This window comes from Thermus thermophilus, assembly GCF_019974155.1.
Classification (GTDB): Bacteria; Deinococcota; Deinococci; order Deinococcales; family Thermaceae; genus Thermus; species Thermus thermophilus_C.
Genome location: NZ_AP025158.1, coordinates 319,115 through 756,045, shown reverse-complemented (window position 1 = coordinate 756,045; position 436,931 = coordinate 319,115). Strand labels below are relative to the sequence as shown.

Annotated in this window: 448 protein-coding genes, 7 tRNA genes, 12 pseudogenes, 1 CRISPR repeat array and 1 riboswitch (2 of these 469 running past the window's edge); of the genes and pseudogenes, 224 read left to right on the top strand and 243 right to left on the bottom strand. The window is 69.0% G+C overall.

Going from position 1 to position 436,931, the window contains the following annotated elements; translation table 11 throughout:
* Positions 1-715 carry the 5' portion of a multidrug effflux MFS transporter gene (locus TthTMY_RS04210; protein WP_223903449.1) on the bottom strand. 530 nt of this gene lie to the left of the window's left edge, so 715 of the gene's 1,245 nt are visible here — the first part of the coding sequence; its start codon is at positions 713-715; its stop codon lies off the left edge, out of view.
* Positions 716-1,010: 295 nt separating this feature from the next.
* Positions 1,011-1,454 carry a hypothetical protein gene (locus tag TthTMY_RS04205; protein WP_223903448.1) on the bottom strand — a complete coding sequence of 148 codons (444 nt, stop codon included), beginning with the start codon at positions 1,452-1,454 and terminating at the stop codon, positions 1,011-1,013.
* Positions 1,455-1,473: 19 nt separating this feature from the next.
* On the opposite strand from TthTMY_RS04205, the gene TthTMY_RS04200 reads away from it, so the two are divergent.
* The 14 genes and pseudogenes from TthTMY_RS04200 (at position 1,474) to TthTMY_RS04140 (ending at position 12,850) form a co-directional block, all read left to right on the top strand.
* Positions 1,474-1,878: a hypothetical protein gene (locus TthTMY_RS04200; protein ID WP_223903447.1), complete on the top strand. Its 405-nt coding sequence runs from the start codon at positions 1,474-1,476 to the stop codon at positions 1,876-1,878.
* Positions 1,866-3,827: an FdhF/YdeP family oxidoreductase gene (locus TthTMY_RS04195; protein ID WP_229365147.1), complete on the top strand. Its 1,962-nt coding sequence runs from the start codon at positions 1,866-1,868 to the stop codon at positions 3,825-3,827. Before TthTMY_RS04200 ends, TthTMY_RS04195 begins: the two co-directional genes overlap by 13 nt.
* Positions 3,824-4,657 carry a formate dehydrogenase accessory sulfurtransferase FdhD gene (gene fdhD / locus TthTMY_RS04190; protein WP_223903445.1) on the top strand — a complete coding sequence of 278 codons (834 nt, stop codon included), beginning with the start codon at positions 3,824-3,826 and terminating at the stop codon, positions 4,655-4,657. Before TthTMY_RS04195 ends, fdhD begins: the two co-directional genes overlap by 4 nt.
* A 97-nt stretch (positions 4,658-4,754) precedes the next feature.
* Positions 4,755-5,564: a cyclase family protein gene (locus TthTMY_RS04185; RefSeq protein WP_223903444.1), complete on the top strand. Its 810-nt coding sequence runs from the start codon at positions 4,755-4,757 to the stop codon at positions 5,562-5,564.
* Positions 5,558-6,106 (top strand): peroxidase-related enzyme, encoded by a 549-nt coding sequence (locus TthTMY_RS04180; protein ID WP_223903443.1) that lies wholly within the window; start codon positions 5,558-5,560, stop codon positions 6,104-6,106. Before TthTMY_RS04185 ends, TthTMY_RS04180 begins: the two co-directional genes overlap by 7 nt.
* Positions 6,103-6,876, top strand: a complete 774-nt coding sequence (locus tag TthTMY_RS04175) for an ABC transporter ATP-binding protein (protein ID WP_223903442.1) — start codon at positions 6,103-6,105, stop codon at positions 6,874-6,876. The genes TthTMY_RS04180 and TthTMY_RS04175 overlap by 4 nt, the downstream gene beginning before the upstream one ends.
* Positions 6,863-7,639: an ABC transporter permease gene (locus TthTMY_RS04170; RefSeq protein ID WP_223903441.1), complete on the top strand. Its 777-nt coding sequence runs from the start codon at positions 6,863-6,865 to the stop codon at positions 7,637-7,639. The genes TthTMY_RS04175 and TthTMY_RS04170 overlap by 14 nt, the downstream gene beginning before the upstream one ends.
* Positions 7,636-8,631, top strand: a complete 996-nt coding sequence (locus tag TthTMY_RS04165; protein WP_223903440.1) for an ABC transporter substrate-binding protein — start codon at positions 7,636-7,638, stop codon at positions 8,629-8,631. Before TthTMY_RS04170 ends, TthTMY_RS04165 begins: the two co-directional genes overlap by 4 nt.
* A 28-nt stretch (positions 8,632-8,659) precedes the next feature.
* A pseudogene (locus TthTMY_RS11820) lies at positions 8,660-8,992 on the top strand (C4-dicarboxylate ABC transporter substrate-binding protein); the annotation flags it as partial.
* 106 nt (positions 8,993-9,098) lie between these two features.
* A complete protein-coding gene (dctP, locus tag TthTMY_RS11815; RefSeq protein WP_267873996.1) occupies positions 9,099-9,617 on the top strand; it encodes a TRAP transporter substrate-binding protein DctP in 519 nt (172 codons plus the stop codon).
* Positions 9,614-10,099 carry a TRAP transporter small permease gene (locus TthTMY_RS04155; RefSeq protein WP_096412789.1) on the top strand — a complete coding sequence of 162 codons (486 nt, stop codon included), beginning with the start codon at positions 9,614-9,616 and terminating at the stop codon, positions 10,097-10,099. Before dctP ends, TthTMY_RS04155 begins: the two co-directional genes overlap by 4 nt.
* Complete coding sequence (locus tag TthTMY_RS04150) at positions 10,096-11,397, top strand: TRAP transporter large permease (RefSeq protein WP_096412785.1); 1,302 nt, start codon at positions 10,096-10,098, stop codon at positions 11,395-11,397. Before TthTMY_RS04155 ends, TthTMY_RS04150 begins: the two co-directional genes overlap by 4 nt.
* A 2-nt stretch (positions 11,398-11,399) precedes the next feature.
* The gene (locus tag TthTMY_RS04145; protein WP_096412781.1) at positions 11,400-12,086 is read left to right on the top strand and encodes an MBL fold metallo-hydrolase; all 687 of its coding nucleotides are present in this window, start codon (positions 11,400-11,402) and stop codon (positions 12,084-12,086) included.
* Between the two features lie 11 nt (positions 12,087-12,097).
* Positions 12,098-12,850: a LamB/YcsF family protein gene (locus TthTMY_RS04140; protein WP_096412778.1), complete on the top strand. Its 753-nt coding sequence runs from the start codon at positions 12,098-12,100 to the stop codon at positions 12,848-12,850.
* A gap of 46 nt (positions 12,851-12,896) precedes the next feature.
* Here TthTMY_RS04140 and TthTMY_RS04135 read toward each other — a convergent pair.
* Positions 12,897-13,340: pseudogene (locus tag TthTMY_RS04135) on the bottom strand (transposase); the annotation flags it as partial.
* A 269-nt stretch (positions 13,341-13,609) separates the two neighbouring features.
* Between TthTMY_RS04135 and TthTMY_RS04130 the strand changes: the two are divergent.
* The 4 genes and pseudogenes from TthTMY_RS04130 to TthTMY_RS04115 form a co-directional block, all read left to right on the top strand.
* Positions 13,610-14,074 carry an IS3 family transposase gene (locus TthTMY_RS04130; protein ID WP_157745789.1) on the top strand — a complete coding sequence of 155 codons (465 nt, stop codon included), beginning with the start codon at positions 13,610-13,612 and terminating at the stop codon, positions 14,072-14,074.
* Positions 14,064-14,390 (top strand): integrase core domain-containing protein, encoded by a 327-nt coding sequence (locus TthTMY_RS04125; protein WP_157745837.1) that lies wholly within the window; start codon positions 14,064-14,066, stop codon positions 14,388-14,390. The genes TthTMY_RS04130 and TthTMY_RS04125 overlap by 11 nt, the downstream gene beginning before the upstream one ends.
* Positions 14,391-14,392: 2 nt before the next feature.
* Positions 14,393-14,602 carry a hypothetical protein gene (locus tag TthTMY_RS04120; protein WP_223903439.1) on the top strand — a complete coding sequence of 70 codons (210 nt, stop codon included), beginning with the start codon at positions 14,393-14,395 and terminating at the stop codon, positions 14,600-14,602.
* Between the two features lie 24 nt (positions 14,603-14,626).
* Positions 14,627-14,839, top strand: a pseudogene (locus TthTMY_RS04115) (hypothetical protein); the annotation flags it as partial.
* Positions 14,840-14,856: 17 nt separating this feature from the next.
* On the opposite strand, the gene TthTMY_RS04110 reads toward TthTMY_RS04115, so the two are convergent.
* The 3 genes from TthTMY_RS04110 to TthTMY_RS11935 form a co-directional block, all read right to left on the bottom strand.
* On the bottom strand, positions 14,857-15,312 hold the full coding sequence (locus TthTMY_RS04110; protein ID WP_096412770.1) for a PIN domain-containing protein: 456 nt from the start codon (positions 15,310-15,312) through the stop codon (positions 14,857-14,859).
* Positions 15,293-15,535: an AbrB/MazE/SpoVT family DNA-binding domain-containing protein gene (locus tag TthTMY_RS04105; RefSeq protein ID WP_096412768.1), complete on the bottom strand. Its 243-nt coding sequence runs from the start codon at positions 15,533-15,535 to the stop codon at positions 15,293-15,295. Before TthTMY_RS04105 ends, TthTMY_RS04110 begins: the two co-directional genes overlap by 20 nt.
* A 77-nt stretch (positions 15,536-15,612) precedes the next feature.
* Positions 15,613-15,942, bottom strand: a complete 330-nt coding sequence (locus TthTMY_RS11935) for a transposase (protein ID WP_157745831.1) — start codon at positions 15,940-15,942, stop codon at positions 15,613-15,615.
* A gap of 742 nt (positions 15,943-16,684) precedes the next feature.
* Positions 16,685-16,774, top strand: a riboswitch (cobalamin riboswitch).
* A 152-nt stretch (positions 16,775-16,926) separates the two neighbouring features.
* On the opposite strand from TthTMY_RS11935, the gene TthTMY_RS04090 reads away from it, so the two are divergent.
* From TthTMY_RS04090 to TthTMY_RS11930, 12 genes are all read left to right on the top strand, one after another.
* Positions 16,927-17,328, top strand: a complete 402-nt coding sequence (locus TthTMY_RS04090; RefSeq protein ID WP_096412763.1) for an acyl-CoA thioesterase — start codon at positions 16,927-16,929, stop codon at positions 17,326-17,328.
* Entirely contained in the window at positions 17,309-18,283 is a 975-nt protein-coding gene (locus tag TthTMY_RS04085) for a ribonucleotide-diphosphate reductase subunit beta (RefSeq protein ID WP_096412760.1), read from the top strand. The genes TthTMY_RS04090 and TthTMY_RS04085 overlap by 20 nt, the downstream gene beginning before the upstream one ends.
* Before the next feature lie 9 nt (positions 18,284-18,292).
* Positions 18,293-19,972, top strand: a complete 1,680-nt coding sequence (locus TthTMY_RS04080; RefSeq protein WP_096412757.1) for a ribonucleoside-diphosphate reductase subunit alpha — start codon at positions 18,293-18,295, stop codon at positions 19,970-19,972.
* A gap of 145 nt (positions 19,973-20,117) precedes the next feature.
* Complete coding sequence (locus tag TthTMY_RS04075; protein WP_096412755.1) at positions 20,118-20,438, top strand: antibiotic biosynthesis monooxygenase family protein; 321 nt, start codon at positions 20,118-20,120, stop codon at positions 20,436-20,438.
* The gene (locus TthTMY_RS04070) at positions 20,431-21,051 is read left to right on the top strand and encodes a DUF3386 family protein (RefSeq protein WP_096412752.1); all 621 of its coding nucleotides are present in this window, start codon (positions 20,431-20,433) and stop codon (positions 21,049-21,051) included. The genes TthTMY_RS04075 and TthTMY_RS04070 overlap by 8 nt, the downstream gene beginning before the upstream one ends.
* Entirely contained in the window at positions 21,048-21,953 is a 906-nt protein-coding gene (locus TthTMY_RS04065) for a heme/hemin ABC transporter substrate-binding protein (RefSeq protein WP_096412749.1), read from the top strand. The genes TthTMY_RS04070 and TthTMY_RS04065 overlap by 4 nt, the downstream gene beginning before the upstream one ends.
* 103 nt (positions 21,954-22,056) lie before the next feature.
* Positions 22,057-23,082 (top strand): FecCD family ABC transporter permease, encoded by a 1,026-nt coding sequence (locus tag TthTMY_RS04060; protein ID WP_096412743.1) that lies wholly within the window; start codon positions 22,057-22,059, stop codon positions 23,080-23,082.
* Positions 23,075-23,860, top strand: coding sequence for an ABC transporter ATP-binding protein (locus tag TthTMY_RS04055; protein ID WP_223903438.1), 786 nt, complete (start codon positions 23,075-23,077; stop codon positions 23,858-23,860). The genes TthTMY_RS04060 and TthTMY_RS04055 overlap by 8 nt, the downstream gene beginning before the upstream one ends.
* 390 nt (positions 23,861-24,250) lie before the next feature.
* Positions 24,251-25,090, top strand: a complete 840-nt coding sequence (locus tag TthTMY_RS04050; protein ID WP_223903437.1) for an iron-siderophore ABC transporter substrate-binding protein — start codon at positions 24,251-24,253, stop codon at positions 25,088-25,090.
* Positions 25,087-26,133, top strand: a complete 1,047-nt coding sequence (locus tag TthTMY_RS04045) for an imelysin family protein (RefSeq protein ID WP_096412736.1) — start codon at positions 25,087-25,089, stop codon at positions 26,131-26,133. The genes TthTMY_RS04050 and TthTMY_RS04045 overlap by 4 nt, the downstream gene beginning before the upstream one ends.
* 53 nt (positions 26,134-26,186) lie before the next feature.
* Entirely contained in the window at positions 26,187-27,365 is a 1,179-nt protein-coding gene (locus tag TthTMY_RS04040; RefSeq protein WP_223903436.1) for a di-heme oxidoredictase family protein, read from the top strand.
* A 243-nt stretch (positions 27,366-27,608) separates the two neighbouring features.
* Positions 27,609-27,953 (top strand): transposase, encoded by a 345-nt coding sequence (locus TthTMY_RS11930; protein ID WP_157745827.1) that lies wholly within the window; start codon positions 27,609-27,611, stop codon positions 27,951-27,953.
* A 158-nt stretch (positions 27,954-28,111) separates the two neighbouring features.
* On the opposite strand, the gene TthTMY_RS04030 is transcribed toward TthTMY_RS11930, so the two are convergent.
* From TthTMY_RS04030 to ychF, 18 genes are all read right to left on the bottom strand, one after another.
* A complete protein-coding gene (locus tag TthTMY_RS04030) occupies positions 28,112-30,700 on the bottom strand; it encodes a valine--tRNA ligase (RefSeq protein ID WP_096412726.1) in 2,589 nt (862 codons plus the stop codon).
* A 54-nt stretch (positions 30,701-30,754) separates the two neighbouring features.
* Positions 30,755-31,540, bottom strand: a complete 786-nt coding sequence (locus TthTMY_RS04025) for an amino acid ABC transporter permease (protein ID WP_096412723.1) — start codon at positions 31,538-31,540, stop codon at positions 30,755-30,757.
* A 65-nt stretch (positions 31,541-31,605) separates the two neighbouring features.
* Positions 31,606-32,370 (bottom strand): ABC transporter substrate-binding protein, encoded by a 765-nt coding sequence (locus TthTMY_RS04020; protein WP_096412721.1) that lies wholly within the window; start codon positions 32,368-32,370, stop codon positions 31,606-31,608.
* A 40-nt stretch (positions 32,371-32,410) separates the two neighbouring features.
* On the bottom strand, positions 32,411-34,870 hold the full coding sequence (gene glgP / locus TthTMY_RS04015; RefSeq protein ID WP_096412718.1) for an alpha-glucan family phosphorylase: 2,460 nt from the start codon (positions 34,868-34,870) through the stop codon (positions 32,411-32,413).
* Between the two features lie 14 nt (positions 34,871-34,884).
* Complete coding sequence (locus TthTMY_RS04010; protein WP_223903435.1) at positions 34,885-36,357, bottom strand: TrkH family potassium uptake protein; 1,473 nt, start codon at positions 36,355-36,357, stop codon at positions 34,885-34,887.
* A complete protein-coding gene (gene trkA / locus TthTMY_RS04005) occupies positions 36,326-37,666 on the bottom strand; it encodes a Trk system potassium transporter TrkA (RefSeq protein ID WP_096412714.1) in 1,341 nt (446 codons plus the stop codon). Before trkA ends, TthTMY_RS04010 begins: the two co-directional genes overlap by 32 nt.
* Positions 37,667-37,679: 13 nt before the next feature.
* A complete protein-coding gene (gene rimO, locus TthTMY_RS04000) occupies positions 37,680-38,984 on the bottom strand; it encodes a 30S ribosomal protein S12 methylthiotransferase RimO (RefSeq protein ID WP_096412710.1) in 1,305 nt (434 codons plus the stop codon).
* Positions 38,985-39,024: 40 nt separating this feature from the next.
* Entirely contained in the window at positions 39,025-39,870 is an 846-nt protein-coding gene (locus TthTMY_RS03995; RefSeq protein ID WP_096412706.1) for a RodZ domain-containing protein, read from the bottom strand.
* A 4-nt stretch (positions 39,871-39,874) separates the two neighbouring features.
* Positions 39,875-40,720 (bottom strand): pseudouridine-5'-phosphate glycosidase, encoded by an 846-nt coding sequence (locus TthTMY_RS03990; protein WP_096412703.1) that lies wholly within the window; start codon positions 40,718-40,720, stop codon positions 39,875-39,877.
* A 7-nt stretch (positions 40,721-40,727) separates the two neighbouring features.
* On the bottom strand, positions 40,728-41,480 hold the full coding sequence (locus TthTMY_RS03985) for a DUF4388 domain-containing protein (protein ID WP_096412701.1): 753 nt from the start codon (positions 41,478-41,480) through the stop codon (positions 40,728-40,730).
* Entirely contained in the window at positions 41,456-42,244 is a 789-nt protein-coding gene (locus TthTMY_RS03980; RefSeq protein ID WP_223903434.1) for a fructosamine kinase family protein, read from the bottom strand. The genes TthTMY_RS03985 and TthTMY_RS03980 overlap by 25 nt, the downstream gene beginning before the upstream one ends.
* Positions 42,207-42,692 carry a low molecular weight protein-tyrosine-phosphatase gene (locus TthTMY_RS03975; RefSeq protein ID WP_223903433.1) on the bottom strand — a complete coding sequence of 162 codons (486 nt, stop codon included), beginning with the start codon at positions 42,690-42,692 and terminating at the stop codon, positions 42,207-42,209. Before TthTMY_RS03975 ends, TthTMY_RS03980 begins: the two co-directional genes overlap by 38 nt.
* A 73-nt stretch (positions 42,693-42,765) precedes the next feature.
* Positions 42,766-44,313, bottom strand: a complete 1,548-nt coding sequence (locus tag TthTMY_RS03970; protein ID WP_223903530.1) for a sensor histidine kinase — start codon at positions 44,311-44,313, stop codon at positions 42,766-42,768.
* On the bottom strand, positions 44,300-45,037 hold the full coding sequence (locus tag TthTMY_RS03965; RefSeq protein ID WP_096412697.1) for an RNA methyltransferase: 738 nt from the start codon (positions 45,035-45,037) through the stop codon (positions 44,300-44,302). The genes TthTMY_RS03970 and TthTMY_RS03965 overlap by 14 nt, the downstream gene beginning before the upstream one ends.
* 10 nt (positions 45,038-45,047) lie before the next feature.
* Positions 45,048-47,129 (bottom strand): transglycosylase domain-containing protein, encoded by a 2,082-nt coding sequence (locus TthTMY_RS03960; RefSeq protein WP_096412694.1) that lies wholly within the window; start codon positions 47,127-47,129, stop codon positions 45,048-45,050.
* Between the two features lie 16 nt (positions 47,130-47,145).
* Entirely contained in the window at positions 47,146-47,505 is a 360-nt protein-coding gene (locus TthTMY_RS03955; RefSeq protein ID WP_096413171.1) for a response regulator, read from the bottom strand.
* Between the two features lie 45 nt (positions 47,506-47,550).
* Positions 47,551-47,624, bottom strand: a tRNA-Gln gene (locus TthTMY_RS03950).
* Positions 47,625-47,743: 119 nt separating this feature from the next.
* Positions 47,744-48,850 (bottom strand): redox-regulated ATPase YchF, encoded by a 1,107-nt coding sequence (ychF, locus tag TthTMY_RS03945; protein ID WP_096412692.1) that lies wholly within the window; start codon positions 48,848-48,850, stop codon positions 47,744-47,746.
* Between the two features lie 74 nt (positions 48,851-48,924).
* Between ychF and deoC the strand changes: the two genes are divergently transcribed.
* The 8 genes and pseudogenes from deoC (at position 48,925) to minC (ending at position 56,008) form a co-directional block, all read left to right on the top strand.
* Positions 48,925-49,584: a deoxyribose-phosphate aldolase gene (deoC, locus tag TthTMY_RS03940; protein WP_096412689.1), complete on the top strand. Its 660-nt coding sequence runs from the start codon at positions 48,925-48,927 to the stop codon at positions 49,582-49,584.
* Positions 49,574-50,698, top strand: a complete 1,125-nt coding sequence (locus TthTMY_RS03935) for a phospholipase D-like domain-containing protein (RefSeq protein WP_096412685.1) — start codon at positions 49,574-49,576, stop codon at positions 50,696-50,698. The genes deoC and TthTMY_RS03935 overlap by 11 nt, the downstream gene beginning before the upstream one ends.
* The gene (locus tag TthTMY_RS03930; protein ID WP_008631240.1) at positions 50,674-51,237 is read left to right on the top strand and encodes a Maf family protein; all 564 of its coding nucleotides are present in this window, start codon (positions 50,674-50,676) and stop codon (positions 51,235-51,237) included. Before TthTMY_RS03935 ends, TthTMY_RS03930 begins: the two co-directional genes overlap by 25 nt.
* Complete coding sequence (gene mreC / locus TthTMY_RS03925; RefSeq protein WP_096412681.1) at positions 51,234-52,022, top strand: rod shape-determining protein MreC; 789 nt, start codon at positions 51,234-51,236, stop codon at positions 52,020-52,022. The genes TthTMY_RS03930 and mreC overlap by 4 nt, the downstream gene beginning before the upstream one ends.
* Positions 52,023-52,032: 10 nt before the next feature.
* Complete coding sequence (mreD, locus tag TthTMY_RS03920; RefSeq protein ID WP_096412678.1) at positions 52,033-52,497, top strand: rod shape-determining protein MreD; 465 nt, start codon at positions 52,033-52,035, stop codon at positions 52,495-52,497.
* A gap of 189 nt (positions 52,498-52,686) precedes the next feature.
* A pseudogene (locus TthTMY_RS11810) lies at positions 52,687-53,721 on the top strand (IS200/IS605 family accessory protein TnpB-related protein); the annotation flags it as partial.
* 15 nt (positions 53,722-53,736) lie between these two features.
* Positions 53,737-55,464, top strand: coding sequence for a penicillin-binding transpeptidase domain-containing protein (locus TthTMY_RS03910; RefSeq protein ID WP_223903432.1), 1,728 nt, complete (start codon positions 53,737-53,739; stop codon positions 55,462-55,464).
* 4 nt (positions 55,465-55,468) lie between these two features.
* Positions 55,469-56,008: a septum site-determining protein MinC gene (minC, locus tag TthTMY_RS03905; RefSeq protein ID WP_096412676.1), complete on the top strand. Its 540-nt coding sequence runs from the start codon at positions 55,469-55,471 to the stop codon at positions 56,006-56,008.
* A gap of 228 nt (positions 56,009-56,236) precedes the next feature.
* Here the strand turns inward: minC and TthTMY_RS03900 are convergent, their stop codons facing one another.
* The 12 genes from TthTMY_RS03900 to plsY form a co-directional block, all read right to left on the bottom strand.
* Entirely contained in the window at positions 56,237-56,674 is a 438-nt protein-coding gene (locus TthTMY_RS03900; RefSeq protein ID WP_096412672.1) for a DUF420 domain-containing protein, read from the bottom strand.
* The gene (locus TthTMY_RS03895) at positions 56,671-56,943 is read right to left on the bottom strand and encodes a hypothetical protein (RefSeq protein ID WP_096412668.1); all 273 of its coding nucleotides are present in this window, start codon (positions 56,941-56,943) and stop codon (positions 56,671-56,673) included. Before TthTMY_RS03895 ends, TthTMY_RS03900 begins: the two co-directional genes overlap by 4 nt.
* A gap of 54 nt (positions 56,944-56,997) precedes the next feature.
* Positions 56,998-57,839, bottom strand: a protein-coding gene (locus TthTMY_RS03890; RefSeq protein WP_324615478.1) for an IS5 family transposase whose coding sequence is annotated in 2 segments (ribosomal slippage) — positions 56,998-57,476 and positions 57,476-57,839 — 843 coding nt in all. Because the reading frame shifts where the segments join, the coding sequence is not laid out codon by codon here.
* Positions 57,840-57,962: 123 nt separating this feature from the next.
* Positions 57,963-58,538 carry a hypothetical protein gene (locus tag TthTMY_RS03885; protein WP_096412665.1) on the bottom strand — a complete coding sequence of 192 codons (576 nt, stop codon included), beginning with the start codon at positions 58,536-58,538 and terminating at the stop codon, positions 57,963-57,965.
* Between the two features lie 21 nt (positions 58,539-58,559).
* Complete coding sequence (locus TthTMY_RS03880) at positions 58,560-59,246, bottom strand: hypothetical protein (RefSeq protein ID WP_096412662.1); 687 nt, start codon at positions 59,244-59,246, stop codon at positions 58,560-58,562.
* Positions 59,247-59,311: 65 nt separating this feature from the next.
* Positions 59,312-60,457, bottom strand: coding sequence for a bifunctional glutamate N-acetyltransferase/amino-acid acetyltransferase ArgJ (gene argJ, locus TthTMY_RS03875; protein ID WP_096412660.1), 1,146 nt, complete (start codon positions 60,455-60,457; stop codon positions 59,312-59,314).
* Positions 60,448-61,485, bottom strand: coding sequence for an N-acetyl-gamma-glutamyl-phosphate reductase (argC, locus tag TthTMY_RS03870; RefSeq protein ID WP_096413168.1), 1,038 nt, complete (start codon positions 61,483-61,485; stop codon positions 60,448-60,450). Before argC ends, argJ begins: the two co-directional genes overlap by 10 nt.
* A 2-nt stretch (positions 61,486-61,487) precedes the next feature.
* Positions 61,488-62,009, bottom strand: a complete 522-nt coding sequence (locus TthTMY_RS03865; RefSeq protein WP_096412656.1) for a Uma2 family endonuclease — start codon at positions 62,007-62,009, stop codon at positions 61,488-61,490.
* A 4-nt stretch (positions 62,010-62,013) separates the two neighbouring features.
* Complete coding sequence (gene argF / locus TthTMY_RS03860; RefSeq protein WP_096412653.1) at positions 62,014-62,919, bottom strand: ornithine carbamoyltransferase; 906 nt, start codon at positions 62,917-62,919, stop codon at positions 62,014-62,016.
* 43 nt (positions 62,920-62,962) lie between these two features.
* Positions 62,963-63,646, bottom strand: a complete 684-nt coding sequence (gene bshB1, locus TthTMY_RS03855) for a bacillithiol biosynthesis deacetylase BshB1 (protein ID WP_096412649.1) — start codon at positions 63,644-63,646, stop codon at positions 62,963-62,965.
* A gap of 68 nt (positions 63,647-63,714) precedes the next feature.
* Positions 63,715-64,005 (bottom strand): nucleotidyltransferase family protein, encoded by a 291-nt coding sequence (locus TthTMY_RS03850; RefSeq protein WP_096412647.1) that lies wholly within the window; start codon positions 64,003-64,005, stop codon positions 63,715-63,717.
* A gap of 9 nt (positions 64,006-64,014) precedes the next feature.
* Entirely contained in the window at positions 64,015-64,614 is a 600-nt protein-coding gene (gene plsY, locus TthTMY_RS03845) for a glycerol-3-phosphate 1-O-acyltransferase PlsY (RefSeq protein WP_096412643.1), read from the bottom strand.
* Between the two features lie 72 nt (positions 64,615-64,686).
* Here plsY and TthTMY_RS03840 point away from each other — a divergent pair, with 72 nt between their 5' ends.
* The 4 genes from TthTMY_RS03840 to TthTMY_RS03825 are packed head-to-tail and all read left to right on the top strand — an operon-like array spanning position 64,687 to position 68,414.
* The gene (locus TthTMY_RS03840; RefSeq protein ID WP_223903431.1) at positions 64,687-65,169 is read left to right on the top strand and encodes a pilus assembly FimT family protein; all 483 of its coding nucleotides are present in this window, start codon (positions 64,687-64,689) and stop codon (positions 65,167-65,169) included.
* 43 nt (positions 65,170-65,212) lie between these two features.
* Entirely contained in the window at positions 65,213-65,617 is a 405-nt protein-coding gene (locus TthTMY_RS03835) for a prepilin-type cleavage/methylation domain-containing protein (protein WP_229365145.1), read from the top strand.
* Between the two features lie 16 nt (positions 65,618-65,633).
* Positions 65,634-66,539, top strand: a complete 906-nt coding sequence (locus TthTMY_RS03830) for a PilW family protein (protein WP_229365144.1) — start codon at positions 65,634-65,636, stop codon at positions 66,537-66,539.
* A gap of 3 nt (positions 66,540-66,542) precedes the next feature.
* Entirely contained in the window at positions 66,543-68,414 is a 1,872-nt protein-coding gene (locus tag TthTMY_RS03825) for a DUF4900 domain-containing protein (RefSeq protein ID WP_223903429.1), read from the top strand.
* Here TthTMY_RS03825 and TthTMY_RS03820 read toward each other — a convergent pair.
* Complete coding sequence (locus TthTMY_RS03820; RefSeq protein WP_096412632.1) at positions 68,411-69,184, bottom strand: ABC transporter permease; 774 nt, start codon at positions 69,182-69,184, stop codon at positions 68,411-68,413. The two genes, TthTMY_RS03825 and TthTMY_RS03820, sit on opposite strands and share 4 nt — an antisense overlap.
* A gap of 23 nt (positions 69,185-69,207) precedes the next feature.
* On the opposite strand from TthTMY_RS03820, the gene TthTMY_RS03815 reads away from it, so the two are divergent.
* From TthTMY_RS03815 to TthTMY_RS03805, 3 genes are read left to right on the top strand one after another with little or no spacing between them, the layout of a single operon-like run.
* On the top strand, positions 69,208-70,212 hold the full coding sequence (locus TthTMY_RS03815) for an ABC transporter ATP-binding protein (protein WP_418952563.1): 1,005 nt from the start codon (positions 69,208-69,210) through the stop codon (positions 70,210-70,212).
* Positions 70,209-70,985 carry an ABC transporter permease gene (locus TthTMY_RS03810; RefSeq protein WP_096412629.1) on the top strand — a complete coding sequence of 259 codons (777 nt, stop codon included), beginning with the start codon at positions 70,209-70,211 and terminating at the stop codon, positions 70,983-70,985. The genes TthTMY_RS03815 and TthTMY_RS03810 overlap by 4 nt, the downstream gene beginning before the upstream one ends.
* A 7-nt stretch (positions 70,986-70,992) precedes the next feature.
* Complete coding sequence (locus tag TthTMY_RS03805; protein WP_096412626.1) at positions 70,993-71,517, top strand: Uma2 family endonuclease; 525 nt, start codon at positions 70,993-70,995, stop codon at positions 71,515-71,517.
* On the opposite strand, the gene cimA is transcribed toward TthTMY_RS03805, so the two are convergent.
* The 6 genes from cimA to TthTMY_RS03775 form a co-directional block, all read right to left on the bottom strand.
* On the bottom strand, positions 71,498-73,072 hold the full coding sequence (gene cimA, locus TthTMY_RS03800) for a citramalate synthase (protein WP_096412622.1): 1,575 nt from the start codon (positions 73,070-73,072) through the stop codon (positions 71,498-71,500). The two genes, TthTMY_RS03805 and cimA, sit on opposite strands and share 20 nt — an antisense overlap.
* Before the next feature lie 3 nt (positions 73,073-73,075).
* Complete coding sequence (locus tag TthTMY_RS03795; RefSeq protein ID WP_096412620.1) at positions 73,076-74,638, bottom strand: 2-isopropylmalate synthase; 1,563 nt, start codon at positions 74,636-74,638, stop codon at positions 73,076-73,078.
* Between the two features lie 52 nt (positions 74,639-74,690).
* Positions 74,691-75,704, bottom strand: coding sequence for a ketol-acid reductoisomerase (gene ilvC, locus TthTMY_RS03790; RefSeq protein WP_096412617.1), 1,014 nt, complete (start codon positions 75,702-75,704; stop codon positions 74,691-74,693).
* A complete protein-coding gene (gene ilvN, locus TthTMY_RS03785; protein ID WP_096412614.1) occupies positions 75,701-76,213 on the bottom strand; it encodes an acetolactate synthase small subunit in 513 nt (170 codons plus the stop codon). The genes ilvC and ilvN overlap by 4 nt, the downstream gene beginning before the upstream one ends.
* The gene (ilvB, locus tag TthTMY_RS03780; protein ID WP_096412610.1) at positions 76,210-77,898 is read right to left on the bottom strand and encodes a biosynthetic-type acetolactate synthase large subunit; all 1,689 of its coding nucleotides are present in this window, start codon (positions 77,896-77,898) and stop codon (positions 76,210-76,212) included. Before ilvB ends, ilvN begins: the two co-directional genes overlap by 4 nt.
* A 154-nt stretch (positions 77,899-78,052) precedes the next feature.
* Positions 78,053-79,033: a YpdA family putative bacillithiol disulfide reductase gene (locus TthTMY_RS03775; protein ID WP_096412608.1), complete on the bottom strand. Its 981-nt coding sequence runs from the start codon at positions 79,031-79,033 to the stop codon at positions 78,053-78,055.
* Positions 79,034-79,158: 125 nt separating this feature from the next.
* Here TthTMY_RS03775 and TthTMY_RS03770 point away from each other — a divergent pair, with 125 nt between their 5' ends.
* The 10 genes from TthTMY_RS03770 to TthTMY_RS03725 all read left to right on the top strand — a co-directional run bounded on the left by TthTMY_RS03770 (position 79,159) and on the right by TthTMY_RS03725 (position 86,896).
* Positions 79,159-79,335: a hypothetical protein gene (locus TthTMY_RS03770; protein WP_223903428.1), complete on the top strand. Its 177-nt coding sequence runs from the start codon at positions 79,159-79,161 to the stop codon at positions 79,333-79,335.
* Positions 79,336-79,339: 4 nt separating this feature from the next.
* A complete protein-coding gene (locus tag TthTMY_RS03765; protein WP_096412604.1) occupies positions 79,340-79,807 on the top strand; it encodes a GspH/FimT family protein in 468 nt (155 codons plus the stop codon).
* Positions 79,808-79,838: 31 nt separating this feature from the next.
* Positions 79,839-80,165 carry a type IV pilus modification PilV family protein gene (locus tag TthTMY_RS03760; RefSeq protein WP_223903427.1) on the top strand — a complete coding sequence of 109 codons (327 nt, stop codon included), beginning with the start codon at positions 79,839-79,841 and terminating at the stop codon, positions 80,163-80,165.
* Entirely contained in the window at positions 80,162-80,872 is a 711-nt protein-coding gene (locus TthTMY_RS03755; protein WP_096412599.1) for a prepilin-type N-terminal cleavage/methylation domain-containing protein, read from the top strand. Before TthTMY_RS03760 ends, TthTMY_RS03755 begins: the two co-directional genes overlap by 4 nt.
* A 13-nt stretch (positions 80,873-80,885) precedes the next feature.
* Positions 80,886-82,388, top strand: coding sequence for a pilus assembly PilX family protein (locus TthTMY_RS03750; protein ID WP_096412596.1), 1,503 nt, complete (start codon positions 80,886-80,888; stop codon positions 82,386-82,388).
* Between the two features lie 157 nt (positions 82,389-82,545).
* Positions 82,546-83,643: an IS4 family transposase gene (locus TthTMY_RS03745; protein ID WP_096410480.1), complete on the top strand. Its 1,098-nt coding sequence runs from the start codon at positions 82,546-82,548 to the stop codon at positions 83,641-83,643.
* Between the two features lie 186 nt (positions 83,644-83,829).
* Entirely contained in the window at positions 83,830-84,192 is a 363-nt protein-coding gene (locus TthTMY_RS03740; RefSeq protein WP_096412593.1) for a prepilin-type N-terminal cleavage/methylation domain-containing protein, read from the top strand.
* 90 nt (positions 84,193-84,282) lie between these two features.
* Positions 84,283-85,644, top strand: coding sequence for a hypothetical protein (locus TthTMY_RS03735; RefSeq protein ID WP_223903426.1), 1,362 nt, complete (start codon positions 84,283-84,285; stop codon positions 85,642-85,644).
* A 76-nt stretch (positions 85,645-85,720) separates the two neighbouring features.
* Positions 85,721-86,233, top strand: coding sequence for a CorA family divalent cation transporter (locus TthTMY_RS03730; RefSeq protein ID WP_096412586.1), 513 nt, complete (start codon positions 85,721-85,723; stop codon positions 86,231-86,233).
* A gap of 120 nt (positions 86,234-86,353) precedes the next feature.
* Positions 86,354-86,896, top strand: coding sequence for a Uma2 family endonuclease (locus TthTMY_RS03725; RefSeq protein WP_096412583.1), 543 nt, complete (start codon positions 86,354-86,356; stop codon positions 86,894-86,896).
* Positions 86,897-87,144: 248 nt separating this feature from the next.
* Here the strand turns inward: TthTMY_RS03725 and TthTMY_RS03720 are convergent, their stop codons facing one another.
* The 4 genes from TthTMY_RS03720 to TthTMY_RS03705 all read right to left on the bottom strand — a co-directional run bounded on the left by TthTMY_RS03720 (position 87,145) and on the right by TthTMY_RS03705 (position 89,522).
* Complete coding sequence (locus tag TthTMY_RS03720; RefSeq protein WP_096412581.1) at positions 87,145-87,702, bottom strand: Uma2 family endonuclease; 558 nt, start codon at positions 87,700-87,702, stop codon at positions 87,145-87,147.
* Positions 87,703-87,724: 22 nt separating this feature from the next.
* Entirely contained in the window at positions 87,725-88,381 is a 657-nt protein-coding gene (locus TthTMY_RS03715; protein WP_096412578.1) for a chromosome segregation protein ScpA, read from the bottom strand.
* Positions 88,378-89,391, bottom strand: coding sequence for a tryptophan--tRNA ligase (trpS, locus tag TthTMY_RS03710; RefSeq protein ID WP_096412576.1), 1,014 nt, complete (start codon positions 89,389-89,391; stop codon positions 88,378-88,380). The genes TthTMY_RS03715 and trpS overlap by 4 nt, the downstream gene beginning before the upstream one ends.
* A gap of 44 nt (positions 89,392-89,435) precedes the next feature.
* A tRNA-Leu gene (locus TthTMY_RS03705) sits at positions 89,436-89,522 on the bottom strand.
* A 193-nt stretch (positions 89,523-89,715) separates the two neighbouring features.
* Between TthTMY_RS03705 and leuC the strand changes: the two genes are divergently transcribed.
* The 7 genes from leuC to ilvD are packed head-to-tail and all read left to right on the top strand — an operon-like array spanning position 89,716 to position 96,256.
* Positions 89,716-91,131, top strand: coding sequence for a 3-isopropylmalate dehydratase large subunit (gene leuC, locus TthTMY_RS03700; RefSeq protein ID WP_096412572.1), 1,416 nt, complete (start codon positions 89,716-89,718; stop codon positions 91,129-91,131).
* Positions 91,132-91,142: 11 nt separating this feature from the next.
* Positions 91,143-91,748, top strand: a complete 606-nt coding sequence (gene leuD, locus TthTMY_RS03695; RefSeq protein ID WP_096412568.1) for a 3-isopropylmalate dehydratase small subunit — start codon at positions 91,143-91,145, stop codon at positions 91,746-91,748.
* On the top strand, positions 91,745-92,782 hold the full coding sequence (gene leuB / locus TthTMY_RS03690) for a 3-isopropylmalate dehydrogenase (RefSeq protein ID WP_096412565.1): 1,038 nt from the start codon (positions 91,745-91,747) through the stop codon (positions 92,780-92,782). Before leuD ends, leuB begins: the two co-directional genes overlap by 4 nt.
* A gap of 9 nt (positions 92,783-92,791) precedes the next feature.
* Positions 92,792-93,331, top strand: a complete 540-nt coding sequence (locus TthTMY_RS03685) for a Uma2 family endonuclease (RefSeq protein WP_096412563.1) — start codon at positions 92,792-92,794, stop codon at positions 93,329-93,331.
* Positions 93,328-93,861, top strand: a complete 534-nt coding sequence (locus TthTMY_RS03680) for a Uma2 family endonuclease (protein WP_096412558.1) — start codon at positions 93,328-93,330, stop codon at positions 93,859-93,861. Before TthTMY_RS03685 ends, TthTMY_RS03680 begins: the two co-directional genes overlap by 4 nt.
* Positions 93,858-94,592 carry an SDR family NAD(P)-dependent oxidoreductase gene (locus TthTMY_RS03675; protein ID WP_096412554.1) on the top strand — a complete coding sequence of 245 codons (735 nt, stop codon included), beginning with the start codon at positions 93,858-93,860 and terminating at the stop codon, positions 94,590-94,592. The genes TthTMY_RS03680 and TthTMY_RS03675 overlap by 4 nt, the downstream gene beginning before the upstream one ends.
* Positions 94,589-96,256 (top strand): dihydroxy-acid dehydratase, encoded by a 1,668-nt coding sequence (ilvD, locus tag TthTMY_RS03670; RefSeq protein WP_096412551.1) that lies wholly within the window; start codon positions 94,589-94,591, stop codon positions 96,254-96,256. Before TthTMY_RS03675 ends, ilvD begins: the two co-directional genes overlap by 4 nt.
* On the opposite strand, the gene TthTMY_RS03665 is transcribed toward ilvD, so the two are convergent.
* The 9 genes from TthTMY_RS03665 to TthTMY_RS03625 form a co-directional block, all read right to left on the bottom strand.
* Entirely contained in the window at positions 96,253-96,639 is a 387-nt protein-coding gene (locus TthTMY_RS03665) for a c-type cytochrome (protein WP_096412548.1), read from the bottom strand. The genes ilvD and TthTMY_RS03665 overlap by 4 nt on opposite strands.
* Before the next feature lie 34 nt (positions 96,640-96,673).
* A complete protein-coding gene (locus TthTMY_RS03660; RefSeq protein ID WP_223903425.1) occupies positions 96,674-97,729 on the bottom strand; it encodes a polyamine ABC transporter substrate-binding protein in 1,056 nt (351 codons plus the stop codon).
* Positions 97,726-98,505 (bottom strand): ABC transporter permease, encoded by a 780-nt coding sequence (locus tag TthTMY_RS03655; protein WP_096412545.1) that lies wholly within the window; start codon positions 98,503-98,505, stop codon positions 97,726-97,728. The genes TthTMY_RS03660 and TthTMY_RS03655 overlap by 4 nt, the downstream gene beginning before the upstream one ends.
* Positions 98,502-99,362, bottom strand: a complete 861-nt coding sequence (locus TthTMY_RS03650) for an ABC transporter permease (RefSeq protein WP_223903424.1) — start codon at positions 99,360-99,362, stop codon at positions 98,502-98,504. Before TthTMY_RS03650 ends, TthTMY_RS03655 begins: the two co-directional genes overlap by 4 nt.
* The gene (locus TthTMY_RS03645) at positions 99,355-100,422 is read right to left on the bottom strand and encodes an ABC transporter ATP-binding protein (RefSeq protein WP_172844686.1); all 1,068 of its coding nucleotides are present in this window, start codon (positions 100,420-100,422) and stop codon (positions 99,355-99,357) included. The genes TthTMY_RS03650 and TthTMY_RS03645 overlap by 8 nt, the downstream gene beginning before the upstream one ends.
* Before the next feature lie 62 nt (positions 100,423-100,484).
* Entirely contained in the window at positions 100,485-101,564 is a 1,080-nt protein-coding gene (rodA, locus tag TthTMY_RS03640; protein WP_223903423.1) for a rod shape-determining protein RodA, read from the bottom strand.
* 11 nt (positions 101,565-101,575) lie between these two features.
* Positions 101,576-101,797 carry a cell division topological specificity factor MinE gene (gene minE / locus TthTMY_RS03635; protein ID WP_096412543.1) on the bottom strand — a complete coding sequence of 74 codons (222 nt, stop codon included), beginning with the start codon at positions 101,795-101,797 and terminating at the stop codon, positions 101,576-101,578.
* The gene (minD, locus tag TthTMY_RS03630; protein WP_096412540.1) at positions 101,797-102,600 is read right to left on the bottom strand and encodes a septum site-determining protein MinD; all 804 of its coding nucleotides are present in this window, start codon (positions 102,598-102,600) and stop codon (positions 101,797-101,799) included. Before minD ends, minE begins: the two co-directional genes overlap by 1 nt.
* Complete coding sequence (locus TthTMY_RS03625) at positions 102,597-102,902, bottom strand: winged helix-turn-helix transcriptional regulator (RefSeq protein ID WP_223903422.1); 306 nt, start codon at positions 102,900-102,902, stop codon at positions 102,597-102,599. The genes minD and TthTMY_RS03625 overlap by 4 nt, the downstream gene beginning before the upstream one ends.
* Positions 102,903-102,983: 81 nt before the next feature.
* Here TthTMY_RS03625 and TthTMY_RS03620 point away from each other — a divergent pair, with 81 nt between their 5' ends.
* The 3 genes from TthTMY_RS03620 to TthTMY_RS03610 are packed head-to-tail and all read left to right on the top strand — an operon-like array spanning position 102,984 to position 105,070.
* Complete coding sequence (locus tag TthTMY_RS03620; RefSeq protein WP_008631345.1) at positions 102,984-103,121, top strand: hypothetical protein; 138 nt, start codon at positions 102,984-102,986, stop codon at positions 103,119-103,121.
* Between the two features lie 9 nt (positions 103,122-103,130).
* A complete protein-coding gene (locus tag TthTMY_RS03615) occupies positions 103,131-104,675 on the top strand; it encodes an acyl-CoA mutase large subunit family protein (protein ID WP_223903421.1) in 1,545 nt (514 codons plus the stop codon).
* 8 nt (positions 104,676-104,683) lie between these two features.
* Entirely contained in the window at positions 104,684-105,070 is a 387-nt protein-coding gene (locus TthTMY_RS03610; protein ID WP_096412537.1) for a nuclear transport factor 2 family protein, read from the top strand.
* 131 nt (positions 105,071-105,201) lie between these two features.
* On the opposite strand, the gene acs (TthTMY_RS03605) is transcribed toward TthTMY_RS03610, so the two are convergent.
* On the bottom strand, positions 105,202-107,148 hold the full coding sequence (gene acs, locus TthTMY_RS03605) for an acetate--CoA ligase (RefSeq protein WP_223903420.1): 1,947 nt from the start codon (positions 107,146-107,148) through the stop codon (positions 105,202-105,204).
* A gap of 131 nt (positions 107,149-107,279) precedes the next feature.
* Here acs (TthTMY_RS03605) and TthTMY_RS03600 point away from each other — a divergent pair, with 131 nt between their 5' ends.
* The gene (locus TthTMY_RS03600) at positions 107,280-109,817 is read left to right on the top strand and encodes an AMP-binding protein (protein WP_223903419.1); all 2,538 of its coding nucleotides are present in this window, start codon (positions 107,280-107,282) and stop codon (positions 109,815-109,817) included.
* A complete protein-coding gene (acs, locus tag TthTMY_RS03595) occupies positions 109,795-111,678 on the top strand; it encodes an acetate--CoA ligase (RefSeq protein WP_096412534.1) in 1,884 nt (627 codons plus the stop codon). Before TthTMY_RS03600 ends, acs (TthTMY_RS03595) begins: the two co-directional genes overlap by 23 nt.
* A 63-nt stretch (positions 111,679-111,741) precedes the next feature.
* Here the strand turns inward: acs (TthTMY_RS03595) and secA are convergent, their stop codons facing one another.
* Positions 111,742-114,735 (bottom strand): preprotein translocase subunit SecA, encoded by a 2,994-nt coding sequence (gene secA / locus TthTMY_RS03590; RefSeq protein ID WP_096412531.1) that lies wholly within the window; start codon positions 114,733-114,735, stop codon positions 111,742-111,744.
* A gap of 118 nt (positions 114,736-114,853) precedes the next feature.
* Positions 114,854-115,825 (bottom strand): tRNA (adenosine(37)-N6)-threonylcarbamoyltransferase complex transferase subunit TsaD, encoded by a 972-nt coding sequence (gene tsaD / locus TthTMY_RS03585; RefSeq protein WP_096412528.1) that lies wholly within the window; start codon positions 115,823-115,825, stop codon positions 114,854-114,856.
* Between the two features lie 35 nt (positions 115,826-115,860).
* Here tsaD and TthTMY_RS03580 point away from each other — a divergent pair, with 35 nt between their 5' ends.
* The 3 genes from TthTMY_RS03580 to TthTMY_RS03570 are packed head-to-tail and all read left to right on the top strand — an operon-like array spanning position 115,861 to position 117,821.
* The gene (locus TthTMY_RS03580) at positions 115,861-117,171 is read left to right on the top strand and encodes a vWA domain-containing protein (RefSeq protein WP_096412527.1); all 1,311 of its coding nucleotides are present in this window, start codon (positions 115,861-115,863) and stop codon (positions 117,169-117,171) included.
* 7 nt (positions 117,172-117,178) lie between these two features.
* Positions 117,179-117,604 carry a DUF1999 family protein gene (locus tag TthTMY_RS03575; protein WP_096412524.1) on the top strand — a complete coding sequence of 142 codons (426 nt, stop codon included), beginning with the start codon at positions 117,179-117,181 and terminating at the stop codon, positions 117,602-117,604.
* A gap of 7 nt (positions 117,605-117,611) precedes the next feature.
* Complete coding sequence (locus TthTMY_RS03570; protein WP_096412521.1) at positions 117,612-117,821, top strand: heavy-metal-associated domain-containing protein; 210 nt, start codon at positions 117,612-117,614, stop codon at positions 117,819-117,821.
* On the opposite strand, the gene TthTMY_RS03565 is transcribed toward TthTMY_RS03570, so the two are convergent.
* Positions 117,818-118,141, bottom strand: coding sequence for a heavy metal-binding domain-containing protein (locus TthTMY_RS03565; RefSeq protein WP_096412519.1), 324 nt, complete (start codon positions 118,139-118,141; stop codon positions 117,818-117,820). The two genes, TthTMY_RS03570 and TthTMY_RS03565, sit on opposite strands and share 4 nt — an antisense overlap.
* 17 nt (positions 118,142-118,158) lie before the next feature.
* Here TthTMY_RS03565 and TthTMY_RS03560 point away from each other — a divergent pair, with 17 nt between their 5' ends.
* From TthTMY_RS03560 to dnaG, 4 genes are read left to right on the top strand one after another with little or no spacing between them, the layout of a single operon-like run.
* Positions 118,159-120,345: a DEAD/DEAH box helicase gene (locus TthTMY_RS03560; RefSeq protein WP_096412516.1), complete on the top strand. Its 2,187-nt coding sequence runs from the start codon at positions 118,159-118,161 to the stop codon at positions 120,343-120,345.
* 5 nt (positions 120,346-120,350) lie between these two features.
* The gene (locus tag TthTMY_RS03555) at positions 120,351-120,752 is read left to right on the top strand and encodes a hypothetical protein (protein ID WP_096412514.1); all 402 of its coding nucleotides are present in this window, start codon (positions 120,351-120,353) and stop codon (positions 120,750-120,752) included.
* A gap of 2 nt (positions 120,753-120,754) precedes the next feature.
* Positions 120,755-123,364 (top strand): AAA family ATPase, encoded by a 2,610-nt coding sequence (locus tag TthTMY_RS03550; RefSeq protein WP_172844685.1) that lies wholly within the window; start codon positions 120,755-120,757, stop codon positions 123,362-123,364.
* Complete coding sequence (gene dnaG, locus TthTMY_RS03545) at positions 123,337-125,109, top strand: DNA primase (RefSeq protein ID WP_223903418.1); 1,773 nt, start codon at positions 123,337-123,339, stop codon at positions 125,107-125,109. Before TthTMY_RS03550 ends, dnaG begins: the two co-directional genes overlap by 28 nt.
* Here dnaG and malQ read toward each other — a convergent pair.
* From malQ to TthTMY_RS03520, 5 genes are all read right to left on the bottom strand, one after another.
* Positions 125,106-126,608, bottom strand: coding sequence for a 4-alpha-glucanotransferase (malQ, locus tag TthTMY_RS03540; RefSeq protein ID WP_096412507.1), 1,503 nt, complete (start codon positions 126,606-126,608; stop codon positions 125,106-125,108). The two genes, dnaG and malQ, sit on opposite strands and share 4 nt — an antisense overlap.
* Before the next feature lie 71 nt (positions 126,609-126,679).
* A complete protein-coding gene (locus TthTMY_RS03535; protein WP_096413154.1) occupies positions 126,680-127,552 on the bottom strand; it encodes a 3-hydroxyacyl-CoA dehydrogenase family protein in 873 nt (290 codons plus the stop codon).
* A gap of 20 nt (positions 127,553-127,572) precedes the next feature.
* On the bottom strand, positions 127,573-128,427 hold the full coding sequence (locus tag TthTMY_RS03530) for a DMT family transporter (RefSeq protein ID WP_223903417.1): 855 nt from the start codon (positions 128,425-128,427) through the stop codon (positions 127,573-127,575).
* Positions 128,417-129,637, bottom strand: coding sequence for a M16 family metallopeptidase (locus TthTMY_RS03525; RefSeq protein WP_096412505.1), 1,221 nt, complete (start codon positions 129,635-129,637; stop codon positions 128,417-128,419). Before TthTMY_RS03525 ends, TthTMY_RS03530 begins: the two co-directional genes overlap by 11 nt.
* Positions 129,630-130,841 (bottom strand): M16 family metallopeptidase, encoded by a 1,212-nt coding sequence (locus TthTMY_RS03520; RefSeq protein WP_096413151.1) that lies wholly within the window; start codon positions 130,839-130,841, stop codon positions 129,630-129,632. Before TthTMY_RS03520 ends, TthTMY_RS03525 begins: the two co-directional genes overlap by 8 nt.
* A 15-nt stretch (positions 130,842-130,856) precedes the next feature.
* Between TthTMY_RS03520 and recG the strand changes: the two genes are divergently transcribed.
* Both recG and TthTMY_RS03510 read left to right on the top strand, forming a co-directional pair.
* Positions 130,857-133,166 (top strand): ATP-dependent DNA helicase RecG, encoded by a 2,310-nt coding sequence (gene recG, locus TthTMY_RS03515; RefSeq protein ID WP_223903416.1) that lies wholly within the window; start codon positions 130,857-130,859, stop codon positions 133,164-133,166.
* Positions 133,166-133,939 carry a hypothetical protein gene (locus tag TthTMY_RS03510; protein ID WP_096412503.1) on the top strand — a complete coding sequence of 258 codons (774 nt, stop codon included), beginning with the start codon at positions 133,166-133,168 and terminating at the stop codon, positions 133,937-133,939. The genes recG and TthTMY_RS03510 overlap by 1 nt, the downstream gene beginning before the upstream one ends.
* Here the strand turns inward: TthTMY_RS03510 and TthTMY_RS03505 are convergent.
* The 10 genes from TthTMY_RS03505 to TthTMY_RS03460 form a co-directional block, all read right to left on the bottom strand.
* Complete coding sequence (locus TthTMY_RS03505) at positions 133,893-134,882, bottom strand: pectin acetylesterase-family hydrolase (protein ID WP_096412499.1); 990 nt, start codon at positions 134,880-134,882, stop codon at positions 133,893-133,895. The genes TthTMY_RS03510 and TthTMY_RS03505 overlap by 47 nt on opposite strands.
* A gap of 93 nt (positions 134,883-134,975) precedes the next feature.
* Positions 134,976-135,647 carry a V-type ATP synthase subunit D gene (gene atpD / locus TthTMY_RS03500; RefSeq protein WP_096412497.1) on the bottom strand — a complete coding sequence of 224 codons (672 nt, stop codon included), beginning with the start codon at positions 135,645-135,647 and terminating at the stop codon, positions 134,976-134,978.
* Positions 135,648-135,657: 10 nt separating this feature from the next.
* On the bottom strand, positions 135,658-137,094 hold the full coding sequence (locus tag TthTMY_RS03495; RefSeq protein WP_096412494.1) for a V-type ATP synthase subunit B: 1,437 nt from the start codon (positions 137,092-137,094) through the stop codon (positions 135,658-135,660).
* A gap of 9 nt (positions 137,095-137,103) precedes the next feature.
* Positions 137,104-138,840 carry a V-type ATP synthase subunit A gene (locus TthTMY_RS03490; RefSeq protein ID WP_223903415.1) on the bottom strand — a complete coding sequence of 579 codons (1,737 nt, stop codon included), beginning with the start codon at positions 138,838-138,840 and terminating at the stop codon, positions 137,104-137,106.
* A 12-nt stretch (positions 138,841-138,852) separates the two neighbouring features.
* Entirely contained in the window at positions 138,853-139,167 is a 315-nt protein-coding gene (atpF, locus tag TthTMY_RS03485) for a V-type ATP synthase subunit F (protein ID WP_081490813.1), read from the bottom strand.
* A 2-nt stretch (positions 139,168-139,169) separates the two neighbouring features.
* Positions 139,170-140,141 carry a V-type ATPase subunit gene (locus tag TthTMY_RS03480; RefSeq protein ID WP_223903414.1) on the bottom strand — a complete coding sequence of 324 codons (972 nt, stop codon included), beginning with the start codon at positions 140,139-140,141 and terminating at the stop codon, positions 139,170-139,172.
* A gap of 3 nt (positions 140,142-140,144) precedes the next feature.
* Positions 140,145-140,711, bottom strand: coding sequence for a V-type ATP synthase subunit E (locus TthTMY_RS03475; RefSeq protein ID WP_096412490.1), 567 nt, complete (start codon positions 140,709-140,711; stop codon positions 140,145-140,147).
* Between the two features lie 59 nt (positions 140,712-140,770).
* Entirely contained in the window at positions 140,771-141,070 is a 300-nt protein-coding gene (locus TthTMY_RS03470) for a F0F1 ATP synthase subunit C (RefSeq protein ID WP_096412487.1), read from the bottom strand.
* A 14-nt stretch (positions 141,071-141,084) separates the two neighbouring features.
* Positions 141,085-143,043 (bottom strand): V-type ATP synthase subunit I, encoded by a 1,959-nt coding sequence (locus TthTMY_RS03465; protein WP_096412484.1) that lies wholly within the window; start codon positions 143,041-143,043, stop codon positions 141,085-141,087.
* On the bottom strand, positions 143,040-143,354 hold the full coding sequence (locus TthTMY_RS03460) for a V-type ATPase subunit subunit G family protein (RefSeq protein ID WP_172844684.1): 315 nt from the start codon (positions 143,352-143,354) through the stop codon (positions 143,040-143,042). The genes TthTMY_RS03465 and TthTMY_RS03460 overlap by 4 nt, the downstream gene beginning before the upstream one ends.
* A 102-nt stretch (positions 143,355-143,456) precedes the next feature.
* Here TthTMY_RS03460 and TthTMY_RS03455 point away from each other — a divergent pair, with 102 nt between their 5' ends.
* Genes TthTMY_RS03455 through TthTMY_RS03425 form a run of 7 tightly spaced genes read left to right on the top strand, consistent with a single transcriptional unit; the run spans position 143,457 to position 150,915 of the window.
* Entirely contained in the window at positions 143,457-144,605 is a 1,149-nt protein-coding gene (locus TthTMY_RS03455) for a class I SAM-dependent rRNA methyltransferase (protein ID WP_096412478.1), read from the top strand.
* Between the two features lie 9 nt (positions 144,606-144,614).
* On the top strand, positions 144,615-144,824 hold the full coding sequence (locus TthTMY_RS03450) for a DUF3248 domain-containing protein (RefSeq protein ID WP_011173341.1): 210 nt from the start codon (positions 144,615-144,617) through the stop codon (positions 144,822-144,824).
* The gene (locus TthTMY_RS03445) at positions 144,821-145,174 is read left to right on the top strand and encodes a DUF3809 family protein (protein ID WP_096412476.1); all 354 of its coding nucleotides are present in this window, start codon (positions 144,821-144,823) and stop codon (positions 145,172-145,174) included. Before TthTMY_RS03450 ends, TthTMY_RS03445 begins: the two co-directional genes overlap by 4 nt.
* 24 nt (positions 145,175-145,198) lie before the next feature.
* Positions 145,199-145,873: a metal-dependent hydrolase gene (locus TthTMY_RS03440; protein WP_096412473.1), complete on the top strand. Its 675-nt coding sequence runs from the start codon at positions 145,199-145,201 to the stop codon at positions 145,871-145,873.
* A complete protein-coding gene (locus TthTMY_RS03435; RefSeq protein WP_096412470.1) occupies positions 145,866-146,648 on the top strand; it encodes a serine/threonine-protein kinase in 783 nt (260 codons plus the stop codon). The genes TthTMY_RS03440 and TthTMY_RS03435 overlap by 8 nt, the downstream gene beginning before the upstream one ends.
* A gap of 3 nt (positions 146,649-146,651) precedes the next feature.
* Positions 146,652-148,544 (top strand): AMP-binding protein, encoded by a 1,893-nt coding sequence (locus TthTMY_RS03430; protein WP_096412467.1) that lies wholly within the window; start codon positions 146,652-146,654, stop codon positions 148,542-148,544.
* Between the two features lie 4 nt (positions 148,545-148,548).
* Positions 148,549-150,915 carry a tetratricopeptide repeat protein gene (locus tag TthTMY_RS03425; protein ID WP_223903413.1) on the top strand — a complete coding sequence of 789 codons (2,367 nt, stop codon included), beginning with the start codon at positions 148,549-148,551 and terminating at the stop codon, positions 150,913-150,915.
* Here TthTMY_RS03425 and murJ read toward each other — a convergent pair.
* Genes murJ through TthTMY_RS03400 form a run of 5 tightly spaced genes read right to left on the bottom strand, consistent with a single transcriptional unit; the run spans position 150,866 to position 158,419 of the window.
* Complete coding sequence (gene murJ, locus TthTMY_RS03420) at positions 150,866-152,353, bottom strand: murein biosynthesis integral membrane protein MurJ (protein WP_096412463.1); 1,488 nt, start codon at positions 152,351-152,353, stop codon at positions 150,866-150,868. The genes TthTMY_RS03425 and murJ overlap by 50 nt on opposite strands.
* Complete coding sequence (locus tag TthTMY_RS03415; protein WP_096412460.1) at positions 152,346-153,374, bottom strand: hypothetical protein; 1,029 nt, start codon at positions 153,372-153,374, stop codon at positions 152,346-152,348. Before TthTMY_RS03415 ends, murJ begins: the two co-directional genes overlap by 8 nt.
* 15 nt (positions 153,375-153,389) lie before the next feature.
* Positions 153,390-156,290, bottom strand: coding sequence for an AAA family ATPase (locus TthTMY_RS03410; RefSeq protein WP_096412457.1), 2,901 nt, complete (start codon positions 156,288-156,290; stop codon positions 153,390-153,392).
* Positions 156,271-157,389 carry a metallophosphoesterase family protein gene (locus TthTMY_RS03405; protein ID WP_096412454.1) on the bottom strand — a complete coding sequence of 373 codons (1,119 nt, stop codon included), beginning with the start codon at positions 157,387-157,389 and terminating at the stop codon, positions 156,271-156,273. Before TthTMY_RS03405 ends, TthTMY_RS03410 begins: the two co-directional genes overlap by 20 nt.
* 19 nt (positions 157,390-157,408) lie before the next feature.
* Entirely contained in the window at positions 157,409-158,419 is a 1,011-nt protein-coding gene (locus tag TthTMY_RS03400) for a YibE/F family protein (RefSeq protein ID WP_223903412.1), read from the bottom strand.
* Positions 158,420-158,477: 58 nt separating this feature from the next.
* Between TthTMY_RS03400 and TthTMY_RS03395 the strand changes: the two genes are divergently transcribed.
* Positions 158,478-158,846, top strand: a complete 369-nt coding sequence (locus TthTMY_RS03395; RefSeq protein WP_223903411.1) for a zinc uptake transcriptional regulator — start codon at positions 158,478-158,480, stop codon at positions 158,844-158,846.
* A 47-nt stretch (positions 158,847-158,893) separates the two neighbouring features.
* On the opposite strand, the gene TthTMY_RS03390 is transcribed toward TthTMY_RS03395, so the two are convergent.
* From TthTMY_RS03390 to ftsE, 3 genes are read right to left on the bottom strand one after another with little or no spacing between them, the layout of a single operon-like run.
* On the bottom strand, positions 158,894-159,292 hold the full coding sequence (locus tag TthTMY_RS03390; protein ID WP_223903410.1) for a DUF4258 domain-containing protein: 399 nt from the start codon (positions 159,290-159,292) through the stop codon (positions 158,894-158,896).
* A gap of 58 nt (positions 159,293-159,350) precedes the next feature.
* Positions 159,351-159,911 carry a ribosome hibernation-promoting factor, HPF/YfiA family gene (gene hpf, locus TthTMY_RS03385; protein ID WP_096412451.1) on the bottom strand — a complete coding sequence of 187 codons (561 nt, stop codon included), beginning with the start codon at positions 159,909-159,911 and terminating at the stop codon, positions 159,351-159,353.
* Positions 159,908-160,636 carry a cell division ATP-binding protein FtsE gene (ftsE, locus tag TthTMY_RS03380; RefSeq protein ID WP_096412448.1) on the bottom strand — a complete coding sequence of 243 codons (729 nt, stop codon included), beginning with the start codon at positions 160,634-160,636 and terminating at the stop codon, positions 159,908-159,910. The genes hpf and ftsE overlap by 4 nt, the downstream gene beginning before the upstream one ends.
* 76 nt (positions 160,637-160,712) lie before the next feature.
* Between ftsE and TthTMY_RS03375 the strand changes: the two genes are divergently transcribed.
* Positions 160,713-162,029: a S41 family peptidase gene (locus tag TthTMY_RS03375; RefSeq protein WP_096413148.1), complete on the top strand. Its 1,317-nt coding sequence runs from the start codon at positions 160,713-160,715 to the stop codon at positions 162,027-162,029.
* Between the two features lie 53 nt (positions 162,030-162,082).
* Here the strand turns inward: TthTMY_RS03375 and TthTMY_RS03370 are convergent, their stop codons facing one another.
* The 12 genes from TthTMY_RS03370 to miaB all read right to left on the bottom strand — a co-directional run bounded on the left by TthTMY_RS03370 (position 162,083) and on the right by miaB (position 173,881).
* The gene (locus TthTMY_RS03370) at positions 162,083-162,931 is read right to left on the bottom strand and encodes a hypothetical protein (RefSeq protein ID WP_223903409.1); all 849 of its coding nucleotides are present in this window, start codon (positions 162,929-162,931) and stop codon (positions 162,083-162,085) included.
* Positions 162,932-163,062: 131 nt separating this feature from the next.
* On the bottom strand, positions 163,063-164,919 hold the full coding sequence (metG, locus tag TthTMY_RS03365) for a methionine--tRNA ligase (RefSeq protein WP_096412442.1): 1,857 nt from the start codon (positions 164,917-164,919) through the stop codon (positions 163,063-163,065).
* Between the two features lie 90 nt (positions 164,920-165,009).
* Entirely contained in the window at positions 165,010-165,693 is a 684-nt protein-coding gene (gene rpiA, locus TthTMY_RS03360; protein ID WP_096412438.1) for a ribose-5-phosphate isomerase RpiA, read from the bottom strand.
* Positions 165,693-166,169 (bottom strand): thioredoxin-dependent thiol peroxidase, encoded by a 477-nt coding sequence (gene bcp, locus TthTMY_RS03355; protein ID WP_096412435.1) that lies wholly within the window; start codon positions 166,167-166,169, stop codon positions 165,693-165,695. Before bcp ends, rpiA begins: the two co-directional genes overlap by 1 nt.
* Positions 166,170-166,208: 39 nt before the next feature.
* Positions 166,209-167,348, bottom strand: coding sequence for a BMP family ABC transporter substrate-binding protein (locus tag TthTMY_RS03350; RefSeq protein ID WP_096412431.1), 1,140 nt, complete (start codon positions 167,346-167,348; stop codon positions 166,209-166,211).
* 2 nt (positions 167,349-167,350) lie between these two features.
* Positions 167,351-168,184 (bottom strand): ABC transporter permease, encoded by an 834-nt coding sequence (locus TthTMY_RS03345; RefSeq protein ID WP_096412427.1) that lies wholly within the window; start codon positions 168,182-168,184, stop codon positions 167,351-167,353.
* Positions 168,184-169,233: an ABC transporter permease gene (locus TthTMY_RS03340; protein WP_096412424.1), complete on the bottom strand. Its 1,050-nt coding sequence runs from the start codon at positions 169,231-169,233 to the stop codon at positions 168,184-168,186. The genes TthTMY_RS03345 and TthTMY_RS03340 overlap by 1 nt, the downstream gene beginning before the upstream one ends.
* On the bottom strand, positions 169,230-170,699 hold the full coding sequence (locus TthTMY_RS03335) for an ABC transporter ATP-binding protein (protein WP_223903408.1): 1,470 nt from the start codon (positions 170,697-170,699) through the stop codon (positions 169,230-169,232). The genes TthTMY_RS03340 and TthTMY_RS03335 overlap by 4 nt, the downstream gene beginning before the upstream one ends.
* A gap of 25 nt (positions 170,700-170,724) precedes the next feature.
* Entirely contained in the window at positions 170,725-171,282 is a 558-nt protein-coding gene (locus TthTMY_RS03330) for a molybdenum cofactor guanylyltransferase (RefSeq protein ID WP_096412422.1), read from the bottom strand.
* 9 nt (positions 171,283-171,291) lie between these two features.
* Positions 171,292-172,164 (bottom strand): FAD-dependent oxidoreductase, encoded by an 873-nt coding sequence (locus TthTMY_RS03325; protein WP_223903407.1) that lies wholly within the window; start codon positions 172,162-172,164, stop codon positions 171,292-171,294.
* Positions 172,165-172,216: 52 nt separating this feature from the next.
* A complete protein-coding gene (locus TthTMY_RS03320) occupies positions 172,217-172,549 on the bottom strand; it encodes a hypothetical protein (RefSeq protein WP_096412419.1) in 333 nt (110 codons plus the stop codon).
* 9 nt (positions 172,550-172,558) lie between these two features.
* Positions 172,559-173,881, bottom strand: coding sequence for a tRNA (N6-isopentenyl adenosine(37)-C2)-methylthiotransferase MiaB (miaB, locus tag TthTMY_RS03315; protein ID WP_096412416.1), 1,323 nt, complete (start codon positions 173,879-173,881; stop codon positions 172,559-172,561).
* Between the two features lie 73 nt (positions 173,882-173,954).
* Between miaB and TthTMY_RS03310 the strand changes: the two genes are divergently transcribed.
* Positions 173,955-174,161: a CDGSH iron-sulfur domain-containing protein gene (locus TthTMY_RS03310; protein ID WP_008632762.1), complete on the top strand. Its 207-nt coding sequence runs from the start codon at positions 173,955-173,957 to the stop codon at positions 174,159-174,161.
* Here TthTMY_RS03310 and TthTMY_RS03305 read toward each other — a convergent pair.
* Positions 174,155-175,228 (bottom strand): radical SAM protein, encoded by a 1,074-nt coding sequence (locus TthTMY_RS03305; RefSeq protein ID WP_096412414.1) that lies wholly within the window; start codon positions 175,226-175,228, stop codon positions 174,155-174,157. The genes TthTMY_RS03310 and TthTMY_RS03305 overlap by 7 nt on opposite strands.
* An 18-nt stretch (positions 175,229-175,246) precedes the next feature.
* Between TthTMY_RS03305 and TthTMY_RS03300 the strand changes: the two genes are divergently transcribed.
* From TthTMY_RS03300 to wecB, 4 genes are read left to right on the top strand one after another with little or no spacing between them, the layout of a single operon-like run.
* On the top strand, positions 175,247-176,086 hold the full coding sequence (locus TthTMY_RS03300; RefSeq protein ID WP_223903406.1) for a phosphotransferase: 840 nt from the start codon (positions 175,247-175,249) through the stop codon (positions 176,084-176,086).
* Between the two features lie 10 nt (positions 176,087-176,096).
* Positions 176,097-176,723 (top strand): uracil phosphoribosyltransferase, encoded by a 627-nt coding sequence (gene upp, locus TthTMY_RS03295; protein WP_223903405.1) that lies wholly within the window; start codon positions 176,097-176,099, stop codon positions 176,721-176,723.
* A complete protein-coding gene (locus tag TthTMY_RS03290) occupies positions 176,710-177,810 on the top strand; it encodes an MraY family glycosyltransferase (protein ID WP_223903404.1) in 1,101 nt (366 codons plus the stop codon). Before upp ends, TthTMY_RS03290 begins: the two co-directional genes overlap by 14 nt.
* On the top strand, positions 177,807-178,925 hold the full coding sequence (wecB, locus tag TthTMY_RS03285; RefSeq protein ID WP_172844683.1) for a non-hydrolyzing UDP-N-acetylglucosamine 2-epimerase: 1,119 nt from the start codon (positions 177,807-177,809) through the stop codon (positions 178,923-178,925). The genes TthTMY_RS03290 and wecB overlap by 4 nt, the downstream gene beginning before the upstream one ends.
* On the opposite strand, the gene TthTMY_RS03280 is transcribed toward wecB, so the two are convergent.
* Positions 178,900-180,099, bottom strand: coding sequence for an MFS transporter (locus TthTMY_RS03280; protein ID WP_096412408.1), 1,200 nt, complete (start codon positions 180,097-180,099; stop codon positions 178,900-178,902). The genes wecB and TthTMY_RS03280 overlap by 26 nt on opposite strands.
* Positions 180,100-180,166: 67 nt before the next feature.
* Here TthTMY_RS03280 and TthTMY_RS03275 point away from each other — a divergent pair, with 67 nt between their 5' ends.
* From TthTMY_RS03275 to TthTMY_RS03260, 4 genes are all read left to right on the top strand, one after another.
* Complete coding sequence (locus tag TthTMY_RS03275) at positions 180,167-181,279, top strand: site-2 protease family protein (RefSeq protein WP_096412406.1); 1,113 nt, start codon at positions 180,167-180,169, stop codon at positions 181,277-181,279.
* Between the two features lie 32 nt (positions 181,280-181,311).
* On the top strand, positions 181,312-182,301 hold the full coding sequence (locus tag TthTMY_RS03270; RefSeq protein WP_096413146.1) for a TAXI family TRAP transporter solute-binding subunit: 990 nt from the start codon (positions 181,312-181,314) through the stop codon (positions 182,299-182,301).
* 63 nt (positions 182,302-182,364) lie between these two features.
* On the top strand, positions 182,365-184,488 hold the full coding sequence (locus TthTMY_RS03265; protein ID WP_223903403.1) for a TRAP transporter permease: 2,124 nt from the start codon (positions 182,365-182,367) through the stop codon (positions 184,486-184,488).
* A gap of 52 nt (positions 184,489-184,540) precedes the next feature.
* Entirely contained in the window at positions 184,541-185,524 is a 984-nt protein-coding gene (locus TthTMY_RS03260) for a TAXI family TRAP transporter solute-binding subunit (RefSeq protein WP_096412403.1), read from the top strand.
* A gap of 367 nt (positions 185,525-185,891) precedes the next feature.
* Here the strand turns inward: TthTMY_RS03260 and TthTMY_RS03255 are convergent, their stop codons facing one another.
* From TthTMY_RS03255 to purU, 3 genes are read right to left on the bottom strand one after another with little or no spacing between them, the layout of a single operon-like run.
* Complete coding sequence (locus tag TthTMY_RS03255; protein ID WP_096412397.1) at positions 185,892-186,467, bottom strand: GNAT family N-acetyltransferase; 576 nt, start codon at positions 186,465-186,467, stop codon at positions 185,892-185,894.
* Positions 186,468-187,685: a S1C family serine protease gene (locus TthTMY_RS03250; RefSeq protein WP_096412394.1), complete on the bottom strand. Its 1,218-nt coding sequence runs from the start codon at positions 187,683-187,685 to the stop codon at positions 186,468-186,470.
* 46 nt (positions 187,686-187,731) lie between these two features.
* Positions 187,732-188,589, bottom strand: a complete 858-nt coding sequence (gene purU, locus TthTMY_RS03245; RefSeq protein WP_096412392.1) for a formyltetrahydrofolate deformylase — start codon at positions 188,587-188,589, stop codon at positions 187,732-187,734.
* A gap of 18 nt (positions 188,590-188,607) precedes the next feature.
* On the opposite strand from purU, the gene rraA reads away from it, so the two are divergent.
* Positions 188,608-189,102 (top strand): ribonuclease E activity regulator RraA, encoded by a 495-nt coding sequence (rraA, locus tag TthTMY_RS03240; RefSeq protein ID WP_096412389.1) that lies wholly within the window; start codon positions 188,608-188,610, stop codon positions 189,100-189,102.
* Here rraA and mutL read toward each other — a convergent pair.
* The 3 genes from mutL to TthTMY_RS03225 form a co-directional block, all read right to left on the bottom strand.
* Complete coding sequence (gene mutL, locus TthTMY_RS03235) at positions 188,996-190,633, bottom strand: DNA mismatch repair endonuclease MutL (RefSeq protein WP_096412387.1); 1,638 nt, start codon at positions 190,631-190,633, stop codon at positions 188,996-188,998. The two genes, rraA and mutL, sit on opposite strands and share 107 nt — an antisense overlap.
* On the bottom strand, positions 190,630-193,065 hold the full coding sequence (gene mutS, locus TthTMY_RS03230; RefSeq protein WP_223903402.1) for a DNA mismatch repair protein MutS: 2,436 nt from the start codon (positions 193,063-193,065) through the stop codon (positions 190,630-190,632). The genes mutL and mutS overlap by 4 nt, the downstream gene beginning before the upstream one ends.
* Positions 193,066-193,150: 85 nt before the next feature.
* The gene (locus TthTMY_RS03225; RefSeq protein WP_096410490.1) at positions 193,151-194,248 is read right to left on the bottom strand and encodes an IS4 family transposase; all 1,098 of its coding nucleotides are present in this window, start codon (positions 194,246-194,248) and stop codon (positions 193,151-193,153) included.
* Between the two features lie 167 nt (positions 194,249-194,415).
* Here TthTMY_RS03225 and TthTMY_RS03220 point away from each other — a divergent pair, with 167 nt between their 5' ends.
* The 3 genes from TthTMY_RS03220 (at position 194,416) to TthTMY_RS03210 (ending at position 196,852) form a co-directional block, all read left to right on the top strand.
* Entirely contained in the window at positions 194,416-195,639 is a 1,224-nt protein-coding gene (locus TthTMY_RS03220) for a sulfite oxidase (protein WP_096412384.1), read from the top strand.
* 86 nt (positions 195,640-195,725) lie between these two features.
* Entirely contained in the window at positions 195,726-196,412 is a 687-nt protein-coding gene (locus TthTMY_RS03215) for a c-type cytochrome (RefSeq protein WP_096412381.1), read from the top strand.
* Positions 196,409-196,852, top strand: a complete 444-nt coding sequence (locus TthTMY_RS03210; protein WP_096412378.1) for an MOSC domain-containing protein — start codon at positions 196,409-196,411, stop codon at positions 196,850-196,852. Before TthTMY_RS03215 ends, TthTMY_RS03210 begins: the two co-directional genes overlap by 4 nt.
* Before the next feature lie 171 nt (positions 196,853-197,023).
* Here TthTMY_RS03210 and TthTMY_RS03205 read toward each other — a convergent pair whose 3' ends face one another.
* Positions 197,024-198,676 carry a bifunctional metallophosphatase/5'-nucleotidase gene (locus tag TthTMY_RS03205; protein ID WP_096413143.1) on the bottom strand — a complete coding sequence of 551 codons (1,653 nt, stop codon included), beginning with the start codon at positions 198,674-198,676 and terminating at the stop codon, positions 197,024-197,026.
* A gap of 178 nt (positions 198,677-198,854) precedes the next feature.
* On the opposite strand from TthTMY_RS03205, the gene glnA reads away from it, so the two are divergent.
* The 8 genes and pseudogenes from glnA (at position 198,855) to TthTMY_RS03165 (ending at position 206,782) form a co-directional block, all read left to right on the top strand.
* The gene (gene glnA / locus TthTMY_RS03200) at positions 198,855-200,195 is read left to right on the top strand and encodes a type I glutamate--ammonia ligase (protein WP_096412375.1); all 1,341 of its coding nucleotides are present in this window, start codon (positions 198,855-198,857) and stop codon (positions 200,193-200,195) included.
* A gap of 147 nt (positions 200,196-200,342) precedes the next feature.
* Positions 200,343-201,506 (top strand): branched-chain amino acid ABC transporter substrate-binding protein, encoded by a 1,164-nt coding sequence (locus TthTMY_RS03195; protein WP_223903401.1) that lies wholly within the window; start codon positions 200,343-200,345, stop codon positions 201,504-201,506.
* Positions 201,507-201,580: 74 nt separating this feature from the next.
* Complete coding sequence (locus TthTMY_RS03190) at positions 201,581-202,549, top strand: branched-chain amino acid ABC transporter permease (RefSeq protein ID WP_096412372.1); 969 nt, start codon at positions 201,581-201,583, stop codon at positions 202,547-202,549.
* Positions 202,546-203,877: a branched-chain amino acid ABC transporter permease gene (locus TthTMY_RS03185; RefSeq protein ID WP_096412368.1), complete on the top strand. Its 1,332-nt coding sequence runs from the start codon at positions 202,546-202,548 to the stop codon at positions 203,875-203,877. The genes TthTMY_RS03190 and TthTMY_RS03185 overlap by 4 nt, the downstream gene beginning before the upstream one ends.
* Entirely contained in the window at positions 203,874-204,653 is a 780-nt protein-coding gene (locus TthTMY_RS03180) for an ABC transporter ATP-binding protein (RefSeq protein ID WP_096412365.1), read from the top strand. Before TthTMY_RS03185 ends, TthTMY_RS03180 begins: the two co-directional genes overlap by 4 nt.
* A complete protein-coding gene (locus TthTMY_RS03175) occupies positions 204,650-205,363 on the top strand; it encodes an ABC transporter ATP-binding protein (RefSeq protein WP_096412361.1) in 714 nt (237 codons plus the stop codon). Before TthTMY_RS03180 ends, TthTMY_RS03175 begins: the two co-directional genes overlap by 4 nt.
* Before the next feature lie 35 nt (positions 205,364-205,398).
* Positions 205,399-205,692: pseudogene (locus tag TthTMY_RS03170) on the top strand (ABC transporter permease); the annotation flags it as partial.
* Between the two features lie 46 nt (positions 205,693-205,738).
* Entirely contained in the window at positions 205,739-206,782 is a 1,044-nt protein-coding gene (locus tag TthTMY_RS03165) for a protease complex subunit PrcB family protein (RefSeq protein ID WP_096412359.1), read from the top strand.
* On the opposite strand, the gene TthTMY_RS03160 is transcribed toward TthTMY_RS03165, so the two are convergent.
* From TthTMY_RS03160 to TthTMY_RS03135, 6 genes are all read right to left on the bottom strand, one after another.
* Positions 206,750-207,922 (bottom strand): bifunctional folylpolyglutamate synthase/dihydrofolate synthase, encoded by a 1,173-nt coding sequence (locus TthTMY_RS03160; protein WP_096412356.1) that lies wholly within the window; start codon positions 207,920-207,922, stop codon positions 206,750-206,752. The genes TthTMY_RS03165 and TthTMY_RS03160 overlap by 33 nt on opposite strands.
* Positions 207,923-209,725: an ABC transporter ATP-binding protein gene (locus TthTMY_RS03155; RefSeq protein WP_096412353.1), complete on the bottom strand. Its 1,803-nt coding sequence runs from the start codon at positions 209,723-209,725 to the stop codon at positions 207,923-207,925.
* On the bottom strand, positions 209,722-211,455 hold the full coding sequence (locus TthTMY_RS03150; protein WP_096412349.1) for an ABC transporter ATP-binding protein: 1,734 nt from the start codon (positions 211,453-211,455) through the stop codon (positions 209,722-209,724). Before TthTMY_RS03150 ends, TthTMY_RS03155 begins: the two co-directional genes overlap by 4 nt.
* 60 nt (positions 211,456-211,515) lie before the next feature.
* Positions 211,516-212,649, bottom strand: a complete 1,134-nt coding sequence (locus TthTMY_RS03145; protein WP_096412346.1) for a citrate synthase/methylcitrate synthase — start codon at positions 212,647-212,649, stop codon at positions 211,516-211,518.
* 72 nt (positions 212,650-212,721) lie between these two features.
* On the bottom strand, positions 212,722-213,537 hold the full coding sequence (locus TthTMY_RS03140) for a HesA/MoeB/ThiF family protein (RefSeq protein ID WP_096412342.1): 816 nt from the start codon (positions 213,535-213,537) through the stop codon (positions 212,722-212,724).
* Positions 213,538-213,586: 49 nt separating this feature from the next.
* Positions 213,587-214,351 carry a class I mannose-6-phosphate isomerase gene (locus tag TthTMY_RS03135; RefSeq protein WP_096412339.1) on the bottom strand — a complete coding sequence of 255 codons (765 nt, stop codon included), beginning with the start codon at positions 214,349-214,351 and terminating at the stop codon, positions 213,587-213,589.
* 18 nt (positions 214,352-214,369) lie between these two features.
* Here TthTMY_RS03135 and TthTMY_RS03130 point away from each other — a divergent pair, with 18 nt between their 5' ends.
* The 4 genes from TthTMY_RS03130 (at position 214,370) to TthTMY_RS03115 (ending at position 216,983) form a co-directional block, all read left to right on the top strand.
* Positions 214,370-215,242, top strand: coding sequence for an SIS domain-containing protein (locus tag TthTMY_RS03130; RefSeq protein WP_011173402.1), 873 nt, complete (start codon positions 214,370-214,372; stop codon positions 215,240-215,242).
* Positions 215,243-215,245: 3 nt separating this feature from the next.
* Positions 215,246-215,926 (top strand): endonuclease V, encoded by a 681-nt coding sequence (locus tag TthTMY_RS03125; RefSeq protein ID WP_096412336.1) that lies wholly within the window; start codon positions 215,246-215,248, stop codon positions 215,924-215,926.
* Between the two features lie 5 nt (positions 215,927-215,931).
* Positions 215,932-216,573 carry a lysophospholipid acyltransferase family protein gene (locus TthTMY_RS03120; protein WP_096412333.1) on the top strand — a complete coding sequence of 214 codons (642 nt, stop codon included), beginning with the start codon at positions 215,932-215,934 and terminating at the stop codon, positions 216,571-216,573.
* Positions 216,574-216,689: 116 nt separating this feature from the next.
* On the top strand, positions 216,690-216,983 hold the full coding sequence (locus TthTMY_RS03115) for an HU family DNA-binding protein (protein WP_014510566.1): 294 nt from the start codon (positions 216,690-216,692) through the stop codon (positions 216,981-216,983).
* Between the two features lie 23 nt (positions 216,984-217,006).
* Here TthTMY_RS03115 and TthTMY_RS03110 read toward each other — a convergent pair whose 3' ends face one another.
* From TthTMY_RS03110 to TthTMY_RS03100, 3 genes and pseudogenes are all read right to left on the bottom strand, one after another.
* Positions 217,007-217,849, bottom strand: a complete 843-nt coding sequence (locus tag TthTMY_RS03110) for a hypothetical protein (RefSeq protein WP_096412330.1) — start codon at positions 217,847-217,849, stop codon at positions 217,007-217,009.
* Between the two features lie 6 nt (positions 217,850-217,855).
* Positions 217,856-218,853, bottom strand: a pseudogene (locus TthTMY_RS03105) (M20/M25/M40 family metallo-hydrolase).
* On the bottom strand, positions 218,850-219,497 hold the full coding sequence (locus tag TthTMY_RS03100) for a response regulator transcription factor (protein WP_096412328.1): 648 nt from the start codon (positions 219,495-219,497) through the stop codon (positions 218,850-218,852). The pseudogene TthTMY_RS03105 and the gene TthTMY_RS03100 overlap by 4 nt, the downstream one beginning before the upstream one ends.
* A gap of 37 nt (positions 219,498-219,534) precedes the next feature.
* Here TthTMY_RS03100 and TthTMY_RS03095 point away from each other — a divergent pair, with 37 nt between their 5' ends.
* Positions 219,535-220,764, top strand: a complete 1,230-nt coding sequence (locus TthTMY_RS03095; RefSeq protein ID WP_223903400.1) for a class I SAM-dependent RNA methyltransferase — start codon at positions 219,535-219,537, stop codon at positions 220,762-220,764.
* On the opposite strand, the gene TthTMY_RS03090 is transcribed toward TthTMY_RS03095, so the two are convergent.
* Both TthTMY_RS03090 and TthTMY_RS11805 read right to left on the bottom strand, forming a co-directional pair.
* Positions 220,750-221,187, bottom strand: coding sequence for a M23 family metallopeptidase (locus TthTMY_RS03090; protein ID WP_223903529.1), 438 nt, complete (start codon positions 221,185-221,187; stop codon positions 220,750-220,752). The genes TthTMY_RS03095 and TthTMY_RS03090 overlap by 15 nt on opposite strands.
* 20 nt (positions 221,188-221,207) lie before the next feature.
* Positions 221,208-221,717, bottom strand: a complete 510-nt coding sequence (locus TthTMY_RS11805; protein ID WP_267873993.1) for a LysM peptidoglycan-binding domain-containing protein — start codon at positions 221,715-221,717, stop codon at positions 221,208-221,210.
* 29 nt (positions 221,718-221,746) lie between these two features.
* Here TthTMY_RS11805 and aroQ point away from each other — a divergent pair, with 29 nt between their 5' ends.
* The 10 genes from aroQ to TthTMY_RS03035 all read left to right on the top strand — a co-directional run bounded on the left by aroQ (position 221,747) and on the right by TthTMY_RS03035 (position 229,330).
* Positions 221,747-222,196 carry a type II 3-dehydroquinate dehydratase gene (aroQ, locus tag TthTMY_RS03080; protein ID WP_096412325.1) on the top strand — a complete coding sequence of 150 codons (450 nt, stop codon included), beginning with the start codon at positions 221,747-221,749 and terminating at the stop codon, positions 222,194-222,196.
* A 75-nt stretch (positions 222,197-222,271) separates the two neighbouring features.
* Positions 222,272-224,689: a DNA gyrase subunit A gene (gyrA, locus tag TthTMY_RS03075; RefSeq protein ID WP_223903399.1), complete on the top strand. Its 2,418-nt coding sequence runs from the start codon at positions 222,272-222,274 to the stop codon at positions 224,687-224,689.
* Positions 224,689-225,000 (top strand): divalent-cation tolerance protein CutA, encoded by a 312-nt coding sequence (gene cutA / locus TthTMY_RS03070; RefSeq protein ID WP_096412323.1) that lies wholly within the window; start codon positions 224,689-224,691, stop codon positions 224,998-225,000. Before gyrA ends, cutA begins: the two co-directional genes overlap by 1 nt.
* On the top strand, positions 224,997-225,422 hold the full coding sequence (locus TthTMY_RS03065; RefSeq protein ID WP_096412320.1) for a nucleotidyl transferase AbiEii/AbiGii toxin family protein: 426 nt from the start codon (positions 224,997-224,999) through the stop codon (positions 225,420-225,422). The genes cutA and TthTMY_RS03065 overlap by 4 nt, the downstream gene beginning before the upstream one ends.
* The gene (locus TthTMY_RS03060) at positions 225,419-225,664 is read left to right on the top strand and encodes a hypothetical protein (protein WP_096412317.1); all 246 of its coding nucleotides are present in this window, start codon (positions 225,419-225,421) and stop codon (positions 225,662-225,664) included. The genes TthTMY_RS03065 and TthTMY_RS03060 overlap by 4 nt, the downstream gene beginning before the upstream one ends.
* A 77-nt stretch (positions 225,665-225,741) precedes the next feature.
* Positions 225,742-226,350, top strand: a complete 609-nt coding sequence (sdrP, locus tag TthTMY_RS03055) for a Crp/Fnr family transcriptional regulator SdrP (protein ID WP_096412314.1) — start codon at positions 225,742-225,744, stop codon at positions 226,348-226,350.
* Positions 226,351-226,370: 20 nt separating this feature from the next.
* Positions 226,371-227,018, top strand: coding sequence for a DUF502 domain-containing protein (locus tag TthTMY_RS03050; protein ID WP_096412310.1), 648 nt, complete (start codon positions 226,371-226,373; stop codon positions 227,016-227,018).
* 9 nt (positions 227,019-227,027) lie between these two features.
* Positions 227,028-227,393 (top strand): hypothetical protein, encoded by a 366-nt coding sequence (locus TthTMY_RS03045; RefSeq protein ID WP_096412307.1) that lies wholly within the window; start codon positions 227,028-227,030, stop codon positions 227,391-227,393.
* On the top strand, positions 227,390-228,076 hold the full coding sequence (locus tag TthTMY_RS03040; RefSeq protein WP_096412304.1) for a response regulator transcription factor: 687 nt from the start codon (positions 227,390-227,392) through the stop codon (positions 228,074-228,076). The genes TthTMY_RS03045 and TthTMY_RS03040 overlap by 4 nt, the downstream gene beginning before the upstream one ends.
* Entirely contained in the window at positions 228,077-229,330 is a 1,254-nt protein-coding gene (locus tag TthTMY_RS03035) for a sensor histidine kinase (RefSeq protein WP_223903398.1), read from the top strand.
* 60 nt (positions 229,331-229,390) lie between these two features.
* Here TthTMY_RS03035 and TthTMY_RS03030 read toward each other — a convergent pair whose 3' ends face one another.
* Positions 229,391-229,873 carry a restriction endonuclease gene (locus TthTMY_RS03030; protein WP_223903397.1) on the bottom strand — a complete coding sequence of 161 codons (483 nt, stop codon included), beginning with the start codon at positions 229,871-229,873 and terminating at the stop codon, positions 229,391-229,393.
* Positions 229,874-229,926: 53 nt separating this feature from the next.
* Between TthTMY_RS03030 and TthTMY_RS03025 the strand changes: the two genes are divergently transcribed.
* From TthTMY_RS03025 to TthTMY_RS03015, 3 genes are read left to right on the top strand one after another with little or no spacing between them, the layout of a single operon-like run.
* On the top strand, positions 229,927-230,637 hold the full coding sequence (locus TthTMY_RS03025) for a (Fe-S)-binding protein (protein WP_223903396.1): 711 nt from the start codon (positions 229,927-229,929) through the stop codon (positions 230,635-230,637).
* Positions 230,627-232,015, top strand: coding sequence for a LutB/LldF family L-lactate oxidation iron-sulfur protein (locus TthTMY_RS03020; RefSeq protein WP_096412302.1), 1,389 nt, complete (start codon positions 230,627-230,629; stop codon positions 232,013-232,015). Before TthTMY_RS03025 ends, TthTMY_RS03020 begins: the two co-directional genes overlap by 11 nt.
* The gene (locus TthTMY_RS03015) at positions 232,005-232,568 is read left to right on the top strand and encodes a LutC/YkgG family protein (RefSeq protein WP_096412299.1); all 564 of its coding nucleotides are present in this window, start codon (positions 232,005-232,007) and stop codon (positions 232,566-232,568) included. The genes TthTMY_RS03020 and TthTMY_RS03015 overlap by 11 nt, the downstream gene beginning before the upstream one ends.
* Before the next feature lie 2 nt (positions 232,569-232,570).
* On the opposite strand, the gene lepB is transcribed toward TthTMY_RS03015, so the two are convergent.
* Together lepB and TthTMY_RS03005 are read right to left on the bottom strand one after the other, a co-directional pair.
* Positions 232,571-233,377, bottom strand: coding sequence for a signal peptidase I (lepB, locus tag TthTMY_RS03010; RefSeq protein WP_096412295.1), 807 nt, complete (start codon positions 233,375-233,377; stop codon positions 232,571-232,573).
* Positions 233,374-234,129 carry a patatin-like phospholipase family protein gene (locus TthTMY_RS03005; RefSeq protein WP_223903395.1) on the bottom strand — a complete coding sequence of 252 codons (756 nt, stop codon included), beginning with the start codon at positions 234,127-234,129 and terminating at the stop codon, positions 233,374-233,376. Before TthTMY_RS03005 ends, lepB begins: the two co-directional genes overlap by 4 nt.
* A gap of 42 nt (positions 234,130-234,171) precedes the next feature.
* Here TthTMY_RS03005 and TthTMY_RS03000 point away from each other — a divergent pair, with 42 nt between their 5' ends.
* Positions 234,172-234,933, top strand: a complete 762-nt coding sequence (locus tag TthTMY_RS03000) for a serine/threonine-protein kinase (RefSeq protein WP_096413140.1) — start codon at positions 234,172-234,174, stop codon at positions 234,931-234,933.
* A gap of 4 nt (positions 234,934-234,937) precedes the next feature.
* A complete protein-coding gene (locus tag TthTMY_RS02995) occupies positions 234,938-235,966 on the top strand; it encodes a hypothetical protein (protein WP_096412292.1) in 1,029 nt (342 codons plus the stop codon).
* On the opposite strand, the gene TthTMY_RS02990 is transcribed toward TthTMY_RS02995, so the two are convergent.
* A complete protein-coding gene (locus TthTMY_RS02990; protein ID WP_096412289.1) occupies positions 235,963-237,045 on the bottom strand; it encodes an N-acetylmuramoyl-L-alanine amidase family protein in 1,083 nt (360 codons plus the stop codon). The two genes, TthTMY_RS02995 and TthTMY_RS02990, sit on opposite strands and share 4 nt — an antisense overlap.
* A 49-nt stretch (positions 237,046-237,094) precedes the next feature.
* On the opposite strand from TthTMY_RS02990, the gene TthTMY_RS02985 reads away from it, so the two are divergent.
* Positions 237,095-237,520: an OsmC family protein gene (locus tag TthTMY_RS02985; protein ID WP_096412285.1), complete on the top strand. Its 426-nt coding sequence runs from the start codon at positions 237,095-237,097 to the stop codon at positions 237,518-237,520.
* Positions 237,520-238,278 (top strand): type III pantothenate kinase, encoded by a 759-nt coding sequence (locus TthTMY_RS02980; RefSeq protein WP_096412282.1) that lies wholly within the window; start codon positions 237,520-237,522, stop codon positions 238,276-238,278. Before TthTMY_RS02985 ends, TthTMY_RS02980 begins: the two co-directional genes overlap by 1 nt.
* On the opposite strand, the gene TthTMY_RS02975 is transcribed toward TthTMY_RS02980, so the two are convergent.
* On the bottom strand, positions 238,241-238,606 hold the full coding sequence (locus tag TthTMY_RS02975; RefSeq protein WP_172844682.1) for a hypothetical protein: 366 nt from the start codon (positions 238,604-238,606) through the stop codon (positions 238,241-238,243). The genes TthTMY_RS02980 and TthTMY_RS02975 overlap by 38 nt on opposite strands.
* Positions 238,607-238,671: 65 nt before the next feature.
* On the opposite strand from TthTMY_RS02975, the gene TthTMY_RS02970 reads away from it, so the two are divergent.
* Positions 238,672-238,748 (top strand) — tRNA-Asp (locus tag TthTMY_RS02970).
* A gap of 1 nt (position 238,749) precedes the next feature.
* Positions 238,750-238,825: transfer RNA gene (locus tag TthTMY_RS02965), tRNA-Phe, on the top strand.
* A 790-nt stretch (positions 238,826-239,615) separates the two neighbouring features.
* Here TthTMY_RS02965 and TthTMY_RS02960 read toward each other — a convergent pair.
* Positions 239,616-240,461, bottom strand: a complete 846-nt coding sequence (locus TthTMY_RS02960; RefSeq protein ID WP_096410485.1) for a transposase — start codon at positions 240,459-240,461, stop codon at positions 239,616-239,618.
* Here TthTMY_RS02960 and TthTMY_RS02955 point away from each other — a divergent pair.
* The 11 genes from TthTMY_RS02955 to TthTMY_RS02905 all read left to right on the top strand — a co-directional run bounded on the left by TthTMY_RS02955 (position 240,460) and on the right by TthTMY_RS02905 (position 251,710).
* Positions 240,460-241,701, top strand: a complete 1,242-nt coding sequence (locus TthTMY_RS02955; RefSeq protein WP_096412276.1) for an HD-GYP domain-containing protein — start codon at positions 240,460-240,462, stop codon at positions 241,699-241,701. The two genes, TthTMY_RS02960 and TthTMY_RS02955, sit on opposite strands and share 2 nt — an antisense overlap.
* A 50-nt stretch (positions 241,702-241,751) precedes the next feature.
* Positions 241,752-242,243 (top strand): DUF5317 domain-containing protein, encoded by a 492-nt coding sequence (locus tag TthTMY_RS02950; RefSeq protein WP_096413136.1) that lies wholly within the window; start codon positions 241,752-241,754, stop codon positions 242,241-242,243.
* A gap of 54 nt (positions 242,244-242,297) precedes the next feature.
* Entirely contained in the window at positions 242,298-243,302 is a 1,005-nt protein-coding gene (locus TthTMY_RS02945; RefSeq protein ID WP_096412273.1) for a homoisocitrate dehydrogenase, read from the top strand.
* A gap of 134 nt (positions 243,303-243,436) precedes the next feature.
* Entirely contained in the window at positions 243,437-244,570 is a 1,134-nt protein-coding gene (gene pilM / locus TthTMY_RS02940) for a type IV pilus assembly protein PilM (RefSeq protein WP_096412270.1), read from the top strand.
* A complete protein-coding gene (locus TthTMY_RS02935; protein ID WP_223903394.1) occupies positions 244,563-245,186 on the top strand; it encodes a flagellar protein FliT in 624 nt (207 codons plus the stop codon). The genes pilM and TthTMY_RS02935 overlap by 8 nt, the downstream gene beginning before the upstream one ends.
* Positions 245,176-245,757: a type 4a pilus biogenesis protein PilO gene (pilO, locus tag TthTMY_RS02930; RefSeq protein WP_096412267.1), complete on the top strand. Its 582-nt coding sequence runs from the start codon at positions 245,176-245,178 to the stop codon at positions 245,755-245,757. Before TthTMY_RS02935 ends, pilO begins: the two co-directional genes overlap by 11 nt.
* Positions 245,754-246,632 (top strand): competence protein, encoded by an 879-nt coding sequence (locus TthTMY_RS02925; RefSeq protein ID WP_096412264.1) that lies wholly within the window; start codon positions 245,754-245,756, stop codon positions 246,630-246,632. Before pilO ends, TthTMY_RS02925 begins: the two co-directional genes overlap by 4 nt.
* Positions 246,629-248,902 (top strand): secretin N-terminal domain-containing protein, encoded by a 2,274-nt coding sequence (locus tag TthTMY_RS02920; RefSeq protein WP_096412261.1) that lies wholly within the window; start codon positions 246,629-246,631, stop codon positions 248,900-248,902. The genes TthTMY_RS02925 and TthTMY_RS02920 overlap by 4 nt, the downstream gene beginning before the upstream one ends.
* A gap of 58 nt (positions 248,903-248,960) precedes the next feature.
* A complete protein-coding gene (gene aroC / locus TthTMY_RS02915) occupies positions 248,961-250,112 on the top strand; it encodes a chorismate synthase (RefSeq protein ID WP_096412258.1) in 1,152 nt (383 codons plus the stop codon).
* Positions 250,113-250,131: 19 nt separating this feature from the next.
* Positions 250,132-250,686 (top strand): shikimate kinase, encoded by a 555-nt coding sequence (locus tag TthTMY_RS02910; RefSeq protein ID WP_096412256.1) that lies wholly within the window; start codon positions 250,132-250,134, stop codon positions 250,684-250,686.
* Positions 250,664-251,710 (top strand): 3-dehydroquinate synthase, encoded by a 1,047-nt coding sequence (locus tag TthTMY_RS02905; protein ID WP_096412253.1) that lies wholly within the window; start codon positions 250,664-250,666, stop codon positions 251,708-251,710. Before TthTMY_RS02910 ends, TthTMY_RS02905 begins: the two co-directional genes overlap by 23 nt.
* Positions 251,711-251,735: 25 nt before the next feature.
* Here the strand turns inward: TthTMY_RS02905 and rsmF are convergent, their stop codons facing one another.
* Entirely contained in the window at positions 251,736-253,106 is a 1,371-nt protein-coding gene (rsmF, locus tag TthTMY_RS02900) for a 16S rRNA (cytosine(1407)-C(5))-methyltransferase RsmF (protein WP_096412250.1), read from the bottom strand.
* Positions 253,107-253,158: 52 nt separating this feature from the next.
* Between rsmF and TthTMY_RS02895 the strand changes: the two genes are divergently transcribed.
* The gene (locus TthTMY_RS02895; RefSeq protein WP_096412247.1) at positions 253,159-253,533 is read left to right on the top strand and encodes a 4'-phosphopantetheinyl transferase superfamily protein; all 375 of its coding nucleotides are present in this window, start codon (positions 253,159-253,161) and stop codon (positions 253,531-253,533) included.
* An 85-nt stretch (positions 253,534-253,618) separates the two neighbouring features.
* Here TthTMY_RS02895 and TthTMY_RS02890 read toward each other — a convergent pair whose 3' ends face one another.
* On the bottom strand, positions 253,619-254,191 hold the full coding sequence (locus TthTMY_RS02890; protein WP_096412244.1) for a lysophospholipid acyltransferase family protein: 573 nt from the start codon (positions 254,189-254,191) through the stop codon (positions 253,619-253,621).
* Positions 254,192-254,273: 82 nt separating this feature from the next.
* On the opposite strand from TthTMY_RS02890, the gene der reads away from it, so the two are divergent.
* Positions 254,274-255,569, top strand: a complete 1,296-nt coding sequence (gene der, locus TthTMY_RS02885; RefSeq protein ID WP_096412240.1) for a ribosome biogenesis GTPase Der — start codon at positions 254,274-254,276, stop codon at positions 255,567-255,569.
* On the opposite strand, the gene TthTMY_RS02880 is transcribed toward der, so the two are convergent.
* Positions 255,519-256,283, bottom strand: coding sequence for an SIR2 family NAD-dependent protein deacylase (locus TthTMY_RS02880; RefSeq protein WP_096412236.1), 765 nt, complete (start codon positions 256,281-256,283; stop codon positions 255,519-255,521). The genes der and TthTMY_RS02880 overlap by 51 nt on opposite strands.
* Before the next feature lie 22 nt (positions 256,284-256,305).
* Between TthTMY_RS02880 and TthTMY_RS02875 the strand changes: the two genes are divergently transcribed.
* Positions 256,306-257,754, top strand: coding sequence for an NAD(P)H-hydrate dehydratase (locus TthTMY_RS02875; RefSeq protein ID WP_223903393.1), 1,449 nt, complete (start codon positions 256,306-256,308; stop codon positions 257,752-257,754).
* 20 nt (positions 257,755-257,774) lie between these two features.
* On the opposite strand, the gene TthTMY_RS02870 is transcribed toward TthTMY_RS02875, so the two are convergent.
* Entirely contained in the window at positions 257,775-258,167 is a 393-nt protein-coding gene (locus TthTMY_RS02870) for a hypothetical protein (protein WP_157745824.1), read from the bottom strand.
* Between the two features lie 262 nt (positions 258,168-258,429).
* Here TthTMY_RS02870 and thrB point away from each other — a divergent pair, with 262 nt between their 5' ends.
* Positions 258,430-259,311 carry a homoserine kinase gene (gene thrB, locus TthTMY_RS02865; protein ID WP_096412233.1) on the top strand — a complete coding sequence of 294 codons (882 nt, stop codon included), beginning with the start codon at positions 258,430-258,432 and terminating at the stop codon, positions 259,309-259,311.
* On the top strand, positions 259,296-260,036 hold the full coding sequence (locus TthTMY_RS02860; protein WP_223903392.1) for a DUF4388 domain-containing protein: 741 nt from the start codon (positions 259,296-259,298) through the stop codon (positions 260,034-260,036). Before thrB ends, TthTMY_RS02860 begins: the two co-directional genes overlap by 16 nt.
* Before the next feature lies 1 nt (position 260,037).
* Here the strand turns inward: TthTMY_RS02860 and TthTMY_RS02855 are convergent, their stop codons facing one another.
* The 3 genes from TthTMY_RS02855 to TthTMY_RS02845 are packed head-to-tail and all read right to left on the bottom strand — an operon-like array spanning position 260,038 to position 260,889.
* Entirely contained in the window at positions 260,038-260,121 is an 84-nt protein-coding gene (locus TthTMY_RS02855; RefSeq protein ID WP_008632889.1) for a 30S ribosomal protein THX, read from the bottom strand.
* Positions 260,122-260,130: 9 nt separating this feature from the next.
* Complete coding sequence (gene rpsT / locus TthTMY_RS02850) at positions 260,131-260,451, bottom strand: 30S ribosomal protein S20 (RefSeq protein WP_096412230.1); 321 nt, start codon at positions 260,449-260,451, stop codon at positions 260,131-260,133.
* A 60-nt stretch (positions 260,452-260,511) separates the two neighbouring features.
* Positions 260,512-260,889 (bottom strand): hypothetical protein, encoded by a 378-nt coding sequence (locus TthTMY_RS02845; RefSeq protein WP_223903391.1) that lies wholly within the window; start codon positions 260,887-260,889, stop codon positions 260,512-260,514.
* Positions 260,890-260,911: 22 nt separating this feature from the next.
* Between TthTMY_RS02845 and tyrS the strand changes: the two genes are divergently transcribed.
* Positions 260,912-262,210, top strand: coding sequence for a tyrosine--tRNA ligase (gene tyrS, locus TthTMY_RS02840; RefSeq protein ID WP_223903390.1), 1,299 nt, complete (start codon positions 260,912-260,914; stop codon positions 262,208-262,210).
* Here tyrS and TthTMY_RS02835 read toward each other — a convergent pair.
* The 4 genes from TthTMY_RS02835 to TthTMY_RS02820 form a co-directional block, all read right to left on the bottom strand.
* Positions 262,207-262,986, bottom strand: a complete 780-nt coding sequence (locus tag TthTMY_RS02835) for a GGDEF domain-containing protein (protein WP_223903389.1) — start codon at positions 262,984-262,986, stop codon at positions 262,207-262,209. The genes tyrS and TthTMY_RS02835 overlap by 4 nt on opposite strands.
* Positions 262,987-263,040: 54 nt before the next feature.
* The gene (locus TthTMY_RS02830) at positions 263,041-263,529 is read right to left on the bottom strand and encodes a carboxymuconolactone decarboxylase family protein (protein ID WP_223903388.1); all 489 of its coding nucleotides are present in this window, start codon (positions 263,527-263,529) and stop codon (positions 263,041-263,043) included.
* Positions 263,530-263,578: 49 nt separating this feature from the next.
* Positions 263,579-264,457: a ferritin-like domain-containing protein gene (locus tag TthTMY_RS02825; RefSeq protein ID WP_172844701.1), complete on the bottom strand. Its 879-nt coding sequence runs from the start codon at positions 264,455-264,457 to the stop codon at positions 263,579-263,581.
* Between the two features lie 118 nt (positions 264,458-264,575).
* Positions 264,576-265,196, bottom strand: a complete 621-nt coding sequence (locus tag TthTMY_RS02820) for a ferritin-like domain-containing protein (protein ID WP_223903387.1) — start codon at positions 265,194-265,196, stop codon at positions 264,576-264,578.
* 112 nt (positions 265,197-265,308) lie between these two features.
* Here TthTMY_RS02820 and TthTMY_RS02815 point away from each other — a divergent pair, with 112 nt between their 5' ends.
* Positions 265,309-266,496 carry a peroxiredoxin-like family protein gene (locus TthTMY_RS02815; RefSeq protein ID WP_223903386.1) on the top strand — a complete coding sequence of 396 codons (1,188 nt, stop codon included), beginning with the start codon at positions 265,309-265,311 and terminating at the stop codon, positions 266,494-266,496.
* Positions 266,497-266,716: 220 nt separating this feature from the next.
* Here the strand turns inward: TthTMY_RS02815 and TthTMY_RS02810 are convergent, their stop codons facing one another.
* Positions 266,717-267,814, bottom strand: a complete 1,098-nt coding sequence (locus tag TthTMY_RS02810; protein WP_096410480.1) for an IS4 family transposase — start codon at positions 267,812-267,814, stop codon at positions 266,717-266,719.
* Between TthTMY_RS02810 and TthTMY_RS02805 the strand changes: the two genes are divergently transcribed.
* Positions 267,738-268,139 (top strand): ferritin-like domain-containing protein, encoded by a 402-nt coding sequence (locus tag TthTMY_RS02805; protein ID WP_223903385.1) that lies wholly within the window; start codon positions 267,738-267,740, stop codon positions 268,137-268,139. The two genes, TthTMY_RS02810 and TthTMY_RS02805, sit on opposite strands and share 77 nt — an antisense overlap.
* Here TthTMY_RS02805 and TthTMY_RS02800 read toward each other — a convergent pair.
* Both TthTMY_RS02800 and TthTMY_RS02795 read right to left on the bottom strand, forming a co-directional pair.
* Positions 268,136-268,753 carry an anti-sigma factor domain-containing protein gene (locus tag TthTMY_RS02800; protein WP_096412224.1) on the bottom strand — a complete coding sequence of 206 codons (618 nt, stop codon included), beginning with the start codon at positions 268,751-268,753 and terminating at the stop codon, positions 268,136-268,138. The two genes, TthTMY_RS02805 and TthTMY_RS02800, sit on opposite strands and share 4 nt — an antisense overlap.
* Entirely contained in the window at positions 268,743-269,306 is a 564-nt protein-coding gene (locus TthTMY_RS02795) for a sigma-70 family RNA polymerase sigma factor (RefSeq protein WP_096412220.1), read from the bottom strand. Before TthTMY_RS02795 ends, TthTMY_RS02800 begins: the two co-directional genes overlap by 11 nt.
* 365 nt (positions 269,307-269,671) lie before the next feature.
* Here TthTMY_RS02795 and TthTMY_RS02790 point away from each other — a divergent pair, with 365 nt between their 5' ends.
* Positions 269,672-269,842, top strand: a complete 171-nt coding sequence (locus tag TthTMY_RS02790) for a hypothetical protein (RefSeq protein WP_223903384.1) — start codon at positions 269,672-269,674, stop codon at positions 269,840-269,842.
* Positions 269,843-269,896: 54 nt separating this feature from the next.
* Here the strand turns inward: TthTMY_RS02790 and TthTMY_RS02785 are convergent, their stop codons facing one another.
* The 23 genes and pseudogenes from TthTMY_RS02785 to TthTMY_RS02675 all read right to left on the bottom strand — a co-directional run bounded on the left by TthTMY_RS02785 (position 269,897) and on the right by TthTMY_RS02675 (position 287,756).
* Complete coding sequence (locus TthTMY_RS02785) at positions 269,897-270,451, bottom strand: Rieske 2Fe-2S domain-containing protein (protein ID WP_096412217.1); 555 nt, start codon at positions 270,449-270,451, stop codon at positions 269,897-269,899.
* A gap of 2 nt (positions 270,452-270,453) precedes the next feature.
* Positions 270,454-271,434: a c-type cytochrome gene (locus TthTMY_RS02780; RefSeq protein ID WP_096412213.1), complete on the bottom strand. Its 981-nt coding sequence runs from the start codon at positions 271,432-271,434 to the stop codon at positions 270,454-270,456.
* Positions 271,431-271,850: a cytochrome c-type biogenesis protein gene (locus tag TthTMY_RS02775; protein WP_096412210.1), complete on the bottom strand. Its 420-nt coding sequence runs from the start codon at positions 271,848-271,850 to the stop codon at positions 271,431-271,433. The genes TthTMY_RS02780 and TthTMY_RS02775 overlap by 4 nt, the downstream gene beginning before the upstream one ends.
* Positions 271,847-272,383 (bottom strand): TlpA family protein disulfide reductase, encoded by a 537-nt coding sequence (locus TthTMY_RS02770; RefSeq protein WP_096412207.1) that lies wholly within the window; start codon positions 272,381-272,383, stop codon positions 271,847-271,849. Before TthTMY_RS02770 ends, TthTMY_RS02775 begins: the two co-directional genes overlap by 4 nt.
* On the bottom strand, positions 272,380-274,311 hold the full coding sequence (locus TthTMY_RS02765) for a heme lyase CcmF/NrfE family subunit (protein ID WP_096412203.1): 1,932 nt from the start codon (positions 274,309-274,311) through the stop codon (positions 272,380-272,382). Before TthTMY_RS02765 ends, TthTMY_RS02770 begins: the two co-directional genes overlap by 4 nt.
* Positions 274,308-274,736, bottom strand: coding sequence for a cytochrome c maturation protein CcmE (gene ccmE / locus TthTMY_RS02760; RefSeq protein WP_223903383.1), 429 nt, complete (start codon positions 274,734-274,736; stop codon positions 274,308-274,310). Before ccmE ends, TthTMY_RS02765 begins: the two co-directional genes overlap by 4 nt.
* 91 nt (positions 274,737-274,827) lie before the next feature.
* Complete coding sequence (ccsA, locus tag TthTMY_RS02755) at positions 274,828-275,514, bottom strand: cytochrome c biogenesis protein CcsA (RefSeq protein ID WP_096412200.1); 687 nt, start codon at positions 275,512-275,514, stop codon at positions 274,828-274,830.
* A 61-nt stretch (positions 275,515-275,575) separates the two neighbouring features.
* Positions 275,576-276,241 carry a heme exporter protein CcmB gene (locus tag TthTMY_RS02750; protein WP_223903382.1) on the bottom strand — a complete coding sequence of 222 codons (666 nt, stop codon included), beginning with the start codon at positions 276,239-276,241 and terminating at the stop codon, positions 275,576-275,578.
* The gene (locus TthTMY_RS02745; RefSeq protein WP_096412197.1) at positions 276,238-276,807 is read right to left on the bottom strand and encodes an ABC transporter ATP-binding protein; all 570 of its coding nucleotides are present in this window, start codon (positions 276,805-276,807) and stop codon (positions 276,238-276,240) included. The genes TthTMY_RS02750 and TthTMY_RS02745 overlap by 4 nt, the downstream gene beginning before the upstream one ends.
* Before the next feature lie 26 nt (positions 276,808-276,833).
* Positions 276,834-277,502 (bottom strand): cytochrome c biogenesis protein CcdA, encoded by a 669-nt coding sequence (gene ccdA / locus TthTMY_RS02740; protein ID WP_096412193.1) that lies wholly within the window; start codon positions 277,500-277,502, stop codon positions 276,834-276,836.
* A 10-nt stretch (positions 277,503-277,512) separates the two neighbouring features.
* Entirely contained in the window at positions 277,513-278,070 is a 558-nt protein-coding gene (locus tag TthTMY_RS02735) for a c-type cytochrome (protein WP_096412189.1), read from the bottom strand.
* Positions 278,063-279,355, bottom strand: a complete 1,293-nt coding sequence (soxC, locus tag TthTMY_RS02730) for a sulfite dehydrogenase (RefSeq protein ID WP_096412186.1) — start codon at positions 279,353-279,355, stop codon at positions 278,063-278,065. Before soxC ends, TthTMY_RS02735 begins: the two co-directional genes overlap by 8 nt.
* A 70-nt stretch (positions 279,356-279,425) precedes the next feature.
* Positions 279,426-280,713 (bottom strand): annotated as a pseudogene (locus tag TthTMY_RS02725) (FAD-dependent oxidoreductase).
* 15 nt (positions 280,714-280,728) lie between these two features.
* Positions 280,729-281,583, bottom strand: coding sequence for a translation initiation factor 2 (locus TthTMY_RS02720; RefSeq protein ID WP_096412184.1), 855 nt, complete (start codon positions 281,581-281,583; stop codon positions 280,729-280,731).
* Positions 281,580-282,014 (bottom strand): rhodanese-like domain-containing protein, encoded by a 435-nt coding sequence (locus TthTMY_RS02715; protein ID WP_096412181.1) that lies wholly within the window; start codon positions 282,012-282,014, stop codon positions 281,580-281,582. Before TthTMY_RS02715 ends, TthTMY_RS02720 begins: the two co-directional genes overlap by 4 nt.
* A 2-nt stretch (positions 282,015-282,016) precedes the next feature.
* Positions 282,017-282,823 carry a sulfur oxidation c-type cytochrome SoxA gene (soxA, locus tag TthTMY_RS02710; RefSeq protein ID WP_096412177.1) on the bottom strand — a complete coding sequence of 269 codons (807 nt, stop codon included), beginning with the start codon at positions 282,821-282,823 and terminating at the stop codon, positions 282,017-282,019.
* 3 nt (positions 282,824-282,826) lie between these two features.
* Positions 282,827-283,384: a sulfur oxidation c-type cytochrome SoxX gene (soxX, locus tag TthTMY_RS02705; RefSeq protein WP_096412174.1), complete on the bottom strand. Its 558-nt coding sequence runs from the start codon at positions 283,382-283,384 to the stop codon at positions 282,827-282,829.
* Positions 283,381-285,102, bottom strand: a complete 1,722-nt coding sequence (gene soxB / locus TthTMY_RS02700) for a thiosulfohydrolase SoxB (protein WP_223903381.1) — start codon at positions 285,100-285,102, stop codon at positions 283,381-283,383. Before soxB ends, soxX (TthTMY_RS02705) begins: the two co-directional genes overlap by 4 nt.
* Entirely contained in the window at positions 285,099-285,671 is a 573-nt protein-coding gene (gene soxX / locus TthTMY_RS02695) for a sulfur oxidation c-type cytochrome SoxX (protein ID WP_096412170.1), read from the bottom strand. The genes soxB and soxX (TthTMY_RS02695) overlap by 4 nt, the downstream gene beginning before the upstream one ends.
* 9 nt (positions 285,672-285,680) lie before the next feature.
* On the bottom strand, positions 285,681-286,460 hold the full coding sequence (soxA, locus tag TthTMY_RS02690) for a sulfur oxidation c-type cytochrome SoxA (RefSeq protein WP_096412167.1): 780 nt from the start codon (positions 286,458-286,460) through the stop codon (positions 285,681-285,683).
* Positions 286,461-286,510: 50 nt separating this feature from the next.
* Positions 286,511-286,837, bottom strand: a complete 327-nt coding sequence (gene soxZ / locus TthTMY_RS02685; RefSeq protein WP_096412163.1) for a thiosulfate oxidation carrier complex protein SoxZ — start codon at positions 286,835-286,837, stop codon at positions 286,511-286,513.
* A gap of 12 nt (positions 286,838-286,849) precedes the next feature.
* Entirely contained in the window at positions 286,850-287,302 is a 453-nt protein-coding gene (soxY, locus tag TthTMY_RS02680; protein WP_172844680.1) for a thiosulfate oxidation carrier protein SoxY, read from the bottom strand.
* Positions 287,295-287,756: a SoxW family protein gene (locus tag TthTMY_RS02675; RefSeq protein WP_096413122.1), complete on the bottom strand. Its 462-nt coding sequence runs from the start codon at positions 287,754-287,756 to the stop codon at positions 287,295-287,297. Before TthTMY_RS02675 ends, soxY begins: the two co-directional genes overlap by 8 nt.
* A gap of 125 nt (positions 287,757-287,881) precedes the next feature.
* Between TthTMY_RS02675 and cycA the strand changes: the two genes are divergently transcribed.
* The 3 genes from cycA to TthTMY_RS02660 all read left to right on the top strand — a co-directional run bounded on the left by cycA (position 287,882) and on the right by TthTMY_RS02660 (position 289,984).
* Positions 287,882-288,328: a cytochrome C-552 gene (gene cycA, locus TthTMY_RS02670; RefSeq protein WP_096412160.1), complete on the top strand. Its 447-nt coding sequence runs from the start codon at positions 287,882-287,884 to the stop codon at positions 288,326-288,328.
* Positions 288,329-288,425: 97 nt separating this feature from the next.
* Positions 288,426-289,376 (top strand): ABC transporter ATP-binding protein, encoded by a 951-nt coding sequence (locus TthTMY_RS02665; RefSeq protein WP_172844679.1) that lies wholly within the window; start codon positions 288,426-288,428, stop codon positions 289,374-289,376.
* A complete protein-coding gene (locus TthTMY_RS02660; RefSeq protein ID WP_096412152.1) occupies positions 289,373-289,984 on the top strand; it encodes a thiamine diphosphokinase in 612 nt (203 codons plus the stop codon). Before TthTMY_RS02665 ends, TthTMY_RS02660 begins: the two co-directional genes overlap by 4 nt.
* Here the strand turns inward: TthTMY_RS02660 and TthTMY_RS02655 are convergent.
* Positions 289,981-290,703, bottom strand: a complete 723-nt coding sequence (locus TthTMY_RS02655; RefSeq protein WP_096412149.1) for a hypothetical protein — start codon at positions 290,701-290,703, stop codon at positions 289,981-289,983. The genes TthTMY_RS02660 and TthTMY_RS02655 overlap by 4 nt on opposite strands.
* Positions 290,700-292,778: an ATP-dependent helicase gene (locus TthTMY_RS02650; RefSeq protein ID WP_096412145.1), complete on the bottom strand. Its 2,079-nt coding sequence runs from the start codon at positions 292,776-292,778 to the stop codon at positions 290,700-290,702. The genes TthTMY_RS02655 and TthTMY_RS02650 overlap by 4 nt, the downstream gene beginning before the upstream one ends.
* A 37-nt stretch (positions 292,779-292,815) precedes the next feature.
* On the opposite strand from TthTMY_RS02650, the gene TthTMY_RS02645 reads away from it, so the two are divergent.
* The 5 genes from TthTMY_RS02645 to TthTMY_RS02625 all read left to right on the top strand — a co-directional run bounded on the left by TthTMY_RS02645 (position 292,816) and on the right by TthTMY_RS02625 (position 296,941).
* Positions 292,816-293,703, top strand: a complete 888-nt coding sequence (locus TthTMY_RS02645; protein WP_096412142.1) for a phosphoglucomutase — start codon at positions 292,816-292,818, stop codon at positions 293,701-293,703.
* The gene (locus tag TthTMY_RS02640; RefSeq protein ID WP_096412139.1) at positions 293,700-294,653 is read left to right on the top strand and encodes an MBL fold metallo-hydrolase; all 954 of its coding nucleotides are present in this window, start codon (positions 293,700-293,702) and stop codon (positions 294,651-294,653) included. The genes TthTMY_RS02645 and TthTMY_RS02640 overlap by 4 nt, the downstream gene beginning before the upstream one ends.
* A 74-nt stretch (positions 294,654-294,727) precedes the next feature.
* Positions 294,728-296,374: a long-chain-fatty-acid--CoA ligase gene (locus TthTMY_RS02635; protein WP_096412135.1), complete on the top strand. Its 1,647-nt coding sequence runs from the start codon at positions 294,728-294,730 to the stop codon at positions 296,372-296,374.
* Between the two features lie 30 nt (positions 296,375-296,404).
* A complete protein-coding gene (locus TthTMY_RS02630) occupies positions 296,405-296,554 on the top strand; it encodes a dodecin domain-containing protein (protein WP_096412132.1) in 150 nt (49 codons plus the stop codon).
* Positions 296,555-296,572: 18 nt separating this feature from the next.
* Positions 296,573-296,941: a DUF2267 domain-containing protein gene (locus TthTMY_RS02625; protein WP_418952562.1), complete on the top strand. Its 369-nt coding sequence runs from the start codon at positions 296,573-296,575 to the stop codon at positions 296,939-296,941.
* A 59-nt stretch (positions 296,942-297,000) separates the two neighbouring features.
* Here the strand turns inward: TthTMY_RS02625 and TthTMY_RS02620 are convergent, their stop codons facing one another.
* Genes TthTMY_RS02620 through TthTMY_RS02605 form a run of 4 tightly spaced genes read right to left on the bottom strand, consistent with a single transcriptional unit; the run spans position 297,001 to position 300,085 of the window.
* A complete protein-coding gene (locus tag TthTMY_RS02620) occupies positions 297,001-297,873 on the bottom strand; it encodes a phosphohydrolase (RefSeq protein WP_096412128.1) in 873 nt (290 codons plus the stop codon).
* A gap of 43 nt (positions 297,874-297,916) precedes the next feature.
* Positions 297,917-298,732, bottom strand: coding sequence for an enoyl-CoA hydratase/isomerase family protein (locus tag TthTMY_RS02615; RefSeq protein ID WP_096412126.1), 816 nt, complete (start codon positions 298,730-298,732; stop codon positions 297,917-297,919).
* 3 nt (positions 298,733-298,735) lie between these two features.
* Positions 298,736-299,443: a purine-nucleoside phosphorylase gene (locus TthTMY_RS02610; RefSeq protein WP_096412123.1), complete on the bottom strand. Its 708-nt coding sequence runs from the start codon at positions 299,441-299,443 to the stop codon at positions 298,736-298,738.
* A 12-nt stretch (positions 299,444-299,455) separates the two neighbouring features.
* Positions 299,456-300,085, bottom strand: coding sequence for an ABC transporter ATP-binding protein (locus TthTMY_RS02605; RefSeq protein WP_096413115.1), 630 nt, complete (start codon positions 300,083-300,085; stop codon positions 299,456-299,458).
* A 48-nt stretch (positions 300,086-300,133) separates the two neighbouring features.
* Between TthTMY_RS02605 and TthTMY_RS02600 the strand changes: the two genes are divergently transcribed.
* The gene (locus TthTMY_RS02600; protein ID WP_096412119.1) at positions 300,134-300,784 is read left to right on the top strand and encodes a Crp/Fnr family transcriptional regulator; all 651 of its coding nucleotides are present in this window, start codon (positions 300,134-300,136) and stop codon (positions 300,782-300,784) included.
* Between the two features lie 9 nt (positions 300,785-300,793).
* Positions 300,794-301,507 carry a 2-phosphosulfolactate phosphatase gene (locus TthTMY_RS02595; RefSeq protein WP_096412115.1) on the top strand — a complete coding sequence of 238 codons (714 nt, stop codon included), beginning with the start codon at positions 300,794-300,796 and terminating at the stop codon, positions 301,505-301,507.
* A 52-nt stretch (positions 301,508-301,559) separates the two neighbouring features.
* On the opposite strand, the gene TthTMY_RS02590 is transcribed toward TthTMY_RS02595, so the two are convergent.
* Positions 301,560-302,474 (bottom strand): SIS domain-containing protein, encoded by a 915-nt coding sequence (locus tag TthTMY_RS02590; protein ID WP_223903380.1) that lies wholly within the window; start codon positions 302,472-302,474, stop codon positions 301,560-301,562.
* Between the two features lie 75 nt (positions 302,475-302,549).
* On the opposite strand from TthTMY_RS02590, the gene uvrA reads away from it, so the two are divergent.
* The gene (uvrA, locus tag TthTMY_RS02585) at positions 302,550-305,408 is read left to right on the top strand and encodes an excinuclease ABC subunit UvrA (protein WP_096412112.1); all 2,859 of its coding nucleotides are present in this window, start codon (positions 302,550-302,552) and stop codon (positions 305,406-305,408) included.
* Positions 305,409-305,465: 57 nt separating this feature from the next.
* Here uvrA and TthTMY_RS11800 read toward each other — a convergent pair whose 3' ends face one another.
* On the bottom strand, positions 305,466-305,600 hold the full coding sequence (locus TthTMY_RS11800) for a hypothetical protein (protein WP_267873991.1): 135 nt from the start codon (positions 305,598-305,600) through the stop codon (positions 305,466-305,468).
* Between the two features lie 87 nt (positions 305,601-305,687).
* Complete coding sequence (gene trmFO / locus TthTMY_RS02580) at positions 305,688-307,019, bottom strand: methylenetetrahydrofolate--tRNA-(uracil(54)-C(5))-methyltransferase (FADH(2)-oxidizing) TrmFO (RefSeq protein WP_096412110.1); 1,332 nt, start codon at positions 307,017-307,019, stop codon at positions 305,688-305,690.
* Positions 307,020-307,069: 50 nt separating this feature from the next.
* Between trmFO and TthTMY_RS02575 the strand changes: the two genes are divergently transcribed.
* The 10 genes from TthTMY_RS02575 (at position 307,070) to aspS (ending at position 316,281) form a co-directional block, all read left to right on the top strand.
* Entirely contained in the window at positions 307,070-307,600 is a 531-nt protein-coding gene (locus TthTMY_RS02575; protein ID WP_096413112.1) for a Uma2 family endonuclease, read from the top strand.
* Positions 307,597-308,355 (top strand): imidazole glycerol phosphate synthase subunit HisF, encoded by a 759-nt coding sequence (gene hisF, locus TthTMY_RS02570; RefSeq protein ID WP_093008245.1) that lies wholly within the window; start codon positions 307,597-307,599, stop codon positions 308,353-308,355. The genes TthTMY_RS02575 and hisF overlap by 4 nt, the downstream gene beginning before the upstream one ends.
* 4 nt (positions 308,356-308,359) lie before the next feature.
* Entirely contained in the window at positions 308,360-309,004 is a 645-nt protein-coding gene (gene hisIE / locus TthTMY_RS02565) for a bifunctional phosphoribosyl-AMP cyclohydrolase/phosphoribosyl-ATP diphosphatase HisIE (RefSeq protein WP_096412107.1), read from the top strand.
* Positions 308,994-309,962 carry a class II fructose-bisphosphatase gene (gene glpX, locus TthTMY_RS02560; RefSeq protein WP_096412103.1) on the top strand — a complete coding sequence of 323 codons (969 nt, stop codon included), beginning with the start codon at positions 308,994-308,996 and terminating at the stop codon, positions 309,960-309,962. The genes hisIE and glpX overlap by 11 nt, the downstream gene beginning before the upstream one ends.
* Before the next feature lie 121 nt (positions 309,963-310,083).
* Positions 310,084-311,121: an alanine dehydrogenase gene (locus tag TthTMY_RS02555; protein ID WP_096412100.1), complete on the top strand. Its 1,038-nt coding sequence runs from the start codon at positions 310,084-310,086 to the stop codon at positions 311,119-311,121.
* On the top strand, positions 311,118-312,452 hold the full coding sequence (locus TthTMY_RS02550; protein WP_096412098.1) for an acetyl-CoA hydrolase/transferase family protein: 1,335 nt from the start codon (positions 311,118-311,120) through the stop codon (positions 312,450-312,452). The genes TthTMY_RS02555 and TthTMY_RS02550 overlap by 4 nt, the downstream gene beginning before the upstream one ends.
* A gap of 107 nt (positions 312,453-312,559) precedes the next feature.
* Positions 312,560-313,315 carry a TatD family hydrolase gene (locus tag TthTMY_RS02545; protein WP_096412094.1) on the top strand — a complete coding sequence of 252 codons (756 nt, stop codon included), beginning with the start codon at positions 312,560-312,562 and terminating at the stop codon, positions 313,313-313,315.
* Positions 313,297-314,610, top strand: a complete 1,314-nt coding sequence (locus TthTMY_RS02540; RefSeq protein ID WP_096412090.1) for a phospholipase D-like domain-containing protein — start codon at positions 313,297-313,299, stop codon at positions 314,608-314,610. Before TthTMY_RS02545 ends, TthTMY_RS02540 begins: the two co-directional genes overlap by 19 nt.
* On the top strand, positions 314,597-314,896 hold the full coding sequence (locus TthTMY_RS02535) for a hypothetical protein (RefSeq protein WP_096412087.1): 300 nt from the start codon (positions 314,597-314,599) through the stop codon (positions 314,894-314,896). The genes TthTMY_RS02540 and TthTMY_RS02535 overlap by 14 nt, the downstream gene beginning before the upstream one ends.
* 116 nt (positions 314,897-315,012) lie before the next feature.
* Positions 315,013-316,281 carry an aspartate--tRNA(Asn) ligase gene (gene aspS, locus TthTMY_RS02530; protein ID WP_096412083.1) on the top strand — a complete coding sequence of 423 codons (1,269 nt, stop codon included), beginning with the start codon at positions 315,013-315,015 and terminating at the stop codon, positions 316,279-316,281.
* A gap of 126 nt (positions 316,282-316,407) precedes the next feature.
* On the opposite strand, the gene TthTMY_RS02525 is transcribed toward aspS, so the two are convergent.
* Genes TthTMY_RS02525 through sdhC form a run of 4 tightly spaced genes read right to left on the bottom strand, consistent with a single transcriptional unit; the run spans position 316,408 to position 319,601 of the window.
* A complete protein-coding gene (locus TthTMY_RS02525; protein ID WP_096412080.1) occupies positions 316,408-317,106 on the bottom strand; it encodes a succinate dehydrogenase iron-sulfur subunit in 699 nt (232 codons plus the stop codon).
* A 9-nt stretch (positions 317,107-317,115) separates the two neighbouring features.
* Positions 317,116-318,849: a succinate dehydrogenase flavoprotein subunit gene (sdhA, locus tag TthTMY_RS02520; RefSeq protein ID WP_096412076.1), complete on the bottom strand. Its 1,734-nt coding sequence runs from the start codon at positions 318,847-318,849 to the stop codon at positions 317,116-317,118.
* 1 nt (position 318,850) lies between these two features.
* A complete protein-coding gene (locus tag TthTMY_RS02515; RefSeq protein WP_096412074.1) occupies positions 318,851-319,246 on the bottom strand; it encodes a succinate dehydrogenase hydrophobic membrane anchor subunit in 396 nt (131 codons plus the stop codon).
* A complete protein-coding gene (gene sdhC / locus TthTMY_RS02510; RefSeq protein ID WP_096412071.1) occupies positions 319,236-319,601 on the bottom strand; it encodes a succinate dehydrogenase, cytochrome b556 subunit in 366 nt (121 codons plus the stop codon). The genes TthTMY_RS02515 and sdhC overlap by 11 nt, the downstream gene beginning before the upstream one ends.
* Positions 319,602-319,895: 294 nt before the next feature.
* Between sdhC and speD the strand changes: the two genes are divergently transcribed.
* The 4 genes from speD to TthTMY_RS02490 all read left to right on the top strand — a co-directional run bounded on the left by speD (position 319,896) and on the right by TthTMY_RS02490 (position 323,434).
* Complete coding sequence (gene speD, locus TthTMY_RS02505) at positions 319,896-320,330, top strand: adenosylmethionine decarboxylase (RefSeq protein WP_172844700.1); 435 nt, start codon at positions 319,896-319,898, stop codon at positions 320,328-320,330.
* A gap of 87 nt (positions 320,331-320,417) precedes the next feature.
* The gene (locus TthTMY_RS02500) at positions 320,418-321,563 is read left to right on the top strand and encodes an NEW3 domain-containing protein (RefSeq protein WP_223903379.1); all 1,146 of its coding nucleotides are present in this window, start codon (positions 320,418-320,420) and stop codon (positions 321,561-321,563) included.
* Between the two features lies 1 nt (position 321,564).
* Positions 321,565-322,488, top strand: coding sequence for an ABC transporter ATP-binding protein (locus TthTMY_RS02495; RefSeq protein WP_096412064.1), 924 nt, complete (start codon positions 321,565-321,567; stop codon positions 322,486-322,488).
* Positions 322,478-323,434, top strand: a complete 957-nt coding sequence (locus tag TthTMY_RS02490) for an ABC transporter permease (RefSeq protein ID WP_096412060.1) — start codon at positions 322,478-322,480, stop codon at positions 323,432-323,434. Before TthTMY_RS02495 ends, TthTMY_RS02490 begins: the two co-directional genes overlap by 11 nt.
* Positions 323,435-323,456: 22 nt before the next feature.
* Here TthTMY_RS02490 and TthTMY_RS02485 read toward each other — a convergent pair whose 3' ends face one another.
* Both TthTMY_RS02485 and TthTMY_RS02480 read right to left on the bottom strand, forming a co-directional pair.
* A complete protein-coding gene (locus tag TthTMY_RS02485; RefSeq protein ID WP_096412057.1) occupies positions 323,457-323,837 on the bottom strand; it encodes a cupin domain-containing protein in 381 nt (126 codons plus the stop codon).
* Positions 323,825-324,451: a phosphoribosyltransferase gene (locus tag TthTMY_RS02480; RefSeq protein WP_096412054.1), complete on the bottom strand. Its 627-nt coding sequence runs from the start codon at positions 324,449-324,451 to the stop codon at positions 323,825-323,827. Before TthTMY_RS02480 ends, TthTMY_RS02485 begins: the two co-directional genes overlap by 13 nt.
* A 76-nt stretch (positions 324,452-324,527) precedes the next feature.
* Between TthTMY_RS02480 and TthTMY_RS02475 the strand changes: the two genes are divergently transcribed.
* Entirely contained in the window at positions 324,528-326,210 is a 1,683-nt protein-coding gene (locus tag TthTMY_RS02475) for a long-chain-fatty-acid--CoA ligase (RefSeq protein WP_223903378.1), read from the top strand.
* Positions 326,211-326,264: 54 nt separating this feature from the next.
* On the opposite strand, the gene rpsI is transcribed toward TthTMY_RS02475, so the two are convergent.
* Together rpsI and rplM are read right to left on the bottom strand one after the other, a co-directional pair.
* Positions 326,265-326,651 carry a 30S ribosomal protein S9 gene (rpsI, locus tag TthTMY_RS02470; protein ID WP_096412051.1) on the bottom strand — a complete coding sequence of 129 codons (387 nt, stop codon included), beginning with the start codon at positions 326,649-326,651 and terminating at the stop codon, positions 326,265-326,267.
* Positions 326,652-326,653: 2 nt separating this feature from the next.
* Entirely contained in the window at positions 326,654-327,076 is a 423-nt protein-coding gene (rplM, locus tag TthTMY_RS02465) for a 50S ribosomal protein L13 (RefSeq protein WP_096412049.1), read from the bottom strand.
* Between the two features lie 110 nt (positions 327,077-327,186).
* Here rplM and TthTMY_RS02460 point away from each other — a divergent pair, with 110 nt between their 5' ends.
* The gene (locus TthTMY_RS02460; RefSeq protein ID WP_096412045.1) at positions 327,187-328,839 is read left to right on the top strand and encodes a CTP synthase; all 1,653 of its coding nucleotides are present in this window, start codon (positions 327,187-327,189) and stop codon (positions 328,837-328,839) included.
* Here TthTMY_RS02460 and TthTMY_RS02455 read toward each other — a convergent pair.
* On the bottom strand, positions 328,836-329,864 hold the full coding sequence (locus TthTMY_RS02455; protein WP_172844678.1) for a DUF815 domain-containing protein: 1,029 nt from the start codon (positions 329,862-329,864) through the stop codon (positions 328,836-328,838). The genes TthTMY_RS02460 and TthTMY_RS02455 overlap by 4 nt on opposite strands.
* 53 nt (positions 329,865-329,917) lie before the next feature.
* Positions 329,918-329,993, bottom strand: a tRNA-Lys gene (locus TthTMY_RS02450).
* A 74-nt stretch (positions 329,994-330,067) separates the two neighbouring features.
* Between TthTMY_RS02450 and TthTMY_RS02445 the strand changes: the two genes are divergently transcribed.
* Both TthTMY_RS02445 and TthTMY_RS02440 read left to right on the top strand, forming a co-directional pair.
* Positions 330,068-330,457 (top strand): hypothetical protein, encoded by a 390-nt coding sequence (locus TthTMY_RS02445; RefSeq protein WP_096413109.1) that lies wholly within the window; start codon positions 330,068-330,070, stop codon positions 330,455-330,457.
* Between the two features lie 104 nt (positions 330,458-330,561).
* Positions 330,562-335,041, top strand: a pseudogene (locus TthTMY_RS02440) (glutamate synthase-related protein).
* Position 335,042: 1 nt separating this feature from the next.
* Here TthTMY_RS02440 and TthTMY_RS02435 read toward each other — a convergent pair.
* From TthTMY_RS02435 to TthTMY_RS02425, 3 genes are read right to left on the bottom strand one after another with little or no spacing between them, the layout of a single operon-like run.
* Entirely contained in the window at positions 335,043-335,660 is a 618-nt protein-coding gene (locus TthTMY_RS02435) for a response regulator transcription factor (RefSeq protein ID WP_096412038.1), read from the bottom strand.
* Entirely contained in the window at positions 335,657-337,267 is a 1,611-nt protein-coding gene (locus TthTMY_RS02430; protein WP_157745822.1) for a sensor histidine kinase, read from the bottom strand. Before TthTMY_RS02430 ends, TthTMY_RS02435 begins: the two co-directional genes overlap by 4 nt.
* An 8-nt stretch (positions 337,268-337,275) precedes the next feature.
* Positions 337,276-337,938 carry a PhnD/SsuA/transferrin family substrate-binding protein gene (locus TthTMY_RS02425; RefSeq protein ID WP_157745820.1) on the bottom strand — a complete coding sequence of 221 codons (663 nt, stop codon included), beginning with the start codon at positions 337,936-337,938 and terminating at the stop codon, positions 337,276-337,278.
* Between the two features lie 145 nt (positions 337,939-338,083).
* Here TthTMY_RS02425 and TthTMY_RS02420 point away from each other — a divergent pair, with 145 nt between their 5' ends.
* From TthTMY_RS02420 to TthTMY_RS02405, 4 genes are all read left to right on the top strand, one after another.
* Entirely contained in the window at positions 338,084-338,944 is an 861-nt protein-coding gene (locus TthTMY_RS02420) for a 4Fe-4S dicluster domain-containing protein (protein ID WP_096412027.1), read from the top strand.
* A 12-nt stretch (positions 338,945-338,956) separates the two neighbouring features.
* Positions 338,957-340,192, top strand: a complete 1,236-nt coding sequence (nrfD, locus tag TthTMY_RS02415) for an NrfD/PsrC family molybdoenzyme membrane anchor subunit (RefSeq protein WP_223903377.1) — start codon at positions 338,957-338,959, stop codon at positions 340,190-340,192.
* Entirely contained in the window at positions 340,193-343,582 is a 3,390-nt protein-coding gene (locus TthTMY_RS02410) for a molybdopterin-dependent oxidoreductase (protein WP_096412020.1), read from the top strand.
* Between the two features lie 83 nt (positions 343,583-343,665).
* Positions 343,666-344,217: a protoglobin domain-containing protein gene (locus tag TthTMY_RS02405; protein WP_096412017.1), complete on the top strand. Its 552-nt coding sequence runs from the start codon at positions 343,666-343,668 to the stop codon at positions 344,215-344,217.
* On the opposite strand, the gene dnaB is transcribed toward TthTMY_RS02405, so the two are convergent.
* Complete coding sequence (gene dnaB / locus TthTMY_RS02400) at positions 344,214-345,548, bottom strand: replicative DNA helicase (protein WP_096412013.1); 1,335 nt, start codon at positions 345,546-345,548, stop codon at positions 344,214-344,216. The two genes, TthTMY_RS02405 and dnaB, sit on opposite strands and share 4 nt — an antisense overlap.
* 108 nt (positions 345,549-345,656) lie before the next feature.
* On the opposite strand from dnaB, the gene TthTMY_RS02395 reads away from it, so the two are divergent.
* Complete coding sequence (locus TthTMY_RS02395) at positions 345,657-347,264, top strand: transglycosylase SLT domain-containing protein (RefSeq protein WP_223903376.1); 1,608 nt, start codon at positions 345,657-345,659, stop codon at positions 347,262-347,264.
* Here TthTMY_RS02395 and TthTMY_RS02390 read toward each other — a convergent pair.
* The 19 genes from TthTMY_RS02390 to dnaK form a co-directional block, all read right to left on the bottom strand.
* The gene (locus tag TthTMY_RS02390) at positions 347,254-348,414 is read right to left on the bottom strand and encodes a cation:proton antiporter (RefSeq protein WP_096412010.1); all 1,161 of its coding nucleotides are present in this window, start codon (positions 348,412-348,414) and stop codon (positions 347,254-347,256) included. The two genes, TthTMY_RS02395 and TthTMY_RS02390, sit on opposite strands and share 11 nt — an antisense overlap.
* Entirely contained in the window at positions 348,414-348,866 is a 453-nt protein-coding gene (locus tag TthTMY_RS02385; protein WP_096412006.1) for an HPP family protein, read from the bottom strand. The genes TthTMY_RS02390 and TthTMY_RS02385 overlap by 1 nt, the downstream gene beginning before the upstream one ends.
* Positions 348,867-348,876: 10 nt before the next feature.
* Complete coding sequence (locus TthTMY_RS02380) at positions 348,877-349,509, bottom strand: rhomboid family intramembrane serine protease (protein WP_096412003.1); 633 nt, start codon at positions 349,507-349,509, stop codon at positions 348,877-348,879.
* A complete protein-coding gene (locus tag TthTMY_RS02375; RefSeq protein ID WP_096412000.1) occupies positions 349,506-350,333 on the bottom strand; it encodes an SDH family Clp fold serine proteinase in 828 nt (275 codons plus the stop codon). The genes TthTMY_RS02380 and TthTMY_RS02375 overlap by 4 nt, the downstream gene beginning before the upstream one ends.
* A gap of 16 nt (positions 350,334-350,349) precedes the next feature.
* Positions 350,350-351,498, bottom strand: coding sequence for a cation:proton antiporter (locus TthTMY_RS02370; RefSeq protein ID WP_096411997.1), 1,149 nt, complete (start codon positions 351,496-351,498; stop codon positions 350,350-350,352).
* Positions 351,498-351,971, bottom strand: a complete 474-nt coding sequence (locus TthTMY_RS02365) for a cation:proton antiporter regulatory subunit (protein WP_096411993.1) — start codon at positions 351,969-351,971, stop codon at positions 351,498-351,500. Before TthTMY_RS02365 ends, TthTMY_RS02370 begins: the two co-directional genes overlap by 1 nt.
* Positions 351,968-352,426: a phosphate-starvation-inducible PsiE family protein gene (locus TthTMY_RS02360; protein WP_096411990.1), complete on the bottom strand. Its 459-nt coding sequence runs from the start codon at positions 352,424-352,426 to the stop codon at positions 351,968-351,970. Before TthTMY_RS02360 ends, TthTMY_RS02365 begins: the two co-directional genes overlap by 4 nt.
* Complete coding sequence (locus TthTMY_RS02355; protein ID WP_096411988.1) at positions 352,389-352,835, bottom strand: DUF1931 family protein; 447 nt, start codon at positions 352,833-352,835, stop codon at positions 352,389-352,391. Before TthTMY_RS02355 ends, TthTMY_RS02360 begins: the two co-directional genes overlap by 38 nt.
* A 66-nt stretch (positions 352,836-352,901) precedes the next feature.
* Entirely contained in the window at positions 352,902-353,315 is a 414-nt protein-coding gene (locus TthTMY_RS02350) for an Hsp20/alpha crystallin family protein (RefSeq protein ID WP_096411985.1), read from the bottom strand.
* A gap of 3 nt (positions 353,316-353,318) precedes the next feature.
* A complete protein-coding gene (gene trxA / locus TthTMY_RS02345; protein WP_096411981.1) occupies positions 353,319-353,741 on the bottom strand; it encodes a thioredoxin in 423 nt (140 codons plus the stop codon).
* A 62-nt stretch (positions 353,742-353,803) separates the two neighbouring features.
* Positions 353,804-354,490, bottom strand: coding sequence for a heat-stable protein (locus tag TthTMY_RS02340; RefSeq protein WP_096411978.1), 687 nt, complete (start codon positions 354,488-354,490; stop codon positions 353,804-353,806).
* Between the two features lie 12 nt (positions 354,491-354,502).
* The gene (locus TthTMY_RS02335; RefSeq protein ID WP_096411975.1) at positions 354,503-354,916 is read right to left on the bottom strand and encodes an Hsp20/alpha crystallin family protein; all 414 of its coding nucleotides are present in this window, start codon (positions 354,914-354,916) and stop codon (positions 354,503-354,505) included.
* Between the two features lie 15 nt (positions 354,917-354,931).
* Positions 354,932-356,116, bottom strand: a complete 1,185-nt coding sequence (locus TthTMY_RS02330) for a VLRF1 family aeRF1-type release factor (protein ID WP_096411973.1) — start codon at positions 356,114-356,116, stop codon at positions 354,932-354,934.
* A complete protein-coding gene (locus TthTMY_RS02325) occupies positions 356,113-356,502 on the bottom strand; it encodes a ferritin family protein (RefSeq protein WP_096411970.1) in 390 nt (129 codons plus the stop codon). The genes TthTMY_RS02330 and TthTMY_RS02325 overlap by 4 nt, the downstream gene beginning before the upstream one ends.
* Positions 356,503-356,511: 9 nt before the next feature.
* A complete protein-coding gene (clpB, locus tag TthTMY_RS02320; protein ID WP_096411966.1) occupies positions 356,512-359,076 on the bottom strand; it encodes an ATP-dependent chaperone ClpB in 2,565 nt (854 codons plus the stop codon).
* A 150-nt stretch (positions 359,077-359,226) separates the two neighbouring features.
* Positions 359,227-359,463: a chaperone modulator CbpM gene (locus tag TthTMY_RS02315; RefSeq protein ID WP_096411962.1), complete on the bottom strand. Its 237-nt coding sequence runs from the start codon at positions 359,461-359,463 to the stop codon at positions 359,227-359,229.
* A complete protein-coding gene (gene dnaJ2 / locus TthTMY_RS02310) occupies positions 359,450-360,292 on the bottom strand; it encodes a molecular chaperone DnaJ2 (protein WP_096411958.1) in 843 nt (280 codons plus the stop codon). Before dnaJ2 ends, TthTMY_RS02315 begins: the two co-directional genes overlap by 14 nt.
* A gap of 3 nt (positions 360,293-360,295) precedes the next feature.
* On the bottom strand, positions 360,296-360,829 hold the full coding sequence (gprE, locus tag TthTMY_RS02305; RefSeq protein WP_096411954.1) for a nucleotide exchange factor GrpE: 534 nt from the start codon (positions 360,827-360,829) through the stop codon (positions 360,296-360,298).
* Between the two features lie 53 nt (positions 360,830-360,882).
* Positions 360,883-362,730: a molecular chaperone DnaK gene (gene dnaK, locus TthTMY_RS02300; protein WP_096411951.1), complete on the bottom strand. Its 1,848-nt coding sequence runs from the start codon at positions 362,728-362,730 to the stop codon at positions 360,883-360,885.
* Between the two features lie 134 nt (positions 362,731-362,864).
* Between dnaK and ftsH the strand changes: the two genes are divergently transcribed.
* A complete protein-coding gene (gene ftsH / locus TthTMY_RS02295; protein WP_096411947.1) occupies positions 362,865-364,739 on the top strand; it encodes an ATP-dependent zinc metalloprotease FtsH in 1,875 nt (624 codons plus the stop codon).
* Between the two features lie 61 nt (positions 364,740-364,800).
* On the opposite strand, the gene TthTMY_RS02290 is transcribed toward ftsH, so the two are convergent.
* Entirely contained in the window at positions 364,801-365,958 is a 1,158-nt protein-coding gene (locus TthTMY_RS02290; protein ID WP_096411943.1) for a class I SAM-dependent rRNA methyltransferase, read from the bottom strand.
* Between the two features lie 20 nt (positions 365,959-365,978).
* On the opposite strand from TthTMY_RS02290, the gene sppA reads away from it, so the two are divergent.
* On the top strand, positions 365,979-366,884 hold the full coding sequence (gene sppA / locus TthTMY_RS02285; protein WP_096411939.1) for a signal peptide peptidase SppA: 906 nt from the start codon (positions 365,979-365,981) through the stop codon (positions 366,882-366,884).
* Positions 366,878-367,288, top strand: coding sequence for an RDD family protein (locus TthTMY_RS02280; protein ID WP_096411936.1), 411 nt, complete (start codon positions 366,878-366,880; stop codon positions 367,286-367,288). The genes sppA and TthTMY_RS02280 overlap by 7 nt, the downstream gene beginning before the upstream one ends.
* Before the next feature lie 67 nt (positions 367,289-367,355).
* On the opposite strand, the gene rocF is transcribed toward TthTMY_RS02280, so the two are convergent.
* Complete coding sequence (gene rocF, locus TthTMY_RS02275; RefSeq protein ID WP_172844676.1) at positions 367,356-368,240, bottom strand: arginase; 885 nt, start codon at positions 368,238-368,240, stop codon at positions 367,356-367,358.
* 43 nt (positions 368,241-368,283) lie between these two features.
* Positions 368,284-368,658 carry a Mov34/MPN/PAD-1 family protein gene (locus TthTMY_RS02270; RefSeq protein WP_096413104.1) on the bottom strand — a complete coding sequence of 125 codons (375 nt, stop codon included), beginning with the start codon at positions 368,656-368,658 and terminating at the stop codon, positions 368,284-368,286.
* A gap of 56 nt (positions 368,659-368,714) precedes the next feature.
* On the opposite strand from TthTMY_RS02270, the gene TthTMY_RS02265 reads away from it, so the two are divergent.
* The 6 genes and pseudogenes from TthTMY_RS02265 to TthTMY_RS02240 all read left to right on the top strand — a co-directional run bounded on the left by TthTMY_RS02265 (position 368,715) and on the right by TthTMY_RS02240 (position 376,584).
* Positions 368,715-370,691 (top strand): elongation factor G, encoded by a 1,977-nt coding sequence (locus tag TthTMY_RS02265; protein ID WP_223903375.1) that lies wholly within the window; start codon positions 368,715-368,717, stop codon positions 370,689-370,691.
* Positions 370,692-371,582: an AAA family ATPase gene (locus TthTMY_RS02260; RefSeq protein ID WP_096411932.1), complete on the top strand. Its 891-nt coding sequence runs from the start codon at positions 370,692-370,694 to the stop codon at positions 371,580-371,582. It abuts the gene before it with no gap.
* Entirely contained in the window at positions 371,579-373,972 is a 2,394-nt protein-coding gene (gene ppsA, locus TthTMY_RS02255) for a phosphoenolpyruvate synthase (protein ID WP_096411929.1), read from the top strand. The genes TthTMY_RS02260 and ppsA overlap by 4 nt, the downstream gene beginning before the upstream one ends.
* An 8-nt stretch (positions 373,973-373,980) precedes the next feature.
* Positions 373,981-374,421, top strand: a pseudogene (trhA, locus tag TthTMY_RS02250) (PAQR family membrane homeostasis protein TrhA); the annotation flags it as partial.
* 50 nt (positions 374,422-374,471) lie between these two features.
* On the top strand, positions 374,472-375,146 hold the full coding sequence (locus tag TthTMY_RS02245; RefSeq protein WP_096413101.1) for a response regulator transcription factor: 675 nt from the start codon (positions 374,472-374,474) through the stop codon (positions 375,144-375,146).
* Between the two features lie 31 nt (positions 375,147-375,177).
* Positions 375,178-376,584 carry a sensor histidine kinase gene (locus tag TthTMY_RS02240; protein ID WP_096411924.1) on the top strand — a complete coding sequence of 469 codons (1,407 nt, stop codon included), beginning with the start codon at positions 375,178-375,180 and terminating at the stop codon, positions 376,582-376,584.
* On the opposite strand, the pseudogene TthTMY_RS02235 reads toward TthTMY_RS02240, so the two are convergent.
* From TthTMY_RS02235 to TthTMY_RS02210, 6 genes and pseudogenes are all read right to left on the bottom strand, one after another.
* Positions 376,538-376,825 (bottom strand): annotated as a pseudogene (locus tag TthTMY_RS02235) (DUF2089 domain-containing protein); the annotation flags it as partial. The gene TthTMY_RS02240 and the pseudogene TthTMY_RS02235 sit on opposite strands and share 47 nt — an antisense overlap.
* Positions 376,812-377,558, bottom strand: coding sequence for a cytochrome c biogenesis protein CcsA (gene ccsA / locus TthTMY_RS02230; protein WP_096411921.1), 747 nt, complete (start codon positions 377,556-377,558; stop codon positions 376,812-376,814). The gene ccsA (TthTMY_RS02230) and the pseudogene TthTMY_RS02235, both read right to left, overlap by 14 nt.
* Positions 377,555-378,727 (bottom strand): glutamyl-tRNA reductase, encoded by a 1,173-nt coding sequence (gene hemA, locus TthTMY_RS02225; RefSeq protein ID WP_096411919.1) that lies wholly within the window; start codon positions 378,725-378,727, stop codon positions 377,555-377,557. Before hemA ends, ccsA (TthTMY_RS02230) begins: the two co-directional genes overlap by 4 nt.
* Positions 378,728-378,769: 42 nt before the next feature.
* Positions 378,770-379,450 (bottom strand): uroporphyrinogen-III synthase, encoded by a 681-nt coding sequence (locus TthTMY_RS02220; RefSeq protein WP_096411917.1) that lies wholly within the window; start codon positions 379,448-379,450, stop codon positions 378,770-378,772.
* Entirely contained in the window at positions 379,422-379,787 is a 366-nt protein-coding gene (locus TthTMY_RS02215; RefSeq protein WP_096411914.1) for a carboxymuconolactone decarboxylase family protein, read from the bottom strand. Before TthTMY_RS02215 ends, TthTMY_RS02220 begins: the two co-directional genes overlap by 29 nt.
* Positions 379,784-380,443: an HAD family hydrolase gene (locus TthTMY_RS02210; protein ID WP_096411911.1), complete on the bottom strand. Its 660-nt coding sequence runs from the start codon at positions 380,441-380,443 to the stop codon at positions 379,784-379,786. Before TthTMY_RS02210 ends, TthTMY_RS02215 begins: the two co-directional genes overlap by 4 nt.
* Positions 380,444-380,524: 81 nt before the next feature.
* Here TthTMY_RS02210 and TthTMY_RS02205 point away from each other — a divergent pair, with 81 nt between their 5' ends.
* Positions 380,525-381,085, top strand: coding sequence for a YceI family protein (locus TthTMY_RS02205; RefSeq protein ID WP_096411909.1), 561 nt, complete (start codon positions 380,525-380,527; stop codon positions 381,083-381,085).
* Positions 381,082-381,663: an intradiol ring-cleavage dioxygenase gene (locus TthTMY_RS02200; protein WP_096411906.1), complete on the top strand. Its 582-nt coding sequence runs from the start codon at positions 381,082-381,084 to the stop codon at positions 381,661-381,663. Before TthTMY_RS02205 ends, TthTMY_RS02200 begins: the two co-directional genes overlap by 4 nt.
* A 17-nt stretch (positions 381,664-381,680) precedes the next feature.
* Here the strand turns inward: TthTMY_RS02200 and TthTMY_RS02195 are convergent, their stop codons facing one another.
* Positions 381,681-381,848, bottom strand: coding sequence for a hypothetical protein (locus TthTMY_RS02195; RefSeq protein ID WP_229365152.1), 168 nt, complete (start codon positions 381,846-381,848; stop codon positions 381,681-381,683).
* 184 nt (positions 381,849-382,032) lie between these two features.
* On the opposite strand from TthTMY_RS02195, the gene purB reads away from it, so the two are divergent.
* The 9 genes from purB (at position 382,033) to purF (ending at position 389,832) form a co-directional block, all read left to right on the top strand.
* A complete protein-coding gene (gene purB, locus TthTMY_RS02190; protein WP_096411901.1) occupies positions 382,033-383,343 on the top strand; it encodes an adenylosuccinate lyase in 1,311 nt (436 codons plus the stop codon).
* Between the two features lie 100 nt (positions 383,344-383,443).
* Positions 383,444-383,671, top strand: a complete 228-nt coding sequence (locus TthTMY_RS02185) for a DUF433 domain-containing protein (protein ID WP_093004745.1) — start codon at positions 383,444-383,446, stop codon at positions 383,669-383,671.
* 14 nt (positions 383,672-383,685) lie between these two features.
* Positions 383,686-383,895: a hypothetical protein gene (locus TthTMY_RS11895; protein ID WP_324615481.1), complete on the top strand. Its 210-nt coding sequence runs from the start codon at positions 383,686-383,688 to the stop codon at positions 383,893-383,895.
* Between the two features lie 33 nt (positions 383,896-383,928).
* Positions 383,929-384,618: a phosphoribosylaminoimidazolesuccinocarboxamide synthase gene (gene purC, locus TthTMY_RS02180; protein WP_093004741.1), complete on the top strand. Its 690-nt coding sequence runs from the start codon at positions 383,929-383,931 to the stop codon at positions 384,616-384,618.
* Between the two features lie 11 nt (positions 384,619-384,629).
* Entirely contained in the window at positions 384,630-384,884 is a 255-nt protein-coding gene (gene purS, locus TthTMY_RS02175; RefSeq protein ID WP_096411895.1) for a phosphoribosylformylglycinamidine synthase subunit PurS, read from the top strand.
* The gene (gene purQ / locus TthTMY_RS02170) at positions 384,881-385,564 is read left to right on the top strand and encodes a phosphoribosylformylglycinamidine synthase subunit PurQ (RefSeq protein ID WP_096411892.1); all 684 of its coding nucleotides are present in this window, start codon (positions 384,881-384,883) and stop codon (positions 385,562-385,564) included. Before purS ends, purQ begins: the two co-directional genes overlap by 4 nt.
* Complete coding sequence (locus TthTMY_RS02165) at positions 385,561-386,274, top strand: HAD family hydrolase (protein ID WP_096411888.1); 714 nt, start codon at positions 385,561-385,563, stop codon at positions 386,272-386,274. Before purQ ends, TthTMY_RS02165 begins: the two co-directional genes overlap by 4 nt.
* Positions 386,274-388,448, top strand: a complete 2,175-nt coding sequence (gene purL, locus TthTMY_RS02160) for a phosphoribosylformylglycinamidine synthase subunit PurL (RefSeq protein WP_223903373.1) — start codon at positions 386,274-386,276, stop codon at positions 388,446-388,448. Before TthTMY_RS02165 ends, purL begins: the two co-directional genes overlap by 1 nt.
* Positions 388,441-389,832, top strand: a complete 1,392-nt coding sequence (purF, locus tag TthTMY_RS02155) for an amidophosphoribosyltransferase (RefSeq protein WP_223903372.1) — start codon at positions 388,441-388,443, stop codon at positions 389,830-389,832. The genes purL and purF overlap by 8 nt, the downstream gene beginning before the upstream one ends.
* On the opposite strand, the gene trmN is transcribed toward purF, so the two are convergent.
* From trmN to TthTMY_RS02140, 3 genes are read right to left on the bottom strand one after another with little or no spacing between them, the layout of a single operon-like run.
* Complete coding sequence (gene trmN / locus TthTMY_RS02150) at positions 389,818-390,825, bottom strand: tRNA (guanine(6)-N2)-methyltransferase (protein WP_267873988.1); 1,008 nt, start codon at positions 390,823-390,825, stop codon at positions 389,818-389,820. The genes purF and trmN overlap by 15 nt on opposite strands.
* Complete coding sequence (locus tag TthTMY_RS02145) at positions 390,815-392,422, bottom strand: dynamin family protein (RefSeq protein ID WP_223903371.1); 1,608 nt, start codon at positions 392,420-392,422, stop codon at positions 390,815-390,817. Before TthTMY_RS02145 ends, trmN begins: the two co-directional genes overlap by 11 nt.
* On the bottom strand, positions 392,403-392,678 hold the full coding sequence (locus TthTMY_RS02140) for a hypothetical protein (RefSeq protein WP_096413097.1): 276 nt from the start codon (positions 392,676-392,678) through the stop codon (positions 392,403-392,405). The genes TthTMY_RS02145 and TthTMY_RS02140 overlap by 20 nt, the downstream gene beginning before the upstream one ends.
* A gap of 46 nt (positions 392,679-392,724) precedes the next feature.
* Between TthTMY_RS02140 and glyA the strand changes: the two genes are divergently transcribed.
* From glyA to TthTMY_RS02125, 3 genes are read left to right on the top strand one after another with little or no spacing between them, the layout of a single operon-like run.
* Entirely contained in the window at positions 392,725-393,948 is a 1,224-nt protein-coding gene (glyA, locus tag TthTMY_RS02135) for a serine hydroxymethyltransferase (RefSeq protein WP_223903370.1), read from the top strand.
* A 24-nt stretch (positions 393,949-393,972) separates the two neighbouring features.
* The gene (locus TthTMY_RS02130) at positions 393,973-395,559 is read left to right on the top strand and encodes a DNA repair protein RecN (RefSeq protein ID WP_096411884.1); all 1,587 of its coding nucleotides are present in this window, start codon (positions 393,973-393,975) and stop codon (positions 395,557-395,559) included.
* An 11-nt stretch (positions 395,560-395,570) separates the two neighbouring features.
* On the top strand, positions 395,571-396,431 hold the full coding sequence (locus tag TthTMY_RS02125) for a hydroxymethylglutaryl-CoA lyase (protein ID WP_096411881.1): 861 nt from the start codon (positions 395,571-395,573) through the stop codon (positions 396,429-396,431).
* On the opposite strand, the gene TthTMY_RS02120 is transcribed toward TthTMY_RS02125, so the two are convergent.
* From TthTMY_RS02120 to TthTMY_RS02110, 3 genes are all read right to left on the bottom strand, one after another.
* Positions 396,422-397,378 (bottom strand): zinc-dependent alcohol dehydrogenase family protein, encoded by a 957-nt coding sequence (locus TthTMY_RS02120; protein WP_223903369.1) that lies wholly within the window; start codon positions 397,376-397,378, stop codon positions 396,422-396,424. The genes TthTMY_RS02125 and TthTMY_RS02120 overlap by 10 nt on opposite strands.
* Before the next feature lie 61 nt (positions 397,379-397,439).
* Positions 397,440-397,835 carry a DUF3197 domain-containing protein gene (locus TthTMY_RS02115; RefSeq protein ID WP_096411876.1) on the bottom strand — a complete coding sequence of 132 codons (396 nt, stop codon included), beginning with the start codon at positions 397,833-397,835 and terminating at the stop codon, positions 397,440-397,442.
* A 16-nt stretch (positions 397,836-397,851) separates the two neighbouring features.
* Positions 397,852-398,340 carry a DinB family protein gene (locus TthTMY_RS02110; RefSeq protein WP_096411874.1) on the bottom strand — a complete coding sequence of 163 codons (489 nt, stop codon included), beginning with the start codon at positions 398,338-398,340 and terminating at the stop codon, positions 397,852-397,854.
* Positions 398,341-398,358: 18 nt separating this feature from the next.
* On the opposite strand from TthTMY_RS02110, the gene TthTMY_RS02105 reads away from it, so the two are divergent.
* Entirely contained in the window at positions 398,359-398,988 is a 630-nt protein-coding gene (locus TthTMY_RS02105) for a YkgJ family cysteine cluster protein (protein WP_096411871.1), read from the top strand.
* On the opposite strand, the gene truD is transcribed toward TthTMY_RS02105, so the two are convergent.
* The 3 genes from truD to TthTMY_RS02090 form a co-directional block, all read right to left on the bottom strand.
* On the bottom strand, positions 398,938-400,008 hold the full coding sequence (gene truD, locus TthTMY_RS02100; protein ID WP_096411867.1) for a tRNA pseudouridine(13) synthase TruD: 1,071 nt from the start codon (positions 400,006-400,008) through the stop codon (positions 398,938-398,940). The two genes, TthTMY_RS02105 and truD, sit on opposite strands and share 51 nt — an antisense overlap.
* A 14-nt stretch (positions 400,009-400,022) precedes the next feature.
* On the bottom strand, positions 400,023-401,735 hold the full coding sequence (locus TthTMY_RS02095) for a M3 family oligoendopeptidase (RefSeq protein WP_096411865.1): 1,713 nt from the start codon (positions 401,733-401,735) through the stop codon (positions 400,023-400,025).
* A 123-nt stretch (positions 401,736-401,858) separates the two neighbouring features.
* Positions 401,859-403,043: a CRISPR direct-repeat array (repeat unit 36 nt; unit sequence GTCGCAATCCCCTTACGGGGCTCAAGCTCTTGCAAC).
* Between the two features lie 365 nt (positions 403,044-403,408).
* On the bottom strand, positions 403,409-403,567 hold the full coding sequence (locus tag TthTMY_RS02090; RefSeq protein ID WP_418952561.1) for a hypothetical protein: 159 nt from the start codon (positions 403,565-403,567) through the stop codon (positions 403,409-403,411).
* 61 nt (positions 403,568-403,628) lie between these two features.
* On the opposite strand from TthTMY_RS02090, the gene TthTMY_RS02085 reads away from it, so the two are divergent.
* Complete coding sequence (locus TthTMY_RS02085; protein ID WP_096411862.1) at positions 403,629-405,428, top strand: RNB domain-containing ribonuclease; 1,800 nt, start codon at positions 403,629-403,631, stop codon at positions 405,426-405,428.
* Here the strand turns inward: TthTMY_RS02085 and icd are convergent, their stop codons facing one another.
* Entirely contained in the window at positions 405,429-406,706 is a 1,278-nt protein-coding gene (gene icd / locus TthTMY_RS02080) for an NADP-dependent isocitrate dehydrogenase (RefSeq protein WP_096411858.1), read from the bottom strand.
* 61 nt (positions 406,707-406,767) lie between these two features.
* Here icd and TthTMY_RS02075 point away from each other — a divergent pair, with 61 nt between their 5' ends.
* The 4 genes from TthTMY_RS02075 to TthTMY_RS02060 all read left to right on the top strand — a co-directional run bounded on the left by TthTMY_RS02075 (position 406,768) and on the right by TthTMY_RS02060 (position 409,715).
* Positions 406,768-407,880, top strand: a complete 1,113-nt coding sequence (locus tag TthTMY_RS02075; protein WP_223903368.1) for an NAD(P)/FAD-dependent oxidoreductase — start codon at positions 406,768-406,770, stop codon at positions 407,878-407,880.
* Positions 407,881-407,998: 118 nt separating this feature from the next.
* Positions 407,999-408,075: transfer RNA gene (locus TthTMY_RS02070), tRNA-Met, on the top strand.
* Positions 408,076-408,121: 46 nt separating this feature from the next.
* Entirely contained in the window at positions 408,122-409,645 is a 1,524-nt protein-coding gene (tilS, locus tag TthTMY_RS02065) for a tRNA lysidine(34) synthetase TilS (RefSeq protein ID WP_096411853.1), read from the top strand.
* Positions 409,624-409,715 (top strand) — tRNA-Ser (locus TthTMY_RS02060). The genes tilS and TthTMY_RS02060 overlap by 22 nt, the downstream gene beginning before the upstream one ends.
* A gap of 71 nt (positions 409,716-409,786) precedes the next feature.
* Here TthTMY_RS02060 and TthTMY_RS02055 read toward each other — a convergent pair.
* Genes TthTMY_RS02055 through TthTMY_RS02045 form a run of 3 tightly spaced genes read right to left on the bottom strand, consistent with a single transcriptional unit; the run spans position 409,787 to position 411,248 of the window.
* A complete protein-coding gene (locus tag TthTMY_RS02055; protein WP_096411850.1) occupies positions 409,787-410,227 on the bottom strand; it encodes a hypothetical protein in 441 nt (146 codons plus the stop codon).
* Positions 410,224-410,619: an alpha/beta fold hydrolase gene (locus tag TthTMY_RS02050; protein WP_096411848.1), complete on the bottom strand. Its 396-nt coding sequence runs from the start codon at positions 410,617-410,619 to the stop codon at positions 410,224-410,226. Before TthTMY_RS02050 ends, TthTMY_RS02055 begins: the two co-directional genes overlap by 4 nt.
* The gene (locus tag TthTMY_RS02045) at positions 410,616-411,248 is read right to left on the bottom strand and encodes an alpha/beta fold hydrolase (RefSeq protein WP_223903367.1); all 633 of its coding nucleotides are present in this window, start codon (positions 411,246-411,248) and stop codon (positions 410,616-410,618) included. Before TthTMY_RS02045 ends, TthTMY_RS02050 begins: the two co-directional genes overlap by 4 nt.
* 21 nt (positions 411,249-411,269) lie before the next feature.
* On the opposite strand from TthTMY_RS02045, the gene TthTMY_RS02040 reads away from it, so the two are divergent.
* Positions 411,270-411,683 carry a PaaI family thioesterase gene (locus TthTMY_RS02040; protein ID WP_096411845.1) on the top strand — a complete coding sequence of 138 codons (414 nt, stop codon included), beginning with the start codon at positions 411,270-411,272 and terminating at the stop codon, positions 411,681-411,683.
* On the opposite strand, the gene TthTMY_RS02035 is transcribed toward TthTMY_RS02040, so the two are convergent.
* Positions 411,657-412,619, bottom strand: a complete 963-nt coding sequence (locus TthTMY_RS02035; RefSeq protein ID WP_096411841.1) for a dipeptidase — start codon at positions 412,617-412,619, stop codon at positions 411,657-411,659. The genes TthTMY_RS02040 and TthTMY_RS02035 overlap by 27 nt on opposite strands.
* A gap of 14 nt (positions 412,620-412,633) precedes the next feature.
* Between TthTMY_RS02035 and uvrC the strand changes: the two genes are divergently transcribed.
* Positions 412,634-414,415, top strand: a complete 1,782-nt coding sequence (uvrC, locus tag TthTMY_RS02030) for an excinuclease ABC subunit UvrC (protein WP_223903366.1) — start codon at positions 412,634-412,636, stop codon at positions 414,413-414,415.
* 57 nt (positions 414,416-414,472) lie between these two features.
* Here the strand turns inward: uvrC and TthTMY_RS02025 are convergent, their stop codons facing one another.
* The 3 genes from TthTMY_RS02025 to TthTMY_RS02015 are packed head-to-tail and all read right to left on the bottom strand — an operon-like array spanning position 414,473 to position 416,537.
* On the bottom strand, positions 414,473-415,396 hold the full coding sequence (locus TthTMY_RS02025; RefSeq protein ID WP_096411838.1) for a ribose-phosphate diphosphokinase: 924 nt from the start codon (positions 415,394-415,396) through the stop codon (positions 414,473-414,475).
* A gap of 14 nt (positions 415,397-415,410) precedes the next feature.
* On the bottom strand, positions 415,411-416,073 hold the full coding sequence (gene mtnN, locus TthTMY_RS02020) for a 5'-methylthioadenosine/S-adenosylhomocysteine nucleosidase (protein WP_096411835.1): 663 nt from the start codon (positions 416,071-416,073) through the stop codon (positions 415,411-415,413).
* Positions 416,070-416,537: an S-ribosylhomocysteine lyase gene (locus tag TthTMY_RS02015; protein ID WP_223903365.1), complete on the bottom strand. Its 468-nt coding sequence runs from the start codon at positions 416,535-416,537 to the stop codon at positions 416,070-416,072. Before TthTMY_RS02015 ends, mtnN begins: the two co-directional genes overlap by 4 nt.
* Before the next feature lie 31 nt (positions 416,538-416,568).
* Between TthTMY_RS02015 and guaA the strand changes: the two genes are divergently transcribed.
* From guaA to TthTMY_RS01975, 8 genes and pseudogenes are all read left to right on the top strand, one after another.
* Positions 416,569-418,080, top strand: a complete 1,512-nt coding sequence (gene guaA / locus TthTMY_RS02010) for a glutamine-hydrolyzing GMP synthase (protein ID WP_223903364.1) — start codon at positions 416,569-416,571, stop codon at positions 418,078-418,080.
* Positions 418,080-418,643, top strand: a complete 564-nt coding sequence (locus TthTMY_RS02005; protein WP_172844674.1) for a Uma2 family endonuclease — start codon at positions 418,080-418,082, stop codon at positions 418,641-418,643. Before guaA ends, TthTMY_RS02005 begins: the two co-directional genes overlap by 1 nt.
* 20 nt (positions 418,644-418,663) lie before the next feature.
* Entirely contained in the window at positions 418,664-418,951 is a 288-nt protein-coding gene (locus tag TthTMY_RS02000) for a glutamine synthetase/cystathionine beta-lyase binding protein (protein ID WP_054647361.1), read from the top strand.
* Positions 418,951-419,121: pseudogene (locus TthTMY_RS01995) on the top strand (VOC family protein); the annotation flags it as partial. The gene TthTMY_RS02000 and the pseudogene TthTMY_RS01995, both read left to right, overlap by 1 nt.
* Before the next feature lie 91 nt (positions 419,122-419,212).
* A complete protein-coding gene (locus TthTMY_RS01990) occupies positions 419,213-420,313 on the top strand; it encodes a transposase (RefSeq protein WP_041444900.1) in 1,101 nt (366 codons plus the stop codon).
* A gap of 1 nt (position 420,314) precedes the next feature.
* Positions 420,315-420,533, top strand: a pseudogene (locus tag TthTMY_RS01985) (glyoxalase); the annotation flags it as partial.
* A complete protein-coding gene (gene rnhA / locus TthTMY_RS01980) occupies positions 420,530-421,030 on the top strand; it encodes a ribonuclease HI (protein ID WP_096411828.1) in 501 nt (166 codons plus the stop codon). The pseudogene TthTMY_RS01985 and the gene rnhA, both read left to right, overlap by 4 nt.
* Before the next feature lie 18 nt (positions 421,031-421,048).
* The gene (locus TthTMY_RS01975) at positions 421,049-422,710 is read left to right on the top strand and encodes an acyl-CoA carboxylase subunit beta (RefSeq protein ID WP_223903363.1); all 1,662 of its coding nucleotides are present in this window, start codon (positions 421,049-421,051) and stop codon (positions 422,708-422,710) included.
* On the opposite strand, the gene TthTMY_RS01970 is transcribed toward TthTMY_RS01975, so the two are convergent.
* The 5 genes from TthTMY_RS01970 to gmk are packed head-to-tail and all read right to left on the bottom strand — an operon-like array spanning position 422,707 to position 425,963.
* Positions 422,707-423,318 (bottom strand): MarC family protein, encoded by a 612-nt coding sequence (locus TthTMY_RS01970; protein WP_096411826.1) that lies wholly within the window; start codon positions 423,316-423,318, stop codon positions 422,707-422,709. The genes TthTMY_RS01975 and TthTMY_RS01970 overlap by 4 nt on opposite strands.
* 1 nt (position 423,319) lies before the next feature.
* Entirely contained in the window at positions 423,320-423,814 is a 495-nt protein-coding gene (gene argR, locus TthTMY_RS01965; protein WP_096411824.1) for an arginine repressor, read from the bottom strand.
* A gap of 9 nt (positions 423,815-423,823) precedes the next feature.
* On the bottom strand, positions 423,824-425,014 hold the full coding sequence (gene coaBC, locus TthTMY_RS01960; protein ID WP_096411821.1) for a bifunctional phosphopantothenoylcysteine decarboxylase/phosphopantothenate--cysteine ligase CoaBC: 1,191 nt from the start codon (positions 425,012-425,014) through the stop codon (positions 423,824-423,826).
* Positions 425,015-425,020: 6 nt separating this feature from the next.
* Positions 425,021-425,320, bottom strand: a complete 300-nt coding sequence (gene rpoZ, locus TthTMY_RS01955; RefSeq protein WP_008633185.1) for a DNA-directed RNA polymerase subunit omega — start codon at positions 425,318-425,320, stop codon at positions 425,021-425,023.
* The gene (gmk, locus tag TthTMY_RS01950) at positions 425,301-425,963 is read right to left on the bottom strand and encodes a guanylate kinase (protein WP_096411818.1); all 663 of its coding nucleotides are present in this window, start codon (positions 425,961-425,963) and stop codon (positions 425,301-425,303) included. The genes rpoZ and gmk overlap by 20 nt, the downstream gene beginning before the upstream one ends.
* A 52-nt stretch (positions 425,964-426,015) precedes the next feature.
* Between gmk and TthTMY_RS01945 the strand changes: the two genes are divergently transcribed.
* Positions 426,016-427,443 carry a glycoside hydrolase family 13 protein gene (locus TthTMY_RS01945; RefSeq protein WP_096411814.1) on the top strand — a complete coding sequence of 476 codons (1,428 nt, stop codon included), beginning with the start codon at positions 426,016-426,018 and terminating at the stop codon, positions 427,441-427,443.
* Here the strand turns inward: TthTMY_RS01945 and TthTMY_RS01940 are convergent.
* The 11 genes from TthTMY_RS01940 to TthTMY_RS01890 form a co-directional block, all read right to left on the bottom strand.
* On the bottom strand, positions 427,440-427,883 hold the full coding sequence (locus tag TthTMY_RS01940) for a DNA base-flipping protein (RefSeq protein ID WP_096411811.1): 444 nt from the start codon (positions 427,881-427,883) through the stop codon (positions 427,440-427,442). The genes TthTMY_RS01945 and TthTMY_RS01940 overlap by 4 nt on opposite strands.
* A 105-nt stretch (positions 427,884-427,988) precedes the next feature.
* A complete protein-coding gene (locus TthTMY_RS01935) occupies positions 427,989-429,038 on the bottom strand; it encodes a SpoIID/LytB domain-containing protein (protein ID WP_172844673.1) in 1,050 nt (349 codons plus the stop codon).
* A gap of 35 nt (positions 429,039-429,073) precedes the next feature.
* The gene (gene bshC, locus TthTMY_RS01930) at positions 429,074-430,528 is read right to left on the bottom strand and encodes a bacillithiol biosynthesis protein BshC (protein ID WP_223903362.1); all 1,455 of its coding nucleotides are present in this window, start codon (positions 430,526-430,528) and stop codon (positions 429,074-429,076) included.
* 10 nt (positions 430,529-430,538) lie between these two features.
* Positions 430,539-431,162 carry a Crp/Fnr family transcriptional regulator gene (locus tag TthTMY_RS01925; protein ID WP_096411808.1) on the bottom strand — a complete coding sequence of 208 codons (624 nt, stop codon included), beginning with the start codon at positions 431,160-431,162 and terminating at the stop codon, positions 430,539-430,541.
* Between the two features lie 9 nt (positions 431,163-431,171).
* Positions 431,172-431,990, bottom strand: a complete 819-nt coding sequence (locus TthTMY_RS01920; protein ID WP_096411804.1) for a menaquinone biosynthesis family protein — start codon at positions 431,988-431,990, stop codon at positions 431,172-431,174.
* Between the two features lie 6 nt (positions 431,991-431,996).
* Positions 431,997-434,747, bottom strand: coding sequence for a tetratricopeptide repeat protein (locus TthTMY_RS01915; protein WP_096411802.1), 2,751 nt, complete (start codon positions 434,745-434,747; stop codon positions 431,997-431,999).
* Positions 434,748-434,802: 55 nt separating this feature from the next.
* Positions 434,803-435,825, bottom strand: a complete 1,023-nt coding sequence (locus TthTMY_RS01910) for a 1,9-bis(guanidino)-5-aza-nonane synthase (RefSeq protein WP_172844672.1) — start codon at positions 435,823-435,825, stop codon at positions 434,803-434,805.
* Between the two features lie 62 nt (positions 435,826-435,887).
* Positions 435,888-436,109 carry a hypothetical protein gene (locus TthTMY_RS01905; protein ID WP_093004697.1) on the bottom strand — a complete coding sequence of 74 codons (222 nt, stop codon included), beginning with the start codon at positions 436,107-436,109 and terminating at the stop codon, positions 435,888-435,890.
* On the bottom strand, positions 436,109-436,507 hold the full coding sequence (locus tag TthTMY_RS01900) for a putative toxin-antitoxin system toxin component, PIN family (RefSeq protein ID WP_096411797.1): 399 nt from the start codon (positions 436,505-436,507) through the stop codon (positions 436,109-436,111). The genes TthTMY_RS01905 and TthTMY_RS01900 overlap by 1 nt, the downstream gene beginning before the upstream one ends.
* Complete coding sequence (locus tag TthTMY_RS01895) at positions 436,504-436,710, bottom strand: hypothetical protein (protein ID WP_172844671.1); 207 nt, start codon at positions 436,708-436,710, stop codon at positions 436,504-436,506. Before TthTMY_RS01895 ends, TthTMY_RS01900 begins: the two co-directional genes overlap by 4 nt.
* 83 nt (positions 436,711-436,793) lie before the next feature.
* On the bottom strand, positions 436,794-436,931 hold the 3' end of the coding sequence (locus TthTMY_RS01890) for a 2-hydroxyacid dehydrogenase (RefSeq protein WP_223903361.1). 753 nt of this gene lie beyond the right edge of the window; the window shows 138 of its 891 coding nt (coding positions 754-891); its start codon lies off the right edge, out of view; it ends in the stop codon at positions 436,794-436,796.

Here is a 436,931-nt window from a genome sequence, read left to right as displayed (position 1 = left end):
GGCCGAGGTGGGCCTTGTAGAGCTCCGCCGAGGCCGCCAGGTAGGCGTAGAGGATGCCGAAGACGCCCCCCAGGGCCAGGGCGTAAAACCCCGCCCTCCGGTCCCTGAGGACGAGGAGGACCCCTTCCCCCAAGGAGGCGAGGCGCAGGGGGCGGCGCGCCTCCTCGGGGAGGGTCTCGGGGAAGCGCCCGCTCCAGAGGAGGGCGAGAAAGCCGAGGAGGGCGGGGAGGGCGTAGGGCGCCCAGGGGCCCAGGGCGAGGAGGGCCACCCCCAGGGCCGGGGCCAGGACGGGGGCCACCATGAGGACGAGGAGGGCGTAGGAGAGGCGCCGGGCCATGGCCTCCCCGCGGTAGCGGTCGCGGACGCTGGCGGTGACACCGATGCGGAAGCTCGCGGCGAAGAAACCCTGGACGAGCCGGGCCGCGAGGAGGAGGGAAAAGCCCGGGGCGGCCACGGTGGCCAGGGCCGCGAGGCTGAAGCCGAGGAGCGCCCCCCTAAGGACCCTCCTCCGCCCCAGGGCGTCCATGAGGGGGCCCCAGAGGAGCTGGCCCAGGGCAAAGCCCAGGAAGTAGAGGCCCACCACGAGCTGGGCCGCCGTGGGGCTCGTGCCGTAGCGGTGGGCGGTGGCCTCGAGGGCGGGGAGCATGACGTCTATGCTGAAGGCCCCAAGGGCCATGAGGGTGCCGAGGAAGAGGAGCTCCTCCAAGGGTCCCATCCCGGGCTACGCTACCACAAAGGGCCCGTCCTCCGCCTAGAACCAGGCCAGGGTCTAGACCCGTCCCTGGAGCCAGTTTTGGAAGTGGCCGGGAAGGGCCTCGAGGGGCTCCACCCGCACCCGCCTAGGCGACCGCCAGGTTGTCCGGGGGGGGAGAAGGAACCAATCACGCCCGGGTCCCGGACGCAGATCTCGTAGGAGGAAGGGCCGCCTTGGCCTCGCCTCGGAGCCCGTGGTCCGCATGGAGGAGTCCCGGGACCCCCCTTGGTGGTCCATTACCGCCTGCCCGGGCGCCTCAGAGGCTGTCGTAAAAGGGTGGTATCCTTGAGGGGTGAGCTCTAGACGATCTTACCCCCAGCCGGGCGAGGTCACGGAACAGGTCCGCAAGGCGCGTCCCCTGAAGGGCCACCACCTGAGGCCGCTTTGGGAGGAAGGCCAGAGCCTGCCCCACCTCCGCCGGCGTGGGGGCGCAAACCTCGCACACCTCCTGGATCACGAGGAGGTCGGGGGCGAGGGCCTGGAGGCGCTCCGTGCGCACCCGATAGAGGGAAAGCCCCCGGGCGTAGGCCTCCCGCACCCTCCGGTCGGTCTCCTCCTGGGAGAGGCCCTCGGGGATGAGGCTTTCCGTGAGGACGGGAAGCCCCGTGGGGTTGGGGCAGCTGTGGCTCACCCCCACGGGCTCCACACCGAGGGCGCGGAGCAGAAGGGTCCCCGAGGGCACAAGGCTTGCGGCGCGCATGCCCCCATTATCCCTCGGCGTGGCCTCCGCCCTTGCCCGCCTCCGCCCCCGGCGTTACGCTGGCCTCGAGGAACCCAAGGAGGTGGCCATGGCCTGGTTGAACCCGTTTTGGAGCTCGCCCAAGGCGTACGTGCGCCCCCTAAAGCGGGGCCTTGCCCCGGAGCTTTGGGCGAGCCGCATCCCCTTCACCCACCTGGAGAACTTCTACGAGGTCTTTCGGGCCCTTTGGGAGAACCGGGACAACCTCCCCTACGCCTGGCGGATCCTCAGGGACGGGGTCTGCGACGGCTGCGCCCTCGGGACCTCGGGCCTCGAGGACTGGACCCTCCACGGGGTCCACCTCTGCAACGTGCGCCTGCGCCTCCTCCGCCTAAACACCCTGCCCCCCTGGACCCCAAGGTGCTGGAGGACGTGGAGGCCCTGAAGGGGAGGAGGAGCCGGGAGCTCCGGCGCCTCGGCCGCCTCCCCTACCCCATGCTCCGGCGGAAGGGGGAAAGGGGCTTCCGGCGCGTCTCCTGGGACGAGGCCCTGGGGCTTGCCGCGGAGTACCTCAGGCGCCACCTCCCCGAGGGGGCCTTCTTCTACCTCACGAGCCGGGGCGTGCCCAACGAGACCTACTACGTGGTGCAAAAGGCGGTGCGGGCCCTGGGGTGCAACCACGTGGACAACGCCGCCCGCGTCTGCCACTCCCCCTCCACCGTGGTCCTCAAGGAGGCCCTCGGGGTGGCGGCCACCACCTGCAGCTACACCGACCTCATCGGCACCGACCTGGTGGTCTTCCTGGGCTCCAACGTGGCCAACAACCAGCCGGTGATGATGAAGTACCTCTACCACGCCAAAAAGGCGGGGACCAAGGTGGCGGTGGTGAACCCCTACCGGGAGCCCGGGATGGAGCGCTACTTCGTGCCCTCGGACCTGGAAAGCGCCCTCTTCGGCACGAGGATTGCCGACCGCTTCTTCCAGATCCTCCCCGGCGGGGACATCGCCTTCCTCCACGGGGCGGCCAAGTGGATGCTGGAAGAGGGCTGGGTGGACCCCGGGTTCATCCGGGCCCACACCGCGGGCTTTGAGGAGTACAAGGCCTTCCTCAAGGCCATCCCCTTCGCCGAGCTGGAAAAGGCGGCGGGCGTCTCCCGCGAGGAGATGCGGGCCTTCGCCGAGATGGTGGGCCGGGCGGAGCGGGCCGTCTTCGTCTGGGGGATGGGGATCACCCAGCACACCCACGGGGAGGACAACGTGCGGGCCATCGTCAACCTCGCCCTCCTCAAGGGCTTCGTGGGGCGGGAGGGGTGCGGCCTCATGCCCATCCGCGGCCACTCCGGGGTCCAAGGGGGGGCGGAGATGGGGGCCTACGCCACCGCCTTCCCCGGGGGGCTTCCCGTGAACCCGGAGAACGCCCGGAGGCTTGCCGAGCTCTGGGGCTTCCCCGTCCCGGACCGCCCCGGCCTCACCACCCCGGAGGCCCTGGACCGGGCCCTCGAGGGGAGGCTCGGGGTCCTGTGGGCCATCGGGGGAGACTTCCGCGAGGTCATGCCCGACCCTGAGGCCGTGGAGGAGGCCTTGGGGCGCGTCCCCCTCAGGGTCCACCAGGACATCGTCCTCTCCAGCCAGATGCTCCTGGAGCCCGGGGAGTGCGTCCTCCTCCTCCCCGCCACCACCCGCTACGAGGTCCCGGGCGGGGTCACGGAGACCAGCACGGAAAGGCGCGTGATCTTCAGCCCCGAGATCCCGGGCCCGAGGCCCCCGGAGGCGCGGCCCGAGTGGGAGGTCTTCCAGGAGCTCGTCCACCGCCTGCGCCCCGAGCTCAAGGACCGCTTCCGCTTCGCCTCCACCGCCGAGGTCCGCGAGGAGATCGCCCGGGTCATCCCCCTTTACGAGGGGATCCAGCGCCTCAAGGCCAAGGGGGACCAGTTCCAGTACGGGGGGAGGCGCCTCTGCGAGGGCTGGCGCTTCCCCACCCCCGACGGGAAGGCCCACTTCCGCCCCGTGCCCCTGCCCCAAAAGGAGGTCCCCGAGGGGGCCTTCCGCGTGGTCACCCGCCGGGGGAAGCAGTTCAACTCCATGGTCCACGAGGACCAGGACCCTCTCACCGGGGCCTTCCGGGACGCGGTCTACATGAACCCCAAGGACGCCGCCCGCCTGGGCCTGAAGCCCGGGGACCCGGTGGTGCTGGAAAACGCCTTCGGCCGCTACGCCGGCCGGGTCTACTTGGCGGAGGTCAAGGAGGGCACCCTGGAGGTCCACTGGCCTGAGGGAAACGTCCTGGTGGACCCCAAGGCCCGCTCCCCCCTGGCCCACATCCCGGCCTACAAGGAGATCCTCGCCCACGTGCGGCGGGGGGAGGCGGAGGCCCCTTCCCCGCTCCGGCCATGAGGGGGAAGGCCAGGGTCCGGGTGGCCCGCCTCGAGGGGGGCCGGTGGCGGGAGGTCCGGGACGAGGTGGCCGTGGAGGCCCCCCTGGAGATCCGGCTGCGCTACCGGGACGAGGTGGCCTCCCTGGGGGTGGTCCTCCGCACCCCGGGGCAGGACGCGGAGCTCGCCGCGGGCCTCCTCTACACCGAAGGCCTCCTCCAAGACCCCAAGGAGGTCCTCGCCATCGCCCCCTGCGCGGAGGGAAGCCTTCCCCTTGAGGCGCGGGAAGGGGTCATCCAGGTCTTCCTGCGCCACCCCCTCCCGCCCCCGCCCAGGCGCCACCTCGCCCTCACCGCCGCCTGCGGGGCCTGCGGCCGGGAGGCCCTCCCCGACCCGGAAAGGCTCGGCCTCTCCCCTCCCCCGCCCCTGGCGGTGGACCCCGACCTCCTCCTCGCCCTGCCCGAGCGCCTGGGGGAGGCCCAGCGCCTCTTCCGCGCCACCGGGGGCCTCCACGCCGCCGCCCTCTTTGACCGGGAGGGGCGGCTCGTCGCCTTGCGGGAGGACGTGGGCCGGCACAACGCCCTGGACAAGCTCATCGGCTGGGCCTTCCTTCGGGGGAAGCTCCCCCTCCACGACCACATCCTCCTGGTGAGCGGCCGGGCGGGGTACGAGCTCCTGGTGAAGGCGGTGGCGGCGGGCATCCCCGTCTTCTGCGCCGTCTCCGCCCCCACGAGCCTGGCCGTGGCCCTGGCCCAGGCCTACGGCCTCACCCTGGTGGGCTTCCTGCGCCCGGGGCGGATGAACGTCTACGCCGGGCGGGAGCGGGTGGGCCCGCCTCGAGGGCCCGCCTAGGCCTCCCGGGCCGGGGGAAGATTCTCGCAAGTCCGGCCCTCCGCTTGCAAACGTATGCGGGAACGTGGTACGTTCTCCTAAGAAAAAGGAGGCAACCATGTGCGCACCCCTGGTGATGGAGCAGGTGGCCCGCTCCCTTTCCCGCAGGCGCTTCCTGGCCTCGGGCCTCGCCGCGCTCGCGGGGGCGGCCTTGGCCCAGGCCCAGGTTCCCGGGAAGGCCTTCAGCCGCGCGGTGGACCTCACCCACGAGCTCACCCCGGAGATCCCCCTCTTCCCCGGGGCGGAGCCCATGCGCATCACCACCCTGGTCACGGTGCGGCAAAACGGCTACTACGGGAACCGCCTGGACCTCTGGGAGCACTCCGGCACCCACATGGACGCCCCCGCCCACTTCGTGGAGGGGGCCCCCACGGCGGAGAAGCTTCCCGTGGGCGTCCTCATCGCCCCCCTGGCGGTGATCCACATCCACGAGAAGGCGGCCAAGGACCCCGACGCCCAGGTGACGCCGGACGACCTCCTGGCCTACGAGAGGCGGTACGGCCGCCTGCCCAAGGGGGCCTTCGTGGCCATGCACTCCGGCTGGGAGGCCAGGTGGAAGGACCCCAAGGCCTTCCTCAACCAGGACGCCTCCGGCACCCTCCACTTCCCCGGCTTCTCCCCCGAGGCGGCGGAGTTTTTGGTGCGGGAGCGGGAGATCGTGGGCCTCGGGGTGGACACCCTCTCCCTGGACTTCGGCCCCTCCAAGGACTTCAAGACCCACGTCACCGTCCTCGGGGCGGGGAAGTACGGCCTGGAGAACCTGGCCAACCTGGCCCAGGTGCCCCCCTCCGGGGCCCTGATCTTCGTGGGCGGGCCCAAGCACCAGAAGGCCTCCGGCGGCCCGGTGCGGGCGGTGGCCGTATGGTGATCTCCTGGCTCCGGGTGCCGGAGGAAGGGGAGCTTTCCGAAGAGGTGCGGGCGCTCTTCGCCCGCTTCCTTGAGAAGACGGGCTTCGTGCCCAACGTGGCCCGCGCCTTCGCCCTAAGCCCCCGCTTCCTCCTCTGGTTCCGCTACTACGACGCCCTGATGCGGGGGGAGGGCCTCCTGAGCCGGGAGGAAAAGGAGGCCATGGCGGTGGCCGTCAGCGGGGAGAACCGCTGCGAGTACTGCGTGGCGAGCCACAAGCGCTACCTGAAGGACCTCACCGGGGACCCCATCCTCCCCGAGGTCCTGGCGGCCAACCCCCGCCGGGCGGAGATGCCCCCGAGGATGCGGGCCCTGGTGGAGTTCGCCCTCAAGGTGACCCACCGCCACCACGAGATGACCGAGGAGGACCTGAAGCCCCTTAGGGAGGCGGGCCTCTCGGACGAGGCCATCCTCGAGGCCGCCGAGGTGGCCGCCATGTTCAACTTCACCAACCGGCTCCTCAACAGCCTCGGCTTCAAGCCCAACCCGGAGTACTACGGATGAGCTTCCTGGAGTTCCGCAGGCTGAGCGTGGCCTTCGGGGACTACGTGGCCGTGGAAGGCGTCTCCCTCCGGGTCGCCGAGGGGGAGTTCGTGAGCCTGGTGGGGCCCACGGGGTGCGGCAAGAGCACCCTCCTGAACGTAGCCGCGGGCCTCCTTTCCCCAAGCGAAGGGGAGGTGTGGGTGGCGGGGAGGCCCCTCAAGGGGCTCAACCCCCTGGCGGGCTACCTCTTCCAGCAGGACGCCATCCTCCCCTGGAAGACCGCCTTGGACAACGTGGCCCTGCCCCTGGTCTTCCGGGGCACCCCTTGGGGGGAGGCGCGGGAGCGGGCCCGGGCCTGGCTTGCCAAGGTGGGCCTGGAGCGCTTCGCCCAGCGCTTCCCCCACCAGCTCTCCGGGGGGCAGAGGAAGCGGGTGGGCCTCGCCCAGGTGCTCATCGCCGGCCCCAAGCTCCTCCTCATGGACGAGCCCTTCTCCGCCCTGGACGTGCAGACGCGGCAGCTTATGGAGAACGAGCTCCTAAGGCTTTGGCAGGAGGACCGGAAGACCGTCCTCTTCGTCACCCACGACCTGGAGGAGGCCATCGCCCTCTCCGACCGGGTGGTGGTGATGGCCGCGGGGCCCCGCTCCCGGCCCATCGGGGACTTCCCCATCCCCCTCCCGAGGCCGAGGGACGTGGCCGAGGTGCGGCTCACCCCGGAGTTTCTCCGGCTCCACCGGGAGATCTGGGAGCTTTTGCGAGGGGAGGTGATGCGGGCCCATGCGGGGGCTTAGGGTGAGGCTCTGGCAAGGGGGGCTCCTTTTGGGCCTCCTCCTCCTCTGGGAGTGGGCCTCGAGGACGGGCCGCATTGACCCCTTCTTCTTCTCCTACCCCTCGGAGATCGCCTCCAGGGTCTTCCGCTGGTTCGCCACCGGGGAGATCTACCCCCACCTCTACGTGACCACGGTGGAGATGCTCCTGGCCTTCGCCCTGGGCACCCTCCTCGGCGTGGCCCTGGGGCTTTGGCTCGCCCTGGCCCCGGGGCCTGCGGCGGTCCTGGACCCCTACATCAAGGCCCTGAACGCCATCCCCCGGGTGGTCCTCGCCCCCATCTTCACCCTCTGGTTCGGCCTCGGGATCCTCTCCAAGGTGGCCCTGGGCATCACCCTGGTCTTCTTCGTGGCCTTCTTCAACACCTACCAGGGGGTGAAGGAGGTGCCCCCCGTGGTCCTGCAGAACGCCAGGCTCCTCGGGGCGAGGCGCTCCCACCTCCTGCGCCACGTCTACCTCCCCGCGGCGGCGAGCTGGATCTTCAGTTCCCTGAGGACCTCCATCGGCTTCGCCGTCATCGGGGCCGTGGTGGGGGAGTACCTGGGGAGCGCCGCGGGCCTCGGCTACCTCATCGCCCAGGCGGAGGGGGTCTTTGACACCACCGGAGTCTTCGCCGGGATGGTGGTCCTCATGGCCTTCGTCCTGGTGCTGGACGCCCTGGTGGGGGCGGTGGAGAGGCGGCTCCTCGTGTGGCGGCCCAAGGAACGGGAAGGAGGTACGGCATGAAGCGGATCTGGATCGGGCTTTTGCTGGTGCTCTTGGCCTTCGGCTTCGCCCAGAAGCGGGTGGTCCTGGGCGTGGGCGGGAAGACCGCGGTGGTCTACCTGCCCCTCACCGTGGTGGAGCGCCTGGGCTACTTCAAGGACGAGGGCCTGGACGTGGTGATCCAGGACCTCCAGGCGGGCTCCCGCGCCCTCCAGGCCCTGGTGGGGGGGAGCGTGGAGGTGGTCATGGGCTTCTACGACCACACCATCCAGATGCAGGCCCAGGGCCGGGACATCGTGGCCTTCGTGCAGGTGGGGCGCTACCCCGCCATCGTGCTGGGGGTGCGGGCGGACCTGGCGGACCAGGTGAGGAGCGTGGCCGACCTGAAGGGGAAAAAGGTCGGGGTCACCGCCCCAGGGAGCTCCACCCACTTCTTCCTCAACTACCTCCTGGTCAAAAACGGCCTCAAGCCCACGGACGTCTCCGTCATCGGCGTTTCCGTGGGCGCCCAGGCGGTGGCCGCGGTGCAGAACAAGCAGGTGGACGCCATCTCCAACGTGGAGCCCGCCATCACCCTCCTGGAGGAACGGGGCCTCCTCAAGGTCCTGGCGGACACCCGCACCACCAAGGGCACCCGGGAGGTCCTGGGGGGCGAGTACCCGGCGGCGGTCCTCTACACCACCCGGGCCTGGCTGGAGAGGAACCCCGACACCGCCCAAAGGCTGGTGAACGCCATGGTGCGGGGCCTCCGCTGGATGCAGGGGAAAAGCCCCGAGGAGATCGCCCAGATCCTCCCCGAGGAGTACTTCCTGGGGGACCGGGACCTCTACCTGAAGGTGCTCCGCAACTCCCTGGAGTCCTTCTCCCCCACAGGGCGGTTCAGCGACACCGCGCCCTTAAGGCCCCTCACGGTCCTCTCGGCCTTTGACCCCAAGGTGGCCCAGGCCCGGATAGACCTCAAGCGCACCTACACCAACGAGTTCGTGAACCGGGCCCTGCAAAACCTCAGGTAAGATCGGGAAGAAGAAAGGGAGGTTGGGAATGAAGCGGCTCGCGACGGCTTTATCCCTCCTGGCCCTGGGCGCCCTGGCCCAGACCTGGAACATGGCCACCCCCTATCCCCCCGGGAACTTCCACACCCAAAACATCCTGCAGTTCGTCAAGGAGGTGGAGGAGGCCACGGGGGGCAGGGTCAGGATCACCGTCCACCCCGGGGGCTCCCTCTTCCCCCACCCGCAGATCCTGCCCGCGGTGCGGAACGGCCAGGTGCAGATGGGGGAGGTGCTCATGTCCCTCCTTGCCAACGAAAACCCCCTCTTCAACCTGGACTCCATCCCCTTCGTGGCCACCAGCTACGAGGAGGCGCGGAGGCTTTACCAGGCCCAGCGGCCCGAGGTGGAGAAGTGGCTGGCCCAAAGGGGCGTGGTCTTTCTCTACGCCGTGCCCTGGCCCCCCCCAGGGCCTGTACACCAAGCGGCCGGTGAACACCGCCCAGGACCTCAAGGGCACGCGCTTCCGCGCCTACAACCCCGCCACGGCCCGGCTGGCGGAGCTTTTGGGCATGACCCCGGTCCAGGTAGAGGCCGCCGACATCCCCCAGGCCTTCGCCACGGGCATCGTGGAGGCCATGATCACCTCCCCCGTCACCGGGGTGGACAGCCAGGCCTGGGACTTCGCCCGCTACTTCTACGACCTCAAGGCTTGGATTCCCAAGAACATGGTGGTGGTGGGGCGCCGGGCCTTTGAAAGCCTCTCCCCTCAGGACCGGGAAGCCCTCCTCCAGGCGGCCAGGCGGGCCGAGGAACGGGGCTGGCGCCTGAGCCAGGAGCAGGAGGAGAAGGCCATCCAGACCCTCGCCGCCCGGGGCATGCAGGTGGTCAAGCCCTCGGCCGCCCTCATGGCCGACCTCAAGAAGGTGGGCCAGACCATGATCCTGGAGTGGCAGCGGCAGGTGGGGGCCACGGGGGTCCAGGTCTACCGCCGCTACCTCGGGCGATGAGCCTTTGGGAAAAGGCCCTGGGGGCGGCCTTTCGCCTGGCCGAACTTCTCGCCGCCCTCATGGGCCTCTTCATCCTCCTGGTCATCCTAGCCCAGGTGGCGGGGCGGTACCTGGGCTTCGTGGTGCCCTCCGCCCTGGAGATGGCGGGCTTCGCCACCGCCGGGCTCATCTTCCTGGGCCTGGCTCCCACCCTGCGGGCAGGGGGGCACATCCGGGTGGGGCTCCTCCTCAGGCGGCTTCCCCCGGGGCCGAGGCGCGTGGCCGAGAGCCTGAGCCTTGGCCTTGGCCTCCTGGCCGCCCTTTACGCGGGCCTTCAAGCCTGGCTTAGGGTGGGGGAAAGCTACCGCTTCGGCGACCTGGCCCCGGGGCTCTTGCCCCTACCCCTCTGGCTTCCCCAAACCTTCCTGGCCCTAGGCCTCACCTTCTTCGCCCTGGCCCTCCTCGAGGCCTTCCTCCGGGCCCTGAAGGGGGTGGCCCCGTGAGCCTCCTCGAGGCGGGCCTCCTCCTGGTCCTCGGCCTCTTCCTGCTCCTCGCCCTCGGGGTCTACGTGGGCCTGGCCCTCCTTCTCGTGGGCCTCTTCGGTCTCGCCTTCCTCACCTCCGCCCCTCCGGGGCCCAACCTGGCCACCGCCCTTTGGACCAGCACCTCGGGCTTTAGCCTAGCCGCCCTGCCCCTCTTCGTCTGGATGGGGGAGATCCTCTACCGCTCCCGGCTGGCCCAGGGGCTTTTCCAAGGCTTAAGCCCCCTTCTCTCCCGCCTGCCCGGGGGGCTCCTCCACGTGAACGTGGTGGCCAGCGCCCTCTTCGCCGCGGTCATCGGCTCCTCGGCGGCCACCACCGCCACCGTGGGCCGCTTCACCCTGCCCGAACTCCTGCGCCGGGGTTACCCCAAGCCCTTGGCCCTGGGCTCCTTGGCGGGGGCGGGCACCTTGGGCTTCCTCATCCCCCCGAGCGTCGTCATGATCGTCTACGGGGTGATGGCCGAGGTCTCCGTGGCCCGGCTCTTCATGGCCGGGGTGGTGCCGGGGGTGGTCCTCACCCTGCTCTTCATGCTCCTCCTGGCCCTCCTCGCCCTGGCCCGCCGGGGCGAACTCCCCCAGGAACCCCCTAAGCCCCTCGGGGAGGCCTTGAAGAGCCTGTTGGGCGTCCTTCCCATCCTCTTCCTGATCCTCTTGGTCCTGGGCTCCATCTACCTGGGGGTGGCCACCCCCACGGAGGCGGCGGCCATCGGGGTGGTGGGGGCGCTTTTCCTCGCCGCCCTAAACCGGGAGCTTTCCCTGGACACCTTCCGCCAAAGCCTTCTCGGGGCGGTGCGCACCACGAGCATGATCGGCCTCATCCTGGCGGGGGCCGGGGTGCTCACCCTGGCCATGGGCTTCACCGGCATTCCCAGAGCCCTGGCCGCCTGGGCGGTGGAGGCGGGGATCACTCCCCTGCTCCTCATCCTTTTCCTAAGCCTGGTCTACATCGTCCTGGGCTGGTTCTTGGACGGCATCTCCATCGTGGTCCTCACCATCAGCGTCATCCTGCCCGTGGTCAAGGCCATCGGGGTGGACCCTCTGTGGTTCGGGGTGTACCTGGTCATCATGGTGGAGCTCGCCCAGATCACCCCGCCCGTGGGGTTCAACCTCTTCGTCCTCCAGTCCTTGAGCGGGGAAGACCTTTTCCGCATCGCCCGCTACAGCCTGCCCTTCATGGGCGTGCTCCTCCTCATGGTGGCCCTCCTGGTGGCCTTCCCGGGGCTCGCCACCTGGCTTCCCCGGACGATGACGGGAGGGTAGGCGTGGAGGTGGTCCCCGTCTACACCGGGTTTCCGGGCAGGAGCCACCGGGGCTACCTGGGGCTTTCCGGCGCCTACCTGGTGGTGGGGCCAAGGCTTCTCCTCTACGACACCCTGGGCTTCGGGGAGCGGGAGGGGCTGTACGCCCGCCTCGAGGCCCTGGGCGTCTCCCCCTTGGACGTGACAGGGGTGGTCCTGAGCCACCTCCACTTTGACCACGCGGCCAACGCCGACCTCTTCCCCTGGGCCGAGGTCTACGTCCACGAGGCGGAGCTCCGCCACGCCGAGCGGGTGGCCAAGGACCCCAGGCTGGACCCCGCCTGCCTCGCCCACCTGCCCAAGGCCCTTTCCCGGCTTACCGCCGTTCTGGAGGGGCCTTTGGCGGCGGGGCTTTCCCTGCTCCGCCTTCCCGGCCACACCCCGGGGCTTTTGGGTCTGGCCGTAAAGGGGGTAGGCGTCTTGGTAAGCGATGCCGTGAAGAGCCGCTTTGACCTCGAGGGCCCGCCGGCCCCTCCCTGCCTGGACCCGGAGGCGGCCCTCAAGAGCCGGGAGCGCCTTTGGGGCTTCCCCAGGCTCTTTCCGGGGCACGACGTCCCCTTGCGGCGCGAGGGGGGCCGCTTCCTTCCCGAGGGCGAGGCCTGCCTGGAGGTCGCCCTCCCCCACGGGGCCAAGGTGACGCTTAAACTTTGAAAGGAGGCGGCATGACGGTGGACCTGAACGCGGACGCGGGCGAGTCCTACGGGCCCTTCGCCTACGGCCATGACCAGGAGATCTTCCCCCTGGTCACCTCGGCCAACCTGGCCTGCGGCTTCCACGGGGGAAGCCCGGGCCGGATCCTGGAGGCGGTGCGCCTGGCCAAGGCCCACGGCGTGGCCGTGGGGGCCCACCCGGGCTTTCCCGACCTCGTGGGCTTTGGCCGAAGGGAGATGGCCCTTTCCCCGGAGGAAGTCTACGCCGACGTGCTCTACCAGGTGGGGGCCCTCTCCGCCTTCCTTAGGGCGGAGGGCCTTCCCCTCCACCACGTCAAGCCCCACGGGGCGCTTTACCTCAAGGCCTGCAAGGACCGGGAGACGGCGAGGGCCATCGCCCTGGCGGTGAAGGCCTTTGACCCGGGGCTTCCCCTCGTGGTCCTCCCGGGGACGGTGTACGAGGAGGAGGCGCGGAAGGCGGGGCTAAGGGTGGTCCTCGAGGCCTTCCCTGAAAGGGCCTACCTGCGAAACGGCCAGCTCGCCCCCCGCTCCATGCCGGGTTCCTGGATCACCGACCCCAAGGAGGCGGCCCGGAGGGCCTTGCGCATGGTGCTGGAGGGGAAGGTGGAGGCCTTAGACGGCGGAGAGGTGGAGGTGCGGGCCGAGACGCTTTGCATCCACGGGGACAACCCCAACGCCCCCGAGGTGGCGAGGGCGGTGCGGAAGGCCCTGGAAGAGGCGGGGGTGGAGGTGCGGGCCTTCTAGCGTTGGTCCATCCCCACGTGCGTGGGGACTACTATCACCCAAGTTGCTACCCAGCCATCTTCTGGGCCAGGAGACTGATGTTATGGGCCAGGACGAAGGTGAGGACCTTGATGACAAAGCCCTCCTGAGTCACGGCGTGGATGCGCCTGGGAAACATGGCGTGAAGCATCCCCCCCACCGTCTCCACCACCCTCCGCCCCACGATGGCCAGGTACTGCATCCAAGGGAGGTACCGCCGACTGTTCCTCCTGCGGATGACCATGGGAGCAACCCCCTGCGCCTCCCGAAGAAGGTCCTCGTACAGATGGCTCTCGTACCCCCGGTCCAGGTAGAGCTCCGCCCCCTCGGGAAGGTCCAGGGGAAGGAGGAGAAGGGAGGCGAGGTCATGAAGGCTTCCCGGGGTCAGGTTCACCTCGTGGATGAACTTCCCGTCGTCCACCAGGAGGTGGAGCTTGAGGCCGTGGAAGTAGACCCGCTTGCTGGGGATGAAGGATGTGGACCCCCTAGACTAGACGCCAACTTTGATGTAGGATGACCCCATCCGGGAGGTTAGTGAAGAAGCCCAAAGCGGTACCCCCACAGGTTAAGTTTCAAGCAGCTCTGGAGGCCATCAAGGGGGAGAATCAGCGCTCTGGAGATCCCCCGGGCCACCTGGTACTACTACCGGAAGCAGAAGGTGGGTCAGGCGAAGCCTAGCTTGGGGCGGACAGGAAAAGGGAGGAGGAAGACCTCCGCCTCAAGAGGGCCATCGAAGAGGTCTTGCTGGAGCACCCCGAGTACGGCTACCGCCGGGTCACCAAGGAGCTCCACAGAAAGGGCATTCTGGTCAACCACAAACGGGTCCACCGCCTACTGCAGGACTTCCACCTCTCCCTGAAGCGCACCGTTCGGAGGCCCAAGCCCAACCCCCTGCTGCAGATCGTCCTCCTGGCCGGGGACAGAGCAGACTTGAGGGCCTCCCTTCTCAGGCAGAGGGAACCGGAGCCCTTTGAGCTCTTGTACACCGACTTCACCCTCCTGCCCTACCGGGGAGGGAAGGCCTGGTTCGTGCCCATCCTGGGTCAGCCGCCTTGGCGGCTACGTTCCCCACAGGACGCGGACGGTGGTGGCCTGGGGTTTAGGGCCTTCTCCCTCGGCGGAGCTGGCCCTGGAGGCGTGGGAGGAGGCCAAGACCTTTCTCCAGGCCCAGGTGGGGAGGTTCCCCAGGGCCCTGGTGCACCATGACCAGGGGGGACCTTTCCTGAGCCACGACTGGGTGGGGACGCTTCTTCTCAGGGACGGGCAGCGGCTTTCCTACAGCCTGATGGGGGCTAAGGGAAACCCTGGGGTGGAGAGCTTTTTTGCCCGGTTCAAGGGGGAGGGAGGAGACCAGTTTTTGGAGGCCAGAAGCCTTGGGGAGCTAAAGGAGGTGGTGAAGGAGCGCCTACGCTACTACCACGAGAGCCGGCTGCACTCGGGGCTCGGTTATCGGACGCCGAGGGAGGCGATGGAGGAGGCGCTGGGGCAAAGCACACAGGACATCACATGGGAGGCAGGGTGAAAGTGTCTAAGTTTAGGGGGCTGGATCACTCTCCCGAGCTCCAACCCGTGGAGCGGGTGTGGCCCCTGGTGGACGCGGTGGTGGCCAACGGGCGGGTGGAGACGGAGGAGGAGCTTTGGGCGAGGGTGGAGGCCCGGTGCGCCTACCTGCAGACCCAACCGGGCCTGATTCGGAGCCATACCCTCTTTCACTGGTGGCCGGGAGGATGCTGAGGGAATGGATCAGGGGGATTTCTTATGAGGCCAAGGAACGAGGGGTGCGGAATGTCGGCTTCGGAGCTGACCCTCGTGGCTACCTACGTCTGGGTGGATGACGAACTGAAAGCCCTGGAGGCCCAGGGCTTCAAGCTCCCCCCAAAGCAAAAGCACCAGAAGACTACCCTGGCCGAGCTCCTGACCCTCGCCATCTGCAAGATACGGCCTTCGGCCGTGACCCTCCTGTTGCAAGGCCCTTGAGGCCTTTTCCCCTAACCCTTGCCCTCCAAGAGGTCCATCACCCCCGCCAGGGCTTCCGCCAGCGAAACCACCCAGAGCCCCCTTACCCTCCTCCCCATGAGGTGCCCAAAGTGGCGCCGGTCCCCAGTCACCAGGGCCTCGGCGCCGGCGCTCCAGGCAGCTGCCAGGATGGGGGCATCCTTAAGGGGCAGGCCTTCCGCCAGCGCTTTCCGCACCAACGCCATCGGGGCCTCGGGGACCGTCCGCACCCGTCCCTGTATCCCCTGGAGGCAGTCCAGGGCCTCGGGCCGCTTGGCCTCCAGGTTGCGCCGGGCTTCCTCCAGGGCGTGGGGGGAGGTGAGGAGGAGAACCTTGGCCTTGGGCGCCAGCTCCAAAAGGGCTCGCGCCCTCCCCTCTTGCCAGCAGGCGGCGAAGAGGACGTTGGCGTCCAGGAAGAGGCGGCGGAGCCTAATGGGCGAGGGCGGCAAGGCGGCCGCGCTCCTCCTCGGTGAGGGTGTCTTCGGCCAGAAGTTCCTGGAGGCGCTCTTCTGTGTAGACCTCTAAGGGGTAGACCCCGGCGGGGCGCAGGAGAAGCCCCCCCTCGGGAGCAAGCTCCACCAGGAAGTAGGCCTCCCCCTCCACGCCCAAGGCCTTGAGGAGGCGCTTGGGAATGGAGAGTTGGCCCTTGCGGCTGAGCTTGGCCAGCTCCATGGTTTCAGTATACCAAAAAGTTGAGTTTCTTTGTTTCCCACTTATCAGAGGCTGTCGTAAAACCCCTCCACGGCCAGCTACGCGGCTCGGGCCAGCCGCTTCACCAACAAGCGAAGCATGCCCAGATACACCCAGGCCTCGCTCACCCGAGGATTTTGCACAAGGTAGCCTGACGGCTGACCGTAGTCCTTGGACAACCGCCGGTTCCGCCCAAGCCAGGCAAAGGTCCGCTCCACCACCCACCGCTTGGGCAAGGGCTTGAACCCCCTCTCCCGCGGAAGCTCCGGCGCCTCTTCCCCCTCCCGCACCCAGACCCCTCGCACCCCCGCGTAGGGAGGGGCCACCACCTCAAGCTCCAGCCCCAGGGAAGAAGCGAGCCCCTTGAGGCCCCGGTACCCCCAGTCCACCGGTACCCCCAGTCCACAAACAGCTTCCGCACTGGGGCCAAAAGGAAAAGCCCGTCCCCAAGCTTTCTGCCCTTGACTTTTTCGCCCCGTCGTTCCCTCGGGGCCCCCTTTTTCCGTGGTCTTGACGGACTGGCTATCCCTCACCCAAACGCTAGGGGGTCACGCCGAAGGCGCATGTTCAAGCGCGTCTCCCCTCTCGTTCTCGGTCTTGGGGACCAGTGGGGCAGGTCCTGGGGCGTAGCCCGCCGCTTGATGCCGTTTTCCAGGGCGGAACGTGCTCTCCCTTTAGGGAAACACCTTCCGGATGGCGTTGGTCACGGGAAGCGTGGTTTGCCGATCGCCCTCCTCGTCACCTTGGCGGGGCGGCCGCCGGGCTTGGGGGCGGGGATGAGGGGCTCCAGGAGGACCCACTCCTCGTCCGTCAAATTGCTGGGGTATGCTCTACGGAGAGCTGCCCTCCGAGCATACCAGACTTTTACAACAGCCTCTAAGTACCCCGCTCTGGCTTGCGCCAGAGCGGGGGCCCCAAAAGAGCCTTCGCAAAGCCCCTCTTCCGGCGTCCCATGTGGCGAAATCAAGGCGCGGGCACTTAGCCTGAGGGGCCGAGAAGGGGGGCCTCGAGGCCCCCCCTCGCCCTTGACCCCTCCCCCAACCTGTGGTAGGGTCTTGGGCAGGACGCCCAAGACTTAGGGTGTCCTGGCCGCGATGCCAGGCCGACAGGCCTGGACGCCCAAAGGCGGTGGGGGAAGTCCGGTGGAAGTCCGGCGCTGTCCCGCAACGGTAACCGGCCCAAGCGTCGCGCCCTCCGCCCCGGCCGGAAGCCCGAGTACCCGCTTCGCGGCCCTGCCCCGTAGCCCTCGAGGCAAGGGTGAAGGTGGTGAGACCCGTGGGACCTTAACCTAATCCCCCAAAACCTGCTACGGGCCCAGCGCCCGAAAGAGGCCCCTCGGCTCTAGGAAGTCCTTTCCCGCCCAAGGAGGCGCTATGCGGGAGACGCGCATGGTCTACCCCGTCTTCCCCGGGGAGACCAACCACTACGGAACCCTGTTTGGCGGAACGGTTCTGGCCTGGATGGACCAGGCGGCCTTTGTGGCCGCCACGCGCCACGCGCGCAAGAAGGTGGTGACGGTGCACGCGGACGCCGTGGACTTCAAGCGCCCCGTCCCCCTGGGGGCCATCGTGGAGCTGGTGGCCCGGGTCAAGGAGGTGGGGCGCACCTCCATGCGGGTGGAGGTGGAGATGTGGGTGGAGCCGGTGAAGGAAGGCGAGGAGGCCTACCTGGCCGCCCGGGGCGGGTTCGTCCTGGTGGCGGTGGACGAGAGGGGGAGGCCGAGCCCGGTGCCTCCCCTGGAAGGAGGTGAGGCCCGTGCCCCTCACGGCGCCTAGGCTCGCCTACCGCCCCTACGAGTACCCAGGGCTCCTCCGCTTCCGGGACGCCATCCGGCACAGCTACTGGGTGCACACGGAGTTCAGCTTCCAGTCCGACCTCCAGGACCACGCCCTGGCCGACGAGAAGGAGCGCTCCCTGGTGGAGCGGGCCCTCCTCGCCATCGCCCAGGTGGAGCTCGCCGTCAAGCTCTTCTGGGCCCGGGTCTACGACCGCTTTCCCAAGCCCGAGATCGCCGAGGTGGGCCTCACCTTCGCCGAGAGCGAGGTGCGGCACGCCAACGCCTACGCCCACCTCCTGGAGCTTTTGGGGTTGGAGGAGGCCTTCGGGCGGGCCCTGGAGGAGGCGAGCCCCCTCCGGGAGCGGGCCCAGGCCCTGGGAGAAGCCCTTCGGCGCGCCCAGGGGAAGGACCTGCGGGAGTACGCCCTCGCCCTTTTCCTCTTCTCCGCCTTCACGGAACACGTCTCCCTCTTTTCCCAGTTCTACGTCCTCATGGCCCTAAACCGCCGCGGCAACCGCTATAAAGGGATCTCCAACGCCATCGAGGCCACCAGCAAGGAGGAGAACATCCACGGCCTCTTTGGGGTGGAGCTCCTCCGCCTCCTCCGGGCGGAGCACCCCGAGGCCTTCGGCGAGGGGTTTCAGGAGGAGGCCCTGCGCCTCGCCGAGGGACTTTTCCGGGCGGAGGAGGCCTTGCTGGACTGGCTCTTCTCCGCGGGGGAGCCCGCCCTGGTGGGCCACGGGGAGACCCTGGAGTTCCTCAAGGGGCGCTACAACGAGGTCCTCGCCCTCCATGGGCTCCCCGAAGCCTTCCCCGTGGACCGGACCAGGCTTCGGGACACGGAGTGGTTCACCCTGGAGCTCCTCGCCGACAAGGAGGTGGACTTCTTCAACAAGCGGAGCGTGGCCTACGCGCGCAGGGTACAAAGCTTTGATCCGGAGGAGCTTTTCTGAGGAGGAGGCATGACCAAGACCAAGCGGACCTACGAGCCCTGGTACTGGGCCAACGAGCACACCCGTCTCTACATGCGCCGGGGTTACCTGCTGCCCGGGGTGAGCGTGGAGGAGCGGGTGAAGGAGATCGCCCAGCGGGCCGAGGCCCTTACGAAGGTGGAAGGGTTTGGCCGCAAGTTCCTTGAGTACATGGCCCGGGGCTGGTACTCCCTCGCCACCCCCATCTGGGCCAACTACGGCCTCAGGCGGGGCCTTCCCATCTCCTGCTACGGCACCTACGTGGAGGACGACACCGCCTCCATCCTGAGAGCGGTGGCCGAGGTGGGGATGATGAGCAAGCAGGGAGGCGGAACCTCCCTCTACCTGGGGAGGCTCCGCCCCCGGGGGGCCCCCATCCGGGACAACGGGGAGAGCAATGGCTCCTTCGCCTTCGCCTCCCTCTTTGACCGGGTGATTGAGGTTTTCAACCAGGGCTCCACCCGCAGGGGCCAGTGCGCCGCCTACCTGGACGTGGAGCACCCCGACCTCGAGGAGTGGCTTTCCATCCAGCGGGAACACTCCCCGGTGCAGTCCCTCTTCTGGGGGGTGAGCGTGGGGGACCGCTGGCTTGAGGAGATGATCGCCGGGGACGGGGAGAAGCGGGCCCGCTGGGCCAAGATCCTGAAGAGCCGGGCCGAGGTGGGCATCCCCTACCTCTTCTTCCGGGACAACGCCAACCGAAAGGCCCCCGAGGTCTTCCGCGCCTTGGGCAAGACCATCTGGGCCAGCAACCTCTGCACGGAGATCATGCTCCCCTCCTCGGAGGAGGAGAGCTTCGTCTGCTGCCTCTCCTCCCTGAACCTCCTCCACTACGAGGAGTGGAAGGACACGGACGCGGTGGAGACCCTGGTCATTTTCCTGGACTCCGTGCTGGACGACTTCATTGAGAAGGCGGAGGGCATCCCCTACATGGAGCGGGCGGTGCGCTTCGCCAAGCGTTACCGGGCCATCGGCCTCGGGGTCCTGGGCTGGCATAGCTACCTCCAGTCGCAGCGGATCCCCCTGGAAAGCCCCGAGGCCTTCCGGAGAAACGCCGAGATCTTCAAGACCATCCGGGAGCGGGCCGAGGAGGCCTCGAGGTGGCTGAGGAAGCGGCACCCCGAGGACGAGCTCGCCGGGGTGGGGGAGCTTAAGGAACGGCGCAACGCCACCCTCCTCGCCATCGCCCCCACCAAGTCCAGCGCCTTCATCCTGGGCCAGGTCTCCCCCTCCATAGAGCCCTACACCAGCAACTACTACCTGAAGGACCTACAGAAAGCCCGCGTCCCCTTCAAGAACCCCTTCCTGGAGGAGGTGCTGAGGGAAAAGGGCAAGGACGAGGAAAAGGTCTGGCGGAGCATCCTGGAGCACAACGGTTCCGTGCAGCACCTGGACTTCCTCACCGATGAGGAAAAGGCGGTGTTCAAGACCTTCGCCGAAATCTCGCAGATGACCCTGGTGAACCTGGCGGCCTCGAGGCAGAAGCACATTGACCAGGGGCAGTCCCTGAACCTTGTGATCCACCCGGAGGCCCCGCCCAAGGACGTGAACGCCCTGGTTCTCCACGCCTGGCGCTCGGGCCTCAAGGCCCTCTACTACCAGTTCAGCCAGAGCGTGGCCCAGGCCTACAGCCGGGACCTCCTCCTCTCCTGCCAGGCCTGCGAGTCTTAGGGAGAAAGGACCAGGCCCCCTCTCCTCGGATGAGGAGAGGGGGCCTTTTGCGAAGGATTATCGTTTCTGATACTGACAAAATCCGATCGGAACACTTGACATTCTCCCCTGAACCCCTATACTTTCCCCCCTAAGGAGGTGCGCCGTGTTCGTGACCATGAACCGCATCCCCGTCAAACCCGAGTACGCGGAGGCCTTCGAAGAGATTTTCCGCACCCGGGCCCGGCTCGTGGACCGGATGCCGGGGTTTATCCGCAACCTGGTCTTGAGGCCCAAGAACCCGGGGGACCCCTACATCGTCATGACCCTCTGGGAGAGCGAGGAGGCCTTCCGGGCCTGGACGGAAAGCCCCGCCTTCAAGGAGGGGCACGCCCGAAGCGGCACCCTCCCCAAGGAGGCCTTCCTGGGGCCGAACAGGCTGGAGGCCTTTGAGGTGGTCCTGGACTCGGAGGGAAAGGATGGTTGAGGCCCCGCCTGCCTGGGTCCTTCTGAAGCGGGCCCGGGAAAGGGTTTACGTCCTCCCGCCCGACTTCCCCGGCTTCCGGGCCCATCTGAACGTCTGTCTGAACGGCGTCTGGTACGTGGGGACCTTAGAGGCCGAAGGCTTCGCCCCCGAGGTCCTCCACCTTCCCGAGGAAATTCGCTTGCTCGCGCAAAGGGAGCTCGCCTCCCTCCTCGGGCACCGCCGCCCCGTCCCCTTTGAGGAAGGGGAAGGGCGTTACCCCATGCGCCTCTTCGCCGAGGGCCCATTGGGCACGGGCATCGCCCTGGAGGACCCTTTCCGCTCCCGGGTCTGGGTAAAAGAGGGAAGGCTCCACCTCATCGAACGCCACCTTCCCGAAGGCTCTTTCCGCATCCACATGGAAACCTGGCGAAAGGCCGGAGACAAGCTCCTCCCCCATCGCTTTTTCCTGGTTCACCGGAATCCTCAAGGGCACCTTCTTAAAGTGGAGAGGTTTCGGGACGAGTACGCGAAGACAGGCCCTTACTGGCTCCCCGTAGAACGCGAGGTGGTGGCGGAAGGGGAGGACCTAGGGGTTCTGGTCCTGAGGCTTGAGCAAGTGGAGGTGAAAAGATGAAAAGGCTTCTCCTGTTCCTAGGGATCCTTAGCGCCTTGGCCTCGGCCCAACCCTACCGGGTGGTGGACGCCCGGGGAAAGGCGGTGGAGGTGCGCTCCACGGAGCGCATCGTCAGCCTGGACGGGATTACTACCGAGATCCTCTTCGCCCTCGGGGTGGGGGAGAAGGTGGTGGGCCGGGACGACTCCAGCTACTACCCTCCCCAGGCCCAAAAGCTTCCCAGCGTGGGCTACCAGTTCCGCCTCTCCGCCGAAGGGATCCTTTCCCTCAAGCCCACCCTGGCGATCGGGCGGGAGGACGTGCGGCCTAAGGAGGTGGTGGAGCAGCTGGAGAGGGCAGGGGTGGCCGTGGTCCTGGTGCCCGTAACGCCCAGCGTGGAAGGGGCCAAGGCCAAGATCCGCACCGTGGCCCAGGCGGTGGGGCGGGAGGAGCAAGGGGAGGCCCTGGTGCGGGCCCTGGAGCGGGACCTCCTGGCCCTGCGGGCCTTCCAGGCCCAGCAAAAGCCCAAGGGCAAGCTCCGGGCCCTCTTCCTCTACCTTCGGGGCCCGGGGACCACCTTCGTGTGCGGCGAGGGGAGCACCCCGGTGGGGATGATGGAGCTTGCGGGCCTGGAGAACGCCGCCAAGGGCATCCGGGAGTGCCAGCCCATGACGGCCGAAAGCGTGGTGGCGGCACGACCCGAGGTGATCGTGGTCTTCAGCCGAGGCCTCGCGAGCGTGGGGGGGCTGGAAGGTCTCTTGAAGCTCCCCGGTGTAGCCCAGACTCCAGCGGGCCAGAAGCGAAAGGTGGTGGCCATGGACGACCTCTACCTGGGTAGCTTCGGCCCAAGGGCGGGAAGGGCGGCTCTGGACCTCTTCCGGGCCGCCTACCTTCGGGAGGGCTTCGTGGAGGTGGGGCCGTGAGGAGCTACCTCCTCCTCCGGGCCTTTTTCAAGGCGGCCCTGCTCCTGGCCCTGCTGGGCAAGCCGGTGCCCCGGGGACCAGAGGCCGCCTTCCGGGAGGCGGGATGGTAGGCCTCCTCCCCGGCTTCACCCGCTACCGCCTGGCCCTCCTGGGGCTCCTCCTGCTCCTTGCCCTCGCCCTCCTCCTGGGGGCGGCCCTAGGGGCCTACCCCATCCCGCCCGCGGCCATACCGGGGATCCTCCTCCGGGGGGAGGGGGTGGAGTACCAGGTGCTCACCGCCCTCCGCCTGCCCCGGGTCCTGGGGGCGGCCCTGGTGGGTGGGCTCCTGGCCCTGGCAGGGGCCGTCCTCCAGGGGCTCTTCCGCAACCCCCTGGTGGACCCGGGCCTCATCGGGGTCTCCTCGGGGGCGGCCCTGGGGGCGGCCCTCTTCATCGTGCTGGTGCCCGGGGCGGGGCCCCTGGAGGTCTACGCCCTCCCCCTCTTCGCCTTCCTGGGGGGGCTTCTCGCCACCTCCCTCCTCTGGCGCCTGGCCCAAAGCCCCTTGGGGACCCAAGTGACCATCCTCCTCCTCTCGGGCATCGCCCTCAACGCCCTGGTGGGGGCGGGGATCGGGCTCCTCACCTTTCTGGCCACGGAAGAGGAGCTCCGCAGCCTCACCTTCTGGACCCTGGGCGGGTTCTCCGCCCTCACCTGGCGGCTTCTCCTGGCGGGCCTCCCTCTTTCCCTCCTCGCCCTTCTCCTCCTCTTCCCCCTGGCCCGGCCCCTCAACGCCCTGGCCCTGGGGGAGCGGGAGGCCTTCCACCTGGGGGTGGGCCTGGAGGGCCTGAAGCGCCGGGCGGTGGCGGGGGCGGCCCTGGGTGTGGGCGTGGCCGTGGCCCTGGCCGGAGGGGTGGGGTTCTTGGGCCTCGTGGCCCCCCACCTCTTCCGCCTCCTGGCAGGGCCCGACCACCGCTGGCTCCTCCCCGGGTCCTTCCTCCTGGGGGCAAGCCTGGCGGTGCTGGCGGACCTCCTCTCCCGCACCCTGGTGGCCCCAGCGGAGCTCCCCGTGGGGGTGGTCACCGCCCTCCTTGGGGGGCCCTTCTTCCTCTACCTGGTCCTGCGCCACAAGCGGGAGGTGTACCGTGCTTAGGGCCAAGAACCTTGGCTACCGCGTGGGAGAACGCTGGCTCCTTAGGGGCGTGGACCTTACCGTGCGGGAAGAAGAGTTCCTGGCGATCCTAGGGCCCAACGGAAGCGGGAAGACCACCCTCCTAAGGCTCCTCTCCGGTGAGCTTCGGCCCACGGAGGGGGGGGTCTTGTTGCTGGGCAAGCCCCTGTCCGCCTACGCCCCACAGGACCTGGCCCGCCTCCGGGCCGTCCTCTCCCAGAACCGGGAGGGCATGGCCTTCCCCTTCACCGTCTACGAGGTCGCCCTCCTGGGAAGGCTTCCCCACCTCCGGGGGCAGCGGGAGGGCCCGGAGGACCACGGCAAAGCCCTGGAGGCTTTGGGGCGCGCCCAGGCCCTCCCCCTCAGGGAGCGCCTCTTCCCCAGCCTCTCCGGGGGGGAGGCCATGCGGGTAGAGGTGGCCCGGCTCCTGGCCCAGGAGCCCCGGCTCTTCCTCCTGGACGAGCCCACCAACCACCTGGACCCTCGGTATGTCCTGGAGATTCTGGTCCTGTTCCGGGCCCTGGCCTACGAGGGAAGGGGGGTAGTGGCCGTCCTCCACGATCTCAATCTGGCTGGGCTTTTCGCCGACCGCGTGCTCCTCCTAAAGGGGGGGAGGGCCGTGGCCTACGGCCCTCCCCAGGACGTCCTGCGCTCTGACCTCCTGGAGGAGGTGTACGAGGTCCCCTTCGAAGTGCTGGGGCAGCCCGGGGGGCCCACTTTCTGGGTGCCCCTTCCCCGGGAGGTGTTCCGTGGAGCCTGAGCACGCCGAGGTGGTGGCCCGGCTCTCCGAGGACCGCTACCTGGCTCGTTGCTCCTGCAACGGGGGTACCTACCACCTCCACTGGGATGCGGCCACCTTCCGTCTCACGTCGGAGGGGCTCATCTTCCTGGCCCAGGTACTGCAGGACCTCCTCACCCGCGGAGGCGACGAGGGAGTGGTTTGGCTCGGTTCGGTGGGCCTTAGATTCCGGCAAGGGGAAGGATGGGAGCTCCTCCGGCTCCTACGTCAAGGGCTTCCCCCGAAGAAGGAAGAACCCCTAGTCCCGCTCCGTCACCTGAACTAAAGGAGAGAGCGATGCAGAGGACTCTTTGGCTGGTTGGATGGGTCACTTCTTTGGCTTTGGCCCAGGCCGCTTGCCCTGCGGGGCGGGTGGCCCATGACCTGGGAGAGGTTTGCCTCTCGGCCCCGCCCAAGCGGGTGGTGGCCTTGGACTGGCGCCCCCTCGAGGACCTCCTTCTCCTCGAGGTGAAGCCCATCGCCGGGGCGGACCTCGAGGACTTCCCCCGGTGGGTGCGGTTAAGCCTCCCCCCGGACATCCAAAACCTAGGGGGCCGCACTGCCCCCAACCTGGAACGCCTGGCCGCCCTAAAGCCAGACCTAATCTTGGGCTATACGGGCTTTCAGGGAAGACTCTACCCTGAGCTTTCCCGCATTGCCCCCACCGCCCTTTACGACTACCTGCCTCCGGAGGGGCAGCTTGCCGCCATGGAGCGGCACTTCCTCCTCCACGCCCGTCTTGTGGGCAAGGAAAGGGAAGGCCAGAAGGTACTCGAGGATCTCAAGCGCTTCCTCGCCCAAATCGGCCAAAGCCTGCAGGATCACGGCCTTGCGGGAAGGCCTTTCCTCCTGGTCCAGGCCTGGGCCCGGGAGAAGGTCTACAACGTCTTCACTCGGGCCACCTTAGCCTCAGAACTCCTAGAACGCATCGGTCTCAAGAACGCCTGGAAAGGGAAGGCCGAGGCCTACGGCCTCTCCCGCGTAGGCCCCGAGGGGCTCGTGCGGCTTGTGCGGGAAAACCCCGGGGTCCTCGTCTTCCTCATCGCTCAGCCCGAGAATAACCCCTTCAAAGACCCGGCGGTGGGCCCCTTGCTCCGGCTCTCCCAGGCCCAGATCCTTCCCTTGGCCTCCACCACCTGGACCTACGGCGGGCCCCACTCCGCCCGAGTCCTGGTGGAGGAGGTATGGCGCGCTCTAGGAGGTAAGCGATGAGACGGATCGGCATCGGTTTGGTGTTGTTCGGCGTGGCCCTGGCCCAAGGCTTCAAGGGAGACCTCCGCCAAACGGTGGAGCCCCTTCTCCTGGGGCTTGCCGGGGGAACGGAGGTGCTCGCGGAGGCGGCGGAGGCCTACGCGGGCGGACCCACCACCGAGGGGCTGAACCGCCTAAGGCTCCTCTGGCTCGCAGCGCGGGTGCCGTGGGAGGAGCTCGAGGCCTTCGCCTTCGGCCCCGTGGGGGAGTTTGACCCCTACATAGACACCTGGCCCATAAGCCCCGAGGACCTGAAGCGGACTTTGGGAAGCCCGGTGGCGGACCTTCCCCCGGAGGTCCGAGGCTTCCACGCCCTGGAGTACCTCCTCTTCCAGGAGCCCGCCCGCGCCCCAGAAGCGGCCCGCCACTTTGCCCGCCTCGCCCGGGACCTGGCGGAGAAGGCCGCGGCCCTGCGCCGGGCCTATCTGGACTACCTGGAGAAGACCCCGGAGGAGGAGCTCAAGGAAGAGCTCTACGCCGCAAGCCTGGAGCTCGCCGAGGAGCTCTTCTCCGAAAAGCTCAAGCGTCCGGAAAGCCCCTACGCCAAAGCTTCCGCTGAGGACTACCGGGCGAACGCCCGGGGGCTCGCCAAGGCCCTCGCCCTCCTGCCCTTGCCCGGGCCCGCCTGGGCCCTGGCCCTGGACCTGGAGCAGGCCGTGGCTGCCCTGCCGAGCCCCCTGGAGGAGGCGTGGGACGACCCCAAGGTGGCCTTGGCCCTCGCCCGGGCTCGGGACCTCTACGCCGCATTGGAGAAGGCACCTGTAGGTGGGGCGGAGAGGCGCGTCCTCCTTTGGCTTCGCGCCTTCCGCGAGGAGTACCTCGGCGAGGGGGAGGTGGACGAGGGCCTCGAGGCCCTGGAGGGGCTCAAGGCCGCCCTCGCCGGGACGCCCCGGGAGGAGGAGGCCTTGAAGCTCGTGGAGGCCCTCGAGGCCAAGGTGCGCACCGCGGCGCCCAAGGAAGAGGTGGAGCCTCTGGTCAAGGCCTTGGAGGACCTCCTCCGCTAACCGGTGCCCGGGGCCTAAGGGCCCCGGGCGCTTCCCTCCCATGGACGATGGGTATGCGCCGCCTTCTTCTCGGGTTTCTTCCCCTTCTCCTCGCCTGGCTTCCCGCCCGGTACCTGGTTCAGGATTCCTCCTCCCGCGCCTTCGGGCATCCCCTGCCCGGCCTCCCCGAGGAGGCCTTGGAAACCTTCCGCCTCGGTGATCAGGCCTTCCACCGGGTCTTTGTGCGGGAGGACGGGCTCGGGCCCCGCTTCGTTCACCAGTCCTGCGCGGGCTGCCACGTGGGGGACGGGCGGGGAAGGCCCCTTTTCGCGGAAAGAAGCGAGGCTTTGGTGCGCACCCGGGCCCTGGACGGGCAATCCCCCCATCCCCTCTTCGGCCTTCAGCTCCAGGACCATGCCCTTCCCGGCTACACCCCGGAGGGCCGGTTGGAGCTCCACTGGGAGGAGGTAGAAGGCCGCTATCCCGACGGTACGCCCTACCGCCTAAGGCGCCCCCGCTTGAGGGTCCTGGACCCCGAGGGGAAACCCGTGCCCGGGGCTTACAGCCTCCGCATCGCCCCACCCGTCTTCGGGGCCGGACTTTTGGAAAAGGTTCCCGAGACAATCATCCTGGCCCTAGAAGACCCTCAGGACCAAGACGGGGATGGGATCTCGGGAAGGGTGGCCCGCTTAGAAGGGGGGCTTGGCCGCTTCGGCTGGAAGGCGAGCGCGGCAAGCCTCTTGGAGCAGAGCGCCCTGGCTTATCGGGAGGATATGGGGCTTTCCACGCCCCTCTTCCCGGAGGAGGGGCGGGCCGAGGTGAGCGTGGAGGAGCTGGAACGGGTGGTCTTTTACGTGGCGCACCTGGCGGTGCCCGCCCCCCGGCACCTCCCCGAGGACCTGCGGGGGAAAAGGCTCTTCCGGGAGGTGGGATGTGCAAGCTGCCACCGGGAGCACCTTGGGGGGCTTCCCGCCTACACCGACCTCCTCCTCCACGACATGGGGGAGGCCCTCGCCGACGGGGTAGTGGAAGGCGCGGCCTCCCCCGCGGAATGGCGTACCCCGCCCCTTTGGGGGATCGGCCTCACCCGCAAGGTCCTGGGGGAGGAAGTCTACCTCCACGACGGGCGGGCGCAAAGCCTTGAGGAGGCCATCCTCTGGCACGGCGGGGAGGCCGAGGAAGCCAAGCGGCGCTTCATGGGCCTGCCCAAGGAGGACCGGGAGGCCCTCCTCCGCTTCCTCCAGGGGCTCTAAGGCGGGGCCAAGGGGAAAGGGACAGGCAAAGCGAGCAAGCTGCAAAACCCTCCGCTAAGGAGGCCATTAAGAGGCTGTCGTAAAAGCGTGTTATGCCCGAAGGGTGGCTCTTCGTAGGGCACACCCCAGCGGTTTGACGGACGAGGGATGGGCCCTCCTGGAGCCCCTCATCCCCGCCCCCAAGCCCGGCGGCCGCCAAGGTGCCGAGGTGCTCTTGGGATGGACTTTTCCTCCTGGCCCCGGGTGCGGAAGCTGTTTGTGGACTGGGGGTACCGGGGCCTCAAGGGGCTCGCTTCTTCCCTGGGGCTGGAGCTTGAGGTGGTGGCCCGTCCCTACGCGGGGGTGCGAGGGGTCTGGGTGCGGGAGGGGGAAGAGGCGCCGGAGCTTCCGCGGGAGAGGGGGTTCAAGCCCTTGCCCAAGCGGTGGGTGGTGGAGCGGACCTTCGCTTGGCTTGGGCGGAACCGGCGGTTGTCCAAGGACTACGGTCAGCCGTCAGGCTACCTTGTGCAAAATCCTCGGGTGAGCGAGGCCTGGGTGTATCTGGGCATGCTACGCTTGTTGGTGAAGCGGCTGGCTAGGGCCGCATGAGGTTTGATGGCGGGCTTTTACGACAGCCTCTTACCTCCTCGCCCCGGACAGGCCCCTCGTGGACCTAGACCCCCTGGAGCGGTTTCCCTTCCTCACCGTGAACCTGAGGCTCGCCGAGGGGGTGGTGGAGGCCCCCGGGGAGGCCTCGGACCCCCGGCTCACCCTATTTGGCTGAGGGCCTCCCGGATCCTCTCGGCCTGCGCCAGGTTCTCCCTAAGCCGCGCCTCCTCCGCCTCCACCACCTCCTTGGGGGCCTTTTCCCTGAAGCCCGGGGTGGAAAGCTTCTTTTGGCTCTTCTCCGCGAGGGCGAGGAGCTCCTTTAGGCGCTTCTCCTGGCGGCGCCGCCACTCCTCCAGGTCCAGAAGTCCCTCCAAGGGCATGCGGGCCGTCACCCGGGGCATGGCCTTGACCAGGGCCTTCGCCGGCCTTTCGGGGAGGAGGTCGGCCCGGCTCAAGAAGCGGAAGACCTCCAGGTTCTCCCGCACGGGGGCGGTCTCCCCCTCGAGGTAGACCCGCACCTCCTGGCCCGGGGGAAGCCCGGCCTCGGCCTTCAGGGCCCTCACCGCCGTCACCGCCTGCCTCAGGGCCTCAAAGGCCCTCTCGGCCTCCTCGTCCTTTTCCCCGGGCTCGGGCCAGGCCTCGAGGGCGAGTTCCTCCTTGCCGGTGAGGGCCTGGTAGAGCTCGCTGGTGAGGAAAGGCATCATGGGGTGGAGGAGCTTGAGGAGGACGGCGAGGGCCTCCTCAAGGGTCCTCAGGGTGTGGGCGTTCCCCGCCTTGAGGGCGGGCTTGGCCGCCTCCAGGTACCAGTCGCAGAACTCGCTCCAGACGAGCTCATAAACCTCCCGGGCCGCCTGGGCCAGGTCCAGGGCCTCGTAGAGGGCGGTGATCTCCTCCACGCCCCGGCTTAGGCGGCTTCGCATGAAGCGGTCCGCCAGGGTTGGGGTGTCCTCCTTGGCCTGGAAGCCTTCCCGGGAGAGGAGGACGAAGCGGGCGGCGTTGTAGAGCTTGTTGGCGAAGTTGCGGGCCATCTCCAGCCAGCGGAGGTCCAGCCTGATGTCCTGCCCCCCCGTGGCGAGGTAGATGAGGGCGAAGCGAAGGGCGTCCGCCCCGTAGCGCTCCACCATCTCCAAGGGGTCTATGACGTTCCCCTTGGACTTGGACATCTTCTGGCCCTTTTCGTCCAGCACGAGGCCGTGGAGGAGGACGGTCTTAAAGGGCCTCTCCCCCATGAAGTGGTAGCCCGAGACCTCCATGCGGGACACCCACAGGAAGAGGATGTCGTACCCCGTGACCAGCACGTCCCCGGGGTAGAAGGCCTTGAGGTCCTCCGTCTCCTCGGGCCAGCCCAGGGTGGAAAGGGGCCAAAGGGCCGAGGAGAACCAGGTGTCAAAGACGTCCTCGTCCCGTTTTAAGCGGGGGCTCCCGCAGGCCTCGCAGGAGGTGGGGTCCTCCAGGTACCGCTCGGGGCGGGGCACGTTCACCGCCTGGCAGTCCTCGCAGTACCAGGCGGGGATCTGGTGCCCCCACCAAAGCTGCCGGGAGATGTTCCAGTCCTTGACCCCCTCCAGCCAGTCCATGTTCACCTTCTTCCAGCGCTCGGGGACGAAGGCGATGTCCCCCCGCCTTAGGCCCCTTAGGACCTCCTCCGCGAGGGGCTTCATCCTGAGCCACCACTGGGGGAAAATAGCGTACTCAATGGGGGTGCCGCAGCGGGAGCAGGTGGCGAGGGCAATGGTGTAGTCCTCCTCCTTCACCAGGTGCCCCGCCTCCCGGAAAAGCTCCACCGCCCGCTTCCGGGCCTCAAAGCGGTCCAGGCCCCTTAGGGCCTCGGGGACCCTCTCCCCCTCCATCCTCCCCTCGAGGTTGATGACGGAAACGGGCTTTAGGCCGTGGCGCTCCCCGATCTCGTAGTCCAGGGGGTCGTGGGCCGGGGTGACCTTGAGGGCCCCGGTGCCGAAGTCCTTCTCCACGGCGGGGTCGGCGAGAATAGGGATCCAGATCCCCGTGAGGGGGATCCGGGCCCTTTTGCCGATGAGGTGCCGGTAGCGCTCGTCCTCGGGGTGGACGGCGATGGCCTGGTCGGCGAAGACCGTCTCGGGGCGGACGGTGGCGATCTCTATGGAGCCTCCCCCCTCCACCTCGTAGCGCAGGGTGTAGAGCTTGCCGGGGGTGGGCTCGGTCTCCACCTCGAGGTCCGAGAGGGTGGTCTCGCACCGGGGGCACCAGTTCACGAGCCTCGGGGCCCGGTAGGCGAGGCCCTCGTGGTAGTAGCGGCTGAAGGCGTAGCGCACCGCGCGGGAGCGCTTCTCGTCCATGGTGAAGGCCTCCCGGCTCCAGTCGGCGCTCGCCCCGAGGCGCTTGAGCTGCTTGAGGATCGTCCCCCCGGACGCCTCCTTCCACTGCCAGACCCTTTCCAAGAACTTCTCCCGCCCCAGGTCGTGCCGGGTCTTCCCCTCCTTGAGGAGGAGGCGCTCCACCACCACCTGGGTGGCGATGCCGGCGTGGTCGGTGCCGGGAAGCCACACCGCCTCAAACCCCCGCATGCGCTTGTAGCGGATGAGGGCGTCCTGGAGGCTGTTGTCCAGGGCGTGGCCCATGTGGAGGGAGCCGGTGACGTTCGGGGGCGGCATGAAGATGACGAAGGGGGGCTTGCCGCTTTTGGGGTTCGCCACGAAGGGGTTCTTCGCCCACTTCTCCGCCCACTTGGGCTCCACGGACTTGGGATCGTAGGCCTTGGGCAGGTCCATGCTAAGCCCAGTTTACTAAGTGTCCGCACGTGGATTTCGCCGCAGGCGGGGCACTTAGCGGCTGGGCAGGGCGAGGCGCCGCTCCAGGAGGTTGGTGAAGAAGGTGAGGAGGGTGGTGAGGAGGAGGTAAACCGCGGCCACCGCCAAGTAGACCTCCACGGGGCGGAAGGTGGCGGAGATGATGCGCTGGCCGGAAAGGGCGAGCTCCAAGAGGGTGATGACGCTCGCCAGGGAGGAGTCCTTGAGGAGGGCCACCACGTTGTTGACCAAGGGGGGCACCACGATCCTCAGGGCCTGGGGCAGGATAATGAAGCGCATGGTGTCCGCGGCGGAAAGCCCCAAGGACCAAGCGGCCTCCCACTGCCCCTTGGGGATCGCCTGGATGCCGGCGCGGACCACCTCGGCGTTGTAGGCCCCCACGTTGAAGGCGAGGGCGATGAAGGCCGCCCAGTAGGGGGTGAGGGCCTGCTGCGCCCCCGGCCAGAGGGGCTGGAGGAGGAGGGGAAGGGCGTTGTAAGCGAAGAGGATCTGGACGAGAAGGGGCGTTCCCCGGATGACCCAGATGTAGAAGGCGGCGGGCAGGCGCACCCAGGCCCGGGGGGAAAGCCGCGCCATCCCGGCGAAGACGCCGATGACGAGCCCCGCCGCCCCCGAGAGGAGGGTGAGCTTCAGGGTCACCTCGGCCCCCTGGGCCATGATCCGCCCGGCGGAGGCCGCCCGCTCGGGGCCGAAGCCCGTGAGGAGGAAGTAGCGCTCCAAAGCCCAGGAGAGGGCGTGGAAGAGGGCGAAATACCCGAGGACGAGGAGAAGGAAGAGGGCGAAAAAGCGGAGGTACCGCATGGGACGAAAAGGGGCCCGGACGGCCTGGGGCCTTTAGGGCCTTTGGGCGTCCGGGCGCGGCAGGGTTATCTGCAGCGGACGTCCTCCCCGAACCACTTCTGGCTGATGCGGGCGTAGGTGCCGTTCTGCATCAGCTCGGCCAAAGCCCGGTTCAAGGCGTCCAGGAGGCTCTTGTTCCCCTTGGCCACGGCCATGGCCACCCGCTCCTGGAAGACGAGCTCGCCCACCTGGAGGGTGTTCTCCAGCTTCCTTTCCTTGATGGCCTCCTTGGCCACGAAGCGGTCGGTGATCCAGGCGTCTATGCGGCCCGCGAGGAGGTCCTGGAGGGCGTCGGGATCCCGCTGGTAGGTGCGCACCTCCTTGATGCCCGGGATCTTCTGGGCGGCCTCCATGTAGGTGGTGCCCACCTGGACCCCCACCACCTTGCCCTGGAGGTCCTTGGCCGCCCTCGCCCCCCCCTTCCGGCTCACGATGACCCCGCCGGTGCAGTAGTGGGGGTTGGTGAAGTCCACCGCCTTGGCCCGCTCCTCGGTGATGCCGTGGGAGGCGATGACGAAGTCAAACCGCCCCTGGTTAAGCTGGATGAGCAGGGTGTCAAAGGACTGGGCGATCCAGCGCGGCTTCAGGCCGAGCCGCCCGGCGATGGCGTTGCCCAGGTCCACCTCAAACCCGGTGAGCTGGTTCCGCTCGTCAAAGTAGTTGAAGGGGGGGAAGGCCCCCTCGGTGCCGATGCGGATCTCGCCGGAGCGCCTGATCTCCTCAAAGCTCCGCACCTGGGCAAAGGCCGCGCCCAAGGCCAGGACCAAAAGAAGTACCCATCCTTTACGCATGCCTCACCTCCTAAAGAACCCCGGAAGATTATACAAGCCCCTAGGCCCAGCGCACCCACTCCACCCGGCCCGTCACGGGGTGGAGGAGGGCAAGGCGAAGGCCGTAGGTGTAGCTCCCGGGCCTCGCAGGACGGAAGGCGGTGCGGTACCGCCCCGGGGCCACCTCCTCCAGGTCCACCACCTCCAGGCCGCCCCCCAAGCGGCGCACCACGAGCTGGACCCGGAGGTGGGGGCGGAGGCCCTCCGGCACCTCCCCCTCGAGGACCGCCCCCACCTCCAGCCGCCCCCCGTTCAGGGTGAGGTCCCCGGGAACCTCGGGCCTGACCCCTAGGGTGTGGAAGGCGGGGAGGGCCTCGGCGAAGGCCCTTAGGGCCTCGAGGCGGGCCCGGGCCTCCCTCTCCCAAAGGGCGCCCCGCTCGTAGAGGGCGAGGTAGTCCCGAACCATCCGCCCCGCGCTGAAATAGGGCCCCACGGTGCGGAGGCTCTCGTGGACCATGGACATCCAACCCGAGGAGTACCCCTCCAGGCCCTTGGCGTAGAAGAGGGGAATGACCTCGGACTCCAGGAGGTCGTAGAGGGCCTGGGCGTCGGCCACGTCCTGGGCCTCCTCGCTCTCGTAGACGCGCTCGTCTCCGATGGCGAAGCCGTTTTTGCCGTTGTAGGCCTCGGCCCACCAGCCGTCCAAGACGCTCAGGTTGAGGGCCCCGTTGAGGGCGGCCTTCATGCCGCTCGTGCCCGAGGCCTCCATGGGCCGCCTCGGGGTGTTGAGCCAGACGTCGGACCCGTGGGTGAGCACCCGGGCCAGGTACATGTCGTAGTCCTCGAGGACCACCATCCGGTCCTCCAGGCCGTACTCCCGGATCTTGCTCACAAGCTCCTTGAGGTAGGCCTTCCCCGCCTCGTCCTTGGGGTGGGCCTTCCCGGCGAAGACGAACTGCACGGGGTAGGGCCCCTTGAGGATGCGCAAAAGCCGCTCGGGGTCCTTGAAGAGGAGGACCGCCCGCTTGTAGGTGGCGAAGCGGCGGGCGAACCCGATGGTGAGGGCCTCGGGGTCCAGGGCCTTCTCCGCCTCCCGCAAGCGGGCGGGCCCCTCCCCGTTGCGGCGGCGCTGCTCGTAGAGGCGCTGGCGCACCTCCCGCACCAAGAAGAGCTTCAGGTCCTGCCGGATGCGCCAAAAGGCCTCCCCGAGCCCCTCCACCCGCCAGGTCTTTGGGTCCTCGGGACGCTCCACCCACTCGGGCCCGAAGACCTCGGCGTAGTGGCGGCGAAGCCTCGGGTGGAGGAAGGTCCAGGTGTGCACCCCGTTGGTGACGTGGCCGATGGGCACCTCCTCCGCCAGGAGGCCCGGCCAGAGGTGGCGGAACATGTTCCGGGAAACCTCCCCGTGGAGGCGGGAGACCCCGTTGGCCTGGGCCGCCGTGCGCAGGGCGAGGTTGGACATGGAGAAGACGGGCCCCCAGGGCTTCTCCTCCAGGCCGAGCCCGATGAAGGTGTCCCGGTCCACCCCGAGCTTCTCCCAAAACCCCCCCAGGTAGCGGTCCACGAGGTCCAGGGGGAAGACGTCGTGCCCGGCGGGCACGGGGGTGTGGGTGGTGAAGAGGGCCGAGGCCCGGGCAAGCTCCAGGGCCTCCCGGAAGGAATACCCCTCGGCCACAAGCTCCCGGAGGCGCTCAAGGCCCAGGAAGGCCGAGTGCCCCTCGTTCATGTGGAAGAAGGCGGGGGCGAGGCCCAAGGCCTTGAGGAACCGCACCCCCCCGAGGCCCAGGACGAGCTCCTGCTGGATGCGGGCCTCGAGGCCCGCGGCGTAGAGCCGGGCCGTGATCTGCCGGTCCTCGGGGGCGTTCTCCGGGAGGTCGGTGGTGAGCAGGTAGACGGGCACCGCCCCCACCTGCACCCGGTACCCCCCCACGTGGACCAGGCGGCCCGGGAACTCCACGGCCACCCGCACGGGCCTCCCCTCGGCGTCCTGGACCGGGACGAGGGGAAGCTCCTCGGGGCGGAGGGGCTCGTAGACCTCCACCTGCTCCCCTTCCGGGGAGAGGCGCTGGTGGAAATACCCCTCGTGGTAGAAGAGCCCCACCCCCACGAGGTTGAGGCCGAGGTCGCTCGCCGCCTTGACGTGGTCCCCGGCGAGGACCCCAAGCCCCCCGGCGTAGATGGGCAGGGAGCTGTGGAAGCCGTACTCCGCCGAGAAGTAGGCCACCAGGGGGCCCCGCTTCGTCCTGCGGGCCTCGAGGTAGGCCCTAAGCGCTGCCCGGGTGGCCTGGACCCGGGCGGCGTAGCCCGAGGCGCTCAGGGCCTCGAGGCGGGCGGGGTCCAGCTCCAGAAGGAGCTTCACCGGGTTCCCGCGGAACCGCTTCCAAAGGGAGGGGTCCAGTTCCTGGAAGAGCTCGGCCGCCTCCGGGTTCCAGCTCCACCAGAGGTTGTAGGCGATCTCCTTAAGCCCCTCCAGGGGCCCGGGGAGGTCGGGCATGGCGGTGATCCGTCCGAGGACGTTCATGCTCCGGATTATACTCAGCGGAGCCTGCGCCAAAGCTCCGGGGTCAGGAGGAGGGCCACGGGCAGGATCTCAATCCGCCCCGCCCACATCAGGAGGATGAGGACCGCCTTGGAGAGGGGATGGAGCCCAGCGTAGGAGCCCATGGGCCCCACCTCGCCGAGGCCTGGGCCGATGTTGCCGATGGCCTGGGCGCTGGCGGTGAAGGCCACGACGAAGTCCTTTTCCAAAAAGGCCAGGGCCACGGCCCCCAGGGCGAAGAGGAGGGTGTAGAGGAAGATGAAGACGGAAACCTGCCGCAGGACCTCCTCCGAGAGCACCCGCCCTCCCAGGCGCAAGGGGAGGACCGCCTGGGGGTGGAGGGTGCGGGTGATCTCCCGGCGGAGGAAGCCGAAGAGGACGAGCCAGCGCACCACCTTGATCCCCCCTGCCCCCGAGCCCGCGCTTCCCCCCACGAACATGAGGAGGACCAGGATGGCCTGGGCCGGGACCACCCACCCTGCAAAATCCACACTGGCGAAGCCCGTGGTGGTGAGGATGGAGACCACTTGGAAGAAGGCGTGGCGGAGGCTGGCCTCGAGGCCGTAGGTGTGGTGGGTGTAGAGGTAGCCGGAAAGCACAAGGCCCGCGGCCAGGACCACGAGGACGTAGGCGCGAAACTCGGCGTCGCGAAGAAGGGGCTCCACCTCGCCGCGGAAGAAGAGGCGGTACTGCAGGAGGAAGTTCACCCCGGCGAGGAACATGAAGGCCACCCCGAGCCACTGGGCGAGGGGCGGGTAACCGGCGAAGCTCTGGGGGTTGGGGCTGAACCCCCCGGCCGGGGTGGTGGCCAGGGCGTTGGCCACCGCCTCAAAGAGGGGCACCCCGGCGAGGGCGTACCCCAAGGCGGCGGCCCCGGTGAGGGCCAGGTAGAGGAGGAGGACCGCCTGGGCCGTCTGGCGGATCCTCGGGGTGAGGCGCTCCTTCTCCACCCCGGTGCTCTCGGCGAAGAAGGCCTGGCGCCCCGCCACGTGGAGCCTGGGAAAGACCGCGAGGAAAAGCACCACGATCCCGATCCCCCCCACCCACTGGGTGAAGCCCCGGTAGAGGAAGAGGCTTCGGCTTAAGGAGAAGTCCTGCAGGACCGTGGCCCCGGTGGTGGTGTACCCCGACATGGACTCAAAGAGGGCGTCCAGGAAGGCAAGCCCCCCCGAGACCCAGTAGGGCACCGCCCCGAGCACCGGGACGAGAAGCCAAAGGAGGGCCACCCCGGCGAAGACCTCGGCCCGCTGGGGCTGGGCCCTGGGCCTGCCCCGGAGGGTGCCGAGGTACCCCAGGGCAAACCCCAAGGCCGCCGCCCCCAGGAAGCCCCAGGCCTCCTCCCCCAGGGCCAGGGCCAAGACGGCGAAGCCCAGGTGGACGAAGGCGAAGCCCCGGAAGGTGAGGCCGAGGAGGTAGAGGAGGGCCTCCAGGGCCCCCTTACTCCGGGAAGAAAGGAGCCAGGACCTCATCGGCCACCTCGCGGGCCGCCACCAGGTAGAGCCTGTCCCCGGGGAGAAGCCCCAGCCCCTCCTCGTAGAGGAAGATCCGGTGGTCCCGCTCCAGAGCCACGGGGACGGCGTCGGGCCGGACCAGGTCCTTTAAGGCCTTGAGGGCCGCGCCCTCCGAGACCAGGACCTCCAGCACCTCAATGCTCTCGTCCAAGGTGGTGATGTGCTCCACGTTCTCCGGCCCGATCCAGTCCAGCACCTGCCGCACGGCCGCCTGCCTGGGGGTGAGGGCGAGGTCAATGCCCACCTGCTCAAAGAGCCTCCGGGTCTCGGAGCGGGAAACCCGGGTGATCACCTTCCGCACCCCCATCTGCTTGGCGAGGAGGGAGGCGAGAAGGTTCTTCTCGTCGTGGTCCGTCACCGCCACCACCGCGTCCGCCTCCGCCATCCCTTCGGCCTCCAGAAGCTCAATGTCCGTCCCGTCCCCCTGGATGACCAAAGCCCCGGGGAGCTCTTCAGAAAGCCACTGGCACCGCTCGGGGCTCCGCTCCACGATGACCACCTCCACCCGGCGCTTAAGGAGCCCCTGGGCCACCATAAACCCCACGTTCCCGCCCCCGATGACCATCACCCGGCGGACGCCAGGGCCCTCGGTGAAGTAGGCGGCGAGCTCGGAAAAGGCCTTCTGGGTGGCCACGAAGAGAAGCTTGTCCCCAGGCTCCAAGACGAGCTCGGGGAACTCGGGGTGGGCGAAGCTCAGGAAGGTCCCCTCCCGCACCACCCCGGCGAGGAGGACCCCTTCGGGCCACCTCTCCCCGGAGAGGAGGCGGTGGACATACTCCCCCCCCTCCTTCACCCGGTACTCCACGAAGCGGAGCCTTCCCCCGGCCAGCACCTCGGTGTCCACCGCCCAGGGGACCAGGATGACCTCCACGATCTCCCGGGCCATGGCCCGCTGGGGCCAGAGGACCCGGTCAATGCGGGTCCCGAGGATCTCGGCGGTGCGGGGATCGGTGAGGACCTCCACGTACCCTCCCTTGCCCACGAAGCAAAAGGCCTCCTTGGCCCCGAGGCCCTTGGCCAGAAGGCTCGCCAGGAGGTTGATCTCGTCGGAGTCGGTGCTGGCGACGAAGAGGTCCGCCCGGTCCACCCCGGCTTCCCTCAGGGTGTCGGGGTCCGTGGCCCCCCCCACCACCACCTTGACGTCTAAGGAGGCGAAGCGCTCCCGCGCCTGGGGGTTGCGGTCAATGACCACCACGTCGTGGCTCTTCTCCAGGGCGCGGGCGAGCTCCCCGCCCACCTCCCCGCCCCCGGCGATGACGATGTACATGGCCGCCCCTATCCTACGCCTGGACCCCGTGGAGGTCGTAGGTGTCCGCCCGGGTGATGCGCACGGGGATCCGCTCCCCCACCCGCACGGTGCCGTCCGTCTCCACGTAGACCACCCCGTCTATGCCGGGGGCGTCGCGGTAGGTGCGGCCTATGGCAAGGCCGGGCTCGGGAAGCTCGTCCACCAGGACCTCCAAGGTCTTGCCCACGAAGCGCCGGTTCTTCCTGAGGCTCACCCGGGCCTGAAGCTCCAAGAGCCTGGCCTTCCTTTCCTCCTTCACCTCCTCGGGCACGGGATTAGGGAGGCGGTTCGCCTCCGCCCCCTCCACCGGGGAGTAGGCGAAGACCCCCACCCGGTCCAGCTCCGCCTCCTCCAGGAAGTCCAGGAGGATCTGGAAGTCCTCCTCCGTCTCCCCGGGAAAGCCCACGATGAAGGTGGAGCGGAGGGCGAGCTCGGGGACCACCTCCCGCCAGGCCTTGAGGGTCCTGAGGTGGCTTTCGTACCCCCCGGGGCGGCGCATGAGGCGGAGGATCCGCTCCGAGGCGTGCTGGAGGGGAACGTCCAGGTAGGGCAGGACCTTCCCCTCGGCCATGAGGGGAAGGAGGTCCTTGACGTGGGGGTAGGGGTAGACGTAGTGGAGGCGGATCCAGGCCCCGAGCTCGGCCATGTGGGCGAGGAGGTCCTTAAGCTCCGCCCGCACGGGCCGATCGCCCCAGAGGCTTTCCCGGTGCCCCAGGTCCACCCCGTAGGCCGAAAGGTCCTGGGCCACGAGGAGGAGCTCCTTCGTCCCCGTGGCCACGAGCCTTGCCGCCTCGGCGAGCACGTCGGCGGCGTCCCGGGAGCGGAGCCTCCCCCGAAGCTTAGGGATGATGCAGAAGCTACAGCGGTGGTCGCACCCCTCGGAAAGCTTCACGTAGGCGTAGTGCCTCGGGGTGAGCTTGACCTGGGGAGGGATGAGGTCCAAGAAGGGGTCCCGCGGGGCCGGGAGCACCTCCTGCACCGCCTCCAGAACCCTTTCCACCTCCCCCGGGCCCGTGATGGCGAGCACCTGAGGGTGGCGCTCCCGGATCCTCTCGGGGCGCGCCCCCAGGCAGCCCGTGACCACCACCTTGCCGTTCTCCTTGAGGGCCTCGCCGATGGCCTCGAGGCTCTCCTCCACCGCCTCGTTGATGAAGCCGCAGGTGTTGACGATGACGAGCTCCGCCTCCTCGTAGCTGGGGCTCGTCTCGTACCCCAGGGCCTTGAGCCGGGAAAGGATCTGCTCCGAGTCCACCAAGGCTTTGGGGCAGCCCAAGCTGACAAAACCGATCTTCGCCATACGCCTCCCGGGGGCTCGGCCCCAACAAACCCTAAGTATATCAGGGGTAGCGCCGGGTGACGGGGATGCCGGGCTCCCCCATGGGCCCGAGGTCCTTCCCCCCGAGGATGACCCGCACCGCCCCCGGGTTGCCGGAGCGCACCTCCACGGGGAGGTCAAAGGCGAGCTCCGATCCCACCTCCGGGATCCCTTCGTAGAGGCGCTCCCCGCCCCGGGTGACCCTGAGCCAACTCCGCCCCTCCACCCTCAGGACGAGCTTGTCCGCGGGGGCCTCCTCAGGAGGCGGCTTCTCGGGGGCAAGGGCGAGGCTTAGGCTCAGGTCCCGGTCCAGGAGGATCCTGCGCTCCAAGGGGGCGTACCCGGGGCGTTCCAGGCGCAGGACCCGCTCCCCCCCTTCCAGGGGCGGGGTCTCCAGGGGCGTCTGTCCAAGATAGAAACCGTCCAAGTAAACCCGGGCCCCGGGGGGGTCGCTCTGGACCCGGAGGGTATGGCGGCTCGGGGCCTCGGGCGGAGGCGGCGGAGGAAGCTCCACCACCTTCTCCGGGGCCCGGGGCCAGAGGAGGAGCCCCGCGTAGAGGAGGCCGCCCAGGAGGGCGAGGCCCAGGAGCCAGGGCCAGAGGGCCCGGCGGGGGCGGGGCGGGGCGGGGGGCGGGAAGGAGGGCGCGCTCGGGTAGAGGGCGAGGAGGGGCCCCGGGTCCAGGCCCAGAAGGAGGGCGTAGCGCCGGAGGTACCCCCGGGCCAGGGCCGGCTCGGGAAGCCGCTCAAAGCGGCACTCCTCCAGGGCCTCGAGGACCTCCGCCTTCAAGGCGAGCTGCCGCGCCGCCTCCCCCAGGGAAAGCCCCCGACGCTCCCGCGCCTCCCTCAGCTTCTCGCCGAGCTCGCACACACGCCTATTCTAGCCCCGCCAGGGCCAGGGCCACCCGGGCCGCGAGGCGGGCGTTCTCCAGGAGGAGCCTCCGGTTGACCCGGTCCGTCTCCCCCGAGGAGAGCTCCGAGAGCTTCCTCAGGAGGTAGGGGGTGAGGGCCTTCCCGAAGACCCCCTCCCGGGCGGCCATCCGGCCCGCCTCCTCCACCCAAAGGGCCACCTGCTCGTAAGGGAGGCCCTGGGAAACGGGGTTCACCAGGAGCACCCCCCCGAGGCCCAAGGACCGGGCCCGGAGGTAGACCCGGGCCGCCTCCATAGGGGTGTCCACCCGGGCGGGGACGGGGAAGGGGGAGTCCGGGGAGAAGAAGGCGGGGAGGCGGTCCGTCCGGTAGCCCACCACGCTCACCCCCAAAGTCTCCAGGCGCTCCAGGGTGGCCCTGAGGTCCAGGATGGCCTTGGGGCCGCTAGAGACCACCAGAATAGGGGTCCGGGCCAAGGCCCAAAGGTCGGCGCTCTCGTCGTAGGGCTCGGGGTGGACCCCCCCGATCCCCCCGGTGGCGAAGACGGGGATGCCGTGGAGGTGGGCCAGGTGGACCGTGGCCGCCACCGTGGTCCCGGCGCTCTTTCCCTGGGCGAGGAGGGCCGGGAGGTTCCAAAGGCTCGCCTTCTCCGCCCCGCCCGCCGCCAAGGCCTCCATCTCCTCGCGCGAAAGGCCCACCCGCACCTCCCCCCGCACCAGGGCGATGGTCTTGGGGATGGCCCCCTCCTCCCGCACCGCCTCCTCCAGGGCCAGGGCCACCTCCAGGTTCAAGGGGTACGGCAGGCCGTGGGTCAGGACCGCGGACTCCAAAGCCACCCGGGCTTCGCGCATGGGGCCACTATACCTCGGGCCAGACCAGGACCTCCTCCCCCGCCTTCAGGCCGTGGAAGAGGAGGAGCTCCGGGGAGAGGCTGAGCACCACCCCGAGGCCTTCGGCGCCCTCCACGAAGAGGAGGACCTCCCGCTCCCCGGCCCGGACACGGACCCGGAAGACCCGGCCGAAGTGCTCCTGCCAGGCTTTAAGGAGGAGGGCGTCCACCTGGGCCCCCTTCCCCCCTAAGGCCACCCGGAGCCTGGCGGTGCGGGGCACCCGGGGGGAAACCTCCACGAGCCGCAGGCGGGCGAGCTGCCCAAGCCCCTTGAGCACCCGGCCCAGGGGAAGCCCCGTGGCCGCCGCGAGGTCCAAGGGGCTCTTCCCCCCGGAGGCCGCCTGGAGCAGGGCGAAGGCCTCGGGCTCGAGGGTGGCCTGGGCCTCGAGGCCCGCCGCCGTGGGCCGCACCAGGTCAAAAGGCCCCACCTCCACCCCCTCTCCCAGGCGCCGGACCGCCTCCAGGAGGTAGGCCTCCAGCGGGCCCTCCAGGGTACGCCTGGGCGCGGCCTCCCCCGGGAAGAAGCGGAAGCGCCCCTCCCTGAGGGCGAGGACGGCGAGGAGGGCCTCCGCCCCCTCCATTCCTCCATAGGCGGCGTGCACGGGGCGGCCCCGCTCCAGGTAGACCTCCCCGCCCTCCACCCGGAACGCCCCCGTCTTTCCCCCTTGGGCGAGGAGCTGGAGGAGGTCTATGGGGCCTAAGAGGCGGAAATCGCCCTCCACAGCGCCCCCAAGTAGCCCCGGCCGAAGAAGTGGACGTGGGCCAAGAGGTAGTAGACCTGGTAGCGGGGAAGGGCCCTTTCCACCTCCTCGGGGACGGGGTAAAGCTCCCCGTAGACCTCCCAGAACCTCCGGGGAAACCCCCCGAAAAGCCGCATCATGGCCAGATCCACCCCCCGCTCCCCCACGAAGAAGGAGGGGTCCAGGAGGACCGGCCCCTCCCGGGCGAAGTGGACGTTCCCGTGCCAGAGGTCCCCGTGGAGGGGCGCAGGGCCCTCGGCGGGAAGGGGCCTTTGGTACAGGGCCTCCACCTTGGGGCCGAGGCCCTCCAGCCGGTCCCAGGTGGCCTCGAGGAGGGGGAGGACGCACCGCTCGTAGAAGAAGGCGGTCCACTCCCCGCCCTCCCGCCCAGGAAGGGGGAAGGTGCCGAGGAAGCCGGGCTCGGCGCGGTAGGCCGCCTCCCGCCTCCGGTGGAGGGCGGCGAGGTCCCGGGCCAGGCCCTCCCAGTCCTCGGGCCCCGGCTCCAGGTAGGCCAAGACCAGGCCCTCCTCCCCCACCCAGTGGACCCGGGGCACCCGCACCCCCCGCTCGGCCAGGGCCTGAAGCCCCCGGGCCTCGGCCCGGAAAAGGCCCGGCGGGGGGTTTTGGGCCGTTTTCACCACGAAGGGCCCCACCCGCCACACCCGGGAGATGTCCCCCCCGTGGAGGGGAAAGGCCGGGCCCTCCGCTTCAAGCCCGGCCTTCCGAAGCAGGGCTAGGGGATCCATGCCGGTCCAAGAAGGCCTTCAAGGCCGCCTCCAGGGTCCAGTAGACCTCCCGGAAGTCCTGCAGATCCCCGTAGTAGGGGTCCTGGACCTCACCCCCGCCGAGCGCCTCCAGCACCAGGCGCACCTTGCCCCGGGCCTCGGGGAAGCGCCTCAGGACCTCCTCCAGGTTCTCCCGGTCCATCACCAGGATGTGGTCGTAGGCCAGGACGTCCTCCCGGGTGAGCCTCCGGGCCACGTGGGGGAAGTAGGCCCCCTCCTCCTCCAACACCCGCCTCGCCCGGGGGTCCATGGGCTCGCCCACGTGCCAGGCCCCGGTGCCCGCCGAGTCCACCTCAAAGCGGCCCTCGAGGCCCCGCTCCTTCAGGAGCTTGCGGAAGATGCCCTCGGCCATGGGGCTACGGCAGATGTTTCCCAGGCAGACGAAGAGGACGCGCACGGGCCGGTCCATGCCCCCATGATACCTTTCGCGGTGGGGAGACCCTTCCAAGGCCCCCACCGCGGCGAAAGCCCCGGTGGGGTACTCAGTAAGGCACCTCCGCCCCCACCTCCGTCCCCCGCCCCGGCGCCGAGACCACCCAGAACCGCCCGCCCCGGGCCTCCACCCTTTCGCGCATCTGGGTGAGGCCGAACCCGCCCAGGCCCTGGGCCTCGGGGACGGCGAAGCCCCGGCCGTTGTCCCGCACGACAAGCCTCGCCCCCCGCTCCCCCAAAGGCTCCAACACCACCTCCACCCGGGTGGGCCTGGCGTGCTTGGCGGCGTTGGTGAGGGCCTCCTGCAGGACGCGGAAGAGGACGAGCTCGCTCGCCTGGGAGAGGCCCACCCGATCGGGAAGGGAAAGCTGGACCCTAAAGCCCGCCTGCTCGGCGAAGGCCTGGGCGTAGCGGCGCAAGGACTCCAAAAAGCCGTAGCGCTCCAGGTCAATGGGCCTTAGGGCGAAGATGCTCCGGCGCACCTCGCGGATCTGGGCCCTAAGGGTCTCCCGCACCTCGGCGAGGGCCCCAAGGGCCGCCCCTTTGTCCTTCTCCCAAAGCCGCTCCACCAGGTCCAGCTTCAGGGCCATGAAGGCGAGGCTTTGGGCGAGGCCGTCGTGGATCTCCCGGGCGATGCGGGTGCGCTCCTCGTTGATGGCGAGCTCCTCCGCCTTCAGGTAGGCCTGGGCGTTCCGCACCGCCAGGGCCACCTGGGAGGCGAGGAAGGAGAGGAAGGGGATGCGCCGGGAGAGGTCCTCGCCCTTGAGGACGAGCACCCCCACGGGCTCCCGCGCCTTCAAGGGGAGGGCCAGGACCCCCTTTTCCACAAAGACCGGGCCCTGGAGCGCCGCCTTCCAGGCCCCCTCGGGGAGGAAGGGGTGGGGGGGAAGGGTAAGCCCCTGGACCACCCGGGCCAGAAGGAAGCCCTCCTCGTCCAAAAGGAGGACCCCACCCCCCTCGGCCCCCGCCCAGGCGCGGATCCGGTCCAAAAGCCCCTCCAGAAGCCGGTCCAGGTTGGCCTCGGCCTTCAGGGCCTGGTCCACCTCAAAGAGGGTGAGGAGGTCGCGGCTCCGGGCCACCACCGCCTGGAGCGCCCCCGCCACCTCGTGGGCCAGAACCTCCAGGAAGACCTGGTCCGTCCCGTCCCCGCAGGCCTCCAGGTACCCCTTAAGCCCGGGCAGGGCCACCCGCCGGCCCCCGCACCCCTCCCCCGAGCGCACCCCCTCGGCCTCGAGGACCACGGGGTAGCCCAGGGTCTCCTCCAGGCCCCGGGCGATGCGCAGCACCGCCTCCTCCAGGTTCTCGCTCGCCAAGGCCTCGCGGAAGACCCGCTCCGAGGCGAGGAGCCTCCGGTTCGCCTCCTCCAGGGCCCGCTCGGCCCGGGCCTTCTCCAGGACCTCCTGGGCGATCCACTCCAGGACCGCGTAGGTGACCAGGGGCCCCACGAGGCCGTAGAAGCCCAGGCGGAGCCAGAAGAGGGCGCTGGTGTGGTCAAAGGGGGAAAGGGCGAGCTCAAAGGCCAGGACCACCAGGGCGATGAGGGGGGGCAAAAGCCTTTGGGCCAGGCGGACGAGGCGGTAGAGGCTATGCTCCGTCAACATCCTTTCTCCTCTGGGCGAAGCGGCTCTGGTGGAGGAGGCCCCGGAGCATCTGGACCTCCCCCAGGGTGAGGCCGGCCTTGTGGAAGATCCGCCGGAGGCGGCGCATGGCGTAGGGAAAGCGGCGCTCGTCGGTGAAGCCGATCTCCAGGATGTACCGCCCCAGGTCCTGGAAGAAGGCCTCGAGGGCCTCCACCGGGGCGGGCTCGCCCCCCTCCTTAAGGCCCACCCCCTTTCCCTGGCGCTTAAAGAGCTCGTAGGCGAAGACCACCACCGCCTGGGCGAGGTTCAAGGAGGGCTGCTCCGGGGCCGTGGGGATGTAGCCGATGAGGTGGGCGAGCTCCAGCTCCTCGTTGGTGAGGCCGAAGGTCTCCCGCCCGAAGACCAAGGCCACCTCCCCCGGGAAGGCCGCCACCCGGTCCGCCACCTCCCAGGCCGGGGCGACGGGGGCCGGATAGACCTCCCGGGGACGGCCCGTGGTGGCCACCACGAGCTGCGCCCCCCGGAGGGCCTCCAGGAGGCTTCCCGCCACCTGGGCCTTCTCCAGCACCTCCTCGGCGTGGACGGCGAGCCAGTAGGCCTCCTTGGCCCAGGGCGGGCCCACCCGGGGCGGGGGGTTGACCACGTAAAGGCGGGAAAGCCCGAAGTTCCGCATGGCCCGGGCCACCGCCCCCAGGTTCATCGGCTCCTGGGGCTCCACCAGGACGATCCTCACCCGCTCCACGCAAGACCTCCTAAAGCCCGCCCCCCGGGGGCGTGAGGAGGGGGAGGGGCAAGGTGGAGCCTTCCTCCCGAGGCCCCCTCGAGGGCACCTTGCCCTCGGGCACGTAGACCACCACTCCCTTTTCGCTCGGCAGGCCGGTCTCCAGGTCCACCCGCACGGGCACAAGCCCCGAAGGGGGAGGGAAGTCGCCCCCGGGGCGCCCCTTGAGGGCCTCGGCCACGAAGTCCCGCCAGATGGGGGGGTTGACCACGGAGCTGCTGGGCTCCCTCCCCCCCATCCTGAGGGGCCGGTTGTCGTCCCGCCCCACCCAAACCACGGCGGAAAGCCCCCGGGTCACCCCGGCGAACCAGAGGTCCCGGGCCTCGTTGGTGGTGCCCGTCTTGCCCCCCACCACCCGTCCCGGGATCCTGGCCCCCTTGGCGAGGCCCTTCTCCCCCAGGTCGTAGACGTACCCCTTGAGGAGGTCCCAGCCCTGGTAGGCCACCTCCGGGCTGAAGAGCCGGGTCCTGCGGGGGGCGGCCTGGTACAGGACCCGGCCCGCCTGGTCCTCCACCCGCAGGACCAGGAGGGGGGCCACCCGGTAGCCGCCGTTGACGAAGGCGGCGTAGGCCGCGGCCAGGTCCAAAGGGGTGATGGAGGCCCCCCCGATGGCGATGGCGGGGACGGCGTAGCGCACCGCGAACCCCGCCTGGGCGAGCTTCGCCGCCACCCGGTCCAGGCCCACCGCCTGGGCGGTGTAGACGGCGGGGAGGTTGAGGGAGAGGTCCAGGGCGTAGCGCACCGTGATCTCCCGGTTCAGGAAGGTACCGGAAAAGTTCTTGGGCCGCCAGACGCCCCCGGGCTGGCTCGGGTCCTTGAACTCCATGGGCCGGTCGGGCACCAAGGTGGCCTGGGTCCAGCCCGCCTCCAAGGCGGTGGCGTAGACGAAGGGCTTGACCGCGCTCCCCGGGTTTCTCAAGGCCCGGGTCGCCCGGTTGTACTCGTCGTTCTCCCGGCGCACCCCGCCCACCATGGCCAAGACCTCCCCCGTCTCCGGGTCCAGGCCCACGAGGGCGAGGTCCGCCCCCTCGGGAAGCCGGGCCGCCCGGGCCGCCTTCTCCGCGGCCTCCTGCATCCTGGGGTCCAGGGTGGTGTAGACCCTAAGCCCCCCCTCCCCGTAGACCTTCTCCTTGCCGAAGCGCTCCTCCAGGAAGCGCCGGACCTCGAGGACAAAGTGGGGGGCGAGGCGGTAATCCACGGAGCGGAGGATGCGGGCCTCCGGGTCCACCAGGCGGGCCTCCAGAAGGTTGCCCTCCTCGTCGTAGCGCACCTCCCAGCCCCGGGGCTTAAGCGGCTCCTTCCAAGCCTGCTCCGCCAGGGCCTCCGTGATCCAGCCCTCCCGGACCATCTCGTCCAGGACCCGGCGCATGCGGCGGCGCACCCCCTCGAGGTCCTGGTAGCGGGCGTTGGGCGCGGGGATGAGGCTCGCCAGGTAGAGCCCCTCGGCGAGGGTCAAGGCCGCGGGGTCCTTGCCGAAGTAGGCCTCGGCGGCGGCGCGGATGCCCACGGCGTTCCCCCCCCAGGGGACCACGTTGAGGTACATCTCCAGGATCTCCGCCTTGGTGTAGCGCCGCTCCAGTTCCAGGGCCAGGACCCACTCCTTCACCTTGCGCTCCAGGGTGCGGGCCTGGGCGAGCTCCTTGAGAAGGGTGTTCTTGATGACCTGGGTGGTGATGGTGCTCCCCCCCTGGAGGTCCCCGGTGAGCACCGCGTACAGGGCCCCGAGAAGGCGCACGGGATCCACGCCGTAGTGGCTGTAGAAGCGCCGGTCCTCGGAGAAGACGATGGCGGCAAGGGCTGCGGGCGAGACCCCGGAGAGGCGGACCAGGCTCCGGTTGATGGCCCGCCCGTCCTCCACGCTGGCGAGGAGGGCGAGGGTGGAGCCGTCCCGGGCGTAGAGGGTGGTGGTGGCGGTGAGCCGGAGCCTCTCAAAGGCGGAGAGGTCGGGCAGGTCCCGGGTGTAGGCGTAGGCCAAGTAGCCCAAGGCCACCGCCCCGCCCAAAACCGCCCCCAAAAGGCCCCAGAGGAGTAGCCGCACAAGCCGCACGGCCACCAGTTTACCCAAACCCTTACGCCAGGCCCAAAAAGCGGTAGAGCTTCTCACGGGTCAGGGGCTTCTCCATGGCCTGGACCCGGACGACCTCCGCCGTGGTGCGGAGCCTTTCCGAAGGGGGGATGAGGACGGCGATGGGCACCTCCTTGAGCCTCCTCACGTGGCGGATGCGGCTTGCGGCGGCGAAGGGGTCCACGTCCAAATCGGTGTCCAGGAGGATGGCCTTCGGGGTGTGGTCGCGCAACCAGAAGAGGGCCTCCTTGGCCGAGGCGAAGTAGCGGACGGGAAGCCCCTTGGGCTCCAGGGCAAGCTCCGCGTAGACCCAAAGGGGCTCGTGGGGGCTCACCAGGAGGAGGCCGTCAAAGGAGGCGGCCACGGGCACATTTTATGGGGAACCCGCGAAAACCTTGTGAAAAAAACGTGGCTGGGGCGGGTGGACTCGAACCACCACCGGCGGATCCAAAGTCCGCTGTCCTGCCGTTAGACGACGCCCCAGCGAAGGGCCAAAGGCCCAGAAGGGATTTTAGCCCATGGCTGGGCCCGGGTCAAACCGCCCCCCGCAGGGGGGCCGGCCACGATGGGGACCCGCTTCATGGGGAAAGCGCAAAGGAAGGCTAGGCGCTGAACAGGACGTAGATCACATCCCCGTCCTGGACCTCGTAGTCCTTGCCCTCGAGGCGCACCCAGCCCCGCTCCTTGGCCCTCGCCCACCCCCCGGCCTCCACCAGCCTGTCCCAGGGGATGACCTCGGCCCGGATGAAGCCCCGCTCCATGTCGGAGTGGATCTCCCCGGCGGCCTTGGGGGCCTTGGTGCCCCGGCGCACGGTCCAGGCCCGCACCTCCTTCTCCCCGGCGGTGAAGAAGGTGAGGAGGCCTAGGGCGCGGTAGCCCGCCCGGGCGAGGCGCTGGAGGCCGCTTTCCCGGAGGCCGTAGGCCGAAAGGAGCTCCTTGGCCTCCTCCTGGGGAAGCTCGGCGAGCTCGGCCTCGAGCCTGGCGGAGACCACCACCACCTCGGCCCCCTCTTCCTCCGCCTTCCGCCGCACCGCCTCCACGTGGGGGTTTCCCCGGCCGTCGGGCAGGTCCTCCTCGGCCACGTTGGCCACGTAGATCACGGGCTTGGCGGTGAGGAGGGGGGTCTCCTTGAGGAAACGGCCGAGGGCCTCGGAAGGGGGGAAGGTGCGTGCGGGCCTGCCTTCCTGGAGGTGGGCGTGGAGGCCTTCCGCCGCCTCCAAGAGGGGAAGCTTCTCCCGGTCGGCCCTGGCCTCCTTTCTTAGGCGCTCAAGCCGCCTTTCCAGGGTGGCGAGGTCGGCGAGGAGGAGCTCCGTCTCCACCACCTCGGCGTCCTCCAAGGGGTCCACCCGGCCCATGACGTGGACCACGTCGGGGTCGGGGAAGCAACGGAGGACGTGGGCGATGGCCGCCACCTCGCGGATGTGGGCCAGGAACTGGTTGCCGAGCCCCTCGCCCTTGTGGGCCCCCCTGACGAGCCCGGCGATGTCCACGAACTCCACGTGGGTGGGCACCACGGGCGGAACCCTCTCCCCCTTGGCGAAGGTCCTCTGGAGGGCGTAAAGCCTCTCGTCCTCCAGGGGCACCACCCCCACGTTCTTGTCTATGGTGGCGAAGGGGTAGTTGGCGGCGAGGGCCTGGGCCCGGGTGAGGGCGTTGAAGAGGGTGGACTTGCCCACGTTGGGTAGACCTACGATTCCTACGGCAAGCATCGCTGGACCTCAAAAAAAGCCCCAAGCGGGGCCTCTTTCCATCCTATCACGTGGGTCCCGTATGATGGCGGGGTATGGACCTGGCCGCCCACATTGACCACACCCTCCTCAAGCCCACCGCCACCCCGGAGGAGGTGGCGAAGGCGGCGGAGGAGGCCTTGGAGTACGGCTTCTATGGCCTCTGCGTCCCCCCTTCCTACGTGGCCTGGGTGAGGGCCCGCTACCCCTATGCGCCCTTTCGCCTGGTGACGGTGGTGGGCTTCCCCCTGGGCTACCAAGAGAAGGAGGTGAAGGCCCAGGAGGCCGCCCTCGCCTTCGCCCGGGGGGCGGACGAGGTGGACATGGTCCTCCACCTGGGCCGGGCCAAGGCGGGGGACCTGGACTACCTGGAGGCCGAGGTGCGGGCCGTGCGGGAGGCCGTCCCCAAGGCGGTGCTCAAGGTGATCCTGGAAACGGGGTACTTCTCCCCGGAGGAGGTGGCGGGCCTGGCGGAGGCGGCCATCCGGGGCGGGGCGGACTTCCTCAAGACCTCCACGGGCTTCGGCCCCCGGGGGGCGAGCCTCGAGGACGTGGCCCTTTTGGTCCGGGTGGCCCAGGGCCGGGCCCGGGTGAAGGCGGCAGGGGGCATCCGGGACCGGGAGACCGCCTTGAGGATGCTGAGGGCCGGGGCGAGCCGCCTTGGCACCTCCAGCGGGGTGGCCCTGGTGCGGGGCGAGGAGGGGCATGGGTACTAAGCGCCGAAGGAAGGAGATCGCCGGGCTTCCCGGCTACCTCCTCCTCCTGGTCCTCCTCCTGGTCTGGCTCTTCCAGGAGCTCCGGCCGGGCCCCGCCCCGCCCGCCGAGGCGGGAGCGGCCGAGGTCTACTTCATGCCGGAGGAAGGGCCAAGGGCCAAGGCCCGCCTCCTCGCCCTCATGGACGGGGCCCGGGAAAGCCTGGAAGGGGCCTTCTACGAGTTCCGCGACCTGGAGATCGCCCAGGGCCTCCTCCGGGCCAAGGCGCGGGGGGTGAGGGTGCGGCTCTATGGGGAAAGCGACTACCGGGAGGACTTCCGCCGCTATCTGGTGGCGGCAAGCCTGGGCCAGACCCAAGAGCCCCCGAGGGTACCCCGGGCGGCCCTCCGGGAAAGGGTGCGCCCCACCTCCATAGACTGCGAGGAGGTGGCCGGCATCCCCGTCTGCTACGACGAGCGGGAAGGCTTCATGCACCACAAGTTCCTGGTGGTGGACGGGAAGGCCGTCTGGACGGGGAGCACCAACATGACCTGGAACGCCTTCGCCCGGAACAACGAGAACAGCCTCCTCCTCCCCTCCCCCACCCTGGCCCAGGGGTACGCCCGGGAGTTTGAGGCCCTCTTCAGGGGGGAGAAGGAAGGCCTGGGGGAGCCCGTGGCCTTCGCCCTGGAGGGGGTGGAGGGCGTGGCCTACTTCAGCCCAAGGGGCGGGAGGCTCGCCCGGGAAGCCCTCCTGAAGCGGCTTTCCGAGGCCCAAAGGGAGGTCTTGGTGGCGGCCTTCGTCCTCACGGACCGGGAGGTCCTCGAGGCCCTCCTTCGGGCCCGCCGCCGGGGCGCCGAGGTCAAGGTCCTCCTGGAGACCCGGAACCTGGAGGCGAGCCGGGAGGAGGGCCTCCTCGAGGGGGGCCTCGAGGTCCGCCAGGACGCCAACCCCTACACCATGCACCACAAGATCATGGTCCTGGACGGCACCTACGTGGTCACCGGGAGCTACAACTTCTCCGCCCGGGCCTACGGGGTGAACAACGAGAACCTCCTCGTGCTCAAAAGCCCAAGCCTGGCGGAGCGCTACCGGAAGGAGGTGCTAAGGCTTTGGGAAGCGGGAAGCCCCCTCTGATCCTGGCCTCGGGAAGCCCCAGGCGGAAAGCCCTCCTCGAGGCCCTCGGCTACCCCATCCGGGTCGCGGTCCCCGGGGTGGAGGAAGAGGACCTCCCCCTCCCCCCCAAGGCCCTGGCCCAGGCCCTGGCCCGGCGCAAGGGGGAGGCCGTGCAGGGGGAATGGGTCCTGGCCGCGGACACCGTGGTGGACCTGGACGGGGAGGTCCTGGGCAAGCCCAAGGACCCGGAGGAAAACCGCCTCTTCCTAAGGCGCCTCTCGGGCAGGCCCCACCTGGTGCACACCGCCTTTTACCTCCGCACCCCCAAGGAGGTGGTGGAGGAGGTGCACACGGCCAAGGTCTTCTTCCGGCCCCTTTCCGAGGAGGAGATCGCCTGGTACGTGGGAAGCGGCGAGGGCCTGGACAAGGCGGGGGGCTACGGGGCCCAGGGGCTCGGCATGGCCCTCCTGGAGCGGGTGGAGGGGGACTTCTACACCGTGGTGGGCCTCCCCGTCTCCCGGGTCTTCGCCCTCCTCTGGGAACGGGGGTTCAGGCCGTGAGGGAGCACCTCCTCCCCCGCTTCCTCTTCGCCCTCCTCCTCGCCCTGGGCCTCGCCCTCGCCGCCCTCACCCGCCCCCTGGCCCCGGGCTTCGCCCTCTCCTTCTCCCCCCTCACCGCGTTTCCCCTCCACTTCGGCCACCGCCTGGGCCAAAACCTCCGGGCCGCCTGGAGCGCCCTCTCCGAGCGGCAGGACCTCCTGGCGGAGAACCAAAGGCTCAAGGAGGAGGTGGCCCGCCTCACCACGGAAAACGCCCGGCTCCGGCTGGAGGTGGCCCGGCTCGCCCGGGCCCTGGAGGTGAAGGCGGGCCAGGCCCCCGGGGTGGTGGCCGTGGCCCCCGTGGTGGCCGAGGACGCCTCCGGCCTCTACCGCAGGCTGGTCCTCGGCCTGGGAAGCCAGGACGGCCTCCGCCCCGGGATGCCCGTGACCGCCCCCCAGGGCCTCGTGGGCCTGGTGGTGGAGGTGGAGGCGCACCGCGCCCTGGTGCGCACCCTCTTGGACCCGGAAAGCCGGGTGGGGGTCCGGGTGGGGGAAAGGCCGGGCCGGGGCGTGGCCCGGGGCGCCCCCCCGGGGCTTCTCGTGGCCGAGTTTCCCCCCACGGTGGCGGTGGCGCCGGGGGACCTTCTCCTCACCGGGGCCACCTTGGGGCTCTTCCCGGACGGGATCCCCGTGGGCCGGGTGGAACGGGTGGAACGGGCCCAGGGCGGGCTCAAGGTGCGGGCCTGGGCCAGGCCCCTGGTGGACCTCTCCCTCCTGGAGGAGGTGGTGGTCCTGAGGCCCCTCTAGAGGTGGCGCCGTGGCCTTGGTCTACCTGGTCCTCCTCCTCTTCCTTTCGGGCCTCCTCCAGGTCCTCCTCCCCGAGGGCGGGCCCGCCCCGGACCTCTTCCTGGTCTACGCCCTCTGGCTTGCCGCCTCGAGGCCTCCCCTCCTCGGCCTCGCCCTGGCCTTCCTCGTGGGGCTCCTCCAAGACCTTTTGGGCTTCGGCCTCCTCGGCCTGCACGCCGTGGGCCTCCTCCTCGCCGCCTACGCCTACTACGGGGCGGCCCGCTATCTAGACCTGAGAAGCCCCGCCGGAGCCCTCGCCGCCTTCGCCCTGGCCTTCCTCGGAAAGTGGTTCGGCTACTTCCTCGTGGCCTACTGGCTCCGCCTGGACCTGCCCGCCCTCCTCCCTTGGCTTCCCCTCGGGGAGGGCCTCCTCTCCCTGGCCTTCTTCTGGCCCCTTAGGCCCAAGGCGCGGGAGGTGCAAACAGTTGGGAAATAGCGCACACCACTTTACCCCAGCGCTCACGTGCTCTCACTACCCGCCACCTCACCCCAGCGAGCCCCCGCGACATACGAAAAGTCCCGAACCGGTATACTCCTCCACAGGAGGCCCCAGGTGAAGGCCAAGCCTAAAGCCGCGCGCGGGCGCATCTCGCAGAAGAGGGCGAAAGCCTTCACCGGAGTCCACGCCCTCCTCCAGAGGGCGTACGCCTCCCTCCACTACAACGTGGCGCTCTCCTTGCGGGAAGGTAAGGTCTACGCCACCTTCACCTGGGAGGAGGAGCCCGCTCCCCTCGTGGCCACGAAGGAGAACGGGGTCCTGGGCATAGACATCAACGCCGACCCCTACCACCTCGCCTTGGCCCTCGTCTCCCCTGACGGGAACCTGAGGCGCCACCTTACCCTCTCCCTGGAGGAGGTGGACCGCGCGAAGGACAGGGGGGCCAAGGAGCTTATCCTCTGGAAGGTGGCGCACCAGGTAGTTTCTCTGGCTCTGGAACACGGGGTAGCCATCGCCACCGAGCGCCTGAAGCACCTCCCCAAGGGGAGGAGAGGGGACGGCTCGGGGAGGACTTTCAGGAGGAAGGCCCACCGCTTCGCCTACGCCTCCCTCCTCCGGAAGGTCCACGCGTTGGCGAGGAGGAAGGGTGTCCAAGTCGTGGAAGTCAACCCCCAGGACACCTCCACCATCCAGGACACCTCCACCATCGGGATGCTCAAGTACGCCCCGCAGCTTTCCCTGTCCAAGGACGCGGCCGCCGCGTACGTGATCGGAAGGAGAGCCTTAGGGTTCAAGGAGAAGCTCCCCAAAGGCTACGGGAAGCTTCTCCAAGACCAAAGCTTCAGGGACCACGTCCAGGGCTTCTACGCCTCCAGAGTCCGGGAACTGCGAGCCAAGAAAGCGCGAGAACGCAACCCCTACCTCAGGCGCAGGCTTTCCCGGGAGATCGGGAGGGCGAAGCGCCACCTGGCCTTGCTTTCAAGCCTTCAGGGCTCACCGGGGAGCCAAGAGGGGTCAACCGAGGGAAGGAACCCCTTTGGCGCCAATCCCTGGCGGGTCCTGAGGGTAGGCACTTTCCTTCCCCTTCTCGGGAAAGCGGTGCCCCGCGACCTCTCCCCGCTGAAGGTCTTCCTTCACCGGGGATCGTGGGAGGGGTGGAAGGGGGGCCTAGGTCCCCATCCTGGTGGGGGGCCGGAGTGCGCTAATGTGCGCTCTACTTGACCAGGAACCGAAGGCATGAGCGGGAGGATCCACGCCCTGGCCTTGTTCTTCGCCCTGGCCCTCTTCCTCCTCGGGCTTCGGGCGTGGCAGCTCCAGGTCCTGGAGTACGAGCGCTACGCCCTGCGAAGCCAGGGAAACTACCTGAAGACCGAGGACATCCCCGCCCCGCGTGGCAAGATCCTGGACCGGAAGGGGCGGGTCCTGGCTCAGGACCGGCTGGTGGTGGACCTCGTCTACACCGGGGGGGAGGTGGCCTTCAAGGAGAGGCTCCTCCCCCTCCTGGGCCTAGAAGACCTCCCCCAGGTCACGGAGCCCACGGTCCTGAAAGCCAGCGTCCCCGAGACCCTAAGGCCCACCCTGGAGGAGCTCACCGCCGGGCAGAAGAACCTCTACCTCCGGGAGAGGATTGAGCGCTACTACCCGAACCCCATCTCCGGCCCCGTCATGGGGTACGTCCTCCGGGCGAACGCCGCCCAGGTCAAGCAGGGGTACAGCCCCGAGGAGGAGGTGGGGCAGGCGGGCCTCGAGGCCGCCCTGGAGCCCTACCTCCGGGGCAAGCGGGGGGTGAGGGCGGTGGAGGTGAACGTCCGGGGGGAGAGGCTTCGGGAGACCGTCCTGGAGGAGCCCACCCCGGGGCAGGACGTGGTCCTCACCCTGGACCTCGCCCTCCAGCGAGCCGCAGAAAAGGCCCTGGAGGAAGCCCTCGTCGACATCAACGCCGGGAGAAGGCTGAACGGCCTGCCCGAGGAAAAGCAGGTGAAGGGGGCCATCGTGGCCTTGGACCCCACCACGGGGGAGGTTTTGGCCATGGCCAGCGCCCCCTCCTTTGACCCCAACCTCTTCGCCAAGCGCCCCGTCCCGGAGGAGGCGAAAGCGCTCCTCGAGGACAAGAACCTCCCCCTCCTCAACCGGGCGGTCCAGCCCTACACCCCGGGGTCCACCTTCAAGCTGGCCACGAGCTACGCCCTCCTGGAGGAGGGGTACGTGACCCCGGCGACCACCTACCGCTGTAGCCCCTACATCGTCTTCGGCGGCCAGGTGCGGCGCAACTGGGCGAGCCGGGACATGGGCCCCATGACGGTCCGGGAGGCCATCGCCTGGAGCTGCAACACCTGGTACTACCAGGCGGTGGCCCAGGACCCCCTGGGCCTCGTGGACCGCCTGGCGAAGCGGGCCCGGCTTTTGGGCCTGGGAGAGGCCACGGGGCTCGAGGTGGCGGAGAAGACGGGCCTCCTCCCCACCCGGGCCTGGAAGCGGGAGGCCCTGGGCGAGCCCTGGTACCCCGGGGAGACCCTCTCCGTGGCCATCGGCCAGGGGGCCGTCCTCGCCACCCCCGCCCAGATCGCCCGCATGCTCGCCACCCTCGCCACCGGGGGAAACAAGCCCGCCCTCCACCTGGTGAAGGCCATCGGGGGCGCTCCCGTCCAACCCCGGTGGGAAAGGGTTCCCGGCCGGTACTGGAAGGTCCTCCAGGAGGGCCTGCGCAAGACGGTCAGCGAGGGGACCGCCCGCTTCGTCCTGGGGGAGTTCCCCGTGCCCACGGGGGGCAAGACGGGCACCGCCGAAACCCCGGGGAAGCGACGCGGCCTGGAGCACGCCTGGTACATGGGCTACGGCCCCACCGACGGGAGCCCCTACCCGCCCCTCGTCGTGGTGGCCTTCTTTGAGAACGGCGGGGAGGGGAGCCGGGTGGCCCTGCCCGCGGTCCGCAAGGTGATGGCCGCCTACTGGGGGATAAAATAGCGCCATGCGCCTCCGCGCCACGCCCAAGGCCCTGGCCCTCCGCCTAGACGGCGGCGAGACGCCCGAGGACGTGCGCCGCTTAAGCCTCCCCGAGGGGCTTCCCCTGGAGGTGGAGGTGGCAGGGCCCGTCGCCCAGGAGACCCTGGAGGCCCTTCTCGCCCTGGGAAGGCCCCTCACCCTCGTTCCCCCGCGGGGACGGGTGGTGGAGGGCACCCTGGTGGTGCCCCGGGGCCTCCGGGCCGGGCAACGGGTGGAGTACCCCGGCACCGTGGTCGTCCTCGGGGACGTGAACCCCGGGGCCGAGGTGGTGGCGGGCGGGGACGTGATCGTGGTGGGCCGCCTCATGGGCCTGGCCCACGCCGGGGCCTTGGGGGACGAGGGGCGCTTCATCTTCGCCCTGGAGCTTCGGGCCAAGCAGGTGCGCATCGGCCCCCACCTGGCCCAGGCCCCGGAGGAGGCCAAGGAAAACCTAGGGCCCGAGGTGGTGCGGGCCCTCGAGGGCCGGATCGTGGTGGAGCCCTGGGGGAGGAAGCCCCTTCCCTAGCCCTGGCCGGGACGCTCCGGGAAGACCCACAAGGGCAGGCACTCAGGTCCGCGTCTCGGCTTTGCGGAGAGTGGAGGAAGGCCCCTCTGCCGTGGCCCCCCTTGATCTAAGCCGGCATGGGATGGTGCTAAGTGGCTGCACGTTGATTTCGCAACATGGGTCGCCCGAAATAAGGCTTGGGAAGGTCCTTTTGGGGCCCCCACCGCGGCGAAAGCCGCGGTGGGGTACTTAAAAGGCGATCCCTTCCCGGGCCACGCCGTAGCGCTTGAGCACCAGGTAGATGACCCAGCCCGAGAGGGCGACGTAGAGCCAGACGGGGACGAGGATCCGGGCCCAACGCCTGTGGAGGGCAAACTCCCCCCGAAGGGCGCGCCAGATGACGTAGAGGGCCAAGGGGCCGTTCAGGGCGGCGAGGAGGGTGTGGGTGAGGAGGAGGAAGTAGTAGGCCCCCCGCCAGGCCTCCGGCCCCCCGTAGGCCGTAGTCCCGTAAAGCCCCCACTTGGCCAGGTAGAAGACGAGAAAGAGGGCGGCCAAGGCGGTGGCCGAAAGCATCACCCGGTGGTGCCAGACCCGCTGCCCCCGCCGGATGAGGGCCACGCCCACCACCACCCCCACCCCCGAAAGGGCGATGCTCCACACCGCCAAAAGTCCAAGCAGCTCCTTCACCTTTCCTCCCAAAGACGCTCCGCCCAGGCCCGGACCTCCTCCACCCGGGCCGTGCGGGCGTAGCTGTACCCGCGGAAAAGGTACTCCGGCCTTTTCACCACCTGGTAGAGCCGGAGGTAGGCCACGGCCAGAAGGCCGTCCCGCTCCCGCCCCGGGGGGAAGCGCTCCAAAAGCTTCGCGATCTCCTCTAGCCGGGAGAGGTTCCGGGCCTCTGGAGGCGTGCCGCGGAGGGCCCGGGCCAGGTCCTCGAGGGAACCCGCGATCCCCATCGCCGGGACAAGTTTACCACCTAAGAGGCTGTCGTAAAAGCCCGCCATCAAACCTCATGCGGCCCTGGCCAGCCGCTTCACCAACAAGCGTAGCATGCCCAGATACACCCAGGCCTCGCTCACCCCAGGGTTGGCTTCATAGTCCTTGGCGAGCCGCCGATTCCGCCCCAGCCAGGCAAAGGTCCGCTCCACCACCCACCGCTTGGGCAAGGGCTTGAACCCCCTCTCCCGCGGAAGCTCCGGCGCCTCTTCCCCCTCCCGCACCCAGACCCCTCGCACCCCCGCGTAGGGACGGGCCACCACCTCAAGCTCCAGCCCCAGGGAAGAAGCCAGCCCCTTGAGGCCCCGGTACCCCCAGTCCACAAACAGCTTCTGCACCCTTGGCCAAAGGGAGAGGTCCATCCCCAGGAGCAAGGCCTCCCCACCCCGCTTGTCGTGCTCGTTGGCCGGGTGCACGAAGGCCTTCAGCAAGCGGCCCCCCGTGTCCGTCAGGATCTGGCGCTTTCTCCCCTTGACCTTTTTGGCCCCGTCGTTCCCTCGGGGCCCCCTTTTTCCGTGGTCTTCACGGACTGGCTATCCATCACCAGAGCGCTGGGCGAAGCTTGCCTCCCTTCTCGTTCCCGGTCCTGGCGGGCCAGGGCTTGGACGGCCTTCTCCCAAATGCCTTCCTTCTGCCACTTGCGGAAGTAGTGGTAGACGGTGGACCAGTGGGGCAGATCATGGGGCATGGCCCGCCACTTGATGCCGTTCTCCAGGACGTAAAGGATGGCGTTAACGATTTCTCTCCTCGGCACCTTGGCGGGGCGGCCGCCGGGCTTGGGGGCGGGGATGAGGGGCTCCAGGAGGGCCCACTCCGCATCGCTGAGGTCGCTGGGGTAAGATCGTCTAGAGCTCACCCCTCAAGGATACCACTCTTTTACGACAGCCTCTAAGTGGCTGCACTGTTGATTTCGCAACACGGGTTGCCCGAAAGGAGGCTTGGGAAGCTCCCTTTTGGGGCCCCCGCCGCGGTGGGGCACTCAGGGGAGCCTCCGGCTGGCGCGGTTTTCCGCAGCGTCCACGGCGATGAGGACACTTCCCGGCGAGGCCTCCACGGCGAAGGGGACCGAGGTGCCCTTGGGCAAGGAAAGGGGCAGGTAGCGCCCCTTCTCCAAAAGCACCACCCGCTCTACCCCCACGTTGTCCTCCACCCGCCCGTAGACCCGGACGAGCCCCCCTTCCAGACGCTCGGTGCGCTCCAGTTGGATCCTCGGGGGATCGTTGTCCAGGGTGAAGGCGACCCGCCGCGTCGCCCGGTTGCCCACCCCGTCCTCGGCCTCGAGGACGATCTCCGCCGTGCCCGAGAAGGGGGCTTCCAGGCGGAAGCGGAAGGCCACCAGGGGCTTGCCCCGGGAGGGGGCCTCGAGGACCTCCCGCCCGTTGACCCGGACGGAGACCACCCCGGAGGGGTCAAAGGCGTAGCCCTCCACCACCAGGGCCTTGCCGGGGGCCACCGCTCCACCTAAGGGCTCCACCAGGCCGAGCTCCGGCGGGGCCCCATCGGGCCGAGCGCAACCGGAAAGGAAAAGCAAAAGAAGAAGGGGATGCCTACGCATCCCCTTCATGCTACCCTAGGCTTAGAAGCGATAAGCGGCGCCCACGCGGAGCTTGAAGACCCACTCGGGCTGGGTAACCCATTCGTTGAGGCTATCGTAGTTGTTGTCCCCGGGGCACACAGTGCCCTCATTCTTATTCCCGGAGTCATCCTCAACGACATCCTTGAAGCAAGCGTTCAGGTAGTAGTCCGCCCCCAGGTCCCCCACCAGGCTCAGGTTGGGCATGAGGGGATAAGCGAGGCGCACACCGGCGCCGAAGCCAAACTGGTTGGTGGAATAAGATTGGCTCCTGATGCCCGGAATCTTACTTTGCGGATCCGTATAGCCACCCGAGAAGAGGTTGTAGCGGATCCCGGCGTAAGGCGCCACCTCCACCGGCAGACCCAAGCCCGCTACCTTGTAGAGAACATCCAAGGAAAGGGTGATGTTTTGGCCCCACTCGGAGAGGTTGTAATTCTTCTTGTAGTCACCCCACTTTTGGCTCCCCGTAACAGGAGAATACGCTTCACCATCATCCAACGCATCGCTCTGGGCGAAGCCCACGCCCAGCCGCACCCCCAAGGGAAGCCCAGGGGTAAAGTCCTCCGCCACCACAGCCAGTTGCCCGCCTAGGTTTCCGTAGAGGCCAGCACCAGCCTCCACGGAAAACTTCTGCGCCATGGCCGCCGTCAGGAGAGCCGCAAAAGCTACAACCACCGCTTTCTTCATCCTTCACCTCCATATAGAGGGTTTCCACCCTCGTGAAGATATGCTACGTTCTTCCCAAGAAAAAGTCAAGTCGTGTACAAGGCGTTTATGCGCACATACCCCTCCGTCAGGTCGCACCCGTAGGCCTCCGCCGCCCCTTCCCCCTCTCCCAGATCCGCCAAGACCTCCACCACCTCAGCCCGCATGGCCTGGCTCGCCGCTTCCCGGTCAAAGGGAAGGACGCCGCCGGCGTATAGGGGGATGCCCTGAAGGTGGATGCGCACCCGCAAGGGGTCAAACCGGGCCCCCGAGTTGCCGAGGGCGGCCAGGATCCTCCCCCAGTTGGGGTCGTTGCCGTAGAGGGCACTCTTCCAGAGGGCGCTCCCCGCAATGGCCCTCGCCGCCCGCCTCGCCTCCTCCTCCGTGGCCGCCCCCACCACCCGCACCACCATGAGCTTGGTGGCCCCCTCCCCGTCCCGGGCAATCATGCGGGCAAGCGCCTGGGCCACGGCCTCCACCCCTTCCCAGAAGGCCTCCAGGGGCACCTCCCCGTAGGCCCCGTTGGCCATGAGGAGGGCGAGGTCGTTGGTGGAGGTGTCCCCGTCCACGGTGACCTGGTTGAAGGTGCGCTCCACCACCCGCCGCCACCCGGCCCTCAAAGTCTCCTGGGGAACCAGGGCGTCCGTGACCAGGAAGGCGAGCATGGTGGCCATGTTGGGGTGGATCATGCCGCTTCCCTTGGCGAGGCCCACGATCCTGGCCCCCGCCACCTCAGCCTCGGCCACCTTGGGGCGGGTGTCCGTGGTGAGGATGGCCTCGGCGAAGGCCTCGGCGAAGGGGGTGAGGCCGATCTGGGGCAAGCCCTTCTCAATCTTTTCCACGGGCAAGGGCACCCCGATCACCCCGGTGGAGGCGGTGAGGACCTCCTCCGGGGAAAGCCCGAGGCGCAAGGCGGCGAGCTCGGCCATGCGCCGGTCGTCCTCGTAGCCCCGTTCCCCGGTGGCGCAGTTGGCGTTCCCGGCGTTCACCACCACGGCCCTCAAGGGCTTCCCCGTGGCGTAAAGCGCCCTTCCCCGGTGGATGGAGGGCGCCGCCGCCCGGTTCTGCGTGGCGGCGTAGGCCCAGGCCGCGGGCAGGCCGGAGACCAAAAGGGCGAGGTCGGGCCTTCCCGAGGGCTTGATCCCCGCCCGGGTGGCCCCCGCCCTAAACCCCCTAGGAAGCCTCACGGCCATAGCCCCTCCTTGGGAAGCGCCGTCTCCTCGGAAAGGCCCAGCATCAGGTTGAGGTTCTGCACCGCCTGCCCCGCCATGCCCTTCACCAGGTTGTCCAGGGCGGCGAAGACCAGGACCCGCCCCGTCCTCTCCTCGTAGAGGGGCCTCACGTCCACCCGGTTGCTCCCCAGGGTGCCCTTGGTCTCGGGAAGCCCTTTGAGGACGCGCACGAAAGGCTCCCCGGCGTAGAAGTCCCGGTAAAGCGCCTCTAGGCTCTCCTGGCTCCAAGCGCCCTCCACCTCCGCCTCGGCGGTGACCAGGATCCCCCGGGTCATGGGCACCAGGTGGGGGGTGAAGGAAAGCCGAAGCGCCTTCACTTCCCCATGGGTGCGCACCCGCTTCCCCTGGGCCAAGACCCGCCCTAGGTTCCGCTCCATCTCGGGGATGTGCCGGTGGGTGCCCCCCGCCTTGTAGGGCTTGAGGTTCTCGTTCACCTCGGCGAAGGCGGTGCCCTCGGCCTCCCGCCCCGCCCCCGAGACCCCGCTTAGGCCCACCACAAAGGCCCCCTTCAGGACCCCTTCCGCCGCCAAGGGCGCGAGGGCCAAGGTGGTGGCGGTCACGTAGCAACCCGGGTTGGCCACGAGCCTCGCCCCCTTAAGCTCCTCCCGGTGGAGCTCGGGGAGGCCGTAGACCGCTTCCCGGTAGAGGTCAGGGCTCTTGTGGGGGATGCGGTACCAGGCCTCGTAGACCTCGGGGGGCAGGCGGAAGTCCCCGGAGAGGTCCACCACCCGCTTCCCCGCCCTAAGGGCCTCGGGGGCGATCTCCATGGCAAGCCCGTTGGGAAGGGCGAGGAAGACCACCTCCGCCCGCTCTAAGACCTCTTCTTGGGAGGCGAAGGGCCTCCCGTCCCAAAGCTGGGGCCAGGCGGTCTCCAGGGGCCTTCCCTCGTACTTGCGGCTGGAAAACCCCACGAGCTCCACCTCGGGGTGGGCCTTGAGGAGCCGCAAAAGCTCCGCCCCCCCGTACCCCGAGGCCCCCAGGATCCCCACCCTTACCACGGCGCCTCCAGGAAGGCTTCAGGAAAGGCCAAGGGAGAGACCCTTTCCCCGGGCTTCACCCAGATCTGCTCCCGGTAGTGGTCTTCCTCCGGGGTGCGGAAGAGGAGGAGCCTTTCCCCCAGGAGGTCCTGCACCCAGACCTCCGGCACCCCGGCCTTGGCGTAGAGGGGGACCTTTTTGGTGAGGTCGTAGTCCAAACTGCTTTCGGCCACCTCCAGAACCAAAAGGGCGTCCTCAGGCCCCGGGTAGCGGTGGCGGAAGTCCCCAAGGCGGTAAAGGAGCAGATCGGGTTCCAGATAAGTGTCGGGAGGAAGCACAAAGGGACCCTGGACCCTCACCCCCGCCTTTCCGTGAAAGGCCTTCACGAAAACCTGGACCCAAAGGTCTAAGATGTGGGCGTGCCTCGAGCCTATGGGCGCCATCTGGTAGACCTCTCCCTCTAGAAGCTCCACCCCCCGCTCGGGGAGGGGAAGCCTCAGGAACTCCTCCAGGCTAAAGCGGTAGGGCCGGACCATACCCCTACTTTAGCAGGGTGAGGAGCACGGCCTTGGCGGTGTGGAGGCGGTTTTCCGCCTGCTCAAAGACCCGGCTTTTGGGCCCGTGGACCGCCTCCTCCGTGGTCTCCTCCCCGTAGTGGGCGGGAAGGCAGTGGAGGAAGACGCCCTCCGGGTGGAGGAGCTTGAGCAACTCCCCGTTCACCTGGAAGCCCTGGAAGTCCCGAAGGCGCTTCTCCCTTTCCGCCTCCTGCCCCATGCTGGTCCAGACGTCGGTGTAGAGGGCGTGGGCCCCCAAGGCGGCCTCCCTGGGGTCGTGGGTGAGGAAGGCGCCCGCCTTGCGCACGAGGGCGGGGTCCGGCTCATACCCCTTGGGCGTGGCCACCCGGACGCGAAGGCCCACCAAAGGAGCCACCTCAAGAAGGGAGTTCAGGACGTTGTTCCCGTCCCCCACCCAGGCCACCTCGAGGCCCTCCAGCCCCCCGAAGGCCTCCTTCAGGGTGAGGAGGTCCGCCAGGGCCTGAAGGGGGTGGGCGCGGTCGGAGAGGGCGTTCACCACGGGGACCTTGGCGTGGCGGGCCAGGGCCTCCACCGTCTCGTGGCGAAAGACCCGGGCGGCGATCCCCTCCACGAAGCGCTCCAGGTTCTTGGCCACGTCCCTCACGGGCTCCCTCTCCCCGATGCCCACCTGCTTTTGGTCCAGGTAAACGGCATGCCCCCCCAGGTGGACCATGGCCACCTCGAGGGTCGTCCGGGTGCGCAAGGAGGGCTTCTCAAAGAGGAGGGCGAGGACCTTTCCTTTGAGGTCCTCCCCCCGGTAGCGCTCCCGCTTTAGCCGCTCCGCCAGGTCCAGAAGGGCCTGAAGCGCCTTGGGGCCGTAGCCGGAAAAGTCCAGAAGGTCCTTGGGCAGGGTCAGGGCCTCTCCCCCCATGAGGCCTTAAGCATACCCCGTGCCCGCAAACTTATGCAAGGGCCTAGGCCCGGGACCAGGGCACGTAAAGCACGGGAAGAGGGCTTACGAAAGGCTCGGCGTAGTCCACCCCCAGGTAGTTGCCGAAGTAGCGGCGCATGGCCTTGCGGGCCTCCACCCCCTTGGGCCCCACCGTTTCGCTCGCCGCCTCCCCCGTGAACTGGCTCCGGTAGGCCAGGACCGCGGCCTCCCACTGGTCTATGAAGGCGGAGATCTTCACCAGAAAGCTCGGGGTGAAGGGGTGGTTCCCCGGGTAGAAGAAAAGCCTCTCCACCCGGAAAGGCTCCCCCTCCAGGGGGGCCTTCTTAAGCCCCGCCAGGTGGACCGCGGCCACCGCCAAACGGCTTGCCGCGGTGTGGTCGGGGTGGCGGTCGGCCTCGAGGGGGGCGAGGACCACCCTGGGCCGAAGCCGCCTCAGGGCCTGGGCGAGCCTTAGCCGCTGCTCCAAGACGTCGGCGAGCCCCCCGTCGGGAAGCCCCAGGTTTCCCCTAAAGTCCAGGCCCAGGATCCGGCTTGCCTCGGCCACCTCCTTTTCCCGCTCCTCCGGGGTGCCCTTGGAGCCCATCTCCCCCCGGGTGAGGTCCAGAATCCCCGTGGCAAGCCCCTCCGCCTTGGCCCGGGCCAGGGTCCCCCCGCAGCCCAGCTCCCCGTCGTCGGGGTGGGGGGCGATGACCAGGAGGTCAAGCATCCTCTTCCTCCAGGATCCGTAAGATTTTCTCGGAGGCTTCCCACATGTCCCGCAGGAAAAGGCGATAACTACGCGACACGAACGGCCTCCCTCAACACTTGAGGAGCCGCCCATGGCTTCAAAGCCCCCTTCATCACCAGGTCCACGGGGTTTCCCAGAACGGACTCCAAAAACTCCTTTACCCGCCAGTAGCCCTCAAAACCGGGGGGAGAAGCAAAAACCACCAGAAGGTCCACGTCGCTCCCGGGCCGGGCCTCGCCCCGGGCCAAGGAGCCAAAGAGGTAGAGCTCCGCTACCCCCAGGGCGCATAGCTCGGGCCAACGGGACCGGAGCAAGGCCAGGACCTCCTCCTTCCGCACGCTTCCAGTCTAGCGCACCTCCACCCGCTCCCCCAAACGCCTCTCCGTTCCCTCCTGGAGGCGCTTGAGGTTTTCCCGGTGGGTCCAGAAGATGAGGAGGGCCATGAGGAAGACCGTGGCCACCTCCCAAAGGGGCCTGCCCAAGGCCAGGGAGAGGACGAAGGCCGCCACCCCCCCGGTCATGCTCCCCGCGGAGACGTAGCGGGTGAGGAGCATCACGCTCACCCCGATGGGGAAGGTCCAAAGGGCCAAGACGGGGTCCAGGAAGAGGAGGGTGCCGAAGCTCGTGGCCACCCCCTTCCCCCCGCGGAAGCGGAGGAAGACCGAGTAGTTGTGCCCGAGAACGGCCATCAAGGCCACCCCGCCCAGCATCCAGTCGGAAAGGCCAAAGGCCCGGGCCACCAGGACGGCGATCCCGCCCTTGAAGACGTCAAAGAAGGCCACCACCAAAGCCGGCCCCCACCCGAGGGCGCGCAGGACGTTGGTGGCCCCGATGTTCCCCGAGCCCACTTTGCGGAGGTCCACCCCGTAGGTGCGGGCCACCAGCACCCCGGCGGGAACGGAACCGAAGAGGTAGGCGAGGAAAAGGACCAGGAGCACCGCCCACATGCCAGGCCATTCTACCCCCCCATTTGGGGGATGTCCCGGGGGCGGTCCTAGGTTACCCTTAGACCTAAGGGGGTGCAGACGTTGGAGAAAAGGGGTCTTACCGTCATAGAGCTGCTGGTCGTCATCGGCTTCCTTGCGGTTCTATTTGGTCTTGTGGGGGCCAACCTTTTGGGCCTGCGGCGGCAGCTTACCTTGGAAGACGCCGCTAACACCTTCTCTCAGGACGTGCAAACCTGCCGCACCAACGCCCTCTCCTGGGGGGACAACTGCCGTATCCGCGTCTTAGACGCTGCAAGCTACGTGATGGAGAGGGGGGCGGGTCCCGGCTCCTACTCTACGGTGCTCACGCGAAGTTTTCCCACAGGCGTTCGCTTCGCCAACGTTGGAGGGGGAGCCTGGCTAGAGTTCAACCCCCGTACCCTCCTCAGTAGCAGCCCAGGTTTCCCCAGCGTAGGCGGGGGCGTGGTGGCCCCGGAGGTGCGGATCACGGACGGCACCAAGACCGTACGGCTGGTCCTCTCCATGACCGGAGCCGTGAAGACGGCGATGCAGTAAAGGAGGTGCGATGCGGCGCTCCCGCGGTCTTACCCTGGTTGAGGTGTTGATCGCCCTTTTAGTCCTGGGCCTGGTGGCTGGAGCGTTCACCACCACGGTGGTCTCCAGCCTGCGGATGAACAGTGACGACCGCATAAGGGCCCAGGCCATCGCGGCGGCGGAAACCTGGCTGGACCGGTTCCGGGCCAAAAGCCTAGATTTCACCACATTTACCACCGCGCGGAGTTACCCCTACGGCTACAACTATGCCAGCGATCCCACGTTTGTGGCCGCTGGGGACCCCAACCCCGCGGTGCTGAACCAAGAGTGGGGTCCGTTCCGGTTCACCGTCCAGACCCGGAGCTTCTCCACCTCTCCCCAAGTCTGGACCGTGACCGTGACCACGTTCTATCGGAAAACGGGAGGAGGTGAGGCTAACTTTGTTCTCAGCACGCTCGTCTACCAGTAGGGCTGGGTTCACCCTGGTGGAGCTCCTGGTAGCCTTGGCCATCCTCGGGATCCTTTCCACCCTTACCCTCAACGCCTTCACCCAGTCCCTCAACTACAAGCGGCACGAGGACCTCAGGCTGAAGACCCAGCAGAACCTTAGAGCAGCCCTGCACTACATCACCCAGGACCTTCGTTCGGGCGCCTACCTGCACGTATGGCACCAAAACCCCTGTGACGCCACAAGACCCTGCAGCAACCACACCCAGGTGGCCATCGTGAACCTCACCGGGGACTCCTCCCCTGTGGCCGAACCTCCGGGCAACAGCTTTACTAACTCGGCGGAAACAGGTATCTGCGACGCCCGGACCTTCCAGGAGGGCGATCTGGCCCTCCTGTACAACGGGGGCCAGGTAGAGCTCCTGCGCATCACCCAGCGCCAGCTCCTAGCCGACTACTCCAAGCCCTGCTCCGGTACCCCAAACCCCAACCGGGACAAGGTGCAGCACAACAAGGACAAGATCTCCGGTCAGTGGACGAACAGCGCCTATATGTTCAAGGTGGAGTTGGCCACCTACGTGGTACGGGACGACCCTTTGGAGGCTGGCCAGAAGGTGCTCTACCGGATGACCGGTTACGACGGCACCGGGACGGCGGGGGCTGGCATCGTGGCCTTCGGCATCACCGGCCTGGAGGTCTGGTATGGGGTGCCGGAGGACCCGAACGCCCAGTCCTCGCGCCTCGTCTTTTATCCCACCCTCGAGGACGCCGCCAGCGCCTTCAGCGCTCAGGGTTACTCGGCCACGCCGGGCGGCGGCAAGTACATCGGCACCCTGGTGCGGGCCGTGCGGGTCGCCCTGACGGGTCAGAGCCCCGGCAACCTTCCCGGTAAGGGGGCTCCGGACACCCTCACCGTGACGGAAACCGTGGAACTGAGGAGGTGAGTGATGCACCGTAGAGGCGTCGCGCTGATCGCGGTTCTGGTGGTGGCCGCCGTGATGACCATCGTGGGGAGCCTCCTCTTCGTGGGCACCCTTGGGGACCTCCGCCAGACCCGCTCCACCCTGCAGGCGGCCCAGGCGCGGGCCGCCGCCGAGGCCGGGCTCACCTACGCCCGCTACGCCATGGAGGTGGCCCGGGGAGACATCAAGGGGATCCTTGCCCCGAAGATGAACCTTAACGTGAACCCCGCCACGGACTGGGTGCTCCCGGAAAGCCAGTGGCCCAGCATCGCCTCGGCCATCCAGAGCCTCCTCAACACGGGCTACGGCTCCCTCCCCCCGGGAGCCGTGGACCAGGGCCAGGCCTCCGTGCAGTTCACCGTCACCCGCTTCCGCGGAAACACCAAGGGGGCCACGGCCCAGACCTACCGGGCCGACTACGTGGTGGTCTCCACTGGGCAAGTAGGCACCGCCAAGCGTCGCGCGGAGGAAAAAGGATACTTTGAGGTCCAGCTCGGAAGGCCTTCCCTTTCCCAGTGGCTCTTCCTGGTGGACGACGCCGGGGGGCAAACGGGCTTCTTCCCCACGGGCACGGTCTTCAACGGACCCGTCCACGCCAACCACAACTGGGGCTTCTGGGGACGGCCCGTCTTCCGGGACGTAGTGAGCACCAGCGACGACGGGGCCTGGTACTGGAGCCTGGGCGGGGACGGGTGCACCGGGGGAAGCCGGGTCTGGGTGAGGGGCGACTCCCGCCCCCCGTGCACGGTGCCCGACTTCCAGAAGGGCTTTCTGCGTAGCCAGCCCCCGATTGACCTCCCCACCTCCACCCTATCCCAGCAGCGGGCCGCCCTGGGCATGGACCCCCAGGACACTTCTACTCCCTCCGCTAAGGAAATCTGCTTCGCCCTGGGTCTCCACAATCCCCCCAGCAAAGATTGCAACAGCAACCCTTCGGTGCCCAACGGGGTTTATCTTGTCAACGACGGCAATAACGTCAAGGGAGGTATCTACGTCCAGGGGAACGTGGACCAGCTGGTCCTCCGGGCCACGGGAACGGGTCAGCAGGTCTACACCTTCAAGCAAGGAAGCAACACCTGGGTGATCACCGTGGACTACACGACCAACACTACCGCCGTCACCAAAAACGGAGCGCCCGTCGGGACCTACACGGGCACGCCCAACGGCCCCGCGTCCCTGGGTACGGGGGGGCCGACCGGACAGATCTATGTCACGGGCCAGATCAAGAGCCTCCAGGGACCCCCCCGCACCGGTCCCCTTCCTTGCGGCGTGGACTACCCCGGGAGTTCCGACAACTGCCCGGACCACCCGCCTCCCGCCCAGATCCCTCCAGCCCTCTCCAAGGAGACCCAGCTCCACATCACCGCCGTGGGGGCCATCGGCCTCACGGGGGACCTGGTCTACGAGTGCGACCCCACCAAGGTGACCGACCCCGGCTACCTGGCCACCAAGCCCCGGTGCGCCCTGGGCGCAGGGCAAACCCTTCCGACGGTCCTCGGGGTGATGTCCCAAAACGACAACATCTACATTGAGGATAGCCCTATAAAGGCGCCAGACAACCTCTACCTCTGGGGCTCCTATCTCTCGGGGGCTTCGGGAAAGGGCTTGGCGGTGGAGAACTACAGCGGCCGCGGCAAGCAGGGTAAGCTCCGCCTCTTCGGAGGCCTTATCCAGTCGGCCGATCAACTTCGCGGCATCGTTGACGGCTTGGGGCGGCTACAGTCGGGATACATAGAAACCTACGATTACGACCTCCGCTTCGCGGATAGCGCCCTGGCCCCCCCCAACTTCCCCACGGTGAGGGTCTTTGACGTGCAAAAGGTCCAGACCACACCTCTCTCTTTCCGGGAGTTTTAGCTGCTCGCCGAGGTGTAGCTCCTAAGGGCCAAGAGGAAGAAGCCCCGGGCCAGGGCCAGGAGGAAGAGGGCGAGGAGGAGGGCAAGGAAAGTGGCCTCTCCCCTTCCCAAGGCCGCCTCCGCGGGCACCGTGGTGAGGAAGGCCACGGGCACCACGAAGGTGAAGAAGACCCGATAGAGGGCCGGGTAGCTGGAGATGGGAAAGCGCCCGGCTTCCAGGAGCCCCCTCAGCACCTCGGTCACGTTGTAGATCTTCACGAACCAGATGCTGGTGGTGGCGAGGAGGAACCAGAGGCTGTAGAGCATGAGGGCCCCGAGGAGGAAGTAAAAGGCGAAGAGGGCGTAGCCCCCAAGGCCCAAGCCCAGGCGAACCCCCGCGTAGAGGAGGAGGCCCAAACCCAGGAAGAAGTCCCCCAGGCCCCAGGGGGAAAAGACCCGCGCGGAGAGCCAGAACTGGGGGTCTATGGGCTTGAGGAGGACGAAGTCCAGGGTCCCCTGCTGCACGTGCTCCACGATCTTGTTGAGGTTGGGGGCGAGGAGGGTGCTTGCGAGGCCCTGGAGCAGGGTGAAGGCGGCGAGGACCAAAAGGGCCTCCTCCAGCCGCCACCCCCCGGGCCTGTACCCCCCCTGGTAGAGGAGGAGGAGGCCGAAGAGGGCGCCGAGGAGGGTGAGGAAGGAGGAGAGGAGGCCCAGGTAGAAGTTCGCCCGGTACTCCATCTCCGCCGCCAAGGAGGTGAGGAGGAAGAGGCGCAAGACCCGGAGGTAGCGCACCCTCCCAAGGTAGACTTGGAGGCATGGTGGGCGCAAGCCCCATGGTGATGGCGGAAGACCTCACCCGGCACTACCGGGTGGCCCTGAAGGAGGAAACCCTCCTCGGCACCCTGCGCCACTTCCTGAAGAGGCGGTACCAGGTGGTGCGGGCGGTGGAGGGGGTCTCCTTCCGGATCCTTCCCGGGGAGGTGGTGGGCTTTTTGGGGCCGAACGGGGCGGGCAAGACCACCACCCTCAAGATGCTCACGGGCCTCGTCCATCCCACGAGGGGCAAGGCCCTGGTGGCGGGGCACGTGCCCTGGAGGAGGGAAAAGGCCTTCCTCAGGAAGATCACCCTGGTCATGGGGAACAAGCAGCAGCTCATCTGGGATCTCCCGGCCATGGACTCCTTCCGCCTGAACGCCGCCATCTACGAGATCCCCGAAGGGGAGTTCCGGAGGCGGGTGGGGGAGCTTGCGGAGATGCTTTCCCTGGAAAAGAAGCTCCACCAGCCCGTGCGGAAGCTCTCCTTGGGGGAGAGGATGAAGGCCGAGCTCTTGGCCGCCCTCCTCCACCGCCCGGAGGTCCTCTTCCTGGACGAGCCCACCTTGGGCCTGGACGTGAACGCCCAGGTGGCGGTCCGGGAGTTCCTCCGGGAGTACAACCGCCGCTATGGGGCCACGGTCCTCCTCACGAGCCACTACATGGCGGACATCGCCGCCCTCTCTGAACGCGTCCTGGTGATCCACCAGGGAAGGCTCCTCTACGACGGGGCCCTCGAGGGGCTTTTGGCCCGGTTCGCCCCCTACCGGGAGGTGCGCCTCACCCTGGGAAGCCCCCTTCCCCAAGAGGCCCTCCTCCCCTTCGGGGAGGTGCGGGCCTTGGAGGGGCGGGAGGCCCGGCTCCTCGTGCCCCGGGAGAGGCTCACGGAGAGGGTGGCGGAGATCCTCAAGAGGCTTCCCGTGGAGGACCTCGAGGTCCGGGAGCCTCCTCTAGAGGAGGTCATCGCCAAGGTCTTCCAAAGCCCCCTTCCGGTGGAGGAGGCATGAGAAAGGCGCGGACCCTCCTCGCCGTCTACCTGGCCTACATGCTGGAGTACCGGGCGGAGCTTTTCCTTTGGGCCCTGGCGGGGGCGCTTCCCCTGATCCTCATGGGGGTCTGGACCGAGGCCGCAAGGGGCGGGGACTTCCCCTTAAGCCCGGGGGAGTTCGCCCGCTACTTCCTCATGGTCTTCCTGGTGCGCCAGGCCACGGTGGTCTGGGTGGTGTGGGAGTTTGAGCGGGACGTGGTGGAGGGGAGGCTCTCCTTTAGGCTCCTCAGGCCTCTGGACCCTTTCTTTGATCACCTGGCCGCCCACACCGCAGAAAGGCTCGCCCGGCTTCCCTTCGTCGTCCTCCTCACCCTCCTCTTCTTCGCCCTCTTCCCCGAGGCCCGCTTTCTGCCCGAGCCCGGGGCCTTCCTCTTGGGCCTAGGCCTCACCCTCCTCGCCTTCCTCCTCCGCTACACCATGCAGTACGCCACCGCCATGCTCACCTTCTGGACCGAGCGGGCCACCAGCGTGGAGGAGGTCTTCTTCCTCCTCTACCTCTTCCTCTCGGGGACCATCGCCCCCCTCGAGGTCTTCCCCGAACCCCTAAGGGGCCTCGCCCTCCTCACCCCCTTCCCCTACCTCGTCTACCTTCCCGCGGCCCTCCTCGCCGGGCAGAAAGTGGCCCTCTTCCCCGGGCTCTGGGTCATGCTCCTTTGGGGCCTCTTCTTCCTCGGGCTTTCCCGCCTCCTCTGGCGGCTCGGCCTCAAGCGCTACTCGGGCCAGGGGGCATAATGGGGGCATGGCCACCCGCTACCGCTTCCGGGTAGAGGAGTTTGAGCGGGCCTTCCAGGGGGTGCCCCACGTGGAGCTCCTAAGGGGGGAGGTCTACCGGATGAGCCCCATCGGACCCAAGCACGTGCACAAGGTAGCGCAGTTGGACGCCAGGCTTCAGGAAGCCCTGAAGGGAAAGGCCGTGGTGGCGGTCCAGTCCCCCCTAAGGCTTTCCGAGGACTCCGAGCCCGAGCCGGACCTCCTGGTGCTTAAGCCCCCCCTGGAGCGCTACGCCGACCGCCTCCCCACCCCGGAGGACGTCCTCCTCCTCGTGGAGGTGGCCGACACCTCCTTGGAGTTTGACCGGGAGGTGAAGCTTCCCCTCTACGCCGAAGTTGGCATCCCCGAGGTCTGGCTCGTGAACCTGAAGGAGAACCTCCTGGAGGTCCACCAAAGGCCCCGGGGCGGGCGGTACCGGGAGATCCGCCTCCTCTCCCCCGAGGAGGAGGTGAGCCCTTCCGCCTTCCCCGGGGTCAGGCTCCCCTGGGCGTAGGCACCGGGTAGAGGAGGGCGTAGGCGTACCCGTCGGTGAGGGCCTTGAGGGAGGCCTCGAGGATGTTCTCGCTCGCCCCCACGGTGGCGAAGCGCTCCTCTCCCCGCTTCATCTCCACCATGACCCGCACCCCGGAGTTCGTCCCCGCCTCCTGGCCGGAGAGGATGCGCACCTTGTAGTCCGTGAGCTCCACCTCGGAAAGCTCCGGGTAGAACTGCAACACGGCCTTGCGGAAGGCCCGGTCCAGGGCGGAGACGGGCCCGAAGGGGCTTTCCGCGGCAGTGTGCTGGAGGCTCTCCCCCACCCTCACCCGCACCGTGGCCTCGGCCCAGGCGGTATCCAGGCCCCTTCCGTGGACAAAGACAGAAAAGCCCTCCACGCTGAAGGGGAGGCTCCCGCCCTTCAGGCGGTGGGCGAGGAGGTAGAAGCTCGCCTCCGCCCCCTCAAAAGCGTAGCCCTCGTACTCCAGGGCCTTGACCTCCTCCAGAAGGCGCCTCGCCTCCTCCTTGGAGAGGTCCACCCCGAGCTCCTGGAGCTTGGCGAGGAGGTTGGAGCGGCCCGCCACGTCCGAGACCAGAAAGCGCCTCTGGTTCCCCACCCACTCCGGGGGGATGTGCTCGTAGGTGCGGGGGTTCTTGAGGACGGCGGAGACGTGCACCCCGGCCTTGTGGGCGAAGGCCGCCTCCCCCACGTAGGGGGCGCGGCGGTTGGGGGTGAGGTTGGCCCGCTCGTCCACGAAGTGGGAAAGCTCCCTTAGGCCCTTTAGCCTTTCCGGAGGGATGGCGGGGATCCCGTACTTAAAGACCAGGGTGGGGAGGAAGCTCGTGAGGTTGAGGTTGCCGCACCGCTCCCCATAGCCGTTGATGGTGCCCTGCACATGGGTGGCCCCGGCCCGCACCGCCGCGAGGGCGTTGGCCACGGCGAGCTCGGCGTCGTTGTGGGGGTGGATGCCGATCCTCACCCCAGGAAACCGCTCCACCACCGCCTTGGTGATGGCGTAGACCTCCTCGGGGAGGCTCCCCCCGTTGGTGTCGCAAAGGACCAGGGTGTCGGCCCCACCCCTTAGGGCGGCCTCCAGGGTGGCGAGGGCGTAGGCGGGGTCTTCCTTGTAGCCGTCAAAGAAGTGCTCGGCGTCGTAGACCACCCGCCTGCCCTTCCGGGCGAAGAAGGCCACCGTCTCCTCAACCATGCGGAGGTTCTCCGCCAAGGAGGTCTCCAGGGCCTCGAGGACGTGGAGGGTCCAGCTCTTGCCGAAGAGGACCACCACGGGGGTCTCGGCCTCGAGGAGGGCCAAGACCGAGGGGTCCTCCTCCGGGGAAAGCCCCTTCCTGCGGGTGGCCCCGAAGGCGCAAAGCCTCGCCGCCCCCAGGTCCACCCCCTTCATGCGCTGGAAGAACTCGGCGTCCTTGGGGTTGGAGCCGGGCCAGCCCCCCTCAATGAGGTGGATCCCGAAGGCGGCGAGGCGCTTGGCGATGGCCACCTTGTCGTCCACGGAGAGGCTTACCCCCTCCCCTTGGGTGCCGTCCCTTAGGGTGGTGTCCAGGATCTCCACCATGGCCTAGACCCCGCGGTGCACCTCCTCAATGGAGGGCGGGTGCCGGGTGGCCCGGCCCGAGGCGAGCTTCCCCGCGGCGTCCAAAAAGGCCAAGGCGCTCGCCTCAATGATGTCCGGGGAGACCCCCACCCCCACGGCCTGGAGCTCCCCGAGCCGGAGGCGCACCGTGACCTGGCCCAGGGCCTCGGTGCTCCCCGTGATGGCCTCCACCCGGTAGAGCTCAAGCTCCGGCCTCAGGCCGATGGCCTCCTGGATGGCCTTGAACACGGCGTCTACGGGCCCGTCCCCGGTGTGGGTGGCGAGCCTCTCCCCGTCCGGGGTCTTCACCTTGACCGTGGCCGTGGGCAAAAGCCCGGAGCCCGAGAAGAACTGGACGTGCTCCAGCCGGAAGAAGTGGGAGGCGGGCTCCCTTTCGCTTTCCACCAGGGCCTGGAGCTCCTCGGCGGAGAGGGGGCCTTTCTTCTCGGCGATCTCCTTGAAGCGGGCGAAGAGCTTCTTCAGCTCCTCCTCGGAGAGGTTCTTGTAGCCCAGGTCCTCGAGGGCCTTCTTAAAAGCCGCCCGGCCCGAGTGCTTGCCGAGGACGAGCACAGCGGGCCGCCTCCCGATGAGCTCGGCGTCCATGATCTCGTAGGTGGCCCGGTGCTTGATGACCCCGTCCTGGTGGATGCCGGACTCATGCGCGAAGGCGTTGTCCCCCACGATGGCCTTGTTGGGGGGGACGGGCATCCCGGTGTAGCGCTCCACCAGGCGGCTTACCCGGTAGATCTCCCGGGTGTTGATCCGCGTGTAGGCCTTGTACCAGTCCCGGCGGACGTAGAGGGCCATCACCACCTCCTCCAGGGCGCAGTTCCCCGCCCGCTCCCCGATGCCGTTGATGGTGCACTCAATCTGGCCCGCCCCGTTCTCCACGCCCGCCAGGGCGTTGGCCGTGGCCAGGCCCAGGTCGTCGTGGGTGTGGGTGGAGATGACCACGTCCCGCCCCCGCACCACCTCGTCGCGGATCCTGCGGATCAGGGCCCCGTACTCCTGGGGCGTGCCGTAGCCCGTGGTGTCGGGGATGTTGATGGTGGTGGCCCCGGCCTCAATGGCCACCTCGTAAAGCCTCTTGACGAACTCCCAGTCCGCCCGCATCACGTCCTGGGCGGAGAACTCCACGTCGTCCACGTACCTCCTGGCGTAGCGGACCATTTTATCCGCCATCTCCAGGACCTCCTCCTCCGTCTTCCTCAGCATGTACTGCAGGTGGATCTTGGAAGCGGAGGTGAAGACGTGGATCCTGGGCCTCTCCGCCTTCTCCAGGGCCTTGGCCGCCTGGTCAATGTCCAGGGTGTGGGTGCGGGCGAGGGCGGCGATGACGGGGCCCTTGACCTCGGTGGCGATGCGCCTCACCGCCTCAAACTCCATGGGCCCCGATACGGGGAAGCCCGCCTCAATGATGTCCACGTTGAGCCGGGCGAGGGCCTGGGCGATCTCCAGCTTCTGGTCCAAGGAGAGGGCCACCCCGGGGCTTTGCTCCCCGTCCCTGAGGGTGGTGTCAAAGATCCGGATGTGCCGTTCCCTTTCCATTTTCCACCTCCCGAAAACGCACGGGGCCCCCGAAGGGGCCCCGCAAGGTCCCTTAGCCTACCTCCTCCAGTACCCTGGCCTTGAGGAAGGGCATCATGGCGCGAAGCCTCGAGCCCACCTCCTCAATGGGGTGGGCCGCCCAGCGCTTGCGGTTGGCCTCCAAGACGGGGCTACCCACCTGGTTCTCCAGCATCCACTCCCGGGCGAACTCCCCGGTCTGGATCTGGCGCAGGATCTCCCGCATGCGGCGCTTGGTCTCCTCCAGGGGCACGGCGAGGTCGCCCCGGGTGTAGTCCCCGTACTCCGCGGTGTTGGAGATGGAGTAGCGCATACCCCTAAGCCCCGCCTCGTAGATGAGGTCCACGATGAGCTTCACCTCGTGGACGGTCTCAAAGTAGGCCATCTCCGGGGGGTAGCCCGCCTCCACCAGGGTCTCAAACCCCGCCCGGATGAGCCGGGTGAGCCCCCCGCAAAGCACCGCCTGCTCCCCGAAGAGGTCCGTCTCCGTCTCGTCCTTGAAGGTGGTGTGGATGACCCCGGCCCGGGCCGCCCCGATGGCCTTGGCGTAGGCGAGGGCGGTGGGGAAGGCGGCACCCGAAGCGTCCTGGTGGACCGCCACCAGGGCGGGAACCCCGCTTCCCTTCCCGTACTCCGAGCGCACCAGGTGGCCCGGGCCCTTGGGGGCCACCATCCAGACGTCCAGGTCCTTGCGGGGCTTGATCTGGCCGAAGTGGATGTTGAAGCCGTGGGCGAAGGCCAAGGCCCCGCCCTCCTTGAGGTTAGGCTCCACCTCCTCCCGGTAGACCTGGGCCTGCTTCTCGTCGGGGAGGAGGACCATGACGATGTCCGCCTCCCGCACCGCCTCGGCCACGGGGAGGACCCTAAGCCCCGCGGCCTCCGCCTTCTCCCAGCTCCTAGAGCCCTTTCGCAGGCCCACCCGCACGTCCACCCCCGAGTCCTTGAGGTTCAGGGCGTGGGCGTGCCCCTGGGAGCCGAAGCCCAAGACCGCCACCTTCTTGCCCAGGATGAAGCCAAGGTCCGCGTCGTGCTCGTAGTAGATCTTCATACCGCCTCCTTTTTCTCCCGCACCTTCAAGACCCGGTCCCCCCGGCTCATGGCCACCGCCCCGGTGCGCATGACCTCGAGGATCCCGTAGGGCCTTAAGGCCTCAATAAAGGAGTTGACCTTTTGGGTGTCCCCGGTGAGCTCCAGGATGAGGCTCTTCTGGGCCACGTCCACCACCCTCGCCCGGAAGGCCTCCTGGATGTCCTTGACGGCGAGGCGCTCCTCGAGGCCCGCCACGTGGACCTTCACCAGGCAAAGCTCCCTCTCCACGTGGGGCTCGGTGTGGTCCGTGACCTTCAGCACCTCAATGAGCCGGTTCAGCTGCTTCTCCACCTGCTCCAGGGTGCGGTCGTCCCCGGAGACCACGAGGCAGATCCGGGAAAGCCCCGGCAGGTGGGTGGTGCCCACGGCGAGGCTTTCCAGGTTGAAGCCGCGCCGGGCGAATAGGCCCGTGATGCGGTTCAAGACCCGGGGGTGGTCCTGCACCAAGACGGAGATCACATGCCTCACGCCTCCACCTCCTCCCGCTCCGCGGGGTGCTCTATGATCATGTCCTCGGCGGCGCCCCCGGCGGGGATCATGGGGAAGACCCCTTCCTCCTGGTAGACCTTGAACTCGGCCACCACGGGGCCATCGGCGTTCAAGACGGCCTCCACCCCCTTCCAGAGGTCCTCCTTCCGCTCCACCTTCACCCCCTTGATGCCGTAGGCCTCGGCGAGGCGGGCGAAGTCGGGGTTGGAGTCCGCCAGGTAGACCTCGCTGTAACGGCGGGCGTGGAAGAGGTCCTGCCACTGGCGCACCATGCCCAGGTAGCCGTTGTTCAGGATGACGATCTTCACGTCCAGCCCGTACTTCACCACCGTGGCGAGCTCCTGCAGGGTCATCTGGAAGGAGCCGTCCCCGTCAAAATCCAGGACGAGCTCATCGGGGCGGGCGATCTTGGCCCCGATGGCGAAGGGAAGCCCCACCCCCATGGTGCCGAGGCCCCCGCTGGTGAGGAAGCTCCTGGGCCTGGTCACGGGGAAGAACTGGGCGGCGAACATCTGGTGCTGCCCCACCCCGGTGGTGACGATGGCGTGCCCCCCCGTGGCCTCGTGGAAGGCCCGGATCACCTCCTGGCTCTGCAGGTGGGGCTTGGGCTTATAGCGCAAGGGGTAGCGGGTGCGCCACTCCTCGAGCTCCCGCCACCAGGCGGCAAGCCTCAAGGCCTTCGCCCCCTTGAGGAGCTCCTTGAGGACGAGCCTCGAGTCCCCCACGATGGGGATGTGGGTGCGCACCACCTTGCCGATCTCCGCCGGGTCTATGTCCACGTGGATGATGGTGTGGGCGTGGGGGGCGAAGCGGGAGACCTTACCCGTGACCCGGTCGTCAAAGCGGAGGCCGATGGCGAGGATCACGTCCGCGTGGTGGATCGCCCGGTTGGCGGCCACGGTGCCGTGCATCCCCGGCATCCCAAGCCAAAGGGGGTGGTTCCCGGGGAAGGCCCCGAGGCCCATGAGGGTGGTGATCACGGGAAGCCCCGTCTTCTCGGCGAAGGCGAGGAGCTCGGCGTGGGCGTGCTGCGCCCCACCCCCCACCATGAGGACGGGGCGCTCCGCCTTCTCCAGGGCGTCCAGGGCCTTCTCTATCTGCTTGGGGTGCCCCTTCAGGGTGGGCTTGTACCCGGGGAGGTCCAGCTTCACGTCAAAGCTCCCCGTGAACTCCTCCAGCTGGACGTCCTTGGGGATGTCAATGAGCACGGGGCCGGGGCGGCCGGTGGCGGCGATGTGGAAGGCCTCCTTCACCACCCGGGGGATCTCGTTCACGTCCTGGACCAGGTAGTTGTGCTTGGTGATGGGCATGGTGACCCCGGTGACGTCCGCCTCCTGGAAGGCGTCGGTGCCGATGAGGGCCCGGGGGACGTTCCCGGTGATGGCCACCACCGGGGTGGAGTCCATCATGGCGTCCGCGAGGCCCGTGACCAGGTTCAGGGCCCCGGGCCCCGAGGTGGCCATGACCACCCCCACCTTGCCGCTGGCGCGGGCGTAGGCGGTGGCGGCGTGCACCCCGCCTTGCTCGTGCCGCACCAGGATGTGGCGGATGGGGCTATCGTAGAGGGCGTCGTAGGTGGGCATGATGGCCCCGCCCGGGTGGCCGAAGATCACCTCCACCCCTTCCCGCTCCAGCGCCCTTAAAAGTGCCTCCGCTCCCTTCATGGACCCCTCCTTAAACTTGAACCCCCCGGTTGGCCCGGGGGGTTATGGGATGCGCCCTAAAACGCTACGCCCTACCCCCCGCTGGCCCTACGATTAGGACCAGGGCTAGGGATAGGACGAGTCCGGCGCGCATCTTGGGGCTAAGGATAGCCCCCTAAGGCCTTGGTGTCAAGCCCCGCACCCGGGCGGCGATGGCGGTGAGGGCGATTCGGGCCTGCTCCCGGCCGTTCTCTATGAAGACGGAGCGGGTGTCGGGCCCGTAGGCGCAGGAGCCCACGGCGAAGAGGCCGGGGATGGAGGTCTCCCCCTCTGGGGAAAGCCAGGGCCTCTCCCCCTCGTAGGCCACCCCCGCCTCCCTGAGGAGGCGGTCTTCCGCCCGGTAGCCGATGAGCACCAGCACGAAGTCGGCGGGCAGGAACTCCCGCCCTTCTGGGCGGGAAAGCCAAAGCCCCTCCGGGGTGATGGCCTCCACCCGGGCCTCCATCACCGCCCGGATGCTCCCCTCCTTGACCCGGTTTTCCAGGTCGGGGAGGAGCCAGTACTTCACGCTGGGACGGACCCACTTCCCCCGGTGGACGAGGGTGACCCTCGCCCCGCCGCGGTAGAGGTCCAAGGCGGCCTCCACCGCGGAGTTGGACCCCCCCACCACCGCCACCTCCCGCCCGAAGAAGGGGGCGGCCTCCTCGTAGCGGTGGAGGACGTGGGGGAGGTCCTCCCCAGGGACGCCCAAGCGGTTCGGGTTTCCGAAGTAGCCCGTGGCCACCACCACGTACCGGGCCGAGAAGGTCCGCTCCCCCTTGCGGTCTTTGGCCAGGACCTGAAAGCCCCCCTCCCGGCCCCGGATGGCCAGGGCCTCGGTGTAGGTGAGGACGCTTAGCCCCTCCCGCTCCGCCACCCGCTGGTAGTAGAGGAGGGCCTCCTTCCGGGTGGGCTTGGGGCCTTGGGCGACCAGGGGATGGCCCCCGATCTCAATGTTCTTGGCCTCGGAGAAGAAGACCATGTCCCGGGGAAAGCGGTAAAGGGTCTCCGCCACCGTGCCCCGCTCCAGCACCAGGTGGGAAAGGCCGAGGCGCTTGGCCCAAAGGGCGGCGCAAAGCCCCACGGGGCCCGCGCCCACCACGAGGACGTCCACCATGGCCCTGAGTTTACGGCAACGGGCGGGCCTCCCCCGTGGAGTGGCCCACAAGGGCCCAGGCTTCGTGGACCAGAACGCCAACCGCCGCTACGCGCCTGGACCCGGAGAAGAACACCCTGGGCAACATGCCCCTCCTCTTTGACCCCCGGGGCATCCCGGCCAAGCCCATCACCGCCACCCTCGTCCTCACCTCAGGGGACGCCACCCGCAAGGTGGCCATCTCCCAACAGGGCCGGGCCCGCCTGGAGCGACCCTCCATTCGGGGGATGAGCACCCGAGGGCGAGCTCCTAAAGTGGTTTAGCGAAATGGCTCCTTGGACGAGGCAGGGCTTCAGCGTGCTGGAACTTCTCGTGGTCCTGGCCGTCCTGGGCATCCTGGGCGGTCTTGCCTACACCAACTACAGCGCCGCTTACCGCCTCGGAGCGGCGGGGGCCGAACTCAGGACCTTCCTCCTCGCCGCCCGCACCGAGGCCATCCGCAGGGGGACGGGGGTGGCGGTGGTCCCGGAGGGCCGGGGGCTCGTAAGCTGCGTGGACGAAAACCGAAACCGGGCGTGCGACGCGGGGGAAGCCGTCCTGCGCCGGTTTGACCCGAGTGGGTACGGGGCGGCCCTGGACCTGAGGAGCGGCTTCTCCCCCGGCCTTCGCTTCAACGCCCTGGGGAGACCCAACACAGGGGCGCGCCTGGCCCTGCGCCTGGGCGGACGGACCCTCACCCTGTGCGTGGCCATGGGAGGAAGGGTGCGCGAGGTGAGCGGGGATGGGTGCCCGTAAAGGTCTCACCTTACTGGAGGTAATTTTAGCTTTGGGGCTCCTCGCCGTGGTGGTGCTGGCCTTCACCTCCCTGCAGGTGGCAAGCCTACGCGCGGGCCAGCGGGGGCGGGAGCTCCAGACCGTGGTCCGGGAGATGGAAAACTTCATGGAAAGGCTTAGGCAGGACCCCCAGGGCGTCCCCGCCCTTTGCAACGGCGCCCTAACCCTCGGGGGCAGGCAGGGCACCTGCACCGCCGTCCCCTGTGGCGTGGCCCAGGACGGCGGCCTCACCTGCCCCACCTCGGGGGACGCGCGGGCCTTCCAGGTGGTTCTTGAGGTGGAAGGAAAGCGGCTGGAAACGGTGGTGTATCGGCCATGAGAAGGCACGGGTTCTCGCTCCTAGAACTCCTGCTGACCTCTGTCCTCCTAGGGGGCCTCTTCCTGGTGGTGCTGGCCCTGGAAAACTCCAGCGCCATCCTCAGGGAGCGGGAAAGGGCGAGGGGGCGGCTCGCCGACGAGCTTAGCCTCACCGCCCTTGCCCTGGCCCGGGAGCTCTACACCGTGGGCTACCGCCTCACGGGCCAGGCCCTGGTCCTAAGCCCAAGCCCCGAGGGGGACGGGCTTACGGGCTGGTTCCTCTGCGAGGCGGGGATGGAGGAGGTCTGTGGGGAAAGCCTGGGCCGGGTCAGGGGCACGGGCTACGGGGTGAGCCAGGGGGTCCTCCGCTGGGGCGCCTGCACCGGCGAGGGGTGCACGCCCTCGCCCACCAACCCCGTCTTGGGAGGGGACGAGATCCGGGTAGAGGCCTTCCGGGTGGCCTACCTGGAAGGGGGCACCTGGAAGCGCCAGGCGCAGGCCGTGAACCTGAGGGCCGAGGGCGCAACCCCGAAGGTGAGCGCCTTGGCCCTCTACCTCCTGGCCTCCATCCCCGTGCGGGGCGGCGCCCCCACCTTCACCCCGGGGAGTACCCTGGACTACCCCCCTGGACTTTCCCCTGGCCTTCTGGCTCTGCCCCCTGCGGCAGGCGACGGCCGCCTGCGTGCGGAGAAGCTGTGGCTCGTGCAGACGCCGAACCTGGCGCGCTGAAAGGAGGTGTGGGATGAACGCAAAAGGCATAGCGCTGGTGGTGGCCCTCGTGGGAATGATGGCGGTCCTCGCCCTCTCCCTGGCCATGGTGCAAAGCGCCCTAGGCAACCTTAAGACCGGGGGTGACCTCCTGAACCGGGCCCAGGCCCGCCAGCGGGCGGAGGCGGGCGTGGACCACGCCCTGGCCTACCTCCACGGCAAAACGGCCTTAAGCGCACCCCAAACCCTCTCGGGCCAAGGCTACCAGGTCACCCTCACCCCCCAGAACCCCCAGGGGGACGAGATCCGGGTGGAAAGCCAGGGCCAGATGGGCCTCGCCCGGCACACCGCCGTGGCCATGGTGCGCCTCCAGAGCGTTCCCACTCAGGCGCAAAACCCCCTGTTTGGCCAGGGATGGATTAGCGGCGGGCGCATCACCATCAACGGGGGGGTGGACCTCTGGGGAAGCCGGCTCCACGCCGACCAAGGCTACGCCAACCTCTCGGGCCAGATCCGGGTGTGCGACGAGGACGGAAGTAACTGCCGCGGGATTAACCAGGTCAACCCGCCGCCCATCACGGGGGGACAAGGGGTAACGGGCACCCAGTGCAATGCGAGCGGGAACAACAGGGTGGTCTGCAACGGCTCCACGCCCAGGTACCAGGTCTGCCCGGTGTACCAGATCCCCTCCGACCCCAACCTTACGTGCCTGGACGCCGTCACGGGCAGAGCCGTGCGCTGGGACCAGGCGACCCGCATCCAAAGACCCGACGTGGACGCGATCAGCCAAGGGAGCCTAGGGGGGAGCCTAGGGGTCCGCGTTACAAGCCCCTTTCAGGACGCCCAAACCAAAGGCCTTTGCCAGCACACCTTCACCTCCCTGGACCCCGGCCAAGCGGGCGAGCTGCTGGCCTTCCTCGCAAGCAAGGGCGTCACACCCCCCAGAAATGACGTCAACGCCCTTCTGGCCCAAGCCCTTCCCCTCTTCTCCGGAAGCAGGGTCTGCGTCCAGGGGAACGTCACCCTTCCCAACAACACCACGCTCCGCGACGTGACCTTCTACGTGGGGGGCACCTTCCAGGTGAACGGCGCCGCCACGCTGGAAAGGGTCAAGGTAGCGGCCCAGGGTGGGCTGAACCTGGGAAACGTGCAGGCCACGGACAGCAAGTTCTTCGCGAACGGCACCGTCAACCTCAACAACGCCGCCGCCTTCAAGGGCGACTCCACCCTCGCCTCCAGGCAGTCCCTCAACTTTAACGGCGGGGCCGACCTGCTGAACAACCGCGCCCTCCTAGTGGTGAGCGAGGGGGACATCACCTTCAACGGCCGGGCGGACACCCACGCCTTCATGTGGGCGGGGGGGACCATCACCTTCAACGGTACCGGAGCCTTTATCGGCGGAGCGGTGAGCCTCGGAGGCACCATCCGAAACGGCGGGGGGCAGTTCTACATCCAAAACTCCAACGCCCTCAACAGCGACCTGCCCAACACCCAGACCGACAGCACCCCCCGGCCCGTGGTCCTGAGCCGGAGGTGATCCCCAGGCCCGCCCCGGGCGGTGGGGTGGGCCTGGCCTTCACACCGCTTTCACACCCTTCCCCCATCCTGAGGATGACCCCCCAAAAGGGGCTGAGCTCTCATCACTTTGAGGGCTGGGGCTTGACAAGGGAAGAGAAGAGGGGGGTAAGTAAGGTGTGCCGCCCACCACCCCCCTTTCCCAAGTTATCACCCTCTGGGTCCATAAGGTCTTCGCCTCCCTCAGGAAAACCATCCGCTCCAACCTCGCCCTCTTCCTGTCCACCCTCCTCACTACCCCCCTGGACCCCACCCTCTCCGACCTCGCCCGCAGAACCCCCCTCCCCACCCTGGCCCAAAGCCGCCTCAATCGCCTCTGGCGCTTCCTCCATCACCCCACCCTGCAAGACCCCTGGGCCCTCACCGAAGCCCTCCTCCCCCTCCTCGTCCCTCGTTTCCCCAAAGACCGCCCCCTCCCCCTCATCGTGGACTGGACCTTCACAGAGGACGGTAGGCACCAAGCCCTGGTGGCCGCCCTTCCCCTCAAGGGAAGGGCCCTGGTGGTGGCCTTCGCTCTTCACCCCCTCTCCCCTTTCCCCAGTCAAAACCGGGTGGAGGAGGAGTTCCTCCACCGCCTGGGCCGCGCCGTCCAGGACCTGGGATATACCCCCCTCTTCCTCCTGGACCGCGGCTTTGACCGGGTCTCCCTGATGCGAAAGCTCCAGGGGTGGGGCATGGGCTTCCTCATCCGCCTGCGGCAGAACCGGGAGGTGGAACCCCAAGGGGGGAAGCGCCTTCCCCTGAAGGAGGGCTACCGGCGTGTGGTCCACCCCCTGCGGGAGGAGGTCCGCCTTTTCGGACACGGTGGGGAGGGGGTAGAAGTCACCCTCCTGGTGTACCCAGGGGGTCGGGATCCCTGGTATCTGGCCTATTCGGGCCCTTTTGGGGGGGAGCCGCCCTATGGGTGGCGGATGTGGATTGAAGAGGGGTTTAGGGACCTGAAGGGGCAGGGGTTTGGGCTGGACCGCCATCGGCTGCGGACGGGGGCGAGCCTCAGGGGGTGGTTATGGCTTCTGGCCTTGGGGATGGCGCTCTTGGTCCTTCTGGGGGCGCGCTTGCAGGGCAGGGAATGGCTTCCCCGGCTTCTGGCCCATCCCGAGCGGCAAAGCCTCTTCCGTCTGGGCCGGATCGCCCTGGCCCAGGGGCCCCCGCCTTGGAGGGAAGCAGTGGTGGAGGAGCTGGTCAGGTTGCTTCAGGAACTGGGGGGAGGAAAGTGATGAGAGCTCAGCCAAAAGGGGGGGTTGACAGGGGCAAGGGGCGAGCGGGAGAATGGCCCCAGAAGGGAGGTGAGAAAGGGGTAAGAAGGTTGAAGCAAGGCTGGGTAAGAGGTAGGCAAGTCGGCTTCAGGCACTCATGGCCGCGCGATAGATATAGGCGCGGGAAACCTTAGGAGGAAAAGAAGTATGCGGAACGCGAAAGGCTTCACCCTGATTGAGCTCCTGATCGTCATCGCCATCATCGCCATCCTGGCTGCGGTGCTGATCCCGAACGTCTTGAACGCCCGTAAGCGGGCCATTGAGTCTTCGGCGCAGGCCTTCGCCCGGCAGGTGGCCACCTGGGTGGCGGCGGCGGACACCGCTGGCACCGCTCCAACCAACTTGAACAACGCTGATTGTAACGAGCAGGATTGGCTCACCGCCGAAGGGGCTCCTGACACCTACCCGTCTAGCGTTGAGGAGTGCAAGATCACCTACAGCTCTACTGACGGGCGTTACACCATCACTGTGAAATCCACCACTGGCAACACATTCACCGCCGTCTATTAGGGCCTATGAAGGCCCGGGCTACATGCCGGGAGTAGCCCGGGCCTTCCCTTTGGAGCCCATGGGATGAGGTTCCGCCCCCTTTTTTGTTGGTTGCCCGCCGCCCTGGTCGCCGCCTACCCCTGGGCCCTCTCCCCCCCCTCCCTCTGGGCGGAAAGGGAAGGGGTCTGGTACGTGCCCAAGCTCCTCCTCCTGCTCCTACTGGCGGTCCTCCTCGCGCCCTACGGCCTCCGAAGGCCCGCCCCCAGGCTCGCGGCGGCCCTCCTGGCTGCCCAGCTCTTCTGGCTGGCCCTCTCCTCCAGCCTGAGCTACGGCTCCACCCAGGATGGGAGCTTTTGGCTCCTGGGCCCCCTGAACCGGATGGACGGCCCCCTTTACCAAAGCGCCCTCCTCCTCTTCGCCCTCGGCCTACTCGGGCTCCTGGAGAAGGAGCCCTGCCTAGAGAGGGCGCTTCCCGTTTTCCTTTTGCTCTCTGCCCTCTACCAAGGCGTGCTGTGGCTTTGGCAGAGGAGCGGCTTGGACCCTCTGGCCATCCCCCTGGGCTACCTCCCGCAGCTCCCCCCGGGGACCATAGGCAACCCCGGGATGGCCGCGGGGCTGGCCCTGCCCCTCGTGCCCTTGGCCCTGGGGCTTTGGGTAAGGCAGGGGAAGGGTTACTGGCTCCTCGCCGCCTTGGGCCTTGCCACGGCCTTGGGAGGCCTCGCCAACCGCACCGCCCTCATCGCTCTCGTAGCAGGGCTTAGCCTGCTGGCGGCACTTCACAGAGAAAGGCGGCTATGGGCGGCTGCCCTCGCCCCTTTGGCCCTGGCGTTCCTAAGCAGCGCCGCCTGGCCCACCACCCTCGCTGGGAAGAAGGACCTGACCACCTCGCGCACCCTTGAAACCAGGCTGGAGATGTGGAGGATTGGCCTCTCCCTCCTCGCCCAAGACCCTCAGACGCTCCTCGTGGAGCTGGGCCCCTTGGGGCTCCAAAGGGCCATGGTGGAGGAACGGGTACCCCTCCAGCAGCTTCTGCGCCTCTATCAGCTAGAGTACGACTGGCCCCCTCCGGAGAGGTTTCTCTCCGCAACACCCCTCTGGGAGGCGGACGACCCCCCCACTTCCAGAACGTACCTGCTCCGTTACAACGTGGAGGGGCTTCCCAAATACCATAGAAGCGAGGGGCAAAAGGAGTTTTTGGCCCTCCAACGACTAAGCAACTGGGACAAGGCCCACAACGCCTACCTGGACAAAGCCCTGGCCTACGGCCTTCCTTACGGGGTTCTCTGGGCTCTTTTCCTGCTCTATCCAACGCTCCCCTTGTTGAGAAGCCGTTCGCCCGTGGCAACGGGCATGGCGACGGGCCTTCTGTCCCTTGCCCTCTATTACTTGGCTTGGTTCCCCACCCCCGGGACGGAACCCTGGCACTTTGTCTTGGCTGCCCTGGCTTGGAGAAAGGTCCACAAGCCAGGGTAACGCTGGGTTCTCTATCGGCTTTGTTAGGCGGCGCGCCCTTTGAGGTGTCCTCCCAACCTGTGCTACCTTGAGGGCAATGACCACGGAGGAGCGCCTCTACAAGCTGGAGGGGATCGTGGAGGGGGTCATGGCCACCCTCCCGGGCCAGGTGGCCTCCCTGGAGGGGCGGGTGGACCTCCTCCGCCAGGAGGTCAAGGCGGAGATCGGGGACCTGCGCCGGGAGGTGGAGGAAAAGCTCAACAGCCTGCGCCGGGAGGTGGAGGAAAAGCTCGTCGGCCTCCGCCAGGAAGTGAGGGGGGAAATCCAAAGCCTCCGGCAGGAGCTCAAAGGAGAGATCCAGAGCCTCCGCCAAGAAGTGAAGGCGGAGATCGGAGGCCTGCACCGCGAGATGGAGGAAAAGTTCAACGGCCTGCGGCAGGAAGTGAAGGCCGAGACCACCGAGCTGCGCGGGGAAATCCAAAGCCTACGGCAGGAGATGGCGGGCCTCCGCCAGGAGGTGAAGGCGGAGATCAACACCGCCTTCAACAAGCTCATGCTCTACTTCACCGCCGTGGCGGCGGCCCTGGCCGTCCTCACCTTCCTCCGCTAAGCCCCCGGGCCGAGCACCCCCTCTAGCGGCCTCACGCCTTGGGAAGCCTGGCCCTGCGCGTCCGAGATGGAGCCGCCAGTTCTGATGCAGCAGGGCCTTTTCTAGCGGTAAACTCTACTCATGGGCGCGGCCAAGGCGGTGCGGCCCCTCACCCTGGAGGAGTACCTGGCCCTGGAGCGGGAAGCCCCGGTGAAGCACGAGCTGGTGGAGGGCTTCCCCCACGCCATGGCCGGGGCCAGCGACCGGCACAACCGGGTAGTGGTGAACCTGGTCCTGGCCCTTGGCCCCCTGGCCCGGAAGCGGGGCTGCCGCCTCTACGCCAGCGACATGCGGCTCAAGGTGGACGCGGCCACGGTCTACTACCCGGACCTCATGGTGGTCTGCCAGGAAGACCCCGGGGAATACTACAAGGAAAAGCCCTGCCTGGTGATAGAGGTGCTCTCGGACTCCACGGAGGCCACGGACCGGAGGGAAAAGCTCCGTAAATACCTGGCCCTGCCCACCCTCCAGGCCTACCTCTTGGTGGACTCCCGCACCCCCCGGGCCTTTGGCTACTACCGGGAGGGAGAGGGCTGGGTGTACCGGGAAGCCGAGGAAGGCACGCTTCCCCTCCCCTGCCTAGAGGGGCACCTGGACCTCACCGAGGCCCATTACGGGCTCTAGTGCCCTAGGCGGGGTTAAAATACAGGCGATAAAGCAAGAGATTCTGGCCCTGCTGGAACAAATGCCAGAGTGATCCTGGAAACCGATCCCGATTTCCCCGGAACTGGCCTCAAGCGTAGTAGCGTGGTGCGCCTCAGCCGTCTTGCCGTGGTGGACAAGGGCCCCTTGCTGGGAAAGTTGGGCGAATTGAGCCCCCGGCGCTTTTACCACCTCCGGGCACGGCTATGCCAATGGATATGGGGCACCCCCTAAATCCCCACCCCTTCGTAGATCGCCTCTAGAGGGAACCGGGCTTCCAGGCAAGGCCCCTCCACCTCCCCTTCCCCCTCCCACAGGCGGTAGAGCCAGCCCTCCCCCTGGCGGAAGTAGCCCTCCACCCGCCTCTCCCGGGAGTCCACCAGGAGGTAGGCCTCGAGGCTCGGAAGCTCCCGGTAGCGCCAGAGCTTCTCCCTTCGGTCTATGGCCTCGGTGGCCTCGGACACCACCTCCACCACCAGGCAGGGGGCCTCCTCGTAGTGGGTGTGGGGCGGAACCCCTTGGCAGACCACCATGAGGTCGGGGTAGTAGAAGGTCCTGGCAGAGACCCGTAGCTTCACGGTCTCGGTGTAGATGCGGCAGCCCTTGGCCAAGGCGCCAGGCCTAAGGAGGGCGTAGAGGTTGCCCACGGTGCGGTTGTGGGCAAGGCTTGCCCCCGCCATGGCGTAGGGCACGCCCTCCACGAGCTCGTGGCGCACGGGGGACTTTTCCTCCAGGGCCAAGTAGGCCTCGGCGTCCAGAAGCTCCAGGGGCCTTGCCGCCTCGTCCATAAGGGCATTGTACCCGCCCGCCCTAGGCGGTGCGCTCCAGGTCCCCTTCCAGGAGCCCCACGGGCTCCACGTAAAGGGGGGCGAAGGGGGCTTCCTGGAAGAGGCGCACCCGGCCCAGGCGGAAGGCCTCGAGGAGGGCGGCAAAGCCCACCGCCTTCTCGCCCCAGGTGGCAAGCGGCAGGCTCTGGAAGGCCACCCGGCCCCGGATCGCTCCCTTGAGCCGCTCCCAGGCCTCCCGCACCCCGAAGGCCTCCCGGGGAAGCCGGAGAACGGCCCTGCGGAAGCCCTTGGCCGCCTCGGCCAGGGACTTCGGGGAAAGCCTCAGGACAGGCCTGGGCAGGGGGGGCGGGGCCACGGGGAGAAGCCGCGCCCGCCGCTCCAAGCGGGCCTCGAGGAAGGCCACCATCTCGGAGAGGTCCACGAGGACCTGGACCAGGGGGGCCTCCTCCCCTTCCTCCTTGGGGAGGAGGGCCCTTTCCGGGGAGAGCTTCAGCACCAGAAGCTCGGCGAGGAGGGGGAGGAGCTCGCTTTTCGCCCGGAGGTCCTCCGGCACCTGGGCCAGGGCCTGCTCCACCACGGCGAGGACGGGGATGGCCCTGGGGGAAAGGCGGCCCCGCCTCAGGGCCTCCCTCAGGGCCTCCGGGGTCCCCTCAAAGCCGGGAAAGGCGATGCGGATCACCGGAGGACCGGGCGCCCCTTGGGCAGGAGAAGGCCCACCTTCTCCCGCACCTCCTCCATGGTCGCCTGGGCCACGGCCCTGGCCCGCTTGGCGCCCTCGAGGAGGGCATCCATCACGTAGTCCGGGTCCTTCTTCAGGGCCTCGGCCCTTTCCCGGATGGGGCGCAGGGCCTCCATGAGGTGGTCAAAGAGGATCCGCTTCACCACGTAGGTCCCCACCCCCGCCTTCCGGTACTCCTCCTTCAGGGCCTCCACCACCTCCTTGGGGGCGAAGTAGGAGAGGTAGGTGAAGACGATGGTGCGCTCGGGGTCCCCGGGGTCGGAGAGGCGGATCCTCTGGGGGTCGTCGGGGAGGTGCTGGATCTTCTGCCAGATGCTCTCCTCGGGCTCCAGGAGGCCGATGGTGTTGCCCAAGGACTTGCTCATCTTGGCCTTGCCGTCAATCCCGGGGACCCGGGGGGCCTCGGGGTTTAAGAGGGCCTGGGGCTCGGGGAAGGTCTCCCCGAAGAGGTGGTTGAAGCGGCGGGCGATCTCCCGGGTGAGCTCAATGTGCTGCACCTGGTCCTCCCCCACGGGGACGGTGTCCGCCTTGTAGATGAGGATGTCCGCCGCCTGGAGCACCGGGTACATGAGGAGGCCAGACCAGACGGTCTCCTGCTTGCTGGCCTTGTCCTTGAACTGGGTCATGCGGGTGAGGTCCCCCAGGGGGGTTAAGGTGGTGAAGACCCAGGCGAGCTCGGTGTGCTCGGGCACGTGGGACTGGACGAAGAGGGTGACCCTCTCCGGGTCAAGCCCCGCGGCGATGTTGACCAGGGCGGCCTCAAAGGTGCGCTGGGCGAGGGTAGAGGGGTCGTAGGCGAGGGGGTTGGTGAGGGCGTGGTAGTCCACGATGCAGAAGAAGGCGTCCCGCCCCAGCCTCTCCCCGATGGCCACCCACTGCTTGATGGCCCCGAGGTAGTTGCCGATGTGGATCTCCCCCGAGGGCTGGATGCCGGAAAGCACCCGCTTCATGGCCTAAGTGTAGCAAAAGCTTAGGCCCCCTCGCGGGGGCCTCCTGGTGCCGGGGGCGGGACTTGAACCCGCACGCCCTTGCGGGCACATGACCCTGAATCATGCGCGTCTACCAATTCCGCCACCCCGGCAGACGCAAGGGTCATTGTAGGGGAGGCGGCTTCGCTCGTCAAGCTTGACCCCATAGGCCTCGAGGGCTTACCCTTAGGGGCAATGCGGCGGGCGGTGACTCTAGTCCTAGACCGGGCGGGCCCGGTCTAGGGATGACCGTCGCGTATCCCCCGGGCCCCAAAGGACCCGGGGGTTTTGCGTAAGGGGGGTTTCATGGGAAAGACGCTCTACGACAAGGTTTGGGAAGCCCACGAGGTGAGGAAGCTCCGAAACGGCCAGAGCCAGCTCTTCATAGACCTCCACCTCCTCCACGAGGTCACGAGCCCCCAGGCCTTCGGCATGCTCAAGGACCTGGGCCTTCGGGTACGCTACCCCCACCGCACCTTCGCCACCGTGGACCACATCGTCCCCACCCACGACCGCACCGAGCCCTTCCAGGACCCCCTGGCCCAGAGCATGCTGGAGGCCCTGAGGGCGAACACCAGGGAGCACGGCATCACCTTCTTTGACCTGGGAAGCGGGAACCAAGGCATCGTCCACGTCATCGGGCCCCAGCTCGGCCTCACCCAGCCCGGGATGACCATCGCCTGCGGGGACTCCCACACCTCCACCCACGGGGCCTTCGGGGCCGTGGCCTTCGGCATCGGCACGAGCCAGGTCCGGGACGTCCTCGCCACCCAGACCCTCGCCGCCCAGAAGCTCAAGGTGCGGCGGATCAACGTGGAGGGGAGGCTCGCCCCCGGGGTCTACGCCAAGGACGTGATCCTCCACATCATCCGCCACCTGGGGGTGAAGGGGGGCCTGGGCTACGCCTATGAATACGGGGGAAGCACCGTGGAGGCCATGGACATGGAAAGCCGCATGACCCTCTGCAACATGTCCATTGAGGGGGGAGCCCGCATCGGCTACGTGAACCCCGACGAGACCACCTTCCGGTACCTGGAGGGCCGCCCCTACGTCCCCAAGGGGTCCGAGTGGGAGGAGGCCAAGAGGAGGTGGCTCGCTTGGCGCTCCGACCCCGACGCCTCCTACGACGACGTGGTCACCTTCCGCGCCGAGGAGATCCCCCCCACCGTCACCTGGGGCATCACCCCGGGCCAGGCCATCCCCATTGACGGCAGGATCCCCCTCCTGGAGGAGTTGCCGGAGGAGGAGCGCCCCGTGGCAGAGGAGGCGTTGGCCTACATGGGCTTCAAGCCGGGCCAGCCCATCAAGGGGGTGCCCATCCAGGTGGCCTTCATCGGAAGCTGCACCAACGCGAGGCTTTCCGACCTCCGGGAGGTCGCCCGCTACCTCAAGGGGCATAAGGTGAAGAAGGGGGTGCGGGCCCTGGTGGTGCCGGGCTCGGAGTGGGTGGCGAGGAAGGCCGAGGAAGAGGGGATCGCCGAGGTCTTCCGCGAGGCGGGGTTTGAGTGGCGGATGCCCGGCTGCTCCATGTGCCTCGCCATGAACCCGGACCGGCTGGAAGGGGACGAGCTTTGCGCCAGCAGCTCCAACCGCAACTACAAGGGACGCATGGGAAGCCCCAGGGGCCGCACCGTCCTCATGAGCCCCCTCATGGTGGCGGCGGCGGCCGTGGCCGGGGAGATCGCCGACGCCCGGGAGGTCTTTGGCGTCGGCGCCCGTTAAGGAGGTAGGTCATGCTGGAGAAGTTCACCGTGATCCGCGGAAAAGCGGTGCCCTTGAGGGGCGAGGACATTGACACGGACCGGATCATCCCGGCCCGCTTCATGAAGGCCCTCACCTTTGAGGGCCTGGGCCAGTACCTCTTCTACGACGAGCGCTTTGACGAGAAGGGGAACCCCAAGCCCCACCCCCTGAACGACCCCCGCTACCAGGGAGCCACGATCCTCCTGGTGGAGTCGGGCTTCGGCTCCGGCTCTAGCCGGGAGCACGCCCCCCAGGCCATCAAGCGGGCGGGGTTTAAGGCCATCATCGGGGAGAGCTTCGCCGAGATCTTCTTCGGGAACGCCACCGCCATCGGCCTCCCCTGCGTGAGCCTTTCCCCCGAGGACCTGGGGGTCCTCTTCCGAACGGTGGAGGAGAACCCGGAGCTGGAGGTGGAGGTTGACCTGGTGAACAAAGAGGTGCGCTTCGGGGACCGCACCGCCCCCCTCTTCATCCGGGAAGAAGCCCGGGAGGCCCTGGTGGAGGGGCTTTGGGACCCCATCGGGGAGCTTCTGGAGGCCGGGGAGCTTTTGGACCAGTTTGACCGGAAACTCCCCTACCCCAGGAGGACGGAATGAAGGTGGCGGTGCTTCCCGGAGACGGCATCGGCCCCGAGGTCACCGAGGCCGCCCTGAAGGTCCTAAGGGCCCTGGACGAGGCCGAGGGCCTGGGCCTCGCCTACGAGGTCTTCCCCTTCGGCGGGGCAGCCATAGACGCCTTCGGCGAGCCCTTCCCCGAGCCCACGCGAAAGGGCGTGGAGGAGGCGGAGGCCGTGCTTCTGGGCAGCGTGGGCGGGCCCAAGTGGGATGGGCTTCCCCGGAAGATCCGCCCGGAGACGGGGCTTCTGGCCTTAAGGAAAAGCCAGGACCTCTTCGCCAACCTCCGCCCGGCCAAGGTCTTCCCCGGGCTGGAAAGGCTTTCCCCCCTGAAGGAGGAGGTGGCCCGGGGGGTGGACGTCCTCATCGTCCGGGAGCTCACCGGGGGGATTTACTTCGGCGAGCCCCGGGGGATGTCGGAGGCCGAGGCCTGGAACACGGAGCGCTACAGCAAGCCCGAGGTGGAGCGGGTGGCCAAGGTGGCCTTTGAGGCGGCGAGGAAGCGCAGGAAGCACGTGGTGAGCGTGGACAAGGCGAACGTCCTCGAGGTGGGGGAGTTCTGGCGCAAGACCGTGGAGGAGGTGGGGCAAGGCTACCCCGATGTCGCCCTGGAGCACCAGTACGTGGACGCCATGGCCATGCACCTGGTGCGAAGCCCGGCCCGCTTTGACGTGGTGGTCACGGGGAACATCTTCGGGGACATTCTCTCGGACCTGGCGAGCGTCCTCCCAGGCTCTTTAGGCCTCCTCCCCTCCGCCTCCTTGGGAAGGGGCACCCCGGTCTTTGAGCCCGTGCACGGCTCCGCCCCCGACATCGCCGGCAAGGGCCTCGCCAACCCCACGGCCGCCATCCTCTCCGCGGCCATGATGCTGGAACACGCCTTCGGCCTGGTGGAGCTGGCGCGGAAGGTGGAAGACGCCGTGGCCAAGGCCCTCCTGGAGACCCCGCCCCCAGACCTCGGGGGAAGCGCGGGCACGGAGGCCTTCACGGCCACGGTCCTCCGCCACCTGGCCTAACATGGGGGTATGATCCGGCACCGCTTCAGCGCCGAGGACTTCCACCGCATGGCCGAGGCGGGGATCCTGGGGGAGGACGACCGGGTGGAGCTCCTCCAGGGGGAGGTGGTGGAGTTGAGCCCCGTGGGCAAGCGGCACATGGCCGCTTTAAAGCGGCTTATGAACGCGCTTTTTCCTCTACAACAGGCGAAGAAGGCCCTCCTTCAAGTCCAGGACCCCTTGCGCCTTTTTCCCGACACCGAACCCCAACCGGATCTGGCCCTCCTCGCCTACCGGGACGACTTTTACCGGGAAAGGGTGCCCGAGGCCAGGGACGCCCTTCTGGTGGTGGAGGTGGCCGAGACCAGCCTGGACCAGGACCTCAAGGTGAAGCTCCCCCTCTACGCCAAAGCCGGGATCCCCGAGGTCTGGGTGGTGGACCTGGTGCGGGAGAGGGTGCACGTCTTCCGCAAGCCCCAAGGGGAGGGCTACGGGGAGAGGGAGGCCCTCGAGGACGGGGAGCTTTCGGTCCTGGGCCTTAAGGTGCCGGTCAAGGAGGTCCTGCCGTGACCCGCCACAAGATCTCCCTGGAGGAGTTCCACCGCATGGTGGAGGCCGGCGTCTTCCCGGAGGACCTGAGGCTGGAGCTCGTGGAAGGAGACCTGGTGGAGATGAGCCCCATGGGGAAGCGCCACGCCGCCAAGGTGGCCAAGCTCACCGCCCTCTTCGGCCCCCTTGTGCCCCAAAAGGCCATCCTCTTCGTGCAAAGCCCCCTGGTGGTGGGGGAGTCGGAGCTTTACCCCGACCTCGCCCTCCTTAAGCCCCGGCCCGACTTTTACGAGGAGGGTCTGCCCCAGGGACGGGACGCCCTCCTCGTGGTGGAGGTGGCGGAAACCTCCCTCCGCTACGACCTCCAGGTGAAGCTCCCCCTCTACGCCCAAGCCGGGGTGCCCGAGGTCTGGGTGGTGGACCTGGAGGGGAAGCGGGTCCTCGTCCACCGGAAGCCGGAAGGCGGGGGCTACCGGGAGGTGGAGGCCCTGGGCCCCGGGGCCAGGCTTGCCTTCGGGGGCGTGGAGGTCCCCGCGGAGGAGCTTCTATGAGAAAGACCCTGATCCTCACCGGGGCGAGCCGGGGCATCGGGAAGGCCCTCGCCCTGGAGCTCGCCAAGGCGGGCTTTGACCTAGTGTTAAACGCCCGCAAGGAGGCCCCCTTAAGGGCCGTGGCCGAGGAGGTCCAGGCCCTGGGGGCCAAGGTGGCCCACGTGGCGGGAAGCGCGGGGAAGGCGGAGGTGGCCCAGGCCCTGGTGGAAAGGGCCGAGGCCTTGGGAAACTTCGCGGGCTACATCCACAACGCCGGGGTCCTCCACCCGGGGCCCCTCCTCTTTGAGCTCGCGGAGGAACTCTTCCTGGAGGTCCTCGAGGCCAACCTCCTCGCCGGCTACCAGCTCGCCCGCTTCGCCTACCCCGTCCTCAGGCGCAAAGGGGAGGGCCTCGCCGTGTACCTGGGCTCGGGGGCGGCGGAGAGCAACCTGCCGGGCATCGGGGCCTACGCCGTGGCCAAGGCGGCGGAGGAGCACCTGGCCCGGCAGCTCGCCGCCGAGGCCCCAGAGGTCGCCTGCTTCGTCTACCGCCCCGGGGTGGTGGAGACGGAGATGCAGCGCCAGGCCCGGGAGGCCCAGGGAAGCGCCGCTCCCGTCCTTCACCGGGTGTTTAGAGGTTACAAAGAGGAGGGCCTCCTCCTCACCCCGGAGGAGGCCGCCAAGGCCCTGGTGCGGCTTCTCCCCAAGGCCAGGGCCTTCCACGGGAAGATCGCCACTTGGAGGGACGCATGAGGTCGGACCAGATCAAGAAGGGACTCAAGCAGGCCCCCGCCCGCGCCATGCTCCGGGCGGTGGGGGTGGGGGACGAGGACTTCGGAAAGCCCTTCGTGGGGGTGGTGAACACCTTCACCGACGGGATGCCCTGCAACTTCCACCTGCGAAGCCTGGCCCTTTACCTCAAGGCCGGGCTCAAGGAGGCGGGGCTTTTCCCCTTTGAGTTCGGGGCCCCCGCCATCTCCGACGGGATCAGCATGGGCACCCCGGGCATGCGGGCGAGCCTCGTAAGCCGGGAGGTCATCGCCGACAGCGTGGAGCTCATCGCCCAAGGCTACCTCTACGACGGCATGGTGGGGCTTTCCGCCTGCGACAAGACCATCCCGGGGACCGCCATGGGGGTGATCCGTAGCGGCGTCCCCGGCATGGTCCTCTACGGGGGGACCATCGCCCCCGGGGAGTGGCGGGGCCGGAAGCTCACCATCGTGGAGGTCTTTGAGGCGGTGGGGCAAAGGGCCGCGGGGAAGATCTCCGAGGAGGAGCTTTTGGAGATTGAGCGCCGGGCCATCCCCGGCCCCGGGGCCTGCGGCGGCCAGTACACCGCCAACACCATGGCCATGGCCCTCGAGGCCTTGGGCCTCTCCCCCTTGGGCTACAACGCCATCCCCGCCGTCCATCCCGAGAAGGAGCGGGCCACCAAGGAGGCGGGGAAGATCCTCGCCTGGGCCATAGAAAAGGACTGGAAGCCCAAGGACTTCCTCACCCGGAAAAGCTTCCTCAACGCCATCGCCGCCGTGGCCGCCACGGGGGGGAGCACCAACGCCGTCCTCCACCTCCTCGCCCTGGCCAAGGAGGCGGGGGTGGAGCTCAGCCTGGACGACTTTGACCAGATCTCCCGCAAGACCCCGGTGATCGCCGACCTCCGCCCCTGGGGCACCTACACCGCCTGGGAGCTCTACGAGGCCGGGGGCACGGCCCTCGTCTTCAAGCGGCTTTTGGAGGCGGGGCTTCTTTACGGAGAGGAGAAGACCCTCACGGGCCGCACCCTGGCGGAGGAGGTGGAAAGGGCCTACCGGGAGGCGGAGGGGCAGAAGGTGGTCTTCCCCGTGGAGAAGGCCCTCAAGCCCCACGGGGGGCTCGTGGTGCTCAAAGGGAACCTCGCCCCCAAGGGGGCCGTCCTCAAGCTGGCGGGGACGGAGCGCACCTACTTTGAGGGCCCGGCCCGGGTCTTTGACTCCGAGGAGGCGGCCATGGAGAAGGTCCTCAAGGGGGAGATCCGGCCCGGGGACGTGGTGGTCATCCGCTACGTGGGCCCCAAGGGGGCGCCGGGGATGCCTGAGATGCTCTCGGTGACGAGCGCCATCGTGGGGGAGGGTCTGGGGCCGGAGGTGGCCCTCCTCACGGACGGGCGTTTCTCCGGAGGCACCCGGGGCCTCATGATCGGCCACATCGCCCCCGAGGCCTTCGTGGGCGGGCCCATCGCCCTCCTGGAAGAGGGCGACCGCATCCGGATTGACGTGGAAGGCCGCCGCCTCGAGGTCCTCCTTCCCGAGGAGGAGCTGGAAAGGCGGAAGGCCCGCTGGCGGCCCCGCCCCCCCGCCTTCACCCACGGCCTCTTCGCCCGCTACGCCGCCCTGGTGCGCCAGGCGGACGAGGGGGCGGTGCTGGAAGACCCCCTCTAGGGCCTTTGGATCCGGTCCGGGGCCAGGTTCTGGCCCCGCTCTCTTTTGACGTCCTCCGGACGGAAGGGCTCGGCCCGCACCTTGAGGAGGGCCATGAGGTGGTTCAGGAGGGCGGCGAGCTCCTCGTCCCCAAGCTGGGGGAAGCCCGGCATGAGGCCCGCCTCCCCCTTCTTCCCGTAAAGGACCACGAGGACGAGGTAGCGCCGGCCCTCAGGGGTCCTAAAGAGGGGGGCCGCCGCCTCGAGGCCCGGGTAAGGCCGCGCCCCCTGAGCCCTCTCCCCGTGGCACTGGGCGCAGAGGCGCTTCCAGAGGGCTTCCCCTTGAACCGCCTGCCCCTGGGCGAAAAGGCCCAGGAGGAGGGCCAGGACCAGGGCCTTCTTCATGGGCCCAGTATACGCCCGGCCCCCGGCCCTGGGTTTAGTGGGCCTTAACCTCGGTCCAGATCTGGTCGTAGAGGACGATGTCGGGGCCCAGATCCTTGAGGTACTCAAGCCTAGAGCGCACCTCCTCCGGCGGGAAGACCACGGGGTCGTTCCGCATCTCCTCGGGCAGGAGGGGGATGGCCTTGGCCACGGGGGTGGCGTAGTGGGTGTACTCCGCTAAGGCCGCGGCGTTTTCCGGCTCCAGGAGGAAGTCCATGAAGCGGTAGGCCAGCTCCTGGGCCGGGCCCCGCTTCAGCACCACCATGGCGTCCGTCCAGAGCGTCCCCCCCTCCTTGGCCAGGGTGTAGCGGAGGCGCTCGTCCTCCCCCCGGGCCTGGAGGACGTCCCCGGAGTAGGCGAGGCTTAGAGCGGCGTCCCCCGCCAGGATGCGGTTCAGGGCCTCGAGGCCCCCGGCGAAGCCCACGGAGCGCTCCTTGGCGGCGAGGAGGAGCTCCTTGGCCTTCGCCAGGGCCTCGGGGTCGGTGGCGTTCACGGAGTAGCCCAGGTACTTCAGGGCCGCCCCGATGGTCTCCCGCATCTCGTCCAGGAGAAGGAAGGGCCCCATCTGGGCCTTGGGGTCAAAGAAGACGGCGTAGGAGTCCACGGGGCCCGTGACCAGGTCCTCCCGGTAGGCGATCCCCGTGGTGCCCCAGAGGTAGGGCACGGAGTACTGCAGGCCGGGGTCGTAGGAAGGGTCCAGGAAGAAAGGGTCCAGGTTGGCGAGGTTCTTCAGCCTCCCCTTGTCCAAGGGGGCGATGAGGCCGTCCCGGGCCATCTGCAGGACGTAGTAGTCGGGGGCCACCACCAGGGAGAACTCCTGGTCCGCCCCCGCCTTGAGCTTCGCCAGCATGGCCTCGGGGGACTCAAAGGTGTCCAGGACCACCTTGGCCCCGGTCTCCGCCTCAAACTTCCGGATCAGCTCCTCGGGGATGTAGTCGGCCCAGTTGAGAAGGTAAAGGGTGCCCGCGCCCGAAGGCGTCTTGGGCCGAAGCCAAAGCCACCCGAGGAGCACCACGGCGACGAGCAGGAGCAACACCGCGATCCGCCTCATAACCTCCTCCGGCTAAGAGCATACCCCAGGGCGAGGAAGAAGGCGCTGAGCCCCACGATCAGGCTGGAAAGGGCGTGGACCTTGGGGCTCACCCCGAGCTTCACGCTGGAGTAGATGTAAAGGGGCAGGGTGGTGGCCCCAGGCCCCGCGGTGAAGAAGGTGACCACGAAGTCGTCCAGGGAGAGGGTGAGGGCGAGGAGGGCCCCCGCCGCCACCCCCGGCCAGGCCAGGGGGAGGGTCACGTGGAGGAAGGTCTGGAGCCCCCTTGCCCCCAGGTCCCGGGCGGCCTCCTCCAGGGCAGGGTCCAGAAGGAGGAGCCGGGAACGCACCACCAGGGTCACGAAGGCCACCTGGAAGGTGATGTGCCCCAGGATCACCGTGAGGAGGGAGAGCCGGGGAAAGCCCAAAAGCTCGCGGGAGAAGGCGAAGAGGAGGAGGAGGGAAATCCCCATGACCACGTCGGGCACCACCACGGGGACGTAGAGGAGGTAGCGCAACAACCCCTTGCCGGGGAAGCGGTAGCGCACGAGGCCCAGGGCGAGGAGGGTGCCGAGGACCGTGGAGACCAGGGTGGAAACGAAGGCCACGGTCAGGGTGTTCAGGAAGTATTCCAGCACCCGTGGGTCCTGGAAGAGGGCCCGGTACCAGTCCAGGGTGAAGCCGGTGAAGTGGACCCCCCTGCGGCTCTCGTTGAAGGAGAGGGCCACGATGACGAGGATGGGCAGGTAGAGGAAGAGGTAGACCAACAGGGCGTGGAAGGAGAGGAGCCGCCTCATACCAGGTCCTCAAGCCCCCTTTCCCCCTGGAGGCGGGCGTAGAGGTAGAGGCTTAAGAGGACGAAGGCCATGAGGAAGACGCTCAAGGCCGCCCCGAAGGCCCAGTCCCGACTGACGCCGAACTGCTGCTGGATGAGGTTGCCGATGAGGACCACCCGCCCCGCCCCCAAGAGGTCGGCCACCACGAAGGTGCCCATGGCGGGGATGAAGACGAGGACGCTTCCCGCGAAAAGCCCGGGGTAGGTCTGGGGAAGGACGGCGTGGAGGAAGGCCCTAAAGGGCCTCGCCCCAAGGTCGTAGGCCGCCTCCAGAAGCTGCCAGTCAATCCGCTCCACGCTGGCGTAGACGGGGAGGACGAAGAAGGGCAGGAAGGTGTAGAGGCTCGCGAGGAGGACCGCCGAGAAGGAGGGGTAGAGGCCGAGGGGCCCGAGGCCAAAGGCCTGGAGGAAGGCGTTCGCCAGGCCCTCCTTCTGCAAGAGGACGAGCCAGGCGTAGACCCGGATGAGGAAGTTGGTGAAGAAGGGCAGGAGGAGAAGGAGGAGAAGCAGGTCCCGCCGGGGGTGGCCCGCGAGGTAGAAGGCGAGGGGGTAGCCCAGGAGGGCGGCGAGCAGGGTGGTGAGGGCCCCGAGGAAGAGGCTTTGCGCGAAGGCCTTGAGGTAGGGGGCCTCGAGGAGCCGGAGGTAGTTGTGGAAACCCCAGGGGCCGGAAAGCTCCCCGTAAGGCCCTCGGCTCATGAAGGAGGCGAGGAGGACGAGAAAGGTGGGCAAGAGGACGAAGAGGAAAAGCCAAAGGGCCCCCGGGCCCACGGTGACCAGGATGCGGAAAAGCCGCTGTAGGGGTGTCGCCGCCTCATTCATGGACCACCACCAGGTTCTCCGGGGGGAGGTAGCAGAGGACCTCTTCCCCGTACCCGAACTCCTCGGCCCCAGGCTCCTGCAGGTCCTGGTTCAGGGTATAGGCCAGAAGCCTCACCTCCCCCGCCCTCAGGTAGTACTGGTTCTCCGCCCCCGTGTAGACGATCTCCTCCACCACCGCCCGCACCAGGTTCTCCCGGGCGGGAACCTCCCCATAGGCCGGGTAGAGCCGGATCTTCTCCGGGCGGATCGCCAAAAGGGCCTCCCGTGCCAAAGGGGCCCTAAGGCGCAAAGGCCCCAAAGGGGTCTCGGCCCCCAAGGGGTGGGGCCTTGCGGGGAGGAAGTTGGAGCGGCCGAGAAAGGCCGCCACGAAGCGGGTCTTGGGGCGCTCGTAGACCTCGTCGGGAAGCCCCACCTGCTCAATGCGGCCCGAGCGCATCACGGCGATGCGGTCGGACATGACCAAGGCCTCCTCCTGGTCGTGGGTGACGAAGATGAAGGTGGTGCCAAGCCGCCTCTGGAGCTGCATGAGCTCCACCCTGAGGTCCTGGCGGAGCCTGGCGTCCAGGGCGGAGAGGGGCTCGTCCAGGAGGAGGACCTGGGGCTCCAGGACCAGGGCCCGGGCCAGGGCCACCCGCTGCTTCTGCCCCCCGGAAAGCTCCCTGGGGTAGCGCTTCTCCAGGCCCAGGAGGTCCACGAGCTCCAACGCCCAGGCCACCTTCTTCCGGATGGCCTCCGGGGGAAGGCCTTTCATCCTGAGGCCGAAGGCGATGTTCGCCTCCACGGTCATGTGGGGGAAGAGGGCGTAGTTCTGGAAGACGGTGTTCACCGGGCGCTCGTAGGGAGGGACCCGGGCCATGTCCCGGCCGCCGATCTCTATCCGGCCCGCGTCCGGGGTCTCAAACCCGGCGAGGAGCCGCAAAAGGGTGGTCTTGCCGCAGCCCGAGGGGCCAAGGAGGCTGAAGAACTCCCCCCTATGGACCTCGAGGTCCACCCCGTCCAGGGCCACGGTGGTTCCGTAGCGCTTCCGCACCCCCTGGAGCCGCACCAGCACCTCGGCCACGGCGCCCAGTTTAGGGCGTGCTGCCCCGGGGGGCAACCCCAGGCCCGGCGCCCCGAGAAAGCTCAGTCCCGGTAGCGGTCCCGGTGCACGAGGAGGGCGAGGCCAAAGCCCGCCAGGGTGGCGATGAGGCTGGAGCCGCCGTAGGAGAAGAGGGGGAGGGTAAGGCCGGTGACGGGCATCACCCCCAGGGCCACCCCCAGGTTCACCACCACCTGGAAGCCCAGCATCCCCGTGAACCCCGAGAGGAAAAGCCGGTCGGAAAGCCTCGGGCAGGCGAGGGCCAGGGCGAAGAGGCGGGCGAGAAGGAGGCCGTAAAGCCCCAAAAGCCCCACGACGCCCACGAACCCCCACTCCTCGGCCCACACGGAGAAGACGAAGTCCGTGTGCCGGAAGGGGATGAAGCCCAGCTGGGCCTGGGTGCCCTGGCCGTAGCCCTTGCCGAAAAGCCCCCCCGAGCCGATGGCGATGGTGGACTGGATGACCTGGAAGCCCTGGCCCAAAGGGTCCCGGTAAGGGTCCAGGACGATGAGGACGCGTTCCCTCTGGTAGGGCTTGAGGTTGGGCCACACCGCGGTGGGCACGAGAAGGGCCAGGGCGAGCAGGCCCACGAGGAGGTGGCGCCAGGGAAGCCCGCGGACGAAGACCACCACGAAGGCGCCGAAGAGCACCACCAGCGCCCCGCCCAGGTCCGGCTGGAGGAGGAGGAGGCCCACCACGGGGAGGGTGAGGAGGGCGGGGAGGGCGTAGTCCCAGACCCGGGCGATGGGCCTGGCCTCGAGGGCCTTGGCCAGGGCGAGGAGGAGGCCGAGCTTGGCGAGCTCCAAGGGCTGGAACTGCAAGGGCCCCAGCACGAACCAGGCCCTGGCCCCGTTGATCTCCCGGCCCACCACGAGGACCAAGGCCAGGAGAAGGAGGGAGGCCCCGTAAAGGGGATAGGCCAGGCCGAAGAGGCGGCGGCGGGAGAGGAACTGCAAGAGGAAGGCGAGGAGAAGCCCAAGCCCCAGGGCCACGCTCTGGCGGTAGAGGAGGGCCGGGTCGGGGGCGGCGCTCCCCAGGTTGACGAAGCCCAAAGCGACGACGGAGGCCACCAGGAAGACGAGGCCCCAGTCGTAGGCCAGCCAGTTAGGCCGCGCGGGCGCCAAGGCCTACCCCGCTAACGCAAGGGGATGTCCGCCACCAGGACCATCTTCTCCCCCCGCTCCTCCAGGGCCACGGAAAGCCCCTCCTCCTGGGCGGGGAAGTAGCGGCGGAGGACCTCCAAGAGGTCCCGCTTGAGGCTTTCCACCATCCCCGGGGAAAGCCGCGCCCGGTCGTAGGCCAGCACGAGCTTGAGCCTTTCCTTGGCCTTCTCCTTGCTCCCCCTGCGCCACCACATCACCGACCCCCAAAGAGGCGCTTCAGCACCCCGAGAAGCCCCTGGGCGTCCTCGAGGGCGCGGAAGGGCACCTCCTCCCCCCGGAGGCGCCGCGCCGTGTCCATATAGGCCTGGGCAGCCGGGCCCGTCCCCTTCAGGACCAAGGGCTCTCCCTGGTTGGTGGAGACGATCACCTGCTCGTCCTCGGGGATGATGCCGATGGGCCTCAGGCCCAGGATCTCCACCACGTCCTCCACGGAGAGCATGTCCCCCCGGGCCACCATCCTGGGGCGCAGGCGGTTGATGACGAGGAAGTTCTCCCGCACCTCCCGGGCCTCCAAGAGGCCGATGATCCGGTCGGCGTCGCGAACGCTACTGACCTCGGGGTTCACCACCACCAAGGCTCCCTCCGCCGGAGCGGCCGCCGTCTGGAAGCCCTTCTCTATCCCGGCCGGGGAGTCAATGAGCACCCGGTCAAACCCCTCCTCCTCCAGGAGGGCCCGCACCACCTCCTTGAACCGCTCGGGGTCCAGGGCCTCCTTGTCCCTCGTCTGGGAGGCGGGAAGGAGAAAGAGGTTCTCCACCCGCTTGTCCCGGATGAGGGCCTGCCGGAGCCTGGCCCGGCCCTCGAGGACGTCAATGAGGTCAAAGACCACCCGGCCCTCGAGGCCCATGACCACGTCCAGGTTGCGGAGGCCCACGTCCACGTCCACCACGGCCACCTTTTCCCCAAGCTTGGCCAAGGCGGCGCCGAGGTTGGCGGTGGTGGTGGTCTTCCCCACCCCGCCCTTGCCGGAAGTCACCACGATGGCTCGCGCCTTCACCGTACCTCCTCCAGGGTTTCCACCACGCGGTCCAGCTCCATCAGAAACTCCAAGACCCGCTTGCCCCTAGGCGTGAGGCTGTATTCTACCCGAGGCGGCACCTCCGCGTAGGCCCTTCGGTCCACAAACCCCATGAGGTGGAGCTCCCTGAGCCTCTCGGCCAGGGTCCGGGGGGAAAGATGGAGGACGGCCTCGAGGTCGGAGAACCGCGCCGACCCCTTGCCCAAGGCCCAGAGCACCTCCGAGGCCCCCCTCCGGGCCAGGACCTTCAGCACCTTGCGCGCGCCCTTGGAAAGGCCCATGCCCCGATGGTACCAAAACGCTTCCCTCCCTGAAAGCCACGCCCTTGTCCCCTAAGGCCTTCCCGGTATAGCCTTGGAGGGATGCGGGGCGAACCCAAGCCCGACTGGAAGGACTTCCTGGCCCTGGTGCTGGCCGCCTACAGCCTCCTCCTCCCTCCCCTCCTCGCCGTCCTCGGGGCCCTCCTCCTCTTCACCCTCCTCCTCGGCCTCCTGCGGTAAAACTAAGGCATGGAAGGCCTCTTTGAGTCCCTCCCCGAGGGCTACCGGGAGAAGCTCGGCCGGCCCGGAGAGTACCCCTTCACCCGGGGGATCTACCCCCGGATGTACCTGGAAAGGCTCTGGACCATGCGCCAGTACGCGGGCTTCTCCACCGCCGAGGAGTCCAACGCCCGCTACCGCTACCTCCTCGCCCAGGGCCAGACGGGGTTATCCGTGGCCTTTGACCTCCCCACCCAGCTCGGCCTGGACCCCGACCACCCCATGAGCGTGGGGGAGGTGGGGCGGGTGGGGGTGTCCATCGCCACCCTGGAGGACATGCAGAGGCTCTTTGACGGCATCCCCCTGGACCAGGTCTCCACCAGCATGACCATCAACGCCCCGGCCATGATGCTCCTCGCCCTCTACCTCCTCGTGGCCGAGGCCCAGGGGGTGCCCTGGGACAAGGTCTCGGGGACGGTGCAGAACGACATCCTGAAGGAGTACTTCGCCCGCGGCACCTACATCTACCCCCCCGGCCCCTCCATGCGCCTCGTGACCGACATCTTTGCGTTCTGCGCCGAGCACGTCCCCAAGTGGAACACCATCAGCATCTCCGGCTACCACATCCGCGAGGCGGGGGCCACCGCCGCCCAGGAGATCGCCTTCACCCTGGCGGACGCCAAGGCCTACGTGCGGGCCGCCTTGGAGCGGGGCCTGGACGTGGACCGCTTCGCTCCCAGGCTTTCCTTCTTCTTCGCCGCCCACGGGGACATCTTTGAGGAGGCCGCCAAGTTCCGGGCGGCCAGGCGCCTTTGGGCGAGGATCATGCGGGAGGAGTTCGGGGCCAAGGACCCGAAAAGCTGGATGCTCCGCTTCCACACCCAGACCGGGGGCTCCACCCTCACGGCCCAGGAGCCCCTGAACAACGTGGTGCGCACCGCCTACCAGGCCCTGGCGGCGGTCCTCGGGGGGACGCAGAGCCTCCACACCAACGCCTACGACGAGGCCCTGGGCCTGCCCACGGAAAAAAGCGCCCTCCTCGCCCTCCGCACCCAGCAGATCCTGGCCTATGAAAGCGGGGTCACCCGGGCCATAGACCCTCTAGGGGGAAGCTTCTACGTGGAGCACCTCACGGACAAGCTGGAACGGGAGGCGGAGGCGATCCTGCGGGAGATTGACGCCCTTGGGGGCGCAGTGGCCGCGGTGGAGGCGGGCTACTTCCAGAGGGCCATTGAGGAGTCCGCCTGGCAGTTCCAGAAGGAAGTGGAGGAGGGCAAGAGGGTAATCGTGGGGGTGAACCGCTTCTTTGACCCCAATAGCCCCCTGAACGAGCCCGTCCCCGTGCAGCGGATTGACCCCGAGCTTCACGAGAGGCGCAAGCGGGAGCTCGCCGCCTTCAAGGCCAAGCGGGACGGGGAAAGCGTCCGCATTGGTCTGGAAAGGCTAAGGGAGGCGGCAAAAGGCCAGGAGAACCTCTTCCCCTACGTCCTGGAGGCCTTCCGCCGCCGGGCCACCCTGGGGGAGGTCTGCGGGGTCTTGCGGGAGGAGTGGGGCGAGTACCAGCCCCCCCGGTGAGGAGGGCCATGGAAGGCGAGGCCGAGCTCTGGGAGTTCCTGGAGAGGCACCTGAGGAGCATCTACGAGGGCGACTGGGCCACGTACGAGGCCACCACCCACGAGGAGCTTTCCCTCTACGAGTGGTTCGTGACCCCCCACCGCCTGGACGGCCTCCCCTTCCACCGCTTCATGGTGGAGAAGAACTGGGCCACGAGGGGCCGGCCCTACCGCCTGGACCTCCTGGAAAAGCGCCTCCAGCGCTATGGGGACGTGGCCATCTTCAGCTACACCCTCCTCCTCACCGTGGAGGAGGAAGGGGGGCTAAGGCACCGGGCGGTGAACGAGAGCCGGGTGGCGGTGCGCTTCCCCGAAGGGTGGAAGGTGGTGCACGTGCACAAGAGCCCGGCGGGGTGAAGGCCACCCCGCCGGGGCGCGGTGCCCGTACTAAGTGGCTGCACGTTGATTTCGCGACACGGGTTGCCCGAAATAAGGCTTGGGAAGGTCCTTTTGGGGCCCCCACCGCGGCTTTCGCCGCGGTGGGGTACTTAGGCCCCCTCCTTCAGCCGCTCCACCACGGAGCGGTCCTCGAGGGTGGAGGTGTCCCCCTTGATCTCCTTCTCCCCGGCGGCGATCTGCCGGAGAAGGCGGCGCATGATCTTGCCCGAGCGGGTCTTGGGCAGGGCGTCGGTGAAGCGGACCTCGTCCGGGCGGGCGATGGGGCCGATGACCTTGGCCACGTGGGCCCTGAGCTCGTCCTTGAGGGCGTCCGAGGGGGTGTGCCCCTCCTTCAGGGTCACGAAGGCCACGATGGCCTCCCCCTTCACGGGATCGGGCCTCCCCACCACCGCCGCCTCGGCCACCGCGGGGTGGGAGACCAGGGCCGACTCAATCTCCATGGTGCCCAGGCGGTGCCCGGCCACGTTCAAGACGTCGTCCACCCGGCCCAGGATCAGGTAGTAGCCGTCCTTGTCCCGCCGGGCCCCGTCCCCGGTGAAGTAGACCCCGGGGTGCTGGCTGAAGTACTGCTTTAGGAAGCGCTCCGGGTCGCCCCAGACGGTGCGGAGCATGCTGGGCCAGGGGCGGGTGATGCAGAGGTGGCCTCCCTCGTCGGGGTTCTCCACGGGGCGGTGCTCGCCGTCCAAAATCTCGGGCACCACGCCGAAGAAGGGCTTCCCGGCGTGCCCCGGCTTCATGGCGTGGGCCCCGGGCAGGGTGGTGATCATGATGCCCCCCGTCTCCGTCTGCCACCAAGTGTCCACGATGGGGCAGCGGCCCTTGCCGATCACGTGGTAGTACCAGAGCCAGGCCTCGGGGTTGATGGGCTCCCCCACGGTGCCGAGGAGCCTCAGGGAGTCCAGGCGGTGCTTGCCCGGCCAGCCCTCGCCCCACTTCATGAAGCTGCGGATGGCGGTGGGGGCGGTGTAGAAGACGGTCACCCCGTACTTGTCCACGATCCGCCAGAAGCGGTCGGGCTCGGGCCAGTTGGGGGCCCCCTCGTACATCACCGTGGTGGCCCCGTTGAGGAGGGGCCCGTAGACCACGTAGGAGTGGCCCGTGATCCAGCCCACGTCGGCGGTGCACCAGTAGACGTCCTCGTCCTTGAGGTCAAAGACGAGCTTGGTGGTGTAGTAGACGTAGGTCATGTAGCCGCCCGTGGTGTGCAAGACCCCCTTGGGCTTCCCCGTGGAGCCCGAGGTGTAGAGGATGAAGAGGGGCTCCTCCGCCTCCATGGGCTCGGGATCGCACCGGTCGGAGGCGGCCTCCATGAGCTCGTGCCACCAGTGGTCCCGGCCCGGAGTCCAGGGCACCTCCTCCCCGGTGCGACGCACCACCACCACGTGCTCCACGCTCGTGGCGTCCTTTAGGGCCTCGTCGGCGTTCTGCTTGAGGGGGACGATCCCGCCCCGGCGGAAGCCCCCGTCGGCGGTGATGAGGACCTTGGCCTCGGCGTCCTTGATCCGGTCCGCGAGCGCCCCGGCGGAGAAGCCGCCGAAGACCACGGAGTGGACGGCCCCGATCCGGGTGCAGGCGAGCATGGCGATGGCCGCCTCGGGGATCATGGGGAGGTAGATGGTGACCCGGTCCCCCTTCTTCACCCCCAGGCGCTTGAGGACGTTGGCGAACTTCTGCACCTCGCGCCAGAGGTCATGGTAGGTGAGGACCCTCTCCTCCCCCGGCTCCCCCTCCCAAACGATGGCCGCCTTGTTGCGCCGCCAGGTCTTCACGTGCCGGTCCAGGGCGTTGTAGGAGAGGTTGGTCCTCCCCCCCACGAACCACTTGGGGTGGGGCAGGTCCCCTTCCAGGACCTTCCGCCAGGGTTCAAACCAGTGGAGCTCCGAGGCCACCCGTCCCCAGAATCCCTCGGGGTCGCGGACGCTCTCCTCGTAAAGGCGCTGGTACTCCTCCTCGCTCTTGATGTGGGCCTGCTTGCGGAACTCCTCGCTGGGGTAAAAGACCCGCTCCTCCTTGAGCACCGACTCCAGCCTGTCCATGCCTCCCTCCCTTACCTTGAAGGGTAGGCGCGGGACCAGGCGGGGTCAAGAAAGCGGGGTTTTTGCGCCATGCCCCAAAGAGGGCGTTTCTTGACCCGGCGCCTGGAGGGGTGGGAAGATAAGCTCAACCCATGGCGCGCAAGCGGGGGCTTTCCACCGTGCAGCAGGCCCTGCGCCTCTTGGCCTACCTGGCGGACCACCCGGAAGGGGTGGGGGCGAAGGAGGTGGCCCGCCTCCTGGGAAAGAGCCTCTCCTCCGCCTACGCCCTCCTCCACAGCCTGATGGAGGAGGGCTTCGTGGTGAAGGAGGAAGGGGGCTTCCGGCTCGCGCGGCAAAAGCCCGTCCCCTTGGAGCCCACGCCCTTGGAGGAGGCCTTGGAGGAACTCTACCTGCGCACCCGGGAGCGGTGCTACCTCGCCCTCCTCACCCCCCAGGGGGTGCGGCTCAAGACCCGGGGGCGGCAGGGCCAGCTCCACCCCCTGGGGGAGGCCCTGCCCCCGGAGTGGCACGCCCTGGCCCTGGGGAAGGTGCTCCTCGCCTTCGGGGACTTCCCCCTGCCCCCCCTCACCCCCAAGACCCCCTACACCCTCACCGACCCCCTGGCCCTGGAGGAGGAGCTGAAGCGCGTCCGGGCCTCGGGGCTTGCGGTGGAGATGGAGGAGTACGCCCTCGGGGTCTCCGGGGTGGCCGTCCCCCTCCTGAGCCCGGAGGGGCGCCTCCTCGGGGCCCTGGGGGTCAAGGTGCCCTCGCGCCGCTTCCCCTTCGCCTTCGGCCGCCTGGCCCGGGCCCTGGCCGAGGTGGCCCGGGTCTCCGCCCAGGTCCTGCCCGAGGAGGAGGCCCCCACCCCCCCGCCCGCCCTCCCCGAGCCGGGAAGGGTGGAGCGGATAGACCCCCCCGAGGCCCTCCGCCGCGCCGCCAACCTGCCCGACCCCCGGGCCGCCCACCGGGCGAGCCTCGAGGACCCCGAGGCCTTCTGGGAAGGCTTCGCCCGGGATTTCGCCTGGGAGAGGCCCTGGAAGGCGGTCTTCCGCCGGGAGGACCGGACCTGGTTCGCGGGCGGCCTCACCAACGTGGCCCTAAACGCCCTGGACCGGCACCTCCCGGAAAAGGCCCAGCAACTCGCCCTCCTCACCCTGGACGGGGAAGGGCGGCTTGGGAAGTGGACCTACAAGGAGGTCCGGGAGCTCTCAAGCAGGCTCGCCGGGCTTTTCCGGACCCTGGGGGTGGGGCGGGGGGACAGGGTGGCCCTCTACCTGCCCACGGGCCTCGAGGCCGCCCTCACCGCCTTGGCCTGCGCCCGGATCGGGGCGGTGCACGCGGCCCTGCCCCTGGGCCTGGGCCCGGAGGCCCTGAGGCGGCGCCTCGAGGACCTGAGGCCCCGGCTCCTCGTGGCGGCGGACGCCTACTTCTACCGGGGCCAGCCCGTGCGGGTGCGGGAGGTGGTGGAGGCCGCAATCCAAGGCCTGGACCTTAAGGTCCTCTGGCACGTCCGGGGAAGCCCCGAGTTTCTGGAGCGGCTTTACGAGGCCCGGCCCGCCGAGCCCGAGCCCGTGCCCGCAGCCCATCCCCTCTTCCTCCTTCCCACCTCGGGCTCCACGGGAAAGCCCAAGGGCGTGGTCCACGGCCACGGGGGGTACATGGTGGGGGTCGCCTGGGCCCTCCGGCACGTCTTTGACCTGAAACCGGGGGAGGTCTTCCACACCACCGCCGACCTCTTCTGGATCGTGGGCCACTCCTTCGGCCTCTACGCCCCCTTGCTTCTTGGCGGCACCTCCCTCCTCGTGGAGGACCGGCCCGACCATCCGAGCCCCGGGGCCTTTTACGAGCGCCTGGCCCACCTCGGGGTGGACGTCCTCCTCACCTCCCCTGCGGTGCTCCGGACCCTGAGGCGCCATGGGGAGGCCCGGCCCACGGGGCTCCGCCTGGCGGCGAGCGTGGGCGAGGTGCTGAGCCCCGAGATCTGGCGCTGGACCCGGGAGCACCTGGCCTGGCCCGTGGACAACTGGTGGCAGACGGAACTCGGGGCCCCCGCCTTGGCCACGCCCCCCGCCCTCCCGGCCAAGCCCGGCTACGTGGGCCTCCCCCTCCCCGGGGTGGAGGCCCGGGTGGTGGACGAGGAGGGACGGCCCCTCCCCCCCGGGACCAAGGGGCACCTGGTCCTCGGCGCCACGGGGCCCGCCCACATGGTGGACCTCCGGGGGGGGCACTCCCCCTGGCGGGGAGGCCTCTACTGGACGGGGGACCTCGCGGAGATGGATGAAGAAGGGTACTTCCGCATCCTGGGCCGCACCGAGGAGGTCATCAAGGTGGGCGAGGCCCGGATCGGCCCCGCGGAGGTGGAGGCCGTCCTCCTCACCCACCCCCAGGTGGCGGAGGCGGCCGCGGTGGGGGTGCCGGGGGAGGCGGGGGAGGAGATCGCCGTCTTCGTGGTGCCGCAGGCCCGGGAGTTCCCCGAGGAGCTCAAGCCCCTCCTGGCGGAAAAGCTCAAGGCCCACGTCCTGCGGCACCTGGGCCCTGTTCCGCCCCCCAGGGTCTTCTTCCGGGAACGCCTTCCCCGGACCCGCTCGGGAAAGATCCTGAGGCGGCTCCTTAAGGCGGAACTTCTCGGCCTAGACCCGGGGGACACCTCGGGACTGGAGGAGGACTATGGCGCTGGAAAAGCTCCTTAAGGTTCAGGAACGGCTTTGGGCACCTGAGGACTTGAGGGAGAGGGCGAACCTCCGGGACTACGCGGCGGAGTACCGGAAAAGCCTCGAGGACCCCGAGGGCTTCTGGGGCGCGTGGGCCCGGAGGTTCTACTGGGAAAAGCCCTTTGAGAAGGTCCTGGAGTGGAACCTCCCCGAGCACCGCTGGTTCCTGGGCGGCACCACCAACGCCGTCTACAACGCCCTGGAGCGGAACGTGGAAAGGGGCCTAAGGAACAAGGTGGCCCTCCTCTACCTCGCCGAGGACGGCCGGGAGGAGAAGCTCACCTACGGGGAGCTTTTGGACCGGGTGCGCCGCCTGGCCACGGGGCTTAGGCGCCTCGGGGTGGAAAAGGGGGACCGGGTGGTGATCTACATGCCCCTCACCCTGGAGGGCGTCATGGCCATGCTGGCCACGGCCTACCTCGGGGCCATCCACAGCGTGGTCTACGCCGGGCTTGGGGTCTCGGCCCTGAGGGAGCGCATCCTGGACGCCGGGGCCAAGCTCCTCATCGCCGGGGACGTGAGCTACCGCCGGGGCAAGGGGGTGGACCTCAGGAGCATCGCCGAGGAGGCCATCCGCGACCTCCCCCTCAAGGTGGTCTGGTTCCAGCGGGCCTACAAGGCGGAGCTCCCCGAGGGGCACCACGACTTCCACGAGCTCCTCTGGGAAAGCCCCCCGGAGGCCCGGGCGGAGATGGTGGACGCCGAGCACCCCCTCTTCATCCTCTACACCTCGGGCTCCACGGGGAAGCCCAAGGGCGTGGTCCACGTCCACGGGGGGTACATGGTGGGCACCACTTACCACCTGCGCACCTTCTTTGACGTGAAGGACGAGGACGTCTTCTGGGCCACGAGCGACATCGGCTGGATCGTGGGCCACTCCTACATCGTCTACGCCCCCCTCCTGGAAGGGGTGACCTCCGTCCTTCGGGAAGGGGCCCCCGACCACCCCGACCCCGGGGCCTTCTGGCAGGCGGTGGAGCGGTACCGGGTGAACGTGATGTTCACCGCCCCCACGGCGGTGCGCATGTTCATGAGGTACGGCCCCGAGTGGCCCAGGAAGTACGACCTTAGCTCCTTGCGCCTTTTGGCCGTGGCCGGGGAACCCTTGAACCCCGAGGCCATGAAGTGGGCCTACGAGCACCTGGTGGAGGGGGGCAGGCGGGGGTTCGTGGCGGACAACTGGTGGCAGACGGAGCTCGGCGGCCCCACCATAGGGACGCCCCTCGTCCTCCCCGCCAAGCCCGGCTTCGCCGGGGTGGCCCTCCCCGGGGTGGAGGCGGCGGTGGTGGACGAGGAGGGGAGGCCCGTGCCCCCGGGGCAGGGCGGGCTTCTCGTCCTCAAGCGGCCCTTCCCCCACATGATGCGCACCGTCTGGGGGAACCACGAGCGCTACCTCCAGTACTGGCGGGAGATCCCAGGCGGGGTCTACGCCAGCGGGGACGTGGCGAGCCGGGACGAGGAGGGGTACTTCAGCGTCCTGGGCCGGGCGGACGACGTCTTGAACGTGGCCGGGCACCGCATCGGCACCGCCGATGTGGAAAGCGCCCTGGTCTCCCATCCCGCCGTGGCCGAGGCCGCGGTCATCGGCGTCCCCGACCCCCTGAAGGGGGAGGCCATCAAGGCCTTCGTGGTCCTTAGGCTTGGGCAAACCCCCTCGGAGGAGCTGAAGGAGGCCCTCGTCCAGCACGTGCGCCGGGAGCTTGGCCCCATCGCCACGCCGAGCGAGGTGGTCTTCCTGGACAAGCTCCCCAAGACCCGCTCGGGGAAGATCCTGAGGCGGCTCCTCAAGGCCAAGGAGCTGGGCAAGGACCCCGGGGACCTCTCCACCCTCGAGGAGTAGGCTTCGCCCCGTTGGGCCGCTTTTCCGGGGCCCCATGCTGGCCCGGGCCAGCATGGGGCGGCCTCACCTCTTCCGCTTCTTCTCCTGGCGCATGAGCCGCCGGCGCTCCGCCCGGGAGAGGCCCGGCTGGGGCGGAGGGGTGGCGCGCTTCCTTTCCACCCCGAAGACCTCGGAAGGCTCCGGCTTGGCCTCGGGCACGGGCACGTAAGGCGCCTCCCGCACGGGCCGCACGGGCTCGGCCTCCACCTTGAGGCGGAAGAGGAACTTGGCCACCTCGCTCTTGATGAAGGCCACCATCTCGTTGAAGAGGCGGGTGGCCTCAATCTTGTACTCCTGGAAGGGGTCCTTCTGGCCGTAGCCCCGAAGGAAGATCCCCTGGCGGAGGACGTCCAGGTTGTGGAGGTGCTCCTTCCAGGCGTTGTCCACCACGTTGAGGATGACGAAGCGCTCCACGGCCCGCATGAGGGGCGGGGAAAGCTCGGCCTCGCGGGCCTCGTAGGCCTTGAGGGCGGCCTCCACGAGCCTCTCCACCGCCTCCTCGGCCTTCAAGCCCCTAAGCTCCGCAAAGGGGAAGCCCTGAAGCTGGGGCACGGTGTCCAGGAGGGTGGCCTTGAGGCCCTCGAGGTCCCAGTCCTCGGGGTGGACCTCGGGGTTCAGGAAGTTCTCCGCCAGAGAGGCCACCGTCTCCTCCACCATGCCGATGGCGGCCTCCTTCACCTCCTCGTCCTTGCCGAGGAGGATCAGGCGGCGCTGGGCGTAGATCACCTCCCGCTGGCGGCTTAAGACGTCGTCAAACTGGAGAAGCTGCTTCCTGATGGCGAAGTTCCGGTCCTCCACCCGCTTCTGGGCCCGCTCAATGGAGCGGGTCACCATGGGGTGCTCTATGGGCTCGGAATCGTCAAAGCCCATGCGGTCCAGCATGGCGATGACCCGGTCGGAGGCGAAGAGGCGCATGAGGTCGTCGTCAAAGGAGACATAAAAGCGGCTTCCCCCGGGGTCCCCCTGGCGCCCGGCGCGGCCGCGGAGCTGGTTGTCTATGCGGCGGGACTCGTGCCGCTCGGTGCCGATGATGAAAAGCCCGCCCAAGGCCCGGACCCGCTCCTCGTCCCGCTTGCACTCCTCCCGAATCTCGCGGATCCTTTCCAGAAGCTCCTCCCGGATCCCGAGCTCCTGGGCGAGGGCCCTGGCCTCCTCCTCCTTCCCCGCCACCATCTTCTTGATGAAGAGCTCCACCTTCCACTCGTACCGGTCAAAGCCCTCCTTCTCCAGGAGGGCGGCGGCCAGGTACTCGGGGTTGCCCCCGAGCTTGATGTCCGTGCCCCGCCCCGCCATGTTGGTGGCGATGGTGACCGTCTTGCTCCGCCCCGCCTGAGCCACGATCTCCGCTTCCCTGGCGTGGTGCTTGGCGTTGAGAACCTGGTGGGGGATCCCCTGGCGGAGGACGGCAAGGGTGTGCACCGCCCGCTTCAGGCCCTCCCAGGCCGTCCTGAGGTTCCCCTTGGGCGGGATGAGGGCCTCAAAGGGGGCGAGGTCCTCGTCCTTGAGCTGGGCGGGCCTTTCCAGAAGCTTCCTGAGCTTCTCCCACTCGGGGCCCTGCTGCTTCTGGCTCGCCTTCTTGAAGAGCTCCAGGCGCATCTCCAGCCTGGGGAGATAGAGCCTGGGCTCCTTGAGCATCTGGGAGAGGCGTTCGGACTTCTCAATGCTGATGGTGCCCACGAGGACGGGCTGGCCCCGCTCGTACTTCTCGGCGATCTCCTCCACCACGGCGTAGAACTTCCCCTTTTCCGTCCGGTAGACCACGTCGGGGAAGTCCTTGCGGATCACCGGGCGGTTGGTGGGCACCACGACCACGTCCATCCCGTAGATCTCCTGGAACTCCTTCTCCTCGGTCTTGGCGGTGCCCGTCATCCCCGCCCGCTTCTCGTAGAGGCGGAAGAAGTTCTGGTAGGTGATGGTGGCCAGGGTCTGGTTCTCCCGCTCAATCCGGACCCCCTCCTTGGCCTCAATGGCCTGGTGGAGGCCCTCCCCGTAGCGGCGGCCCGGCATGAGGCGGCCCGTGAACTCGTCCACGATGATGACCTGGCCGTCCTGGACGATGTAGTCCCGGTCCCGGTGGTAGAGCTCCTTCGCCCGGATGGCCTGGATGAGCATGTGGGCGAGCTCCATGTTCTCCGGGCTGAAGAGGCCCTCAATGCCGAGGAGCTTCTCCGCCTTGGCGATGCCCTGGAGGGTGAGGTGGACGGAACGGTTCTTCTCCTCAATGGTGTAGTCCCCCGTGGGCTCCTTGCGCACCCCGGGCTCGGCGGGCAGGCCCCTTTCCAGCTTCTTGGCGATCTCCGCCATCTTGTAGTAGAGGTCGGTGGCCTTCTCCGCGGGGCCAGAGATGATGAGGGGGGTGCGGGCCTCGTCAATGAGGATGGAGTCCACCTCGTCAATGATGGCGTAGTGGAGGGGGTGGTCGTGGCGGAGGACGAGCTGGTCGGGGCTTATGGCCATGTTGTCCCGCAGGTAGTCAAAGCCGAGCTCGGAGTTGGTCACGTAGGTGACGTCGGCGAGGTAGGCCTTGCGGCGCTCCGCCGGGGTGGAGGCGTGCTGGATCACCCCCACGGAGAGGCCCAGGCCCCGGTAGACGGGCCCCATCCACTCGGCGTCGCGCCGGGCCAGGTAGTCGTTCACCGTGACCACGTGGACGCCCTTCCCCGTGAGGGCGTTTAGGGCCACGGCCAAGGTGGCCACCAAGGTCTTGCCCTCGCCCGTCTTCATCTCGGCGATCTTGCCCTCGTGGAGGACGGCCCCGCCGATGAGCTGGACGTCAAAGTGGCGCATGCCCAGGTAGCGCTTGGCCGACTCCCGGGTGAGGGCGAAGGCCATGGGGAGGAGCTCGTCCAGGGAGGCCCCCTTCTCGTGCTTCTCCTTGAGCTCCCGGTAGGCGGCGGCGAGGTCGGGGAGCTTCTCCACCTCGGCCTCGAGGCGGTTCACCGGCTCCACCACCTGCTTGTAGTAGCGGGCGATCTCGCGCTCGTTGTTGTCAAAAAGCTTCCGTATGAGGCCCAACATCCTAAGGCCGATTGTACCCCTTGGGGATGAGAAACCCCTTTACACCCCCACGCAGGCCAAGGCCGGCACGGGAGGCGAAGGGGCCGCTTCCCTTTCCCCCCACCCGCACGGGGCGGCCTCAGGCCTCCTCCAAGGGCCAGTAGGCCGTGGCCCCCAAGGAGAGGGGGCTTGGGGGGAAACCCCTCTGGTGGCGGCGCCAGGCGGCGAGGGCGATCATGGCCCCGTTGTCCTGGGAAAGGCCCCGGGGCGGGAAATGCACCTCTAGGCCCGCCTCCTTAAAGCGCTCCTGGAGCGCCCGGTTCGCCGCCACCCCCCCGGCCACCAGGAGGACCCGGTGGCCCGTGTCCTTCGCCGCCTTTAGGACCACCTCGGCGAGGTGGGCGATGGCCGCCTCCTGGAAGCCCTTGGCGAGGGCGGGCTTGGGAAGGCCCTTCTCCACCAGCTGCAGGGCCTTGGTCTTGAGCCCGGAGAAGCTGAAGTCGTACCCCTCCTGGCCCCTCAAGGGCACGGGGAAGGAAATGGCCTCCTCGGCCTCCTCCGCCAGGCGCTCCACCTCGGGCCCCCCGGGAAAGCCGAGGCCCAAGAGCCTCGCCACCTTGTCAAAGGCCTCCCCGGCGGCGTCGTCCCGGGTGGCCCCGAGGAGGCGGTAGCGGCCGAGGTCCAGGACCTCGTAGAGGTGGGTGTGCCCCCCCGAGGCCACCAGGGCGAGGAAGGGGGGGGTTAGCCCTTCGGGCCAGGCGGCGGCGATGTGGCCCTCCAGGTGGTGGATGGCGTAGAAGGGCCGGTCCAGGGCGAAGGCCATCCCCTTGGCGAAGGCGTACCCCACGAGGAGGGCCCCGATGAGGCCGGGCCCCCGGGTGGCGGCCACGAGGTCCAGGTCCTTTGGCCTAAGGCCCGCCTCGGCCAGGGCCCTTTCCACGAGGAGGGGGAGGGCCTTTAGGTGCTCGCGGCTCGCAAGCTCCGGCACCACGCCGCCAAAGGCCTCGTGCAGGCGCACCTGGCTCGCCACCAGGTTCACCCGCACCTGGCCGTCTTCCACCAAGCCCACCCCCGTGTCGTCGCAGGAGGTGTCAATCCCCAAGACCCACACCGCCTCTACTCTAACAGGGGTAGCCTTAGGGCAGGGTGCTCTGGCTCCTCCTTCCCGTCCTCCTTCTGGTCTACCTCCTCTACCGGAGGCGGGCCCCAAGGGCGAGGCCCTGGGCCGGGGTGTGGCTTTGGAAGAGGGGGCGGGCGAGGCGCTTCCGGCCCCGGCTTGACCTGAGGCTTCTCCTCCTCCTCCTGGGGGCGGCCCTCATGGTCCTCGCCCTCGAGGACCCCCCCCTCGCCCCAGGCCCCTTGGTCCTGGTGGTGGACGCCTCGGCCAGCATGGCCGCAAGGGAGGGGAAGGGAACCCGGCTGGACCTCGCCAAGGAGAGGGTCCTCCCCCTTTTGGAAAGGTCTCCGGAAGCGGTCTTGGTGCGGGCCGGGGAGAGGCCCGAAGCCTTCGGCCCCGCCCCCGGGATCGCCCTAAAGGAGAAGCTCCTCGCCCTGGAGGCCAAGGACCGGAAAGGGGACCTGGAGGCGGCCATCGCCCTGGGGCGGCGGCTCCTTAAGGCCCCGGTGGTGGTGGCCACGGACGGCCCCCCGCCCCCCGGGGTGGAGGGGTACGTGGGCGTGGGAAGCCCTAGGGAGAACCTGGGGATCGTGGCGGTGGCGGCGGGGTTTTTGGCCCTGGGCAACGGCGCAGGCCGCCCCCTCCTGGCCCAGGTGGAGGTGGGGGGGAAGACTTTCCGGATAGAAGTCCCCCCCCGGGGCTACGCCCGCCTTCAGGGCCTCCCCCAAGCCTTCTCCGCCCGGCTCCTAGGAGAAGACGCCCTTCCCCTGGACGACGAGGCCGCCTTCGGCCTAAGGCGCCTCGGGGTGGACTACCCGAGGCTTCCCGCCCTGGAAAGGCTTTTCCGCCTCCTGGACGCCTTCCCTGGAAGCGAGGTCCGGGTGCGCCTCGCCACGCCCCAAGGCGCCCCCGAAGGCCCCACCCTCTACCTCGCCCCCGAAGGGGGAAGCCCCCTTCCCGTCCTCCTCACCGCCCCCCACCCCCTCCTGGAGGGGGTGGCCCTCCTTGGGGAGAGCCTCCCCCCGCCCCCGCCCCCCAAAGGCCCTTGGCAGCCCCTGGCCGAGGGGGAAGGAGGGGTGGGGCTCCTCTACGCCGCGGAAGGGGGGCTCTACCTCCCGCCCCTTGTGGCCGTACAGGACCGCCCCTTCTTTCCCCTTCTCGTCTACAACTTCCTCAAGCCCTACCGGGAGGCGCGCACCGGCCTCCTCGCCCCCGAGGAGACCCTCCTCCCCACCCCCGAGGCGGGCTTCCTCCCCCGAAGCCCGGGGGGAGCGGGCCGCTTCCTCGCCCTCCTCGCCGCCCTGGTGCTTCTCCTCGAGGCCCTGCGCTTTCGGAGATAATGGGGCCATGCGCTTCCGCCCCTTCACCGAGGAGGACCTAGAGCGGCTCAACCTGGTGGCGGGAGGGAGGCCCGTAAGCCTCGGCGCCCTCCGCCACTTCGCCCGCACGGGCCACTCCTTTCTCGCCGAGGAGGGGGAGGAGCCCATGGGCTTCGCCCTGGCCCAGGCGGTGTGGCAAGGGGAGGCCACCACGGTCCTCGTCACCCGGATTGAGGGAAGGAGCGTGGAGGCCCTAAGGGGCCTCCTCCGGGCGGTGGTGAAGAGCGCCTACGACGCCGGGGTCTACGAGGTGGCCCTCCACCTGGACCCCGAACGCAAGGAGCTGGAGGAGGCCCTGAAGGCGGAGGGCTTCGCCCTCGGCCCCCTGGTCCTCGCGGTGCGGGTTCTGGGGAGCCGGGGCGCGCGGGGCGAGACCCGGGGCGTCCTAGAATAGGAGGGGTATGAACCGCGTGCTCATCGGCATCCGGGGGGAGCCCACCCCCGAGGGGATGGAGCGGATCCTAAAGGCCCTGAGGGGCCTGGAAGGGGTGAGCCAGGCCCAGGCCACGGGGCCCGCCCAGGTCCTGGTGGAGTACGACCCCCAGACCCTCACCGTCATGGACCTGATCCGCACCATCCGGGAAGAGGGCTTCCTGGCGGGGATGCTCTAAGGGGCGAGCTTCACGGCGGTGCCGCTCGCCGTCACCATGAGCATGGAGTTCCCCGAACCCAGGACCTCGTAGTCCAGGTCCACGCCCACCACCGCGTCCGCCCCCAGGCGGCGGGCGGCCTCGGCCATCTCGGCGAGGGCGGTCTCCCGCGCCCGGCGGAGCTCCGCCTCGTACGCCCCGCTGCGCCCACCCACGAGGTCCCGGATCTGGGCCAGGAGGTCCCTCAGGACGTTGGCCCCCACGATGGCCTCCCCGAAGACGATGCCCAGGTACCGCTCTATCCGCCTTCCCTGCACCTCCGAGGTCGTGGTGAGGATCATGCCCCCATAATAAGGGGGTGCTGCCCGAGCCGCTTCGGGGCTATTCCAGCTACCGGGAGTGGCTGGAGGCGGAGGAGGAGTTCAAGGGGAGGGTGGTCTTCGCCCGCCTCCTCCCCAAGGCCCCCCCAAGGCCCGCGCCCTACGAGGGGGCCTTCGCCGGGGTCCTCCAGGCCCTGGGCCTCACGCCCTACCTCCACCAAAAAAGGGCCCTAAAGCAGGTGGAGGCGGGGGCCAACGTGGTCCTCGCCTACCCCACCGCCGCCGGGAAAAGCCTGGTCTACCAGGCCCCGGTGTTGCAGGCCGCCCTCGAGGGGGCCACGAGCCTCCTCCTCTTCCCCACCAAGGCCTTGGCCCACGACCAGCTCCGCCGCCTCCGGGCCATGGCCCAGGTCCTGGGGGTGGAGGGCGTCTTCCCCTACGACGGGGACACCCCCTCCGCCACCCGGCGGCAGGCCCGGGAGCGGGGCCTCGTCCTCCTCTCCAACCCCGACATGCTCCACTACGGCCTCCTGCCCCGCCACCCGGACTGGGCCCCCTTCCTCGCCCGGCTCCGCTACGTGGTTCTGGACGAGCTCCACGCCTACCGGGGGGTGTTCGGCACCCACGTGGCCCTGATCCTGAGGCGCCTCCTCCGCCTGGCCCGGCACTACGGGGCCTCCCCCCAGGTCCTCGCCGCAAGCGCCACCATCGCCAACGCCCGGGAGCACGCGGAAGCCCTCACGGGCCTCCCCTTTGAGGAGCTCAAAGCCCAGGTGGCCCGGACGGAGCGGGAACTCCTCGTCCTCCTCCCCAAGCCCTTGGACCGGAGGGGGGAGCGCAGGCGGAGCCCCCTCCTCGAGGCGGCCTACCTGGCCCGGCGCCTGGCGGAGGCAGGGCTCAAGGGGCTCGTCTTCGCCGGGGCCCGCAAGTCGGCGGAGCTCATCGCCCGCTACGCCGCCCACCCCCTGGTGCGGCCTTACCGGGCGGGGTACACGGCCCGGGAGCGCCGCCGCCTGGAGGCGGACCTCAAGGAGGGGCGGGTGCGGGTCCTGGTCTCCACCAGCGCCCTGGAGCTTGGAGTGGACATCGGGGAGCTGGACGCCGTGGTCCTGGTGGGCTACCCGGGTTCCACCGCCGCCTTCTGGCAGCGGGCGGGCCGGGCGGGCCGGGGGGAACGGCGGGCCCTCTTGGTCTACATCCCCCGGGAGGACCCCATGGACGAGTACTTCCTCCACCGCCCCGCCCTCCTCCTGGAAAGCCCGCCCGAGGAGGCGGTGGCGGACCCGCAAAACCCCGTCCTCTGCCCCCTGCACCTCCACGCGGCGGCCCGGGAAAAGCCCCTATCGGCGGAGGAGCTCCTCTGCCCCGAGGCCCGGGCCACCTTAAAGGAGCGGAACGGGCGGTTCTTCACCCCGAAGCCCAACCCCCACCGGGAGATCACCCTGAGGGGCCTCGGCGCCACCTTCACCCTGCGGGGCCCGGACGGGGAGGTGTTGGGCTACCTGGACGAGCGGCAGGCCTACTGGGAGGCCCACCCCGGGGCCATCTACCTGCACCAGGGGGAGAGCTACCTGGTGCGCAACGTGGACCTGGCCCGGCGCGAGGTCTGGCTCCTTCCCGCCCTGGAGGACTACTACACCGAGCCCCGGGCGGAGACGGACCTCGAGGTCCTCTCCGGGGAGGAGGTGGGCCCCGGGGTGTGGGTGGGCCGGGTGGTCCTGAGGGAGCGGGTGGTGGGGTACGTGAAGAAGCGCTTCTACACGGGGAGCGTCCTGGAGGAGGTGCCCCTGGAGATGCCGGAGGTCTCCTTCCCCACGGAGGCGCTCTGGTTCCACCCGCCCGAGGCCGTCCCCGCCTTCCAGATCCCCGGAGGGATCCACGCCCTGGAGCACGCCATGATCGGCCTCTTGCCCCTCTTCGTCCTGGCGGAGCGGCAGGACGTGGGCGGGATCTCCTACCCCTTCTACCCCAGGCCCCTCCCCTCCCCGGGCGGGCCCACGGTCTTCATCTACGACGGCTACCCCGGGGGGGTAGGGTACGCCCGCCGGGCGGCCCGGCGCTTCCCCGAGTGGCTCAAGGCCACCCTGGACCTCCTCCGCTCCTGCCCCTGCGAGGAGGGCTGCCCTCGGTGCGTCCTCTCCCCCAAGTGCGGCAACGGCAACCAGTACCTGGACAAGAAGGCGGCCCTGGCCCTCGCCCTGGCCTTGGCCCACCCCTTAGACTGAGGGGCATGAGGCCTGTGGAGGAAAGCCCGGAGGAGTTCCTGGCCCGCTTCGCCGCCCACCGGGTGGAGGTGAGGCTCTACCCCGAGCCCTGGGGGAGCCCGCTCCTCGAGGTCCAGACCCCGGCGGGGTTCGTCTACGCCATGGACCGGGGCGCGCCCCCGGCCCCGGTGGGGGAAGCGCGGGTCCTCTTCCACGGCCTCGCCCGAAAGGTCGCCCGGGCCCAGGGGAAGGAGGGCGTCTTCCGGGAAGGGGCGGCCTACCGCCTCGTGGGCCCGGCGCGTCCTCTGGAGGAGGGGTTTTACCTCCTTTTGGCCCGGGGGCTTCCCGTGGTGGTCCACTGGGAAGGCCCCATGCCCGAGGAGGCCGAGGTCCTCCTCTGGCCCCCCCTGATGCTCTTCCGGGAGTAAGCGTGCGCTGCGCCTGCGGCCAGAAGAACCCCCCCGAGGCCCGGTACTGCCTGGCCTGCGGCCAGCTCCTCGGGGCGAAGCTTCCCCGGGAGACCCGGTTCGTGAGCGTGGTCTTCTTTGACCTGGCGAACTCCACCGAGGCCTTCCGCCAGGGGCTTTCCCCGGCCTACCGGCGCCTAAGGGAGGCCCTCGAGGAGGCCGCAGGCCGGGCCCGGGCCCGGGGGGGGTTCGTCCACCGCTTCCTGGGGGACGGGGTCCTGGTCTTCTTCGGGGCCCCCAGGAGCCAGGGCCTCGAGCCTTGGCGGGCCCTGGCCGCCGCCTGGGACATGGTCCGGCACTCCCCCTTCCCCGCCCGGGCCGGGGTGGCGAGCGGGGAGGCCCTCTGGGGGCCCTTGGGCAGCGGGTACGCCGGGGAGCCCACCCTCCTCGGCCCCCCGGTGAACCTGGCCGAGCGCCTCTCCAAGCTCGCCGCCCCCGGGGAGGTCCTCACCGAGGCCACCACCCTGCGCCTCGCCCCCGGGGCGGAGGGGGCGCTTCTGGGAAGCCGGGAGGTCAAGGGGATGGGCCAGGTGCCTGTCTACCGCCTGGTCCGGCTTGCCCTGGACCTCCCGCCCCACCGCAGGCCCCTCCTCCAGACCCTGGAGGCGCGCCTTTTTACGGAAAGGCGCCTGGTGGTCCACGGGCCTGCGGGAAGCGGGAAGAGCTTTCTCCTCGAGGTCTTCCGCGAAAGGCGGGCCCGGGGCCTTCCCTTCCCCACGGTGCGGCTTCAGCGCATGGGGCCCGAGATGCCCCTCCGGGCCACCCTCTACCGGGCGGTGACCGAGGCCTTCGGCGCCCCGGAGGCCCTCCTCCGGAACCTCCCCGAGGGCCTGGCCGAAGCTTTGGCCTACAGCCTCGGCCTCGCCCCCAGGCCCCCGTGGGAGAAGCGCGCGCTGGACGAGGCCATCCTCGCCGCCTGGCGGGAGGCCCTAATGGGGCTAAAGACGCCCCTTCTCCTCCTCCTCCAGGACCTCCACTACCCGGACCGCACCCTGGAGCGCTTCCTGGGGCAGATGCCGGAAAACCTCCTGGTGCTCGCGGAAAGCCGCAGGCCCCTCTTCCCCGCCCGCCTCGGCCTGGAGGGCCTCGAGGCCCCGCCCCTCCTCGCCCTCCAGCCCGCCTTGGACGCCCTCCCCGTCCCCGAGCGCACCGCCCTCCTCGCCATGGGGGTCCTGGGGGAGGTGCCCCCCGAGGTGGTGGAGGCCATCGCCGGGCCCTTCTCCCGGGAACGGCTCGTGGCGGAGGGCCTTCTGGTCCACGGGCGCGTCCCGCCCCCCCTCGCCGAGGCCGCGCGGCGCCTCGTCCCCGAGGAGGAGCGAACCCAGTGGCGCCGGCTCGCCGCCAGGCTTCTCGCCGCCCAGGGGCGCCTGGAGGAGGCCGCCCACCACCTGGCCGAGGCGGGCGAGGCCCGGGAGGCCGCCCACCTCCTCCGCGTCCAGGCCCAGGCCCTGTGGCGGGAGGGCCACCCCGACCGGGCCCTCCCCCTCTACCAAAAGGCGGAAGGGCTCGCCCCGCCCGGCTGGCGGGCCTCCTTGGCCGCGGAGGCCCAGGACGCCCTCGCCTCCCTGGGCCGGGCGGAAGAAGCGGCCTCGGGGCCAAGGCGGGAGGACGCTGTGCTTGCCCGCTACCGCGAGCTCCGCGCCCGCCCCGAGGCGGAGGCCCTCCTCGCCCTCCTCCCCGCCCTCAAGCCTTACCCCCTGGAGCAGGCCGAGGCCCGGCTTCTCCTCGCGGGCCTCCTCTGGCGGGCCTTCCGGCCCCGGGAGGCCCTGGCGGTCCTCGCCGAACCCCCCCACCCCGCGCTTCCCCCGGACCCCGTCCTGGAGCACCAAAGCCTCAAGGCGGGCCTCCTCATGGACCTGGGGCGGCACGCGGAGGCCGAGCCCCTCCTCGAGGGCCCCCTCCCCGAGGGCCTCGAGGCCCGGGCCCGCTTCGGCGCCGCCCGCCTCCGCCTCCTCCTGGAGACGGGGAGGCTGGCCCAGGCCCTGGAGGAGGGGGAAGGGCTTTACGCCAAGACCCCCCACCCCTGGATGGCCGCCGCCCTCCTCGGCGCCTGGACCCTAAAGGACCGCTTCCCCGAGGCCCTCTTCCGGGAGGCCCTGGCCCACCCGGACGGCCGGGGCCTCGCCCTTCTGGCCCTGGCCCACCGCCGCTGGCGGCGGGGGGAGGACCCGGTGCCCCTCTTCAAGGAGGTCCTCAAGGAGGCCCGGCGCCTGCCCAACCCTTACCTCCACCACCTCGCCCTCTCCTCCCTGGCCCTCTACCTCTGGCCCAAGGCGCCGCGGAAAGCCCAGGCCCTCTCCCAACACCTCCTCTACCACACCCACAAAACGGGCTTCCTCGTCCACCTGGAGGTGGCCCGCCTCCTCCGAGCCCAGCTCCTTCTGGAAACGGGGGAGCGGGTGGACCACCTTTTGGGCTTCACCCCCTCCCTCCCCCTCACCCGCGCCTGGAAGGCCGCCCTCCAGGGCCAGGAAGCCGCCGAGGACCTGGAGGGGTACGGTATCCTGGGGAGGTGGGTCAGGAGGCTTTGGCGTAGGGGGGCGGCATGGACGCGGGCCAGGCGGTGGAGCTGATCAAGTCCCGCCTCTCCTTGCGGGAGGTGGTCTCCCGCTACGTGGCCCTGAAGCCGGCGGGCCGCGGCCGCTGGAAGGGCCTCTGCCCCTTCCACCAGGAGAAGACCCCCTCCTTCTACGTGGACGAGGAGAAGGGCCTCTTCTACTGCTTCGGGTGCAAGGCCGGGGGCGACCTCTTCGCCTTCGTCCAAAGGGCGGAGGGGCTGGACTTCCCCGAGGCCTTGGAAAGGCTCGCGGAGGAGGCGGGGGTGGAGCTTCCCCGGCGGAAGGCCCCGGAAAGGCGCCGGGAGCTCCTCGAGGTCCTGGCCCTGGCCCAAACCTACTTCCTGGAGCACCTCAACGCCCACCCCGAGGCCCTGGCCTACCTGAGGAAGAGGGGCCTCACGGAGGAGAGCGTGGCCCGCTTCGGCCTGGGTTACGCCCCGCCCAAGGGGGACGGGCTCGTGGCCTTCCTCGCCCGGCACGGGGTGGCCCCGGAGGAGGGCGTGCGGGCCGGGGTGCTGGCGGAGCGGCAGGGGCGCATCTTTGACCGCTTCCGCCACCGCATCACCTTCCCCATCAAGGACGCCTTCGGGCGCATCGTGGCCTTCACCGGGAGGGCCCTGGGGGAGGACGGGCCCAAGTACCTGAACACCCCCGAAACCCCCCTTTTCCGCAAGCAGGAGGTCCTCTTCGCCTACCCCGAGGCCCGGCCCGCCTTGAGGGAAGGCCGGGCCATCGTGGTGGAGGGGCTCTTTGACGCCATCGCCCTGCACCAGCTGGGCTTCCCGGAGACGGTGGCCGTGCTGGGCTCGGGCCTCTCCGAGGGGCAGGCCCTCCTCCTCAAGAAGGCGGGGGTCTTGGAGGTCTACCTGGCCTTTGACGCCGACGAGGCCGGGCAGAAGGCCACCTTGCAGAGCCTGAACCTGGAGCTCGCCCCCAGGTTCCTCTTCTACGCCGTCCGCCTCCCCGCCAAGGACCCGGGGGAGCTCCTCCTCCACCCCGAGGGAAGGGCCCTCTTCCAGAAGGCCCTGGAGGAGGCCCTCCCGGAGGTGGCCTTTCGCTTTGAGGAGGCGAGCCGGGGCCTGGACCTCTCCCGGCCCGAGCACAAGCGGAAGGTCCTCGAGGCCCTCACCCCCAGGATGCTCTCCCCGGAGCCCTTTGACCCCGTGGCCGAACGGCTCAAGGCCCTGGTGGTGGAGCGCCTGGGCCTTTCCCCCAAGAGCCTCGAGGACTACCTGGCGAGCCTTAGGACCCGGGGGCGGCCCGCCCCTCCCCCACCGCCCCCACCCCCCACCCCTGGCAACAAGACCCTCCTTTTGGAGCTGGACGCCATCGCCCTCCTCCTCTCCGCCCCGGAGGAACGCTTCCTGGAGCTCGTGGACCACGTGGAGACCCAGGTCTGGCCCCCGGAGGGTTCCTTCCTCGGGGACTTCCTCGCCCTGGCCCGGAGGGAGCCCCGGCGGGACCACCTCCGCCGCGTCCTAAGCCAGCGGGAGGAAGGAGGAAGGCTCTTTGAGCGCCTGCTCCTCGCGCCCCGGGGGGAGGACCCCAGGCTCCAGGAGAAGCTGGACCACACCCTGGCCCGTTTGCGGGAAGCCTACCTCCAGGAGCGGCTCGCCAAGGTCAAGGCGGCCCTCGCCCAAAACCCCGACCCCCCCACCCTGGAGCGCCTCCTCAAGGAGTACCAGGAGATCCGGGCGGCCATAGAGGCGGAGCGCCGCCTCTACAAGCGGCGCCCCCCTCCTTCGGGCTGGTTCGCCTAGAGCCGTTCCGTGGCCTCGGCCATGGCCCTAAGCCTTTCCCCGTGCTCCGGGGAAAGCTCTCCCGGAAGGAGCCGCCAGGCCCAGTTGCCCGAGGGCCTTCCCGGGTAGTTCATCCGGGCCTCGCTGCCCAAGGCCAGGACGTCCTGCACCGGGTAGACGGCGAGCCGGGCCACGGACTTCATCCCCAGGCGCATCAGGGCCCAGGGCACCTCCTCCTCTTCCCGGAAGAAAATCCCCCAGTCCGCCAAATAGCGCGCCATGAAGGCCTTCTCGTGGGGGGTGGCCGTGCGGTACCAGCCCAGGGTGGTGTCGTTATCGTGGGTGCCGGTGTAGACCACCACCCGGCCGTGGGAAGGGTAGTTGTGGGGGAGGAAGGGGTTTTCCATCCCGTCGTCAAAGGCGAACTGGAGGACCTTCATCCCGGGAAGGCCGAAGCGGTCGCGCAAGGCCTCCACCTCAGGGGTGATGACCCCCAGGTCCTCGGCCAGGATGGGCACCTGGCCGAAAGTTTCCTGGATCTTCTGGAAAAGCTTCTCCCCCGGGGCCTTGACCCAACGCCCCTCCACCGCCGTGGGGCAGCTTGCGGGGATCTCCCAGTAGGCCTCAAAGCCGCGGAAGTGGTCTATGCGCACCAGGTGGAAGAGCTCCAGGGCCTTTTCCAGGCGGCGGATCCAGAAGGAAAACCCCTCCCGCTCCAGGACGTCCCAGCGGTAGAGGGGGTTGCCCCAGCGCTGGCCCGTCTCCGAGAAGTAGTCGGGGGGCACCCCGGCCACCACCGTGGGGCGGCCCTCCTCGTCCAGGTGAAACCACTCGGGGTGGGCCCAGACCTCGGCGGAGTCCTCGGCCACGAAGATGGGCATGTCCCCGAGGATCCGGATGCCCAACGCCTCGGCCTCCGCCTTCAGGGCCCCCCACTGGCGGAAGAAGAGCCACTGGGTGAAGGCGTGGAAGGCCACCTCCTCGGCCAGGGCGCTTTTCGCCTCCCTCAGGGCCTGCTCTTCCCGCTTCCTCAGGGGAAGGGGCCACCGGTTCCAGGGAAGCCCCCCGTGCGCCCCCTTTAGGGCCATGAAGAGGGCGTAGTCCTCAAGCCACCAGGCCTCCTTTTCCCGGAAGGCGGCGAAGTCCTCCCGCTCCTCCGGGGGGGCCTTTTCCTGGAAGCCCCGGAAGGCCTCCTTAAGCGCGGGCCACTTCCAGGCGTAGAGGAGGCCGTAGTCCACCCGGCCTTGGGGGAAGCCGGGGTCTTCCAGGCGCACGTAGCCCCGCTTTGCGAGGGGCCTGAGGTCTACCAGGTAGGGGTTTCCGGCGAAGGCGCTGAAGGACTGGTAGGGGGAGTCGCCGTAGCCCGTGGGGCCCAAGGGGAGGACCTGCCAGTACTGCCCCCCCGCCTCCTTGAGGAAGCGCAGGAAGTCCCGGGCCTCCTGGCCCAGGACGCCCACGCCGTAGGGGCCGGGGAGGCTCGTGGGGTGGAGGAGGAGGCCGAACGCGCGGGGAAGCTCCATGGCCCCAGTATACCCCCTGGCTTGGAAGAGTTTCCAGAGCGAAGCCCTTTCGGGGCCCCCGCGCAGGGCGCTCAGCCCACCTTGTTCCCCTTCTCGTCGTAGGTGTAAAAGCCCCGCCCCGTCTTGCGGCCCAAAAGCCCCGCCTGGACCATGCGGCGAAGGAGGGGGGAAGGCCGGTACTTGTCGTCCCCAAAGCCCCGGTGGAGCACCTCCATGATGGCGAGGCAGGTGTCCAGGCCGATGAAGTCGGCAAGCTCCAAGGGCCCCATGGGGTGGTTCATCCCCAGGCGCATGATGCCGTCAATGGCCTCCTTGGTGGCCACCCCCTCGCGGAGGGCCTCTATGGCCTCGTTGATCATGGGCATAAGGAGGCGGTTGGAGACGAAGCCGGGGTAGTCCTGGACCTCGAGGGGGGTCTTCCCCATGCGCCTCGCCACCTCCACCACCACGTCCCGGGTTTCCTCAGAGGTGAGCTCCCCCCGGATCACCTCCACGAGGGGCATGAGGGGCACGGGGTTGAAAAAGTGCATGCCGATGAAGCGCTCCGGCCGCCCCGAGGAGCGGGCGAGGGCGGTGATGGGGATGGAGCTGGTGTTGCTGGCGAGGATGGCCTCGGGCTTGGCCAGGGCCCCCAGGCGCTCAAAGAGCCGCCGCTTCTCCCCCTCGTCCTCCACGATGGCCTCCACGATGAGGTCGGCGTCCTTTAGGGCCTCGAGGCTCAGGCTCGTCCGGATCCGCCCCAGGGCCTCGTCGTGGGCCTCCTGGGTGATCTTCCCCTTCTCCAGGAACTTGCCCAAAGAGCGCCTTATGGCGGCGAGGCCCCTTTCCAGGAAGCCCTCGGCCACGTCCACCAGGACCACCTCGTAGCCTGCGCTTGCCGCCACCTGGGCGATGCCGCTTCCCATCTGCCCCGCGCCCACCACGCCGATCCGCTTGACCTCCATGGCGCTCACCCCGGCCCATTCTACGCCCTGAGGTTCACCAGGAGGACCCCGAGGAGGGCGACCCCCCCGCCCAGGAGGGAAAGGGGGGAGGGCACCTCCCCAAGCCACAGGTAGGCGATGAGGACGGCCAAGGGGGGCGAGAGGTAGAGGAAGGAGGCGAGGCGGGAGGCCGGGGTGCGGGAGAGGGCGTAGGTCCAGGTGAGGTAGGCCAAAGCCCCGGGGAAGACCCCGAGGTAAAGCGCGGCGAGGAGGGCGGGCCTCGGCGCCTCCCTCAAGGCCTCGGGAAGCCCCGGGAGGAAGACGAAAAGGGGCAGGGTGCCGAGAAGCAGGGTGTAGACGGTCATCTCCTCGCTCCCGTAGCGGCCGAAGAGGGGCTTTTGCAGGACGAAGTAGAAGGAGGTGGAGAGGGCGGCGAGGAGGACGAGAAGCGCCCCGGGGCTAAGCCCCACCCCGCCCCCCTCCCCGAAGGCGATGAGGGCGGAGCCCAAAAAGGCGAGGCCGAAGCCCAAAACCCCCCGCCTCCCAAGCCTTTCCCCCAGGAGGAGGTGGGAGAGGAGCGCGGTGAAGACGGGCCCCGTGGCGATGAGAAGGCTTGCGGCCCCCGCGCTCACCGTAAGCTCCCCGTAGACCAAGGCGGTGTGGTAGACGGTGATGCCCAAGAACCCGAGGAGGAAGAGCCGGGGCAGGTCCTCCCGCCTGGGGGGCGAAAGCCCCCGGAGGCGGGCGTAGAGGAGGAGAAGGGCCCCCGCCACCAGGAAGCGCAGGAGGACGAGGTGACCGGGCTTTAGGCCCCCAAGCCCTGCCCGGATCGCGGCGAAGGCGCTCGCCCAAAAGAGGAGGGTGAGGAGGGCCGCCCCTAAGGCCCTAGGCTCCATGGGGGAGGACCAGGTAGTAAAGCCCCTCCTCCAGGAAGCCCCGCTCCAGAAGGGCGTTCACCTCCCGGGAGGTGACCCTTTGGACCCTGGCCTTCACCTCCTCCAAGGAGAGGTAGCGCCCGGTGTAGAGGTACTCCATCCCCAGGTGGAAAAGCCGCTGCATGGGGGTCTCCCCGGCGAAGACGAGGCCCGTGGCGAGGGGGGTCTTGGCCCGTTCCACCTCCTCCTCCCCCACGCCCTCCCGCCCCAGGCGGGCAAGCTCCTCCTGGAGGACGGCCAGGACCTCCCCCTTGCGGGCGGGGTCCGCCTGAAGGTAGGCGTGGAAGGTCCCGGCCCGGTCGGCCTCCTCGAGGCCGAAGGAGGCCACCTCGGCGAGGCCTTTGTCCACCAGGGCGAAGTGGAGCCGGCCCGAGCCCTCCTCCCCCAGGAGGTGGGCGAGGACCTGGCCGGGGAAGCGGGCCTCCTCCTGGTAGGCGACCCCCGGGAAAAGGGCCACCAGGTAGAGGGCCCGGGCCTTCTCGTAGGGGCGCTCCTCCACCCCGAAGGCGGGGACTAAGGGCGGGTAGGCCCTTTCCGCCTCGCCCTCGGGCCAGGCCTCGGTGAGGCGCTCGGCCTCGGCGAGGAGGCGGTCAAAGTCCACCCGCCCCGTGGCGGCGAGGACCATGTTTTTGGGCAGGTAGCGCCTCCTGTGGTAGGCCGCCATCCCTTCCCGGGTGAGGGCGGTGATGCTCTCCCGCGTCCCCAGGACGCTATTCCCCAAGGGGTGCCCCTGGAAGAAGCGGGCGCGGGCCCACTCGTAGGCCATGAAGCCCGGGCGGTCCTGGTAGCGGGCGATCTCCTCCAGGATCACCCGCTTTTCCGTCTGGAAGTCCTCCTCCCGGAGGGCGGGGCGGAGGAGCTTGGAAAAGAGGCCGAGGAGGTCGTAGGCGAACTCGGGGAGGACCGCCCCGTAGTAGACGGTGGCCTCCTCGGAGGTGAAGGCGTTGTACTGGGCCCCCATCCGGTCAAAGGCCCGGTTCACGGCGAGGGCGTCCATGTCCTCGGGGCCCTTGAAGACCATGTGCTCCAGGAAGTGGCTCACCCCGCTCTCCTCCTTGGTCTCGTCCCGGGCCCCCGTCTTCACGAAGTAGCCCAGGGCCACGCTCCGCGCCCCCGGCACCACCTCGGCGATGACCCGAAGGCCGTTTTTGAGCTCGGCTTCCCTAAACATCCTCCACCTCCCCCAAAAGCCCCACCCAGGGGTCCCGGTAGGGGTGGGCCTTGAGGAACGCGTTCACCGCCTCGAGGCCCGTCCCCTCAATGGCGGCCTCAATCTCGGAAAGGGGGCGCACCCTCCCCAGCATGTAGAGGTCCCGGGCCATGGAGGCGGCGCGGCTCCTGATGGACTCGTCCGCCATCACCAAGGCGGTCTTCAGGCCCACCTTGGCCCGGGAAAGCTCCTCCTCCGTCACCCCCTCGGCCAGGCGCTCCACCTCGGCGCGAAGCACCTCCAGGGTCTCCCCCGCCCGCTCCTTGGTGGTCCCGGCGTAGGCCATGAGGAGGCCCCGGCCCTTGACCCCCGCGGGGAAGGCGCTCACGGCGTAGACCAGGCCCCGCTTCTCCCGCACCTCGGTGAAGAGGCGGCTACTCATCCCCCCGGAGAGGACCTCCAGGGCAAGCCTTGCGGCGTAGAAGCCCGGGTCCTCGGGGCCCACGTCGGGGTAGGCAAGGCCGATCTGCACCTGGGCCGTGGGCCTCCTGAGGACGAAGCGGTGGGGCTCGGAAAGCTCCGGGGCAGGGTAATAGGCCTCCTCCCCCTCCCAGGCGAGGAAGGGCTCGAGGGCGGCGCGAAGCCGCTCCCAGGAAACCCCTCCCGCCACGGCGAGGATGGCCCCTTTGGGGGTGTAGCGCCTCCGGTAGTCCGCCTTCAGGGCCTCGGCCCTCGCCCCCTTCAGGGCCTCCTCCCGGCCCAGGGGCTCGCGCCCGTGGGGGGAGCGGAAGACCTTCCGGCGAAGCTCAGAAAGGAGCTTCCTTGCGGGCTGGTCCTCCAGGGAGAGGAGGGCCTGGAGGGCCACGGACCGCACCGCCTCCAGGCCCTCCTCGGGGAGGCGGGGCCTCGTGAGGAGGAGGGCGTAGAGGCGGAAGACCTCCTCCAGGACCTCGGGGAGGAAGGCGGCGGCGAAGGCGGTGTACTCCAGGCCCGCCCCGCTATTCCGCCGCACCCCCAGGGCGTCTAAGGCCTGGGCCAGGGCCCTGGCGTCCAGGTCCCCCGCCCCCTTCCAGAGCCACCCCTCGAGGAGGGCGGCCGCCCCCTCCATCCCCTCGGGGTCGTTCACCGCCCCGGCGGGGACCAGAAGCTGGAAGGCGACCCCGGGAAAGTCCCGCTCCTCCAGGGCCACCACCAGGCCGTTGGGTAGGCGCTCCACGCGGCTCACAGGCCTAAGGGTATCATGGAAGGCGTGACGCAAGAGGAGCTCAAGGCCAGGCTCCTCAGGCCCCTTCTCCGGGAGCTCCAGGACGGGGCCAGGGACCGGGTGGTGGTGGGGGGCCTCGAGGCCTTGGTGCAGAACCTCGCCCGCCCCTTCCCCAAGCTCCTGGAGCTCTTCCGAGGCTACGGGGAAAGGCCCCCGGAGGAGCGGAAGCGGGTCTTGCAAGAAGCCCTCCGCCTCCTGGAAGACCAGAACCCCCCTCAGGGCCAGGCGCAGGCCTCCCCCAGGAGGCTTGCCCCCTCCGACCCCGCCCACCTCCTCGCCCCCCCGCAAAGCCGGAGGAAGCTTTCCGAGCTCGGCCTGCGCACGGTGCGGGACGTGCTCCACAACTACCCCCGCCGCTACGAGGACCGCCGGGCCCTCCCGGGGGTGCGCTACCTGGAGGAGGGGCAGAAGGCCACCCTGGCGGTGAAGGTCCTCGCCAAGGAGCTCGTCAAGACTCCCAGGAAGGGGATGCAGCTCGTCCAGGTGAAGGCCCAGGACGCCTGGGGGTGGCGCCTCACCCTGGTCTGGTTCAACCAGCCCTGGGTCCTCTCCCAGATTGAGGAGGGGGCCACCCTCATCGTCACCGGGAGGGTGGGGCGGCGAAACGGGGTCCTCCTTTACGTGGAGCACTTTGAGGACGAGGGCACCGAGTCCCTCTCCACCGGGCGGATCGTCCCCATCTACCCCGCCAAGGAGGGAATCAGCCAGGCCTTCCTCCGCCGCACCGTCCACAAGGCCCTGGAGCTCGCCCTCCCCCTCCCCGACCCCCTGGAGGCCTACCGGGAGGGCCTGGGCCTCATGCCCTACGCCGAGGCCCTAAGGCACATCCACTTCCCCGAGGACGAGGAGGCCCTGAAGCGGGCCCTCCTCCGCCTGAAGTTTGACGAGTACCTCCTCCTGGAACTCAAGGCCCTCCTGGAGGCGGGAGGGCCGGTGCTCGGCCGGAGCTTCCGGGTGGAGGCGGCCTGGGTGGAGGCCTTCAAGAAGGCCCTTCCCTTCCCCCTCACCCGGGCCCAGGAGAGGGTCATGGGGGAGATCGCCAAGGACATGCAAAGCCCCCGCCAGATGGCCCGCCTCCTCCAGGGGGACGTGGGCTCGGGGAAGACGGTGGTGGCGGCCTTCGCCCTCTTCCTGGCCGCCCAAAACGGGGCCCAAGGGGCCCTCATGGCCCCCACGGAGATCCTGGCCCGGCAGCACTACCAGAACCTCACCCGCTACCTCTTCCCCTTGGGGGTGAGGGTGGAGCTCCTCCTGGGCTCCATGACCGCCAAGGAGAAGGAGGCCGCCCTGGCCCGCCTCCTCTCGGGGGAGGCCCAGGTGGCCGTGGGCACCCACGCCCTCATCCAGGAGGGGGTGGGGTTTAGGGACCTGGGCCTCGCCGTGGTGGACGAGGAGCACCGCTTTGGGGTCCTGCAGCGCCGGGCCCTCCTCAAGCTGGCCCAGACGCCGCCGGACGTCCTCGTCATGTCCGCCACCCCCATCCCCCGCTCCCTGGCCTTAACCCTCTACGGGGACCTGGAGGTGAGCGTCCTGGACGAGATGCCTCCCGGAAGGACCCCGGTGAAGACCAAGGTCCTCCCCCACCGCCTCCGCCTCCAGGCCTACGCCTTCGCCCGGGAGGAGGTGAGGAAGGGCCACCAGGTCTTCGTGGTGGCCCCGGCCATTGAGGAGAGCGAGGAGCTGGACCTCAAGGCGGCCACCACCCTCTACGAGGAGCTTAAAGGCCTCCTCCCCGGGGTGCGCCTGGCCCTCCTCCACGGGAGGATGCCCGCCCGGGAGAAGGACGAGGTCATGGAGGCCTTCCGGCGGGGGGACTACGACCTATTGGTCTCCACCACCGTGGTGGAGGTGGGGGTGGACATCCCCAGGGCCACCCTCATCATCGTGGAAAACGCCGAGCGCTTCGGCCTCGCCCAGCTCCACCAGCTAAGGGGCCGGGTGGGCCGAGGGGGGCTACAGGGCTACGCCATCTTCCTCGCGGGAGAGGCGGGCCCGAAGACCCTGAAGCGCCTCAAGATCCTGGAGGAGTCCACGGACGGCTTTTACATCGCCGAGATGGACCTGAAGCTCAGGGGACCCGGGGAGCTTCGCGGCACGCGGCAGTCCGGGTACCCCGAGCTCAGGCTCGGCGACCTCGCCGAGGACACGGGGATCATTGAGAAGGCCCGGGCCCTGGCCAAGGCCATCGTGGAGAAGGACCCCACCCTGGACCTCCCCGAGCATCGGGCCCTCAAGGAGGAGCTCAGGGCCCAGGCGGAGCGGGTGGGCTTCCGGGAAGTGATCTGATGCGGGCCCTCCCCCACCCCCACCTCCCCGCCTTCTTCTCCGAGGGCGGGGCCCTAAGGGCCAAGGCCCTCCAGGACTACCTCCTCTCCCTAAGGGAGGTCTACGTCCGCTATGCTCCCCTCCCCCCGGTGCGCCTCTTCGTCCTCTCGGAGAAGGACTGGCGGGCGAGGCTTCCCTACCCCTACGGCCTCCCCTTCCAGCACGCGGGGCCCGAAGGGCTTTCCGTCTACGCCCCCCTCGCCTACCCGGAAAGGCTCCTCCACCGCCTGAGGGAGGTCCTCCTCCCCCTGGGGCCGCCTCCGGGAGAGATCCCGGCCTTCTTGGACCTCAACCTGGGACACGAGTACGCCCACGCCGTCCAGGTGGCCTGGAGGCTCCGCACGGGGGCCCGGTGGCTGGACGAGTTCTTCGCCAACTACCTCTTCCTCCTGGGCCTTGCGCCCCAAAAAGACCTCCTGGAAACCCTTCTCGCCTGGAGCCGGTACCTCTCGGGGCTGAAGCCCCAAAAGCGGAGCCTCTCCGCCTACGAGGGGAGGCGGGGCGGCCTGGAAAGCGCCCTCTGGTTCCAGGCCCACTTCACCCTGAAGGCGGAGGAGCTTCGGCAGAAGGACCAAGACCGCCTCCTTAAGGCCTTTTTGGCGGCGGCCCCCCTGGACCGCAAGAAGGGCCACCGCCTTCTCCTAGAGCTTTACCCGGAGCTTAAGTCCTGGTTCGCCGCCTTCGGCCTCAGGGGCGCACCCGGGGAGGGGTCTTCCCCTCGGCAAGGGCCTTGAGCCACTCCAGGAAGCTTACCTCCCCCACCTTCAAGGTGTAGAGCTCGGGCCGGGGGAGGATGCAGTGCTGGCCTCCCGGGGCGAGGTAGAAGGTGTAGTTGGGCGCCTGGGACGGGGTTAAGACGGCCTCCTGGGCCGAAGCGGCCCACTCCCGGGCCGTGGCCTCGCTGGGGGCGGCCTCCTTCTTCATGAGGGCGTAGAAGTAGATCTGGGTCCCGTCCAAGAGGGTGGTGTACTGGGCGAGGACCGCCTTGGGGTAGGCCTGGGCCAGGGCGCGGTAGACCTCCGCGACCTTGGGCGGGGAGGAGAGGCCGGAAAGCTCGGGGAGGCGCGGGTTCCAGACGGCAAAGCCCGGGAAGTCCCCCGTGACCACCCCCACCCCGGCGTCGCCGCAGACGGCGATCTGGGCGTTTTTGTAGGTGGCGAGGACCTTGTCCGCCCAAAGCACCGCCCCGTAGGCCCCGGCGCTGCACCCCGTGACGAAGACCCGCTCGGGGTTCGTGTGGTTGCGGAAGACGTACTCCAAGGCGGCCTGGGCGTTCCGCGCCCCCTGGTGGTGGACCTTGAAGCCCCCGTAGTCCACCGTGGCCCGGCCCACGTGGAGGTCCCCCGTGCAGTAGGGGACGAAGACGTGGGTCCAGCCGAAGAAGGGGTTGGCCACGCTCATCCGGTTGTAGATGCCCTGGGCGAGGTAGAGCTCCTGCACGTCCACCCGCTTGCGGTAGGTGGGGCTTTGGGGGTTGCAGGTGGCCTGGTCCCAGCAGGCCCCGCCCCCCTGGAAGTCAATGACCACCTTCTTTGGGTCCCCGGGGCTCACGTAGAAGCGGTAGGGGGAGCCGTCGGCGCAGACCCCACCGGGCACCTCCACCGCCTTCCAGAAGGCCTCGAGGCCCTGGGCCAGGGCCAAGGCGAAAAGGAGAACCAGCGCGATAAGCCGCTTCATTTGTACCCTCCACGTCCAAGCTACCGCAGGACCTTGCACCGAGTCAAGAAAAAGCCCGGGGGGCCTGAAGCTCCCCGGGCCCCTCTAGGGGGTTTAAAGGCCCGCCCCGATCTCCAGCTGCGGGTTGGGCCGGCCGCCCTCCTCCTCGGCCTCCCGGGCCTCAATCTTGCCCTTGATGCGCTTGAGGCGGAAGGTGTCCTCCCGCTCCCTTTGCTCCAGGACCTGCTGGATGAAGCGGATCTGGGCGCGGATCCCCGGGATCACCACCTGCTCCAGGGCGTTCACCCGCCGCGTGGTCTTCTTGATCTCCTCCCCGATCTTCTTCAAGCGGGTTTCGGTGTTGGCCACCCGGATCAGGGCCTCGGCGTAGCGGCGGAAGGCGCGGCTGGCCTCGAGGGTGTAGGCCGGGGTCCCCACGGGGGAAAGGAGGGCCCCGTCGGGGAAGGCGGCCTTGAGCCTCGGCACCTTGCTCCCCCAGACGTTCTCCACCTCCGCCTCCACCCCCTCGAGGGGCGGAACCCCGAGGGCCGCCCCCGCCACCACCTCCGGCCCGTCAAAGGCCTGGGCCAGGAGGAGGGCGGCGTAGGCCTCCTTGGCCGCCTGGTCCAGGGCCTTCCTGGCCTCCAGGGCCTCCCGCACCAGGCCGAAGAACTCGGCCACCAGGGCGTCCCGCTTCTTCTTGAGGAGGTCCACCCCCTTCTGCGCCAGGCGGAGCTGCCCCCGCCTTTGCAGAAGGTTCATCCGGGTGGGGCTCACCTGGCTCATCTACCCTCCCCTAGTCCAGGGCCTGGGGCGCGCCCCAGATCTCCTCCAGCTTCTGGCCGTAGTACTTGCCGATGTGGTCCTTGGAGATGCGCTTGAGCTCGCCCTGGGGCAGCATGGAGAGGAGGGCCCAGGCGATCTGCAGGCTCTCCTCAATGGAGCGGTTCTGCTGCCCCTGGTTGATGAAGTGCTTCTCAAAGGCGTCGGCGAACTGGAGGTAGCGGCGGTCGTTCTCCGTGAGGGCGTCCTCGCCGATGATGGCCACGAGCTTCCTTATGTCCACCCCGTTGGCGTAGGCGGAGTAGAGCTGGTCGGAGACCTGCTTGTGGTCCTCCCGGGTCTTGCCCTTGCCCACGCCGTTGTTCATGAGCCGGGAGAGGGAGGGCAAGGGGTCAATGGGCGGGTAGATGCCCTTGCGGTGGAGCTCCCGGGAGAGCTGGATCTGCCCCTCGGTGATGTAGCCCGTGAGGTCGGGGATGGGGTGGGTGCGGTCGTCGTCGGGCATGGAGAGGATGGGGATCTGGGTCACGCTCCCCTTCTTCCCCTGCACCACCCCGGCGCGCTCGTAGATGGTGGCCAGGTCGGTGTACATGTAGCCGGGGTAGCCGCGGCGGCCCGGGATCTCCTCGCGGGCGGCCCCGATCTCCCGCAGGGCCTCGCAGTAGTTGGTCATGTCCGTGAGGATGACGAGGACGTGGTAGTCGTGCTCAAAGGCCAGGTACTCGGCCACGGTGAGGGCCATGCGGGGGGTGAGGATGCGCTCAATGGTGGGGTCGTCCGCCTTGTTCAGGAAGAGGACGGAGCGGCTTAGGGCCCCGGTGCGCTCAAACTCCTGGATGAAGTAGGAGAGCTCCCGCTGCGTGATCCCCATGGCGGCGAAGACCACGGCGAAGGGCTCCTCCTTCTCCCCCTCCCCGGAGAGGTCGGGGCGCACCGTGGCCTGGCGGGCGATCTGGGCGGCGATCTCGTTGGCGGGGAGGCCCGAGCCGGAGAAGATGGGAAGCTTCTGCCCCCGGACCAGGGTGTTCATCACGTCAATGGTGGAGATGCCCGTCTGGATGAACTGCTCCGGCTTCCTCCGGGCCACGGGGTTCAAGGGAAGGCCGGTGATGGGAAGCCGCTTCTCCGGGGTGATGGGCGGCAGGCCGTCTATGGGCTTGCCGATGCCGTTGAAGCGGCGGCCCAGCATCTCCTTGGAGACCCCAAGCCGGGCCACGTCCTCCACCAGGCTCACGCTGGTGGTGGCCAGGTCCAGGCCCGTGGTCTCCTCAAACACCTGGATGACGGCGTACTCCTCGGAGACCTCAATCACCTGGCCGCCGCGGACCCGGCCCGTGCCGTCCTTGATGTCCACAATGGCCCCGTAGGCCAGGTCCTTGGCGTTCTCCACGAAGAGCAAGGGCCCCGAGATGTAGGTGATGCCCGTGTACTCCTTCTTCAAGAGGTCCATCTTCCCTCCCTACGCCAGGGCCTTGAAGGCTCCCTGGATCTCCTCCATGGCCTGCTCAAAGTAGCGGGGGAACTCCTCCTCGCTCACGTAGCGGGCGCGGCCGATGCGCTCAACCACGGGGAGCTGCAGGATCTCGTCTATGGAAACCCCCCGCTTGATGGCCGCCTCCGCCTCCTTGTAGAAGGTGAGGATCATCTTCATGATCCCGTAGGCCTTCTTCATGGAGCAGTAGGCGTCCACCTCGTGGTAGGCGTTCTGCTGCAGGAAGTCCTCGCGGATGATCCGGCCCACCTCAATGACGAGGCGCTCGGCGTCCTGGAGGGCGTCCGGCCCCACGAGCTGGACGATCTCCTGGAGGCCCGCCTCCCGCTGCAGAAGCTCGGAGATGGCGTCGCGGAGCTCAGGGTAGTCCTCGGCCACGTTCTCCCGGTACCAGGGGTCAAGGGCGGAGGTGAAGAGGCTGTAGGAGCCGTTCCAGTTGATGGCGGGGAAGTGGCGGCGGAAGGCCAGGGAGGCGTCAAGCCGCCAGAAGGCCCCCACGATCCTCAAGGTGGACTGGGTCACGGGCTCGGACATGTCGCCGCCCGGCGGGGAAACGGCCCCCACGATGGTCACCGCCCCCTCCTCGCCCCCCAGGGTGATCACCTTGCCCGAGCGCTCGTAGAAGGCGGCGAGCCTGGCGGCGAGGTAGGGCGGGTAGCCCTCCTCGGCGGGCATCTCCTCGAGGCGGCTGGAGATCTCACGCAGGGCCTCGGCCCAGCGGCTCGTGGAGTCGGCCATGAGGGCCACGGAAAAGCCCTGGTCGCGGAAGTACTCGGCGATGGTCACCCCCACGTAGATGCTGGCCTCGCGGGCGGCCACGGGCATGTTGGAGGTGTTGGCGATGAGGACGGTGCGGTGCATCAAGGGCCCCCCGGTCTTGGGGTCGGTGAGCTCGGGGAACTCCACCAGCACGTCCGTCATCTCGTTCCCCCGCTCCCCGCAGCCCACGTAGACCACCACGTCGGCGTTGGACCACTTGGCCAGGGACTGCTGGGTCACGGTCTTGCCGCTGCCGAAGGGCCCGGGGATGGCGGCGGTGCCCCCCATGGCCACGGGGAAGAGGACGTCCAGGATGCGCATCCCCGTGAGGAAGGGGGTGTTGGGGTCAAGCTTCCTCTGCACGGGCCTCGCCCGGCGGACGGGCCAGGTGTGGTACATCTTGAGCTCGGTGCCGTCCTCGAGGACCACCACCGGCTCCTCCACGGTGTACTCCCCGGCGGGCTTCACCTCCTTGACCCGGCCCCGCACGTCCGGGGGGACGAGGATCTTGTGGGTGAAGCTGAACTCGGGCACCGTGCCCAGGACCATACCCCCCCGAACCTCGTCCCCGGGCTTGACCCTAGGCGTCCAGGCCCACTTCTTCTCCCGGTCCAGGGCGTGGACCACCACGCCCCGGGTGATGTAGATCCCCGTCTTCTCCCGGATGCGCTCCAGAGGGCGCTGGATGCCGTCGTAGATGCCGTTCAGCATCCCGGGGCCGAGCTCCACCGCCAGAGGGAGCCCCGTGGAGACCACGGGCTCCCCCACCTTGAGGCCCGAGGTGTCCTCGTAGACCTGGACGAAGGCCGTGTCCCCGTCCAGGCGGATGATCTCGCCCACGAGGCCCTCTTCGCCCACCTTGCAGATGTCGTACATGCGGGCCCCGGTCATGCCCTTGGCGATCACCGCCGGGCCCGCGATCTTCTGGATCACCCCTTGGATCATCGTCCCTCCATTCTACAGCTTGATGTCAAAGCCGATGGTCTTCCTCACCAGCTCCCGCATGTAGCCTTCCACGTCGTGCCCTTGGAAGGCCTCCTTAAGCCCCGCGATGGGCAGGAGCACGGGGAGGTCCCTGCCCCGCATGAGGCGTTCCACCGCCCGCTCGGGGTCGGGAAGGAGCGCCTCGTCCACGGCCACCAGGGCGTAGCCGCCCCGTTCAACGAGGGTTTCCAGGAGGCTTCGGGCCTCCTCCGCCGAGGAGGCCCCGTAGCCCTCGAGGCCCGCGAGCCGGAACCCCTGGGCGGTCTCGGGATCGGCGATCACCGCCATCCTCACGGGCACACCACCTCCTCCTCCACCTGGGCGCGGGGAAGGCCGAAGTAGGCCCTCCGGGCGAGGAGCCTAAGGCGCACGGCCTCCCACTCCCGCTCCTTCACGTAGGCGAGGACGAGCCCCACCCCCAAGGGGTCCTGCACCCCCTTCTTCGCCTCCCTGAGGAGGACGCACCGGAGCCCCCGCTCCAAAGCCTTCAGGTCCCGAACCCCGGAAAGCCCGGAAAAGGGCGTGCCGGAAAGCTCCTCCAACACGGCGTAGTCCCCCTCCATGAGCCGGGCGAACCGGACTCGGTCCACGAACCGCCCGCCCTTGAGGAAGAAGGCGTCCGGGGCCAGCCCCGAGCCCTGGAGCTTGAAGGCGGTGCGCAGGTTCTCCGCGTCCACCTCCAAGGCCAGGTAGTCCCGCAAAGCGGGCTGGTCCAGCCCCTTGGCCGCCTTGGCCACGTCCTCAAAGAAGCGCTTGGCGAGGAGGGCCTCCACCCGGGCGAGGTCCTGCGTCTCCCGCAGGACCGCCCTCAAGGCGCGGGCCAAGGGGTGGCCGGGCACGGCGAGCACCTGGGCCATCCCCGCGGGGTCCTGGGCCTCGTAGGCCTGGCGCCAAACCTCCTCCCGCAGGGTCCCGGGGAGGAGGAGGACCTCCTCAAAGGGGCGGCCCGTGGCCTTGGCCCGGAGGAGGGCCTGGAGGTTGTGGAGGTCGTTCCGCAGGAGGAGGAGCCGCACCGCCTCCCGCGCCTCCCCGGTGACGAGCCGCGGCAGGTCCCCGACCAGCTTGGCCTGGGTGCGGAGCACGGCCCGGTCCACGTCGGGAAGGCCCTGCCCTGCAAGCTCCCCGCCGTACACCGTCTCCGAGAGGAGGCGGAGGAAGTCGGCGAAGGAGAGGTCCAGGGCCTCCTGGAAGAAGCTCTCCTTGAGGAGGGTCCCCCTCCGCACCCGCACCCGGGCGTTGAGGTAGGCGAAGTCGTCCGCCATCGTCTAGCCCCAAAGCGCCTGGGCCACCTTGGAGGAAAGGGCGTCCCAGGCGCGGTCAAGCCGGGCGAGGAGGCTGTTTTCCACCTGGGTCTTGCCCTCGGCCCCCACGGCCCGGACCCCCAGGCGAAGGGCGGGCTCGGCCTTGAGCTCCACCCCCCGGTCCTTGGCCAGGGCCTCGAGGTGGGGAAGGTCCTCCGGGTGGGCCACCAGGGCCTTGGCCCCGGGGAGGGCCTCCAGGGCCTCCAGGGCCAGTTTCCTCACCACCTCGGGCCACTCCGGCTTGTTGGGAAGGGCCTCCAGGGCCTCCCGGACCCGGCGCCGGACCTCCTCCAGCACCTCCCCCTTGGCCTGGGTGCGGGCCGTGGCCACGAGGAGCTCCCCGGCGCTCTCCGCCCGGCGGAGGGCGGCCCGGTACTGGGCCTCGAGGGCCCGCTCCCGGGCTTGGAGGAGGGCCCTGGCCTTCTCCTCCGCTTCCCGCTTGACGGCCTCGGCCTTGGCCTCGGCCTCCCGGAGGAGGGCCTGGATCTCGGCCTCCACCTCCTGGCTCAAAATGGCTTCCAGTTTAGACATTTCCCCTCCCTATCGGGAAGGGGCCCCACCTCCAAGGAGGGCGGGGCCCCTGGACCGCCTTAGAGCCTGCCGTTGAGGATGAAGGCGATGAGGAGACCGAAGATCACCAGGGTCTCGGGCAGGAGCAGGAAGATGAGGGCGGTACCGAAGTTGCGCCGGTCCTCGGCGATGGCCCCCACGCCCGCCGCGCCGATCCGGGCCTGGGCCACGCCGGTGCCCAGGGCCGCCAGGCCCACGGCCAAGCCCATGCCCACGGCGATGAGGCCGCGGTCCAGGCCGCCGGAGGCCGCCGCTTCCTCCGCCGCGAAAGCCAACGCACCGAAAACCGTCAGAAGAACCGTCACCAGTAGCTTCTTCATCCCACTTCCCTCCTTTACTGCGCCTCACGGACGCTTTTGAACGGCCGGTATGGCCTGCCGTTCTCCTCGTAGAAACCGAACTTGGTGAAGAACTCCACCCAAAGCAAACGGATGGGCTGGAGCATGTGGCCCAAGGTGGTGAGGAGGAGGATGAGAAGGTGCAAGACCCCCGCCACCAGGAGGCCCAGGAGCACGCCCACAAGCCCAAGCCGCTCGGCGAGGGCGAACCCCACGTCCGTGAGGAGGCCGGCGAGGATCCCGCCCGCCGCCCCCACGGCGTAGATACGGATGTGGGAGAGGATGTGCCCCGCCTGGGTGAAGATCTCCGGGATCATGAGCCAGATCCGGCTCACGAGGACCGCAAGCAGGAAGACGCCGAAGCCCAGGTACATGAGCCCCTGGAGCCAGCCCGCCTGGAGGTTACCGAGGTACGAGGCGGCGAGGGCCAGGACCCCCACGAGGCCGCCCAGGTACCCCACCCCCTCCCAGAAGTGGGCCATGTGGCGGTGCTTGAGGCCCAGGTAGGCCCGCAAGGCCAGGCCGAAGAACACCAGGACCACGCCGAAGGCCACGGAGAGGAGGATGAGGAGGTTGGCGGTCTTGGCGGTGTCAATCCTGGGGATGAGGATGGGGATGAGCCCGGGGTGCTCCGGCGTGCCGAAAACCCCGAGGCGTTCCAGGAAGGTGCCGAAGAACTCCCCGTAGATCACGCCCCAGACCACCGTCCAGAAGACCATCCAGTTCAGGATGTAGACCAGCTTGCCGATGACCTGGGGCTTGAGCTTCAGGGCGAAGAGGTCAATGACCAGGGGCTCGTTCCGCCTCACGTACCCAGAAAGCCACCGCCCCACCAGGTAGAAGAGGAGGGCGTAGCCGATGTCCCCCACGATCATCCCGAACCAGAAGGGGAAGAAGACGGGGACCACGGGGGTGGGGTCAAAGGTCCCGTACTTGGGGGTGTTCAGGAAGCTCACCAAAAGCTCAAAGGGCTTGGCCCAAGGGGGGTTGTCCAGGGCCACGGGGACGCGGTCCGCCTCGTGGTGCTCGTCCACGGGTTCAAAGGCGTAGACCACGCTCTCCTTGTGCCGGGCGAGGGCCTCCTCCACCTTGGGCTTGGCCTTCACGGGGACGTAGCCCAGGAGGGCGAAGCCGAAGCGGCCCGAGGCCAGCTCCTCCAGGGCCCTAAGCCGGGCCACCTCGTCCTGGGCCCGGGTCCAGAGGCTCTGGAGGGTGGAGGCGCTCTCCCGGGCGAGCTTGGCCAGCTGCTGGCGCACCTCGGAAAGCTCCCGGGGAGCGGCCTCGGCCCGCTCCTTGAGCCGCCTCGCCGCCTCGGAGAGGGGAAGCTCCCCCAAGGCCCCGGGAAGCCTAAGCTCCGCCACCCCCGCCCGGGAAAGGGCGGCCTTGGCCTGGTCCACCTCCTTGCGGTGGACCACCACCAAGGCGGCCACCCCGCCCCCGTAGGCCTCGTGGGCCAGGAGGTAGCGGTCCTCCAGGGCCTTCCTCAGGGCCTCCTCCACCAGGGGAAGCTCCTTCTCGGTGAGGAGGAAGGGGATCACGCGGAGGAAGGGGCTTTTGTCCAGGCCGTGGGCCAGGGCGGTGAGCCGCTCCAGGGGCTCGAGGTAGGCCTGGGCCAGGGCGAGCTCTTCCTCCAGCTCCTGCTTTTGGCGGGTGAGGCCCTCGGCGTGGGCCTGGATGGGGGAAAGGGCCTTCTCGGCCGCCTCCAGCCCCTCGGGGAAGGGCCTTGCGGGCTCCGCCTCCAAGCCCAAAAGGCTTAGGGTGTGCTCGGCGCCCGCCGAAACCGCCTCCCACCGCCTTAGCTCCGCCCGCTCCTCGGGGGAGAGCTGGTAGGCGGAAAGGGCCTCGGGGCGGAGCGTCTCCAGGTGGACCACCCCCGCCTGCTGGAGGCTTTGGAGAAGCTCCTTGGCCCGGCCCTTGGGGCCGGCCAGGACCAGCTTCTCCATGGGGGCGATCACGGCAGGACCTCCTTCAGGACCAAGGCCACGGCCTCGTCCAGCCGGGCCATGGCCTTCTCCCGCACCGCCTTGGCCTCGGCCTCGGCCCGCTCCCGGTGCCGGGCGAGGAGGGCCTCGGTCTCCGCCCGCTCCCGCTCCCGGTACTGGGCCTCCAGGGCCTTAGCCTTGGCCTCGGCCTCCTCCAGAAGGGCCTTGGCTTCGGCCTCGGCCCGCTTGACCCGCTCCTCGGCCTCCTTCTTGGCGGCCTCGAGGCGTTCCAGGAGCTGCTTCTCCTTTTCCGCCAGGCTCTTGATAAGTCCCAGGCCTCCCATTGCCCCTCCAGCTCGTGAAATGGCGCTCAAAGCCAACCCGCCGGTCATGGTACCGGCTCTCCGGGCCCGCGTCAACCAACCCCGCCTAAGTATACTTAGGCGGTGAGGATTCAGGTCAACGCCAAGGGCGCGGCGCGGCTTCTTTCCCGCCACCTCTGGGTCTTTCGCCGGGACGTGGTCGCGGGGCCGGAAACCCCGGGGCTCTACCCCGTCTACTGGGGGCGGCGCTTCCTCGCCCTCGCCCTCTACAACCCCCACACCGACCTCGCGGTGCGGGCCTACCGCTTCGCCCCCGCGGAGGACCCCGTGGCGGCCCTCTTGGAGAACCTGGCCCAGGCCCTGGCCCGGCGGGAGGCCGTCCTCCGCCAGGACCCCGAGGGCGGCTACCGCCTGGTCCACGCGGAGGGGGACCTCCTGCCCGGGCTGGTGGTGGACTACTACGCCGGGCACGCGGTGGTCCAGGCCACGGCCCACGCCTGGGAAGGCCTCCTCCCCCAGGTGGCGGAGGCGCTAAGGCCTTACGCCCAAAGCGTCCTGGCCAAGAACGACGCCCGGACGCGGGAGCTGGAGGGCCTCCCCCTCTACGTCCGCCCCCTCCTCGGGGAGGTGCCGGAGCGGGTCCAGGTGCAAGAGGGACGGGTGCGCTACCTGGTGGACCTGAGGGCGGGGCAGAAGACGGGGGCCTACCTGGACCAGCGGGAAAACCGCCTCTACATGGAGAGGTTCCGGGGGGAGCGGGCCCTGGACGTCTTCAGCTACGCGGGGGGGTTCGCCCTCCACCTCGCCCTGGGCTTCCGGGAGGTGGTCGCCGTGGACTCCTCGGCGGAGGCCCTGCGCCGGGCCGAGGAGAACGCCCGGCTCAACGGCCTCGGGAACGTCCGGGTCCTCGAGGCCAACGCCTTTGACCTTCTGCGCCGCCTGGAGAAGGAGAGGGAGCGGTTTGACCTCGTGGTCCTGGACCCCCCTGCCTTCGCCAAAGGGAAAAAGGACGTGGAACGGGCCTACCGGGCCTACAAGGAGGTCAACCTTAGGGCCATCAAGCTCCTCAAGGAGGGCGGGATCCTCGCCACGGCGAGTTGCAGCCACCACATGACCGAGCCCCTCTTCTACGCCATGGTGGCCGAGGCCGCCCAGGACGCCCACCGCCTCCTCCGGGTGGTGGAGAAACGGGGCCAGCCCTTTGACCACCCCGTCCTCCTCAACCACCCGGAGACCCACTACCTCAAGTTCGCCGTCTTCCAGGTCCTCTAAACTGGAGGCGTGGAGAAGGACCTCCTGGATAAGCTGGGGCAGCATCTGGTCTGGCGCATGGGCCGGGCCGAGGACGAGGACGTCTTGGTGGTGCGGGTAGGGCTGGCCTCGGCCACGCCCAGGTTCCGGGAGCTCCCCAGGCTCCTCAACCTCCCCGAGGCGGAGATGCGCCGCCTGGTGCAGGAAGGCCGGGTCCGGGTGGAGTGGGTGGAGGAATGAGGCTCGCCCTGCCCCTCCGCCCCGAGGCCCTCGCCGCCCTTCCCCTTGAGCTCCGCCTGGAGGCGGAAAGGCTAGAGGGGACCTTCCGCCACGAGAACCCCGTCCTCGGTCCCCTGGACCTGCCCTTCGCCGCCCGGCTGGAAGGGGAGCGGGTCCGGCCCATCCCCCTGCCTCCCCCCTCCTTGGAGGTGGAAGGGTGGCTCCGGCCCACGGGGCTGGAGCTGGAGGTGCGCCTCCGCCTCCCCCCGGGGCGGACCTGGGGGGAAAGGGCCTTCGCCAAAATCTTAGAGGCCCTCTTCGCCAAGGCCCTGGAGGAAAGCCTTCCCGCGGGAGCGCGGCCTCCGTTATAGTGGGCCTGAAGCAGGAGGTGGCGTATGGTGGAGGTTCGGTATCTCGGCCACTCGGCGGTCCTCCTCACGGACGGCAAGACGCGGATCGTCATTGACCCCTTCCTCACCGGAAACCCCATGGCCGCCCTCGGGGTGGGGGAGGTCCAGGCGGACCTCATCCTGGTCACCCACGCCCACGGGGACCACTTCGGGGACAGCGTGGCCCTCTCCAAGAAGGGCGGCGTGGTGGTCTCCACCTTTGAGATCGCCACCTACGCCGAGAAGCACGGGGCGAAGAGCGTCCCCATGAACCTGGGGGGCACCTACCGCTTTGAGGGCGGTTGGCTCAAGTGGACCCCCGCCTGGCACTCCAGCAGCTTCCCCGACGGCACCTATGGCGGCATGCCCATGGGCGTGGTGGTGGAGCTTGGGGGCAAGCGCATCTACCACGCCGGGGACACCGCCCTCTTCTCCGACATGCGCCTCATCGGGGAGATGGGCCTGGACCTCGCCCTCCTCCCCATCGGCGACCACTTCACCATGGGCCCTGAGGACGCCCTGAAGGCCCTGGAGCTCCTCAAGCCCAAAAAGGTGGTGCCCATCCACTACAACACCTTCCCCCCCATCCGCCAAGACGGGGAGGCCTTCGCCCAACGGGCCAAGGAGAAGGGCGTGGAGGGGCACGCCCTCAAGCCGGGAGAGGTTCTCCGCCTTGACTAGGAGGGACTTCCGGCTGGAGATGCTCTTGGGCCTGGGCCAGACGGCCCAGGTCCACCTGGCCCGGGCCCCCGACGGGACGCGGGTGGCCCTGAAGATCCCGAAGAAGGAGGTCCGCCAAGACCCTAGGCTTGCGGAGCGGTTCGCCCGGGAGGTGTCCTTCAGCCTCTCCCTCCGCCATCCCCACCTGGTCCGGGGCCTGGCGGGGGTGCCTTTCGGGGAAGGGGCCTTCCTCGCCCTGGAGTACTTTCCCGAAGGGACCCTGGAAGACCGCCTCCGCCAAGGCCCCCTGCCCTGGGAGGAGGCGGTGAAGGCCCTCCTCCACGTGGGGGAGGCCCTGGGCTTTCTCCACGAACGCGGGCTCCTCCACCAGGACGTCAAGCCCTCCAACGTCTTCGTGGGCCAAGGGGTCTACAAGCTCGGCGACCTCGGCACCCTGCGCCGGGTGGACGACCCAAGCGCGGAGTACGCCGGAAGCCCCCACTACCTCGCCCCCGAGCTCCTCCTGGGGGCGAGGCCAAGCCCGGCCTCGGACGCCTACGCCTTCGGGGTCTTGGCCTACGAGGTCCTCACGGGCAGGCGGCCCTTCCAAGGGGAGGACCTGGAGGCCCTGAGGATGGCCCACCTCCTCACCCCCCCGCCCCGGACCCCCCTGCCCCCTCCTTTGGACCGGGCCCTGAGGCGGCTCCTCGCCAAGCGCCCCGAGGACCGGCTCGGCCTTAAGGCGTTTCTCCGCGTCCTCGCCGAGGCCTCGAGGCCGAGCCCTTCACGGAGGTAAGCCATGGAACCGGTCTGGTACCCCGACGCGCGCGCCCAAGAAACCTGGCTTGACCGCTTCATGGCCGAGCTCGGCTTCCAGGACTACGAGGCCTTCTACCGCTACAGCGTGGAGGAGGCCGAGGCCTTCTACCACGCCTTCTTCACCCGGCTCGGCGTGCCCTGGCGGGCCCCGTACACCCGGGTGGTGGAAGGCCACTTCCCCTTCCCCCGCTTCTTCGTGGGGGGAAGGCTCAACCTGGTGGAGGCCTGCCTGCGCCACGACCCCACCCGGCCCGCCCTCGTCCACGAGACGGAGGACGGCCACGTCCGGAGCCTCACCTACGGGGAGGCCCGCCGGGAGGTGGAAAGGCTCGCAGGGGGCCTCCGGGTCCTCGGGGTGGGGCGGGGAGACCGGGTGGGGCTATGGCTTCCCATGGGCCTTGAGGCGGCCTTGGCCCTCCTCGCCGTGGCCCACCTCGGGGGGATCGCCGTCCCCATCTTCTCGGGCTACGGGGCGGAGGCCGCCGCCCTCCGCCTCAAGGACGCCGAGGCCAAGCTCCTCATCGTCCAAGACGGTTTCCTCCGCCGGGGGCGCCGGGTGGAGCTCCTCCCCGAGGCCCGGAAGGCCAGGGCCATGGCGGGGACGGAAAAGGTGGCCGTGGTCCGCCGTCTCGGCCTCCCCTTGGAGGAGGAGGTGGACCTCGCCGCCCTCGCCGGCCCCCTCTCGCCGCCGGAGGAGATGGAGAGCATGGACCCCTTCATGCTCATCTACACCTCCGGGACCACAGGCCGCCCCAAGGGCACGGTCCACTACCACGCGGGCTTCCCCCTGAAGGCCGCCCTGGACCTCGCCCTCCTCTTTGACCTCAAGGAGGAGGACCGCCTCTTCTGGTTCACCGACCTCGGCTGGATGATGGGGCCCTGGGCCATCCTGGGAGGCCTCATCCTCGGGGCCACCGTCTTCCTCTACGACGGGGCGCCGGACCATCCGGGCCCGGACCGCCTCTGGCGCATGGCCTCGGCCCACCGCCTCACCCACTTAGGCCTCTCCCCCACCCTGGTGCGGGCCCTCATCCCCTTCGGAGAGGCCCCCGTGGAGGGCCACGACCTCTCCTCGCTTCGGGTCCTCGGCTCCACGGGAGAGCCCTGGAACCTCGAGCCCTACCTCTGGTTCTTCCGGGTGGTGGGCAAGGAGCGCCTTCCCATCGTGAACTACTCGGGGGGCACCGAGGTCTCGGGGGGCATCCTGGGGAACGTCCTCCTCCGGCCCATCAAGCCCATGGGGTTCAACACCGCCGTGCCCGGGATGAAGGCCGCGGTGCTGGACGAGGAGGGGAGGCCCGCGGTGGGGAGGGTGGGGGAGCTCGCCGTCCTCGCCCCCTGGCCCGGGATGACGAAGGGCTTCTGGCGGGACGAGGCCCGGTACCTGGAGACCTACTTCAAGAAGGTGCCCGGGGTCTGGGTCCACGGGGACTTCGCCCTCCTGGACGAGGAGGGGCACTTCTTCCTCCTCGGCCGCTCCGACGACACCCTGAAGGTGGCGGGAAAGCGGGTGGGCCCCGCCGAGGTGGAGACGGCGGCCATGGCCCATCCCGCCCTGCGGGAGTGCGCCGCCATCGGTGTGCCCCACCCGGTGAAGGGGGAGGCCATCGTCCTCTTCGCCGTGCTGAAGCCGGGCTTCGCCCCCTCGGAGGCCCTCGCCGAGGAGGTGGCCGAGCGGGTGGCCGAGGCCTTGGGGAAACCCCTTAGGCCGGAGCGGGTCCTCTTCGTCCCCGACCTGCCCAAGACCCGGAACGCCAAGGTGATGCGCCGGGTGGTGCGGGCGGCCTTCCTGGGCCAGGACCCCGGGGACCTCTCCGCCTTGGAAAACCCGGAAGCGGTGGAGGCCATCCGGAAGGCCGCCGAAGAGGTTTGAGCCCGTGCGCCTCCTGGCAGCCCTTTTGGCCTGGAGCCTGGCCCTGGCCTCGCCCTTGGAGGAGGCCAGGGCCCATTACCGGGCGGGCCGGATGCCAGAGGTGCTCCAGACCCTAAAACCCCTCCTCCGGGTCTACGCGCCCCCCGAGGAGGCCCTCCTCCTCGCAGGGTTCGCCCAGTACCGCCTGGGCCAGCTGGAGGAGGCCCTTTTCACCTTCAGCCGCCTGGTGGGGCTCCTGCAGGGGGGCAGCGAGGCCCTCTACGGCTTCGGCCTCACCCTGCGGGCCATGGGGGACCTGGAAGGGGCGAGGAGCGCCCTGGAGGAGGCGGCCCGCCGGGGCTACGGGGAGGCGGAAGGCCTTCTGAAGACCCTCCCGCCCCCTCCTCCGCCCGCCCCCAAGGCCCGCAAGGCCCCGCCCCCTTTCCGGGCGGAGGCCGGGCGCTTCTTTGTGGGGGAGAAGCCCCTCCAGGTGCGGGGGGTGAACCTGGGGGTGGCCCTTCCCGGGCGCTTCCCCGCGGAGTTCCCCGAAGGAGAAGCCCTATACCGCGCCTGGTTGGAACTTCTCTCCGCCATGGGGGCCAACGCGGTGCGCACCTACACCCTCCTTCCCCCGGCCTTCTACCGGGCCCTCTTCCACCACAACAGGCTGCATCAAGACCGCCCTCTCTACCTCTTCCAGGGGGTATGGACAGAGCTCCCGGAGGAGGTGGGCTACGGAGACTGGGAAGGCCCCTTCATGGAGGCCTTTCTTCTGGAGGGCCGGGAGGTCATAGATGCCCTCCACGGCAACCTCCGCCGCCCGCCCAGGCCCGGCCACGCCCACGGGGACTACACCGCCGACGTCTCCCCCTGGACCCTGGGCCTCCTTGTGGGGCGGGAGTTTGAGCCCTACTCCGTGGCCGCCTACAACGGGCGCCACCCGGGGCGGGTCTACCGGGGCCGCTTCCTGGAGGCCCTCCCCGGAGCAAGCCCCTTTGAGGCCTACCTCGCCGAGGTTCTGGACCGCCTGGCCCAATACGAGTGGGAGGCCTACGGGACCCTTAGGCCCATGGGGTTTGTGAACTGGCCCACCCTGGACCCCTTGCGGTGGGAAAGCGAGGCCACCTTCCAGGAGGAATACGAGCTCCGCCGGGCTCGAGGGGAAGCGGTGGAGCCCCCCCGGGCGGGCCCCCTCCACGAGGAGGACGCGGTGAGCCTGGACCCTACCCACCTCCGCCCCGTCCCGGGAAGCCCCCTAAGCCTCTTCGCCGCTTACCACGTCTACCCCTACTACCCGGACTTCCTGGTGAACGAGCCTGAGCTCGCCCCCGGCCGCTACCGCAACTACCTGGCCCGCCTGAAGGCCCACCACCACCCCATGCCCCTCCTCATCGCCGAGTTCGGGCTTCCCTCAAGCCGGGGCACCGCCCACCTCCACCCCGAGGGGCTCCACCACGGGGGGCACGGGGAGGAGGAGCAGGCCGAGGGCGTCCTGAAGCTCTGGCGGGAGATCGCGGCGCTGGACCTGGCGGGGGGCATGGTCTTCGCCCTTTTGGACGAGTGGTTCAAGAAGAACTGGCTCGTGGCCCCCTTTGAAGTGCCCGCCGAGCGGGACCCCCTCTGGCACAACCTCCTGGACGCCGAGGAGAACTACGGGCTCCTCGCCGCCACCGCCAAGGACGCCTTCCGCCTGGACGGCCGGGCGGAGGAGTGGGAGGGGGTGCCCTTCCTCCTCCGGGAGGAAGGCCGCTTCCTCAAGGCCCACGCCGACCCGGAGCACCTCTGGCTCCTCTACCGGGGCCCCCTGCCCCTAAAGCTCTACCTGGACACGGTTCCGGGAGGGGTCCCGGTGGCCGAGGGCTTCGGGGCCGAGTTCTCCTTGGAGATCGGCCGAGAAGGGGGGAGGCTCCTCGTGGAGAAGGGGTACTACCCTTACGTGGAGCGCTCCCACGGCCTTCCCGGCACGGAGTACCTCCTCTTCCGGGGCTTCACCAAGCCGGGGGAGGGGCCCTTCGCGCCCTTCGTCCTGGAGCCCAACCGCCGCCGCACGGGACGGGACGGCACCGACTACCCCCGCCAAACCTACGAGCTGGGGGCCCTGAAGCGGGGGGAAGACCCCGAGGGGGCCCGCGACCCCACGGCGGACTACGCCCTGGGGCCCGAGGGGCTTCTTGAGGTGCGCCTCCCCTGGGGCATGCTCCTCGTCACCGACCCGAGCCGCCCCACCGCCTGGTACGCCCCAGAGCCCATCCCCATAGCGGGCATAAGCCTCCTCCTGGAGGGGACAAAGCCCCTCCGCTTCGCCTGGACCCCCTGGGAGGCCCCTGCCTTCGCCCTCCGGCTCAAACCCCTTTACTTCCGTCTGCGGGACCTCTGGCGAGGAGGGCCCTAAAGGGAAGGCGCAAGACCCACCCCGAGGCGGCGAAGAGGAGGAGGCCCAGGGCCCCTCCTAGCGCGAGGGGCCCCAGGGCCTTAAGGGGCGTGGTGGGCACGAAAAGGTCCCCCAGGACCAGGCCGGGGACCGCGGCGGAAAGGCCTGCCAGGAAGGCCCGGGCCAAGAACCCGGGCAGAAAGCCGAGCTCCACCCCCTCCCCCGCCAAAAGCCGGAGGTAGAGGAAAAGCCCCACCCAGCCCGCCAGGGCCGTGGAGAGGTTGAGGAGGAAAAGCCCGGCGTCCCGCAAAAGCCAGTAGCCCAAGGTGTTCAGGAGAAAGACCAGGGCGCTGGCCGTGACCGCCTCCCGCACCTTCCCCAGGGCGTAAAGCCCCCGGAGGAAGAGGGTGTTCACCCCCCAGGGGAGGACGGCGAGCCCCAAGGCGGCGAGCACCTCGGCGCTGTAGGCCCGGTTCTCCGGGGTGAGGGGGCCGAAGAGGCCGAAGAGGAGGACCACCACAAAGGGGGCGAGGCCCGTGAGGAGGCCGCCGAGCAGGGCCAGGACCAGGGCCAGGCGCTCCAAGGGACCCCGGAGAAAGCGCCCCAAGGCCTCCCCCTTCAGGGCGCTCATGCGGGGAAAGAGGGCGATGGCCGGGCTCGTGGCGAAGAGGCCCAGGACCATCTGGAAGACCACCTCGGCGTTGTAAAACCCGGTTACGGCGGCGGGAGGGTACCGGGTGAGGATGTGGGTGAGGACCAGGTTCAAAAACTGCCGGAGGGAGGTGGTGAAGGCGAAGGGCCCCATGCGGAGGAGGGCCGGGAGGAAGGCCCGGTGCCAGCGCCACTCCAGGCGGAAGCCCCGGAGGAAGGGGAGCTGCACCAAAGCCTGGACAAGCCCCCCCAGGCTCACGGAGAGGCCCAACGCCGTGGGGTCCCCGGGGAAGAGGGCCATGAGGCCGATGGCCACCAGGTTGAAGGCGACGGGCCCCAAGGCGTAGGGCAAGAAGCGCTCCTCCGCCTGGAGGAGGGCGGAGAAGAGGGCGGCCATGGAAATACCCAGGAGGAAGGGAAGGAGAAGCCGCGTGAGGTAGACCACCTCCTGGAAGGCCTCAGGGGCCTTCAGGTGGCTTCCCTCCGCCACCAGAAGCCCCGCCACCCAAGGGGCGAGCAGGTAGCCCAGGCCCAGGACGAGGAGGTTCACCCCAAGAAGGAAGGCGGCGAAGCGCCGGGCGAAGGCCTTGGCCTCCTCCGGGGGGAGGGCCTTCAGCAGGGGGATGAGGGCGTTCTGCACCGCCCCTTCCGCCAGGAGCTCCCTGAGGAGGTTCGGGACCCGGTAGGCCACGTTGAAGGCGTCCTTGAGGGCGTCGGGGTAGAAGGCGTTGAAGACCGCCTGGCGGACCAGGCCCAGGACCCTCGAGGCCAGGGTCCCCCCCATGACCAGGAGGATCGCCCTAAGCATGGGCGCCCAAAGCCTCCTGGAAGGCCTCGAGGAAGTTCGCCTGGTTCACCACGGTGAGGCCGTGAAGGGCGGAAAGCTCCTTGGCCCGGGCCCTGTCCATGCCGAGGAGGACGAGGAAGCTCTCCTTCTGGGAGAGGCCCAGGACCTTCTTCAGCCCGGCGTACTTGGCGATGTGGGCCTGGAACTCCCCGGTCTTGGCCTCAAACCAGTAGAACCGCTCCCCCACCCGCACGAGGACGTCCAGCTCCATGGCCTCCCCCCCGGGCAAGGTCACCTGGTAGCCCACGGCCACCTCGTGGGGCAGGTTTTTGGAGCGCAGGTACTTCCTGAGCCGCTCGGCCACGTACCGCTCCAGCCAGCCCCCGGTGAGGAAGTTCTGGACCCAGCCCTCGGTGCTGGCCTTGGCCCTGAGGAGCCGGTCCTCGCTCTTGTAGCGGTAGCTGGTGAGGAGGGCGTACTGCTTGAGCAGGGTGCAGAACTGGGTGGAGTTGGCGATCTCCTCGGGGGAGGCCTCGGCCAAGGAGAGCTCAAACTGCCGCTTGGTGGAGAGGCTCTGCTTGAGTCTCTCGTAAAGCCTCTCCAGGCTCGGGTACCGGTCCCCGAGGAAGAGGGCGAGCCGGTTCAGGACCCGTTCCCGCTCCTCCTCCCCCTCCTCAGGCCTCCGCACCACCTGGACGCCAAGGCCCTTAAGCCACTCCTCCAGGCTCGGGGCCTTCCTCGGCCTGGGGAGTGGGGCCGGGGCCTCCCGGAGGAGGCGCCACATCTCCTGGGCCAGGGCGAAAAAGCGTTCCCGCAAGGGGTCGGGGGTGGCCTCGAGGCCCGGCGGGAGGAGCCCCGAGCGCAAGGTCTCCAAGAGGTGGAGCTCCAAAGCCTCCCTGAGGGCTCTTCGGGTGGCCTCCAGGTTCTCCCCCTCCACCCGCAGGCCGAACTCGGCGAGCTCCCCCACGTAACGGCCCGGGGACGCGAGGTCGTACCGGGCCTTGGCCATGGTCTCTTCCAGGTAGCGGGTGAGCACCCCCATGCCTCCAAGTCTACGCTACGCCCACTCCACCCGGCTTCCCCAAGGGTGCTTCCGGACCCTAAGCCGGGCGGGGAAGCGCTCGGCCAAAGCCTCCACGTGGGTCACCACGCCCACGAGCCGCCCCCGGGTGGGGAGGCTTTCCAGGATGCCCGCCACCAGCTCCAGGGCCTCGGGGTCCAGGGTGCCGAAGCCCTCGTCCAGGAAGAGGGCCTCCAGCTTGCCCCGGGAAAGCTCCTCCGAGAGGGCGAGGGCCAGGGCGAGGCTCGCGAGGAAGCTCTCCCCGCCCGAGAGGGTCCGGACCTGGCGGGCGGCGGCCTCGGTCCAGAGGTCCACCACCAGGTACTCGTCCCCTTGGGCCGCGAGGCGGTACCGCCCCCCGGAGAGGGTGTAGAGAAGCTCGCTCGCCCGCTCCACCAGGCTCCGCTGCTTGAGGCCGAGGAGGTAGGCGGGGAAGTTGTGGGCCTGGAGGTCCAGGGCGAGCTTCTCCCAGAGGGAAAGCTCGGCCACGAGGCGGGCGAGCGCCCCCTCCACTTCCCGGCGGCGGGCGAGGTCCTCCCGGAGCCTTTCCACCCGGTCTTCCAGGGCCCCTTCCTCCTTGCGCTTCTCCTCCAGGCGGCCTTCCAGCTCCGCGAGCGCCTTCCTCAGGGCCTCCACCCGCCCCTGCGCCTCCTCCAGGGTGGGGGCGGGCCCAGAAAGGGGGGGGAGGCTTCTCCAGGCGGCCTCCGCCTCCGCGAGGTCTTTGCGGAAGGCCTCGAGCTCCGCCCGAAGCGCCTCCCGCTCCCCCGGGGAGAGGGCGAGGCCTTGGGCCTCCGCCTCGGGCATGAGGCCCCGGGTGGCCGCCTCCGCCTCGGCCAGGGCCTTGGCCTGCTCCTCCTTGCGGGCCCTCAAGGCGGAAAGCTCCGCCCTAAGGGCCCCCGCCTCCTCCCCAAGGCGGGCGTCCTCGGCGGCAAGCCCCTTGAGCCGGTCCACCTCCTCCTTCAGGCGCCTCAGGTAAGGCCCCACCCCCAGGCCCCCCGTCTTGGCCTCCAGGTGGCGGCGAAGCCCAGCGGCGAGCCTCCCCGCCTCCTCCTCCAGGGCCAGGCGCCGGGCCTCGGCCGCCTCCCGCCTCGAGGCCAGGTCCTCCCGGCTGGCCTCGCCCCGGGCCTCGGCCTCCCGCGCCCGCAAGGCCGCCACCTCCCGCTCCAAGGCCCGGGCCTCCCCCCGGAGGGCCTGGTACCGGTCCCGGAGGTCCTGAAGCCGGGCCTCGGCCGCCTCCAAGGCCCCTTTGAGCGCCTCGGGATCCCCGGGCCGGGGCTCCACCTCGAGGGCCCGGAGGCGGGCGGCGAGGTCCCCGGCCTCCGCCTCCAGGCGGGCGAGGCGCCGGGCGAGGGCCTGGGCCTCCTCCTCCAGGGCCCGCCGCGCCCCGGCGAGGTCGGGGACCTCGGGCAAGGGGGGGAGGGCGTGGACCACGCCCCCGCAGAGGGGGCAGGGCTTGCCCGGCTCCAGGAGGTCGTGGTAGGCGAGGAGGCCGAGCCTCCGCTCCTCCCGAAGGAGGGCCTCCCGCCTCCGGTCCAGGTCCTCCTGGGCCCTCTCCAGGGCCTTCCGCTCGGCCTCCAGGGCCTTCAGGGCCTGGGAGAGGGCGTGGGCCTCCGCCTCCTTGAGCCTCAGGGCGAGGGCGTCCCGGGCCTCCCGCGCCTCCTTTCCCTCCGCCTCCAGGCAGGCAAGGGTCTGCCCCACCTCCGCCAAAGCGGCCTCCTTGGCCTTCAAGGCCTCCCAGGCCTCCGCCCAGGCCCTCAGGCGCAAAAGCTCCGCCCCGAGGGCCTCCAGGGCCTTCAGGACCTCCTCCAGGCGCGCCTGGGCCGTGGCGGGGTCGGGCCCCGAGGCGGGGGCCTCTCCCGCGGGGGCCCGGGCGAGGAGGGCCTCGAGGGCCTTCAGGTCCTGGGCCTCGGCGTAGGCCGCCTGGGCCCGCTCCAGGGCCTCCGGAGAGAAGCCGAGGGCCTCGCGCCTCGCCTCCAGGGCCCGAAGCCTCCTTTCGGCCTCCTCCAGGGCCTTTTCCGTGGCCTGAAGGGCGGCCCGCTTCTCCCGGTAGGCCCGCCAAAGGGGCAGGACCCGCTCCGCCTCCTCCGCCCGGGAAAGCCGCTCCTCCACCCGGGCCATCTCCTCCGCCCGGGCCTTCAAGGCCTCGAGGCGGGCCGCCAAAGCCCGGCGCCGCCTCAGGTCCTCAAGCAGGGCCTCCGCCTCGGCCAGGGCCTTCCTCACACCCCTGGCCTCCTCCTCCAGGCGGTCGGCCTCCGCGCGGGAGGCGGCGAGGGCCCGCTCCAGTTCCTCAAGCGCCTCCGGGGTCGCCGCGGAAAGCCCGTTGAGCTCCCCCTCGAGCCTCCCCTTCTCCTCCAGGAGGAGGCTCCGCCTTTCCGCCGCCTTCTGCCTGGCCCGCTCCAGGCGGGAGAGCTCAAAGAGCTCCAGAAGGAGCTGGCGCCTTTCCTTCGGCTCCCCTTTGAGGAAGCGGTCAAACTCCCCCTGGGGGAGGAGGAGGGCCCGGGTGAAGGCCTCGTAGTCTAGGCCCACGAGGTCGGCCAAGGCCCGGTTGACCGCCTCCAGGGTGGGCAGGTCCAGAAGCCGCTCCCCCCCCTCCAGCAGGTAGACCCGGGCGTCCCCCCGCTTCTCGCTCCGGGACCGCTCCACCCGGTAGACCCGCTCCCCTACCCGGAAGGTGAGGCTCACCCAGGCTTTGGCCGCGGCGGGGTGCTTGAGGGTGCCCACCTGGCGCCCCACCCGGGGCACCTGGCCGTAGAGGGCAAAGGCGATGGCGTCCAAAAGGGTGCTCTTCCCGCTCCCCGTGGGGCCGGTGATGGCGAAGAGCTCCACGTCGGAAAAGTCCACCGCCTGGCGCTCCCGGTAGGGGCCAAACCCCTCCAGCTCAAGCCGTAAGGGCCTCACCCTCCACCTCCGCCATCACCTCGGCGAAGCGCTCCAGCAGGGCCTCCTCCTTCCTTCCCCGCTCCTCCAGGTAGCGGGCGTAGCCCTCCACGAAGCCGAGGTCCCGCACCTCCTCCCGCCTCCCCTCCTCGGCCTGGAGCGGAGCGCCCTCCACGGCGAGGAGGTGGGGGAGGGCCCGGAAGAGGTTCTCCTTGACCTGGGGGGAAAGCCTCCCCTCCACCACCAGGCGCAGGTAGCCGGGAAAGCGCTCCAGCTCGCCCAGCCTCCCGTCCAGCTCCTCGGGCCGCAGGCGGTAGGTCCTGAGGGGCTTCCCCCACCGCCCCGGGATGGGGTGGACCCAAGGCGGCCCCGAGGGGGGAAACTCCACGAGGAGCGCCCCCCGCTCCGCCCCCTCCCCCTCGCCGAAGTCCAGCTGCACCAGGCTTCCCGGGTACCAGGCCACAGGGGCCTCGCTCACCTGCTGCTGCCGGTGGACGTGCCCCAGGGCGAGGTAGCGGACCTCCAAAGGCAGGCTCGCCCGGGGGACGGCGTAGCTTCCCACCAGGTGGAAGACGAACTCCCCTCCCCCGGGCCTCGCCCCCTCCACGGCGAAGTGACCCAGGAGAAGGGGGCTTTTGAGGTTGTCCAGCACCCGGCGCATGGCCTCGGCGTAGGTGCGGTGCAGGACCTCGTCCTCCTGGAAGAGGCGCCGGACGAGGAGGCGCTCGGAAACGAAGGGCAGAAGCCCCGCCCGCACCCCGCCCACCTCCACCACCCCTCCCTCCTCGGCGAAGAGGAGGCGGCCCCGGACCCGGGCCCCGGCAAGCCCGAGAAGGGGGGCGAGGGCCTCGAGGCGCTCTTTGGGGTCGTGGTTGCCGGCGATGACCAGGGCCGGGACCCCGAGGGCCTTAAGCTCCATGAAGAACTCCACCGCGCAGGCCTCGGCCTCCGCCGAAACCTGGGGCCGGTCAAACAGGTCCCCGGAGACCACCACCAGGTCCACCCGCTCGGACCGGACCAGGCCCAGAAGGTCCCGGAGGGCGGCGGCGATCTCCGGGGTCCGGTCCACCCCCTTGAGGAGCTTGCCCAGGTGCCAGTCGGCGGTGTGGAGAAGGCGCATGGCCCCATCTTACGCGCCCCTAGTGGGGGTGGGCGTGATCCCCGCCCTCCCCCTTCCCTCCGGCGAGCAGGAAGGCGGCGAAGAGGGTGGAGAGGGGGACTGCGAGCACGAGCCCCAAGGACCCGAGGAGCATGCCCACAAGCTCGGCGGCGAAGGGCTCGGTGTTTAAGAGGAAGCGCAGGGGCGTGGGGTCCCGGGTGAGGAGGAGGAAGAGGGGAAGGCTTCCCGCGGCGTAGGCCAGGACCAGGGTGTTCACCAGGCTCCCCAGGTGGTCGTACCCCACCTCCATGGCCCGCCGGTAAAGGCGCCAGGGGGAGGCCTGGGGGTCGGCGTGGGCCAGGGCCTGGACCACGCTGGCCTGGGTCACGGTCACGTCGGCCAAGGCCCCGAGGGCCCCCACGGCGAGCCCCGCCAAGTAGAGCCCCAAAAGGTCCACGCCCCCCCACTGGTGGAGGAGGAGGGCCTCCTCGGAGGCGAGCCCCGTGAAGCCCATGGCCCGGGCGAAGAACCGCCCCAAGAGGAGGACGAGGAGGACCGCGGCCAGGGTGGCCCCCAAGGCGGCGGTGGTCTTGCGGCCGAGGCCGTGGACGAAGTAGACGCTGAGGACGAGGACCCCGAGGCTTCCGAGGAAGGCGTGGAGCAAGGGATCCCCCCCGGCGGCGATCCGGGGGACGACGACGTAGACCAGGAGGAGCAAGCCAAAGAGGGTCCCCAAAAGCCCCCTAAGCCCCTTGCCCCGGCCGAGCCCCACCGCCCCCAGGGCGAAGAGGAGGGTCAAGGCGGCGAGCCAGGGCATCCGGTCGGGCTCGGTGACGTAGGCCCGCTCCCCCTCCAGGTAGACCACCACCCGGTCCCCCGCCCGAAAACCCTTCCCACCCACCGGCAGGAGGGCCTCCAGGGTCCTGCCCTCCACCCTCACCTGCGCGAGGCCCGCCCCCGGGTCCAGGGCAAGGATCCTGCCCAAGGCGTAGCGGCCTTCCTGGGCCAAGGCGGGCAAGCCCAAAAGGAAAAGGAACACGAGAAGCCGCACACCCTCACTCTACGGGCAGGAGAGGAAAAGGCGTTGTCGCCTGGGGTAGGCTGAAGGCATGGAGCGGTCCACCCGCCAGCGCCGCGCCATCCGCAGGGTCCTCCTGGAGACCCGGCGCCCCCTCTCCCCCCGGGAGATCCTGGAGCTCGCCCGCAGGCAGGTCCCCTCCCTGGGCCTGGCCACGGTCTACCGCAACCTGCGGGCCCTGGTGGAGGAGGGCGCCGTGGTGCCCGTGGCCCTGCCGGGGGAGCCCCTGCGGTACGAGGCGGCGGGCGCCGGGCACCACCACCACTTCCTCTGCCGGGGGTGCGGCCGGGCCTTTGAGCTCCCCGGCTGCCGCCTCGAGGCCCATCTGGACCTTCCCCCCGGGTTTGCGGCCGAGGACCACGAGGTGGTGGTCTACGGGCGCTGCCCCGACTGCGCCTGAACACCCCCCTGGGGCTTCCGCCAGGGCGGGGACCCCAAGGCCAACGCTTAGTCCCAGGGCGGGTAGAGGTGCTTGGGCCCGGTCCAGCGCACCTCCTCCAGGGCCCCGTCAAAGCGCAGGAGGGCGGCGAGCCGGGCCCGGGAGTAGACCCGGTAGGGCTCCCGAGGAATGAAGGCCGTGACAATGTCCACGTGCCGCGGGGTGCTGTACTCCAGGACCACGTGCAGGGGCAGCCGCAACCGGGGAGGAAAGACCATGTACCCCAGAACGAGCATCCGTTCGTCCTCGGGGTAGATGGCGAGCTCCCGCCCCCAGAGGAGGGCGGAGAGGATGTCCTGCTCCCGGAAGCCCTCCTGGAGCATGTGCTTGACGGCGTGGGGGCCCAGGCGGTAGCGCCCCTCCCGGATGTGGGGCAGAAGGTCCTCCAAGCGGCGGAGCCTGGGCATAAGGCCTCCCCGGGGCCAGTCTACCGCCACCGGCCCCGGGGCGAAGGTGGCCTGGAGCTCAGGCGGGCTCTATGAGGCCGTAGTTGCCGTCCTTCCTCCGGTAGATGACGTTGATCTCGTCGGTCTTGGCGTTGCGGAAGACGAAGAAGCTGTGGCCCAACGCCTCCATCTGGAAGGCGGCCTCCTCCGGGTCCATGGGCTTCATCTCAAAGCGCTTGACGCGGACGATCCTGGGGCCTTCCTCCTCCTCGGGCTTGCGCAGGGCCTCGAGGTCCCGCACCTCCGGGGGCGGGGGCCCCTGGTAGGAGTGGCGCTTGCCCACGTAGCGCCGCTCCCGGAAGCGCTTCACCTGGGTCTCCAGGCGGTCCACCGCCCGGTCTATGGCGGCGTAGAGGTCGGCGTCCTCCTCCTCCACGCGCACGAGGCCGCCCGGAAGGTCCACCTGGATCTCCGCCCGGGCCTTCCTCTCCACGTGGGGGCTTCCCGCCAAGGAAAGGACCACCTTGGCCATGAGCTCCCCGTCCTGGTAGCGGTCCAGGCGGGCAAGCTTCTTCTCCACGTAGTCCCGGATGGCGTCCGTGATCTCCAGGTTGCGCCCGATGAGCTTGTAGATGTTCATCCTTCCTCCTTTCCGCCCCGGGGAGGGCCTTCCCGCACCCTTATGCTACCACCCTCCGCGGGACGCTCGTCCCGCACCACCTGGCCGGCCTTCAAGACCACGACCCGGGCGGGGTAGGCCTCTAGGAGCTCCCGGCTGTGGGTGGCCACCACCACCGTGGCCCCCCGTTGGTGGGCCTGCTTCAGGATCTCCAGCACGGCGAGGGCGTTTTCCGGGTCCAGGTTGCCCGTGGGCTCGTCGGCGAGGACCACGGGGGGGTCCAGGAGGAGGGCGCGGGCGATGGCCACCCGCTGGGCCTCCCCCACGGAAAGCTCCTCGGGAAAGGCCCGCTTCTTGTGGGAAAGCCCCACCCGGCGGAGGGCGGTGGTGATCCTCTCCGGCCACTCCCTGCGGGGGACCCCCTGGACCTGGAGGACGAAGGCCAGGTTCTCCTCCACGGTCATGTCGGCAAGGAGGCGGTGGTCCTGGAAGACCATGCCGATCCTGCGGCGGTGGTAGGCCACCTGGTCGCCCCGGAGGTGCTTCAGGTTCTGGCCGGCGAAGTACACGGCCCCCTGGGTGGCCACGAGCCGCCTCAGGATCAGGGCGAGGAGGGTGGACTTGCCCGCCCCCGAGTGGCCCACCACGTAGACGAACTCGCCCTTCTTGATCTCCAGGTTCACGTTGTAGAGGGCCTTGGTCTTGGTGCGGGGGTACTCCAGGCCCACCCGGTGGAAGGCGATCATGCCCCCACTATATGGGGAGTGGGCCACCCTTTCTTCTCATGGAGAGGCGCTATAGTGAAGGCGAGTGAGGGAGAAGATGAAGCGGCGCGCGTGGTTCATGGTGGGGCTCGGGGCGCTTCTCGCCCTGGTGTACGCCCAGCTTCCCCGGCCTCAGGCGGAGACCTTCCTCCAGAACCCCAACGGCCAGGCCCTCTTGGAGGTCTACCAGAGGATCCAACAGGACTACCTGGAGCCCCTCTCCAGGGAGAAGCTGAACAAGCTCCTGGAAGGGGCCATCGGCGGGATGGTCCAGGCCCTCGAGGACCCCTTCACCAGCTACTCCCCGCCCCAGCGCTCCACCCTGCGCCAGGAGGACCTCCGGGGCGAGTTCTTCGGCATCGGGGCCACCCTCTCGGCCGCGAACCCCGACGGCACGGGGGCCAAGATTGAGGGGGTCATGAAGGGGCTTCCCGCCCAGCGGGCGGGCCTCAGGGCCGGGGACGTGATCCTCGAGGTAGACGGGGAGGACGTGACCAAGCTTCCCCTCCTGGACATCGTGGCGAAGATCCGGGGGCGGGAGGGAACCAAGGTCACCCTGAAGGTGCGGCGGGAAGGCGTGCCCGCCCCCCTGGTCTTTGAGCTCGTGCGCGAGCGGGTGGAGATCATCTCCGTGTCCACCGCCAAGGTGGGGGACGTGGGCTACGTGGCCCTGGAAACCTTCGCCAACTTCAAGGTGGAGGACCAGCTGAAGCGGGCCATAGAGGAGCTCAAGGCCCAGGGCGTGAAGAAGCTGATCTTTGACCTGAGGGACAATGGCGGAGGGCTCCTGGACCAGGGGTGCGCCGTGGCCAGCGCCTTCCTCAAGGAGGGCCCCATCGTCTACACCCGCACCAAGAACCTCACCCGCGTCTGGTGCGAGGCCACGGGCCGGACCCTCTGGGACGGGCCCATGGTGGTCCTGGTGAACGGCAACTCCGCCTCGGCGAGCGAGATCGTGGCCGGGGCCCTCCAGGACTACGGCCGGGCCAAGGTCATCGGGGAGAAGACCTTCGGCAAGGGCGTGGGCCAGACCCCCTACACCCTGGCGAACGGCGGGGAGCTCACCCTGGTCACCTTTGAGTGGCTCACCCCCAAGCGCCGTTCCATCAACAAGGAGGGGATCACCCCGGACATCGTGGTGAAGGACACCCGCTTCCCCACGCCCTTCTCCCTGCAAGGGGCGGGGGCGCCGCCGGGAGCGGAGATCACCGTGACCCTGAACGGCAAGACCGTCAAGGTGAAGGCGGACGCAGAGGGCAAGTTCTCCTACGCCGAGCCCCAGCGGCAGAGGCCCCTCCCCGAGGACCGGGGCCAGGCGGTGCTGGACCTGGAGAACGACGCCATCCTCAAGCGGGCCCTGGAGGAGCTTCGGTAAGCCCGAAGGCGAAGGGGGCCAGGCAGGTGCCTGGCCCCCTCTTGGTTTAGCGGCTACCTCTTGAAGGGCATGTTGCGGAAGACGATCTTCTGCCAATCCTTCCCGTCAAAGACCTCAAACTCCGTGTAGAGGATTTTGCTGGCATTCACGTTGGGAATCCAAAGGTTGACATATACCTTTAGGGGAATACCCGCGAGGAAGTCCGACCGGCCGCCGCTGACTTCAAAAAAACCTTGGGTTGCTTGGAACCCCCCTTCCAGGATGGTGCGGGTGCTATTGAAGCGCATCTGGAGACTTGCGTCCTGGCTGGAAACCACGTTGTAAACCAAGACTACCCTATAGCAGCATTCGAAGTAAGGCTCGCCAGCCAGCTCAAATGTGAAAGGCCCCACCACGAACCGCTTCCAAGGCTCCGCCTCCTGGCCGGCCTGGGCCTGCGCAGAAGGTTGCGCAGGCGCTGGGGAGGTGGCCGCCGCCTGGCCCACGGGGATGCCCCGGAACTCCAACCCTCCCACGTACACCGCCGCAAAGAAGTTGTCCTCCGCAGGCACGGCGGGGAACACCAGCCTGGCAGTAACCCTACCCGCGGCGGGAAGGGCGAAAACGCTCCGGTTGGCCTCCACACTCCCCCCCTCCGCGCTCAGGTACCCGGGGTAGCTGAACCCCCTGGCGGAGATGGCCCGCACGCTCTGGTGGAGCACCACGACCTGCTGGTTGGTCTGGGCGGTGCTCTGGACCTGGAGCGCGCAAACCACCCTGCCCTCTTGGTCCCTGGCGCACCCTTGCAGCTTGAAGGTGGCCCTCACGGTCTCGGAAGCCACCTCCACCACGGGACCAGAAGGCTTGGGCAGGTTCACCTGTTGCGCCAAGACCAAAAGGGCCAGGAAAAAGAGCGCAAGCACTCCTCGCCTCATACTCACTGCCTCCCTGCTTCGGCAAGCCCTCGTTGCGGGGCTTACCGAGAGGTTTTTACCACAAACCCAGAAATCTAAGCTTAAGAATTCCTTAAGAAGGTCTTAAGATTTCCGGACACTCACCGCACCACCGCCCCGGGGGGGATCTCCCCCTCCACCGTCACCAGGGCCAAGGCCTCCCCCTCCTGGGCGGCGAGGATCATCCCCTGGCTCTCAATGCCCCGGAGCTTGGCGGGTTTGAGGTTCGCCACCAGGACCACCTTCTTGCCCACGAGCTCCTCGGGCCGGTACCACTTGGCGATGCCCGAGACCACGGTGCGCTCCTCGTTCCCCAGGGAGAGCCTGAGGACCAAAAGCCGGTCGGCGTTCGGGTGCTTCTCCGCCGCCAAAACCTCCGCCACGCGAAGCTCCACCTTGGCGAATTCCTCTATGCCGATCCAGGCCTCCTCCTTGGGCTTGGCCTCCACCCTGGCCTCCTTTTTGGGGAAAAGGACGGGGGCCTCCTCGGGGATGGGGCGGGGCTCGGCCAGGCCCCAGCGCTCGGCCTCCGCCAGGCCCACCTCCTCCTTAAGCCCCAGGGCCCGCCTGAGCTCCGCCATCTTGTCGGGCATGGCGGGGGTGAGGAGGATGGAGGCGATCCTCAGGCCCTCCACCACCCGGTAGAGCACGGCCCGGGCCTCCTCCGGCTCCTTCTTGAAAAGCTCCCAGGGCTTCTTCTCGTTGAGGTAGCGGTTCAAGGCCTTGACGTAGGCCATGACCTCCTCGAGGGCCACGTGGAACTTCAGCTCCCGCACCAGGGGCCTAAGCCTTTCGGCAAGCCCCGTCCCCGCGGCGAGGGCCTCCCCCGCCACGGGCTTAGGAATGCGGCCCTCGGCGAAGCGGAAGAGCATGGCCCGGGTCCTTTGCACCAGGTTGCCCAGGTCGTCGGCGAGGTCGGCCTCGTACCGGGTCCTTAGGGCCTCCTCGCTCACCGGGGTGTCCTGGCCGTAGGGGATCTCCCTAAGGAGGTAGTAGCGCAGGGCGTCCCGGCCGTACTTTTCCAGAAGGGCGAAGGGGTCCACCACGTTCCCCAGGGTTTTGCTCATCTTCCGCCCGTCCGGCCCCAGCAAAAACCCCCCCACGTTCAGGTGGCGGTACATGGGGATCCCCGCCGCCTTCAGCATGGTGGGCCAGAAGACGGCGTGGGGCTTCAGGATGTCCTTGCCGATGAGGTGCCAGGCGTGGGGCCAGAAGGTCCGGTAGGCCTCCCCCTCGGGGTAGCCCAGGGCGGAGACGTAGTTGAGGAGGGCGTCAAACCAGACGTAGGTCACGTGGCCCTCGTCCCACGGGAGGGGGATGCCCCAGGGGACGCGGGACTTGGGCCTGGAGATGGAGAGGTCCCCGATGGGCTCGGCGAGCATGGCCAGGACCTCGTTCCGGTAGCCCTCGGGGCGGATGAGCTCGGGGTTTTCCTGGAGGTACTCCTGGAGCCAAGGGCGGTACTTCTCCATGCGGAAGAAGTAGTTCCCTTCCTTCCGCCTTTCCACGGGCCGCCCGTGGATGGGGCAAAGCCCCTCCACGAGCTCCTTCTCCGTGTAGAAGCGCTCGCAGGAAACGCAGTAGAGGCCCTCGTACTCCCCGTAGTAGATGTCCCCGGCCTCGTAGACCTTCTTGAGGACGAGCTGCACCACCTTCTTGTGGCGCTCCTCCGTGGTGCGGATGAAGTCGTCGTAGGCAACGCCGAGGAGGTCCCAGGCCCTTTTGAAGCGCTCGGAGACCCGGTCCACGAAGGCCTTGGGGTCCTCCCCCGCCGCCTGGGCCGCCCGGTACACGGTTTCCCCGTGCTCGTCGGTGCCGGTGAGGAAGAAGGTGCGGTAGCCGTCCAGGCGGTGCCACCGGGCCAGGAAGTCCGCCACCACCGTGGTGTAGGCGTGGCCCAGGTGCGGCTCGGCGTTCACGTAGTAGATGGGGGTGGTCACGTAGAAGACCTTTTCCATGCGCCCTCCCTAAAAAAAACCGGGGCACGCGCCCCGGGCGGGGAAGCCTCCCCGCCCTAGGACCGGGGCATGCCCTTCATGGCCTCCATTCTACGGCAGAAGCTCCTCCACCCCAAAAGGCCCCGCCACCAGGGCCCGGGTGGCCATCCCCACGAAAAGCCCCGTCTCCACCACCCCGGGGATCTCCAAGAGGGCCCGGTGCAGGCCCAAGGGGTCCCCGATGGGGCCGAAGCGGCAGTCGGCGATGAGGTGGCCGCCGTCGGTGTAGTAGAACTCGTCCCCGTCCATGCGGAGCTCGGGCTCCCCCCCGAGGTCGGCGATGGCCTTGAGGGTCGCCCGGTAGCCGAAGGGGACGATCTCCACCGGCACCGGGCCCCGGCCGAGGACGGGCACCTTCTTGGTGTGGTCGGCGATGACGAGGAACTCCTTGGCCACGCGCTCCACGATCTTCTCCCGGAGGAGGGCCCCGCCCATGCCCTTGATGAGGGAAAGATCGGGGGCGATCTCGTCCGCCCCGTCTATGGCCAGGTCCACCCCCTCAGGGGGAAGGTCCACGAGGGGGATCCCCTCCCGCTTGGCGAGCTCCTCGGTGGCCCTCGAGGTGGGCACCCCCACCACGCCCTTTAGCTCCCCCTCCCGAAGCCGCCGGGCGAGCTCGAGGACGGCGTAGCGGGCCGTGGAGCCCGTGCCCAGGCCCACCACCATCCCGTCCTGCACGTAGGCGATGGCGGCGTGGGCCGCCTCCTTCTTGTAGCTCTCCAAGGGGCGCTCCATCAGGCCCCCCTAAGCGCCTTCAGGGCCTCGGCCACCTCGAGGGCGTGCCCCTCGGGGGAGACCTTGCGCCAGACCTTGGCGATGCGCCCCTCGGGGTCTATGAGGAAGGTCTGGCGGAGCACCCCCTCCACCTCTTTGCCGTAGAGGTTCTTTTTCCCCCAGGCCCCGTAGGCCAGGATGGCCTTCCGCTCGGGGTCAGCGAGGAGGGGGAAGTTCAGGCCGTACTTCTCGGCGAAGCGCCTGTGGCTTTCCACGTCGTCCGCCGAGACCCCGAGGACCACCGCGTCCAGGGCCTTGAGGCTTCCCATGTGGTCCCGGAAGCCGCAGGCCTCCTTGGTGCACCCGGGGGTGTCGTCCTTGGGGTAGAAGTAAAGGACCACCCACCGCCCCCGGTAGTCGGAGAGGCGGTGGGTGCGGCCCTCCTGGTCAGGCAGGGCGAAGTCCGGCGCGAGCGTGCCCACCTCCATGGCGGGCATTATACCCCTTTTCCCGCGCCCTCCCCGCCCCTAGGGGGCCTACCGGGGCTCGCCGGGCCAGTCGCCCACCACGCCGGGGGCGGCCCACTCCATGGTGAGGAGCTCGTTAAGGGTCGCCTTGCGCCCGGCGGGGATCCGCACCACCCCCTTGCGGTCCTTGATGGGGCCGGTGAAGGGGTCAAAGGTGGGGTTCGGGCGCCTCATCGCCTCAAGAAGGGACATGATCCGGTCGTAGACCGGAACCTTCTTGCCCTCCACGGTCATCTGGGCGGCCTTCAGCAGGGGGACGTGCTTGGGGTTGATGGGGACGCCGTAGTCCGCCCCCACCTCCACGGCCCCGTGCTGGAGGAGCCAGAAGTAGTCCACGTTTTGCAGGTTCTTGGGGGTGTAGACCCCTTCCTTCACCTTCTTGAGGAAGTCAATGTAGATGACCTCCCAGTGGACGATCTGGCCCGAGACCACGTGGTCGGGGGCGAACTTGAGCATGGGGGTGTAGTGGCCGAAGGAATAGGCCCCCTTGCGGGCGGCGGTCTGGATCACCGTGGGGGTGTCCTCGGTGAAGGCGAAGACGTCCGCCCCTTGGGCGAGGAGGGCCTCCGTGGCCTCCCGGGCCTTGGCCGGGTCGTACCAGGCGTTGATCCAGCGCACCAGCACCTGGGCGTCGGGCCGGACGGCCCGCACCCCGAGGGCGAAGGCGTTGATGTGCCGCTTCACCTCAGGGATGGGGAAGGCGGCCACGTACCCCACCTTGCCCGTCTTGGTGAGGGCCCCGGCGGCGAGGCCGTTCAGGTAGTAGACCTGGTAGAAGTCGGCCATGTAGGTGGCCACGTTGGGGGCCCGCTTGATGCCCGTGGCGTGGGCGAAGAGGACGTCCGGGTACTTCTTGGCGGCCTCGAGGACCCCGTCCATGTACCCGAAGCTGGTGGCGAAGATGACCCGGCACCCCTCCCGCACGAACCGATCAATGACCGGCACCACCTGGGCCTCGGGCACGCTCTCCACGTACCGGGTCTCAAGCCACGGGAGGGCCGCCTCCGCCTTCTTCCGGCCCACGTCGTGGGCGTAGGTCCAGCCCGCGTCCCCTACCGGGCCCACGTAGATGAAACAGGCCTTGAGCTTGTCCCCCTGGCCTAGGGCGAGGCCCAGGGCGGCGAGAACCCCGAGAACGAGTCGTCGCATGGCTACCTCCCCCGCTCAAAGGGCTGGCCCAGAGCCTTGGGGGCCCGGGACCGGCCCGAGAGCGCCAGGACCAGGATAACCAGAAGGTAGGGCATGGCGGCAAAGGCCTCGCTCGGTATAGGTACACTGCCCTGGAGGCGGAACTGCAGGAAGAAGAGGAGGCCGAAGAAATAGGCCCCAAGGAGGGCCCGAAGAGGATGCCAGGCGGCCAGGATCACCAAGGCGATGGCCACCCAGCCGAGCCCGGCGGTCATCCCGTCCGTCCAGCTCGGCCGGTAGGCCAAGGAGAGGTAGGCCCCCGCAAGGCCGATGAGCCCCCCTCCCAGGCCCAGGGCCAGGTACCGCACCCCGTCCACGCTCACCCCGAAGAGGTCCACCGCCTTGGGGTTCTCCCCGGCGCTCCTTAGGAAAAGCCCCGTCCTGGTGCGGGTGAGGAAGAGGTGGACGAGGAGGGCGAGGACCGCCCCTACGAGGGCAAACCCTCCCTCGGGCAAGGGGTGGGCGAGGGGCAGCCCCTCGTAGCGCTTGCCCAGAAGCCCCGAGGCCCCAAGCCCTAAGGCGGCCACCGCGAGCCCCGCCACGAACTGGTTGGCCCGCAAGGTAACGGCGAAAAGGCCCAGGAAAAGCCCCGAGAGCATCCCCACCCCGAGGGCGGCGAGGACCCCGGGGAGGGGGCCGTAGGCCTGGGCGGCGGCGAAGGCGGTGAGGGCGGCCAGGGCCATCATCCCCTCCACCCCGAGGTTCACCACCCCGCTCCGCTCGGCGAGAAGCGCCCCAAGCCCCGCGAGCAGGATGGGCGTTCCGAAAAGGACCGCACGCAACAAGGCCTCTTCCATCAGCGCCTCCAGACCAGGCGGTGGCGGCTTGCGGCCTCGGCCCCGATCAAGGCCAGAAGCAGGAGGCCGCTCGTCACGTCCACCACGCGAAAGGGCATGGAGAAGGCGAGCTTCAACGCGTCCCCCCCGGCGAGGACCACCCCCAGGAGGGGGGCGGTGAGGAGGACGTAACCCGGCCCACCGCGGGCGAGCCAGGCCACGAGGATGGCCGTGAAGCCGTAGCCCAAGGACACCTGGGCGGGCTCCAGGAGCTTGTGGTGGATCCCCGCCACCTCCCCCACCCCAGCAAGCCCCGCCAAAGCGCCCGAGACCAGGCCCACCCGGAGGAGGAGGCGGCCCGCGTCCAGGCCCAGGTACCAGGCGGCGAGGGGGTTCTCCCCCAGAACCCGCCACTCAAAGCCCCAGGGGGTCCGGAAAAGGAGGACGTGGAGGACCAGGGCGGCCACCGCCCCGAGGAGAAGGGTGGGCCAGTGGACCAGGGTGCCGGGAAGCACGGGAAGCCGCGCCGCCTCGGGAAAAGGGTCGGTGTAGAGGAAGCCGAAGGCCGTCCGCCCCTTCCAGGGACCCGCCACCAAGTAGACCACCAGGTAGTAGGCGAGGTAGTTCTGCATGAGGGTGACGAGGATCTCGCTCGCCCCGAAGCGCGCCCGAAGCCAGGCGGCAAGGCCCGCCCACACCCCCCCCAAGCCCCCCCCAAGGAGGAACATCAAGGGCAGGGTCCAGGGCCCGGGAGGGAGGAAGAGGGCGGCGTAGGTGGCCCCCACGGCCCCAAGGAGGAGTTGCCCCTCGGCCCCGATGTTGAAGAAGCCCACCCGGAAGGCCAAGGCCAACCCCGAGCCGATGAGGAGGAGGGGGATGGCCCTCCGGGCCACCTCGGCGAGGCCCAGGGGGTCCCCCAGGACCGAGAGGAAGACCCGGTAGGCCTCCAGGGGCGCCACCCCGTAGGCCCGGAAGAGGAGCCCCAGGGCCACGAGGGCGAGCCCCACGAAGAGGGCGTAGGCCCCCACAACCTTGAGGGGCCGGGGCGCGGGATCCACCTCTACCCTCACGCCTGACCCCCCGTCATCATGGCCCCCAGGCGCTCCGGCCCCACCTCCTCTCGCGGCAAGGGCCCCACCATCCGCCCCTGGTAGAGGGCCGCCACCCGGTGGGAGAGGGCCAGGATCTCGTCCAGATCCTCGCTCACAAGGAGGACGGCCGCCCCGCCCTTGGCCAGGTCCAGGAGGAGGCGGTGGACCTCCTCCGCCGCCCCCACGTCCACGCCGTAGGTGGGGTGCATGGCCAAAACCAGCCTGGCCCCCTCCCCAAGCTCCCGGGCCAGGATCACCTTCTGCACGTTCCCCCCGGAGAGGAAGCGGACGGGGGTCCTGGGGGAAGGCGTCCGGATCCCGAAGCGGCGGATGAGCTCCGAGGCCTTTTCCTCCATGGCCCTACGGGAGAGAAAACCCCGCCGGGCAAAGCGGGCGTAGCGGCGCAGGGCCAGGTTCTCCGCCACGCTCATCGTCCCCACCACCCCCATGGCCCGGTCCTCGGGGATGTGGGCCACCCCCAAGGCGTGGAGGCGGGCGGGGTCCTGGGGCAAGGGGGCCCCCAGGAACCGCACCTCCCCCCGGTAGGGCCTAAGCCCCGCCAAGGCCTCCACGAGCTCCTTCTGCCCGCTTCCCGCCACCCCGGCCACGCCGAGGATCTCCCCTTCCCAGAGCACGAAGCTCACCCCCTGGACCGGAACTCCCCGGCGGGGCACGAAGAGGTCCCGCACCTCCAGAAGGGGCCTCTTTCCCGGAGGGAAGCCGAGGCGGGGAGGCTCCACCTCCCGCCCCACCATGAGGCGCACGAGGAGGTCCCGGTCCGCCTCCTCCCTCAGCACCTCCCCCACCTTTCTTCCCCCCCGGAGGACGGCGATGCGGTCCGCCACCCGGAGCACCTCGTCCAGCTTGTGGCTGATGAAGATCACCGCGAGGCCCATGGCCTTGTAGCGGGCGATCTCCTGGAAAAGGCCCTCCGCTTCCTGGGGGGTGAGGACGCTGGTGGGCTCGTCCAGGATCAGGACCTTGGGCTTGGCGAGCAGGGCCCTGAGGATCTCCACCCGTTGCTTCTCCCCGGCGGAGAGGAGGTGGACGGGCGCCTCCAGGTCCACCCCCAAAGGGTGCCCCGCCAGCAGGGCCTTGAGCCTGCGGACGAGGGCCTTTCGGGGAAGCAGGAAGGGCAGGTCCAGCCCCAGGGCCAGGTTCTCGGCCACGGTGTGGGCCTCAATGAGCTCGGGGTGCTGGGGCACGAGGGCGATGCCCAGGGCCTGGGCCGCCTTGGGGGAGGGGATCTGGACGGGGCGCCCCTCCAGGAGGATCCGCCCCTCGTCCGGCGCGTAAAGGCCGTAGAGGAGGCTCACCAGGGTGGTCTTCCCTGCCCCGTTCTCCCCCAGGAGGGCGAGGACCTCCCCGGCCCGCACCTCGAGGCTGATGCGGTCGTTGGCCACAATGGGGCCAAAGCGTTTCGTGACGTTCTCCAGCCGCAGCATCCGCCCCCGGAGGAGGATACCACGCCTAGGGGAGGTCGGCCCTGCGGTTGGCGTTGAGGTAGACCCGCTCCCCAAACCGGGCCACCACCTCCTCGGCGGCCACATACGTGGCCCCCAAAGCCTCCACCACCCGCCCCAGGCGGAAGTCCCCCTCCCGGATCTGCCGCTCCACCTGGGGCAGGCAGTCCTTGTGGTAAAGGGCCATGAGGGGCTCGAGGTGGCCCTCGGGGTTGTAGACCGCCACCACGGGGTAGGGGGAGGCGCGGGCCTGCTCGTAGAGGAAGTCCCAAAAGCCCCGGGTGAGGAAGGGGAGGTCCGTGGCCGCCACCGCCACCCAGGGGAAGCGGGCGTGGACGAGGGCGGAGTGGAGGCCGGAGAGGCTATCCGCCCCCGGGAGGAGGTCGGGGTAGACGGGGACGCCGAAGCCCACGTAGGGGCGGTTCGCCACGATGAAGCGCTCCTCCGCCCCCCTAAGGCTCTCCAGGACCCAGAGGAGGAGGGGCTTTCCCCGGTAGGGGAAAAGGGCCTTGTCCTCCCCGAAGCGCCTCGAGGCCCCTCCCGCGAGGACCGCTCCCGAGTACACCTCCCCAGTCTAAAGCCTTTCGGCAAGCCTCTTCGCGAGGAGAGGAGCGTAAAGAAAGCCCGTGGAGCCGAGCCCGGTGAGGGCGAACCCCCCCTCCACCGGTAAGAGAAAGGAGGGAAGCTTAAAGCGCACCCCCCGCCAAAGGGAGGCCACCGGGGGGCGGTAGCCCACAAGGGCCTCGGCCCCTTGGAGAAGCCACTCCACCTCCCCTTCCGTGGGCGGCGGGAGGCGGTAGCCCTCTTCTCCCGGGAGGTAGCTCCCCCCGAGGGCCGCCCCCGCCAAGTAGACCCGGTAGCTCACGGCCCGGGGAAAGTAGTCCCAAAGGGTGAGGACGAGCCCCGGGACGTGCCGCCCCTCCAGGCCCAAAAGGTGCGCCCCCCGGCCACCCCCGGCGTAGACCAGCACCTCCCCCCTGACCCGCCCGCCGCCCTCGAGGGCCAAATGGGGAGGCTCCCAGGCGAGGACCCGGCCCCAAAGGAAGGGAAGCCCCTCGGCGAGGCGCGCCAAAAGGGGCCTCGGCTCCAGCCAAAAGGCCTCCTCCAGAAGCACCCCCTCCTTCTCCCAGCGGTGCTTGAGGCTGGAAAGCCTCCCCGCCACCTTGGCCCGGTCGGCCTCGGGCACGGGGCGGAAGACCCCGAGGTGGAGGGGGACGAAGCGGCCGTAAAAGAGGAGGGCCGCCTCCAAGGCCCTTTCCCCTTCCTCCGCCAGGGTGAAGCGCCTTCCCCTAAGGGGGTTCACCAGGACCACAGGGGGGCGGCTCGCCTCCCCCAGGGCCTCGGCCACCACCAAGACCTTCCGGCCCCTTTCCCAAAGGAGGCGGGCCAGGGTGAGCCCCGCCACCCCGGCCCCCAGGACCACCACCTCCGCCTCCCTTACGGCCACGGCAACCCCCTTGCCCTCCGGGGCCGGACCTCGCCCAGGCGCAAGCCGGGGCTCAGAACCGGAAGCCTTCCCCCTCTCTCCGGCAAAAGCCCCTCTGGGCAAGCCCTTCAAGAAGGGCCCTGGCCTCGGCCTCGGGGAGGAAGGGGGCAAGGTCCTGAGGCCTTAGAAGCCCCCCCCGCCTCCAAGCCTCCTTCATGGCGAGCCGCTCCAGGGCCTGGGGAGAAGGCCCCCGGGCGAGGAGGCGCCCCTGCCACCGCCCTAGCCCGAGGTAGCCCAAGGCCCCGCCCAGCAAGGCCAAAACGAAGCCCAGGGGCGTGAAGCGGAAGGTGACGACGAGGAGGAGGAAGAGGGCGGCCCCAAGGAAGAGGGGGAGAAGCCTCGCCACAACCGCCTCCTAGGCCACGGGCAGGGGGATGGGGGCCGGGGCCTTCGCCCCCACCACCTCCCCGAAGAGGAGGTGGGGCGTGGCCTGCTTGATCTCCACCTGGTAGAGGCCCGGCACCGGAGCCTGGGAGGCGGGGACGAGCACGGGGTGGTTCCCCCGGTCGTGCCCCTGGACGAAGCCCTCCTCCTTGGCCTCGCCCCGGACCAACACCTCCACCGTCTTCCCCACCCACTCCAGGTTCCTGCGGTAGCTCCACTCCTTCTGCTTCTCAATGAGGCGCTGGAGGCGCTCCACCTTCACCTCCCGGGGCAGGTCCTGGAAGTGCTTGTAGGCGGGGGTGCCGGGGCGGGGCGAGTAGATGAACATGTAGGCCTGGTCGTACCCCACCTCGTCGTAGAGGGAAAGGGTCTCCTGGAAGTCCTCCTCCGTCTCCCCGGGGAAGCCCACGATGATGTCGGTGGAGAGCACGACATCGGGGAGGGCTTCCCGGATCTTCCGGATCCTCTCCAAATAGTGTGCCCGGCGGTACTCCCGGGCCATGCGGCGGAGCACCCGGTCGGAGCCCGACTGCACGGGCAGGTGGATGTAGCGGCAGATGGCAGGGGTTTCGGCGATGGCCTCAATGATGTCGTCGGTGAAGTTCACCGGGTGGCTGGTGAGGAAGCGCACCCGGGGGATGCCCATCCCGCCCACCATGCGCAGAAGCTCGGCGAAGGAGGGGAAGCCCGGCTGGTCCTTGCCGTAGGAGTTGACGTTCTGGCCGAGGAGGGTGACCTCCACCACCCCCGCCTGCTTCAGGAGCTCAATCTCCTTAAGGATGAGGTCGGGGTGGCGGGAGACCTCGGGGCCGCGGGTGGTGGGGACGATGCAGTAGGTGCAGTGATGGTTGCACCCCCGGATGATGGTCACGTGGGCGGAAAGCGCCCCCTTGGGAGGCGGGGGGATGTAGTCCAGGACGTCCTCCCGGAAGGTGAGGTCAAAGAACCTCTCGTTCGCCTTCAGGGCCTCGGGCAAGGAGGTGAGGGCCCCGGGGCCCAAGAGGATGTCCACCCCGAACTTCTTCGCCATCTGCTGGCCCTCGTCCAGTTGGGCCAGGCACCCCATCATCCCGATGAGGAGGCCCCGGCGCTCCTTCTCCTTGCGGAGCTGGCCCAGGAGGGAGCGCACCTTCTCCACGGGCTTGCCCCGCACGGCGCAGGTGTTCACCAGGACGAAGTCCGCCTCCTCCACCGAGTCCACGAGCTCCCACCCGAGGCTCACGAGCTCGCTCGCCACCAGGTGGGAGTCGTACTCGTTCATCTGGCAGCCGTAGGTGATGATGTGCGCACGCATAGCACCTCCCGGGCGACCGGGGGGATCCCGGGCCCATCCTTCCCAGGATAGCAGGAAGGGGTAGCATGGAGGTATGCGCCTCCGCTTTCGGGAAAACGGTCCTTACGTCCTGGACCTTCCGGAGGGGACCCCCTTCCGGTGGAACGGGGAGGAAAGGCGCCTGGAGCGGGCCAAGCTTGCCCTCTGCCGCTGCGGCCGGTCCCGAGAGAAGCCCTTCTGCGACGGGAGCCACAAGGAGGCGGGCTTCCTTGCGGAGAAGGGGGAGTTGGAGGTTCAGTAGAGGAACTCCCGGATCTCGTACCGGGAGGCCCTGAAGCCGAGGCGGCGCACCGCCTGGGCCCACCTTTGGAGTTCCCCCTCGAGGTCCTCCAAGGGCTCCAGGCCGAGGGCGGCGTAGGGGGTGCCGGGGTCTTCCCGGAAGGGGGAGAGGTAGACCACGTCCTCTCTCCCCAGAGGAAGCTCGGCGAGGAGGGCGAGGCTTTCCCGGAAGTGGGCCTCGGCGAAGGCCCTTCCCCCTGCCCCCACCATGAGGATCACCCCCAGGGAAAGCCCCGCCGCCTTCAACGCCCGGACCAGGGGCAGGACCTCCTTGGGGTGGCCGGGCTTCCGGAGGAGGGCGAGGAGGGGGGCGTGCCCCGTCTCCAGGCCGATGTAGACCCGCTTCAGGCCCAAGGCCCCAAGCCTTTCCCACCAGGAAGGGGCCTTCTTGAGGCCGGTGAAGAGGTCCAAAAACCCCATCACGGGCTCCCCGGGAAAGTGGTCCCGCACAAGCTCCAGGAGGGGAAGGAGGGGCTCGGAAAGGGCGAGGGCGTTCCCGTCTGCCAGGAAGACCCCGCGCCGAAGAAGCCTGCCCCGCCCAAGCAGGGCCAATACGGCCCCGATGTGCTCCCGGAAGGCCTCGGGGGTCCGCTTTTGGAAGGGGCGGTCCTGGTAAAAGCTACAGAAGGCGCAGCGGTTCCAGGTGCACCCCGTGGTGGCCTGGAGGACCACGGCGAGGTAGGCGTCGGGGGGAAGGATGCTTATGGGCCAGGCGTAGGCCCTGCGGTAGGGCGTGGGGTCCAGGAGGGCTTCCGGGGTCCAGCGGAGCACCTCCTCCCGCCGCCCTTCGTCCCGCAGGTGGGCCTCGGCCAGGTCCAGGACCTCCCGGTAGACCCCAAGGGCCTCCTCCGGGGGAAGCTTCCTCCGCCTCCTCTCCCCTTCCCGGTAGCGGAGGTGGAGGCTTCCGTCCAAGGCGCGCTTGTAGGTCTTCCCCTCGCGGAAGTAGTGGTAGGGCCTTCCCTCCCGGTCAAAGGAGAGGACCCACCTCCCCAGGGAGAGGACCGTGGCCTCGGGCCGGAGGAGCTCCATAAGGCTAGAATAAGCCCCGTGGCCGTGGCCGCCCTCAAGGCCCTCCTCCCCCCCGAACGCCTAAAGCGCCTCACCCCCCTGGGCGGGTTTGAGGCCCGGGTCTACACGGACGGCGAACGGGTTTACAAGGTCTACCGCAAGGAGGAGGCCCACCTGGCGGCCCTCGAGGCCCGCCGCATGGCCCGGGCAGGCTTCGGGGGCCTGGTCCTCGCCGTGATCCAAGGAGCGGAGGGGGGCGTCCTCGTCACCCGCCGCTTCCCCGGGAAGCCCTTTGCCCCCGAGGCCTTCACCTCCAAAACCCTCGCCGCCCTCTCCCACCTCTTCCTCGCCCTCCACCGCCTGCCCGAGCCGGGGAAGGTCACCCAAGAGGAGCTCCTTTCCCGCCTGGAACGCTTCGCCGAAAGCCTCCACGACCAGCCGGAAGCCCTTTCCTTGGTCCAGGCCCTGAAGCGGGAGGTGGGCCTCGCCGCCGGGGTGGAACGCCGCTTCTGCCACCGGGACGCCTGGGCGGGAAACCTTCTCCTCAAAGCGCCGGGGGCGGAAGGCCCCGAGGTCTTCCTGGTGGACTGGGCCCGCGCCGGGGGGGACGACCCGGCGCGGGACCTCGCCCTCCTGAAGACGGGAAGCTTAGACCTCCTTGGGGAGGAGGCCGCCCGGGTCGTCCTCTTCCGCATGGCCCGCCTCTACCCCAAGGAGGTCCGGGAGCGCCTCGCCTTCTACGTCCCCCTCACCTACCTCCACGACCTCCACTGGTTCCGCACCAAGGAGCCGCAAGGCTTCCCCCAGGCCCTGGAGGAAAAGCTCCCCAAGGCCCTCGCCTTCTTCCGGGACTTCTTCCCCCGAAGGGGGGCGTGGTAGGCTCTTGCCGATGAGGATCACCCTGGTGGACCACCCCCTGGTCCAGCACAAGCTGGCCCACCTCCGGGACAAGCGCACGGGGCCCAAGGACTTCCGGGAACTCGCCGAGGAGATCGCCATGCTCATGGCCTACGAGGCCATGCGGGACCTGGAGCTCACCGAGACCACCGTGGAAACCCCCATCGCCCCCGCCCGGGTCAAGGTGCTCTCCGGCAAGAAGCTCGCCCTGGTGGCCATCCTACGGGCGGGGCTTGTGATGGTGGAGGGGATTTTGAAGCTCGTCCCCCACGCCCGGGTGGGGCACATCGGCCTCTACCGGGACCCCGAGTCCTTAAAGCCCGTGCAGTACTACGCCAAGCTCCCCCCGGACATCGCCGAAAGGCGGGTCTTCCTCCTGGACCCCATGCTCGCCACGGGGGGAAGCGCAAGCCACGCCCTCTCCCTCCTCAAGGAGCGGGGGGCCACGGGGATTAAGCTCATGGCCATCCTCGCCGCCCCCGAGGGCCTGGAGCGCATCGCCAAGGACCACCCCGACACCGAGGTGGTGGTGGCGGCCATAGACGAGCGCCTAAACGAGCACGGCTACATCGTCCCCGGCCTTGGCGACGCTGGGGACCGGATCTATGGCACCAAGTGACCTGCCGGAGTTCCTCCACCGCCTGGGCGTGGCCAACCCCTACGGGCGAGGCTGGCTCACCGTCCTCCTCGTCTTTTTCCTGGCCCTCCTCTTCACCTGGCGCTTCCTGCCCCACGTGCGCCGCTTCGCCCTAAAGGTGGGCTGGGCCGACCTGCCCAACGAAAGGCGGCTCAACCGGGAGCCCCTCCCTAACGCCGGGGGGCTCGCCGTCTACGCCGGGGTGGTGCTCGCCTTGGTGGTGGCGGCCTTCTTAAGGCCCATCCTGGTGGAAAGCGTCCTCATCCAGGTCCTCGCCATCCTCCTGGGCGGGGCCTGGCTCGTGCTCGTGGGCTTCATTGACGACCAGTTCGGCCTTCCTCCCCTCTTTCGCCTCTTCGTCCAGACCCTGGCCGCCCTCCTCCTCGTGGCCGTGGGGGTGCGGTTTGAGGCGGCCTTCGGCACCCCCTTGGACCCCGCCTTGGGCCTCTTCCTCACCTGGCTTTGGGTGGTGGGCATCACCAACGCCCTCAACCTCATGGACGGCCTGGACGGCCTCGCCGGGGGCATCGCCTACATCAGCGCCATGAGCCTCCTTTTCGTCTCCGCCCAGTTCCCCTACTGGGCGGCGGGGACGCTGGTGCTTTCCGCCCTGGCGGGGGCCTCCTTGGGCTTCCTCCGGCACAACCTCCACCCGAGCCGCATCATCCTGGGGGACGCGGGAGCCTACTTCCTGGGCTACACCCTGGCCGCCACTGCCCTCCTCGGCAACCTCAAGCTCACCACCTTTTTGGGCCTCCTCCCCCCAGCGCTTTTCCTCCTCCTCCCCATACTGGACACCACCCAGGTGGTGGTGCGGAGGCTCCTCAGGGGGCAGAACCCCCTTTCCACCCCCGGCAAGGACCACCTCCACCACCGGCTCCTGGCCCGGGGGCTTTCCCAGAGGCGGGTGGCCTTCCTCCTCTGGGGGGCGGCCCTCTTCTTCAACCTCCTCGCCATGATCTACCTGGGGATGCCCTGGGAGGCCATCCTGGCGAGCCTTCTCGCTACCTCCCTGGGCCTCGCCTGGGTCACCTACCGGAGGCTTAGGGCGCTATGGAGGGGGGAATGAAGCGGGTGGTCCTCGCCTTCGGCACGCGGCCCGAGGCCACCAAGATGGCCCCCGTGTACCTGGCCCTCAAGGAGATCCCGGGCCTGAAGCCCCTCGTCCTCCTCACGGGCCAGCACCGGGAGCAACTGCGGCAGGCCTTAAGCCTCTTCGGGGTCCAGGAGGACCGAAACCTGGACGTGATGCAGGAGCGCCAGGCCCTCCCCGACCTCGCCGCCCGCATCCTCCCCCAGGCGGCCCGGGCCCTCAAGGAGATGGCGGCGGACTACGTCCTCGTCCACGGGGACACCCTCACCACCTTCGCCGTGGCCTGGGCGGCCTTTCTGGAAGGGATCCCCGTGGGCCACGTGGAGGCGGGCCTAAGGAGCGGCAACCTCAAGGAGCCCTTCCCCGAGGAGGCGAACCGCCGCCTCACCGACGTCCTCACCGACCTGGACTTCGCCCCCACCCCCCTCGCCAAGGCGAACCTCCTCAAGGAGGGGAAGCGGGAGGAGGGGATCCTGGTCACGGGCCAGACCGGGGTGGACGCGGTGCTCCTGGCCGCCAAGCTCGGGCGGCTTCCCGAGGGGCTGCCCGAGGGGCCCTACGTGACCGTGACCATGCACCGCCGGGAGAACTGGCCCCTCCTCCCCCAGCTCGCCCAGGCCCTCAAAAGGGTGGCCGAGGCCTTTCCCCACCTCACCTTCGTCTACCCGGTGCACCTGAACCCCGTGGTGCGGGAGGCGGTCTTCCCGGTGCTCAAGGGGGTGAGGAACTTCGTGCTCCTGGACCCCCTGGAGTACGGCTCCATGGCGGCCCTCATGAGGGCGAGCCTCCTCCTCGTCACGGACTCCGGGGGGCTTCAGGAAGAGGGGGCGGCCCTGGGGGTGCCCGTGGTGGTCCTGAGGAACGTCACGGAGAGGCCCGAAGGGCTTAAGGCCGGGATCCTTAAGCTCGCGGGCACCGACCCCGAAGGGGTCTACCGCGTGGTGAAGGGGCTTTTGGAAAACCCGGAGGAGCTTTCCCGCATGCGAAAGGCCAAGAACCCCTATGGGGACGGGAAGGCGGGGCTCAGGGTGGCGAGGGGCGTGGCCTGGCGGTTGGGCCTTGGGCCTAGGCCCGAGGACTGGCGTCCTTAGGCCAGGGGCGGAGGAGGTGGAAGGCCCCCACGGCGAGGAGGGCAAGCCCCAGGACGAGCGCCGCCCTCCGCCCCCCCAGGGCCTCAAAGAGGAAGCCCGTGAGGTAGGCGCCCAAGGGTCCCGTGCCCAGCATCACCAGGCTGTAGACGGCCATGACCCGGCCCCGAAGCCGATCGGGCACGGAGAGCTGCACCAGGGTGTTGGCGTTGATGAGGACGGAGATCATCCCGAAGCCCCCCACGGCGAGGAAGAGGGGCACGAGGCCGGGAAGCTTCAGGGCGAGGCCCAGGTGGGCCAGGGCCAGGGCGAAGAGGCCGAGGACGAGGCGCCAGGGCCTGGGCCTGCCGGTGAAGGCCATGACCAAGGCGGCGAGGATCGCCCCCACGCCCACGCTGGAGAGGAGGAAGCCGTACCCCGTGGCGGAAAGCCCGAGGACGAGGCGGGCGTAGGCCGGCACCAGGGTCTGGAAGTTCATGCCCAAAAGGGTGGCGAAGAGGACCAAGCCCACCACCCGCCGCACCACAGGATGCCCCAGGACGAACCGGATCCCCTCCAGGGCCTCCGTCCACCAGCGTCCCTGGACGGCCCCGTTCCCCTCGCCTTTAGGCAGGCGGGAGAGCACCCAGAGGATGGGCAGGAAGGACAGGGCGTTGGCGAGGTAAGCGGCCCCCACGCCGTAGAAGGCGATGAGGAAGCCCGCGACGGCGGGCCCCACGAGGCGGCTCGTGTTGAAGCCGAAGGAGTTCAAGGCGATGGCCCCGGGGTAGCGCTCCTTCCCCGCGAGCTCCACGGTGAAGCTCTGGCGCACGGGCTGGTCCATGGCGTTTAAGGCCCCGTAGAGGAAGGCGAAGAGGAGGACGTGCCCGTACCGCACCCAGCCCGTGTAGACCAAGAAGGCCATGGCCAGGGCGAGGAGGGTCATCCCCCCCTGGGTGAAGCGGAGGAGGTCCCGCTTGGGGTAGCGGTCCGCCAGGACCCCGGCGGGCAGGGAAAAGAGGAGGGAGGGCAGAAACTGGAGGGCCACCACGAGGCCGAGCCGCTCGGCGCTTCCCGTAAGGAGCAGGACGAGCCAGCCCTGGGCCGCGGCCTGCATCCAGGTGCCCATCTGGGAGGCGAAGAGGGCGAGCCAGTAGCTCCGGTACCCGGGGTCTTTGAGGAGGGCAAGCGCCAACACCCCTCCATGCTAACTCTGACTGACCGGTCATTACACCCCCGCGCCCCACCCGCCCCTATACTGAGGTGTGTTCCAGCACGGGATCTTCCTCTTCCGCCTGGCGGGGATCCCCGTCCACCTGGACCTCTCCTTCCTCCTCGTCCTCCCCTTGTGGGCCCTGTACATCGGGCGGAACCTGCCCCACTACTTCGCCCTCCTCGGCCTCCCCGAGGACCCCCGCCTCCTCCAGGGCCCCTACCCCTTCCTCCTCGGCCTCCTCGCCGCCACGGGCCTCTTCCTCTCCGTCCTCCTCCACGAGGTCGGCCACGCCCTGGCGGCGAGGCGGTACGGGGTGGCGACGCGGCGCATCACCCTCTGGCTCCTGGGCGGCGTGGCCCAGATGGAAAGGATCCCCAGGGAGCCGGTGAAGGAGCTCGTCATCGCCTTGGCGGGGCCTCTGGTGAGCCTCTTCCTCTTCCTCCTCTTCCGGGCCCTCCCCTGGGAGGCGGGGGCCTTGGGCTTCCTCGGCCGCTACCTCGCCCTGGTGAACCTGGGCCTCGCCCTCTTCAACCTCCTCCCCGCCCTGCCCCTGGATGGCGGGAGGGTCTACCGGGCCCTCCTCGCCCTGAGGAAGCCTTACCCCCAGGCCACGCGCCAGGCCGTGGCCCTGAGCCAGGCCCTGGCCTGGGCCCTCGGCCTCTTCGGCCTCCTCGCCCTGAACCCCCTCCTCGTCCTCATCGCCTTCTTCGTCTACATGGCCTCGAGGGCCGACGCCGAGGCCACCCTCCTGGCCCAGGCCCTGGAGGGCCTGAAGGTGAAGGACCTGATGACCCAAGACCCCATCGCCCTTCCCCCAAGCCTCACCGTGGCCGAGCTCCTGGAACGCTCCCTCCTCCACAAGGTCTCCGGCTTCCCCGTGGTGGAAGAGGGGCGGGTCTTGGGCGTGGTGGGGCTGGAGGGGCTGGAAGGGGCCGACCCCAGGGCCCCCGTAGCGCGCTACCTCCAGCCTCCCCTCTTCCTCTCCCCCGAGGACACGGCCCTAAGCGCCCTGGAGCGCATGGCCGAGCGGGGGTACGCCAGGGCCCTCGTCCTGGAGGAAGGGCGGCTGGTGGGCGTCCTCAGCAAGACCGATCTCCTCAGGGCCTTCCAGGCGAGGCTTCTGGGCCTTTCCTCCCTTGACAGGGGCCCGGGGCCGGGGTAGGTTAGGGGCGCAAACGTATGCGGGAGGTGAGCATGAAGCGAAGCCTTATCCTCTTGGCCCTGCTTCTCCTGGCCCCAGCCCTCGCCCAGAAGCCCAAGGTGGTCATCGGCACGGGCAGCACCGGGGGCGTGTTCTTCTACTACGGCACCGCCCTGGCGGACATCCTCAACAAGGCGGGGGCGGTGGAGGCCCAGCCGGTGCAGACCGGAGGCTCCTACGACAACCTCCAGCTCCTCCGCGACCGCACCAACCCCCAGGCGAACACCTTCTACTGCGCCCTCACCACCACGGACTCCGCCTACGTGGCCTACACCGGGGAAGAGCCCCGCTTCAAAGAACGCCCGGCCAAGAACCAGCGGGTCCTCTTCTACATGTACCCCTCCTTCATCCACCTGGTGACCACGGAGAAGTCCGGGATCAAGGTGGTGCAGGACCTCAAGGGGAAGCGGGTCTCCACGGGCCAGCCCGGCTCCAGCACCGAGAACCTGGCCCTTCTGGTTCTCCAGGGAGCAGGGGTAAAGCCGGAGAGCTTCGCCAAGCGGGAGCGCCTGCCCGTGGCCGAGGGGGCTAAGGCCCTGGCCGAGGGCACCCTGGACGCCTTCTTCTGGGTGGGGGGCGTGCCCACGAGCTCCATCGTGGAGCTCTCCCAGACCCTGGCCCGCAAAGGGGACCGCATCCACCTCGTCCCCATAGACCCCAAGAGCACCACGGCCCAGGTGGCCATGAAGAGGTTCCCCGGCCTGGTGGAGCCCTACAAGGTGCCCAAGGGCGTCTACAACACCCGCACCGACGTTCCGGGCCTGGCCACGGGGAACATCCTGGTTTGCCCGGACACCCTCCCCGCCGAAGCCGCCTACGCCATCATGAAGGCCACCTTTGAGAACCTGGACACCCTGCGCACCGCCGTGGCCGCCGCCAAGGACACGAGCCTCGAGGCCGCCGCCAAGCTCTACGGCAAGCTCCCCATCCCCTTCCACCCCGGGGCGGAGCGCTACCTGAAGGAGAAGGGCCTGGTCAAGTAACGCCAAGCTTCGCCCGGGTGTCCTGGGCCTTCCCAGGCCCCGGGCCTTTTTGGAGGGAAACCCATGGAGCTAGAAGCCAAAGCCCCCCCTCCCACCCTCATCGGAAGGCTCACCCAGGCGGTCCTCGTCCTGGGGGCCCTCTACAGCCTCTACCTGGTCCTCCACCCCTTCACCCCCTTGGCCCGGCAGGAGATCCCCATCCTGGACATCGTCCAGCTTCAGCGGAGCACCCACGTCCTCTTCCTCCTCCTAGGGGGGTTCCTCGTGGCCTACACTCTCCCCGAGCGCAAAAGGACCCTCGGGGCCTGGGTCTACTTCCTCCTCACCCTCATCCCCCTCTACCACCTCCTCTTCCCCCCGCCCACGGGCACGCCCCTCCCAGCAAGCGTGAAGGCGGTGGGCCTCCTCTACTGGGCGGTGGCCGCCCTCCCCGCCCTCCTTCCCCGCCTCTTTCGGCCCTCCAACCTCCTCGCCCTGCCCCTCGCCCTCCTGCCCACCCTGTACCAGCTCCGCTACTTTGAGGATTTGGTCTACCGGGCCGTGCTGCCGGAACCCTGGGACGTGGGCATGTCCTTCGGCCTCATCATGCTGGTCCTGGGGGTGGTCTACCGCCTCCTGGGCCCGGTGATGCCCGTCCTCATCCTCTTCTTCTTCGCCTACAACCTCTACGCCGACCGCTTCCCCGGGGCCTTCCAGGGCACGCCCCAGCCCCTGGACCTCCTCCTCGGCAAAACCTTCAACGAGACGGAGGCGGGGATTTACGGCCTCATCACCGGGGTCTCCGCCAAGTACCTGGTCTACTTCACCCTGCTTTCCGGGATGATCGCCGCCTTAGGCCTCGGCAAGGTGGTGGCCAACATGGCCCTGGCCCTGGTGGGCAAGCACCCCGCCACCCCCGGGCGGGTCACGGGCATCGCCAGCGTCTTCATGGGCATGTTCTCCGGAAGCGGGGCCGCCGACACCCAGTTTGTCGCCGCCCTCACCAAGCCCCTTTACGAGCGGGCGGGCTACGACCGCTTGATCGCCGCGGGGCTCGTGGCCACCGCCGGGACCATCGCCCTCATCACCCCGCCCGTTTTGGGCTCCATCGCCTTCATCATGGTGGAGATCCTCCAGATCTCCCTCCTCAAGGTCATCGTCATGGCCATCGGCCCCGCCCTCCTCTACCTCACCACCGTCCTCGCCTTCAACGAGTTCTACGCCAGGAAGGCGGGGCTCGCCCCCGTGGCCCCCGAGCTTGGCATGGGCCGGCGGGCCTACGTCCTCCGCTACAGCTACATCTTCCTCCCCATCCTCCTCATCGTGGCCATGCTCTACCTGGGGTACGAGGTGCGCACCGCGGCGAGCCTCGCCCTCGTCCTCTTCGTGGCCCTGGCCTACCTGGACCCCACCCTGAGGCCCAAGGGGATCGCCCCCATCTTCCAGGGCCTCGCCGAGGGCTTCCGCACCCTGCTTCCCATCGGCACCGCCGTGACCGCGGCCAACCTCATCTTCGCCAACATGGTCATCTCCGGCCTCCCCTCCAAGTTCAGCCAGCTTCTGCAGCAGGTCTCGGGGGAAAGCCTCCTCCTCGCCACCCTGATCACCGCGGTCTTCAGCCTCGTCCTGGGGATGGGCGTGCCGCCCACGGCCACCTACGTCCTCACCTCCGCCCTCACCGCCCCGGCCATCATTAGCCTGGCCGCCAAGAACTTCGCCGCCGAGGGGCTAGGCCAGGAGGCCGCCCAGCAGGCCGCCCTCCTCGCCACCCACATGTTCCTCTTCTACTACGCCGTCCTCGCCGACGTGACCCCGCCCGTGGCCCTCTCCGCCTACGCCGCCGCCAGCGTCTTCGGCACCAACCCCCTCCAGACCGGCATCTACGCCGCCCGTGTGGCCCTCTCCAAGTACCTGGTGGGCTTCTTCTTCCTCCTCGCCTACTCCGGCACCGCCCTCCTCATCCTGCCCGTCCTGGAAACCGCCCCGCCCGAGAAGGCCTGGCCCCTCATCCTCTGGCGCTTCCTCGCCGTGGGGCTTGGGGTGGTCTACCTCTCCGCCTCGGGGGCCGGGTACACGCGGAGGGTCCTGGCCCGCTGGGAGGCCTGGGCCCTGGGGGTGTTGGCCTTCCTTCTCTTCGTCCCCCACCCCTACCTGAACCTCGCCGCCTTCCTCCTCGGGCTCCTCTTCTTCCGCAAGGGCAAGGCTTGACCGGAGGGGAAGGGTAAGGGTAGCGTGGAGGCGGACCCAAAGGAGGTGCGGTATGCAGAGAAGCTGGCTTGCGGTTTTGCTCCTAGGCGGGCTCGCCCTGGCCCAGAAGCCCAACGTGGTCATCGCCACGGGCGGGGTGGGCGGGGTCTACTTCTACTACGGCACCACCCTGGCGGAGCTCTGGAACAAGGCGGGGGTGGCCACGGCCCAGGCGGTCCAGACGGCGGCCTCCATTGACAACATCCTCCTCCTGGAGACCCGGACCAACCCCCAGGGGAACACTTACTACTGCGCCACCGCCCTGCCGGACTCCGTCTACCTGGCCTACACGGGCCAACACGAGCGCTTCAAGGGCCGCCCCGCCAAGAACGTGCGCATCCTCTTCGCCATGTACCCCAACTACCTCCACATCGTCACCCGGGAGAGCGCCGGGATCCGGGTGATCCAGGACCTGAAAGGCAAGCGGGTCTCCACCGGGGCCCCGGGCTCCGGCACCGAGGTGGAGGCCCTTCTCGTCCTCGAGGCCGCGGGCCTTTCCCCCAAGGGCTTCGCCAAGCAGGAGCGCCTGGGGGCCCAGGAGAGCGCAAGCGCCCTCTCCGAGGGGAACATTGACGCCTTCTTCTGGTCCGGGGGGCTCCCCACGGGGTCCATCGTGGAGCTCGCCGCCACCCTCGCCCGCAAGGGGGACCGGATCCAGCTCGTCCCCCTTCCTCCCCAGAGCACCCCGGTCCAGGTCTTCCAGCGCCGCTTCCCCGGCGTCTCCGCCCCCGGGGTGATCCCCAAGGAGGTCTACGGCACCCGCGCCGACACCCCCACCCTCTCCTTCTGGAACTTCTTCATCTGCCCCGCCTCCTTGCCCGAGGAGGCGGCCTACGCCCTCACCAAGGCCACCTTTGAGAACCTCCAAACCCTCCGCCAAGCGGTGGCCGCGGCCAAGGACACCACCCCCGAAAACGCCGTGCGCTTCGTGGGCGGGGCCATCCCCTACCACGAAGGGGCCCTCCGCTACTTCCGCGAGGTGGGCGCCCTGAAGTGAGGCTCCTCTTCCGCCCCCTCCCCCTGGGCCTTCTGGCCCTGGGGGGGCTTCTTCTTCTGCGCCTCGTGGCCGTGGAGGGGGAGGGGGCGAGGAGGCTCCTCGTCCTCTTCCCCTGGAGCCGGGGGGAGGTGGCCTTTGTGAACTCGGTGACGGGCAGGCCGGTGCGCCTCCTCTTCTACCCCCTTTGGGACTTCCGGGGCTTCCACGCCCTCACCGACCCGGAGACGGAGGCCTACTACACCGGGGGGGGAGTACGTCTGGAACGAGGCCCTGGCCCAAGAAAGGCGAAGGGAACTCGTCTACTGCTCGGAGGTGGGGCTTTCCCTCGCCTTGGGCCCGTGGCGCTTTTGGGCGGAGGGAGGCTGCCTCAGGGCGCGCCTTCTCTGGCCGCCCTGAAGCGGGCGAAGCGCCACCAGCGCACCTTGGGCACCCCGAGGATCAGGACCTCAAGCCACCCCACGGAGCGGAAGCCCAGGGCCTCGAGGCTCCTCCGGGCGGGGAGGTTTTCCGGCCGGACCTCGGCGTACACCTCCTCCCACCCCCTCCCCAGGGCCACCAAAGCGTGGCGGATGAGGCCCCGTCCCCGGTACTCCGGGCGCACGAAGGCCCCGTAAGCCCAGGGCAGGGGCTCCGGGAGGAAGCCCCAGGGGAGGTGGGGCGGGGGCGGGGTGCCCGGAGGGCGGAGGAAGAGGTGGCCCGCGTACCGCCCCTCCACCCGGAGGACCACCCCGGGGTGGCCGAGGGCCAGGTAGCCCTCGAGGGTCCGGGCCAGGGGATAGACCCGGCCGTCGGCCCGGACCTCCTCGGGAAGCCCGGGGGGTAGGCCCTTCTCTAGCCGCTCCACCGTTACGGAGGACCCCAAGGCGAGGGGGGGCCACCCCCCCTCGCGGCGGTAGACGAGGTAGCGCCTAAGCCTGAGGGGCGCCTTCTCCCAAAGCCTCATCTACCGCAGGACCTGGGGCACCACCCGGAGGGTGAGGGTCCGGCCTTGCCGCCAGACCTTGAGGGTCACCGCCTCGCCGGGCTTTTTGGCGTAGAGCACCTGGCGGAGCTGGGCGATGGAGGTGAGGGGCACCCCGTCCGCCTCCAGAAGCACGTCCCCGTCCACCCCCACCTGTAGGGCCTCCCCCGTGGGGAGCTGGATGTAGGCGAAGCGGGTAGGGGGCTTGAGGCCTGCCTTCTGGGCGGGGCTATTCCGCTCCACCTCCTGGACCATGAGGCCGGTGTCGGGGAGGCCATGCTGCTGGCGGAGCCTCTCCGGGTAGAAGGAGAGGGGGACGATGGAAACCCCAAGCCGGGGCCGGCTCCGCACGATCTCCTCGGCGGTGAGGGTCTTCCCCGCCCGCATCTCGGGGAGGTACTGCTTCACCAGGTTGATGGGGAGGGCGAACCCCACCCCGGCAAACTGGGCCGCGCCGAACTGGCCCGTGGGGGTGAAGATGGCGGTGTTGATGCCAATGACCTCGCCCCGGGAGTTGAGGAGGGGCCCCCCGGAGTTTCCGGGGTTGATGGCGGCGTCCGTCTGGATCACCTGGGGCACGAGGCCCGAATCGTCCCCGATGGCCCCGGGGTTTTCCCGGATGGCGGAGACGATCCCCTGGGTCACGGTGAACTCCAGGCCGAAGGGGTTCCCCATGGCGATGGCCTTCTGCCCCACCCGGATCTTGTCGGAGTCCCCCAGGACCAAAGGCACCAGGCGCTCCTTGGGGGCGTCCACCTTGAGGAGGGCCACGTCCAGGGGCGGGGCCGCCCCAACCAGGCGGGCCTGGTACTCCTTGGGGTCGTTGTGGAACTTCACCGTGATCCGGTCCGCCCCCTCCACCACGTGGTAGTTGGTGAGGATGTACCCCTCCTTGTCTATGACGAAGCCCGAGCCCGTGCCCCGCTGGGGCGGCACCTGAAGGAAGGGGGCGAAGAACTCAAACCCCGGGGGGAGCTGGACGCTTTGCGGCCGGGTGACCACGGAGACGTAGACCACCCCGTCCCCGTAGCGCTCCACGATCTCCACGGTGTTCCGCTCGTACTCCAGAAGGCCCCTATCCGCCGAGGGGGTAGAAGTCTGGGGGCGGGGGGTCTGGCCCTGGGAGATCCCCCACCAGAGCACCCCCCCGGCCATCACGGAAAGAACCAAAAAACCCAGAAAGGAACGGCCAAGGTTCATGCGCCACCTCCTGGCCTCACCTTACCCCCACCCCGTTAGCCGGGGATTAGACGAAGACCACGGTGCGGTTCTCGTGGACGAGGATCCGGTCCTCCAGGTGCCAGCGCACCGCCCGGGCCAAGACGGTGCGTTCCAGCTCCCGCCCAAGCCGCTTCATCTCCCGCACCGAGTGGCGGTGGGAAACCCTAACCACGTCCTGCTCAATGATGGGGCCCTGGTCCAGCTCCTCGGTGACGTAATGGGCCGTGGCCCCGATGAGCTTCACGCCCCGCTCGTAGGCCTGGCGGTAGGGGTCGGCCCCGGCGAAGGCAGGAAGGAAGGAGTGGTGGATGTTGATGATGCGCATGGGAAAGCGCGCCACGAAGCCGGGGGAGAGGATCTGCATGTAGCGGGCGAGGACCACAAGCTCCACCCCCTCCGCCTCCAAAAGGGCGAGGATCCTCTCCTCCGCCTCCTCCTTCCTTCCCTTCTCCACGGGCACGTGGTGGTAGGGGATGCCGAAGCGCTCCACCTCCTCCTTGTGGTCAGGGTGGTTGGAGAGGACCAGGCGGAGGTCCATGGGAAGCTCCCCCACCCGGTAGCGCCAAAGGAGCTCCAAGAGGGCGTGGGCAGGCTTGGAGACGAGGATGGCCGTCCGCTTCCTCTCGGAGGCGTAGGCCAGGCGCCACTGCATCTGGAAGCGGCTCGCCACCACCTCCTGGAAGGCCTTCTCCAGGGCAGGGCGGGCCAGGTCCAGGTGGGAGGCGGTGAAGGCCACCCGCATGAAGAAGGTCCCTCCCTCGGGGTCGGTGGAGTGCTGCTGCAGGTCGGTGATGTTGGCCCCGTGGGCGTAGAGGAAGCCGCTCACGGCGGCCACGATCCCGGGCTGGTCCGGACAGGTGACGAGAAGCCTCGCCTCCTCCATGCCCGCTACTATATCCCCATGGAGGCGCGCACCACGGACCTCTCCGACCTCTACCCGGAGGGCGAGGCCCTCCCCATGGTCTTCAAGAGCTTCGGCGGCAAGGTCCGCTTCGCCGGGCGGGTGAGGACCCTCAGGGTCTTTGAGGACAACGCCCTGGTGCGGAAGGTCCTGGAGGAAGGGGGCGCGGGCCAGGTCCTCTTCGTGGACGGGGGCGGCTCCCTGCGCACCGCCCTCCTCGGGGGCAACCTGGCCCGCCTGGCCTGGGAAAGGGGGTGGGCCGGGGTGGTGGTCCACGGGGCGGTGCGGGACACGGCGGAGCTTAAGGAGGTGCCCATCGGCCTCCTCGCCCTCGCCGCCACCCCCAAAAGGAGCGCCAAGGAGGGCAAGGGGGAGGCAGACGTACCCCTTAGGGTTCTCGGGGTAGAGGTGCTTCCGGGAAGCTTTCTTCTTGCGGACGAGGACGGGCTTCTCCTCCTCCCCGAGCCCCCGAGCGGCGCCCGAAGCGGCGGATGAGGTCCTCCTCCTTGAGGGCGAGGAGGACGGGCCGCCCGTGGGGGCAGGCCCAGGGGGTCTCGCAGGCGAGGAGGGCGTCCAGGAGGGCCTGGCCTTGAGCCTTTCCCAGGGGGTGGCCCGCTTTGACGGCGGGGAGGCAGGCGAGGCGGGCGAGGAGGGCCTTGAGGCTTCTCCCCTCCCCGCGCAAGGCCTCCTTGAAGACCTCGGGGAGGAGAAGGGGGTAGGGGTGGAGGAAGGCGGGGGCCATAAGGAGCCGCACCCTCCCGGGGCCAAAGGGCTCCCAGCGGAAAAGCGCCGCCAAGGCCTCCTGCCCCGCCTGCAAAAGGGCTTCCTCCTCTGGAGCCAAGGGGACGAGAAGGGGCCGGGGGAGGGGCTTCGGCCCCTCGGCGACCCGCTTGAGGAGGTCCTCGTAGAGGATGCGCTCGTGGGCGGCGTGCTGGTCCACCACGTAGAGGGTGTCCCCCGCCTCGGCGAGGAGGTAGCTCTCCCGGAACTGGGCGAGGAAACGGAGGCGGGGCAGGCCCGAGGCCGTGGGGGGGCTTAAGGGCTGGAGGGGCTTGGGCTCGGGGAGGGCCCGGGCCAGGTTTTCCCGCCGGAAGAGGCCGAGGAGGGCCTCCTCCACCAGGGCCTCCGCCTCCTCGGAAAGGACCACCTCCTCCTTCCTCGCGTCCAGGCGCAGGCGAAAGGCCTCCTGGGGGAGGAAGAGGTTCAGGACGCCCACGGGGTAGTGCCCCTCCGGCAGAAGCTCCCGGTAGGCGCGGCGCACCCGCCGGAGAAGCCCCTCGGGGAAGGCCACCGGCCTCCCGTTCACCGCGAGGAAGAGCCGGTCCGGCCGGGTGCGGCTGACCTCCGGCCGGGAGACGAGGCCCTGGACCTCGAGGCCCCCCACCTCGTAGGCCAGGGGAAGGAGCCGCTTGGCCAGGAGGTGGCCGAAGGCGAGGCGGGCCGCCTCCTCAAGCCCTGCCCCCGGGAAAAGCAGCCGGGCCTCCCCCTCGGCGAAAAAGGCCAGGGCGAGGTGGGGGTGGTGGAGGAGGTAGCGCCTCAAGAGGTCCAAGACCCCCCGGACCTCCCCCTTGGGGTCCCGCCCCTCCCCGAGGAAAAGCCCCTCCACCTCCACCCGGGTCCCCGGGGGGGCGGGAACGGGGCGCACCTCCACCCGCTCCCCTTCCACGAGGAGGAGCCCGCCGCCGAGCTGCCCTCGAGGCCGGAAGCGGATCCTAAGCCTGGCCGCCTGCCTCAGGGCGTAGAGGGCCTGGCCGCGGAAGCCCAGGGTGCGGATGCGCCCGGGGTCTTGGAGCTTGCTCGTGGCGTAGGGCTCCACGGCGAGGGGGAGGTCTTCTAAGGGGATCCCCTCCCCGTCGTCCTCCACCACAAGCCTTTCCAGCCCTCCGCCCCAAAGCTCCACCCGCACCCTCCTGGCCCCAGCGTCCAGGGCGTTTTCCAGAAGCTCCCGCACGGCGTCCTTCACCGCAAGGAGCACCTCGCCCCGGGCGAGGAGGCCCCTGAGCTCCGGAGGGAGGGGGCGGATCACCCCTTCATGCTACCCAGGGGGAGGCCCAGGGCCAAGGCCTTGAGCTCGTGGAGGAGCCTCAGGGCCTCGAGGGGGGTGAGGCGGTCGGGGTCTAAGGCGAGGAGGCGCTCCAAGACCTCCTCCAAGACCCCCTCCCGCCTTGCGGCCATGGCCCTGAGGAGGGCGCGGGCCCGCTCCACCACCTCCTTGGGGAGGCCCGCCATCTCCGCCACCTCCACCCCGTAGCTCTTGGAGGCGGGGCCCGGGAGGACCTGGTGGTAGAAGACGAGCCCCCCCTCCTCCTCCTTGGCGGCCACGTGCAGGTTCTTGAGCCGGGGAAGGGCGAGGGCGGTGAGCTCAAAGTAGTGGGTGGCGAAGAGGGTGTAGCACCGCCTCTCGTGCAGGGCCTCGGCGAGGGCGGTGGCGATGGCCACCCCGTCCAGGCTGCTCGTGCCCCGGCCCACCTCGTCCAGGAGGACGAGGCTATTGGGGGTGGCCTCCTTGAGGATGAGGGCCACCTCCTCCATCTCCACCATGAAGGTGCTCTTCCCCCCGGCGAGGTCGTCCGAGGCCCCGATCCGGGTGTAGATCCCGTCAAAGAGGGGAAGCTCCGCCTCCTCCGCGGGCACGAAGCTCCCGATCTGGGCGAGGAGGGCGATGAGGGCGGTCTGGCGGAGGAAGGTGGACTTCCCCGCCATGTTGGGCCCCGTCACCAAGACGAGCTCCCCCGCCATCTCCAGGTCGTTGGGCACGAAAGGGGTGCGGCGCTCCACCACCGGGTGGCGCCCCGCCCTTATGCGAAGCCTCTCCCCGAAGCGGGGCCTGGTGTAGCCGTGGCGCACCGCCACCTCGGCGAGGGCGGCGTAGACGTCAAGCTCGGCGAGGATCCTCGCCGCCTCCCTCAAGGCCTCCGCCTCCTTTTTCGCCTTTTCCCTTAGGGCGAGGAAGACCTCCTCCTCGCGCCTTTTGATGAGGGCCTCGAGGCGGTAGAGCTCCCGCTCCCTTTCCTTCATCTCCGGCAGGGTGTAGCGCTGCCGGTCCTTGAGGGTCTGGACGGGGCGGTACTCCTGGGGCACCTGGCCATAGTAGGGCCGGGTCACCTCCAGGTAGTAGCCGAAGACGGCGTTGTACCCCACCTTGAGGGTGGGGATGCCCGTCCTCTCCTTCTCCCGGGCCTCGAGGTCCAGGAAGTAGGCCACCCCCTCGGCGTGGGCCCGCCGCAGGGCGTCCAGGTCCGGGTCGTACCCCTCCCGGATGAGCCCCCCTTCGGAGACCTTGAGGGGCGGCTCCTCCACCAACGCCGCCCTAAGCTCCTCCAAAAGGCCGGAGAGGTCGGGAAGCCCCACCTCCTCCCCCAAAAGGCCCTTAAGCTCGGGGAGGATCTCCAGGCTCCGCCTTAGGGCGGCGAGGTCCTTGGGGCTTGCCCGGGAAAGCTCCAGCCTCGTGGCCAGGCGCTCCAGGTCGGCAAGGCGGAAGAGGAGGCGCCTCACCCCCTCGCGTAAGGCCCCCTCCCGCACGAAGCGCTCCACCCGGTCAAGCCTCGCCTCCAAGGGCCCCCTTTCCAGAAGGGGGTGGCGGAGCCAGGCCTGGAGGAGCCTTCTTCCGGGGGCGGTGCGCGTCTCGTCCAGAACGCCGAAGAGGGTGTCCTGGCCCCGCAAGGGTTCAAAGACCTCGAGGGCCTTTAGGCTCGCCTCGGGCAGGCGCACGAAGGCCCCGGGGTCGTAGAGGCGAAACGGGCGCACGCTCAAGGCCCCCCCCTGGGTGGCCCGGGCGTAGGCGAGGAGCGCCCCCTGGGCCCGCCTCAGGGCCAGGGGGCCTTCCCCTTCCGGGTCAAAGGGGGCCTCGGAGAGCATCACGGGAAAGCGCTTCCGGAACTCGGCCACGAAGGCCTCGTTCTCCCGTAGCTCCGGGGCCAAAAGGACCTCGGCGGGCCTATGGCGGAAAAGCTCGTCGTACAGGGCGCTTTTGCTCTTTAGGAGGGTCCCCTTGAACTCCCCCGTGGAGACGTCCAGAAAGGCCAGACCCCACCCGTCCCCGGTGGCGATGGCGGCCAGGTAGTTGGCCTCCCGGGGGAGGAGGGCCTCCTGGGTGAGGGTCCCGGGGGTGAGGAGCTGGGTCACCTCCCGCCGCACCAGGCCTTCCGCCTCCTCGGCGGGCTCCACCTGATCGGCCACCGCCAGGCGAAAGCCCATCTTGAGAAGCCGCTCGGCGTAGGCGTCAAAGGCCCTTATGGGAATCCCCGCCATGGGGGTGGTGAAGTCCTTGCTGGTCTTGTGGGTGAGGACGAGGCCGAGGGCGCGGGCCAGCCTCTCCGCGTCCTCCCCAAAGCACTCGTAGAAGTCCCCCACCTGGAAGAGGAGGAGGTAGTCCGGGTAGCGGTCGCGGAGCTCCACGTACTGCTGCAGGAGAGGGGGAAGGGGGCCTGGACCTTCGCCCTTGAGCATGCCTTCCATCTTAACTCCGCCATACCCTCCCATGAGCGCCTTCCCCTAGCCCCTTAAACGGGGGCCAAAAACCCCCTAACCCCCTGAGCTCTCATCACTTTCCTCCCCCCAGTTCCTGAAGCAACCTGACCAGCTCCTCCACCACTGCTTCCCTCCAAGGCGGGGGCCCCTGGGCCAGGGCGATCCGGCCCAGACGGAAGAGGCTTTGCCGCTCGGGATGGGCCAGAAGCCGGGGAAGCCATTCCCTGCCCTGCAAGCGCGCCCCCAGAAGGACCAAGAGCGCCATCCCCAAGGCCAGAAGCCATAACCACCCCCTGAGGCTCGCCCCCGTCCGCAGCCGATGGCGGTCCAGCCCAAACCCCTGCCCCTTCAGGTCCCTAAACCCCTCTTCAATCCACATCCGCCACCCATAGGGCGGCTCCCCCCCAAAAGGGCCCGAATAGGCCAGATACCAGGGATCCCGACCCCCTGGGTACACCAGGAGGGTGACTTCTACCCCCTCCCCACCGTGTCCGAAAAGGCGGACCTCCTCCCGCAGGGGGTGGACCACACGCTGGTAGCCCTCCTTCAGGGGAAGGCGCTTCCCCCCTTGGGGTTCCACCTCCCGGTTCTGCCGCAGGCGGATGAGGAAGCCCATGCCCCACCCCTGGAGCTTTCGCATCAGGGAGACCCGGTCAAAGCCGCGGTCCAGGAGGAAGAGGGGGGTATATCCCAGGTCCTGGACGGCGCGGCCCAGGCGGTGGAGGAACTCCTCCTCCACCCGGTTTTGACTGGGGAAAGGGGAGAGGGGGTGAAGAGCGAAGGCCACCACCAGGGCCCTTCCCTTGAGGGGAAGGGCGGCCACCAGGGCTTGGTGCCTACCGTCCTCTGTGAAGGTCCAGTCCACGATGAGGGGGAGGGGGCGGTCTTTGGGGAAACGAGGGACGAGGAGGGGGAGGAGGGCTTCGGTGAGGGCCCAGGGGTCTTGCAGGGTGGGGTGATGGAGGAAGCGCCAGAGGCGATTGAGGCGGCTTTGGGCCAGGGTGGGGAGGGGGGTTCTGCGGGCGAGGTCGGAGAGGGTGGGGTCCAGGGGGGTAGTGAGGAGGGTGGACAGGAAGAGGGCGAGGTTGGAGCGGATGGTTTTCCTGAGGGAGGCGAAGACCTTATGGACCCAGAGGGTGATAACTTGGGAAAGGGGGGTGGTGGGCGGCACACCTTACTTACCCCCCTCTTCTCTTCCCTTGTCAAGCCCCAGCCCTCAAAGTGATGAGAGCTCAGCCTAACCCCCACTTGACATGGGTATTGTTTGCCCCCTAGATTAGGGGCAACCGGAAAGTGGGGACAAACGTCCCCCCGGACCCTTGGAGGGAGGGATAAGGTATGGAAAGCGTCAGCCGGCGAACCGCCCTGAAGCTCATGGGCCTAGGGGCAGCGCTTTTGGCCGCGGGAAGCCGAGGCTTCGCCCAGCAAGCCCCCACGGCCGACCAGTTGGTGAAGGGGAAAAACCCCAAGCTCTTGGTTCTCTCCCAACGCCCCATCGTTTTGGAAACTCCTTACGACCTCTTGGTCAGCCAGCCCGAGCGCACCCCTAAGGAGATCCTCTACATCCGCAACAACGTGGACCTCCCCGGCTACAACACCGTGGAGGGGGCCAGCCTGGACGGGTGGAAGGTGGAGGTGGGGGGACTGGTGGACAAACCCTTCACCTTTGAGGCCAAGGAGCTCCTCGAGCTTCCCCAGCACGAGGTGACCATGGTCCTCCAGTGCTCCGGCAACGGGCGTACCCTCTTCCAGCCCCGTCCCTCGGGCAACCCTTGGCAGCGGGGTGGGGTGGGGAACGTCACCTTCCGCGGGGTGCGCCTTAAGGACCTTCTGGAGGCCAAAGGGGTGAAGCTCGGTGAAAAGGCCCTCTACATCACCGCCCACGCCAGCCGTCAGGGCAATGCCCGGGAGTTCGTGCGCTCCGTGCCCATCCACGCCCTTGAGCATGCCCTTCTGGCCCTCTCCATGAACGGGGAACCCCTACCCGCGGTGCACGGGGGGCCCGTCCGCCTGGTCTTCCCTGGCTACTTCGGGGTGAACAACGTGAAGTGGGTGGAGAAGATTGAGTTCACCGAGGCGGAAAACACCACCGCCGAGCAGATGCCCCGCTACCGGGTTCCCGCCATCCCCAACGCCAACCTCCCCTTTCTCCCCCAGGAGCCGGGCAAGGCCTACCCCTACAGCTTCACCAACTCCCGCCCCAACTGGCTCGTGGCCATCAACAGCTTCATCTTCGCCCCCCTGGAGGGCCAGACTGTGGAAGGCCCCTACGTGCGGGTGGAGGGGGTGGCCTTCAACGACGGCATCGTGCCCTTGGTGAGCGTAGAGGTCTCCGCCAACGGGGGCCGCACCTGGCACCAGGCCAGGCTGGAACGCCAGGAGAAGAGCTTCGGCTGGGTGCGCTGGCAGGCCACCTTGTACCTGCGCCCCGGGGAACACGAGGTCATGGCCCGGGCCTGGGACGCCGTGGGCCGCAGCCAGCCCCTGGACGGCAACATCGCCTGGAACGAACGGGGTTACGAGTACAACGGGGTCATGCGGGTCAAGTTCACCGTGGCCTAAAGGGCTTGGCCCCGGCCTTAGGGCCGGGGCCTTTGTGGGCCAGCTCCCTATACCCAGCTAGGGTACGCCCCACACTGAGACCTGAGATGAAGCGCATCCTTTTACCCCCAGCCCTTCTCCTGGGCCTTGGCGCCCTCCTGGCCCTGAGCCAGACCACCCTCCCCGAGGGCCCGGGCAAGGAGCTGGTGCTGGCCAAGTGCCAAACCTGCCACGACATCGGCCTGGTAACCCGGGAGCGCCTCTCCCGGGAAAGGTGGAACGCCGTGTTGGACGAGATGATGGCCCAGGGCCTCAAGCTCACCCAAGAGGAGCGGGCCATCATCCTGGACTACCTGGCGGTGTACCTGGGCACCGAACCCCCACCCGCGCCTCCTCCCGTGGCCACCGCCCCAAAGACGGGAGCCCAGGTCTACGCCAACTGCCAGGGCTGCCACGGGCTTCAGGGCGAGGGCAACCCTCCCCTCTTCCCGCCCTTGAAGGGGCACGTGGAGGCTCTCCTCAAGGCACAAGGCGGACGGGAGTACCTCCTTCTGGTCCTACTCTACGGGGTCCAGGGGCCCATGAAGGTCCTAGGCCAGGAGTACAACAACGTGATGCCCGGCTTCTCCTGGCTTTCCGACGAGGAGCTGGCCCTGGTGCTGAACCACCTGGCCGCCTGGGGCGCCCCTGAGGGCTTCCGTCCCTACACGCCGGAGGAGGTGCAGGCGGCGAAGGCCAAACCCCTCACCCCCGAGGAGGTTCTGAAGCTCCGCCAAGGCCTCAAACTGCCATGAAGGGGCAGGTGGTCTCCCTCCACCTCGGCCTAGGCTCCGGCCTCCCCAAGCCGCGGGTGGAGGCCTTGGAGCTCGTGGCGGGCTTTGGGGCCAAGGGGGACCGGCACGCCGGCAAAGACCCCGACCGGGCGGTCTTGGTGGCGGGGCTTCCCGCCTACGAGAAGGCCCGAGGGGCGGGGGTCCTCCTCCCCTACGGAGCCCTAGGGGAAAACCTCCTCCTGGACCTGGACCCCCACGCCCTTCCCCCGGGGGCGAGGCTTAGGGTGGGGGAGGCCCTTTTGGAGCTTTCCCAGGTGTGCACCGTCTGCAAGAGCCTCTCCCAGTTTGACCTCCGGCTGCCCAAGCTCCTCTACGGGGGCCGGGGGGTGTACGCCCGGGTCCTCGAGGGCGGCTCCGTGCGGGTGGGGGACCCGGTCCTCGTCCTCGCCCCGGTGGGCTAGGCACCCCGCTCTGGCTTTCGCCAGAGCGGGGGCCCCAAAAGAAGGGGAACCCCCCGGGGGGCGTCCTTTTGGGCTACTACCCTTGCTTCCTTCGCCCGACTGGCCCAGGGAAGCTCCCCAGGGGCCTTTGGCCTGGGCCCCCATGCTGGCTTGGGCCAGCGTGGGGTGGCACTACACCCCCACGAGCCCCGGCACCCGGTAGGCGAAGTAGGCGGGCTTTTCCCCTTTGGGCTCGTTCAGGACCTCAATCCGGCCCTCGAGGCCCGCCTCCACCACCTTGAGCTCCTTGAGGTAGTCCATGAAGCTTTCGGCGTCGCTAAAGCCCGTGTCCACCCGGTAGCCCTGGGCCTCCTTGAGCACGGTGAAGCCGTCGCCCCCGTTGGCGATGAAGTTGTTCACCACCACCCGGTAGGTGGCCTCGAGGTCCAGGGGCACGTACCCCTTCTCCCCCTTCACCTCCACCCGCACCACCCGGCTCCCCGCGGGGCGGGAGAGGTCAAAGGCGTAGCGGAGGCCGGAGACCTGCAGGAAGCGGCCCGCCTGGCCCTCCCACTGGGAGACCCCGTTCTCCAGGGCGGCCAAAATCTCCTTGCCCTTCAGGTCCATGACCACCAGGGTGTTCCCGAAGGGCAGGACCTCGTACACCTTGCCCACGGTGATGGGCCCCTTGGGGATGGAGGCCCGGATGCCGCCGCCGTTTTGCAGGGCGATCTGGGTCCCGGCGCCCCTCGTCTTCCAGAGCATCCCGTCGGCGATGAGGTTCCCCAGGTTGCTCTCCCGCCTGCGCACGATGGCCCTTTCCCCCACCAGGTCCACCTTGGCCTCGGCGATGACCTGCTGCATCAAGGCCATCACCGGCTGGGCGTAGGCGAGGAGGGCCTCCTTGGCGAAGAAGTCCTCGGGGGCGGCCTCCGGGGTCATGAGGAGGGCCTCCCCCTTGTAGGCCAAAAGCTCCCCCTTGGCCCCGAAGGTGACCTCCAAAAGGCCCACCACCTTCCCCCACTCCCAGGCCTGGACCACCAAGACGTCCTTCCCCTCGGGGTTCCTCACCACCGTGGGGTAGGGCCCCATGGGGGAAAGCTCCTTGTGGGGAAAGCTTCCTAAAAGGGTGTGGGAGTGGCCGCCCACGATCACCTGGGCCCCCACGAGCCTCCGGGCGAGCTTCAGGTCCTCGGCGTAGCCCAGGTGGGAGAGGACCACGATCTTGTTGACCCCCTTGGCGAGGAGCTCGTACACCGCCTTCTGGGCGGTCTCGTAGGGGTCCAGGAAGGCCACGGTGGGCCCGGGGTTGGCGATCTCCTTGGTGTCCGGGGTGGTGAGGCCGATGACCCCAATCCTCTCCCCGCCCACCTGGACCACGGCGTAGGGGGCGAAGAGGCCCTTAAGCCTCGGCTCCTGGCTCACGTCCACGTTGGCGGAGACCACCTTGAACCTCGCCCCCTTGAGGAAGTCCGCCAAGGGGCCCGGGCCCAGGTCAAACTCGTGGTTCCCCAGGGCCATGACCCGGTAGAGGGCCCGGTGCATGAAGTAGCGGTCCGCCAGGCCCCGGTACTGGTTGAAGTAGAGGGTGCCCTGGAAGACGTCCCCCGCGTCCAGGAAGAGGAGGTTCCGCCTCGAGGCCCTGAGCCGATCAAAAAGGGCGATCCTCCGGGCCACGCCCCCCACAGGGGTCTTCTTGCCGGAAAGGGTGAGCTCCACGGGCTCCAGGCGGGCGTGGGTGTCGTTGGTGTGGACCAAGGTGAGGGTGAAGCCCTCCTGGGCCCTCCCGAAAACCCCCAAAGGGGACAGGGCCAAACCCGCCTTCAATACCTCCCGCCGCCTCAGCATAGCCACCTCCGGCCTCCAGTCTACCCGGGGCATGTCAGGGGAGGGCCAAGCCGGTTCTTCATAAACTTGCGTACGGGCAAAGCTTGACAGATGGCACATTAAAGCTTTACACTTTGCACAACCCTGCCGGGTCTTTTCAGGCAAAACCCGGCTTTGGGAAAAGAGGAGGCGGAAAATGGGGTACACCAAGGCAGAGATCCTCAAGGCGCTCAAGGGGGAAGGGGTCAAGTTTTTGCGGCTCCAGATCACCGACATCCTGGGCGTGGTCAAGAACGTGGAGGTGCCCGAGTCCCAGTTTGAGAAGGCCCTGGACGGGGAGATCATGTTTGACGGCTCCTCCATTGAGGGCTTCACCCGGATTGAAGAGTCGGACATGCTCCTGAGGCCCGACTACAACACCTTTGTCATCCTCCCCGACCAGGTGGAAGACCCGAGCCGGGGCCGGGTGGCCCGGCTCATCTGCGACGTCTACTACCCCGACGGCCGCCCCTTTGAGGGGGACCCCCGTTACGTCCTCAAGCGGCAGATAGAGCGGCTCAAGAGGCTCGGGTTTGACAACATGTACGCCGGCCCCGAGCCCGAGTTCTTCCTTTTCCTCAGGACCCCCGAGGGCCTGCCCACGGTGGAGACCCACGACAAGGCGGGCTACTTTGACCTGGCCCCCATAGACAAGGGGGAGGAGGCCCGCCGCGACATGGTGAACGCCCTGGTGGCCATGGGCTTTGAGATTGAGGCGGCCCACCACGAGGTGGCCCCGGGGCAACACGAGATTGACTTCAAGTACGCCGACGCCCTCACCACCGCCGACAACATCGCCACCTTCAAGTGGGTGGTGAAGCGCATCGCCCTGAACCACGGCCTCCACGCCACCTTCCTGCCCAAGCCCATCCGGGGGGTCAACGGCAGCGGCATGCACACCCACCTCTCCCTCTTCAAGGACGGGGAGAACGCCTTCTATGACCCCAACGCCGAGTACCAGCTCTCCCAGACCGCCCTCCACTTCATCGCCGGGCTTCTGGAGCACGCCGCCGGGATGGTGGCCATCACCAACCCCCTGGTGAACTCCTACAAGCGCCTCACCCCGGGATACGAGGCCCCCACCAACATCGCCTGGTCCGCCTCCAACCGCTCCGCCATGATCCGGATCCCGGCCCGGCGGGGCGTGGGCACCCGGGCGGAGCTCAGGATGCCCGACCCCTCCTGCAACCCCTACCTGGCCCTGGCGGTCATGGCCGCCGCGGGCGCGGACGGCATTGAGCGCAAGCTCCTCCCGCCCCCGCCCATCCAGCGCAACATCTACCAGATGAGCGTCCGCGAGAAGCGGAAGCACAAGATCCGCGAGCTCCCGGGCACCTTGAGGGAAGCCCTCGAGGCCCTGAAGAAGGACCCCGTGATCCAGGAGGCCCTGGGCGAACACGTCTACACCCACTTCCTCCAGGCCAAGCAGATGGAGTGGGACGACTACCGGGTCACGGTCCACCAGTGGGAGCTGGACCGGTACCTCGCTGTATACTGACCCCGGGTATCCCCCACCCCCGCTTCCCGCGGGGGTGGGGGCTGACCCATAGGTCAGGAATAAACTTTCCGCGGGGCATTGACAAACCCACCTACCCCCCCCTTAGAATAGGGCCGCAACGCGAACGCGTGCTCAAGGAGGTCTCTTATGAGGAAAATCGGGCTTCTGGTAGCAGGTGCGGTTGCGCTGGGCATGGCCTTGGGGCAGACCAACGTGATCAAGATCGCCACCCAGTCCCCCCTCTCCGGGCCCCAAGCGGCCTTGGGGGAGCAGATCAAGCTGGGGGCGGAGCTCGCCGTGGAGGAGGCGAAGGAGCGGTTCAAGGCCCTGGGCTTTGAGCTCGTCCTCGTCCCCTACGACGACCAAGCCAACCCCGACGTGGGCGTGGCCAACGCCAACCGCATCATCAACGACCCCGACATCCTGGGCGTGGTGGGCCACTTGAACTCCGGCGTGGCCATTCCCTCCAGCGAGGTCTACGCCCGGGTGAACCTGGTCATGGTCTCCCCCGCCAACACCAACCCCGTGGTCACGGACCGGAAGCTGCCCAACGTGAACCGGATCGTGGGCCGGGACGACGTCCAGGGCCCTGCCGGCGCAGAGTTCGCCTACAACGAGCTGAAGCTCCGCCGCGTCTTCGTCATCCACGACAAGACCGCCTACGGCCAGGGCCTGGCCGAGGAGTTCCGCAAGCGCTTTGAGGCCTTGGGCGGCCGGGTGGTGGCCTTCATCGGCACCGAGGAGCAGTCCAACTTCGTGCCCATCATCAACCAGATCCGGGCCCAGAACCCGCAGCTCGTCTACTTCGGCGGCATCTACAGCCAGATCGGCCCCTTCACCAAGCAGCTCCGGGAGCGGGGCCTGCGCGTGCCCCTCATGGGCGGCGACGGGCTGGACTCCAGCGAGTTTGAGCGCCTGGCGGGCTCCCAGAACGCCAAGGGGGCCTACTACACCACGGTGGCCGGCCCCGTCTCCGCCTTCCCCCAGGCCAAGGCCTTGGCGGAGCGCTTCAAGGCCAAGTACGGGAAGGACATTGAAGGCTTCGGCATCTACGCCTACGACGCCGCCCGCGTGATCCTCACCGCCCTGGAGAACGCCATCAAGGCCAACGGGGGCAGGAAGCCCACCCGGGCCCAGGTGGCCCAGGAGGTGCGCAAGGTGAGGCTCCAGGGCATCACCGGCACCATTGAGTTTGACGACAAGGGCGACATCAAGAAGGCGAAGTACTTCGTGATGCAGGTGGCCGGCACCGGAAACTGGGCCGAGAACAAGCTCATCAGGGTCATTGAGGTGGCGGCGCCGCAGAAGTAGGCCCCTAAGGGCCTAAGCCTAAAGGGGGTGGCTCCTTTTGGAGCCACCCCTTCGGCGGGAAAAAGGAGGCGGCCTTGCTGGAGCAGATCCTGGTCCTTTTACCCCAGGTGCTCTTTGACGGCCTCATCCTGGGCTTCATCTACGCCATGATCGCCCTGGGGTACACCATGGTCTACGGCGTCTTGGAGCTCATCAACTTCGCCCACTCCGAGATCTTCATGATCGGGGCCGTGACCGGGGTGGAGGTCTTCCGCTACCTCGCCCCCTTGATCCCCAACGGCTACCTCCTCCTCCTGGTGGCCGTGGTGGTGGGGGCGGCGGTGGCGGGCCTCACCGCCATCCTGGTGGAGCGCATGGCCTACCGCCCCCTCCGCCGCCGGGGCACCACCAACCGCCTCGTGCCCCTGGTGACGGCCATCGGGGTGAGCTTCTTCCTCCAGGACCTGGTGCGGCTCATTGAGGGCCTCTGGCACAACGAGTTCTTCCTGCGCATGCGCACCGTGCCGGACCTCGAGGGCTCCTTCACCCTCTTTGGGGGCGCCATCTTCCTCCAGACCAAGTCGGTGATCGTCGTCGTGGTCTCCGTGCTCATGCTCTTGGGGCTCACCTACCTGGTGAACCGCACCAAGCTGGGGATGGCCATCCGGGCCGTGGCCCAGGACCTCTCCACGGCGAGCCTCATGGGCATCAACCCCGACCAGATCATCTCCCGCACCTTCCTCATCGGCGGCGCTTTGGGCGGGGTGGCCGGGGTCCTCTTCGCCCTCATCTACACCACGATCAACCCCTATGTGGGCTTCCTCCCCGGCATCAAGGCCTTCACCGCGGCGGTCCTGGGCGGGATCGGGAACATCCCCGGGGCCATGCTCGGGGGCCTCGTCCTGGGGCAACTGGAGAACTTCTTCGGCACCTACCTACCCATCCTCACCGCCGGCAACTTCGGGACGGAGTACAAGGACGTGGTGGCCTTCCTCATCCTCATCTTCATCCTCCTCTTCCGGCCCCAAGGCCTCCTGGGCCAGATGGTTAAGGAGAAGGTATGAGCCTGCTCTCCCTCGCCCTAAGCCTCGTCTTCCTCGTCCTCTCCTTCCTTGCCCCCCACACCCTCACCGCCTTCCTGGGCCTGGGGGCCCTGGGGGTGGCCGCCTTTGCCCGGCTCGAGCCCCGGGTACGGACACTGAACCTCGCCCTCCTCACCCTGGCCTTCACCCTCTTCCTGCGGAACTCGGGCAACACCCTGGGGCTCATCGGCCTCGTGGGGATCCTCGTGGCCCTCACGACCCTTCCCCGGATCCCGCGCGGGATCCGGGTGGTCCTGGGCCTCGCCATCCTCCTCCTCTCCGTGCCCATCGCCGGATTCACCAACACCTTCATCTTTGAGCTCGGCATCCAGATCGGCATCTTCGCCGCCATGGCCCTGGGCCTCAACGTGGTGGTGGGGATGGCGGGGCTTCTGGACCTGGGTTACGCCGCCTTCTTCGCCGTGGGCGCTTACACCTGGGCCATCTTCGGCTCCCCTCAGGCGGGGAAGTTCCTCCAGGGCAACTTCCCCCTGCCCGGGGAGTACATGTACCTCTTCATGTTCATCGCCGTGGTCACCACGGCCATCACCGGCCTCCTCATCGGCCTCCCCGCCCTAAGGCTCCGGGGGGACTATCTGGCCATCGTCACCCTAGGCCTCGGCGAGGTGGTGCGCATCCTGGCCAACAACCTGGACCACCCCATCAACATCACCAACGGGCCCCAGGGGATCACCCCCGTGGCCCGTCCCCCCATTGACTGGTTCCGCAGCCTCATAGCCCACCTGGGGGTACGCTTGGACGAGACCACGGACTACCAGCTCTTCTTCTACCTCCTCGTCCTGGCGATGATCGGCCTCGTGGTCCTGGCCAACGTCAACCTGGCCAACTCCCGCTTCGGCCGCGCCTGGGTGGCCATCCGCGAGGACGAGATCGCCGCCCAAGCCATGGGCATCCCCCTCCTGCCCACCAAGCTCCTCGCCTTCATGACCGGGGCGGCCTTCTCCGGGGTGATGGGGGTGATCTACGGGGCCCAGCGCACCTTTGTCTCCCCCGAGTCCTTCACCCTCCTGGCCTCCATCACCATCCTGGCCATGGTGATCCTGGGCGGGATGGGCTCCATCCCCGGGGCCATCCTGGGGGCGGCCGCCCTCACCATCCTCAACCTGGACATCCTCAAAACCTTTAGCGAGTTCGTCCGCACCAGCCTCCCCTGGATCCCGAGCCAGGTGGACCCGGCGAAGTACGAGAGGCTGGTCTTCGGGCTTATCCTCATCTTGATGATGATCTACCGGCCCCAAGGCCTGATCCCCGAGGCCCGCCACCGGGCCGAGCTGGAGGAGGAGGCATGAGGGTCCTCGAGGTCCGAGGCGTCACCAAGCGCTTCGGCGGGCTCGTGGCCGTGAACCAGGTGAGCCTGGAGGTGAACGAGGGGGAGATCTTCTCCGTCATCGGTCCGAACGGGGCGGGCAAGACCACCTTCTTCAACCTCCTCACGGGGATCTACGCCCCGGACGAGGGCCGGATCCTCTTCCTCGGCCAGGACATCACGGGCTCCACCCCCGACAAGGCGGCCAAGCTCGGCATCGGGCGCACCTTCCAGAACATCCGCCTCTTCGGGGCCATGACCGTCCTGGAGAACATCCTGGTGGGGCGGCACATCCACACCCGCGTCCCCTACCTGCACGCCCTCTTCCGCACCCCCCTCGCCCGCAAGGAGGAGAGGAAGGCCCTGGAGGAGGCCTTGAGCCTCCTGGAGTACGTGGGCCTCCTGCACCGCAAGGACGAGCTCGCCCGCAACCTCCCCTACGGCGAGCAGAGGAAGCTGGAGATCGCCCGCGCCCTCGCCCTCAAGCCCAAGCTCCTCCTCCTGGACGAGCCCGCCGCGGGCATGAACCCCAAGGAGACGGAGGCCCTGCAGGAGTTCATCCTGCAAATCCGCAGCGAGATGGGGCTCACCATCCTCCTCATTGAGCACGACATGCGCTTGGTGATGCGCATCTCCGACCGGATCGCCGTGCTGGACTACGGCTCCAAGATCGCCGAAGGCAAGCCCGAGGAGGTGCGGACCAACCCCCGGGTCATTGAGGCCTACCTGGGCCGGGGGGCCGCGGGAGGTGCCGCATGAGCCTCCTGGAGCTCAAAAACGTCCACACCTACTACGGGCACATCCACGCCCTAAAGGGCATCTCCCTCACGGTGGAGGAGGGGGAGATCGTCACCCTCATCGGCTCCAACGGCGCCGGGAAGACCACCACCCTGCGCACCATCAGCGGCCTGGTGAAGCCGAGGCAGGGGGAGGTCCTCTTCCAGGGCAGGCCCATCCACCGCCTTCCCGCCCACGAGATCGTGGCCCTCGGGGTGGGGCACGTCCCCGAGGGGCGGCGGATCTTCCCCCGGCTCACGGTGGAGGAGAATCTGGAGATCGGGGCCTACTTGGAAAACGACCGCAAGGTGATCCAGGAGCGGAAAGAGCAGGTCTACCAGCTCTTTCCCCGGCTCTACGAGCGCCGCCAGCAGAAGGGGGGGACGCTTTCGGGCGGAGAGCAGCAGATGCTCGCCATCGGCCGGGCCCTGATGCAAAACCCGAGGATCCTCCTCATGGACGAGCCCTCCATGGGCCTCGCCCCCGTTTTGGTGGACTTCATCTTTGAGATCATCCAGAAGCTCAACCGGGAGGGACGGACGATCCTCCTCGTGGAGCAAAACGCCCGCCTCGCCCTCCAGGTCGCCCACCGAGGGTACGTCCTCGCCACGGGGGAGATCACCCTCCATGGGCCCGCCAGGGAGCTTGCGGAAAACCCCGAGGTGCAGAAGGCCTACCTGGGGGAGGGGTAGGCCCTCGAGGCGCCCTCGCTTGCGCCCCCAAGGGGGGGCGCTTTTTCAAGCACATCCTCCCGGGCACCCTGCCTCCCCTCGTGGTCCAGGCCACCCTGTCCATCGGGACGGCCACCCTCGAGGCGGCCGCCTTGGGCTTCCTCGGCCTCGGCGCCCAGCCCCCCGCCCCGGAGTGGGGCGCGATGATCGCCGACAGCTTCAAGGGGGGCTACGCCATGAACGCCCCCTGGACCATGATCTTCCCGGGGCTTTTCATCATGCTCACCGTCCTCGCCTTCAACCTCCTGGGAGACGGCCTCCGGGACGCCTTGGACCCCAGGAGCCGCTAAAGGGAACCTCAACGGGAGGCGAGGGGCGAAGGGGTATCATGGGGCCATGAGGAAAGGCCTTCTCGCGGCGCTCCTCCTCCTTTCCGGCTGCCAGGTGCTGGAGGGTTCGGGCTACCGGGTGACCGAGGTGCAGTTCCTCTTCCCCGAGGCCACGGAGCGCTGGACCTACTTCTACGGCGAGCCCCGGGCGGTGGAGCTGGACGGGCGTCCCCTCCGCCTCGAGGCCCCCCAGGGGGAGAGCCTCTGGGCCTTCCCCGGGGCGCTTTGGGTGGAGGGAAGCCCGGTGTTGCGGACCACCTATCCCTCGAGGCCCCCGGTGGCCGAGGCGGTCCGCGGGGTTTCGGGGGGCCTCCTCCAGGTGCGCGCCCAAGCCCCCCTCCTCGCCACCTGGCTTTACGACGGGGTGGGCTGGGTGCGGCTTACGGGAAGCCTGAGGGAAGGGGAGGAGCGGACCCTGGTGCAGCCGGCGAACTACCAGACCCCAAGGCTTTTCCCCCTCACGGAGGAGGAGTCCGCCGTGGTCCTGCGCGAGGTCTTAGCCCGGAGGGGAGGGAGGCCCGTGGTGGTCTTTGAGCTCCGGGAACCTCCCCTACCCCCTCTCCGCCTAAGCCCCGCCCCCGACGCCTACCGCATCGCCCGCCTTCAGGTCCAGTACGGGCTTAAGCTGGAGCCGGTCATGCCCCCGGCCCCCATCTTCCGCGTCCTCGGCCAAGGCACCCAGGCGGCCTACCCGGAGGAGGCCCCCCTTGCCCTCCTCGCCAACGACCCCACGAGCTTCAACCGCCTCTGGGCCCTGGCGGTGGGCAACCAGCTCCCCCGCCCCGCCGCCCCCGCGGTGGACTTCCGCAACCGGAGCGTGGCCGCCTTCTTCTGGGGGCTGAAGCCCACGGGAGGGTACGGCCTCAAGGTCGTGGGGGTCACCTACGCCGGGGAGACGGCCCGGGTGGTCCTGAGCCTCAGCGCGCCCAAGCCCGGGGCCATCACCACCCAGGCCCTCACCAGCCCCTACGTGGTCTTGGAGCTGCAGAAGGTGCGCCGCGTGGTCTTCGCCGACACCTCAGGGAAGGTCCTCGCCGAGGCCCGCGACTAAACGCTCCCTAAGCCTCCCCACCAGGTACAGGGAGCCCGTGGCCAAAACCGGAAGCCCGTCCCCCCTCGCCCCCGCTAAGGCGTCCTCCAGGGCCTCCCAGGGGTCCTCAAAGAAGGGGGTCCCGAGCTCCCCGCCCAAGGCCCCTTCCCCCGCCCGGGTGTAGCGGACGCTTCGCGCCTTGGGGAGGAGGTGGGCGAGGACGCCCTTCACGTCCTTCCGGGGAAAGGCGCCAAAGATCAGGTGGTAGGCGGGGAACTCCCGGGCCAGGGCCTCCGCCGCCGGGGGGTTGTGGGCCCCGTCCAAATAGACCTCCACCCCCTCAAGGAGGAAGCGCTCCATGCGCCCCGGGTGCCGCGCCTCCCGAAGCCCCCGGGCAATGGCCGCCTCGGGAAAGCCCAAAAGCCTCAGGGCGGCGGCGGCCAGGCGGGCGTTTTCCTCCTGGTAGGCCCCCCTGAGGCCGGGCGGGGCGGGAAGGGCGAAGAGGGGGTCCTCGGGGTCCAGGACGTGGAGGGGCGCCCCCCGTTCCTCCGCCACCCTGCGGGCCACCTCCAGCCCCACCCCCCTCGCCCCCGTGACCACCGGCACCCCGGGGCGGAAGGCCCCCGTCTTCTCCCGGGCCACGGCCTCGAGGGTACCCCCCAGGGCCTCGAGGTGGTCCTCCCCCACGTTGGTGAGCACGGTGAGGGCCACGCGGGAAAGGGCGTTCGTCGCGTCCTTCTCCCCCCCTACCCCCGCCTCCACCGCGGCCAGCGCCACCCCCCTCTCCCGGAAGTGGAGGAAGGCGAGGGCGGTGGCCAGGTCAAAGAAGCCCGGGGGCTCCTCCCAGGCCTCCTCCCTCGCCCAGGCCACGAACCGGACCACCGCCTCCCGGGGAACGGGCCCCAGGTGGGTGCGGATCCTCTCCCGGAAGTCCACGAGGTGGGGGCTGGTGTAGGCCCCGTAGGCGAGGCCCGCGGCGCGGAAGGCGGCCTCGAGGTAGGCCACCACGCTCCCCTTGCCGTTGGTGCCCAGGACGTGGACCGCAAGGAAGCCCGCCTCCGGGTGGCCGAGCCGGGCGAGGAGGGCCCTCACCCTATGGGTCCCCCGCTCCCCCGTGCGCCGCCTCGCGTACAGCCAGGCCAAAGCCTCCTCGTAGGTCACTTACACCTCCTGGAACTGGAGCCGGTACAAGGCGGCGTAGTAGCCGCCCTTGGCCAGAAGCTCCTCGTGGCTCCCCTCCTCCACGAGCCTCCCCTTGCGGAAGACGAGGATGCGGTCCACGTGGCGGATGGTGGAGAGGCGGTGGGCGATGATGAGGGAGGTCCTCCCCTCCATGGCCTTGTAGAGGGCCTCCTGGAGGCGCTTCTCCGTCTCCGAGTCCACGCTGGCCGTGGCCTCGTCCAGGATGAGGAGGATGTCGGGGCTCGCGAGAAGGGCCCGCACCAGGGCGAGGAGCTGCTTCTCCCCCGTGGAAAGCCCCGCCCCCCGCTCCCCCAAGGGGGTGTGGTACCCCTGGGGCAGGCGCAGGATGGCCTCGTGCACCCCCAAGAAGCGGGCCACCTCCACCACCTTCTCCTCGGGGATGGAGGGGTCAAAGAGGCGGAGGTTGTCCAAGACCGTGCCGGAGAAGAGGAAGGGGTCCTGGAGGACGATGCCGATGTGGCGGCGCAACTCCTCCTGGCGGTAGGCCCGCACGTCCTCCCCGTCTATGAGGACCTGGCCCCTTTGGGGGTCGTAGAAGCGGGCGATGAGGCTCACCACGCTGGTCTTCCCCGCCCCCGTGGCCCCCACCAGGGCCACCTTCTCCCCGGGGCGGACGCGGAAGGAAACGCCCCTAAGCACCCAGTCCCTCTCCGTGGGCTCCACCCCCTTGGGGGTGTAGGCGAGCCAGACGTCCCTGAACTCCACCTCCCCCCGGAAGCCGCGGATGGGCGTGGGGTCCTCGGGGTCCTTGAGCTCCTCCTCCGTGTCCAGGACGCCGAAGATCCGCTCGGCGCTCGCCATGGCCCCCTGGAAGAGGTTGAACTTGTCCGAGAGGTCCTGGAGAGGCTGGAAGAGCTGGCGGGTGTAGTCCACGAAGGCCACGAGAAGCCCCAAGGAGACGGCGCCCCGCACCACCTCCCCGCCCCCGTAGTAGACCAGGCTGGCCACGGCGAAGTCCCCCAGAAAGCCCACCACGGGGAAGAAGAGGGCGAACCAGCGGACGATCTCCACCCAAGCCCGGAAGAGGTCGCGGTTGAGCCGGTCAAACTTTTCCTCCCGCTCCCTTTCCTTGACGAAAAGCTGGATCGTCTCCACCCCGGAGAGGTTCTCCTGGAGGGCGGCGTTGACCCGGGCAAGCCTCAGGCGCATCTCCCGATAGGCGGAACGCATCCCAAGCCGCACCCAGGTGGTGACGGCGAGGAGGACCGGGGCCACCAGGAGGACCACCAGGGTGAGCTTGGGGCTCAAAAACAGCATGAAGCCGAGGAGGCCCACCAGGGTGAAGAGGTCGGCGATCACCCCCACGAGCCCGCCGGTGATGAACTGGTTGATGGCGTCCACGTCGGAGGTGACCCGGGTCATGAGCCGGCCCACGGGGTTTCGGTCGTAGAAGCCCGGGTGGAGGCGCATGAGCTTGGCGAAAAGGTCGCTCCTGAGGTCAAAGAGGACCCGCTGCCCCACCCACTGGATGAGGTAGGTCTCGCCGTAGGCGGCGGCGAAGTGGACCGCGCGCACAGCGAGGAAGCCCAGGCTGATCCAAAGGAGGAGGCGGAAGCGCTCGGCAATGGGCCTGGGCTCCGCGGGCACCAAGGCCAGGTCAACGGCCCACTTGAAGAAGAGGGGGGTGGCGGCGGCGGCCAGGGTCACCACCAGGAGAAAAAGGAGGGCAAGGGCGACCTGGAGGCGGTAGGGCCAGAGGTAGCGCAGGATGCGGGCGAAGAGGGCCCGGTCAAAGGCCTTGCTGTAGGTGTCCTCCGTCACGCCTCCACCTCCTTTTGCAAGCGGTCCATCTCCGCGTAGAGGCCCCCGGCCTGAAGGAGGCTCTCGTGGGTCCCCTCCTCCACGATCCTCCCCCCGTCCAGGACGATGATCCAGTCGGCGTAGCGGAGGGCCGCGGTGCGGTGGGAGATGAGCAGGGTGGTCTGCTTGCCGAGCACCGTTTTCAGCCCCTGGAGGATCCGGGCCTCCGTCTCGGCGTCCACGGCGCTTAAGGCGTCGTCCAGGATGAGGATCTTGGGCCTTTTGGCCAAGGCCCGGGCCAGGGCCACCCGTTGCCGCTGGCCGCCGGAGAGGGTGATGCCCCGTTCCCCGAGGACCGTCTCGTACCCCTTGGGAAAGGCAAGGATCTCCTCGTGGATCCCGGCAAGCCGGGCCGCCCACTCCACCCGCTCGCGGTCCACCTCGTCCAGGCCGAAGGCGATGTTTTCCAATATCGTCTCGCTGAAAAGGAAGGGCTCCTGGGGAGCGACCCCCACGGCCTTGCGGAGGACGGCCAAGGGGATACGCCTCGCCTCATGCCCGCCCACGTAGACCCGCCCCTCGCTGGGGTCCAAAAGCCTGGGGACGAGGGCGGCGAGGAGGCTCTTGCCCGAGCCCGTGCGCCCGGTGATGCCCAGGGTCATCCCCTCGGGGATCGTGAGGCTGAGGCCCCTAAGGAGCCAGCGCCCGTCCCGCTTGAGCCCCACCCCCTCAAAGCGCACCTCCCCGGAGAGGTCCTCGAGGGCGAGGGGCAGGGGGTCCTCGTCCCGGATGGCGGGCCTCTCGTCCAGAAGCTCAAAGAGGCGCCTTAGGCTCGTGAGCCCCCGCTGGTACAGGGCCATGACCCAGCCGAGGCCCAGGATGGGCCAGGTGAGCTGGGCCAGGTAGGCGTTGAACTGGACGAGCTCCCCCACGCTCAGCTCCCCCCGGACCACCATGGCGCCCCCGGCCCAGAGGACGGTGAGGAAGGCGAAGCCCATCAAGAAGCCGAGGAGGGCGTGGAGGGGGCCCTCCACCCGGGCCAGGGCCAGGCTCTTCTCCACGTAGAGGCGGTTCAGGTCCTGGAACCAGGCCACCATCCGCCCCTCCAGGGCGTACCCCTTGACCACCCGGATGCCGCTGAAGGCCTCCTGGGCCAGGGTGCTGATCCGGTCAAAGACCTCCTGGGCCTCCCGGTAGCGACGGTCAATGAGCCGCAGGAGGAAACCCATGGCGAGGAAGATGCCGGGGAGGATGAGGGTGAGGTAGAAGGCGAGGCGGGCGTTCACGGCGTACATGGAGAGAAAGGCGAGGAGGACCAAAAAGGAGAGGCGGCTTCCCATGAGGATCCCCGGGCCCACCATCTCCCTCACGGCGGAGAGGTCGGTGTTCAGGCGGTTCATCAGGTCCCCCACCCGGTGCTTGTGGTAGAAGTCCCGGTCCAGGGTGAGGAGGTGGTGGAGGAGGTCCCGCCTCAGGTCGTACTCCACCTGGCGGCTCGCCACCACGGCGAGCCGCCGCATCACGTAGGAGAGGAGGCCGGAAAGGGCGGCGGAGGCCAGGATGGCGAGGGCGTAGACCCCGAAGCCCCTCCCCGCCTGGACCGCGTCCACGGCCAGGCGGAGGAAGTAGGGGGTGAGGACGAAGAAAAAGATGGAGGCGAGGCCCGCGAGCACCGCCCAGAGGTACCTCCAACGGTACCGGCCCACGTAGGGCCAAAGGCGGAGAAGGGGTGCCGCTGACCGACCGGTCATGCCCTCTAGTGTACAAGAAGGGGCCGCTTCCTGCGACCCCTTCCCCAAGCCCGCGGGCGGCTACTCCCGGGCCTCGAGGGGGACGTAGGGCACGTCCAGCTCCCCGATGTACTTGGCGTCGGGGCGGAGGAGGCGGTTGTCCAGCTCCTGGTACTCCAGGATGTGCCCCACCCAGCCCGAGATCCGGGCCACGGCGAAGATGGGGGTGAAGAACTCCAGGCCGAAGCCCAGGTCGGAGTAGACCACCCCGGAGTAGAAGTCCACGTTGGGGTAGATGCCCCTGGGGTTCAGGACCTTCCCCGCCTCCTCCTCCACGATCTTCAGGATCTGGTACTCCTTGGAGTGCCCGTGCTTCTCCGCCACCAACCGGGCGAGCCTTTCCAGGACCCCGGCCCTGGGGTCAAAGGCCTTGTAGACCCGGTGGCCCATGCCCATGATGCGCTCCTTCTTGGCCAGCTTCTCCTGCACCCACTCCCGGGCCCGCTCGGGGGTGCCGATCTCCTGGATCATGCGCATCACGGCCTCGTTGGCCCCGCCGTGGCGCGGCCCCTTGAGGGAGGCCACGGCGGCGGTGATGGCCGAGTAGAGGTCGGTCTCCGTGGAGAAGGCGGCGATGGCGGTGAAGGTGCTGGCGTTGAAGCCGTGCTCGGCGTGGAGGATGAGGGCCGCGTCCATGAGGCGGGCCTGCTCGGGGGAGGGCTCCACCCCGTTCGCCATGTAGAGGAAGTTGGCGGCGTGGGAGAGGTCTTCCCGGGGCGGGATGGGCTCCTTGCCCTCCTTAAGGCGCTTGTTGGCGGCCACGATGGTGGCGAACTTGGCGATGAGGTCAAGCCCCTTCTCGTAGAGGGCCTCCCGGGAGATGTCCCCCTCGGTGGGGTCCAGCATCCCGAGCTCGGAGACCGCGGTGCGCAGGAAGCTCATGGGGTGGGCGGAGACGGGGTAGCGCTTGAAGGACTCCAGAAGGTGGGCGGGCAGGGCGCGGCGCCGGGCGAGGGCGGCCGAGAACTCCTCCAGCTCCTGCCTTCGCGGCAGTCTCCCGTGGAGGAGGAGGAAGGTGGTTTCCTCAAAGCTGCTCTTCTCCGCAAGCTCCTGGATGGGGATGCCGTAGTAGTAGAGCTTCCCCTGCTGGCCGTCAATGTAGCACATCCGGCTTTCCGTGAAGAGAACGCCTTCCAGACCGCGAGCCACTTCCATACTGCCTCCTTGTCCGCACCCCAGGGGTGCACGGAGTCCATCATACCCCTTCGCCCGCGGGGAGGAGTAGCCTCAGCGCAGGCCGCAGAAGGCCTCGTAGTCCACGAGTTCCCTCTGGGTGGGCTCGTCCCCGCATATGGGGCAACGGGGGTTACGCCGCACCGTGAGCTTGCGGAAGCTGGCCTCGAGGGCATCGTAAAGCAGGAGGTGCCCCGCCAGGGGCTTGCCGATCCCCAAAAGAACCTTGAGGGCCTCGGCGGCCATCAGGCTCCCCACCACCGCCGGCAAAACGCCGAAGACCCCGGCCTCGGCGCAGGAGGGCACCGCCCCGGGCGGGGGCGGCTTGGGGAAGAGGCAGCGGTAGCACGGGCCCATCTCCCCATGGGGGGTGGGGTGGTGGAAGACGGCCACCTGGCCGTCAAACTGGTAGATGGCCCCAAAGACCAGGGGCTTGCCGAGGAGGACGGCGGCGTCGTTCACCAGGTAGCGGGTGGGGAAGTTGTCCGAGGCGTCCACCACGAGGTCGTAGGGCCTGAGGATCTCCAGGGCGTTCTCCGAGGTGAGGCGCACCGGGTAGGCCTCCACCCGGACCAGGGGGTTCAGGGCCTGGAGCCGCTTCTGGGCCACCAGGGCCTTGGGCTCGCCCACGTCCTCGGTGGTGTAGAGCACCTGGCGGTGGAGGTTGGACACCTCCACCCGGTCCATCTCCACCACCCCCACCCGCCCCACCCCGGCCGCCACCAGGTACTGGAGGACGGGAACCCCGAGCCCTCCGGCCCCCACCACCACCACCGAGGCCCGTTTCAGCCGCTCCTGCCCCTCGGGACCCACCTGGGGCAGGATCATCTGCCGGTGGTACCGGTCAAGCTCCTCCTTCGTCCAGCGCATACCCTCCCTTCGGGACCCCCACAGGAGCGCAAGCCCGCATGGGGCGGCCTCACGCCCCCTCCTTGGCCAGGGCGGCAAGCCAGAGCCCCTCGCCCCGGAAGACCGCCTCCTCCCCGGGCTCCAAAAGGAGGGTGGCGGGCGGCCGCAAGACCTCCTCCCCGAGCCGGGCCTCCCCCTCGAGGAGGGTGAGGAGGGTGGGGCCCTCCGCCCGCACCCTAAGCTCCCCCGCCAAGGGATAGCGCAAAAGGTCAAAGAAGGGGGTGGAAAGGAGCCTCTCCCCGCCCAAGACCGGCTCGGGCGGGGGCAGGGTGAGGGGGGTGGGCTCCAGGACGGCCACGTCCAGGGCCTTCTCCAGGTGGAGCTCCCGCGGCCTGCCGTAGTCGTAGAGGCGGTAGGTGAGGTCGGAGGGGGTCTGGACCTCGTAGACCCGGACCCCCGGGCCCAGGGCGTGGATCGTCCCCGCGGGCAGGTAAAGGACCTGGCCCGGCTCCACCCGGACGCGGCGCAGCACCTCCTCCAGCGTCCCGGCCAAGGCCCTTTCCCGAAGCTCCTCCCGGCTCAGGGGACGGGCCAAGCCGTAGACCAGCTCCCCCGGGGAAAGGACGTACCAGGCCTCGTACTTCCCCGGCTTCCCCTCCACCCGGAGGGCGTACTCGTGGGGCGGGTGGACCTGGACGGAAAGCCAGTCCGCGGGGTCAAGGAGCTTTACGAGCAGGGGGGCCTCGGCGAGCCAGACCTCCCCGATCCCGGGGCCGAAGCCGAGGCCGCTTCCCCCCCAGATCCGCGCCACGGGCTTGGGCTCCAACCGCCTCACGGGCTTAGCATAAGGGATATGCGCGACCTAGACCGCGAGGAGACCTACCTTGTAGACCGCACGGGGCTCGCCCTGGAGCTTAGGGACCTGGTGGGCACGGGCCCCGTCCCCGGGGAGGCCTACCCGGGGCCCCACGCCGCCTTGGGCTACGGGGAAGGGCAGTTCGCCGCCCTCCTCTCCGGCCTCCCCGACTGGGGGGAGGAGGGGACCCTCTTCCTCCTCGAGGGAGGGTATGACCTGGGAGAGGCGGCGGGGATGGCCCTCCTGGCGGAGACGGGGCGGGCCCGGGTGGTACGGGTGGGCTTCCGGCCCGGGGTGGAGGTCCACATCCCCCCAAGCCCCCTCGCCCCCTACCGCTACCTCCGCTTCCTTCTCCTGGCCACGGGCCGGGAGGAGGTGCTCCGCTCCGTGGACGAGGCCCTCCTGGAGGAAAGGCGCCGCCTCGGCCCCGAGGTGCCCGTGGAGGAGAACCCGGCCAAGTTCCTGGCCTACACCCTCCTGGAGCGCCTCCCCCTCTTCTATAGCCCCCTCTTCCGGCCCCTGGAGGGGGCGGTGCAGACCCTCTTCGCCCGCGTGGCCAAAAGCCTCTCCCTAACCCCGCCCCCGAGCGCCCTGGAGTTCTTCCTCGTGGGCCTCGAGGCCCGCCACGAGCAAGGGGACCCCCTGGCGGCGGTCCTCCTGGGCCCGGGGGAGGAGGCGGCCTTGGCCAAGGAGATCCTGGAGTCCCGCGTGGACGCCTTGGCCGAGGTCCCCGCCACGGGGGCCAACCGCCTCGCCCAGGTCATGGCCCTCTGGTACCGGATGGCCTGGACCGCCTACTACCTCGCCCTTCTCTACGGGGTGGACCCTGGGGACCACGGGCTTCTGGAGCGCCTCCGGGAGGTCACCTAGGCCGTGCGCCCGCCCCCCTTCCCCAAGCCCGCCCGCCCCGAGGAGGCCCTGGCGCTGCAACGGGCCCTGGCGAAAAAGGTGCGGCTTGTGGGAAGCCTAGAGGGGGTGCGGCGGATCGCCGCCCTGGACGCCTCCCACAAGCGGGGCCGGCCCCTCGTGGCCGTGGCCCTCCTCTACGACCTGGAAAAGGGCCCCCTCCACGTGGCCACCGCCCTCCTCCCCGAGGAGGCCCTCTTCCCCTACGTCCCCGGCCTCCTCTCCTTCCGCGAGGCCCCGGCCTACCTGGAGGCCCTCGCCGCCCTTCCCGAGGCCCCGGAGGCCCTCCTGGTGGACGGCCAGGGGGTGGCCCACCCCCGGGGCCTGGGGATCGCGAGCCACCTTGGGGTCCACCTGGACCTCCCCAGCGTGGGCGTGGCCAAGCGCCTCCTCTACGGCAGGCCCGAAGCCCCCTTGCCCGAGGAAAAAGGGGCGGCGGTGCGCCTCCTCGCCCCGGACGGCCGCCCGCTGGGCTACGTCTACCGGAGCCGCGCGGGGGTCAAGCCCCTTTACGTCTCCCCCGGGCACCGGGTGGGCCTCGAGGAGGCCCTCCGCTTCGTGCGCCGCCTGCCCACCCGCTTCCGCCTCCCCGAGCCCCTCCGCCTCGCCCACCTGGAAGCGGGCCGGGCCCTCAAGGCCTTAGACTAGGCCCCGTGAGCGCAGCCAAGCCCAACCCCGTCTACCGGGCCTCCTGGCCTCTGGCCCGCTTTCTCCTCCGCCTTCTCTTCCACTACCGGGTGGAAGGCGCGGAGAAGGTCCCGGCCGAAGGCCCCGTGATCCTGGCCGCGAACCACCTCTCCATCCTGGACCCCATCGTCGTCGGGGCGGGGATCCGGCGCCCCGTGAGCTTCATGGCCCGGGCGGACGTCTTCCGCCTGCCCTTACTCTCCTGGCTCCTCCCCCGGCTCTACGCCATCCCCGTGGAGCGGGGAAGCGGGGACCTAAGCGCCGTGAAGGGGGCCATCCGCGCCCTGAAGCGGGGCATGGCCTTCGGCATCTTCCCGGAAGGCACCCGGAGCCGCACCGGCAAGCTCCAGCCCTTCAAGACCGGGGTGGCGGCCATCGCCCTGCGCACGGGAAGCCCCGTGGTCCCCGTGGCCGTGGTGGGCACGGAGGAAGCCTGGCCCGTGGGGAAGAAGCTCTTCCGCCCCTGCCGCCCCGTGCGGGTGATCTACGGGGACCCTATACCGGTTCCCAGGAAGTCCAAGGTTTCCCACCGGGAGCTGGAAGCGCTCACCCGGGAGATTGAGGCCCGGGTACGGGATCTTCTGCCCCCCAGGTACTGGGAGAGCTAATACTTCCGCTGATCTACATAGATGCGGATTTTTATAGAAAAGGGACCAGGCCTTGAGAAGACCCCCTAAGCGTGATATATTCCGCCCGGAAGGGCAAAGAAGCGAGGAGGTGAGCGATGGCTGCGAAGAAGACGGTGACCAAAGCGGATCTGGTGGACCAGGTGGCCCAGGCCACCGGGCTCAAGAAGAAGGACGTGAAGGCCATGGTGGACGCCCTGCTGGCCAAGGTGGAGGAGGCCTTGGCCAACGGGAGCAAGGTCCAGCTCACGGGCTTCGGCACCTTTGAGGTGCGCAAGCGCAAGGCCCGCACCGGGGTGAAGCCGGGCACCAAGGAGAAGATCAAGATCCCCGCCACCCAGTATCCCGCTTTCAAGCCCGGCAAGGCCCTGAAGGAGAAGGTCAAGAAGTAAGCGGCCCTTCCGCCGGGGGGGCGCTAGCCCCCCCGGTCGCCCTTTTCCATCTCCGCCTTGAGGGCGGCGAGGGGCTCCTGCCAGTCCTCCCCCAGGGTGAGGAGGCGGTAGGGCTTGCCCAGGCGCCGGGCCGCCTTGCGCATGAGGCCCGGGATGGGGGGGCAGGCGTAGGAAACCACCAGGGCGAGGCCCTTGACCCGGCCGAGCCGCCCCAGGTAGTGGATCGCCCCCACAAGCTCCCGGTCCGTGGGCAGGTCCACGGGGAGAAGCCGGTCCGCTTCCTCCCGAAGCCGCTCGGGGGGAAGGTCGGGGAAGTAGGCCTCGAGGCCATGGGCCCTCAGGGCCGCCTCCACCTCCCGGCGGAAGGCGGGCTCCTCCAGGAGGTAGGGCTGGGCCACGACCCCCACGCTCCCCTGGGGCGTGGGAAGGGGCGGGGGGGGCTTGAGGAGCCTCCGGGTACGGTCCAAGGCCCGGCCCACGAGCATGGGGTTGCGGACGAGGAGCTGGCCCACCTCCCCTGCCCGGCCCAAAACCCGCTCGGAGAGCTCCGCCGGAACCTTGAGCACCGGGGGCAGGCCGGGGAAGTAGCGGAGGAGGGTGGCCTCCAGGTCCAAAAGCCAGGGGCACTGCCCTCCGCCCCGCTCCGACTCCACCCCGCCCTGCAGGTCGGGAAGGAGAAGGTAGTCCACCCCCGCTTCCTTCAGGGCCTCCACCTGGGCGAGGAGGCGCTGCACAGGAAGGCAGAAGGGGAGGTGGGAGGGAGGAGGCGCGGCCTCCACCACCTCCACGCCCAGGGCCTCGAGGTAGGCCCGCCAGAAGTCCAGGTAGCGGCGGGAGAGGAAGCCGTGGACCAAGCCGACGCGCATACCGCCTTATCCTACGCCAAGCCCGCGGAGGAGGGCGAGGAGGGCCCGCTGGCCCTCCAGGAGGCTACTCGGCAGGACCCACTCCCCCGGGGTGTGGGCCCCCCGCCCCGGTACACCCCGAAGCCCAAGGCGGGGATGCCCCGCTCAATGGCGGCGCTGGCGTCGGTGGAGCCGGGAAGCCACTGGGGCCTTTCCCCCACCTCCGCCAAAGCCCTCTCCGCCGCCTGAAGGAGGCGGGGCGTGGCGGTCCGGCCCGCAGGCCGCCTGCCCAAGACCTCGAGGGCGAGCCCGACCCGGTGGGCCCGTGCGGCCTCGGCGAAGGCCGCCTCCACCCCTTGGAGCAGGGCGGCCAGGGCCGCCTCCTCCAGGGCCCGGACCTCCAGGAGGCAGGCCGCCTCCTGGGGGATGGCGTTCACCGCCTGGCCGCCCTCGAGGCCGCTCGCGTTCACGCTCGCGTCCTCCCGCCCCTCCACCAGGGCGCGGACGCGGCAAAGCCCCTCCGCCAGGGCGAAGACGGGGTGGGGAAGCCGCCTGTCCCCCCAGGCGTGGCCCCCGGGCCCCTGGAGCCGGACCCGGAGGCGCACGGAACCCAGGGCCCGGTCCACCACCCCGGGGAGGTACCCGTCCACGGCCACCACCACCTCGGGGGAGAGGGCCTCCACCAAAGCCCGCGCCCCCTTGAGGTTGCCGAGGCCCTCCTCCCCCACGGTGAAGCCCCGCACCACCCCGGGAAGCTCGGGGAGGGAGAGGAGGACGGCCACCCCGCTCGTGTTGTCCCCCACCCCCGGGGCGTAGAGCCGCTCGCCCACCTGCCTAGGGGGCTTCGGGGGGAGGACGGTGTCCAGGTGGGCCAGGAGGAGGACCTTCCCCTCCCCGGCCCAGACGTTGCCGAGGCCGTCCCTCCGGGCCCCGGGGAGCCTCGAGGCCACGTAGTCCCCCCTCGCCTCCTCCCCCGCAAGGGGGGCGAGCTCCAGGAGGTAGCGCCGCGGGTCCTCAACCCTCACTCTTCGGGCCTCGCCAACCCCTCCCGGATGGCGTAAAGGGCCGCCTGGGTCCGGTTGTTGAGGTGAAGCTTCTGGAAGATCTCCGAAAGGCGGTTGCGCACCGTCTTCTCGGAAAGCTGGAGCTCGGCGGCGATCTCCTGGTTGGTGTACCCCTGGGCCACCAGCCTCAGAATCTGGACCTCACGCTCGGAAAGCTCGGCGTGGAGCGGCTGGCTGGCCTCCTTCTTGGCGCGGAAGTCCTGGATGATGTGCCCGGCAAGCTCCGCGTCCAGAAGCACCTCCCCTGCGTGGACGCGGCGGATAGCGTCCACCAGCTCCCTCGCGTCCACGTCCTTGAGAAGGTAGCCCCGGGCCCCCGCCTTCACCGCCTCAAAGACGTAGGCGTCCTGGCGGTACATGGTGAGCATGATGACCTTGGCCTGGGGCCACTCCTTGAGGATGGCCTGGGTGGCCTGCACCCCGTCCAGGCCCGGCATCTGGATGTCCATGAGGATCACGTCGGGCTTGGTCTCCAGGGCGTGGCGCAAGGCCTCCCATCCGTCCTTGGCCTCCCCCACCACCCGGAAGTCCCCCTCGGCCTCCAGAAGGCTTTTCAGCCCCTGACGGAAGAGGGCGTGGTCGTCCGCCAGAAGAACCCGGATCACCCTTCCATCATAGCGCCAAAGGGACTAGGGTAGAGGGGTGCTGACCTTTCGCGTGGAGAAACTGGTGCCCGGGGGGTACGGCCTGGCCCGCACCGAAAGGGGGGTGGTCCTGGTGAAGGGGGCCCTCCCCGGGGAGCTGGTGCGGGGGGAGCCCAAGCGGAAAAGGGGCGCCCTCTTCCTGGAGGCCCCGGAGATCCTCGAGCCCCATCCCGGCCGCTACCCCGAGCCCCTTCCCCCTTCCGCCGACCTCCCCCTTGTCTACGAGGCCCAACTCCCCTTGAAGGAGGCCCTGGTAAGGGACGCCCTGGAGCGGGTCGCCAAGCTGGAGGCCCCCTTGGCCCCCATCCGCCCCTCCCCCAGGCCCCTCGCCTACCGCACCGCCGCCCAATATGCCCGCCACCCCCTGGGAGGGCTCGCCTACCGCCTGCCGGAAAGCCACGAGCTCTACCGCCTGGAGAAGGACCCCCTCCTCGCCGAGCCCTTGGCCTGGGCTTTTGACGTCCTAAAGCTCTGGCCCCTCCCCGTGGAGGAGGTGGCCCTTAGGGGAAGCCTCCTAGAGGGCAAGGTCCTCCTCGGCCTCGTCGGGGGGGTCCTCGAGGCCCTGAAGCGCCCCGCCAAGGCCCTGGTGCAAGAGGGCTTCGCCGGGGTGGTCTGGGCCGAGCCCTCCCCCAAGGGGCGCTTCCGGGGCCGGGTCACGCCCCTCGCCGGGGAGCGCACCCTTCTTGAGGCCTTCGGCCCGCTCAAGGCCACGGTGAGTGTGGAAAGCTTCAGCCAGGTGAACCCCCTGGCGGCGGGGGCCCTCTTGGAGGAGGCCCGCACCCTGGTCTTGGGGGGAAGGCGGGCCCTGGAGCTTTACGCCGGATCGGGCCTCTTCTCCCTCCTCCTCTCCCCCCGCTACGAGGAGGTGGTGGCGGTGGAGATCAGCAAGGAGGCGGTGCGGCGGGGGGAGATGGACCGGAAGCGGCTTGGGGCAGAAAACGTCCGCTTTCTCCGCATGGACGCCCGCAAGGCCGAGGCCCTGGGCGCCTTTGACCTCGTGGTGGTGGACCCGCCCCGGGCGGGGCTTTCCCCTGAGGTGCGGGCTTACCTCAAGGAGACCCGCCCCCGGGAGATCCTCTACGTGGCCTGCGACCCGGCCACCTGGGCCCGGGACGTGGGGGAGCTCGCCCGGGAGGGCTACCGCCTGGCCTTCGCCCGCCCCTACGACTTCTTCCCCTTCACCCACCACGTGGAGGTCCTCTCCCTCCTCCGCCTAGGGGAGGGGTAGGCCAACGAAGAAGGGACCCGGGTCCACGGGCACCCCGAAAAGGCGCACCTCCAGGTGCAGGTGGGGCCCCGTGGAAAGCCCCGTGCTCCCCGAAAGCCCCAGCACCTGCCCCGCCCGCACCCTATCCCTTGGGCGCACCTTCCGCGCCTCCAGGTGCCAGTACCCCGTGCAAAGCCCCGCCCCGTGGGCCACCACCACCGCCTCGCCCCGCACCTTGAGCCTCTCCGAGAGGACCACCACCCCGTCCGCCACCGCCTTCACCGGGGTACCGGGAGGTACGGCGTAGTCCAGGCCCTCGTGGTAGGAGGTGAAGAGGTCCCCGTAGCGCCTCCGCACGCCGAAGGGGCTGGTGGTCCGCCCCGAGAGGGGGGGCCGGAAGGCAAGGCCCCAGGGCACGGGGCCCTCCCGGGGGCAGGCCGCCACCACCTTCTCCCGCTCGGCCTTCAGGGCGGGGTCCTGGAGGAGGGCCTTGAGGCCCGGGGAGAGGGCCAGGGCCTCCTGGCCGTACCCTCCGGGGGCGACGGGAAGGGAGAGGAGGAGTCCTCCCCGTCCAGGAAAAGGCGCAAGGGAGAAGCCTTGGGCTCCGCCAGGGCGGGCACCGGGAGGAGGCCCCAAAGGACGCCCCCCTGGGAAAAGAGGGGCACCCTAACCCCCAGGAACTCGGCGTACCCTTCCCGGTAGCCCTCCACCTTGAGGCCGAAGGCCTTTCCCTGGACGGGAGGCGCCACGAGGGCCTTTCCCCGGGGCAGGGGGAACTCCAGGAAGGGGCGGACCCAAAGCCTCTGCCCTACCTGAATGCGATTCGGGTCCTCAAGCCCGTTGGTCCGGGCGAGGGCTTCCACCGTGGTGCCGTAGCGCTTGGCGATGGCGAAGAGGGTTTCCCCCGGGGCCACCACGTGGACCTGGGCCCAGGCGAGGGCGAGGAAGGCCACCAACCCCAAAAGGCGTCCCATGGGCTTATCCTAGGGGGAAAGGAGCCCCTATGGTCCTCATCCTGAACGGACCCAACCTGAACCTTCTGGGCAGGCGGGAACCCGAGGTCTACGGGCGCACCACCTTGGAGGAGCTCGAGGCCCTCTGCGAGGCCTGGGGAGCGGAGCTCGGCCTCGGGGTGGTCTTCCGCCAGACGAACTACGAGGGCCAGCTCATTGAGTGGGTGCAGCAGGCCCACCAAGAGGGGTTTTTGGCCATCGTCCTCAACCCCGGGGCGCTCACCCACTACTCCTACGCCCTCCTGGACGCCATCCGCGCCCAACCCCTCCCCGTGGTGGAGGTCCACCTCACCAACCTCCACGCCCGGGAGCCCTTCCGCCAGCACTCCGTCACCGCCTCGGCCTGCCGGGGCGTGGTCTCCGGCTTCGGGCCCCTCTCCTACAAGCTGGCCCTGGTCTACCTGGCGGAAACCCTGGAGGTAGGGGGCGAAGGTTTCTGAGTTTATTCCCGTTTATTCGCGAAGACCCCCGGTGCTATAATGGAGGGTGGCGTCTAAACGCCTTCTAGGAGCGCTATGGCCCAGGTACTGCCTGTAGAAATCACCGAGGAACTCAAGCAGAGCTTCATCAACTACGCCATGTCCGTCATCGTGGACCGGGCCCTGCCCGACGTGCGGGACGGGCTCAAGCCGGTCCAGCGGCGGATCCTCTTCGGCGCCTACCAAGAAGGGGTCCTGCCGGGGCGCAAGCACGTGAAGAGCGCCAAGATCGTGGGCGAGGTCATGGGCAAGTACCACCCCCACGGGGACGCCGCCATCTACGACGCCCTGGTGCGCATGGCCCAGCCCTGGAACCTCCGCTACCCCCTCATGGACGGCCAGGGGAACTTCGGCTCCATAGACGGCGACCCCCCGGCGGCCCAGCGCTACACCGAGGCGAGGCTCTCCCCCATCGGGGCGGAGATGCTTTTGGACATAGACAAGGAGACGGTGGACTTCCGCCCCAACTACGATGGCTCCCTGAAAGAGCCCGAGGTCCTGCCCGCCGCCATCCCCAACCTCCTGGTGAACGGGGCGAGCGGCATCGCCGTGGGCATGGCCACGAGCCTCCCGCCCCACAACCTCTCCGAGGTGGTGGACGCCCTGGTGGCCATGATTGAGAACCCGGGGATCACCCTGGAAGAGGTCATGCGCCACCTCCCCGGCCCCGACTTCCCCACCGGGGGGAAGCTCTCCAAGAAGGGCATCAAGGAGGCCTACGCCACCGGGCGGGGAAGCCTCAAGGTGCGGGCCAAGGTGCGGGTGGAGGAGAAGGGGCAGAGGCCCGTCCTGGTGGTCACGGAGATCCCCTACCAGGTGAACAAGGCGAGCCTCATCGCCCAGATCGCCGCCTTGGTCAAGGCCAAGAAAATTGAGGACATCGTGGGCCTCCGGGACGAGTCCGACCGGCAAGGCCTGAGGATCGCCATTGAGCTCAAGCGGGGGGCCAACCCCCAGGTGGTCCTGAACCAGCTCTACAAGCACACCGCCCTCCAGACCTCCTTCACGGTGAACCTCCTCGCCATCGTGGACGGGGAGCCCAAGGTCCTCTCCCTCCTGGAGCTCATGCGCCACTACCTGGACCACCGCAAGGAGGTCCTAAGGCGCAAGAGCCTCTTTGAGCTGAGGAAGGCGGAGGAAAGAGCCCACATCCTGGAAGGGCTCCTCATCGCCCTGGACCACATTGACGAGGTCATCGCCCTGATCCGCGGCTCCGAGGACGCCCCCAAGGCCCGCATCGCTCTCATGGAGCGCTTTGGCCTAAGCGAGGCCCAGGCCCAGGCCATCCTGGACATGCGCCTCCAGCGCCTCGTGGCCCTGGAGCGGGAGAAGCTTTTGGAGGAGTACCGGGGGCTCATGGAGGAGATCGCCCGCCTGAAGGCGATCCTCGAGGACGAATCCCGCCTCCTCGCCGAGGTCAAGGCCGACCTCCTCCGGGTCAAGGAGAAGTACGGGGACGAACGGCGCACCCTCATCACCGAGTTTGAGGAGACCTTCAACCCCGAGGACCTGATTGAGGACGAGCCCATGGTCATCACCCTCACGGCCCAGGGCTTCCTCAAGCGCCTCCCCCTGGGGAGCTACCGGGCCCAGGGCCGGGGGGGGAAGGGGCTTCTGGCGGGCAGGACCAAGGAGGAAGACGAGGCCACCCACGTCTTCGTGGCCGACGCCCACGACGACCTCCTCCTCTTCACGAACCGGGGCCGGGTCTACCGCCTCAAGGTCTACGAGCTTCCCGAGATGGGCCGCCAGGCCCGGGGCGTCCACGTGAAAAGCCTCCTTCCCCTAAGCGAGGACGAGGAGGTGGCGGCCCTCCTCTCCGTGCGGGGCCTGGACCAGGAAGGGTACCTGGTCTTCGCCACCGAGCGGGGCCTCGTCAAGCGCACCGCCCTCAAGGAGTACCAAAACCTGGGCCAGGCGGGCCTCATCGCCATAAGGCTCCAGGAGGGGGACCGCCTGGTGGGGGTGGCCCTCTCCGACCTCGAGGACGAGGCCATCCTGGCCACCCAAGAGGGCCAGGCCATCCGCTTCCCCCTGGAGGAGGTGCGGGCCACGGGCCGGGACACCCAAGGGGTGATCGGCCTCCGCTTCAAGAAGCCCGAGGACCGCGTGGTCTCCCTGGTGGTGGTGAAGCCCGGGGAGATGGCGGACCTCCTCTCCGTGAGCACCCGGGGCTACGGCAAGCGCACCCCCCTCTCCGAGTACCCCCTCCAGGGCCGGGGCGGGATGGGGGTCATCACCTACGCCGTCTCCGCCAAGGTGGGCCGCCTCGCCGCCCTCCTCAAGGTCCGGGGTGGGGAGGACCTCCTGGTCCTCTCCCGTAGGGGCCTCGCCATCCGCACCCCCGTGGCCGAGATCCGGCAGTACTCCCGGGCCACCGCCGGGGTCAAGGTGATGAACCTCCCGGAGGACGACGAGGTGGCGAGCGCCTTCGTGGTGGAGGAGGAGAAGTGATGGAAGAGGTGGTGCTCATCACGGTGCCGAGCGAGGAGGTGGCGAGGAGCATCGCCAAGGCCCTAGTGGAGGAGCGCTTGGCCGCCTGCGTGAACATCGTCCCCGGCCTCACCTCCATCTACCGCTGGCAAGGGGAGGTGGTGGAGGACCGGGAGCTTCTCCTCCTCGTCAAGACCACCACCCACGCCTTCCCTAGGCTCAAGGAGAGGGTCAAGGCCCTCCACCCCTACACCGTGCCCGAGATCATCGCCCTGCCCATCGCCGAGGGGCATGGCCCCTACCTGGACTGGCTCCGGGAGAACACGGGATGACCCCGGACATGCTGGACTTCCTCCGGGCCCTGCACCAAGAGGGGGCCCGGTTCCTGGTCATCGGCGGGTACGCCCTGGCCTTCTTTGGGCGGCCTCGCTTCACCAAGGACCTGGACCTCTGGGTGGACGCGGAGGAAGCCCCGAGGGTCCTCGCCGCCATCCGCCGCTTCTTCGGAGGGGATGACCTGGGCCTCACCGTGGAGGACCTGGCAAGCCCCGGCGTGGTCCAGCTGGGCTACGCCCCCAACCGCATTGACCTGGTGATCCTGGAAACGCCCCCCTTTGACGAGGCCTTCGCCCGGGCCCTGAAGCACGAGGTGGAAGGCGTCCAAGTCTACGTGGTCCACCCCGAGGACTTCAAGGCCCTCAAGCGAGCCTTCGGGCGGCCCGTGGACCTCAGGGACTTGGAGGAGCTGGAATGAGGGAGATCCGGCCCGTGGCCCGCAGGTTCCCCCTGGACGCCTCCCCCGACGACCGGGCGGAGTGGCGGGAGGTGCCCCTGGAGGAAAGGCTTCGCGCCGTGTGGGAGATGGCCCTTTTCTGGGCACGGCTTAGGCTCGCCGAAGCGGAAGGGCGGGGGGAGAGGGCGGAGATCGCCACCCACCGCCTCCTCCCCGTGGCGAAGAAGCGCCCCCTGGCCTCTTCCGGGAAGGGGAGAGGGTAGCCGGGGCTAGATTTTTGCAACCCGAAGGTTTACAAAATCCTCGCCCCCGTGCTAGCCTGGGGGCAAGGAGGTTTGGCATGACCCAGGCGCGCGAGACCGTGAGCTTCAAGGTGGGGGACGTCATCCTCTACCCCGGGGTGCCGGGGCCCAGGGACCGGGCCTACCGGGTCCTCGAGGGCCTGGTGCGCCTGGAGGCGGTGGACGAGGAGGGGAACGCCCTCACCCTGCGCCTCGTCCGCCCCGGGGGCTTCTTCGGCGAAGAGGCCCTCTTCGGCCAGGAGCGCATCTACTTCGCCGAGGCCGCCACGGACGTCCGCCTCGAGCCCCTGCCGGAAAACCCCGACCCCGAGCTCCTCAAGGACCTCGCCCAGCACCTCTCCCAGGGCCTGGCCGAGGCCTACCGCCGGATTGAGCGCCTCGCCACCCAGCGCCTCAAGAACCGCATGGCCGCGGCCCTCCTGGAGCTTTTGGAGACCCCCTTGGCCCACGAGGAGGAGGGCAAGGTGGTGCTCAAGGCCACCCACGACGAGCTGGCGGCCGCGGTGGGGAGCGTCCGGGAAACGGTGACCAAGGTCATCGGGGAGCTCGCCCGGGAAGGGTACATCCGCTCCGGATACGGGAAGATCCAGCTTCTGGACCTCAAAGGGCTCAAGGAGCTCGCCGAAAGCCGGGGCCAGGGGCGCTAGGCCTTTATAGACTGGAGGGGATGCGGCTCCGCCAGCGCCTCATCACCGGTCTCGTCACGCTGCTTCCCCTCCTCGTCACCCTCTACCTCTTAGGTTGGGTCTACACCTACTCCGGCGCCTACATCCAGGCCTTCCTGCGCCTTTTCGGCCTCGAGGTGCCCCGGGCCTACCAGCCCTTCCTTCCCTTCGTGGGCCTCGTCCTCGCCGCGGTCCTGGTCTATTTGGTGGGGACCCTGGCGGAAAACTACCTGGGGAAGCGCCTCATCGTCTCCCTGGAGCGCTCCCTCCTCCTCCTCCCCATCGTCCGGGACATCTACAAGGCCGTCCAGCAGATCGCCCACACCCTCTTCGGCCACCAGGAGGTGAAGTTCAGCCGGGCGGCGGTGATTGAGTACCCCAGGCGTGGGCTTTACACCCTCTGCTTCGTGGTCCAGCCCGTGGGAAACCGCCTCCCCCCCCTGCCCGAGGGGTACACCGCCGTCCTCGTGCCCACAAGCCCGGTGCCCGCAAGCGGCATGGTGATCCTGGTCCCCTCGGAGGAGGTCCTCCCCCTGGAGATCAGCGTGGAGGAGGCCCTCAAGTACGTGGTCTCCGCGGGCTTCCTCCTCCCGGAAAAACCCCAAGGCCCCTTAACCTCCCTCCCACGAAGGGCGGAGCGGCCGTCCTAGAATGAAGGCGTGAAGCGCCACCTCGTCCTCCTCCTGGGGCTTTGCGGCCTGGCCCTCGCGGCCCTGCCGCCCCTCCTCGGCCAGGCCCTGCCCCCGGGGACGGAGCTCAGGCTCCTCTCCCCCGACCTCAAAACCCTCTTCGCCGCCTGGCGCCTCGAGGGGAACCGCCTCCTCCCCCTCTCCCCGCCCCTCGCCCCCCGCCCCGGGACGGAGGTGCGCCTCCTCCTCTCCGTGCCCGGGAAGAAGCCCCAGGTCCTCCCCGGCGTGGCGGCGGAGGGGGACGTGCTCCTCCTTCTGGAGAAGGAGCGGGTAAGCCTGGTTCGGCTCCTCCAAGAGGCCTACGGCGTGGCCCTTCCGGGGAGGCTTTGGCCATGAAGCGGATCCTCCTCATAGAGGACGACCCCGAGGTGGCCCGGCTCGTGGAGGCTGAGCTTAAGGAGGCGGGCTTCCAGGTGGACTGGGCCAAGACGGGGATGGAGGGGCTGATCCGGCACCGGGAGGGCAAGCCCGACCTCGTGGTCCTGGACCTCGGCCTCCCCGACCTGGACGGGGCGGAGGTGGCGCGGAGGATCCGAGCCACGGACGACGCCCCCATCCTCGTCCTCACGGCCCAGGATGCGGTGGACCGCAAGGTGAGCCTCCTCACGGGCGGGGCCGACGACTACCTGGTGAAGCCCTTCCACCCGGCGGAGCTCCTGGCCCGCATCCAGGTGCAGCTTAGGCACAAGGAGGGGAGCGAGGTCCTCGCCGTGGGCCAGCTGGAGCTCTACCCCAGGAAGCGCCAGGTCTTCTTCCGGGAGCGGGAGGTCCGCCTCTCCCCCAAAGAGTTTGACCTCCTCCACCTCCTCATGAGCCGGCCCGGACGGGTCTTCCCCCGCCCCGAGATTGAGGAACGGGTCTGGGGCAGGCCCTTGGGCAAGGACTCCAACGTCCTGGACGTTCACATGGCCAACCTCCGGGCCAAGCTCCGGGAGGCGGGGGCCTACGGGTACCTGCGCACGGTCCGGGGCGTGGGCTACGCCGTGCGGCCGGGAAGAAAGGAGGAGGAGGAAGGCTAGGTGCTCTCCTTCCGCGCCCGGCTCTTCCTGGCCTTCGCCCTTTTGTGGCTCCTTTTCCTGGGCGGGGCCTGGTACCTGGCGGGACGCAGCGTGGACCAGGCCCTGAAAAGGCGCCTCGAGGCCACCCTCGCCCAGGACGCCCTCCGGGCGGCCGAGGCCTACCGGAAGGGCCAGGCGGGCGCCCTCCTCACCACGGGCGGGGTCTACCTGCACCTCTACGCCCAAGACGGCACCCCCATCGCCCTTACCCGGCCCGACCACCGCCTCCCCCCCGAGAGGCTGCGCCGGGCGGGGCCCACCCCGGAGGTCCTCTGGGAGCAGGGCTTCGCCGCCGCCCTCGTGGCCACGCCCCTGGGCCTCCTCGTCCTCACCGCGGAGACGAGCCCCATTGAGGCCGCCCTCGAGGCCCTCCGGGAGGCCCTCCTCCGCGCCTTCCTCCTCCTCTTCCCCCTGGGCCTGGCCCTGGTCTACCTCACGGCCCGCCTCGCCGCCCGGCCCCTGGAGGCCGTGGCCCGGGAGATCACGCGCCGTAGCCCCGACCGCCTGGACCCCGTGCCCCACCGCCTGCCCCAGGACGAGTTCGGGCGCATGGTGGAGGCGGTGAACGCCCTGCTCCAGGCCCTGAAGGAGGCCAAGGAGCGGGAGCGGGCCTTCCTCGCCGAGGCGAGCCACGAGCTCAGGACCCCCCTCACCGTCCTCCTCGGCCACCTGGACCGCCTGGCCCGCAACCCCATGGACCTCGAGGCCCTCCGCACCGCCCGGACCACCGCCGAAAGGATGCGCCGCCTGGTGGAGGACCTGCTGGCCCTGGCCCGGGGGGAGGTGGAGCGGAACCTCAACCTCCACATCGTGGACCTGGGGGAGGTGGCCCGGGAAGCGGCCCTGGAGTACGGGGTGGCGGCCGAGGCGGAAAGCGCCGAGGTCCTCGGGGACCCCGACCGCCTCCTCCAGCTCCTCCGCAACCTCGTCGCCAACGCCGTCCGGGCGGCGGGGAAGGAGGGCGTGCGCGTACGGGTGCGCCGGGAAGCCGACCACGCCCTCCTGGAGGTGGAGGACTCGGGGCCCGGCATCCCCCAAGACCTCCTCCCCCACCTCTTCCAGCGCTTCGCCCGGGGGCCCGGGGGGGGCACGGGGCTTGGCCTGGCCATCGCCCAGGCCATCGCCAAGGCCCACGGCGGGGAGATCCAGGTGGAAAGCCGCCCCGGGCGCACGGTCTTCAGGGTGCGGCTGCCCCTTTTGGAGGAGGAGGCCTAAGGAGGGCCCGGAGGGATGTCCAGAAAGAAGCTGCGTTTCAGAGCCTTCACCAAGAAAGCGTCACCCTTCTTCCTCACCAGGTAGCAGGATCCAAATGCGCTTGAGGGGTATTTCCGCCTGAATATCGTCGGGAAGCCTTTCGTAGTTGGCGAGTAGGGCCTGAATGAGGTCGTTGGCGTCCCAAAGCCTTATCTCAAAGAAGGACTGCGCCTTCTCCTTCTCGGCGGCCCCCTTAAATCCACCCCAGGAAACAAAAAGCCCCACGCGGGCGTTCAGCTTGCCCATGGCGCCGCGAAGCTGGTTGAGCTCGGGGCCACCCACGGGAGCATCCCCCGACTTCACCTGTACAGCAAGCCTAGGTTCGTCAAACCCCAGAGGGCCCCGCCCCGCCAGAATGTCCACACCCCCATCGGGTCCCTCGGGAGAACGGTAAGTGAAGTACCCCTCGGCTTGAAGAATCGCCTCCACGAGATAAGCCAAGCGGTGCCCTTTAAACTTGCGCGCAATGTGTTGACGGATCAAATCCAGGGCGTACTCCTCCAAGTCCCTGAGGCAAGCCAGGTACTACAGGTCCCATAGGAGTATATTGGGCACAAATGCGCGTGGCCCTCTTCATCACCTGCCTGGCGGACCAGTTCTACGCCGAAGCCGGGGTGGCGGCGGTGAGGCTCCTAAGGGCCTTGGGGGTGGAGGTGGACTTCCCCGAGGGCCAGACCTGCTGCGGCCAGCCCGCCTTCAACGCCGGGTACTGGGACGAGGCAAGGCCCCTCGCCAAAAGGACCCTGGAGGTCTTTGAGGAGGCGGAGTACGTGGTCCTGCCCTCGGGAAGCTGCGCCAGCATGGTGAAGAACCACTACCCCGAGCTCCTTCCCGGAAACCGGGAGGCTTTGGCCATGGCGGAGAAGACCTACGAGCTCTCCCAGTTCCTGGTGCGGGTCCTCGGGGTGGAGAAGCTCGGAGAGGGGCTTAAAGGGAGGAAGGTGGCCTACCACCACGGCTGCCACGCCTTAAGGGAACTCGGGGTGCGGGAGGAGCCCCTTCTCCTCCTCCAAAACGCCGGGGCCGAGGTCCTCCCCTGGGAGGCCTGGGAGGAGTGCTGCGGCTTTGGGGGGCTTTTCTCGGTGAAGCTCCCCGAGGTCTCCTTGGCCATGGCGGACCGGAAGCTCGCCACCTTGCCCGAGGCCGAGGTCCTCACCTCCACGGACGCGGGCTGCCTCCTCCACCTCTCGGGGCGCATGGGCAAGAAGGGCTTGGGGCTCAGGGTGGCGCCCCTCGCCACCCTGCTTTGGGAGGCGTATGCGGGCTAAGGCGAAGCTCTACCCCAAGGAGGCGGCAAGGCTTTTAAGGGAGAAGCCCGGGGTGCGGGAGGCGGTCACCGGGGCCACCCTCCACTTTGAAAGGAACCGCCTCAAGGCCTACGCCGAGGTCCCCATTGAGGAGTGGCGGGAAAGGGCCAAGGCGGTGAAGGACCACGTCCTCACCCACCTGGACCACTACCTGGAGCTCGCCGAGAGGCGGCTTCGGGAAAACGGGGTGCAGGTGCACTGGGCCGAAACCCCGGAGGACGCCCATAGGGTCCTCCGGGAGGTGGTGCATAGGCGCGGGGTGAAGCGGGCGGTGAAGGCCAAGAGCATGCTCACCGAGGAGCTCGGGGTGAACCCCCTCCTGGAGTCCCTGGGGGTGGAGGTCTACGAGACGGACCTCGGGGAGTACCTGATTCAGCTTCTGGGCGAGCCCCCAAGCCACATCGTGGGCCCCGCCATCCACCTCTCCCTGGGAGAAATCCAAAAGCTCTTCCACGCCCGCTTCGGCACCCCCCTGGACGCCTCCCCGGAGGCCCTGGCCCAGGTGGCCCGAAGGGTGCTGAGGGAGGCCTTCCTTTCCGCCGAGCTCGGCCTAAGCGGGGCGAACTTCCTGGTGGCGGAGACGGGCACCCTGGCCCTGATGGAGAACGAGGGGAACATAAGGCTTTCCACCTCCTTGCCCAAGGTGCACGTGGCCTTCGTGGGGATAGAGAAGCTCCTTCCCCGCTTTGCCGACCTCGCCCTCTTCCTGCCCTTAACCGCCCGGGCGGCCACGGGGCAGCGCCTTGCCACCTTCGTCTCCCTCATCCAGGGCCCCGCCAGGGAGGGGGAGGAGGGCCCCGAGGAGGTCCACGTGGTCCTGGTGGACCACGGGCGCACCGCCCTCCTCCACGACCTCGAGGCCTGGGAGACCCTGAGGTGCCTCCGCTGCGGGGCCTGCCTCAACGCCTGCCCCGTCTACCGCCAGACCGGGGGGCACCCCTACGGCTACGTCTACTCCGGCCCCATCGGGGCGGTCCTGGACCCAGGGCTTCTCGGCCTGGAGGAGGCCTACCCCCTGCCTTACGCCTCCACCCTCTGCGGGGCCTGTTATGAAGCCTGCCCGGTGAAGATCCCCATCCCCAGGCTCCTCCTCACCTGGCGGCACCGGGCGGCGGAAGAGGGCCTCACCCCCTCGTGGGAACACGGGGCCATGCGGGCCTTCCGCAAGGTGATGGAAAGCCCCGCCCTCTACCGCCTCTTCTCCAAGGGCTTAAGGGGCCTTCCCCTCCCCCAGGACCTCCTCCCCCTCCTCAGGGCCTGGACGGAGGGAAGGGGCCCCTTAAGGCCAAGCCCCAAGCCCTTCCACGAGCTCTGGAAGGAGGTGGCGGATGGACGCTAGAACCCGCATCCTCGCCCGGGTGCAACGGGCCCTGAGGGGGCGCCCCAAGGCCCTCCTCCCCGAGCACCCCCACACCCCCCTCGCCGAAGACCCCGTGGACCTCCTCCTGAGGCGCCTTCGGGAAAACGGGGCCGAGGCCCAAAGGCTTCCCCGGGAAGAGGCCAAAGCCTTCGCCCAACGCCTCGCCGAGGGGCTTCCCGGGGCCGCCTTCGGCAAGACCCTCCCCCAGGACCTCAGGCCCCCCCTCCCCGAGCTGCCCCCGGAGGAGGCCCCCTTGGGGGTCTCCTGGGCCCTCTTCGCCGTGGCGGAGACGGGGAGCGTGGCCCTCTCCAGCGAGGACGGCCGGAAGGCCCAGCTCCTCCCCCCCACCCACCTGGTCCTGGTGGAGGCGAAGAGGGTCTACGGGACCCTTCTGGAGGCCCTCCAGGACCTAAACGAGCTTCCCGCCGCCCTCGGCCTCCACTCCGGCCCCTCCAAGAGCGCCGACATCGGCCAGGTGATGGTCAAAGGGGTGCACGGGCCCGGGAGGCTCGTGGTGGTCGTCCTGGAGTGAGCTCACTCCAGGCGGTAGGCGGGGGGGATGGCGAGGGGGCGGAGGTTGAGCCTAAAGCCCCCCTCCTCCCGCACCACCACGGGCCACCAGACGAAGCTCGCCCGTCCCGCGATCCTTTCCACGGGGATGGGGCCGAAGGTGCGGGAGTCCTCCGAACCCCCTAGGGTGCGGTTGTCCCCCATGACGAAGTAGTACCCCGGCTTCAGCTTGATCCGCCCCACCTCGCACACCTCCCCGAGCTCGCTTCGGGCCAGGGTCTCCCGCGAGGGGGGGAGGAGCATCTCCTTGAGGGGCCGGAGGTAGGCGGGCAGGAGGTCCACCGGGAAATCCCCCTGCTGGGTGATGATCCGGGTGAGGCGCCCCCCCTCGTAGCACACCCCGGGGAAGGAGTCGGGCCAGGGGGTGATCCGGTCCGTGATGTGGGTCTCCGCCAAGGGCCTCCCGTTCACGTAAACCACCCCGCGGTCCACGTAGACCTCGTCCCCGGGGACGGCCACGATGCGCTTGATGAAGAAGGCCCGGAAGGAGAAGCCCAGGACGGGGAAGCGGGCCGTGGAGAAGGGGGTGCCCTCCGGGGGCTTGAGGATGGCGATCTCCCCCCGCCGCCACTCCGTGAACCCCAGGCGGACAAGCCAGGTCTCCCACTTGGGCACCAGGACCCGCTCGCCGTTCCTCAAGGTGGGGTACATGCTCTGCCCCACCACCCCCACGGTGGTGAAGACGAAGGTGGTGACCAAGAAGGCCACCAGGAGGGCCTCCCCCACCTGGCGAAACCACTCCTTGAACAGGTAGTCCCAAAAGGCCTTCATACCTCCCCCACTCTACCCTCCAAAAGGCGCTTGGCCGCCTTCCTGCCCGCCTCCACCGCCTCCTCGAGGCGGAGGAAGTCCTGCACCGCGATCTCCCCGAGCTCGGGCCTCAGGTAGACCTCGGGGGCGTAGAGGGCCATGCGGCTTGCCGTGAGGTGGTGCTGCATCAGGTCCACCGCCCTGAGGGCGAGGCCCAAAACCCCCTCGGGGGGCTTTTCCACATTCCGCTCCGGGGTCACGTCCACGGCCCAGACCTCCTCCGCCCCCAAGAACCTGGCCGCGTCCACAGGCAGGTTGTCCAGGACCCCGCCGTCAAAGAGGAGGAGGCCCTCCCGCCGCACGGGCTTCAGGAGGAGGGGGTGGGCCGCCGAGGCCAAGACCGCGCTCACCAGGTCGCCCTGGAAGAGGTAGACCACCCGCCCGCTCCGCACCTCCACCGCCGTAACCACGAGCTTGCGCTTGAGGTGGGCGAAGTCCTGGGGCAGGTGCTCGGCGAGGTACCGCCTGAGCCGCCCCCGGGAGAAAAGGGCCTCCCGCCAGGAGAAGCCCAGGATCCCGAGCCACGGGGTGTTCCGGGCGATCTCCAGGATCTCTTGAGGGCTTTTTCCCGCGGCGAAAAACGCCCCCACGATGGCCCCCATGCTCGCCCCGGCCACCACCTCAAAGTCCAGCCCCGCTTCCACGAAGACCTCCAGGGCGCCGATGTGGGCGAACCCCCTCGCCCCGCCTCCGGAAAGCACGAGGCCGCGCATGGGCCCATGGTACCCGGGTTTTCTGAGGGTATAGTGGGGGCGGTGAGCCTGGTGGGCAAAACCCTCTCGGGCCGCTACCAGGTGGTGCGGCCCCTGGCCCGCGGAGCCCTGGCCCGGGTCTACCTGGCCTTTGACCCCTTCGGCACCCCCTACGCCCTCAAGCTCTTTCCCCCGAAGGCCCGCCCCCGCCGGGACCGGGAGCTTTGGGTGGGGCAAAGGCTCGCCCACCCCAACCTCAACCCCGTCCTCGAGGCCCTGGACCTGGAGGAAGGCCCCGCCCTCCTCCTGGCCTACGCCCCGGGGGAGGAGCTCGGCCGCTGGATGGGGAAAAGCCCCGCGCTTTCCCAGGCGATGAGGGTCTTCCACCAGCTCCTCCTCGCCCTCGCCCACATGCACGAAAAGGGCCTGGTCCACCGGGATGTGAAGCCCGAGAACATCCTGGTGAACGCCGGGGAGGCCCGCCTTCTGGACTTTGACCTCTCGGGCCCCGCCCAGGAGCGCTTCCAAAAGCCCCTTCTCCTGGGCACCCCCGCCTACCTCGCCCCCGAGCTCCTCCGGGGCCTGCCCTCGGGCCCCGAGGCCGACGTCTACGCCGCCGGGATCATCCTCTACTGGATGCTCACCGGGGAGCACCCCTTCGCCGACCCCTCGGGCCAGGTCTCCCTGGACCCCGACAGGGGACCCCATCCGCCCGTGGCCGGGCTCGGCGAGGAGGCCGCCCTTTACCTGGAACGCCTCCTCGCCCCCGACCCCAAGGCGCGCTTCCCCACGGCCCAGGAGGCCCTGAAGGCCTTCCCCTTTTAGCGCCATGCCCTCCTGCCTGCTCCTCTCCACCCTCTTGGGCTCGGCCCTCTTCGCGGGCCTGGGCGAGGTGGCGGTGGGGCGGCTTCTGGTGGAAGGGGGGCACCAGGCCCTGATCCTGGGCCCCGCGGGGGCCTACCTCCTGGAGGGGGAGGCCAACTCCGCCCTCTACGGCCTGGCCCGAAGGCCCGGGGGGTACCTGGCGGTGGGCCACCTAGGGGAGCGCCTCCTCCGGGTAACCCTGGACGCCGAGGGCCGACCCCTCGCGGCCTTGGTGGGCGGCCAAGGCCTCCTCTGGGGGACCGACGGCCGCTTCGCCTGGGGGGGCCACCTGGGGCCCCAGGGCTGGCAGGCGTTGGTCCTGGAGGGAACACGGGCCTACCGCCTCCCTCTGCCTGCGGAGGGGTACGCCTACGGCGGGCTCTACCGCGCGGGGGTCCTCTTCCTGGTGGGCCGCGTGGCCGGCCCCGGGGGGTTTGACGCCTTCTTCCTCGGCCTCAAAGGCGGCTACGCCCAGGGCTACCAAAGCGGCTTTTCGGGAAACGACTACCTCCGCTTCCTGGGGGAACGGGGAGCGGTGGGGCGCCTGGAGGTGGAGGGGGACTCGGAGGGCCTAGTTCTGGACTGGCCCGGACTCCTTCGGGGAAAGGCCCGCCTCCTGCGCCGCCCCGGCTTTGACTACCTCAGGGCCTGGCAGGGGGCGTACCTCGTGGGGGAGGCGGAGGTGGCGGGCGTCCTCCAGGGCCTCTGGCTCGGGCCCCGGGGAGCCCGCTACGGGGGAGGCCCCTGGGCCTCCCTCCGGGCCTTGGACCCTCCCTGGGCGTACGGGTACTCCTACCGGGCCCTCTTCCAGGGGGAGGGGCTTTTCCTGAACCTCGAGGCCGAGGCGGGGGAGCCCATGGCCTACCGCACGGAACCCCTCACCCTCCCCAAAAGGCCCTGGACCCTCAAGGCCTCGCCCCTTCCCCTCTCCTGGTATCCGGCCCCCTTCCGGAAGATCCCCTCGCCCGGCAAGAGGCCCTGCCCCAGGCCCTAGCGGGCAAAGGCCCCCTGGGCGAGGAAGGCGAGGATCCCCTCCGCCAGGCCCTGGGCCACCCGTTCCCGGTAGGCCGCCTCGGCGAGCCTCCGCCCCTCGGCGGGGTGGTCCCCGAAACCGATCTCCACCAGGACCGCCGGCACCTTGGCGTAGCGGAGGACGAAGAAGTCGCCGGGGAAACTCCCCCGGTAGGGGCTCCCCGTGGCCTGGGAGAGCTTCCGGCCCAGGGTTTCCGCCAGGCGCTGGCTGTAGCGCTGGTTCGCCTGGGCCACGATGTCCGTGAGGATCCGCTCCGCCACGCTCTTGGCCTCCTCGGTGAGGCGCCGACCCAGATCCCCGCCGCCGTTTTCCCGGATCACCTGGGCGAGGACCCTCGGGTCCTGGGCCCGGCCGAAGTAGTAGGCCTCCACCCCTTGGGCGGTGTGGGTGGGGGAGGCGTTCACGTGGATGGAGACGAAGAGGTTCACCCGGGAGCTGTCCGCCATGGCCGCCCGCCGGGAAAGGTCCTCCCGCTTGTCGGGGGAGAGGTGCACGTCCTTGTCCCGGGTAAGGCGGACCTCAATCCCCTCCTTCTCCAGGAGGCGCTTGAGGCGGAGGGCCACGTCCAGGACCACTTCCTTTTCCACCACGTGCCCCACCATCCCCGGGTCCACCCCGCCGTGCCCCGGGTCCAGGAGGACCACGGGCTTAGGGGGGTCGGGGGGCTTGGGCTTCGGCGGCGGAGGGGGGGCGGTGGCCTTTTGCGCGAGGCTCAGGTCCAAAACCAGGCGCTCGGGGGCCTTGTAGCGGGAGACGGTCACCTCCACCGGCCCCTGGGTGCGAATGAGGACCCGGACCCCTTCCCCCTCCGGAAGGGTTTGGACCGAGGCCACCTCCTTGGAGTTCACCACCTCCTCCTTGGGCGGGGCCTTTAGGCCCAAGAGCACCACCACAAGGAGGTTCTCCCGCCGTTCCAGGGTGTAGCGCGCCTCCTCCGAGGGCAGGTCAAAGACGACCCGGGTGTAGCCCTCGTGGACCCCCACCCGGGGAAAGGCCCAAGCCCAGGCCCAAAGCCAGAGGAAGAGGAGAAGGAAGCGCATCTACGCCCCATTCTAGCCCTCCGGATGAGGGCCTGGTAAAATCCGGCTCATGACGAAGAAGGTCGTGGTCCACCAGATCGTGGGGCACCGCTTCCTGGGCGTGAACGAAAAGGGGGACAAGGTGATGATTGACGGGGACGAGCCCTCCACCGGGCCCCGCCCCATGGAACTCCTCCTCATGGCCCTCGGGGCCTGCACCGCCTACGACGTGGTGGACATCATGCGCAAGAAGAAGCAGCCCCTCGCCCGCTACCGGGTGGAGGTGGAGGGGGAAAGGGCCGAGACCCACCCCAAGCGCTACACCCGCATCACCGTGACCCACATCGCCTCGGGGCCGGGGGTGACCCTCGAGGCCCTGGAGCGGGCCGTCCACCTCTCCCACACCAAGTACTGCTCCGTCTCCGCCACCCTCAACGCCGAGATCACCACCCGGGTCGTCCTGGAGCCCTGGGAGGGGGAGGAAGGAGAGGGCTGATGCTCCTCGCGGTGGACATCGGCAACACCTCCACCGCCTTAGGGCTCTTCTCCGGGGAAGAACTCATCGCCCACTTCCGCATCCACACGGACCGGATGCGGATGGAAAGCGAGTACCGGGTCATCCTGAAAAACCTCTTCGCCCTGGAGGACCTCCCGCCCCCCAAGGTCGCCCTCCTCTCCAGCGTGGTCCCCCCCGTGGAGCGGGAGATGAAGCGGGCCATTGAAAGGCTCTTCGGGGTGGAGGCCCGGGTGGTGGAGGCGGCGGACACGGGCCTCGAGGTCCTCATAGACAACCCCAGGGAGGCCGGAGCCGACCGCCTGGTGAACGCCGTGGGCGCCCTGGCCTACCCGAGCCCCACGGGGCGCTACATCGTGGTGGACTTCGGCACCGCCACCACCTTTGACCTGGTGGAGGCGCCCAACCGCTACCTGGGCGGGGCCATCGCCATCGGCCCCCAGACCGCGGCGGACGCCCTGGCCCAACGGACCGCCAAGCTCCCCCGCATAGACCTCACCCCGCCCAAGGGCGTGGTGGGCAAGAACACCCTCGAGGCCCTCCGCTCCGGCCTCGTCCTGGGGTACGCCGCCCTGGTGGAGGGGATGGTGCGCCGCTTCAAGGAGGAGGCCGGGGAGGCCCTGGTGATCGCCACGGGGGGCTTCGCCGAGACCCTTAGGCCCCTCTGCCCCTGCTTTGACGTGGTGGACGAGGACCTCACCCTCAAGGGGCTCCTTCGCATCCACCTGGGGCGAGGGTGAACCAGTAGACCCACCTCCCCTCCTCCTCCAAGAGGGCGTACCGCCACCCCTCCACCCGGTAGCACCCCAGGTCGCGCCAGACCCCGGGCCTCTCCCGGAGGAAGACCCTTAAGGGCGTACCCTCCCGGTGGGCGAGGAGAAGGCGCAGGTTCCCCCCCACGGGCTCCTGGTCCCCCCGCTTTCCCTCGCCCATATAGAGGATGCGGCCGTCCGGGAGGAAGCGGTTGCGGTAGCCCGACTCCCCCCGGTCCACCAAAAGGCTCCGCCTCCCGATCCCCTTTCGCGTCCGGTGGTAGCCAAGAACCTCGCTCCAGGTCAAGCTTGACACTCGCCGCACGCCCGATTATCATCCTAAGTGCCCGGTCGGACGCCCCCGACCCGGCGACAACCCAAGGCCCCGTGGTGTAGTTGGTTAACACACCCGCCTGTCACGTGGGAGATCGCGGGTTCGAGTCCCGTCGGGGCCGCCACGCCGAGGTAGCTCAGTTGGTAGAGCATGCGACTGAAAATCGCAGTGTCGGCGGTTCGATTCCGCCCCTCGGCACCAAGGACGAGCCTGGCGCCCGCTCACCTTGGAGCGGGCGTTTTGCTTTGGTGGGTTGTTAAACTGGGCGAGAAGGGGGCGACGCGCGTCACGCCTACGCTTCCCTCCCCCCCCTTGGAGGCGAGGGTATGAGGCGGTAGGGGTTCGCCGGGGCCTGGACGTCCGCAAGGACCCCAGGCCCTACCCCCGGGTTTACCCACCAAGCCTAGCGGCGCCGGTCTGTGCTAGGCTAAAGCAAGATACTAACCATTCCAGGATTATGTGAGGAGTAAAGCAATCTATTGCGTGCTGATACCTATTCTTCCCCTCTTGACAGTATTGACGACCCCCCCTAAAGTGAAAGACAAGCAGACGGGGCCGACCCCCCGGAAGCGGAAGAAAAGGAGGGATGAAGATGAAGAAGCTGATCGCGCGCGTGTTGGTTCTTCTCGGCAGCTTGATCGCTCTCGGGCTCGCGGCTGGGGCTTCTATGCACTGGGAGTAAAGACAGGGCCAGTGAAGCTGGCCCTTTTTTCTTGCCTGGAGGAGAGGAATTTGCTACACTCAAGCCACCATGGCCTTTAGACGCCTGGAGCTTCCCCCGCCGCGGGTGCTCTTTTTGGTTCTTTCGGCCTTTCTGACCTTTCTGACCCTTGAGGGCTTTTTACTCTGGGGTTATAGAGATACACCTATACGTTGGGGCCTTTTGGACTTGCTTTTCTGGGGCGGACTCATACTGTGGAGCGTCTTTGTTCGTGTACCTCTTCCCCTGAGCGCCAGCATGAGCCAACTTTTTATTCCTTCGTGTGCTACCTCATAGCTCCACCCCGGCCATCCTGAGAAGCACCCGGCTACGTATGAGGTTGTGAACGAGCAGGATGAGATTCACCCGGGCCACCAGCCCCCAGTAGGACCGCGCTTCTATCCGATGAAGCCCCAAAGACCGCACCATCACGCTAAACCGCGTCTCAATCCAGTTCCGTACCCTCCCCATCCACTCTTTCCATCCCGTCTCCACCACCGTTCCTCCCCTGACCCGATAGGGTGGCGTCTTGACCCCCTGGACCCAGCGAAAGCCCCGGTCCCCCAAGACCGCGGGCAGACCGTCCAGCAGGTCCCTCCCCCAGGTCTCCCGGGCATTCCCGGGGAGGATAGCCCAACGAAAAAAGAGGCCGCGCTCGTTCATCACCGGCATGAGAACGTAGCCCGCGAAAGCCCCCAGGGGGCCCACCCCCACAGCGGCCTCAGGAAGGTCCAAGCCGTGAATCCGGTGGCCGTGGGCCAGGGGGATGGGTTTGAGGTCCACCACCTGCAGAAGACCTTGCCCTCCGGAGAGCCTTATGGCCAGGTGAGCCAACAACCCCTGAGCCTTCTGAAGGACCCGGTAGAAGCGGGAGAGGTGGGGGAGGGAGGGGAAGTAGGCCTTGAGGGTGGTCTTGGCGGCCAGGTAGCCTTTGGCGAGGTCCTGGCCTTGCAACAGGACGAAGATGGCGAGGGTCAAGAGCTCGGCCAGGGTGGCCTTCTGGTGCTTTTGCTTTGGGGGGAGCTTGAATCCTTGGGCCTGCAGGGCTTTCAGTTCGTCATCTACCCAGACGTAGATAGCCACGAGAAGGGTCTCTGCGTCAAGATGGTAAAGGGGGTGCTCACGATCTTGCCGCATGGCACCCCCTCTTTTTTCACACCCCGGGGGTCCAGATCAAGTAGCACACGAAGGTATTTTTGCTCTTGCGCTGGTAGTTTTAACGCCTCCATGGATTCCCCCTCTTTTCAGCTTCCTCTTTCAATGGAGCCGTAAGGTCTGGTACAAGGAGCTCTTCAACCGCTCCCAGGACGGCCTGGCCACCGCCCTGGCGGCCCTGGCCTGGCAGTTTTTCCAGCAGAACCCCCTTTACCTCGGTTCCTGGAACCTATCCGCAGGGGTGGGCATCGCCGCGGCCTCCCTGGCCTTTTTTCTCGCCAACACCACCCTGGTGACCACCGCCATCCACCTGGCCAACAACGTCCCATGGCGAGAGGTTTGGCGCAAAAACTCCGCGTGGATTGCTGCCAGCTACCTCCTCCTCTCCCCCATCGCCCTCCTCCTGGCCCGGGCCTACGAGACGCCCCTTCTCGCGGGCTGGGGCGGGTGGACGGTGCTCTTCTTCCTCATCCCCCTCTACTACAGCCGCTTCTACTGGGACGAGAAGGTGCGCCTGGAGCAGGCCTTTGACACCACCCTGGAGCTTCTCATGAACGCCCTGGAGGCCAAGGACCCCATGACCCGCCTCCACTCCGAGCGCGTGGCGGACATCTCCCGCGACCTGGCCCGGAAGATAAAAAACGGGGACGAGGCCTACGCCCAGGCCATCTACCGGGCGGCCCGGCTCCACGACATCGGCAAGATCGCCATCCCCGAGGCCGTCCTCCTCAAGCCCGGAACCCTCACCCCCCAAGAGTTCGCCCTCATCCAAAGCCACACCACCAAGGGGGCCGAGCTCCTCTCCCCGGCGCGGAAGGTGGCCTTTGACCAGCTCGTCTACAACGTCATCCTCTACCACCACGAGCGCTGGGACGGGCGGGGCTACCCAAAACGGCTCGCCGGGCACGAGATCCCCGAGGAAGCCCGCATCGTGGGCCTGGCGGACGCTTACGAGGCCATGACCGCGGGCCGCCCCTACCGCGAGGCCAAGACCCCCGAGGAAGCGCTAAGGGAGGTCCAGGAGTTCTCCGGCCACCAGTTTGACCCCCGGTTGGTGGAAGCCTTCACCGAGCTTTGGGCGCAGAACCCCATCTGGCGCGACCGCCACGCCTACCTGGCGGCAAAGGAGGGATCGGTATCACGCTCTACCTTTTCGCAGCCCTCTTCGGCCTCGGCCTCGCCCTTGCCCTCGGAGCCCGGCTCAAGGACCTCGGAGGAATAGAGCTCAAGGCGGCCTGGGCCTTTTTCCTGGCCGCCCTCCTGGAAGGGGGGCTGGCCTACGGGACTTACCGGGGCCTCTTCCCCCCGGAGGTGGCCGGCCCCTTGGCCAAGCTTCTGGTCCTCCTCCTGGTGGGCTACGGCCTTTACCAGAACCGCCACCTGAAAAGCCTCTACCTGGTGCTCCTGGGCCTTTTCCTCAACACCCTGGTGATCTTCGCCAACGGGGGGCACATGCCGGTAAGCCTCGCCGCTCTGGAGCGGGCGGGCATCGCGGAGTTTGCAGGCCTCCTGCGCACCAAAGGGGACGCGGTCCACGCCCTTCTGGACGAGACCACGCGCCTGCCCTTCTTAGGGGACGTGATCCCCCTGCCCCCCTTGCGCAAGGTGGTGAGCCCGGGGGACCTCTTCATCCTCCTGGGGATCGTCGGCGTGGTGGTGGAGGGGGCCCTTAAGGGCGGGATCCGCCTAGGGCGGAGGGCGCTCGCCCTCCGCCTCCTCCTCTACCTCGCCTTTGTCCTCGCCCTCCTCACCCTGCGCGGGTAAGGCGGGGTGTAGTGTATATTCCCCAAGGGGCCATACCCCTGACCGGGAGGAAGCATGGCGTACCGGATCTGCTTGATTGAGGGCGACGGCATCGGGCACGAGGTCATTCCCGCGGCGCGGAGGGTGCTGGAGGCCACGGGCCTCCCCCTGGAGTTCGTGGAGGCGGAGGCGGGCTGGGAGACCTTTGAGAGAAGAGGGACCTCCGTCCCCGAGGAGACGGTGGAGAAGATCCTCTCCTGCCACGCCACCCTCTTCGGGGCCGCCACCAGCCCCACCCGTAAAGTGCCGGGCTTCTTTGGGGCCATCCGCTACCTCAGGCGCAGGCTGGACCTCTACGCCAACGTCCGCCCCGCCAAAAGCCGCCCCATCCCGGGAAGCCGCCCCGGCGTGGACCTGGTCATCGTCCGGGAGAACACCGAAGGGCTTTACGTGGAGCAGGAAAGGCGCTACCTGGACGTGGCCATCGCCGACGCCGTCATCTCCAAGAAGGCCAGCGAGCGCATCGGCCGGGCCGCCTTAAGGATCGCGGAGAGCCGGCCCCGCAAAACCCTTCACATCGCCCACAAGGCCAACGTCCTCCCCCTCACTCAGGGGCTCTTCCTGGACACGGTCAAGGAAGTGGCCAAGGACTTCCCCCTGGTGAACGTGCAGGACATCATCGTGGACAACTGCGCCATGCAGCTCGTCATGCGTCCCGAGCGCTTTGACGTCATCGTCACCACCAACCTCCTGGGGGACATCCTCTCCGACCTCGTCGCGGGGCTCGTGGGGGGGTTGGGCCTCGCCCCCTCGGGCAACATCGGGGACACCACCGCGGTCTTTGAGCCCGTCCACGGCTCCGCCCCCGACATCGCGGGCAAGGGCATCGCCAACCCCACGGCGGCCATCCTCTCCGCGGCCATGATGCTGGACTACCTGGGGGAGAAGGAGGCGGCCAAGCGGGTGGAGAAGGCGGTGGACCTGGTGCTGGAGCGGGGGCCCAGGACCCCCGACCTGGGCGGGGACGCCACTACGGAAGCCTTCACCGAGGCCGTGGTGGAGGCGCTCAAGAACCTGTAGGCGGGAAAGGCTTCCTGGCTCCCAAAGGGGGCCAGGCTTCCTTTTTAGGGTTGTCAGGTAATAGAAAAAGCGTTATGCTAAGCGCTAGGGATTCGCGGTTGGCCTTCCCGAAGGCGCCGGTATGAGGAGGGGGTGTGTTCAAAAGCCTTAGCCAGCTCTTCCGACCCAGGGTTGAGGCCCTGGGGTTGGAGATCGGGGCCTCCGCCCTGAAGCTCGTGGAGGTGTCCGGGAACCCCCCTGCCCTCAAAGCCCTGGCCTCCCGCCCCACCCCGCCCGGCCTCCTGGTGGAAGGGATGGTGGCCGAGCCTACCGCGTTGGCCCAGGAGATCAAGGAGCTTCTCCTCGAGGCCCGCACCCGCAAGCGCTACGTGATCACCGCCCTCTCCAACCTGTCGGTGATCCTCCGCCCCATCCAGGTCCCCAAGATGCCCCTCAAGGAGATGGAAGAGGCGGTGCGCTGGGAGGCGGAGCGCTACATTCCCTTCCCCATTGACGAAGTGGTCCTGGACTTCGCCCCCCTGACCCCCCTCTCCGAGGTGCAGGAGGGGGAGCAGGTCCAGGTGATGGTGGCGGCGGCGCGGCAGGAGGCGGTGGCGGGGGTCCTCGAGGCCCTGAGGGGGGCGGGGCTCGTCCCCGTGGTGCTGGACGTGAAGCCCTTCGCCGGGCTTTACCCTCTGGAGGCCAGGCTTGCGGAGGAACCCCACCGGGTCTTCCTCGTCCTGGACATCGGGGCCGAGAGCACGAGCCTCGTCCTGCTCCGGGGGGACAAGCCCCTGGCAGTGCGCGTCCTCACCCTCTCGGGCAAGGACTTCACCGAGGCCATCGCCCGAAGCTTCAACCTGGACCTCCTCGCCGCCGAAGAGGTGAAGCGGACCTACGGGATGGCCACCATCCCCACCGAGGACGAGGAGCTCCTCCTGGACTTTGACGCCGAACGGGAGCGCTACAGCCCGGGGCGCATCTACGACGCCATCCGCCCGGTGCTGGTGGAGCTCACCCAGGAGCTCCGCCGTAGCCTGGAGTTCTTCCGCATCCAGCTGGAGGAGGCCTCGCCCGAGGTGGGCTACCTCCTGGGCGGGGGGAGCAAGCTCAGGGGGCTTGCCTCCCTCCTCACCGACACCCTGGGGGTGAACTTTGAGCCCGTGAACCCCTGGGAGGCGGTGGCGGTGGACCCCAAGCGCTTTGAGGCGGAGCAACTCCAGGAGATGGGGCCGGAGTTCGCCGTGGCCCTGGGCTTGGCGTTGAGGGGGGTGGAGCCCCTTGATTAGGCTGAACCTCCTCCCCAAGAACCTCCGGCGCCGGGTGGAACCGGGCTGGTGGCGCCTTCTCGCCTTCCTCTTCGCCCTGGTCGTCCTCGGGGTCTTGGGGCTCGTTCACTACACCGCCTACACCGAGCTTTCCCTGGCCAAGGCGGAGCGGGACCAGCTCCAGGCGGAGGTGGAGGCCCTGAGGCCCTTCATCGCCGAGCTCGGCCGCCTGCAGGAGGAGCGTAAGGCCCTCGAGGCCCTCCTCGCCATCCGGGAAGGCCTGGAGAAAAACGCCGTGCCCTGGTCCCAGTACCTGGCCGCCTTCATCAACCAGATCCCCAGGGCGGGGGGGCGCCTCGAGGTGGCCCTCCGCTCGGTGAGCGCCCGCGCCCTCTCGGAAGAGGAGGCCGCCCGCGTGGCCCAGGAGGGCACCTACGACGGCAAGCGGATCCGGGTGGAGTTCGCCCTCCAGGGGGAGGCCCTGAGCCGGGAGGCCTTGGTCCGGTTCATCCGGGCCTTTGAGACCTCTCCCCGGTTCGGCATTGAGTTCCAAGGGGCCTCCCTGGACGAGGGCCGGGGGCTTTACACCTTCAGCGCCCGCGTGGGCGTGACGGGGGGTGAAAGCGGTGCTCGCTAGGCTGGGACAGCGGGAGTGGGCCCTCCTGGCCATGGTCCTCACCGCCCTCCTGGGGCTCCTCTGGTACTACCTGCTCATCGTGCCCACGAGGCAGGAGATCGCGACCGTCCGGCAGGAGATTGACCGCCTCACCATAGAGCGCAACCGCGGGCTCCAGGCCCGGCGGGCCCTTCCCGAGCTCCGCGCCACCATCGCCGCCCTTCAGGCCCAAAGGCTCGCCTTCCTCCGGGCCCTGCCCCGGGAAGAAAGGCTCGCCGAGGTCCTCTCCGAGGTGCTCCAGGACGCGGAGGCGAACGGGGTGGTGGTCCGAAGCTTCACCCGAAGCCGCGCCTCGGCCCCGGTGCCCGAGGTGCGGGCCGTGAACCTGGCCTTGGCCCTCGAGGCCCCCTTCCCCGAGACCTACGCCTACCTGCGGCGCCTGGAGGACCTCTCCCGCTTCAGCACCCTTTCCGGCCTCAACCTGAGCGTCCAGAGCCAGGAAGCGAACCCCACCCTCGCCACCAGCCTCACCTTGACCGTCTACGTGCTGGCCCAGGGGGTGGAGGCGGAAACGGGAGGGGGCACCCCATGAAGAACGCCTGGCAACGCCTGAAGGAAGCCTGGGAAAACCTGCCCAGGTCCACCAAGATCCTCCTGGCGGCCCTCCTTCTCGTGGGGAACGTGGCCCTTTGGTACGTGGGCCTCTACCTCCCGGCCCAGGTGACGGAAGCGCCCACCCCAGCCCCCTCCACGCAGGTCATTGAGGCCCCGCCAATCCCGCCCCTCGCCCCCCAGGAAGAGGCCAAGCCACAGGCCGAAGCCCCGGCCCAAGGGGAGGGCCAGGCGCCCACTTCTCCCCAAGAGGAGGCCCAGGCGCCCCCGCCTGCCCCCGTGGCCCGGGCCGAGCCTCCGCCCCCGAACCCCTTCGTCCCCCTGGTGGTGGAAACCCCACCCCCACCTCCGGCCCCCGCCTCCCGCCCGGCGCCCGTCCCCGAGGGACCCCCCGTCCGGGTCCAGCCCCCCGCCCCGGCCCCCCGGGCGGCCCCCGCCACCCGGCCCATTCCCGGGACCTCCGGCGCCCTCCCGGCGCCCAAGGTCCTCTCCCCCGCCCTGGCCGCCCCCCTGCCCGAGCCCAAGGAAACGCCGCCTAAGGTCGCCCTGCCCACGGCGCTCGTGGAGGCCCCCCTCCCCGGGCCCGAGGAAAGAGGGGCGGAGGAGCCCCCCACCCCGGCCTCGCCGCTGGAGCGCCTGGTGGCGGAAAAGGGGCTCCGCCTCTCGGGGACCCTCCTCGGCCCCGTGAGCGTGGCCATCCTGGAGAGCAAGGAGGGCTACCTCGTCGTCCCGGTGGGAAGCCCCATCCCCGGCACGGAGGCCGTGGTGCGCCAGGTGGAGGAAGGAAGCGTGACCCTGGCCTTGAAGGAGGAAACCTTGAACTTGTCCCTCGTCCAAGCTGGAGGTGGCCAATGAAGAGCGCGTGGATCCGTGCGGCCGTGATCGCCCTCGCAGGGCTAGGGGCCTTTGGCCTTGCGGGGAGCTTTCCCGAGGAGCCCCGCTTCCAGGCCCCGGTGAACCTCAAGGTCTCGGAATCCCAGGTCAAGGCGGGCCAGACCCTGCCCTTGGACGTGGTCCTCGAGGCCCTGGCGAGGAGCGTGGGCCTCCAGCCCCTCATCTACCGGGCCTACGATACAAGCGGAGACCCCGCCAAGGCTCAGCCCCCCCTGCCCAACATCAAGCTGGACTTCCAGGGCAAGCCCTTCCGGGAGGTGTGGGACCTCCTCTTCGCCACCTACGGGGTCCAGTACGGCCTGGACTACCTCTTCCTGCCCCCCGACGTGGTGGTGGTGGCCCCCACCCAGGTGATCACCGCCCTGGTGGACGCCCCAAGCCGCGCGGGGACCACGGAGCGCAGGCCCTACATCGTGGGCATCCCCGAGATCGCCTACGAGCGCACGGAGACGGACGCCCAGGGCCAGACCCGCACCGTGGTCAACATTGAGGGCGCCAAGACCTGGGTGCAAAACGACCTCCTCCCCTTCCTCTCCCGGGAGGCCGCAGGGCTCAACGCGAACTGGATCGTGGTGGAGGAGGGCGGGAGGCTCAAGGCCGTCCTCTCCGTCCTCGCCACCCCCGAGCAGCACGCCCGCTTCGCCGACATCCTGCAACGGGCGGGGATTGACTTCCGCCCCCTCCCCGCCCTGGCCCAGCCCAAGCCCCGGGTGGAGAGGACCTACACCCTCACCTACGCCACCTTCCCCGACCTCCTCGCCTTCCTTCAGTCCCGCCTCCCCGAGGCCCAGATCAGCGTGGTGCCCACCAACCCCCAAAGGGCCATCGTCCTCGCCACCGAGGAGGACCACGCCCGCTTGAGCGAGCTCCTGAAGGCCGCCGACGTCCCCAAGACCGTCCGGAAGGTCTACGCCTTGCAGAACCTCACCTTCAGGGAGGCCCAGGAACGCCTAAAGCCCCTCCTGGAAAAGGAGCTCAAGGGGGCCCGCCTGGAGGGTCTCCCCGGCAACCCCAAGGCCCTCCTCCTCGAGGCCCCCGAGGCGGAGCACGCCCTCTTCGCCGAGATCCTGAAGGCCCTGGACGTCCCCCCCCAGGCCCCCGAAGCCCCCCAGGAGGCCACCTTAAGGCGCCTCTACCCCCTGCGCTACGCCAACGCCGAGCAGGTGGCCCCCTTCCTCGCCCGGGAGGTGCCGGGGATCGTGGTCCAGACCGTCCCCGGCCAACCCGTTCTCTCGGTGCGGGGCACGGAGAAGCAGCTTGCCGAGGTGGAAAGCCTCCTCGCCCAGATTGACCGGGCCCCCGAGCAGGGCCCCCCCGTCTTCCAGCGGGCCTACCAGCTCTCCAACGCCAAGGCGGTGGAGCTCGCCCAGGTGCTCCAGGAGGCGCTCAAGGCCCGGCAGGCCCAGAACCAGGGCCAGCAGAACCAGGCCCTCCCCACCCGGGAGGCCACGGTGGTGGCCGACCCCAGGACCAACACCCTCATCGTCACCGGCACCCAGGAGGACCTCGCCCTGGTGGAGGGCCTCATCCCCAGGCTGGACCAGGCGGTGCCCCAGGTGAACCTCCGGGTGCGCATCCAAGAGGTGCAGTCCAACCTCACCCGCAACCTCGGCCTCAAGTGGAACACCGTGGCCGGGGGGAACGTGGTGGCGAGCGTTTTGGACTCGGGGCTTTCCCTCATCTTTGACTCCACCCGTAGCCTCGCCGCCCTCAACATCCTGGCCACCCTCGAGGCCCTCCAGCGCCAGGGCCTTTCCCGGGCCCTCCGGGATGTGAACCAGACGGTGCTCAACAACCAGACCGCCCGGCTCCAGTCCGGCGAAACCTTCCTCATCCGCCGGGTGGTGGGGGACCGGGTGGAGCGGGTGCCCTTTGACATCGGCATCATCGTGGAGGTCACCCCGCAGATCACCGCCGACGGCCAGATCCTCCTCAACATCAAGGCCGAGGTCTCGGGGAACGTCCAACGCAACCCCGTGGACGGGGACGTGGACCGCTTCACCAAGCAGGTGGTGACCACCACCCTCCGGGTGAGGGACGGGGAGACCGTGGTCCTCGGGGGCCTCACCTCCCAGGAGAACAACCAGACCCAGCAGGGGGTGCCCCTCCTCATGGACATCCCCCTCATCGGGGAGCTCTTCAAGCAACGGACCAACGAGACCACGGACCGGGAGCTTCTGGTGGTCATCACCGCCGACATCCTCAAGGAGACGGCCTCGGCGAACCCCTAAGAGGCCGGGCGTGCCGCAAGGGGGGCCCACAGGCCCCCCTTTGGCCTACAATGTCCCCATGCGGTTTCTCACGGCAGGCGAGTCCCACGGGCCCGAGCTTCTCGCCATCATTGAAGGGCTTCCCGCCGGGCTTCCCCTTAGCGAGGAGGACATCAACCCCTGGCTGGAGAAGCGGCAGAAGGGCTACGGCCGGGGCCGGCGCATGGTCATTGAGCGCGACCGGGTGGAGTTTCGCGCCGGGGTGAGGGCGGGCCGCACCACGGGCGCCCCCGTGGCCTTGGCCATCAAGAACGCCGACTTCAAGAACTGGGCCGAGATCATGGACCCCGCCCCGGGGAACTGGCCCAGGAAACGGGCCCTGACCGCGGCCAGGCCGGGCCACGCCGACCTCGTCGGGGGCATGAAGTACGGGCACAAGGACCTGAGGGACGTGCTGGAAAGGGCCAGCGCCCGGGAGACGGCCATGCGGGTGGCCGTGGGGGCCGTGGCCATGAAGCTCCTCTCCCTCCTCGGGGTGGAGGGGGTGGGGTATGTGCCGGGGATGGCGGGGGTGTGGTCCCAGGTGCCCTTCTCCTGGGACCTTTTGCCCCGCATTGAGGAAAGCCCCTTGCGCATGACCGACCCCGAGGCCGAGGCCGAGGCCATCCGCCGCATTGACCAGGCCAAGGCCGAGGGGGACACCCTGGGCGGGGTCATTGAGGCCCGCTTCCGGGGGCTCGTGCCGGGCCTGGGAAGCCACGTCCACTGGGACCGGAAGCTGGACGGAAGGCTCGCCCAGATGGCCCTCTCCATTCCCGCGGTAAAGGGAGTGGAGATCGGCCCCGCCTTTGAAAACGCCATGAAGCGGGGCTCCGAGGTGCACGACGCCATCTACTGGAGCCCGGAGCGGGGCTTCTACCGGAAGACCAACCGGGCAGGGGGGCTGGAAGGGGGCATGACCACGGGGGAGGAGCTCGTGATCCGGGCCGCCTTAAAACCCATCGCCACCCTGATGAAGCCCCTCCCCACCGTGGACGTGGTGACCCACGAGCCCAAGGACGCCGCCAGGGAGAGAAGCGACACCACGGCGGTGCCCGCGGCGAGCGTCATCCTCTGCGCCCTCTCGGCCATCGTCCTGGCCCAGGCCTACCTGGAGAAGTTCGGGGGGGACACCCTGGAGGAAGTCCAGGAGCGGGTGGAGCGCTACCGGGAGCGGGTGCGGGCCTACTGAGCCCGGGTAGGATAGGAGGATGGCCCGCCTCGAGGTCCCCCGCCCCGCCACCTTCGTGAGCCTCACCGGGTTCATGGGGGTGGGGAAAAGCCGCATCGGGCGGGAGCTCGCCCGGGCGCTCATGCTCCACTTCATTGACCTGGACCGCTACATAGAGCGGCGCACCGGGATCTCCATCCCCGACATCTTCCGCCACCTGGGGGAGGAGGCCTTCCGCAGGATGGAGAAGGAGGCGGTGCGGGAGCTCGTGGGAAAGGACTACCTGGTCCTCTCCCTGGGCGGGGGGACCTTCATGGACCCGGAAAGCCAAAAGGCCCTCCTCAGCCGCGGGCCCGTGGTGGCCCTATGGGCAAGCCCGGAGACCATCCTGGAAAGGACCCTGCGCAAGCCCGGGGAAAGGCCCCTCCTCCAGGTGGAAAACCCCCTGGAGAGGATCCGGACCCTCCTCGAGGTCCGGGCCCCCGTCTACCGCAAGGCCCACATCCACGTCTCCACCGACGGGCGTCGCGTGGAGGACGTGGTGGAGGAGATCGTGGAGAAGCTCTGGCGCCATGCAGAGGCTAGAGGTACGTGAACCCGTCCCCTACCCCATCCTCGTGGGGGAAGGGGTCCTGAAGGAGGTCCCCCCGCCTGCGGGCCCCGCCGCCCTTCTCTTTGACGAGAAGGTGGAGGGCTTCGCCCAGGAGGTGGCGAAGGCCCTGGGCGTGCGCCACCTCCTGGGGCTTCCCGGGGGAGAGGCGGCGAAGTCCTTGGAGGTCTACGGGAAGGTCCTCTCCTGGCTTGCGGAAAGGGGGCTTCCCCGGAACACCACCCTCCTCGTGGTGGGGGGCGGGACCCTCACGGACCTGGGGGGCTTCGTGGCCGCCACCTACCTCCGGGGGGTGGCTTACCTCGCCTTCCCCACCACCACCTTGGCCATCGTGGACGCAAGCGTGGGAGGGAAGACCGGGATCAACCTCCCCGAGGGGAAGAACCTGGTGGGGGCCTTCCACTTCCCCCAGGGGGTCTACGCCGAGCTTAGGGCGCTCAGGACCCTTCCCCTCCCCACTTTCAAGGAGGGCCTGGTGGAGGCCTTCAAGCACGGGCTCATCGCCGGGGACGAGGCCCTTCTCAAGGTGGAGGATCTCACGCCGCAAAGCCCCCGCCTCGAGGCCTTCTTGGCCAGGGCGGTGGCGGTGAAGGTGCGGGTTACCGAGGAAGACCCCCTGGAGAAGGGGCAAAGGCGCCTTTTAAACCTCGGCCACACCCTGGGCCACGCCCTGGAGGCCCAAACCCGCCACGCCCTCCCCCACGGGATGGCCGTGGCCTACGGCCTCCTCTACGCCGCCCTTCTGGGAAGGGCCCTCGGGGGCGAGGACCTTTTGCCCCTCGTGCGCCGCCTCCTCCTTTGGCTCTCCCCCCCTCCCCTGCCGCCTTTCGCCTTTGAAGACCTCCTCCCCTACCTCCTCCGGGACAAGAAGAAGGTCTCGGAAAGCCTCCACTGGGTGGTGCCTCTGGCCCCGGGGAGGCTTGTGGTGCGCCCCTTACCCGAAGGCCTCCTTCGGGAGGCCTACAGCGCCTGGCGGGAGGAGCTCAAGGGGCTTGGCCTCCTCCGCTAGGCCCCCATGCTGGCTTGGGCCAGCCTCAAAGCCCCACCCCCACGGGCCTCAGCACCCCCCGCTTGGCCTTGCCGAAGTCCAGGGGGAACTCCCCCGCCGCCGTCTTCAGGACCACCAGGGCCAAGGCCAGGTCCTCCCCCTCCCAGGCCACCCCCTCCCCCGTGGCGAAGGCCAGGGCCCTGGGGTCCTCGGGGAGGAGGGCGAGGCGGGGAAGCCCCTCGGGCCAGGGAAGGGTGGCCCCTAAGGCGAGGGCGAGGGCCCTCGCAGGGAGAAAGCGGCCCTTCTGCACCTTGCCCAGGTAGAGGCCCGGGGCGGGGGCCTTGAGGCCCGAGAGGTCGGGAAGCCCCTCGGGGAGGAGGTAGAGGTGGCCCGCCCGGTCAAGAAGGGGGCCTTCTAGGGAAAGCCCCGCCTCCTCCAAAAAGCTCCTAAGGGCCCGCGCGGCCTCCGGGGAGAGGGGGGAAGGGCGTTCCAGGCGGGGCGTGCTCCAGGCCCCCCCCTCCTTGCGGAAACGGGCGAGGAAGTGGCCTTCCCCCTCGAGGCGGTGGGGCCAGAGCCTCGCGGTCTTGAGAAGCTCCGGGTTCCCTTCCCCCCACTCCGGCACCCCCGGGGCGAAGAGGGGGTGGAGGCGGGCGTCCTCGAGGCGGAACTCCGGGTGCGCCTTGAGAAAGTGGGCCACCACCCCCTCGTTCTCCTCGGGGGCGAAGGTGCAGGTGGAGTAGACCAGCACCCCCCCAGGCCCCACAAGCCTCGCCGCCTGGGCCAGAAGGGCCTTCTGCACCTCCGCCATCCTCTTGGGCGCCGAGGGGCCCCAGTGGCGCACCGCCTCCCTGTCCTTGCGGAACATCCCCTCCCCCGAGCAGGGGGCGTCCAGGAGGACCCGGTGGAAGTAGGCCCCGAAGGCCTCGGCCAGGGCCCTGGGAGGGGCCTGGGTCACGGCGAGGGGTGCCCCCCAGCGCTCGGCGTTTTCCAGAAGGCCCCTGAGGCGCTTCCCGTCCACCTCGTTGGCCAAAAGAAGCCCCCTCCCCCCCATGCGGGCCGCCAGGTGGGTGGTCTTGCCCCCCGGGGCCGCCGCCAGGTCCAAGACCCTTTCCCCAGGCTTCGGGTCCAGGAGGACCCCCACCGCCTGGGCGCTCGGCTCCTGGATGTAGTAGAGCCCAGCGTAGAAGAAGGGGTGGGGGCCGGGCCTGGCCTCCTCGGGGTAGTAAAACCCCTCCGGGCACCAGGGGATGGGCCTGAGGGGCCAAGGGGAGATCTTCCTAAAGGCCTCGGGGGAAAGCTTCAGGGTGTTCACCCGAAGACCGTAGGTGCGCTTCCCCTCCGTGAGGGCCTTGAGGAAGGCGGGAAACTCCTCGCCCAGAAGCTCGGCCATGCGGGAGAGGAAGGCCTTGGGCAGCACCCGAGTACCCTAGCACGGAAGGCCCGAAGGCCTCAAGGGATACCATGGGCCCATGATCGTCGCCCTCGGGGCCGATTTGGTGGAGATCGCCCGCGTGGAAAGGCTTCTTTTCCGCCACGGGGAGAGGGCTTTAAAGAGGCTTTTTCACGAGGAGGAGGTGGCCTACGCCCTCGCCCGCCAAAACCCTTTCCCGAGCCTCGCCGCCCGCCTCGCGGCCAAGGAGGCCTTCCAGAAGTGCTGGCCGGAAAGCTTCTCCTGGAAGGAGGTCTGGGTGGGGATGGAAGGGAAAAGGCCCGCCCTTCGCTTCGCCCCCCGGATAGGGGCCCGCATGGCGGAGGAAGGGCTTTTCGCCCACCTCTCCCTAAGCCACGAGCGGGGGATGGCCCTGGCGGTGGTGGTCCTCGAGGCTAGGGCACGAGGCGGATGAAACCTCCGCCGCCCAGGTCCGCTCCGCGTCCGCGAGAGGGCTGCCACGAGCGTATCAGGTGGGGCCTAGGAAGGGAAGCCTGGCTCTAGGCCACCTCTTCCGCTTCCTCCCGGATACGGATGGGCCCCTGCTTCTCCGGCCTCAGGCCCACCTTGTCCTGGTAGAAGGCCCGGATGGCGGCGAAGTCTTGGCGGAGGTCCCCGGTCGGGTAGAGGTAGCCCCCGATGCCCACCTCCTTGCGAGGAAAGTCCACGTAGCCCAAGGCGATGGGTACCCCCGCCTTCAGGGCCATGTAGTAAAACCCGGTGCGCCAGTAGGGGGCCTTGCCCCGGGTCCCCTCCGGGGTGATGAGGATGGCGATCTCCTCCTCCCGGCGGAAGATCTCCGCCACCTGGTCCACGAGGCCCTCCCGCCGGGAACGGTCCACGGGGATGCCCCCCAAGGCCCGCATGAGGAAGCCCAAGGGGGGCTTGAAGAGCTCCTTCTTGCCGAGCCACCGGGCGGGGATGCGCGCCGCCCAAAGGGCCAGAAGGCCCACCACGAAGTCCCAGTTGGAGGTGTGGGGGGCGCCGATGAGGACGTATTTCCGCGAGGGAGGGGGCGCGACCTTAAGCTCCCAGCCGAAAAGCCTTAGGAGAAAGCGGGCGAACTTCTGCATGCCTCCTGGGAGTATACCGCGTGTGGTACACTAAAGGGTAACGCCGGGTGGGGCCTTCCCCACCCCTTTTCATGGAGGGCGCATGCACAAGGTGGTCATCGTGGGCAGGCCCAACGTGGGCAAATCCAGCCTCTTCAACCGCCTCCTCAAGAAGCGGAGCGCGGTGGTGGCGGACGTGCCCGGGGTCACCCGCGACCTTAAAGAAGGCGTGGTGGAAACCGACCGGGGCCGGTTCCTCCTGGTGGACACGGGGGGGCTCTGGTCCGGGGACAAGTGGGAGAAGAAGATCCAGGAGAAGGTGGACCGGGCCCTGGAGGACGCCGAGGTGGTGCTCTTCGCCGTGGACGGGCGGGCCGAGCTCACCCAGGCGGACTACGAGGTGGCCGAGTACCTGCGCAAGAAGGGCAAGCCCGTGATCCTCGTGGCCACCAAGGTGGACGACCCCAAGCACGAGCTCTACCTGGGCCCCCTCTACGCCTTGGGCTTCGGCGACCCCATCCCCACCTCCAGCGAGCACGCGAGGGGGCTGGAGGAGCTCGTGGAGGCCATCTGGGAGAGGCTTCCCGTACGCCAGATAGAGACCGAGCCCGAGGTGGCGGGCATCCGGCTCGCCATCGTGGGCCGGCCCAACGCCGGGAAGTCTAGCCTCTTGAACGCCATCCTGGGGGAGGAGCGGGTCATCGTCTCCGAGGAGCCGGGCACCACCCGGGACGCCATTGACGTGGAGTTCTTCTTCGGCGGCCAGCGCTTCGTCCTGGTGGACACCGCCGGGATCCGCAAGCGGCCGGAAAGCCTCGTGGAGGAGCTCGCCATCCGGCGGAGCCTTAAGGCCATGGACGAGGCGGACGTGGTCCTCCTCGTGGTGGACCCCTTCCAGGTGGGGGACCGGGAGCTCAAGCTCGCCAACGAGGCCCTGGAACGGGGCAAGCCCGTCCTCCTGGTCATCACCAAGTGGGACCTGGTGGGCAAGGAGGACGCCCCCAAGATGCGGCGCCTCCTCCGGGAAAAGCTCGCCCACCTGGACCACCTCCCCCGGGTCTTCACCTCCGCCCTGACGCGGCAGAACCTGGACCGGATCTTCCGGGAGGCGGTGCGCCTTCACGAGCTCAACCACACCCGCGTCCCCACCTCGGAGCTCAACCGTTGGGTGGCCGTCTGGACGAGCCGCGTGCAGACGCCGAACTTCAAGGGCAAGCCCCTCAAGATCCTCTACGCCACCCAGCCCGAGGTGGCCCCGCCCACCTTCGTCTTCTTCGTGAACCACCCGGAGTTCGTCACCCGGGCCTTTGAGAACTACCTGAAAAACCGCATCGGGGAGGACCTGGGCCTAAGGGAGGTCCCCTTCCGCCTGGTCTTCCGGGGCAGGCGGGAGGAGTAGCGCCATCCCCTCCACCGCCCCCGTTCGCAAAGAGAGGTGGGCCAGGGGGGTAAGGGGGGTGGGCTCGGGGTTCACCTCCACCAGGTAGGCCCCCGAGGCGAAGGCGATCCGGCCTAAGGAGGCCGCGGGCTCCACCTCGGCGCTGGTGCCGATGACCAGGGCGAAGTCGGCCTCGGCGAAGGCCCTTTCCGCCCTCTCCCAAGCCCCTTCCGGCAGAAGCTCCCCGAACCAGACCACGTCGGGCCGGGCCCGGTGGCCGCAAAGGGGACAGAAGGGGGGCGGGGCGAAGGCCTCCGGCAAGGGAAACCGCTTCCCGCAGGCCTCGCACCGGGCCCTGAGGAGGTTGCCGTGGAGCTCCACCAGGTTCTGGCTTCCCGCGAGGGCGTGGAGGCCGTCCACGTTCTGGGTGACGAGGAGGAAGCTTCCCCCCCGGGAGAGGATGCGCCTCTCCAGCTCCACGAGGGCGTGGTGGGCCGGGTTGGGCTTGGCCTCCCGCACTTTCTGGATGCGCCAGGCGTACCAGGCCCAGACCCCCTCCGGGTCCCGGGCGTAGGCCTCGGGGGTGGCGTAGTCCAAGGGGTTGAAGTTCTTCCAAAGGCCCTCGGCGTCCCGGAAGGTGGGGATGCCGGAGGGCTTGGAGATGCCCGCCCCCGTGAGGACCGCCACCCGCCTCGCCTCCTCTAGGCGCTTCCGGGCTTCCTCCAAGCGCTCCATGGCCCCATCGTATCCTTAACCCATGAGGCTCTTCACCCCCGAGGCCATGCGGGAAGCGGACCGGAAGGCCGTGGAGCGGGGCTACCCGAGCCTCCTCCTCATGGAGTGGGCGGGCATGAAGGCGGCAAGGGTCTACCTGGAGCTTTTCGGCAAGGCCCCCGCCCTCGTCCTCGCGGGCAAGGGGAATAACGGCGGGGACGGCCTGGTCCTCGCCCGGCACCTCCTCCTGGAGGGGGTAGGGGTGCGGGTTTATGCCGCGGAGGGCCAAACCGGGGACGCCCTCCTCGCCCTCCGGGCCCTCCTCGCCCACGGGGTGGAGGTGCGTCCCCTGGAGGAGGCCTCCTTCCGGGAGGGGGAGGTGGTGGTGGACGCCCTCTTCGGCACCGGCCTTAAAGGGCCCCTCACGGACTTTTACGCCGAACTCGTGGAGCGGGTGAACCGGGCGGGCCTTCCCGTCCTCGCCCTGGACCTTCCCTCGGGCCTTCCCTACAGCCCCCACGTGCGGGCCACGGCCACCGTGGCCTTCGCCGCCCTCAAGACCCCTCACCTCCTCCAGAGGGAGGCCTGTGGAAAGCTCTACCTGGCGGAGATCGGCCTGCCCAAGGCCCTTCTGGAAAGGGAGGACCTCCCCGAGGTGGCGGCGCCCGAGGCCCTAAGGCCCCTCCTCCCCAAGCGCCCCCTCACCGCCCACAAGGGAAGCGTGGGGAGGGTGGGGGTCCTGGGGGGGTACCGGGGGGAGGGCCTCCGCTACGCCGGGGCGCCCCTCCTCGCCGCCCTCGGGGCCTACCGCATGGGGGCGGGGCTTGTGCACCTGGTGGTCCCGGAGGGCACACCCCTTGAGCCCCTCGAGGCCGTCTTCCACCCCGTCCCCCACCCCGCCCTTCCCCCCCTCAAGGCGGAGGCCCTGGCCGTGGGAATGGGCGGGGGGCCGTGGGGGAAGGAGTGGGCCCTCAAGGCCCTGGAGGCCCGGCTTCCCACCGTCTTGGACGCGGACGCCCTCCACCCGGAGGTGGCCGAGGCCTACCGGAAGGCGGGCGTCCCCGCCGTCCTCACCCCCCACGCGGGGGAGGCGGGGAGGCTCCTTGGGGCTTCCCCCGAGGAGGTGGCCGAAGACCCCTTAGGGGCGGCCCGCGCCCTCGCCGAGCGGACGGGCCTCGCCGTGGTCCTCAAGGGGAACCCCACGGTGGTGGCCGAAGGGGAGAGGCTTTCCGTGAACCCCACGGGAAACCCCGCCCTGGCCACCGGGGGGACGGGGGACGTCCTCGCAGGGGCCATCGCCGCCCTTCTCGCGGCGGGCCTTAGGCCTTTTGACGCGGCCAGGCTTGGGGTCTATCTCCACGGCCTCGCCGGGGACCTCCTGGCGGAGGAGAAGGGGGTGGGGCTCCTCGCCCGGGAGGTGGCGGAGGCTTTGCCCCGGGCAAGGAAGCTTTTGGCGGAGGGGCGGACCCCCTGGCCCTTTTCCCGGGTATGAGCACCCCTTCCTACCCCCATTCAGCGAATAGCCTTGCCCTCGGCTTCTAGCTGAGGTATCGGGCTAAAGAGAAACAAGCCCAATAGAACACCAGCGGTGAAGGGCTCTACGGCCAAGTCGCTTACCCGTTGGGCTAAAGCCCCGGGAAAAACACCATTTAGAACAACGTAAAAAAGGGCTAAGCCAAGGAGAGAAACAGCCAACGCCTTGGGCGGATTAAGGGTAACACCCTTACCCCAGGCCAAGTGGGAAACCAACACCGCACCCAAGCCCAGTAGGAACTGAATCCCACTCCATAGGCTCCACTGCTCAAAGAGGTAGGCAAGAACCGCAAAAACCAGGAACGCGCCAAGCGAGAACAGGCCTTTCAGGGCTTTTCTCAGAACTTCTCTGTTTAAAAGGAGCATGGCCACATCCTCCCTTTACCGACATACTGGCTCGCACTGCTTTTTGCACTCGTTGAAGACGACAACACTACAAGCATCGGCCGGCAATGGGCAAGAAGGCCCTTCTTGAGGGAAGGGCACGGCCTGAGCCATGGCCACCGGCAAACCCAAGACCATAAACACAAGCCCTCCCGGCGTAGCCAGCTTCATTGTACCACCTCCACCCCTAAAATAGGGCTTCTTCTTGTCAAGGCCCCAGGGAAAGTCCTGGTATGCTAGGGCGGGACCTATGGAGCCCCTTTTCCGCCTCTATGTCCCCGCCACCCTGGCCAACCTGGGCTCGGGCTTTGACGCCTTGGGCGTGGCCCTGGACCTCTACCTCGAGGTGGAGGCCCACCCCGCCCCGGAGGACGCCTTCCTCTACGAGGGGGAAGGCCACGTGGAGGGCACGGACAACCTCATCCACGAGGGGTACCGCGCGGGCATGCGGGCCCTGGGGCTTGAGCCCCGGCCCCTGTGGGTGCGGGCCTTCAACCCCATCCCCCTGGCCCGGGGCATGGGGAGCTCCTCCGCCGCCTTAGTGGCCGGGGTGGCCCTGGCGGACCGGTTCTCCGGGGGAAGGCTTGGGCGGGAGGGGGTCTTCCGGGTGGCGGCGGGGCTCGAGGGCCACCCCGACAACGTGGCCCCGGCGGTCTACGGGGGGTTCGTGGCGGCCCTGAGCACCCCTCCCCTGGCCATCCCCCTGCCGAGGCCCGAAGGGGTGCGCTTCGTCCTCGCCGTCCCCCCCTACGAGGTCCCCACCCCCCTCGCCCGGGAGGCCCTGCCTCGGAAGGTGCCCCTGGAAGACGCGGTCTACAACCTGGCCCGAAGCGCCCTCTGGCCCGCGGCGCTTTCCTCGGGAAGGCTCGAGGCCCTAAGGGAGGCCTGCCGCGACCGGCTCCACCAGCCCCACCGGGCCCCCCTGATGCCCGGGGTCCTGGAGGCGATTGAAAGGGCGCTAAAAGCCGGGGCCCTGGCGGCCTTCGTGGGCGGGGCGGGCCCCACCCTGGCCGCCCTGGCGCGCGCCGGGGAGGAGGCCCCCGTGATCCGGGCCCTTTCCGCTTACCGGGGTCCGGAAGGGCGCACGCTAGTATTGGGCATAGGGGAGGGATACTTTTGGAAGGAGACCTGAAGGCCATCCCCCTGACCGAGGTTCTGGAGCTGGTCCACGCCCACAGGCGCTCCGGGGTCCTGGAGGTGCGCGCCGGAGCCCTTCCCCTCACCCTCCGCTTCGCCCTGGGGGAGGTGGTGGGGGCGAGCATCCTGGACTGGGAAGGGCTGGACGCCCTCTTCACCTTCCCCCTCCACCCGGAGGAGGGAACCTTCCGCTTCGTGCCCACGAGGCCTCCGGAGGCAGCCCAGGCCCTGATGCCCTTTTCCGTCCTCCTCGGGGAGTGGGCCCGGGTGAACGACGAGTGGGACCGGTTCCGCACCCTCCTAGACTCCCCGAGCCGGGTGCTGGAAGCCATCCGCCCCAAGCCTCCCCTGGAGGTCTTCCAGGGGGGAAAGAGCGTGCGGGGGGCGGCCAAGGCCTGGGGCGTCCCCCTCATCATCGCCATGGAGCGGGCCTACATGGGGGTGCGGGAAGGCGACCTCTACCCCCTTCGCCGCTACAGCTGGTTCGCCCTCCGCATCCGGCACGTGGGGAAGAAGCCCAAGACCCTGGAGGAGTTCGGCCACCTCGCCGCCCTCCTGGACGGCTCCCGTAACCTGGGGGAGATCGTGGCCGAAGGGGTCCCCCTCGGCCTGGTGCGCCGCTACCTCATCCGGGCCCTGGCCCAGGAAGAGCTAACCCCCCCAGGACGGGGGTGGCTCCTCAGGGACCTGCTTTGGGAAGCCGAGAAGGAGGCCGAATAGCCTACTTCTTCTTCCGGGGCCGGTACTTGCCGTAGGTGCCGCGCCAGATCTTGCCGCGCCGGGTCCTGCGGTCGCCCTTGCCCATACGCCCTCCTTAGGCGCTGAGGCCGCCGCCGGCGAGAGGTGCCCCCGCGGCCTCGAGCAGCTGACGGACCTTGCGCATCAGCCGGGACTTCCTGCGGGCGGCGGCGTTCTTGTGGAGGGTGGAGCCCTTCGCCGCCTTGTCAATGAGGCTTTCGGCCTTGCGCATGATCTTCAGGGCCTCTTCCGCCTTGCCCTCCTGGGCCAGCTGGACGGCCTTCTTGCTGAGGGTCTTGATGGCCGACTTCTTGGCCTTGTTGCGGAGCCGGCGCTTCAGGGACTGCCGGTGCCGCTTAAGGGCGGAAAGGTTCCTCTTAGGCTTTTTCTGCGCCATCGTTCTCCCCTTTGGCCCCCCTCGGGGGCAAACCAGGGCCCAGTGTAGCACACCCTGCGCCTAAGGGGCAAACTTGGTGGTTACCCAGTCGTAGCGCACCTGGCCCTTGGCCCCCTGGAGCTCAAAGCGGAGAAGGTACGTCCCAGGGCTCACGCCGAAGCGCACCTCGTCCTGGAAAGCGCCGCTGTAGCTCCTCTCGCCCACCTTGCGGCCGTCCCGCAACAGAAGGACCCTGAGCCTCCCCTCCTCCAGCCTCCCCGAGACCTTCACCTTCAGGGCGTCGTAAAGGCCCGTGACCCGGACGGGGTACTCCGCCTCCCCCGTATACTTCCAGTAGAAGACGGGGAGGAAGGGGGGGTAGCCCACGGCCAGGCCGTACCGCTCGGCGTACCCGTAGAGGCCCAGGGCTGCCAGGGCCAAAAAGAGCAGGGTCCGCATTGGCCTAAGTATACTTGGGCACATGGCGGGCATCGGCCACACCCCGGAAGAGGCCCTCGCCCTCCTCAAGCGGGGGGCCGAGGAGATCGTCCCCGAGGAAGAGCTTCTCGCCAAGCTCAAGGAGGGGCGGCCCCTCACGGTAAAGCTCGGCGCCGACCCCACGCGGCCCGACCTCCACCTAGGCCACGCGGTGGTCCTGAGGAAGATGCGCCAGTTCCAGGAGCTCGGCCACAAGGTGGTCCTCATCATCGGCGACTTCACCGGGATGATCGGGGACCCCTCGGGCCGATCCAAGACCCGCCCCCCCCTCACCCTCGAGGAAACCCGGGAGAACGCCAAGACCTACGTGGAGCAGGCGGGGAAGATCCTGAGGCAGGAGCCCCACCTCTTTGAGCTCCGCTACAACTCCGAGTGGCTGGAGGGCCTCACCTTCAAGGAGGTGGTGCGCCTCACCTCCCTCATGACCGTGGCCCAGATGCTGGAAAGGGAGGACTTTAAGAAGCGCTACGAGGCGGGGATTCCCATCTCCCTGCACGAGTTTCTGTACCCCTTCGCCCAGGCCTATGACTCCGTGGCCATAAGGGCCGATGTGGAGATGGGGGGCACGGACCAACGCTTCAACCTCCTGGTGGGCCGGGAAGTGCAACGGGCCTACGGGCAAAACCCCCAGGTCTGCTTCCTCATGCCCCTTCTGGTGGGCCTAGACGGGCGGGAGAAGATGAGCAAGAGCCTGGACAACTACATCGGCCTCACCGAGCCCCCGGAGGTGATGTTCAAGAAGCTCATGCGGGTGCCGGACCCTCTCCTCCCGAGCTACTTCCGCCTCCTCACGGACCTGGAGGAGGAGGAGATAGAGGCCCTCCTGAAGGCGGGCCCCGTCCCCGCCCACCGGGTCCTCGCCCGCCTTCTCACCGCCGCCTACGCCCGGCCCCAGATCCCCCCCCGCCTGGACCGGGCCTTTTACGAGGGCCTGGGCTACGCCTGGGAAGCCTTCGGCCGGGACAAGGAGGCGGGCCCCGAGGAGGTAAGGAGGGCGGAGGCCCGCTACGACGAGGTGGCCAAAGGGGGAATCCCCGAGGAGATCCCCGAGGTCGCCATCCCCCCTTCGGAGCTCAAGGAAGGCCGGATCTGGGTGGCGAGGCTTTTTACCCTAGCAGGCCTCACCCCCTCCAACGCCGAGGCGAGAAGGCTCATCCAGAACCGGGGCCTGAGGCTGGACGGGGAGGTCCTCACCGACCCCATGCTCCAGGTGGACCTCTCCCGGCCCCGCATCCTGCAGCGGGGCAGGGACCGCTTCGTACGGGTGCGGCTTGGGGACTAGTCCCCCTTTTTCCTTCGCTTTTCCTCGTACATCCTGAGATCCGCCAGGGCCAAAAGGTCCTGGCCCTGGCCTTCCTCGGCCCGCGCCACCCCCAGGCTCACGGGGAAGGCCTCCAAGGCCCGCCGGGCCTCTCCCAAGGCCCTCTCCGGCAGGATCAGGGCGAACTCGTCCCCCCCGAGGCGAAAGGCCCGCCCCCCGTGAGAGCGGGCCAGGCCCTGGAGGCAAGCCCCGAGCTGCCTGAGGAGGGCGTCCCCGGCCAGGTGCCCCTCGCGGTCGTTCAGCGCCTTCAGGCCGTCCAGGTCCAGGACCATCAGGACCTCGCCCCGGGCCAGCCCCTCCCGGAGGGCCCGCTCCAGGGCGCGGCGGTTGCCCAGGCCCGTGAGCCAGTCGGTGCGGGCCTGGCGCTCCAACTCGTCCCGGTAGCCCGCGCCCCTTAGGGCCGCCAGGAGGTGCTCCATAAAGAGGGCCGCGAGGCGGAGCTCCTCGGGCCTTTCCACCCCGGGGTGGTCCAGGAAGAGGTAGAGGGGCAGGGGGGGACCAGGAAAGTAGGCCCCGTACCCCAAAAGCCCCCGGAAGCGCCCCAGGCCCCGACCGGGGAGGCCCCTCACCTCCTCGGGAAGCAGGGCCAACAGCCTGGCCCCGGGGAAGACCCACTCCACCCCCCGCTCCGCCTGGGCCAGCACCTCCAGAAAGGGGGGCTCGGAGAAGCCCGCCGTAACCTCGTGCAGGAGGAGAAGGCGGAGGAGGAGGGACTCCTGGCCCATAGCCTGCGGCACACCCCCACCCTTTCCCCTAGAGGGCGCCCCTACTGGCCCCCGGAGGGGCCGGGCCTACACCCCGTCCACCGGAATGGCCAGAAGGTCGGTCCACGCGTTCACCATCCGGAAAAGGGCCAAGGTGGCCACGGCCTCCTTCACCTCGGCCTCGCTGAGCCCGGCCTCCCGGAGGGGCCGGAGAAGCTCGGGCCTCCCGGGGTCCAAGGCCGCCTCGTGGGCGAAGCGGAGGAGGGCGGCCACCTTGGGGGGGAGGCCCTCCGGGACCTCTCCCCGCTCCAGGGCCTCGAGGAGGGGGGCCTCCACCCCCTGGACCATGAGGGCGTGCAGGTGGACCCGGGCCGCGTACTCGGAGCCCGCCCGCCTCGAGGCCACCACCCCCATCATCTCCTTGACCGTCCTCGGGAGAATCCCCTTTAGGACCACGTGGCGAAAGGCCTTCCAGAGGGCGGTCTGGACCTCCGGCACCTCGCGGGCCCAGGCGAAGGCGTTGGGCACCATCCCGAAGCCCAGCTCTTCCACGATCTCCCGTTCGGTCTCCCCCATGGCCCAAGTATAAAGGGCCCCCCGGCCGGGGGGCCCAAGGCCGGAAGGGCTACTTGATCTGCCCGTTCAGGCCCTGAGGGAAGAAGCCGCCGGGCTGCTTCTGGGCGTTGAGGTAAACGATCTTCAGGACCCCGTCCGTGGTGCGGCTGAAGGCCACGCCGTTTTGGTCCGCAGCCACGTTGTTGGGGGTGCCCATCACGGTGAGGCCCTGGTCGCCGCCGCCCGCCAGGGTGTTCCGGGCGTTGCTGATGGCGTTGGCCAGCTGCTCCACCGTGAGGCCCGTGCCCGGGACGGGCTGGTTGCGGACCTCAATGAGGTAGCGGCGGATGGCCCCGGCGTGGTAGGCCTCCGTGGCCAGGATCCCCGCCGCAGGGGCCAGGACGTTCTGCTTGTCGGTGATGAGGGGCGCGGCCCCGTTGTAGGCGGTGACCCCCACGTCCTCAAAGACAAAGGCCCCCACGAAGAAGGAGATGGGGTCGTTGAAGGGGTTGAAGCCGCTCCTGATGGCGTTGAAGGAGTTGTAGAAGTCAATGACGGGCCGGTTCACCGCCTGGCTGCCCAGGGCCTGGCGGAGGAAGAGGACGTGGGCCTTCTCGTCGTCGGCGATCTCGTTGGCCAGGGCCAGGAGGTCCCCCGTAAGCCCCGGAACCGGGCTCGTGCCGTCAAAGCCCGGGGGAAGGACGATCTGGGCGTTGCCCCCCACCTGGTTGAGCTCGCTTAGCCGGCCGGTGGCCGCCAGGTAGAAGAGGCCCTCCAGGTACTCCAGGTTCAGGGCAAAGTTGAGGACAGCCACGTCCAGGTTGGGGGTCTGGGCGGTGGTGGTGCAGGCGGTGACCGCCCCGCCCAAAACCGCCCCCGCCCCCAGAGCCCCGGCCCGCCTCAGGGCCTCCCTACGGCTCAAGCGCGCCTCCAAAACCGTCTTGCGCATACCTAACCTCCCCCGAGGGGCTTGGGTTCTTCCCCCTCGTCCTTCCCTACGGCCCAACCCCCGGGTTTGGATGTGGCGAAGGCCCCGGGGCCTCCCCCGGGGCCTCTCCCAAGCAGGCTCACTTCCGGATAAATCCCGAAACCGCCTTCTGCGCCTCCTCCGGGGTGATGGCCACCTCAAAGGCCCGGTCCGCGGGGGAGCGGGGCCCGGGGAGCTCCTGGTCCCCGAGGAGGATCCGCGAGGCCCGCACCGTGGCCCGGTGGGCCGCCTCGTTCCCCAGGATGGCCCCGGCGGCCTTGAGGACGTCCTTGCTCTGGATGAGGGGCAGGGCCCCGAGGTAGGCCCCCACGAAGGCGTCCTCCAGGGCGTTCAAAAGCCTTAGGATGGCGAGCTGGTTCCGGGGGAGGAACTCCACGGGGTAGGCGAAGCTGGGCTTCTCCACGGGCCTCACCCCGAGGGCGCTCAAGGTGTCCCGCAGGGCCTTCACATGGGCCTCCTCCTGGGCCAGGGCGGCCTCGAGGTAGTCCTTCACCAGGCCCTGGAAGCCGCCGAAGAGGCTCTTGGTGTAGGCGTCCGCCGCCAGGTACTCGGCCGTGAGGGCAAGCTGGAGGATGTCCGCGTCCGAGGGCCCCCCGCGGGCCGCCGAGGCCCGGTCCAGGAGGCTTCCCGCGAAGGCCGCGGAGAGCCCGGTGGCCGTGAGCACCCGCATGAACTGCCTGCGCGCCAGAATCCGCTCCATAACCACCTCCTTCAAGGGTGAGGGGTCTCCCCCTCACCCTTCCTTACGGCAGAAGGGGTGGGGTTGGATTTCCTCATCCGGAACCTTCCCCCTCTGCGTACAGAAGGACAGGATGGTCCGGACCTTGACTCGGGAAACCACGCCGAGGGAGCTCCTCTCCTTTTTCGCCCGCCACCGGCATGCCGGCCGGCTTACCCTGCACTTTGCCCCGGGGCTCGGCCTCACCCTGGAGCTTGCCGAGGGAAGGCTTGTCGCTTTGGGCGGGCCCCTGGTACCCCGGGTGGGGCGGGTCCTCGAGGCCCTTGGGCTTCAGGCCCTCGCCGGGGCGCTCGCCCAAGGCGCCCGCCTCTCCGCCCTGCCCGGGGGGGAGGAGGCGCAGCGGCTCCGCTTCCTCGTGGCCTTAAGCCCCTTCTGGGACCGCCCCACCTCCTTTAGCTTCCGCCCCCTGGACCTTCCCCCCTTGGGTCCCCGCTTAGGCCGCCTCCTGGAGGAGATAGAAGCCCACGCCCATCCCCCGGGCCCCCCCATGGACCCCCTGGCCCGCTTCGCCATCCCGGAGGACCTGGGCCCTGCGGGCGGCCGGCTTTTGTCCCTGGAGCCGGAGGAGCTGCGCTTCCTAGGCCTTTTCGCCACCGGCACGCCCCTCGCCCTAGCCGCAGTCCGGGGACTTTACCCCTGGGGCGCCTTCGTGCCCCGGGTGCGGGCCTTGGAGGCCCTGGGACTTCTGGGGGAGGCCTTCCGTCCTGGGCCCGCTCTCCGCCCGGGGGACCCCGCCCCCCCCTTTACCCTGGAGGCCCTGGACGGCAGGATTTTTAGCCTGGGGGAGAGGCGGGGCCAAAAAACCCTCTTGGCCTTCTTCCGCCACGGGGGATGCCCTTTTTGCAACCGCCGGGTGCACGAGCTTAAAGCCCTCTACCCCGAGCTTCGGGCCCTAGGGGTGGAAGTGGTGGGGATCTTCGGCTCCCCCCTAGAAACCCTAAGAACGCGGGTGGGGCGGCAGCATCCCCCCTTCCCCATCCTGGCCGACCCGGACGATCGGGTGCACGCCCTCTACCGCACCCGCAACTCCCTGTGGGGGCTATTGGACCCAAAGGCCCTTCCCTATTACCTCGAGGGCCTCCGCCTAGGTATTCCCCACGGTTCCACGGACGGGGAGCTCTTTCGGATGCCCGCCGAGTTCCTCATCGGCGAAGACCTGCGCATCGCCCGGGCCCATTACGGGAAAAACGGGGCCGACCGGCTACCCCTTGAGGAGGTGAGGGCATGGGCGCAATCGGGCCCTACCGGCGTTTCCTCCTAAGTACCCCACCGCGGCTTTCGCCGCGGTGGGGGCCCCAAAAGGACCTTCCCAAGCCTTATTTCGGGCGACCCGTGTTGCGAAATCAACGTGCAGCCACTTAGCCCAGGAAGAAGAGCACGTGCGCCGCCTTCGGGAAGCCCTAGGCCGAAGGCCCACCCTTAGGTTCCGGTTGCCCGAGGTGTTCCAAAGCCCCATCCCCCTTCTCCGCCCTGAGCTCTCATCACTTTCCTCCCCCCAGTTCCTGAAGCAACCTGACCAGCTCCTCCACCACTGCTTCCCTCCAAGGCGGGGGCCCCTGGGCCAGGGCGATCCGGCCCAGACGGAAGAGGCTTTGCCGCTCGGGATGGGCCAGAAGCCGGGGAAGCCATTCCCTGCCCTGCAAGCGCGCCCCCAGAAGGACCAAGAGCGCCATCCCCAAGGCCAGAAGCCATAACCACCCCCTGAGGCTCGCCCCCGTCCGCAGCCGATGGCGGTCCAGCCCAAACCCCTGCCCCTTCAGGTCCCTAAACCCCTCTTCAATCCACATCCGCCACCCATAGGGCGGCTCCCCCCCAAAAGGGCCCGAATAGGCCAGATACCAGGGATCCCGACCCCCTGGGTACACCAGGAGGGTGACTTCTACCCCCTCCCCACCGTGTCCGAAAAGGCGGACCTCCTCCCGCAGGGGGTGGACCACACGCCGGTAGCCCTCCTTCAGGGGAAGGCGCTTCCCCCCTTGGGGTTCCACCTCCCGGTTCTGCCGCAGGCGGATGAGGAAGCCCATGCCCCACCCCTGGAGCTTTCGCATCAGGGAGACCCGGTCAAAGCCGCGGTCCAGGAGGAAGAGGGGGGTATATCCCAGGTCCTGGACGGCGCGGCCCAGGCGGTGGAGGAACTCCTCCTCCACCCGGTTTTGACTGGGGAAAGGGGAGAGGGGGTGAAGAGCGAAGGCCACCACCAGGGCCCTTCCCTTGAGGGGAAGGGCGGCCACCAGGGCTTGGTGCCTACCGTCCTCTGTGAAGGTCCAGTCCACGATGAGGGGGAGGGGGCGGTCTTTGGGGAAACGAGGGACGAGGAGGGGGAGGAGGGCTTCGGTGAGGGCCCAGGGGTCTTGCAGGGTGGGGTGATGGAGGAAGCGCCAGAGGCGATTGAGGCGGCTTTGGGCCAGGGTGGGGAGGGGGGTTCTGCGGGCGAGGTCGGAGAGGGTGGGGTCCAGGGGGGTAGTGAGGAGGGTGGACAGGAAGAGGGCGAGGTTGGAGCGGATGGTTTTCCTGAGGGAGGCGAAGACCTTATGGACCCAGAGGGTGATAACTTGGGAAAGGGGGGTGGTGGGCGGCACACCTTACTTACCCCCCTCTTCTCTTCCCTTGTCAAGCCCCAGCCCTCAAAGTGATGAGAGCTCAGTTCTCCGCCTCCTGGAAACCCTGGAGGAGGCCTTCGTAGGCGCCTACCTAGGGGCTTTGCCCTTTTTAGAAGGCGAAGCCTTGCGTCTGGCGGGGGCCATCTTGGGGGTGGAGGCGGGGCACCGCGTCCTGGTGCGCCAGGCCCGCCTAGCGTTCCAAGACCCCCTGCTCCGCCCTCCCTTTGTGGCCAACGACCGGGCCCTGGAGCGGGCACTCCTCCCCCAAGAGGCCCAGGAAGCCCTGAAGCCCTACCTGCCCTAGAGCTTGGGCAAGCCTAGGATCTCCGTGGGCCTTTGGCTTCCCCCCGGGGGCTCGAGGGAAACCGCCAGGGCCTGGGCCCCCTCGGGCAAGCGCACCACCTTAAGGGGGAGGCGAAAGGTGGGCAAGGGTACAGGATCGCCCTTCCCCAATCCCCAGGCTTGGTAAACCCGCCCTTGGGGGGGCAGGGCCCCCAGGACCACCAGGGCCCGCCCGTCCTGGCGCACCACCGCATGCCCCACCACCCCCCCTTGGGGGCCCACCAGGGCGTAGACCCGGGTGGCGGGCGCCCCTAGGCTCAAGGTCCAGGAGAGGCCGAAGTAGGCCCCGTAGCCCACGAGGAGGAAGGCCAGGACCGCGGCTGCCCGGGCGAGGAGGGGGAGAAGGGAAAGGCGCCTTGGGCGGATGCGGCGGAGGACCCGCTCCTCGAGCCCTGAGGGCAAAGGTTCCTGAGGAAGGCCCGCGGCGAGCTCCGCCGCCGTCTCCAGAAGGGCCTTGGCCTCGGTCCAGAGCTCGGGGTAGCGCTTTAGGGCCTCCTCCACCCGGGCCCGCTCCTCGGGGGTGAGGGCCCCCAAGGCGTAAAGGGGGAGGAGTTCCCGGACCTCTTCAGGGCTCACGGAGCACCTCCTTGAGCTTCAAGAGGGCCTTCCTGGCCCAGGTTTTGAGGGTTCCCAAGGGAACACCAAGAAGCCTTGCCGCCTCCCGGTGGGTGTAGCCCTGGTAGTAGAGGACCTCAATCACCCGCTGCTCCTCCGGAGACAGGGCCTTCAGTGCCCGGCCAAGGCGGGTACGGTCCAAGTGGCCCTCCTCGTCCAGCCCGGGACCCGGAAGGTCAAAAGCCTCCTCATCCCTCTCGGGATCGGGCTCCAGGGGAAGGGGCCTCGCGGCTCGCCTGCGCACCTCGTCCACCGCCGCGTGGTGCCCCAAGGTGAGGAGGAACGCCCGGGCGCTCCCGCGCCTGGGGTCAAACTCCTTGGCCTTCTGCCAGACCCTTATCATCGCCTCCTGCACCACATCCTCGGCCCCCGCCCCATCCAGGCCCATCCTGCGCGCCAAGGCGAGAAAGCTTCCCGCGTAGCGTCGGAAAAGGGCGCGGAAGGCCTCCTCGTCCCCGCGGGCCACCAAAGCGAGGAGGGCCTCGTCGGAGAGGGAATCGGCGGGCAAGCCCATCCGCCTCCACCCTACCATACGGGCAGAAAGCCCGTCCGGTTTGGCCTCATCCACCACCCCCCTCCGGCCGCAGGGTAGGGTGGAGCTCCAGAGGGCTCCTAAGAGAGGCAGACATATGAGGAAGGCGAAAGCGCTCGTGATGGTCTCTTTGGCGGTGGCCTTTGGCCTGGACCTGGCCCAGATACTCTAGGTGCGGAAGGCCCCCCTTCGGCCCCCTACGTGAACGTGAGCGAGGCCCTGAAGGGGGCGCTCCCCAACTTCATCTCCGGCCTCGGCACCCTCTACGTGGACCCGAGCACCCTGCCTGAAGACCCTTTCCTCGCCTACGAAAGGGCGGGGAACCCGGTAACGAGAGCCAGAAGTACGTGGACATCGGCACGAAGACCCTGAGGGCCCTGGGGATCACCTGCATTAACCACGTGAACCTCATCCCCTCGGGAGCCCACCCTGGGGTGAACGAGCCCCACTACCCCATTGAGCTGGCCCTGGTCTCCGTGGATCAGGAGCGGAAGATGCTGGAGGGCGAGCCCTACTAATGGGCCCCTCCTGAGGGCCCCGCCCAAGCTTGGGGCGGGACCTTGGCTTTGTCTTCACCCGCCTTCCATGGGCCTTAGGGGCACCTCGTGCCCGGTGGCGTAGAGGGTCTCCCCTTCCGCCTCGAGGCGCAGGCGGGGCAAGGGAAACCGAGGGGGGCCGTAGACGGCCTTCCCCCCAAGCAGGGGGTCAAAGGCCCCGAAGTGGCAAGGACAGCCCAGAAAGGGCCGCTCGTAGCGGAAGTTGTAGAGGAGGGAGGCCGCCTCGGGGTCGGGGACGAGGTTCACCGTGCACCCCTGGTGGGTGCAGATGCGGCTTAAGGCCAGGTAGTGCTCCTCCCCCACGGAAAGCCCCCCGGGGGCGGGCTCGGGCAGGCGGAGGAGGAAGGCCTTAAGCTCCCCCAAGGGAAGGGGGTAGAGGAAGGGCTTCGCCTGCCACACCCCAAGCTCCCCAAGCCGGGCCACGGCCACCTTGGGCCCCGCCTTCCAGGTGGGCGCCCCCACCTCGGGCCGGGGGCGGAAGCGGAGGTTGTAGGTGCGCACCCCGAACCAGGCGAAAAACCCCCCGGCCACCGCCACGGGAAGGTAGAAGAAGAGGTCGCGCCGCTTCATGGCTAGAGGCTTCCCAGGTAGTCCAAGAGGGCCCCAAGCTCCTCCTCGGAGAGGGGAACGGCGGGCATCGTCCCCCGGCCCTTTAAGACGATCTCCCGCACCGCCTCCGGGGCCTTTAGGATGGGGTTCCCCTTAAGCCTCGGGCCCACGCCCCCTTCCCCCTGGAGGCCGTGGCAGGCGGCGCAGCGGGCCTCGTAGACGCTCTTCCCGTCCTTTCCCCCTTGGGCTTGGGCTTTGGCCATGGCGATGAGGGCCTCCACCCGCTCCTTGGCCTCGCCCCCGGCCTCCAGGTACCTCTCCCAGGCGGCGATGGCCTCCTGCATCCTCCCCTCCTGGAAGTAGAGGTTCCCCAGGAAAAGCCACCCCTCCGCGGCCTTGGGGTCGGCGTGCTGGGCGATCTCCAGGAAAATCCTCGCCTCCTCCGGCCTTCCCCCCATGAAGAGGAGGATCCCCACCCGGCGCACCGCCTCCACGTTCCTGGGGTCCTTCTTGAGGACCTCCAGGTAGGCCTCGGCAGCCTGGTCAAGGGCCTGGAGCTCGTAGGCCTTCCGCCCCCAAGCCAAAAGGTCTTCCACCTCCCCCGTGCGCTTGGCCTTGTCCGCCAGGGCCTTGAGCTCCCGGGCCTCCTGGCGCTGGGTCACCGTGGTCTCCCCGGGGAGGCGGGGGAGGGTGTAGCGCCAAAGGCCTACCCCGAGGAGGACCACGGCCCCCAGGACCAGGGCCACGGGCCAGGGGTTGAAGGGGCGGGGAGCGGGGGGGCGGTAGCCCTCCAAAAGCCTTTCCACCTCCACCATGCGGGCGAGGGCCCGCTTCCTTTCCTCCCCCTCCAGGGCCTCCACCTCCTCCTTGAGGACCTCCAGCTCCCGCAGAAGCTCCTCCCGCCTAGGCGGCTCGGGGAAGGGCTCCCTGGGGCCGAGGAGGGGCCTTAGGGCGAGGAGGAGGCCGAGGAGGAAGAGGGCGAGAAAGAGCAGGGTGGCCGTCATCTCGGGGGCTCCTTAAGGCGGCGCTCCGCCTCCTCCAAAAGCTCCTTGGGAAGCGGCTTGGGCCGGAAGTAGGCGAAGAGGCCAAGGCCGAGGAGGAGAAGCCCCAAGACGGGGAGCACCCAGACCCAAAGGGTCACCCCCCGCCTCGGGGGCGCGTAGAGGATCCACTCCCCGTACCGCTCCACGAAGAAGGCCTTGATCTCCTCTTCCGTCTTCCCCTCCTGAAGCATCTCGGCGATGATCCTCCGCATCTCCGCCGCCACCCCCGAGTTGCTCTCCGCCGCCGACTCCCCCTGGCAGACGGGGCAGCGGAGCTCCCGGGCGATGCGGAAGACCTCCGGGGAGAGGTCTGGGGGCGGCGCCTCCTGGGCCAGGGCGGGAAGGAGAAAGGCCAAGAGCAGGACAACCCACCTCATCGCAAGGCCTCCTCTAGGTAACGCGCTAAGGTGGCCTCGTCAATGGCCCCGGCGTGCCGGGCGAGGACCCGGCCCTCCCGGTCTATGAAGAAGGTCTCGGGCACCCCGTACATCCCGTAGTCCACCCCCACCCGGCCCCGGGGGTCGTAGACCTGGGGGAAGGTGAGGCCGAACTGGGCGATGAACCTTAGGGCCTCCTCCTCCTTGTCCTGGGTGTTCACCCCCACGAAGAGGACCTCCCCCCGGTGGCGGCGCCAGGAGGCCTCCAAGATGGGCGCCTCCTCGTAGCAGGCGGGGTAGCACCAGCTGGCCCAGAAGTTGAGGACGATGGGCCTCTTGCCCAGGTGGTCGGCGAGGCGGAAGGCCTCCCCCCACTCCGCCCGGTAGGGGGAAAGGAGGGGGAGGGTGAAGTCGGGGGCGGGCCTCCGCTCCTTGGCGAGGACGGAGGGAAGCTCCTTGGGGTTCCGCTGCATCCCCCAAAAGAAGAGGCCCCCAAGGGCCAGGAGCAGGAGGAGCCAGAGCCACCCCCTCACGCCGGGCTCACCCCCCTAGCCTCCTCGGCCCGGCCCGCGGGCCAGAGGATGTAGAGGGTGCCCAGGGCCATGAGCGCCCCTGCCACCCAAATCCAGAAGACCAAAGGCGTGACGATGAGGCGGATGGAGGCCCACTCTCCCTTTTCCCGGTCAAAGTCCATGAGGAGGAAGTAGTAGTCGTTCCCCGGGGTGTAAATGACCTCGGGGGCGGGAAGGGGGCTATTCATCTGGGGGTAGAAGTGGAGCCTGGGCCTCACCTCCCCGAAGCGGTCCGTCCCAAGAAGGGCCTCCACGGCGAAGCGCCGCCCCTCGTCCAAGGCCCGCACCCCCTGGAAGGTCATGCGCACGCCCCCCACCTCCCAGGCCTCTCCCCGGTAGAGGGTCTTCTCGCTCTCCAGGCGGTAGGTCTGGCTGAAGGCGATGGCAAGCCCCATGAGGGCCACGGCGAAGTGGACCACGAGGCTCCCCACCCGCCTCCGGTTCGCCAAAAAGCCCCAGGGGGAAAGCCCCGCCCGCACCCGGGCCAAGACCCCTTCCCGCGCCAGAAGGTAGATGGCGGCGGCGTTGTAGAGGAAAAGTCCCAAAGCGAAGGAGGCCCCCAAGGCGTAGCCCCGGAGGAGGCCGAATAGGGTCCCCAAGGCGAGGGCGAGGAGAAGGACGAGGAGGTTCCGCAAGACCTCCCGCCGGGCCCTGCGCCAGGGGAGGAGGGGCCCCACCCCCATGAGGAGGAGGATCCCCGCCCCCAGGGGGGCCGAGACCTGGTTGAAGAAGGGGGCCCCCACGCTCACCTTGGCCCCGGTGAAGGCCTCCACGAGAAGGGGGTAGAAGGTGCCGAGGACGACCACGAGGGCCCAGCCCGCGAAGAAGAAGGCCCCGAGGAGAAGCGCCCCCTCCCGGGAGAGGGGGTGGAAAAGGGCGGTGTCCCGCACCTCCCGGGAGACTCGGGAGAGGAGGCCGAGGCCAAGGCCCGTGGCGAGGAGGAAGAAGCCGAGGAAGGCAGGCCCCACGGGGCCCTCGGCGAAGGCGTGGACCGACTGGATGACCCCGCTTCGGGTGAGGAAGGTGCCGAGGACGGTGGCGGCGAAGGCCAGGGTCACGAAGGCGAAGTTCCAGGTCTTGAAGGCCCCCCGGGTCTGCTGGACGAAGGCGGTGTGGAGGAAGGCGGTGGCGAGGAGCCAGGGGATGAAGCTGGCGTTTTCCACCGGGTCCCAGGCCCAGTACCCGCCCCAGCCCAGGACCTCGTAGCTCCACCACATCCCCGCCACCTTCCCCGCGGTGAGGAAGCCCCAGGCGATGAGGGTCCACCAACGGGTTTCCTCCACCCAGGTCTGGTAGCGCCGGGCGACCATGGCCGCCACCGCGTAGGCGTAGGGCACGCTCAGGCCCACGAAGCCCAGGTACATGAGGACGGGGTGGACGGCCATCATCCAGTGGTTCTGGAGGAGGGGGTTCGGGCCCACGCCGTCGGGAGGGGGGTCGGGCAGGGTCTCAAAGGGGCTCGCGATGGTGGCCATGACCCCGAAGAAGAAGGCCTGGATGCCGAAGAGCACGGCGAGGACCAAAGAGGCCCGCCAGGGGTCCAGAGGCTTGCGGCTGGCGAGGAGGGTGTAGAGGGTCTGGAGGAGGCCCCAGAGGAGGAGGCTCCCCTCGAGGGCCGCCCAGGGGGTCACCAGGGTCACCCAGAGGGGGTCTTTGGTGGAGTGGTTCCTCGCCACGTAGGCCAGGCTGAAGTCATGGGCGAGGAGGGCCCACTCCAGGGCGAGGAAGGCGGCAAGGGCGGCGAGGAAGGCGGGGAGCACGAGGGCCCTCGCCCCCCTTAGGAAGCGCCCGTCCCCCTGGAGGTAGGCGAGGAGGGCGAGGCCCAGGCCCAGGAGGCTAAAGGCCAGGGCCAGGCTCACGCTTAGGTTGCCGAGAAGGGCCGGGGTCATTTGGCCTCCTCAATCAGCTTGCGCACCTCCTCCGGGGTCCAGCCTTCCCTGGGAGGCTGGTAGGTCTCCGAGTGCTTCACCAGGAGGTTGGTGCCCTGGAAGACCCCTCCCTGGAAGCGGCCCTCCACCACCACCCCCTGGCCCTCCTTGAACATGCCCGGAGGGGTGCCCTTGTGGAGGACGGGCACCTCGGCCACCCCGTCCGTGAGGACGAAGCGGAGCTCCAAGCGGTCCTTATCGTACTGGACGGTTCCGGGCTTCACGAGCCCCCCGAGGCGCACGGGGCGGTTCTGGTAGCGGGCCTGGTCCTGGAGGTACTCCGAAGGGGTGAGGAAGTAGACCAGGTTCCGCCCAAGCCCCCCGAAGACCATGTACCCCAAAGCGCCCAGGATGACCAGGAGGCCGAGGAGGTGCTTCCCCTTCACCGCGCCCTCCCGTACCGCCAGAAGAGGTAGGCCAGGTAGCCGAAGACGGCGAGGTAGGTGAGGACGTAGACCCAGGTGACGAAGACCCCCATCACGCCTCCTCCTTCGCTTCCTCCAGGGCCGCCACGAGGCCGCGGAAGCGGACGAAGCCCAGGTACAGAAGCGTGAAGACGGCGAGGTGGAAGAGGAGGACCTGAAGCATCTCCGGGGCCATGTGGATCTTACCCGTGGTGAGGTCAATGGACTGGGTCTGGTGCAGGCTCCGCCACCACTTCACCGACATGTAGCTGATGGGCACGTTGAGGAAGCCCAAAACGCCCACGGCCGCCGCCGCTTTGCGGCGAAGCTCGGGGTCCTCAATGGCCCCCCGGAGGAGGAAGTAGCCCACGTAGACGGCGAAGAGGATGGCCGTGGTGGTGAGCCTGGGCTCCCAGGTCCAGTAGACCCCCCAGGTGGGCCGGGCCCAGAGCATCCCCGTCACCAGGGCAAGGCCCATGAAGACAAGGCCGATCTCGGCGCTCGCGGCGGCGATCCGGTCGTGCCGCGGGTCCTGGCGGAAGAGGTAGAGGAGGGAGTAGAGGAAGGTGACGAAAAAGGCCAGGTACCCCACCCAGGCGGTGGGAACGTGCAGGTACATGATCCGGACCAAATACCCCTGGTTGGCGTCCGGGGGCGCGGCGAGGGCGAGGTAAAGCCCCAGGGGAAGGAGCAACACCCCAAGGGCCAGGAAGGCCCAGGTGAGGCCGTCGGGACGGGAAAGCGACGCGGTCTTCTGCATCGGTCAAACCTCCTTCAGCACCTAGGATAGCCGAGGGAAGGTGAGGTTTCTGTAAACCCCCCTACCCCTCCATGACCAGGGGGAAGAGGAGGGCGCTCGCGGTGACGTAGACCAGGTCAAAGACGAGGAGCAGCTGCCACCAAGGGGCCACCTCCCCCAAGGGAAGCCCCTCGGCGACCCCCGCCGTGGCCCGCACCGAGGCCAGGACCACGGGGACCACCAGGGAGAAGAGGAGAAGGGGAAGAAGGACCTCCCGCCCCCTCAGGCGGCTCAAAAGCCCGGCGTAGAAGGTGGCCACGCTGGCGTAGCCCAGGCTTCCTAAGGCGAGGGTGAGGAAGAGAGCCCCCCCGCGTTCCAAGGGGACGTGGAAGAACCCCGCGGCCCCAAAGAGGGCGAGGAGGGCCAAGGGCAGGAGGACGAGGAGCTGGAAGAGAAGCTTGCCGAAGTAGACCCACTCCTTGCTCCCGGGAACGAGAAGGAGGTCGTCCAGCGTTCCCTCCTCCGTCTCCCGGCCGAAGGCCCGGGTGGCGAGGAGGGTGGAGAGGAAGGCCAGGGCCACCCAGAGGACCCCGGGGGCCGCCCGGCGCAGTGTCCCCTCCTCCGGGCCCAGGGCCAGGGCCATGACGAAGAGGTTGACGAAGAGAAAGGCCAGGGCCGAGAGGACCCCGAGGCGGTCCCGGACCTCGAGGCGGAGGTCCCTAAGGGCCAGAAGCCAGATCCGCCTCACGCCGCCCCCAGCCACACCGCCCGGTCGGCCACCGCCTCGGCCAGGGCCCGGTCGTGGGTGGCGAGGACCACCCCGGCGCCCTTACGGGCCTCCTCCAAGACCTCCAGAAGAAGCCTCCGCCCCTCTTGGTCCAAGGCCGTCTCCGGCTCGTCCAAAAGCCAGAGGTCGGGCCTCAGGAGGAGAAGGCGGGCGAGGGCGAGGCGCTTTTTCATCCCGCTGGAGAAGGCGGCGAGGGGAAGGTCCGGGGGGAGGGCGAAGCGGGCCAAGGCCCCCTCCCAGTCCCCCGCTGCCCCGTGGAAGCCCAGGTCAAAGAGGAGGTGCTCCCGGGCGGTGAGGTGGCGGTGGAAGGCGGGGGGGTTGGGGAGGAAGAGGGGCCTTCCCCTTCGCTCCACCCGGCCCCGGGTGGGCCTTATAAGCCCCGCCATGAGGCGGAGGAGGGTGGTCTTGCCCGAGCCGTTCGGGCCCAGGAGGGCCACCACCTCTCCCCGCTTTAGGGCAAGGTTCAGATCGCGGAAGACCCAGTCGCGGCCAAAGCGCTTGGAAACGGCCTCGAGGCGAAGGAGCATGCCTACCCCAGTTTAGGGCAAGGGGTTCACAGGTACTTCTGCAACCACTCCGGGGTAATCCGGAGGAAGAAGGTGTTGAGGGCGGTGAAGGTGTCGGTGAGGAGGAGCACCCCCACGGCGATGAGGACCACCCCCGCGAAGACCTCCACGTAGTGGGAAAGCCGCCCGGCCCGCCTGAGCCAGCCCTTGAGCCGCTCGGCGAAAAGGGCCACCAGGAGGAAGGGCACCGCCAGGCCCAGGATGTAGGCCAGGAGGAACCCCACCCCGCCCCCCACGGCGGTAAGGGTCAGGATGGCCCCAAGGATAGGGCCGATGCACGGGGTCCAGCCCAGGGCCAGGGTGGCCCCAAGGAGGAAGGCCCCCAAGGGGCGGCCCGTCTCCCCCTCGTAGCGGAGGGCCACCCCCCACCTGGGCCTCAGGCCCAGCATGTAAAGGCCGAAGAGGATGAGCACCGCCCCCCCCACCCGGGCCAGGGTCTGGCGGTGTTCAAAGAGGAGCCCCCCGAGGAGGGTGAAGGGCAGGCCCAGGAGAAAGAAGACCGCCCCAAAGCCCAGGATGAAGAAGAAGGCGTTGAAGAGGGGGCGCCCCCTCTCCCCCCCCAGGTAGAAGAGGTAGGTGGGAACGAGGGGCAAGACGCAGGGGGAGAGGAAGGAGAGCACCCCCGCCAAAAAGGCCGCCGTCAAGGAAAGCGTCATACCCCCCATCCTAAGGCAGGGTGAGCCAGGGGAAGCGGCGCTTGGTCTCGGGGTCCAGCTCCAGAAGCTCCCGGGCGGGCATCCGGATCTCGGAGAGGGTCTTCTGGTTCACGGGGGTGCCGGCGTCAATGATCCCGTTCATGTAGAGGAGGAAGGCCACGAGGTGGTAGACCTCCTCGTCCGTCAGCGTCCCCGCCTGGCCGAAGGGCATGGCCCGGCGGATGTAGTCAAAGAGCGTGGTAGCGTAGGGCCAGTAGTTGCCGATGGCGTACTCCACGGGCTCCGTGTCCGGGGTGATGGGGAAAGGCTCGGAGACCAGGCGGTTGAAGGGATACCCCTCCCCGTTCTCCCCGTGGCAGGAAGCGCACTTCTGGGCGTAGATCCTTTGGCCCTCCTCCACCCTCCCCTCCCCGGGAGGAAGGCCGCGGCCGTCGGGCAGAACCACGGGCCTAAGGTCGTACTGGCGGGCGAGCTCCTCGGAGATGGGCGTGCCCAGGCCGTAACGCGCGGCCAAGGCGAGGCCCAAGGCGGCGAGGAGGGCCCCCCAAGCGAGGGCGCGCCTAAACATCCAACACCTCCCCATCGCACCCCCCCACGGGGCCGACCGGGGCGAAGGCCCCTTGGCCCAGGGGGCGGTCGCCGTTCACCACCCGGCCGTCCGGCAGGATCCGCCAAGCCTGGATGGCGTTGTAGTGGTAGCGGTTGTTCCGGCTCCAGCGGCGGAAGAACTCCTCCCGGGTGGGCTGGGTGTTGCCCTTCTCGTCCCAGGCCCGGCTCCAGAGGACCACCTCCTTGCCGTCCCAGTACCAGGGGAGCTTAAAGCGGACGAAGGCGTAGGGCTCCACGGGAGGCTCGAGGGTGGCCTGCCGCCAGGTCTTGCCCTCGTCAAAGGAAACCTCCACCTTGGCGATGCGGCCGAAGCCGCTCCAGGCCAGGCCCCGGATCTCGTGGAAGCCGGGCTGGACCCGCTGGCCCCCGGAGGGGTAGGTGATGATGGACTGGGGCTCCATGACCCAAGTGAAGGCGAGGACCCGCCCGTCCGCCATGACGTCCGTGTATTCGCTGGTCTCGTCCTTGGCCATGGCGGGCAGGTCCGTGACCAGGATGCGCCTCAGCCACTTCACCTGGATGCTCCCCTCCCACCCCGGCACCACCAAACGCACGGGATAGCCCTGCTCAGGCCGAAGCGCTTCCCCGTTTTGCGCGTAGGCCACGAGGACGTCCTCCATGGCCTTCTCCAGAGGGAGGGAACGGGTGTACATGGCGGCGTCCATCCCCTCGGGGATGAGCCACCTGGCCCCAGGCTTCACCCCCGCCTCCTTGAGGAGGAGGGCCAGGGGCACCCCGGTCCAGCTGGCGTTGGAGGCGAGGCCGCGGCTGCGGGTGGCGGTGAGCTCGGGGTCCGGGGGGTTGCGGTAGCCGTTTTGCCCGTTCCCGGCGCACTCAATGAAGTAGGTGCGGGTCACGGAGGGGAAGCGCTTCAGGTCCTCCAGGGTGAGGACCAAAGGCCGCTCCACCATCCCGTGGATCACCAGGCGGTAGTGCTTGGGGTCCACCTGCGGGGCCCCGGCGTGGTGGCGCTCAAAGTGGAGGCCGTTCGGGGTGATGACCCCCTCCAGCCGCTCCAGGGGGGCGAAGCTCGCCCCCGAGTGGCGGGTGCGGAGGTTGGGGGAGATGTAGCGCACCACCCCGGCCTCAAAGGGGCTCCGCTCCCCGTATTCGGCGAGGGGCGCCCCCAGGGTCTTGGTGGGGGCGAAGGTCTCCTCCGTCCAGGGAAGCCCCTGGGCCTTGGCCTTGAAGAGGCCCAAAAGCCCCCCTGCGCCCAGAATCCGGAAAAACCTCCTTCGGTCCATATACCCTCCTAGCGTATTCTATTCCCGCAAGGGAACCCCCCGCCCCTAAAGGGGCGGGGGTAAAAAGCCCTTAGGCCGGGCCGAACATGTCGTTCCAGAGGCCCAAGGCCCAGCCGATGGCCGCCTCGCCGTTCGCCTTGGAGCGCTGGTTGTCCACCTGGCTTTGCGCCTGGATGCGCTTCTCCGCCTCGTCCCAGGAGTAGTTGGCGGAGACCCAGATGGCCTCCTCGGAGTCCACGAAGGAGTAGCAGATGTTGGTGGGAAGCTCCGGCGGGATCTCGGCGAGGGGCTTCCCCTTGAGCCTCTCCGTGAGGTGGCGGGCCACGATGGTGCCGGAGACGTAGGCGATCATGCCGCTTTTGGGGTAGGGGGTGTTCCCGGTGATGTCCCCGACCAGATAGATCCGGTCGTCGGCCTCGGAGAGGAAGTAGGGGATGCGGACGTTGGCCCACCGCTCCCCAAGCCCCGCCTGGCGCACGATCTCCGCCGCCTTCATGGGGGGGATGACGTTGGCCAGGGTGAAGGGAACATCCCCGAGCTCGGTCTTCACCACCTTCTTCTCGTAGTCCAGGCCGGTGATGCGGGTGTTGGGGACATACTCCAGGTAGTCCTTGTAAAGCTCGTTGTAGGCGGCGAGGAACCCGGGGGCCTTGGAGAGGGGCTGGGGGTTAGCGTCCAGGACGATGACCTTCCCCTTCACCCCCTTGGTCTTGAGCCGCCAGGCCAGCATGGCCGCCCGCTCGTAAGGCCCAGGGGGGCAGCGGTAGGGGGGGCGGGGGAATGTACATGACGAGCTCACCCCCGGTCTCGTCAAACTGGTCCAGCATGCGGCGGAGGGCGACGTGCTCAAAGGGCTTGAAGCCCACGGGCAGGAAGGGCTTGGCCTCCTCGTAGCCGGGGATGGCCTCGTACATGTAGTCAATGCCGGGGGCGAGGACCAGGAAGTCGTAGGCCAGGTACCCCCCCGTGGTGCGCACCAGGCGGCGCTCCCGGTTGATCTCCAGGACCTTCTCCTGGACGAAGATGACCCCGTCCTTGACCACGTTGGTGTAGTCAAAGACGAGCCACTCCAAAGGCTTCACCCCGGCGAGGAAGAGGTTGGACATGGGGCAGGACATGAAGATGGGCTTCTGCTCCACGAGCACCACCTCCACCCCGGGGTTCTGCTGCTTGACCTTGCGGGCCACCGTGGTCCCGCCCCAGCCGCCCCCCACCACCACCACCCGGGGGGCCCGGGAGCGGGGGAGGAGGGTGGGAGGGCTCGCGTAGAACTCCTGGGCGAAGCCCTTGCCCAGGGTGCCGGCCGCCGCCAAGGCGGCCCCCGCCTTCAACAGGTCCCTGCGCTTCACCTTCGCCATACCTCACCTCCTTACTTATTGCCCAGGGCGGTAAGGCTTCCCGCCCACGGACTCCAGCACCTCGCCCATCACCTGCCGGGCCTCCTGGAGCATCCCCACCGCCTCCGAGCCCGGGACGCCGGGCATGATGGTCATGAGCATGGGTTCAATGGCCCCCACCAGGACGTCCTCCCCCATGGACATGGCGAAGAAGCGGCAAGGGGCGGCGAACCCCCCGGCGGGCTGGGTGAGGAACATGATGCGGGCCCACTCGCTCTTGCAGGGCATGATCACCGTGACCGGGCCCACCCGCACGTGGGGCAGGAGGTTCAGGCCCCTCGAGGTGAGCTCCGTCTCCACCAGGAGGACCACCTCCTCCACGCTGGCCTGGGGGACCCGGTAGAGGAGGGCGGGCATCAGGCCGCTTTGCGGGTCCGGCATCGCGGCGGGGGCCACGCGGCGCACCAGGCCGAGCCTCCCCAAGGCCGCCTGGAGCCTGAGGCCGAGGTCCCGCACCGCCCCCTCGTAGACCCCGAGCATCCCGAAAAGGAGGTGGGGGTCAAAGGTGCCCACCAGGTAGCGCTCCCCCTCCCCCGTCAGGAAGACGGTGGGCGGGAGGACGATGGCCGCCATGGGGTTCTTGCTCACGGCGGCCACACTCCCCTTCTCCGGCTTCAGGACGATGAGCCGGTACTCGGGGAAGCCCGGGCCCGTCACCTGGCGCACCTGCTCGCCCAGGTTCAAGACCCGGTCCACCTGCAGGCCCGCCGCCTCGAGGGCCTTAAGGGCCCTCGCCTCCACGTCCTCCAAGGAACCCTCCACCTCCACCACCAGGGCCTGGGCCAAGGCCAGGCCCAGCGCCGCGAGAACGGCCACCAGGATCCTTTTCATGCTCCCTCCACCGGAAGGCCGGCGTCCAGCCAGCCCTTGAAACCGTGGGCGATGTTCTTGGCGTTCCTGTAGCCTTTGGCCTGCAGAAACGCCGCCACCACCGCGGAGACGCTCCCCGAGTTGCAGTAGACGAGGATCAGGGCCTCCTTATCCCGGGGAAGCTCCCCCAGGCGGTCCGGGACCTCCCCGGCGTAGATGTGCACCGAGCCCGGAATGTAACCCCGCGTCCTCTCCTCGGCGGTGCGCACGTCCAGGACGAAGGGCTCAAAGAGGAGGAGGTCGTAGGCCTCCGTGGGGTAGACGAGGTAGCCCGCCGGGGGCACCGCCTTGAGGAAGCGGCCGAAGGCCTCGGTCCAGTCCTCCCCCGCCCCGCCCTGCCCCCGGGCCAGGGCGAGGAGGGGGAGGAGGGCCAAGAGGTCCCGCCGGCGCATGGCTACCTCGTGAAGAAGGGGAGCTCCAGGAAGGCCTGCCCCGCCTTGGTGGCCTCGGCCAGGATGTAGGTGGTGAGGGCGATGTGGGCCTCCGAGTAGAACTCGGGTTTGGGGATGCCGATGGACTCGTAGCAGAAGTCAATCCGGTCCTGCATGGTGTAGAGCTTGTCCTCCTCAAAGCGGTAGGCGGGCCACTCGTTGCCGAGGCCCTGCCTGGGGCTCCGCACCGGGGAAAGCCGCACCCTTTGGCCCGCGTACTGCTCGTGGCAGACGGCGCAGCTCATGTCCCGGGGCCCGGCGCGGGTGTACCAGAGCTCCCGCCCCAGGTTGTACATGGCGATCTCCTGGGGGTGCTTGGGCACCACCTGGATCTTGGCCTTGCTGGACTTGGAGGCGATGAAGGTGGTGATGGCCCGCACCTCGTCCCGCTGGATCTCCTCGGGCTTGAAGCCCTGGACCCGTTGCATGCAGGTGTAGACCCTGGTCTCCAGGTCCTCCACCCGGCCCGTGTCGGGGAAGTACTTGGGCAAGACGGCGTAGACCCCTTCCAAAACCCCCTTGCCCAGGCCGAAGTCGCACTCCTCCAGGGTCTTGCCCGAGGGCCCTTTCCGGTAAAAGAGCTCCTTCCCCTCCTCCACGAAGAGGTCGCCGGGGAGGACGCCGAAGGTCTCCAGGTACATCTCCCGCTGGCGCATGGCCTCCTCAAAGGGATCCAGGGGCTTGTTTTGTTGCGTGTAGGCCACAAGCCCCCCAAGCGCCCCCAGGGCCACCCCGGCCAGCAGGATCAGACGCTTCTTCCGCACGCTCACGGCTCACCTCCGGTTGATGGGGGATTCGGGGTCCAGGAGGAAGGCCACCAGGTCAGCGGTCTCCTCGGGGGTGAAGAGGCCGTGCACCCCGCCCCGGTACATGAGGGAACAGGGGACGAAGGCCCAGGCGTTGTAGATCTTCTCGTAGGTGTAGCGCACCACCGCCTCCGAAAGGCCGCGCTCGCCGTAGCCCGTGAGGCTTGGCCCCATGGTCCCGTAGGCGACCTCCCGGGGGTCCCCTTGGTGGCAGGCGTAGCAGTTGCCCCGCTTGGGGTCGGTGAAGACCTTCTCCCCGTTCTTCCAGTCGCCCATGAGCTTCCCCGAGGCGGGGTACTTGATGAGGGCCCTTTGCTCCGCGAGGAAAGCCGGGACAAGTTCAGGGGGAAGCCTGTCGCGGTACTGCGTACAGAGGGCCTGGGCCTTGTCCTGGGAGAGCATCACCTGGGCGAAGGCCTCGCCCCCCGTCTGGATGGCGGCCTCGAGGCGGGCCCGAAAAGGCCCCTGGGAAAGCCCCAGGCCCAGGAGCAAAACCCCTACAGCCAAAACCGCTTTTCCCTTCATTCCCACACCTCCGGCAAGCGGTAACTGCGCCCAATGACCTTCACGTTGGGCTCGGGCCGGACGCGCACCCGGCCCACGGACCTCAAGTACTCGGCGAGGACCTCGTAGATGGGCTTGGGTTCGTACCCCGGCTTGGCCTCGCCCACCCGCTGGAGCCTCCCCCCGTAGGCGGCGACCAAATAGCGGCGGTTCGGGTCCAGGGGCCTGCCCCCCACCTCCACCTCCCGGATCCTTGCCCCGGTGGGGGCATCGGGGTCCAGGACGTAGCGGAGGCCGAAGACCCGGCTCACGTCCCCCCCCTGCTGGTAGAAGGGGTCCGGGGTGAAGACGTTGCTGGCGATGTCCTCCAGGACCGCCTTGATCTGCTCTCCCCGGAGGTAGAAGAGGTAGAGCTCGGGGTAGGTGAAGCCGGTGTAGGCGTAGAGGTGGTCCCAGGTGATGGCCTGCCCCGGCAGGATGGTGGTCCCCCAGCGCACCGCCGGGCTGAAGACCACCTCCACCTCAGGGTAAATGGCCCTCACCGCCTCCCCTACAAGCTGGTCCCAGGTGGAGTAGAGGGTGTCCCGCTTGTAGAGGAGGGTCTCGGAAAGGGCCAAGGGGGTGAAGAGGTGGTCCTGATGGGGGGCGAGCTGGGCCTTGAGGAAGGCCTCCACGTCCTCGGCCTTGGGCAGGTGCTCCGCGAGAACGGGGAGCACCCGCACCCGGAGGTTGGCGATCCCCCCCTTCCAGAGCTTCAGGTCCACCCGCATCAGGGCCTTCCCGGCGGCGCTCCCCGCCACGATCCAGGTCTTCCCCACCCGCCAGGGCCTGGGGGTGAGGTCGTGGGTGTGGCCGGAGAGGATGAGGTCAATCCCCTGGATCCGCCCCGCCAAGGCGGCGTCCAGCTGCATCCCGTTGTGGGAGAGGAGGACCACGGCGTTCGCCCCCTCGGCGCGGGCCTGGTCCACCGCCTCCTGGAGCCGCCTCTCGTCCAGGGCGAAGGAGAGGCCCTCCGTAAAGGCCTCGGGGTGGGAGACCTTGACGTAGGGGTAGCTCGCCCCCACCACCGCCAGGGCGTAGGGCCCCACCCGGTGGATGCGGTAGGCGGGGAAGAGGGGGTCGCCGAAGAGCTCGTCCACGATGTTGTAGGAGAGGAACTCTCCCTGGAAGAGCCCAAGGAGCTCCTCCACGCGCTCCCGCCCCAGGGTCCACTCCCAGTGGGAGACCATGTGGTCCACCCCCACGAGGTTCTGCCACCGCACCGGGGCCTCGCCCCGGGTGAGGAGGGAAAGCCCGGAGTTGGTCCAGGTGTCCCCGCCGTCCAGGACCAAGGCCTTACCCCCTTCCGCCTCCACCCGGGCCTTCTGGTCGCGGATGAGGGCGGTGAGGGCGCCCATCCCCCCTATGGGCCCGAAGGTGCGGGCGAGCTCCACGAAGTCCACGTGGGAGAGGAGGTAGGCGAGGGGCGTGCCCCGCTCCACGCCGTAGTAGCGGAGGATGGCCTCTCCCGTGAGGTAACCCGGGCGGCCCATGAGGGGCTTGGGGGCGATGAGGTTCGGGGGCTCCATGAAGTAGTGGGGGAAGGCTTGGGCATGGAGGTCGGAGAAGAAGAGGAGGGTGGCGTCCCCGTAAGGGGGGAGGTCGTAAAGGGACCTGGGGTCCTCGAGGGCCCGGGCCCAACCCCTAGGCCCCAGGACCGCCAGGGCGGAAAGAAGCTGAAGGAGCTCCCTGCGGTTCATCTAGACCCCACCGCCGGCTTGGTGTTGAAGTCGCTTTCCGGGTCCAGGAGGTAGGCCACCACGTCGGCGATCTCCTCGGGGGTGAGGAGGCCCTGGGCCCCGAAGCGGTACATGACGGTGCAGGGGAAGTAGGCCCAGGCGTTGTAGATCACCTCGTAGGTGTACCGCTGCACCGCCTCCGACTGGCCCCGATTGAGGCCGTACTTCTCCAGGCTCGGGCCCACGTCGCCCCCCAGGTGCTCGGGGGAGCCATAGTGGCAGGAGAAGCAGTTGGCCTTCTGCAGGTTGTTGAAGATGGCCCCGCCCTTCCTCCAGTCCCCCATAAGCTTCCCGGAAGCGGGGTACTTGATCAGGGCCCGCTGCTCTTCCAGGAACTTGGGAAGGAGGTCGGCGGGGAGGCGGTTCCGGTGGATGGAGCAGAGGGCCTGGTCGGGGCGCTGGTTGACGAAGACCTCGGCGTAGGCCTTACCCCCGTCCTGAATCCGCTTCAGCTCCTCCTCGGTGAAGTAGCGCTGGGCCAGGGCGAAGGCCAGGGCCAAGGCAAAAAGGGCTACGAGAACCTTCCGCATGCTCCCTCCTCACCGCACAAAGGCGGGCCACTCCTCCACCACGGCCCCGTTGTTGTTGTAGGCCAGGAAGAGCTCCAGGGCCAGGATGGGCCGGGAGTAAAGGGCGGGCGGGGGGTGGGCGATGTTGCCGTAGCAGGCCCGGATCCGGTCCTGCATGGTCCAGGCCTGGTCGTTGGAGTAGCGGTAGGCGGGCCAGTGGGTCCAGGACTTGTCCTTGCCCAGGACGTCGGCGTAGGGCAGGACCCCGGCGCGCCGGCCCACGTAGGTCACGTGGCAGGTGGCGCACCCCACGTCCCGGGCCCCGCTCCGGGCATAAAAGAGCTTTTCCCCGAGGGCGTAAAGCTCCCGCTCTTCGGGGAAAAGCAGGCGGACTTGGATCCTGTGCCCCGTGGACTTGCTGGCGATGTAGAAGGCGACGGCCACCACCTCGGAGCGCTTCACCTCTTCGGGCTTGAAGCCCTGGACCCGGGTCATGCAGGTGACGATGCGGCTGTCCAGGTCCTCAACCCGGTTCGTGTCCAGGAAGTAGCGGGGAAGCCTGGCCGCCGCCCCCTCCAGGACCCCCTTTCCCAGGCCGAAGTCGCACTCGGCCATGGTCTTGCCGCTCGGGCCCTTGCGGTTAAAGAGCTCCTCCCCTTGGGCCACGATGAGCTCCGTGGGGAGGATGCCCGCAGTCTCCAAGAGGAGTTGCTTCTGCCGCTTGGCCTCCTCCCTAGGGTCCACGTCGCCCTGGGCCAAGGCCACCCCTAGAAGGAGGGCGGCGAGCAATAAACCCAGGCCCTGGCGCATAACCAAAACCTCCCTTCCATAAGGTGCCCGGGGGTCCCCGGGCACCCCCTTTAGGCCAGCTCCAGCTTGACCGAAGCCTCGCCCGTGTCCCCGTCCGTGTCCTTGAGCTTGAGGGTGAAGGTCCCCGCCTTCTCCGCCTTGAACTTAAAGGCGTAGAGGGGGTTGGCGCTGGTGGAAGGCCCGGGCCGGGCCTCCGCCACCTTTTTCCCCTCAAAGTAGACCTCCACCAGGTTGATGTACTTGGCGGGGATCAGCTTCCCCTCGGCGTCCCGGCGGGTGCCGGGCTCGTTGGGATGCTGGGCCACCACCTGAAGCCGGAACTCCTCGCCCGCCTTGGGCTTGGCGGGGTTTAGGCGCGCGATGGTCCTAAAAGGCATGCCGCACCTCCCTTAACCGCAGCCCCCCACGGTGACGCGGGTGCTCGCCGAAGCCAGAAGGAGCTTCCCGTCCTGGGTCTCCACCACCGCCCGGACGGCCGTGGTCTCCGCCAAGCGGACCCGGGTGGCGTAGTAGGGCTCCGCCTCCATGGGCATGAAGGCGAAGATGTGCGGGGTGGGGTTCTTGTCGGCGAAGAGGTGGATGGCCTTCACCTGCCCCTTGGGCAGGGCCACCTCCACCTCGGCAGGCACGTTGGCCCCGCTTTCGGCAATGGCCGGCATGTTGAGCTTCACCGCGTCCGAGGGGGTAAGGTCCTTAAAGCCTTTGCCGAAGACCTGCTTGAGCGCCTTCTCCAGGTTCTCCAGGTCCTCGCCCTCGAGGCCCTGGGCCCTTGCGGGAAGCCCCGAGAGGGCCACGGCCCCAAGGGCCGCGCCGGTCGCCTTCAGAAACGCTCGCCTATTCACACGCACCTCCCTTGGCACACATCTGGCGAAGCTCCTTGAGGAACTCCGCCCGGGGCCGGCTGCCAAAGAGCCGGCCCACCTCTTCCCACGCCCCCGCCTTGGGGACGAGGAAGACGAAGGTCGGGGTGCCCGGCACCCGGAAGCGCCGGGCGAGCTCCTGGCCCTCGGGGGTGTCCACGCTCACCGAGGCCACCACAAAGCGGGCCTCCAGGAGGCGGCTCACCCCAGGGTCGGAGAGGACGAAGGTGTTCATCTGCTGGCAGTAGGGGCAGTGCTCGCTGTGGAAGTAGACCATCACCATCCGCCCGTGGGCCTGGGCGAGGGCGAGGGCCTCCGGGTAGGGATACCAGCGGCCGAAGTCGGGGAGGGCCCAGGCCCAAAGCAGGAGGGCCGGGAGGAGAAGTGTGTACATCTTCCGCATACGGTACACCGCCAGGGTACCCCACAAGGACATTTGTACCTTACCACATCCCCCACGGGGGTTCAAGGGCCCCGGCCGCCTACCTTAAGGCCCGCTTAACCCCACTCCCCTTGACGCCGCCCAGGGCGGGCCTCTACCCTATACCCCGGAGGGTAAAGATGAAGCGAACCCTGATGGCTCTCTTCCTGCTCGGCGGCCTGGCCCTGGCCCAGGCGGACGGCGCCAAGCTCTACGCCCAGTGCGCGGGGTGCCACCAGGCAAACGGCCAGGGCATCCCCGGGGCCTTCCCGCCCCTGGCGGGCCACGTGGCGGAGATCCTCTCCAAACAGGGGGGACGGGAGTACCTCATCAAGGTGCTCCTCTGGGGCCTCCAGGGCCAGATTGAGGTGAAGGGCGTGAAGTACAACGGGAACATGTCCGCCTTCAACGGCCTCAAGGACGAGGAGATCGCCGCCGTCCTCAACCACATCGCCACCGCCTGGGGCGACGACAAGAAGGTGAAAGGCTTCAAGCCCTTCACCGCCGAGGAGGTGAAGAAGCTCCGGGCCCAGAAGCTCACCCCCCAGCAGGTGCTGGAGGAGCGGAAGAAGCTCGGCCTGAAGTAAATACCACCCCATGCTGGCTTGCGCCGGCATGGGGGCCCTGGTAAAAGCGAAAACGAGGCCTGGGGAGTACCCCAGGCCCTTCCGGTTTAATGGGAGGGTGCTGGAGCTCTACTTGGAAAAGGCCTTCCCCGGGTTCCGCCTCTCCGTGGAGCTTTCCGTGGCCGAGGGGGAGACCCTGGCCCTCCTCGGGCCTTCGGGAAGCGGGAAGAGCACCCTGCTCAGGCTCATCGCCGGGCTCCTTAGGCCCGATGGGGGCTTCGTGCGCTTCCTCGGGGAGGACCTCACCCCCCTTCCCCCGGAAAGGCGGAAGGTGGGCTTTCTCTTCCAGGACTACGCCCTCTTCCCCCACCTCACCGTGGCGGAAAACGTGGCCTTTGGCCTTTTGGAGGCCCGCTGGCCAAGGGAGGCGAGGGAGGCCCGGGTGCGGGAGCTCCTTAAGCGCATGGAGCTCACCCCCCACGCCCGGAAGCGCCCCCACGAGCTTTCGGGCGGGGAGCAGCAACGGGTGGCCCTGGCCCGGGCCTTGGCCCCTAGGCCCAGGCTCCTCCTCCTGGACGAGCCCTTAGGGGCCCTGGACCTGAGGCTTCGGGAAGAGCTCCTCTTCTTCCTGCGCCGGACGCTAAAGGAAGAGGGGGTCACCGCCCTCCTCGTGACCCACGACCAGGGGGAGGCCTTCCTCCTCGCCCACCGGGTGGCCCTTCTGCGCGAGGGGCGGCTCGTCCAGGTGGGCCGGCCCGAGGAGGTCTACGCCCGCCCCAAGGACCTATGGGCCGCCCGCTTCCTGGGGCACAAGAACCTCCTCTCCCCCGGGGAAAGCCAGGCCCTAGGCCTTCCCCCAAAGGCCCACCTCCTCCCCCCAAAGGCCCTCGCCCTTGGAGGAGGCCTGGAGGGGGTGGTGGAGGAGCGGCTCTTCTTCGGGCCCCGGGTGGGGCTTTGGGTGCGGGTGGGGGGGGTTAGGCTCTACCTCGAGGCCCCCGAGGGCCCGGAAGAGGGCGCCCCCATAGCCCTCCGCCTGGACCCCGCCCAGGCGGTACCCTTGGAGGGATGAGGCGCTTCGCCCTCCTCTTGGGCGGCCCCCTCCTGGCCACGGAGGCCCTTAAGGAAAGGCTTAAGGGCTACCGCCTCCTGGCGGCGGACTCCGGCGGGCGGCACGCCCTCGCCTTGGGGCTTTCCCCGGAGCTATGGCTTGGGGACTTTGACTCAAGCCCCCCCTGGCTCCAGGAAGCCCTTTCCGCGCCCAAGGAGGTCCTGCCCCGGGAGAAGGACCTCACGGACGGGGAGGCCCTCCTCCGGAAGGCCCTGGAGCTTGGGGCGGAGGAGGCCCTCCTCCTGGGGGCTTTGGGCGGGCGGCTGGACCACACCCTGGCCCACCTGGAGCTCGCCTTCCTCCTCCTGGAAAGGGGGGTGCGGGTGGAGCTCACGGACGGGCTCGCCCGGGCCTTCCCCCTCCTTCCGGGCCTCCACGCCTTTTCCCTGGAGCCCGGAACCCCCTTCAGCCTCCTCCCCTTCCCCGAGGCCGCCCTGGGGGTGGAGGGGGCGCGGTGGGACCTTCCCCCCACCCCCCTCAAGGCCACCACCCTCACCCTGGAAAACCAGGCCCTGGGGCCCATCCGGGTGCGGGTGGAGGCGGGCCGGGCCCTCCTCTACCTGTTTTAGCCCAAGGGGGTGTGCCCCAGGCCCTCGAGGACGGCCCAGACCCGCCCGCTCCAAAGGTCCTCCGGCCCGAGGAAGAGCTGGACCCGCTCGGCCACGGCCTGGGCCCCGGGGGCGAAGGCCAAGGCGGCGTGGTAGGGCTGGGCCAGGTCCAAAGGCGGGCGAGGGGTGTTCAGGAGGAGGAGGTCCACCCGGAGGACCAAGGCCCGCACCTCCTCGGGGCGGAGGGCCACCCGGCCCCGGAGGGGGGCGGGGAGGCGGGCGAGGAAGGCGTCCCCCTCGGCGTAGCTTGGGGCGGCCACGTGGACCTCGCCGAGGCCCCGGAGGAAGGGGGCGAGCTCAAAGCGGAGGGGCCCAAGCCACAAGGCCCGGGCCCCGGGGAAGCGCTGGGCGAGGAGCCGCTCCAGGGCCACGCCTTCCGTGTACTGGCCGAGAAGCCCCCCGCCCGTGGGGACGAGGAGGTCCACCCGCCTGGCCTTTTCGGCCTCGGCCTCGAGGCGGACCCCCTCGGGCACGGAAACGGCCTCCTCCAGGACCGCCCCAGCGAAGCCGAGCCCTCTGAGGCAGGGGAGGAAGGCCTCCCACCCCTCCTCCATGGCCACGGGGTGGAGGAAGAGGGGCAGGCGGGCCGCGGTCACCTGGGCGAGGAGGAGGTCAAAGAAGCCGCCCCCGCCACGGTGGAGGTAGAGGAGGGGGCGGGGGGTGGAGGCAAGCGCCCTCATGCCGGCTTAAGCTCCGCGTACTTGAGGGAAAGGCGCTTGAGCCCAAACCCCTCAAAGTGGACCGTGACCTCGTCCCCCTGGGCCGCCACCACGGTGCCGGGGCCGAAGCGGGGGTGGACCACCCGCTCCCCGCCCCGGAAGGCCCCGGGCCTCGGGCGATGGGGGGGCGGGGAGGGCGGGCGCCGGTAGGGGTCGTACACCTCGTAAAGCCCCTCCTCCACCTCCTCCAGGAAGCGGCTCGGCCGGGCGGGCTCCCGCCTGCCGTAGACCTCCCGCTCCTCGGCGTGGGAGAGGTAGAGCCTCTCCTGGGCCCGGGTGATGCCCACGTAAAAGAGGCGGCGCTCCTCCTCGAGGCCCTCGAGGGTGCTTAAGGAGTTGCGGTGGGGCAGAAGCCCCTCCTCCACCCCCACGAGGAAGACCACGGGGAACTCCAGCCCCTTGGCGTTGTGCAGGGTCATGAGGGCGACCCTCCCCTCCGCCTCGGTGGGCTCCTCCGCCCTGGCGGTGAGGGCCACCCGGTCCAGGAAGTCCTGCAGGTCCTCCGCCTCCTTGGCCGCCCTGAGGAGCTCCTCCACGTTCTCCAGGCGGTCCTCGGCGTCCTCGGGGTAGGCCTCCCGGAGGTAGGCGGGGTAGTCGGTGGCCTCGAGGAGGTGGCGGAAGAAGGCCTCGGCGGGGCCGAAGACCAGGTCCTGAAGCTCCTCCACCAGGGCCACGAAGTGCCTCAGGGGCTCGGCGCGGGGGAAGGTCCTGGCCGCCTCCTTCAGGGCCTCCCAGGGAGGAAGCCCCTTCTCCTGGGCGAGGAGCTGCACCCTGGCCCAGGTGGCCGGGCCGATGCCCCGAGGCGGGGTGTTCAGGACCCGCTTCAGGCTCACGGCGTCCAGGGGGTTGAGGGCGAGGCGGGCGTAGGCCAGGAGGTCCTTGACCTCGGCCCTTTCAAAGAAGCCCACGCCGCCCACCACCCGCGCCGGGATCCCCCGCCCCGCCAACGCCTGTTCCAGAAGGCGGCTTTGGGCGTTGGTGCGGTAGAGGACGGCGTACCGGTCCCAGGGGGGGCCGAGGCGGGCGATCTCCTCGGCCACGAAGCGGGCCTCCTCCCGGGCGTCCTCCGCCCGGTAGAGGCGCACGGGCTCCCCGCCCCGCTTCACCGGGCGCAGGGCCTTCTCCAGGCGGAGGGCGTTCTTCACGATCACGGCGTTGGCGAAGCGGAGGATGGCCTCGGTGGAGCGGTAGTTCTCCTCCAGGCGGTAGACCCGGGCCTCGGGGTAGTCCCGGGTGAAGTCCAGGATGTTCTTGATGTCCGCCGCCCGGAAGGAGTAGATCCCCTGGTCGGGGTCGCCCACGGCCATGAGGTTGGCCTCCTCCCCGGCGAGAAGCCGGGTGAAGCGGTACTGGACGGGGCTCGTGTCCTGGTACTCGTCCACGTGGATGAAGCGGGCCCGCTTGCGCACGAGCCTGAGGACCTCCTCGTCCTCCTCTAGAAGCCTCAGGGCATAAAGGAGGATGTCCCCGAAGTCCAAGGCCCCCTGGGCCTTAAGGGCCTCCTGGTAGCGCACCAGGACGTCCCCAAGCCTTCCCCGGGAAAGCCCCGCGTAGTACTCGGGAAGCTCGCCGAGGAGGGCCTCGAGGCCCACGCCCCGGTTCTTCGCCCGGTCCAAAAGGGCCTTGATGGGGCCGGGCCGGGCCGAGAGGGCGAGCTCCTTCAGGACCTCCTTGAGGAGGGCGGTCTGGTCGTCCTCGTCGTAGACCACGAAGCCGGGCCTGAGGCCCACCCGCTCCCCGTAGACGCGGAGGATCCTCAAGGCGGCGGCGTGGAAGGTGGAGACCCAGACCTCCCCCGCCCCCGGGACCAGCCCCCGGAGGCGCTCCCGCATCTCCTCCGCGGCCTTGTTGGTGAAGGTGACGGCCAGGATCTCCGAGGGGAAGACCCCCCGGCGGGCGACGAGGTAGGCCACCCGGTGGACCACGGTGCGGGTCTTCCCGCTCCCCGCCCCGGCCACCACCAAGGCGGGCCCCTCAAAGTGGAGGACCGCCTGGCGCTGGGCCTCGTTGAGGGGGGCTAGGAGGGCGTCGCTCACGGGGAGAGTCTACCACGCGCGGGGTAGACTTTAGGGCATGGAGCTTGTGGCCACACAGGACGGCTTCGTAGGGGAGATGGCCCGGGGCTTCACCTTCCAGGCCCTGGGGGAGGTGGCGGCGGGCTTCGGGAAGCGCCTCCAGGCGGAGGGGATCCTTCGGGTGGTGGTGGGGCACGACGCCCGCTTCCTCGCCCGGGAGATGGCGGAGCACGCCGCCGGGGTGCTTGGGGGGCTCGGCCTCGAGGTCCACCTCCTCCAGGGCCCCGCCCCCCTGCCCCTCTTCGGCTTCGCCCTCCGGGCGAAGGAGGCCGCAGGGCTCTACCTCACGGGAAGCCGCAGGCCCTTCGCCTTCCAAGGGGTAAAGCTCCGCCTGGGCCCGGGGAGGCCCCTCCCCGGGAAGGAGGTGGCCCCCACACCCCCCCCTCCCCTGGGGCCCTTCGCCCCGCTGGAGGCGCGCCGGGACTACCTGGACCACCTCCGGAAGAGCGCCCAGGGCCTCGCCCTCAAGCGGGGCGTGGTCTACCTGGACGCCATGGGCGGGGCGGGCGGCGGGATCCTGGGCCAGGTCCTGAAGCGCCTCGAGGCCCCCGTGGAGCTCAGGGAGCTCCACCCCCTCCCCCACCCCCTCTTCTACGGGGTGGCCCCGGACCCGAGGCCGGAGCACCTCAGGACCCTCCGCCTCCTCCTCCGCGAGGCCAAGCCCCCCGCCTTGGGCCTCGCCCTGGACGGGGACGCCGACCGGCTCGGGGTCTACCTCCCCGGGGGGGAGGCCCTCCCCGAGGACCAGGCCCTGGCCCGCCTCCGGGAGGCGGCCCAGGGCCGGGAGGTGGAGGCCCTGGGGGAGGGGGCCTACCGCTTCCCCTGGCACCTGGAGGAGCCCGACCCCTTCCTCGCCGCCCTCCTCCTCATGGGGGTGCTCCTGTGAAGGCCCTCCTGCCCGGCCTCTACCTCCTTCCCGTCCCCATCCCCTACCCCCTGAAGACGGTCAACCTCTACCTCCTCCAGGGGGCGGGGGAGGTGGCCCTCGTGGACACCGCCCTCGGCACCCGGGCCGCCCGGGGGGCTTTGGAGCTCCACCTGGCGGAGCTCGGCCTCTGCTTCCAGGACGTGAAGGCCGTCCTCCTCACCCACCACCACCCCGACCACTACGGCCTCTCCGGCTTCTTTGAGGGCCTGGGGGCCAGGGTCTTCCTCCACGAGGAGGAGTTCGCCCGGGGCCACCGCTTCTGGCTGGAACCCGAGGCCTTCGCCGAGGCCTCTTGGCGGCTCTTCCTGGACCACGGCACCCCGGAAAGCGCCCTCCAGGGCATCCGGGAGACGGTGGAGAAGACGAGGGAGCGGGTCCACCCGCCGCAAAACCCCCTCCCCCTGAGGGACGGGGAGGCGCTGGAGGTGGCGGGGAAGCGGCTTAGGGTCCTCTGGACCCCGGGGCACGCGGACGGGCACGCGGCCTTCTACCTGGAGGAAGAGGGGGTGCTCCTCGCGGGGGACGCCCTCCTGGAAAGGGTCTCCCCCAACGTGGGCCTCTGGGCCTACACCCGGGAAAACCCCCTCAAGGACTTCCTCCGCTCCCTGGACCGCCTGGCGGAACTGGAGGCCAGGGTGGCCTACGCCGGCCACTTCGGGCCCATCGCGGACGTGCGGCAAAGGGCGGAGGAGCTGAAGGCCCACCACCAGGCCCGCCTCGAGGCCCTCCTTGCCTCCCTGGACGGCTCCAAGACCGCCTGGGAACTCTCCCTCCAGCTCTTCCCCCAGGAGCTGGACCCGGCGGGCCGGCGCTTCGCCTTCGCCGAGACCCTGGCCCACCTGGAGTACCTCCGGGAGGAAGGGGCGGTGGGGCGGGAGGGCCCGCCCTACCGGTACTTCCGGCGCTAAGCCCCCTAGCCCTCGGCAGGGTTGCCCCGGGGCAGTCCCCGGGGGTAGACTTTGACCCGGTTCAAGGAGGTGCCATGAAGCCCTGGTACGCCCACTACGATCCCGGGGTCCCCAAGGAGGCCCCCGTGCCCCGGCTCCTTCCCGAGGCCCTGGCGGAAACGGCCCGCCGCTTCCCCAAGAAGGTGGCCCTGGAGTTCCTCGGGCGAAGGCTCACCTACGCGGCCCTCTGGCGCGAGGTGGAGGCCTTCGCCAAGGGCCTACAGGAGGCGGGGCTTAAGCCCGGGGACCGGGTGGCCCTCATGCTCCCCAACACCCCCCAGTTCGTCATCGCCTTCTACGGCACCCTCCTCGCCGGGGGCGTGGGGGTGAACACCAACCCCATGTACACCCCACGGGAGCTTCGCCACCAGCTCAGGGACGCCGGGGCCCGGTTCCTGGTGATCCTGGACCAGCTCCTCCCCCGCTACCTGGAGGTGAAGGGGGAGGTGCCCGTGGAGAGGGTGGTGCGCACGGGGATCCGGGACTACCTCCCCTTCCCCAAGAACTTCCTCTACCCCCTCCTTCTCAGGCGGAAAGGGGAAGCCCCCAAGGCCCTCGAGGGCATCCCTTGGCGGGCCTTCCTCAGGCCCGGAACGCCCCGCCCCGTCCCCCTGGACCTGGACGACCTCGCCCTCCTCCAGTACACCGGGGGCACCACGGGCCTTTCCAAGGGGGCCATGCTCACCCACAGGAACCTCTCCGCCAACGCCCTCCAAGTGCGGGCCTGGATCCCCGACTTCAGGGAGGGGGAGGAGGTGGTCCTCGGGGCCATCCCCTTCTTCCACGTCTACGGGATGACCGTGGCCATGAACCTGGCCCTCCTGGGCGGGGCGAAGCTCGTCCTCCTCCCCAGGCCCGAGATCAAGGCCATCGTGGAGGCCATTGAAAAACACCGGGTCACCCTCTTCCCCGGCGTCCCCACCCTTTACGTGGCCTTCAACAACTTCCCCGGCATAGAGGGGCGGAACCTCAAGAGCGTCCGGGCCTGCATCTCCGGCTCCGCCCCTTTGCCTTTGGAGGTGGCGGAGCGCTTTGAGAGGCTCACCGGGGCCAAGCTGGTGGAGGGCTACGGCCTCACGGAGGCGAGCCCCGTGACCCACTGCAACCCCCTTTACGGCGAAAGGCGCCTGGGGAGCGTGGGCCTCCCCTTCCCCGGCGTGGAGGCCAAGGTGGTGGACGAGGAGGGCAAGGAACTCCCCCCAGGCGAGGTGGGCGAACTCGCCATAAAAGGCCCCAACGTCATGAAAGGCTACTGGAACCGCCCCGAGGAGACGCAAAAGGCCCTCAAAGACGGCTGGCTCCTCACCGGCGACCTCGCCAAAATGGACCAAGACGGCTACTTCTACATCGTAGACCGCAAAAAAGACATGATCATCGCCGGCGGCTACAACATCTACCCCCGCGAAGTAGAAGAAGTCCTCTACCAGCACCCCGCCGTCCAGGAAGCCGCCGTGGTGGGCGTCCCAGACCCCTACCGCGGGGAGACCGTGGCCGCCTTCCTCGTCCTCAAACCCGAGTACCGGGGCAAGGTCACGGAAAAGGACATAGAGGCCTTCTGCCGCCAAAACCTCGCCGCCTACAAGGTCCCCCGCATCGTCCAATTCCGCGAAAGCCTCCCCAAGTCCAGCGTGGGGAAGATCCTCAAGCGGGAGCTGCAAAAGGAAGTGGCGACGAAGCGGTAGAATGCCCCCACGGGCAAGGTCTACAAGAAGGTGGGGCTCGTGGGGACGGGCGGGGAGGGCCTCGAGGCCGCCATCCAAGCCGCCTTGGCGCGGGCGCGAAAGACCCTGTGCCACCTGGACTGGTTTGAGGTGAAGGAGTACCAGGTGGTCCTGGAGGTGGGGGTCCGCTTGAAAGAGTAGGCAGACTTAGCGGCGATCATGGAGAAGCTTGGCACCGAAGACCGCCACAAGGCCTACCTGGCCCTGAGGGCGGTGCTGCACGCCCTGCGCGACCGGCTCACCGTGGAGGAGGTAACCCAGCTCGCCGCCCAGCTCCCCATGCTCATCCGAGGCCTCTACTACGAGGGCTGGACCCCCACGGGCAACCCCCTGAAGGAGCGGCACAAGGAGGCCTTCCTGGCCCACGTGGCCGAGGAGCTCAAAACCCCTTCCGGCCCCGCCGTGGACCCAGAGGCCGCCACCCAGGCCGTCTTCAAGGTCCTTTCCCGGGAGATCTCCCAAGGGGAGCTGGAGGGCATTCTGGGCCTCCTGCCCAAGGAGCTGCGGGCGCTCTGGCCCCAGGCCTAAACGCCCCCGGGCTCCGCCCAAGGGGATGCCCCGGCGGAAAACCCCCGGGGGCTTCGGCCTCAGTCCAGGATGAAGCGGTCCTCCGTCTCGTGCAGGCGCACCCGGTGGACGATGCGCTGGTCCTGGCTCCCTTCCCCCTCCGTCATGGCCACCACGGTGACGTAAGGCCTTAAGGGGCTTTTCAGCACCTTCTTGGTGAGGGTCTCCTCCACCTGGAAAATCCCGGCGGAGTTGTTCATGGTCACCTGGATCTCCACCGGCACCTTTTCCCCCTTGAGGATCCGCACCTCGTCCACGGCCAGGGCGCTGATGGAGTGGATGTCTATGCTCCCAAGCTGGAAGGCCTTCCTGCCCCGGCCTTTGGTGATGTCGGTCCCGTCCGCCACGGCCGTGATCCCCGCCTCAATGGTGAGGGGCTCCGGGGAAAGGTCGTGGCTGTAGATGCCGTGGAGGATCAGGGCCCGGATGGCGGTGCGCTGCTCGGGGTCGGGGTAGAGCTTGTCCAGGATGCGGTTCAGGATGGGAAGGGCGAGGACCACCCCGAAGGCCTCGTGCCCGAAGCGATGGACCTGGTTGCCCAGGTCGTGGAGCATGGTGGAGAGGAGCACGACCACGTAGGCGTCCTCCAGCCCCCCGGCCCCCGACTCCACCGTGTCCAGCCGGACCCCCGCCTCCGAGAGGAGGGCGAGGATGGCCACGCTGGCCGCGCCGGTGAGGAGGGCGTGGACCCGGCCGTGGTCGTTGTACCCCAGCTTGCGCATGGTGAGGTAGTTGGCCATGTTCCATCCGGCGCGGGCCTCGGGGTCCTGGACGAGCATCTCGTAGGCCCTGAGGGCCTTGGGAAAGTCCTTGAGGCGCTCCCGGATGGCCTGGTCGGCCTCCGAGTAAAGCTTGGCCTTGGGGCTCGCTACGTGGAATACGCGCTCCTGCATCCTCCGCCCACCTTACCCCATCCGGGAGGGGAGGGCTTCGGCCCTACTCGCCCTTGAAGCTCGGGGGGCGCTTCTCCAGGAAGGCCCGCACCCCCTCCTTCATGTCCTCGGTGGCGGCGGCGTAGCCGAAGAGGTCGGCCTCTATTTCCAGGGCCTCGGCCAGGTCCAGGCCCTCGCCCCGGACCACGCTCTCCTTGGCCAGGGCCAAGGCGATGGGGGCGTTCTTCAGGATCTTTTGGGCGAGCTTCTTGGCCTCCTCCAGGGCGTCCTCCGCCACCCGGTTCACGAGCCCGAGGAAAAGGGCCTCCTCCGCGTCCACGTGCCGCCCGGTGAAGATGAGGTCCAAAGCCCTCCCCCGGCCGATGAGGCGGGGCAGGCGCTGGGTGCCTCCGAAGCCGGGGATGAGGCCGAGGCCCACCTCGGGGAGGCCCAGCTTGGCGGTCTTGGCCGCCACCCTGAGGTCGCAGGCCAGGGCGAGCTCCAGACCCCCGCCCAGGGCGTAGCCGTTGATGGCGGCGATGGTGGGAACGGGGAGGGCGGCGATCTCGGCGAAGACCCGCTGGCCGAAGAGGGCGTACTCCCGGGCCATGAAGGGGTCCTTGATGGCCGCGATCTCCTTCAAGTCGGCCCCCGCGGCGAAGGCCTTTCCCTCCCCCGTGAAGATGACCGCCCGGACCTCGGGGTCCTGCTGGACCAGCTCAGGGACCTCGGCGAGCTCCTCCAGGAGGCTCTGGGAGAGGGCGTTTAGGGCCTCGGGCCGCTTCAGGGTCACCAGGGCGATGCCCTCCTCCACCTCGTAGCTGAGGTGCTCAAACTCCGGGATCTCCAGGACGAACTCGTGTTCGTGCTCGTGCTCCATGGTTCAAACCTCCAGGACGGCCTCGAGGGCCACCTCCACCATACGCCGAACGCCCTCTTGGAGCACCTCAGGGGGAGCGAGCTCCGGGTCGCCGATGCGGTTGGAGACGGCCAGGATGGCCCCCGTCCGCACCCCCCGCATCCTTCCGAGGAGGAAGAGGGCGCTGGCCTCCATCTCAAAGGCGAGGACGCCGTAGTGGGCCCAGGCCCGGGCCTCCTCGGGGGTGGTGGCGTAGAAGGCGTCCTCGCTGGCGACGAGCCCCACCCGGTGGGGGTAGCCCAAGGCCTCTGCCCGGCGCCAGAGGGCCCGGAAGACCTCGGGGTCGGGCACCGGGGCGTAGGGGCGCCCCTCCAGGTACTGCCGGGTGGTGCCGTCCAAGGGCACGGCCCCCTGGGCCACGATGAGCTCCCCCGGGGCAAGGTCCGAAGAGGCGGCCCCCGCCGTCCCCACCCGGACGAGAACCCGGGCGCCAAGGCGGACCAGCTCCTCCACCACGATGGCCGCCGAGGGGGTGCCCATCCCCGTGGTCTGGACGGAGACGGGCACGCCCTTGTAAAGGCCCGTGTACCCCCAAAGCCCCCGGTGGTCGTTGTACCGCCTGGGGTTTTGCAAAAAGGTCTTGGCGATCCACTCGGCCCGGCCCGGATCCCCGGGGAGAAGGACGCGCTCCGCCACGTCCCCGGGGTGGGCGCGCACGTGGATGGGGCTCATACCGCCAACATACTACAGCCTGAGGGCGGGAAGACCCTCCACCAGGAGCTCGTCGTGGGTGGCGAGGAGGAGGGCCGCCCCCTCCTCCCGGGCCAGGGCCCGGAGGAGGGCCAGCACCTCCCGGGCCTGGCGGCGGTCCAGGCTCGCCGTGGGCTCGTCGGCGAGGAGGAGCCGGGGCCTCAGGTAGAGGGCCCGGGCCACGGCCACCCGCTGCCTCTCCCCCCCGGAAAGGCGCTGGGGCAGGAGGTGGGCCTTCTCCTTAAGGCCGAGGGCCTCCAGGAGGGCCCACGCCCGCCCTCGGTCCACCCGGCCCGCCAGGTACCCGGGCACGAGGACGTTCTCCAGGGCGGTGAGCTCGGGGAGGAGGAAGTGGTGCTGGAAGACGAGGCCCAGAAAGGAAAGCCGCCTCCGGGCGAGGCGCGCCTCAGGAACCCCCCGGATCGCCTCTCCCTCCCAGTAGACCTCCCCCTCCTGGAAGGGGAGGAGGCCCGCCACCAGGTGGAGGAGGGTGGTTTTGCCGCTCCCCGAAGGCCCAAGAAGGGCGAGGGCCTCCCCCGGGCCCAGGGCGAAGGAGAGGCCGCGGAAAAGGGGGCCGTTGCCGTAGCTGTAGCCGAGGCCTCGAGCCTCGAGGACCGGGCGCACCCTCTCATCCTCTAGGCAGAAGATGAAGTTTCCGTTAGACTCTTGGCGGTGGAGGGAAGCCCCCTGTTCCACGGCCTGGCCCCGGAGGAGGTGGACCTGGCCCTGAGCTACTTCCAGCGGCGCCTTTACCCCCAGGGGAAGCCCATCTTTCACCAGGGGGACCTGGGGCAGGCCCTCTACTTGGTGGCCTCGGGGAAGGTCCGCCTCTTCCGCACCCACCTCGGGGGCCAGGAAAGGACCCTAGCCCTCCTGGGGCCGGGGGAGCTTTTCGGGGAGATGAGCCTCCTGGACGAGGGGGAGAGGAGCGCCAGCGCCGTGGCCGTGGAGGACAGCGAGCTCCTCGCCCTCTTCCGCGAGGACTACCTGGCCCTGATCCGGCGCCTCCCCCTGGTGGCCCATAACCTGGCCGCCCTCCTCGCCCGGCGCCTCCGGGAGGCGGACTTGGAGCTTGACCTCCTCTCCTTTGAGGAGGCCCGGAACCGGGTGGCCTACGCCCTCCTCAAGCTCCTCCGCCAGGGGCTTGGCCCCCGTTTCCAGCTCCGCCACCACGAGCTCGCCGCCCTGGCGGGGACCAGCCGGGAAACCGTCTCCCGGGTTCTCCACGCCCTGGCCGCGGAGGGGGTGGTCAGGCTCGGCCCCGGGACGGTGGAGGTGCGGGAAGCGGCGCTTCTTGAGGAGATCGCCTTCGGGCTTGCCTAGGAGGAAGCGGTGCGCCTGCGCGTGGACGTGATCCCAGGGGAACACCTCACCTACCCGGACGTGGTGCTGGTGGTGGACGTGATCCGGGCGACCACCACGGCGGCGGCCTTCCTGGAGGCGGGGGCCGAGGCCTTGTACTGGACGCCTAGCCTAGAAAGCGCCCTCGCCTTCAAGGACGAGGACGTGGTCCTGGCCGGGGAGACGGGGGGGCTGAAGCCGCCCCGGTTTGACCTGGGCAACAGCCCCCGGGAGGCCCTCTCGGCCCAGGTGGCGGGAAGGGTGGTGGTCATGAGCACCACCAACGGCACCAAGGCGGCGCACGCCGCCGCCCGCACGGCCAAGCACGTCCTCCTGGCCTCCCTCTACAACGCCCACGCGGCGGCCCGCCTGGCGAGGGAGCTCGCCACGGAGGAGGTGGCCATCCTCTGCGCCGGAAAGGAGGGGCGGGCGGGCCTGGACGACCTCTACACCGCCGGGGTCCTGGCCGAGTACCTGGGGTTCCTGGGGGAGGTGGAGCCGGAGGACGGCGCCCGGGTCGCCCTCGCGGTGAAGCGGGCCCACCCCGACCCCCTGGAGGCCCTCTCCCTCTCCGCCGCCGCCTTAGCCCTCAAGCAGGTGGGCCTCGAGGCCGACGTCCCCTTCTGCGCCCAGGTGGCCAAAAGCGCCGCCGTCCCCGTCCTCCGGGGCCGGGTGGGCGAGGCCCTCATCTTCAAGCGGGCCTGAGCCTCCAGGCTCCACAAAAGCGCGCCCACGGGGGGAAGCCCTTTTGGTGGGCTTAGCGGGCGGCGAGTCGGGCGTGGAAGCCCAGGCCGAGGAGAATGGGGTCCAGCTCCGGCGCCAGGGCCACGGGGAGGGGCAGGGGAAGGTCGGCGAGGGCCAGGGCCTCGGGCTCGGGGGAGAGGACGAAGAGGGGCACCCCCTTGGCCTTTAGGCCCTCCAGGGCGGGCATGAGGCCGGCCAAGGCCCCGTCCCGCCCCGCCAGGACCAGGAGGGGGAGGTCAGCGGGGAAAAGCTCCTCGAGGGCGGCCACCCCCTCGGCGCGGAAGCCCGCCTCCTTGAGGCGCAAGGCGGCCTCCAAGGCCACGGGATGGGCAAAGCCCGGCCCCAGAACGAAGAGACCCTCCCCCACCTCCAGGCCCTCCCCCCCCTCCAGGGACCGCGCCATGGCCTCCGGCAAGGCAGGAAGGGCCTCCCGCAGGCGGGTCTCCTCCAGGAGGTGGGCGGCCAGCTGGGCCGTGGCCGCAAGCCCGGCAAGGAAGCCTGCGCCCTCCGCCCCGCCCAGGTGGAGGGGGAGGACCGCCTCGGCCGCCCCGGCCAAGGGGCTTTCCTCCCGGCCCACGAAGGCCAGGGTCAGGACGCCCTCCCCCCGGTAGGCCCGCACCAGTTCTGCCGCGCCCGCCCCTTCCCCGGCGAGGTCGTAGGCGAGGAGGAGGCTCGGAAAAGGCGCCTTGGGCCTTGCCCCGTAGAGGGCGAAGAGGGGAAGGGCCAAGGGGAGGACGGGCCAGAGGAGGCGGGCCTCGAGGAGGTGCTTGGCGTAGAGGGCGGCGAGGCCTCCCCGCCCCCGGGCCGCGGCCAGGACGAGGGCCGGGTTCCTGCGGCGGAGAAAGCGGGCGAGGCCTCGCACCTCGGGCGCGTTCTCCTTGAGGAGGCGTTCCACCACCCCCGGGGCTTCCGCGGTCCAAGAGGCCATGGGGCCATGATAGCAAGGCCCATTCCCGCCCTGGGCTCTACCCCCGTCCCCCGAGGGGGTGGTATACTTCCACGGATGGACCGCATCGTCATCCGGGGCGCTCGGGAGCACAACCTGAAGAACATCAGCCTGGAGCTTCCCCGGGGCAAGTTCATCGTCATCACCGGGGTTTCCGGCTCGGGGAAGAGCACCTTGGCCTTTGACACCATCTACGCCGAAGGGCAAAGGCGCTACGTGGAAAGCCTCTCCAGCTACGCCCGGCAGTTTCTGGGCGTGATGGACAAGCCCGAGGTGGAGAGCATTGAGGGGCTTTCCCCGGCCATCTCCATTGACCAGAAGACCACGAGCCACAACCCCCGCTCCACCGTGGGCACCGTCACGGAGATCCACGACTACCTCCGCCTCCTCTTCGCCCGCGTGGGCCAGGCCTACTGCCCCGAGTGCGGCCGCCCCATAGAGAAACAGTCCGCCAGCGAGATCACCGACCGCCTCCTCAGGCGCCCTCCCGGCACCCGGGCCATCCTCATGGCCCCCTTGGTGCGGGGAAGAAAGGGGGAGTACAGGAGGCTCTTTCAGCAGCTCCTGAAGGAAGGCTACGCCCGGGTGCGGGTGGACGGGGTCATCTACCTCCTGGAGGAGGCCCAAGGCCTCAACCTGGAGAAGTACGAGAAGCACGACATTGACCTGGTGATTGACCGGGTGGTCCTGAAGGAGGAGGAGCGCCCCCGCATCGCCGAGGCGGTGGAGCTCGCCCTGCTTCGGGGGGAAGGCCTGCTTAGGGTCCTCTACCCGGACACCGGGGAAGAGGAGCTCTTCTCGGAGAAGTTCGCCTGCCCGGAACACGGCTCGGTCTTGGAGGAGCTTGAGCCCCGCATCTTCTCCTTCAACAGCCCCTACGGGGCCTGCCCCGCCTGCTCCGGCCTCGGCTACCGCCAGGAGTTTGACCCCGAGCTCGTGGTGAACCCCGAGCTCTCCCTGGCCGAGGGGGCCATCCTCCCCTGGTCCCGGGGGCGGGACACGGGGAGGAGCTACCTCTGGGACCGCCTTAGGGCCTTGGCCGAGCACCTGGGCTTTGACCTCAAGACCCCCTTCAAGGACCTGCCGGAGGCGGCGAAGCGCGCCGTCCTCTACGGCCTTCCCGAGCCCTTTGAGGTGGTCTTCCGCCGGGGCGGCAAGGAGACCTTCCGGGTGGAGGTGCGGTACGAGGGGGTGATCCCCTGGCTGGAGAAGCGCTACCAGGAGTCGGAGTCCGAGGGGGTGCGGGAGGCCCTGGAGGGCTTCATGTCCTTAAGGCCCTGCCCCGCCTGCGGGGGCACCCGGTACAAGCGGGAGGTCCTCTCGGTGAAGGTGGCGGGGAGGAACATCGCCGAAGTCTCCGCCCTCCCCGTGCGGGAGGCCTTGGCGTTCTTCCAGGGCCTGGAGGAGAAGCTTTCCCCTTTCCAGGCCCAGATCGCCCGGCCCATCCTCAGGGAGATCGTGGAGCGGCTCGGCTTCCTGGTGGACGTGGGCCTGGACTACCTCACCCTGGACCGGGCGGCCAACACCCTCTCCGGAGGCGAGGCCCAGAGGATCCGGCTCGCGACCCAGGTGGGCTCGGGCCTCACCGGGGTCCTTTACGTGCTGGACGAGCCCAGCATCGGCCTCCACCCCCGGGACAACCAGCGCCTCATCCGCACCCTCAAAAGGCTCCGCGACCTGGGCAACACCCTCATCGTGGTGGAACACGACGAGGAGACCATGCGGGCCGCGGACTGGATCGTGGACATGGGGCCGGGGGCGGGGATCCACGGGGGGGAGGTGGTGGCGGAGGGCCCCCTGGAGGAGATCCTGAAAAGCGAGCGAAGCCTCACCGCCGCCTACCTTCGCGGCGACAAGAAGATCCCCGTGCCCAAGGAGCGCCGCAAGGGGAACGGCAAGTGGCTCGTCCTCAAGGGGGCGCGGGCGCACAACCTGAAGAACGTCACCTTAAGGATCCCCCTGGGCCGCTTCGTGGCCATCACCGGCCCCTCGGGCTCGGGGAAGAGCACCCTCGTCCACGACGTCCTCTACGCCGCCCTGGCCCAGCGGCTCATGCGGGCCAAGACGACCCCCGGGCCCTACGAGGCCCTGGAAGGGGTGGAGCACCTGGACAAGGTCATTGAGATTGACCAGTCCCCCATCGGCCGCACCCCCCGGTCCAACCCCGCCACCTACACCGGGGTCTTTGACGAGATCCGCGACCTCTTCGCCAAGACCCCGGAGGCCAGAAAGCGGGGGTACGGCCCGGGCCGCTTCTCCTTCAACGTCAAGGGCGGGCGGTGCGAGGCCTGCGGCGGGGACGGGACGGTGAAGATTGAGATGCTCTTCCTCCCCGACCTCTACGTACCCTGCGAGGTCTGTAAGGGCAAGCGCTACAACAAGGAGACCCTGGAGGTCAAGCTTAGGGGGAAGAGCATCGCCGACGTCCTGGACATGACGGTGGAGGAGGCCCTGGAATTCTTCCAGAACGTCCCCTCCATCGCCCGGAAGCTCCAGCTCATGGTGGACGTGGGCCTGGGGTACATGAAGCTGGGCCAGCCCTCCCCCACCCTCTCCGGGGGGGAGGCCCAGAGGATCAAGCTCGCCACGGAGCTCGGCCGCAAGGCCACGGGCCGCACCCTCTACATCCTGGACGAGCCCACCACGGGCTTGCACTTTGACGACGTGGCGAAGCTCCTCTCGGTCCTCCACCGGCTGGTGGACGCGGGCAACACCGTGGTGGTCATTGAGCACAATCTGGACGTGGTGAAGACCGCGGACTGGGTGATTGACCTGGGCCCCGAGGGCGGGGACCGGGGCGGGGAGATCGTGGCCGAGGGCACCCCCGAGGAGGTGGCCCTCGCGGGGAGCCCCACGGGGGCCTTCCTCGCCCGGATCCCCGAGATCGCCGCCCGGATCGGGGTGGCGGCGGACTAAACCCCACGCGGGCTTGCGCCGGTCCGGGGGCCCCGGGCGCCCGTGGCGAAGGAAGCGTCAGGGCTGGGCCACCCCCGCCACGTCCACGCCGGCCACGTTCGCCGCGAAGAGGAGCACGGCCCCAAAGGCCTTTTCCGGGTGGCCTGCCCCCAATAGAAACCCGGCGGCGGCCAAGGGGGCCACGGCCTCCATCACCCCCACCAACGCGGCCGGGGCCCCGCCGGCGGCCACCGGCTCCTCGTCCCTCCCACAGCGAAGAGGAGGGCGCGGAGAGGCCTCTCAAACGAGGGCCGCCTCGGGGCGGGGAAGGGGCGGGTTCAGGCGGGAAAGCCACGCGGAGAAGGCCTCGAGGCCCCTACGGTACATGGCCTGCCGCTTCTCCTTCTTGCCCATCCTCCCCTCCACCGGGGGCACCAGGCCCCAATTGGCGTACATGGGCTGGAAGCCCTCCGGGTTCGCCGTGGCCAGGTAGCGCACAAGCCCCCCCAGCAGGCTCTCCTCCGGGGGCACCACGGGGGGAAGCCCCAGGGCCTTCCGCGCGGCGTTGAGCCCGGCGAGGAAGCCCGTGGCGGCGCTCTCCAAATACCCCTCCACCCCGGCCAACACCCCGGCGGCGTAAAGCCCCTCCGCCTCCCTGAACTCCAGGGTCTCGCGAAGGAGCCTCGGGGCGTTTAGGTAGGTGTTCCGGTGCATCACCCCGTAGCGGACAATCTCGGCGTTTTCCAGGCCGGGGATCATCTGGATGAGGCGCTTCTGCTCGGGCCACTTAAGCCCCGTCTGGAACCCCACCAGGCTCCACATCCGCCCCGCCTTGTCCTCCTGGCGAAGCTGGACCACGGCGAAGGGCTCCTTCCCCGTGCGGGGGTCCTTTAGCCCCACGGGCTTCATGGGGCCAAAGAGCAGGGTCTGGTAGCCCCTCCGGGCGAGCTCCTCCACGGGGACGCAGGCCTCAAAGAACTCCAGCTTCTCCCAGTCGTGGGGGGTGTGGCGCTGGGCCTCGAGGAGGGCCTGGTGGAAGCGGCGGTACTCCTCCTCCGTCATGGGGCAGTTGAGGTAGTCGGCGCTCTGGCCGTAGCGGCCCGCGCGGAAGCACTTCGTGAGGTCAATGCTCTCGTAGAGGACGATGGGGCTTGCGGCGTCGTAGTAGGCGAGGAAGTGGTCCCCGAAGCGGCGCCTCAGGGCCTCGGCCAGGGCCTCGGAGGTCAAAGGCCCCGTGGCGAGCACGGTGATCCCGGGGGGGATCTCCCGCACCTCCTCCCGCACCACCTCCAGGAGGGGGTGGCCCGTGAGCCGCTTCGTGATGTAGCCGCTGAACTCCTCCCGGTCCACGGCCAAGGCCCCCCCGGCGGGAACCCGGGCCCTTTCCGCCGCCTCCATGACGAGGCTTCCCGCCTGGCGCATCTCCGCCTGGAGAAGCCCCTTGGCGTTGGTCTCCCCTTCCCCGCCCAGGGAGTTGGAGCAGACGATCTCGGCGAAGCGGTCCGTCCCGTGGGCCGGGGTCATCTTCTTAGGGCGCATCTCAAAAAGGCGCACGGGCACGCCCAGGCGCAAGAGGGTCCAGGCGGCCTCGCTCCCCGCGAGGCCCGCTCCCACCACGTTCACCCGTTCCATCCTTTAGATGGTAGCACCGGAAGGGCTTTTGGAAAAGTATAATGAGCTCCATGGTGCGGCACCGGTTCCGGGTGGAGGAGGTGGAGGCCTTGGGGGCGCTCCACCCCGAACTCCGCCTGGAACTCCTAGACGGCGAGGTCTACGAGATGGCTCCCCCCTCCAGCGAGCACGCGGGGCTATTGGACTGGCTCCTCCATGCGCTTGCCCCCAAGGTGGCGGGGCTTGCCCAACTCCGGGTGCAAAGCCCCTTGCGCCTTTCCGAGGAAAGCCTTCCCCTTCCCGACCTCCTCCTCCTCAGGCCCCGGGAGGACTTCTACACCCAGGCCCATCCCGGCCCGGAGGACGTGCTCCTCCTGGTGGAGGTTAGCCTCTCCACCGAGGCCTGGGACCGGGAGAAGAAGCTTCCCCTCTACGCCCGGGCGGGCCTCCCCGAGGTCTGGCTTCTCACCCGGGAGGGCCTCGAGGTCCACCGGGACCCCGAGGGGGGCCGCTTCCGCCGGCGCTTCCTTGTGGCCAGAGGCGAAAAGATCGCTCCCCTCCTCCTGCCCCAGGCGGAGCTCCTCTTCCAGCCCCCCCTATGAGCCTCGCCAAGCGCATCGTCCCCTGCCTGGACGTCCACGCGGGCCGCGTGGTCAAGGGGGTGAACTTCGTGAACCTAAGGGACGCCGGGGACCCCGTGGAGGCGGCCCAAGCCTACGATGAGGCGGGGGCGGACGAGCTCGTCTTCCTGGACATCTCCGCCACCCACGAGGAACGGGCCATCCTCCTGGACGTGGTGGCGAGGGTGGCGGAGAGGGTCTTCATCCCCCTCACCGTGGGCGGGGGGGTGCGCTCCTTGGAGGACGCCCGCAAGCTCCTTTTGGCAGGGGCCGACAAGGTGAGCGTGAACTCTGCGGCGGTGCGGCGCCCCGAGCTCATCCGGGAGCTTGCCGACCACTTCGGCGCCCAGGCGGTGGTCCTGGCCATAGACGCCAGGTGGCGGGGGGACTTCCCCGAGGTCTATGTGGCGGGGGGGCGGGTGCCCACGGGCCTCCACGCCGTGGAGTGGGCGGTGAAGGGGGTGGAGCTTGGGGCCGGGGAGATCCTCCTCACCAGCATGGACCGGGACGGGACCAAGGAGGGGTACGACCTTAAGCTCACCCGCAGGGTGGCCGAGGCGGTGGGGGTCCCGGTGATCGCAAGCGGCGGGGCCGGGCGGATGGAGCACTTCCTCGAGGCCTTCCAGGCCGGGGCCGAGGCCGCCTTGGCCGCGAGCGTCTTCCACTTCGGCGAGATCCCCATTCCCGAGCTCAAGCGCTACCTCGCGGGAAAGGGCCTCCCCGTGCGGCTAGACTAGGGGCATGGACCTTTCCGCCGTCCGCTTTGACGAAAAGGGCCTCGTCCCCGTGGTGGTCCAAGACGCCCGCACCGGGGAGGTCCTCACCCTGGCCTACGCCAACCGGGAGGCCCTGGAGGAGACCCTAAGGACCAGGCGGAGCACCTTCTTCAGCCGAAGCCGCCAGGCGCTTTGGCGCAAGGGGGAGACCTCGGGGCACACCCAGGAGGTGGTGGAGGTCCTCTTGGACTGCGACGGGGACGCCGTGGTCTACCGCGTCCTCCCCCAAGGCCCCGCCTGCCACACGGGGGAGAGGACCTGCTTCCACCGGGCCCTCCTGGAAGGGGAAAAGGACCTCGGCTTCGTGGTGGGCCAGGTCTACGCCACCATCAAGGAGCGCCTAAGGACCCTCCCCGAGGGAAGCTACGTGGCCCGGATGCACCGGGCGGGCCTGGACCGGATCCTGAAGAAGATCGGGGAGGAGGCGGGGGAGGTGATCCTCGCCGCCAAGAACCAAAACCCCGAGGAGCTCCGCCACGAGGCGGCGGACCTCCTCTTCCACCTCCTCCTCACCCTGGCGGAGCTCGGCCTTGGGCCCGAGGACCTGGCGAAGACCCTCTGGGAAAGGCACCGGCCGCGAAGCCCTTATGATGGAAGCCATGGAAATTGAACGCCGGCTGGTCCTCGAGGTCGTCCGGGTCACGGAGCAGGCGGCCCTGGCCGCGAGCCGCTTCGCAGGCAAGGGGGACAAGGAGGCGGTGGACGAGGCGGGCACCCAGGCCATGCGCCGGGTGCTGAACGAGCTCCCCATAAGGGGCACCGTGGTCATCGGCGAGGGGGAGATGGACGAGGCCCCCATGCTCTACATCGGGGAGGTTCTGGGCCAGGGGGGGCTGGAGGTGGACATCGCCGTGGACCCCGTGGAGGGCACCACCACCGCCGCCAAGGGCCTGCCCAACGCCGTGACCGTGATCGCCATCAGCGAAAAGGGCGGGCTCTTCCACGCCCCCGACATGTACATGGAAAAGCTCATCGTCCCCCCGCCCGCCGCGGGGCTCGTGGACCTCACCTGGCCCGTCTCCGCCAACCTCAAGGCCTTGGCCCTCGCCCTTCAGCGCTCCGTGGAGGACCTGGTGGTGGTGGTCCTGGACCGCCCCCGGCACGAAAGGCTCATCCGGGAGATCCGGGAGGCGGGGGCCAGGGTCAAGCTCATCTCTGACGGGGACGTGATCGCCGCCCTGGCGGCGGCCATCCGGGGCACGGGGGTCCACGCGGTGATGGGCATCGGCGGGGCCCCGGAAGGGGTCTTGGCCGCCGCCGCCTTAAAGTGCCTGGGCGGGGAGATCCAGGCCCGCTTCGTCCCGCAAAACGAGGAGGAAAGGGCGCGGCTCAAGGCCATGGGCGGGGACGAGAACCGGGTCTACCGCACGGAGGACCTGGCCCCGGGGCGGGAGATCGTCTTCGCCGCCACGGGCATCACCGACGGGGACATCCTAGAGGGCGTGCGCTTCTTCGGGGGCGGGGCCAGGACCCACTCCATCGTCATGGGCCACGCCACACGGGTGGTGCGCTTCATAGACTCCATCCACCTCTTTGAGACGGGAGCCCGGGTCACCATCCGGGTCTAAACGGGGAGGCCCCTGGGGCGCTTCCGGGCCGTAAGCACGCAGGGCGCGGAACGCCCAAGCACCCCATGGGGCCTCTTCCCCAAGGACATCCGCCCCGGGGCTTTCGGCGTAGGCTTGGGGCATGGAATTCGGCGTGCCCAAAGAACGGTCGGGCCGGGAGATCCCGGAAAGGCGGGTCCCCCTCACGCCCCAGGGGGTGCGGGAGCTCGTCGCCTCGGGGCACCGGGTCTACGTGGAGCGGGGCGCGGGGGAGGGGGCGGGCTTTCCCGACAAGGCCTACGAGGAAGCGGGGGCCAGGCTCGTGGGCCGGGAGGAGGCCTTCGGCCGCCCCCAGGTGGTGCTCAAGGTGGCCCGCCCCACCCTCGAGGAGGTGGGGCTCATGCGCAAAAACGCCGTCCTCATGGCCTTCCTCCACCTGGCGGTGGCGGAAAGCCCCCTGGTGGAAGCCATGGCCCAAAAGGGCCTCACCGCCATCGGCTACGAGCTGGTGGGCGAGGAGGGCCGCCGCCCCGTCCTAAAGGCCATGAGCGAGATCGCCGGGCGCATGGCCCCCCAGCTCGCCGGGCGGCTCCTCGAGGCCCCTCAGGGCCCGGGCATCCTCCTCTCCGGCCTGGTGGGCATCCCCCCGGCGGACGTGGTCGTCCTGGGGGCGGGGGTTTTGGGCCGGGCGGCGGCGCGGGCCTTTCTGGGCGCGGGGGCCTCGGTCCACCTCCTGGACCGGGCCCTTCCCCCGCTGGAGGAGGCCGCCCGGGAGGCCCCGGGGGCCATCACCGCCCTCGTCACCCAGGACCGCCTGGAGCGCTACGTGGCCTTCGCCGACGTCCTGGTGGGGGCGGTGGCCGTCCCCGGGGAGCGCACCCCCCTTCTCCTCACCCGCAGCCTCCTCGCCCGCATGCGCCCCGGAAGCGTCCTCCTGGACTTCGCCATAGACCAGGGGGGCGTCTCGGAAACCAGCCGCCCCGGGATCTACCAGGAGATGGGCGTCACCCACTTCTGCCTCCCCAACGTCCCCGCCCTCGTCCCCCGCACCGCAAGCCACGCCCTCACCGCCACCCTCTTGCCCTTCCTGCTGCGGATGGCGGACGACCCCCTGGCCCTTCCCGAGCTCCGCCAGGGGGCCTACCTCCTCTTCGGCGAGAAAGGAGGCCACCTAGAATGAGCTACCGCAAGAAGCTCACCTCCCCCGAGGACGCCGTGGGCCTGATCCGGTCCGGGATGCGGGTCTTCGTCTCCGGCAACGCCGCCACCCCCACGCCCCTCCTCAAGGCCCTCGCCGCCCGCAAGGACGAGCTGGAAAACGTGGAGCTCGTCCACCTCCTGCAGATGGGGGAAGACCCCTTCGCCTCTTTGGAAATGGAGGGGCACTTCAGAAGGCGCTCCCTCTTCGTGGGCCCCGCCGACCGGGAGGCGGTGAACCAGGGCCGGGCCGACTACGTGCCCGTCATGCTCCACCAGGTGCCCTGGCTCTTCAAGCGGGGCATCCTCCCCCTGGACGCGGCCATCGTCCAGGTGTCGCCTCCGGACGAGCACGGCTTCTGCTCCTTGGGGGTGGAGGTGATCGCCACGAAGGCGGCGGTGGAGACCGCCCCCATCGTTATCGCCATGGTGAACCCCAGGATGCCGAGAACCCTGGGGGACACCTTCGTCCACGTCTCCCGCTTCACCGCCATCGTGGAGGTGGACTGGCCGCTGCCGGAGCTCAAGCGGGAGGGGTTTGGCGAGGTGGAGCGGAGGATCGGGGAGCACGTGGCGGGCCTCATTGAGGACGGGGCCACCCTGCAGATGGGCATCGGGGCCATCCCCGACGCGGTCCTGGCGAGCCTGGAGGGCCGCAAGGACCTCGGGGTCCACACGGAGATGATCTCGGACGGGGTCCTCGAGGCCTGGGAAAAGGGCCTCATCACCGGGGCCAGGAAGTCCCTCCACCCCGGGAAGATCGTGGGCACCTTCGTCCTGGGCTCGGAGCGGCTCTACCGCTTCGTCCACGACAACCCCCTCTTTGAGCTCCACCCCGCCGACTACGTGAACGACCCCTTCGTCATCGCCCAAAACCGCAAGATGGTGGCCATCAACTCGGCCATTGAGGTGGACCTCACGGGCCAGGTGGTGGCGGACTCCATCGGCACCCGAATCTACTCCGGCTTCGGCGGCCAGCTGGACTTCATCCGGGGGGCGGCAAGGAGCGAGGGAGGAAAGCCCATCATCGCCCTGCCCTCCACGGCCAAGGGCCAAAGCCGCATCGTCCCCTACCTCAAGCCGGGGGCGGGGGTGGTCACCACCCGGGCGGACGTGCACTACGTGGTCACGGAGTGGGGCGTGGCCGAGCTCTTCGGCCGCTCCCTAAGGGAAAGGGCCAAGGCCCTCATCGCCATCGCCCACCCGGACTTCCGCGAGGCCCTCCTCCAAGGCGCCTGGGAGCGGGGCCTCCTCCCCCGGGGCTACCCCGGCGTGGACCTGAAAGGGCTGGAGGGGAAGCACGGGAGGCCGTAATCCCACCCTATGCCGGCTTGCGCCAGCATGGGGGCCCCGGCCAAAGGCCTCTAGGAAGCTTCCCTGGGCCGGTCGGACGAAGGGAAGAAAGGGTATAAAGTGGTCCCGTGACCGACACCCACGCCCACCTGGACTTCCTGGAACCCGAGGAGCTCGCCGAGGCCATAGCCCACCTCCCCACCCTGCGGGCCGTGCTCACCCTGGGGGTGGACCCAACCCGCTGGGAGAAGACCCTAAGCCTGGCCCAAGGGAACGTCTACGCCGCGGTGGGCCTCCACCCCACGAGCGCCCACCTCCTCTCCCCCGAGGTGGAGGAGGCCCTCCGCCACTACGCCCGAAGCGAGCGGGTGCGGGCCATCGGGGAGACGGGCCTGGACTACTACTGGACCCCGGAGACCAGGGCCGCCCAGCTCAAGGCCCTGGACTTCCAGGCGGCCCTGGCGGAGGCCATGGGCCTTCCCCTGGTCCTCCACGTGCGGAGCAAGGACGGCAAGGCCGAGGAGGACCTGGCCGCCTGGCTCCTCCTCCACCGGCCCAAGCGGGTCGTCCTCCACGCCTACGGGGGCCACCCCGCCCTGGAGGCGGCGGGCCTGGAGGTGGGGGCCTACTTCAGCTTCGCCGGGCCCCTCACCTACAGGAAAAACGCCGCCCTGCGCGAGGCCGCGGCCCGGCTCCCCGAGGACAGGCTCCTGGTGGAAACCGACACCCCCTTCCTCCCCCCGGAGCCCTTCCGGGGCAGGCGGAACCGCCCCCACTACGTGCGCTTCACCCTGGAGAAGCTCGCGGAGGCGCGGGGCCTGGCCTTCGCCGAGGCGGAAGCCCTCACCGACCGGAACGCCCGGGTATGCTTTGGGTGGCCATGAGGCGTTTCCTCCTTTTGCTCTGGCTCCTCCCCCTGGCCCTGGCGGCGCCCCGCCTCGTGGTGGAGCCCGAGGACGGGGTCAAGCCCCTCCTGGACCTCATCGCCTCCGCCCGGGAGGAGATCCTGGTGAAGATGTACCTCTGGACCCCAAGCCGCATGGACGTGGTGGAGGCCCTGGGGGAGGCGGTGAGGCGGGGGGTGCGGGTGCGGGTCCTCCTGGAGCGGGAGCCCTCGGGGGGGCGGGTGGACCTCGAGGTCTTCCAGGCCCTTAAAGCGCGAGGGGTGGAGGTCAGGCTCACCACCCCCTTCCGCTTCGTCTTCGTCCACGAGAAGAGCCTGGTGGTGGACCGCAAGCGGGCCTGGGTGGGGACCATGAACCTCACGGGAAGCTCCTTCGCCGCCAACCGGGAGTACGCCCTCATCCTGGACGACCCCAAGCAGGTGGCCGAGATCGCCAGGGTCTTTGAGGCCGACTGGGAGGGGCAAAGGCTGGACCTCTCCCGAGCCCTGCTCGTCTGGGCGCCAAGCCGCGTCCTGGGCGGGGTGAAGGAGGGGAACGCCCGGGAAACCCTCCTCGCCCTCATCCGGGGGGCCCAAAGGGAGCTTTTCCTGGAGCACCAGGCCATGGCCGACCCCGAGGTGGAGGCCGCCCTGAAGGAGGCCCTGGGCCGGGGGGTGCGGGTCCGGATCCTGGGAAGCCCCCAGGAGCCCGGGGACACCTACTTCCTGGCGGGGGCCCTGAGGCTCAAGGAGGCGGGGGCCCTGGTGCGCTTCCTCCCCGACCCCTACGTCCACGCCAAGGTCCTGGTGCGGGACGGGGAAGAGGCCCTTTTGGGAAGCCTCAACCTGAGCGCCAACTCCATCCAGGCCAACCGGGAGCTCGCCGTGCGCCTCGCCGCCCGGGAGGCCCCCGAGGCCTTTAGGAGGCTCCTTTCCGTGATGGAAGGGGACTGGGAGAAGGCCCTTCCGGAAAACCCCTTCGCCCTCCCCCCGGTGGAGGGGGTCATCCCCTGGCAGGAGGCCCCCCGGTACTTCGGCCGCGTGGCCACGGTGGAGGGGGTGATCCAGGCGGTGGAGGAACGGGGCACGGTGGCCTTCCTCAAGTTCGGCCCCGGGGAAAGCGACCTCCGCCTGGTGGTCTTCCCGAGGAGCTACGGCCTCTTCCGCCAGCCCTTCCCCGAAAGCTACCTGGGGAAGCGGGTGCGGGCCCGGGGGAGGATCGTCCTCTACGCCGGCTACTACGAGATCGTCCTGGAAGGCCCGGAGAACCTGGAGGTGGTGGATGGAGGCCCTTAAGGCCCTGGGCTACGAGGTGAGCCCCATAGAGGGGGGCGTTTACGGGGAGAAGCGCCGGGGCGGGGTGGTCTACCAGGTCTTCTACGGGGAAAAGGGGGACCTCCGCCTGAGGCGCAAGCGCTTCCTCAAGGAGGAGGCGAGGCCCCTCGCCCTCGCCGGGGTGGCGGGGCAGTGGGCGGCCCGCTGGGAGGTGGAGGAGAACTTCTTCGCCGTGGCGGGCCCCGAGGAGCTTCCCCATCTGGTCCTCGCCTTTGAACGGCTTGACCCTCCGGGGGAAAACCCCTAAACTTAGGCCCAACATGCGCCCTCGCCTTCGCAACAACGAGCGCTAAGGGGGGCAAGGCCTGGCCCCCCCGGCTCCCCTTGGCCGGGGGGGCCAAGGCTTAGGAAAGGGGGCACGCCATGCGGGTACTGGTACGGGACCTCAAAGCGCACGTGGGCCAAGAGGTGGAGCTTCTGGGCTTCCTCCACTGGCGAAGAGACCTGGGCAAGGTCCAGTTCCTCCTCCTCCGGGACCGAAGCGGCGTCGTCCAGGTGGTCACCGGGGGGCTCAAGCTCCCTTTACCTGAGTCCGCCCTAAGGGTGCGGGGCCTGGTGGTGGAAAACCCAAAAGCCCCGGGGGGCCTCGAGGTCCAGGCCAAGGAGGTGGAGGTCCTCTCCCCGGCCCTCGAGCCCACCCCGGTGGAGATCCCCAAGGAGGAGTGGCGGGCGAACCCCGAAACCCTCCTGGAGTACCGCTACGTCACCCTAAGGGGGGAGAAGGCCCGCGCCCCCCTCAAGGTCCAGGCCGCCCTGGTGCGGGGCTTCCGCCGCTATCTGGACCGCCAGGACTTCACCGAGATCTTCACCCCCAAGGTGGTCCGGGCCGGGGCCGAGGGGGGAAGCGGGCTTTTCGGGGTGGACTACTTTGAAAAAAGGGCCTACCTCGCCCAGTCCCCCCAGCTTTACAAGCAGATCATGGTGGGGGTCTTTGAGCGGGTCTACGAGGTGGCCCCGGTGTGGCGCATGGAGGAGCACCACACGAGCCGCCACCTGAACGAGTACCTCTCCCTGGACGTGGAGATGGGCTTCATCGCAAGCGAAGAGGACCTCATGCGGCTGGAGGAAGCCCTCCTCGCCGAGATGCTGGAGGAGGCCCTCCACACGGCCGGGGACGAGATCCGCCTCCTGGGGGCAGAGTGGCCCTCCTTCCCCCAGGACATCCCCCGCCTCACCCACGCCGAGGCCAAAAGGGTCCTCAAGGAGGAGCTCGGCTACCCCGTGGGCCAGGACCTCTCCGAGGAGGCGGAGCGCCTCCTGGGGAAGTACGCCAAGGAACGCTGGGGCTCGGACTGGCTCTTCGTCACCCGCTACCCCCGTTCCGTCCGTCCCTTCTACACCTACCCCGAGGAGGACGGCACCACGAGGAGCTTTGACCTCCTCTTCCGCGGCCTGGAGATCACCTCGGGGGGGCAGCGCATCCACCGCTACGAGGAGCTTTTGGAAAGCCTGAAGGCCAAGGGCATGGACCCCGAGGCCTTCCAGGGGTACCTGGAGGTCTTCAAGTACGGCATGCCCCCCCACGGGGGGTTCGCCATCGGGGCCGAGCGCCTCACCCAGAAGCTTTTGGGCCTCCCCAACGTGCGCTACGCCCGGGCCTTCCCCCGGGACCGGCACCGGCTCACGCCCTAAAGCAAAGCGCCCCGGGCTTCCCGGAGCGCGCCCCTTTTACGCCACCCCATGCTGGTTTGGGCCAGCATGGGGGCCCCGGCGAAGGGTTCCCAAGGGAGCCGGGGGGAAGGCAACAGGGTACCGGCCCTAGAAGCGGTCCATGAGGATCGCCCGCTTGACCTCCTCTATGAGCTGGGTCACGGGGATCTCCCGGGGGCAGGCCTCGGTGCAGTTGTAGGCGGTGCGGCACCGCCACACCCCGCTCCCCGAGCCAAGGGCCTTGAAGCGCTCCCTCTTGCCCCGGTCTCGGGAGTCAAAGATAAAGCGGTGGGCCTGGACGATGGCGGCAGGGCCGATGTAGGTGCCGTTCACCCAGAAGACGGGGCAGCTCGTGGTGCAGCTCGCGCAGAGGATGCACTTGGTGCCCTGGTCAAACCGCTCCCTTTCCTCGGGGGACTGGAGCCTTTCCCGCTGGGGCGGGGGCTCGTCGTTGATGAGGTAGGGCTTCACCGCCCGGTAGGCGGCGAAGAAGGGCTCCATGTCCACGATGAGGTCCTTCTCCACCGGGAGGCCCCGGATGGGCTCCACGGTGATCACGTTCCCCAGATCCCGGACCAGGGTCTTGCAGGCCAGGCGGTTCTTGCCGTTGATGAGCATGGCGTCCGAGCCGCAGATGCCGTGGCCGCAGCTCCTTCGGAAGGCCAAGGAGCCGTCCTGGTACCACTTGACCTTGTGCAGGAGGTCCAGGACCCGGTCCCAGGGCTCGGCCTCCACCTGGTAGGTCTCCCAATGGGGCCTCTGGTCCTTCTGGGGGTCAAAGCGGAGGACCTTCAGCGTGACCTGCATGCTTCCCTCCTAGTAGGTCCGGGGCTTGGGCTCAAAGCGGCCCAGGACCACGGGCTTGTAGCGGAAGCAAACCTTGCCGTCTTCCACCTTGTAGGCCAGGGTGTGCTTGAGCCAGTTCTCGTCGTCCCGCTCGGGGTAGTCCTCCCGGGCGTGGGCCCCGCGGGACTCGGTGCGGTTTAGGGCGGAGTGGACCAGGGCCTCGGAGACCTCGAGGAGGTACCCGAGCTCCAAAGCCTCCACGAGCTCGGTGTTGTAGGCGTCCCCCTTGTCGTCAATGGAGATCCGCTTGTAACGGTCCATGAGCTCCTTGAGGATCTCCACCTGCTTCTTAAGGAGCTCCCCGGTGCGGAAGACGGAGGCGTGGTCCATCATGGACTGCTGCAGCTCGGCCCTAAGGGCCGCCACCTTCTCCTTGCCGGTGGAGTTCTTGATGCGCTCAATGCGCTCCCGGCTTTCCCCGAGGTGCTCCTCGGTGAGCTCGTGGTAGTCGGCGTCCTTGGCGAAGCGGGCGGCGTGGATCCCGGCCCGGCGCCCGAAGACCACGAGGTCCCCCAGGGAGTTCGTCCCCAGGCGGTTCGCCCCGTGGAGGCTCACGCAGGCCGCCTCCCCGGCGGCGTAGAGCCCGGGGACCACGGTGTTCTTCTCGTCCTTGATCACCTGGCCCCAGAGGGTGGTGGGGATCCCCCCCATGGCGTAGTGGGCCGTGGGCATCACCGGCACGGGCTCCTTCAGGGGGTCTACCCCCAGGTAGATGCGGCTGAACTCGGTGATGTCCGGGAGCTTCTTCTCAATGACCTCGGGGGGCAGGTGGGTGAGGTCCAGGAGGACGTGGTCCTTCTTGGGGCCGCAACCCCTCCCCTCCCGCACCTCCAGGTACATGGCCCGGGAGACGAGGTCCCTTGGGGCGAGGTCCTTGATGGTGGGGGCGTAGCGCTCCATAAACCGCTCCCCGAGGGCGTTCCGGAGGATCCCCCCCTCGCCCCGGGCCCCCTCGGTGAGGAGGATGCCCAAGGGGTAAAGGCCCGTGGGGTGGAACTGGTAGAACTCCATGTCCTCCAGGGGAAGCCCTTTGCGGTAGAGGATGGCCTGCAGGTCCCCGGTGAGGGTGTAGGCGTTGGAGGTCACCTTGTAGATCCGCCCGAACCCCCCGGAGGCGATGACGATGGCCTTGGCCTGGAAGAGGTGGAGCTCCCCCGTGGCGAGCTCCAGGGCCACCAGGCCCTTGGCCACCCCGTCCTCGAGGATGACGTCGGTAACGTGGAACTCGTTGTAGAAGGTGATGTTGTGTTTCACGCACTGCTGGTAGAGGGTCTGGAGGATCATGTGCCCGGTGCGGTCGGCGGCGTGGGCCGCTCGGTGCACCGGGGCCTTGCCCCAGTCCTTGGTGTGCCCCCCGAAGCGGCGCTGGGCGATCTTGCCGTTCGGGAGCCGGTCAAAGGGGAGGCCCATGTGCTCAAGCTCAATCACCGCCTCAATCACTTCCTTGGCGAAGACCTCGGCGGCGTCCTGGTCCGTGAGGTAGTCCCCCCCCTTGACCGTGTCAAACATGTGCCATTCCCAGTGGTCCTCCTCCACGTTGCCGAGGGCCGCCCCTATGCCCCCCTGGGCCGCCCCGGTGTGGCTTCGCGTGGGGTAGAGCTTGGAGACCACCGCCACGTCCGCGCCTTCCTTGGCCGCGTAGAGGGCGGCCGTGAGGCCCGCCCCGCCCGCACCCACCACGATGACCTCGTGCCTGTGCGCCATACTAGTTCACCCCGAAGTCGTGGTTAAAGAGGGAAAGGCTCCCCAGGAAGAAGAGGAAAGCCAGCAGGCTGTAGACCACCACCTTGGTCCAGAAGCGCTTCATGGGATCCCGCACCCAGTCGTCCAGCACGTAGCGCAGCCCGTTCCCCCCGTGGAGGAGGGCCAGGGCCAGGATCAGCCAGTCGTAGACCTTCCAGGTGGTTTGGGAAAGTCTCTTGGCCACGTAGTCGTAGTCAATGGAGTTGAGGTCCACGAGAATGGCGTTCATCCACATGTGGCCGATGAGCAAGAAGACGAGCACCACCCCGGAGACGCGCATGAAAACCCACCAGTAGAGCTCCAGGTTGGTGCTGGCCTCCAGCTTGGCCTCCTCGTAGCGCCGGGACTTAATCGCCATGGCCGCCTCCCAGAATCCCGCCCCCGATCTTGATCAAAAAGGGCAGGTAGAAGACCACGAAAAGGACCCAGACCCCGTACCAGAGCTGCCGCTGGTAGCGCACCCCCCAGGAGGTGAAGTCCATGAGGATGATGCGGAGGCCATTAAACCCGTGGTAGAGCACCCCGGCGATGAGGAAAAGAAGCCCCACCTGAAACACGGGCTGGTGGTAGAACTTCATGAAGGCGTTGGACACCTCCGGCCCCCACATGGCGCTGGCGATGTTGAGGACGTGAAGGACGAGGAAGACCAGGATCCCGATCCCCGAGATGCGGTGCAGGTAGAACGCCCACTGCCCTTCGCTTCCCCTGTACATGCTTCCCTCCAGCCGGAGGCCATCATATCACTTTTCCCTCATCCCCCTCGGTATTCCCCGGCACACCTGACCCCAGGTTACAGGAGGGGGGTATAAAGCGCCCATCCCATGGGAAGAAACGCCCACCGCCCCTTCCCCAGGCGCCCCCGGGCAAACCCCCCGTAAAGCCCCCCACGCCCCACGCGGGCTTTCCCGCTCTCTAACGGGGTCTTGACAGGGGGGGGAGGGGGGGGCATAATGGGGGGCGTGCCGTAGGGGGGATACCCCGGGGGGCACGGAAAGGAGGTGGTCTTGGTGGAACTCTTTGGCTTCGGTCCTCACCTGATGGTGGACGGCTACGAGGCGAACCCCGATCGCCTGCGGGACGCGGAGCTCATCCGCCGGGTTCTCAACGAGCTTCCTGAGGAGATGGAGATGACCAAGGTCCTTCCCCCCTTCGTCTACAGCTACGGGCCCGGGGGCGAGGACGGGGTCACCGGCGTGGTCCTCATCGCCGAAAGCCACATCGCCATCCACACCTTCCCCAAGAAGCGCTTCCTTTCCGTGGACATCTTCTCCTGCAAGGCCTTTGACATGGCGAAGGCCCTGAAGAAGCTCGCCGAGGTCTTTGAGATCCGGCGCTACGAGACCTACATGATCAACCGGGGCAAGGAGTTCCCCAAGGACCCCGAGCTCGCCCGCCAGATCGTCCTGGGCGAGCGGGAGTACCTGGAAGCCCGGGTGGGCTGAGGCCGCCCCCCTCTGGCCCCGGGAGCCCCCCGGGGCCTTTCATGTTTCCTTCATGCGCCTTCCCTAGTTTGAGGGGTGGAGGCGTCTATGATGCGGAACGTTTTGGCCCTTCTCGCGGTGCTTTGGAGCCTCGCGCTGGCGCAGCAGTACCGGGGTCTGGCCCTGGGCACCGCCTACCCCGAGATCGGGGTCCAGCCCGGGGAGAGCGTGAGCCTCACCCTCACCCTGAAAAGCTACGGCCTCCCTCCCGGGGTGGTGCGCCTCTCCGTGCCCGAGGTCCCGGCGGGGTGGCAGGCGGTGCTCACCGGGGGCGGCCGCCTGGTGCGGGCCGTCTACTTGAACCCCGACCAGGAAGTAAGCCTCACCCTCCGCCTCCAGCCCCCCAAGGAGGTCAAGGAGGGCGCTTACCGCTTCCTCGTCCGCGCCGAGGGCCTCGGCCAGACGGCGAGCCTGCCCATCACCCTCATGGTGGGGCAGGGGCTCCCCAAACGGCTTTCCCTCGAGGCGGAGCTCCCTATCCTCAAAGGCCCCCCCACGAGCTCCTTCCGCTACCGGGTGACCCTTAGGAACGAGTCCGACCAGGATCTCCTGGTTTCCCTGGAGTACCAGGCGCCCCAGGGCTTCCAGGTGACCTTCACCCCCGCCTTCTCCAGCCAGCAGGTGACGAGCCTCCCCGTCAAGGCCGGGGAGAGCCGGGACCTGGACGCGGAGGTCTCCCTGCCCAAGGATACGCCCGCCGGGGCCTACGGGGTGACCCTCCGGGCGGTGGCGGGGGACGCCCGGGCGGATTTGGCCCTGACCCTCGAGGTCACCGGCCGCCCCGAGGTGCGCCTCAGCACCAAGGAGGGGCGGCTTTCCGGCTCGGTCACCGCCGGGCGGGAAAACGCCGTGAAGCTCGTGGTGAAAAACGAGGGGAGCGCCCCCGCCAAGAACCTCTCCTTCAGCGCCTTTGAACCCTCGGGCTGGGAGGTGCAGTTTGAGCCGGAGAAGCTGGAGGTCCTGGAGCCGGGGAAGGAGGAGGAGGTCACCGCCCGCATCAAGCCCTCCCCCAAGGCGGTGGCGGGGGACTACATGGTGACCCTCAGGGTCTCCGGGGACGAAGGGGTGAGCGAGAGCCTGGACTACCGGGCCACCGTGGTCACCTCCACCCTCTGGGGCCTCGTGGGCGTGGCCCTCGTGGCGGTGGCCGTCCTCGTCCTGGGCTTCGCCGTGAACCGCTTCGGCCGGAGGTAGGATGACGGTCATCCAGACCCATGGCCTCACCAAGCGGTACGGCCGGGTGGTGGCCGTGGAGGACCTGAACCTCTCGGTGCGGGAAGGGGAGGTCTACGGCCTCCTGGGCCCCAACGGCTCCGGCAAGACCACCACCATCCTCATGCTCCTCGGGCTCACCGAGCCCACCTCGGGGGAGGCCCGGGTCCTGGGGTTTGACCCCATGCGGGAGCCCCTCAAGGTCAAGTCCCGGGTGGGCTACCTGCCCGACCAGGTGGGGTTCTACGGGGAGCTTTCCGCCTGGGAGAACCTGCGCTACACCACGAGGCTCCTCGGCCTTCCCGACAAAGAGGCGGAGGCCCGGATTGAGGAGGTCCTGAAGCGCATGGGGCTCTGGGAGGTCAGGGACCGGAAGGTCGCCGCCTTCAGCCGGGGAATGCGCCAGCGCCTGGGCCTCGCCGAGGTCCTCCTCAAAAGGCCCAAGGTGGCCATCCTGGACGAGCCCACCCTGGGCCTGGACCCCGAGGCCGCCCGGGAGTTCCTGAACCTCATCAAGGGCCTCAAGGCGGAAGGGATCACCGTCCTCCTCTCCAGCCACCTGCTCCACCAAGTGCAGGAGGTCTGCGACCGGGTGGGCCTCTTCCACAAGGGGCGGCTCGCCCTCGAGGGCACGGTGGCCGAGCTCGCCCACCGGGTCCTGGGGGGACAGTACGAGATCCTCCTGGAGGGCGCCCCCGGCCTGGAGGGGGCCCTCGAGGGCGTGGAGGGCGTGAGCCGGGTGGAGGCCGAAGGAGGCCGCTACCGGGTCCTCGCCACCCGGGACCTCCGCCCCGAGCTCGCCCGGTTGGCGGTGGAACGGGGCCCCCTCTACGCCCTGAGCCTGCGCCAGCCCAGCCTGGACGAGATCTACGCCCACTACTTCAAGGAGGTGGCCCATGCGGCGTGAAGGCTCGCCTTGGACCGGGCTATGGGCCGTCTTCTTCAAGGAGATGGCCGACCACCTCACCGGCCTCAGGATGCGGATCCTGGAGGCCCTCATCCTCCTCTCCGCCCTGGGGGCCCTCTACACGGGAAGCCAGGCCCTGCGCCAGACGGTGGGGGAGGACCCCTTCCTCTACCTCAAGCTCCTCACCACGGCCCAAGACCCCCTGCCCTCCTTCGTGGGCTTCCTCTCCTTCTTCATCCCCTTGGCCGCCATCGCCTTGGCCTTTGACGCGGTAAACGGGGAGTACGCCCGGGGGACGCTCTCCCGGGTCCTCTCCCAGCCCATCTACCGGGACGCCCTTCTCTTCGGCAAGTTCCTGGCGGGCCTCGGCACCCTGGCCCTCCTCCTCTTCGCCCTCTTCCTCATGGTGGTGGGCCTGGGCCTCCTCAGGCTCGGGGTGCCGCCGGGAAGCGAGGAGGTGGGGCGGGCCTTCTTCTTCCTCCTCGCCACCTTGGGCTACGCCGGGGTCTGGCTCGCCCTGGGCCTCCTCTTCTCCGTCCTCTTCCGCCAGCCCGCCACCGCCGCCTTGGCCGCCTTAGGGGTCTGGCTCTTCTTCGCCGTCTTCTACCCCATCCTCACCGACCTCGCGGCCAGCGCCCTCCTCCTCCGGGCCGACCCCTTTGACCCGGAAAGCCAGCTCAGGCAGGCCCAGCTCGCCCTCTGGATCTCCCGCCTCTCCCCCAACACCCTCTACGCCGAGGCCCTCACCGCCCTCCTCAACCCAGAGGTCCGCTCCTTGGGCCCCATCCTCATCACGCAGCTGGAGGGCGCCGTCTTGGGCACACCCCTTCCCCTCTCCCAGAGCGTCCTTCTGGTCTGGCCCCAGATCACGGGGCTCCTCGCCCTCACCCTCCTCCTCTTCACCGGGGCCTACGTGGCCTTCCAGCGGCAGGAGGTACGGGCGTGAGGCCGCCTAGCGGCTTGCCCCCCTACCCCTCCAGCCACTCCGTGGCGTAGCCGCTCGTCTTGGGGATGATGCAGAGGAACTCCACCGGCTCCTCCCCCTCATTCACGTAGGCGTGGGGGGTGCCGGCGGGGATGAAGACCGCCTGCCCCGCCGCCACCTCCCGCACCTCGTCCCCCAAGGTCACCTTCATCCGCCCGGAGAGGACGTACTGCTCGTGCTCCAGGGTGGGGTGGCGGTGCTTGGGGATGCGCCCCCCGGGCAGGAGGGTGAACTTGCGGAGGATGAAGTGGGGGGCCCCGTCCTCCGGACCGATGAGCACCTGGATGAAGGCCTTTTCCCCGCGCTCCACGGGGCGGGCCTCCACGCTTGCCGCCTGCCTCACCACGGGCTTCATCCCGCCCATTCTAGCAGGATGGCCTCCACGTCCTCGTCGGTCACCTCGCCGAAGTCTAGGTAGTAGGCCCCCACGGCGGCAAAGTCCTGGGGGACGGAAAGGGCCACCACCTCCGCCCGGGCCTTAAGCCGTTCCACCGCCTCCGGGCTCGCCACGGGCACGGCCACCACGACCCGCCTCGGTCCCTCCTGGAGCACCACGGAGAGGGCCGCCTCCATGCTCGCCCCCGTGGCCACCCCGTCGTCCACCAGCACCACGTCCCGACCCTTGAGGGCCACCCTGGGCCGCACCCTCCGGTAACGCTCCGCCCGCTTGCGGAGGACATCCCGCTGCCGAGCGGCCTCCCGCTCCAGGTAGCTTTGGTCGGCGTACCGCAGGGCGTAGGGCATGAGGACGAGCTCCCCTCCCTCCCCCACGGCCCCCAGGGCGAACTCCGGGTTTCCCGGGGCGCCCACCTTGCGCACCAGGACCACGTCCAGCTCCCCGCCCAGGCGCCTCGCCACCTCGTCGGCCACCATCACCCCGCCCCGGGGCAGGCCCAGGACCACGGGCGCCTCGAGGCCCAAGGGCGCCAAGGCCTCGGCGAGGAGCGCCCCGGCGTGCCTGCGGTCGCGGAAGCGCATACCCCCATGGTACACCCGGGAGGCCTTGAACCCGGTACAAGGCTTCTGGTAACCTGAAAGGCAAAGGAGGCAAGCGATGGACCAGGTGCGCGAGAAGCCGTGGCTAGCCCACTACGACCCCGGTGTTCCGCCGGAGATCCAGGTCCCCGACATTCCCCTCTGGCGGTTCCTGGAAGAAAGCGCCCGCCGCTTCCCCCAAAACGTCGCCCTGGAGTTTCTGGGGAAGACCCTCAGCTATCAAGAGCTATGGAGCCTCGCCCGCCGCTTCGCCCAGGGGCTTAAGGACCTGGGGGTGCGGCCCGGGGACCGGGTGGCCCTCATGCTCCCCAACACCCCCCAGTTCGTCGTCGCCTTCTACGGCACCCTCCTCGCCGGGGGCGTGGGGGTGAACGTGAACCCCCTCTACACCCCGAGGGAACTCCGCCACCAGCTTTCGGACGCGGGGGCGGAGACCCTGGTGATCCTGGACCACCTCCTCCCCCGCTACCTAGAGGTGGAAAAGGAGGTCCCGGTGAAGCGGGTGGTGGTCACGGGGATCAAGGACTTCCTCCCCTTCCCCAAAAACCTCCTCTACCCCCTGAAGGCCAAGCGGGAGGGCCTCCCCCTGGGCTTCCCCAAGCGGGAGGGCTTCCACGCCTTCGCCGAGCTCCTGAAGCGTCCCCCCGCCGAGCCCCACCTCCCCGACCCCGAGGACCTCGCCCTCCTCCAGTACACCGGGGGCACCACGGGCCTTTCCAAGGGGGCCATGCTCACCCACAGGAACCTCGTGGCCAACGTCCTCCAGATAGATGCCTGGGACCCCACCTCCCGGGAGCTTCTGGGCAAGGGGGTGATGCTCGGGGCCCTGCCCTTCTTCCACGTCTACGGGATGACCGTGGCCATGAACTACGGCCTCTTCTCCGGGTACAAGATCGTCCTCCTCCCGAGGCCCGAGATCAAGGCCATCGTGGAGGCCATTGAAAAACACCGGGTCACCCACTTCCCCGGTGTGCCCACCCTCTACGTGGCCTTCAACAACTTCCCCGGCATAGAGGGGCGGAACGTCAAGAGCATCCGCATCTGCCTCTCGGGAGCCGCCCCCCTGCCCGTGGAGGTGGCCAAGCGGTTTGAGGAGATCACCGGGGCGAGGCTCATTGAGGGCTACGGCCTCTCCGAGGCGAGCCCCGTGACCCACTCCAACCCCGTCCTCGGCCTCATCAAGAAGGGCTCCATCGGCATGCCCCTGCCCAGCGTGGAGGCCAAGGTGGTGGACGAGGAGGGCAAGGAACTCCCCCCAGGCGAGGTGGGCGAACTCGCCATAAAAGGCCCCAACGTCATGAAAGGCTACTGGAACCGCCCCGAGGAGACGCAAAAGGCCCTCAAAGACGGCTGGCTCCTCACCGGCGACCTCGCCAAAATGGACCAAGACGGCTACTTCTACATCGTAGACCGCAAAAAAGACATGATCATCGCCGGCGGCTACAACATCTACCCCCGCGAAGTAGAAGAAGTCCTCTACCAGCACCCCGCCGTCCAGGAAGCCGCCGTGGTGGGCGTCCCAGACCCCTACCGCGGGGAGACCGTGGCCGCCTTCCTCGTCCTCAAACCCGAGTACCGGGGCAAGGTCACGGAAAAGGACATAGAGGCCTTCTGCCGCCAAAACCTCGCCGCCTACAAGGTCCCCCGCATCGTCCAATTCCGCGAAAGCCTCCCCAAGTCCAGCGTGGGGAAGATCCTGAGGAGGGAGCTTAGGGAGGAGTTCGCCAAAAAGCAGGGCTAGGCCCGAAGGAAAAGCGCCCTGGGGAAGCCCCCAGGGCGCTTCCTCCGCCAGGCCTTAACGCTTGGAGTACTGGGGCGCGCGGCGGGCCTTGTGCTTGCCGTACTTCTTCCGCTCCACCACGCGGGCGTCCCGGGTGAGGAAGCCCAGGGGCTTGAGCTTCGCCCGGTAGTCGGGGTTGTACTGGACGAGGGCGCGGGCGATGCCCAGCTTGATGGCGTCAATCTGGCCGCTCTTCCCCCCGCCCCGCACGGTGATGTAGGCGTCAAAGCGGCCCAGGGCGTCCACCGCCCGCAAAGGCTCCAGGGCGGCCACCGCGCGCACCAGGCCCTGGAAGTAGTCGTTGAAGTCCTGGCCGTTCACGGTGACCTTCCCGTTCCCAGGCCTGAGGAAGACCCTGGCCACCGCCTCCTTGCGCCTTCCGGTGCCGTAATACTGCTCCATCGCTAGACCTCCAGCTTCTCCGGCCTCTGGGCCTGGTGGGGATGGTCCGGGCCGGCGTAGACCTTGAGCCGCTTGAAGAGCCTGCGGCCCAGGGGCCCCTTGGGCAGCATCCCCTTCACCGCGTGCTCCAGCACCCGCTCGGGGTGGGTGGCCAGCATCTTCTCCAAGGGGATTTCCTTAAGCCCCCCAGGGTAGCCGCTGTAGCGGGTGTAGATCTTCTGCTCCAGCTTCTTCCCGGTGACGCGGATCTTGTCGGCGTTGACCACCACCACGAAGTCCCCCATGGCCACGTTGGGGGTCCAGTCGGGGCGGTGCTTGCCCCGAAGGAGGGTGGCGATCTTCGTGGCAAGCCGCCCCAAGGTCTTGCCCTCCGCGTCAATGAGAACCCAGCGGGGTTCCACTTGCTTCGGCACGTACGTCTTCACCAGGGCCCTCCTTTGTTCTTGACGGGGGATCGGGGGACCCCGCAAGAACGCCAAAGACGACTTTACCATATCCCCCTGGCCCCGCGCCAGATGTGGTAGGCTGAAGACCCGTGAACGGGAGCGCCGACGCGGGCCCCAGGCCCAGAAAATACGTCTTCATCACCGGCGGCGTGGTTTCCAGCCTAGGCAAGGGGATCCTCACCTCCTCCCTCGGGGCCCTCCTCCGGGCCCGGGGGTACCGGGTGACGGCCATCAAGATAGACCCCTACGTCAACGTGGACGCGGGGACGATGCGCCCCTACGAACACGGGGAGGTCTTCGTCACCGCCGACGGGGCCGAAACCGACCTGGACATCGGCCACTACGAGCGCTTCTTGGACATGGACCTCTCCCGGGGGAACAACCTCACCACGGGGCAGGTCTACCTCTCGGTGATCCAGAAGGAGCGCCGGGGAGAGTACCTCTCCCAGACCGTCCAGGTCATCCCCCACATCACCGACGAGATCAAGGAAAGGATCCGCAAGGTGGCCGAGGAGCAGAAGGCGGAGATCGTGGTGGTGGAGGTGGGGGGGACGGTGGGGGACATTGAGAGCCTCCCCTTCCTCGAGGCCATCCGCCAGTTCCGCTTTGACGAGGGGGAGGGGAACACCCTCTACCTGCACCTCACCCTGGTCCCCTACCTGGAGACCAGCGAGGAGTTCAAGACCAAGCCCACCCAGCACTCCGTGGCCACCCTGCGGGGCGTGGGGATCCAGCCCGACATCCTGGTCCTCCGCTCCGCCCGGCCCGTGCCCGAGGAGGTGCGGAGGAAGGTCGCCCTCTTCACCAACGTCCGTCCGGGCCACGTCTTCTCCAGCCCCACCGTGGAGCACCTCTACGAGGTCCCCCTGCTCCTGGAGGAGCAGGGCCTGGGCCGGGCGGTGGAGCGGGCCTTGGGCCTCGAGGCGGTGATCCCCAACCTCTCCTTCTGGCAGGAAGCGGTCCGGGTCCTCAAGCACCCCGAGCGCACCGTCAGGATCGCCATCGCCGGAAAGTACGTGAAGATGCCGGACGCCTACCTCTCCCTCCTGGAGGCCTTGCGCCACGCGGGGATCAAGAACCGGGCCCGGGTGGAGGTGAAGTGGGTGGACGCGGAAAGCCTCGAGGCGGCGGACCTGGACGAGGCCTTCCGGGACGTCTCCGGCATCCTGGTCCCGGGGGGGTTTGGTGTGCGGGGCATTGAGGGCAAGGTGCGGGCGGCCCAGTACGCCAGGGAGCGGAAAATCCCTTACCTCGGGATCTGCCTCGGCCTCCAGATCGCCGTGATTGAGTTTGCCCGCCACGTGGCGGGCCTCAAGGGGGCGAACTCCACGGAGTTTGACCCCTACACCCCCCACCCGGTGATTGACCTCATGCCCGAGCAGCTGGAGGTGGAGGGCCTAGGGGGGACCATGCGCCTTGGGGACTGGCCCATGCGCATCAAGCCCGGCACCCTCCTCCACCGCCTCTACGGCAGGGAGGAGGTGCTGGAGCGCCACCGCCACCGCTACGAGGTGAACCCCCTCTACGTGGACGGGCTGGAGCGGGCGGGCCTCGTGGTCTCCGCCACCACCCCGGGGATGCGGGGCCGGGGGGCGGGGCTCGTGGAGGCCATTGAGCTCAAGGACCACCCCTTCTTCCTCGGCCTCCAGAGCCACCCCGAGTTCAAGAGCCGCCCCATGCGCCCTTCCCCGCCCTTCGTGGGCTTCGTGGAGGCGGCGCTGGCCTACCAGGAAAGGGCCTAAAGCAAGGTCTGGGCGAACTGTCGGGCCACCCGGCCGGAGAAGCCCCGCTCCAGGGCGAAGCGCAGGGCCCTCCCCTCCTCCTCGGGGGTCAGGGACCGCCCCAGGTGGTGGGCCACGGCCTTCAGGTAGAGGGCCTTGTCCAGAGGAGGGAAGGTGAGGACGAGGCCGAAGCGCTCGGAAAGGGCCAGGGTGTCCTGGAGGGCGTCCCAGGCCTCGGGGGCCTCCCCGGGTAGGGGGTTTTCCCCCAGGCGGCGCACCAGATGGCGGCGGTTGGAGGTGGCGAGGAGGAGGACGTTCTCGGGGGGGCCCTCGAGGCTCCCCTCCAAGAGGGCCTTGAGGTGGTGGAAGGCCTCGTCCTCGGGGTCCAAGGAGAGGTCGTCCAAAAAGAGCAGGTAGCGGTGGGGCAGGGAGGCGAGCTGCTCCAAAAGCGCCCCCAGGCGGGGCAAGGCCCCCTTTTCCACCTCCACCATGCGGGCCCCAGGCAGGTGAAGGAGGCTCTTGGCGGCGGTGCTCTTCCCCGTGCCCCGGGCCCCGTAGAGGAGGGTGTGGAGGGCGGGCTTGCCGGAGAGGAAGCGCCGAGCGTTGGCCTCGAGGGCTTCCCGCTGGGCCTCGTAGCCCACGAGCTCGTCCTGCCGGGGCAGGCGCAGGGCGCGCAAGGGGTGGACCTCCCCGTCAAAGCGGAAGGCCCGGTAGAGGGCGAAGGGCCAGGGCCCGTGGACCTGTAAAGCCTCCACCACGCCCTCGGGGTCCCGGCGAAGAAGCGCCTGGAGAAGGGCTTCCTCCGCGGGGTGTGGGGGCCTCAGCCCCAAGGCGCCCAAGGGCCAGGTCCGGCGCCTGGCCTCCAGCTCCCGGTGAAGCCTGTCCAGATCCCAGCGGATGAGGTCCAGAAGGCCCGGTGTGGGCTTTAAGGCCCGGAAGGCCCAGGGGGCCCGGAGAAGGGCCTGGGCGAAGGCGTACCCCCAGGGCTCCCCTTCGGGCAGGTCCAGCGGCAAAAGGGCCTCGGGGTTCTCGGGCACCCGCACCATGCCGCCCATGATACCCCCCGATAAGGAAAACCCCCGGTTTCCCGGGGGCGCGTTGGTGGGCCGCACAGGACTCGAACCTGTAACCCACCGATTAAGAGTCGGTTGCTCTACCAGTTGAGCTAGCGGCCCAAACGCCAAAGAAGAGTCTAGCCCTTCCCCTTGAAGTTGTCAAGGCGATGTCTCCTTGCCTTCCCCTGAAGGGGATGGCCCTCCAGAGGGTGGAAGCGAGGAGGGGCAGGGGCCGGGAGGCCCCCAGGCCTCTTCCCCAGAAGCCCCTCCCGGGGCGCTTTCCCCCCCTCTACCTCATGGACACCACGGGGCTGGCCTACCGGAGCAAGGACCGGCTTCTCCGCTTCCGCCGGGGGAAGGAGGTGCGGCGGGTGCGGGAGGGGTGGGACCTTGAGGTGTACCGGTTTCGCGGGGTGGTGGAGGGGGTGTTTGGGGGGATGAAGACGCGGCTGGGTGGGGGGTACCTTTTGGAGCGGAAGCCTTGGACGGCCATGGCGCGGGCGCTTTTGGAGCTCATCGCCTACGGCCTTAGGGTTCTTCTCTCCCTCCTCCCGCCCCCTCCGGGGTACAAGGCGATTTACTAGGCAAGCCCACAATGGCTTGACCGGGCCGGGCACGGCCTGTATAATCCCAGGAACAACGTGCATTCTTTTACCCCCACCCACCCCCAAGCAAAAGGAGCCCGAAGATGAGCTGGAAGGACGCCTACCCGGACATCCCCCTAGGTCGGGACGCCTGCGGCATCATCGCCATGGCGGAAAAGAGCGGCAAGCCCTCCCACCGCGTGGTGCGGAGGACCCTGGAGAGCCTCTACCGCATGGCCCACCGCGCGGGGGCCATCCGGGGCGAGGGGGACGGCACGGGAATCCAGACCGACATCCCCCGGGAGCTATGGGCGCTCTTCCTGGAACAGGCGGGCCTGGACCCGGGCCTGGCCCATAACCCCCGCTTCTTCGTGGGCCACTTCTTCGTGCCCAAGAAGGAAGCGGGCAGGCTCCAGGAGTTTGAGGACCTCCTAAGGCGGGAAGGGCAACGGCTCGGCATCCGCCCCGTCCTCTTCCGACGGGGAGAGGTGGTGAGCGAGGTCCTCGGCCCCGTGGGGCGGCGCACGGAGCCCCTCTTCCTCCAGGTGGCGGGGCTTTCCCCGGACGGGGACGCTCCTTTGTGGGAGCTTGGCCTGAGGCTCGAGGCCAGCTTCCCCGTGCACGTGGTCTCCCTGTCCACCCACAGCGTGGTCTACAAGGTGCGGGGGGCGGCGGAGCTTCTCAAGCGCTACTACCCCGAGCTTTCCCGCCCCGAGTTCAAAAGCCGCATCGCCTTGGGCCACAACCGCTACTCCACCAACACCCTCTCCACCTTTGAGCAGGTCCAGCCCTTCGGCCTCATCGGCCACAACGGCGAGATCAACACCATTGAGCGCCTGAGGCGGGAGATGGACTACCTGGGCATCCCCCGGACCGGGGGCTCGGACTCCCAGGACCTGAACCGCATGCTGGAGGGGCTCATCTACCGCTACGGCCTCACCCTCCCCGAGGCCATGGACCTGGTCTTCCCCCCCGTCCTGGGAGAGATCAAGGCCCTGCCCGAGGACCTTCAGGACCTTTACATGGCCCTGCGCCAGCGCTTCGGCCCCTTGGCCCAGGGGCCTGCCGCCATCGTGAGCCGCCACGGGGACGAGGCCGTCTTCGCCACGGACGCCATGGGCTTGAGGCCCCTTTGGCAGTTTGAAACCCCCTACGAGCTCGTCTTCTCCTCCGAGCGCGGGGTCTTCAGCGCCGAGGAGTTTGTCTCCGAGCCCAAGCCCCTGGCCCCCGGGGAGAAGGTCTACCTCCGCCTCACCCCCGAAGGGGCCAAGGTGCTCCCCTTTGACCGCCACCAGCGGCAGGTCCTGGAGAGGATCGCCGCCCGCACGCCCGTGGAGGGGTACCGGGTCCACCTGGCGGGTCCCCTCCGCCAGGCCCCGCCCCCTTTGGCGGGGGGAAGCGGGGTGGAGGTGGAGGAGAAGCCCGCCCCGCCCCCCTTGGGCCTGGAGCGGGCCTTCGGCTGGGACCGCTGGGACCAGGCCTACCTCGAGGCCCTGGCCAAGACGGGGAACGAGCCCATCGGCTCCCTGGGCTACGATGGGCCGCTCGCCGCCCTTAACCCGGAAAAGCCCAACCTCTCCGAGTTCTTCAAGGAGACGGTGGCGGTGGTGACCAACCCCGCCATTGACCGGGAGCGGGAGGTGGAGCACTTCTCCACCCGCACCCTCCTGGGCCGCCGCCCCCTGCCCGACGGCCGGGGCGGGGGAAGGGTGGAGGAACTCCTCCTCCCCGTCGTCCTCGAGGAGGACCAGGCCCTGGCGGAGGCCTTCGGCACCCTGACCCTCTCCGAGGTTCGGGCCCGTTTCAAGACCAAGACCCTCGTCCCCCAGTTCACCGTGGAGGAAGGGCTTTTGGCCGGGCTCAAGCGCCTGGAAGAGGAAGCGGTGAAGGCCGTGGAGGAAGGGGCCGAGGTCCTCATCCTCTCCGACCGGGAGGCCTTCCAGGGGGGCGTGTGGATTGACGTGGGCCTCGCCGTGGCCGCGGTGAACCGGGCCCTAATGAAGCGGGACGCCGAGGGGGTGGCCCTAAGGCGGCGCACCTCGCTTCTCGTCCACTCCGGGGGCGTGCGGAACCTCCACGACGTGGCCTTCCTCCTGGGGCTCGGCGCCGAGGCCGTGGCCCCCTGGCTCATGGAGGAGAAGGCCCGGGCCCTGGAGGGGAGGAAGGGGCTCGCCGGGGTCCTCGAGGCCCTGAAGAAGGGCCTGGAGAAGGTCATCTCCACCATGGGCATCCACGAGCTCCGGGGCTACGGCAGGATCTTCAGCGCCATCGGCCTCAAGCCCGAGCTCGCCGAGTACTTCGGCACCCGCAACTTCCTGGGCTCGGAGAAGGCGGGGTACGGCTTCTTGGAGCTGGAGCGGACCCTCTTGGAGCGGGAGGGGTTCCTCCGGGCGGAAAAGGTCATGCCCGCCAAGGACTTCCGCTTCAACCCCAGGATCTACAAGGCGGCCCAGGAGGTGGCCTCGGGGAAGGCCCCCTACGCCCACTTCCAGGAGAAGGTGCGCGCCTTAGAGCGGGAAAACCCCGTGGCCGCCAGGCAGCTATTGGAGGTGCGCTTCCCCGAAAGGAGCGACGTGGCCCCGGAGGAGGTGGACCTCTCCGTGGGGGCCCACTCCCTGCCCTTCGTGATCAGCGCCATGAGCTTCGGCTCCCAAGGGGAGGCCTCCTTCCGCGCCTACGCCGAGGCCGCCAAGCGCCTCAACATGCTGTGCATCAACGGGGAGGGCGGGGAGATCCCCGACATGCTGGGCAAGTACACCCCCTGGCGGGGCCAGCAGGTGGCCTCGGGCCGCTTCGGGGTTCACGCCTACATGCTGAACTCGGCGAGCGTCATTGAGATCAAGATCGGCCAGGGGGCGAAGCCCGGGGAGGGGGGGGCACCTCCCCGGCAAGAAGGTCTCCCCCAAGGTGGCCGCCGCCCGGAACGCCGTGCCCGGGGTGGACCTCATCAGCCCCTCCAACAACCACGACCTCTACTCCATTGAGGACCTGGCCCAGCTCATTGAGGAGCTGAAGACGGTGAACCCCAAGGCCCTGGTCTCGGTGAAGGTGCCCGTGATCCCCGGCATCGGCACCATCGCCGTGGGCATCGCCAAGGCGGGGGCGGACGTCATCACCCTCTCGGGGTTTGAGGGGGGGACGGGGGCGGCCAGGCTCCACGCCCTGAAGTACGCGGGGCTTCCCGTGGAACTCGGGGTGCGCCGGGTCCACCGCGCCCTGGTGCGGGCGGGGCTCAGGGACAAGGTGGAGATCTGGGCGGACGGGGGACTGAAGACGGCCTACGACGTGCTGCGCATGGTCCTTTTGGGGGCGGACCGGGTGGGCATGGCCACCATGGCCATGGTGGCCATCGGCTGCACCATCTGCCGTGGCTGCCAGCTGGACACCTGCCACGTGGGCATCACCACCCAGATCCAGACGGTGGAGGAGGCCATGGCCCACGGCCTCAAGCGCTTCGTCCCCCAGGACCTGGAGCGGGCGGTGGAGCAGCTCACCCGTTTCTTCGGGGCCATGGGGGAGGCCTTGAGGGAACTCGTGGCCGCTCTCGGGGCCCGCTCCTTGCGGGAGCTTCGCGGCCGCTCGGACCTCCTTTACCAGCGGGACCACCTGGAGGAGCTGGACCTCGGCTACTTCTTCGCCCCCGTGGAGGAGCCCGAGTGGCTTAAGGACACCTCCGCCCACGTCCTCAGAAAGCCCCTGAACCAGCTCACCCGCACCATCACCGAGGTGGTCATGGCGGCCTACCAGGAGGGGAGCAAGCGCCTCGTCTTCCAGGAAGGTCCCGTGGACTCCACCGACCGGGCGCTTGGGGCCCACCTCGCCGGGGAGATCGCGAGGCGGCGCCTCTACGGCAAGGGGTTTGACGCGGAGGTGGAGCTCCGCTTTGACGCGGGGAGCGTGGCCGGCAACGGCCTTGCCGCCTTCAACGTGGAGGGGATGAAGGTGGTGGTGGAAGGCGGGGCCCAGGACGGGGTGGCCAAGGGCGCCTTCGGCGGCACCGTGGCCATTCTCAAGGGGAAGAATCCCTTCGGCGCCTACGTGGACGGCTCGGTGGGGAAGAGCTTCGCCTACGGGGCCATCGGGGGGCTTCTCATCGTGGAGGGGGTGGCGGACAGCCGCTTCTGCATCCGGCTTTCCGGGGCCGACGTGATCCTGGGCGGGGAGCCGGAGCGCCCCTTGCGGGACGATCTCGGCAACCTCGCCGCCCGGGCCCAGGCCAAGGGCTTCGCCTTTGAGTACATGACGCGGGGGCGGGCCCTGGTCCTCGGGGACCCCGGGCCCTGGATCTGCTCGGGCATGACCGGGGGACGGGTTTACCTGCGCCACTGGCCGGAGATGGGCCTCACGGAGGAGGCCATGAAGCGCCGGCTGGCCAAGGGGGCCAGGGTGGCGGTGAAGCCCCTGGACGCCAGGGGCGTGGAGGACGTGCGGGAGCTCCTTTCCGCCTACATCCGGGTGCTTTGGGAGGCCAAGCGGGAGGAGAAGGCGAAGCGGCTGGAAAAGCTCCTGGAGAACCCGGCGGAGCACTTCCGCATGGTGGAGCCCGTGAACCAGCAGGTGGACCAGGGGGTGAGCACGGAGTAGTTCAGACCAGCCCGTGCTCCAAAGCCCAACGCACAAGCTCGGCCCGGCTCCTCAGGCCGAGCTTTTCCGCTGCCCTTTCCCGGTACGTGGCCACCGTCTTCTCGGAGATGCCCATACGCTCGCCGATCTCCTTGTAGGAGCATCCTTGGGCCAGACAGCGGACCACCGCAAGCTCCCGCTCCGTGAGGACCTCGGGGCCCGGTCTCCTCTCCGTCTGGGAGCGGATCATGCGGTAGAGAAGCCCTTGGGGAACGTAGAACTCTCCCCGGGCCACCGCCTTGACCGCGTCCAGAAGCTCCTCTTCTGCTGCGTCCTTCGGCAGATAGCCCGCGCCCCCTGCCTGGAGGAAGCGTTCGGCGTACTCGGGCTCGGCGTACATGGAGAGGGCGAGGAGGCGCACCCCGGGGCACGCCTCCTTTAAGGCCTCGGCCAGCCGGATGCCGTCCATATCGGGAAGGGCGATGTCCAGAACCGCCACGTCCGGGTTCGCCTTAGGGATCCTCTCCAGGGCCTCCTTTCCCGTTTCGGCCTCCCCCACCACCTCCACCTTGCCCTGCAGGAGGAAGCGGATCCCCGCCCGCACCACCGGGTGGTCGTCTACAAGAAACACTCGGATCATACCTTCACCTCCTCCAAGACCAGAGGAAGGCGCACGTAAAGGGTGGTCCCTTGGCCCTCGAGGCTCTCCACCTGGAAGCTGCCGCCCAAAAGCTCCACCCGCTCGCGAATGCCGAGAAGCCCAAGTCCGGGCCGCACCCTGGGGGAAAACCCCTGTCCGTCGTCCTCCACCACCAAGCTCACCCCCCCTTCCTCCCGGCGGAGAACCACGGACACCTCCTGGGCCCTGGCGTGGCGGGCCACGTTGGTCAAGGCCTCCTGGACCACCCGGTAAAGGACGATCTCGTGGGACTCCGGCAGGCGTTCGGGAAGCTGGCAGAAGAGGTTGGCCCGGAGGCCGGTGCGTTCGGCGAACTCCTCCACCATTCGCCTTAGGGCGGCCTCGAGGCCCAGGGTATCTAGGGCAGGAGGGCGAAGGGAGCGGGAAAGGAGGCGGACATCCTGGATGGCGCTCCGCACCAGCTCTTGGAGGGTGGGCAAGGCCTCCATCTTCCCCTCCCTCACCGCCCGCAGACCCAGGTCAATCCCGGTGAGGATCTGGCCCACCTGGTCGTGGAGGTCCCGGGCGATGCGGGCTCGCTCTGCCTCCTGAGCCTCTAGGAGGGCCTTTAGGAACTGGGCCCGCTCCCTGTCCCGCTCGGCGAGGGCCTGGGCGTAGCGGGCCCGATGAAGCCCCGCTTCAATAGGGACCTTCACCGCCTCCAGGAGGGCCTGGGACACCTGGGTCCTGAGGTGGATCCGGGCTCCGGAAAGGACGAGGACCCGGTGCTCCCCCCTCCACGGGCAGTCGCCCAGGTGGGGACAGCCCGCCTTGGCCACCCGCGCCTCCCCAAGCCAAGCTTCCCCGCACTGGAAGAGGCCGCTTTCGCAGAGGGCCTTTAAGGCGCAGGCCAGAACGGACTCCGGGGTGTCCGCCCGGTTCACCGCCTCCGCTACCCGGTTGAGGAGGGAAAGCCCCTGCTCCCGCTCCAGCACCTGGCGGTGGTACCGGTTCAACGTCCAGGCTAGGACCGCAAGCTCCCCCTCGGGCTCGGCCAGGGGCTCGGTCCGGCCCTGCTCCCAGGTCCTCACCCCCTGGACCATATCCTCCAAGGGCCTAAGCGCCCGCTGGACGAGGGCCCCCGCCCAAAGGAAGGCCATCCCTCCCACCCCCAGGGAAAGCCAAAACCCTGCCACCAGGAGCCTAGCAAGGGAGCGCCTCAACCCTTCCTCGGGAAAAACCAAGGTGACCCGGCCTAACCTCCCCTCGGCAATGGGGCTAAGGTAGGCCCGGTAAACCCGGCCCTCCCAAAGGAACCGCCCCTCCAGGCCCCTAAGCCCCGCGGGGATGCCCCCCGGGAAGGTGTGGACCAAAACCTCCCCTTCGGGTCCCTCCAGGAAACCGTAGACCCCTTCTCCGAGGGCGGACATCTTACGGTAGACGGCGTAAAGATCGTTCAGAAGAAGGTCTTCCTCCACCAAGGAGGCCAAGCGGGCCACCTGGGCACGCCCCTCGGCCTCGAGGGCCTCCTCCAGGCCGGAGCGCACCAGATGGTAAGCGACCCCACCCATACCGACCCCGAAGAGAAGGAAACCCAAGGCCAAGGCCCAAAGGATCTTCTCCTTCAAGCTCCTCCTCACCGGCTCACCTCCCGCCAGAGGTCCACGTGGGGCTTTCCGCTTGCGAGCCTGAAGCCGACGATCCCGAGGGCAAGGAGGGGGTCCCCGGCTTGGAGGAGGTCCTCGAGGACCCGGATCCGGTTCCTCCACCCGAGCCGCGCGCGGAGCAGGGCGTCCAACACCATGCCATCTACCGCCGCCACGTCCACAAGCCCCCGGGCCACCGCCTCCACCGCCCGGTCGTGGCTATAGGTGTAGACCATCCGGCGAAGCATCCGCTCCGGCTGGAAGCCCTCCCGGCGCAGGGCTCGGAAGAAGCAGGCCCGCCCCGTGTTGAAGAGCGGGTCCACCAAGGCCACCGTGGCCCCCACAAGGTCGCTTAAGGTCCGGTGGGAAGACCCCTGAGGCACTATGGCCAAGGCCCGGCAACGGGTCCACCCCACAAGCACGCTTTGGGCCAGGACCTCCCCGTATCCCCTCCGGCCAAAAACCACCGCGTGGGGCCAGAGGCGCTGTACCAACTCACGGTAAGGGTGGGCTTCCTTGGGGGAAACCCTCCCCGCCACCCGGAAGGCCCCTTCCCGCTCGGGGCGAACAGGGGGCATGGGCTCCGCAGGACCCACCTCGGCAAGGCTCGCGCACCCCGCCAAAAGAAGGCCAAGCAGAAGGGGGCGGACCACATCCTCAGTATGGGGCGGAAAAGGCGGGACAAACGTCCTAGGGCTTGTAGGAAATTTCCCGAGGACGCCCTTCCCCCTTTCCGGTCGGAGAAAAGCCGATGCTAAGCCACTTAGCGAGCCATAGCTTGAAAGCGGGGAGGTGAGTATGGACTTGGAAAGCCGGAGGGCGTTCTTAGAGAAAGTGGCCTCCATGGTCTTTGCCGGCATGGTCCTAGGAGGCCAGGAGGTCCGGGCGGAAAAGGTGGAACGGCCTCCTCGCTCCCCCGATGGACCCCTTCTCCCCGACCTCACATACGAAGACGTCCTGGTCCGCATGCAAAAGGATCTGGAGCGGGCCCTGAAAAAAGGGACCACGCCCAAGTGGGTGATGGTGATTGACACCCGCAAGTGCGTGGGGTGCCACGCCTGCACCATCGCCTGCGCGGTGGAGAACAAGCTCCCCCCGGGCGTGGTTTACCGCCCAGTGGTGGAGGAGCAGGTAGGGGAGTACCCCCACGTCACCTGGCGGTTCCTGCCCCGCCCCTGTATGCAGTGCGACAAACCGCCCTGCGTCCCCGTCTGCCCCGTAGGGGCCACGTGGAAGCGGGAAGACGGCATCGTGGAGATTGACTATGACGCTTGCATCGGGTGCCGGTACTGCCTGGTGGCCTGCCCCTATCAGGCCCGCACCTTTGACTTTGGGGAAAACTGGACCGACGGCACCCCAGGGGAAGGCAGGATGCCCTACGAGGAGCTCCCCACCTTTGAGTGGGGGGAGGTGCACTTCCGCAAGGAAGGGGTGGTCCCCCAAAGCCCCGTGGGCAACGCCAGGAAGTGCAGCTTCTGCCTCCACCGCATTGAGAAAGGGCTCCTCCCCCAGTGCGTCACCACCTGCATCGGACGGGCCACCTTCTTCGGGGACGCCTCCGACCCGGAAAGCCTGGTGAGCCAGCTCATATACAAGCCCAACGCGATCCGACTTAAAGAAGAGCTGGGCACCGAACCACGGGTCTACTACCTGGTCTAGAGGAGGTGCGGCATGCGCGCCCTAGGATGGATCCTTTACCTGGCTCTGGCCGCAGTAGGGCTTACAGGCTTCTTCCTTCGCCTCGCCACCGGTCACCATTTAGCCGCTTACGGAAGCTACGTTCCCTGGGGACTTTGGGTGGCCGCCTACATTTACTTCATCGGGCTTTCGGCGGGAGCCTTTCTCCTCTCCGCCCTGGTGTACGTCTTCGGCGTGCGGAAGCTGGAGCCCATCGCCCCCCTGGCCCTGGTGGTGGCCTTGGCGAGCCTCCTCATGGCTTTGGTCACCATCTGGTTTGACCTGGGCCACATGGAGCGCTTCTACTACGTCTACCTCCGGCCCAACTTCCGCTCCATGATGGCCTGGATGGTGTGGCTCTACACCGCCTATGGGCTTCTCCTGCTTCTGGAGTTGTATTTCGCCCTCAGGCGGCACCTGCCCAAGTACGCGAACGCAGGAGGCTTTACGGGGCTCCTGGCCCGGCTTCTCACTGGGGGCCGGAAGACCCCCTTCTCCCCGGAGGAGGTGGCCCGCGACGAGAGGATCCTGCAGGTGCTGGGCTCCCTCGGCGTCCCCTTGGCCATCGCCTTCCACGGTGGGGTGGGGGCCCTTTTCGCCACCGTTTTGGCCCAGGAGCTCTGGCACAGCCCCATCTACCCCATCCTCTTCCTGACGGGCGCCCTCCTTTCAGGCGGCGCTTTGATGACCGGGATCTACGCCTACTTCTGGCCGCACAAGGACGGAGCCTGGAAGGACCTAAGCCTCTTCCTGGGGCGGGTGGTCCTTGGGCTCATCCTCTTTGACCTTCTCTTGGAGTGGGCCGAGTATTCCATCCCCATGTGGTACGGGGTAGGGCCCGAGTTTGAGGCCCTGTGGCACACCCTCTTTGGTCCCTTCTGGTACGTCTACTGGGTGTTCCACATCCTCTTGGGCGTGGCGGTGCCGGTGGGGTTGATCCTCTATGGCCTCCGCAGCCAAAGGGTGGCCCCCATCGGCCTGGCCGGCCTGCTGGTGGCGGTGACGTTCCTGGCCATCCGGCTCAACCTGGTCATCCCTAGCCTGGTCCACCCCAAGCTGGAAGAGCTGGTGCACGCCTACCACGACCACCGCCTCCTCTTCGCCTACGTGCCCACCTGGTTTGAGTGGAGCGTGGTGGTCTTCTCCGTGGTCCTGGGGTTCACGGTGGTTTACCTACTGGTCCGCGTCCTTCCTGTGGTGGAAGGCAAGACGCTGAAGGAGGTGGGTTAAATGCTTTCCCGGCGCGAGCTCATCAAGTTGGGGGTGCTCTCCGGTAGCGGCGTCCTTCTGGGCGAGAAGGCCACGGAACTCTTCAGCCAGGTCCAGGCGGCCGAAGCCAAGAGCACGGGGTTCTACCCCCTCAACGACCCCGAGAACCAGATCTACTCCGTCTGCCTCCAATGCAACACGGGTTGCCCCATCAAGGTCAAGGTCTACGAGGGCGTGGCAGCGAAGATTGACGGGAGCCCCTACGCGCCCTGGACCCTCTATCCCCATCTGCCCCTGTCCACGCCTCTCGAGGAGGCGGCCAAGGTGGACGGCGCCCTCTGTCCCAAGGGCCAGGCCGGGCTGCAGACGGTGTACGACCCCTACCGCATCCGCAAGGTGCTCAAGCGGGCAGGCCCAAGGGGAAGCGGCAAGTGGAAGGAAATCCCCTTTGAGCAGGCGGTGCGGGAGATCGCCGAAGGGGGCAAGCTCTTCGCCGATATCGGCGACGACCGGGACTACCCGGGCCTCAAGGAGGTCTGGGCTCTAAGGGACCCCAAGGTCATGAAGGCGATGAAAGCCCGGGTAGAGGCCATCTGGAGGGAAAAGGACCCCGCGAAGAAGCGGGCTCTGGTGGAAAGCTTTAAGGAGGAGTTCAAAGAGCACCTCCACACCCTCATTGACCCCGACCACCCCGACCTCGGCCCCAAGAACAACCAGGCCGTCTTCGCCTACGGCCGCCTGAAGGCGGGACGGAGCGACTTCTTCAAGTGGTTCTTCCAGCAAAGCCTCGGCTCCGTCAACGTCCACGGGCACACCACGGTCTGCCAGGGTTCCCTTTACTTCACCGGCAAAGCCATGAGCTACCAGCTCGCCTACGACGAGAAGAAGGGGCAGTACACCTGGACAGGCGGGGAAAAGTTCTACTGGCAGGCCGACCTCACGGGAGCGGAGTTCGTCATCTTCGTGGGGGCCAACATCTTTGAGGCCAACTACGGCCCCCCCTTGCGGGTCAACAAGCTCACCCTGGGCGCGGCCACGGGGAACCTGAAGTACGTGGTCATTGACCCGCGGGCCCAGAAGGGCGTGGCCCACGCCACCAAGTGGCTTCCGGTAAAGCCGGGGCAGGACGCGGCCATCGCCTTCGGCATGATGCGCTGGATGTTTGAAAAGGGGCGGTTTGACGCCCGCTTCCTCTCCGCCGCCAACAAGGCGGCCGCCCAAGCCCTAGGCGAGCCCAGTTGGACCAACGCCACCTGGCTCGTGGAACTGGACGAGGAGGGCTTCCCCGCCAAGCTCCTGCGGATGAGCCACCTGGGCATGGATCCCGAGGTGCGCGTTATTGAAGGCCAAGAGGTGGTCTTTGACCATCCGGTGGTCCTGGTGAAGGGCAAGCCCACCCCCGTGGATCCGCAAAGCGAGGACAAGCCGGTCTACGGCGACCTTTTCGTGGACACCACCCTAAACGGCATCCGGGTGAAAAGCGTCCTCCAGCTCATCCGGGAGGAGGCCTTGAGCCGGACCCTGGAGGAGTGGGCGGAGCTCGCCGGGGTGGAGGCCCAGGACATCGCCGAGCTGGCCTACGAGTTCACCCGCCACGGGAAGAAGGCCGTGGTAGACGTCCACCGGGGAGCAAGCCAACACAGCAACGGCTTCTACAACTGCTTCGCCTGGTTCACCCTAAACGCCATGGTGGGGAACTACGACCATCACGGCGGCTTCATCAAGGCCAGCACCTACGACATCACCGGGAAGAAGGCGGGTGGCCCCTTTAACATGGACAAGCTCCACCCGGCCAAAATGGAGCCCTTCGGCATCTCCCTCATCCGGCACGATGTGAACTACGAGGACACCACCCTGTTTGAGGGCTACCCCGCCAAGCGCCCCTGGTTCCCCCACAGCTCCGATGTCTACCAGGAGATCCTCCCCTCCGCCGCCCAGGGCTACCCCTACCCCGTAAAGATCCTCTTCCACTACATGGGCTCCCCCGCCTACGCCCTCCCCGCAGGCCACACCCAGATCCAGGCCATGCTGAACCCGGACAAGATCCCCCTCATCGTGGCCTTTGACATCGTGGTGGGGGACACCTACCTCTTCGCCGACTACATCATCCCCGACCTCTCCTACCTGGAGCGGTGGGAGTTTCACGGCAGCCACCCCAACAACCCCTGGAAGGTTCAGACCGTCCGCCAGCCCACCATCCCCCCCATCCCCGAGACGGTAAAGGTGTTCGGCCAAGAGATGCCCATCTCGGCGGAGAGCTTCTTCCTGGCCCTCGCCGAGTACCTGGGGCTTCCCGGGTTCGGAGAACAAGGCTTCGCCAACGGGATGCCCTTCACCCACCCCGACCACTTCTACCTCAAGCTCGCCGCCAACCTGGCCTTCGGGGAGAAGGCGGACGGCTCCGATGCCCTGCCCGAGGCGGACGATAAGGAGCTGGAGATCTTCCGCAAGGCCCGGCGCCACCTGCCGCCTTCGGTCTTTGACGAAAACCGCTGGCGGGAGGCGGTGGGCGACGAAAGCCTTTTCCGCCGCACCGTCTACCTCCTCAACCGGGGCGGCCGCTACCAGGCCTTTGAAAAGGCCTTCAAGTCCGACGGCACCGTGGCCAACGCCTACGGCCGGCAGATCAACCTCTACCTAGAAAAGCACGCCAAGACCAAGAACAGCATGACGGGCAAGCCCTACTGGCCTCTGCCCCGCCTCTTTCACCCCTACACCGACGCCCTTGGGCAGCCCATCCCGGACGAAGCCCAAGGCTACGAGCTCACCCTCCTCACCCACCGGGTGATCACCATGACCAAGAGCCGGACGATCTCCAACTACTGGCTCCTCAACGTGATGCCCGAGAACTACATCGCCATCAACCCGGTGGACGCCAAGCGCCTGGGCTTTAAGGACGGGGAGCTCGTCAAGGTGGTCTCCGCCAGCAACCCGGAGGGCCTCTGGGACTTCGGCCCCTTCGGCAAAAAGCCCATGGTGGGTAAGCTTAAGGTGCTCCCCGGCATCCGGCCCGGAAACGTGGCCTTCGCCCTCGGTTACGGCCACTGGGCCTATGGGGCAAGCGACATAGAGATCAACGGCCAGGTGGTGAAGGCCGACCCCAGGCGGGCGGCGGGCATCCACGCCAACGCCGCCATGCGGGTGGACCCCGTCCTCAAGGACGTAGGGCTTACGGACCTCACCGGGGGTAGCGTGGTTTTCTACGACACCAAAGTGCGCTTGGTCCGGGCCACACCAGAAGAGGCCAAAACCTACAGGGAAGGCGTGAGGCGGATGGCCCTCGGTGGCCCCTCCGGGGTGGAGGCGGAAGCGATCTTGGAGAAGGCCCTCAAAGCGGCGAGAGGGGAGCTGGACCCCGAGGCATTGCGGAGGGAAGTGGCGGCCCAGCTTGGCCTTAAAGGCCAGGTCTAAAGGGCCACTTCGGCAGAGGGCCCAGGGCAAGCCTGGGCCCTCTGCCCTGGACGGGAAGGGTCCGGGACGGGTACATTTGTCCCGTGGACCCCGGGGAACTTTTGGAACTCCTCAAGCGCCGTACGGGCTTCACCGAGGCCCACGCCGCCCTCCTTAGGGAGCTCGGTGAGGTCATGGTCCCCATCGCCCACGAGGTGGCCCTGGCCTTCTACGACTACCTGGGGCGGGACCCGGAGCTTGGCGCCATCCTCCACGCCGAGCCGGGGCGGGTGGAGAGGCTCTACCGGACCTTCGCCCGCTGGTACGGCGAGCTCTTCTCGGGGGTCTATGACCGGGCCTACGCCGAGCGGAGGCGGCGCATCGGCCTGGTGCACGCCCGGCTCGGCATCGGCCCCCGGGCCATGATCCCCGCCATGGGCCTCGTCCAGGAGCTCTCCTTGGAGCACATGCGCATGGCCCTGAGGGGGCACGAGGTCTACAGCGCCGTGGAGGCCTTTGAGAAGCTCGTGGCCGTGGAGGTGGCCCTGATTGAGGAGAGCTACCTCGAGGCCCTCTCCTTAGGCCTTTCCCTGGGGCACCGGGACCTCGCCCAAGCCCTCAAGGCAGGGGCCTCAGCCCTCCTCTCCCGGGCCTAGGGCTCCTTGGCCAGGTCGTTGAAGCGCACGTGCTGGGCGTGGAACTGGAGCTCCACGGTCCCCGTGGGGCCGTTCCTCTGCTTGCCCACGATGATTTCGGCGATCCCCGCCTTCTCCGAGTGGGGGTTGTAGTACTCGTCCCGGTAGATGAACATCACCAGGTCGGCGTCCTGCTCAATGGAGCCCGACTCCCTGAGGTCGGAGAGCATGGGGCGCTTGTTGGGCCGCGCCTCCACCGCCCGGGAGAGCTGGCTCAAGGCGATCACCGGCACGCCGAGCTCCCGGGCCAAGGCCTTGAGCCCCCTGGAGATGGCGGCGATCTCCTGCTGCCGGTTTTCCCCCTTCTGCCCCCCTCCGGGGCCCGACATAAGCTGAAGGTAGTCTATGATGATTAGGCCCACGTTGTGCTGGCTCCTGAGCCTCCGGGCCCGGGCGCGGAGTTCCATGAGGGTGAGGTCGGGGGTGTCGTCAATGAAGATGGGGGCCTCGGAAAGCCGGCCCGCCACGTCCACGAGGCGGGAGAAGTCCCGGTCGGAAAGCTGGCCGAGCCGGACCCGGTTCATGTCAATGCGGGCCTCGGAGCACATCATCCGGAGGACGAGCTGGGCCGCGGGCATCTCCAGGGAGTAGATCCCCACCCCCACCCCCTCCTTGAGGGCGGCGTGCTGGGCGATGGTGAGGGCGAAGGCGGTCTTCCCCATGGCGGGGCGGGCGGCGATGATGTTCAGGGAGCCGGGAGCGAGGGTACCGATGAGCTGGTCCAGCTCCTTGAAGCCCGTGCGCACCCCGGCGGTCTCCCCCTTGTTCTGGAAGAGGGCCTCAATGTGCTCAAAGGTCTCGTGGACGAGCTCCCGCATGGAGCGGGCCTCCACCTCCGTCTGGGCCAGGGCCACCTCCAGGATCCGCTTCCCCGCCTGGTCCAGGATCTCGTCCAGGCTTCCCGCCTCCTCGTAGGCCAGGCGCATGGCCTCCCCGGCCGCCTGGATGAGCCTGCGCAGGGTCCACTTCTCCGCCACGATGCGGGCGTAGTGCTCGGCGTAGGCGGCGGTGGGGGTGGCCTCGGAAAGCTGCACCAGGTAGCTCACCCCGCCCACCCCGTCCAGCTCCCCCCGGCGGGAAAGCTCCTCGGCAAGGGTCACCAGGTCCACGGGGCTGCCCTCGGCCCTTAGGCCCTGCATGGCGGCGTAGATCTTGCGGTGGGCCTCGGCGTAGAAGGCCTCGGGGGTGGGGAGCAGGCCCTCAATCTCGTCCAGGACTTGATAGTCCAGGAGGATCGCCCCTAGGACGCTCTGCTCCGCCTCGAGGCTGTGGGGGGGGATACGGCCTTCCATAAGCCTCCCCAGGTTAAGCCCGCCTCCCCCCCTTCCGCCAGAGGCCTTTCCTTTTAGGAAGGATTGGCTCTTTTCCGCTTCTCAGGGGAGGGGCCTAAGCTCTAAGGCGTGCGCTGGCTCCTTCTCCTCTTTCTCCTTGCCGCCTGCCAGGCCCAGGGCCTGCCCGAGCCCTACGCCACCCTGGAAAGGGGAGGGAAGGAAGCCCTCCGCCAGGTGGCCCTTAGGGCCGAGGGGTACGCGGGCCTCCTCGCGGGCTGGCTCCTGGTGGGCGAGGAAGACCTCCCCCTCGCCGAACGGGCGGAGTACGCCTGGCGCTACGCCCTCTTCCTGGAAGAGGTGCGGGCCTTTGAGCCGGGCTGGGAGGCGGAGGCGGCCTGGCGGGTGGCGGCCCCCCTCCTGGAAAGGGCGGGGGACGGGAGGGCCTTTTCCGCCTGGGCGAGGCTTCTTCCTAAAGAGGAGGCCGTGCTGGCCCTCCTCCGCCTTGGCCAGGGGGAGGGGCTCTGGGAGGCCCTCTTCCGCGGCCGGGCGTACGAGCCCCTCCTCAAGGCCCTCCCCGAGGGGACAAGGCCCGACCTCCGCGCCCAGGCCCTCTACCGCCTGGGCCGCTACGGGGAGGCCCTTCCCCACTACCGGGCCTGGGCGGAAGAGGACCCGAGGGGCTACCTGGGCCTGGGCTACGCCCTCTGGCGGCTCGGGAGGCGAGAGGAGGCCCTTCAGGCCTTCGCCCGCTACGACCACCCGGAAAGCCGCCTGGCCCAAGGCCGCCTCCTGGAGGGGATGGGGCGGGTGGAGGAGGCCCTTTCCCGCTACCTGGCGAGCACCCCGGAGGGGCTTTGGCGGGCCACGGCCCTGCTTGAGCGCCTGGGGCGGAAGGAGGAAGCCCTCGGGGTCTACCTCCGCCTCGCCCGGGGGGAAAGCCCCTACGCCGACGATGCCGCCCTCCGCGCCTACCTCCTCGCCGGGGAGCTCGGGAATGGAGAGGCGCGGCAGGAGGCCTACGCCCGCCTCGAGGGGGGCCTGGGCCTCCTCGTGGGGAAGACCCCGTCCCCCCCGGCCCTAGCCCCTCCGGCTTCCTTACCCCCCGAGGCCTCCCTGGTGGAGGCCCTGGTCCGGGCGGGCAAGGCGGCCTGGGCCCGGGGGGAGGTGCGCTACGCCCTCTGGAGGCGCCCAAAGGACTGGCCCGCCCTCGTCCCCCTCCTCTACCGCCTGGGGGCCTATCGGGAGGGGATCCGGGCCGCCTGGCCCACGGCCCTCGCCTACCCCAGGGCCTACCGGGCGTGGGTGGAGGCCTACGCGGGGAGGGAGGGGCTGGACCCCGACCTCCTCTTCGCCCTCCTCCACGTGGAAAGCCGCTTTGACCCTAAGGCGGTGAGCCCCACGGGAGCCTTGGGCCTCGCCCAGTTCCTCAGGAGCACCTGGGCGGACGTGGCCCGGATGCTGGGGGAGCCCCCCGCCGACCCCTTTGACCCCGAGGCCAGCATCCGCTACGCCGCCCGCTACCTCCGGTGGCTCCTAGAGCGGTGCGCCGCCTTTTCCGGCGTGGAACGGCTTGCCTGTGCCGTCACCGCCTACAACGGGGGGATCGGCTACACCCTAAGGGGCATCGCCCGGGAGGGGGGCCTCTACGCCTTCCTCCGCTTCCAGGAGCGGGACGAACCGCGGGAGTACCTCGCCAAGGTGCTCTCCGCCTACGCCGCCTACAAGGCTATTCCTTAGCGGCGCGCTCCCTCTCCGTCCAGGCGATGAGGAGTTTGAGGGCGAAGGGGGCGAAGAGGGTCGTGAAGACCACCATGAAGAGAACGATGGCGTACTCCTCCTCGTTCACCGCGCCCGCCTTGAGGCCCAAGGCGGCCACGATGAGCCCCACCTCCCCCCGGGGGGCCATGCCCACCCCCACGGTGAGGGCGCTCCGCACCCCCTGGGTGAGGGCCCCGAGGAAGCCCCCGAGGACCTTCCCCAGGATGGCGATCACCGTGACCACCGTCCCCGCCACCAGCACCACGGGGCTCGCCAAGGCGGCGAGCTCCAGCCTAACCCCCACCATGGCGAAGAAGAGGGGAGCGAGGAAGCTCTCTATGGCGAAGACGGGCTCCTCGAGGCGGTACTTCTCCCGCACCTCGGAAAGGAGCATTCCCCCCAAAAAGGCCCCCACGATGGGGGCGAGGCCGATACTGGCCGCCAGGGCCGCCATCCCCACGCCCAAGGCGAGGGCAAAGCCCAAGGGGCTCCCCACGGGAAGCCGCTCTAGGGGCAGGCGGGCGATGAGGGTGGAGAGGAAGACGGCAAGCCCCACGAAGACCACGGAGAGGAGGATGAGCCGGGCGATGGCCCCCACCTCCACCTGGCCCGTCTGGGCCACGCCGTTCACCACCGCGAGGACGATGAGGCCCAGGACGTCGTCAATCACCGCCGCCCCCAGGATGATCCGGGAGTAGGGACGGGAAAGGACCCCGAGCTCCTGGAGGACCCGGGCGGTGATGCCCACGCTGGTGGCCACCAAGGCGGTGCCGAGGAAGAGGGCGGGGAGGGTTTCAAACCCGATCTCTAGGCCGTAGAGGTACCCCCCCAGGAAGGGCAGGGCTACCCCCAAAACGGCCACCAAAAAGGCCTCCTTCCCCACCGCCAGGATGTCCCTGAGGCGGGTTTCCAGGCCCACCATGAAGAGGAGGAAGACCGCCCCAAGCTCCGCCAGAAACTCCAGGACCTCCCCCTCGTGCACCAGGCCCAAAAGGGCGGGCCCCACCAGCACGCCCGCGAGCACCTCCCCGATGACCACGGGCTGGTTCAGGCGCTTGAAGATAAAGGCCATCACCTGGGCCGCGAGAAGGAGATAGAAGATCTCCAACAGGTGTTCCGCGCCGTGCATCAACTCCTCCCTAGGATGAGCTTCAAGAAGTCGCTCCGGGTGAGGATGCCCACCACCTTGCCCTTCTCGTCCACCACCGGGAGGTGGCGTAGGCCGGTCGTGAGGACCACCTTGAGGGCCTTGCCCAGGGGGTCCTCGGGGTGGACCTTGGGGATCTCCGTGCGCATCACCGCCTTCACGGGGGTGCGCTGGTAGCGGCGGTAGATCTCCGCCAGGACGTCCTCGTCCACCCACTCCCCGAAAAGCTGCAGGGCCTCCACGTCGGAGAAGGGAACGTTCTCCGGGTGGGGCAGAAGCTCCTCCACCTGGACCACGCCGAGCAGCCTCCCCTCCCCGTCCACCACGGGGAAGCCCCCGTAGCGGGTCTCCAGGATCCTGCGGGCGGCCTCCTCCAAGGTGGCCTCCGGCCCCAGGACCACGGGGTCTTGGGTCATCAGGTCCTTGACCTTCATGGGCCCCAGTCTACCAGCCCCACCTTCGGGGAAGGAACGCGCGCACCGCCGCCACGCCGAAGACGAACCCGCCGAGGTGGGCCCAGAAGGCGATGCCCGGCACGCCCAAAAGCCCCTGCACCAGCTGGAGGAAGGCCCAGTACCCCAGGTAAAAGCCCGCGGGCAGGGCCAGGGTGAAGGGCAGGACGAACCAGACCAGGGTGATCACGTAGGCCCGGGGGAAGAGGACGTAATAGGCCCCAAGGACGGCGGAGACCGCCCCGCTCGCCCCGATCATGGGCACGGTGGAGGCGGGCATGAACAGGGCCTGGGCCAGGGCCGCCGCCACCCCGCCGAGGAGGTAGAAGAGGAGGAAGCGCTCCCCTCCCATCCGATCCTCCACGTTGTCCCCGAACACCCAGAGGAACCACATGTTGGAGAGGAGGTGGAAAAGGCCCCCGTGGAGGAACATGCTGGTGAGGACCCGGTACCCCTCGCCCAGGGGGTCTTGGAAGAAGAGGGCGGGGACGAAGCCCATCTTGGCCACCACCTGGGTGGGCCCGAGAAGGAGCTCCAGGAGGAAGGCGGCCACGTTCAGGGCCACCAGGGACCGGACCACCAGGGCGGGGCGGCGCGCGGGGTTGATGTCATGCAGGGGGATCATCGCGGCGGACCCTGGCGGTAAGGCAGGGGCACGTACTGGACGCTGGGCCTTTGGCCTTGGGCTTGGGGGTAGAGCTCCATGAGCTCGTAGACCTCCCGGGGCATCTCCGTGGATACGGGAAGCCCCAGGCTCCGGGCCTGCTCCACGTCAATGGGGTAGTCGTGGGTCCAGGTGCCCTGGGAGAGAAGGGTGGCCACCTCCTCCGCCTTCTCCTCGGGCATGTGCTTCTTGAGGAGGTTCTTCACCGTGGCCTTCACCTGCCTAAGGGCCTTCTCCGCCACGTCGGCGAGGATCAGGGTCTGGTCGTCAATCTCGGAGATGGGCTTTTTCTCCAGGACCTTGAGGATGCTCGCCGCCGGGTACTGGCCGAGCTGGGGGTCCACGGGGCCCAAGACGGCGTTCTCGTCCATGACGATCTCGTCGGCGGCGAGGGCGATGAGCGTCCCCCCGGACATGGCGTAGTGGGGCACGAAGACCGTCACCTTGGCGGGGTGGCGGAGGAGGGCCTCGGCGATCTGCTCCGCCGCCAGCACCAGGCCCCCTGGGGTGTGGAGGATGAGGTCTATGGGCACGTTCTTGTCCGTGAGGCGGATGGCCCTCAGGACCTGCTCTGAGTCGTCAATGTTGATATAGCGGGAGATGGGGATTCCCAGAAAGCTCACCGCCTCCTGGCGGTGGATGAGGGTGATGACCCGGCTTTTCCGCTGCCTCTCCAGCTCGGCGATCTTGCGGGTCCTGGCCCCGAGGAGCCACTGCTGCTGGAAGTAGGGGGAGAGGGCAGAGAGGATGAAGAAAAGCCAAAAGAGCTGGAAAAAGATGTCCATGCCTCACCTCCGGCAATCATTCTACAGGGCTTCCTTCGGCCCTCTTCGCCCTCTTCCCGGGGCGCGCTTCCGGGTAGAGGGCCTGGGCGATCCCGGGGGCGTAGCGGATGAGGAGGGCCCCCAAGGGGACGGAGACCAGGACCAGGAGCACGGCCACCTGGGCCACCAGGGGGTAGCCCTGCTGCAGGGCCAAGGCGCCTAAGACCAGGTTGAACTCGCCCCGGGGCACGAGGTAGAGGGCGCTGTAGAGCCGCCGCTTCCGGCCAAGCCCCGCCCTCGCCCCACCCAGGTGGTTCAGGGGGAGCTTGAGAAGGAGGCCCAGGAGGACAAGCCCCACCGCCCAGGGGGTAAGCCCCCGAAGGAGGCCCAAGGCCTCCGCCCCCACCACGAGGAAGAAGAGGGCCACCCCGAGGTCCCGCACCGGCCCGAAGAGGTGCTCAAGCCTCTCCCTGAGGCCAAGCCCCGCGGCGATGACCCCGGAGAGGAAGGCCCCTACCCCCTCCGAGGCCCCCACGGCGTGGAAGAGGAGGGCGGTGCCCGCGGTGAAGGCGGCCCCGAGGAGGAGGACGAGCTCGTCGGAAAGCCCCTCCATGAAGCGGACGAGCCTCGGGCCCAGGAAGCGGGCGAAGAGGAGGTAGGCGAGGGCCAGGGCCACCCCCCCGAGGAAGCCCACGGGCCCCTGGCCGCCCAGGAGGGCGAGGAGGAGGGCGATGATGAGGTCCTCCAGGACCAAGACCCCGAGGACCACCTCGCTTTCGGGGTTGGCGGCGCGGCGCAGGTCAATGATGAGCTTGACGATGACGGCGCTGGAGCTGATGTAGACCACCCCGGCAAGGAGGAGGGCCCCCCTCAGGTCCAGCCCGGCGAGGAGGCCGAGGAGGAAACCCAGGGGGAGGGCCAGGGCGTCAAAAAACCCTGCCCGCAGGGCCTTCCCCGAAAGCTCCCGGAGCCGGTCCGGGCCGAACTCCAGCCCCACGGAAAAGAGGAGGAGCAAAAGCCCCAAGGAGGGGAGGGGCTCCAGATCCTCCACGGGAAGCCTCTCCCCCACCACAAGCCCCGTGAGGAGGTAGACGGGGAGGGGAGGGAAACCATAGCGGTGCACCAGGGCCGCACCCAGGGCCAGAAGCCCCGCGGCCAGGGCGAAGGCCTCGAGGGAAGGGTGCATCAGAAGTTCCCTTTCAGGGCCTCCACCGCCTCCCGGCTCCCCGCCACCACCAGGGTGTCCCCCACCTCTAAGACCACGTCCGGGCCGGGGTGGGGGATGAGGGGGGCCCCGGGCCGGTCCACCGCGAGGAGGTGGGCCCCCGGGGGCAGGGCGAGGTCCCCGACCCTCTTCCCCACAAGCTTAGAGCCGGGAAGGACCTTGACCCACTCAATCACCTTGGCCCCCAGCTTGCTCCGCGTGTCCCCCACGGCCTCGGGGTGGAAGAGGACCCCGGCCAGGATGGCCCCAAGCTCCCTCGCCTCTTCGTCCGTAAGGTCCAGGGCCACGGTGGGCTCGTCCTCCTCGCCCGCCTCAAAGTACTGAAGCTCCCGCTTACCGGAGCTGTGCACCACGATGACGATCCGGTCCCCGCTCTTCACCGTGATGGTGTACTTGCGCCCCACACCGGGAAGAACCACTTCCTCTACCTTCATCCTGCCCTCCTCGGGGAGAACTGCACCGCCAGGGTGCGTCCGGCCACGAGGGCCAGGATCCCCAGGCTCCAGAAAAAGAGGTCCATACCGGAAAGCCGGGCCTCATACAGAAGGAGAAGCAGCTCCCGCAGGGCCAGGGCGATCCCGATCTCCAGGAGGATCTCCAAGCGCACCCGTTCCACCTCAAAGTACTCCACGAAGGCCCGGACCAGCTCCAAGACGATGACGAGGGAGAGGACGTTGGTGACGAGCTCTTTTAGCCCCAGGCGCACCGTGGGCTCCGTGAGGGTGAGGCCGAGCTCCAAGAAGGTGCGCCAGACTCCCACGAAAAGGCCCACGAGGAGGGCCACCACCACCAGGTTGAACACGAGGCGGATGGCCCTCCGGTAGGCTCGGAGCAAAAGGTCCTGGCTCACGCTAGAGGAGGAGGTTAAAGACCCGTTCCGCCCGTTCATGGTGCTCCGTCTGGGGGTTCTTGAGGGCGGGGTCCAGCTCCTTGAGCACTCGGGCGTAGGCCACCACCAGGGCCCCGGCCAGCTCAGGCAGGAGGTTCCGCACGTCCTCGGAGACCTCGAGGTCCAAAGGCGGCAGGGCCGCCAAGGCGTCCAGCACGGGCTTGAGCTCCAGGGCGGTGTCCATGCGGCGGAACTCCTGCAGGGTCTCCTGGAGCCCCTTGGTGATGGGCAGGTCGGGCTCAAAGATCAGGTCGCGCCCGTTGTACCGGGCGTTCCGCTCCGCCACCACCAGGAGGTCGTAGAGTTTATTGCGCAGGAAGTCGGAAACCCGCTTGAGGTCGTTCTTGTCCACGTCCAGGCCCGCGGCCTGGCGGAAGAGCCTTTCAAACTCGGCCACCTTCATCAACATGGGCCACCTCCGGGGAACAGGCTAACAATTGCGCTTACTCTTGTCAAGTATCTTCAGCAAGAGATTTTAGCTTTCCTGAATAGGAATCCGCACGGGAGGTTCCTCGGGCCGCTTCTCCCGGGGGATCCGCACCTCCAGCACCCCCTTGGCGAGCCTCGCCTCAATCCCCTCCTTCTTGGTGTCCTTGGGGAGGAGGTAGGCCCGGTAGATCCGGCCGTAGACGATCTCGGCGAGGTGCTTGGTGCGCTTCTCCTCCCGCTTCTCCCCCTCAATGACCAGCTGATCCCCTTCCAGGCGCACCTCCAGGTTCTCCGGGCCAAGCCCCGGCACCTCCACCCTAAGGAGGTAGTGGTCCTCGTGCTCTTGGAGCTCGGAAAGGGGTTCCAAAACTTCGCCTACGTCCTGGAAAGCCTTCTCCAGGGCCTCCTCCACCGCCTTGCGCACGCGGGAGCGGCCAAAAGGCCAAAGCTTCTCCAACATGGTTCACCTCCCTTCTAGGTAGGGCCTGAGCCTTTCCTCCAGAACCCGCTTGGGGCTCGCGCCCACCCAGGTGGCCACGGGCGCACCCTGGCGGAAGAGGACCAGGGTGGGCACGCTCCGCACCCCGTACCGGGCGGCCAGGCCCGGGTGCTCGTCCACATTCACCTTCACCACCTTGAGCTTGCCGGCGTGGTCCCGGGCGAGCGCCTCCAAGATGGGGCTCACCAGGCGGCAGGGGCCGCACCAGGGGGCGAAGAAGTCCACCAGGGTCAAAGGAGCCCCCGCCACCTCCTGGGCGAAGCCCTTCTCGTCCGTTTCCACCACCCAGGGCAAGGGGGTTTTGCAGGCCCCGCACACCGGCACCTGCCCGGGCGGAGGGGTGCCCAGGCGGTTTTTGGCCCCGCATTTAGGGCAGGCCACGACCATGGGGCTATCCCCAGATCCCCTCTGAGGCACCCCACCCCGGGAAGCCCGGGGTGGGGCCCTCCTCAGCGGACGTTCCCCGTCTCCAGCTTCCTCGCCCTGAGGTCCAGGAGGCTGTACTCCCCCTCGGAGAGGTCGCCCGGGACCACCACCCAGCTCGCCCCCAGCATCTCGTGCTTCTGGCCCTTACCGGCCACGAGGACCAGGAGGGGGTTGTGGGTTTTGATCAGGTGGGCCACCTCGTGGGAGCCCTGCTCGTTCAGGCCCTTGTGGTAGGGCATGGTGTGGAAGAGGAAGATCTTGGGGTAGTCCTTGAGCTCCCAAAGGGCCTTGAGGTGGTACTCGGCGACCCAGGCGGGGTAGCGCAACGCCTCGTGCTCCTCGGGCTCGCCCTCGTCGGCGATCTCCCCGCCCACGCCCGCCACCAGGTAGGGCCCACGCCAGAAAGTGAAGGTCTCGTGGACGTTGCGCATCTCGGGGTGGACGAGCTCCACGTTGGCCGCTTCCCGCAGGTACTCCCAGATGGGGGCGTCCTGGGGACCGGGGATATAGGCGGTGGGCAGATGCGCCTCGGCGAGGATGCGGAAGAAAGCGGCGTAGTCCCGGCTTTTCGCCGCCTTGGGCATCAGGTTGCCGATGAGGGCGATGGCGTCCGCCCCGGTGTCGGGGGCCAGCTTGACGAACTTCTCCAGCGCCTCCAGGTCCCCCATGGGGTTGGAGGTGGCGAGGATGTACCTTACCGTGCGCCGCATGGTCTCACCCCCTTACTCCACCTGCACCTGGATCTTCTTCGGCTTGGTGGCCTCGGCCCGCGGCACCAGGAGGTGAAGCACCCCGTGGCGGAAGCGGGCCTGGACCCGGGAGAGGTCGTAGGTGCTGGGCACGTTGAAGCTCCGGGCGAAGGTGCCGTAGGTGCCCTCCAGCCGGTGGTAAGCGGCGTTCTCCTTGCGTTCAAAGGGCCTTTCCGCCTTCACGGAGAGCACCCCCTCCTCGGCCACCACCTCCACCTTCTCGGGCTCCACGCCCGGCAGGTAGACCAGGAGGTGGAGCCCCTCCTCGTCCTCCCACACGTCCACCGGCGGGGCGTAGACCCTAGGCCCCTGCTGGGGCGCGCCAAAGGCCCTAACCAGCCTCTCCTGCAGCTCCTCAAGCTCCTTGAAGGGATCAAACCGCATCATGCCAGCTCACCTCCTTCACCACCTCAAGAGCGCGGCCATGCCCCCGCGCTCAAGAAGCCTGCTTTCGGCCTCGCCGCGCACGAACTCCAGCTTGGTGGCGTAGCCCTCGGCCAAGGAAGCGAGCGCCGCGGCGAGGGGTTTTTTCTCGGGGGTTTCGCAGTAGGCCAAGGCCTGGGCCTCGTCGGCGAAGGCGAAGTCCTGGCAGAGGTAGACCTCCTGCTCCAGGTGCCAGGGGAGGACCCAGACCTCCACCCGGCCCTCCTGCACCCGGGCGAGGACCTCGGGGCCGAAGGCGGCCTTGGGGTAGGCCTCTTCCAGCCTCTCCAGGAGCTTGACCTCTTCCCGGCGCTCCACCTCTTCCAGGACCGGCTCCAAGCGCTTCAGCACCTCGCCGGGGCTCGCCCCGGGGTGGGGCAGGGAGGGAAGCTCCGCCACCACCCGCTCCCTCAGGCGCTTGGGCAGGTGGCCCAGGAAGAGCTTGGTGTGCTCCTCCGGGCCCATGAGGACGAGCCGGGTGAAGCCCCGGGCCTCGCTAAGCTTTTCCAGCTCGTGGGCGAGCGCTTTGTAAAACCGCTCCTCCCAGGCCTCGAGGCGCTTGGCGAAGAGGTCCTGGCCCGCCCCGCCCCGGGCGATGCCCCCCAGGTGGAAGCGGCGCCCGGGGGCGTCCAGGGAGAGGCGGCGCCAGGCCTCGGTGTCCAGGGCCAGGAAGGCGTCATGGACCTCCTCAATCTCCCCCAGGAAGACCTCAAAGACGCGCCACTTCTCCCGGTCCACGTAGACGATGCCGTAGCGCTCGTACTCGTCCAGGGCGTAGACCAGGGGGAGGAGGAAGGGCTCGCCCCAGTGGGCGAGGGCACCGTCCACCAGGTACCGCCCCGCCTTCTCGTCCAGGAACGCGGTTTTGACGCTATTCACCAGGGGAAGCTCCACCTGGAGAAGGAGGACCTCAAAGAGGTCTTCCCCGGCGAAGAAGACGGCGGTCCTGGCCTCGAGGACCTGGTTTTGCAGCACCTCCAGGACCCTTTCCGAAAGGTCCCCTGGGACCTCGAGGGCCTTCATGGCGTCCTTGGCCCGGAGAGCGTAGGCCCTCCCGGCGTTTTCCGGCTTGGCCGGGTTGACGTCCACGTAGAGGGAGAGGACGGGCCCCTCCTTGGCACCGACGGACTCGCGGATACGGCGGATCTCCTCTTTTCCGATCATAGACCACCTCCTATAAGCATCACCGCTTTGCGCACGGCCTCCTGGTTGAGCCTTTCCTCCTGGCCGAGCCGGGTGAAGAGGGCCTCGAGCTCAGGGTCAGGGAAGGTGCTCTCCAGGTAGTAGGCCCGGTCCAGCCCCTCCTCGGAGAGGAGGCGGAGAAGGGCCTCCCACCCCCCCTCCTCGGGCTTCGGGGCGGGAGGCAGGGAAGCCCCCCGCCGCCTCAGGGCCTCCGCCAAGGCCTCGGCGTGGGCCCGTTCCCTCCTCGCCACCTCCAGGAGGAGGGCCTTGACGTGGGGGTAGGGGACCCCCTCCGCCGCCCCCTCCGCCCGGAGGGCGTCTAGGAGCTCGTCCTGGTAGGCCTTCTGCAGCACCTTCACCGGGTCCATACCCCCTCCTCAGGCCTCTACCCGGGCGGGGACGGCAAACACGAGGCCCGCGGGCCCCACGTCCACCTGCACGCGGTCCCCCTCCTTGACCTCCCCGGCCAGGATCTTCTGGGCGAGGGGCGTCTCCAGTTCCCGTTGGATGACCCGCCGCAAGGGCCTTGCCCCGAAGACGGGGTCGTAGCCCCTTTCCGCCAGGAAGTCCTTGGCGGCCTCGGTGAGCTCCAGGGAGATGCGCTTCTCGGCGAGGCGGGCCCGGAGGTAGGCGAGCTGGATCTCCACGATCTCGCGGATCTGCTCCTTGGTGAGGGGCCGGAAGACCACGATCTCGTCCAGGCGGTTCAGGAACTCGGGGCGGAAGTGCTGTTGCAAGACCTTGAAGACCTCGTCCCGGATCCTCTCGTAAGGCCAGCCCTTCTGCAGGCCCTCGAGGATCAAGGGGCTTCCCAGGTTGGAGGTGAGGATGATGACGGTGTTGCGGAAGTCCACGGTGCGGCCGTGGCTGTCGGTGAGGCGGCCGTCGTCCAGGATCTGGAGGAGGATGTTGAAGACGTCGGGGTGGGCCTTCTCAATCTCGTCAAAGAGGATGACCGAGTAAGGCCTCCTCCGCACCGCCTCGGTGAGCTGGCCCCCCTCCTCGTAGCCCACGTAGCCGGGCGGGGCCCCGATGAGGCGGCTTACGGCGTGCTTCTCCATGTACTCCGTCATGTCAATGCGCACCATGGCCTCCTCGGTGTCAAAGAGGGTGGCGGCCAGGGTCTTGGCGAGCTCCGTCTTGCCCACCCCCGTGGGCCCGAGGAAGAGGAAGCTCCCGATGGGGCGGTTCGGGTCCTTTAGGCCGGCCCTGGCCCGGCGGATGGCGTCGGCCACGGCCCTTATGGCCTCCTCCTGCCCCACCACCCGCTTGTGAAGCTCTTCCTCAAGCCTTAGGAGCTTCTCCCTTTCCCCTTCCAAAAGCTTGGCCACGGGGATCCCGGTCCAGCGGGAGACCACCTCGGCGATGTCCTCCTCCGTGACCTCGAGGCGGACGAAGCGGGCGTTCCTCAGCTTTTCGGAGAGGGCCTCCACCTCGGCCTCGAGGCGGGGAAGCTCCCCGTAGCGGAGCTCGGCGGCCCGGTTCAGGTCGTACTGCCGCTCGGCGAGCTCAATCTCCCGCCTCACCTCGTCCAGGCGGTGCTGGGCCTCGCGGAGCTTCCCCAGGATCTCCCGCTCCCTCTCCCACTCGGCCCGGAGCTTGGCGATCTCCTCCGCAAGCTTGGCGATTTCCTCCTCAATGGCCTTGAGGCGCTCCTGGGAGTCCGGGTCCTTCTCCTTCTTCAGGGCCTCCCGCTCAATCTCCAGCTGGAGCTTCTTGCGCTCCAGGGCGTCAATCTCCTCTGGGGCGCTTTCCAGGGCCATGCGCAGGCGGGCCGCCGCCTCGTCAATGAGGTCAATGGCCTTGTCGGGAAGGCGCCTTTCCGTGATGTACCGGTGGGAAAGGGTGGCGGCGGCGATGATGGCGCTGTCGGAGATGCGCACCCCGTGGTGGACCTCGTACTTCTCCTTGAGGCCCCGGAGGATGGAGATGGTCTCCTCCACCGTGGGCTCGTCCACGTACACGGGCTGGAAGCGGCGCTCCAGGGCGGGGTCCTTCTCAATCTCCCGGTACTCGTCCAGGGTGGTGGCCCCGATGAGCCTGAGCTCCCCCCGGGCCAGGGCGGGTTTCAGCATGTTGCCCGCGTCCACGGCGCCCTCGGCCTTGCCCGCCCCCACCACGGTGTGGAGCTCGTCAATGAAGAGGATGACCTCCCCTTGGGACTGGACCACCTCCTGGATCACCGCCTTCAAGCGCTCTTCAAACTCGCCCCGGTACTTGGCCCCGGCGAGGAGGGAGCCCATCTGCAAGGAGACGATCCGCTTGCCCTTGAGGCCTTCGGGCACGTCCCCCTTGACGATGCGCTGGGCCAGGCCCTCCACGATGGCCGTCTTCCCCACGCCGGGCTCGCCGATGAGCACCGGGTTGTTCTTGGTGCGCCGGAGAAGGATCTGGATCACCCGCCGGATCTCCTCGTCCCGGCCGATCACCGGGTCCAGCTTCCCCTCGGCGGCAAGCCGCGTGAGGTCAATGCCGTACTGCTCCAAAGCGTTGTAGGTGCTTTCCGCGTGTTCCGTCTGCACGGTTCTCCCTCCCCTCAGTTCCCTCAGTGCCCCCTTCAGGGCCTCCAGGCCCGGAAGCCCCGGCGTGGCCTCCGCCAAGGCCAAAACCAGGGTGTCCACCGCCACGTAGCGGTCCTTGAGCTCCTCCATGAGGGCCTCGGCCCGGTTCAAGGCCCCGGAGAGGCGGCCCGTGAGGTACTGGCCCACCTCGGCCCCTTCCACCTTGGGCAGGCGGGAAAGCTCCCGCTCCTGGAGCCCTTTAAGGGCCTTGGGGTCCGCCCCGGCCTTCTCCAAGAGGCGCCAGGCGAGGCCCCCCTCGTCCTTCAGGAGGACGGCCCAGAGGTGGGGCAGGTCTATGGCCTGGTGCTTCATCCTTTGCGCCAGGACCTGCGCCTGGGCCAGGGCTTCGCGGGCGGCTTGGGTCCAACGTTCCAGGTTCATCCCTGCCTCCTATATGTTAGCATATCACCTGATATCAATATTGTCAATGTCATTGAGCGCAAATGTTAAAAATCAGAACGCGCACGCGCGAGGCGGAGGAGAAGCGCGCCTTTACCTGGATTGTACAGGGAACACCCGGGGAAGAATGTCCTAAGTCCGCTCCAGGATCTCCACCACCAGGGCCGCCCCGATGAGGTTGGCCCCGAGTTCCTTGCGGATGCGTTCGGCCTTGGCCATCCTCAGGAGGTCCTCCTCCCGGAAGTACCAGGTGCCTCCCACCTCCAGGGGCTCCACGAAACCGATCTCCACGTAGGCCCGCACGGCCGCCAGGGAAAGGCCGTGTTCGGCGAGGGCCTCGAGGGAAAGCCAGGGGCTACGCGCGAGCATAGTACGCCTCCGCGAGCTTCTTCCAAAGGGCCTCCTCCTCGGGGGTGAGGCGCTCGGGGATGGTGAGGCGCACCTCTAGGTAGAGGTCGCCCCGGCCCGCGGGCCCGGGGAAGCCCTTGCCTCTTAGCCGGAGCTTCCTTCCCGCCTGGGTCCTCGGGGGAACCGTGACCTCCACGGGGCCTTCCAGGGTCATGGCCCGCACCTTCCCCCCCACCACGGCGATGGGGGCGGGGACGTCTAAGGTGGCGTAGAGGTCCTGGCCCTCGAGGCGGAAGACGGGATGGGGAAGGAGGCGCACCACGAGGAGGAGGTCCCCAGGGGGGTTCCCCTGCCCTCCCATCCCCGGGACCCGGATCACGCTCCCCTCCCGCACCCCGGGCGGGATGCGGACGGAAACGCGCCTACCCGCCACCTCCACCACCCGCTCCCCGCCGTGGAAGGCCTCCTCCAGGGTGAGGGGAAGCTCGGCCCTGAGGTCCCGCCCCTTGCGGGTCCGCCGCCCGAAGCCGCCGAAGAGGCCGGGGCCGAAGAGCTCCTGGAAGAAGTCGGAGAAGTCCTCCACGTCAAACCCGGAGAAGTCGTACCCCCCGGGAGGCGGCGGGGGCGGGGCCTGGGTGGTGCCGTAGGTGTCGTAGATCCGGCGCTTTTCGGGGTCGGAGAGAACGGCGTAGGCCTCGTTGATCTCCTTGAACTTCTCCTCCGCCTCGGGGCTTTTGTTCACGTCGGGGTGGTACTGGCGGGCCAGGCGCTTGTAGGCCCTTTTGATCTCCTCCTGGGTGGCGTTTCTCGGCACCCCGAGGATGGCGTAGTAGTCCTTCTTGGCCGCCATAGGCTACTCCAGATCCGCCTCTTCCCGCTTCTCCTCGCCCACGGCCACCCGGGCCGGGCGCACCAAGGCCTCCCCCAGGCGGAAGCCCCGCTGGAAGACCCTGGCCACCTTCCCCGGCTCCCCCGGGAGGAGGCCCACGGCCTCGTGGTACCTGGGGTCAAAGGCCTCCCCTTCCCCGGGCACCTCCTCCACGCCAAGGCCCGCCAGGATGCGGAAGAAGCCGTCCCGGATGGCCCGTACCCCCTGGCGGATGCTCTCGGGGCTCGCCTCGGCGAACTCCAGGGCCCGTTCCAGGTCGTCAAGGACGGGAAGGAGCGCCCTCAGGGCCTTGAGCACCCCCTCCCGCTCCCGCGCCTTAAGCTCCTCCTCCATGCGCTTGCGGTAGTTGTCAAAGTCGGCGAGGAGGCGGAGGTACTTGTCCTTGAGGCCCTTAAGCTCCTCCTCCGCCGCCTTCAGGCGCTCCTCCAGGGCCTGGGCCTCCTGGCCCACGGCCTCTAGGTCCTTCTCCAGGGTGCTCTCGTGGTTCCTCTCCTCCATGGGCCCTCCCTAGAAGGGCCCCGCCCCTCGGAGCGGGGCCCCGGCCTTGCGCCTCACTCCGCGGGCTTGTAGTCGGCGTCAATCACGTCGTCCGGTCCCTTGCCCGAGGCCGCCTGGGCGCCCCGCTCGTACGCCTCCACCGCCTTAAGGAGCTCCTCCGTGGCCGCCTTGAGCTCGGGGTCGGGGGCGTCCCGCTCCACGAGCTCCTTGGCCTTCTGGATGGCGGCCTCGAGGCGGGCCCTGGCCTCCGGGGCCCCCTGCTTCTCCTGGAGGACCCTTTCCGCCTGGACGCGGGCCGAGTCCAGGGCGTTCTTGAGCTCGGCGTGCTCCTTACGGCGGCGGTCCTCCTCGGCGTGGCGCTGGGCCTCCTCAATGATCCGCTGGATCTCCTCCTCGGAGAGGGTGGTGGTGTTCTGGATGGTGATGGAGGCCTCGCGCCCGGTGGACTTCTCCCTGGCGGTCACGTGGAGGATGCCGTTGGCGTCAATGTCAAAGCAGACCTCAATCTGGGGAACCCCGGCGGGCATGGGGGGGATGCCCTCGAGGCGGAAGCGGCCCAGGCTCTTGTTGTCTTGGGCCATGGGGCGCTCCCCCTGGAGGACGTGGATCTCCACGGCGGTCTGGTTGTGCTCGGCGGTGGTGAAGATCTCGCACTTGCGGGTGGGGATGGTGGTGTTCCGGGGGATGAGGACGGTCATCACCCCGCCCTTGGTCTCCACGCCCAGGGAGAGGGGGGTGACGTCCAGAAGGACCACGTCCTGGACCTCACCCATGAGCACCCCGGCCTGGATGGCGGCCCCCATGGCCACCACCTCGTCGGGGTTCACGGAGCGGTTGGGCTCCTTGCCCAATAGCTCCTTCACCACCCGCTGCACCGCGGGCACCCGGGTGGCCCCGCCCACGAGGATCACCTCGTCAATCTGGGCGGGGGTGAGGCCCGCGTCCTTCAGGGCCTGCTCCACGGGGCCCCTGAGGCGCTTGAGGAGGGGCTGGATCAGCTCCTCAAACTTGGCCCGGGTGAGCTTCTTCTCCAGGTGAAGGGGGGTCTTGCTCGCCGGGTCCAGGGCGATGAAGGGCAGGCTGATGGTGGTCTCCAGGGTGCTGGAGAGCTCAATCTTGGCCTTCTCCGCCGCCTCAATGAGCCGTTGCAGGGCCTGGCGGTCGGCCTTGAGGTCCACGCCGTGCTCCCGCTTGAACTCCTCGGCGAGCCAGTTGACGATGGCGTGGTCCATGTCCGACCCGCCCAGGTGGGTGTCCCCGGAGGTGGCCTTCACCTCAAAGACCCCTTCGCCGATCTCCAGGATGGTGACGTCAAAGGTCCCGCCCCCCAGGTCAAAGACGAGGACGGTCTCGTTCCCCTTCTTGTCCAGGCCGTAGGCCAAAGCGGCGGCGGTGGGCTCGTTGATGATGCGCAAGACCTCAAGCCCCGCGATCCTGCCGGCGTTGGCCGTGGCCTCCCGCTGGGCGTTGTTGAAGTAGGCGGGCACGGTGATCACCGCCTTGGTGATCCTTTCCCCGAGCTTCTTGGAGGCGTCCTCCACCAGCTTGCGGAGGACCATGGCGCTGATCTCCTCGGGGGTGTAGAGCTTGCCCTTGACCTCCACCCGCACGCCCCCATCGGGCCCGGGGACCACCTTGTAGGGGACCCGCTTGGCCTCCTCCTGGACCTCCTCAAAGCGGCGCCCGATGAAGCGCTTGATCTCAAAGATCGTCCCCTCGGGGTTTAAAACCGCCTGGCGCTTGGCCATGCGGCCCACCAGGGTCTCCCCGTCGCGGAAGGCCACCACGCTCGGGGTGACGCGCTCCCCCTCGGCGTTTTCCAGCACCACGGGCTTGCCGCCCTCCAGGACGGCGATCACGCTGTTGGTGGTGCCCAGGTCAATGCCCACTGCCTTGGCCATACGTCTTCACCTCGCCTCCCAGGCTAACGCACATGCCGCGTTTTTGTCAAGGGAGTTGAGTATAACTTTGTCATGGTCGGTTGGTGAGGTGGCCTACCCTTTTTCCCTCCCCCCGGTGTACCTTGAGGGAAGACATGCCTCGAGCCCCCTTTACCCTTCTCGCCCTGGTCCTGGGCCTCGCCTTCCTGGCCTGGGCCTTCAGCCTCGCGGGCACCGTGGGCGCCCCAAGCGGGACGGTGAACTACACGACCTTCCTGGAGGACCTCAAGGCGGGCCGGGTCAAGGAGGTGGTGGTGCGCGCCGGGGACACCCGGATCCAGGGGGTCCTGGAGGACGGCTCCGCCTTCACCACCTACGCGGCGAGCCCCCCGGACAACGCCACCCTCGAGGGCTGGCTCGCCCGGGGGGTGAGCGTCCGGGTGGAGCCCCCTCAGGGCCAAAACGCCCTCGGCTTCCTCTGGCCCCTCCTCCTCGTGGGCCTCCTCATCGGCGCCCTCTACTACTTCTCCCGCAACGGCCGGGCCGGGCCTTCGGACTCCGCCTTCAGCTTCACCAAAAGCCGGGCCCGGGTCCTCACCGAGGCCCCCAAGGTCACCTTCAAGGACGTGGCCGGGGCGGAAGAGGCCAAGGAGGAGCTCAAGGAGATCGTGGAGTTCCTCAAAAACCCCGGCCGCTTCCACGAGATGGGCGCCCGCATCCCCAAGGGCGTCCTCCTGGTGGGGCCCCCGGGGGTGGGCAAGACCCACCTGGCCCGGGCCGTGGCCGGGGAGGCCCGGGTGCCCTTCATCACCGCCTCGGGCTCCGACTTCGTGGAGATGTTCGTGGGGGTAGGGGCGGCAAGGGTCCGGGACCTCTTTGAGACCGCCAAGCGCCACGCCCCCTGCATCGTCTTCATTGACGAGATTGACGCCGTGGGGAGGAAGCGGGGAAGCGGGGTGGGGGGCGGGAACGACGAGCGGGAGCAGACCCTGAACCAGCTCCTCGTGGAGATGGACGGCTTTGAGAAGGACACGGCCATCGTGGTCATGGCCGCCACCAACCGCCCCGACATCCTGGACCCCGCCCTGTTGCGCCCCGGGCGCTTTGACCGGCAGATCGCCATAGATGCCCCCGACGTCAAGGGCCGGGAGCAGATCCTCAGGATCCACGCCCGGGGCAAGCCCCTGGCGGAGGACGTGGACCTGGCCCTCCTCGCCAAGCGCACCCCGGGCTTCGTGGGGGCGGACTTGGAGAACCTCCTGAACGAGGCCGCCCTCCTCGCCGCCCGGGAAGGGCGGAGGAAGATCACCATGAAGGACCTGGAGGAGGCCGCCGACCGGGTGATGATGGGCCCGGCCAAGAAAAGCCTCGTCCTCTCCCCCCGCGACCGCAGGATCACCGCCTTCCACGAGGCGGGGCACGCCCTGGCGGCCCACTTCCTGGAGCACGCCGACGGGGTGCACAAGGTGACCATCGTGCCCCGGGGAAGGGCCTTGGGCTTCATGATGCCCAAGCGGGAGGACATGCTCCACTGGTCCAAGAAGCGCCTCCTGGACCAGATCGCCGTGGCCCTGGCAGGGCGGGCGGCGGAGGAGATCGTCTTTGACGACGTGACCACGGGGGCGGAGAACGACTTCCGCCAGGCCACGGAGCTCGCCCGCCGCATGATCACCGAGTGGGGGATGCACCCCGAGTTCGGCCCCGTGGCCTACGCGGTGCGGGAGGACACCTACCTGGGCGGCTACGACGTCCGCCAGTACTCGGAGGAGACCGCCAAGCGCATTGACGAGGCGGTGCGCCGCCTCATTGAGGAGCAGTACCAGAGGGTGAAGGCCCTCCTCCTGGAAAAGCGGGAGGTCCTGGAGCGGGTGGCGGAGACCCTCCTGGAGCGGGAAACCCTCACCGCCGAGGAGTTCCAGCGGGTGGTGGAGGGGCTCCCCTTGGAGACCCCCGAGGAGGCCCGGGAGGAGCGGGAGCCTCCCCGGGTGGTGCCCAAGGTGAAGCCGGGGGGCGCCCTGGGCGGGGCCTAGGCGGCCTCGGAGCGGAAGGACCCCCGGCGAGGGCCGCAGGAAGGCCCCATGCGGGGCGGTGTCAGAGGGGGTCGTCCTGGAGGACGAGGGTCTTGAGGTAGAGGCTTTCGGGAATGTGGAGGCTCCAGGGGTGGTCCTCGGGCTGGTAGGTCACCCGGTGGACCCGGAGCCTGCGGCCGAGGTCGGCGGCGGCCCGGCGGGCCACCTCCAAAAGGTCCTCCAGGCGGAGGTGGTAGCTGCAGGAGGAAAGCCACAAGAACCCCTCCGCCGCGAGGAGCCGCAAGGCCTCCCGGGTGAGGTCCACCAGGTGGCGCTTCATGGCGGGAAGCTCCTCCGGGCGCTTCACCAGGGTGGGGGGGTCCAGGAGGACGTGGTGGAAGGGCCCCTCCAGGCCCCGGAGGGTGGGGAGGGCCTCCCCGTGGCGGATGTCCACCCGGAGGCCCAGGCGCAGGGCCGCCTGGTCCAAGACGCCCAAGGCCTCGAGGTCCTTGTCCACCGCGAGGGCGTACGCCCCCTTGCGGGCCGCCCTCAGGGCGAACCCCCCCACGTAGCTGTACACGTCCAGGACCCGCTCCCCGGGACGCACCATGGCCTCAAAGAGGCGGCGGTTCTCCCGCTGGTCCAGGTAGTACCCCGTCTTCTGGGCGAGGGCGAGGGGGATGGGGAAGCGGAGGCCGTCCTCCTCCACCTCGAGGACCTCCGGCACCTCCCCGTAGACCACCCCCACCCTTTCGGGAAGGCCCTCCTGCCGCCGGGCCTCCACGTCGCTCCGCTCGTAGACCCCTTTGGGGGCCACCACCTCCAAGAGGGCGGGAAGCCACACCTCACGCAGGGCCTCCATGCCCCGGGAGCGGACCTGGAGGACCAGGACCTCCCCGAAGCGGTCCACCACGAGGCCGGGAAGCCCGTCCGCCTCCCCGTGGACAAGGCGGTGGCTCCCCCCTAGGCCTTGCCTGCGCCGGAGCGCCCGGGCGAACCGCCCCTGGAAGAAGGCGCGGTTCAAGGGCCCCGGGTCAAAGCGGAAGGCCCGAAAGGGCACCCGGCTCCGGGGGTCGTAGTAGCCCACGGCCAAAAAGCGCCCCTCCGTGTCCACGGCCTCCGCCACCCCCACCCCCTCGGGCGGGGTGGCGATCTCGTCCCGGTAGAGGTTCGGGTAGAAGTTGCGGAGCTTCCGCTCCTTGCCCGCCTTGACCACAAGCCTCAGCACAGGCCCCAGCATACGCCTGCTATGGTGGAGCCATGAACCGGAAGCGGTGGCTCGCCCTCGTCCTCTTCCTCGCCGTGGTCCTCCTCGTGGTGGGCCTGGGCCGGCTCACGGCGAGGCCCCCCGCCCAAGGCCCTTGGCGGGAGACCCCCCTCTACGGCCAAGGGGAAAAGGTCCTGCTCCTAGAGCTTCTCGGCGAGATCCCCTCGGGCAAGGCCCTGGAGCACTTCCTCTCCCAGGTGCGCCAGGCCCGGGAGGACGAGGGGGTGCGGGCCGTGGTCCTCTATGTGGAAAGCCCCGGGGGCGGGGTCACGGAGACGGAGGCCCTGCACCGCGCCCTCCTCGCCCTGGCCCAGGAGAAGCCCCTGGTGGCCAGCCTCGGAAGGGTGGCGGCAAGCGGCGGCTACTACGTGGCCACCGCCGCCCGGGAGATCCTCGTCCCTCCCACGGCGGTGACCGGCTCCATCGGGGTGGTCGGCTACCTGCCCCAGGTGGGGGAGCTTCTGGCCAAGGTGGGGGTCCGGGTGGAGGTGCTCAAGGAAGGGCGGCTCAAGGACATGGCCTCGCCCCTCAGGCCCCTCACCCCGGAGGAGCGGGAAGTGGTCCAGGGCCTTCTGCGCGAGGCCTACGAGCTTTTCGTCCAGCGGGTGGCGGAGGGGCGGGGGATGCCCCGGGAGAAGGTCCTCGCCCTCGCCGACGGGCGCATCTACTCGGGGAAGCAGGCCGTGGCCCTGGGCCTCGCCGACCGGGAAGGCTACCTGGAGGACGCCGCCCAAAGGGCCGCGGAGCTTGCGGGCCTTAAGGCCTTCCGCCTCGTGCGCTACACCAGGCCCAAAGGCCTCCTGGAGGGGCTTTGGGGCGAGGAGGTTCCCTGGGCCCAGACCCTTCTCCAGGCGCGCTTTCGCGTAGAATACCGCTACCTTGGAGGTGGCCTGTGGTGATCGCAAGCCCTTGGCGAAGGCTCGTGGCCTCCCTGGTGGACAGCCTCGTCCTCCTCCCCCTAAGCCTCCTCCTCATGGCCCTGGCGGGGGTGGACCCCCTGGGCCCCACCACCTGGGTCCAGGACCTGCTCTTCCAGTGGATCCCCGGCTGGACCTACTACACCGCCTTCACCGCCCTCTACGGGGCCACCCCGGGCAAGATGGCCTTGGGCCTCAAGGTGGTGCGAACGGACGAGCGGCCCGTGGACGGGCTCACCGCCTTCATGCGGGAAGTGGTGGGCAAGACCCTCTCCACCCTCCCCCTGGGGCTCGGCTACCTCTGGGCCTTCTTCCACCCGAGGCGCCAGGCCTGGCACGACCTCATCGCCGACACCCTGGTGGTGCGGGCCTCGAGGCCGGGCTAACGGCCCCGCTGCGGCAAAAGGACCTTCCTTCGGCCATCCTAGCGATGGAGGCCGGCCTGGGGTGGCCTCAAAGGATCCGCTTGCCCAAGAGGCTGAGCGCCAGGCCCACCAGCATCTCGGCGGTGCGGTTGCGCTCGTCCAGGATGGGGTTCACCTCCACCAGGTCCAGGCTCTGCACCCGGCCCGACTCGGCCAGGATCTCCATGAGGAGGTGGGCCTCCCGGTAGGTGAGCCCCCCGGGCACCGGGGTCCCCACCCCGGGGGCGAGGGCGGGGTCCAGGACGTCGGCGTCCAGGGAGACGTGGAGGGGGAGGCCCTGGAGGTGGCTTAGGATCTCCTCGGCGATCCGGGCCACCCCGAGGCGGTCCACCTCGTGCATGGCGTAGACCCGGACCCCCGCCTCCCTAAGGAGCCGCTTCTCCCCGGGGTCCAGGCTCCGCACCCCCACCAGGACCACGTCCCTGGGGTCCACGGCCCGGAAGACCTCCGTGAGCCGGGGATGGCCCAGGCCCGAGAGGACGGCGAGGGGCATGCCGTGGACGTTGCCGCTCGGCGAGGTCTCGGGGGTGTTGAAGTCGGCGTGGGCGTCCACCCAGACCACGCCCACCCGCCGGCCCCGAGCGGCCCCTGCCACCGAGCCCATGCTCAAGGAGTGGTCCCCGCCCAAGACGATGGGGAAAACCCCCTCGGGCAGGGACGCCAGGCGCTCCTTTAGGGCGAGGGCCGCGGCCCGGATCTCCTCCAGGTAGGCGAGGCCCTGCCCCCTCCGCCTCGAGGACCGGACCAAGGAGACGGGCACGTCCCCCAGGTCCTCCACGGTGTAGCCCAGATCCTCCAGCTGTTCCAGAAGCCGGGCGTACCGCAGGGCGGACGGCCCCATGTCCACGCCCCGCCGGTTCGCCCCCAGGTCCATGGGCACGCCCACCACGGCCACGCGTTCCATGGGGGGCATGGTAGCAGAAACGCCCATACGGGGCTTGGGAAGTTTATGCGCCCTAGAGCACCACCAGGGCCACCTCCTGCCCCTCGGGAAGGAGGAAGGCCCGGACCCCGTCCGTGCCGAAGATGACGTAGGGCACCCGCCAGCGGGCTTCCTTGATGTCCCTCGGGCTCGGGAGGGCGGGGCCAGAAGGGTGGGAGTGGTAGATGGCGAGGAGGGAAAGCCCCTCCCGCTCAAGCGCTTTTAGGGCCCTAAGCAGGGCCAGGGGCTCCGCCAGGTAGCCCGTGAGGGGGTTCGGGTGGACGTTGGGCAGGGGAACGACCCGCTCCACCTCCCGCCTCCCCGCCCAAAGCCCCACCCCCTCCTTGGGGGCCTCCCGGCGCAGGTGGGCCTCCGTTTCCTCAAGCAACCTCCGCGGCAGGTAAAGCACCTGGGACAATCGCCCCCTCCTCGGCCCTATACTATGGGCACCAAGAAGGAGGCGCCATGATCAGAACGGTTGCCCTGGTAGGGCACGCGGGAAGCGGCAAGACCACCCTCACCGAAGCCCTTCTTTTCCACACGGGGGCCAAGGAGCGCATGGGCCGGGTGGAGGAGGGCACCACCACCACGGACTACACCCCCGAGGCCAAGCTCCACCGCACCACGGTGCGCACCGGGGTCGCCCCCTTGCGCTACCGGGAGCACCGCATCTTCCTCCTGGATGCCCCCGGGTACGGGGACTTCGTGGGGGAGATCCGGGGAGCCCTGGAGGCCGCGGACGCCGCCTTGGTGGCCGTGTCCGCGGAGGCCGGGGTGCAGGTGGGCACGGAGAGGGCCTGGACCGTGGCGGAAAGGCTTGGCCTTCCCCGGATGGTGGTGGTCACCAAGCTGGACAAGGGCGGGGACTACTACGCCCTCCTCCAGGACCTGAGGAGCACCCTGGGCCCCATCCTCCCCATAGACCTACCCCTCTACGAGGGAAGCCGGTGGGTGGGGCTCATGGACGTCTTCCACGGCAAGGCCTACCGCTACCAGGAGGGGCGGGAAGTGGAGGTGGAGGTTCCCGAGGAGGAGAGGGAAAGGGCCCAGCGCTTCCGCCAGGAGGTCCTCGAGGCCATCGTGGAGACGGACGAGGGCCTCTTGGAGAAGTACCTGGAGGGGGAGGAGGTCACGGGGGAGGCCCTGGAGAAGGCCTTCCACGAGGCGGTGCGGCGGGGCCTCCTCTACCCCGTGGCCCTGGCCTCCGGGGAAACGGGCATCGGCGTCCTGCCCCTTCTGGACCTGATCCTCGAGGCCTTCCCCTCCCCCGAAGAGCGCTTCGGGGATGGCCCCCCTTTGGCCAAGGTCTTCAAGGTCCAGGTGGACCCCTTCATGGGCCAGGTGGCCTACCTGCGCCTCTACCGGGGAAGGCTTAAGCCCGGGGACGCCCTCCAAAGCGAGGCGGGACCGGTGCGCCTCCCCCACCTCTACGTGCCCATGGGGAAGGACCTCTTAGAGGTGGAGGAGGCGGAGGCGGGGTTCATCCTGGGGCTTCCCAAGGCGGAAAACCTCCACCGGGGCATGGTCCTCTGGCAAGGGGAAAGGCCGGAAAGCGAGGAGGTCCCCTTCGCCCGCCTGCCCGAGCCCAACGTGCCCGTGGCCCTTCACCCCAAGGGGCGCACGGACGAGGCCAAGCTGGGCGAGGCCCTGAGGAAGCTTTTGGAGGAGGACCCAAGCCTGAAGATAGAGCGCCAGGAGGAGACCGGGGAGCTCCTCCTTTGGGGCCACGGGGAGCTCCACCTCGCCACGGCCAAGGAGCGCCTTTCGGACTACGGGGTGGAGGTGACCTTCTCCGTGCCCAAGGTGCCCTACCGGGAGACCATCAAGAAGGTGGCCGAGGGCCAGGGCAAGTACAAGAAGCAGACCGGGGGGCACGGCCAGTACGGGGACGTGTGGCTCAGGCTGGAGCCCGCGAGCGAGTACGCCTTTGAGTGGCGCATCACCGGCGGGGTCATCCCCAGCAAGTACCAGGAGGCCATAGAGGAGGGGATCAAGGAAGCGGCCAAGAAGGGGGTGCTGGCGGGCTTCCCGGTGATGGGCTTCAAGGCCATCGTCTACAACGGCTCCTACCACGAGGTGGACTCCTCGGACCTGGCCTTCCAGATCGCTGCAAGCATGGCCTTCAAGAAGGTGATGGCCGAGGCCCACCCCGTGCTCCTAGAGCCCATCTACCGCCTCAAGGTCCTCGTCCCCCAGGAGCGGGTGGGGGACGTCCTCTCCGACCTCCAGGCCCGCCGGGGGCGGATCTTGGGCATGGAGCAGGAAGGCGCCTTAAGCGCGGTGCGGGCCGAGGTGCCCCTCGCCGAGGTCCTGGAGTACTACAAGGTCCTGCCGAGCCTCACCGGGGGGGCGGGGGCCTACACCCTGGAGTTCAGCCACTACGCCGAGGTCCCCCCGCACCTCGCCCAAAGGATCGTCCAGGAGAGGGCCCGGGAGGGCTAGGTGTCCCTGGAACGCCTTCGGGAGGCCTTGGGGAGGGTGCTCTTCGGCCAGGAGGAGGCCATAGAGGCCCTCCTCGCCACCTTCCTCGCCCGGGGGCACGCCCTCTTGGAGGGGACCCCGGGCCTGGGAAAGACCCTTCTGGCGGAGGGCTTCGCCCGGGCGAGCGGCCTAAGCTACAAGCGCATCCAGTTCACCCCGGACCTCCTCCCCCAGGACCTCACGGGAAGCGAGGTCTACCGGGAGGGGCGCTTCGTCTTCGTCCCGGGCCCCATCTTCGCCCAGGTGGTCCTGGCGGACGAGATCAACCGGGCGCCCCCCAAGGTGCAGTCGGCCCTCCTCGAGGCCATGCAGGAAAGGGCGGTGACCGCAGGGGGGGTGCGCTATCCCTTGCCCGAACCCTTCTTCGTCCTGGCCACGCAAAACCCCCTGGAGCTGGAGGGCACCTACCCCCTGCCCGAGGCCCAGCTGGACCGCTTCACCGCCAAGATCCCCTTCCGCCCCCCGAGGCGGGAGGTGTGGCTCAGGATCCTCACCGAGGAACCCAAGGCCCCAGAGCCAGTGGAGGTGGACCTCCTAAAGGCCCAGGAGGAGGCGAAGGAGGTGCGGGTGGCCAAGGAGGCCCTGGAGGCCATCACCCACGTGGCCTTCCTCACCCAGGAGGACCGGCGCCTCCGCATGGGGCTTTCCCCCCGCGGGGCCAAGGCGTGGCTTTCCCTCGCCCGGGCCCTCGCCTACCTGCGGGGGAAGCCCTTGGTGGACTGGAAGGAGCTTAAGGACGCCGCCTTCCTCGCCCTCCCCCACCGCCTCTTCCTCACGGAGGAGGCGCTTTACGAAGGGGAAAGCGCCGAAGGGGTGCTGAAGGAAGCCCTAAAGAAAGGAGGCATTCCATGAAGTGGGTGCGGTTTTTCCACGAGGTGGGCCTCGAGGACGTCCCCCTGGTGGGGGGGAAGAACGCCTCCTTGGGGGAGATGATCCGGGAGCTCTCCCCCTTAGGGGTCAAGGTGCCCGAGGGCTTCGCCACCACCAGCGAGGCCTATTGGCACTTCCTCCGGCATAACGGCCTTCAGGAGGCCATCGCCCGGGAGCTGGAGGGGCTGGACCCGGAGGACCCCAAGGCCTTGCAGAGGGCAAGCCGCCGCCTGCGGAACCTGATCCTGAAGGGCGAATACCCCCAAGACCTCCGGGAGGAGATCCTGGAGGCCTACCGCAGGCTTTCCGAGGAGGCGGGGGAGGAGGAGATCCCCGTGGCCGTGCGGAGTAGCGCCACCGCCGAGGACCTCCCCACGGCGAGCTTCGCCGGGCAGCAGGAAAGCTTTCTCTACGTCCAGGGGGAGGAGGACCTCCTCCTCCACGTGAAGCGGGCCATGGCGAGCCTCTTCACCGCGCGGGCCATCAGCTACCGGGCCCACATGGGCTTTGACCACCTCAAGGTGGCCCTCTCCGTGGGGGTCCAGCGCATGGTGCGGGCGGACAGCGCCGCAAGCGGGGTCATCTTCACCCTGGACCCCGACACCGGCCACCGGGGCTTCGTCTACCTCACGGCCATCTACGGCCTCGGGGAGAACATCGTCCAGGGCCGGGTGATCCCGGACGGGTACTACGTGCACAAGGAGACCTTCCGGGAGGGCTTCCGGGCCGTGGTCTACCGAAGGCTCGGCGCCAAGGAGCTCACCCTGGCCTTTGACCCCAGGGAAGGCCGGCTCAAGAACCGGCCCACGCCGCCTTACCTAAGGAACCGCTTCGCCCTAAAGGACGAGGAGGTCCTCCGCCTCGCCGACTGGGCCCTGAAGATTGAGGACCACTACTCCAGGAAGCGGGGAAGCCCCACCCCCATGGACATTGAGTGGGCCAAGGACGGCCCCACGGGGGAGCTCTTCGTCCTCCAGGCCCGGCCCGAGACCGTCCACTCCCAGAAGGCCCCCGTCCTCCGCGTCTTCCGCCTCCTCAAGCGGGGCGAGGTCCTGGCGGAGGGCCTCGCCGTGGGGGAGGCCATCGCCGCGGGCCGGGCCCGCGTCCTCAGGGACCCGAGGGAGATGGACCGCTTCCAGGAGGGGGAGGTCCTGGTCACGGAGACCACCAACCCCGACTGGGAGCCCATCATGAAGAAGGCGGCGGCCATCGTCACCGAAAGGGGTGGGCGCACCTCCCACGCGGCCATCGTGGCCCGGGAGCTGGGGGTGCCCGCGGTGGTGGGGGCGGTGGGGGCCACCCGGAGCGTCCCCGAGGGGGAGGAGGTCACGGTCTCCTGCGCCGAGGGGGAGCGGGGCGTGGTCTACCGGGGAAGGCTCCCCTTTGAGGTGGAGGAGATCCGCCCCGAGACCCTGCCCAAGACCCGGACCCGGATCCTGGTGAACGTGGGCACCCCGGAGGAGGCCCTGAGGACGAGCCTCCTTCCCACGGAGGGGGTGGGGCTTTTGCGCATGGAGTTCGTCTTCGCGAGCCACGTGCGCGTCCACCCCCTGGCCCTCACCCGGTTTGAAACCCTCCCCAAGGAGGTGCGCCGCCAGGTGGAGGAGATCACCGAGGCCTACCCCGACAAGCGGGCCTACTTCGTGGAGCGCCTGAGCGAGGGCATCGGCCTCATCGCCGCCGCCTTCTATCCGAGGCCCGTTCTCCTCCGCTTCTCCGACTTCAAGACCAACGAGTACGCCCGCCTCCTCGGGGGGCACCTCTTTGAGCCCAAGGAGGAAAACCCCATGCTGGGGTGGCGGGGGGCGAGCCGCTACTACCACCCGGACTACAAGGAGGGCTTCCTCCTGGAGGTGGCCGCGGTGAAGCGGGTCAGGGAGGGGATGGGCCTCAAGAACCTCATGGTCATGGTCCCCTTCTGCCGCACCCCGGAGGAGGGAAAGAAGGTCCTGGAGGCCATGGCCGAGGGGGGGCTTAGGCGGGGGGAGGGGGGCCTCGAGGTCTACGTGATGGCGGAGATCCCCTCCAACGTCCTCGAGGCCGAGGCCTTCGCCGAGCTCTTTGACGGCTTCTCCATCGGCTCCAACGACCTCACCCAGCTCGCCTTGGGCCTGGACCGGGACTCCGAGCGGGTGGCCCACCTCTTTGACGAGCGGCGGGAGACGGTGAAGCGCCTCGCGGCCATGCTCATTGAGAAGGCCCACGCCAAGGGGAAGAAGGTGGGTATTTGTGGCCAGGCCCCCTCCGACTACCCCGAGTTCGCCGCCTTCCTGGTGGAACGGGGCATAGACTCCCTAAGCCTCAACCCCGACGCCCTCCTGCGCACGGTGCGGGAGGTGGCCGAGGTGGAAAGGAGGCTCGGGATCGGGTAGCCTGGGGCGTGGTCCGCGAGCCCTTCAACGCCCTAAGCCACGCCCTCGGGGTGCCCCTCGCCCTCCTCGGAAGCCTCCTTCTCCTCCTCCTGGCCCCTAAGGAGGCCTGGCCCGCCCTCCTCGCCTTCGGCCTCACCATGGCCCTAATGTTCGGGGCGAGCGCCCTCTACCACAGCCTCCACCTGGGGGAAAGGGGGCTCGCCTGGCTCAGGAGGCTGGACCACGCCGCCATCTTCCTCTTCATCGCGGGGAGCTACACCCCCTTCCTGGCCAAAGGGCTGGAGGGAAGGGGGAGGACCTTCGCCCTCGCCCTCGTGTGGGGGCTTGCCCTCCTCGGGGTGGGCTTCCGCCTCCTCTACCTCAAGGCCCCCAGGTGGCTTTACACCCTGGCCTACCTGGCCCTGGGGTGGCTTTCCCTCTTCTTCAAGCCTTATTTCGGGCGGCCCGTGCGGCGGCAGCCACTTAGCTTTCTCATGAGAAAGTAAGTACCATGGGAGGCATGGAGCCGCCCCTGATCCTCATCGTGGAGGACGAGAAGGACATCGCCCGCTTCCTTGAGCTTGAGCTCCAGGCCGAGGGCTACCGCACGGAGGTGGCCCACGACGGGATCACCGGGCTTTCCAAGTTCCGGGAGGTGAACCCCAACCTGGTGATCCTGGACCTGATGCTCCCCGTGATGGACGGGATTGAGGTGGCCAAGCGCATCCGCAAGACCTCCAACGTGCCCATCCTCATCCTCACCGCCAAGGACCGGGTGGAGGACAAGGTGGCGGGGCTGGACGCCGGGGCCGACGACTACTTGGTGAAGCCCTTTTCCATTGAGGAGCTCCTCGCCCGGGTGCGGGCCCACCTCCGCCGGGTCACCCCGGCCATCACCGGGGAGATCCGGGTGGCGGACCTCATCATCAACCTCGAGGGCCGGGAGGTCTTCCGGGGAAACCGCCGCATTGAACTCTCCAACAAGGAGTTTGAGCTTCTGGAGCTCCTCGCCAAAAACCCCGGCAAGGTTTTCAGCCGCTACGAGATTGAGGAGAAGGTCTGGCCGGGCTACCAGGGGGGGAGCAACGTGGTGGACGTCTACATCGGCTACCTGCGCAAGAAGCTGGAGGCGGGGGGGGAGCGCCGCCTCATCCACACGGTGCGGGGCGTGGGGTACGTCCTCAGGGAGGACTGAGCCCAAGCCCCGGTAGACCCACCCTCCCGGAATGACCCTTAGGACCCGGATCACCCTCCTCACGGCGGGGCTTCTCCTCGTGGCCTTTTTGGTCCTCGGCTTCGCCCTGGAGGGGCTCCTTCGGAACTTCCTCTACGGGAGCCTGCGCGCCGACCTAAAGGAGGCGGCCAACCAGGTGGTGCGCCTCCTCAACCTGGGGGGCCAGGCCCTCCTCGAGGCCGGCCTCCCCCCGGGCCTCTACGCCGAGGTCCAGCTCCTCCCCGAGGAGGACCCGGCCCTCCTCGCCCGGGAGGGCGGGATCAGCCTGCAGAAAAGCCCCGCCCTGGGAAGCCAGCGCCTCCTCCTCCAAGAGGAGGCCTACCGGGAGCTCCTCAAGCGGGGAGAGGTGTGGGCCTACGCGGAGCTCCCCCGGGAGGGCCACCCCCTGCGGCTTCTCGTCTACGCCCGGAAGGTGGAGGTCAACCTCTCCGGCTCGGTGTGGAAGGGCGCCCTCCTCGTGGGCCGGCCCACGGAGGACCTGGAGGCCACCCTAAGCCAGTTCGCCCGCATCTACGCGGGCACGGCCCTCTTCGTCCTCCTCCTCTCCCTCTTCCTCGCCCGCGGCCTCGTGGCCCGGGCCCTGGAGCCCTTGGAGTGGGCGGCGCGAAAGGCCGAGGCCATGAGCGCCCGCCCCGAGCCCTTACCGGAGCCGGAAACCCGGGACGAGGTGGCCGCCCTGGTCAAGGCCCTGAACGGGATGCTCTCCCGCCTGCAGGAGGCCTTTGAGGCCCAGACCCGCTTCCTCCAGGACGCCTCCCACGAGCTCAGGACCCCCATCACCGCCATCCTGGGGCACGTGGGCTACCTCCTCCGGCGCACCCCCCTCACCGAGGCCCAGCGGGAAAGCCTGGAAATCGTGCGGCGGGAGGCGGAGCGCATGGGCAAGCTCGTCTCCGACCTCCTGGACCTCTCGCAAAGCGGCACCTGGAGGATCCGCCCCGTGCCCGTGCGGGTCCTGGACCTCCTGGAGGAAGTGCGGGAGGAGTTCGCCAAAAGCTTTGACGGGGAGATCCTGGTGGAAGCCCCCGAGGACCTCCATGTCCTGGGCGACCCCGACCGGCTCCACCAGGTCCTGGCCAACCTCGTCTCCAACGCCCTCAAGGCGGGGGCCAGGCACGTGTGGCTTAGGGCCTTTGACCTAGGGGACAAGGCGGTGGTCCGGGTGGAAGACGACGGGGAGGGGATCCCCGAGGAACACCTCCCCCACCTCTTTGAGCGCTTCTACCGGGTGGACAAGGCCCGGGACCGGGAACGGGGCGGGTCGGGGCTCGGCCTCGCCATCGTGAAGGCCATCCTCGAGGCCCACGGGGGCGAGATCTGGGTGGAAAGCGAGGTGGGAAAGGGCACGGCCTTCAGCTTCTCCCTTCCCGCAAGCGGGCCACCGCCTCCTCCACGCTGATCTCCCCCCGCCCTAGGGCCTCCAGGACCTCGAGGCGGTCCTTCCCCTCGTCCTCCTCGTACTCCAGGGCCTTCAGGAGAGCGTCCAGCCGGGCCCGCACCGTGGGGTAGGAGACCCCCAGGACCCGCCCCACCTCCTTCAGGTTCCCCCGGGTCTTCACGAAAAGCCGCAGGAAGTCCAGGTGCTCCTTGGGGAGGAGGGCGAACTCGTTTAAGGCGAAGCGCCCGTTAAAACCCCAGCCCCGAGGGGTGGCGGGAACCCAGGAAGGGGGCCCCCAAAAGGGCGAACAGGAAGAGGGCGTAGGCCCCAAGGAGGAGGCCCGCCCGAAGCAGGCCCCGCAGCCGCTCGTCCAGAAGGAGGTAGAGGGTGAGGAGAAGCCAGCCCAGGACCACCGAAACCTCCTTGGGGTCCGGGCTCAAAGGGCTCCCGAAGTAGCCGAAGGCCCAAGCCATGCCGCTCGCAAGCCCCAGGGTGGCCGCCACGTACCCCACCCGGAGGTAACCCCGCTCAAGCCGCCTCAGGCTCCAAAGGGGGGCGGCGGCCACGGCCCGCTCGGGGGCCAGGCGGAGCCTCAGGTCCTGGAGGGCGCACATCGCCCCCGCCCCCACCCCCACGCTCAGGGCGAGGTAGGCCACGAGGAAGGCCCCGGCGTGGAAGAGGGTGAGGAGGAGGGGCAGGTCTCCCCCGGGATGGGGTAGGGACCGGAGGGCGAAGAGGCCGAGGAGGAGGGCCAAAAAGGCCAGGTACCGGCCCAGGGGCCTAAGCCGGGGCCGGTCCCAAAGGGTCCTTCCCCGGAGGGCGAGGAGCCCCCCCAGGACCAAGGCCACCTGGGCGGGCCCGGCGAAGGGCCCTTCGGCCAGGGCGTGGAAGAGGGCCGCGAGGAGGAGGAGGGCCCCGCCCCAGGAAAGCCCCGCGGGGAGGAAGACCCCAAAGGCCACCCCCACCACCCCGAGAAAGGCCAGGGCCAAGGTCATGTCCGGGAAAGCCGGTAGAGGAGGCAGTCCTCCGGACAGGGAGGCCCCCCCACCCGGTCCAGGGCGCGGCGCTTCAGCCCCAGGATGAAGGGGTGGGCCAGACGCCCCGCCGCCTTTTCCAGCTCCAAGGGCCCGGCCTCCGGCTGGGCCTTGGCCGCCTGGACCCGGGCCCAGGCCTCGAGGGCCCGGATGGCCTCCCGCACCCGGTGGCCCGCGTACCACTCCATGTAGTCCCCCAGGGCCTTCTCAATGAGGGCCTCCACCTTGGGGATCTCCCCCGCGCGGGCCCTTAGGTTCCGGTCCACCACCCGCCTGAGGTCGTCCAGGTTGTAGAGGTAGGCGTGGGGGAGGTCCCCCACCCGGGGGTCAATGTTCCGGGGAAGGGCGATGTCTATGAGGAAGAGGGGCTTGGCCCGCCTGGGCAGGTCCTCGGGGCCCACCAGGTAGTGGGGGGCGGCGGCCGAGGCCACCACCAAATCCGCCTGGCGGAGGACCTGGGGAAGGGCAGAAAGGCCGAAGGCCTCGCCGCCAAAGCGCTCCGCCAGGGCCCGGGCCCGTTCTTCCGTGCGGTTCACCACCAGAACCCGCCCCACCCCGTGGGCCTTCAGGTGGGTGAGGAAGAGCTCCGCCATCTCCCCCGCCCCCAGCACGGCCACGGCAAGCCCGGAAAGGTCCCCGTAGACGGCAAGGGCCAGGTCCAAGGCGGCGTAGGCCACGCTCACCGCCCCCATGCCGATGCCCGTTTCGCTCCGGGCCCGTTTGCCCAAGGCGATGGCCGTTTGAAAGGCCTTTTCCAGGAGGCTTTCCGTGGCGCCCTGCCTCCTGGCCAGGAAGAGGGCCTCCCGCACCTGGCCCAGGATCTGGGCCTCCCCCACCACCAGGGAGTCCAGCCCCGCAGCCACCCGGTAGAGGTGGCGCAGGGCCTCCACCCCCTCCTTCACGTAGAGGTGCCGGGGGGCCACCCCCCTTTCCAGGAGGAAGGCCCTGGCCTTCTCGGGGCTTCCCACCCCGTAAAGCTCCGTGCGGTTGCAGGTGGAAAGGACCACCCCCTTGCCCAAGGCCGTAAGGGCAGCAGGGAGGGCCACCACCGGGTCCAAGGCGGCCTTCTCCCGCACCTCCAGGGGGGCGGTCTTGTGGGAGAGGCCCACCAGGTAGAGGGGCAGGGCCATACGCCTTCCTGAGTATACGCCACCGGGGTAGGGACGTTTGCCCTACCGCCCAAGGGCCCGGAGAAGGGCAGAAAAAAGCCCTTCTAGCCCCGGGCTTTCCGCCTCCACCACGGGGAAGCCAAGCCTCCGGGCCTCCTCCCCGGTGCTCGGGCCGATGGCGGCCGCCTTGGGACGCTTAGCCGTCCAGCGGGCGAAGGCCCGCACCCCGCTTGGGCTGAAGAAGGCCACCACCTGGGCCTGTTCCAAAAGCTCCCGCTCCTCTGGGGCAAGGGGCCGCTCCCGGGTGGCGTAGACCTCGAGGCGCTCCACCTCCACCCCCCGCGCCCTAAGCCCCTCCTCCAGCTCCCACCCCGCCAAGTCCCCGGCCACGAAGAGGACCCTTTCCGCCTGGGGGAAGGCCCGGGCCAGGTCCTTGGCCGTGGCCCGTGGGGGCAGGAAGGCCGGGGGAAGCCCCCCCGCCCTCAGGACCCCCGCCGTGCCCTCCCCCACGGCAGCCACCCTCAGAAAGGGGCGCCCCGCCGCTTCCCAGGCAAGGAGGAGGCGCCTTGCCCCCTCCTTGGAGGTGACGGCCACGAAGTCCCACCCCTCCTTGAGCCTCCCCGGGAGGAGGGCAAAGGCGGGGAGGTCCACCTGCTCCAGAAGGGCCACCTCCGCCGCCTCTATCCCGAGGGCGGCAAGCCTCGCAAGAAGCGCCCTATCCTTCCCCCTCGTGAGGAGCACCACGACCTTTAAGCACCTTCTGGAAAAGCTTCATGGCGGCCAGGGCCCGGGGAAAGCCCAAGAAGAGGGCGGACTGCAGGATGGCTTCCCGCACCTCCCGTTCCGTGGCCCCCACCCTCAAGGCCCCCTCCAGGTGGGTGGCGAGCTCCTTGGGGCTACCCAAGGCGATGAGGGCGGTGATGGCGAGGAGCTCCCGGGTCTTCAGGTCCAGCCCGGGGCGGGCCAGGACCTCCTCGTAGGCGAAGTCGCGGATGTAGCGGAAGAGATCCTCGTCCACCGCCCTTAGGCTTTCCTCAATGGCCTCCCGCTTCTCCCCCCAGATGGCCTCCCGGACGCTCATGGGAGGTAGTCTAGCACCCCCTGGAGCCGGGAGAGGGCCTTGGGGTTCTCCCCCAAGGGGTCAAAGAGGAGGGCCCGCATCCCCGCGGCCTCTGCCCCCAGGAGGTCGGCCTCCGCGTCCCCCACGTGCACCGCCTCCCCCGGCGAAACCCCGAGGGCCGCCAGGGCCTCCTGGAAGAGCCTCGGGTCGGGCTTGGCGTAGCCGGAGAGGGCGCTCACCGCGAGGTGGTCAAAGTAGCGCCTGAGGCCCACCACCTCGAGGATCTCCGGCAGGGTGGCGTCCCAGTTGGAGACCACGGCCAGGGGGTACCCCTTGGCCTTGAGGGCCCTTAGGGTTTCCTCCGCCCCCGGGGCGAGGGGCCAGGTGGCGGGGTCCTGCCAGCGGGCCACGAGTTCCCGGGAAAGGGCCTCGGCGTGGTCCTCGAGGCCCATCCCCGCGAGGAGCCTCCGGTGGAACTCCCGCCAAAGGCCCAAGGCGGTCTCCAGGTCCCGGGCCTTCAGGTGGTTTTCCTCGTAGAAGCGGAAGGCCTCGAGGGCCGCCTTGCGCACGTCCCCTCGCGGCCTCAGACCCCGCTCTTCCAGAAAGGGCAGGAGCCAGAAGCGGGGGCTCGCCAGGATCAGGGTGTTCCCCACGTCAAAGGTCAGGGCCCGGACCATAGCTCAAGTCTAAGCCCCCGCCTTTTAACCTGCCTCTAACCTGGTCCTGCTACGCTTTTCGTAGCGGTAAGGGAGGTGAAGATGCGTTGGCTTCTCTGGGCGGCGCTCCTTTCCCTTCCGGCCCTGGCCCAGACCTTCCAGGTGGCCTCGGGGGAGGCCCGCTACCGGGTTCGGGAGCAACTGGTGGGCGTTGGCCTAACGGACGCCGTGGGCACCACCAAGGCGGTCCGGGGGGAGGTCCGGCTCCAGGGGGGGCGGGTGAGCGGGGAGTTCGTGGTGGACCTGAGGGAGCTTAGGAGCGACCAGGCCCGGCGGGACAACTACCTGCGGCAGAACACCCTAGAAACCGGCCGCTTCCCCACCGCCACCTTCCGGCCCAAGGAGGTGAGGGGCCTGCCCAACCCCCTCCCCCAAAGCGGCAAGGCGGCCATCCAGGTGGTGGGGGACCTCACCATCCGGGACGTCACGGAGGAGGTGGTGTGGGAGGGAGAAGCGGAGTTCAAGGGCGACGAGGTGCGGGTCTTCCTGAAGACGGAGTTTCCCTTTGAGAAGTTCAAGCTGGTCCAGCCCCGGGTGCCCATCCTCCTGAGCGTGGAAAACCGCATCCGGCTGGAGGTGGAACTCCTCCTTAAACGCCAATGAAGCGGCGCGCCTTTTTGGGAATGCTCCTCCTGCCCTTGGCCCGGGGCCAGGGAACCTGCACCCCCACGCCCGCCCTCACCCAGGGCCCCTACTACCTTCGGGACGTGCCCCAAAGGGAAGACCTCAGGGAGGGGCTTCCCGGGGTGCCCTTGCGCCTCCTCCTTCGCGTGCGGGACCGGGCCTGCAGGCCCCTAGAAGGCGCCCGGGTGGACCTCTGGCACACGGACGCCCTGGGCCGCTACTCCGGGGTCAACGCCCCCGGGACCTTCTGCCGGGGCTGGCAGGCCACGGACGAACGGGGGGAGGTAGCCTTCCTCACCCTCTTCCCCGGCTGGTACCCAAGCCGCACCCCCCACCTGCACCTAAGGGTGGAGGCGGGAGGGCGGAGCTTCGCCACCCAGCTCTTCTTCCCCGAGGAGGTCCAGCGCCAGGTCTACGCCCTCCCGCCCTACCGGGAAAGGGGGATGCCCCGGGTGAACAACCGCCAGGACGGCCTCTTCCGGGCGGACCTCCTCCTCCGCCTGGAACGGGAAGGGGAGGGGTACCGGGGGGCTTTCGTCCTCACCCTGCCCGGATGAAGAGGCGCGCATTCCGCCTAGGCATGAACCAGGTCTTCTTGCACCGCTTGCCACAAGTGCGGCTTGCGCCGCAAGGCCCCTGCGGCCAGCAGGTCCACCGGAAGCCCCAGTAGGGCTTCTAGGTAATCGCGCAGGTCCACAATCTCCCATCCTAGAGGGCGTTCTAGCGCTACCAGGATATCCACGTCGCTTAAGGGGGTGGCTTCCCCCCGGGCGAAAATGGCCAGCTCCCGCACGCCGAAGCTCCGGCTTGTGCCGGGCCAGGATGCGCCGGATCCTGCCTAGGGTCCTCATGGTCCGCTACCCCGAAAGGGGCCAAACCGCCTCCGTGCTCCCAGTATACCCCCCTTCCCTGGTACCCTAAAGGGCATGATCGCCCGCTACCAGACGCCGGAGATGGCCCGCCTCTGGTCGGAGGAAAGCCGCTACCGGATGTGGGCCCGGGTGGAGGCCTACGCCCTCGAGGCCTGGGAGAACTTAGGGGAAGTGCCTAGGGGCCTTGCGGCGAGGCTTCTCGCCAAGCTAGAGGAAAAGCCCCTGGACGCCGCCTTCGCCCAAAGGGTGGCGGAGCTTGAGGCGGTAACCCGCCACGACCTGGTGGCCTTCACCCGGGCCCTAGTGGAGTGGACGGGGGACGAGGAGGTGGGGCGCTACCTCCACCTCGGCCTCACCAGCTCGGACGTGGTGGACACGGCGCAAAACGCCCTCCTGGTGGAGGCCCTAAGCCTCGTCCTGGAGGAGCTTAAGGGGGTGGAGGAGGCCCTTAGGGCCCTCGCCCTCCGCTACAAGCACACCCCCGCCATCGCCCGCACCCACGGGGTCCACGCCGAGCCCACGAGCTTCGGCCTCCGCTTCCTCTCCTTCTACGCCGCCTTCCAGAGGGACGAGGAACGGCTTAAGCGGGCGCAGGAGACCATCGGGGTCGCCATGCTCTCGGGCTCCGTGGGCAACTACGCCCACGTGCCCCCCGAGGTGGAGGCCCACGTGGCCTCTAGGCTTGGCCTCAGGCCCGAACCCCTTTCCACCCAGGTCGTCCCCCGGGACCGGCACGCCGAGGTCATGGCGGCCCTCGCCCTCCTGGGGGGGAACCTGGAGCGGGTGGCCGTGGAGCTACGCCACCTCCAGCGTACGGAGGTCCTCGAGGCCCAGGAGCCCTTCCGCGAGGGGCAGACGGGGAGTTCCTCCATGCCCCACAAGAAGAACCCCGTGGGCCTGGAGAACCTCACCGGGGTGGCGAGGCTGCTTAGGGGGTACCTAGGGCCCGCCCTGGAGGACATCGCCCTCTGGCACGAGCGGGACATCTCCCACTCCTCCGTGGAACGGGTCGTCCTCCCCGACGCCACCACCCTGGCCCACTACGCCCTAAGGCGCCTCAAGGGGATCCTCGAGGGCCTCGAGGTCTTTGAAGAGAACCTGGCCAGGAACCTGGAGCTCACCCGGGGCCTCGTCTACTCCCAGCAGGTCCTGAACGCCCTCATCGCCCGGGGCCTTTCACGGGACAAGGCCTACGCCCTCGTCCAGCGGAACGCCCTAAGGAGCTGGGAGGAGGAGCGGAGCTTCCTGGAACTCCTGGAGGCCGACCCCGAGAACCCCCTCAAGGGGGAGGAGCTGAGGGCCCTCTTTGACCCCAAGCCCTTCCTCCGGCACGTGGACGCCATCTACGCCCGCTTCGGGCTCTAAGCGCCCGCACCCGAACTTTGCAACATGGGGTCCCCTGGCCAGAAGCCTTTTGGGGCCCCCGCTCTGGCGCAAGCCGAAGCGGGGTACTTAGAATGAAGGCATGCCCCGGTTTAGCCGGATCACCCACGATCCTCGCCTCTTCGGCGGTAAAGCCACCATCCGGGGGCTGCGCCTCACGGTGGCGGCCCTGCTCCGGCGGTTGGCCTACGGAGAACGCCCCGAGGACCTCCTCCGGGACTACCCCGAGCTTACCCTCGAGGACATTCGGGAAGCCCTCGCCTACGCCGCTTGGAGGCTGGAGGAGGAAGAGCACGCCCTAAGTCTGTGAAGATCCTGGTGGACATGAACCTCTCGCCGCGCTGGCGGGAAGCGCTCGAGGCCTCGGGGTACGAAGCCGTATGGTGGCGCCACGTGGGCCCGGCTAACGCCCCCGACGAGGCCCTACCCTCAGTGCTGGAGGTCTTAAGGCGTTTCCCCGAAGCTCTGGAACGGGGAGCCCTGGCGGTGATCGGACCCGAGAAAACGCGGGTTCGCCTCCTGCCGCTACAATGAAGGTAACGGGCCCTCAGGCCCACAGGGAGAGGCATGGAAAAGCTCTACGAGGGCAAGGCCAAGGTGCTCTACCGGGAAGGCCCGGACACCTTAAGGGTCTACTTCAAGGACGAGGCCACCGCCTTCAACGCGCAAAAGCGGGGGGTGATCCCGGGCAAGGGCGTGGTGAACAACAAGGTCTCGGCGGCCCTCTTCCGCTACCTCGAGGCCCACGGGGTCAAGACCCACTTCCTGGAGGAGGTCTCCGACCGGGAGATGCGGGTGCGGCGGGTGGAGATCCTCCCCCTGGAGGTGATCCTCCGCTTCCTGGCGGCGGGAAGCTTCGCCCGGCGCTACGGCCTGAAGGAGGGGACCCCGCTTGGGGCGCCCCTTCTGGAGTTCTCCCTCAAAAACGACGCCCTAGGGGACCCCTTGATCTGCGAGAACGCCGTCCTCGCCCTGGGGCTTGCAGGGGAAGAGGAGCTTGAGGCGGTGAAGCGCACCACCCTCAAGGTGGGCGAACTCCTCAAGGCCTTCTTCGCCGAGCGGGGCCTAGAGCTCGTGGACTTCAAGCTGGAGTTCGGGCGGCTTGGGGGGGAGGTCCTCCTCGCCGACGAGATCAGCCCCGACACCATGCGCCTTTGGGACGAAAAGGGGGAGCCTTTGGACAAGGACCGCTTCCGCAAGGACCTAGGCGGCGTGGAGGAGGCCTACCGGGAGGTGCTCCGGCGGGTCCTGGGGTAGACTTGGGCCATATGCCGCGCTACCAGGCCACCCTGCTCATTGAGCTGAAGAAGGGCATCCTGGACCCCCAGGGCCGGGCGGTGGAGGGGGTGCTGAGGGACCTCGGCCACCCGGTGGAGGAGGTGCGGGTGGGGAAGGTGCTGGAGATCGTCTTCCCGGCGGAAAACCTCCTGGAGGCCGAGGCGAAGGCCAAGGCCATGGGCGCCCTCCTCGCCAACCCGGTGATGGAGGTCTACGCCCTGGAAGCCCTAAAGGAACTCCCATGAGGTGGGCCATCGTCCGCTTTCCCGGCGCCAACTGCGACGAGGACGCCCGCTTCGCCCTAAAGAAGGCGGGGCTTCGGGCGGAGTTCGTCTGGCACACGGAAAGGGACCTCCGGGGCTTTGACGGGGTCTTTCTGCCCGGGGGGTTCAGCTACGGGGACTACCTGAGGGCGGGGGCCCTCGCCGCCAAGAGCCCGGTGATGGAGGCGGTGCGGCGCTTCGCCGAGGAGGGGCGGTACGTGGTGGGGGTCTGCAACGGCTTCCAGATCCTCACGGAGGCGGGGCTTCTCCCGGGGGCGCTCCTTGCCAACCTCAACCTCCACTTCACCTGCAAGGAGGTGGGGGTGCGGGTGGAGCGGAACGACCTCCCCTTCACCCGGCTCTACCCAAGGGGCCAGGTCCTGAGGCTTCCCATCGCCCACGGGGAGGGCCGCTACTACGCCGACCCCGAAACCCTCGCCCGGCTCGAGGGGGAGGGGCTCGTGGTCTTCCGCTACGCCCCCCTGAAGGGGGAGGCGGACTATAACCCCAACGGAAGCCTCAACGACATCGCGGGGATCACGAACGAAAGGGGCAACGTCCTCGGGATGATGCCCCATCCCGAAAGGGCCGTGGACGAGGTCTTGGGCAACACCGACGGGCTTCCCTTCTTCCTGGGGCTCGTCAAGGAGGTGGCGCGATGAAACCCAAAGCCATCACCTTTGACTTCTGGGGCACCCTCTTCACCGAGGGGGAGGCGTTTTTGGAAAAGGTCATGCCCGCCCGGTACGAGATCCTCCTGGACGCCCTCTCCGAGGCCGGGCACCCCGCCGAGGAGGCCGAGGTGCGGGAGGCCTACCGCCAGGCCGCCTTGGCCTTTGAGGAGGCCTGGAAGGCGGGGGAGCACATGCCCGTCTACGAACGGGTGGCCCGGATCTTCGCCCTCCTCGGCGCCCCCCACGACCCCGGGCTCATCGCCCTCACCGCAAGGCGCCTGGAGGAAAGCTCCCTCCTCGCCCCCCTCAAGCCCCTCCCCGGGGTGGAGGTCCTGAAGGACCTCGCCAAGAAGTACCCCCTGGCCATCGTCTCCGACACCGGCATGACCCCGGGCCGCCTCCTGCGGGAGCACCTCAAGCGGCAGGGCCTGGACGTCTTCCAGGCCTTTAGCTTCTCCGACGAGACGGGCTTCGTGAAGCCCAAGCCCGAGGCCTTCCGCGTGGCCCTCGAGGCCCTGGGCGTGGCCCCGGAGGAGGCCCTGCACGTGGGGGACCTGCCCCAGACGGACATCAAGGGGGCCTTCGGGACGGGCTACCCCTGGGCGGTCCAGTACGTGGGCCTGAGGGAGGTGAACGGGGAGGTGAAGCCCACGGCCAAGGTGAAGGACCACCGGGAGCTCCTCTCCCTCCTCACGTGATGGAAGCCCTCGCCAAGGAGATCGGCATCCCGGAAGGGGAGTACCGGGAGATCGTCCGGAGGCTTGGGCGGGAGCCCAACCGGGTGGAGCTCCTCCTCTTCAAGGTGATGTGGAGCGAGCACTGCGCCTACAAGAACTCCCGCCCCCTCCTCAAGGAGCTTCCCAAGGAGGGGGAGGCCGTCCTCCAGGGCCCCGGGGAAAACGCCGGCGTGGTGCGGGTGGGCGAGGGCTGGGCCGTGGCCTTCAAGATAGAAAGCCACAACCACCCCTCGGCGGTGGAGCCCTTCCAGGGGGCGGCCACGGGGGTCGGGGGGATCCTCCGGGACATCCTGAGCATGGGGGCGAGGCCCATCGCCCTCCTGGACTCCCTCCGCTTCGGGCCGCCCGAAGGGCGAAGCCGCTACCTCCTCAAGGGGGTGGTCTCGGGGATCAGCTTCTACGGCAACGCCATCGGGGTGCCCACGGTGGGCGGGGACCTCTACTTCCACGAGGGCTACCGGGAAAACCCCCTGGTGAACGCCATGGCCCTCGGCCTCCTAAGGGAGGAACACCTGCGGCGGAGCCGGGCCTCTTTGGGCCGCCCCATCTACTACGCCGGGGCCAAGACGGGCCGGGATGGCATTGGAGGAGCGGCCTTCGCGAGCCGCGAGCTCAAGGAGGAGAAGGAGGAGGACCGGCCCGCGGTCCAGGTGGGGGACCCTTTCCTCGGCAAGCTCCTCATGGAGGCCACCCTCGAGGCCATAGAAAAAGACCTCGTGGAAGGCGTCCAGGACATGGGGGCGGCGGGGCTCACCAGTAGCCTCTCGGAGCTCGCCCACAAGTCGGGCCTCGGGGTGGAGCTCCACCTGGACCTCGTCCCCACCCGGGAGGAGGGGATGACCCCGGAGGAGCTCCTCCTCTCGGAAAGCCAGGAGCGGATGGTCCTCGTGCCCAAGGAGGGGAAGGAGGAGGCGCTGGAGGCGGTCTTCCGCAGGTGGGGCCTAGACTGCGTCCCCGTGGCCAGGACCATCCCGGAAAGGGTCTTCCGGGTCCTCTTCCGGGGCGAGGTGGTGGCGGAGGTGCCCACGGAGGCCCTGGCCGAGGCCCCCACCTACGTGAGGGTGGGGCGGGAGGACCCCGAGGTGCGGAGGCTCCGGGAGACCCCCATCCCCCCCCTAGAGGCCGACCCCCAGGAGGTCCTAAGGAGGCTCCTCGCCTCCCCCAACCTGGCGAGCCGGGAGGCGGTCTACGAGCGGTACGACCACCAGGTGGGAACCCGCACCGCCCTCCTCCCGGGACGAGGGGATGCCGCCGTCTTATGGATCAAGGGCACCCGCCTCGGCGTCGCCGCCAAGGTGGACCAAAACCCCCGGTATAGCCGCCTCCACCCCCGGCTTGGGGCCATGCACGCCCTGGCGGAGGCCTGCCGGAACGTCAGCGTGGTGGGGGCGAAGCCCCTCGCCTACACCGACGGCCTCAACCTGGGAAGCCCGGAGACCCCGGAGGGCTACCACGAGCTTCAGGAGACCATCGCCGGACTCAAGGAGGCGAGCGAGGCCTTGGGCGTCCCCGTGGTCTCGGGGAACGTCTCCCTCTACAACGAAAGCGGGGGGAGGCGCATCCCCCCCACGGCCATGGTGGGGGTGGTGGGGGTCCTGGAGGTGGACAAGCGGGCGGAGATGGGCTTTAGGCGCCCGGGGGAGGTCCTCCTCCTCATCGGGGAGGAGAAGGGGGAGCTCGGGGCGAGCGAGGTCCTCTACCTCCTCACGGGGAGGGAGTTCGGCCACCCCCCAAGGCTTGACCTCGGGCGGGAAAAGGCGGTGCAGGAGGCGATCCGGGATCTCATCCAAAGGGGCCTCACCCGAACGGCCCACGACGTGGCGGAAGGGGGGCTTCTTGTGGCCCTCGCCGAGATGACCTTCCCCTACGGGGTGGGGGCCACGGTGGAGGTGCGGGAGGGGAGCCTCGAGGCCCTCTTCGGCGAGGCCCCAAGCCGCGTCCTCTTCACCGTGGAGAAGGCCCGCCTCCAGGAGGCCACCCTCCTTCTGGAGGAGCGGGGCCTCCCCTACCGGGTCCTGGGGGAGACCGGGGGGAAGACCCTCACGGTCCTGACCCCGGGGGGTGTCCTAGAGTGGAGCCTGGAGGAACTGCTTTCCGCCTGGAAAGCGCCCCTCAGGGAGGTGCTGGATGGATAAGCCCCAGGAGGAGTGCGGCATCCTCGGGCTTTGGAGCGAAGGCCCCGTGGACGTGGCCGGGCTTCTCCACCTCGGCCTCCTCGCCCTACAGCACAGGGGCCAGGAGGCGGCGGGGATGGCGGTCACGGACGGCAAAGAATTTCTGGTGGAAAAGGACCTGGGCCTCGTGAACCAGGTCTTCACCGAGGAGCGCCTGGGGAAGCTCCGCCTTCCCGAGGCCCGTCTGGGCCTCGCCCACACCCGCTACTCCACCACGGGCTCCAACCTGCGCATCAACGCCCAGCCCCTCACCGCCCGCACCGCCCACGGGGTCTTGGCCATCGCCCACAACGGCAACTTCACCAACGCCAAGCCCCTGCGCGACCGGCTCCTCCGGGAGGGGGCCACCTTCCAGAGCACCTCGGACACGGAGGTCATGCTCCTCCTCCTCGCCCGCCTGGGCCACCTCCCCCTCCCCGAGGCCGCCGCCCAGGCCATGCGGCTCCTTCAGGGGGGGTATTCCATCCTCCTCATGAACCGCAAGACCCTCCTCGCCCTCCGCGACCCCCACGGGGTGAGGCCCCTCGTCCTCGGCAAGGCCCCCTGGGGCTTCGCCTTCGCCTCCGAGCCCCCGGCCCTCCTCCTCATGGGGGCGGAGTACGTGCGGGACGTGCGCCCCGGGGAGGTGGTCTGGGTGGAGGAGGGGAGGCTGCAAAGCCTCCAGGCCCTCCCCCCAGAGCCCACCCCCTGCGCCTTTGAGTGGATCTACTTCGCCCGGCCCGACAGCGTCCTGGACGGCGCCGAGGCCTACGAGGCCCGGGTGAGGATGGGGATGGAGCTTTTCCGGGAGGCCCCCGCGGAGGCCGACCTCGTGGTCCCCGTCCCCGACTCGGGCATCGGGGCCGCCGTGGGCTACGCCAAGGCGAGCGGGCTTCCCCTGGAGTTTGGCCTCTACAAGAACCCCTACGCCGGGCGCACCTTCATCCAGCCCACCCAGGAGCTCCGCGACCTGAAGACGAGGCTCAAGCTCTCCCCCACGGGGGCGGTGCGGGGCAAGCGGGTGGTCCTGGTGGACGACTCCATCGTTCGGGGCACCACGAGCCGCCGCATCGTGCGCATGCTCAAGGAGGCGGGGGCCCTCGAGGTCCACTTCCGCGTCAGTAGCCCCCCCATCCGCTTCCCCTGCTACTACGGCATAGACACCGCCGCCCGCAAGGAGCTCATCGCCGCGGAGAAGAGCGTGGAGGAGATCCGAGCCTACATCGGGGCGGACTCCCTGGCCTTCCTCTCGGAGGAGGGGGTGAGGCGGGCCATCGGGCGGCCCGTCTGCCTCGCCTGCTTCAACGGGCGCTACCCGGCGGGGGTGCCCGAGGAGGGGGAGAAGCTCGCCCTAGAGCTTCTCTAGGACGAAGACCCTGGGGTAGACGCCCCCCTGTTCCACCACCCGGGCGTGGCGGAGGGCAAAGCCCGGGGGCAGGGCCCGTTTGAGGAGGGCGGGGCGCAGGGTGAGGAGGGCGACCCTTCCCCCGGGAGGGAGGAGGGCCAAGGCCCCGCGGAGGAAGTCCCGGTAGAGGCGGAAAAGCTCCTCCTTCCGGCCCAGGCGGAGGCCGTGGGGCGGGTTGGCGAGGATCCGGTCCACCTCGGGGAAGAAGCGGGGGAGGTGGCGGGCGTCGGCCCGAAGGAAATGGATCCAGGAAAGCCCTGAGGCCAGGGCCGCCTCCCGGGCAAGCCCGAGCCTCCCCTCGTCCAGGTCCCCGGCGTATACGGGGCTCGCAGGCCCCAGGGTGCTCGCCGCCTCGAGGGCGATGGTCCCCGAGCCCGTGAAGGGGTCCAGGACGCGCATCCCGGGGCGGGCGTCCGCGAGGCGGAGGAGGGCCTGGGCGAGGACGGGGGTGAGGCTTCCCCGGAGGGCCGCCTTGGGGAAGCGGCGGGAGAGGGGCCTTTCCGTGAGCTGGACCCCGAGGAAGGCCTCCTCCCCGCGGACGTCCACCCGGACCCGCACGGCCGGGCGCTTCAGGTCCACAGGCACGCCGTAGGCCCGGTGGAGGACCTCCCCTACCCGCCTCTCCACCTCCGGGCTCGTGAAGGGGTGTTCGCCCTCCCTCCGGGCCTCCACGCGGAAGCTTCCCGCCCCCTCAAGCTCGGGCCAGGGAAGGGCCAAGGCGGCCCGCTCCAGGGCCCCCAAGGGGTCCTCCCGGGGCAGAGGAAGCCGGGCGCGGAAGAGGACGAGGTGGTGGGCGAGGCGAAGCCCTAAGGCCTCCTCCCCCACCCCGGCCCTGGGGATGCGGACCCGGCCCTTCCGGGCGTCCACCTCCGCCCCTTCGCCAGGGTAGAGGGCGGAAAGCTCCTCCAGGAGGAGGTCCTCCAGGCCCGGGTGGGTGGTGGCCTCAAGCCACAAGGGCCTCCGCCTCCTCCCGAAGCCGCTGCAAGGCCTCCTTGCGGGCCTTGAGCTCGTGGCGCCTCTCCGCCAAGGCCTCGCACCGGTCCCGGTAAAGCCCGCGGAACCGCTCCTCCTGCCGGGCAAGGCCCTCCTCCAAGGCCTCCTCCAGGGCCCGGCGCACGGCGGCGTAGGCCTCCTCGAGGCCTTGGGAGAGGAGTCGCTTCGCCCGCTCCTTGCGCCTCGGCAGGACGGAGAGGGCGAGGAAAGCCACGAAGAACCCCGCCAAAAGCCCGGTGAGGTCCGCGACCAGCCCCTTGAGCACCAGGGTCAAGGCCGCCCCCAGGCCAAGCCCCCCCACGCCCCCCGCCAGGGTGCGCACCACCGCCTCCTGGGCCAGGCCGGAAAGCCGCGCCGCCTCCTCCTCGGGGCGGAAGCGGGCGAGGGCCTCCTCCAAGGGCGCAAGAAGGGGCTCCTCCCCCCTGGGAAGGGGCCGGGCCTCCTTGAGGAGGGCGAGGGCGTCCAGGAGGAGCTCCTCCTCGCGCCGGGCAAGCCACCGCAAGGCCTCCCCCACCGCCCGCTCCAGCCTCGCCCCGGCGTCCTGGACCACTTCCTTGAGGAAGCTCTCCCGGAAGGCCTTGGCGTTCAGGAGGTCGGGAAGGCGGCCCAGGCGCACCGTCTCGTCCAAGAAGCGGTGGCCCCGTTCCTCCACCTCGCGGAAGACCCGCTCCACCAGGGCCACCTGCCCGGCGAAGTCGCGCCGCACCCGGGCCCCGTGCCGCCTGAGGAGGTCCTCCAGGGCCTCGCAGGTGGCGAGGGCCTGGCCCACCTCCTCGGCCTCCGCCTCCAGGGCCCGCTCCCCCTCCACGAGGAGGCGCCGCAGGACCCCGAGGGCGGCGGAGAGCTTGAGGGGGAGGGCCTTCTGGGCGATGACCCGCGCCACGTGGTCCCGGAGGCCCCAAAGCCCCTCGTCCCTCCCCTCCTTCCCCCGCCGGGCGGAGACCAGGAAAAGGGGCGCCTCCTCCCCCAGGACCGCCCTCGCCCCCTCGGCCACGTAGCGGGCCACGGCCTCCCGGTCCTCCTCGGAGAGGAGGTCCGCCTTGTTCACCACCAGGACCACCTTCTTCCCCCAGTCGCGGATGAGGCGGAGGAACTCGGCCTCGGAGCGGGTGAGGGGGCGGTCGGCGCTGGTGACGAAGAGGATGAGGTCCGCCCGGGGGAGGAAGGTCCGGGTCAGGACCTCGTGGTGCTCCAGAAGGGCGTTGGTGCCCGGGGTGTCCACCAGGGCCAGGGTCCGGAGGAGGGGGTGGGGCTTGCGGAGCCTCAGGAAGCCTTCCCCTTCCTCCTTCCCCTCCTCCCCGTACTCCAGAAGCTGGATCCGGTCCGTGGTGGGGGTGGGGCCCTCGGGGAGGAGGTCCTCGCCCAAAAGGGCGTTCACCAGGCTGGACTTGCCGCTGTTGAACTCCCCCACGGCCACGAGAAGGAAGGGCCCCTCCAGGTCCAGAAGGGCCTGGCGCAGGGGGGCGGGGTCAACGGGGGTGCGGGCGAGGGCCTCGAGGCCCCGGGCGAGGAGGGCCCGGACCTGTGCCCGCTTTCCCTCAAGCCCTTCTAGGCGCATTTCCCCTCAGGAAAAACCCAAGGGCGAGCCCGCCCAAAAACCCCACCAGCAAGAAGGTGAAGGCGAAGGCCCCGGTGGAGGCCAGGTGCCAGCCGAAAAACCAATAGCTGCACACCGCATACCGCTCCACCTGGACCCGCACCAGCTCGGGAAGGTCGCGGCTCGTGGTGAAGTTGATGAGGAGGATGGTGAGGAGGAGGACGACCAGGGTGAGCAGAAGGCCCCACTTCAAGATGGTGAAGGCGTTCCCTTTCATGGCCTAAGCTTACCAACCGCCCGGGGCCAGGGCCTATAATCAGACCATGGTCCGCACGAGCCCGAGAGACGAAGCCCTCTTTGAGCTCATCGCCCTGGAGGAGAAGCGCCAGCGAGAGGGCCTGGAGCTCATCGCCAGCGAGAACTTCGTCTCCAAAGAGGTGCGCGAGGCGGTGGGGAGCGTCCTCACCAACAAGTACGCCGAGGGCTACCCCGGGGCCCGGTACTACGGGGGGTGCGAGGTCATTGACCGGGTGGAGTCCCTGGCCATAGAGCGGGCCAAGGCCCTCTTCGGGGCCGCCTGGGCCAACGTCCAGCCCCACTCGGGCTCCCAGGCCAACATGGCCGTCTACATGGCCCTGATGGAGCCGGGGGACACCCTGATGGGCATGGACCTCGCCGCCGGCGGGCACCTCACCCACGGCTCCCGCGTGAACTTCTCCGGGAAGCTCTACAAGGTGGTCTCCTATGGGGTCCGTCCCGACACGGAGCTCATAGACCTGGAGGAGGTCCGCCGCCTCGCCCTGGAGCACCGCCCCAAGGTGATCGTGGCCGGGGCCAGCGCCTACCCCCGCTTCTGGGACTTCAAGGCCTTCCGGGAGATCGCCGACGAGGTGGGGGCCTACCTCGTGGTGGACATGGCCCACTTCGCCGGGCTCGTGGCCGCGGGCCTCCACCCGAACCCCGTCCCCTTCGCCCACGTGGTCACCAGCACCACCCACAAGACCCTAAGGGGCCCAAGGGGCGGCCTCATCCTCTCCAACGACCCTGAGCTCGGCAAGAAGATAGACAAGCTCATCTTCCCCGGGATCCAGGGGGGGCCTCTTGAGCACGTGATCGCCGGGAAGGCCGTGGCCTTCTTTGAGGCCCTGCAGCCCGAGTTCAAGGAGTACAGCCGCCTGGTGGTGGAAAACGCCAAGCGCCTGGCGGAGGAGCTCGCAAGCCGGGGCTACCGCATCGTCACCGGGGGGACGGACAACCACCTCTTCCTCGTGGACCTGCGCCCCAAGGGCCTCACCGGGAAGGAAGCGGAGGAGAGGCTGGACGCCGTGGGGATCACGGTGAACAAGAACGCCATTCCCTTTGACCCCAAGCCCCCCCGGGTCACCTCGGGGATCCGCATCGGCACCCCGGCCATCACCACCCGGGGCTTCACCCCCGAGGAGATGCCCCTCGTCGCCGAACTCATTGACCGGGCCCTTCTGGAGGGCCCCTCGGAGGCCCTGCGGGAAGAGGTCAGGAGGCTCGCCCTGGCCCACCCCATGCCCTGAAGGCGCCCGCGGGGCCCCCTTAAAATGGGGGGGATGCTCCGCCGCCTCGAGGTCCAGAACCTCGCCGTCATCCGCGAGGCCGCCTTGGACTTCGCCCCCGGCCTCAACGTCCTCACCGGGGAGACGGGCGCGGGGAAAAGCCTCCTCGTGGACGCCCTCGCCCTCCTCCTCGGGGGGCGGGCGGAGGGGCTTATCGGGCCCTACGGGGAAAGCCTCCTCGTGACCGCCTTCTTTGAGGGCTCCCCCGGGGAGGCGGTCCTCTCCCGCCGCGTGGGGGCCCGCTCCACCCCCAGGGTGGACGGGGAGGTGGTCACCCTGAAGGAACTCCAGGCGGAAGCGGAAAGGCGCCTCTCCCTCCACGCCCAGCACACCGCCTTGGCCCTCCTCTCCCCCAGGCGCCAGCGGGAGGCCCTGGACGCCCTCCTCCCCGAGGGCCTCCTCGCCGCCTACCAGGAGGCCTACGCCCGGCGCGAGGCCCTCCTAAAGGAGAAGGCGGCCTTGGAGGAAAGCCTGAGGGCCCGGGCGGAGCGGGAGGACCTCCTCCGCTACCAGATCCGGGAGATTGAGGAGGCCCGGGTGCGGCCCGGGGAGGAGGAGGAGCTTTTGGCCCTGGCAGAACGCCTCCGCCACCTGGAGACCATCCGGGAAAGGCTCGCCCGGGCCCTCGCCCTCCTCACGGAGCGGGAAGCCCAGGACCTTCTGGCCCTGGCGGCGAAGGAGGTGCGGGCGGCGGCCCGGCACGACCCGGCCCTCGAGGCCCTGGCCGAGGAGCTTTCGGGGGCGGCCGAGGCGGTCCGGGCCGTGGGCCGGGAGCTGGAGGACCACCTGGAGGGCCTGGACCTAGACCCCGAGGCGCTGGACCGGGTGGAGGCCCGCCTCAGCCTCCTGGAGCGCCTGAAGCGGAAGTACGGCCCCACCTTAGCGGACGTCCTGGCCCACGCCCAAAAGGCCCGGGAGGAGCTCGCCCGGATGGAAGGGGGGGAGGAGCGGCTTTCGGAGGTGGAGCGCCTCCTTAAGGCCCTCCACGAGGAGGTCAAGGCCCGGGGGCAGGCCCTGAGGCGGGCCCGGGAGGAGGCGGCGCGAAGGCTTACGGAGGGGATGATGCGGGAGCTTCCCGCCCTGGGCCTCGCCGGGGCCCGCTTCGCGGTGGTCCTGGAGCCCCTCCCCGAGCCCGGCCCCCAGGGCCTCGAGGCGGTGGCCTTCCGGGTGGCCCCAAACCCCAACCTGCCCCCGGCCCCCCTCGAGGCCCTAAGCGGCGGGGAGCTCTCCCGCGTGGCCCTGGCCCTCGCCCTCCTCACGGGGGCCGAGGCGCCCACCGTGGTCTTTGACGAGGTGGACGCCGGGGTGGGCGGGGAAACCGCCTGGCGGCTCGCCGAAAGGCTCAAGCGCCTGGCCGAGAGGCGCCAGGTCCTGGTGGTGACCCACCTGCCCCAGGTGGCCGCCGTGGCCCAGCGCCACTTCCGGGTGACCAAGACCCCCGAGGGCGTGCGGGTGGAGCCCTTGGAGGGCGAGGCCCGGGTGCAGGAGATCGCCCGCCTCCTCTCCGGGGCCTACACCCAGGCGGCTTTGGCCCACGCCCGGGAGCTTCTGGAGGCCCAGGGCGCCCTTTAGGAGGTGGAAGCGTGAAGGCGAGGGTGCGGTGGGTGGAGTGCCCCAGGGACGCCTGGCAGGGGTTTTCCCGCTTCATCCCCACGGAGGAGAAGGTGGCCTTCCTCAACAAGCTCCTGGAGGCCGGGTTCACCCACCTGGACCTCACGAGCTTTGTTTCCCCCAAGTGGGTGCCCCAGATGCAGGACGCCGAGGAGGTGCTCAAGGCCCTCCCCCCGCCCAACGGGCGCACCTACCTCGCCATCGTGGCCAACGAGAAGGGCTTGGAAAGGGCCCTCGCCACCCCCAACCTCACCCACGTGGGCTACCCCTTCTCCCTCTCCGAGACCTTCCAGCGGAGGAACACCAACCGCTCCATAGAGGCCTCCTGGCCCCTGGTGGCGGCCATGGTGGAGAGGACGCGGGGGCGGCTTGGCCTCGTGGTCTACCTCTCCATGGCCTTCGGCAACCCCTACGGGGACCCCTGGAGCGTGGAGGCCGTCCTCCAGGCCCTCGCCCGGCTTAAGGAAATGGGCGTGCGGGAGATCGCCCTCGCCGACACCTACGGGGTGGCGGAACCGGAGCGGATTCATGAGGTCTTGAAGGCCGCCGTGGCCCGCTTTGGCCCGGAAGGCCTCGGGGCCCACCTCCACGCCCGGCCCGAGGGGGCCTTGGCCAAGGTGGAGGCGGTCCTTGCGGCGGGGGTCACCTGGCTCGAGGGGGCCCTGGCGGGGGTGGGGGGGTGCCCCTTCGCCGGGGACGAGCTCGTGGGCAACCTCCCCACGGAGGTCGTCCTCCCCCATCTGGAGAAGCGGGGCCTCGCCACGGGAGTAGACCCAAGCCGCCTCCCCCTTCTCGCGGAGGAGGCGGCGCGGCTTAAGGGCCTTTACGCCTGAAAGGTGAGGACGATCTTCCCCCGCCCGTGCCCGGAGTCCATGCGGGCGTGGGCCTTCCTCAGGTTCTCCAGGCTGAAGGGGAGGACCTCGGCGATGAGGGGCCTCGCCAGGCCCCGCTCAAAGAGGGGGCGCATCTCCAGAAGGCGCTTCCTCTCCCGCGTGAGGAAGACGCCGTAGAGGGTCTGGTTCTTGGTGTAAAGCCCGGAAAGGTTCCCCTGCGGGGGGAGGATGGTGGCGATGCGGCCGAAGGGGCGCACCACGGGGATGACCCGCTCCACCAGGTTCTCCCCGGCGGTTTCCAGGGCGGCGTCCACCCCCTGGCCCTCCGTGGCCTTGAGGACCTCCTCCGGCCAGGGGCCCCGGTAGTCCAGGGCGAGGTCGGCCCCGAGCTCCTTGAGCACCGGGAGGTTTTCCGCGCCCGCCGTGGCGATCACGTAGGCCCCCGCCGCCTTGGCGAACTGGACGGCGAAGGAGCCCACGCCCCCCGCCCCGCCCATCACCAGCACCGTCTCCCCCGGGCGCACGGCCAGGCGGCGCACCACCGCCTCCCAGGCGGTACCCCCCGCCAAGGGAATGGCGGCGGCCTCGGCGAAGGAGAGGTTCTTGGGCTTCTTGGCCACGATCCCCGCGGGCACGGGGGTGTACTCGGCGTAGGTGCCGTGGGGGTTTCCAAAGATCTCGGGGGTGTAGTAGACCTCGTCCCCCTCCTTAAGGTCCTTCACCCCGGGGCCCACCTTGGCCACGACGCCGGCGGCGTCGTAGCCCAAGACGAAGGGGGGCTCCACCCCCGCCCAGCGCCCCGCCGCTCGGATCTTGGCGTCCACGGGGTTCACGGCCACGGCCAGGTTCCTCACCAAGACCTCCCCGGGCCCGGGCTCGGGCACCGGGAGGTCCCGCTCCTCCAGCATCTCCAACCCGCCGAAGCCCTTGAGCACCACCGCGCGCATCGGCTCACCCCCCTCAAAAACCTTAAAGGGGGGCCTAGGCCCCCTTTTGTGAAGAAACTTCCTAAGCCGCCCGCTTGAGGTAGATCCCGGGGTCCGTGGGGTTGGCGATGGCCATGACCCGCTTGAGGAGCTCCTCCGGGGGCAGGTCCAAGAGGGCCGTCATCTCCCCGGGGGAGACCACGGCCTCGTAGAACTTCCTCGCCCCCTGGGCGAGGAGGAGCCCCACGAGCTCGGAGAGGGCCTCCTCTCCCCCGGGAAAGGCGGGGCCGAAGGCGTCGGGGACGAGGAGGTCCTTCTTGCCCGTGTGGAGGAGGAGGGCGTAACGGGCCTGGTCCCTTTTGTCCTGCCAGTCGGTGATGAGGTAAACCTTGGCCTCGGAAAGCTTCAGGCCGCCCAGGGCCGCCTTCAGGGCCTCGAGGCTCACCCGGGGCGCGGCGCGCATGCCCACGCGTACCATGGCCTCATCTTACGCGCTAAAGGAGCTTCCGGGCGTAGATCACCTGGCCGGCGTGGTGCTGGGCGTGCTCCACCAGGTGGTGGAGGACGTGGGCCCGGGGCGCCTCGGCGCCCAGGTGCCCCACGCGCACCACCTCCGCCAAGGCCGCCTCTTCCACCCGGCGGAAGGCGGCGAGGAGGACTGCCCAGGCCTCCCGGAAGCGGGCCTCCACCGCCTCCTTGGGCTCGGGCTCCCCCAAAAGCTCCCACTCCCTCCCCTTCCTCGCCCACTCGGGAAGTTCCACGCCCAGGGCGTAGTGGGCGAGGCGCAAGGAGCTTCCCGTGATGTGGCGCACCAGGCCGCCGATGGGGTTCGCCCCCTCCTTGGGCCGCCGCCAGAAGGGCTCCTCGGGGAGGTCAAAGGCCCACCCGTCCAGGTGCAGGGCCACCTCCTTCAGGCCCTTGATCCAGGCGGACACCGCCGGGGAAACCCCGGGTTCCAGGGGTTCTAGAAAGGGCGCGGGCATAGCCTTATTCTACGGGGCGTGGAGGCGGTGGAGCGGGCCTTCCGGGCGCTGGACGAGGGGATCGCCGACTACCTCGCCCGAAAAGGGATCCGTCCCTCCTGTGGCCCGGGGTGCTTCGCCTGCTGCTACGGCTGGGTGACGGCGAGCCGCCTCGAGGCCCAAGCCCTCCTCCCCCACCTCACCGAGGCGCAGAAGGCCCGCGTCCTGGAGGAAGGCCCGAGGCGCCTCGCCCTCCTCGCCCGCGGGAAGGACGACCCCGGCTTCCCCCGCCGCTTCTTCCTAAGCAGAAGCCCCTGCCCCCTCCTGGAGGAGGGGCTCTGCGGGGTCTACGCCCACCGCCCCCTGGCCTGCCGGGGGGTTCTGACCGACGAGGACCCCGCCTACTGCGACCCCGAAAACCCCCACCCCGCCCCCAAGCCCCACCACGGACCCGGGCACTTCCTCCGGGTGCCCCACCGCATGGCCCGCAGGCGGATGGAGGAGCTTTGGGAGGAGGAGCGGGCCCGGACGGGTTTTCTGGTGCTCGGGGAGCTTTCCGGCCTCCTCTACCTCCTCCTCACCGGCCTCCCCGAGGACCGGGAAGGGGTGGAGGCCCGGTTAAAGGCCCTCGGCGTCCTCGGAGGCCGGTTCGGTTTCCAGGTGGTCTAGGGCCTCTACCTTCATCACCTCCCGGAGGAGGCTCGTGGCGTAGCTCCCCTTGGGCAGGAAGAAGGAAAGCCAAAGCCCCTCCGGGCCCTCCTCCACCTTCCACTCCGCGAGGGGGACCCGGATGGGCCTTCGGGCGCCCCGCCTCGCCCTGAACTCCTCCCGCTTGAGGCCGTAGCGGGCGAGGACCTCGTCCTCTATGGCCCTCGCCTCCCCTTGGGCCTCGGGGTACTTCTTGCCGAAGAGGGGCCCGGTGGCGCTGATCTCAAGCCTTAGGGCGCGCTCGGCCTCCCTTGGGTCTTCCACCAGGAACTCCCCTCCCGTGGCGTGCTTCTTGGCCCAGTCCCCGGGGACCACCCGGTCGTAGAGGCCCAGGGCCATCCTCAGGGCCACCCAGTCGTTGAAGAGGAGGCTTTGGAGGCTTCCGATGAGGAAGCGCTTGAGCCAGGGGCTTCCCCGGCCCCTTCCTTCCTTCACCAGCTTGTAGCCCCTAACCGGGTTGAGCCCCCCAAGGCCAAAGCGCTGGGGGCCGTAGTAGTTGGGGACGCCCTTCTCCGCGAGGCGCCTAAGGACCGCCTCCGCCTCCGCCACCCCCCCTTTGGGGCGGCGGATGAGGACGCGGAAGCGGTTGCCCTTGAGGTGCCCCGTCCTGAGCTTGTTGGTGTGGAGGTCGGCGGCAAGGAGCCTCACGCCCTGGAGGTTCTCCAGAAGGCAGAGGGCGTCCTCGTACTTCCTCGGGATGGAGAACCACTGGCGGGTTTGGGCGCGCTTGTCCTTGAGGCCCGCCACCCCGATCTCCTTCTCGGGCACCCCCACCTCGTCCCGCAGGAACTCCAGGACCTCCCGGGTGGTGCGGCCCTCCTTCTCCAGGAGGAGGTAGAGGTGCTCCCCTTCCCCCTTGGGGAGGTAGGCGGGGACCTCCTCCACCTGGAAGTCCTGGGGCTCCACCCGGATCTCCCCCCCTACCCCGGGGAGGTCTTCCGTGAGAAAGGGGTAGCGCTCGGGGCGGTAAACGAGGTCCATCCCCCTATTCTCGCCTAAGGGAGGGCCTCAAGCCAAGACTCCAGGACGCCGAAGCCGTAGCGGAAGAAGGCCTCGGAGCCGAGCTCCACCCCGGCCTCGGCGAGGATCTCTTTGGGGCTTCGGCTCTCCCCGGCCTCGAGGACCCGGAGGTACTTGGGCACGAAGGCCTCCCCCTCCTCCCGGTACCTGCCGTAGAGGGCGAGGACCACCAGGTAGCCCAGGGCGTAGCTGTAGGTGTAGAAGCGGTAGTGGACGAAGTGGGGGATGCCCGCCCAGGCGGCGCGGTCAAGCTCCGTCCAGGCCACGGCCTCCCCGTAAAGCCTCCTCTGCTCCTCGTCCCAGAGGGCGTGGAAGGCCTCGGGGGAGAGGGCGGCCTCCTTGCGGGCCTCGAGGCTTCTTTGCTCAAAGAAGGTGTACATCACCTGGCGGAAGAGGGTGCCTATAGCGTCCTCCACCCTCTCCGCCAGGAGGAGGGCCTTTTCCTCCCCGGAAAGCCTCTCCAGGAGGAGGTCGTCCAGGAGGATCTCGGCGAAGACGCTGGCGGTCTCGGCGAGGGGGGTGGAGGCCCCGAAGTTGAGGAGGCGCTGCTTGCGGGCGAGGTAGAAGTGCACCCCGTGCCCGAGCTCGTGGGCGAGGGTGTGGGCGCTGTCCAGGTCGTCCGTGTGGTTGAGGAGGATGTAGGGGTGGGTGGAGGGAAGCCCCCCAGAGCAGAAGGCCCCGCCCCGTTTGCCGGGCCTCGGGTAGGCGTCTATCCAGCGCTTCTCAAAGAACTCCCGGGCGATGGCCTCAAGCTCCGGGGAGAAGCGGCGGAAGGCCTCCAGCACCAGGGCCTTCGCCTCCGCGAAGGGCACCTTGGGCTTCTCCCCCAGGGGAGCGAGGAGGTCTTCGCTTGGGGTCTTCTCCCGGCCGAGCCTCCTGGCCTTCCAGCGGTAGTAGCGCTCCACCAGGGGGTAGTGGGCCTCCGTGGCCTCCAGCAGGGCCTCAATGTCCTTCACCTCCACCTCGTCCCGGAGGGCCACGGGCTCCAAGGGGTGGCGGTAGCCCCTGAGGCGGAGGTCCTGGAGGTAGTCCAGGTAAACCGCGTTGAAGACGGCGCCCAGCGTGGGGGCCTCGGCGAGGAGCTTCCCGTAAAGCGCCCGGTGGGCCTCGCGGCGCACCTCGGGGCTTGGGTCGCGGCGGAGGGCCCGGACCTCCATCTCCGTGAGTTCCTTGCCCTGCACCCGGAAGCGGAAGCGGCCCGTGTACTCCGTGTAGAACTGGCTCCAGGCGCTCCTTCCCACCAGGCCCTTGAGGTTTAGAAGCTCCTCTTCCCGCTCGGAGAGGGTGTGGGGGGCGTAGGCCCTCTGCCTTTTGAGGAAGTGGCGGAGGTCGGCTAGCCCCGGGTGGTCCAAAAGCCTTTGGAAGGCCTCCTCGGGAAGCTTCCTCAGGGCCACCTCCAGGGGCACGAGGCGGTTTTTGACCTCGGTGTACCGGTTTCGCACCCTGTCCAGGAGGGCCTTGGCCTCGGGGTCCTGGGTGCGGGTGGCGAAGTAGAGGCTGGCGTAGTTCAGGGGCCTATAGGCGAGCTCCAGGGCCTTCTCGTACCGCCCCAAGAGGTCCTGGGCCTCTTTCGGGTCCAGGAGGCCCTGGGGGTCAAGGCCTTGGGCCAGGGCGAGGGCGGCCTTCAGGTCCTCCTCAATCCGCGGGTCGGCAGGACCCGCGTAAAGGTCGTCAAGGTTCCACTCCACGGGGAACCACTATAAAGGAAGCTCACTCCACCTGGAGGTCCATATAAGGGTGGAAGCGGCCGTAGAGGGCGTAGGCCCCGTCGGACCCTCCGGGGAAGCGAGGGGCAGGGGGCGCTTACGTGCGTCGCGATCCCCTTACGGGGCTCAAGCTCTTGCAACCAGGAGTACCGCGTCTTCGTCACCCGGGAGTACGGCGAGTCGCAATCCCCTTACGGGGCTCAAGCTCTTGCAACAGATGAAAGCTAAGATCATCAAGGCTGTCAAACCCGTGTCGCAATCCCCTTACGGGGCTCAAGCTCTTGCAACTGGCTAAGTTCAGGAGTCGCGAAGGAAGCGTCCTCATCACCGAGTCGCAATCCCCTTACGGGGCTCAAGCTCTTGCAACTGAGGAGGAAGAGGCGGAGGAGGAGTAGAGGCATAGGGCGGTCGCAATCCCCTTACGGGGCTCAAGCTCTTGCAACCAGGTTCTTCCCCCTCCCCGCCTCCTACCGCCACGCCAAGGAGTCGCAATCCCCTTACGGGGCTCAAGCTCTTGCAACCGGTTGTCATTGCCACCGTCCCCACCCGGGTCTATGACCGGGTCGCAATCCCCTTACGGGGCTCAAGCTCTTGCAACTCAAGGACTTGCTCCTTAGCTTCTCCGGTCACCTCGCCGAGGTCGCAATCCCCTTACGGGGCTCAAGCTCTTGCAACAAAGCGGAAGTTCTGGGTGCATCAGGGGGTCGTGCGGGATAAGTCGCAATCCCCTTACGGGGCTCAAGCTCTTGCAACATGTGCACTTCGGGGTGCCTGACGATACAGATTACGGGGCCCGTCGCAATCCCCTTACGGGGCTCAAGCTCTTGCAACTCTACTGGATTAGGGGGTGAGCGATGTGCGTTATTGCGGTCAGCGTCGCAATCCCCTTACGGGGCTCAAGCTCTTGCAACGGAGGAAGAGGGAGCCGTCTCCACGTACTACGTCCCGTCGCAATCCCCTTACGGGGCTCAAGCTCTTGCAACCCGGCAAGAGCTCGAAGAGCTCCTGTTCCGGGCCAGGCCCCTCCAGTCGCAATCCCCTTACGGGGCTCAAGCTCTTGCAACTCCAGGAGAACGGGCAAGCCAACTACAACTGTGCTTTCAGTCGCAATCCCCTTACGGGGCTCAAGCTCTTGCAACTACCTGAAGGGGTGCCTAGGGCACCCCCTAGGGTGGGGCCTAGTCGCAATCCCCTTACGGGGCTCAAGCTCTTGCAACAAGGGAGGCTCCAGACGGAGACCTACGAGGGCAAGGAGTCGCAATCCCCTTACGGGGCTCAAGCTCTTGCAACTCTACCCCCCCTCAGAACCCCGTCCTGGACGGCACCGCCAGAGGGGGGGTTTGTGAGAAAGATGAAGCTTGGAATATGCACACGGCGAATAACAGGGGTTTTCGGGGGTTTGTGCCGATGGCAAGCCACAGGAGAAAGGGGCGATGAGAAGGGAAAAACGCATATTCGCCTTCGGCAAGGGGAAAACTGGCTTTCAAGGTCCCCGCCCGGAGGTCCGGGTTAGGGGGAGTATAGCACACACCGCAACGTTGGGCCAGGTCAAAATTTCGGTGAAGAAAGGGCTCCTGCACTGAGCTTTGTTTTTCAAAGTTCAAAGAAAGCCAGTTGCATCGTAATTTTGCTGACAAGTATAGCCAAGGCCCGCCCTATCGCCAGAGGTAAAAGGGGGTGTAGCGCCCCCGCCCCAAAAGGGTCCCCTTCAGCCGCTGAGCCTGCACCTCAATCATTTTGCGGAACCCCAAAGGGTGGCTCGCCTCCTCCACCAGGGCGATGAGCCGCTTCCGTCCCTCCTCGTTCAGGTACACGCCGCCGAGCTTCGCTGACCGACGTGGGTACACCCCAAGACCCGTCCGGTCGGATCCCCGTATGCTAAGGGGCGTGGCCGCGCTCGTCGTCTACAAAGGCAAACCCGCCCTCGCCGAGGAGAAGGGGGGCCGTCTGGAGCTCACCCTGGAAGGGGGTGCGAAGCAGAAGGTGCGCCCCAAGGACGTCCTCTTCCTCCACCCGGGCCCCGCCTCCTTGGACCTGAAGGTGCCCGAGGGGGAGGAGGAGGCCGCCTGGGAACTCCTGGAGGGGCAGACGGTGAGCCTTAGGGAGCTTGCCGAGCTGGTCTACGGGGCCTACACCCCGGAGGCCGCCTACGGGGCCTACCTCCTTGCCCAAAGGGGGGAGCGCTTCGTCCTCGAGGGGGAAGGGGTCCGGGCCCGCACCCGGGAGGAGCTTCTGGCCCTGAAGGAGGCGGAAAGGAAGCGGGTAGAGCGGGAACGGGCCTTCCAGGAGGCCCTGAAGCGCCTAAGGGAGGGAAGCCCCGCCCCCGAGGACCGCCCCCTCCTCGCCGAGGTAGAGGCCCTGGCCCGGGGGGAGAGGAAGGAAAGCCCCGTCCTCCGGGCCCTGGGCCTCCCCGAAACCCCTGAGGCGGCCCACGCCTTCCTCCTCCGCCTGGGGCTTTGGCAGAGGGAAAACCCCCACCCAAGGAGGCTCGGCCTTCCCCTCCAGCCCCCGGACCTGCCCGTCCCTCCCCTCCCCGAGGAGGACCGGGTGGACCTCACCCACCTCCCCGCCTTCGCCATAGACGACGAGGGAAGCCAAGACCCCGACGACGCCGTCTTCGCCGAGCGGGTGAAGGGGGGCTTCCGCCTCTTCGTCCACGTGGCCGACGTGGCCGCCCTCGTCCCCCCCAAAAGCCCCCTGGACGAGGAGGCCTTGCGCCGGGGGGCGAACCTCTACCTGCCCGAGGGGACGGTGCCCATGCTCCCCCCCGCCGTCACCGAGGCCCTTGGCCTAGGCCTAAGGGAGGTCTCCCCGGCCCTCACCTTTGAGCTATGGGTCTCGGAGGAAGGAGAGCTTCTGGAGGAGCGGGTCTACCCCTCTTGGGTGCGGGTGAAGCGCCTCACCTACCGGGAGGCCCTGGGGGTGGAGGCCCTGAGGCCCCTGGAGGCCCTGGCGGAGGCCTTCCGGGCCAGGCGCCTCGCCGCGGGCGCCTTGGAGATCGCCCTCCCCGAGGTGAAGGTGCGGGTGGAGGGGGAGGAGGTCCGGATCACCCCCTTGCCCCCCTACCCAAGCCGCGCCTGGGTGCGGGAGGCCATGCTCCTCGCCGGGTACGCCGCGGCCCACCTGGCGGTGCGGGAGGGGCTTCCCTTCCCCTTCGCTGCCCAGGAGGCCCCCTCGAGGCGGGTGGAAGGGGAGGGCCTGGCCGCCATGTGGGAGCAGCGGAAGGCCATGAAGCGGGCCCAGCTCAAGGCGGTCCCCGCCCCCCACAAGGGCTTGGGCCTTCCCCTCTATGCCCAGGTGACGAGCCCCCTAAGGCGCTACCTGGACCTGGTGGCCCACCAGCAGCTCAGGGCCTGGCTCAAGGGGGAAAGGCCCCTCTCCCAAAGCGAGGTCCTGGAAAGGGTGGGGGCGGCGGAGGCGGTGGCCGACCTGGTGCGGGAGGCGGAGCGGAAGAGCAAGCTCCACTGGACCCTCCTCTACCTCCAGGAGAGGGGGTACGAGGGGCCCGGCGTCCTGGTGGAAAGGCGGGGAGGGCAAGGGGTCTTCCTCCTCCCCGAGCTCGGGCTTTCCGCCCAGGTGGCCCTCTCCCAGGCCCTTCCCCTGAACGCCGAGGCCCGCCTCCGCTTCCTGGAGGCGGACCTTCCGGGCCTCGAGGCCCGCTTCGCCCTCGTGTAGCTACATGTGCTCAATCAGGGCCCGGCCGAACTCGCTGGTCTTGAGGAGGGTGGCGGGCTTCCCCTCGGCCTGGAGGAGGCGGTGGAAGTCGTAGGTGACGAGGCCCTTGGCGATGGTGCGCTCCATGGCCTGGAGGATGAGGTCCGCCGCCTCGTTCCAGCCCAGATAGCGGAGCATCATCTCCCCGGAGAGGATGACGCTGGAGGGGTTCACCTTGTCCTGGCCCGCGTACTTGGGCGCGGTGCCGTGGGTGGCCTCAAAGACGGCGTGGCCCGTGCGGTAGTTGATGTTGGCCCCGGGGGCGATGCCGATCCCCCCCACCTGGGCGGCGAGGGCGTCGGAGATGTAGTCCCCGTTGAGGTTCAGGGTGGCGATCACCGAGTACTCGTCGGGGCGGAGGAGGACCTGCTGCAGGAAGTTGTCGGCGATGACGTCCTTGATGACGATCTCCCGGCCTGTCCTGGGGTTTTTCATCACGTGCCAGGGGCCGCCGTCCAAGGGCACGGCGCCGTACTTCTCCCGGGCGAGGGCGTAGCCCCACTCCCGGAAGGCCCCTTCCGTGAACTTCATGATGTTGCCCTTGTGGACCAGGGTGACGCTGGGGAGGTCCTCCTTGATGGCGTACTCAATGGCCGCCTCCACCAGGCGCTCCGTGCCCTCCTTGGACACGGGCTTGATCCCGAGGCCGGAGGTCTCGGGGAAGCGGATCTTGGCGTAGGCCTTGGGGAACTCCCGCTTGAGGAAGTCCAGGACCTTCCTCACCTCCTCGCTCCCCGCGGGCCACTCAATCCCGGCGTAGATGTCCTCGGTGTTCTCCCGGAAGATCACCATGTTGACGAGCTCCGGGTGCTTCACCGGGCTCGGCACCCCCCGGAACCAGCGCACGGGGCGTACGCAGGCGTAGAGGTCCAGCTCCTGCCTCAGGGCCACGTTGATGGAGCGGATCCCGCCCCCCACGGGGGTGGTGAGGGGGCCCTTGATGGCCACCAGGTGCTCCCGGATGAACTCCAGGGTCTCCTCGGGAAGCCACACGGGTTCCCCATACACCTGGTTGGCCTTCTCCCCCGCGTAGATCTCCACCCAAACGATCCTGCGCCTTCCCCCGTAGGCCTTCTCCACGGCGGCGTCTAGGACGGGCTTGGCCGCTCTCCAGATGTCGGGGCCGGTGCCGTCCCCCTCAATGAAGCCGATGAGGGGCCGGTCGGGAACCTGAAGGACCCCGTCCTTGATGGTGATCTTCTCGCCCTCTTCCGGGATGCGGATGTGCGTGTAGGCCATACCTGACCTCCGGGGCATAGCATACCCCTTCCCCGGGGGAAAAGTGTCCTAGACTTGGCCTATGCCGGACGTGGTCGTGGTGGGGGCGGGGATCGTGGGGGCGGCCTCGGCCTACCGCCTGGCGGAAAAGGGGCTTAGGGTCTTGGTCCTGGAGAAGGAGGCCACCTACGCCCAAGGGTCCACGGGCAAGAGCGCCGCCGGGGTGCGGGTGCAGTTCTCCGAGCCCCTTAACGTCCTCCTCTCCTACCGTTCCATCCTGGAGTACCGGGAGATCCCCGAGGCCGCCTACCGGCCCATCGGGTACCTCTTCCTGGTGCCCGAGGCCCAGGCCGAGGCCCAGGAGGAAGCCCTAAGGGTGCAGAAGGCCCTGGGGGTCCCCGTGGAGAGGCTTTCCCTGGCGGAGGCCCAAAGGAAGGTGCCTTTTAAGGAGGAGGGCCTGGCCTACGCCACCTTCGGCCCCATGGACGGGACCATAGACCCCCACGGGGCCACGGCCTACTACCTCCGGGAGGCGAGGCGGCTTGGGGCGGAGGTGCGCTTTTCGGAAGCCCTCCTCTCCGCCCGGCGGGAGGAGGGGCTTTGGCGGGTGGAGACGGCGAAGGGGCGGTACGAGGCCCCTTTCCTCCTCCTCTGCACCGGGGCCTGGACGGGGGAGGTGGGAAGGCGTTTGGGCCTGGAGATCCCCATTTACCCGGTGCGCCGCATGGTCTTCGCCACCGCCCCCACGCCCTTCCCCCACGCCTTTCCTCTCACCGTGGACCTCGGCACGGGCTTTTACTTCCGCTCCGAGGGAGGCCGCCTCCTCTTCGGCCGCTCCAACCCCGAGGAGCCCCCGGGCTTCCGGGAGGGGATGGACTGGGGGTGGCTTGGGCCCACCCTCGAGGCGGGCCTCGCCCGCTTCCCCTTCCTGGAAGGGCTTTCCCTGGACCCAAGGGCGAGCTGGTGGGGCTACTACGAGGTAACCCCGGACCACAACCCCATCCTCGGCTTCGTGGAGGAGGGGCTTCTTTTGGCCGCGGGCTTCTCGGGGCACGGGGTGCAGCAGGCGGCCATGGTGGGCCGCCTCATGGCGGAGGAGGTGGCCTTCGGAAAGGCGCAAAGCCTGGATATCGCCCCCTTCCGCCTAAGCCGCTTCCGGGAAGGAAAGCCCTTGCGGGAGCGGGGCATTGTGTAACGGGCTTGTGTCCACACGGGGACCCCGGCAGAAGGTCCTTGGGGAGACTCCCCGGGCCAATGGCGAAACGATTGACCAGAGGCCCGGCCTCCCCTATGATGGGGGTTGCCTGGCGCCTGGCGGCGTAGCTCAGGTGGTCAGAGCACACGACTCATAATCGTGGTGTCGTGGGTTCGAGTCCCACCGCCGCCACCAGGAGGTCCCCCGGGAAACCGGGGGGCCGTGGCATCATGGAAGGCGCATGGACGTCCCGGCCTTCCGCGAGCGCCTTCTTCGCCTCGCCCCCAAAGACCCCCTCGTCCTCGCCGTCTCCGGGGGCGGGGACTCCGTGGCCCTGGCCCTCCTGGTGAAGGAAGCGGGGCGCCAGGCGGTGGTGGCCCACCTGGACCACGGCCTGCGCCCGGAGAGCCCCTTGGACCAGGCCTTCGTCCGGGCCCTGGCGGAAAGGCTGGGCTTCCCCTTCTTCACCGAGCGGGTGGAGGTGGCCCGGATCGCCCAGGCCCGGGGCGAGAACCTGGAGGCGGTGGCCCGGGAGGTGCGCTACGCCTTCCTCCACCGGGTGGCCCGGGAGGTGGGGGCCCGGGCGATCCTCACCGCCCACACCCTGGACGATCAGGCGGAGACCGTGCTCCTCCAGCTCCTCCAGGGAACCGCCCGGGCCACGGGCATCCGGGAGCGGGAGGGGATCGTGGTCCGCCCCCTCCTGGCCCACACCCGGGAGGAGCTTCGGGCCTACCTCCGGGCCCGAGGAGAGGCCTGGCGCGAGGACCCCACGAACCAGGACCCCGCCCTGGACCGGAACTTCCTCCGGCTCTTCGTCCTTCCCCTCTTGGAGGAGCGCTTTCCCGCGGCCAAGCGCGCCCTGGCCCGCTTCGCCGAGGCTCGGGCCGAGGAGGAAGGGGTCCTGGAGCGCCAGGCCGAGGCCCGGCTCCTCCCCGACCCCCGCTTCTTCGTCCCCGCCTTCCGGGCGGCGCCCCTCCTCGAGGCCCCCTTGGCGGTGCGCCGCCGGGCCTTGAGGCGGCTTCTGGAAAAGCTCGGCCTCAGGCCGGAGGCCCGCCTCGTCCTCCTCCTGGAAGAGGCCCTCCGCGGCCGGCCCCAGACCCTCCCGGGGGGCGTCCTGGCCCGGCGCAAGGGGGGCACCCTCTTCCTCCTCCCCCCAAGGCCCCGCCTGCCCCTGCCCCCGGGGTTCCGCCGCCCCGCGCCCGGGGACTACCTGGAGCGTCCTTCCGGGAGGAAGCGCCTCGTGGACTTCCTGGCGGAAAAAGGGGTCCCCCGGGAGCTCAAGCCCCTCTGGCCCGTGCGTGCCGAGGGCAGCCGGGTGGTGGAGGTCCTGGGCCTTTACCCGCCCCCTCCCGAGGAGGCCCACATGGCGGAGGCCTTGGCGGAGGCGGCTTTGGCCTTCCGGGAAGGGGAGGTGCCGGTGGGGGCGGTTCTCGTCCTCCCGGGCCGCGTCCTCCGGGCGCACAACCGGGTGGAGGGGCTAAGGGACCCCACGGCCCATGCGGAGATGCTCCTCCTTAGGGAGGCGGGGCCCGAGGCCCGGGGCGGGCGGCTTTACGTGACCCTCGAGCCCTGCCTCATGTGCCACCACGCCCTGGCCCAGGCGGGGGTAGAGGTGGTCTACGGGGCGGAAAACCTCAAGGAAGGCGCCCTCACCCGCTTCGGCCTCCCCACCCGGGCCCGGGGTGGTGTGCGGGAAAGGGAGTGTGCTAAGCTCTTAAGGGACTTCTTCGCCCGGCTCAGGGAGGGGTGCCGGAGCGGTTGAACGGGCCGGTCTCGAAAACCGGTAGGCCCTTCGCGGGGCCTCGCGGGTTCGAATCCCGCCCCCTCCGCCAAAAAGGATGGAGGCGGCTTTTGGCCGCCTCCATCTTTTCGTCCCGCTTAGACTTTCGCCGTGGTGGGGTGCTCAGAAGCGGTAGCCCACCTTGAGCTGGGCGGCGAACTTCCCGCCCGCAAGGCCCAGGTCGGCGCCCACGAAGGCGGGCACGTTCAGGGCCTGGGCCAGGTCGTACTCGGCGTCGGCGCGGAAGTAAAGGCTCGTGTTGCTGAAGTTGAGGCCGGTAACCGCCACCCCGAGGCCGGCCCCCGCCTTAAACCCCTCGGCCACCGGGTAGAGGTAGCGGAAGAGGAAGGCCCCGTTAAAGTCCCCCGCAACGGTGTAGGCCAGGTCCAAGGCGGGGCGCACCTCCCCCACGGGGAGCTGGAAGAGGAGGCAGTGCCAGGAAAGCTCAAGGCCAAACCCCTGGGTGCCGCCCACGAAGGCGAAGGAAGGCTTCAGGTTCTCCACCGAGAACTGGGCCGAGGCCAGGCCCAAAAGCAGAACCGCGGTCGCCAAAAGCTTCCTCATAGGTTACCTCCTGGGTCTATGCTACCATAGCTAAGTTTACTTGACAAGACCTCTGTAATCTCCACCCCCTCCGCCGGGAGGGCGCGGAGGCCCAGGGCCTCGAGGTGGGGCCCGAGGGCCAGCCCCAAGCCCCGGAGGAGGACCCAGGGGGAGCCCAGGTTCATCATGACCGCGAAGCCCGCGACGAAGTGGGCGAGCTCCTCGGGGGCCATCCTCGGCCCCTCGGTCCTGCCGTACCCGGGCAGGTCCAGGAGGTAGAAGGTGTACCCCTCGGGAAGCGCCTCGGGCCAGCGGGAAGCCTCCTCGGCCACCAAGAGGACGGGAGGCCCCTTCCCCACCCGGTCAAAGACCAGGTTCAGGCCGTAGAGGTGGAGGTAGCCCGTGCGCCTCATAAGGCGAGCCCCCCGGGCAGGGGCCTGAACCCCTCCCCCAGGAGGAAGTCCGCCACCAGGTCCCGGACCTCCTCCTGGGCCTCCCAGGGCACGAGGTGCCCGGCCTCGTCCACCACGAAGCGGAGGGCCTCCCCCTTGGCGAAGTCCGCCACCTTGGCCCCGTGAAGGGGGGGCGTGAAAGCGTCCAGGGCCCCCTGGACCACGAGGACCCGGGCCTCGGTGCCCCGAAGCCAGCGCCTTTCGTCGGTGAGGGCCTCGAGGCGCCCAAGCCACCGCCAAAGCCCCGCCTCGCTCAGGCCCTCCTTCCAGGCCTCGTAGACCTCCTCGCTCCCCGCACTTAAGGCCCCGAAGAAGAGGGCCCGGCCCACCCGGGCAAACCCCTCCACCCCGCCCCGCTCCAAGCCGAAGCGCAAGGCGCCAAGCCGCGCCCCAAGGAGCGCGTCCCGGAAGAGGACCGGGGAGAGGAGGACGAGGCTTCTCGCCCCCTCCCGGAAGGCCGCCTTCAGCGCGTCCAAGGCCCCCTCGGCGAAGGCCACGAGGTGAAGCCCCTCCTCCGAAGGGAGGTCCAAGAGGAAGTCCAGCCCCGCCGGGGGGGCGAGGAGGCCGGGAAAGAGCCGGATCTCGCCCACGGCCCCTTTATACTCCAGGGCATGGAGGTCAAGGCCTTCCTGGAACGGGAAACCCTGGATCAGACTTTGGGGGTGCGCTACCTCAAGGCGGAGAAGGACGAGGTGGTGGCGGAGCTTGCGGTGACGCCCAAGGTCCACCAGCCCTTCGGCTTCCTCCACGGGGGGGCCACGGTGGCCCTGGCGGAGAGCGTGGCGAGCGTGGGGGGGTTTCTGAACTGCCCCCCGGGGCACGCCGCCTTCGGCCTGGAGATCAACTGCAACCACCTCCGCAAGAAGCGGGAGGGGACGATCCGGGCCGTGGGGAAGCCCCTCCACGTGGGCCGCACCACCCAGGTCTGGGAGGTGAAGGTCTACGACGAGGAAGGGCGCCTGGTGGCCGCAAGCCGCTGCACCCTGGCCGTGGTCCCCCTAGAACCAGCCAAGGAGCCAGCGTAGCCAGTTCCCGCCCAAAAACCCCTCGCCCCCTAAGGCGCATAGGTCCCGGTGCCGGTCCAGGCCCTGGGGGGTGGCCTCGAGGCCGAACCCCCCGTCCCAGTCCGTGCCCAGGCCCACCCGCCCCCCGCCCATGAGGGCCTCGGCGTGGGCCTTGTGCCGGAGGAAGGCCTCCAGGGGAAGCCGCGGCATCCCCCGCTTCCAGGCGGGGTCCAAGAAGGCGTTGAAGGGCACGAGGCCCAAAACCCCCTCCCGCCCGGCCAGGGCCCGCAAGAGCCCGTCGGAGAGGTGCCTCTCGGAGGGCACCAGGGCGCGGCAGTTGGCGTGGGTGGCGCACACGGGGCCCCGGTAGGCCTCCAGGGCCCTCCAGGCGGCCTCCTCCGCCAGGTGGGAGAGGTCCAGGGCCACGCCCAGGGCCGCCATCTCCTGGAGGAGGGCTTGGCCCTTGGCCGTAAGGGGGCCGGGCTCGGCGTTCCCGCCGGCGTAGGCGTTTCCCGTGGCCCAGGTGAGGGAAAGGAGCCTGAGGCCCCTTTCCCGCAAGGGGCGGAGGTCCTCCGGGGCTTCCAGGGCGTGGGCCCCCTCCAGGAGGAGGACGAGGCCCAAGACGCCGTCTTGGGGGAAGCGCTCCAGGTGGGCCAAGAGGTCCGCCCGCTCCCTTAGGACCCTCACGAGGCCCCCCCTCTCCCAGGCCTCGTAGAGGGCGAGCTGGGCGTACACCTCCTCCTCCCAGTCCTCCCGTGCCCCTTCCCGGGGGTCGGCGAAGAGGGTGGCGAAGGCGAGGGCCACCCCCGCCTCCTTAAGGCTCGGGAGGGTGACCAGGGGGGTGTCGGGGTGGGGGTCCTGGGCGCGGAGGGCTTCCAGGGAAAGGGTGAGGTCCCGCCCCAGGGCGCGGGCGTTCCAGGCCAGGTCCAGGTGGGCGTCCACCAGGAAGGGGGGCACGGGGAAAGTCTACAATGGGGGGCGTGCGGGCCCAAGACCTCCCTCCCCTCCCCGAGGCCCCCGGGGTCTACCTCTGGAAGCGGGGGGAGGAGGTGCTCTACGTGGGCAAGGCCAAGAGCCTCCGCGCCCGGGTACGGAGCTACTTCCACGCCGAGGGCAAGGCCCGGCGCATCGCCGAGGAGGCCACGGGCCTGGACTTCATCGCCACCCGGGACGAGGTGGAGGCCCTCCTCCTCGAGGCCAACCTCATCAAGGCCCACCGCCCCCCCTACAACGTCCTCCTCAAGGACGACAAGCACTACCCCTTCCTCAAGCTCACCAACGAGCCCTTCCCCACCCTCCTCGTGGTGCGCCGGGTGGAGGAGGACGGGGCCAAGTACTACGGCCCCTTCCCCGAGGCGGGGGCGCTTCGCCGCATCAAGACCCTCATAGACCGCCTCTTCCCCTTGCGCAAGAACTCGGGCTACCCCATGAAGCGGAGGCGCTACCCCTGCCTGAACTACAGCATGGGGCGCTGCCTCGCCCCTTGCGTGGGGAAGGCGGACCCAGAGGCCTACCGGGAGGTGGTGCGCCAGGTGGAGGCGGTCCTGGAGGGCCGGGTGGACGGGCTCCTTCAGGAGCTCGAGGCCAAGATGCGGGAGGCGGCGAGAAGGCTTGAGTTTGAGCGGGCGGCGGAGATCCGCGACCAGATGGAGGCCCTAAGGGCCTTCTTCTCCACGGGCCAGCAGGCCTTTGACCCGGAGATGGGGGACCTGGACTTTTTGGGCCTTGCCCGCTCCGGAGCCCTCGCCGTGGTGCAGCTCTACCAGGTGCGCTCCGGGCGGATCCTCGGCCGCATCGGCCGCGTGGTGGAGAAGGAGGAGGCCACGGACGAGGAAATCCTCTGGGCCTTCCTCCGGGACCACTACCTGGAGGCCTCCCCCCTCCCCCCCCTCGTCCTCCTCCCCTTTCCCCTGGAGGACCTGGAGGGCCTCGCCGAGCTCCTTAAGCGCCGCGCGGGGCGGAAGGTGGAGCTAAGGGTGCCGAAGAAGGGGGAGAAGGCGAGGCTCTTGGAGCTTGCCGAAAGGAACGCCCGCCTCGCCCTGGAGACCGAGCTTAAGCTTCGGGAAAGGCGGGGGGAGCACCCCGCCCTCAAGGCCCTCCAGGACCTCCTGGGGCTTCCCGCCCGCCCCTGGCGCCTCGAGGGCTACGACGTGAGCCACCTCCAGGGCCAGGCCCGGGTCTTCTCCATCGCCGTCTTTGAGGGGGGAAGGCCCAAGCGGCAGGAGTACCGCAGGATGCGCCTCAAGGCGGGGAACGACGACTACGCCGCCATGGAGGAAGGGGTCTTCCGCCGCTACACGGGAAGCCTCAAAGACCTTCCCCTCCCCGACCTCCTCCTCATTGACGGGGGAATAGGCCAGGTGCGGGCGGCGGAAAGGGCCCTGGCGCGGGCGGGCCTCAGGCTTCCCCTGGTGGGCCTCGCCAAGGGGGAGGAGGTCCTGGTCACGCCGGAGGGGCGGGAGCTCCGCCTCCCCCTTACCCACCCGGCCTTGCAGCTCCTTATCCACCTCCGGGACGAGGCCCACCAAAACGGCCTCCGCTACCACCAGAAGCGGCGGAGCGAGGAGCTTTTCCGGGTCCTCCAGGGCATCCCCGGGATCGGGGAGAGGAGGAGGCGGCTCCTTTTGGAGCGCTACGGGGGGCTAAGGGCCCTTAAGGAAGCCCCCCTGGAGGAGCTCGCCCGGCTTCCCGGGATGAGCCTCGAGGCCGCCCGGGCCCTCAAGGCGGCCCTGGCTGGGGAAGAGCCCACCTGACCTATGCGGGCTTACAGCCTCCCCAAGCCCTGGCCCGGGCCCACGTGCGGACACCCCTCAGATGAGGGCACTCACCGACTGGTTGGTGTGGACGTGGCGGATGGCCTGGGCCAGGAGCTCGGCGGTGGAGAGCACCGTGTAGCCCCCGTCCTTTAGGGGGACGGTGTCGGTGAAGACCACTTCCTGGATGGCCGGGTGGGAGAGGTTCTCCCGGGCCTCCCCCACCAGGACGGCGTGGGTGGCCATGACCACCACCTCGGGAAGCGCCCCCGCCCGGAGGAGGGCCTCCACCCCCCGCCTTATCGTCCCCCCGGTGGAGACGATGTCGTCCACCAGGATGGGCCTTTTCCCCTCCACGTCCCCGATGACGTAGGTCACGGAAGTCTCCCGGGGCCCGAGGCGCCTTTTGGCCAGCATGGCGAGGGGAAGGCCGAGCCTTTCCGCAAGCCTCCCCGCCTCCTCGGCCCGGCCCGCGTCCGGGGAGACCACCACGGCGTTTTCCACGTATCCCTTTTCCCGGAGGTAGCGGGCGAAGAGGCGCACGGCGGAGAGGTGGTCCACGGGGATGTCAAAGAAGCCCTGGATCTGGGGGGCGTGGAGGTCAATGGCGATGACCCGCTCCACCCCCACCCTCTCCAAAAGCCCCGCCACCAGCTTGGCGCTGATGGGCTCCCGGCCCTCCGTCTGCTTGTCCTGGCGGGCGTAGCCGAAGTAGGGGATGACGGCGTTGATGCGCCCCGCCGAGCTCCGCCTGGCGGCGTCGGCGAGGAGGAGGAGCTCCATCAGGTGGTCGTTCACCGGGGGGCAGGTGGGCTGGATGAGGTAGACGTCCTCCCCGCGGACGCTCTCAAGAAGCCTGACCCGCACCTCCCCATCGGGAAAGCGGTCCACCAGGGCCTTCCCCAAGGGGACCCCCAAGGCCTCCGCCACCCGCCGGGCCAGGTCGGGGTGGGCGCTCCCCGAGAAGAGCTGGATTTCCATGCCGGACCCCCTCCTCACTCTACCAGGGCCCGGGCGAGGAGCCCAAGGCGCCTTGCGGCCTCCCGCAAAAAGGCCTGGAAGTCCGAGGCCGCCCCCTCCCCGGCCCCGTCCGTCACCACGCGGAGGAGGGCCATGGGATGGCGGAAGCGCCAGGCCACCATGAGGGCCGCGGCCCCCTCCATCTCCACGGCGTCCGCCCCGTGGAGGGCGCGAAGCCTTTCCGCCTCCTCCCTTTGGGCCAGAAAGCGGTCCCCCGTGGCCACCACCCCCCGCCTGAAGGGAAGGCCCAAGGCCAGGGCAGCCTTCTCCGCCCGGGCAAGGAGGGCGGGGTCAGAAGGGAAGAAGCCCACCCCAAAGGCGGTCTCCCCGGGCTTGCGGCCGAAGGGGGTGAGGTCCACGTCCCACTGCACCGCCTTCTCCGCCAGGAGGAGGTCCAAGGCGCGAAGGGTAGGGTCCAAGGCCCCCGCCACCCCCAGGAAGAAGCTCTCCGAGGGGCGGAAGCGGGTGAGGACGTGGGCCACGGCCATGGCGGCCGCCACCTTCCCCACGCCCGTCTCCGCCACCAAGACCCCCTCGCCCCGGTGGAGGGGAAAGGGGGCCAGGAGGGCCTCCCCCGCCCCCAGGGCCTCCCGGAGGGCGGAGGCCTCCTCGGGCTCGGCGGCGAAAAAGGCGGTCACCTCGCCTCCAGGGGAATGGTGGGCTGCACCCTAAGCCCTGCCTTCAGCACCTTTTCCGCCCAGGCCTTGGCGCCAGGAAGGTCATGGTCCCGGTAGTTGCCGCATTCCTTAAAGCTCGCCCCGGGGACCTCCCCCTCGTGGGCGAGGACGTCCTTCAGGGCCTGGACGAAGGCCTCCAGCACCCTTTCCTCCCCCACAGGGCCTTCCACCACCAGGTAAAACCCCGTGCGGCAGCCCATGGGGGAGAGGTCAATGACCCCCGGGAGGTGGTCCCGCAAATACCCCGCGAGGAGGTGCTCGAGGGTGTGCAAGGCCCCCGTGGGAAGGGCTTCCCGGTTGGGCTGGGCGAGCCTCAGGTCGTACTTCTCCACCACGCCCCCCGCGAGGGCCTTCCTCCCCGCCAGGCGCACGTAGGGGGCCTTGACCCTGGTGTGGTCCAGGCTGAAGCTCTCCACCTCGGCCATGCCCCCATCCTACCCTGCTAGACTGGCCCATATGGTCCTGGTGCTGGACTTTGGCTCCCAGTACACCCGGCTCATCGCGAGAAGGCTCCGGGAGCTCCGGGCCTTCTCCCTCATCCTTCCGGGGGACGCCCCCCTGGAGGAGGTCCTCAAGCACCGCCCCCAGGCCCTCATCCTCTCGGGGGGGCCAAGAAGCGTTTTTGACCCCGACGCCCCCCGACCCGACCCCAGGCTCTTCTCCTCGGGCCTGCCCCTTCTCGGGATCTGCTACGGCATGCAGCTCCTGGCCCAGGAGCTCGGGGGACGGGTGGAGCGCGCCGGAAGGGCGGAGTACGGCAAGGCCCTCCTCACCCGCCACGAGGGCCCCCTCTTCCGGGGCCTTGAGGGGGAGGTCCAGGTCTGGATGAGCCACCAGGACGCCGTAACCGTCCCGCCCCCGGGCTGGCGGGTGGTGGCGGAGACGGAGGAGAACCCCGTGGCCGCCATCGCCTCCCCGGACGGGCGGGCCTACGGCGTCCAGTTCCACCCCGAGGTGGCCCACACCCCCAAGGGGATGCAGATCCTGGAGAACTTCCTGGAGCTTGCCGGGGCCAAGCGGGACTGGACCCCGGAGCACGTCCTGGAAGCCCTCCTCCAGGAGGTGCGGGAGCGGGTGGGAAGGGAGCGGGTCCTCCTCGCCGTCTCCGGGGGGGTGGACTCCTCCACCTTAGCCCTCCTCCTCGCCAAGGCGGGGGTGGACCACCTGGCGGTCTTCGTGGACCACGGGCTTTTGCGCCTGGGGGAAAGGGAGGAGGTGGAAGGGGCCCTGAGGGCCCTTGGGGTGAACCTCCTGGTGGTGGACGCCAAGGAGCGCTTCCTGAAGGCCCTAAAGGGCGTGGAGGATCCCGAGGAAAAGCGCAAGATCATCGGGCGGGAGTTCGTGGCGGCCTTCTCGGAGGTGGCCCGGGAGCGGGGCCCCTTCCGCTTCCTCGCCCAGGGGACCCTCTACCCGGACGTCATAGAGTCCGCCGGGGGGCACGGGGCGGCCAAGATCAAGAGCCACCACAACGTGGGGGGCCTCCCCGAGGACCTGGAGTTTGAACTCCTAGAGCCCTTCCGCCTCCTCTTCAAGGACGAGGTGCGGGAGCTCGCCCTTCTCCTCGGGCTTCCCGACACCTTGCGCCTCCGCCACCCCTTCCCCGGGCCCGGCCTCGCCGTGCGCGTCCTGGGGGAGGTGACGGAGGAACGCCTCGAGGTCCTAAGGCGGGCGGACGACATCTTCACGAGCCTCCTCCGGGAGTGGGGCCTCTACGAGAAGGTGGCCCAGGCCCTGGCGGTCCTCACGCCCGTGAGGAGCGTGGGGGTGGCGGGGGACGAACGGAAGTACGGCTACGTCCTCGCCCTCAGGGCCGTGACCACCGAGGACTTCATGACCGCCGACTGGGCGAGGCTTCCCCTGGAGTTCCTGGACGAGGTGGCCCGGCGCATCACCCGCCGGGTCCCCGAGATCGGCCGGGTGGTCTACGACCTCACCTCCAAGCCCCCGGCCACGATAGAGTGGGAGTGATGGGCGAGCCCGCAAGGCTCAGGCGGCTCACCGCCGAGGAGTACCTGAGGGAGGAGGCCACCTCCCCCGTGAAGCGGGAGCTTTTGGAGGGGGTTCCCTACGCCATGGCCGGGGCGGGCCGGGCCCATAACCTCATCGTGAGCAACCTCCACTACCTCCTCTACCCCTTGGCCCGCAGGAAGGGCTGCCGCCTCTACGTGGCCGACATGAAGCTTAGGGTGGGGGAGGCCACCTTCTACTACCCGGACCTCATGGCGGTCTGCGCCCCACCCCCGAAAGACCCCTTCTACGAGGAGGCCCCCTGCCTGGTGGTGGAGGTCCTCTCCCCCGCCACGGAGGGGGTGGACCGCAGGGAGAAGCTTTGGCGCTACCTCTCCCTTCCCTCCCTCAAGGGCTACCTCCTGGTGAGCGCCCGGGAGAGGCGGGTGGAGCTTTACTGGAGGGAGGGCGATATCCTCTACCAGGTGGCGGAGGAAGGCGAGGTGCCCCTGCCCTGCCTGGAGGGGAGCCTCCCCGTGGCGGAGGTCTACGCCGGGGTAGCGCTGGAGGGCCAAGAGGCGTAGAGTGGAAAGGGAGGCAAGCCATGCCCACCTTTATCGTCCTCAGCACCCTCACGGACGACGGCGCCGAGACCCTGGTGAAGAACCCCGAGCGCATCAAGGAGGTGAACCAGGAGCTGGAGCGGGACTTCGGGGTGAAGGTGGTGGCCCAGTACGCCGTGCTCGGGCCCTACGACTTCGTGAACATCGTGGAGGCGGAGGACGCCGCCAGCGTGGCCCGGGCCATGCTCCACCTGGCCTCGAGGGGAAGCGTGAAGACGATGACCCTCGAGGCCATCCCCGTGGCCGACCTCATCGCCCGGCTCAAGTAGTGGAGGTTCTGGAAACCTCCGTCTACGCCGAGGACCTGGAGAAGGCCCGGGCCTTCTACGAAGGGGTCTTGGGCCTTCCCTGCTTCCAGTTCAAACCGCCCCGGCACGCCTTCTTCCGCGCTGGGCGGGGGGTGTTTTTGGTCTTCAACCCCAAGCTCACGGAAAAGGAAACTCAAAACTTGCACTTATTCACCGCGGGCATGAGTATGCTTGGGGACCACTTGAAGAGGGCTACTGGTTTCCCCTCTTATGAGGGGTGCCATGAGACCAGTAGCCCTATCCCTACTTTGGACCATCCTGGCCCTCATGCCAACCCCCCACCTGCGGGAATCCTTGAAGGCCCTGTTGTTCCTTTTCCTCACCGGTCACGGCAAGGCTAGACCCCAGCACAGCAAGACCAAGTCCCCCTCCGCCCTCTCCCGCTTCCTCAACCGCTACCCCTGGCCCACCCGCGCCCTCATCCGCCTGGCCCGCGAGGAGGCCCAGAAAGCCCTGGACCGGGCCAGGCGGAGAAAGGGCCCCAAGCCCCGCCTCCTGGTGGTCCTGGACCTGGTCACCCTGGAAAAGCGGGGCCACTTCCCCCACCTCCCCCTCTCCTTCTTTCACGGCAAGTGGGGCCTCCACCTCGTGGTCCTTTACCTCGTCTACGGGGACCTCCGCGTCCCCTGGGCCTACCGTCTATGGCGGGGCAAGGGGGAGAAAGGCCTCTCCCTCCTGGCCCTGAGCCTCCTGGCCTCTCTGCCCCTCTGGATGCGCCGGACCTTCCGGATACGGGTGGCCGCGGACGCGGCCTTTGGTACGGCCTGGTTCCTCTTTGGGGTGAGGCGGTTGGGCTTGGAAACGGTGGTGGGGATGCGGCGGGACCGGAGGCTGCGGGGAGGGGGAAGGCTTTTGGACCTCAGGCGGCAGGGGAGCCGGGTCTACCTGTGGGGGCTTTCCTTCCCGGTCTGGGTGGCCTGGTACCGCTACCCCCTGCCCCAAGGGGGCTGGGAGTGGCGGTACGTGGTGGCCACCTTTCCCGCCACGCCCCGGACCATGCTCACCTGGGGAAGGAGGCGGTTCACGGTAGAGCACTTCTTCCGGGCTGCGAAGAGTGAGTTCTCCCTGGGGCAGTTCGGGCAGCGGACGGCCTTGGGGGTGCACCGCTTTCTGGTGCTCTCCCTTCTGGCCTACCTGCTGGCCCACTGGGTGGGGGTGGAGGGGAAGGGGAGCTGGCGGGAGGCCAGGGAGGGGGCAGCTCGGGTTCTCTTGCCCGAGCTGGTGGTGCAGGTCATCCTGCGGGAGCTCCACGCCCTGGGTCTGGGGCCGCCGGGGGGAGGGGGTGAAGGTTTATGCGGGGTATGCGGGAGGTGCAAGTTTTGAGGAAACCCACCTCCCTCCCCACGGGGCCAAAGGAAGCGTCCACGTGGCCTTCCGGGTGGAGGAGGAGGAGCTTCCCGCCTGGGAAGCGCGCCTCAAGGCGGCGGGCTACCCGGTGTGGTGGGCCGAGTGGCCCAAGGGGAAAAGCCTCTACACCCAGGACCCCGCGGGCAACCTGGTGGAGCTCGCCCCGGCGCGGATCTGGGGCCTGGAGGAGACGTGAACCCCTCCCCCAGGAAACGCGTGGCCCTCTTCACCGACGGGGCCTGCCTGGGAAACCCCGGCCCCGGGGGGTGGGCGGCCCTCCTCCGCTTTAACGCCCACGAGAGGCTCCTCTCCGGGGGAGAGCCTTGCACCACCAACAACCGCATGGAGCTCAAGGCGGCCATAGAGGGCCTGAAGGCCTTGAAGGAGCCCTGTGAGGTGGACCTCCACACCGACAGCCACTACCTCAAGAAGGCCTTCACGGAAGGCTGGCTAGAAAGATGGCAAAAAAGCCGCTGGAAGACGGCGGAGGGCAAGCCCGTGAAAAACCGCGACCTCTGGGAGGCCCTCCTCCTCGCCATGGCCCCCCACCGGGTGCGGTTCCACTTTGTGAAGGGGCACACGGGCCACCCGGAGAACGAGCGGGTGGACCGGGAGGCGAGGCGCCAGGCCCAAGCCCAGGCCAAGACGCCCTGCCCGCCCCAGGCCCCCACGCTTTTCCACGAAGAGGCATAAAAGCGTTATAATCGGGCCATGCTGGAAACCGCCCTGCGCCCGGAGGACCGGGAAAGCCCCGCCTTCAAGGCCAACAAGGACGCCTGGGTGGCCCTGGTGCGGGACTTTAGGGAAAGCCTGGAGAAGGTGCGCCAAGGCGGCGGCCCCAAGGCCATAGAGCGCCAGCACAAAAAGGGCCGCCTCACCGCCAGGGAGCGCATCCAAAAGCTCCTGGACCCCGGCACGGAGTTCTACGAGCTCATGGCCTTTGCCGGGTGGGGGATGTACGAGGAGTGGGGCGGGGCCCCGGCGGGGGGGGTGATCACGGGGATCGGGCGGATCGCGGGCCGGGACTGGATGATCATCGCCAACGACGCCACGGTGAAGGCCGGGGCCTTCTTCCCCATCACCGCCAAGAAGGTGATCCGGGCCCAGACCATCGCCCTGGAAAACCGCCTCCCCACGGTCTACCTGGTGGACTCCGCCGGGGTGTTCCTCCCCCTCCAGGACGAGGTCTTCCCCGACCAGGACGACTTTGGCCGCATCTTCTACCTGAACGCCCGCATGTCCGCCCTGGGGATCCCCCAGATCTCGGCCATCATGGGGAACTGCGTGGCCGGGGGGGCCTACCTCCCCGTGATGACGGACGTCCTCATCATGACGGAGGGAAGCGGCCTCTACCTCGCGGGCCCCGCCTTGGTGAAGGCGGCCATCGGCCAGGAGGTCTCCTCCGAGGAGCTCGGGGGGGCGAGGATGCACTACGAGGTCTCGGGGACGGTGGACTTCTACGAGCCCACGGACGAGGCGGCTTTGGCGCGCATAAGGGAGCTCGCCGCCCTCTACCCGCCCCCCCGCCTCGCCCCCTGGGCGGAAGGGCGCAAGGCGCCAAGGGAACCCCTCTACCCCATAGAGGACCTCTACGGCCTCGTCTCCCCCGACGGTTCCCGCCCCTACGACCTCCGGGAGGTGATCGCCCGCATCGTGGACGGCTCGGAGTTTCTGGAGTACAAGGGGGGGTACGGGGAGACCCTGGTCACGGGCTTCGCCCGGATCGGGGGCTTTCCGGTGGGCATCGTGGGCAACCAGCGCCTCGTCCTGAAGAAGCGGGGGCGGATTGAGGTGGGCGGGGTCATCTACGCCGAGGCGGCGGACAAGGCGGCCCGGTTCATCCTCGAGGTCAACCAGATGCATATCCCCCTCCTCTTCCTCCAGGACGTCACGGGCTTCATGGTGGGCAAGGAGTCAGAGCAGGCGGGGATCATAAGGCGGGGGGCGAAGCTGGTGAACGCCGTCAGCAACTCCGTGGTGCCCAAGATCACCCTGATCCTCGGGGGGTCCTTCGGGGCGGGGAACTACGCCCTCGCGGGCAAGGCCTACGCCCCCCGGTTCCTCTTCGCCTGGCCCAGCGCCAAGTACGCCGTGATGGGCGGGGCCCAGGCGGCGAAGACCCTTCTGGAGCTTGAGGTGGAGAAGCTCAGGCAGGAAGGAAAGGAGCCCTCGGACGAGGAGCTAAGGGAGCTTTACGAGCGCATCAAGGGCCGCTACGAGGAGACCCTGGACCCGCGCTACGCCGCCGCGAGGCTTTGGGTGGACGCCGTCATCTTCCCCCACGAGACCCGGAAGTGGCTCATCCGGGCCCTCGAGGCCTGCGCCCTGAACCCGGAGCGGGAGCCTTTCCGCATCGGGGTCTTCCAGGTCTAGAGGAGGCCCTTCACCCCGTCCGCCACGTACTGCACGGCTAGGGCCGCGAGGAGGAGGCCCAGGACGCGGGTGACCACGTTCACCCCCGTCCGCCCCAGGGCCCGGCGCACCGCCGTGGCCCCCCGGAGGAAGAGGTAGGCCAGGAAGAGGACGAGGTAGGTGGTGAAGAGGACCACGGCGAAGCCGTAGGGCACCCCCTTGGCCTCCGCCCCCAGGACCAGGACGCTGGCCAAGGCCCCAGGCCCGGCGATGAGGGGGATGGCGAGGGGGAAGACGGAGATGTCCGCCCGGCTCAAGGCCTCGTCCCGCTCCTCCTCCGTCTCCCGCTCGTGGTGGGCGAAGACCATCTCCGTGGCGATGCGGAAGAGGAGCACCCCGCCCGCGATGCGCAGGGCCTCGAGGGAGATCCCCAGGTGGCCCAGAAGCTCCCGCCCGAAAAAGTAGAAGAAGGTGAGAAGCCCCCCCGCCACCAGGACCGCCTTGCGGGCGATGAGGACCTGGGTCCGGTGGGGCCGGTCCCCCGCCAAGGCCACGAAGACGGGGACGAGCCCCACCGGGTCCATGACCACGAAGAGGGTCAGGAAGGACTTGAGAAAGAGCTCCAGCACCCTAGGAGCCGGAAAGCGCCCGCCGCAGGGCCCTTCCCTCTAGGAGCAGGCCCGCGAACTCGTCCTCGAGGGCCTGGGCCGCTTCCTCGGTCCGGACCACCACGAGGATGGTGTCGTCCCCGGCCAAGGTGCCCACGATCTCGTCCCGGCGGAGGCGGTCCAGGAGGTAGGCAATGCCGGAGGCGTGCCCCTCCACCGTCTTCACCACGAGGAGGTTCCCTCCCCGGTCCACGTCCCGCACGAAGAGGCCGAACTGGCGCTTGAGCTCCTCGTAGGCGTTCTCGGAAAGGTCCGAGGCCGGGAGGACGTACCGGTGCCGCCCCTTGCCCAAGGCGATGCGGGCCAGGCCCAGCTCGGCGATGTCCCGGCTCACCGTGGCCTGGGTCACCTCAAACCCCAGCTGGCGCAGCCTCTCCACCAGCTCCTTCTGGGTGCCGATCTCCTCCCGGCGGACGATCTCCTGGATGGCGCGGTGCCGTTCCGCCTTGTTGCCCATACGCAGCTCCTATCGCTCCCAGAACTCCTTGACGAAATCCAGTATACGGTGGGCCACCTCCCGCTTGGAAAGCCGGGGAAGCTCCACCACCCGGCCGTCCCGGAGGATCAGGGTCACCTCGTTCTCGGGGCTCCCAAAGCCCACCCCCTCCCGCCCCACGTAGTTCAAGGCGATCAGGTCCAGGTTCTTGCGGGCGAGCTTCCCCCGGGCCCGCTCCAGGCCCTCCCGGGTCTCCATGGCGAAGCCCACGAGCACCCGCCCCCCCTTCCTCTCCCCGAGCTCGCGGAGGATGTCGGGGTTGGGCACGAGGCGGAGGAGCTTTTCCGCCGCGGCCTTGGGCTCCTTGTCCTTTAGGGTCTCGGCGGGCCGGTAGTCCGCCACCGCGGCGGCCATGACCACCGCCTGGGCCCAGGGGTAGCGGTCCAGGATGGCCTGCCGCATCTCCAGGGCGCTCTCCACCCGGACCACCTCCACGCCCCAGGGGTCGGGAAGCGCGGTGGGCCCGGAAACCAGGACCACCTCCGCCCCCCGGTCCCGGGCGGCCTCGGCCACGGCGTAGCCCATCCGGCCCGAGGAAGGGTTGGAGAGGAAGCGCACCGGGTCCAGGTACTCCCGGGTGGGCCCGGCGGAGACGAGGAGGCGGAGGCCCAAGAGGTCCTTGGGCGCGAGGAAAGCCCGCAACCGCTCCACAAGCTCCTCGGGTTCCAGCATCCGCCCCCATCCCTCCCCCTCCCCCACGGCGGCCAAGGGACCGTAGGCCGGGCCGAAGAAGGCGTGCCCCAGTTCCTCCAGCCGCCTGACGTGGGCCTGGGTCTGGGGGGCAAGCCACATGGCCTCGTTCATGGCCGGGGCCCAGGCCACCCGTTTGGCCCCGGCGAGGAGGGTGGCGGAGAGGAGGTCGTCGGCGAGGCCCAAAGCGGCCTTGGCCAGGGCGTCGGCGGTGGCGGGGGCCACCAGGACCGCCTCGGCCCAGCGGGCGAGCTCTATGTGGAGGGCCCTCCCATCGGGCCGGAACCAGGCCTCCTCCGTGGCCACCTCGCCCCCGGAGGCCACGGCCAGGGAGAGGGGGGTGACGAACTCCAGGGCCCTGGGGGTGGCGAGGGCCCGCACCTCGTGCCCCTCCCGGCGCAGGAGGCGGAGGAGGTGGGGGGCCTTCACCGCGGCCACCCCCCCCGTCACCGCCACCAGGACCCGGGCCACGGCGCGCTACTCCTCCCGCTCCACCGGGTAGAGCCGCTCCATCTCCTTTTGGAGCCGGTCCTCGGGCACCAGGTTCTCGCCGAAGACCAGGCGGCCCGTGAGGAGCTCCTTCATGGCCCAGGTCACGGCGTTGGGATCGTCAAAAAGCCCCTCGAGGGTCTGCATCTTGGGCCTTTCCTCCGGCTCCAAGACCGTGTTCTTGAAGCCGTGGCGGAGGAGTTGCTGCGCCCTCTTGGCCACCACCACGGTGAGCCGGTACTTGGAGTCCACCATGCCGAAGAGCTTGTCAATGCCCGGTTCCGCCATACCGCCTCCTTAGGATCTCGTCCAGCTCGGCCTCGAGGGCCGGATCGCGCCGCAGGGCCATCGCCAAAGCCTCCCCCATCCTCCCGCTCCGCCGCCTCTCCGCGGTGAGGATGGCGAGGAAGTCGGCCACGGCCTCCTCGAGGACGTCGTTCACCACCACGTAGTCAAAGAGGTGGGCGTTCCGGATCTCCCACTCCGCCTGCTCCAGGCGCTTCTGGATCTTCTCGGGGCTGTCCTTGCCCCGGTAGACCAGGCGGCGCTTCAGCTCGGAGAGGGAGGGGGGAAGGAGGAAGATCAGGACCGCCTCGGGCACGGCCCGCTTCACCTGGAGCGCCCCCTGGACCTCAATCTCCAAGAGGACGTCCTCCCCCCGGCTCAAGGCCCGCTCCACCGGGGCCCTGGGGGTGCCGTAGAGGTGGCCCACGTACTCCGCGTACTCCAAGAAGCCGTCCTCGCGGACGAGGGCCTCAAAGGTGGGGCGGTCCACGAAGTAGTAGTCCACCCCGTCCACCTCCCCTGGCCGGGGGGGACGGGTGGTCATGGAGATGGAATAGAAGAGCCGGGTGCGCTCCAGGACCTTCGCCCGCACCGTGCCCTTCCCCACCCCGCTCGCCCCGGTCATCACGAAAAGGCGGCCCCGCATCCCCCTCACCCGGGAGAGGATACCACAGGACCGGGGTGTTAGACTCGGAGGCGTGGCCTGGTACGAAGGCGCCTTCTTTTACCAGATCTTCCCCGACCGCTTCTTCCGCGCAGGCCCGCCGGGCAGACCCGCCCCTGCAGGGCCCTTTGAGCCCTGGGAAGCCCCCCCTACCCTCAGGGGCTTCAAAGGGGGGACGCTTTGGGGCGTGGCGGAGAAGCTCCCCTACCTCCTGGACCTCGGGGTGGAGGCCATCTACCTCAACCCCGTCTTCGCCTCCACCGCCAACCACCGCTACCACACTGTGGACTACTTCCAGGTAGATCCCATCCTGGGGGGAAACGAGGCCTTAAGGCACCTCCTGGAGGTGGCCCACGCCCACGGGGTGAGGGTCATCCTGGACGGGGTCTTCAACCACACGGGCCGGGGCTTCTTCGCCTTCCAGCACCTCATGGAAAACGGCGAGCAAAGCCCCTACCGGGACTGGTACCACGTCAAGGGCTTCCCCCTAAAGGCCTACACCGCCCACCCCAACTACGAGGCCTGGTGGGGCAACCCCGAGCTCCCCAAGCTCAAGGTGGAGACCCCGGCGGTGCGGGCATACCTCCTCGCCGTGGCCGAGCACTGGATCCGCTTCGGCATAGACGGCTGGCGTCTGGACGTGCCCAACGAAATCCCCGACCCCAGCTTCTGGCGGGAGTTCCGCCAAAGGGTCAAGGGGGCGAACCCCGAGGCCTACATCGTGGGGGAAATCTGGGAGGAGGCGGACTTTTGGCTCCAGGGAGACATGTTTGACGCGGTGATGAACTACCCCCTCGCCCGGGCCGTCCTGGGCTTCGTGGGCGGGGAGGCCCTAGACCGGGACCTCGCGGCGCAGACAGGCCTAGGCCGCATAGAGCCCCTCCAAGCCCTGGCCTTCAGCCATCGGCTGGAGGACCTCTTCGGCCGCTACCGCCCCGAGGTGGTCCGGGCCCAGATGAACCTCCTCACCTCCCACGACACCCCCAGGCTCCTCAGCCTGATGCGGGGGAGCGTGGAGCGGGCCCGGCTGGCCCTGGCCCTCCTCTTCCTCCTCCCGGGGAACCCCACCGTCTACTACGGGGAGGAAGTGGGGATGGCGGGGGGCAAGGACCCGGAAAACCGGGGCGGGATGGTCTGGGAGGAGGCCCGCTGGCAGAAGGACCTCCGGGAGACGGTCAAGCGCCTGGCCCAGCTCAGGAAGGAACACCCCGCGCTGCGCACCGCCCCTTACCGGCGGGTCTACGCCCAGGACGGCCACCTGGCCTTCGCTCGGGGGCCCTACCTGGTGGTGGTGAACGCCTCTCCCCACCCCTTCCGCCAAGACTTCCCCTTGCACGGGGTCTTCCCCCGGGGGGGAAAGGCGATAGACCTCCTCTCCGGGGAAGTCTGCACGCCCCAGGGGGGCAGGCTCTGCGGCCCCGTGCTCCCGCCCTTCTCCCTGGCCCTGTGGCAGGAGGCCTAAAGGGCCCCCTCAAAGCGGAGGAGCCAAAGCTTCAGCCCCTCCCGCCCTTGAAACCCCCCAAGCCGCCCGTCGGCGTGGATCACCCGGTGGGCGGGGACGAGGAGGAAAAAGGGGCAGGCCCTAAGGGCGGCCCCCACCGCCCTTGGGGAGAGGCCGAGCTCCCGGCCCAAGGCCCCGTAGCTCACTGTCCGCCCGTAGGGCACAAGGCGGACCCGCTCGTAGAGGCGGAGCCTGGCCGAGGAGAGGCCGGTGTAGTCCAGGGGGAGGTCCAGGAAGTCGGGCCGCTCCCCGGCGAAGTAGGCCTGGACCTCCTCCCGCACCTTGAGGGCCAGCGCCCCTTCGGCCTCCGGGCCCCGGGGGTAGAGGGCAGGCTCGAGGCGGCGCACCCCCAGGGGCGAGACCTCCAGCCACAGGGGACCTAAGGGCGTGGGGATCCACACGGACTTAAGTATCCCACCGCGGCTTTCGCCGCGGTGGGGGCCCAAAAAGGACCTTCCCAAGCCTTATTTCGGGCCACCCGTGTTGCGGAATCAACGTGCAGCCGCTTAGCGCGCCGCCACCTCGAGGGGGGAGAGGAGGGTGCCCGGGAAGTAGTGCCCCAGGATCTCCCGGTAGCCGTAGCCCCGCTCCGCCATCCCCTTGGCCCCCCACTGGGAGAGGCCCACGCCGTGCCCCGCCCCCCGGCCCAGGGCGAGCCAGCCCTGGAACTCCGCCATGGCGGAGGGCAGGCCCATGAGGCGGAGGAGGCGCTGGGCCTCGGAGCCCCGGACCTCCACCCCGAGGAGGCGCACCCGCCAGGCCCGCCCCGAGGGGCTTTTCTCCAGGACCTGGGGCGGGTCATCCCCCCTCGGGGCGTAGCCCAAGGCCCGGAGCGCCCGGGCCGCCTCCTCGGGGCGCACGGCCTGCTGCCAGACGCTCTTGGGGCCCTTGGCGTAAGGGTCGGGCCGGGGGCGGAGGTAGGGGAGGGCCTTTTGGAAGACCTCCTCGCTCCCCGCCGTCATCCCCCCGGAGTCGGCGTGGTAGAGGGCCGAGGCCACCTGCCCGCCGTAGCTCAGCACCCGCCCCTCCGTGGCCCGGACCGCTCTTTCGTGCCGGGGCGTCTCCGCGGAAAGCCCCAGGTAGACCTGGCAGGCCTCCGTGGCGCAGAGGTCGTAGGGGGCCAAAGGGTTGAGCCGCCGCACGGCGAAGGTGCGGGCCAGGACGGCCTGGGCCTTCAGGGCCTCCTCGGGGAAGGAGGCAGGCATCTCCGCGGGCAGGACCCCGAGGAGGTAGTCCTCCAGGGGAAGGACGTTGACGAGGAGGAGGCGCCCCCCCTCTACCCGGGCCACAAGCCCTCCCCGGTAGGGCCTCTTCTCCAAGGCGAAGTAGGGCCCCTCCACCGCCCAGGAGGGGAGGAGGCGCCCTTCCACCACCACCCCTTCCGCCTGGCCCCGGAGGGCCACCTCCCCCGTGGGGAGGGCAAGCCGCACCTCCTCCCCCAGGTCCACCTCCTTGAGAAGCACCCGGACGAGGAGGGCTTGGAGGCCTGGGGCCTTCTGGCCCAGCGCCGCCAGGGCCAAGGCCAATAGCCCTACCCACGCCAAGAGCCGCTTCAACCCCGCCTCCTCTCGCCGAACATCCTAACCCTTCTTCAGCCGAGGTAGAGGGCCACCCTCCCCTCCCAGGGGGCCTCGGCCAGGCGCCTCAGGGCCTCCCCGTGGCGCAGGGCGTACATGGCGTAGGGGTAGACCCGCTCCTGAGGAAGCCCAAAGGGGAGGAGGTGGACCTTAAGCCGCCTGAGGTGGCGGGCGAGGACCTCGTCCCGGGCCACTTGGGCTGCGAGGAGCTTCCGCCTAAGCCGCTCCGCCTCCCCCCCAACCCGGGCCCGGAAACGCCGGAGGGGCCGGACGAGGTTGGGCTCCAGGGCCTCCGCCTCCTCCACAAGCCGGGAGGCCTCCTGCAAAAACCCCTCCACCCGGTCCCGGAAGGCGCGAAAAGGGGCCAGCCAGGCCTCCGCCGCCCGGAGGAAGGCCGCCTCCCCCTCGTCCACGAAGGCCCAGGGGTCCAGGCGGTACTTCTCCAGGATGCGCCGGACGGGCGGCTCCACCACCACCCCGAAGGCCCGGAGGAAGAGGGCGGGCATGGCGAGGCCGTAGCGGGCGTAGACCCCGGAGAGCTCGGCCACATAGCGGAGCTCGTTGGGCCCCACCACGAAGCCCGCCGTGGGCAGGACCAAGTCCTGGAAGACGGGCCTGAGCCCCGCCGCCGGGGTCAGGCGGGAGGGGTCGGCCCGGGCGATCTCCCAAAGCTCCTTGGCGGTGTACCGCCGCACCCCGTCGGTGAAGGCCCCACCCTCGTAGAAGAGGAGGCGCCTTTGGTCCGTCTCCAGGAAGAGGTTGGTGGCCCCGGGCTTGCGCCTAAGGGGAGGCTTCCCCCCAAGGGCCCGGATCCTTTCCGCCTCCCGGTTGATGGCTTCGGCGCTCCCCAAGGGGTCGGAAAGCTCCCGCTCCAGGGCCTCGAGGAAGAGGGGGGCGAGCTCCTCCGCCATGGGGTCAAAGGGAAGGAGCCCCCGCTCCCCGAGAAAGGCGAGGAGGACGCGGGCGAAGAACTCGGAAAGCGTCTCCGCCTCCAGGGCGTAGCCCAGGCGGGGGTCCTGGGCCCAAGGCCCCAAGAAGGCGCGGAGGCGCCCGCGGTGAGGGGCCAGGGGGATCCTGCCCGAGGGCAAGGGGGGGAGGTCCAGGGAGAGGGTCTCCGGCACCTCGTCCCGTAGCAGGTGGAGGTGGCGCACCTCCTCCACGTCGTGGTCCTGGGAGGCCACCCAGAACACCCCGGCCGCCCCCGCCCGGTTGGCGAGGCAGAGGGCGGTGTGGGCCTTGTAGAAGGTGAGGGCGGGCCCACCGAGAAGTCCCGCCTGTTGCCCCGTGACCACCGCCCCCACCTCGAGGCGCTCCAGGGCCCGGAAGGCCTCCTCGGGGGCCTGAAGGCGCTTCAGGTAGGCGGCGAGGGCCTCCCGCAGCCGGGGGTGGCCCGGGCGGCGGAGGCGGGCCTTCAAGGCCTCCTCCCCTTGCGGCAGGCCCAGGCGGCGGACCAGACAGGCGGCTTCCATGCTTTAAAGCCTAAAGTTCCTCGGCGAGGCGAGCAAGGGCCTTGGGCTCCAGGACCTCCACCTTGCGGTAGCCCAGGTCCACCCACCCTTTCAGCGCCCACTCCCCGAGGAGCTTGGTGACCGTCTCCCGGGAGGCCCCCACCATCCGGGCCAGGTCCTGGTGGGAGAAGGGGGCGACCCCGTCCTCCCCCATCCGGAGGAGGAGGCGGGCCAGGCGCTGGGCCACGGAGAGGTGGCGCGCCTCCCAAAGCCGCTCCTCCAAGGAGCAGAGCCGCCCGTAAAGGGCCTGGAGGAAAAAGGCCTCTACCTCGGCGAAGCGCGCCCTTAGGGCGGCCAAGCCCTCCCGGGGGGCGAAGTAGAGCTCGGCATAGGTGAGGGCCTCGGCCCCGGCGCGCCGCCTCGCCTCTTCCCCCAAGGCCTCTTCCCCAAAGACCCCCCCCGGCCCCACCACGTCCAAGACCCCTTCCTCCAGGCCCGGTCCAGGCCGGTGGAGCCCGACGAGGCCCTGGCGCACCAGGTAGACCCCGTCCACGGGGTCCCCGGGGGCGAAGAGGACCGCCCCCCGTCTCAAGCGCAAAGGACGGAAGACCTTGAGGGCCTCTTGGCGGGCCTCGAGGCTCAGTCCTTGGAGCATGGCCCGAGTTTACACGAAAAGGGGCCGGGGGCTGGGGGCGGCGAGCCCCCGGGCCTCGGCCTCGGCGAAGAGGCGGGCCACGGCCCGCTCCCCCTCCTCCCCCACGTCCAGGCTAAAGGCGTTGACGTAGGTGTGGACGTGGGCCCAGATCACCTCATCGGAAAGCTCCTGGGCGTGGGCCCGCATGTAGTCCAGGGCCTCCTCGGGGTGGGCGAGGGCGTAGGCCACGCTTCGCCGCACCGCCTCGTCCAAAGCCCGGATAAGCCCCTCCCCCAGGTCGCGCCGGGCGAGGATGGCCCCCAAGGGCAGGGGCAGGCCCGTCCGCTCCTCCCACCAGGCCCCCAGGTCCACCACCTGGACGAGGCCGTAGCGGGGGTAGGTGAAGCGGCTCTCGTGGATGATGAGCCCCGCCTCCACCTCTCCCCGGGCCACCATGGGGAGGATGCGGTCGTAGCGCACCTCCACGGGAACGAAGCCCTGGGCGTAGAGGGAGAGGAGAAAGTAGGCGGTGGTGTGCCGCCCCGGGACCGCCACCCTCAGGCCCTCCAGGCCCGGGAGGGGGCCTCGGGCCACCACAAGGGGCCCCACGCCCCGGCCCAAGGCCCCCCCGCTCCTTAGGGCCACGTACCGGTCCCGCACCTGAGCGTAGGCGGCGTAGGAGAGCTTGGTGAGGGGAAGCCTTCCCTCCAGGGCCCAGCGGTTCAGGGTCTCCACGTCCTCCAGGACGGGCTCCAGGGGAACGGGGCTTTCCACCCGGCCGTGGACCAGGGCGTAGAAGATGAAGGTGTCGTTGGGGCAGGGGGAGAAGCCGAGCCTGAGCGCCTCCATACCCCCCTACTCTACCCCCTTCAGGGCCCGTTTGAGGACCTCCGGGGCGAACTGCTTCAGGGCCCGGAGGAACCCCGTGGTCCCCCGGGCCCGGCCGGGGATGACGTGGACGGGCACCCCAAGCCGCTCCGCCTCGAGGCGCACGGGCTCGGAGAGGTCGTGGCCCACGTAGCTGGAGACGATCATGAGGCCGTGGGCCTTCTCCAGGCGGTTTAGGATGCGCCTTAGGGCCTCCTTCCCCACCCCCACGGTGTCCGCGTCGTACCAGTCCACCCTAAGGCCCCGCCCCTCCAGGAAGGGCACGAGGCGGCTCCTGAGCTGGGTGTGCCCCCCCACCACCACAAGGTGCTCCCCGTGGAAGCGGGGCAGGTCCTCCTCCAGAAGGTCCCGGGGCGCCTCGGGCAGGTGGGGCGCCTCCTCCCCCAAAGCCTTAAGGCCCTCCCCCACGGCCTTGAGCTCCTCCAGGTAGAGGGCGAGGCTCTCGTCGTGGGGCCGGAGGAAGAGGAGGTTCCTCAGGATCTCCCGGGCCAAGGCCAGGTCCTTCTCCCGGTAGAGGGCCATCTCCAGGGCCTTCTGCCAGAACTCCGCCGCCCGGCGCCAGTCCCCCTGGGCCTCGTGATGCTCCGCCAGGTCAAAAAGGACCTCCAGGGCCTGGGGATGGGCCTTGAGCTCCTCCTCCAGGAGGCGGCCCACCTCCTCGGCGCGCCCCGCGGCGTAAAGGGCGGCCAGGTACTGGCCCCGCGCCGTCTCGGCCTCGGGGCTTTCCCGGAAGGCCCGGGAGAGCCGGTAGGCCAAAGCGAGGAGCTCCAGGGGGGGCTGGGGCGTGCGGCTTAGGGCCTGGTAGAGGACGCTGAAGGCGGCCCACGGCCCCTCCAGCCGCTCCAGGAGGTGGACGAGGCCCGTGAGGTCCTCCTCGGCCACCGCCTCCAGCCCCGCGTCCCGCGCCCGGGAGAGGAGCTCCCGGGCCAGCACCTCCTCCCCCCCCTCCAAGGCCTCCTGGGCCAGGCGGAAGAGGTAGGGGGCGGGGTAGGCCCTTAGGGCGTGGGCCCGCTTGTGGTCCCCGAGGACCTCCTTGAGGGGCCGCCGCAAGGCCCGCTTCACCTGGGCCAGGTGGTGGTAGGCCATCCCCTTCACCTCCCCCTCCCCCCGGAAGGCGGCCCGCTCCAGGAGGTGGAGGGCCTCCCAGAACCGCCCTTCCCTCTCCCTCAGGACCCCGAGGAGGAGGAGGGCCTCGGGGATCTCCGCCCGGCTCAGGGCCTCGGTGAGGTAGGGCTCCACCGCCTTCAGGTCCTCCCCCCCGCGGAGCTCCAGGGGGCTTTTCACCCGCAAGGCGGCGAGGGCGAGCCCCAAGAACCCCTCGGCCTCGTCCAGGTCGGCAAGCCTCCGGGCGTACCGCTCCGCCCGGGCGAAAAGCCCCTGGATCAGGGCGGCCCTGAGGCCCAGGCGGAGCATCTCCCGGGTGAGAAGCCCCGGGGAAAGGTCCTCCACGAACTCCGCCCGGCGGCTCACCTCCGCCCACTCCCCCTCCCGGGCGAAGCGGCGCATCCTCTCGGTGATGCGCTCCAGGGTCTCCCGGGTGTAGAGGTCGGCCTCGGGAAGGCCCGACTCCACGAACTGCCGCAGGGCGTCGGCGTACCGCCCCTGGGCGAGGTAGACCCGGCCCAGGGCCAGGCGGTACCGCCCGCCCCGCACCGCCAGGGCCTCGAGGCGCCCCCTCGCCCGCTCGTACTCCCCGAGCTCCACCAAGGCCAAGGCCCTGAGGTCCTCGGCCTCCTCGGAAAGGGCCCGCCTCAGGGCCTCCTCCGCCTCGGCGTGGCGGGAGAGGGCGAAGAGGGCCCGGCCCCGGAGGTAGGCCGCTTCCCCTTCCGCCTCCTCCGGCAGAAGCGCGAGGGCCTCGGCGTAGCGGCCCGCCTCCAGGAGGGCCCGGGCCTCCTCCAAGGCCACGGCCACCTCCTCCGCCTCCTCTGGGGGCGGGGCCTCCCTCTCCTCCAGCCGCACCGCCGCCAGGGCCTCGGGCTTGCGGGCAAGGACGAGGAAGTACTCCCCCTCCCCCACCCGCTCCACCCGGTCAAACCCCAGGCGCCTAAGGCCCTCCTCCACCCCCTCGGGGCTTTTGCCCAAAAAGGGCCCGTGGCCGTAGACGAGAAGCCCCCCGGGGCGGAGGAGGCGGGCGAAGAGGGGGAGGCGCTCAAAGAAGGCGAAGCGCTTCCAGAAGGCCTCGGGCGCCAAGCGGCTCTCCAGGCCCTGGTCCACGAGCCCCTCGGGGAAGACGGAGAGGAGGAGCAGGGTGTCAAAGGGGGGAAGCTCGGCCTCCTCCGCCCAGCCCAGGTGCCAGACCACCTCGGGCACCCTCTTTTTCCCCACCTCCACCGCCTCCTCCACCCCCTCCAGGGCGTGCCACGCCAGGTCGGGCCGCTTCCTTTGCAGGAAGCCCACCAAAGCCCCGGTGAAGGCCCCCACCTCGAGGACCCGCCCCTCCACCCGGGAAGGAAGCTCCTTGGCGTAGAACTCCAGGTGGGGGAGGTGCATCCCGTAGACCAGGGCCTCCCCCTTGGGGACCTTGAGGACCTCCCGGTAGAAACTTCGCACCGCCTCCCGCCCCCCTTGGGCCAAATAGGCCCGCCAGGCCTTGAGGAGGGGGGCCCGCTTGGCGGGGCTTCCCACCCACCTGGCGAGCTCCGCCTCAAAGCGCCCCGGGGACAGAGGCCCCTGGACGCCGAAACGCTCCTTCAGGAAAAGCCTCAACTCATCGGGCATTTGCCGGGAGTCTACCAAAGGACGAGGGGGGCGGTAAAGCCACCCCCCCTTGCCTTCAGGCGGGCGCCTTCTCCCGGAAGCGTTCGGCGTAGCGGCGCTTGGCCCGCGCGGGGGCCCGGTGCCAGACGTAGGAAGCGAGGAGGGGGAAGGCGAGGGTCGCCTCGGCGAAGACCATCTGGGAGCGGCGCGCGTCCACCTTGCCCCAGCTTTGCGCCTCGGAGAGGGTGGAGCCGGAAAGCCCCCCGTCCCTTTCGTCGGCCACGGTGATCTGGATGGCGTACTTGTGCATCTCCACCCGGTGGCCCAGGACCTCGGCGGCCACCACGATGTCCTGGGCGAAGTTCTTGGGCACCCCGCCCCCGAGCATCACGAGCCCCGTGGTGCCCGCCTCCAGCTTGATCTCGGTGAGCTCGCGGAAGTCGGCCACGGAGTCTATGGTCACGTGGGCCTTCGGGTTTTTCACCTGGTGGTAGACGAGGCCGAAGCCCGCGGAGGAGTCGGAGAAGGCGGGGACGAAGATGGGCACCCCCTCCTCGTAAGCGGCCCGCACGATGCTCTTCTCCCCCAGGCCCCGTTCCGCCAGGTAGCGGCCCATGTGCCAGATGAACTCCCGGCTGGAGTAGGGGCGGGGCTCTAGGCCGTCGGCGATCTCGGCGATGGTGTAGTCCGTGCGCCTTAGCTCCTCCTCGTCAATGTAGGTGTCGTAGATGCGGTCAATCCAGAGGCGCCTCAGGGTCTCGTCGTCCGCCCTCGGGTCCCCCTGGTAGTGGCGGTGGCCCAGGGCCTCAAAGAAGTCCTGGTCCACGATGTTGGCCCCTGTGGCCACGATGACGTCCACCAGGCCCTTCCGGATGAGGTCGTGGACGATGAGGCCCTGGCCCGCGGAGACCAGGCTCCCCGCCAGGGTGAGGATGACGGCGCAATCGTCCTGGAGCATCTCCAGGTAGATCTCCGCCGCCCGGTGGAGGTTCCTGGCCTGGAAGGCCGTTTTGCCCATGGCCTCGAGGATGGGCCCGGCGTCAAAGGCCTTGACGTCTATGGGGACCACGGGCGTAGAGAGGAGGTCCTTCTTCTGCACGTTTCTCCTTTCCACGCGGGGTGGGCGTCGGGCGGCTCCCCCCCTTTCGCGCCCCCTGCCTTTTAGGGCAGGACCTCAAGTATACCACCCCCGGCGATGGGGGGGTAGACCTCGAGGGGGCCTTCCACCTCCTCGTCCAGGCCCACCGCCTTGTCCCCCACGGCGAGGAGCCAGACCTCCTCCAGGGGAACCCCAAGCCTCTCCAGGGCCTCCCTGGGGGTCTTGGCCTCCACCTGGAAACGCTCGCCGAAGCGGCGAAGGTCGCCGTGAAGGACGACTTCCATCAGCTCACCTCCCGCAAAAAGGAACGGACCGAAAGGATGCGCAACCCCTTCACCTTAAGGGAAAGCAGGTGGCTCTTGTCCCCGGTCACCAAGCAGTCTGCCCTTCCCACCAGGGCGAGGCCCAGGAGGAGGTCGTCGTCGGGGTCCGGGGAAAGGCCGGGGGGACGGGGGCGGGCCACCACCTCCGCCTGACGGCGCAACAGGTTGACGAGCCTACCCACCTTGGCGCGGGGCAGCTCGGGAAACTTGTTCCGCAGCACCCGCCGAAGCTCCCGCAACTGGACCTCGGCGGTGAGGAGGGTATACCTGCCCGCCAACCACAGGTCCACCACCTGGGCGGCCGCCCCCTGGGTCAACAGGGCCGCCACCAAGACGTTGGTGTCCAGGACGACCCTCACACCTCCAGTCGGCGGGCCACCTCTTCCTCGGTGAGCCCCTGGGAAGCGGCCGTGGCCCTAAGCTCCCCCACCAACCGGGCCAGGGCTTTCCGCTCCTCCTCTACCGCCAGGTGGAGGAGCGCCTTGCGCCAGCCTCGGCCCCGTGCACGGCGGAAACGCTCCAAAGCCTCGGCCACGTCCTCGGGGAGAGCAATACGCCGCATCCTCCTCCAGGGTAGCACTTTTCCCGCAAGGGTGGCCAAGTGCCCGGGGTCCCCGTGCTGGCCCAAGCGGGCACGGAGTGGCCTTAATACCCCTCCCGCACCACGTTCAGAAGGGGCTCCCCCCGGAGGTACCGCCCCACCTGCTCGGCGAGGAAGCGGGCCACCCTCCGGGAAAACCCCTCGGAAAGCCCGGCCACGTGGGGGGTGACGACCACCCCCCT

Coding starts and splice junctions, on each gene's coding strand:
- TthTMY_RS04205 (WP_223903448.1), bottom strand. CDS start 1,454: ATGCGCGCCGCAAGCCTTGTGCCCTCGGGGACCCTTCTGCTCCGCGCC.
- fdhD (WP_223903445.1), top strand. CDS start 3,824: ATGAGGGGGAAGGCCAGGGTCCGGGTGGCCCGCCTCGAGGGGGGCCGG.
- TthTMY_RS04185 (WP_223903444.1), top strand. CDS start 4,755: ATGTGCGCACCCCTGGTGATGGAGCAGGTGGCCCGCTCCCTTTCCCGC.
- TthTMY_RS04180 (WP_223903443.1), top strand. CDS start 5,558: ATGGTGATCTCCTGGCTCCGGGTGCCGGAGGAAGGGGAGCTTTCCGAA.
- TthTMY_RS04175 (WP_223903442.1), top strand. CDS start 6,103: ATGAGCTTCCTGGAGTTCCGCAGGCTGAGCGTGGCCTTCGGGGACTAC.
- TthTMY_RS04170 (WP_223903441.1), top strand. CDS start 6,863: ATGCGGGGGCTTAGGGTGAGGCTCTGGCAAGGGGGGCTCCTTTTGGGC.
- TthTMY_RS04165 (WP_223903440.1), top strand. CDS start 7,636: ATGAAGCGGATCTGGATCGGGCTTTTGCTGGTGCTCTTGGCCTTCGGC.
- TthTMY_RS04155 (WP_096412789.1), top strand. CDS start 9,614: ATGAGCCTTTGGGAAAAGGCCCTGGGGGCGGCCTTTCGCCTGGCCGAA.
- TthTMY_RS04140 (WP_096412778.1), top strand. CDS start 12,098: ATGACGGTGGACCTGAACGCGGACGCGGGCGAGTCCTACGGGCCCTTC.
- TthTMY_RS04105 (WP_096412768.1), bottom strand. CDS start 15,535: ATGGAGCTGGCCAAGCTCAGCCGCAAGGGCCAACTCTCCATTCCCAAG.
- TthTMY_RS04090 (WP_096412763.1), top strand. CDS start 16,927: ATGCGGGAGACGCGCATGGTCTACCCCGTCTTCCCCGGGGAGACCAAC.
- TthTMY_RS04080 (WP_096412757.1), top strand. CDS start 18,293: ATGACCAAGACCAAGCGGACCTACGAGCCCTGGTACTGGGCCAACGAG.
- TthTMY_RS04070 (WP_096412752.1), top strand. CDS start 20,431: ATGGTTGAGGCCCCGCCTGCCTGGGTCCTTCTGAAGCGGGCCCGGGAA.
- TthTMY_RS04065 (WP_096412749.1), top strand. CDS start 21,048: ATGAAAAGGCTTCTCCTGTTCCTAGGGATCCTTAGCGCCTTGGCCTCG.
- TthTMY_RS04060 (WP_096412743.1), top strand. CDS start 22,057: ATGGTAGGCCTCCTCCCCGGCTTCACCCGCTACCGCCTGGCCCTCCTG.
- TthTMY_RS04045 (WP_096412736.1), top strand. CDS start 25,087: ATGAGACGGATCGGCATCGGTTTGGTGTTGTTCGGCGTGGCCCTGGCC.
- TthTMY_RS04040 (WP_223903436.1), top strand. CDS start 26,187: ATGCGCCGCCTTCTTCTCGGGTTTCTTCCCCTTCTCCTCGCCTGGCTT.
- TthTMY_RS04030 (WP_096412726.1), bottom strand. CDS start 30,700: ATGGACCTGCCCAAGGCCTACGATCCCAAGTCCGTGGAGCCCAAGTGG.
- TthTMY_RS04025 (WP_096412723.1), bottom strand. CDS start 31,540: ATGCGGTACCTCCGCTTTTTCGCCCTCTTCCTTCTCCTCGTCCTCGGG.
- TthTMY_RS04020 (WP_096412721.1), bottom strand. CDS start 32,370: ATGCGTAAAGGATGGGTACTTCTTTTGGTCCTGGCCTTGGGCGCGGCC.
- glgP (WP_096412718.1), bottom strand. CDS start 34,870: ATGAACGTCCTCGGACGGATCACCGCCATGCCCGACCTCCCCGGGCCC.
- TthTMY_RS04010 (WP_223903435.1), bottom strand. CDS start 36,357: ATGAGGTCCTGGCTCCTTTCTTCCCGGAGTAAGGGGGCCCTGGAGGCC.
- trkA (WP_096412714.1), bottom strand. CDS start 37,666: ATGTACATCGTCATCGCCGGGGGCGGGGAGGTGGGCGGGGAGCTCGCC.
- rimO (WP_096412710.1), bottom strand. CDS start 38,984: ATGGCGAAGATCGGTTTTGTCAGCTTGGGCTGCCCCAAAGCCTTGGTG.
- TthTMY_RS03990 (WP_096412703.1), bottom strand. CDS start 40,720: ATGCGCGAAGCCCGGGTGGCTTTGGAGTCCGCGGTCCTGACCCACGGC.
- TthTMY_RS03980 (WP_223903434.1), bottom strand. CDS start 42,244: ATGGATCCCCTAGCCCTGCTTCGGAAGGCCGGGCTTGAAGCGGAGGGC.
- TthTMY_RS03975 (WP_223903433.1), bottom strand. CDS start 42,692: ATGGACCGGCCCGTGCGCGTCCTCTTCGTCTGCCTGGGAAACATCTGC.
- ychF (WP_096412692.1), bottom strand. CDS start 48,850: ATGCTTGCCGTAGGAATCGTAGGTCTACCCAACGTGGGCAAGTCCACC.
- deoC (WP_096412689.1), top strand. CDS start 48,925: ATGGACCTGGCCGCCCACATTGACCACACCCTCCTCAAGCCCACCGCC.
- TthTMY_RS03935 (WP_096412685.1), top strand. CDS start 49,574: ATGGGTACTAAGCGCCGAAGGAAGGAGATCGCCGGGCTTCCCGGCTAC.
- TthTMY_RS03910 (WP_223903432.1), top strand. CDS start 53,737: ATGAGCGGGAGGATCCACGCCCTGGCCTTGTTCTTCGCCCTGGCCCTC.
- minC (WP_096412676.1), top strand. CDS start 55,469: ATGCGCCTCCGCGCCACGCCCAAGGCCCTGGCCCTCCGCCTAGACGGC.
- TthTMY_RS03895 (WP_096412668.1), bottom strand. CDS start 56,943: ATGGGGATCGCGGGTTCCCTCGAGGACCTGGCCCGGGCCCTCCGCGGC.
- TthTMY_RS03885 (WP_096412665.1), bottom strand. CDS start 58,538: ATGCGTAGGCATCCCCTTCTTCTTTTGCTTTTCCTTTCCGGTTGCGCT.
- TthTMY_RS03880 (WP_096412662.1), bottom strand. CDS start 59,246: ATGAAGAAAGCGGTGGTTGTAGCTTTTGCGGCTCTCCTGACGGCGGCC.
- argJ (WP_096412660.1), bottom strand. CDS start 60,457: ATGGCCGTGAGGCTTCCTAGGGGGTTTAGGGCGGGGGCCACCCGGGCG.
- TthTMY_RS03865 (WP_096412656.1), bottom strand. CDS start 62,009: ATGGTCCGGCCCTACCGCTTTAGCCTGGAGGAGTTCCTGAGGCTTCCC.
- argF (WP_096412653.1), bottom strand. CDS start 62,919: ATGGGGGGAGAGGCCCTGACCCTGCCCAAGGACCTTCTGGACTTTTCC.
- bshB1 (WP_096412649.1), bottom strand. CDS start 63,646: ATGCTTGACCTCCTGGTCATCGCCCCCCACCCCGACGACGGGGAGCTG.
- plsY (WP_096412643.1), bottom strand. CDS start 64,614: ATGTGGGCGGTGCTCCTGGTCCTTTTCCTCGCCTACCTCTTCGGTTCC.
- TthTMY_RS03825 (WP_223903429.1), top strand. CDS start 66,543: ATGCACCGTAGAGGCGTCGCGCTGATCGCGGTTCTGGTGGTGGCCGCC.
- TthTMY_RS03815 (WP_418952563.1), top strand. CDS start 69,208: ATGGTGGGCGCAAGCCCCATGGTGATGGCGGAAGACCTCACCCGGCAC.
- TthTMY_RS03810 (WP_096412629.1), top strand. CDS start 70,209: ATGAGAAAGGCGCGGACCCTCCTCGCCGTCTACCTGGCCTACATGCTG.
- TthTMY_RS03805 (WP_096412626.1), top strand. CDS start 70,993: ATGGCCACCCGCTACCGCTTCCGGGTAGAGGAGTTTGAGCGGGCCTTC.
- cimA (WP_096412622.1), bottom strand. CDS start 73,072: ATGGTGGAGATCCTGGACACCACCCTAAGGGACGGCACCCAAGGGGAG.
- TthTMY_RS03795 (WP_096412620.1), bottom strand. CDS start 74,638: ATGGAAAGGGAACGGCACATCCGGATCTTTGACACCACCCTCAGGGAC.
- ilvC (WP_096412617.1), bottom strand. CDS start 75,704: ATGAAGATCTACTACGAGCACGACGCGGACCTTGGCTTCATCCTGGGC.
- ilvB (WP_096412610.1), bottom strand. CDS start 77,898: ATGAAGGGAGCGGAGGCACTTTTAAGGGCGCTGGAGCGGGAAGGGGTG.
- TthTMY_RS03775 (WP_096412608.1), bottom strand. CDS start 79,033: ATGGTGGACGTCCTCGTGGTGGGCGCGGGCCCCGTGGGGCTTTGCGCC.
- TthTMY_RS03770 (WP_223903428.1), top strand. CDS start 79,159: ATGCCCCTCCTCTTTGACCCCCGGGGCATCCCGGCCAAGCCCATCACC.
- TthTMY_RS03765 (WP_096412604.1), top strand. CDS start 79,340: ATGGCTCCTTGGACGAGGCAGGGCTTCAGCGTGCTGGAACTTCTCGTG.
- TthTMY_RS03755 (WP_096412599.1), top strand. CDS start 80,162: ATGAGAAGGCACGGGTTCTCGCTCCTAGAACTCCTGCTGACCTCTGTC.
- TthTMY_RS03750 (WP_096412596.1), top strand. CDS start 80,886: ATGAACGCAAAAGGCATAGCGCTGGTGGTGGCCCTCGTGGGAATGATG.
- TthTMY_RS03740 (WP_096412593.1), top strand. CDS start 83,830: ATGCGGAACGCGAAAGGCTTCACCCTGATTGAGCTCCTGATCGTCATC.
- TthTMY_RS03730 (WP_096412586.1), top strand. CDS start 85,721: ATGACCACGGAGGAGCGCCTCTACAAGCTGGAGGGGATCGTGGAGGGG.
- TthTMY_RS03725 (WP_096412583.1), top strand. CDS start 86,354: ATGGGCGCGGCCAAGGCGGTGCGGCCCCTCACCCTGGAGGAGTACCTG.
- TthTMY_RS03720 (WP_096412581.1), bottom strand. CDS start 87,702: ATGGACGAGGCGGCAAGGCCCCTGGAGCTTCTGGACGCCGAGGCCTAC.
- trpS (WP_096412576.1), bottom strand. CDS start 89,391: ATGAAGCGGGTGCTTTCCGGCATCCAGCCCTCGGGGGAGATCCACATC.
- leuC (WP_096412572.1), top strand. CDS start 89,716: ATGGGAAAGACGCTCTACGACAAGGTTTGGGAAGCCCACGAGGTGAGG.
- leuD (WP_096412568.1), top strand. CDS start 91,143: ATGCTGGAGAAGTTCACCGTGATCCGCGGAAAAGCGGTGCCCTTGAGG.
- leuB (WP_096412565.1), top strand. CDS start 91,745: ATGAAGGTGGCGGTGCTTCCCGGAGACGGCATCGGCCCCGAGGTCACC.
- TthTMY_RS03685 (WP_096412563.1), top strand. CDS start 92,792: ATGATCCGGCACCGCTTCAGCGCCGAGGACTTCCACCGCATGGCCGAG.
- TthTMY_RS03675 (WP_096412554.1), top strand. CDS start 93,858: ATGAGAAAGACCCTGATCCTCACCGGGGCGAGCCGGGGCATCGGGAAG.
- ilvD (WP_096412551.1), top strand. CDS start 94,589: ATGAGGTCGGACCAGATCAAGAAGGGACTCAAGCAGGCCCCCGCCCGC.
- TthTMY_RS03665 (WP_096412548.1), bottom strand. CDS start 96,639: ATGAAGAAGGCCCTGGTCCTGGCCCTCCTCCTGGGCCTTTTCGCCCAG.
- TthTMY_RS03660 (WP_223903425.1), bottom strand. CDS start 97,729: ATGAGGCGGATCGCGGTGTTGCTCCTGCTCGTCGCCGTGGTGCTCCTC.
- TthTMY_RS03655 (WP_096412545.1), bottom strand. CDS start 98,505: ATGAGGCGGCTCCTCTCCTTCCACGCCCTGTTGGTCTACCTCTTCCTC.
- TthTMY_RS03650 (WP_223903424.1), bottom strand. CDS start 99,362: ATGAATGAGGCGGCGACACCCCTACAGCGGCTTTTCCGCATCCTGGTC.
- minE (WP_096412543.1), bottom strand. CDS start 101,797: ATGTGGTGGCGCAGGGGGAGCAAGGAGAAGGCCAAGGAAAGGCTCAAG.
- TthTMY_RS03625 (WP_223903422.1), bottom strand. CDS start 102,902: ATGGGCCTTTCCAAGGGCGCGCGCAAGGTGCTGAAGGTCCTGGCCCGG.
- TthTMY_RS03620 (WP_008631345.1), top strand. CDS start 102,984: ATGCGGGGCGAACCCAAGCCCGACTGGAAGGACTTCCTGGCCCTGGTG.
- TthTMY_RS03615 (WP_223903421.1), top strand. CDS start 103,131: ATGGAAGGCCTCTTTGAGTCCCTCCCCGAGGGCTACCGGGAGAAGCTC.
- TthTMY_RS03610 (WP_096412537.1), top strand. CDS start 104,684: ATGGAAGGCGAGGCCGAGCTCTGGGAGTTCCTGGAGAGGCACCTGAGG.
- acs (WP_223903420.1), bottom strand. CDS start 107,148: ATGGACAGGCTGGAGTCGGTGCTCAAGGAGGAGCGGGTCTTTTACCCC.
- TthTMY_RS03600 (WP_223903419.1), top strand. CDS start 107,280: ATGGCGCGCAAGCGGGGGCTTTCCACCGTGCAGCAGGCCCTGCGCCTC.
- acs (WP_096412534.1), top strand. CDS start 109,795: ATGGCGCTGGAAAAGCTCCTTAAGGTTCAGGAACGGCTTTGGGCACCT.
- secA (WP_096412531.1), bottom strand. CDS start 114,735: ATGTTGGGCCTCATACGGAAGCTTTTTGACAACAACGAGCGCGAGATC.
- TthTMY_RS03575 (WP_096412524.1), top strand. CDS start 117,179: ATGCGCTTCCGCCCCTTCACCGAGGAGGACCTAGAGCGGCTCAACCTG.
- TthTMY_RS03570 (WP_096412521.1), top strand. CDS start 117,612: ATGAACCGCGTGCTCATCGGCATCCGGGGGGAGCCCACCCCCGAGGGG.
- TthTMY_RS03565 (WP_096412519.1), bottom strand. CDS start 118,141: ATGATCCTCACCACGACCTCGGAGGTGCAGGGAAGGCGGATAGAGCGG.
- TthTMY_RS03555 (WP_096412514.1), top strand. CDS start 120,351: ATGAGGCCTGTGGAGGAAAGCCCGGAGGAGTTCCTGGCCCGCTTCGCC.
- dnaG (WP_223903418.1), top strand. CDS start 123,337: ATGGACGCGGGCCAGGCGGTGGAGCTGATCAAGTCCCGCCTCTCCTTG.
- malQ (WP_096412507.1), bottom strand. CDS start 126,608: ATGGAGCTTCCCCGCGCGTTCGGCCTCCTCCTCCACCCCACGAGCCTC.
- TthTMY_RS03535 (WP_096413154.1), bottom strand. CDS start 127,552: ATGGAGGTCAAGCGGATCGGCGTGGTGGGCGCGGGGCAGATGGGAAGC.
- TthTMY_RS03530 (WP_223903417.1), bottom strand. CDS start 128,427: ATGGAGCCTAGGGCCTTAGGGGCGGCCCTCCTCACCCTCCTCTTTTGG.
- TthTMY_RS03525 (WP_096412505.1), bottom strand. CDS start 129,637: ATGTTTAGGGAAGCCGAGCTCAAAAACGGCCTTCGGGTCATCGCCGAG.
- recG (WP_223903416.1), top strand. CDS start 130,857: ATGGAAGGCGTGACGCAAGAGGAGCTCAAGGCCAGGCTCCTCAGGCCC.
- TthTMY_RS03510 (WP_096412503.1), top strand. CDS start 133,166: ATGCGGGCCCTCCCCCACCCCCACCTCCCCGCCTTCTTCTCCGAGGGC.
- TthTMY_RS03505 (WP_096412499.1), bottom strand. CDS start 134,882: ATGAAGCGGCTTATCGCGCTGGTTCTCCTTTTCGCCTTGGCCCTGGCC.
- atpD (WP_096412497.1), bottom strand. CDS start 135,647: ATGAGCCAGGTGAGCCCCACCCGGATGAACCTTCTGCAAAGGCGGGGG.
- TthTMY_RS03495 (WP_096412494.1), bottom strand. CDS start 137,094: ATGGACCTCTTGAAGAAGGAGTACACGGGCATCACCTACATCTCGGGG.
- TthTMY_RS03490 (WP_223903415.1), bottom strand. CDS start 138,840: ATGATCCAAGGGGTGATCCAGAAGATCGCGGGCCCGGCGGTGATCGCC.
- atpF (WP_081490813.1), bottom strand. CDS start 139,167: ATGGCGGTGATCGCCGATCCCGAGACCGCCCAGGGGTTCCGGCTCGCG.
- TthTMY_RS03480 (WP_223903414.1), bottom strand. CDS start 140,141: ATGGCGGACGACTTCGCCTACCTCAACGCCCGGGTGCGGGTGCGGAGG.
- TthTMY_RS03475 (WP_096412490.1), bottom strand. CDS start 140,711: ATGTCTAAACTGGAAGCCATTTTGAGCCAGGAGGTGGAGGCCGAGATC.
- TthTMY_RS03470 (WP_096412487.1), bottom strand. CDS start 141,070: ATGAAGAAGCTACTGGTGACGGTTCTTCTGACGGTTTTCGGTGCGTTG.
- TthTMY_RS03460 (WP_172844684.1), bottom strand. CDS start 143,354: ATGGGAGGCCTGGGACTTATCAAGAGCCTGGCGGAAAAGGAGAAGCAG.
- TthTMY_RS03445 (WP_096412476.1), top strand. CDS start 144,821: ATGAGGCTCGCCCTGCCCCTCCGCCCCGAGGCCCTCGCCGCCCTTCCC.
- TthTMY_RS03440 (WP_096412473.1), top strand. CDS start 145,199: ATGGTGGAGGTTCGGTATCTCGGCCACTCGGCGGTCCTCCTCACGGAC.
- TthTMY_RS03430 (WP_096412467.1), top strand. CDS start 146,652: ATGGAACCGGTCTGGTACCCCGACGCGCGCGCCCAAGAAACCTGGCTT.
- murJ (WP_096412463.1), bottom strand. CDS start 152,353: ATGCTTAGGGCGATCCTCCTGGTCATGGGGGGGACCCTGGCCTCGAGG.
- TthTMY_RS03415 (WP_096412460.1), bottom strand. CDS start 153,374: ATGGGGGTGCTCACCCGCTACCTGGAAGAGACCATGGCCAAGGCCCGG.
- TthTMY_RS03405 (WP_096412454.1), bottom strand. CDS start 157,389: ATGCGCCTTCTCCACACCGCCGACTGGCACCTGGGCAAGCTCCTCAAG.
- TthTMY_RS03395 (WP_223903411.1), top strand. CDS start 158,478: ATGGAGCGGTCCACCCGCCAGCGCCGCGCCATCCGCAGGGTCCTCCTG.
- TthTMY_RS03390 (WP_223903410.1), bottom strand. CDS start 159,292: ATGCCCAGGCTCCGCCGCTTGGAGGACCTTCTGCCCCACATCCGGGAG.
- hpf (WP_096412451.1), bottom strand. CDS start 159,911: ATGAACATCTACAAGCTCATCGGGCGCAACCTGGAGATCACGGACGCC.
- ftsE (WP_096412448.1), bottom strand. CDS start 160,636: ATGATCGCCTTCCACCGGGTGGGCCTGGAGTACCCCCGCACCAAGACC.
- TthTMY_RS03375 (WP_096413148.1), top strand. CDS start 160,713: ATGAAGCGGCGCGCGTGGTTCATGGTGGGGCTCGGGGCGCTTCTCGCC.
- metG (WP_096412442.1), bottom strand. CDS start 164,919: ATGGAAAAGGTCTTCTACGTGACCACCCCCATCTACTACGTGAACGCC.
- rpiA (WP_096412438.1), bottom strand. CDS start 165,693: ATGGAGCGCCCCTTGGAGAGCTACAAGAAGGAGGCGGCCCACGCCGCC.
- bcp (WP_096412435.1), bottom strand. CDS start 166,169: ATGCCCGCCATGGAGGTGGGCACGCTCGCGCCGGACTTCGCCCTGCCT.
- TthTMY_RS03350 (WP_096412431.1), bottom strand. CDS start 167,348: ATGCGACGACTCGTTCTCGGGGTTCTCGCCGCCCTGGGCCTCGCCCTA.
- TthTMY_RS03345 (WP_096412427.1), bottom strand. CDS start 168,184: ATGGAAGAGGCCTTGTTGCGTGCGGTCCTTTTCGGAACGCCCATCCTG.
- TthTMY_RS03335 (WP_223903408.1), bottom strand. CDS start 170,699: ATGCTGCGGCTGGAGAACGTCACGAAACGCTTTGGCCCCATTGTGGCC.
- miaB (WP_096412416.1), bottom strand. CDS start 173,881: ATGCGTGCGCACATCATCACCTACGGCTGCCAGATGAACGAGTACGAC.
- TthTMY_RS03310 (WP_008632762.1), top strand. CDS start 173,955: ATGCGCCTCCGCTTTCGGGAAAACGGTCCTTACGTCCTGGACCTTCCG.
- TthTMY_RS03305 (WP_096412414.1), bottom strand. CDS start 175,228: ATGGAGCTCCTCCGGCCCGAGGCCACGGTCCTCTCCCTGGGGAGGTGG.
- upp (WP_223903405.1), top strand. CDS start 176,097: ATGAGGATCACCCTGGTGGACCACCCCCTGGTCCAGCACAAGCTGGCC.
- TthTMY_RS03290 (WP_223903404.1), top strand. CDS start 176,710: ATGGCACCAAGTGACCTGCCGGAGTTCCTCCACCGCCTGGGCGTGGCC.
- wecB (WP_172844683.1), top strand. CDS start 177,807: ATGAAGCGGGTGGTCCTCGCCTTCGGCACGCGGCCCGAGGCCACCAAG.
- TthTMY_RS03270 (WP_096413146.1), top strand. CDS start 181,312: ATGAAGCGAAGCCTTATCCTCTTGGCCCTGCTTCTCCTGGCCCCAGCC.
- TthTMY_RS03265 (WP_223903403.1), top strand. CDS start 182,365: ATGGAGCTAGAAGCCAAAGCCCCCCCTCCCACCCTCATCGGAAGGCTC.
- TthTMY_RS03260 (WP_096412403.1), top strand. CDS start 184,541: ATGCAGAGAAGCTGGCTTGCGGTTTTGCTCCTAGGCGGGCTCGCCCTG.
- TthTMY_RS03255 (WP_096412397.1), bottom strand. CDS start 186,467: ATGAGGCTTTGGGAGAAGGCGCCCCTCAGGCTTAGGCGCTACCTCGTC.
- TthTMY_RS03250 (WP_096412394.1), bottom strand. CDS start 187,685: ATGAACCTTGGCCGTTCCTTTCTGGGTTTTTTGGTTCTTTCCGTGATG.
- purU (WP_096412392.1), bottom strand. CDS start 188,589: ATGGAGGAGGCGAGGCTTCTCGTCACCTGTCCGGACCAGCCCGGGATC.
- rraA (WP_096412389.1), top strand. CDS start 188,608: ATGGAGGCGCGCACCACGGACCTCTCCGACCTCTACCCGGAGGGCGAG.
- mutS (WP_223903402.1), bottom strand. CDS start 193,065: ATGGAAGGCATGCTCAAGGGCGAAGGTCCAGGCCCCCTTCCCCCTCTC.
- TthTMY_RS03220 (WP_096412384.1), top strand. CDS start 194,416: ATGGAAAGCGTCAGCCGGCGAACCGCCCTGAAGCTCATGGGCCTAGGG.
- TthTMY_RS03215 (WP_096412381.1), top strand. CDS start 195,726: ATGAAGCGCATCCTTTTACCCCCAGCCCTTCTCCTGGGCCTTGGCGCC.
- TthTMY_RS03210 (WP_096412378.1), top strand. CDS start 196,409: ATGAAGGGGCAGGTGGTCTCCCTCCACCTCGGCCTAGGCTCCGGCCTC.
- glnA (WP_096412375.1), top strand. CDS start 198,855: ATGGGGTACACCAAGGCAGAGATCCTCAAGGCGCTCAAGGGGGAAGGG.
- TthTMY_RS03195 (WP_223903401.1), top strand. CDS start 200,343: ATGAGGAAAATCGGGCTTCTGGTAGCAGGTGCGGTTGCGCTGGGCATG.
- TthTMY_RS03185 (WP_096412368.1), top strand. CDS start 202,546: ATGAGCCTGCTCTCCCTCGCCCTAAGCCTCGTCTTCCTCGTCCTCTCC.
- TthTMY_RS03180 (WP_096412365.1), top strand. CDS start 203,874: ATGAGGGTCCTCGAGGTCCGAGGCGTCACCAAGCGCTTCGGCGGGCTC.
- TthTMY_RS03175 (WP_096412361.1), top strand. CDS start 204,650: ATGAGCCTCCTGGAGCTCAAAAACGTCCACACCTACTACGGGCACATC.
- TthTMY_RS03165 (WP_096412359.1), top strand. CDS start 205,739: ATGAGGAAAGGCCTTCTCGCGGCGCTCCTCCTCCTTTCCGGCTGCCAG.
- TthTMY_RS03150 (WP_096412349.1), bottom strand. CDS start 211,455: ATGACCGGTCGGTCAGCGGCACCCCTTCTCCGCCTTTGGCCCTACGTG.
- TthTMY_RS03145 (WP_096412346.1), bottom strand. CDS start 212,649: ATGGAAGTGGCTCGCGGTCTGGAAGGCGTTCTCTTCACGGAAAGCCGG.
- TthTMY_RS03140 (WP_096412342.1), bottom strand. CDS start 213,537: ATGCGCTGGACGAAGGAGGAGCTTGACCGGTACCACCGGCAGATGATC.
- TthTMY_RS03130 (WP_011173402.1), top strand. CDS start 214,370: ATGCGCGACCTAGACCGCGAGGAGACCTACCTTGTAGACCGCACGGGG.
- TthTMY_RS03115 (WP_014510566.1), top strand. CDS start 216,690: ATGGCTGCGAAGAAGACGGTGACCAAAGCGGATCTGGTGGACCAGGTG.
- TthTMY_RS03110 (WP_096412330.1), bottom strand. CDS start 217,849: ATGCGCGTCGGCTTGGTCCACGGCTTCCTCTCCCGCCGCTACCTGGAC.
- TthTMY_RS11805 (WP_267873993.1), bottom strand. CDS start 221,717: ATGGGACGCCTTTTGGGGTTGGTGGCCTTCCTCGCCCTCGCCTGGGCC.
- aroQ (WP_096412325.1), top strand. CDS start 221,747: ATGGTCCTCATCCTGAACGGACCCAACCTGAACCTTCTGGGCAGGCGG.
- gyrA (WP_223903399.1), top strand. CDS start 222,272: ATGGCCCAGGTACTGCCTGTAGAAATCACCGAGGAACTCAAGCAGAGC.
- cutA (WP_096412323.1), top strand. CDS start 224,689: ATGGAAGAGGTGGTGCTCATCACGGTGCCGAGCGAGGAGGTGGCGAGG.
- TthTMY_RS03065 (WP_096412320.1), top strand. CDS start 224,997: ATGACCCCGGACATGCTGGACTTCCTCCGGGCCCTGCACCAAGAGGGG.
- TthTMY_RS03060 (WP_096412317.1), top strand. CDS start 225,419: ATGAGGGAGATCCGGCCCGTGGCCCGCAGGTTCCCCCTGGACGCCTCC.
- sdrP (WP_096412314.1), top strand. CDS start 225,742: ATGACCCAGGCGCGCGAGACCGTGAGCTTCAAGGTGGGGGACGTCATC.
- TthTMY_RS03050 (WP_096412310.1), top strand. CDS start 226,371: ATGCGGCTCCGCCAGCGCCTCATCACCGGTCTCGTCACGCTGCTTCCC.
- TthTMY_RS03040 (WP_096412304.1), top strand. CDS start 227,390: ATGAAGCGGATCCTCCTCATAGAGGACGACCCCGAGGTGGCCCGGCTC.
- TthTMY_RS03025 (WP_223903396.1), top strand. CDS start 229,927: ATGCGCGTGGCCCTCTTCATCACCTGCCTGGCGGACCAGTTCTACGCC.
- TthTMY_RS03020 (WP_096412302.1), top strand. CDS start 230,627: ATGCGGGCTAAGGCGAAGCTCTACCCCAAGGAGGCGGCAAGGCTTTTA.
- TthTMY_RS03015 (WP_096412299.1), top strand. CDS start 232,005: ATGGACGCTAGAACCCGCATCCTCGCCCGGGTGCAACGGGCCCTGAGG.
- lepB (WP_096412295.1), bottom strand. CDS start 233,377: ATGAAGGCCTTTTGGGACTACCTGTTCAAGGAGTGGTTTCGCCAGGTG.
- TthTMY_RS03005 (WP_223903395.1), bottom strand. CDS start 234,129: ATGCGCGGCCTCGTGCTTTCCGGAGGCGGGGCGAGGGGGTTCGCCCAC.
- TthTMY_RS02995 (WP_096412292.1), top strand. CDS start 234,938: ATGCCCTCCTGCCTGCTCCTCTCCACCCTCTTGGGCTCGGCCCTCTTC.
- TthTMY_RS02990 (WP_096412289.1), bottom strand. CDS start 237,045: ATGCGCTTCCTTCTCCTCTTCCTCTGGCTTTGGGCCTGGGCTTGGGCC.
- TthTMY_RS02985 (WP_096412285.1), top strand. CDS start 237,095: ATGACGAAGAAGGTCGTGGTCCACCAGATCGTGGGGCACCGCTTCCTG.
- TthTMY_RS02980 (WP_096412282.1), top strand. CDS start 237,520: ATGCTCCTCGCGGTGGACATCGGCAACACCTCCACCGCCTTAGGGCTC.
- TthTMY_RS02955 (WP_096412276.1), top strand. CDS start 240,460: ATGGCACCCCCTCTTTTTTCACACCCCGGGGGTCCAGATCAAGTAGCA.
- TthTMY_RS02960 (WP_096410485.1), bottom strand. CDS start 240,461: ATGCGGCAAGATCGTGAGCACCCCCTTTACCATCTTGACGCAGAGACC.
- TthTMY_RS02945 (WP_096412273.1), top strand. CDS start 242,298: ATGGCGTACCGGATCTGCTTGATTGAGGGCGACGGCATCGGGCACGAG.
- TthTMY_RS02925 (WP_096412264.1), top strand. CDS start 245,754: ATGAAGAACGCCTGGCAACGCCTGAAGGAAGCCTGGGAAAACCTGCCC.
- TthTMY_RS02920 (WP_096412261.1), top strand. CDS start 246,629: ATGAAGAGCGCGTGGATCCGTGCGGCCGTGATCGCCCTCGCAGGGCTA.
- aroC (WP_096412258.1), top strand. CDS start 248,961: ATGCGGTTTCTCACGGCAGGCGAGTCCCACGGGCCCGAGCTTCTCGCC.
- TthTMY_RS02910 (WP_096412256.1), top strand. CDS start 250,132: ATGGCCCGCCTCGAGGTCCCCCGCCCCGCCACCTTCGTGAGCCTCACC.
- TthTMY_RS02905 (WP_096412253.1), top strand. CDS start 250,664: ATGCAGAGGCTAGAGGTACGTGAACCCGTCCCCTACCCCATCCTCGTG.
- TthTMY_RS02895 (WP_096412247.1), top strand. CDS start 253,159: ATGATCGTCGCCCTCGGGGCCGATTTGGTGGAGATCGCCCGCGTGGAA.
- TthTMY_RS02890 (WP_096412244.1), bottom strand. CDS start 254,191: ATGCAGAAGTTCGCCCGCTTTCTCCTAAGGCTTTTCGGCTGGGAGCTT.
- der (WP_096412240.1), top strand. CDS start 254,274: ATGCACAAGGTGGTCATCGTGGGCAGGCCCAACGTGGGCAAATCCAGC.
- TthTMY_RS02880 (WP_096412236.1), bottom strand. CDS start 256,283: ATGGAGCGCTTGGAGGAAGCCCGGAAGCGCCTAGAGGAGGCGAGGCGG.
- TthTMY_RS02875 (WP_223903393.1), top strand. CDS start 256,306: ATGAGGCTCTTCACCCCCGAGGCCATGCGGGAAGCGGACCGGAAGGCC.
- thrB (WP_096412233.1), top strand. CDS start 258,430: ATGGAGCCCCTTTTCCGCCTCTATGTCCCCGCCACCCTGGCCAACCTG.
- TthTMY_RS02855 (WP_008632889.1), bottom strand. CDS start 260,121: ATGGGCAAGGGCGACCGCAGGACCCGGCGCGGCAAGATCTGGCGCGGC.
- rpsT (WP_096412230.1), bottom strand. CDS start 260,451: ATGGCGCAGAAAAAGCCTAAGAGGAACCTTTCCGCCCTTAAGCGGCAC.
- TthTMY_RS02845 (WP_223903391.1), bottom strand. CDS start 260,889: ATGCGGACCCTGCTCTTTTTGGCCCTGGCAGCCCTGGGCCTCTACGGG.
- tyrS (WP_223903390.1), top strand. CDS start 260,912: ATGGCGGGCATCGGCCACACCCCGGAAGAGGCCCTCGCCCTCCTCAAG.
- TthTMY_RS02830 (WP_223903388.1), bottom strand. CDS start 263,529: ATGGGGGAGACCGAACGGGAGATCGTGGAAGAGCTGGGCTTCGGGATG.
- TthTMY_RS02825 (WP_172844701.1), bottom strand. CDS start 264,457: ATGCGCAAGACGGTTTTGGAGGCGCGCTTGAGCCGTAGGGAGGCCCTG.
- TthTMY_RS02820 (WP_223903387.1), bottom strand. CDS start 265,196: ATGGAGCGGATTCTGGCGCGCAGGCAGTTCATGCGGGTGCTCACGGCC.
- TthTMY_RS02815 (WP_223903386.1), top strand. CDS start 265,309: ATGGTCCGGACCTTGACTCGGGAAACCACGCCGAGGGAGCTCCTCTCC.
- TthTMY_RS02805 (WP_223903385.1), top strand. CDS start 267,738: ATGGTTTTCCTGAGGGAGGCGAAGACCTTATGGACCCAGAGGGTGATA.
- TthTMY_RS02795 (WP_096412220.1), bottom strand. CDS start 269,306: ATGGGCTTGCCCGCCGATTCCCTCTCCGACGAGGCCCTCCTCGCTTTG.
- TthTMY_RS02785 (WP_096412217.1), bottom strand. CDS start 270,451: ATGAAGCGGCGCGACCTCTTCTTCTACCTTCCCGTGGCGGTGGCCGGG.
- TthTMY_RS02780 (WP_096412213.1), bottom strand. CDS start 271,434: ATGACGGCCACCCTGCTCTTTCTCGCCCTCTTCCTCCTCGGCCTCCTC.
- TthTMY_RS02775 (WP_096412210.1), bottom strand. CDS start 271,850: ATGAGGTGGGTTGTCCTGCTCTTGGCCTTTCTCCTTCCCGCCCTGGCC.
- TthTMY_RS02765 (WP_096412203.1), bottom strand. CDS start 274,311: ATGACCCCGGCCCTTCTCGGCAACCTAAGCGTGAGCCTGGCCCTGGCC.
- ccsA (WP_096412200.1), bottom strand. CDS start 275,514: ATGCAGAAGACCGCGTCGCTTTCCCGTCCCGACGGCCTCACCTGGGCC.
- TthTMY_RS02745 (WP_096412197.1), bottom strand. CDS start 276,807: ATGCTCCTTCGCCTCGAGGCCGTTTCCAAGCGCTTTGGCCGCGACTGG.
- ccdA (WP_096412193.1), bottom strand. CDS start 277,502: ATGACGCTTTCCTTGACGGCGGCCTTTTTGGCGGGGGTGCTCTCCTTC.
- TthTMY_RS02735 (WP_096412189.1), bottom strand. CDS start 278,070: ATGTTTAGGCGCGCCCTCGCTTGGGGGGCCCTCCTCGCCGCCTTGGGC.
- soxC (WP_096412186.1), bottom strand. CDS start 279,355: ATGGACCGAAGGAGGTTTTTCCGGATTCTGGGCGCAGGGGGGCTTTTG.
- TthTMY_RS02720 (WP_096412184.1), bottom strand. CDS start 281,583: ATGAAAAGGATCCTGGTGGCCGTTCTCGCGGCGCTGGGCCTGGCCTTG.
- TthTMY_RS02715 (WP_096412181.1), bottom strand. CDS start 282,014: ATGCGCCGGCGGGACCTCTTGGCCCTCCTCCCCCTCCTCGCCCTGGCC.
- soxX (WP_096412174.1), bottom strand. CDS start 283,384: ATGAAGGGAAAAGCGGTTTTGGCTGTAGGGGTTTTGCTCCTGGGCCTG.
- soxB (WP_223903381.1), bottom strand. CDS start 285,102: ATGAACCGCAGGGAGCTCCTTCAGCTTCTTTCCGCCCTGGCGGTCCTG.
- soxX (WP_096412170.1), bottom strand. CDS start 285,671: ATGCGGAAGGTTCTCGTAGCCCTTTTTGCCTTGGCCCTGGCCTTCGCC.
- soxA (WP_096412167.1), bottom strand. CDS start 286,460: ATGCGCCAGGGCCTGGGTTTATTGCTCGCCGCCCTCCTTCTAGGGGTG.
- soxZ (WP_096412163.1), bottom strand. CDS start 286,837: ATGCCTTTTAGGACCATCGCGCGCCTAAACCCCGCCAAGCCCAAGGCG.
- TthTMY_RS02675 (WP_096413122.1), bottom strand. CDS start 287,756: ATGTCCTTGTGGGGTACCCTGGCGGTGTACCGTATGCGGAAGATGTAC.
- cycA (WP_096412160.1), top strand. CDS start 287,882: ATGAAGCGAACCCTGATGGCTCTCTTCCTGCTCGGCGGCCTGGCCCTG.
- TthTMY_RS02660 (WP_096412152.1), top strand. CDS start 289,373: ATGAGGCGCTTCGCCCTCCTCTTGGGCGGCCCCCTCCTGGCCACGGAG.
- TthTMY_RS02655 (WP_096412149.1), bottom strand. CDS start 290,703: ATGAGGGCGCTTGCCTCCACCCCCCGCCCCCTCCTCTACCTCCACCGT.
- TthTMY_RS02645 (WP_096412142.1), top strand. CDS start 292,816: ATGGAGCTTGTGGCCACACAGGACGGCTTCGTAGGGGAGATGGCCCGG.
- TthTMY_RS02635 (WP_096412135.1), top strand. CDS start 294,728: ATGAAGCCCTGGTACGCCCACTACGATCCCGGGGTCCCCAAGGAGGCC.
- TthTMY_RS02625 (WP_418952562.1), top strand. CDS start 296,573: ATGGAGAAGCTTGGCACCGAAGACCGCCACAAGGCCTACCTGGCCCTG.
- TthTMY_RS02620 (WP_096412128.1), bottom strand. CDS start 297,873: ATGCAGGAGCGCGTATTCCACGTAGCGAGCCCCAAGGCCAAGCTTTAC.
- TthTMY_RS02615 (WP_096412126.1), bottom strand. CDS start 298,732: ATGGAGCACGAGCACGAACACGAGTTCGTCCTGGAGATCCCGGAGTTT.
- TthTMY_RS02610 (WP_096412123.1), bottom strand. CDS start 299,443: ATGAGCCCCATCCACGTGCGCGCCCACCCCGGGGACGTGGCGGAGCGC.
- TthTMY_RS02590 (WP_223903380.1), bottom strand. CDS start 302,474: ATGGCCTCTTGGACCGCGGAAGCCCCGGGGGTGGTGGAACGCCTCCTC.
- uvrA (WP_096412112.1), top strand. CDS start 302,550: ATGGACCGCATCGTCATCCGGGGCGCTCGGGAGCACAACCTGAAGAAC.
- TthTMY_RS11800 (WP_267873991.1), bottom strand. CDS start 305,600: ATGGAGGCCGTGGCCCCCTTGGCCGCCGCCGGGTTTCTATTGGGGGCA.
- trmFO (WP_096412110.1), bottom strand. CDS start 307,019: ATGGAACGGGTGAACGTGGTGGGAGCGGGCCTCGCGGGGAGCGAGGCC.
- TthTMY_RS02575 (WP_096413112.1), top strand. CDS start 307,070: ATGGTGCGGCACCGGTTCCGGGTGGAGGAGGTGGAGGCCTTGGGGGCG.
- hisF (WP_093008245.1), top strand. CDS start 307,597: ATGAGCCTCGCCAAGCGCATCGTCCCCTGCCTGGACGTCCACGCGGGC.
- hisIE (WP_096412107.1), top strand. CDS start 308,360: ATGGACCTTTCCGCCGTCCGCTTTGACGAAAAGGGCCTCGTCCCCGTG.
- glpX (WP_096412103.1), top strand. CDS start 308,994: ATGGAAATTGAACGCCGGCTGGTCCTCGAGGTCGTCCGGGTCACGGAG.
- TthTMY_RS02555 (WP_096412100.1), top strand. CDS start 310,084: ATGGAATTCGGCGTGCCCAAAGAACGGTCGGGCCGGGAGATCCCGGAA.
- TthTMY_RS02550 (WP_096412098.1), top strand. CDS start 311,118: ATGAGCTACCGCAAGAAGCTCACCTCCCCCGAGGACGCCGTGGGCCTG.
- TthTMY_RS02540 (WP_096412090.1), top strand. CDS start 313,297: ATGCTTTGGGTGGCCATGAGGCGTTTCCTCCTTTTGCTCTGGCTCCTC.
- TthTMY_RS02535 (WP_096412087.1), top strand. CDS start 314,597: ATGGAGGCCCTTAAGGCCCTGGGCTACGAGGTGAGCCCCATAGAGGGG.
- aspS (WP_096412083.1), top strand. CDS start 315,013: ATGCGGGTACTGGTACGGGACCTCAAAGCGCACGTGGGCCAAGAGGTG.
- TthTMY_RS02525 (WP_096412080.1), bottom strand. CDS start 317,106: ATGCAGGTCACGCTGAAGGTCCTCCGCTTTGACCCCCAGAAGGACCAG.
- sdhA (WP_096412076.1), bottom strand. CDS start 318,849: ATGGCGCACAGGCACGAGGTCATCGTGGTGGGTGCGGGCGGGGCGGGC.
- TthTMY_RS02515 (WP_096412074.1), bottom strand. CDS start 319,246: ATGGCGATTAAGTCCCGGCGCTACGAGGAGGCCAAGCTGGAGGCCAGC.
- sdhC (WP_096412071.1), bottom strand. CDS start 319,601: ATGTACAGGGGAAGCGAAGGGCAGTGGGCGTTCTACCTGCACCGCATC.
- TthTMY_RS02500 (WP_223903379.1), top strand. CDS start 320,418: ATGATGCGGAACGTTTTGGCCCTTCTCGCGGTGCTTTGGAGCCTCGCG.
- TthTMY_RS02495 (WP_096412064.1), top strand. CDS start 321,565: ATGACGGTCATCCAGACCCATGGCCTCACCAAGCGGTACGGCCGGGTG.
- TthTMY_RS02490 (WP_096412060.1), top strand. CDS start 322,478: ATGCGGCGTGAAGGCTCGCCTTGGACCGGGCTATGGGCCGTCTTCTTC.
- TthTMY_RS02485 (WP_096412057.1), bottom strand. CDS start 323,837: ATGGGCGGGATGAAGCCCGTGGTGAGGCAGGCGGCAAGCGTGGAGGCC.
- TthTMY_RS02480 (WP_096412054.1), bottom strand. CDS start 324,451: ATGCGCTTCCGCGACCGCAGGCACGCCGGGGCGCTCCTCGCCGAGGCC.
- TthTMY_RS02475 (WP_223903378.1), top strand. CDS start 324,528: ATGGACCAGGTGCGCGAGAAGCCGTGGCTAGCCCACTACGACCCCGGT.
- rpsI (WP_096412051.1), bottom strand. CDS start 326,651: ATGGAGCAGTATTACGGCACCGGAAGGCGCAAGGAGGCGGTGGCCAGG.
- TthTMY_RS02455 (WP_172844678.1), bottom strand. CDS start 329,864: ATGGTGCGGGTGCCCGAGAACCCCGAGGCCCTTTTGCCGCTGGACCTG.
- TthTMY_RS02445 (WP_096413109.1), top strand. CDS start 330,068: ATGGCCCTCCAGAGGGTGGAAGCGAGGAGGGGCAGGGGCCGGGAGGCC.
- TthTMY_RS02435 (WP_096412038.1), bottom strand. CDS start 335,660: ATGATCCGAGTGTTTCTTGTAGACGACCACCCGGTGGTGCGGGCGGGG.
- TthTMY_RS02420 (WP_096412027.1), top strand. CDS start 338,084: ATGGACTTGGAAAGCCGGAGGGCGTTCTTAGAGAAAGTGGCCTCCATG.
- nrfD (WP_223903377.1), top strand. CDS start 338,957: ATGCGCGCCCTAGGATGGATCCTTTACCTGGCTCTGGCCGCAGTAGGG.
- TthTMY_RS02410 (WP_096412020.1), top strand. CDS start 340,193: ATGCTTTCCCGGCGCGAGCTCATCAAGTTGGGGGTGCTCTCCGGTAGC.
- dnaB (WP_096412013.1), bottom strand. CDS start 345,548: ATGGAAGGCCGTATCCCCCCCCACAGCCTCGAGGCGGAGCAGAGCGTC.
- TthTMY_RS02390 (WP_096412010.1), bottom strand. CDS start 348,414: ATGCACGGCGCGGAACACCTGTTGGAGATCTTCTATCTCCTTCTCGCG.
- TthTMY_RS02385 (WP_096412006.1), bottom strand. CDS start 348,866: ATGAAGGTCAAGGACCTGATGACCCAAGACCCCGTGGTCCTGGGGCCG.
- TthTMY_RS02380 (WP_096412003.1), bottom strand. CDS start 349,509: ATGATCCCCCTGCATGACATCAACCCCGCGCGCCGCCCCGCCCTGGTG.
- TthTMY_RS02375 (WP_096412000.1), bottom strand. CDS start 350,333: ATGGACATCTTTTTCCAGCTCTTTTGGCTTTTCTTCATCCTCTCTGCC.
- TthTMY_RS02370 (WP_096411997.1), bottom strand. CDS start 351,498: ATGCACCCTTCCCTCGAGGCCTTCGCCCTGGCCGCGGGGCTTCTGGCC.
- TthTMY_RS02365 (WP_096411993.1), bottom strand. CDS start 351,971: ATGAAGGTAGAGGAAGTGGTTCTTCCCGGTGTGGGGCGCAAGTACACC.
- TthTMY_RS02360 (WP_096411990.1), bottom strand. CDS start 352,426: ATGAACGGGCGGAACGGGTCTTTAACCTCCTCCTCTAGCGTGAGCCAG.
- TthTMY_RS02355 (WP_096411988.1), bottom strand. CDS start 352,835: ATGTTGATGAAGGTGGCCGAGTTTGAAAGGCTCTTCCGCCAGGCCGCG.
- TthTMY_RS02350 (WP_096411985.1), bottom strand. CDS start 353,315: ATGTTGGAGAAGCTTTGGCCTTTTGGCCGCTCCCGCGTGCGCAAGGCG.
- trxA (WP_096411981.1), bottom strand. CDS start 353,741: ATGGTCGTGGCCTGCCCTAAATGCGGGGCCAAAAACCGCCTGGGCACC.
- TthTMY_RS02340 (WP_096411978.1), bottom strand. CDS start 354,490: ATGCGGCGCACGGTAAGGTACATCCTCGCCACCTCCAACCCCATGGGG.
- TthTMY_RS02335 (WP_096411975.1), bottom strand. CDS start 354,916: ATGATGCGGTTTGATCCCTTCAAGGAGCTTGAGGAGCTGCAGGAGAGG.
- TthTMY_RS02330 (WP_096411973.1), bottom strand. CDS start 356,116: ATGATCGGAAAAGAGGAGATCCGCCGTATCCGCGAGTCCGTCGGTGCC.
- TthTMY_RS02325 (WP_096411970.1), bottom strand. CDS start 356,502: ATGGACCCGGTGAAGGTGCTGCAGAAGGCCTACCAGGACGAGCTCCTA.
- clpB (WP_096411966.1), bottom strand. CDS start 359,076: ATGAACCTGGAACGTTGGACCCAAGCCGCCCGCGAAGCCCTGGCCCAG.
- TthTMY_RS02315 (WP_096411962.1), bottom strand. CDS start 359,463: ATGCTCGCGCGTAGCCCCTGGCTTTCCCTCGAGGCCCTCGCCGAACAC.
- dnaJ2 (WP_096411958.1), bottom strand. CDS start 360,292: ATGGCGGCCAAGAAGGACTACTACGCCATCCTCGGGGTGCCGAGAAAC.
- gprE (WP_096411954.1), bottom strand. CDS start 360,829: ATGGAGGAGAGGAACCACGAGAGCACCCTGGAGAAGGACCTAGAGGCC.
- dnaK (WP_096411951.1), bottom strand. CDS start 362,730: ATGGCCAAGGCAGTGGGCATTGACCTGGGCACCACCAACAGCGTGATC.
- ftsH (WP_096411947.1), top strand. CDS start 362,865: ATGCCTCGAGCCCCCTTTACCCTTCTCGCCCTGGTCCTGGGCCTCGCC.
- TthTMY_RS02290 (WP_096411943.1), bottom strand. CDS start 365,958: ATGCTGGGGCCTGTGCTGAGGCTTGTGGTCAAGGCGGGCAAGGAGCGG.
- sppA (WP_096411939.1), top strand. CDS start 365,979: ATGAACCGGAAGCGGTGGCTCGCCCTCGTCCTCTTCCTCGCCGTGGTC.
- rocF (WP_172844676.1), bottom strand. CDS start 368,240: ATGCCCCCCATGGAACGCGTGGCCGTGGTGGGCGTGCCCATGGACCTG.
- TthTMY_RS02265 (WP_223903375.1), top strand. CDS start 368,715: ATGATCAGAACGGTTGCCCTGGTAGGGCACGCGGGAAGCGGCAAGACC.
- ppsA (WP_096411929.1), top strand. CDS start 371,579: ATGAAGTGGGTGCGGTTTTTCCACGAGGTGGGCCTCGAGGACGTCCCC.
- TthTMY_RS02245 (WP_096413101.1), top strand. CDS start 374,472: ATGGAGCCGCCCCTGATCCTCATCGTGGAGGACGAGAAGGACATCGCC.
- TthTMY_RS02240 (WP_096411924.1), top strand. CDS start 375,178: ATGACCCTTAGGACCCGGATCACCCTCCTCACGGCGGGGCTTCTCCTC.
- ccsA (WP_096411921.1), bottom strand. CDS start 377,558: ATGACCTTGGCCCTGGCCTTTCTCGGGGTGGTGGGGGTGGCCTTTGGG.
- hemA (WP_096411919.1), bottom strand. CDS start 378,727: ATGGCCCTGCCCCTCTACCTGGTGGGCCTCTCCCACAAGACCGCCCCC.
- TthTMY_RS02215 (WP_096411914.1), bottom strand. CDS start 379,787: ATGAGCGTCCGGGAGGCCATCTGGGGGGAGAAGCGGGAGGCCATTGAG.
- TthTMY_RS02210 (WP_096411911.1), bottom strand. CDS start 380,443: ATGGTCCGGGCCCTGACCTTTGACGTGGGGAACACCCTGATCCTGGCG.
- TthTMY_RS02205 (WP_096411909.1), top strand. CDS start 380,525: ATGCGTTGGCTTCTCTGGGCGGCGCTCCTTTCCCTTCCGGCCCTGGCC.
- TthTMY_RS02200 (WP_096411906.1), top strand. CDS start 381,082: ATGAAGCGGCGCGCCTTTTTGGGAATGCTCCTCCTGCCCTTGGCCCGG.
- purB (WP_096411901.1), top strand. CDS start 382,033: ATGATCGCCCGCTACCAGACGCCGGAGATGGCCCGCCTCTGGTCGGAG.
- TthTMY_RS02185 (WP_093004745.1), top strand. CDS start 383,444: ATGCCCCGGTTTAGCCGGATCACCCACGATCCTCGCCTCTTCGGCGGT.
- TthTMY_RS11895 (WP_324615481.1), top strand. CDS start 383,686: ATGAACCTCTCGCCGCGCTGGCGGGAAGCGCTCGAGGCCTCGGGGTAC.
- purC (WP_093004741.1), top strand. CDS start 383,929: ATGGAAAAGCTCTACGAGGGCAAGGCCAAGGTGCTCTACCGGGAAGGC.
- purS (WP_096411895.1), top strand. CDS start 384,630: ATGCCGCGCTACCAGGCCACCCTGCTCATTGAGCTGAAGAAGGGCATC.
- purQ (WP_096411892.1), top strand. CDS start 384,881: ATGAGGTGGGCCATCGTCCGCTTTCCCGGCGCCAACTGCGACGAGGAC.
- TthTMY_RS02165 (WP_096411888.1), top strand. CDS start 385,561: ATGAAACCCAAAGCCATCACCTTTGACTTCTGGGGCACCCTCTTCACC.
- purL (WP_223903373.1), top strand. CDS start 386,274: ATGGAAGCCCTCGCCAAGGAGATCGGCATCCCGGAAGGGGAGTACCGG.
- purF (WP_223903372.1), top strand. CDS start 388,441: ATGGATAAGCCCCAGGAGGAGTGCGGCATCCTCGGGCTTTGGAGCGAA.
- TthTMY_RS02145 (WP_223903371.1), bottom strand. CDS start 392,422: ATGCGCCTAGAAGGGCTTGAGGGAAAGCGGGCACAGGTCCGGGCCCTC.
- TthTMY_RS02140 (WP_096413097.1), bottom strand. CDS start 392,678: ATGAAAGGGAACGCCTTCACCATCTTGAAGTGGGGCCTTCTGCTCACC.
- glyA (WP_223903370.1), top strand. CDS start 392,725: ATGGTCCGCACGAGCCCGAGAGACGAAGCCCTCTTTGAGCTCATCGCC.
- TthTMY_RS02130 (WP_096411884.1), top strand. CDS start 393,973: ATGGGGGGGATGCTCCGCCGCCTCGAGGTCCAGAACCTCGCCGTCATC.
- TthTMY_RS02120 (WP_223903369.1), bottom strand. CDS start 397,378: ATGCGCGCGGTGGTGCTCAAGGGCTTCGGCGGGTTGGAGATGCTGGAG.
- TthTMY_RS02115 (WP_096411876.1), bottom strand. CDS start 397,835: ATGGTACGCGTGGGCATGCGCGCCGCGCCCCGGGTGAGCCTCGAGGCC.
- TthTMY_RS02110 (WP_096411874.1), bottom strand. CDS start 398,340: ATGCCCGCGCCCTTTCTAGAACCCCTGGAACCCGGGGTTTCCCCGGCG.
- truD (WP_096411867.1), bottom strand. CDS start 400,008: ATGGACCTCGTTTACCGCCCCGAGCGCTACCCCTTTCTCACGGAAGAC.
- TthTMY_RS02085 (WP_096411862.1), top strand. CDS start 403,629: ATGCTAAGGGGCGTGGCCGCGCTCGTCGTCTACAAAGGCAAACCCGCC.
- icd (WP_096411858.1), bottom strand. CDS start 406,706: ATGGCCTACACGCACATCCGCATCCCGGAAGAGGGCGAGAAGATCACC.
- TthTMY_RS02075 (WP_223903368.1), top strand. CDS start 406,768: ATGCCGGACGTGGTCGTGGTGGGGGCGGGGATCGTGGGGGCGGCCTCG.
- tilS (WP_096411853.1), top strand. CDS start 408,122: ATGGACGTCCCGGCCTTCCGCGAGCGCCTTCTTCGCCTCGCCCCCAAA.
- TthTMY_RS02055 (WP_096411850.1), bottom strand. CDS start 410,227: ATGAGGAAGCTTTTGGCGACCGCGGTTCTGCTTTTGGGCCTGGCCTCG.
- TthTMY_RS02050 (WP_096411848.1), bottom strand. CDS start 410,619: ATGAGGCGCACGGGCTACCTCCACCTCTACGGCCTGAACCTGGTCTTT.
- TthTMY_RS02040 (WP_096411845.1), top strand. CDS start 411,270: ATGGAGGTCAAGGCCTTCCTGGAACGGGAAACCCTGGATCAGACTTTG.
- uvrC (WP_223903366.1), top strand. CDS start 412,634: ATGGGGGGCGTGCGGGCCCAAGACCTCCCTCCCCTCCCCGAGGCCCCC.
- TthTMY_RS02025 (WP_096411838.1), bottom strand. CDS start 415,396: ATGGAAATCCAGCTCTTCTCGGGGAGCGCCCACCCCGACCTGGCCCGG.
- TthTMY_RS02015 (WP_223903365.1), bottom strand. CDS start 416,537: ATGGCCGAGGTGGAGAGCTTCAGCCTGGACCACACCAGGGTCAAGGCC.
- guaA (WP_223903364.1), top strand. CDS start 416,569: ATGGTCCTGGTGCTGGACTTTGGCTCCCAGTACACCCGGCTCATCGCG.
- TthTMY_RS02005 (WP_172844674.1), top strand. CDS start 418,080: ATGGGCGAGCCCGCAAGGCTCAGGCGGCTCACCGCCGAGGAGTACCTG.
- TthTMY_RS02000 (WP_054647361.1), top strand. CDS start 418,664: ATGCCCACCTTTATCGTCCTCAGCACCCTCACGGACGACGGCGCCGAG.
- TthTMY_RS01990 (WP_041444900.1), top strand. CDS start 419,213: ATGAGACCAGTAGCCCTATCCCTACTTTGGACCATCCTGGCCCTCATG.
- TthTMY_RS01975 (WP_223903363.1), top strand. CDS start 421,049: ATGCTGGAAACCGCCCTGCGCCCGGAGGACCGGGAAAGCCCCGCCTTC.
- argR (WP_096411824.1), bottom strand. CDS start 423,814: ATGGGCAACAAGGCGGAACGGCACCGCGCCATCCAGGAGATCGTCCGC.
- rpoZ (WP_008633185.1), bottom strand. CDS start 425,320: ATGGCGGAACCGGGCATTGACAAGCTCTTCGGCATGGTGGACTCCAAG.
- gmk (WP_096411818.1), bottom strand. CDS start 425,963: ATGCGGGGCCGCCTTTTCGTGATGACCGGGGCGAGCGGGGTGGGGAAG.
- bshC (WP_223903362.1), bottom strand. CDS start 430,528: ATGGAAGCCGCCTGTCTGGTCCGCCGCCTGGGCCTGCCGCAAGGGGAG.
- TthTMY_RS01925 (WP_096411808.1), bottom strand. CDS start 431,162: ATGCTCCAAGGACTGAGCCTCGAGGCCCGCCAAGAGGCCCTCAAGGTC.
- TthTMY_RS01920 (WP_096411804.1), bottom strand. CDS start 431,990: ATGGAGGCGCTCAGGCTCGGCTTCTCCCCCTGCCCCAACGACACCTTC.
- TthTMY_RS01915 (WP_096411802.1), bottom strand. CDS start 434,747: ATGCCCGATGAGTTGAGGCTTTTCCTGAAGGAGCGTTTCGGCGTCCAG.
- TthTMY_RS01905 (WP_093004697.1), bottom strand. CDS start 436,109: ATGGAAGTCGTCCTTCACGGCGACCTTCGCCGCTTCGGCGAGCGTTTC.
- TthTMY_RS01895 (WP_172844671.1), bottom strand. CDS start 436,710: ATGCGGCGTATTGCTCTCCCCGAGGACGTGGCCGAGGCTTTGGAGCGT.